Raw genomic sequence first — 461,373 nt, forward strand, 5'->3', positions numbered from 1 at the left:
TGTGGAACACCGAGACCAGCCAGCCCTGGGGGAGGTCGGTGCGGAACGCGCCCTCGTCCCGGCCGCGCGCGATGAGCCGTTCCACCTGCTGCAGCACGGTCCTGTGGTAGTTGCGCACCTGCCGCGGCGAGAGCACCGCGGCGGCGGCGGCCATGAGGTTGCGGTAGCCGGCCAGGATGCGCCAGGCCGACCTGATGAGCCTGGACAGCGCCTCGGCGGCGGAGCCCTCGTCCAGCCGTTCGGCGTCGAGCACCTCCGCCGCGCTGGTCACCGCGCGGTCGAGGACCCGCGCGAGCAGTTCCTCCCTCGACACGAAATGGCTGTAGAGCGTGACCCTGCTCACACCGGCCGCCTGCGCGATGGACGTCATGCTGACGTCCGGCTGGTCGCTGAAGCACTCCAGCGCGGCGTCGAGGATCGCTTCGATGTTCCGCTCGGCATCCGCCCGCCGCCGTCCCTCACGACTCATGGCGTCATGGTCGCACGACGCCGTGACGGGTCGTCGCGCGAAGCCGGCGTTGCCCGGTGCCCGCGGCACCTCGGGATTTCCGGCGTCGCGTCGGGGTTCCGCCACCGGTCGGGCTTCCTGGCACCGGTCGGGATTCCTGGCACCGGTCGGGATTCCTGGCACCGGTCGGGGTCCCTGGCGTCGCGTCCGGGGCTCCCGCGCCGGGGCCGCGGTTCCCGCGTCGCCTCAGGGCGTCCGGAAGACGCGGCTCAGCACCTCGTCGGAGACGTGCGGGTGCCGTGCCGAGTACGATCGCAACGCCCGCAGGTACTCGCGTTCCAGCTCGTCCTCGTCCACCTCCGTGGCGTGCCCGGCGCGCACCAGCACCCGACCGGCGACCATGACGGTGTCGACGTCGAGCGAACCGCCGAGCGTCAGGAACGCCTCCAGCGGCCGGGGGTTGAGCAGGTAGCGCCAGTCCGTGGTGCGCACCAGGACCAGGTCCGCCTGCTTGCCCACCTCCAGCGAACCCACCTCGTCGTCCCACCCGAGACCGCGCGCCGCCGTGCGGGTCGCCATCGCCAACGCCGTGCTGGGCAACACCCGCGTGTTGTCGGCGGCGATCTCGTTGTGCGCCTGCCAGGCGGCGCGCATCGCCTCGGCCATGCTCCCCAGCGGGAACACCCCGCCGTCGGTGGACAGCGACACGCCCACGCCCCGCGCCACCAGGTCGGTGAGCACGGCGGTCTCGCTCAACGTCGACTCGCCGCTCGGGCCGTACTTCGCCGGTGAGTGGCTGATGTGGGCGCCCGACGCGACCAGCAGCTCGCGCTCCTCGTCGTCGACGAAGGCGCAGTGCACCGCCGTCAGCCGGTCCGTCAGCAGCCCCAGGTCGGCCAGCCTGCGCACCGGGGTCGTGCCGTAGCAGGCCCGCACCGCCTCGGACTCGTTGCGCAGGGCCGCGACGTGGGTGGCGAACCGGGTGTCGTGGCGGGACACCAGGTCGGCGAGGCCGCGCCCCAGCTCGTCGGACATCGCGGGCACGTACAGCGCCGACGGCCGCACCCGCACGGTGCCGCCCGGCGCGGTGCGCAGCAGGTCCGCCAGCTCCGCCAGGAGCCGGTCGGTGTCGCGGGTGCGCCGGTGGCGGTGCTCGCCCGGCAGGCACACCGCGTCGGACGCCCACGTGCTGACCGACAACCGGATGCCCAGCGAGCGCGCGGCGTCGACCAGCGCGTCCGGCCGGTTCAGCGATCCGGTGTCCCCCACCGTGGTCGTGCCCGACCGCAGCTGCGTCCACAGCGAGTAGCGCGCGATCGCCGACGCCTCGTCCGCGGCGAGGCCGGCGATCAGGTCGTGGAAGGCGTCGAACGCCGCCGTCACCTGCGGCAGGTCGCCGCCGTGGGAGAAGAAGCCCGGCTGGTCGTCCCGGTCGGACGGTGGGCGCGACGCGGCGCGGAGCACCACCCGCCCGGCGAACATGTCGTGCCAGTGCCCGTTGACGAAACCGGGCAGCACCATCATCCCGTCCGCGTCGACGGTGCGCACGTCGACGGACAGCTCCGCCGCCGCCGCGTCCACGCGCGCCACGTCGCCGACCGCCGCCACGCGGTCGCCCACCACCAGCACCGAGCCCACCGGGTAGACGCGTTCACCGTCGTCGGCGGTGTGGACGACACCGCCGCGGATCAGGGTCGCGTGCCCGTCGGGACCGCTGTTCACACCATCGGGGTTGCTCATGTCGTTCGTCCTCCGGGGATCTCGACCGATCGCTGTCCGCGCTGTCGCGGCATGTCGCGCCGGCTGCCGCGCCGCCGGCCTGCGCGCCGGTGGCCGTGGCAAGCCGCGGGCGGCGCGCCGGTGGCCGTCGCACCGGGGCCGTCGCGTCGGGCCCGCGCGGGGGCCGTCGCGTCGGTGGCCGTCGGGGTGCTCACCGCGTCGACGCCGCCGGTTCCAGGTAGAGGTGGTCGACCAGCTCCAGCAGGTTCGCGTCGGTCCGGGTCGCGAGCGCGGCGTTGCGCCGCTCGGCCACCGCGCCCGCCACGTGGTAGACGTCCCGGCCCAGCGCGCGGGAGAGCCGCTGCACCCACGCGGTGCGCTCGGCGCGCAGGTCGGTGAACCGCTCGAAGGCGCGCGCGAAATCCGGTTCGGCCGGCGCCAGCAGCTCGCCCAGGCACACCGCGTCCTCCAGGGCGGCGCACGCGCCCTGCGCGGCGTACTGGAGCATCGGGTGCGCGGCGTCACCGAGCAGGACGACCCGGCCGTCGGTCCAGCGGCGCACCGGGTCCCGGTCGCACAGCACCCAGGAGCGCCAGTCCCGGCCGTGCTCCAGGAAGCGGCGCGGCACGGCCGCCAGCGACGCGAACGTGTCGAGGACGAGGTCTCGGTCCGCGGGACGCCCGACGACCACGTCGACCGCGCGGTCGTCGACGGTCGCCGCCAGGTTGAGGGACCGCCCGCCGGCGATCGGGTAGTGCACGACGTGGCGCAGGGGCGCGGCCCACAGCGTGACCGAGTGCCACCGCAGGTCCGCCGGCAGCGACTCGATCGGGATCACCGAGCGGTAGATGGTGTGACCGGACAGCACCGGCTCGCCGTCGTCGAGCAGTTGCGCCCGCACCGCGGAGCGGAGGCCGTCGGCACCGACCAGCGCGTCACCGCGCACGGTCGCGCCGCCGGCGAGGTCGACCACCACCTCGTCGCCGACGTGCGCGTAACGCTCGACGCGGGAATCGGTGCGCAGCTCGATGGTGTCGTGCTCGCGGCAGGCGTCCAGCAATGCGGTGTAGAGGTCCACGCGGTGCACGACGGCGTACGGCTGGCCGTAGCGCTCGCGGAACTCCCCGGTCAGCGGGAGGCGGGCGATCCCCGCGCCCGTGACGCCGTCCATCAGGTTCAACCCGTCCACGAACACCGCGCCGGCGCGCACCGCGTCCGCGACACCGAGCCGGTCCAGCGCGCGGAAGGCGTTGGGGCCCAGTTGGATGCCCGCGCCCAGTTCGGTGAACCGGGGTTCGCGCTCCAGCACGACGACGTGGTGGCCGGACCGGGCCACCGCCAGGGCGGTCGCGATGCCGCCGATCCCGCCACCTGCGATCAGCACTGAGGACATGAGGGCGTCCGCCGTTCCCTTCTCGTGGCGATCCCGCCGCGGGCGTCGGTGGTCCCGCGACGCGGGGAGTCCGATGTGGTCGGTCCACGCCGGCACCCGGTGCCGTTCCGGGACGCGGCACCGCACCCGTGCCCGGCCCCGGATGCCGACCGCGCGGCGGTCGACCCGCCACGGGGACGTCCCCGCCACGCCAAGCCTGGCCGAACCGGCACGCCGTGTCAGCCCGCCACACGGGCGTCGCACAGCACGGCCGCGAGCATCTCGCCCAGGATCTCCGGACCGCGGCGGGTGAGCACCGACTCGGCGTGGAACTGCACCGACGCGAACCACGGTCCCCGCAAGGCGTGGACCTCCCCGGTGGCGGGGTCCCGGCTGACGCGGACCGCGCCCGGCACACCGGGGCACACGACGCGGTCGCCGGCGGACCGCGCCGCGAAGGTGTTGTAGAAGCCGACGGTCGCGGGTCTCCCGAACAGGTCGATCTCGCGCTGCACGCCCTGGTCCGGCCGTTCCTTGCGCACCAACGCGAACCCGAGCAGGCCGCTGAGGACCTGGTGGCCCAGGCACACCGACAGGAAGGGCCTGCGCTCGGCCAGCAGCCGGCGGGTGACCGCGCGCAGGGCGGCGATCCTCGGCACGTCGTGCGCGCGCGGGTCGCCCGGTCCGGGTCCGACGAGCACCGCGTCGAACTCCTCCGGGCGCAGCGGCTCGTCGAACCGGCGGACCGTGATGGCCGGGCCGAGGGAGCGCAGTTGCAGCGCGAGCATCGCGGTGAACGCGTCCTCGGCGTCGACCACGAGGACCCGACGCCCGCGCAGCGCGGCGACCGGCGCGTCCGGCGGGCGCTCCGGGGCGAACCAGAACGCGCCCAGCGGTGCGTTGCGCCGCGCCAGCGCCGCCCGCACGTCCGGGTGGTCGGCGTAGCGCTCCGGGCGCACGCTCGTCGGTGCCGGTGCCGGTGCCGGTGCCGGTGCCGGTGCCGGTGCCGACGCGGGTGCCGACGCCGATGCGGGTGCGGATGCCGGTGCGGGTCCGGGTTCCGGCGCGGGCGCGGGTTTCGTGCCCCGGATCGCGGACAGCAACCCGGCCGCCTTCGCCGCGGTCTCCGCGACCTCCGAGCGCGGGTCGGAGTGGCGGACCAGGGTAGCGCCCACCCCGAGGTCGAGCCGGCCGCACGCGTCGACCACGGCGGTGCGGATCGTGATGGCGGAGTCCAGCGTCGGCTCGCCGCGGCCGTCCCGACCGATGAGCGCGACGACGCCGCTGTAGTAGCCCCGGCCGCGCGGCTCGTACCGGTGGACGACCCGGAACGCGTTCTCCAGCGGGCTGCCGGTGACGGTGGGCGCGAACATCGTCTCCCGCAGCACGTCGGTGACACCGCGCGAGGTGCGCCCCTCGATCAGGTACTCGGTGTGCGCGAGCCGCGCCATCTCCTTCAGGCGCGGACCGCGCACGCGCACGTCGCCGTCGCACACGCGGGCCATCATCTTCAGCTCCTCGTCCACGACCATGTACAGCTCCTCGGTCTCCTTGCGGTCGGCGAGGAACTCCAGCAGGCCCGGCAGCGACGGTCCGGCGGCCGGGTAGCGGTAGGTGCCGCTGATCGGGTTCATCACGACCGCGCCCGCCCGGCAGGACACGTGGCGCTCCGGCGTCGCGCCGATGAACGTGCGATCCCCGACGCGCACGAGGAACGTCCAATACGCCCCGGTTTCCCCGGAAAGCAGGCGGCGGTACACGCTCAACGCCGAGCGCGGCCCGTGGTCGACCAACTCGGCGACGAACGACCTTTTGATCACGAAATTCGCGCCCGCGCCACCGCCGATCTCCTCGGCGAGCACCTTCTCCACGATGGCCGCGTAGTTGTCGTCGTCGACGTCGAATGCGCCGCCCCGGATTTCGACGGGTTCGTCCGGCAGCACGTCGAGCACCGCGGCGAGCGGCACCCGCGCCTGGCCGGTCACCGCCAGCGCGAGCAGCGGCGCGCCGTCGTCCTGGTGCGCGAAACCGCGCTCCGCGACCTGCCGGTACGGGACGACGACGAGCAGGTCGTGCACCGGCTCGCCGTGCTCGGGCACCCCGGTGGGCAGCGGCAGGTCGGCCAACCGCGCGACCGTGAGCGGGTCGCCGACCAGCACGTCCACCGCGTCGCCCGCGACGGTGCCCATGTCGTCGCCCGCGACGGCACCCATGTCGTCGCCCGCGACGGTTGGCCTGTGGAGCAACGCGAACCCGGCCGCGCGGGACAGCCGTTCGAAGTCGAGCGAATCCATTGGTTCCCCTCCGCGCGGCACTGGGACGTCGGCACCGGCGAGAATGGTCCGGCGCGCCTGGTGTCCCACGCTATTCCGCAGGTCGCGCCGAGCGACACTACCCATTCTGGCGGGACCTACTACGAACCCGTAGCAACCCCGACATTCCCCACTACCCGACCTGGTAGTCGGAATCCGATTTCACCCCGGATATGTTGTGGGCTGCTGGATGAATGAGCGGTGACCGAGCGGAGGGCATGTCGTGCTCGTCGAGCCGGACCGGAACGGACGCGAACGCCATTGGCGGGGCGTCACCGAGGACGAAGTGCGCCAGTGGCGATCGCTGCCCGCCGCGCAGCAGCCCGAGTGGGGCGGCCGGCAGCTCGCGCGGATGCGGCGGAAGCTGGGCCAGGCGCCCGGCCTCGTCGGTTGGGACGAGGTGCGCGCGCTGAAGGCGCTGCTCGCCGAGGTGGCCCTCGGGCGGGCGCGGGTCGTCCAGGCGGGCGACTGCGCCGAGGACCCCGACGAGTGCGTGCCCGCGGCCCTCGACGACAAGGTCGGCCTGCTGGACGCGCTGGCCGGCGCGCTGCACGCCGGGACGGGCCTGCCCGTGCTGCGGGTGGGCCGGATCGCCGGGCAGTTCGCCAAGCCGCGCTCCCAGCCGACCGAGGTGCACGACGGGCTCCGGCTGCCGGTCTTCCGGGGCCACCTGGTCAACAGCCCGCGACCCGACCCGGTGGCGCGCAGGCCCGACCCGCTGCGGCTGCTCCGCTGCTACCGCGCCGCCGCCGCGGCCACGGCCCACCTGCGCACCGCGGACGTGCCGGTGTGGACGAGCCACGAGGCGCTGCTGCTGGACTACGAGCTGCCGCTGGTGCGCCGCACGCCCGACGGCCACACGGTGCTGACGTCGACGCACTGGCCGTGGATCGGCGACCGGACCCGGCAGCCCGACGGCGCGCACGTGCGCCTGATGGCCGCCCTGGACAACCCGGTCGCGTGCAAGGTCGGCCCGACGACCCCGGTCGAGCAGCTGCTCGAACTGTGCGCGGTGCTCGACCCCGACCGCGAGCCGGGCAGGCTCACGCTGATCACCCGGCTCGGCGCGGACCGCGTCGCGGACCTGCTGCCGCCGCTGGTCGCGGCGGTCCGCGACGCCGGGCACCCCGTCGTGTGGCTGTGCGACCCGATGCACGCCAACACCACGACCGCGCCCGGCGGCCAGAAGACGCGGCTGCTCACCGCGGTGCGGCAGGAGGTCCGGCGCTTCCGCGAGGCCGTCGAGGGCGAGGGCGCGCACGCGGGCGGCCTGCACCTGGAGACCACGCCCGCGCCGGTCGCGGAGTGCGTCGCGGACGCGGCCGACCTGCATTTGGTCGGCGTGCCCGGCACGGCCGCCTACCGGTCGTGCTGCGACCCCCGGCTGAACCCGAAGCAGGCCCTGTCCGCGGTCGCGGCCTGGACCGGCGCACGGCAGATGAACCCCACTTGAGGAGCGGTGATGGAACTGGCAGGCATCCGCGGCAGGGTCGCGGTGGTCACCGGCGCGACCGGCGGCATCGGGTCGGCGGTCACGTCGGCGCTGGCCGGGCACGGCGCGGTCGTCGCGGCGGTCGACGTCGACGGCGGCGGGCTGGAGGCGCTGGCGGGACGGCTGCGGTCGACGCCCGGCCGGGTCGAGGTGGTCAAGGCCGACGTCACCTCGGCGGCGGAGGTCGCCGCCGCGGTCGACCGGGTCGACGCCGAGGTCGGCCCGATCGACTTCCTGGTCAACGTGGCGGGCATCCTGCGCACGGGCGGCGCGCTCGACCTGAGCGACGAGGACTGGGCGGCGACCTTCGCGGTCAACACCACCGGCGTGTTCCACGCCTCGCGGGCCGTCGCGCGCCGGATGGTCGCCGCCGGGCGGGGCGGCGCGATCGTGACGGTCGCGTCGAACGCGGGATCGGTGCCGCGGGCCCGCATGGCCGCCTACGGACCGTCCAAAGCCGCCTCGATCGCGTTCACCAAGGCGCTCGCGCTGGAGCTGGCCGAGCACTCGATCCGCTGCAACGTCGTCTCACCCGGCTCCACCGACACGGCGATGCTGGCCGCGCTCAACGGCCGGGCGGAGGCCGAGGCGGCGGCCATCGCGGGCGACCCGGCGGCCTTCCGCGTCGGCATACCGCTGGGCAAGGTCGCGCGACCGTCCGATGTGGCCGACGCGGTGCTGTTCCTCCTGTCGGACCACGCGAACCACATCACCATGCAGGAGCTGGTCGTCGACGGCGGCGCCGCGCTCGGCGCGTAGGAGGGGGATCGCCGTGGCCATTCCACCGATCGAGCCGTACCCGATGCCGGGGCCGGACGAGCTGCCCGCCGCCGTGCCGCCGTGGGTGGTGCGCCCGCGCCGGGCGGCGCTGCTGATCCACGACATGCAGCGGTACTTCCTCGCGCCGTTCCAGGCGGACCGGTCGCCCGCGGTCGACCTGGTGCGCAACATCGCGCTGCTGCGCGACCGGTGCCGCGCGTTGGGCGTCCCGATCGCCTACACCGCTCAGCCCGGCGGGATGACCGAGCGGCAGCGCGGGCTGCTGAAGGACTTCTGGGGCCCCGGCATGACCATCGCGCCCGAGCAGCGGACCGTGGTGGCCGGGCTGGAGCCGGCCGCGGGCGACCGCGTGTTCACCAAGTGGCGCTACAGCGCGTTCCACCGGTCCGACCTGCTGGCGCACCTGCGCCGGCACGGGCGCGACCAGCTCGTCCTGTGCGGGGTGTTCGCCCACGTCGGCGTGCTCACCACGGCGGTGGACGCCTACAGCCACGACATCGAGACCTTCGTGGTGGCCGACGCCGTGGCGGACTTCTCCGCCGAGCACCACCGCCTGGCGCTGTCCCAGGCGGCGCGGCTGTGCGCGGTCACGCCCACGACCGCCGCCGTCCTGGAGGACCTGGCGGTGCGCGCGGCGGACGCGGTCCCGTGAACGCTCGGTGTTGCGGAGCGTGGCGGCCCGGTCGGCACGCGATCGGGCGAACGGGTCGTCGCGACCCCGATGGGATCACTCCGAGTGGAGGATCAGCCGGGGTACTGCGTCATTCGAAGTACGCACCACACCCCCGTTCGGTATCTTCGCCCCACGGCCACTGCGCTTGGCTCAAGCGAGGGGGAGGGCGAATGCGCGCGAGCCTGGAACGCGAGGTGTTGGACATCCTGCGGTCGGCGGTCCGACCGCTGCCGGTGCGCGAGGTGCTGGAACGGGTCAACGCGCGACGCGGGAGCCCGCTGGCGTACACGACGGTCATGACGGTGCTGCGGAGGCTCACCGACAAGGACGCGGCCGTCCGCCACGACGACGACGGCCGCCACGTCTACCGCGCCACGGCGGACAGCGAGGCCGAACTCGCCGTCCGGCGGGTGGTCGCCGAGCACGGCGACGCGGCGCTGGCGTCGTTCCTCCGGTTGCTGGCGGCGGACCCGGCGCTGCGCGAGCAGGCGCACGCGTCGGCCGCCCGGCGGCCGGACGTCGCCGAGCGCCGCGGCCCGACCGGGCGGCCCCGGCTGTGGACCGACGTGTACTTCGGCCCGCCGCAGCCGGTGGCGGGCGACGAGGACGGCGACGACTGGACGCGGTGGGTCGCCGGGTGATCCGTTCGGGTTGATCGACGCACGTGGGGGGAAGCCGTGCAGTTCTGCGTCCTGGGGCCGCTCGCGGTGCGCGCCGCCGACGCCCGGCGGGTGCCCAGCGCGATGATGCCGCAGCGGCTGCTCGCGCTGCTGCTGCTCAACGCCAACCGCGTGGTGTCCACGGCCACGATCGTCGACGAGCTGTGGGGCGGCGAGCCGTCCAAGCGCGTCCGGCAGACCGTGCAGACCTACGTCTACCAACTGCGGCGGGCGCTGGGCGGCGACGCGGGCGTGCTGCTGGAGACCCACCCGCGCGGCTACCTGATCCGCCTGGCCGACGGCCTGCTCGACCTGTGGCGGTTCGAGGACCTGGCCGCGCGGGGCCAGCGGGCGCTGCGCGACGGCGACGCGGAGGGCGCGGCCCGGCTGCTGTCCGAGGCGCTGGGCCTGTGGTCGGGCACGCCGCTGGACGGCTTGCCGCTGGGACCGGTCCTGGAGGCCAGGAAGGTGCAGCTGACCGACCGCCGGCTGGTGGTGCTGGAACAGCGGATCGACGCCGACCTCGCCGCGGGCGAGGACCGGGTGCTGCTGCCGGAGCTGGGCGCGCTGCTCGCCGAGCACCCCACGCACGAGGGGTTCACCGCCCAGTTCATGACCGCCGCCCACCGCTGCGGGCGGCGCGGCGAGGCCCTGGACGCCTACGGCCGCCTGCGCCGCCTGCTGGTGGCCGAGCTGGGCCTGGAGCCGTCGGCACGGCTCCAGGCGCTGCACCGCGCGCTGCTGGCGGACGACCCGGCGGGCACGTCCACCGCGCGGGACCGGGTCGTGCCCGCGCAACTGCCGTTCGACATCGGCGACTTCGTCGGTCGCCGCGACGCGCTGGACGCGGCGGTGACCGCGCTGCGGGTGGGCGAGCCGCGCCGGGCGGTACCGCTGGTGGCGGTGATCGGGCAGGCGGGCGTCGGCAAGACGGCGTTCGCGGTCCGGCTGGGGCACCGGGTCCGGGAAGCCTTCCCGGACGGCCAGCTGGTGGCCGCGCTGCACGACGGGCTGGACCGGCCGGTGGACCCCGCGCACGTGCTGCGGTCGTTCCTGCTGGCCCTGGGCGTCCCGGAGGCGCGGCAGCCCGCCGACGCGGTCGACCGGACCCGGCTGTTCCGCAGCCTCGTGGCCGACCGCGGCCTGCTGGTGGTGCTGGACGACGCGGCCTCGGTCGAGCAGGTGCTGCCGCTGCTGCCCGCCGGGCCGGGCTGCGCCGCCGTGCTGACCTCGCGGGTCCGGCTGCGCGGGCTGCCGGTCGGCTCGACCGTCGAGCTGGGGCCGCTGCGCACCGACGACGGCGTGGCCCTGCTGTCGGCCGTGCTCGGCCCGGCGAGGGTCGCCGCCGAGCACGACCAGGCGCGCCGCGTGGTCGGGTTGTGCGACGCGCTGCCGGTGGCCGTGCGCATCGCCGCCGAGAAGCTGCTGTCCCGCCCGGTGTGGCCGCTGCGGAAGTTCGCCGACCGGCTGGCCGACGAGTCGCGGCGGCTGGCGGAGCTGCGCACCGGCGCGCTGGACCTGCGGGACCGGCTGGCGTCGGCGTGCGGCCGGCTCGGCCCGTCCGACGGCCGCGCGCTGCCGGTGCTGTGCGCGGCGTTCGGCGGCGACCGGTTCGACCTCGCCGCCACCGCGCGCGTGCTGGCCGCGCCGGAGGCCGAGGTCGAGGCGCTGGCGGAGAGCCTCGTGGACGCGCACCTGCTGCGCATCGTCGGCGTGCAGCCCTCCGGCACGGCGTGGTTCCGGTTCCCCGACCTGGTGCGGCTGCACGCGGTGGACGTCGACGACACCGCACGCCCCCACCTCGTGGGGTGACACCCCGGCCCTCCGGACGACGCGGAGGTGCCGCGCGACCCGTGGCGGGTCGCGCGGCACCCCGCCTCACCGTTCCGACCAGTCCGGCACGTGCGTGATCTCCACGACGACCGTCGTCCAGTTGAAGCCGCCGCCCGCGCCGATCACCACGACCCGGTCGCCGGGCTCGACCGCGCCCGTCTCGACCAGGTGGCTCAGGCCCGCGAACTGGTCGGCGGCCCCGGTGTGGCCGACCTGGCTGCCCCACTCCCACGTGGTGCGCTCCAGCTCGATGCCCAGCGGCGTCAGGCACTGCCGGCGCATCAGGTCCAGCCCGAAGTGCGGCGCGACGAACCACCTGATGTCGTCGAGGTCGGTGTCGGCCTCGGCCAGCGCCCGGTTCGCGGCCCGGCGCATCCCGAGCGCCCGGCGCGGCCCGCTCTCCTCCAGCGGCATCACGTCGGAGAACTCCAGGGTGCGCGCCTCCAGCTCCACCGGGTACTGGGCCGGGTCGGGGTACTCGTGGAAGGGCTGGTTGCCGCGTTGCAGCCCCTCCAGCTCGGGATCGGACACGGTGACCGCCGACAGCACCCGCGCGAACCCCTCGCGCCGGGACAGCACGACCGCGGAAGCGCCGTCGGCGAACAGCAGCCCCGCGCTCGACCGCCACCGGTTCCACGCGGGCTCGGTGAACTTGTCGCCGGCGGTGATCACGGCCGCCCGGCCGGGCCCGAGCCAGGCCGCGGCCAGCTGGACGGACGCGACGCCGCCGTTGGACAGCTGCCGCACCTCGTAGGACACGCCGCCGCGGCCCAGGACGCGGTGCTGCACGAAGGACGCGGCGTTCCAGCCGTCGAGCCCGTTGTAGTTGGCCACGGCGTGCAGGAGCAGGTCGACGTCCTCCGGTCGGTGCCCGGACCGCGCGAGCGCCTGCTTGCCCGCCCGCACCGCCATCTCCGGCTGCGTGTCCTCGGGGCCGGCGATGGCGACGGACCTGGTCCGGGTGCGTTGCGCGGCGGCCGGTTCGCAGCGGCCGTCGGCCACCGCCTCGTCCACCGACACCGTCTTGGGGTGGAACCACCCGAGGCCGGCGATGTGGAGATCCTCGTAGCGCATGTGGTGTCCCTCGTCTCGTGTCGTCCGTCTCGTGTCGTCGGGGTGCTCACCCGCCGACGCCGCTGAGCCGCGGGGCGGGTTCCCCGGCCGCCCGCTCCCCCGCGGGCGCGAGCCGCTCGGCGAGGTAGTCGGTGATGGCGGTGACCGTCGGGTGGTTCCACAGCAGGGTCGCGGGCAGGCTGAGCCGGAACCGCTTCTCCAGCCGGCGGCGGATGGACAGCGTCATCACCGAGTCCAGGCCCAGCTCGCCGAGCGGGCGGCGGACGTCCAGGGCGTCGGCGTCGATCTTCAGCTCGCCGCCGATCTCGCCGGCCACCCGCGCCAGCAGGTGGGCCCGCAGGTCCGCGGGGTCGAGCGCGGCGAGGTCGTCGCCGCTCGCGGCGTCCTCGTCGGCGGACGCCGCGCCGAAGGCGAGCCCCGCCAGCACGGGCAGCGGCGACCGCCCGGCGTCCAGTTCGGCGACGCGCAGGACGACGGCGTGCGGCAGGGCGTGGCGGGCGGCGAACTCCCACGCGGAGAACGCCTCGGCGGCCGAGATGTCGCCCACGCCGCGATCGCGCAGCTCCTGGTCCACGACGTCGCTGACCGCCATGCCCATGCCCCGCCACGACGTCCACGCCAGGCTCACCGCGCCCGCGTCGCCCTGTGCCGCCCGGTGCCGCGCCAGCGCGTCGAGGAACGCGTTGGCCGAGGCGTAGCTCGCCTGCCCGGTCAGCCCGAGCAGCTGCCCGACGGAGGAGAACAGGACGAAGAAGTCCAGCTCCCCCACCGGGAACAGCTCGTGCAGCACCAGCGCGCCCTGCACCTTGGGCGCCAGCACGGTCCGCAGCGACGCCTCGTCCAGGGTGCGCAGCATCCGGTTGTCCAGCACACCGGCGGCGTGCACGACGCCGCGCACCGGGGGCACGTCCAGCGCGTCGGCGTCGAGCAGCCGCACCGCCCGCGCCCGGTCGGTGACGTCCAGCGCGACGGGCTTGACGGTGACGCCCTGCGCCTCCAGGGCGCGCACGGCGGCGACGCGCTCCAGCACGGCCGGGTCGGTCACCCGGTCCCACTCGGCGCGCGGCGGCACGGTGGTCCGGCCGACCAGCACGAGCCGGCGCGCCCCGCGCCCGGCGAGCCAGGCGGCGACCTCCAAGCCCAGCACGCCGAAGCCGCCGGTGACGACGTAGGTGCCGTCGGAGCGGCACTCGAACGGCGGGCGGGTCGGCTCGCCGTCGACGGTGGCCAGCCGGGCGGCCAGGACCTCGCCGCCGCGCACGGCGAACACGTCGGGGTCGGCCGCGGCGCGCAGCACCCGCGCCAACCCCTCCGCGCCGAGGTCGTCGCGCGCCGGGTCGAGGTCGACCACACCGCCCCACAGCTCGGGGTGCTCGCCGCCGACGATCCGGCCCAGGCCCCAGACGGCGGCCTGGCCCAGCGCGTCGAACTCCGCCGACTCCGCCTGCCCGGTGGTGACCGCCCACAGGCGCGGCGGCAGGGCGGCGTTGTGCTCGCCGACGAGCTGGGCGGTCCGGGCGAGGAGCCACGAGGCCCGGACCGCCGCCTCGCCGACCGGGCCGGGACGCCCGGCGACGACCAGGACCGCGTCGCCGGGCCCGAGGTCCGGCGCGACGCGCTCGAACTCGTCGAGGTCGGTCACCGGGCGGGTCCGCACGTCGAACGCTTCCAAGGCGCTCGCCACGACCGCGGCCCGCGGCCCCACGACGACGACCGTGCCCAGGGGGCGTCGGCGCGGCGCGGACACGTCCACCGGCCGCCAGTCGACCCGGTGGACGAGCCTGCGCGGGCTGACCGGCGCGCCCCGGTCGCCGTCGAGCGTGCCGCAGCGGAGGCCGTCGAGCACGCCCAGCACGGCGCCGCCCTCGTCGGCGACCACGACGTCCACGGTGTCCTCGGTGTCCAGTCGCACGTGGACCAGCACGGTCGCCGGCGGCTGCCCGGTCAGCACGACGCGGCGGACGTGCGCGGGCATCCGCAGCACCGGGTCGCCGGGGAACACCAGCGGCGCGACGGTGAGCACGGCGTCCACCACCGAGCCCCACCCCGGCGAGGGCTCGCCGTCGGGGTGCGGGCGGACGGTGGCCAGCACCTCGGCGTCGCCCGCCGCGAGCGCGTCGACCCGCCAGGGGAACCCCTTGTCGGCGACCCCGACGGCGTGCAGCCGGTCGAGCACGTCGCCGGGGTCGCGGACCTCCGCGCACCGCAGCCCGGCCTCGGCGAGGTCGAAGCCGGTGCCCGCGGTGGCGTCGGCGGAGATCGTGGCGGTGCTGTGGGTCTGCCACGCCTGGTCGGCAGCGTCGCCGGCGTCCTCGGCGACGATCCGCGAGGCGATGCGCACGGTGTCGTCCTGGCGCACGACCTGGAGCTCCCGCCGCGCGGTCACCGGCACCGGGGCCTTGAGCACGACGTCGGTCAGCGCCTCCGCGCCGCCCGCCGCGAGGAACGTGTTGAGCAGCACGGCGGCGGGGACGATCTCCACGCCGTGCACCGGGTGGTCGCCCGGATAGGGCCGGCTGTCCTCGTCCAGGGTGGTCCGCCACACCTGGAGGTTCGCCGCGCCCGCGACGTCGAGCCGCGCGCCGAGCAGGTTCTCGGCGGCCACGTCGTGCCCGATGCCGCCGCGCCCGACCGCGGAGCCGGTGAACCAGTACGGGCGGTGCCGCCACGCGACGCGGGGCAGCGACGGCACCCGGCCGCGCGGGAGCGCGCCCGCGAAGTCCACCGCCGCGCCCGCGCAGTGCAGCAGCGCGAGGTTGTGCCGCACCGCGTCCCGCTCGGGCCGCGACCGGCGCAGCGTGCCGGTCACCAGCGAGTCGGCCACGCCCAGCTCGGACAGCGTCTCGCCGACGGAGTGGGCCACGACCGGGTGCGGCGAGACCTCCAGGAAGATCCGGTGGCCGTCCGCCGCGGCGGCGGTGACGGCGGTGGCCAGCAGGACGGGGTTGCGCAGGTTGCCCGCCCAGTAGGCGCCGTCGCGGCGCGCGGTGGAGCGGGGGTCGGGCAACGCCGTGGTGTAGAGCGGGACGGCGGGCTCGCGGACGGTCAGGTCGTCGGCGGCGCGCGTCAGCTCCGCCAGCAGCGGGTCCATCTGCGGGCTGTGGAACGCCACGTCGGAGGAGACCCGGCGCACCACCAGGCCCTCGGCGGTCCACTGCTCGCACAGCCGCTCGACGGCGCCCGGCTCGCCCGCCACGACGGTCGACAGCGGCGAGGACTCGATCGCGGCCACCACGTCGGCGCGGTCGCCCAGCCGCCGCCGCACCTCGTCGAACGGCAGGCCGAGCATCGCCATCGCGCCGCCGCCCGCCACCCGGCGCAGCAGCACCGAGCGGCGCGACACCAGCCGCGCGCCGTCGGCGACGCCGAGCACGCCGGCGACCACGGCGGCGGCGATCTCGCCCACCGAGTGGCCGATCACCGCACCGGGTCGCAGCCCGGCGGACTGCCAGACCTCGGCCAGCGCCACCTGCACCGCGAAGATCATCGGCTGGATGCGGTCCACCTCGGCGTAGTCGCCGGTGACCAGCACCTCCAGCGGGGAGAAACCCATCTCCGCCACGAAGATCGGGTCGATGCCCGCGATGACGTCGGCGAAGACCTGGTTCTCGGCGAGCAGTTCCGCGCCCATGCCGAACCACTGGGAACCGTGGCCGGAGAACACCCACACGGGGTCGGCGGGCGCGGTGGGCAGCACCGTCCCGCTGGTGACGCCCTCCACGTCCTCCTCGCCGCGGGCGACCGCGCGCAGCCGGGCGACCAGCGTGCCGAGGTCGTCCGCCGCCACCGCGGTGCGGTGCGGCAGGTGCGTCCGGCGGGCCAGCAGCGCGTAAGACAGGTCGTGCGGCGAGGTGGCCGCGCCCTCGCCCTCCAGCCAGTCGGCGAGCGCGTCGGCGTACCGGGCGACCGCGTCGGTGGACGCGCCGGACAGGGCGTACAGGCCGATGCCCTCGAAGTCGCCGGTGGCGGCCGGCTCGGGCGCCTCTTCGAGGACGACGTGGCCGACGGTGCCGCCGTAGCCGAAGCTGGACACGGCCGCCCGGCGGACCGGGCCGCGCTTCGGCCACGTGGTCGGGGCGTCGACCACGCGCAGTCCGTTGGTGCTCCACGGGATGTTCGGGTTGGGCTGGTCGAACACCGCGTTCGGCGGTATCCCGCCGTGCCCCAGCGCGAGCACCGCCTTGATCACCCCGGCGACGCCCGCGCCGGCTTCCAGGTGGCCGATGTTGCCCTTGATCGAGCCGATGAGGCACGGGTCGTCGCCCGTGCGCGACCGACCGTAGACCGCGCTCAGCGCCGCCGCCTCGACCGGGTCGCCGGCGCGCGTCCCGGTGCCGTGCGCCTCGACGTAGTCGACGTCGTGCGCGTCGAGCCCGGCGTCGCGCAGCGCCTCACGGGCCACGTGCGCCTGGGCCTCGCCGTTGGGCGCCATGATGCCGTTGGTGCGGCCGTCCTGGCTGACCGCGCTGCCGCGCACCACCGCCAGCACCCGGTCGCCGTCGCGCTCGGCGTCGGACAGCCGCTTGAGCACGACGACGCCGACGCCCTCGCCGCGCCCGTAGCCGTCGGCCGTGCTGTCGAACGGCTTGGACCGGCCGTCCGGCGAGGTCGCGCCCGCCGCGTCGAGGACCATCGTCAGGCCCGGACCGGCGATGAGGTTCACGCCCGCCGCGATCGCGACGGTGGTCTCGCCCGACCGCAGGCTCCGCACGGCCAGGTGGATCGCGACCAGCGAGGACGAGCAGGCGGTGTCCACGGCGAAGCTCGGGCCGCGCAGGTCCAGCACGTAGGAGACCCGGTTGGCCACCGCGCAGGGCGCCGCGCCGATGCCGGTCCACGCCTCGATGCGGGGCAGGTCCTCCAGCATCCGCCTCCCGTAGTCGTCGGAGCCGACGCCGACGAAGACGCCGGTGTCGCTGCCCGCGAGGCCGTGCGGCGGGATGCCCGCGTGCTCCAGCGCCTCCCAGGTCACCTCCAGCACCAGGCGCTGCTGCGGGTCCATGATCTCGGCTTCCCGCGGCGTGACACCGAAGAAGTCCGCGTCGAAGGCGGCCGCGTCGGCGAGGAACGCGCCGCGCCGGGTGGTGTCGCGCAGGGCCCGCGCGCTCTCGGTGCCGGGCACCTCGTAGGGGTCCCAGCGACCGGGCGGGATCTCGGTGATCCCGTCCCGGCCGGTCGACAGCATGTCCCACAGCTGCGCGGGCGTGTCGACACCGCCGGGCAGCCGGCACCCCATTCCCACGATCGCGATCGGCTCGGCGGACATCGGGCGCTCCCCTCGGTCGACGACTGCGGAGTCCCATGCTGGGCGGCGACGCCGAAGGGATCGTCAAGGAGCGGTGAAGTCCGCAGGTGGGCGGCTGTCGGCGGGCGCCGGGCGCGCTCCGGGCCCCGGCACCGGACGACCGCCGCCGGGGGAAGCCGGCGGCGGTCGCGGGAAGCCGTCCGGGACGTCACGCGCCCGGACCGGCACTGTCCGAAGAGGACTGTTCTACGAGGACTTTTCTGCGATCACGACGGCCGCTCCAGCAGGACGCCCGAGGCGAGGCTCCAGCGGCGGGTCTCCACCACCGCCAGCCCCACCCGCCCGGCGAGCACCGGCACGCGCGGCAGCAGCGGCCGGCGCGCCCACTGCCCCTCGGCGGTGGGCGTCCCCCGCCACGACCGCGCCTTCAGGGCGTGCACCGCCCGCACGACGGAGCGGAAGAACACCTCCAGCGCGCGGGACACCGCCCGGTTCTCGCCGCGCAGCACCAGCACCAGCCGGCCGCCGGGCGCGAGCAGCCGGTGGAACTCGGCGAACGCGGCCTCGGGATCGGGCACCGTGTCCAGCACGCCCGCGCAGACGACCGCGTCGAAACCGCCGTCGGGCAACCCGGTTCGGGCGAGGTCGGCCAACCGCAGCTCCGCGCCCGTCGCGGCCAGCCGCTCGCGGGCGATGCCCAGGAACGCCGGTGACAGGTCGACGCCGACCAGGCGGTCGCGGGTGCGCGCGGCGGCGAGCAGCCCCAGCCAGTAGCCCGAGCCGGTGCCCGCGTCGAGCACCCGGCGCGCCGGGCCGACGCGGTCGACCACCCACCGGCCGACGTGCGGCAGGAGCCGCCGCCACACGTGCGGGAACACCGCCGAGTACAGGCCCGCGACGGGGTCGAACAACGCGCCCCTGTCCGCGGCGGTCACAGCAGCGCCGCCAGCGTGCCGAGGTTGACGGCGGTGAACGTCCCGATCGAGCCGGTGTGCAGTGAGATGCACACGCCCTTGCCGAACCGCGCGGCCAGCGAGTTCGCCGCCCACACCGTGTACCCGACCCACCCCACCAGCACCGCCGCCGCCACGAGCGCCACGGGTGTGGCGAGGAGGTCGTTGACCGCCGCGAACCAGAGCCAGCAGGCGGCGGCGACGGTGTAGGCGGCGGTCGCCGCCCTGGTGGCCCGGACCGGCCCGTACCGCACGGCCGTGGTGTTCTTCCCGGCCGCCTCGTCGTTGTCGACGTCCCGGATGTCCTTGACCAGCATCTCCGCGACGCCCATGTACGCCGTCACGAACAGCAGGTAGGGCACCGCCTGCGCGCCCGGCGCGGTCCGCACGGCGACGGCCAGCAGACCGGTGATCAGCACCAGCCCGACCACGCCGGCGAGCTGCCCCAGCAGCGGCCGGCCCTGCGTCCGCACCGGCGGCAGCTCGTGCTGGAGCACGATGGCGGTGATCACGACGGCGAGCACGCCCACCAACCACCACAGCGCGAACGCGGCGGCGATGCCCAGCAGCCCCAGCACCGCCGCCTCCGCGTAGGCCGACCGGAGCGGGATCGCGCCGCGGGTGACCGGGCGCAGCGAGCGCAGCGGTTCGGCGCTGCGGTGGTCGGAATCCCGGTCCTGCACGTCGTTGACGATCGTCAGCGACGCGTGGATCAGCACCATCACGGCGATGGCGAGCAGGGTCTCCCGCAGCGGCGGGTGCCCGCCGGTGAGGACGGTGATCACCGTCCACGGCAGGACCGCGTCGAACCACAGCCGCGTGACCGGCCGGATGACGCGGACCTGCGACAGCAGCGCGCCCGACCACCCGCCGCGCACGCCCCACCGCGCGTACCCGGAGGTCACCGCGACGTAGGCGCGCGCGACGGGGTTGCGCAGGGTGCGCTCGTCCCACCAGGTCCGCGCGGCGGCGTGCTCGGCGTGCTCAACCACCGATCACCACCCCCAACCCGACCACCACGTTGACGAAGGTGAAGGTGTAGATGGAGCCCACGTGGGTCAGCTTCGCCTCGGCCTTGTCGAAACCCCGGCGCAGCCGCGCGACCGCCAGCCAGAACCGGGCCAGCCAGGCCACCACGCCCGCCACCGCGACCGCGCCGCACCACGGCCACACCGACCCGTTCGCGACCGCGAACCCGAGGGCGACCACCGACAGCGCCTGCGCGACCCACGCCGCGACGGCCGTCGGCCAGACGCCGAACACCACCGGCGTGGTGCGCCGCCCGCCCGCCTCGTCGTTGTCGGCGTCCCTGGTGTCCTGGGTGATCGCCTCGCCGATGCCCATGAACAGCACCACGAACGCGAGGAACGGCAGCCCGTCGCGCCAGTCGCCGCTCTCCGTCGCCAACGCGCAGATGGCGTACATCAACGCCCACGTGACGGGCCAGAACACCTGCGTGGCGAGCGGGCGGCCGGACAGCCGCACCGGCGGGAAGTTGTACGCCAGCACCAGCGCCGTCGCGACCACCGTGAGCAGCAGCACCAGCGGCGAGATCACCAGCGCCAGCACCAGGCTGACCGCGGCGAACCCGATGCCGGTCACCATCATGTCCGAACGGGACACCCGGTTGCTCACCAGCGCCCGGTCGCTGCGGTCCCGCTCGACGCTGTTGCGGTCCACGTCGACGTCGGTGACGTCGTTGAAGTACGTGTGCCCGGCGTGGAACACGACGAACAGCGCGAGCGCGAGCACCGTGCCCCACAGCGGCGGACGGCCCGCGGTGACCACGAGGATCATCGCGCCCGGCGCCACGAGGTCGTACCACATCCGGGTGCTGGGTCGCACCGACCGCGCGACCGCCCACCACCTCGACCCGACCGGCCGCGGGTCGACCACTTCGCTCATCGTCCCCTCCTCGTGCGCGGGCGCTCCCGCCGCGCGCTCACCACGGGCCCACCACCGACAGCAACGGCGACGCGAGCACCGGGCCCGCGATGTTCGCCACCAGGTTGACCCGCTCGTTGGTCAACCCCGCCACCCCTGCCACGACCACTCCCCGCTCGCCGCAGTGCCGCGGCCGCTCCTGCCGCAGCCCGCACGCCACGCAGCGGTACCGGCACTGCGCCCAGGCGCCCAGCACCGTGTCGACCAGCGCGCCCAGCGGTCCGACGACCACGCCGACCAGGAACAGCTCCCAGCGCCACCCGCCCGCCGCGACCGCGCCGACCGCGCCGACCAGGCCGCCGCCCACCACGCTGGCCAGCAGGCCGACCGCCGACACCGCGCCCGACGTGCCCGCGCCGACCCGCTTCAGCGACCGGATCGACACCGGCGCGCCGCCGAGCCGCCTGCCCAGTTCCGACGCCCACGTGTCGGCGCACGCCACGGCCACGATCGCGACGTGCGCGGCGTACCACCAGTCCCCGCCCACCAGGACGTGCCCGACGACGGGCAGCGCGGGCACGAGGCCGTTCACCACGGTCTGCTCCAGGCCGCGGGCGTCGCGGTCGGTGGGGTTCGCCTTGGTCAACACGCTCGTGCTGGCCAGGAACACCACCAGCGGGGCCAGCCACGCCCAGCCGCCCGTCACCAGCAGGCCGGCGGCGAGCAGGAACGCGAGCACCGCGCCCGGCGGGTCCAGCCACCGGAACCGCCACACCGCCGACGCGCCCGCGCCCGCGACCGCCAGGGCGGGCAGCCAGTCGACGCCGGGCGCGTCCGACGCGGTGGAGGACAGGGCGGTGGAGAACAGGAACGCCACCCACAGCGGCACGAACAGGTTGTCCAGCGCGGGCGGCGCGAGCAGCTCCACCGCCGCCGCCGTGACCGCGATCAGCAGCACGGCGGCGAACGCCGCCGGCGACGGCCGGTGCAGGGCGGCGACGACGGCCAGCACGGCGGCGGCGACCACCGTGAACGCGACCGCGCCCTCGACGCTGCGCTCGCTGAACCCGGTGGTGACGCGCGCCCGCCCGATCCTGCGGCCGACGGCGGCGGCCACCGGGTCGGCCAGCGCGAGCACCAGCAGGCCCGCGACGATCGGACCCCGCTGCGGGAACAGCCAGGCGACCAGGACGACGAACGCGACCGCGTAGGCGACGAAACCGTAGTCCTGCAACCGGGACCCGCGCAGGACGCCGCCGATCCAGCCGCGCTCGACGCACACCGCCGTCAGCACCACGCCCAGCGCGCCGGCGACCAGCAACGCCGCCTTGTCCTGCACGACCAGCACGCCCGTGGTCGCCAGCAGGCCCGACACCACGTGCGCCAGGCCGCGGCGGAGGTCCCGACCGCCGCGGCCCGGCACGCGGGGCAGTCCGACCAGGACGCCGCCCACGCCGCCGAACAGCGCCAGGGAGATCAGGTGGTCGCGCATCAGCGCCCCCTCGCCGGCGTCGGGATCAACCCGGCCCTGGCGTAGGTGTCGAGGTAGCGCGCGACGAGTTCGCCGTCCACCGGCGGCCACCGCACGCCCGCGCCGGCCAGCGCCGTCGAGGTCGCGGCGCAGTCGAACCGGGGCATCGCCAGGTGCTCCTCGGCCGCGGCGGCCAGGAAGCCCTCGAACGGGTGCAGTGCGTTGTCGGCGAAGCCGGGCGAGTCCAGCGCGAACGCGCGCCAGCGGTCGAACGGCAGCGTCCGCAGCGGGTACCCGCACTCCCCGAGCCACGCCAGCACCCGCGCCAGCGGGGCGGGCCGGGGGTTGGTCAGGTGGTAGGTGCCGCCCAGCGGCAGGTGCACCAGGCTCGACGCGACGGCGTCGACCGGGCTCATGTCCACCCACATGTCGAGGTCCGGCGCGCACCCGAGGTGGATGCAGCCGACGAGCATCCGGTCCAGGAAGGACGCCTGGTTGAACCGGCCCGTCCGGCTGTGCCCGGTGATCGTGCCCGGCCGCGCGACGGTGACCGGCGAACCGCGCCGCCGGGCGGCCACCACCAGCTGCTCGGCCGCCCGCTTGGTGCGGGTGTAGCCGCCGAACAGCTGCCGCTCGTCGCCGGGCGGGTCGTCCTCGCGGACCACCCGCGCGGCACCGCCGCCGAACGGGAACACGCCCACCGTGGACACGTGCACCAGCGGGCGGTCGGGGCCGGCCAGCTCCAGCGCCTGCCCGGTCGCGCCGACGTTGACCGGCGCCAGGCCGCGGTAGTCGGCCAGCCAGTTCACCACCGCGCCGTTGTGCACCACGACGTCGGCCCGCTCGGCCAGCGCCGCCCACGCCGCGTCGTCCAGGCCGAACCGGGGCAGCCGCAGGTCGCCCGGCACCGGCACGACCCGCTCGTCCACGGCGACGCCGGTCGGTTCCAGCGCACGCGCCAGCTTCGCCACGGCCTCGTCGCGGTCGGGTGCGCGGACGACGCAGTGGACGTGCTCGACACCGCAGCGCAGCAGCTCCGCGACCACCCGGCCGCCGAGGAACCCGGTCGCGCCGGTCACCACCACCGAACGGGCGTCGCGCAGCGCGGTGGGCGTCGGCGAGCGGCGCGGGGCCTCGTGGTGGCCGCCGCCGGCCGACACCTCGACGTGGTGCGCTGCCGGGACCTCGGCGTGGTGCGGCGTCGGGGCTTCGGCGTGACGTGGTGCCGGGGTTTCGGCGAGACGTGGCGCGGCAGCCGACTCGGCGACGCCGTCGGCGCCCTCGGGCGCGGGCGCGCCGCCGACCATGCTCGCCACCAGCTCGTGCGGCCCGCTGAGCCCCAGGTCCCGGAGGACCGGCGTCGGCGTGACCGCCCCGATCGGGCACAGGCCGACGCCGAGCCGGTTGCCCTCGGCCATCAGCAACTGCGTCATCGCGCCCGCCTCGACCAGGCAGAAGTCCCTGGCCAGGTCGCCGTACAGCGGCTCGATGGCCGCCATGGACGCCACCAGGAACACCGAGAACGCCGCCCGCTCGAAGACGCCGCGGTTGGTCGGCCAGTGGATGTCCGACGGCAGCGCGTGGTCCGCCCGCAGCATCACCAGCGCGTGCCCGCGCGGGTCGTAGTAGTACAGGCCGGCGGCGAGCCCCTCGACCCGGCCCGGTTTCACGTGCAGGTAGGTCTGCACCGGGTACGCGCCACCCGCCGACGGGTAGCGCAGCTTCACCGCCGACTCCGCCTGCCGCTGGGCGCGCAGCGCGCCGAGCCACGCGGACCACCGGTCCAGCGGCACGGGCTCGGGCGCGAAGTCCCGCGTCGTGCGGCGGCCGTCGTCGGCGCTCGACGGGTGGCCGGGCAGGTGCAGCCGCAGCCTGCCGCCGTCGAACTCGCGCCAGGCGACCCGCCGCCGCACGTGGTCGGACCGCTCGGCGGCGTCGGCGAACACCTCGGCGCGGCGCGGACCGGCCGGTGCGCTCCCGAGGAGCCCGGCGAGGCCGGCCAACGTCGGCGCGCGGAGCACGTCGCGCACCGGTGGACGGACGCCGAACCTGCGCTCGACCGCGTTGACCAGCCGGATCAGGTCCATCGAGCCCACGCCCAGCTCGTGCAGGTCGGTCCCTGGCTCGATCGCGCGCCCGAGGACGTCGGCGGCGAGCGCCGTCAGCTCGGGCAGCACCCGCGCGGCCACGCCACCGCCCGGCGCGGCGTGCTCCGCGGTCCCGTCGGCAGCCGTGCCGGTGACCGTGCCGGTGCCGGTGGCCGTGCCGGTCGACGCGGTCGCGGACGCGTCCGGGGGCGCGTCCGCCAGCCGTTGCAGGGCGGCGCGGTCGACCTTCCCGTTCGCCGTGACCGGCAGCTCGCCGACGAACCGCAGGTCGCGCGGCACGAGGGCGGCCGGTAACCGGGCCGACAGGAAGCGGCCCAGCTCCGGGCGGAGGTCGGCCGGTCCCACGACGAACGCGACGAGCCTGCGCTCGCCGTCCCGCTCGCCCGCGCCGACGACGACCGCGGCCGCCACACCGGGGTGGTCGGCCAGCGCGGTCTCGATCTCGGCCGGTTCGACGCGCACGCCGTGCACCTTGATCTGGAAGTCGACGCGGCCCAGCAGTTCCACGTTCCCGTCGGGCAGCCACCGCGCGATGTCGCCGGTCCGGTACATCCGCTCGCCGGTGCCGGGGTGGACGGGGAAGGCGGCCGCCGTCCGCTCCGGGTCGCGCCAGTAGCCCCGCGCCAGCCCCGCGCCGGTGATGTGCAGCTCGCCCGGCACCCACACCGGGCAGGGGCGCAGCGCGTCGTCCAGGATCGCGCACCCCTGACCGGCCAGGGCGGTGCCGTACGGCACGCTCGGCCACGCGGGGTCCACCCGGTCGACGGGGTAGCACACCGACCAGATCGCCGCCTCCGTCGCGCCGCCGAGGCTCACCAGGCGGGCGTCCGGGCACTCCCGGCGCAGCCGCGCCGCCATGCCGACGGGTATCCAGTCGGCGCTGAGCATGATCACGCGGAGCGGGGCGAGGGCGGCGGCGGTGTCGGCGCGCACCTCGCCCAGCAGCAGGCGCATCAGCGCGGGCGCGGAGTTCCACACGGTCACCCGCTCCGCGCGCAGCAGGTCGGCCCAGTGCCTCGGGTCGACCGCCCGGTCGGCGTCCGGCAGCACCAGCGTACCGCCGACGCCGAGCACCCCGAACAGGTCGAACACGGAGAGGTCGAAGGTCGGCGGCGTCACGCCCAGCACGGCGTCGCGCGCGCCGATGCCCAGCCGCCGCACCACGTCACCGACGGTGGCCAGCGCCGCGCCGTGCTCGATCATCACCCCCTTCGGCCTGCCGGTGGTGCCCGAGGTGTAGATCACGTAGGCCAGCTCCGAGTCGTCGGCCTCGTGGAACTCCTCCCCCGCCGGGAGGACGTGCTCCCCCGCCGCGTGGTCCCGGCGCACCACGACGGTGCGGACGCCCGGCGGCCAGGGCACCGACGACGCCAGGCCCTCGGTGGTCACCGCGAGGGTCGCGCCGCTGTCGTCGAACACCTGCGCCAGCCGCGCCGGCGGCAGGTCGGGGTCGACCGGCAGGTAGGGCGCGCCCGCCCCGAGCACCCCCAGCACGCCCACGACCTGCTGCCACCCCTTGTCCGCGACGACGGCGACCGGCGCCTCCGGCCGCGCGCCCGCCCGGCGCAGGTCGGCGGCGACGGCGGCGGCCCGGCCCAGCAGCTCGGCGTACCCGAGCCGGACGCCGCCGGCGACCACGGCGGTGGCGGACGGGTCGCGCCGCGCCGCCGCGAGCACGCGGGTCAGCAGCGAACCGGTCCACCGCTCGGCGGGCGCGGTGACCGGCGGCGTCGCCGACGGCGGTCGCACCGGGACGGGGGCGGCCCAGTCGCACGCCGGGTCGGCCAACGCCCGCAGCGCGCCGGTGTAGGTGGCGACGACCTCCTCGACCAGCCCCGGCGGGAACCGGGTCCGGTCGGCGTCCCACGTCAGGAGGAGGTTGCCCGACCTGGTGAAGACCTGGTGGTCGAGCACGACCTGCGGCGTCTGCGAGGCCGTGTGCGCCCGCGTGCCCAGCCACGCGCCCGCTTCGTCGACGTCCTCCAGCACGCTGGTGAACACGAACGGCAGGACCAGGGGCTCGTCGAGGCCGCGCGCGGCGGAGACCTCCTGGAGGGCGCGGATGCCCGACACCGCCCGGTGCTCCAGCGCCGACCACAGCTGCTCCTGGATGTCGCGGGCCGACGACAGCAGGTCCTCGCGCGCGGGGTCGACGCCCACCGGCACGATCGAGGTGAACTCGCCGACGACGTCCGCGAGCCCGGCGGGCGTGGGCGGCCGGTTGAAGAAGGTGATGTTGAGCGAGAAGTCCGGGCGGGCCGACCAGCGGCGCAGGGTCGCGGCGTAGCAGGCGGCGAGCACGGCGGACGGCGTCAGCCCGGCCTGCTCGGCGCGCCCGCGCAGCCGAGCCCACGTCCCGCGGTCCACCTCGGCCTCGAAGCGGTGGAAGTCCGGCGCGGCGGTGGGCGGCCGGACGTGCGGCTCGGGCAGCCGGGGCCCCGGCGGCAGCCGGTCGGCCCGCTCGCGCCAGTGGGCCAGCGCCGCCTCGACCGCCCGCGGCGTCCGGCGGCGGCGCTGCGCCTCGACGTGGTCGCGGAACCCGACGGCCGGCCGGGGCAGCTCGGCGTCCGGGTCGGCGTAGTACCTGCCCCAGGTGTCGACGATCACGAGCAGGCTGCGGCCGTCGGCGATCAGCAGGTCCACGCCGACGTGGACGCGCCACCGGTCACCGTCCATCCTGGACAGTCGAACGTCGAACAGCGGCCAGGTGTCGACCGGGCGGGCCTTCTTCGACAGCGCCTCCCTGGTCGCCGTCAGGGCGGCCGTGACGCGGTCGGGTGGGAGGCCGCGCAGGTCGTCCACGGGGATGGGGGTGCGCTCCACCTCGGGCCGGACGCGCTGGCCGCCGTCGGCGGTGATCACGGCGCGGAGCATCCCGTGGTGCTCGACGGTGCGGTGCCAGGCCGCGCTGAGCCGGTCCGGGTCCAGGCCCGTGCGGTCGTACTCGAAGTACGCCTGCGCGGCGATGCCGCCGTGCGCGAAGTCCAGGCCGCGGCCGACGACGTACGCCTGCTGGATGTCGGTCAGCGGGAACGCGGTGCCGTCGTCCGGCGCGGTGGCCGCGGTGTCGGTGAGCGCGGTGTCGGTGAGCGCGGTGTCGGTGAGCGCGGTGTCGATGAGTGCGGTGTCGGTGAGCGCGGTGTCGATGAGTGCGGTGTCGATGAGTGCGGTGTCGATGAGTGCCCTGTCGGTGGCCACCGTCTCGGTGAGCGCCGTCCCGGTCGGTGCCGCGACGCCCCGCGCGGCACTCGCCGACGACGCGTCCACCGGCGGTTCGGCGGGCAGCCGCCCGAGCGCCGCGACCAGGTCGCCCACGGTCCCGCACCCGTGCAGCACCGCGAGGGGGACCCTGCGGCGCAACCTGGCCTCGACCAGCTCCTGGAGCGCCACGACCTTCAGCGAGTCGAGCCCCAGCGCGTGCAGGCGGCGGTCGGCCGACAGCGGCCGGTCTCCCCCGACGAGACCGGCCTCCGCGAGCACGTCCGCCACCCGCGCCAGGCCGGGCGGCGTCACCGGCCCCTCCTGGTACAGCACGCGCAGCCGCCCTTCGAGGAAGGCCGACCGGCAGGCCCCACGGCGCACCTTGCCGGACGACGTCCTGGGCACACCGCCCGGCCGGACGATCGCCAGGCCGCCGAGGGCCACCCCGTGCGCGCTCGACACCGCCGCGCGCACCGCCTCCGCCACCGCCCGCCCGTCGCCCGCCCGGCCGGGTGACGCCTCGGCCACGACCGCCAACGCCTCCTCCACGCCGTCGTCGACGCCGAACGCCGCGACACCACCGGGGCGCACCGCCTCGTGCGCGGCCTCGACGGCGCGCTCGACGTCCTGCGGGTAGATGTTGCGGCCCCGGACGACCACCACGTCCTTCAACCGCCCGGTGACCACCACGGCCCGCGGCGGACCGTCGACCAGGCAGCCGAGGTCGCCGGTGCGCAGGAACGGCCCGGAGCCGTCCGGGAGGCGCGCGCCGAAGACGCGTTCGGACTCCTGCGGCGCGTTCCAGTAGCCGAGCGCGACGCCGCCACCGCTGACCCAGATCTCCCCCACCCGCCCCGGTGGCAGCGGCGCGCCGGTGCCCGGATCCACGACCTCCACCCTCGGCGCGGCAGTGGACGGCGCCGACCCCGGCGGAACGCCCTCGGGGACGACACCGTCCGGTGGATCACCGCCGGGCGGGGCGTCACCGGGGATCGGCAGCTCGTAGACGGGCAGGACGGTGTGCCGGCCACCCGGACCGGCGGGCACGGCGTCGCCCAGCGCCAGGCGGTCGGCGTCCAGGGAGACGAAGCGCGGTCGCTCGCCCCTCTGCACACCGGCGACCAGCAGCGTGGACTCGGCCATCCCGTAGCACGGCCACACCGCCTCGGGCGCCAGCCCGTACGCGCCGAACACCTCCGTGAAGCGGCGGACCGTCGACTCCCGCACCGGCTCCGCGCCGTTGAACGCCGTCCGCCAGCAGCTCAGGTCCAGGCCGTCGAGGTCGGCGCGCTCCGCCCGGCGCAGGCACAGCTCGTAGGCGAAGTTCGGCCCGCCCGCGACGTCCGCCCGGTACCGGGAGATGGCGCGCAACCACCGCGTCGGGTCGCGGAGGAACGCGCCGGTCGGCATCAGCACGGCGTGCCCGCCGGTGTAGAGCGCCCTCAGCACGATGCCGAACAGGCCCATGTCGTGGAACAGCGGCAGCCAGGACACCACCGTGTCCGGCGCGAACGGCCGCCCGATGCCCGCCTGGATCAACCGCAGGTTCTCGACGACGTTGCGGTGGCTGAGCACGACGCCCTTGGGCTGCCCGGTCGAGCCGGAGGTGTACTGCACCAAGGCGACCCCGTCCGGTGACACCGGGGCGGGCGCGTCGGCCGGCGCGCCGTCGAGCAGGTCGGTCCGCACCGCGTCCACACCATCCACAAAGGACTTCGCCGAGTCCACCGAGGACTCGGTGAGGACGACGGCGGGCCGCACGTCGGCGGCGATGCCGGCGAGGCGTTCGCGATAGGTCGACCCGGCGGCCGGTTCGGGCGCGGGCACCGGCACGACGCCCGCGTAGCAGCACCCGGACAGCGAGACCACGAAGTCCAGCCCCGTCCGGTACACCAGCAGCGCGCGTTCGCCGGCGAGCCCGCGCCTGCCCAGCTCGCCCGCCACGACGCGGGCCCGGCGCAGCAGTTCCGCGTAGGTGAGCCGACCGCCCTCGGTCTCCCCGTCCGGCAGGAAGGTGAACGCCCGCGCCGAGGGCCGGTCGGCGGCCCGCAGTTCGAGCTGGTCGGACACGGAGGCGAACCAGCGGTCGGGCGGGGCCGCCGATCCCCTCCCCCCGTGCCCGGCCGATCGGCCAGTGCGCAACGAAGTCATACCGCCCCCATGGTTCTCGCGCACGCGGGGATCGTCGAACACCTCCCGTTCGACCACCGGGCGACCCGTTCACCGAATCGCCCGGCGCACCCGCGCACGGCAGTTCCGCTATATTCGTCAGCAGGCCGGGACAATCATCGTGAGGCCCCCTCGCGCGTTCCCCCAAGATCAATCAACGGTGCGGTCCGCCCAGTGCCGCGACGAGTTCGATCAAGTCGTGCGACCGTGTTGACCTTCCCTTGCACAAGACCTTACACTCGGTGTCAAGCTTACTTATATGTGACAGGAGAGTGGCATGAACTCGCCACGCGTCGCGGAACCGCCGGCTCTCCAGGTGCGGGACTTGCGCAAGCAGTTCGGCCGTCGGCACGTCCTCAACGGCGTCGACCTGGATTTACCGAGTGGCGCGTTGGTCGGCGTGGTCGGCGAGAATGGCGCGGGTAAATCGACCCTGCTGCGCATACTCGCCGGCGAGTTGAAACCGAGCGGCGGATCGGTGCGGCGCTCCGGTTCGATCGGCTACTGCCCGCAGAAATCGATTTTGAACGAAGCCCTCACGATCGACCAGCACCTGCGCCTGTTCCAGGCCGCGTACCGGCTGCCGACCGTCACGAGGGCACTGGAACTGGTCGAACGCCTCAACTTCGCCGAGTACCGCCGCACCCCGGTCCGCTTCCTCAGCGGCGGGACGCGGCAGAAGCTCAACCTGACCCTGGCGCTGATGCACGACCCGGCGGTCCTGCTGCTCGACGAGCCCTACCAGGGGTTCGACTGGGAGACCTACCTCCGATTCTGGGAGATCGCGGCCGACCTGCACGCGCGGGACCGGACCATCGTGGTCATCTCGCACCTGGTGCACGACCGGGAGCGATTCGATTCCGTCCACCACCTCAAATCCGGCGTGATCGAGCAGACGTCGGTCGAATCGGAGGCATCGTGACCCGGAACCCCGTCGGCGCCGCACCGGGGCGCTGGCCGACCGCCGCCGGCTTCGCCATCCTGGAGCACGCCCGGAATCGACTGGCCATCGTGCTGGTGATCGCTTTCATCCCGGTGTGGGTGAAGCTCATCGACTGGTTCATCCCCGGCAACCCGGTGGAGTTCCGCTATCGCGCGACGGACACCATGCTGACCGTCGACGGCCAGCAGGTGTCTTTCCTCAGCGGCGCGCTGAACGCCGTGACGCTGATCGTCGGGTTCGTGATGTTCATGACCACCCGGAAATCGTCCGAATTCGATCGCCGGCTCGTGCTGGCGGGTTATCCCCGGGCGCACCTGGTCACCGCCAAGCTCACCGCGCTGGTGGTCAGCTCGGCGGTCGTCTCCGCCTACGCGCTGGCCGTGCTGAGGGTGTTCTGGGAGCCCCGGCAGCTGTGGCTGATCGGCGCGGCGCTGTTCGCCGCGACGCTCGCGTACGGCGGCATCGGGATCGTGCTCGGCGTCGTGCTGCGCGGCGACCTCGAAGGCATGTTCACCATCATCATGATCAGCATGGTGGACGTCCTGCTCCAGAACCCCATCGGGAACCCGGCCGCCAACAAGGACATGGTGCGCTACCTCCCGACCTACGGGCCGATGCAGACCGGGTTCGCCGGTGGGTTCACCGACGAGTTCCCGGTCCGCTACCTGCTGATCGGTCCACTGTGGCTGGTCGTGTGCGCGACGATCGGCCTCGTCGCCTTCCGGTTGCGCACCCGCATCCACGTCGCGCAGACCGGCTCACTCTGACCGGTCCGCCCACCGCGCCAGGCCGACGGCGGTCCACAGCGCGGCGGACGCCCCGGCGAGCAGGTGGTAGCGCCCGCCGCCCCGGCGGCGGGCCAGCTCGCGCGCGTGGCCCAGGGTGAGCAGGCCGCCGACGAGGACCGAGGACCCGAGCAGCGCCCGCCACCCCTCCGGGCGGCGGGACAGGCGGACCAGGTCGTGGGCCAGCACGAGGTCGAACACGGCGACCTCGGTGCGCTGCCACCGCTGGTGCCACGAGGCGTCCTCGCCCTCGGTCAGCAGCAGCGCCACCGCCGTGCCGCCGAACGACAGGGCGCCCGCCCCGGCGAACACGCGCAACGGCACCCTCGCCGCGAGCGACCGCAGCCGCACCCCGGCGGCCGCCGCCGCGCGCGGCGGCACGGCGGCGGGCGCCCGTCGACGGGGTCGCGGTGGTCGATCGCGCCCTCCCGAGTCGTGCGCGGCGAACCCACCCCGCTCCATGACACCACCCCTCCCTCGGTGGATCGGTGCGGCGATGCCACGCGGACCTCAGTGGTCCGCGTACCCACCGCCCGTGCCCGTGGACGCCGGTGCGCCGCGGTGCGGCGCGCGGGCACCGGCCGCCCATTCCCCGTAGTGCGCCTGCCCTCGGTCGGGCGTCGCCGGCCCGTCACCGGGCGGGCGCGGCACGAGCTGCGCGAGTTCGACGCGGGACGAGATGCCCAACTTCCGGTACAGGCTGCGGAGGTGGTAGTTGACCGTGTGCGGCGACAGCAGCACCCGGTTGGCGATCTGCTGGTTGGTCATGCCCTTGCCCGCGAGGTGCGCGATGTGCCGTTGGCGGTCGGTCAACCGGTCCCACTGCCCCGAGTCCCCCTTGCCCGCGTCCTTCCCCGCGTACACCTCTCCCGCGTCCTTCTCCGGACGCCCGGTCGCGGGCACCCGCCGGAGCAGGTGCTCGTGCCCCGCCCGGTGCCGCCGCCGCGCCTCCGCCGCCGCGGCGGCGACAGTGCCGAAGCCGGGGTTCCGCGCGGCCAGGCCCTCGACGGTCGCCAGCGCCGAGTCCGCGAGCTCCCGGCTGCCCGCCCGGCGCGCCCACCCGATCAGCGCCACCGCCGCGCCCGGCTCCTCGACGAACAGCGCGGTGCCGGTCACGAGACCCGCCAGCCTGGTTTCCGCGGCCTGCACCGCCGCCCGCGCGCCGTGGACCTCCGCGGTCAGCCGCAGGTCCATCCAGTCGCACGCGACCGAGGGCAGGACGGCGACCCGGCGCGCCACCGCGTTCGCGCGGTCGACGTGCTGCACGGCGGTGGCGAGGTCGCCCTCGTGCCAAGCCGCCCTGGCCAGCACCGCCAGCCCGTGCCGGACCATCATCGGCGACCCGGTCCGCTTCGCGTCGGAGAGACCGGCGCGGGCGGCCTCGGCCGCCTCCCGGAACCGGCCGAGGCCGACCAGCAGCCGGGCGCGCTCGATGGGCGGGCGACCGCAGTTCGCGCCGAGCCCCAACTGGTCGAGCTGCGGTGCGACCTCGCGCAGGACGGCGTCCGCCTCCTCGAACCGGCCCACCTGACCGAGCCTGCTCACGAGTTCGAGCCGCTGCCACGCGCCCCACCACGGGTGGTCGACGGCGGCGGCCTGGCTCAGCCGCAGCCCCTCCGCCAGGCGACCCGCGCGCCACCGGGCGTCGGCGAGCACGCCGTTCGCCACCACCACGTCGGTCGCGTCCGGCTGGCCACCGGACGCGAGGACCTCCTCGGCCTCCGTCAGCGCGCCGCGGTCACCCCGGTGCCACCGAGCGACCAGGCGCACCCCCGTGACGGCCTCGGCCGTGCTGTTGCCCGTGCCGCAGACCGCCAGGGCCTGCTCCGCCGCCGCGACGGCGGCGGCCGGCTCGCCCCGCCACAGCAGCAGGTGCGCCGACAGGCCCCGGAGCTTGGCCGTCGACATCGGCGGCATCGGCTGCGCCAGCATCTCCGACGCCAGCTCGACGGCCTCCAGGAGCTTCCCGGAACCCGCCAGGCTGCCCACCGCGACCGCGCCGCGCGGTGCGCGGACCTCGGTCGGGCGCGGCGCGGCGTCCCCCGACGCCGTGCCCCTGATCCGCGCGATCTCGCGGCCGACGGCGTGGCGCACCGCGGGCGGGATCGAGTCCGCCACGACGCGCCGGACCAGCTCGTGGCGGAACGCCAGCCGGTCGCCGTCGAGGTCCAGCACGCCACCCGCCAGCACCTCGTGCAGCCGCGCCGCCAGCGACGCGGTCCGCGCGCCGATCAGCCCGGCGAGGTCGCGCAGGGTGCCGCGCCTGCCGAGCATCGCGCCGAGGCGCAGGACCTGCCACGCGTCCGGCGACAGGTCCTTGAGCCGCAGGTGGACCGCTTCGTGGACCCGGCGCGGCACCCGGCCCGACACCAGGCGGGCGACACCGCCCGCCACCGCCACCGCCTGCTCGGCCGCCAGGCCGCCGACCAGCTCGGTCACCCACCGCGGCACACCGCCCGCCTGGTCGAGGACGGCGACCAGCTCGGGCGACGGCGGCGCGCCGAACCGGTCCTCCGCCACGCGGGCGACGACGGCCGACGGCCACGGCGCCAACCGCACCGGGCGCACGCCGAGCAGGTCGCCGATCCCGGCCGGGGCCAGGTCCGGGTTGACCGTCAGCACCCAGCTCGCCCGCCCCGACCTCGCCAGGTCGGCCACCTGCCGGACCCGGTCGACGGGCAGCTCGTGCAGGTCCTCCACGAGCACCAGCACCCGCCGCCCGGTGTCGACGCCCGCCAGCCGGTCCCGCAGGTCGGCGGGCGACGCCGGGGCGTGCGCCGCCGCGCCGTCCCCGAGCACCTCGAACCGCCGCCCGCCGGGCGGGTTCCCGAGCACCAGGAACCCCCGGTCGCGGGCGATGCGCTGCGCTTCCCGCGCCAACCGCGTCTTGCCCAGGCCCGCGCCGCCCTCGATCACCACCGCCCCGCCCGCCGGGTCGGCCAACACCCCGTCGAGCCGTCTCCGCTCGACGTCCCTGCCGTACAAGAGTTCCGCAGACCGTGACACCTTCCCCACTCCCCCATGAGCGCACCGCCGGCGTCCGGTCACCCCGGGTAGGCGCGGCGGGCGGTCGTCGCCGAACGCCGGGCCGCGCGGTGGCCGCGCTCGCGTTCCGTGCGACGCCCCGCCCGATGCCCCCCATCGGCACGTCCCCCGGCAATGGTCGACGCAGTGCCCCTCCGGGCACTGTACAAAGAATTCCGGGTGCGCCCCAGGGGATATCGACCGGCCCGGAACGTCCGGTGGTCGACGATCCGCGCCGACGCCCACCCGGTGGCGGACCGGACGCGGCGCACCCGCCGACCGCGGTCCGCGCGCTGCCCGGTGGGCACACCGCCCACCGCGCCGGACCGCCGGGAAGCACGTCACGACCGCGGTTCCGGGGCTCTTCCGACGGCGCCCGTCCCGGCGGAGGCCAGTGCGCCGCGCTCCGGCGGGGTCCGCGGCCGTGCCCGCCCGTGCCGGGTGACCGCGCCGGCCCGGACCACCGGGCTCGCGCGCACCTGCCCGGCCTCCGCCGCGAGGACGGCCCCGCGCGCGTCGAGCACCGCCTCCCCGGTCCCCTTGGCGCGCGCCACCATCCCACCCCGGCGACGCCCGCCTCGCCGTCGCACACCCCCTCCGCGACGGCGAGGCCGACCGACGACCACCGCCGCCGGAGCCCGCCCCGGTCCGCTCGGGACCCGACGACGACCGAGGCGCTTCCGGCCACCGGTCGCCGCGGTACCCCGTGCACCGCGAGGCCGCCCGGACCACGACCCCTTCGACGACGGCAACCGGCCCACCCCACAGCTCCCCCAAGCTGAACGCAGCAGTAAGGGATACCGTATCGCCGTACCGTACGGAAATCAAACATCCTTGTTCGGATTATTCCACCCGCCGGGCGCAACCCTCCCGCGCCGGCCGGGGATCCCCGCGCGCACCCGCGCCACCCGTCCCCCCTGGACGGTCAGGCCACGTCCACCAGCACGGCGTCGGCGACGCGCTTGGGCAGGTCGGCGCGCCCCCGCGCGGCGCGGACCGCGAAGTGCCCGTCGGTGGCCGAAGCCTCGGCGGCGACCGTCCCGCCCGGCACCAGGCCGATCCGCCGGAAGGTGGCCAACCAGTCCGTGGACAGTTGGAGGCGCTCCTCGATCCGGGCCACCTGCGCGGTGCCGCCGCCCGCCTTGCCCAGCGCCGACAGCCTGGTCAGCGGCCCGGTCGACGGCGCGGGCGAGGGGTGCCCCAGCTCGGCCAGGCCGGGCACCGGCATCCCGAACGGCGAGACGGTCGGGTCGGGCAGGATCACCACCAGCCGCTTCTCCACCGCGTCGCTCATCACGTGCTCCAGCTTGCACGCCTCGTGGTGGACCAGTTCCCACTCCAGCCCCACGATCCCGGCCAGCAGCAGCTCGGCCAGCCGGTGCTTGCGCGTCACCCGCGTGGCCCGGTCGCGGCCGTCCCGCGTCAGCACCAGGCGGCGGTCCTCCTCGACCACCAGCAGTCCCGCGCGCTCCATCCGCGCGACGGTCTGGCTCACCGTGGGACCGCTGTGCCGCAACCGCTCCACGATGCGGGAGCGCATCGGGCGCGTACCCTCCTCCTCCAGGTCGTAGATCACGCGGAGGTACATCTCCGTGGTGTCCACCAGTTCGTTCATGTCCCCGTCGCCCTGCGCTCGATCGGCGGATGTCGTCGTCCCGGCCGGTGGTGCCGCGACGGGACCGCCGCGGTGGTGCGGAGCGGGGAGGCCGGTCCACCGGTCCCGGCGTCCTCCCCCTGCTTGCCGATGCGCCGCGGCGCGCCCGAACCGATCCCCCCGGGCGGTGCGCGTCGCGGTCTTCCCCCGGCCCGTGGCCGGGAGGGCCACCACCATGCTCAGCGCCGAGGCGACCGCCGTCAACGCCGACGCGCGGAAGGGGCCGCGTTCCCGGCTGTCCGCCGCGATGGCGCGACCGGTCGGCGTCACGGTAGTCGTGCCGACCACGCGGCCCACCACCGCACCGACCACAGTGGTCGGTGCGCGCGGCCCCGCGCGCCCACGGGAACCCGCGAACGCGCCGGTGCGGTTGGCCGGCACCGCGCCGGTGCGCCGCCGGTGGAATCCGACATCCCGCCCGATGTCGGGCGATGACGGCGGGCTCCGCCACCCGCGTCCACCGGCCCGGCCCCCACCTCCGGGACCGAGCGCGGCGGCTTCCCGGAGGTCGCCGACCGGCCCGCGACGATCGCCGCTTCCTTCCACGTGGGAAGGCATGGCGGACGCCGCTGCCCTACCGGCGGCAGCGGCGGTGATCGGCGCCCGGGTACCGGGCGACGCCCGGCGCGCTCCCGCCCGCGCCGCACCCACCGGCCGGCGGGCACGGCGTCGGCGGTCCGCCCGGCGAGCCGGGCGTCACATCGCCGGGCAGCACCGCGCCGCCGGGCAGCGTCGCGCCGCCGGGCTCCTGCGACCCGATCGCCTGCCCGAACCCGCCGGTCGAGGGCTCCCGGCCACCGGGGCCGACCGCCCACGCGTCCGCCCGCCTGCCGCACCGGTGGAGCGCCAGCGTCAACCGGCTGCGCAACCCCTCCCGGAGCGGGTGCTCGCAGACCAGCGCGCTCAGCTCGTCGACCACGGCGCGGTGCCGCCCGGAGGCCAGCTCCGCCGCCATCCGCTCCTCGACGGTGACCAGCCGCCGCTCCTCCCAGCGGGCCACCACGCCCTCCAGGGCCGGGCTGTCGACCCCGGCCAGCACCGGGCCGCGGAACAGGTCGAGCGCGGCGCGCAGCAGCCCGGCCGCGCGGCCGTGGTCGCCGCCCGCCGCGAGCGCCCTGGCGTTGCGCGCCAACCGCTCGAACACGCCGGTGTCGACCTCGTCCTCGGTGGCCCGGAGGCGGTAGCCCCAGTCGGTGGTCTCGATGACGTCGCGCCGCCCGGCGGCCGCGTCGAACAGCGCCCGCAGCCGCCACACGCAGGACTGCACCTGCTTCACGGCGGTGCGCGGCACGTCCTCGCCCCACACCGCCCACACCAGCCGCCGCACCGACACGGTCCGGTTGACGTGCGCGAGCAGCACGGCCAGCACCGTGCGCTGCCGGTTGCGGCCGATGGCGAGCGGCCTGCCGTCGACCAGCACCTCCAGCGGGCCGAGGATGCGAAAGGACAAGTCGGTCAAGCGAAGCCCCCCTGCGCGGACGCCGGACGAAGCCGGCTGCCGAAGAATCCGGGCTCCGCCTGCCGCGCCGGTCGAATTTCCGCGCACCCGGCGGCGGACCGCTGTTCGGAGACAGCGATCACCCACCCGAAAAACCCCCATTCGGATGGTACCCAGCCAAGATCGGTTGCCAATAGGCCATCCGGGTGGCGCGCATTGCGGGGTGAGCGACCGGGAATGCATTGCGGCACAACGCGGGAACGCGCGGTGCGCGACCACACCGATGCCGCTGCCATGATGCCGCTGCCACGCGGACCGCCCGATACCGGTGCCACGGGGTCGCCCGCGTCACGGCGGCGGGCCGTGGCCGGATGACGCCGTCGCCCGCCGCGAACGCGATCACGCCGTAGCCGACGAGCAGGTTGCCCATCGGCGGCACCATCGCCACCAGGGCCTGCGGCAGCACGACGAGCCGCATCCGCTGCCACCGCGCGAAGTTCAGCGCCGTCGCCGCCTCCAGCTGGAAGCCCAGGCCGGACCGCCTGCGCGCGGTCGGCGAAGTCCGGGTGGGCTTCGCGAACGAGGCCCCGTACGGTTACGTCGACCACCGCGGCGAGCTGACCGGCGCAGCACCCGAGGTCGCGAAGGCGGTGTTCCGCCGGTCCAGCAGGTTGCCGCCGCCCTGCTCGGCCGACAGGTCGACGACGCCGCAGCCCGCCGAGGCGAGCGCGACGCCCGGACCGCCGGCCGCCGGCAGGAAGCGGCGGCGGGACAGCGGGGATGTGGGCACGAAGCGGGATTCCCGACTTCGACAACAGGACAGCGCGCCGCGCCGGTGCCGGCGCGACGAACCTGGGACGCATCGCACCGGCACGTCAACGATCCGGGTCCGCGCGCTCCTGTCGGCGAAGGACTTTTCGTTTCCGGAGTCATGGGCGACCAAGGTCTGCCAACTGGTTCGCGCAGGCTGAGCGTCCACAGTGGATGATCCGGGGCAGCGCTATGGCGGTGGTCACGACCCGGTGCCGGGCGCTCGACCGTCGTCCGGACACCGGGGGGCTGGTCGAAGCCCGCATCGGAAGGCAATCGTCAGGTTCGTCGCGGTCGGTGTACGCCATGATGGTGGTGCGGCTCGCGTCGCGGGGCTGCTGCGCGAGCCGCACCACTACGCTCGATCCGCGTCGGCGGGCGGGCGTGCCCCGAGATGCGCCTTCCGGTACGCGCCGGGTGTGGTCCCGACCTCGCGCCGGAACACCGCGCGGAAGTTCGCCGCGGTGCCGAACCCGGTGGCCGCCGCGATCCGCTCGACCGACCAGTCCGACTCCTCCAGCAACCGGCGCGCGCCGAGCACGCGTTGCAGGGCCACCCACCGCATCGGGGGCATGCCGGTCTCGTGGTCGAAGCGGCGGATGAACGTCCGGCGCGGCAGGTCGCTGTGCTCGGCCATGCGCCGCACCGTGATCGGCTCCCCGATGTTCGCCATCACCCACGCGCGCGTCGCGGAGAGGTCCGAGCGGGACGGCGTCGGCACGTCGACGTACTGCGGCTGGTCGCCGCCGCGCGCCGGCGCGGCCACGACGCCCATGCCCGCCCGGTGCGCCGCCGCCGCGCCGAAGTCCGACCGGATCAGGTGCAGGCAGGCGTCGATCGCCGCGCCGCCGCCCGCCGTGGTGAGCACCTTCCCGTCCTCGACGAACAGCCGGTTCTCCAGGACGTTGACCAGCGGGTGCCGCTCGCGGAGGCGGTCGGTGTAGCGCCAGTGCGTCGCCGCGTCCCGCCCGTCGAGGAGGCCGCAGGCGGCCACCGCGAACGTCCCGGTGCAGATGGCCACGACCCGCGCGCCCCGGTCGGCCGCCGCGCGCAGCGCGTCGAGGTACGCGGCGGGCAGCGGGCGCTCCGGCTCCGCGTACCCCGGCACCACGACGATGTCCGCGTCCGGCACGTCCGCCAGCGAGTGCGTGGGCGTGATCCCGAAACCGACGCCCTCGATGGCCTCGGCCGCCTCGGCGCACACGCGCACCCGGTAGCCGTCCTGGCTGCCCAGGATGTGCACGGGGATACCGACGTCCAGGCCGATGGCCCCCGGCAACGCCACGATCGCCACGGTCAGCTCTGCGGCGCGGTGCGGCATGGCCCGTCCTCACCCCCGGTCGTCACGACGCTCCACCCGGACAGCCTACTCGGCGGGCGCGCGCCGAAACCGCGCCGGCCGGCACGCCGTCACTGGCACGATCCTTGCCCGGATTGGCACCGTCGCGGCCGGCGGCACGGGCACGCCGCTCCCTAGGGTTTCCACGAGTCGGATCACATCGATTTCGTGGAGTGGAGTGGAATGACCGCGGCGACCGAGAACGCGTCACAGGTGGAGAGCTTCGGCGTGCCCTGGGAGGGTTCCTACGGGTACGTGCAGGCCATCCGGCGCGGGGACACGATTTACCTCTCCGGCCAGCTGGCGCACGACGGCGAGAACCTGGTGGCACCCGCGCCCGTCGACGAGGACGGCCGGGTGACCGACTTCTCGAACACGGGCGAGCAGCTGCGCCGGACCTACGCCAACGCGCAGGAGCTGCTGCGGCGGTTCGGCGCTTCCCTCGACGATGTCGTCGAGGAGGTCGTGTACGCGCTCGACGTGGACGCGGTCCTACAGGTGGCGGGCCAGGTGCGCAAGGAAGCCTACGGGCGGGAGGACCCGCGGGTGGCGAGCACGCTCCTGGGCGTCACCCGGCTGGCGTTCCCGCAGCAGGTGATCGAGGTCAAGTTCGTCGCACGCGTCTGACGCGCCGGGCGGGGCCCGCCCCGCACCCGCGGCTCGTCCACCCCGGACCGCCGCAGGCTCCATTGTGGCACCCGCGCGGCGACCGACCACCGGCGATCATCCACAACGGACCGGCGGCGGCCGAGGATTTCGGCGACCTACCGGGAACCGGACGACCGGATCACCCGACCTGTACGGGTGTGAGGGTGGAACGTGAGGTGTGACAAGGCCGCCGCGGTGGCGGTCGGCGTGGCGGCGCTGTGCGTCGGCGCGCTGGTGTGGCTGGCCGGCGACGTGCACGCCGCGCTCGGTGACACCGATCCCGGCCGGCCGGCGTCCCTGGTGTTCGGGGCGGTGCGGCTGGTCGCCGACGCGGCGGGCGCGGTGGCGGTGGGCTCGCTCGCCTTCGCCGCGTTCGTCGTGCCCGCCCGGTGGCGTCGAGGGCTGTCGGCCGACGCGTACGCCGCCGTCCGGCTCGCGTCGGCGGCGGCGGGAGTGTGGGCGGTGGCCGCCGCGACGGCGGTGCCGCTGTCGGCGGGCGACGCCTCCGGGCAGCCGCCGTCCGTGGCGTGGTCGCACCTGGCCGACCTCGTGGCGGCGACGGAGGAGCCCAAGGCGTGGCTGGTGGTCGCGGTGGTCGCGGCCGTGGTCGCGCTCGGCGCGCGGTCGACGTTGACCTGGCCGGTCACCGTGCTGTGGCTGTCGGTGTCGGTGCCGGGCCTGCTCGCGCCGGCGATCGCCGGGCACGTGTCGGTGGGCGCGTGGCACGACGTCGCGACCGACGCGATCGTGTGGCACGTGCCGGCCGCCGCGGTCTGGGTCGGCGCGCTGGTGGCGCTGCGCGCGTTCCTGCGCCGCCCGTCGTCGGAGCACCGCGAGCGGGTGCTGCGCCGGTACCGCGGGCTGACCCTCGGGTGCCTGGTCGTGGCGGTCGTGAGCGGCTCGGTGGCGGGCCTGGTGGTGGCGGGGCCGGGCGGGCTGTGGTCCGGGTACGGCGCGCTGCTGGCGGTCAAGCTGGCGGTGTGCGGCGCGGTGCCCGCGCTGCGCCGGTGGTGGGGCGCGACCCGCCCGCTGGCCGCGGAGGTCGGCGCGCTCGGCGTGGCGCTGGGCGCGTCGGTCGGCGCGACGCACCTCGTGCCGCCCTCGTGGCTGGTGGAGCGCCCGTCGGTGCAGGAGACCGTGCTGGGCTACGAGCTGCCCGCGCCGCCCTCCGCGGCCGGCCTGCTGCTCGGGTGGCGGCCCGACCTGCTGTTCGGGCTCGGCGCGGTGCTGCTGGCCGCGGCCTACCTGGCCGGGGCGCGCCGGCTGCGGCGGCGCGGCGACCGGTGGCCGGCCGGGCGCACGGTGGCGTGGACGGCGGGCTGCGCGGTGGTGCTGGTCGTGACGTCCTCGGGGCTGGGCCGGTACGCGGCGGGCACGTTCAGCGCGCACATGGTGGCGCACATGGCGTCGACGATGCTCGCGCCCGTGCTGCTGGTGCTCGGCGGCCCGGTCACCCTGGCCCTGCGGGCGCTGCCGCCCGGCCCGCGCGACCTGCTCCTCGCCCTGGTGCACTGCCGGGCCACGCGGGTCGTCGCGCACCCGGCGGTCGCGGCGTCGGTCTTCGTCGCGTCGTTCTACGCCCTGTACTTCTCCGGCCTGTTCGGCGAGGCCATGCGCTACCACTGGGCGCACCAGGCGATGAACCTGCACTTCCTGGTGTCCGGGTACGTCTTCTACTGGCTGGTCGTCGGCGTGGACCGGGCGCCGCGCCCGCTGCCGCACCTCGCCCGGCTGGGCCTGCTGTTCGCGGTCATGCCGTTCCACGCCTTCTTCGGCGTCACCCTGATGAACACGCAGGCGGTGATCGCCGAGACGTTCTACCGGCAGCTGTCGCTGTCGTGGGTGCCGGACCTGCTGACCGACCAGCGGCTCGGCGGCGGCATCGCGTGGGCCACCGGCGAGGTCCCGATGCTCGTCGTCGTCATCGCCCTGCTCCACCAGTGGGCGGCGGCCGACCGGCGGGAGGCCACCCGCCTCGACCGGCGGCTCGACGGCGACGAGGACGAGCGGTTGGCCGCCTACAACGCCATGCTCGCCGACCTCGCCGGGCGACGGACCTGACCCGCACCGCGAATCCGGTCCGGCACGGCGACGAGTCCGGCCCGACCCACGAGAAGAACACCCCCGGAAGAAGAGACGACGAGATGACCTCAGTGGTTGCCGCCGGCGAGTCCACGTCGGTGGAGCTGGCCGTGTCCGGCATGACGTGCGCGGCCTGCGCGGCGCGCGTCGAGCGCAAGCTCACCAAGCTCACCGGCGTGCGCGCCTCGGTCAACTTCGCCACCGAGCGCGCCGTCGTCCACCTCCCCGACGGCCTGGAGGCGCGGGACGCCGTGGCGGCCGTGCGCGCGGCCGGGTACGAGGCCCGCGTGCGGCTCCGCAGCGAGGACGACCGCGCCGCGCACACCGCCGCGACGGTCGACCTCCGGCGCAGGCTGGTCGTCGCGGCGGTGCTCGCCATCCCGCTGGGCAACCTGTCGATCAGCCTGGCGCTGGTGCCCGCGTGGCGGTTCACCGGCTGGCAGGTGCTGTGCGTGCTGCTGGCCGTGCCGGTCGTGTCGTACTCGGCGTGGCCGTTCCACCTGGCCGCGCTGCGCGCCCTGCGGCACCGCTCGACCAGCATGGACACGCTGGTGTCGCTGGGCGTGCTGGCCTCGTTCGGCTGGGCGGCGGCCTCGCTCGTGGTCGGCTCGTCGACACCGGGCCGCTGGTGGGGCGTCGACCTCACGGCCGAGGGCGCGGACGTCGGCTACCTCGACGTCGCCGCGGGCGTGACGACGTTCCTGCTGGCCGGGCGGTACTTCGAGACGAGGTCGCGGCGCAACGCCGTCGGCCTGCTCGCCGCGCTGGCCGGTCTCGCCGCCAAGGACGCCCGCGTCCTGCGCGACGGCGTGGAGCGGCCGGTGCCCGCGGCCTCGCTGGTGGTCGGGGACGTCGTCGTCGTGCGGCCCGGCGAGACCCTGCCCGCCGACGGCGTGGTCGTCGACGGCGGCTCCGCCGTGGACACCGCGCTGGTGACCGGCGAGTCGGTGCCGGTCGACGTCGGTCCGGGCGATCGCGTCGTCGGCGGCACGGTCAACCGGACCGGGCGGCTGGTGGTGCGGACCACCGAGGTCGGGGCCGACACGCGGCTGGCGCGGATGAGCGACCTCGTGGAGCGGGCGGCCCAGCGCAAGGCGACCGTGCAGCGCCTGGTCGACCGGGTGTGCGCGGTGTTCGTGCCCGCGGTGCTGGGGTTGGCGGCGGTGACGCTGCTCGGGTGGCTGGTCACCGGGCACGGCGCGCGGGAGGCGGTCACGGCCGCCATCGCGGTGTTGATCATCGCCTGCCCGTGCGCCCTGGGGCTGGCCACGCCCACCGCGCTGATGGTCGGCGTGGCCCGCGCGGCGGGGCTGGGCATCCTCGTGAAGGGGCCGGAGGCGCTGGAGGCCGGCCGCGCGGTGGACACCGTCGTGCTCGACAAGACCGGCACCGTCACGACCGGGCGCATGACCGCGGTCGGGACGGCGGTGTTCGGCGACCTCCCGGAACGCGAGGTGCTGCGGTCGGCGGGGGCCGTCGAGGCGGCGTCCGAGCACCCCGTCGCGGCGGCCGTCGTGGCCGCGGCTGCCGCGGCCGTGGCGAGCGGGGCAGCGGGCGGCGCGGAGGTGCCGGGTGAGGAGGTGCCTGAGGAGGTGCCGGGTGAGGCCATGTCGAACGAGGTCACGCCAGGCGGGGACGTGTCGGGCGAGGCGGCGGGTGGGCCTGCTGCCGGCCGGGCGGCGGACGAGGCAGCGGCGGACGAGGCTGGACCGGACGAGGCGGCGCGTGCGACGGCGGCGGGCGGCGGGTTGCCCGCCGTGACGGCGTTCGAGGCCCTGCCCGGCGCGGGTGCGCGCGGCGAGGTCGACGGCGTGCCCGTCGTGGTGGGCACCGCCGCGCTGATGGCCGGGCTCGGCATCCCGGTACCGGGGCGGGCGCACCGGTGGCTGGCCGGTCTCGGCGCGGCGACCGGTGTCCTCGTCGCCCGTGACGGCGTCGTGGTCGGCGGTGTCGCCGTGCGCGACACCGCGCGCCCGTCCGCCGCCGACGCCGTCGCGCGCCTGCACCGGATGGGGCTCCGGACCGTCCTGCTCACCGGCGACTCGCCGGCCGCCGCCCGCGCGGTCGCCGACGAGGTCGGCATCGCGGACGTCCCGGCCGGCGTGCTGCCCGCGGACAAGGCCGCCGCCGTCGAGGGGCTGCGGGCGCGCGGGCACCGGGTGGCGGTGGTCGGCGACGGCGTCAACGACGGTCCCGCGCTCGCCGCAGCGGACCTCGGCATGGCCGTGGCGCGCGGCAGCGACGTCGCCGCCCACGCCGCCGACGTCGTCCTCGTCCGCGACGACCTGCACACGGTGCCGGACGCGATCGAGCTGGCCAACCGCACGCTGCGCACCATCCGCGGCAACCTGGCGTGGGCCTTCGCCTACAACGCCGCGGCGATCCCGCTCGCCGCGTTCGGCCTGCTCCACCCGCTCGTCGCCGGTGCGGTCATGTCGCTGTCCTCGGTGCTCGTGGTCACCAACAGCCTGCGCCTGCGCGACCACCGCCCGAGCGGCCCCGAGCGGTCGGCCCCGGCGTCCTGACGGACGGCGCGGCGGTGCGGCGGTGCGGCGAGGCGCGGGGGTGGGGCGGCGGGTCAGCGGGGCGGAGCGGTCTGGAACGCCGCGCGCACGGCCTCGCCGAACCGCCGCAGGGACGGGTCAGCGCCCGCGCCGAACAGGCGCTCGTCCACCTCCGCGACCAGTTCCCCCGCCGCCCGCAGGAGCCGGACGCCCTCCGCGGTCAGCTCGATCGTGGACGCGGAGCCCGCCCGCGCCGTGCGGTCGCGCACCAGGCCGGCGTTGACCAGCGCCTTCACCGCGCCGTGCACGGACTGCACGGAGATGCCGGACATCCGCGCCAGGTCACTGAACGACGCGCCCGGCACGCCGGCGATGTGGCCGAGCAACCCGAGCCTGCTCACCGTCAGGTCCACCGCCGCGAGGGCGGCGTTCAGCTCGGTCTCGATCCGCCGGGCCATCGACAGGGCGATGATCGACGTGCTGTCCACGGGCGCGCGGAACGGGGCGTGGTCGTCCTGGTCGGTCACCGGCCCAGTCTCCCCTGCGCGCCGACGGCCGGCTCCGGGACCCGGTCGTGGGGCGCGGCGCGCCCTGGGCACGCCGACGGGACCGCACGCCGACGCAGGCGTCCGGTGCAAGCGCGCCGCGCCGGCGGCGGTCGCGCGGAACCGCCCGCGGTGCGGCCCGCACCGCGGGCGGTTCGCTTGCGGGGCACCGCGTCCGAGCCCGGAGAGGACGTGCCGGGCCCGGAACGCGGTCACTCGTCCCGCGCCAAGGGCTCATCCGCGAGGTAGGGCGGCGCGGGCTCGTACTGGATGTACCGCCGGACCGCGCGGGCGTGGTCGCGGCCGTGCAGCCGACCGACGAGCCACAGCGCGCTGTCGATGCCGGCGGACACGCCCTGGCTGGTCACCAGGGAGCCGTCGACGACGTACCGGGCATCGCGCACGACCGTCACGTCGCCGAGCGCGGCCAACGCGTCCTCGTACTTCCAGTGCGTCGCGACCCGACGCCCCCGCGCCGGTCCGGCCGCGTGCAGCAGGAACGCGCCCGTGCAGACGCCGAGCACCCAGGAGGCGGACTCGGCCGTGCGCGCGATCCAGCCCGTGACGGCCGGGTTGCCCGGCTGGGTCGTGCGTGCGCCCCACCCGCCGGGCACCAGCACGACGTCCAGGTCGGGGTGCTCGTCCAGGGTGTGGTCCGGCACCACCCGCATCCCCTTGGCGCACCGGACCGGGTCGGGTCGTTCGGCGACCAGCACCGCCGTGTCGGCGTCGTCGCGGATCATCGAGGAGGCCGTGAAGACCTCCCACGGCCCGGCGAAGTCCAGCTCCTCCGCGCCGTCGAACACCAGCAGCCCGTACGTGGTCATGCTTCCTCCCGGTCGGAACGGCGTCGCGGGTCCGCGGTCACCCGGTCCACCGCTCGTAGTCGTTCCAGCGCGGCGCGGTGGTCAGCTCCTCCCAGGTGGGCTTGGGCACGCCGGTGACCTGGTGGGTGAGTTCGGCGGGCAGGCTGAACAGCGTGGCCTTGAGCGGGTTGGCGATCACCTGGTCGACGATCTCCTTGCGCAGGACCGCCGCCGCGTGCAGGCGCGGCAGGACGGCGTGGACGCGCTCGGCGTAACCCTCCGGCAGGAGGTCCTCGGGCGAGCCGGTGCAGTCGTACCCGGTCCCCGCGCTGAGCAGGGCGATCTCGGGGCGCTTGCGGGCGGCGACGTCGAGGTGCACGTGCAGGGCGACGGCGTCCCACACGACCTCCACCCACTCGGCCGGCGCGCCCTGGTCGGCGAGGAACTTCGCGGCGAGGTCCGCACCGTCGACGTTGAAGGTCTGGTCGCCGTTGCCCGGCTCGCTCAGCCCCACGTCGTGCAGCACGCAGCCGAGGAACAGCAGCTCGTCGTCGTAGTCGACGTCGGGGCGCAGGCCGCGGCCCTCACCGATCAGGCGGCCGTAGAGGTAGGCGCGCATGCTGTGGTTGAAGATCGCCGGGTCTTCGAGGTCGCGGGCGTACCGCTCCGCGGCGACGGCCAGGTCGGTGCGCGGGAACGGCAGGTCGGGGTAGGTGTCCATCGGCCGACTTTCGGTTGTGGTTGCCGGGGGCGGCGGGCGGCGCGGTCGCCCGCGTCGACGCCGGCCCCGGTGGGCGTGCCCGCGGCCGACCGGCCGGTTCGCACACCCACCTTCAGGTCACCTGAAGCGTAGCGCATCCTTCAGGACTCCTGAAGGTGTTGCCGATCATGCCGGGGGTCGGGAGCCGTTCACGGCGGCGTGAACGGCCGGTGAATGTTCTCGGCCGCCCCGCCGCCCGGCGTGGCCGTGAGCACCGGAGGGGCTGTTGTCGGCCGTTCTCCCGCCGGACGGGCCGCCGGTGAACGGTCACAGCGCGGCGGCCGGCGTGGCTCGCGGCCGTTGTCCGGGGTGCGGAGGACGCGCACGGTAGTCCTCGGCCGGTCCCGCCCCGCCCGCGACCGACCGGCCGGATTCGCCTTCTTCCTCCCTGCAAGGAGAACACTCGTGGATCGGACACCCATCCGACGGGGTCTGCCCTCCCTGGTCGCCATCGCCGCCGTGCTCACCGGCACGGTCGCGTTCTCGTCACCGGCGATGGCGACGGCCCCCGACGCGGCCACCCCGCACGGACTGATCAAGACCGAGGAGCACACCCGGGTCAGGGACGTCGCGCCGGTGCGCGCCTCGCTGCACGCGACGCCCCTGGCCTCCAAGAAGTTGAACTACACCCAGCAGGTGCAGCAGCAGAACCAGTGGTGCTGGGCCGCGACCGGGGCCAGCATCGAGCAGACCCTGGGCGTCACCGTCAGCCAGCAGGCGTTCTGCGCCGCGGGCAAGGGCAGCTCGCCCGGCTACTGCCCGAACCAGCCCGCCCAGATCCCGGAGATCGTGCGGGGCTTCCGCGGCACGGGCTTCAACGCCCAGGACGCGCGCGGCCCGATCAGCTTCGCCTCGATCACCCAGCAGATCGACGCCGGCATCCCGCACCTGACCGGCATCTACTGGACCTCCGGCGGCGGCCACGCCGAGGTCATCTACGGCTACGACAGCACCAACCAGACGCTCATGGTCGGCGACCCGTGGCCGTCCTACCAGCGCTACCAGACCTGGAACTACACCCAGTACCGCAGCAACGCCAAGTTCCGGTGGAACGACACCATCGTGAACATCACGAAGGCGTAGGGGGTTCCCGGTCGTGACCTGCCGGAAGTTGGCCATCCTCACCCTGGTCGCCTGCGCCCTGCTGCTCGCCGGCCCGTCGGCCTCGGCGCGCGAGGCGGTGTCCCCGCCCTCTCCCGAGGACTACGCCGCCGCGCTCGACGCCGCGCGGGCCCCCGCGGCGATCAGCGTCGCGAAGACCAACTTCCGGCAGGTCCACGGCGTCGAGGCGAGCGAGGTGCGCATCGCCGACCGGGGTGTCGCGGCCTACGTGCTGAACCCGGACTTCGTGCGCGGCGCGCCCGACGCGCCCGCCGGGGTGCTCCAGTACATCGCGGTGACCGCGACGGCGGACAGCGGTGCGCGCGCGACCCTGCGGGCGGGGCCCGAGGAGGGCGGGCGCTGGACCGTCGGCAGCGCGTCCTCCGGTGACGACGAGGAAGCCCTGAGCAAGCGGATCGGGCCGGACTCGGTGCTGCTGAACGAACCCCAGATCAACGGCTGGTACGAGCTGACCCCGACCGGGGTCGTGCTGCTCCAGGCGAGCCTCCCCCAGTCGCCGGTGGGCGCGTTCGTCCCGCTCGCGGAGTACCAGCGGCAGGTGCGGGCCCGGTACGGCGACAAGCTGCCGGGTTCGGACTACCAGCGGAACCAGGGGCTCGGCTTCACGCAGAACCCCGCGCCGCCGACCGACCAGCGGTCCTCCGACGCGAGCGCGTCCGACCGGGGACCGTCGACCGCGGTGGTGCTCCTGGTGGTCGCCGCGGTGCTGGTGGTGTCGGTGGGCGCGGTCCTGCTGTTCCGGCGGAGCCGCTACTCCCACAGGAGGTCCACGCCGACCAGCGAGGGCTCCAGCCCTTCGAAGTAGGCGCAGGCGAACCCGTTCGGCCCGCACAGCAGCGGTTCGCTGACCGTCGGCGCGAGCCCCTCGCGCGCCCGTTCCACCCGCGTGCACCGGACCGGCAGCATCGAGGGGTCGAAGTAGAGCCGGATCAGGTAGGTCTGCATCCGGCCGCGGATCACCCGGTAGAAGTTCGGCGCGCGGACCGGGGTGGTGCACCGCAGGACGAAGCTGAAGACGTGCACGTCGCCCTCGGCGAGCTTGCGGTCGAACAGGAGCTCGAACACCATCCCGGCCGACGACCGCTGCTTGCGCACCCGCCCGACGCGGCACCCGTCGCCCGCCCGGATCCGGGCGGTGTCGACGTCCGCGCCCGGCTCGCTCTGGTGGGTGACCACGAAGCTGTCCGGCCCGGACCGCCGCGCCCGGACGGCCATCGTCGAGGCGATCTCCTCGATCTCGCCGGCCGCGGTGAACCGCACGTCGTCGAACACGGTGGCGAGGTCGAGGTCGGAGTTGCACGGGCTGCCCGAGACGCCGTCGAACTCGGTCAGCAGCGCGCCGGTGGGCGCCCAGCTCTGGCTCAGCTCCTGGATCGTCAGCAGTCGCCGGTCCAGGTCGGGCGCGCGGTGGTGGGGCCCGATCAGCACCACCAGGCTGTCCTCCGGCAACCCGAGCACGCGCTCCAGCGCCCGCACCGCGTCCAGCGCGCGCGGCACCGCCGGGTGCCGCAACCCGCGCTGCCAGTAGCTCAGGGTCGACTGGGCGATCCGGATGTCCTGCGATGCCAGGTGGGCGCGCAACCGGGACAGCGACAAGCCGCGCCGGCGGATGGCGGTGGCCAGCGCGCGGGCGAACGGCCCGTACCGCAACGCCTGGGCCAGGTCGCCTTGGGGCGCAGGGGCGCTTCGTGCGCCGGCGAGCACCTGGGCCTCATGGCGCATGGGACTACCTCACGCTGTCGCGACGTCGCGACCTGGGTACCGGGTGAGCAGGGCTTCACGCACTGTAAGCACGCACAAGGCGGTCAGCCAACCTACCAAAGTCGGGTACGCCGATCCGCCGTATGCACCAACCCCCACCATCACCGAGCCGTCCACCACCGTCCACATCGGACAAAGCAGGCCCACCGCCGCCGGCCTGCCGGACCACCCGCCCTCGACCGAGCCGGCACCGGCACCCCACCAACACGCCCATCAACCCCACCTACCCCCTATTCGAGTGAATGCCCGTCGACCCGTACCCACCCCGAACACCGCTGCCGTTCGATGGGTGCGCGCAGGGCGGCGGTCCGCGCACCCCGAACATCCCGTTTCCATCCGGTTCTCATGGCTGCCGGGCCCCGCCGCCCTCGACACTGCTCGCGAGGGCACGACCCGAACTGCGATGGGGATGGCGATGGTGGCACTGGACGAGCGGCGGCGTCGGGGGGTGTGGTGACCGATCCGACGAGGGCCTGGCTCGCGGACGTCGCGACCCCGCAGCTGTACCGGCGCAACGCGTTCCGCATCACCGGGCTGCCGACCGACGCCGACCGGCGCGTGGTCCGGCAGCGCAGGCAGAAGGTCAACACGATGCTGGAGCTGGGCGTGGCCGTCGACCTCGGCCACGACCTCCCGGTGGAGCCGTCGGACGTGGCGAGGGCGTTCGAGCTGATCCTCGGCGACCCGCGCCGCCGCCTGGTCGACGAGCTGTTCTGGCTGTGGGGCGACGAAGGCGGGACCTGCCGGTGCACCAGGGCGTTGCACCGCGACCACGACGCCGCGGTGCGGGCGCACAGCGCGGCCCTGGACGTCGAGGTCGGCGGGGCGCCGGGTGACGCGGAGCTGGACCGGTTGGAGGGGCTGTGGGCGGAGGCCGGGCGGCGGTGGGGGCAGGTGCTGCGCCGGTCGGGGTTCTGGGACCACGTCCGGGACCGCGTCGCCGCGCTGGACGACAAGCAGCTCGACGAGTCCGTGGTCGACCTGCTGCGCGACGAGGTGCCGGTCGTCCTGGTCAAGCCGCTGATCCAGCTCGCCGCGACGCCGGGGTCCGACCAGGGTTGGCTGGCCGACCGGGCCCGTGACTGGCCCGCGCCCCGCGGCGTGGTCGACGACCTGCTGGAGCAGGCCGCCGAACCCGCCTACGAGTCGGTCCGCGAGCGCTTGAGGAACGCGGCCGAGCAGCTCCGGGACGGCGATCCCGCGGTCGTCGCCGCGCTGCTCCAGAACGAGGTGCGGGACGAGCTCGACCGCTTGGAGGAGTTCGTGCCCCACGAGCGGCACCGCCGCACCGCCAGTGCCCGCGACGACGCGGCCGTGGTGCTGAACAACTGCGCGACCAAGCTGGTCGACACCAGCGGGTCGACCTCGGCGGAGCTGGCGCGGCGGTGGCTGGAGTCGGCCGCCGACCTGGCGACCGACTCGCGGACGGTCGCGCAGATCGAGCAGAACGACACCGCGATCACCGAGCTGGCCGCCGCGATGGCCATGATCCGGCAGCAGGTGCGCGACCTGGTCGCGCTGGGGCGCAAGGACGTGGCCCGGCGGATGCTGCGGGCCGTGCGCAGCCGCGCGGGCGACGGCGCCGGTTCGGCGGAGCTGGAGCGGATGCTGCGGGACCTCGGCGTGCGGGGACCGGTCCCCGCACGGGTGCGGGAGCATCACGGCGGGGAAGGGCTGCGGCGGTTCTTCCGGTTCCTGTGGCGGACGGCCGCCACCCTGCTGCTCGTGGGGTTGATCGTGTACGCCTTCGACCGGTTGTTCGCCGGGGACGCGGATCCCGTCCCGGTGCGGGTCTTCTCGGAGTCCCCGTCGGGCAACGCGCCGCCGGGCACGTGCGTCCGGACCAGGGCGGGCTGGGACGGCGACAAGGCGAGGGTGCCGTCGGTGCCCTGCGGCGAGGAGCACTGGGGCGAGATCCTGGCCTTCGTCCCCCTCGGCGACACCCCGTCGCCCTACCCCGGCGACGAGGTGGTCCAGCAGCGCGCCCGCTACGGCTGCGCCTGGCACCAGGCCCTGAACGACCTGAGCACCGCCGTCTACGCCACGCGGTACGTCCACTCCGACCAGGCGTCGTGGAACGACGGGGGCAAGACCTACGAGAACTACGCGACCTGCGTGCTGCACCGGGTCGACGACAAGCCGCTGCCGACCAGGCAGCTCGTCGACCCGCGGCGCGCCCAGCCCGCGGACTTCGGGCTGGTGCTGGACATGTTCAACGCGGACGTCTCGGCCAACCCCCCGGTGGGTTCCTGCGTGCAGACCAAGCAGAGCCTCGACGAGGACGCGCACAAGGTCACGTTCGGCGCGTGCGACCGGCCGCACTGGGGCGAGGTCATCGCCTACCCGGTGCTGTACCGGCCGGGCGAGGCGTGGCCGGGCGACGAGGCGGTCTACGCCGCCGCCGGCGCGGCCTGCCGCAAGGCCGCCGTCGACCGCGGGTTGGGCGCGGCCTACCAGTACCACGTCACGTGGCCGGGTTCGGGCTGGTGGACCGACACCCCCGACAAGCCGAAGTACGCGGCGTGCACGGTGAGCAGCGCCGACGGGAACCCGCTGCACACCAGCCTGAAATGAGCGCGCACCCGTTCCCGCGGTCCGGCCGCGGCGGGCCGGGGCGCAGTCGACGCGGGAGAGGAGTCCGGTGTGATGGTTCGGGCGATGACGCTGCGCATCAGTTCGCCGGAGGGCGTGCGGCACGGCGTCGAGCTGGACGGAGGTCCGATCACCATCGGGCGCACCGCGCCCGACCACGTCCCGGACGTGGTGCTCGGGCCGGACCCGCAGCGGTGGGTCGGCCGCCTGCACTGCACGCTGGACTTCACCGAGGGCATGTGGTCGGTGACCGACAACGCCAGCGTCAACGGCACGCTGCTCCGGCACGGCGACGTCACCGAGCGGCTCCAGGGCCGCAAGCGCGTCCAGCACGGCGACACCCTGCTCATCCTCGGCGACATGGACCCCGACGGCAGCCCCCTGTACTGGGAGCTGACCTTCCTCGACCCGCACACCACGCGACCGGCGCCGTTCGGGTCCGCCGCGGAGGTCCGCCACACCGGGCCGTGCCTGCGCTACGACTGGGTCGCCGCGCGGGCCTACCGGTGCGAGAACGGCGGTGAGACGCCGATCAGCGGGCTGCGCCCGCAGGGGCACCAACTGCTGCGCTACATGGCCGGGCGCAGCGGCGGCGGCGCGGCCGTGGCGTGCGACCACGCCGAGCTGATCACCGCGCTGTGGGGCGCGCGCGAGGAGTGGGCGCCCCACCGCTCCTACAACCGGATGGACATCGCGGGCGTCGTGCGCGCCGTGCGGCGCTGCGTCGAGGCCGACCCGTCGAACCCGCGCATCCTGGAGACGATCACCGGCATCGGCTACCGGCTCAACGTGCTCGCGGGTGATCCGCCGTGATCCGGTGCGCCACGCGGACCCGCACGGGCCGGCTGCACGACGAGAACCAGGACCGCTTGGTCGCCCACCCGGACAGCGGCACGTTCCTGGTGGTGGACGGCATGGGCGGGCTGGCGGACGCCGCCGCCACCGCCCAGGCGGTGGTCGACCTGCTCCCGCGCGGTGCGTGCGCGCGGGCGGCGGCCTCGGACGGGCCGGACGCGACGCGCCGCGTCACCGAGGTGCTGGCGGAGCTGAACGAGCGCGTGCGGGCCGGCGCGCGGACCGGGCCGGGCACGACCGGCGCGGCGATCGCGCTGGTGCTGGTGCGCGGCGGGCGGGCGCTGGTGGCGCACCTGGGCGACAGCCGCGTCTACCTGGCGCGCGACGGGCGCGTCCGCCGGCTCACCGAGGACCACGCCTCGGACGGCCACCTGACCCGGTTCGTGGGGATGCCCGGCGCGGTCGTCCCCGGTGTCTCGGTGCACGAGCTGGCGGCCGGCGACCGCGTCCTGCTGTGCACGGACGGCCTCACCAACAGCGTGGACGACCACGCGCTCGGTGTGCTGCTGACCTCCGCCGGCGGGCTGGAGTCCGCGTGCGCCCGGCTGGTGGACGCCGCCGCCCGCGGCGGCGCGGTGGACGACATCTCGGTGATCGCGGTGGAGATCGGCGCGGGGTGGTCGGGATGACGCTGCTCAACGCGGGCGACCGGGTCAGCGACACACTGGTCGTGGACCGCCTGCTCGGCGAGGGCGCGTTCGCCGAGGTGCACCGGGTGCGGCACGAGTACCTGGGCTGGCAGGCGATGAAGCTGTTCAAGAAGGTCGCCTCCAGGGAGGAGACCCGCGCCATGCTCGGCGAGGCCCGGCTGCTGTCCACCCTGGGCCACCCCAACATCATCCGGTTCTTCGAGGCCAGCACCGTGTGGACGCCCGAGGGGCGGCGCGGGTTCTTCACGATGGAGTACGTGCCCGGCGGCAACCTCGAACGGCTCGCCGCCGCGCACCGGCCCGCGGTGCCGACGGACCTGGTGTCCGAGGTGATGACCCAGATCGCGGCCGGTCTCGCGGTGGCGCACGACCAGGACCCGCCGATCGTGCACCGGGACCTGACCCTCGCCAACGTCCTGGTCGGCTACGACGGCGCGGGGATGCGGGTGCGGGTCGGCGACTTCGGCCTGGCCAAGCGCGCGGACCCGTTCACCCAGATGGCCAGCGCGCAGGGCACGTACGCGTTCATGGCGCCGGAGGTGCTGCGCAACGACGGCTACTCGTGCGCCGGCGACGTGTGGTCGGTCGGCACGATCGCGTACGTGTTGCTCACCAACCACATCCCGTTCGACAACGGCACGCCGTTCGAGTCCTACTCGCTCGCGCGGTTCAACAACCGGCTGCTCCCGCCGAGCAGCTACAACGAGACGGTCGACCGCGAGCTGGACCGGATCGTCCTGGCCGCGCTGGAGGTCGACCCGGCGAACCGCCCGGCCACGGCCCTGGTGCTGGGCGAGGCGCTGCGCGCGCGGCAGGAGCGGATCGGGGCCGAGCCGCCCGGCGTCGCCCGCGCCGGCCCGGTCGCCGCCGCCAGGCCGCCGGGCGAGCGCGCGCGGCGGCTGGCCGAGGAGGCGCTCGCGCTGCACCGGGTGCCGGGCGAGCTGGGCCGGGCCGCGGACCTGCTGGAGGAAGCGGTGAACCTGTCGCCCCGCCTCCGCGAACAGCACCTGCACACGCTCATCCTGTGGCGCCGAGGAGTGATGATGTGAGCCGATTCGCCAAGCTGCGCGCGGAGCTGCGGCAGCGCCGCCACCACCGGGCGTTCCGCATCCCGCCGCCGGTCGCGGACGAGGACCTGCGCGAGCAGGTGGCGCGGCTGCTCGCGCGGGTCCGGGAAACCCCGGCGGACGAGCACCCGGTGACCCCCCGTGCCCCCTCGACGCCCGAGCCCTCGGCCCACACCCCTGCCACGCCCGAGCCCGCCCGCGCGGCGGGTGCGGAACCGCTGGACGAGAAGCTGCTCGCCGACGCCGCCACGCACCTGTGGCGGGCGCAGCGCAGGCTCACCCGCGCCGGCGAGGCGTCCACCGCGCGCGACCGGCAGGCCGGCCGCCTGCTGACCACCTCACGCGACGCGCTCGCCGACGCGGGGGTCGTCATCCAGGACCACGACGGCGACCCGTTCCACTCGGGCCGCTCGATCGAGGTGCTGGTGTTCGAGACCGATCCGACGCTGACCGCCGAGGTCGTCCTGGAGACCGTGCGACCGACGGTCTACCTGCACGGCAGGCGCATCCAGATGGGCCAGGTGATCGTCGCCGGCCCGCCCGCCGACGACCAGGGCCCACCCGCCCAGCCGGGTGACCAGACGGGGGACCACCATGAGTGACAGCGACACCATCGACTACGGCATCGACCTCGGCACCACCAACAGCGCCATCGCGGTGGTCGAGGGCGGCGACATCGTGACCATCAAGAACAACGACGGCTGGGACATCACGCCTTCGGCGGTCTGGATGCCCAAGCCCGACGTGCTCCACGTGGGCAGGCGCGCGTACGAGCGGGTCGAGACCGACCCGGACAACTCCGCGGCGGAGTTCAAGCTGGAGATGGGGCTGGCCGACGCCCGGCGCGCGTTCGCGGGCGCGGGCCGGGAGCTGACGCCGCAGCAACTGTCCGCCGAGGTGCTCAAGTCCCTGCGCGCGGACGCCACCCACCACCGCGGCAACGGCGTACCGCCGGACTTCGCGGTGATCACCGTGCCGGCCGCGTTCACGCTCAACCAGAACAAGGCGACCACCGAGGCCGCCGCGCTGGCCGGCTTCGACCCGGCCTGCCCGCTGGTGCAGGAACCGACGGCGGCGGCCTTCGCCTACGGCTTCCGGGACTCGGCCGACCGCGGCTACTGGATGGTGTTCGACTTCGGCGGCGGCACGTTCGACGCCGCCGTGGTCAGCAAGCGCGACGGCGACCTCCGGGTGCTCAACCACGCCGGCGACTCCTACCTGGGCGGCAAGCTGATCGACTGGGCGCTGGTCGACCGGGTGCTGGCGCCCGCGGTGGGCCGCGAGCTCGGGCTGCGCGACTTCCACCGCGACAACCCCGCGTGGCGCACGAACTTCGCCGTGCTCAAGCGCCGGGCGGAGGAGGCGAAGATCCAGCTGTCGCGGACCGGCGTCGCCGACGTCCTGGCCGACCTGTCCGACGGGCGCGGCGGCGTGGAGACCTTCGAGTACAACCTGCGCCGCGACGAGCTGGACGCGGTCGCCGAACCGTTCTACGCCAGGGCGATCAAGCTGTGCCGGGCGGCGCTGGCGGAGGCCGCGCTCGACGTGGCCGACGTCGACCGGCTGGTGCTGGTCGGCGGCGTCACGCTCGCGCCCGGCCTGCGCGAGCGGTTGGCCGACCCGCGCGAGGGCATCGGCATCCGGCTCGACACCAGCCTCGACCCGACCACGGTCGTGGCGCGCGGCGCGGCGGTCTTCGCGAGCACGATCCGCCGGCCGCGGTCGAGGTCGGCCACCGCCGCGCCCGGCGAGTTCGTCGCCGAGTTGTCCTACGACCCCAGCGTCACCACGACCACGCCGACCGTCGGCGGGCGGCTGATCAGCGCCGAACCCGTGGACTGGACGGAGTTCTCGGTGACGCTGAGCAACCCGGACGGGCAGCCGCCGTTCCGGTCCGCCCAGCTCAAGCCGAACGCCGAGGGTGCCTTCGTGACCGACGTGGACGTCGACGCCCACCGGACCTCCCGCTTCACCGTCGAGCTGACCGACGGCACGGGCACGCGGCGCGCGCTCACGCCGGACACGCTGTCGATCACGCACCGGGACGTGGAGTTCGGCGGCGTGCGGCTCGCGCACTCGCTGGGCATCCAGCTGGCCGACCGCGCCTTCGCGCCGATGCTGCGCAAGGGCGCGACGCTGCCCACGCGGGTCCGCGAGGTGTACCGCACCAGCGGCGTGCTGCGCCGCGACGACGCCGACGCGGTGGTGCGCATCCCGGTCGTGCAGGGCGAGCGCACCAGGGCCGACCGCAACCGCCTGGTCGGCGTGGTGGAGATCCGGCCGCGCGACGTGCGGATCGACCTGCCCGCGGGCACCGACGTGGAGGTCACCTTCGACGTGGACGCGTCGAGCGTGGTGACCGTGGTCGCGGACGTGCCGCTGGTGGACGCGCAGTTCGAGGCCGAGATCAGCCTGGACGACGTCCGCACCGTCGCGCCGCCCGCGCTGCGGGCGCAGCTCGGCGAGGCCGAGGCCAGGCTGTCCTCGCTGCGCGACCGGGCAACCACCTCGTCCTCGGTGGAGGCCCAGCAGCGCCTGGACAAGCTCGACGACGAGAGCGCCGTGCAGGTCGCCCGCGACCAGGTCGACGCGGCCAAGGTCGACACCGGCGCGGCGGCGTCGGCGGAGGAGCGCCTGCGGGAGCTGAACGCGGAGCTGGACGACATCGAGGAGGCGCTGGAGCTGCCCGCGCTGGTCCACCAGCTGCACGCCATGCTCGACGAGGCGCAGGGCCTGGCGGACCAGGGCGGGACGCCCGCCGACCGCCAGGAGCTCGGCGAGCTGCGCCGCCGCGCGCAGGAGGCCATCGACGCGCGGGACGCGGTCGCCGTGCGGGCGCAGATCGACCGGGTCGGCGTGTTCCTGGTCGAGCTGGAGCGGCGGGGCCCGGACTGGCCGGTGAAGCTGTTCTACGGCCTGCAGAGCATGGTGCCGCCCTCCACCGCCGCCTCGGGGCTGGTCCGCGAGGGCAACCGGGCGCTGGCGGCGCGGGACGCGCGGGCGCTGGACGCGGTGAACCAGCGGCTGATCAGGCTGCTGCCGCAGGAGGAGCAGGACAAGGTGATCGGGTTGAGGAAGGCATGACCGAGTCGCTGCACGCGGCGCTGAGCAGGCACCTGACGCTCGACCGCGCCCACACCGCCGCCCGCGCGGGCGACCTCGACCGGGCGGCCCGGCTGCTGGACGAGCTGGACGCCGCCGGCGGGTCCACCGCCGACTCCCTGGACCTGCGCGCCCGCGTGCACGCCCAGCAGGGCGACCTGGCGGCGGCGGACGCCTGCTGGGTGCGGGTCCTGCGGCTGTCCCCGGACGACTCGCGCGCCCGCGCGGGGCGCGACACCATCGCGCGGATCGCGTCGGGCCACCGCGCCCGGCCGCTGCTCACGGCGGGCCGGGCGGTCGCCGCCACCGCGGCGGTCGTGGGCGTGGCGCTGGTGGGCGCGGTGGTCGCGGGCGTGCCCGACCGGGCCTCCCCGCCACCGGTGGCGTCGGCGGACGCCGGGGACGACCGGATCGACGAGCAGCAGTGGCTCGCGCAGCAGCTCGCCGCGGCGGAGCACGCCAGGGAGGAGGCGGCCGACCGGCTGGCGCGCGACCTCGACGCGCTGGCGGCGGCCTTCGCGCTGCCGGGTGTGCGCGCGGAGCGCCGGGCCGAGGACGTGCGGCTGGTCTTCGACAGCGGCCTGTTCTCGGCGGACGCGGAGTTCGCGCCGGGCTCGTGGCCGTTGCTGGCGGAGGTCGGCAGGCGGCTGGCTGGCGTGCGCGCGGCGGCGACCGTGGTGGGGCACGTGGTCGCGGTGCCGGGCGGGCGCACCAGCGGCGGTTCCACCGTGGCGCTGTGGCGCGCCCAGGCGGCGGCGCAGGCGCTGGCGGAGGGCGGCGGCCTGCCGCTGACGGCGTTCACGCTGACGACGGCGGACCAGTCGGAGGGGCCGTTCCCCGACGCGCCGCGCAACCGCACCGTGACGCTGGTCCTGCGCCCCGTCGGCTGACGGCCGGCGGGTTCCCGAGGGTGCGACGGCGCGACGCGGTGTGGCGCGCCGTCGCGTCGCCTCGCGGTGCCGGTGGGACGGCGGCCGGCCGCGCCGCGGGACCGCGACGAGCGGAGCGCCGGAAAGGATCAACGGTCGGTGGTGCGCCGAACGGCGTGCAGGAGCGGGCCGACCGGGACACCGGTGATCTTTACCGGCGGTAAAACTCCGCACTTTTCGGGGCGCTTTGTGACGCATTTTCGAGCATTTGCACACGATCGAGTGAAGTATCGACATTGACACCCCACGCCTTTCCCGCACGTGAATCCGAGGGTGTCCGGCAGCGCCCGGAATAGGTGGGTGATCACACGATCGGCTGGACCGAATGGCCTACGCCGCTCGGCGCGCCCTGCGCGCTGCTCGGCGCACGAAGTCCGCTGGAGGGGGACTACGGATCGCGCGGTCCGGCATCCTTGCCACGACGCCGACATCACACGGCGCACGAAGAAAAAAGCGGCCCCCTGCCGGAAACAGGGGACCGCGGGTGTCCCGTCCACAATCCTGGCCTGGCAACCAGAAGACCGTTCGGAGGAACAACTGTTGAGCTTAGAGCCGTCCGCGACCCCGCCGCCAGCAGCCGCACGGGCACGACCGGGTGAGTCCGACCGCACAGGCGTTCGGGGCGACGAGCCGCGCGATGATCCGCGCGACGACCCGGCGTCGGCCGAGGGGTCGGACCGGCGCTGCACTGCCCGCCGGCCGCCGTCCTGCCCGCCACCGGGGCGACAGCAGCCCCCTCGACCGCCCCGCACGCGCTGACCCGACGCCCGGCACGCCCGGCGGCGCGGCGGACGACCGGGCGGCGTAGCCCGACCTGCTCCGACGGCGCCGGTCCCGAGGCGGGCCGACACCGTCGGAGCACCGTCACGCGGGCGTTGCCGAGCCGGACTCACACCGACGAAACCCAGTGGCGCCAAGGGTGTGCGAGGCGGGGGCAGCAGGACGAGGAGCGACGCGGGTCACCCGGCGACCGCTCGCACCCGCCACCCCGCCGGCGGGTCCTCGCCGACGCGGCCGTCGGGTGTGGCCAGGTGGACCGGCTGGTCGAGGCCGCCGTCGGCCGGCGCGGCGGCGAGCCTGGCCCTCCGGGTGGACTTGACTATGATTCCGGTCGTGTGCGGACCACGGAGGTCGGGTGGCGCCGTCGCCGGCGCTCACCACGCCTTCCGGGTTCGTCGGGAGCCGGGGGCGCGCGGGCCGGTGCGGTGGGCCGGTGCGGTTCATGGGCGGTGAGCGCGCCGGGTCGCCGTCGGACGCGGCGCGGTGGGGCACCTTCCGGGCGCGGTCCACGGTGTTGGCGGTCGCCCGCACCCTCACCTCCGCGATCCGGCTGCTGGAGGCGCTGCCCGTGTTCGCGGGCGACCACCGGGTGCGGGTGGCGTTCGCGGTCGACGAGCGGTCCCGCTACTCGGCCGGCGTGGCCGAGCTGATCGGCGGGCTGCCCGCCAGGGTCGTCCGGTGGGGCGACGTGCCCGACCTCGACTGCGACCTGGTGCTCTCGGCGTCCGAGAAGCTCGACCTGACCACCCGCGCGCCGGTGCCGATGCTGGTGATCCCGCACGGCGTGGGGTTCCACAAGCACGTGCCCGACGTGGACAGCGCGGCGACCAGGGTGTCGGGCGTGGTCGACCCGGAGGTGCTGCGCGGCGGCCGGGTGCGGATGCTGGTCACGCACCCCGCCCACGAGCGGCAGTTGGCCGCGCTGAGCCCGGACACCGTGGGTCGCACCGTCCTGGGCGGTGACACCAGCTACGACCTGCTGCTCGCGGGCGCGCCGCTGCGGTCCCGCTACCGCGCCGCGCTCGGGCTCACCGGGCGGCAGCGCCTCGTCCTGGTCACGTCCACCTGGGGGCCGCAGTCGCTGCTGGGCGTCGACCCCGGCCTGCTCACGGACCTGGTGAGCGCGCTGCCGGTGGACGAGTACCGCGTCGCGCTCGTCGCCCACCCCAACGTGTGGACGTGGGAGGGCGGCTGGCAGCTGCGCCGGGTCCTGGACACCGCGCTGCGGGCCGGGCTGCTGCTGGTCGAACCGGCCGCGGGGTGGCACGCCGCGATGGTCGCCGCGGACCTGGTGGTCGGCGACCACGGCTCGTTGAGCGCCTACGCCGCCACGACGGGTGTTCCGCTGCTGCTGGGCGCGTTCGGCGACGAGGTGGTGGCCGGCACCGCGATGGCCGACCTCGGGCGCAAGGCGCCCCGGCTCGACCGGGCGCGTGACCTGCGGGCGCAGGTCGACCGCGCGGTCTCGGACGGGCTGCCCGGCCTGCTGCCCGCGGACGAGGTGTTCGCCGCGCCCGGCCGGTCGCTGCGGCTGCTGCGCGCCTGGTGCTACGCCGCGCTGGGCCTGCCGGAACCGCCGGGGCAGCCGGTGTCCGACCCCGCCGCCGACCCGCCGCACCCGGTGCCCGCGCTGCACAGCCTGCGGGTGCTGGGAACCGTCCGCGACGGGGTGGTCGAGCTGCGCAGGCACCCGTTCGCGGCCGGGGTGCGCGCCGGGGACGAGGAAGTCGGGCACGTCGTGGTCGACGCCCGCGAGCGCGACGTGCGGCGGTTCTCCGACGCGGCGGCGGTGGTGCGCGCGGACGGCCCGCCGGAGGAGGCCGCGGCCTGGCAGGCGCGCACCCTCGACGCCCTCCCCGGCTGCCGGGCGGCCGGGCACGCGACACCGACCGGGTGCGCGGTTGTGGTGCGCGGCGTGGGCGGTTTCACGCTGTCCGCGCCGGAGCCGTTGCGGGACACCGGGTTGCTGACCTCGGCGCTGTACACGCTGCTGGCGCACGGCCGCGAGGTGCCCGGTTCGTTCGCGCTGCGGACCGGCGACCGCACCGGTCGGGTCACCGTCGAGCGCGCCTGACCGGAGGCCGCCGAGCCTCACGATCCGCGCCTCAAGACTCGCGCCTCACGTGTCACGCCTCACGACTCACGCTTCAAGACTCGCGCCTCACGACTCACGCCTCACGTGTCACGATCGCGGATCAGGCCCTGCGGCCCGCGCCTCACGGCTCGCGGTTGCGGTCCGGGGATCGCGATCCCCGGACCGGCGTCGGTCGAGGTCCGGGCGTGCGCTCCAGGAGCGGCCCGGCGCGTCAACCGCCCACTCTGGACCGCAGGTCCGACGCGTCCGCGCCGGCCGCCTCGCGCAGCACCACCGCGCGCCGCAGGTGCTCCCGCGCCGCGCCGGCCTCGCCCAGCGCCTCCAGGACGTCGGCGAGCACCACCAGCGCCTGCGCCTCGTAGTGCGCGGCCCCGGACTCCCGGAACACCGCGACCGCCGCCTCCAGGTCGTGCCGCGCGGTCGCCGGCTCGCCGGTGTCCGCGCGCAGCGCGCCCAGCGCGATCAGCGCACGGCCTGCCATCCGGGTGTCGCCGATCGCCTCGAACTCGGCGTGCGCCCCGGTCAACGCCCGCAGCGCCGCGCCGTGCTCGCCCGCCCGGTGCAGGGAGCCGCCCAGGAAGAACGTCGCCAGCGCGGCGCCGCGCCGCTCGCCCGCGCCCCGGTTGATCTCCAGCGCTCGCTCGTAGGCGGCGACGGCCGCCGGCGGGTCGACCAGGTCCAGGTACCGCCCGGTGAACTCCCAGACCGACGCCACGAGCACCGGGTTGGCGGACCGCTCGACCAGCTCGCGCGCCACGCGCAGCTCCTCGCCCGCCCGGTCCAGCCGGCCCGAGTCGGCGTAGGCGCGGGACACCACGCTGCGCAGCCGCGCCTCGGCGTCCGCGCGGCCGTCCCGGCGGGCCGCCCGCGCGCCGAGGTCGGCGGACTCGATCCAGTCGTCCAGGTAGCGGCGGTTGAGGTAGAGCGCGGTCAGCGCCTCCGCCAGCCGCCACGCCACCCGGTCGTGCCCGTTCGACGCCGCCGCGCGGACCAGTGCCGACAGGTTCGCCCGCTCGGCCACCAGCCAGGCCAGCGCCCGGCCCCGGTCGGTGAAGGGCGACGCGGTCGGCGGCGGCGGGCCGCCGATCCGCAGGCGGTCGCCCATGACGGCCTGGTCGGCGTGGCGCACCCGCTCCTCGTAGTGCGCCAGCACGGCGGACAGCAGCCCGGCGGCCTCCCCGGCGGCCTCCCGCTCGCCCAGGCCGCGGGCGTGCAGCGCCACCAGGCCGTGGAACGCGAACCGGTCCGGCGCGACCTCGTCCAGCAGGTGCGCGCGCACCAGCGCGTCCAGCGGCCCGTCGGCGCGGTCGGCGACGAGGTCGACCACCTCGCGCGGGAAGTCGTGCAGCGGCAGCAGCCCCAGCCGCCGGTACAGCGCGGCGGCGGCCGGGTCCAGGGCGCGGTAGGCGTTGTCGAACACGGCGGACACCACGCGTTCCCCTCCCAGTGCGAGCGCGTCGAGCCGCCGCGCGTCGTCCGCCAGCTGCTCGACCAGCGCGGCGGGCGTGAGGAACGGCCGGCCGAGCAGCCGCCCGGCGACGACCCGCAGCGCGACCGGCAGCCCCGCGCACAGGCGGGCCAGTGCCGCGGCGCTCGCCGGGTCGGCCGCCACCCGGCCATCGGGGCACAGGGCGTCGAGCACGCGGACGGCGTCCGGCGGGTCCAGCGGGCGCACCGCCACCTCGGCCGCGCCGTCCAGCGCCAGCTCCACCTGCCGCTCGTTGCTGGTCGCCACCACCACGCAGCCGGGCGACGAGGTCAGGAACGGGCGCACGTGCGCGGGTTCGGTGACGTCGTCCAGCACCACCAGGCGTCGCCCGGCCGCCATCTTCGTGCGGTACAGCGCCGTCCGCCCGGCGAAGGTCGGCGGGATGTGCTCCTCGCGCACGCCCAGCGACCGCAGGCACTCGGCCAGCCCGTCGGCGACGGCCGTGCCGTCGGGGGTGCGCAGGGCCGTGAAGTCGACGTAGAGGCGGCCGTCGGGGAACCGCTCGCCGCGCCGCGCTCCCCAGGTGGTGACCAGCGCGCTCTTGCCGACGCCCGCCAGGCCGACGACCACGGCGACCCGGCCGCCCGCCGCGCCGTCGGCGGACACCCGGTCCAGCACCTCGAACTGCGGCGCCCGGTCGACGAACACCGCGGCGGGCGGCGGCAGCTGGTCGGGCCGCTCGGGCGGCGGGGCGGCGGGCTGGTTGACCACCACGTCGCCGCCGATCGAAGCGGCCTGCACCACGACGCCGTCGACACCGGCCACCTGGTTGTGGACATCGGCTTCCCGCCGAGGCCGACTCGAATCCGGCTGCCCCATCCGCGCCCCGCACTCCGCCGTCGGTGATCGAGGGGCCACGTTACGCCATGCGACCGCGCACCGGAGGGCGCTCCGCGCGGCGGGGCGGACCTTCACCCGATGGTCGGCCCACCACCGGACGCGGTGCCGTGCCGCCCGTTCAACCCCGCGCCGGCGCGCGCCGCCCGATGTCGTGGAGGTCGCGCCGGCTCGTCTCACCCGCCCACAGGAACGCGACCACCGTGCACGCGATCATCGCGCAGAGGAACAGCGCGACCGGGACCGTCGACGGGAACCGTTGCAGCAGCGCCACTCCGATGATCGGCGCGAGCGAGCCGCCGACGACGGTCGCCGCCTGGTAGCCCAGCGACGCGCCGGTGTAGCGGACCTCGCTGGGGAACAGCTCGGCGAAGAACGCCGACTGCGCGCCCGTCATCAGGCCGTGCAGGGTGAGCCCGACGACCACCACGGCGGTGACGACCCCGAACCGGCCGCCGTCCACCAGCGGCAGGCCGACCAGTGCCCAGACCGCGACGAGCACGGACACCGCGATGGTGCACCAGCGCCGCCCGAACCGGTCCGCGAGCAGCCCGCCGCCCGGTATCGCGACCACCTGGAAGACGGAGGCGATCGTGATCGCGCTCAGCGCCGTGCCCTTCGGAAGTTCCACGATCCGCGTCAGGTAGGAGATCAGGAAGATGCTGAACGTGTAGTAGGTCGCCTTCTCGCCCACGTTCGCCAGCGCGGCGATGAGGACCTGCTTGCGGTGGTGGCGCAGCACGGTCGCGATCGGGGGCCGGGCGGGCTCCCGCTCGGCGGACTCGCGCGCGGCCAGGAAGACCGGCGATTCCTCCACGGCGTGCCGCAGCCAGATCCCGATCACCACGAGCACCGCCGACAGCAGGAACGGGATGCGCCAGCCCCACGCCACGAACTCGTCGTCGGCCACGCCGAGGCCGAGCAGCGCCAGCACGCCGGTGGCGAGCATGTTGCCCAGCGGGCCGCCGGTCTGCGGCCAGCTGCTCCAGAACCCGCGCCGCGCCGCCGAGCCGTGCTCGGCGACCAGCAGCACCGCGCCGCCCCACTCGCCGCCCAGCGCCAGCCCTTGGACCAGCCGCAGGGCCGTCAGCAGGATCGGCGCGGCGACGCCGATGGCGGCGTAGGACGGGATCAGGCCGATGGCGACCGTCGCGCCGCCCATCACGACGAGGCTGAGCGACAGCGTGCGGCGGCGGCCCACCCGGTCGCCGAGGTGGCCGAACAGCACGCCGCCGAGCGGTCGCGCCAGGAACCCGACGGCGTAGGTCACCAGGGCCAGCAGCACGCCGTTGAGCGGGTTGGTGCTCGGGAAGAAGACCTTGTCGAACACCAGCGCGGCGGCCGTGCCGTAGAGGAAGAAGTCGTAAAACTCGATGGTCGTGCCGGCCACGCTCGCCGCGACGATGCGCGCGAACCGACCGCGCGACGGGGCCGATGTCGGCGTGTCGGTCGACATCACCCCTCCGCAGTCCGAAAAGCGAACGCACGTGTTCGGTCCGGGCAACGTTAGGGCGCTTTCCCGCGCAGCGTCAAGGTCGGCAAGGCCCGCCCGGCGTCTTGGCCCGCCGGGCGGGAAGGGCTGCGCAGGCGTACCCCCTGACGGTGCACCCCTGGGAGTCATCCCAGCACAGGGGTACGACATTCGCGGGCGCGGATGCTGAGAGCGTCAACGGTGGGGACCGGTCGTGCGGGCGGGGCGGCGCGATCCGAAACGGTGAACCCCGGCGCGGCGGCGCGTGCGAGACCGGCGAAGTCCAGTGCCGCGGAACGTGCGGAGACCGGCGAACTCCCGTGCCGCAGCGCGTGCGAGACCGGCAAAGTCCCGTGCCGCGGCGCGTGCGGAGACCGGCGAAGTCACCTACTGCGGCGCGGAACCAGTGAACCGGGCACCTCGGCGCGTGCGGAGACCGGCGAACTCCGGTGCGGCACGTGCCGCACGGGGTAGAACCGGTCGGACAGGTGCGGCGGGGCCGCGCGGGTTCGGGAGGGCGGGTGGTCGCGGTGGGCGGGACGGGCGCGGAAGCGGTGGCCGTGGTGGTCGTCGGCGCGGGGGTGGCGGGGCTGACGGTGGCAAATTTGCTGCTCGAGGCCGGCATCGGGTGCGTGGTGCTCGAACGGCACACCCGCGACCACGTGGAGCGGCGTCAACGGGCGGGTGTGCTCGACTTCGCCGCCGAGCAGGTCTACGCGCGGTCGGCGCTGGGCGACCGGTTGCTGGCGGGCGCGCCCCGGTCGACGGTGCTGGAGTTCCGGGTGGACGGCGTGTCGCGGCTGTTCGACGCCGACGCGCACACCGGCGGGCGGACCGGTCGCCTGATACCGCAGCAGCTCCTGGTGCGGCGGCTGATCTCCGCGTTCCTCGACGCGGGCGGCGACCTGCGCTTCTCGGCGGCCGACGTCGCCCTGCACGACCTCGACGGCGACCGACCGCACGTCACCTACCGCGACGCGGGCGGCGTCGAGCGCCGGATCGACGCCCGGCACGTCGCCGGGTGCGACGGGTTCCACGGCGTCAGCCGGGCCGCCGTCCCGCCGGGGGCGCTCACCACCCACCGGCACACCGACGACTTCCGCTGGTTCACGGTGCTGACCGACTCCCCGCCGCCGCGCCACCCGCTGATGGCGTTGAGCCGGCACGGGTTCGCCGCGCACTTCGGGCGCGGGCCCGCGGCGAGCCGGTTCTACCTCCAGTGCGCGCCGGGCGACGACCTGGACGGGTGGACCGACGAGCGGGTGTGGCGGCAGTTGCGGTTGCGGCTGGCCGACGACGACCTGCCCGACGGGCCCGTCGTGGAGAAGGCGGTCATCGACGCGCGCAGCGTCGTGGTCGACCCGATGTCCTACGGCAGGCTGCACCTCGTCGGCGACGCCGCGCACATCGTGCCCCCGATGGGCGGCAAGGGCATGAACCTCGCGATCGCCGACGCCGACGTGCTGGCGCGGGCGCTGGTCGCCGCCGTGCGCGACGGCGACGACGGGCCGCTGCGCGCGTACTCCGCCACCTGCCTGCGCCGGGTGTGGAACGACCAGGAGTTCTCCCGGTGGCTGTCCGACGTGGTGTTCCACGGCGCGGACGAGGCCACCGCCGGCCCCTTCCGGTGGCGGCTGGCGCGGGCGCGCCTGGACCGGATCTTCACCTCGCCGTCCGCCGCACGGGCGTTCGCGGAGTTGATGGCGGGCACGGCGTAGGCCGACCCGGTCCCGCACCCACGCCGCCGGCCGTCGCCCCTCCGGTCGACGGCGGCGACCGGAGGGGCCGGAAACCGGGCACGCTGCGAGATGCCCGCGACCGCGCCGGGCGGGCACCCTGAGGCCCGTGCGCATCGCGGAGTTGAGCCGGCGGTCCGGCGTGAGCGTGCCGACGATCAAGTTCTACCTGCGCGAGGGCCTGCTGTCCCCCGGCACGCGCACCGGCCGCAACCAGGCGGGCTACGACGAGACCCACGAACGCCGCCTGCGGCTGGTGCGGGCGCTGGTCGAGGTGGGCGGCCTGTCGATCGCCGCCGTCCGCGAGGTGCTGCGGGCCGTCGACGCGCCGGTGGCCGCCGTGCCCGCGCTGCTCGGCCGGGTGCGGCGGCAGCCGTCCGCGCCGCCGGGTGGCGCGGACGACCCGCTGAGCGGGTGGGCGGACGTCGAGGTGGCGCGGCTGATCACCCGGCGCGGCTGGGCGGTGGGCCCCGACCACCCCGCCGCGCGGGCGCTGGCCGACGTGCTGGCCACCGCCGAGCGGTTGGGGCACGAGGGCTTCCCCGCCGTGGTGGACAAGTACGCCGTCGCGTGCGAGGGGCTGGCCGCCGTCGAGATGGAGTCGCTCGCCGTCCGTTCGCTCGCCGACGGCGGCGGCGGCGCTGAAGAGCGGGTCGAGGACGTGGTGGTCGGCACCGTGCTGGGCGACGCCGCCGTCACCGCCCTGCGCCGCCTGGCGCAGGACGACGCGTCCCGCCGGGTGTTCGGGCGCGCCGACGAGGTCGGCTGACCCGTGCCGACGCCACCGGGTCCCTTCCCCCGCGACGACTTCCGGCCCCTCACCTCGCGACCGCTCGTGGCCGCGACCACCCCGACTCACGACACCACCGGGAGAAGCCGTGCCGCCAGCCCCGACCACCCACCACCGGAACCGAGGTGCCATGTCCGCTCCCGCGATCATCGTCCTCCGCGGCAACCCGGACGCGGCGGACGTGGCCGCGCTCGTGGCCGCGCTCGTGACCGCCCTCCGCCTGTCCACCCGGCCGGCGGACCCGGTCCCGCCCCGGCCCGTACCGGCGTGGCGCGCGGGTTCCTGGCACGCACCGCGCCGCACTTGGTCGGGCCGGGCGACGCGCTGAGCGACCCCGCCCCGACCCGCGAGACCCAGTCCGTCACAGGGAAGCCGAGGAGATCATGACCGAGCAGGGATTCACCACCGCGTTCGTGGTGGACGGGACGCCGGGCGACGCCTTCGCCGCCATCACCGACGTCCGGGGGTGGTGGTCCGAGGACGTCGAGGGCCGAACCGACCAGGCGGGCGCGGAGTTCACCTACCGCTACGGCGACGTGCACCACTGCCGCATCCGGGTGACCGAGACCGTGCCCGACCGCCGGGTCTCCTGGGTGGTGGTGGACAACCACTTCGAGTTCACCGAGGACCAGACCGAGTGGACGGGCACCACGATCAGCTTCACCATCGGGGAGGCCGAGGGCGGGACCGAGGTCCGCTTCACCCACCACGGCCTGCTCCCGGCGCACGAGTGCTTCGAGGTCTGCTCCACCGCGTGGGGCTTCTACGTCAACGACAGCCTGCGCAACCTGATCGCCACCGGCGCGGGCAAGCCCAACCCGCGCGGGGAGCTGTGACCGGAGGCCGCCCCCCGGCGCGCACGGCCACCGCGCCACCCTCCCGCACGAACGCCCCGGCCGGTCGTCCACCCGCTCGCCCGAGCACCCCGGCCGGGTCGGACCGGCCGGGGTGCCCCCGTCCCCGCTCGACGCGACCGGCCGCGGGCGCGGCCGGCGCGACCGTCAGAGGAACTGCGTGTTCGGCTCCAGTCCACAGGCGACCCGCCCGAACAGCTCCAGGTTCGTGTCCGGGTGCATGATCGAGTGCAGGCTGGAGGTCTGGATGTCGCGCGCGATGCGCTGGATCGGCACGGTGTTGTGCACCGACGACCCGCCGCTCGCGTTGTTGAGGATGTCGACGGCCTCCTTGGCCCGCAGGCAGGCCGCGCCCATGTCCAGGCGGACCTGGACGCGCTCCTTGACCGACCACGGCTCACCGGGCGCCTTGGTGTCCACCAGCTCCGCCGCGCGGTGCACGTGGAAGCCCGCCTCGTCGATCCGCAGCGACGCCTTGGCCACCTGGAGGTGGGTGAGCGGCGCGTCGGCCTGGTGCTCGTAGTCGGTGTAGGTGATCTTGCGCGTGGGCAGGCGCTCCATGAACGCCGTGTCCGCGGCCCGTGCCAGGCCGTACGGGGTCGCGCACACGACCGCGCACGCCCACGGCATGAACGGCACGTTCCACAGCCGGGTCTCCGCGTTCAGCTTCGACAGGTGCCGCCCCTCCTGGAGGACCGGCACCATCGGCAGGATGCGCGCGGACGGGACGAACACGTCCTTGGCCACGGTGGTGACGCTGCCCGTGCCGCGCATCCCCGAGGTGTGCCAGTCGTCGATGATCTCCAGGTCCGCCATCGGCAGCATGACCATCACCGGCTGCGGCTCCTCGCCCTCGGCGGCGAGCACCGCGGCGTGCGCGTTCCAGCCGCTCTGCCGGGCGCCGGTGTTGAACACCCACTTGCCGTTGAGCACGATGCCGCCGGGCGCGGGCACGCCGACGGCCGTCGGGCCGAAGGTGCCGCTGATCCGGACGTCACCCGAGGCGAACACCTCGTCCTGCACCTCGTCCGGGAACAGGCCGGTGAGCCAGGTGCTGATCGACCACACCGTGGCGACCCAGCCGGTCGCGCCGTCGCCCTTGGCCAGCTCCGACAGCACGTCGACCAGCGTGGTGGTGTCCACCTCGTAGCCGCCGTACCTGGCCGGGAGGGTCATCCTCAGCAGACCGGCGTCGGTGAGGGCCGCGACCGTGTCGTCGTGCAGGATGCGGTTCTCCTCCTGCCAGATCGCGTTCTTGCCGAACAGGGGGGCCAAGTCCGCCGCCCGGCCGATGAGTTCCGCCCGCGAGGGTGCGGCACTGGTGTTCATATGCGCTCCGTAACGTGTCCGCCCGGCCCGCGGCCGGGGCTCGGGGTGCTTGTCGGTCGACCGGGTGGTCGGAGGACTCACTCGACTCCTCGGTGGCCCGCGCAGTCCGATCGTGGCACCGAGGGGCCCGCCGCCGCTTTTCCCAACGTGCCCTCTGCGGACGTGCCGCCGCACGGGGTTCCGGGCGCATCGGCGACACGGAGGTCCACAGTGGATCGACACGTCGACGTCGTCCCGTCGTGCACCCCGCCGCGGCCAGGGGGTGGACCGCGACGGGGTGCACGATCCCCTGGGCCGCACGGGGGACGTTGAGCCACAGGGGTTTCGGGATCGCGGTGCCGCCGAGGGCGTGACACCGCAAGGGGTTCGAGGTTCGTGGCGGTTCACGCGATGCCGCGCCGCCGCCGAGCCGCGCCGCCGCGGGGTTTCGCGCGCTACCGGTTCACGGCGCCGCGAGGATCACCGAGGTGCTCCGCTCAGCTCTCCACCTTGGTCCAGGACGAGTCGAGGCGCGCGGAGCGCTCGACGGCGTCGAGCACGAGCTGCACCTGGAGCGCGTCGGCGAACGACGGCGTCGGGTCCTCGCCGGCGGCCACGGCGGCCATGAAGTCGCGGACCTCGTGGGTGAAGCTGTGCTCGTAGCCGATGACGCAGCCGGGCAGCCACCACGCGGACATGTACGGGTGGTCCGGCTCGGTCACCAGGACGCGGCGGAAACCGCCCTCGCGCGCCGGTGCGGTGGCGTCGTGGAACTCCAGCTCGTTGAGGCGCTCCAGGTCGAACGCGAGCGACCCGAGCGAGCCGTTGACCTCGACCCGGAGGGCGTTGCGGCGTCCGGTGGCGAACCGCGTCGCCTCGTAGGTCGCGACCGCGCCGCCGTCGAGCCGGGCCGTGAACAGCGCCGCGTCGTCCACGGTGACCGGTCCGGCGCCGGGGCCGTCGAGCCGCGGGCGCTCGCGCACGAACGTCTCGGTCAGCGCGCTCACGCCGGTGATGCGCTGCCCGGTCACGTACTGGGTCAGGTCGATGATGTGCGAGCCGATGTCGCCGAGCGCGCCGGAACCGGCCCGCTCCCGCTGGAGCCGCCACACCAGCGGGAACCCCGGATCGGTGATCCAGTCCTGGAGGTACGCCGCCCGCACGTGCCGAATCGCGCCGAGCCGCCCGTCGGCGATCAGCTCGCGCATCAGCGCGACGGCGGGCACCCGGCGGTAGTTGTAGCCGCACGCCGACCGCACGCCCGCCGAACTCGCGTGCGCCGCGGCGGTGGTCATCGCGCGGGCCTCGTCCACGGTGTTGGACAGCGGCTTCTCGCACAGGACGTGCTTGCCGGCGGCGAGCGCGGCGGTGGCGATCTCGGCGTGGCTGTCACCGGGCGTGCACACGTCCACGACGTCGATGTCGTCGCGGGCCACCAGGGCCCGCCAGTCGGTCATGTGCCCCTCCCAGCCCAGGCGGTCCGCCGCGGCGGCGGCCTTCGCGCCGTCGCGCCCGCAGACCGCCACCATGCGGGCGCGCACCGGGAGGTCGAAGACCCGGTTCACCGTCCGCCACGCCTGGGAGTGCGCCGCGCCCATGAAGGCGTAGCCGACCATCCCGATCCGCAGCTCTGCGTTGTCCACGGTGAATCCCTTTCGCGTCGGAACCCGGACGGCCGGTGCCTGCCCGCGTTCTCCTTCGTGCCGGACCCCGGGGCGGGGACGACCTCGGCGGCGCGCGGCCGGCCGGCCGTGCCGGTCGCGCGGCGGGCTCCGCGACCACCGGGGGCCGGCGGGAGCCGGTGGTCCCGACGATCGGGATCGTGACCGCGGCTCCGACCGCTTCCCGCGGGTCATCGCCGTACAGAGTCTGGAAGAGCCACGTCGCGGGAGCATCTTCCAGAGTGCTCACTACCCCGCCGGCCGGACGACCCGACGCTCCGAGGCCGGCCGTCACCCGCACGGCACCGCGCACGACGAAGCGCCGAGCACGTCGGTCACGTGCTCGGCGCGCGGGGCGCGGCCCCTACGGCGTCGGCCTCACCCTCCGTGGCAGTGGTGGCCCGACGGCCGGGCCTCCACCGGACGCCCCGCGGTCTCGCCGCGCAGCTCCTCGGGCCGGTACTCGTCGTGCCGGCGCAACCAGCCCATGAACGGGTCGTGACCGCGACCGGGCGGCTGCTCCCAGTCCTCCTGCCGGCCGCGCGCGGTCAGGTCCAGCCAGTTGTAGGTGCCGTTGAGCAGGTCGATACCGCGCGAGTAGCACGAGTAGGTGTGGAACACGCGGTCGCCCCGGCGCAGGAACGCGCTGATGCCCTGCTCCTCGCCCGACCACCCCCGCCAGCGGGGTTCCTCGGCCACGAGCTGGTCGTAGTCCTTGAAGTTGTACTCGATCGGCGTGACCGACGCGTCCAGGGTCACGTGGAAGTCGTAGTTGAAATCGCTGCCGTACGACGAGTACCAGGGCACCTGCCAACCCATCCGCCGCCGGTAGCGCTCCAGCTTCTCCAGCGGCGCGCGCGAGATCGCCGCGAACGTCGTGTCACGCGCGTGCAGGTGGCTGAGGTGGCCCACGTTGTCGATCCAGAACGAGCACGCCGGGCACGCGCCGTCGTCGTCGGGCCCGTACATCACGTGGTACACCACGAGCTGGCCACGACCCTCGAACAGGTCCAGCAGGCCCACCCGGCCACCCGGACCGTCGAAGGCGTAGTCCTTCGTGATCTCGACCATCGGCAACGCGCGCCGAGCGGCGTTGACCTCGTCGCGGTGCCGGGTCAGCTCCTTCTCCCGCGCGAGCAGCTCCCGCCGCGCCACCAGCCACTGCTCACGGGTCGTGACCTCCGGGTCGGACATGTCGCTTCCTCGTCTCGTCCGGCCCGGCCGGACGCCGACCACTCCGGACACCCAGCCGAGCCCACCAACATCCGCTTGCATTCCGCAACCACACGTACGGTAGCAAACCAATCGCCCACCGCAAGCGGCCCTACCCCTCCTCTCTCCCCTCACGAGCCACCGACTTTCAGGCAGCCGAGCCGCCCTCCGGAGGAGGGCCACTCAACACATCCCGATAAGACCCGCTACTCAAGTCGTCCAGCAGACCTCTCTCCCGCGCCTGCCAGCCGAACGTCTCCTCCGCACGCGTCGGGTCGAGCGTGATCCCGCGTTCCAGCACCGCCACCAGCGGGCCGAACGCCCCCGCCGCGGCCTCTCGGGACAGCGGACGCGGGTCCGCCCCGGTCACCAGCGCGATCCGCTCCGCCAGCTCGCGCATCCGCAACCGGGTGTGCGACGAAGCGTTGTACACGCCCCCCACCTGCTTCTCCAGCACCGCCACGTACAGGCGGGCGAGGTCGTCGACGTGGATCGTCGACCACAGGTTCGCCCCCTCGCCGACGTAAGGCGCGGCGCCCAGCGCCCTCGACGCCCCGATCATGCCCGTCACCAACGCCGAACCACCCCGCCCGTACACCAACCCGCCCCGCAGGACCGTCGCGGTCACACCGCTCGCCGCGAGCACCTGCCGCTCACCGAGCAGCTTGAACAACTGCGGCGACGCCTCGTCCAGCTCCGCGTCCTCGGTCGGCGGCCCGCCGGCGGTGTCCGGGTACACCAGCGCCGTGCTCGCGTAGACGAAACCCCGGCCGCCGTCCAACGCGCCCAGCATGGCCTCCAGCGCCGGCTCCTCCACCTCCCGCATCGCCGGCTCCAGGTAGTCCACCGCCGCGTGCACCACCGCGTCCGACCCGGCCGCCGCCTCGCGCAGCACGCCCAAGTCGGCGAGACCACCGCGGACCGCACGCGCGCCCAGCGCGCCCACGCGCGCCGCCGCGCCCTCCGAACGGGCCAGCGCCGCAACCTCGTGGCCGGCCGCGAGCAGGTGCTCCACGACCACGCCCCCGATGTAGCCGCTCGCCCCGGTGACGAACACCTTCATGCCGTACTCCTCTCCTCGTCCTCGGCACCACCGATGTCCTCGGCACCACCGATCCGGCACGCGCCCGTCGCGCGCACACGCGAAAAGGGTGTCCGGGTCGTGACCCGAACACCCTTCCGACGCCGGTCAGATGTAGACCGTGTTGGGCTCCAGACCGCACAGGACCCGACCGTAGGTCTCGATGTTCGTGTCCGGGTTGATCAGCGCGTGCAGGTTCACCGCGTTGATGTCGTTGACGATCCGGGGCAGCGGCGTGTTCTGGAAGATCGCCGAGCCGCCGCTGGCCGAGAACAGGATGTCCACGGCCTCCTTGGACAGCTTCGCCGCCTGGCCCCAGTCCACCCGGACCTGGGTGCGCTCCTCCAGCTTCCACGGCTCACCGCTGGCGCACTTCTCGTCCACCACCTTGGCGCACCGCTCCGCGTGGAACCACGCCGCGTCGATCTTCAACCGCGCCGTGCCGACCTGCGTGTGGGTGATCGGCGCCTCGCTCTGCTTCTCGTAGTTCGTGTAGGTGATCTTCCGGTCGGGCAGCCGCTCCAGGAACACCTCGAACGCGGCCTCGGCCAGCCCCACCGGGGTGCCCGCGCCGGACGCCGCCGCCACCAGCGACGTCGGCGTCCGGTACATGATCGACTCCGCGTTCGCCTTCGACAGCGTCTGCGGGATCATCGCCGCGTGCATCGGGATGACCCGGTGCTGCGGCACGAACACGTCCTTCGCCAGCGTCGTGATGCTGCCGGTCGCCTTCAGGCCGGACGTGTGCCAGTCGTCCACCAGCTCCAGGTCCGTCATCGGCACCAGCGCCATGATCGGCTCCGGCTCCGCGTCCGGCCGCAGCAGGATCGCCGCCACCTCCTGCCAGTGCGCGTGCAGCGCGCCCGTGGCGAACTTCGACGGCCCGTTCAGGATCACCCCGCCGTCCACCGGCGCGGCCATCACGCTCGGGGTGCTCGAACCCGACACCCGCACGTCCTCGGTCGCGAACACCTCGTCCTGCGCCTCGTCCGGGAACATGCCCGTGATGTAGGTGGGCGTCCAGTACACGCCGATCGTCCAGGACAGCGAACCGTCCGCGCGCGCCAGCTGCGCGCCGATGTCCACCAGCGTCCGGGTGTCGACCTCGTACCCGCCGTACCGCCGGGGCCGGCGCAACTTGAACAGGCCCGCCTCGGCGAGCAGGTCGATCGCCTCGGGGTGCAGGCGGCGGTTCTCCTCCATCCACGCCGACTTCTCGCGGAGCACCGGCACCAGCTCGGACACGCGACTCACGAGTTGCTCTCGCGTCAAACCATCCACCGTCGACACCATCGTTTCCTTCGCTCTCCTAGACGTATGAACAACGGCCGGGCCGATTCGCCCACCCACGACACACTCCGACGGCCGGTCCCACTCCCCCGGACCGCCGCACACCACCTCCCGCACACCGACCGCCCACCGGAGCGCGGGCCGCCCCGCACCTAGAGCAGGTCGGTGTTGGGCTCCAAGCCGCACCGCACGCGCCCGTACAGCTCCATGTTCGTGTTCGGGTGCAGCACACCGTGCAGGTTGATCGCCAGGACGTCCCGCTCGATCCGCTGGATCGGCGCGTCCGCGTAGATCGAGGACCCGCCGCTCGCGGTCTTCAGGACGTCCACCGCCTCCTTCGCCAACTGCGTCGCCGCGCCCATGTCCAGGCGCGACATCGCCCGCTCCGCCGCCGTCCACGACTCGCCCGCCGCCGTCTTGGCGTCCACGCGCCGCGCCACGCGCCGCACGTGGAACCCCGCCTCGTCGATCTTCATGGCCGCCTCCGCCACCTGGTGGTGGGTCAGCGGGGCGTCGGTCTGGCGCTCGTAGCGCGTGAACGTGATCCTCCGCTCGGGCAACCGCTCGAAGAACACGTCCCACGCCGCCTGCGCCACGCCCAGCGCCGGCGCGCTGCCCACCGCGGAGGCCGCCGGCGAGAACGGCGCCTGCCACACCGGCGAATCCGCGTTGAGCCGCGAGCGGTGCCTGCCCTCCGCCAGCAGCGGCACCATCGGCAGCACCCTGGCGTCGGGCACGAACAGGTCCTCCGCGACCGTCGTCACGCTGCCCGTGGCGCGCAGCCCGGCCGTGTGCCAGTCGTCGACGACTCCCAGGTCCGACGCGGGCACCGTCACCATCACCGGCGACCGCCCGCCGTCCTCCCCGACCAGCACCGCCGAGTGGACGAACCACGGGCCGTGCAGCACGCCCGAGCAGAACGGCCACCGGCCGTTCAGGACGACACCGCCCGCCGTCGGCCGCGCGGTGCCACCCGGACTGACGCTCAGGCCGATGCCCACGCCCTTCGGGTCGGCGAAGATCTCGTCCTGCGCCTCGTCCGGGAGCAGCCCCACCAGCCAGCAGCCGTTCATCCACGCGTTGAAGACCCAGCCGAGCGAACCGTCGCCGCGCGACAGCTCGGAGATCACCTCGACCACCGTGCCCATGTCCGCCTCGTGGCCGCCGTACCGCGCCGGCACCCGCAGCTTCAGCAGACCCGCGTCGGCGACGCCCTCCAGCACCTCCTCGTGCAGGACGCGGTTCTCCTCCTGCCACGCGGCGTGCTTGCGGATCAGGTCGACCAGATCCGTGGCGCGCCGGACGATCTCGGGCCGCCCCGGCGACTCGGTGGTCTTCATCCGTGCTCCTCGATGAGGTGAAGTGCGATGAAGTGCGAAGGTGTGCCGCTCGCGATGGCGGTGCCCGGCCCCTCGCGCCGACCGTCCGGGCGGGCGCCGACTGCCGCCGGTCAGGACCACCTTGACACGGGGCGCCGGCGGCGACATCTCCGAGATTGCCCAGCGCACCGGTACGCGGTCGGCCTGCGGCGCAGGGAGTTCTCCGAGCCTGGTCAGCCGCGGTGCGGCAGCCTTGGCCAGTCCTGTGTGGACGATCATCCGGGTGGCGGGCGGTCCCGGTGTCCCGCGTGGACCGGGTGCCGGTCCGGCGCGCGGCGCGGAGTCGGGTCCGCTGCTTCTCCGAGCCGATGGGTGGCTTTCCCGTGCCGGGGGATTATTTTTATTCCACACTGAAATCATAGTGAGAATAAATTAACGGTGCGGCGGCCACCGCTGCTGGTGGCGCCGAACATCGTGGCGCGTATCGCGCTCGCCGGACTGCGCGGCCGAATCCGTTGCACGTCAAGGAAGAAGGGCCACGCCAGATCGGACTACGCCAGGTCGAGGTAGCCGCGCTCGACGATCCGCCGCCCGGCCTCGACGTACGCGCCGGGATCCGCCGGCACGACCGTTCCCAGGCCGTCGACGTACCGGTTGTACATGCAGAACGCCGCCGCGATCAGCACGGTGTCGTGGACCTCGACATCGGTCGCGCCGTGCGCCCGCGCCCGCTCCACCAGCTCGGGCGTCACCTTGCGACCCGACTCCCACACCGCGCCCGCGATCCGCAGCAGCGCGCGCAACTTCTCCGAAACCGGCGCGGAATCGAGGTCCGCGCGCACCTGGTCGACCAGCGCCATGCCCTCGTCCAACTGCTCGGCGGCGAACGCCGAGTGGGAGTCGCGGCAGAACGAGCACTCGTTCAACCCCGACACGTAGGCGGCGATCAGCTCGCGCTCGCCCGCGGACAGCGGGTGCGGCCCGCGCAGCAGGACTTCGGCCAACGCGCTGAGCGGTCCGGCCGTCTCGGGCCGGAAGCGCAGCAACCCGGTGATACCGGGTAACGAGGTCTCATCGAGCCCCAGTTCGATGTGTGCCACGCCGCCCAGTCTACGGTCCGGCTCCGTCGAACGGCTCCGCCGCTTGACGGAGCCGGGGCGAGGTGGTCAACGTGCGTTACCGCGCAGTACCAAGAGAGTCGCGCCGGTGGTGAGGCCGAAGAAGACGTGGCCGAAGAGGCTGACCCACTGGTTGTCCCCGACCACGAACACGAGCGAGGTCATTCCCGGATCGACGGTGACGCTCAGCCACAGCGGCATGATCACCAGTGCGCCGAGCAGCCACCAGACGACGCCGTACAGCGCGCTCACGGCGTAGACGGGCACGACCTGGTCCGCGATCCGGCCGCTCAGGAGGCCGAACAGCGCGCCGGCGACGGCCGAGATGACCAGGTGCACCAGGAATCCGACGATGGCGTCGTCGACTCCGATGAGCGAGCCGACCAGGGGCAGCGCGCCCACGCCGGCCATCAGCAGTCCGAACACGACGCCGCCGGCGAGCCCGGCCAGCACCCCGTTCCGGACGCGGGAACCCGACGCGGTGTTCGGTGGGACAACGGTTGTGGCGTGCACGATCAGCTCCTGTGTTGGATTGGCTGTGTTGGATTGGCCCGACTCCGTCGGGCGGCTCGGCCGCCTGGGAGTCGGCGGCTCGCGGGGCGGTTTCCGCCGATCGAAAAGCGTGATCGGCGAAAACCGCGCCACGAACCACCGACGCGGCCTCGCGGGGTGCGAGTGGCGGCGAAGTGAGAGGGAAGTGAGAGGGAGGGAAGGGGAGGGAGTGAGGGCGGGGGTCAGGAAGGGGGCTTGCGGTGCGGGATGGCGTTGGTTTCGGTCAGCCAGCGCACGGTGTCGGTGACCGTGTCGGTGAAGGGGCGGGGTTTGAGGTTCAGGGTGCTTGCCGTCGGGTCTACGCGGACGGCCGCGCCTACGGTCGCGATCGCCCCGTATTCCGCCGGGATGTGCCACGGCCACAGGGGTTGCACCAGGTCCACGAGTCGGCCGAAGGGGGCCAGCAGGGTGGCCGGCAGGAACATCGCGGGCAGTGACCGGCCCGTCGCCTCCCGGACCGCCGCCACGTACTCCGCCGTCGTCAGGTGGTGGCCGGGGCCGAAGTGCCCGCCCGTCACATCCGGGGACAGCAGTGCCGCGTGCAGCGCCGCCGTGTCCCGCACGTCGCCGATCTGGAGGCCGCCGGCCGGCCACAGCGGCATGATGCCGCGCGCGGTGTCGCGCAGCCGGCGGTTCTGGTCGCCGAGCTTGGGGTCGTGCGGCCCGAGGAGAGCGGGCGGGTAGCTGATCACCACCGGCGCGCCCTCCTCCCGGTGCCGCCGCGCGATGGCCTCCGACGCGGCCTTGGTCGCCGCGTAGGGCTCGCGCGTCGTGCCGACCGGTGACCGGTCGCCGATGACCCGCACGCCGGGTCCGAACAGCGCGGCGATGCTGGACACGTGCACGACCCGCCCGACACCCGCCCGGCGCGCGGCGGTGAGCACCACCTCCGTGCCGCAGGCGTTGGTGCGCAGCATCTCCGCGCGCCTGCGCCGGTCGAACGAGTACACCGAGGCGGCGTGCACCACCGCGTCCGCACCGCGCACCGCCCCGGCGACCGACCGCTCGTCGGTCACGTCGCCGACCACGACGTCCAGCGCGCCGGGCGGCACCTCCAGCGGGCGCACGGCGGCGTCCACCGCGCCGGGATCGCGGACCAGCAGGCGGACCCGGTGGCCGGCGCGCACGAGTTCGGACACCGTGTGCGCGCCGACGAAACCGGTACCGCCGGTGACGGTCACCAGCATCGAGCACTCCCCTCGCGATCGGTCAGACCTGGTGGAACGCGCTGCCGTAGAAGAGCAGCGCCCGCGTGCCCGCGCCACGGCGGCAGCCGAGCACCTGCCCGACGAAGATGGTGTGGTCACCGCCCTCGTAGCAGTGCACCAGCTCGCACTCCAGCCACGCCAGCGCGCCGGACAGCAGCGGCGCCCCGCTGTGCGCGCCCTCCAGCCAGTCCACCGCGTCGAACTGCGCGGACCCGTGCGGCCGGCGCTTGTCGGCGAAGTACTTCGCGGTGTCGCGCTGGTCGGCGCCCATGACGGACACGGCGAACCGCTTGGCGTTGCTGATCGCCTCGTGCATCACCGCCGTCCGGGCCACGCAGCACAGCACCAGCGGCGGGTCCAGCGACACCGAGCTGAACGCGTTCGCCGTCATGCCGTGCATGTGCTCGCCGCCGACGGTCAGCACCGTGACGCCGGTCGCGAACCGGGACATGGCGTCCCGCAGCGAGGTCTCCTCCATCGTGGGCGCCGCCTCGTACACGGTCATCCTCCCAGTCCGGCGCGCGCGAGCACCGGGGCCTCGGCGTAGGGCGCGAGCGCCGTGCGCAGGTCCTCGGGCACCCGCGCGGGCACCGTGTCGGTGTTCGGGCCGCGCATGCACGCGATCCGCTGCCTGCCCTTGGCGACCAGGACCTCCTGGCCGCCGGTCACCTTCACGTAGTCGAAGCTGAACTGGATCTGCGTCTGGGTCAGCTCCTCCAGGCGCATCCGCACCGACAGCTCGTCGAACGCCGTGATCTCGGCGAAGAACTCGCACTCGACCTTGAGGGTGAACAGCTTGAGGTCGTCGCGGACCTCCTCCAGCACGGTGGGCGCCTTCTCCTTCAGGAACATCTCCCGGCACCGGCCCTGCCACCGCAGGTAGTTCACGTAGTACACGTTGCCGACGAGGTTGGTCTCCTCGAACCCGACGGTGTGGCGGATCTCGTAGTACGCCGACACGTCAGCCCTCCTTCCCGACGAGCACCGCGAACACCACCGGCTCGGGCCGGTCGTCGACGGTGGTGACCCAGGTGGCGACTTTCGCGTCGCCGGTCGACAGCACGGCCCAGCCGTCCGGGTCCACCCGGTCGACGGTGACCGCCTGCGTGGTGGAACCGGTCTTGCGCAGGCACTCCAGCGCGCACCACACCCGCGTCCCGGCGACGGCGGCCGACTCGCCCGCCTCCGCCACGAGCAGGTCGCGGACGGCGAGCAGGTCCGCGCCCAGCAGCCCGGCCCAGTCCTCCTCGCCGCGCGCCACGGCGGGCTCGACGTCCACGCCGAGCTTCCCGCCCTCGGCGACCGCGGCGAACGTGAGGCCCGCGCCGTGCGACGCCGAGACCTCGAACCCGTCCACCTCCGGCTTGCCGTCGGGCCGGTGGCGCACCGCCGTCGGCCGGTTCAGGGCCCGGCTCACCGCCAGCTCGGTCTGCGCACGCCGTCCGGGTTCGGCGTCGGTCGGGTCGGGCTCGACGACGACCGCGCGGCTGCCGCCCAGGACGCGTTCCAGGGAGCGCTCCAGGTACGGGCCGAGCATGGTCGGCGTCCACGGCCCCGCGCCGTCGCGCCTGCGCACGGCCCGCAGCACCAGGCCCTCCCAGCGCTCGACGAGCCGGCCGTCCGGGTCGCGCACGTCGAGGTCGTAGGTGTAGCTGTCGCCGTCCTGCGAGCGCTCGCGGGCGTCGAGGACCACGTACTCGGCGAGCTGGTCGGCCTGCGCCGCCAGGTAGAGCCGCGACACGCCCTGCGGCAGCAGGGTCGCGTCGGGGACGCAGCACTGGATGGCATGCATCATCACGTCCCGCGTGCCGGGGTCGGCCAGCAGCCGGTCCTGCGGCAGGAACGGGGCGAACCAGGAGGCCACGGACGTCGTCGCGACCTCGGCCACGGCGTGCCGGGCGGCGGCCCGCCGGTAGCCCTGGAGGCGCTGGAACCGCTTGCCCTGGAACAGGACGCCGCCGTACAGCTCGGTGACCGGGTCCACCGGCACGAGCGGCAGCACCGCCGCGCCGTCGACCCGCTCGCCGGGGATCTCCGGCCGCGGGAACCGCAGCCGGGCCCGGAAGTGGTCGGCGGAGAAGCCGGTGTCCTCGGCCCGGATCACCACGTCCACGGTGTCCGCGGTGCGGGCCAGCGCCGCCAGGCGCACGGTCAGCGAGCCCTCCGGGCGCACCACGACGGGCCGCAGGAACTCGACGTCCTCCAGCACCGGCGGTCCCTGGTGCCCGGTCAGCGCGCTCGCCACCTGCGTCATCGCCTCCATGCCGAGCACGGCGGGGAACAGCAGGTCGCCCTCCAGCAGGTGGTCGCCCAGGTACGGGTCGCTGCCGTCGGACAGGTCGGCCTCGGTGACCAGCTCCACGCCGGGGTAGTGCACCAGGACGCGGTCCACGAACCGGGCCAGCGGCAGTTCGGTCCGCTCCTGCTCCAGCGTCGGCAGGCCGGCGGCGCGGCCGGAGACCACCAGCACGGGTCCGGCGGTCGGGTCGGCCAGCACCTCGCGCAGCACGGCGATACCGGCGTCGGTGGAGATCGGCGTGATGCCGTCGCGCATCAGGGCTTCCACGACGCCCAGCCGCTCGCCCATGCCCGCGCCGGACCAGACCGACCACTCCAGGGCCAGCACGCGGGCGTCGGGGTGCCGCTCGCCGAAGTCGACGGTCAGCTCGGTCAGCCAGTCGTTGGCCGTGGCGTAGTGCGCCTCGCCGCGCAGGCCCGCGCGGCCGATGATGCTGCCGAAGGTGACCAGCAGCTTGATCCGGCCACCGTCCACAGCGGACAGCACGTTGCGCAGGCCGGTCACCTTCGGGGCCAGCGTGGCGTGGAAGTCCTCCTCGGACAGGCCGGTCAGCGCCTTGGGCTCGTTGCGGCCCGCGCCGTGCAGCACGGCCGTGACCTCGCCCAGCTCGGCGCGGAACCGCTCGACGGCGGCGGCGACCTCCTCGGCGGAGGTGACGTCGGCCCGCTCGTAGCGGTGCTCGATGCCCGCGGCGGTCATGCGGGCCAGGTTCGCGGCCAGCTCGGCGTCCCGCGCGGGGTCGGCGCGGCCGATGAGCGCCAGCGACGCGCCCGAGTCGACGGCCACGGCGATCGCGCACTCGGCGGTGATGCCCTTGCCGCCGCCGGTGACCAGCAGCACGTCCCCGGAGCCCAGCGGCGTGCCGACGCCCTGCCCGGACACCGCGCGCAGCACGGGCACGGTCCGGACGCCGTCGGCGTCGTAGCGCACCTGCGCGAAGCCGGTGTTGGCGGCGACCTCGGCGGCGACCCGCGCGGCGGCGTCGGTGTCGTCGGCCAGGTCGACCAGCGTCACCGGGATGTGCGGCGCCTCCAGGTGCAGCGTGCGGGCCAGGCCCGCCGCGCCGAGCTTGTGCTGCACCACCGCGAACCGCCGACCCGAGGCCAGCGCGTCGCGCGCCGCCGCCAGGAACAGCCCGACGTGCTCGTCACCGCCCTCCGGCGGCAGGAGCAGCAGCACGCCGTCGCCGGGCAGCGCGCCCCGCAGCGACGCGGCCAGCGGGTGGCCGTCGGGCGCGTGGACCGCCCAGTCGCCCGGCGGATCGGGCGCGGCGGGCACGAGCGGGCGCTCGACGTGGGACACCAGGAACGGCCGCACCCACGGCGCGACGCCCGGCACCTCGCCGTCGGCGCGCTCCTCGGTGTGCGCGGTGGCGGCCAGCTCGTCGATCAGCTCGGCCAGTTCGCCCAGGCGCACGGTCGCGAAGTTCGGCGTGGCCTCCAGGGCCGGTCGGCCCATCGTGCGGGTGACCTCGTTGACGAGCTGGCCGACCGTGATGGAGCTGAGGTGCAGGTCGTCCAGCGGGTGCGTGGTCGCCGAGATCGCCTCCAGCGGCAGCTCCACGCGCTGCGCGGCCAGCCGCCGCAGCAGGTCCAGCGTGGACCCGCCGTCCGGGCTTGCCGCGTCCGCCGAGGTCCGGGACACCTCGGCGGACGCGGCGGTACCCCTCGACGCGGCCTGGTCGGGCGAGGACAGGCCGGTGCCGAGGGCGGGTGCGGTCTCGCAGGGGTTCGCGAGGAACGTCATCGAGCCGTCCAGCGGCAGGTCCCGCACGACCCGGTCGCCGAACAGGGCGTCGGTGCGGACCGGGACGCCGAGCGCGTGCGCCGCGCCGACGACGGCGAGCAGGGACGCGAGGGACGGGCTGTCGGTGTCGACCGACAGCACGGGCTTCCCCGGCGCGATCTCCGCCAGCAGGCCGGTCAGGACGCGGCCGGGGCCCACCTCGACCACCAGGTCGCCCTCGGCGGCCGCCTTGGCGGCGGCCTCGTGGAACCGGACCGGCAGGGTGATCTGGTCGCGCAGCAGCGCGCGCAGGTCGGTGTCGGCGGCCAGCACGTCACCGGTGACCGTCGAGTACACCGGGCGGATGAGCCGGCCGAAGTCGAAGTCCACCAGCCGCTCGGCCATCACCTCGGCGGCCGGGGCCACCATCGGCGAGTGGAACGCGTGGGAGACGTTGACGCGGGTGGCGTGCACGCCCGCGGCCCGCGCCGCCGCGCACACGCGGTCCACGGCCTCGACCGAGCCGGACAGCACGGTCTGGGCGGGCCCGTTGTAGCCGGCGATCACGACGTCCTCGCCGCCGGCCAGCTCCAGGGCGCGCTCCGGGCCGGTGGCCAGGCCCGCCATCGCGCCGCCGCCCCGGCCGGCGTGGGCCATGACGCGACCGCGCCCGACCGCGAGCGACAGCACGCGGGACGCGCCGAGCGAGCCGCCCCAGTGCACGGCGGTCAGCTCGCCGAGGCTGTGGCCGACCGCCGCGTGCCCCTCGATGCCCAGCTCCCGCAGCACCGCCAGCCCGGCGAGGGACCCGGCGACGATGCGCGGCTGCGCGACCTCGGTGGCCACCTGGTCGCCGGTGGAGGGCAGGTTCGCGTCGCGGAAGACGGCCTCGGCGACGCCGAACCGGCGGCGGATCGCGCCCACCGCGCCGTGGCCCGAACCCTGGCCCGGAAACAGGAACGTGAGGCGCGGCGCGGCCGGCCGGTCGTCCAGGAACACGCCGTCGGCGGCGTCGAAGGCGGTCGCGCCCCCGTCCACGGCGGTGATCAGCCGGGCGACCTTGCGCTCGGCCTCCTCGGGGGTGCGCGCCACGACGGCGGCGCGCGGCGACGCGCCGGTCAGCCGCGCGGCCAGCGCCGCCGCGAGGTCGCCCAGCTCGGCGAACGCGAGCTTCGGCAGCAGCGCGGCGACCTCGACCAGGCGCGCCTTGAGCGACGCGCGGTCCGCGCCGTCGAACAGCAGCAGCTCGGCGTCCTGGCGGCCGGCCACCAGCGCCTTCGTGGCCTCGTCCAGCGCCGTGCGCCGGGACGCGTCGGGCGCGGCCTCCAGCGCGATGTGCGTGTTGATGCCGCCGAAGCCCATCGCCGACACGCCGGCGCGCACCGGGCGGTCCTCGGGCCACAGCTCGGCCTCGCGCGGCACGTACATCACCGCGTCGTCGGCGGTCAGCTTCGGGTGCGGGTCGTAGTGCCCGGTGCCGGGCGGGATGACCTGGTGGTGCACGGCCAGCGCGGCCTTGATCAGGCCCGCGACGCCCGCCGCCGCCTTGGTGTGCCCGAAGTTGCCCTTCACGGTGCTCAGCGCGGCGGGCCGGGCGGACGGGTCGGCGGCGCGGCGGGCCGAGGACAGCGCCTCGATCTCGGTCTCGTCGCCCAGCGCGGTGCCGGTGCCGTGGCCCTCGAAGTAGGACACGGTCTCCAGGCCGTAGCCCGCGCGGCCGTAGGCGCGGTGCAGGGCGAGGCGGTGCCCCTCGGCCTCGGGCCGGGTGATGCCGCCCTTGCCGTCCGAGGAGACGCCCCAGCCGGCGATCGTCGCGTAGACGCGCATCCCCTTGGCCAGCGCGTCCTCCTCGCGCACCAGCACCAGCGCGCCCGCGCCCTCGCCGGGCCAGAACCCGTTGGAGTCCCGGTCGTAGACCTTCATCTCGCGCTTGGCGAGCGCGCCGGTCTTGGCGAACCCGATGACCTCGAACGGGTCGATCGACAGGTCGACACCGCCCGCGATGGCCACGTCCATGTCGCCCTCCACGAGCGACTTGGCGGCCGTGGCGACCGACAGCAGCGACGAGGAGCACGCGCCGTCCACGGTGTACCCGCCGCCGTGCAGGTCGAAGTAGTTGCAGATGCGGCCCGCGATGGTGTTGGCCAGGCCGCCCGCGAGGGAGTCCTCGTCGATCGGCGGGAACGGCGACTTGTACTGCGCCTCCAGGTCGCGCAGGAACTCCGCGGTCTCGTCGTCGGGCCAGCCCTTGGCGGTCAGCGCGGCGGCGACCGTGCGCCGGACGTACGGCCAGCGCAGCCGCATGATGTTCGCGCGGGAGAACTCGCCGGTGAGGCTGTTGCCCAGCACCACGCCGGTGGTCCGCTTCGGCAGGCCGTCACCGTCGGGGAAGCCGGCGTCGGCCAGCGCGTGGGCGGCCACGTCCAGCGCCAGCCAGTGCGTCAGGTCCGTGGAGCGGAAGGTGCTGCCCGCCACGCGGTAGCGGACGCGGTCGAACTCGAAGTCGCGCAGCACCGCCGCCTTCGTGGAGTAGAACCGGTCGGGCGCCTCGGGGTCCGGCGAGTAGTAGTCCGCCTGGTTCATCCGCTCGTCGGGCAACCTGCGGAAGGCCCGTCGACCGGCCAGGACGTTTTCCCAGAGTTCCCCGGTGGAACCGGCATCGGGATAGCGCAGGCCGATGCCGACTATTGCGATCCGCTCACTGCTCATGCTTTCACCGTCTCTGCGAACAAGGGGGTTCGGGCCGAAGAATGCCGCTGTCCGGGAAATGCCGGGGCACGCACGGCGCCGGGACAAATGCGCGCAAGGCAAGCGTGCCGGACGCCCCCGGCGCTTTGCTTCTCCGATTGTGCCCTGTGACCTGCGCCTTCCGATAACAGCGTGATTTCATATAACAGCGTGATTTCCATTGTTCGCCGCCCGGAAAGCGCGGCGCGCGGTGGCGGAACGGGCGGCGAAGTGCGCACGGCAGGAGAAGCGCGCCGGTCCGCGGACGGGGATGCTGTACCGGCGCCCGGACCGACGCGGGCGCGGCCCCCGCCCGATCGCTCCCCCGAGGAGATCAGATGGCGCGCACCGGAACCGACCGCTCCCTGCCCCAGGCCCCCGCGTCCGTCCTCACCGGACCGTCACCCGCCACGTCGACGTTCGTCAACGGCCACTTCCCGCGCCGGCGCGGGCTCGTCCTGCTGCTCAGCGCGATCGCCGGCTTCCTGCTCACCGTGGTGTGGTCGGCGCACTTCGTCGACTCGACGATCGGCGACACCGTCGCCGACGCGCTGCTGGGGCACAACGCCAAGGAGACGCCCATCGCGGGCATCGCGGCGGGCATCGCGTTCGCGTTCGTCAGCGGCATCGCGGGCACCTTCACCGCCTGCAACATCGCGGCGTTCGGCGCGGTGGCGCCGCTGCTGGGCGCCTCGGAGTCGCGGTGGGCGCGCCTGGGCAACGCGCTCAAGCCCCTCGGGTGGCTGGCGGTGGGCATGGTCCCCGTGTCGGCGCTGTACGGCGCGCTGGTCGGGATCGTCGGTACCCGGATGCCCCAGTTCGCCACCGCGGCGACCGCGCCGGGCACGCTCGACAGCCGCAGCATCCAGACGCTGGTGGTGTTCGGCGTCATCGGGCTCGTCATGATCCACCTGGGACTGGCCGCGCTGGGCTACGTGCGCGACCCGTTCCGCCGCGTCGCGCGGCGGTTCCCCAACGCGCCGATGGTGTTCATGGGCGTGCTCATCGGGGGCTTCCTCATCGGCCGCCCGTTCGGCCTGTTCCGGCAGATGTTCCGCGACGCCGCGGAGAGCCACAACCCGTGGTACGGCGCGGCGGCGTTCACCCTCCAGTCGGTAGGCAACATCGTCATCATGGCGCTACTGTTCCTCGCACTGGCGTACGCCACCGGCGGCCGTCCGCAGCGGTGGCTCGCCGCCGAACCGTCCAGGATCGCCACCATCACGGCCGTCGCGCTGATCGTCGCCGGTGTCTTCACCTTCCTGTACTGGGACGTCCGGCTGCCGGCCAGGCGGGAGATCATCCCCTGGTACCCCACCGCGCCGTGGGCCTGACCGTCCCGACCGCGCCGAGGGGAACACCATGAGCATCCCGACCGAGCCGATCGGCAGCGTCCCGCGCACCGCGGAACTGCTGCGGGGCTTCCAGGACCACGCGGAGGGCCGCATCGACGACGCCGCGCTGCGCGAGCTGACCGACCAGGCGGTGGCGGACACGGTGGCCAGGTTCGAGGCCACCGGGTCGCCGGTGGTCACCGACGGGGAGCAGGGCAAGCCCAGCTTTCTCACCTACCCGGTCGCGGGCATCGCGGACCTCGCGCCGGACGGCGCGGTGGTGCCGTTCGCCGACGGCCACACCCGGCAGCTCCCCGTGCTGACCAGCGGGCCGTTCCGCTACGCCGCCCACGCCGCGGACCAGCTGCGGGCGACGCTGGGGCACACCACGCGGCCGGTGAAGCAGCCGGTCATCGCGCCGTCGGCGCTGAGCCTGCTCTACCCGTCCGGCGGCATCGACGGCTACCCGCGCGAGAAGTTCGTCGCGGACCTGGTCGACGAGACCGAGGCGGACATCCGGCAGTGCCTGGAGGCGGGCGCGGCCGTGGTGCAGCTCGACTTCACCGAGGGCCGGCTGTCGCTCAAGCTCGACCCGTCGGGCGGCCTGCTGCGGGACTTCGTGGCGCTGAACAACTCGGTGCTGGAGCGGTTCACCGCCGAGGAGCGGGCGCGGGTCGGCCTGCACACGTGCCCCGGTGGCGACTGGGACTCCACGCACAGCGCGGACGTCGACTACGCCGACCTGCTGCCGGACCTGTTCCGCACCCGTGCGGGCCGGTTCTACGTGCAGTTGGCGAGCGAACCCGACCGCCGCCGGGTGCTGGGCGTGATCCGGGACCACCTGCCGTCCGACGCGCGGGTGTTCATCGGGGTCACCGACCCGATCGACCCGCGGGTGGAGACGGCCGAGGAGGTGCGCGACCGGGTGCTGGAGGCGGCCGAGTTCCTCCCGGTCGAGCGGTTGGGCACCTGCGACGACTGCGGGTTCGCGCCGTTCGCCGACGACACGTCCACCTCGCGGGAGACCGCGTTCGCCAAGGTCGCGGCCCGCGTCGAGGGCACGCGGCTCGCGGCCGAGGCGCTGGGCGCCTGACCGACCCGTGCGCGCGAGGTCCGGATGCCCGCCCGGTCAGGGCATCCGGACCTTGCGCAGGAACGCCGGCAGCAGCCACGGCCGCCGGCCGCCGATCGACAGCGACCCGCCGAGCACCGTGCGGACGCGGCCGACCCGGTGGAACAGCATGAGGTTCAGCGCGGCGGGCCGGAACCGGACGCGGACGTCGCAGTCGCCGCCCGGCTCCTCGACGTGGGCCACGCCGGAGTCCAGCACCAGGGTGACGGGGCGCGTGTGCGCGGAGCGGAACTCCACCGCGATGCGGCCGGGGCGCACCGGTCGGTCGTCGTCCAGCAGGCGGCCGTAGCCGTTGCGGGTGATCTCGACGAGAAACAGGTCGAAGAACAGCCCGGCCTGGTCCTCCGGCATCGACCAGGGCAGGTCCAGCGCGCGGGCGATGTCCCACCCGTGGATGAGCAGCTCGTTCGTCAGGTGCGCGAACACGCCCGCCAGGGGCAGCCGCGAGCCGCCGAGCCAGCCGACGAGGCGTCGCGGGTCGGCGTCGGCGGTGGCGTCCAGCGCCTCGGCGATCGAGCCGCGCAGCCGCTCGGCCAGCCGCACCGGATCGCGCTCGGTGAAACCGCGCAGCTGGGCGGGGTTCAGGTCGCGGCGGATCGTGTCCACCGTGGTGCCCGGAATGTACCGGCGCACGTCGGGCACCGGGAACTGCTTGGCGCCGTCGGCGATCACGGCGGTGTTGTTCCACGCGATTCCGGTGACGTGCGCCGCGACCTCCGCCACCGACCAGTCCTCGGTGGCCCGGACCGACGGGTCCGGCACGGAGAGGACCAGATCGGCGAACCGGTCGCCGGCATCCCGGACGGCGGCACGCGCGGCCGCCCACTTCTCCGGGGTGACGCGGCTCGCCGCGTCACCCCCCGGCACTGTCCGCGCCATTCGTCCGCCTTCCCGCCCGGCCCCACCGGGCTGTGCTCCGCACCGCACGCCACTGTGCCGGCCGGGGCGACGCCCGCGCGTCTTCCACGTTGCCCAGCGCGCACCGGCGACGGGCAGTCCCCCTCGGGAATCCGGCCGGGTCGCGATTCCGCCGGTCCCGACGGCAATTTCCGAGAAGTGCCCGACCTCCGTGTAACGGTGTAATGCTTCAGGCGGGGCCACGGTGGACGGGCGACTCGCGCGGCGGCGTTTCCCGGCGGTCGCCGAACCGGCTGCCCCTCCCTCCGCACACCGGCGCACGGGCACGGAGGAAGTAGTGGGCGCACCGACCGAATCGGGACGATCAAGCCGGGTGGCGCTCCGCCGCCCGGATCGATCCGACGACAGGGGGCGATCTTGAACGAGATCACCGGTCGCCTGGCCCGACTGCCCGGCCTGGTGCTGCGCTTCGGCCGGGTCGCCGCCGTCGTGTGCGGCTACGCCGTCCTCATCGGCGGGTCCGCCCTCGGGGCGCGCCTGCGGCGCGGCCGGGACGGGCGCGGCCTGCGCGACGGCGACCGCTGGGTCCGGATGCTGACCCGCCTGGGCCCCTCCTACATCAAGATCGGCCAGTTGCTGAGCACCCGGCGCGACCTGCTGCCCGCGGAGGTGACCACGCCGCTGGCGCGGCTCACCGACGCGGCCTCGCCGCCGAGCAGGCGGCGGATCGAGCGCGCCGTCCGGCGCGCCTACCGCGACCGGCCGTGGCCGTTCCGGGAGTTCGGGTGGCAGCCGGTGGCGTGCGGCAGCATCGCGACCGTCCACGAGGCGGTGACGTGGGACGGGCGGCGCGTCGCGGTCAAGGTGCGGCGTCCGGGCATCGAGCGGGTGATGCGGCAGGACTTCGCGCTGGCCGCCTCGGCGATGACCCTGCTGGGCGTGCTGCCCCGGCTGCGCCGGATGCCGTTCAAGCTCATGCACGCGCAGGTCGGCGGCGCGATCCTGCGCCAGCTCGACTTCGCCGCCGAGGCCGCGTCCCTGGCGGCGCTGCGCGCCAACCTCGCGGGGTTCGACAACGTGCGCATCCCCGAGCCGCTGCCCGAGCTGTGCACGGCCGAGACCGTCGTCATGGAGTACGTCACCGACCTGACGCGGTTCGAGCCCGGCGAGCTGGACGCCGACACCCGGCGCGCGGTGGTGCGCGCGGTGCTCGCCGCGATCTACGAGATGCTCTTCGTCGACGGCCTGGTGCACTGCGACCTGCACCCCGGCAACCTGTACTTCGACCACCGCGCCGACCTGGTCATGCTGGACGCCGGCTTCGTCATCCGGCTGCCGGACCCGGTGCGCAGGTCGTTCGCCGACTTCTTCATCAACATGGCGCTGGGCGACGGCTGGATGTGCGCGCAGGTCGTGATCGAGAGCGCCGCGCACGTCGCCGACGACTGCGACCTGGAGGGCTTCCGCGCCGGGCTCGGCGAGCTGGTGGCCGAGACCTCCGGCGCGAAGTCCGGCGAGTTCGACCTGGCGCGGTTCGCGGGGCGGCTGTTCGACCTCCAGCGCCGGTTCGGCCTGTTCCCCGCGCCCGAGTTCGCGTTCCCCCTGCTCTCGCTGCTGGTCATCGAGGGCATGATCAAGGTCTTCGACTCCGACGTCGACTTCCAGGCCGAGGCGGTACCGATCCTCCGCCGCCGCAACACACCGCGCGCTGCCGAATCCACTGTGGAAAGGTGAGTCCGACATGGACGCGACCACGCACGTCCGAGTCCCGCTGATCGAGGAGAACCAGGCCGAGGGCCGCCTCGCCGAGCTGTACGAGGAGATCAAGCAGGCCACGAACCTGCCGTTCGTCCCCGACATGTTCCGCCTGACGTCCACCCGGCCCGACCTGCTGGAGGCCGTGGTGGCCGGGTACAAGGGGATGTACCTCGGCGGCGTCCTGCCGCGGCCGACGCGGGAGCTGATCTCCGCGTGGACGTCGAAGGTCAACGAGTGCCCGTACTGCGTGGGCACGCACAACTTCTTCTTCCGCGCGTTCGGCGGGCCCGAGGAGATCGCCAAGGCCGTCGAGTCGGCGAGCAGCGTCGAGGACCTGCCGGTGGACGACCGCACCAAGGTCCTGCTGCGGCTGCTGACCAAGCTCAGCCGCGAGGCGTACAAGATCACCGACGAGGACTGGCAGCACGCGCTGGACGCCGGCTGGACCCGCGAGGAGCTGCTGGAGGGCTTCTTCACCGCCTCGATGTTCAACTTCATCACCCGCATGGTCGACGGCCTCGGCCTCGGCCTGTCGGTGGCGGCGAGCCGGGTCTCGCAGCAGGAGATCCCGACCGGGGGCGACCGGTGAGTCCGTCGCGCGCGGTCCTGATCACCGGGGTCAACTCGTCCGGCGGCGCGTCCTCCGGCACGGGCCGCGCGACCGCGTTGCGCCTGCACCGCGCGGGCATGCCGGTCTACGCCACCGGGCGCAGGCTGGAGGGCTTGCAGGACCTCGCCGACGAGGGCATCACGACGCTCCAGGTGGACGTCACCGACGAGGAGTCGATGGTGGCCGCCGTGAAGCGGGTCACCGAGGACCACGGCTCGGTCGGGGTGCTGGTCAACAACGCCGCCTACAGCCTCAACGGCACGATCGGCGAGACGCCGCTGGACCAGGTGCGCCGGCAGTTCGAGACGAACTTCTTCGGCCTGTCCCGGATGACGCAGCTGGTGCTGCCCGGCATGCGGGAGCAGCGGTCCGGCCGGATCGTCATGATGTCGTCGATCTTCGGCCTGTTCGCCACCCCCGGCCGCGGCTACTACCAGGCCACCAAGCACGCCCTGGAGGCCATCAGCGACTCGCTGCGGCTGGAGGTGGCGCCGTGGGGCATCAAGGTGGCCATCATCGAGCCGTCGCCGATCCTCGGCTCGTTCGTGCCCACCACGGTCGGGGACCTCGGACTGGACACCGACAGCGACCTCTACGCCGACTTCTGGGAGCGGTTCGTGACCTGGCACGGCGCGTACCGCGAGGTCGACCACCCCAAGGGCCGCGGCCGGACGTCCGTGCGGTCGGGCAAGGTCGCGGAGGTCGTGGAGCGGGCCATCACCGCGCCCAACCCGCGCATCCGCTACCGGATCGGCATCCCCGTCCGGCTGCTGCGACCGCAGCGGGCGATCTTCGGGGACCGGGCGTGGGAGGCGTTCGTCACCCGGTTCTTCCCCCAACCCTGACGCGCCCACGTGGCAGCGGCTCCGGACCGTTCGGTCCGGAGCCGTTTCCGCGTGCCCCGCGCTCAGTCCTCGCGCAGCCGGTCCGCGATCCGCTCCCCGATCATGATCGAGGTCAGGTTCGTGTTGGCGCGCACCGTGTTCGGCATGATCGACGCGTCGCACACGTGCAGCGACTCGACGCCGTGCACCGCGCCGCGCGCGTCCACGACCGCGTCGGGGTCGGAGGCCGGTCCCATCCGGACCGTGCCCGCCGGGTGGTACGCGCTCTCCAGGCTCGTCTTCACGTACTGCCGCACCATGTCGTCCTTGTCGATCATGGCGTCGCGCAGCACCACGAAACCCTGACCGAGCTTGAGGATGTCGGGGTGGTGCGCCAGGCGCCAGGCGGTGCGCACACCGTCCACGAGGACGTCCATCTCGCGCTCGTCGTCGAGGAAGTTCAGCTCGATCGTCGGCGCCGCCGCCGGGTCGGTCGACGGCAGCGTGATCCGGCCGCGCGAGCCGGGCCGCTGCGCCACCACCATCACGCCCAGGATCTCGGTCGCGCCGGCCAGCATCTGCAACTCCGGGAACGGGCCCAGGTCGAAGTGGTTGACCATGTAGTACTGGAGGTCGTTGAACTCGCCGGTGACCGGTGAGGTGGTGCGCAGGATCTGCTGGAGGAACGCCTCGGTGGGGTCGGTGACGCCGGGCTGCGGCACCAGGAACGCGCCGGTGCGCTGGTGGTCGACCAGGTTCGCGCCGACGCCCGCCAGGTCCGCGCGGACGTCGACGCCCAGCCGGCGCAGGTCCTCGGCCGGGCCGATGCCGGAGCGCAGCAGGATCGCGGGCGACGCGACCGCGCCGGCGGCGAGGATGACGCGGCGGCCCTCGACCAGCTCGGCGGAGCCGCCCGCCGCGGACGCCAGCACGCCGACCGCGCGCGAGCCCTCGAACACCACGCGGTCCACCGTCGTGCGCGCGCGGATCTCCAGGTTCGCCCGGCCCCGCACCGCCCGCAGGTAGGTGGTCCCGGTCGTGGCCCGGTGCACGCGGTCCGGCCGGGTGGACGGGATCGACCCGATCCCGGTTGACTCCGGGTGGTTGTGGTCCTCGACCGCGGGGAACCCGGCGTCCCGGCACGCCTCGACGAACGCCGTCTGCCCCGGCGCCAGCTCCTCGGGCCGCCAGCGGCGGATCGGCATCGGGCCCCCCGCGCCGTGGAACTCGCCGTCGCCGAAGTCCAGGTCGTCCTCCAGCCTGCGGAAGTACGGCAGGACGTCGGCGTAGGACCAGCCCGGATTGCCGGCGGCGGCCCACTCGTCGTAGTCGGCGGGCACGCCGCGCAGCCCGACCGTCGCGCCGACCGCCGACGAGCCGCCGGTGGTCCGGCCGCGCGGGTACCTGATCCTGCGCCCGTCGTGGACGTCCGCGCGGAACGTCCAGTCGTGGTCCACGAACGACATCGTCCGCCCGTAGAAGATGTCCTCCGGCATGTCCTCGGGCGCGACGTAGTCCGGGCCGCCTTCCAGGAGCAGCACGCGTCGGTCGGGGTCCTCGCTCAGTCGGGCCGCGAGCACCGCCCCGGCCGATCCGGCGCCGACGATGATGTCGTCATATTGAGCCGTCATGAGAGTCCTCGAAGGTTGTTGGCACTTCGGGCGCAGGGGTTCTGCGACCTCCTTTCGCCGAGCCTCGCACCGCGCGCGGCGCGGTTGCTACTCACGCGTTGCCCGCCGCGCGCCGCGCCGCGACGGTGGTCGGCGGCGTCGGTGGCGTCGGGGGTCAGCGGCGTCGGCGGCGTCGGCGGCGTCGGCGGCGTCGGCGGCGTTGGGGGCGTCGGGGGCGTCGAGAGGCGGCGACATCCGGGGGAACCGCCGCCGGGCTTCTCCTGTGCTGCCGTCCTTCCCGGCCGGCGCGCCCGATACGCAAGCTCGAAGTAGGCAGCCGGCGCGCCCGCCGCCCACCATTCACTCAGTCCGTGCGCCGCCACCCGCGGCGGGACGAAGGGAGCGAACATTGTCCAGCACGTGGCGGGCGATCGGCAGCCGCATCCTGACTCCCGGTGTCTCCAACGCGAAGCTCTCGGTGCGCGGTTTCCACGACAAGGGCCCCGCCGCGCGCGAGCTGCTGGAGACCGCGGGCCGTTCCTTCCTGCGCGGTTACGCGATCGCCGCCGAGGCGCGCACCCCCGACGAACCCGAACCGCGGCTGGAGCTGGTGCCCCGGCGGTTCCGCGGGTTCGCCTACGAGGGCGCCGCGATGGCGTTCGCGGTGCGCGACGCGCTCCCGTTCGGGCGCGGCGGGCGCACCGCGCGGTTCCTCGCCGGGAGCGCCGCCCGGCACAGCTACCTGGTGCACGTCGGGATCGGCTGGGCGATGGCCAGGGCGCCGAGGTTCCGCTGGTCCCGGTTGCTCCTCGCCGACCCCCTGCTGCGCTGGCTCGCGCTCGACGGGTACGGGTTCCACCAAGCGTACTTCCACACCCACCGGTACCTGCGCGGGCAACACCGCGACCAGCGCCTCCACTGGCCGCCCGACGGCCCGTCCCGGTACGCGGAGCGCGCCGTCGACCAGGGCGTCGGCCGAGCCGCGTGGTTCGTCGGCGGCGCCGACCCGGAGGTCGTGGCCGACCTGCTCGACTCGTTCCCGGAGCACCGCCGCGCCGACCTCTACAGCGGCGCGGGACTGGCCGCCACCTACGCGGGCGGCGCGGACGCGGCGGAGCTGCGGCTGCTGCGGTCCCGCGCCGGCGCGTGGCGGCCCGCCCTCGCGCAGGGCAGCGCGTTCGGCGCGACCGCGCGGGTGGCGGCGGGACTGGCCGACGAGCACACCGCCCTGGCGACCGGGGTCCTGTGTGGACGGACGCCGGAGGAGGCCGCGGCGCTGTGCGACCGGACGCGACCGCCGGCGACCGCCGAGGTGCCCGAGCACCCCGGCGTCCCCTCCTACGAGGTGTGGCGCGAGCGCATCGCCGCCGCCTTCGTGACCGACTCGGGGGTGACCGCGTGACCGCGACCGACCTGCCCCACGCGCGACCGGCGCTGCCCGGACCGCCGCGCAGCGCGACGCTGGGCCTGCTGGCCAGGATGGCGAAGGACCGCCTGTCGGTGATGACCTCGGTCACCCGTCGCTACGGCGACGCGGTCCGATTACGACTGGGCCCCAAGTCGCTGCACTTCTTCAACCACCCCGACCACGCCAAGCACGTGCTGGCCGACAACAGCGCCAACTACCTCAAGGGCATCGGCCTGGTGCACGCCCGCCGCGCGCTCGGCGACGGCCTGCTCACCAGCGAGGGCGAGGTGTGGAAGGCGCAGCGCAAGACGATCCAGCCCGTGTTCACCGCCAAGCGGATCAACGGCAAGGCCGACGCGATCGCCCAGGAGGCGGCGGGCCTCGTGGCCAGGCTGCGCGAGCGCCGCGACGGCGCGCCGGTCGACATCAGCGCCGAGATGACCGGGCTGACCCTCGGCGTGCTGGGGCGCACCCTGCTCGACGCCGACCTCGGCGCGTTCGAGTCCATCGGCGAGTCGTTCGAGGCCGTCCAGGACCAGGCGATGTTCGAGATGATGACGCTGAGCGCGCTGCCCACCTGGGTGCCGCTGCCCAAGCAGCTGCGGTTCCGCCGCGCGCGGGCCGACCTGGACCGCATCGTCGCCCGCCTGGCCGCCGAGCGGGCCGCCAACCCGACCGCCGAGGGCGACGACGTCCTGTCCCGGCTGATCGAGGCGACCCGCCGCGAGGTCGACGCGCGGGCCGGGCGGCGGCGGATGCGCGACGAGATGGTGACGCTGCTGCTGGCCGGGCACGAGACCACCGCCAGCACGTTGAGCTGGACGTTCCACCTGCTCGACCGGCACCCGGAGGTGTGGGAGCGGCTGCACGCGGAGGCGGTGGAGGTGCTGGGCGACCGGCTGCCCACCTACGCCGACGTGCACCGGCTGAGGCAGACCACGATGGTGCTCCAGGAGGTCATGCGGCTGTACCCGCCGGTGTGGCTGCTGCCCCGGCTGGCCCGCGCGGAGGACGAGGTCGGCGGCTACCGCGTGGCCGCCGGCGCCGACGTCGTCATCTGCCCGTACACGCTGCACCGACACCCGGCGTTCTGGGACCGGCCGGAGGTGTTCGACCCGGACCGGTTCGACCCCGGCCGCGCGGCCGGCCGGCCCCGGTACGCCTACATCCCCTTCGGCGCGGGACCGCGGGTGTGCGTCGGCAGCGGCCTGGGCATGTTGGAGGCGACGATCGTCACCGCGTGCGTCGTGCGCGAACTGCGGCTCGCCACGGTGCCGGGCTACGACGTCCGGCCCGAGCCGATGCTGACGCTGCGCGTGCGCGGCGGGCTGCCGATGACGGTGCGGTCCGCGGGGTGAGCGCCGGGCCGGCGACCACACCCCGACCGAATCGGGGAGTACCGCGACGGGCCGCCGGTCCGGGACGCTGTCCCCGACACCCCTGACGCCCGGTGGAGGAGCCGATTCCGATGCTAGGAACACTGGTGCAGGCCGGTCTGCGCGGGCTGTCCACCGCGCAGGTGCGGCAAGTGCGGCCCGTCCGGTACGGCGCTGCCCGCGGCGACGTGGCCCGGATCTACCGGGAGCTCGAACGCGACTTCGGCGTGCTCGCGCCGCCGATCGCGCTGCACGCGCCCGCGCCCGACGTGCTGGCCGCGAGCTGGCTGATGCTGCGCGAGACGCTGCTGGTGCCCGGAGCGGTGCCCAGGGCGCTGAAGGAGGCGGTCAGCACCGCGGTGTCCGAGGGCAACAGCTGCCCGTTCTGCGTCGCCATGCACTCGTCGATGCTGAGCGACCTGGTCGGCCGCGGCGCGGTCGCGGACCCGGCGGCGCGGGCGGCCTCCGCCTGGGCCACCGCGAACGGCAGCCCCGACACGGGGGCCGGGCACCCGGTGCCGTTCCCGGTGGGGCACGCGCCCGAGATGGTCGGCACGGCGGTAATCCTGGAGTACCTCAACCGCATGGTGAACCTGTTCCTGGGCGAGCTGCCGCTGCCGCCGCACGTGCCGGCCGCGTCGATGACCGTGGTGCGCCGGGTGCTGGTTTGGCTGATCAAGTCGGCCGAGCGGCGGGGTCCGCGGCCGGGCGCGTCGCTCGACCTGCTGCCCGCCGCGCCGCTGCCCGAGGACCTGCGGTGGGCCGAGGGCAACCCGGCGATCGCCGAGGCGTACGCGCGCGGCGCCGCCGCGATCGACGGCGCGGGCCGCCGCTCGGTGCCGTCCGGGGTGCGGGAGTCGGTCCTGGCGCACCTGGCGCGGTGGGACGGCCGGCCGATGGGCCTGAGCCGCGCGTGGGTCGAGGAGGCGGTCGCGGCGCTGCCCGGCGACGAGCGCGCGGCCGGCCGCCTGGCCCTGCTCACGGCGCTGGCGTCCTACCAGGTCGACCAGTCGGTCGTCGACCGCTTCCGGGAGCGCCGGCCCGACGACCGCTCGCTGATCGACCTGACGTCGTGGGCGAGTTTGGCGGCGGCGCGGCGCGTGGGCGGGTGGATGCGCATCCGGGCCGAGGAGACCGACGCCGGTCCGACGGCGTCGACGTCGCGGTCCACGTGAGCGGTGGACCACCGGCCGCTCCGGGACGCACTGTCCGGGGCCGCCGCCGTGCCGTCACGGGGCTCGCCGTGGCGTCCGCGATCGCCGCGCCGAGCGGGAACTTCCGGTCGAGCCCGCCTGCCAGGTAGTCGCAATCGCCTGGGGCCCAACGGACTCACGACTTCCCGGCACCCGGATGGGCGATGCGCCCTCATGTCGGGCGGAGGACACTGACCCTGCCGGCGAGGCAGTACCAGGCGGTATCCGCGGCGAGTCGCACTCGTGTCGCCTGTCGTCCTGCCGAGTTCGCCCCCACACCGCCGAACTCCTCGACGTGTGCGCTTCTTCGCGCGCCGGAAGCACCACACCCGATGGCCGGCGCGGAACGACTACGGCGCGCCATCGCCCTCCGCCTATCCGCCACAGGAGAGGAACAGGTCCCGCACCATGCGAATCCAGCGGATCGTGACGGGAGTGGCCGTCGTGGTCGCCGCCGCGCTGGCCTTCCCGAGCGCCGGGGTGGCCGACACCCCCGTCAAGCACGATGTCGACGCCTCCGCGGCGGCCGACCGGGCGGCGCCGTCCCGGCACCGGATCATCGCGGACACCGGACCACGCCCGGCCGGACTGCCCAGCGCCGCCGGCGACCGCGGGGTCATACCCCCGAACCTCTCGGCCGACGTCTCGGCCGCCCTCGACGGGCCGTTCTACATCGTCAACAAGGGCACCGGCCGCTGCCTCGACGCCCATTACAACGAGGGTGGCGGCAACGGCAACCGGGTCGGGCTCTGGGACTGCAACGGCGGCATCACGGAGAAGTGGTACGTCTACAACAACGGCAACACCGGCAACTACTGGATGAAGATCATCAACGCCCGCAGCGGCCGCTCCCTCGACTACCCGGCCTCGTCCGGTGGCGCGAACGGCTGGCAGTACATCCTGTGGGACTACTACCCCAGCACCGGCCAGCAGTACTGGCCGTTCTGGCGCAGCGACACCTCCGACTACGAGATCTCCGTGCTGCTCGGCGGTGGCGCCAACGTGATGGACGCCTTCGCGTCCGACGGTGGCGGCAACGGCAACCGGGTCGGCAACTGGTCGATCACCTACTCCCCGCTGCAACGGTGGACCTTCCACAGCGCGTGACGCCTGCTCGCCCCGCCGGCCGGCCGGCGGGGATCGCGCACGCGTGCGCGGTCAGGTCAGTGGTGGCGTGCTCGCCGGTGGCCTGCGGTGGTGCGTCGCCTGCTCGTAGTCGAACCCGAAGCCCAGCAGCACCGGCTCGCTGAACGGCGCGCCCAGCAGCTCGACGCCCACCGGCAGGCCGTCCGGGGTGAAGCCCGCCGGCACGGTCAGGGCCGGGTACCCGGTGTTGGCGGCGAGGGCGCAGGACCTGCCTCCCGACTGCGGTTGGCCGATCAGCGGCGCCTGCCGCGGGACGGTCGGGTAGACCAGCGCGTCGAGGTCGTGGTCCGCCAGGAGCGCCTTCAGCAGTTGTCGCGCCTCCGCCCGGCGGGCCAACCGCTGGTGGTACTCGTCCTGCGGGCCGGTCGAGCGACCGAGCCTGGCCCTGAGCCGCTCCAGCACGGTCGGGGTGACCTGGCCGGAGGCGACGATGTCGGCCAGCGTCACCCGGTCCGCCGGCGGCTCCAGCCGGGCCAGGGAGGGCGGGAACCGGGAGCCCGGCGCCGCGAGGTAGCGGTCGAGGTCGCGCTCGTGCTCGTCGAGGATCACCCAGGAGGCGTCCACGGCCGCCATGAGGGCCGGTTGCGGCGGCAGGTCCACGACGGTCGCGCCCTGCGCCGCCATGTCCGCGGTGGCGGCCCGGACCAGCTCGGTCGTCGGCTGCTCCGGGGCGGTGGCGCCGAGGTAGTCGGTGAGCACGCCGATACGGGCACCGGCCAACGCGGTGTCGCGCAGCGCGGTGGTGTAGGTGGGCGGTGTCCGCCCGATGGCCGCCTCGGTGGACGGGTCGTCGGGGTCGTACCCGACGGTGGCGTCCAGGACGAGCGCGACGTCGCGGACCGACTTGGCGATGGGCCCGCCGGTGTCCTGGGTCTCCGACAGCGGCGCGATCCCGTCGCGGCTGGACAGCCCGAGGCTGGGCCGCAACCCGACCAGGCCGTTGTGCGCCGCCGGGTTCCGGATGGAGCCGCAGGTGTCCGAGCCCAGGCCGACCGCGCCGAACGCGGCGGCGAGCCCGGCGGCCGTGCCGCCGCTGGACCCGCCCGGGTAGCGGGCCTGGTCGTAGGGGTTGCGGGTCTGCCCGCCCAGCGAGCTGATCGTCTCGATACCGCTGGCGAACTCGTGCAGGTTGGTCTTGGCGACGACGATCGCGCCCGCCTCGCGCAGCCGCGCCACCTGCTCGGCGTCGTCGGCGGTGCGCCAGTGCCGCAGCGCCAGCGAGCCGTTCGACGTGGGCATGTCCCCGGTGTCGTAGTTGTCCTTGACCAGGATCGGGATGCCGTGCAGCGGACCGCGGACGTGGCCGCGCCGGCGTTCGGCGTCGAGCCGGGCGGCGACGGCGATCGCGTCGGGGTCCTCGCGGATGACGGCGTTGACACCCGGCTGGTCGGCGTAGGACCGCTCGAATGCCTCGATGCGCGCCCGGTACGCCTCGACCAGCCCGACGGAGGTCACCCGGCCGTCGGCCAGCAGTTCACCCAGCCTCGTGGCATCCGCGTCGACCACCCACCGAGCCACCCGATCCCCGGCCGCACTCACGGGAACGGCAGCCGTGGACAGGAGAACGAGCCCCGCCGCAAGCGCGGCCACCCGCTTGCCCGGTCGTCCCGCCATGACCCCTCCCTCACCACCGCCATCCCGATTCTCGCCCGCGACACACCACGACGACTATCCGGCAAAAGACTTCAGCCAGCCCTCTCTCGCCCCGCTCCCCCACTCGCTTCCGCTCGCTCCGCTCCCCCACTCGCTCCGCTCGCACGCGAGGCCGCGTCGGTGGTTCACGGCGCGAGGTTTGCCGATCACGCTTTTCGATCGGCGAACCTCGCCCCGTGAGCCGCCGACCACCAGGCGGCCGAGCCGCCCGACGGAGTCGGGCCATTAGACACAGCCGCGTCGGTGGTTCACCGCGCGGTTCTTGCCGATCACGCTTTTCGATCGGCGAACCTCGCCCCGTGAGCCGCCGACTCCCAGGCGGCCGAGCCGCCTGACGGAGTCGGGCCATTGGACACCGTCGAGCCAATCACACAATCCAGTTCGGGCAGCGCCAGCAGGATCGGCAGGTCCAGCAGGCGGGACAGCCGCGTCTCGATGTCCGCCTCGGCGGTCCGGCCGGCCCGCACCGTGATCGACTCGGCGGCGCCGATGAGCAGCGGACGGCGCTTCGACGGCTGCGGGTCGAGGTCGTGGACCGCCACCACGGCGGCCCGGATGAACCACTGCCCCTCCGGCACCGAGTCCAACCGGTACGGCCCCGCGCCGTCCCGGATGTCGCACGCGCTCGGGAGCCCTTGCGCGATCGGGTCTTTGAACGCGCCCACGTACACCCGCACGGGCGTCCCGGTGTCCGGCACGTCGACCCAACCGCACACCGCGCCGCCCTGGTGCGCCCGCGCCGGTCCGGGGAACGCCGACAGCGACAGGACGCCCTCGCCGGACAGCGCGCGGTAGCGGGCCGGTGAGACGCCGACGCTGCGGGTGAAGCGGCTGGTGAACGTGCCCAGGCTGTTGTAGCCCACCATGTACGAGATCTCCGTGACGCTCAGCGAGGTCTCCAGCAGCAGCTGCTTGGCCTTGCTGAGCCGGATCGCGGTGAGGAACCGCCCCGGCGAGGTGCCCGTCAGCGTCCGGAACACCCTGGAGAAGTAGAACTTGCTCAGTATCGCGGTGTCCGCCATGTCGGCCAGCGAGAGCGGCTCGTCGTAGCGGCTCCACATGGTATCGATCGCACGTTCTACCGCATCCTGCACGACAGCCCCTCCATTCCACTCGCTCCAGCCTCGGCGGTGCGCCACCCGGCACCGCCCCCACGCCCCTCGGCGGCCCGAACGCCCCGGTGCCCCGTGCCGTGCCCGGCCACGGTCAGGCACGTCCCCGCGCGCGGAACTCGTCCGCCACGCGCCTGCGCCACACCTCGTAGGCGGGCACGTCTCCCTCCACCGGGCCGCTGGGCTGGTGGCGGACGCTGACGTCGGACGCCTCGGCCACCCCCATCCCGCAGAAGACCCGGCTCGCGATCTCGTTGTGCGGCACGACGAGCCCGGCCCGCACCCGCGCGGTGGCCGCGAACGCGCACGCCTGGGCGACGACCGGCAGGTGTTCGCCCGCGCGGTCCCGGAACACCGCCAGCTCGCGCTCGTCACCGCCGCCCGCGTAGGTCGCGGCGAGCCCTGCGCCGCTGTACAGGTCGGAGTGCCGCTCCGCCGGGAAGCTCTCGATCGTGTCGGCCACGACGTTCGGGTCCGTGCCGCCGACGAACCACAGGGCGCGGCCGATACCCTGGTCGATCGCGCGGCCGATGTAGGTCTGCGGGTAGTCCGCGGGCCACGGGAACGAGGGCTCCCGGTAGTGCGCGTGGACGTACTTGTCCGGGTGGAAGTACGCCTGGTGGAAGCCGTAGCCGTCCAGGACGAGCCACCGCAGCAGGTGGTCCGACAGGCTCGCGGTCACGGCGGGCCAGCGGAAGCGCGGCACCCGCGCCAGCGCCCAGCCCACGCCCACGTAGGCCATATAGATGTGCTTGTCGGCGCGCCCGGTGAGGAATTCGGCCACGCTCCGCCGGCTGCCGAACGGCAGCCCGTCGCGGACGGCGAACCCCATCGCCGCGCCCTCGTAGGCGAATCCCTTGAAGCGGACCGGTAATTCCTCCAGCCGCTCCTCCACTTCCAGCGGGTGGCGCGACTCGGCCGCGTAGCCGTAACCGGTCAGGAACATCCGGCCGACCGTTTCGAGCATCTCGGTCGATTCCGGCGACTTCTCGTGGAAACCGCGGACGGCCACCGAGGTCTCGGACATCGCGGGGGTGAGGATGCGGCGCCGCAGCGCCCGGTACATGCTGCTCAACGTATTCTCCGTCGGTGCTCGGGAGCCGCGCGCGGCGGCCTCGTCGGCGAGGCCGCCCGGCTCCGGTTGCCGGGGCTACCTCGCGCGTGCGGTGCGGAGAACCGGCCCGACCCGGCGCGTTCCCGCTCGTCGGACGGCGGGCCCGACGCCCGCGCCGGTGGCCGCGCGCCGTCGCGGCGGCGTCGCCGCGACCGGCCGTCCCGTCACGTCGACCGGGCCGCCGGTGATGTGGACCCGCGCCCCGGACAGCGCACACCGGACCCGATCGCACATGGCTGTTCCTTCCCCAGTGGAGTGCTTCCCGGTGGATTCCGGGCACGGCCGCCCGCGGTCATCCGGCGCGATTCCCCGGACTCCGCCGGCGGCCCGTGATTCCGCCCACCGGTGCCGCGTCGCGGTGGTTTCTCAGGTCCGGCTCATCGATCTCCACCGCCCGTCGACGCCGTGCCTGTGGAACTTTCCGCGTCACTGCGATTGACGCTAGCAGGCGGAGCTGCGCAAATGATCGGCCGCGCACGAGGAGCGCACTTTGCGAGACGGGCGTCCTGCGTTCCGGGTAGCCCGCTCCGCCGTACGGCAGCACGCACGGGCACGGCGACGCGCCGGGCCGGAGTCGCTCCGTGCCCACGCGTCACGCAGCGCCACCGCGCCCGCGTGCCGTCCCGTGGCGACGAGCCGCCGCGGTCGGGCTCCGCGCCCGTCAGCCGCGGCACCGCCGGGAGCCCGCGGCCGGCGCGGGGTGCCACGCGGTGCGCTGAGAGGCCCGCAGGCGCGTCGGGATGCGCACGACGGCCCTGGGACGCCCGGTGACGTCCTGGACGTCCAGCACGACCAGCTCACCGCACCGCTGCGCGACCCGCTCGACCGGCACGAGGAGGAAACCGCCGCCCTCGCCGCCGCCCCGGCTCGCGACGAGCTGCGGCCGGCCCACCCGCGTGCCCTCGCCGAACTCCCGCACCTCGGCGCGCCCGGTCGCGGTGTCGTGGCGGACCAGCGACGCGCCGCCGCCCGCGCGCCCCACGCCGTACAGGAACCGGTGCCGCGCGCCGGCGACCCGGCCGTCCACCACCGCCGTGCCCACCTCGGCGACGGGCTCGCCGACGGCGACGCGGCCGGTGCAACGGTCGACCGTCCACCGGCGCACCGCCGAGGGCCCGCCGCCCGGCTCACCTCCCGGCTCGCCGCCCGGCTCACCGCCCGCGAACGCGCGCGGCCTGCTCACCGCGTCCACGACGACCCGATGCCCGTCCTCGTAAGCGTTGACGACGTCGGTGACGAAGCAGGGCGGCACGGGGAACCACTGCGCCTCGGGCTCGTCGCCCGCGCGGGGCAGCAGCCCGATCCGCGCCGGGCGGCCCGGTCGCCACGCGTACGGGAAGCGCTCGCCCACCAGGTCCGCCGCCCGGCTGTGCACCACGGGCAGGTCGAACAGGACGAGGTGCGAGTCGGTGAGCGCCACCCCGGTGACGAGCGGCGAGCCGTCCAGCGGGAACGGCCGCGCCCGCAGCACGGTCCCGTCGCCCGCGGCGACCACGTGCTCGGCGTACCCGAGGCCGGGGTAGGTGACGACGGAGTGCCACCGGCCCGCGCGGTCCGCGACGGGACGCGCGAGGGCGCTCCGGCAGCGGCCGTCCGGCCCGTGCCCGCCGGGGTGCAGCGCGGGCGCGAGCGCGGGGACCGGCCCGAACAGGTCGGCGGGCGAGCGGCGGCCTGCCGCGCCCGCCGGCGTCGCGCGGTACCAGCGCGCCGTGCCGGCCTCCAGCCGCACCCCGGACAGGACGACGGGTCCGCCGTGGACCTCCGGGTGGTCGAGCCGGTGCGCGTGCGCCGGGTGCGGGTCGGCCTGGAGGTACAGGCCGGCGACGTCGACCGGCAGCACGCCGTCCACCCGCAGCAGTTCGACCCGCTTCGGACAGTCGAAGGAAGAGGCGAGGGCAGTGGTGGGTGCCTCCGGCTCCCGGACCAGGGCGGTCATGCGGGTCACCTCGCGTTCTCCGCGCCGTAGCATAACAACGTTAGGTCAACGATAACGGCGTTGTGCAACACTGTCAAGGTGAGTCCGCGAAAGCTCGACCCCGAGATCCGCACCGCACTCGTCGACATCGCGGCGAGGCTCTTGGCCGAGCACGGGGCCCAGGCGCTGTCCACCCGCAAGATCGCCGCCGAGGCGGGCACCTCGACGATGGCCGTCTACACCTACTTCGGCAGCATGAGCGGTCTGGTCAGGGCGATGGTGCACGAGGGGTTCGCCCGCCTGGAGCGCCAGTTCGCCAGGGTGCGCCAGACCGACGACCCGGTGGCCGACATGCTGGTGCTCGGCCACGCCTACCGCCACAACGCGAAGGCGAACTCGCACCTGTACGCGGTCATGTTCGGCGGCCAGTCGCTCGCCGGGTTCTCGCTCACCGAGGAGGACCGCCAGTACGGCCGGTACACCCTGCTCACCGTCGTCGGCTGCGTCACGCGGTGCATCGAGGCGGGCCGGTTCCGCACGGGCGACCCGCTGCTGATCGCCCACCAGATGTGGATCGCGACCCACGGCCTGGTGAACCTCGAACTCGGCGGGTACCTGATCGACCCGGTCGACGCCGACCGCTGCTACGACACGCTGCTGAGCAGCCTCATCGTCGGTGTCGGCGACGACACCAAGGCGTCGGCGGCGTCGATGAGGGCGTCGAGGAGGCGGCGGCGGCGCGAGGTCGAGGCGGAGCCGGAGTCGGTCGCGCACCGGTCCTGACGGCGCGCGACGGAACCCGTGGCCCCTGGCGACGGGTGCTCAAGCCTTGTGGCACAGCGGAAAGCACGCGGCGCGGTGACGGCGCACGCGCGCGACAGCACGGGACGACGCGGCACGGCCGGAGGAAACCCCTGTGCCCCGAGCGCAAAGGGGCGGGGGCCGGCGTGTGTCCGCCGGCCCCCGCCCCTCCCCCGTCACAGCGGGATGTTGCCGTGCTTGCGCCGGGGCGGCTCGGCGCGCTTGTCCCGCAGCATGGCGAGGCCCTTCGCCACGGCCGCCCGCGTCTCCGCCGGGTCGATCACGTCGTCGAACAGCCCCCGCTCGGCGGCGTACTGCGGGTGCATCAGCGCCTCGGCGTACTCGGCGATCAGCTCGGCCCGCAGCTCCGCCGGGTCGGCCGCGGTGGCCAGCTCCCGGCGGAACAGCACGTTCACCGCGCCGTCCGCGCCCATGACCGCCACCTCGTTCGTCGGCCACGCCAGCGAGAGGTCGGTGCCGATGGACCGGGAGTCCATCACGATGTACGCGCCGCCGTACGCCTTGCGCACCACTACTTGGACGCGCGGCACCGTCGCCTCGCAGTAGGCGTAGAGCAGCTTGGCGCCGTGCCGGATGATCCCGCCGTACTCCTGGTCGGTGCCCGGCAGGAAACCCGGCACGTCGACCAGCGTCACCAGTGGGATGCCGAAGGCGTCGCAGAAGCGCACGAACCGCGCGGCCTTCTCCGCCGCCGGGATGTCCAGCACGCCGGCCTGCACGCTGGGCTGGTTGCCGACCACGCCGACCGTCTCGCCGTCGACGCGGCCGAGCGCGCAGATGACGTTCCGCGCCCAGTCCCGGTGCACTTCGAGGAACTCGCCGTCGTCCACGACCTCCTCGACCACCTGCCGCATGTCGTACGGCCGGTTCGGCTCCACCGGCACGACCTCCGCCAGCCGCGGCCGGAGGTCGGTGGTCGCGTCGCACGGCCCGGCACTGGGCGCGGCGTCGACGTTGTTGCTGGGCAACAGGGACAGGAGGTGGCGCACCTCCTCCAGGCAGGCCACCTCGTCGTCGTGGACGAACGCCGCGACGCCGGACCGCCCGCCGTGGACGTCGGCCCCGCCGAGTTCGTCGTGGCCGACCCGTTCACCGCTGACGGCGTGCACCACGTCGGGCCCCGTCAGGTACATCTGGGCGGTGTCGCGCACCATGAACGTGAAGTCCGCCAACGCGGGCGAGTACGCCGCGCCGCCCGCGCAGGGCCCCAGCACGACGCTGATCTGCGGCACGATGCCGGACGCGGCGACGATCCGGCGGAAGATGCCGCCGTAGCCGTGCAGGGACATCACGCCTTCCTGGATGCGCGCGCCGCCGCTGTCGTTGAGGCCGATGATCGGCGACCCGGTGGCGAGCGCGAGGTCCATCACCTTGTGGATCTTCGCCGCGTGCGCCTCGCCGAGCGAGCCGCCGAAGACGGTGAAGTCCTGGGCGTAGACGAACACCCGGCGGCCGTCGACGGTGCCGCTGCCGGCGATCACGCCGTCGGTGTGCGGCCTGGTCCGGAGCTTCAGGCCGGTGCCGAGGTGCCGCCGGTACAGGTCGATCTCGACGAACGAGCCCTCGTCGAGCAGCAGGTCCAGGCGTTCCCGCGCGGTCCGCTTGCCGAGGGCGTGCTGGCGGCTGATCGCCGCGGCGTCGCCGGCGACGATCCGCTCGCGCAGCCGCTCGTGGTCCCGGCGCACGTCCTGCATCGTCCGCGGGGGCGCGCCCGGTGGTGGGCTCCCGGCCGGCGGCGCTGTCGGGGTGGCGGTCGGGGTGGCGGTCGCGCTCGGGGTGGCTGCGGGCGAACCGCCGCCACCGCCGTTGCCGCGCCCGTTGCCGTCGCCGTTGCCGTTGCCGTTGCCGGGGCGCGGCGGCTCGACCGGCACGAGGTCCACCGCGCCGTCGCCGCGCCCGGTGCCGGTCACCTGCCCGGTCATCGCACTACCGCCCGCGCGGACCCGATGACGAAGCCGGTGCGGCGGGGTGCCGCCCGGCCGGGACCGGGCGCGGGCGCAGCGCGGTCCACAGTGGACCGACGTGCGCGTGGGCCGACCGCCTCGTCGGCGGGTTCGGCGCGGACGGTCGTCCGCGCCCGGTGCCCGACGCCCGCGGTCGCGGTGCTCGGGCGGACGCCGGACGACCCGGCGCCACGGGTATCGGTCACCAGCATGGGCGCATCTCCTCCTGGGCTCCGGCGTCGGGCACGCGGCCCGGCGCGCGGTGTCGGTCTCCCGTTCGTCGCCACCCGTCACGCGGTGCGGGCGGCCACCCGGTGGTAGTCGCCGCCGAAGAACAGCAGCGGGTCGCGGCCGGGCTCCGCGCCGGTGGCGAGCACCTCGCCGACGAAGATGGTGTGGTCGCCGCCCTCGTGGGCGTGCGCGAGCCGGCACTCCAGCCACGCCGGCGAGCCCACGAGCAGCGGCGCGCCGGTGTGCGCGCCACGCCGCCAGCGGACGGCGTCGAACTGCGCCCGGCCGCGTGGGCGCCGCCGGTCGGCGAAGTAGCGGGCCAGGTGCTCCTGGTCCGCGCCGAGGATCGAGACCCCGAAGTGCCCGGCGCCGCCGATCGCGGCGTGCATCGCGGCCGAGTGCGCCACGCAGCACATCACCAGCGGCGGGTCCAGCGACACCGAGCCGAACGCGTTCGCCGTCATGCCGTGGGTGTGGTCGCCGCCGGTGGTCAGCACGGTGATGCCGGTGGCGAACTCGCGCATCGTCTCCCGCAGCCGCTGCGCGATCCGTTGCGCGGTCGGCGGACCGGCCGGGTGGCCGGCGCCGTTCGGCGCGGATCCGTTGACGGTCATGATCGCCTTCCTGTCGCGAGCGTGGCCGGTCCCGGTGACCCGGACCCGGTGGTGCGGCCGATCCCGGACCGGTCTCGCATCAGCCGTCCCCGCCCACCGGCACCCGGACGGGTACGGGGCGCGCGGTCGGCGAGCAGCAGTGCCCACCCGTCCGCACCGGTTCCGCGCCGTGCCCGGCGGCGGGGCCGTCGAGCCGCAGCGGTCGCCGGACCCGCCGCGCGAACAGCGCCGCGGGCTCGATCGCCGCGCCGAGCGCGAACGCCGCGCCGACCGCCGCGAGCAGCGGTGCGAGCGACGGGCTCTCGGTGTCGACCGGCAGCGCACGGACCGCCGGGTCGATCCGGCGCACGAGGTCGGTGAGCACCCGGCCGGGCCCCGGTTCGAGCACCAGGTCGGCGTCCCGGACGGCCAGGCGCGCGGCCTCGTGGAACCGCACCGGCGCGAGCACCTGGTCGCGCAGCAGGGCGCGCAGGTCGGCCCGCTCGTCCACCAGGTCGGCCGTGACCGTGGAGACCACCGCCCGGCGCACCGGGCGGAACGAGCACCCCGCGAGCACCTCGCCCATCGCGTCGGCGGCCGGCTGGACGAGCGGCGAGTGGAAGGCGTGCGGGACCTTGAGGCGGATCGCCCGCACCCCGCCCGCCGCCGCCGCGGCGCACACCCGGTCGACCGCGTCCGCCGGACCGGACACCACCGTCTCGTCCGGGCCGTGGTACCCGGCGATCACCACGTCCTCGCCGTGCGCCAGCGCGGTCGCCCGCGCGGGGTCGGCCACCAGGACGGCCATCGCGCCGCCGCCGTCGCTCGCCCGCGCCATCACCCGGCCGCGGGCGGCGACCAGCGCGAGCAGCCGGTCCTCGCCCATCGCTCCCGCCCACGCGAACGCGGTGAACTCGCCGAGGCTGTGCCCGACGGCGATCCGGGCCGCCACACCGGCGGTCGCCAGCACGCGCACGGCGGCGAGCGAGCCGGCCACCACGCGGAGTTGGGCGTCCTCCGGCGCGGTGCGGTCGGCGCGGGACGGCAGGCCGGCGGCGCGGAGCACGCCCGCCGCGACGGGGAAGCGCCGCCAGAGCGCGCCGGTCCCGCCGCCGCGCGACCCCTGCGCGGGGAACAGGTAGGCGATGGCCGGCCGCGTCGTGCGCCGGTCGAAGAAGACGCCCTCCTCCGGCCGGAACACGCCGGTGCCACCGGACCCGGTCAGCTCCACCAGCCGCGCGAGCCCGCGCCGCGCGTCGTCCGGCGACGTCGCCACGACCGCCGCGCGCACCGGACCGCCGGACACCTCGTCGGCGAGCGCGCCCGCCAGGTCCGTCAGCCCGGCGTCGGTGAGGGTGGCCGCCCGGTCGGCCAGCCCCGCGAGCCGCCCGCGCACCGCGTCGAGGTCGGGCCCGTCGACGAGCAGCAGCTCGGCGTCCTGGCGGCCGGCCACCGCGGTCACCGCCTGCCGGGCGGGCCCCGCCGCGCGCCGGGCGCCGGTCGGCAGTTCCAGCGCGACGTGCGTGGCGGTCCCGCCCTTGCCCGCGGCCGCGACGCCGGCGCGCACCGGCCGGTCCGCCGGCCACGCCCGCGCCTCGTCGTCCCGCGTCGGGTCGAAGTGCGCCGACGCCGGACCGGTCGGCGGCGGGATCGTCTGGTGGAACACGGCGAGGGCCGCCGCCAGCAGTCCGGCGACCCCCGCCGCGGCTCGGGTGTGCCCGATGTTCTCCTCGACCGCGCTCAGCGCCGCGGACACCCGCGCGTCGCCGAGCGCCGCGTCGACCCCGTGCCCCTGGAAGCAGGAGACGGTGCCGACGTCGTAGCCGGCGCGGCGGTACGCCCGGCGCAGGGCCACCCGGTGGCCCACCTCCGGGTGGTCCTGCTCCCCGGACGACACGCCCCAGCCGGTGATGGTCGCGTAGACGCGCAGCCCCTGGTCCAGGGCGTCGCGCTCGCGCACCAGCACGACCACGCCGCACGCGGCCTCGTCGCCCGACGGCGCACCGCCGGTGGTCGCGTCGTCGGCGACCACGGCGGCCGGCACGTCGACGCCGCCGGCGAGGGCGACGTCGACCTCACCGGCGGCCAGCGCCTCCGCGGCCGTGACGACCGGCAGCAGCGACCACGACCAGGCGTCGTCGACCGCGTGACCGCCGCCGGTGAAGCCGAAGTGGTCGCCGATCCGCGCGGCGACGCCGCGGGCGGTCCCACCGACCGTCACCGGATGGGCGCCGTCCGGTCCCTCGGCGACCACCACGCGGGTGGTCCGCCCCGCCAGTCCCCCGGCGTCCGGGAAACCGGCGTCCGCCAGCGCCCGGCCGGCCACCTCCAGCGCGAGCCGGTGGGCCGGGTCGGCCGCGCCGGGCCCGGTGACCGGGCCGGCCGGGTGACGGCCGTCGTCGTCCCGTCCACCGCCCGGCCGCGGGCGGAACGCCCGGCGGCCGGCGAGCACGTTCTCCCACAACCGATCCGGCGAGTCGGCGTCCGGGTAGCGGCAGGCCATGCCGACGATGGCGATCCGCGCGGCGCTCATACCGTGACCACTCCGCTGCCGTCGTGCCCGGCCGGCTGGGCGGCGCGCCCCGGCGCGGCGGGCCCCTGCTCGACGCCCGGCGCCGTCCGCGCCTGCTTGGCCTTGGCCCGCAGGTGCGCGACCCACCAGCCCATGCCGCGCAGCAGGCACACGATCGCGGTGGCGAAGAACAGCGTGTACACCACGTTGAACGCCATGAGGATGCCGTACACGAAGGCAACGCCACTGCCGAACATGAACTGGTTCAACGGTTTCGTCGGCGTCGTGCCGGGGTCGGTGATCATGTAGTTGGTGAACAGCACGAACGCCACGCCGGTCATCACGCCGAGCGCGTTGTACAGGGAGACGTCCCAGATCCAGTGCCGCAGGAACGCCTGGATCGCGAACCCGCCCATCCAGCCCACGATCAGCGGCACGCGCTTGGTGAGCATCCCGTTGATCACGGTGCCCGCGGTCGCGATGATGATCGGGATCATCACGCGCCAGAAGTAGTTCGCCTCCTCGGTGAACTCGTACGGCGGCGCGATGCTGATCCAGGAGCCGAAGCAGAGCAGCGCGACGGTGATGCCGAAGTTCGACGGGTTCATGTAGTGCCGCATCCGGCCGGCGATCGGCGCTTGCAGGGCGTGCTTGGCGGCGACGCCGCAGAACACGCCGAACAGCACCGGCCACAGCTGGTTGTTGGCGTAGAGCAGCATGTTCACGGCGAGCGCGGTGATGTGCGCGGGCAGCAGGAACTCGTACAGCCCACGCACCCCGTTCCCGGCGAACCGGGGAGCGCGCCGGTTGGCGCGCGCGCTGATGACCTCCAGCACGAGTTCGGTGGTGTAACCGGTGAGCACCGCCAGGATCGGCCACAGCCACGGCTGCTCGAACCCGAGCAGGGTGTAGCCGAAGGTGTTGAACACGCTGATGGACAGCGCGAAGTTGCGCAGCGCGACGTACCGGGGGTCCAGCTTGGGCCGCTTGGGCGCGGGTATCGTCGACGCCGGGGCCGGCTGGCCGTTGCCCGCCGGGTCGGCGGTGTGGGCGGTGGCGGTCATTTGGCCGAAACCTCCTGTGCGGTGCTGGTCAGGACGAGGGTGCGGTCACCCTGTTCGAGCCGCGTGGTCTGCTCGTGCGCCCGGCCGTCCAGGTCGTGCCACCGCAGCTCGACCGAGACCGGGCCCGTGTAGTCGCCGAACCCGAAGTGGACGTCGAAGCTGCGCTTGCCGCTGTGGCCGCCGCCGCCGTCGAGCTGGGAGACCTGCTTGCGGCCGTCGGGCGTGGTCACCTCCACGGTCGCGCCGTACACCGGCGTGCCGGGACCGGACAGGCCCGTCCGCCGGCCGTCCACCGGCCGGTACAGGTGCAGGGTCAGGTGACCGCCGCGGTCCGGCGACTCGTTGGCGTAGAAGGCGGGCGGGCCCCACTGCCGCGCGACGGCGAGGTCGAGCGCGCCGGTGCGCGTGGTGTCGCCGGTCGCGACGCCCCGCGTCGGGTGCTCGACCGCCAGGCCGAGCCGCTCGCTGACGTTCACGAACTGGTCGTGGTGGCGTCCGCGCGCGAAGAAGGCCAGCGGCTCGTGGCCGGAGATGTCGTCACCGGGCTGCATGTTCGGCCACATGGCCGGGTTGGCGACCAGCATGTCGTTGGACATGGCCAGCTCCTGCAACCACGGCCACCGGTCGATGTCGCCCTTCACGAACCCGGTCGCCTGGACGACGTCGAGGTTGCCGCTGTTGGTGAAGTCGGCCATCTTGATGTCCCAGCCCCAGCCGGACCAGGCCGTGCCGAGGTTCTGCGCCCGCTGGGTGAACTTCGCGACGCCCCGGCTCATCTCCGCCTGCATCCGCTCGGGGCTCTCGGCGTCGTTGACCCACAGGAAGTGGCTCTCCTCCAAGCCCCACGCCGTGGTGATGTTGCTGACCGCCATGTCGAAGCTGCCGTTGCGGTCGACGTCGGCGAAGTCGACGCCCATCCCCTTGAACGAGTCGTTGCCGACGATGAACGACTTCGGCGTGGTCGCCGTGCGCTCGCCCTCCACCACCGCGAACTTGATGCGGTCCTTCGTGGAGGTGTTGTGCAGCATGAAGTCGTGGCCGAAGTCGTTGGCGATGTAGACCTCGGGCAGCGCGTCACCGGTCATGTCGGCGCTGCTGAGGCCCAGCGTCCAGCCGTTCGCGGCCAGGTACGGGATCGCGTCGGCCTCCAGCACGTAGTCGGCGGTGGGCCGGTCGCCCGCCGTCGCCGAGTGCCACCGCAACACGTGGCTGCCGCCGCCGTTGAGGGCGCTGGACAGCGAGTCGTTCATGGTGACGTTGTTCTGCCCCAGCGGGTCGAGGACGTCGGAGTCCGGGAAGTAGTTCCCGATGATGATGTCCGGCCGGCCGTTGCCCGCGAGGTCGGCGACGGTCACCGCGTTGGTGTGCCACTTCGGGCCGTGGTACTTGCCGTCCACGGTCACCTGGGGCACCAGCTCCTGCGGTGTGTAGGAGTTCAGCTCGACGGTCTCCGCGCCGGCCTCGGCCAGGTACAGGATCGGCGTGCGGCCCCAGTAGGTGACCAGGAGGTCGGTCCGCCCGTCCATGTTGAAGTCGCCCGGCGTGCACCCCGTCGGCGCCATCGCGCGCCCCATCGGCAGCGGCGCGGGGTCCAGCAGGAACGGCGTGAACCGGTCGGCCTCCGGCGCGGTCGGGGTGTGGGTCACCACCACCTCGTCGGTCCGCGTGTCGACGATGCACATCGAGTTGGCGCGGCCGTGGCCGGTCAGGTCGTTGATCGCGATGCCCGCGCCCACCGACGACACCCAGCTCCGGATGCGGAAGTAGGCGGGGTTCACCTCCCGGACGTCGTTCATCCGCCGGTCCTCGTAGCCCGCCGGGAGGGCGATCGGCAGCTCGCGGAACTTGTACTGCGCGGCGATCTCGTCCCCTCCGGGAACCGCGACAGCGTTCTGCGTGACCGCGAACAGCGACGCGCCGACGAGGACCGTCGCCACGCCCGGAACCAGCTTGCGCATTCGTTCAGCAAACTCAGCCATGATCTCCCCGCCGCACGCCGTCGGGAGCTTTCCTCCCGGCAGGCTCACTGGATACGTAGCGAAATGGCGTGGCGCGGTCACCGGGCCCGACGAATTCGACACCCGACCGTTCGCCCGGTATGACGGCGTCCACTGTCGACTAACTCCCAGCCAGTATGGGAGGAGCCCGGCCGGTCGTGCTTCTCTCGCCTTGCTGAGGGGACCGCGCCGGCGGCGGCGCAATTCGGTCGGATCGACCGGTGGGGCGATGTCCGGCCCTCGCTCGCGTTGCGGCGGCGCGTGATCCGGGTGTTCGTCGGAGTGCGGAATGTTCCGCGCGCCCCGAGTGGTGAGGCGAGAGGTCCGATCAGCGGGCGGTGGGACGGCGTTGGCGGGGCGGCTCCCCGCACGGAGAGCGATTCCCGTTGGCGGACAACGGAACACGGGCACGGGGCGGGACCAGTCGTGGTCCCGCCCCGTGCCCGCGCCGTCGTGCCGCCGCCCGGTTCAGGGCAGCTGGTGCAGCCCGGTCCCGGTGAGCACGTAGGCGGGCGCGACGGTGGCCGCCTCGGCCCGCAGCAGCTCCACCACGGACGCGCCCGCGATCTCCGGGGTGAGCAGCGGCGTGTGGTGCCGCAGGAAGTCCTCCACCGACAGGCCGGCGCGGGCCGCGTACGCCGCGACCGCCGGCCTGCCCACGCCGGTCTGCGGCGCGAACCGCGGCAGCACCGCGGTGAACGTGATGTCCAGCCCGGCCGCGCGCGCCTCGCCCTGGGCGTAGCCGGTGATGAACCGCTGCGTGGCCTTCGCGCCGGCGTAGCCGCCGCTCAGCGGGGAGCCCTCGTTGTTCAGCGCGGCGCCGCTGCTGACCACGACCACTCGGCTGCCCGGCCGCAGCGGCGTGAGCAGGATCTCGCGCAGCCAGTGGAACGCGATGCGGACGTCGGTCTCCCAGTTGACCGAGAACGTCTCCCAGGTCTGGTGCTGCAACGGCCGCATGTACGGGCTCGCGCCCGCCACCAGGACGACCGCCTCCGGCGAGTGCCTGCCGATGAGGTCGGCGGGCGCGGTCGCCTCGCCGGCGTCGGCGACCTCCGGGTGGATCGCGCCCGACCCGTTGGCGGGCTCGGGGAACGTCGTCGCGGTCCGCGAGACGGCGACCACCGGCGCGCCCGCCTCGGCCAGGGCCGTCGCGATCCCGCGGCCCAGCCCCCGGCTCGCGCCGACGACGATCGCGGTCCTGCCGGACAAATCGCTCATGGTGCTGTCCTCCCAGTCGTGGATGTCTTGCGGATCGGGGTCGGGCGGGATCGCCGACGCGGACGGCACGTCCCGTTCGGCCGCGGTGGCCCGAGTCTGGCAGTGCTCCCCCGCTCCCGGACGGACGACGCGCGCCCGGCTACGAGGTCGTCACCCGGGTGGACGCCGCGACCGGGGCTCCGGCACCTGGCACGGGGCGAGCGCCAGGCGCCGGAACGGGGTGGCCCGCCGAGCACGACCACCCGACCGGTCACGGCCGCGCGAACCCATCACGGCACGGACCCATCACGGCACGGACCCATCACGGCGCGAACCCATCGCGGCACGGACCGGTCACGGCCGCGCGGACCGGCCGGCACGACCGCGCGGCCGGGGCACGCGGGCAACCGCGCCCCCGGCAGGCGGCCGGCCGGGGCCGCGGCCCGGTCGACCGGGCGGAGGACCGGGACGGCTCGCCCGGCTACGACTTGAACCTGGTGCCGTTCCACCAGTTGCCGCCGGGGCCGGTCGCGTCCTCGGCGTCGTAGCGGTCCTTGAAGCGCCACCAGTCCCACGGGTGCTCGAGCTGGTCCTCCTGGCGGCCCAGGAGGGTGATGTCGAGGTAGTTGTAGAAGTTCTTGAAGATGTCCCCACCGCGGTCGAAGACCGAGTAGGTGTGGAAGACGTCGTCACCGTCGCGGAAGAACGCGCTCACGCCGGGCGACTCGCCCTGGTCGGTCGAGACCTCGTAGTCGTAGTTGAAGTCGCTGCCGAAGGACGAGTACCACGGCATCTTCCAGCCCATCCGGGCCTTGAACGGCTGGAAGTCGGCCAACGGCGCACGGGAGACCATGACGAACGTGGTGTCCCGCCCCCACATGTGCGCGAGTTCCCCGACGCTGTCGGCCTGCATGGAGCAGCCGATGCAGCCCTCCTCGTCACCGGGGCTGAACATGAAGTGCCGGACGATCAGCTGGCGGCGCCCCTCGAACAGCTCGGGGAACGTCAGGGTGCCGTCCGGCCCCTCGAAGAGGTATTCCTTCTCCACCTTGACCATCGGCAGCCTGCGCCGCTCCTCCGCGATCAGGTCACGCGCGCGGGTGACTTCCTTTTCCTTTTCCAACAGGACTTTCCGGGCCTCCAACCACTCTGCTCGGGAAACCACACGGGGAAGGTTCATCTGTATCTCCTCAGGGCTGCCGGGGAAGCGGCTCCCACGGAAACTCGAAAACCACACTGGGTCGTGGCGGCCCCGGCATTCCGGACGGGCCGCACCATTACCAGGGTCCTATCCGAATCGACCGGGCGCTTCTTCCAGGTTGACGTTTGCGCCGTGACCGCCACGGGCGCGCCGGTCAGGCGGCGCGGTCCCGCTCCTTCAGGCTGCGCCGCTCCACCTTGCCGACCGGCGTGCGCGGGATGCGGTCGACGAACTCGACCTGGCGGATCTTCTTGTACGGCGCGACGCGCTCGGCGACGAAGGCCATGATCTCCTCGGGCGTGGCGGGCTCCTTGGCGACCACGAAGCCCTTCGGCACCTCGCTCGCCTCCTCGTCCGGCACCCCGACGACCGCGGCGTCGGCGACCTTGGGGTGCGTCAGGAGGACCGCTTCCAGCTCGACCGGGGACACCTGCTGGCCCTTGTACTTGATCAGCTCCTTGATGCGGTCCACGATGAACAGCTCCCCGTCGTCCTCGGCGTAGCCCAGGTCGCCGGTGCGCAGGAACCCGTCGTCGTCCAGGACGTCCCTGGTGGCCTCCGCGGCGTTGAGGTAGCCCTTCATCACCTGGGGGCCGCGGATGAGGATCTCGCCGTTCCGGCGCGGCCCCAGCTCCGCGCCCGTGTCGACGTCCACGACCTTGTACTCGACACCGGGCGCGGGCAGGCCGACGGAGGCGGGCCGCGTCGGCTCCTCCGGCTGCATGAACGACACCATCGACTCCGTCAGGCCGTAGCCCTGGGCGATGTGGCAGCCGATCCGCCGCCGCACGAGGGCCGCGATCGCCGGGTCGAGCGTGGCGCCGCCGGACACGATCGACCGCAGCGACGACAGGTCGTACCGGTCGACCAGGGGACTGCGCGCCAGGAGGACGGCCATCGTCGGCACGATGTACAGGTGCGTGATGCGGTGCTCCTGGATGGCCCGCAGGAACGCCTCCGGGTCGAACCGCGGCATGGTCACCAGCGTCGTGCCCTGGAGCAGGCTCGCGTTCATCATCATGGTGAGCCCGAAGGCGTGGTGGAAGGGCGGCATCGCCAACACCCGCGCGTCCTCGCCGGTGGGCGCGACCAGGCTCGTCAGCAGCGCCTTGGCGACCATGTTGCGGTGCGTCAGCAGCACGCCCTTGGGGTGGCCCGTGCTGCCGCTGGAGTGCAGCACGGCCGCCACGTCGCGCGCCGGGTCGACGGGCACGTCGGGCATCGGCGCGTCGTCGGCGAGCAGCGCGGCGAACGGCGTCGCGCCGTCCGCCTCGCCGAGCACGACGACCTCCGCGACCGCCGTGCGGCCGACCAGCGCGGTGGCCTTGACCACCTCGGACGGCACGGTGACGAGCAGCCGCGCGCCCGCCTCGGCCAGGCGCGCCGCGAGGTCGTCGGCCGTGTCGAGGGGGTTGAGCACCACGACCGCGCCACCGGCCGAGACGGCGGCGTGGAACACGACAGGGTACTCGGGCACGTTCGGCGCGAGCACGGCGAGGACGTCGCCCTTGCCGAAACCGCGGGCGCGGAGCCCGGCCGCCGCGCGGCGCACGGCGGACGCCAGTTCCGCGTACGTGTACCGGCCTCGCCCCGTGACGTCCACGGTCGCCACCCTGGCGCCGTACCGCTCCGCTCCCCGGAGCACGAACGACGTCAGCGACGTGTCGGGGATGTCGACGCTCGGACCGCGGAAGATCATCGCGCCACGTCCGCTTCCGCGCGCTGGTAGGTGCTCAGGCCGGGCTGGTAGGCGCGCTCCTCGAACTGCTTGAGCGCCACGTTGATCCACTCGTTGCCGCTCAGCCGGGACAGCTCCCAGAGCTTGGCCTGGTCGTAGTCGATCGCCGTGGGCAGGTCCATCGTGGTCGTGCGCTCGTAGACCTGCTTGGCCAGCTCCAGCGTGATCGGGTTCTTCTTCACGATCTTGCGGACGATGCGCTCGGTCGCCTCGTCGAGCTCCTGCGCGGGCACCGCCCTGTTCACCAGGCCGTGCCGCTCCGCCTCCCGGCCGGTGAGCGTGTCACCGGTGAGGATGTAGTACAGCGCCTGCTTGCGGGCGAGGTTGTGGGTGGCCGCCCACGTCGCGCCGCCCGCCGGGAAGATGCCGAAGTTGATCTCGGAGAGCCCGAACAGCGCCGCCTCGTCCGCGACCGCCAGGTCGCAGAGCCCGGTCAGCAGGAACCCGCCGCCGAACGCGAACCCGTTCACCTTGGCGATGGTCACCGCCGGGAACGCCTTGAGGCGCTTGAACCAGGTCAGCGCCACCAGGTTGGTCCGGTAGAACAGCTGCGGGTCGTCGAAGGGCTGGAGGAAGCACTCTTCGAGGTCCATTCCGGAACTGAAGCTGTCGCCCTTCCCGGTGATCACCACCGCCTTGACGGTGCCCGCCTCCTCGATCGCGTCCAGGGCCTGGTTCATGTCCCGGTGCATCTGCGGGTTCATCGCGTTCTTCTTGTCCGGCCGGTTCAGGTGAATGGTGGCCCGCGGCCCCTCGATCTCGACTTCCACAGTTTCCAGCGTGATCATGTCTGCCCCTATTTCTGCTCGACGGATTACCCGCGCACACGAATATCGACCGCTTGACCGAAGGGGTTCGGGCCGACCGCGGACACACCTTCTCCGGTGACGCGACCCGCAGCACGAGGATCACACGTCCGGGATTCGCCTGGCTTCTCGCGGCTTGCCTAGCCGGCCGCGCAGGGATGGCCGGCGAGGTGTTCCCATCGCGCGCCCGCGAACCGGTCGGCGCATGCGCCGCCTCGACCGAAGAGCGGCGGAGACGTGTCGGCGGCGGCGCGCACACCGCGCCGCCGCGATGCCGGGGACGACTCCATCCGCTGGTAGGGCCCGGTGTCCGCACGCCAGCAGAAGCGGACCCGCCGGCGCCGGGGTCGTACTCGACGGACATCCTCCGCAATCCACGGCAATATCGGATAAACCGGACGCCGGCACGTCGCGGACAATGCGCCACCGCCGCGAGACCGAGTCGGTGATTCGATCACCCGAAAGCGCACCGATCCCCCGCGCCGCCGGCCCGCGAATGCGCCGTGCCCGATACCGGCGGCACCCGCCCAGCGCAGGGCAATTCCCCCGTACGTCGGCAGCGGGCCGCGACCGGCGCGCCGACCGCGGCAAACCGGTGGCACTTTGAAAGCACTCCCCGCGTCGCGACCGGGCCGGGTCGTCATCGTCCCCGAAAACCACGGCGACCCCGTCGGCACATGCCCGAACAGACCTCGCCGAATGGCCGTGCGGACCGTGCGGGCCGGTGAGCAAGTTTGAAGTAGCAGGCCCGACGAGCGCCCTGCAACGCTTTTCCCGTTCGCTCGTCCGAAGACGAGCCGACCGAATCGGGGGGCAGGGTTGAGTGCACCGCGCGCCTCGCGGAGCGAATTCCCGACGACCGTCCGACCGATGTCCCCCCACCGGCCGCGCCGTGCGGCCGGTGCCCGCGTCGGCACCGGGTGGGCGACGACCCGGGTGCCGGGAGCCGCCCACCCGCCCGAGGCGGTGCCGCCGCGCACGCCCCGCTCGTCGACCGGGACGTGCGCGCCGAGCCGCCGATCGGCGGCGGCGAGGTGCCCGCGTTCCCGACCTGGGGGGCGTCCCATCGCCGTGGAACCCGTCCACCAGGAAGGAGTCAGCTTGTGACCTCCACAGCCAGTTGGCTGCGCAGGCAACTACCCGGTGTCATGGCCCTCGTGCTCGTCGCGGCCACGTTCTTGGTGGCCCGGCTGCCGGAGCTGTCGGCGCGGGAGAGGCAGGACCTCGCGGCCGGCTTCGGGTTCAAGCCCGAGACGATCGACCTGCCCGGCGGGTACACCCAGCAGACCGTGCGCCGGGTCAACCAGCGCTACCAGCACATCGACGCGTGGATCTCGTCGGTCGGCTCGGCGATCGCGCTCAACGACCTCGACGGCGACGGCCTGTCCAACGACATCTGCTACGTCGACGTGCGCATCGACCAGGTCGTCGTCACGCCCGCGCCCGAGCCGGGCGAGCAGCGGCGCTACGAGGCGTTCACGCTGGACGCCGGCTCGCTGCCGGTCAACGACGTGATGGCGCCGATGGGCTGCGTGCCCGGCGACTTCAACGAGGACGGTCGCGTCGACCTCCTGGTCTACCTGTGGGGGCGCACGCCGATCCTCCACCTGGCGAGGGCGGGCGCGAAGGGCATGGGCGCGGACGCCTACCGGGCGACCGAGCTGGTGCCGGGCAGGACCTCGGGCCGCTACGACGGCCCCGAGTGGAACTCCAACTCCGCGACGGTCGCCGACTTCGACGGTGACGGCCACGACGACATCTACATCGGGAACTACTTCCCCGAGGGCCCGGTGCTCGACCCGGCGAAGAGCACGGGCGTGGAGATGAACGACTCGATGTCCAACGCCCTCAACGGCGGGCCGGACTACCTGCTGCGCTGGACGGGCGGTTCGGCGGGCGACGAGCCGACGGCGCGGTTCGAGCAGGCCGAGGGCGCGATCCCCGCCGACGCGTCGCACGGCTGGGCGCTGGCGTCCAGCTCCAACGACGTCAACGGCGACCTGCTGCCCGAGCTGTACCTGGCGCACGACTTCGGCCCGGATCGCCTGCTGTACAACGAGTCCACGCCGGGCGCCATCAGGTTCCGGGTGGTGGAGGGCTCGCGCGGACCGATGGAGCCCAAGTCCAAGAACGTCGGCGTCGACTCCTTCAAGGGCATGGGCATCGACTTCGGCGACCTCAACGGCGACGCCGTGTACGACATGTACGTCAGCAACATCACGACGTCGTTCGGCATCGAGGAGTCGCACTTCGCCTTCCTGAGCACGCAGAGGGACCTGAAGGCGGTCACCGCCGACCTCGCGCGGGGCGAGGCGGTCTGGGAGGACGAGAGCGCGCCGCTGAAGCTGGCCTGGTCCGGCTGGGGCTGGGACGTGAAGCTCGCGGACTTCGACAACAACGGCGACCTGGAGGTGGCCCAGGCGACCGGGTTCGTCAAGGGCGAGGTCAACCGCTGGCCCCAGCTCCAGGAGCTGGCGACGGCGAACGACGCCCTGCTGCGCAACCCGCTGTGGTGGCCGATCGTCGGCCCCGGTGACGACGTCGGCGGCCACCAGCGGTTCGCCTTCTTCGCCCGCAACGGGCACGACCACTTCACCAACCTGTCGCCCGACCTCGGGCTGGACGTCCCGGTGCCGACGCGCGGCATCGCCACCGGCGACGTCGACGGCGACGGGCGGCTCGACATGGCGATCTCGCGGCAGTGGGACGACCCGGTCTTCTACCGCAACACCGGCGCCGCCGACAACGGGTTCCTCGCCCTGGACCTGACCCACGAGGGCGGGGCCACCGCGGGCGCGTTCCCCGGCGCGGGCTCGCCGGTCATCGGCGCGCAGGTCACGGTCACCACCGCGGACGGCCGCAAGCTGATCAACCGCGTGGACGGCGGCAGCGGCCACTCCGGCAAGCGCAGCCACGAGGTGCACTTCGGCCTCGGTTCCGACGACCGCCCCGTGCGGGCGCACCTCACGTGGCGCGACCGCGACGGCGACGTCCACGAGCAGGAGATGACACTGAGTCCGGGCCGGCACCGCATCCAGCTCGGCGACCAGGCCAAGGAGAAGTGACGGACATGGCCGAGACCACGACGGCGGCCGGCCCGCCGCGGCACGACGCCAAGATCACCACGGCGCTGCGGCGCTTCGCGATCTCCATCAGCGTGCTGAACATCTTCGGCTACACCGTGCTCGGCTTCGAGCAGCCGTGGCTGTGGCCGTTCATCGCCCTGGCCACCGGCTACGCGGTGGAGCTGGCCCTGGAGCTGATCTCCGCCCGGCAGGAGGGCCGCGCGCCCCGGTTCGCGGGCAACGGGGCCAAGGGCGTGATCGAGTTCCTGTACCCGGCGCACATCACCAGCCTCGCGGTGAACATGCTGACCTACGTCAACGACCAGCTGTGGGTGATGATCTTCGCGGTCACGGTCGCGGTGGGCGCGAAGTGGGTGCTGCGCGCGCCGGTGCGCGGGCGGATGCGCCACTACATGAACCCGTCGAACTTCGGCATCACGATCGTCCTGCTGCTGTTCCCGTGGGCCTCGATCGCGCCGCCCTACCACTTCACCGAGCACGTGGGCACGTTCTGGGACTGGGTGATCCCGCTGATCATCCTGGTCGCGGGCTCGATGCTGAACGGGATGCTGACCGGCAGGCTGTGGCTGATCATGGCGTGGCTGGTGGCCTTCGCGCTACAGGCCGTGGTCCGGGGCGTGCTGCTGGACGTGTCGATCCCGTCGGGGCTGAGCATGATGACCGGTGTCGCGTTCATCCTGTTCACCAACTACATGGTGACCGACCCCGGCACGTCACCGTCCAAACCGGCCGCGCAGATGGCGTTCGGCGCGGGCGTGGCGGTCGTGTACGGCGCGCTGATGGGCATGAGCATCCCCTACGGGATCTTCTTCGCCACCGCGATCGTGTGCCTCATCCGCGGTGGTTTCCTGTGGGCGCTGCACTTCGTGGACAAGAACCGCGCCCTGGTCCTCGCCGAGCAGCGCAAGGCCGAACCGACCGCGCCGGTCGAAGAGTCCACTGTGGAGCCGGTGCGCAACGGCGCTCCCAAGCACAGCGCGGTCGCGCGCACGTGACCGGGCCGCAGCCACGCTGCCGCGTCCGGTGTCCGTGACGCAGTTCGGTCACGACCACGCATGAGCACGGGAGCACACCCTCGGGTGTGCTCCCGTGCTCATGCGTGGGCACACCTGCGAGCCGTGGCGGAGCGAGTCCTGACCGGGCCGCCGGACCGCTCCCTCACCATGACGAAGGCCCACCGTCCACTCGGGACGATGGGCCTTCGCGGTGTTCTCCGATCGTCAGCTCGCCGCCTCCGCGGACATGGCGACGGAGCGGACGTCCAGCAGTGCCAGCAGGACCGGCGGGTCCAGCGCGCCGATCGGGCGCAGGCTCAAATCCACCTGCTTGACCGGGCTCCCCGCGCGGACGGTGATCGGGCCGGACGCCGCCACGTGCGGCGCGCCGTCGTCGGCGAACCGGTTGCGACCGGGCCTCGGCCCGCCCTCGGGCGGGACGGAGCTGGCCATCAGGTACCAGGTGCCGGGCGGCACGTTGGTCAGCACGTACGGGCCCGGCCGGTGGAGCACCGAGCAGTCGATGGGCGTCCCCTGCGGGATGAGGTCCGGGAACAGCCCGACGAAGATCAGTCCAGGCGCACTCCCCAGCGGCGCGTCGATCCTGCCCTGCACGGTGGACGTGTGGGTGTCCGCGCCGCGCCACGCGACCGGCACCCGCGGCGTGGACCCGCCCAGTTGTCGGTACACCGTCGGCGAGACGCCGACGCTGCTGCGGAACCTCGAACTGAACGTGCCGACGCTCGTGTAACCCACCCGATGACTGATGTCGGTGACGGTCAAGGAGGTGCACACCAGCAATCGCTTGGCCTCCTGTAATCGGATCGCGGAGAGGAAACGGCCCGGCGGCACGCCGGTGACCCGCTGGAAGACCCGAGAGAAGTGGAACTTGCTGTACATCGCCGTACGGGCCATGTCGTCTATCGTGAACTGCTCGCCGATATTCTCGTGCATGAATTCTATGACGCGACCAACCGCCCGTTTTATTACTTCCTCCACTACGACCCCCATTCGCAGCTTACCTGAAAGGCGGAACAACGCCTGACCCGGTCGACCGCGCGGGAGCGCGCGTCCATCCGGGTGGACCGTACCGCGGCGAACCGACGCATCCTCGCGCCCCGACTCTCGACTACTCCCTCGGCGGCCCCCAGCGTTGACCATTAACCTCCGATTTTTGCAAGCTACCAGTCCGTCGACAGCCTGCGCAAGCAGCAGAGACGGGGCGCGAGGGCACATTTCATGATCGCCCGCACAACGTCCGGACGATCATGCGATGGCCCGGTCAGTCTATTTCGGAGGGTGACCCAAGAATCATTTACGACGCATACAGCCACCGTTTCTTACGCCTTTTGGGTGAGAGCGGGTAACACCCTGTCGCCGGCCCGGCCGAGGCGGTCGACCTGCTCCGCCGCGGTCCGGCCGCCACCATGATGAATGCTCTCGAACATACGTCCGCACGATCTTCCGGGTCGGCAACGACGAAGTTGCGCCACCGCCCGCGCCGGGCCGGCCGGGATCGGCGGCGGCTCGGCACGCCGGACATTACGCCCATCGCCAACCCCTGGCCGCCGACACTTCACCCGCCATTTCCACGAGCGCCGGCGGCCGGTCGCGCCACCGCCAGCGCACCCGTCGGGCGACCCGGAGCACGGCCCCGGAATGCCGAGGACATCCCATGTCCGTCGGAGGAGCCATCCGACGATCCGACCGCCACCCACGCCCGCGCCGCACCCCACCGGGACCGTCCACTTCGGACCGACGCGGAGAACGCGCGGAGGTCGCCGCACCTCCGCGTCGACCGGGACCTCGCCCGACGCGGGCACCGCGAACCCCAGGACCCGAGCCGACCGGACGCGATCGTCCGGCGGCACCGGTCAGCGGCGCGATCCCGGAACGGCCACGCCCGTCGACCGGCGGCCGGAGGGTGGGCGTCGGCGGTGGCGCCCGCCGGGTCTGGCGCCGGACGGCACGCGCATCGCGGGAACTCCGACGCCCATCGCGGACCGACGACCCGATGCGGTCATCAGCACCCCCTCGTGGCAGCGGGAACACCCTCCGGGCGGGAACGGCGACCAGTCCGCGCGGCACGCCGCGCGGCACCGGGACGACCCGCTCCCGCCCGCCGAACGTACCCGATGACCGGCGCCCCATCGGGTCGAACCGACTGCCCGTTCGGGCACGGAGTACGGCACCGGCACCGCCCGACGGCCCCGGCGCGGCGCTCCGCCGAAGAGGCGATCCCCTGCGGAGTCGAGCGATCACGTCGGTTACCGGTTGGACGAAGCCCCGTTCGGACGACGGCACACCGGCTCGGGAACCCGAACCCCGCGGCGTGCGGACGGAGGCCCGCTCACCGTTCCGCCCGTGCCGCAAGGGCGTTCGCGGCACGGTGGGGCGAACCGGACGCCCGTCGCGCCGTCCGTCCTGTCGTCGGGGTCAGCGATCCGGTGTGGCGGTACGTGGCCGGCGGGTTTCTCCGTGCTTGCGGTATCCGCGCGAAGGCGTTCTCGGCACGTCGGACAGCCGATAACTTGACTGGTCAAGGAATGCACCCGCTCCCGTTGAGCGCAGCAGGAGGAACCGTGGTCGACGCACAGGCACACGCTCATGCCCACGCCGCAGGCAATTCGCTCAACAAGCACCAGCACAAGAAGGCGCTCTTCCTCTTCCTCTTGATCGTCATCGCGCACTGGGTCGAGCACATCACCCAGGCCGTCCAGATCTGGGTGCTGGACTGGCCCGTGCCGGCCGCCAAGGGCGCGCTCGGGCTGTGGTGGCCCTGGCTGGTCACGTCCGAGGTGATGCACTACGGGTTCGCGTTGATCATGCTCGTGGGCATCTTCTTGCTCCGCAAGGGCTTCGTCGGCCGCTCGAAGAAGTGGTGGGCCATCACGCTCGGCCTCCAGTTCTGGCACCACCTGGAGCACCTGCTGCTGATCATCCAGGCGTCCACGGGCGCCTACCTGCTCGACAAGCCGGTCCCGACGAGCGTCATCCAGCTGATCATCCCGCGCGTGGAGCTGCACCTGTTCTACAACACCCTGGTGTTCATCCCGATGGTCATCGCGATGGTGATGCACATGCGGCCGACGCCGGAGGAGCGCTCCGAGATGCAGTGCACGTGCGCGCTGCCCGACCGCGCGGCGGCCTGAGGACGTGCACAACCACGGCGCCATCGGCCTGCCGCTGGGCTTCACGCTGCTGCGGCTGGTCCTGCTCGGCTCGGTGACCGTGGTCGCGGGCTGGGCGCTCGCGAGGCCGTTCCTCCCCACCGCCTCCGGCGCCCTGGCGCGGCGAGTGGTCACCGGTGTCGCCGGGCTCGGCGGTTTCGCGGTGCTGCTCACCGCGAAGGCCACGTGGCTGTCCGGACCGGCCGCAGTGGTGGTGATCGTGCTGTTCGTCCTGCCGCCGGTGCAGCGCGGGGAACGACCCGTGCTGGGCCGGTCGGTGGCGGCGGTGGCCGTGCTGGCGACCGCCGCCGCAGGCGCGTGGTTCTCCGGGCCGCCGTCCTCGTTCGCCTACATCACGCTGATGGCGGCGTTCATCGCGGTGGCGTGGCTCGCGCTGTGCCCGCCGACGAAGGCGGTGCGGCTCGCCGGCGCGGCGCTGGGCATGACGCTGCTGACCGGCTTGGCGCACGTCACGGTCGCCGGGCGGCTCGCCACGCCGGCCACCGGCGACCCGCTGCTGACCCGCGTGGCGCTCGGCGAGGACCCGGTGGACGTCCTGGTCGTGCCGCACATGCCCGGCTGGAACATCGTGCACACCACGGACACCGCGCTGGCCGTGGGCAACGCGCCGTTCAGCCTGGTGCCCGCCCGGCCGCGCGCGGGCACCACCGGGCGGTGGGCGCTGGTGTGGCTGGCCGAGGGTCGCGGCGAGCTGTGGCTGGAGCGGGCGGGCGAGCGGACCACCGTCGCGGTCGACCCGGGGCGCGTGGCGTGGACCGGTCCGGACGTGCGGGGGCCGGAGGGCCCGGACTACGCGTCGGCCGTGCTGGCCGCCAAGCTGGCCGGCGGGCGCGGCGACCTGCCGTGGCCGCGGCTGACCGACGCGGACGCGGCGGCGCTGCGAGCGGAGGTCGCCGCGATCGGTGGGCCGTTCGCCGTCGTAACGGACCGCTCGCCGCGGGCCGTCGCCGCGGAGGAGGTGGTGCGGGCGGAGGCGGCGCGCCTGGGCCACACCGTCGACCCGTCCGCGCCGACGGTCCTGGCACTGGGCGGCGACGCCCGGACCGACCACCGCGCGCCGTGGCTGACCCCGCCCGACCTGACGACCCCCGAGGCACAGCGCTACGCCGAAGTGCTGGCCGACGCATTCCCCGGCGAAGCCCCAACCACCTCCGGCCTGGCAGCCTGGCTGACCACCCCCTAGTCCCTCACCCCTCGCCCACACCTTCCCTGCTCACTCCCCCTCCCCACACCCTCGCCCGCCCGCACCCCCTGCCCACACCCCCTTTGGCTACGCCTCCCTTGCCACGCGCCGCGAGGCCGCGTCGGTGGTTCGCGGCGCGGGTTCCGCCGATCACGCTCTTCGATCGGCGGAACCCGCCCCGCGAGCCGCCGACTCAATGGCGGCCGAGCCGCCCGACGAAGGAGGGCAAATCCAACACAGCCGCTCCCTCTGCCGTACAGTTCCCTCGCATTCGGGCTGGTCCCCCTCCCCGCACACCCCACCCTCCGTCCACAAAGGACTCTCACGGGACATCCGCTTCGTGATCCCGAACCCCGCGATGCGCGGTCGGCGGGCGGCCACGCGGCGTGCGATCGGTAACATCGTCGCGAATCGTTTCCCGCGCTGTTCGGCGACGACGCGGCCACGGCCGAGCCGATCGACGCCCCCTCCGCCCGAGAGGACAGGAGCAGATGGTGCGACTCCCCGACCGGTCCCGCAGAGTGGTCATCGTCGGAGCGGGCCTCGGCGGCACCGCGACCGCCGTCCGCCTCCTCCGGTTCGCCCGCGAACCCCTCGAAGTGGTGCTGGTGGAACGGCGTCCCGAGTACCGGTGCGCGGGCGTCGCCTACCACCGCGAGGGCAACCACTGGCACCACGTGTTCAACATCCAGGCCGGCCGCATGTCGATGTTCCGGGAGGACGTCGACGACTTCGTGACGTGGGCCAACACCGAGGCCGACCGCGCCGGGTGGCCGCCGGAGTGGCGCGAGGTCGCCTTCACCGAGTCCGGCCCGGCCCCTCGCCGCGTCTACGCCGACTACCTCGCCGACCGCCTCGCCGAGGCCGCCCGCGAGGCGTGGGACGGCGTGACGCTGGTGGAGGCCGACGGCGAGGTGGTCGACCTGGCCGTCGACGGCGATCGCGTCCGCGTCGTCGTGGCGGGACGCCCGCCGCGCGGCGACTCCGAGCCCGACCCGGCGGTCTTGGTGGCCGACCACGTCGTCGTCGCCACCGGCCTGGAGGAGCGCGAGCTGCCCTTCGCGACCGAGGTGGCCGACCACCCCGCGTTCGTGCGGCACCCGTACTCCGCCGAGGCGATCGAGCGGCTCACGGCCCTGCCGCCGGACGCCACGGTCGCCATCGTGGGCACGCTGCTCAGCGCGTACGACTCCGCGGCGCTCCTGCTGCGGCGCGGCCACACCGGCCCGATCCACATGATCTCGCGCTCCGGCCTCACGCTGCGGACCTATCCCGCCGACCACCGGCACCGCGTCCTCGACCTGCCCGCGCCGCGCCTGCGCCGCGACACCTATGAGGGCCGCGGCGAACTGGTCCGGCGCTTCCTGGAGGAGTGGGAACGGGCGTGCGCGGTGGTCGCGGCGGAGCACCCCGACGTGGCGCCCGCGGTGGTGACCGAGCGGATCTCCAAGTCGTGGGAGCCCCACCTGCCCGAGGTCCTGGCCCGCGTGCCCACGGCCGACCTCCGCGCGCTCCTCGACGGCTACGGGAGCCTGCTGGCCACGCTGCGGGTGAGCGCCGTCGCGTACACGACCGGGATCGTCGACGCCGCGATGGGCGAGGGCGGGCAGGTCGCGCTCGTCACCGGCAGGGTCGAGCGGGTCCGCCCCACCGCGACGGGCGCGCTCGCGGTGTCGGTGTCCGGTGCGGGCGCGGGTGCGACGCGCACCATCGAGGCGGACCTGGTCATCTCGAACTTCGGGCGGGAACCGGACTACGCGCGGGTCGGTTCGCGGCTATGGGCGAACCTGCTGCGCAAGGGCGTCGCCGCGGCGCACGCGCGCACGGGGCGCGGCGTCGAGGTGGACGTCGACGGCGTCCTCCTCGGGCCGACCGGCGAGCCGTCCGGTCCGATCTCGGCGGTCGGCGGGCCGCGCGAAGGCGACGAGATCGTGCGGTACGGCCGGATGGGCGCGTTCGCGTTCAACCTCGCCGCCATCAAGAACCACTCGGTCGGCGTCGCCGCGACCGTGCTGCGCCGCCTCGAAGCCTGCTACGACGAGCGGGGCCGCGACCTGGCGGTGGCCACCACCGCCGAGGGTGGCGAGGCGCGCGAGGCGTTCGACCGTTGCGTGACGCTCGACGTGCGGCGGATGGCCACCCGCCGGCGGCGCGACCGGGCGGCGCTCGCGGCCCGGCTGGACGAGGGCCTGGCGGTGTTGCGCGCCGCCGCGGCCCGCGCGGGCGGGGCCGCACCGCCGGACGGCGCGCTGCGGTCCGCCGTCAACGCGGCCGCCACCACCAAGCTCAACGACCTGTCCGTGACGCCGCGAGAGCTGCGTGCCCTGCTCGGGCTCGACGAACGGGTGGGACCGGTCGGCTGACGAGCGCCGACCTCCGGGGTGCGGGTGGCCGCCCGAACCGGCTCCACCCGCCCCAGGACGCCCTGCGCCGCCGGGACCAACCGGGCCCGGTGGTAGCGCGCGACCCCGACCCCGGCCACTCCTCCCGTGCCCCGCGCCGGCCATTTCCGATCCACAGTGGACAGTGGGTACCGCGCATTCGAGAAGATGCGGTGAGCACTCGACGGTTGTCACCCTCTAGTCATGCCCGGACCGCACGCGGAGGACCGCGAACCCGGCGGACACCGGCATCGCGGGCCACTCGCACCGGAACGCGGCGGCCTGACGCCACTCGACTTTTCCGACTCCCGCGGCAGAACGGGAATTGTGAGAGGACACCGTGAGTCTTCGCGAAATACCAGGGGTGCTGCTCGTCGGTTCACCCGCGGCGGGCGTGCGCGGCAGGTGCAACCACACCAGGCAGCCGGTCGACGGCGCCATCCTGGTGGTCGACGCGCTCGGGCCCGAGCTGTACGACGCCATCGTCTCCTCGGCCGCGGTGATCTGCGCGAGGGGCGGGCGCACCGGCCACATGCAGTCCCTGTGCCGGTCACGGGGCATCCCCGTCCTCCGCGTCGACCCCGCCGACCTGGCGGCGCTCGTCGGCGAGGTCACCGTGCGCCTCGACCGCGGTTCGGTCGTGCTCGGCGGCAGCGGGCCCGTGCCGTCCGCGCCGACGCCGACCACCGCCGCCCTCGACGAGGTCGACTCGATCTGCGTGGTCGTCGCCGACGCCACCGACATCGAGTCCACGAACGCCCTCGTGCCGCGCGTCGAGCAGGTGGACAGCTACTTCATCCGCGAGGAGTTCGCCTGCCTCGCCGCGGACCTGAGCCCGATCGACGCGCTCCGCGCGGGTGTCCGCGCGGCGGAGCGCTACGGCGCGGCCCTCGCCGCCGAGCTGTGCTCGATGGTGAAGGAGCTGCTGCCCGGCCAGCGCCTCGTCATGCGGCTGCTGGACCTGCGCTCGGACGACGCCGCCCAGATCACGACCGGCGTCGAGGTGGACGACGAGCCCAACCCCGAACTCGGCCTGCACGGCGCGCGGTGGCTGCTGGAGGAACCCCACTACCCCCACGCGTTCCGCGCGCTGCGCGCCCACGTGCGGGAACGCCTGGGCGCGGACGCCGACCGGCTGGACTTCGCCGTGCCGTTCATCAACGACCGCGACGAGTTCCTGCGCCTGCGCCGGCACCTCGGCCTGGGCGGCGGCACGCCGCTCGGCGTGTTCGTCGAGACGCCTGCCGCCGTGCACTCGGCGGCCGAGTTCTGCGCCGCCGGCGCGTACGAGCTGTTCGTGGGCACCAAGGACCTGATCCAGTTCTACCTCGCCGCCGACCGGGGTAACCACCTGGTCGCCTCGGCGTACCAGACCCGGCACCCGGCCGTGCTGTCCGCGCTGCGCCAAGCGGTCGAATCGGGGCAGGACACCGGGGTGCCGGTGCACGTCTTCGCGCTGGGGGCGGACGTGGACCACTACGTGCGGCACCTGCCGACGCGCCGGCTGATGATGTGCACCGCCGAGTTGCAGCACCTCGCGCGGGAGACGCGGAGCCCCGCGCCGACGCCCTGAGGCGACCGGTCGGCGCGGGCGCGGCGGCGGGGTCGCCGCGCCCGTGCCGACCGGTGGAGGCCGCCGCGCCGCCGGATGCCGCGCCACCGGCGTCCGAATGCCCCACCCTTTCGGGTACTGGCACCGGGCGCGGCGGTCCGGGCACAGTAATCGCGTGGGGGATCTGGGGATCGGGCACTTCGTGGTGCGCGGGGAACGGTACTGGCGCGGTGTGCGCTTCCACGACGTCTACGTGGTGGTGGAGACGCTCATGACGGCCGCGCTGGTGGTCTCGGTGAAGCCGCCGGTGGAATCCACGCGCACCGTCGGCGCGGTGGTGCTGCTCGCGCTCATCGCGGTGGCCTACTTCGCGCTGGGCAGGCGGGAGATGGTGTCGCCGGCCAAGACCCGGCGCGGCGCCCTCTACATCGCGCTCGTGTACGCCTGCTACTTCGGCGCGGTCTCCCTGTCGCTCATGGCGCTGCTGGTCCTGCTGATGCTCTGGCCGCAGATGTTCATCCTGCTGCGGCTGCCGTGGGCGGTGCTGCTGTCGGCGGTGGCGTTCCTGTCCCCGTTCACGGTGACGCTGGCCGCCAGCGAGGAGGTCCTGGCCGTGCAGGACTTCGTCGGTTTCGCGGTCGTGTCGATCGCGCTGCTGCTGAGCGGGTGGTGGGCGGGCCGCGTCGTGGACCAGAGCACCGAGCGGGCCCGCCTGATCGAGCAGCTGCGCGTCAGCCGGGCCGAGACCGCGCGGCTCGCCCACCAGGCAGGCATCTCCGCCGAGCGCGAGCGGCTGGCCGCCGACATCCACGACACCCTGGCGCAGGGGTTCGCCGGCGTCATCACGCTCATCCAGGCCGCGACCGCCACCCGGAAGCGCGACCCGCAACGCGCCGACCGCAGCCTCGACCTGGCGGTGCGCACGGCGCGGGAGAACCTGATGGAGACCAGGGCGCTGATCGCGGCCCTGACACCCGGCGCGCTGGCGGGCGGCTCGCTGGCCGACGCCGTGGGCACGCTGGTCGCCCACACCGGCGAGGCCCTCGGCATCGCCGCCCACTACCGCGTCCACGGCACGCCGCGCCGGCTGCGCCCGGCCCTGGAGGTCGCGGTGCTGCGCGTCGCCCAGGAAGCGCTGAACAACGTGCGCAAGCACGCCCGCGCGACGGCGCTCACCGTCGACCTCCGGTTCGGCGACCGCGAGGTGGGCCTGACCGTGGCCGACGACGGCGTCGGGTTCGACCCCGCCGACGCGCGCGACGGGTTCGGCCTGGGTGGCATGTGCTCGCGCGTCCAGCAGGTCGGCGGCGCGTTCCGCGTCACCAGCGCGCCGTCCCTCGGCGCCACGATCCACTTGGAGGTGCCGACGTGATCCGCGTGCTGGTGGCCGACGACCACCCGGTGGTGCGCCACGGGTTGCGGGGCATGATCGAGGCGGAGGACGACCTGGAGGTGGTCGGCGAGGCCGCGAGCGGCGCGGAGGCCGTCGCCGTGGTCGACGCCCGCGCGCCCGACGTGGTGCTGATGGACCTGCGGATGCCCGACGGCGACGGGTTGTGGGCCACCGGCCGCGTCCGGACCGGGCACCCCGCCTGCCGGGTGCTGGTGCTGACCACCTACGACACCGACACCGACATCACCCGCGCCATCGAGGCGGGCGCTTCGGGGTACCTGCTCAAGGACTGCTCGCAGGGCGAGCTGGTGGACGCGGTGCGGGCGGTGCACGCGGGGCACACCCCGCTCACGCCGTCGGTGGCCACGGCGCTGGCCAACCGGATGCGCACGCCCGCCCACGCCCGCCTGTCCGAGCGGGAGGTGCAGATCCTCCGCCTGGTGGCCAAGGGGTTGAGCAACGCGGACATCGGCCGGGAGCTGCACATCGGCGCGGCCACGGTGAAGTCGCACCTGCTGCGGACGTTCGCCAAGCTCGGGGTCAACGACCGCACGGCGGCGGTGGCCGCGGCGGTGCGCCGGGGGCATGGTGTGCTGGACGGGGTTGTGCCTGATGGGGTTGTGTCCAATGCACCGCGCACACCTCCTCCAGGGAGGTGCGGAACGCCCGCCACGGGTCGACCGGACAGTGATTCGTCCCTAGTGGACAGACGAGGCTGATGCGGTCGGCGAACACCTCGGCGACCAGTGACTCCTTGGTGGGCAAACGGCGGTAGAGCGGCGCGGTCGGGATGCGAGGCGGTTCGGCGTCCGCCTCTTTCACTTCAGCCTGGGCGGAGGGTGCGCTCCGCTTTCCGTGCTAGCGTGGTCATCAGCGCTGGTGCGTTGGCGCACAAGGGTTTACGGCTGGTTCGTGGAGGTGCTGTGCCGACGAGAGCGTGGTTCCCGCAGCGAGTGGTGGATCGGGTGAACACCTGCGTGGGCGCGTTGCAGACCTCGCCCCGGTGGAAGGGCGTGGTCGGCAAGCACCTCACGACCATCACCTACACCGGACGGCGGTCGGGGCGGACGTTCAGCACGCCCGTCGGCTACCGCCGCGCCGGCGACGTCGTCACCATCGGCGTGCGGCTCCCCGACGCCAAGACGTGGTGGCGCAACTTCCTCGGCGCGGGCGGCCCGGTCGCGCTGCGCCTCGACGACGTCGACCGCACCGGGCACGCCGTCGCCCACCGGGACGGACGTGGCCGCGTGCACGTCACCGTGCGGCTCGACGGCCCTCCGGCCGGGTCGCCGTCGTGAGCGGCCGGCCGACTGGCCGTGGCGGAACCACCGGGCGCGAGCGCGCGGAGGGTCACCCGGCGCGCGGGAGCCGGTCGACCCGCTCGGCGTCCGCCGTCCGCTGTTGGGACAGGAAGAGGTCGAGCGCGCGTCGCCAGGCCGAGCGCGCCTGGTCCGGGAGCCCCCGCGCGGCTTGGACCTCGCCGAGCTGTTCGAGCACCTCCGCCTGCCACGGCGGCATGTCGAGCACGTCGTAGAGCTGGGACGCCTCCGCGTAGCAGCGCTCGGCGGCGTCGAGGTCGCCGCGCTGGTGTGAGCCTGCCCCAGCAGGTTGCCCGCGTCGACCACGAGGTCGAGCGAGCGCCGCAGGTGCGTGAGCGCGGTGCGGTGGTCGCGCAGCTGGGCCAGGCTGATGCCGAGGCAGCGGTGGGCGGTGGCCTGGCCGGCGGGGTCGTGGCGAGCAGGTTCGCGTGCTCCTGCCGCAGGGCCGCCAGCGACGGCCGCGACGTCGGAGGACGCCAAGCCGCACCCGGATGACGGACCACGACAGCCACGACGGCCGACAAGGGGTCGGGCCGTCCTCCCCGTGGAGGGCGGCCCGACCCGTCACCACGAGCGGATCACCACCGCAGGGGGTGACACCGGGTCGCACATCCCGTCCGGTGACTTCGGTCCGCAGTCGTGCGGTTCCTCCGTGCAACGTTCGGCGTCGATCCGGCGTGTACGTGGTGATCGACATCGTCGATCACCGGGCAGGTGCCCGGCAGGCGAATTCCGAAGGGGTTCCCATGAAGTTCGTCAAGCTGGTGGCGGGTGTCGTGCTCGCGGTGGCCGCGTTGCTGGGCGGCGCGGCGACGGCGGTCGCCAACCCGACCCACCCCTACCCGGTGACGGCCTGGCACGACGTCAACGTCCGGTCCTGCGAAGCCACGTCGTGCCCGGTCATCGGTCGGATCGCGGCGGGCGCCACCGTCACCGCCTACTGCTGGACGTACGGCGAGCCGATCACCGACGCCGGCCTCACCAACGACATCTGGCTCGTGCTGAGCCGCCAGGACGGCGGCAGGCGGCTGGCCAGCGCGCTGTACTTCACCGGCGACCAGCGCGCGAACCTGCCCTACGAGGCCAACTGCGACCGCTGACACCGCGCGGCGCGGGAACCCGACCCGGTTCCCGCGCCGCGCCCCGACCAGGCTTCGGCCGACGCCGCGCCCGTGCCGGGCCTCACACCCCGACGGGCACGTCACCGCGCAGGGTGATCCGGTGCATCACGCGCCGCTGGTCGCCGTAGTCGTCCACCGCGTAGTGCGCCGTGCTCCGGTTGTCCCACACGACCACGTCGCCCGCGCGCCACCGGTGCCGCACGGTGAACTCCGGCCGCCCGATCGCCGCGAAGAAGACGTCCAGCAGCGCCCGGCTCTCCCCCTCGGTCACGCCCAGCAGGCGCGTGGTGAAGCCGGGGTTCACGAACAGGCCGCGCCGGCCCGATTCGGGGTGCACCCGGACCACCGGGTGCTCCACGGGCTCCAGCGACCGGACGCGCCGCCCCTCCCACGTGCTGCCCTCGCCGCCCAACCGGTCGCGCAGGTAGTCCTCGAAGTAGGCGCGCCCGTCGTGCAGCGCGGTCAACCCGTCGGCCAGCGCGCGCACCGGCGCGGACAGGGACAGGTACGCCGCCTCCAGGTCGGTCCAGCACGTGTCGCCGCCGGTGGGCGGCAGCGTCACCGCCCGCAGCACCGAGCCGAGCGGCGGCCGGGCCATGAAGGTGACGTCGGTGTGCCACACGGGCGCCTTGCCGCCGTCGCCCGCGTCCAGCACGTAGATCTCGGGGTGGTCGGCGTCCAGGCCCGGCACGACGGGGTGCGCCGGCGTCGGCTCGCCCAGCGCGGCGGCGAACGCGCGGTGCGCCGCGGGCGTCAGCGACTGGTCCGGGAACACCAGCACCTTGTGCCGGACCAGCGCGGCCCGCAGCGGCGCGCCCGCCTCGCGGGTGGTCACGTCGCCGAGGTCGACGCCGGTGACGCGCGCGCCGAGGGTCGGGGTGAGCGGTTCGAAGTGCGTCATGGTCGTCCCCACGGGTCAGGCCGCGACCGCGCGGACGGCGGCGGCGACCTCGCCGCGCAGCGCGGCGAACTCCGCCGAACCGCGCAGGTCGTCGGCCGGCACGCCGGAGCGCGGCAGCGGAACGGGCAGGTCCAGCGCCACCCGACCGGGCCGGTCGGACAGCACGACGACGCGGTCGGCGAGGAACACGGCCTCGTCGACGCTGTGCGTCACGAACACCACGCCGCGCCCGCCGTCGGCCAGCGGGCGGACGTCCTCCTGCAACCGCTCGCGGGTCAGCGCGTCCAGCGCGGCGAACGGCTCGTCCATCAGCAGCAGCCGGGGTCGGGCCGCGAGCGCACGCGCGATCGCCACGCGCTGCCGCTGCCCGCCGGAGACCTCCCACGTGCGCCGCGGTTCCAGCCCGGCCAGCCCGACCTGCGCGAGCAGTTCCGCGGTGCGGCCCGGTCGCGCGGCGCGCGGCACGCCCGCCCACCGCAGGGCCGCGCCGAGGTTGCCGCCCACGGTCAACCACGGGAACAGCCGGGGCTGCTGGAACACTGTCCCGACGTCGCGGCCGGGCACGGGAGTCCCGCCGAGGACGCGCACCACGCCGGCCGTGGGCCGCTCGAACCCGCCGACCAGGCGGAGCAGGGTGCTCTTGCCCGAACCGGAGGGCCCGACGACGACCAGGAACCCACCGGCCTCCACCCGTAGGTCCAGCGGGCCGAGGGCGGGCACGTCCACGCCCCTGCCCCGGTACCGGTGCTCGACGCCGACCAGGTCGACCAGCGGCTCAGCCACGGGGCACCCGCAGCGCCGCGCGGAACGCCGCCACGTCCGGCACCGAGTCCACCTTCCGCTGCGCGTGCAGGAACCGCGCGGCGTCCCGGAGCCGCTCGGCCAGCGCGCCGGGCGCGTCGGGGGTGCCGAAGTACGCCGGGCCCCGCTGCTCGGCGTGGTCGAGGTAGATGTTCTGCCCGAGCTGGGACAGCGCCTCGTCGACCGGCGCGCCGAGCTGCCGCGCCACGGCCTCGGCGACCACCCGCGGCTCGGTCTTGATCTTCTTGAGCGCGTCGTCGGTGGCGGCGAGCCACCGGTCGACCACGTCGCCGTTCCGCTCGACGAAGTCCGCGCGCGCCACCGTGAAGGTCAGCGTCGGCCGGCCGGCGGCGGCCAGTTCGGCGCTGTCGGTGAGCGTCACGCCGTCCGCGCGGAGCACGTCGAGCACCGGCGTCCACACGTACGCACCGTCGACGTCGCCGCGCTGCCACGCCGCCTGGATGTTCGGCGGCTCCAGGTCGACCAGGGTCACCGACGCCGGGTCGACGCCCGCCCGGTCGAGGGCCGCCAGGAGGCTGTAGTGCGCGGTCGAGCCGAACGGCGTGGCGACCTTGCGCCCGGCCAGCCCCCGGACGTCGGTGACGCCGCTGTTCGCCCGCACCACCAGCGCTTCGCTGGCGCCGATGACGTTCAGCAGCTCGATCACCCGGTAGGGGATGTTCAGCGGCGGGCACAGCCCGGCCGCCGCCGGGCTGCTGCCGAGCACCGCGATGTCCACCGCGCCGCCGAGGAACGCGGTGTTGATGCTCGCCCCGGAGTCGAACGACGTCCACGTCACCTCGTGGTCGGGCAGCGCCTGCTCCAGGGTACGCCGGTCCTTCACCAGCAGCGTCCCGTCCGCGAAGTTCTGGTAGGCCACGCGGACCCGGCGGCGCTCGCCGGACCCGGACGAGCCGCCGACACCGCACGCGGCCAGCGCCGGCGCGGCGGCGAGCAGGGACAGGACCGATCTGCGGGTGACGGGCACGGGTGGCCTCCCGGTGTCGGCGCTCACGCCCGTCCCCGCCACGGCGAGACGGCGCGCTGGAGCGCGAGGATGGCGGTGTCGATGAGCAGCCCGGTCACCCCGATGACGACGAGGCCGAGCAGGACGACCGCGGTCTGGTTGTAGCGCTGCGCGTTGAGGACCATGCCGCCGATGCCGTCCGCGCCGTTGACGGTCTCGGCCGCGACGACCGAGCTGTAGGCGACGCCCACGGCCAGCCGCACGCCGGTGAGGATCTCGGGCGCGGAGGCGGGCAGCACGACCGTCGTGACCACGCCGAGCCTGCTCGCGCCCAGCGCGTGGGCGGCCTCCACGTACTGGCGGTTCACACCGGTGACGGCGGCGGCGGTCGCCACCGCGACGGGCGGGAAGGCGGCCACCACCAGCAGGTAGACCTTGGGTTCCTCGTCGATGCCGAACCAGATGACCAGCAGGCTGAGGTAGGCCAGCGGCGGCAGCGCACGCAGGAACGTCACGAACGGCTCGACCACCGCGCGCACCGGCGGCACCAGGCCCATCACCAGGCCGAGCGCGACGCCGACCAGCACGCCGTACGCCGTGCCGTAGCCGACGCGGCGCAGGCTGACGCCGAGCCGTTCGGCCAGTGTGGACCCGGCGTAGCCGCCCTGGCCGTTGCCCGCGTCGGACGCGGCGAGCAGCGCGTCCCACACCTGTCCCGGTCCCGGCAGGACGACCGGCGGCCAGAACTCCGCGAGCACCAGCAGCTCCCAGAGGGCGAGCAGCGCGAGCACCGCGCCCGCCCGCGCCAGGACCGGGTACGCGCCGCGCCGCGATCCGTTGTGCGCCATGAGGACTCCGTGCCGTGCGGGGAGGGGACGGCGGCGAATGTACCGATTCGGACCGCCGTTGATCACTCTTCCCGCGATCTGGACACCAGGGTCGGCAGGTGGTGGCTCCCTTGGGATTTCGCGACCAGTGAACGGTCGGTTTCTCCCGTATCGTGGGAAACAACACCGTCGGCCCGGTCCGTGGATCAGGGCGCGTCGGACAGCGGGTTCCGCCGCGCGGCCCGGTCCGCGCCGGGGTACGGCAACCGCGCCGGCCGATGGGTCCGGTACTCGAAGTGCCACCACTCGTTGTCGTAGGTCCGGTACAGGCCGTGCCGCCAGCCGTGCTCCTCCAGCCACCGCGCGCCTTCCAGGGGGCGCACGTCCACGGCGGTCCCCCGCACGTGCGGCGACTCCGACGGGTGCAGCACGCGGGGCGGCCCCTGGCTGCGCAGGTCCTCGACGTAGAGCCGGTGCTGCTCGGCGGCGTCGCGGTGACCGGACGTGAGCCCGATCGGCAGGCCGTGCGCCCAGAAGGCGTCGGTCCGCGCGGCGGTGAAGGCACGGAACGCCGCCGGGTGCAGGCCGTCGAGGTCCTCGCGCGGGAACCGGAAGCCCAGCGCCCACTGGCAGGCGACGTACCGGGCGTGGCCGGGGGCGTGCAGGTGCGCCAGCGGGAGCAGGACCCTGGCGAGCACCTTCGTCGCCGCCGTGTAGACGCGATCACGTGTGGTCATGCGTCCACGATCGACGCCCACTGTGGACGTCCCGAGCGGGACTTGTAACAGCTCCGCACGGAACGGCTGTGACACGGGGCTGTGGCACGGGGCTGTGACACGACCATGACATCGTGCGCACGGTCCGGGCACGTCGGTCCGGCACCCTGGGCGGGGTGGATGGGCGAACCTCGACCGGCCCTGCGATGGTGGGCGGCATGTCCCAGGTGCTGTTGATCGAAGACGACCGGGCCGTGCGCGACGGCCTGCGACTGGCGCTGACCCGGCAGGGTCACACCGTGCGGGCGGTGGAGACCGGCGAGCAGGGGCTGGCCGAACTGGCCGGCGTCGACGTCGTGGTGCTCGACCTGATGCTGCCCGGCATGGACGGCTTCGAGGTGTGCCGCCGCATCCGGGCCGAGGGCACCCTGCCGATCATCATGCTCACCGCGCGCGCCGACGACATGGACGTGGTGGCCGGGCTGGAGGCGGGCGCGGACGACTACGTGATCAAGCCGGTGCAGCCGAGGGTGCTGGAGGCGCGCATCCGGGCGGTGCTGCGGCGGGTGGGCGAACCGGCGCGGCAGCCGCACGCCGACGCCGAGCGGCACGGCGAGCTGAGCATCGACCGGGCGGGGCTGGTGGTCCGCGTGCGCGGGGAACCGGTCGCCCTCGCCCCGACCGAGCTGCGGCTGCTGCTCGAGCTGTCCCGCTCGCCCGGCCGGGTGCTCAGCAGGCGGCAGTTGCTGGAGTCGGTGTGGGAGCACGGCTACCTCGGCGACTCGCGCCTGGTGGACGCCTGCGTGCAGCGGCTGCGGTCCAAGGTGGAGACCGACCCGGCGACGCCGCGGTACGTCCAGACGGTGCGGGGGTTCGGCTACCGGTTCGGGCCGCTGTGAGGAGCCTCCGCACCCGGCTGGTGGTCACGTTCACGGTGCTCAGCGGCCTGACCGCGGCGGCGGTGGCGGGGGTGACCTACGTGCAGGCCAGGACGGTGCTGCTGGAGAAGGCCCAGGTCGCGGCCGTCCGGGCGTTCACGGACGACGTCGCGAAGTTGATCGAGCCCGACGCCGACGCGCTGGCGGACCGGGACTCGTCGGCGCTGGTCGTCCACCGGGGGCGGGACGCGCGGGGCTCGCTCGCGATCGCCGACGTCCCCCCTGAGCTGCGGCGGGAGGTCGCCACGGGCCGCGTCGCGTGGCAGCGCGTCGTCCGCGATGGCCACGCCGCCCTGGTCATCGGGATGCGCGTGGCGGAGCTGGAGGTCTACGCGGCGCGCAGCCTCGCCGACGAGCAGGAGAGCATCGGCCGGCTCGCGCTGTTCGCCTGGCTCACCGGTGGCGCCTCGGTGCTCGCGGCGTCCCTGCTGGCGCTGCTCGCCGCGCGGAGCGTGCTGCGCCCGGTGCGGGAGCTGCGGGAGGCGGCGCGACGCCTGGGCGAGGGCGACCTGACGACGCGGGTGGCCGTCCGCGGCGCGGACGAGCTGGCCGGGGTGGCGACGACGTTCAACGCCACGGCCGAGGCCCTGGAGAAGCAGGTCGCCGACGCCCGGCGGTTCGTGGCCGACGTGTCGCACGAGCTGCGCACCCCGCTGGCCGCGATGACGGCGGTCACCGACATCCTCGACGACGAGGCGCCGCGCCTCGACGGGGACGCGGGCAAGGCGGCCCGGCTGGTCAGCCAGGAGACCCACAACCTGACGCGGCTGGTCAACGACCTGATGGAGGTCAGCCGGTTCGACGCGGGAACGGCGGTCGCGGAGCTGGACGAGGTCGACGTGGCCGAGGCGGTGGCCGGCACCCTGCGCCTGCGCGGCTGGCAGGACGCGGTCACCGCCGACCTGCGGCCGGTCACCGCCCGCGTGGACCCGCGCCGGCTGGACGTGATCGTCGCGAACCTCGTCGGGAACGCGCTGAAGCACGGCGCACCGCCGGTCGCGGTGAGCGTGCGCGGCGAGCCGGGCGAGGTCGTGGTCGAGGTGGCCGACCGAGGTCCGGGCCTGGACCCGGCGGTCCTGCCGCACGTGTTCGACCGCTTCTACAAGGCCGACACCGCCCGCGCCCGGTCGGAGGGCAGCGGCCTCGGGCTGGCCATCGCGCGGGAGAACGCCCTGGTGCACCACGGGACCCTGGTGGCGGCCAACCGCCCCGACGGCGGCGCGGTGTTCACGCTCCGCCTGCCAACCGGAGGTGACCGGTGAGGACCGTCCTCGCGGCGGCGGTGGCGCTGCTGCTGGCCGGCTGCGGCGTGCAGCCCAGCGCCCCGATCCCCGGCTCGCTCGCCACCGGGGCCCTGCTCTACCTGGTGCGCGACGGCGCGGTGCTGCCCGTGCTGCGGCCGACGCGGCACCAGACGCCGCCGGCCGAGGCGCTCGCGCTGCTCGTCGCCGGTCCCAGCGGCGTCGAGCAGGTCCAGGGCTTCACCAGCGAGGTGCCGCCGAGCGCCGCGCCGATCACCCTCGACGGCTCGACCGTGACGCTGGCCGTGGACGTGACCGCGCTGTCCGACCTGGCCGTCACGCAGGTCGCGTGCACGGCGGCGACACCGGACCCCGTCACCCTGGTCGGCGGCGACCGTCGCAGGGGGCCGGTCACCTGTCCCCTGTAGACACGCCGGCGGCCCACCTGGCTCCCGGCGCGCCGACCGCGGCGGGTAGGGTCTGCGCGCCGGGTCGACGGGGAGCGGGGTCAGGTGTCGGAGGAGCTGCGGCGCGCGTTGCAGGACGAGCTGACCGGCTGGAAACCGGCGGCGCTGGCGCCCGTGGTCGAACGGCTCTCCACGCGCTACCGCGAGGGCGGCGCGGCGAGCGAGCCCATCCTGCGCACCCCGGCCGACGTCGGCGCGTACGCCGCCTACCGGATGCCCGCCACCTACGCCGCGCTCCGGCGCGTGCTGGGCGAGGCCGCGGCGCAGCGGCCCGACCTCGCGCCCCGCACGCTGCTCGACGTCGGCGGCGGCACGGGCGCGGCCCTGTGGGCGGCGGTCGAGACGTGGCCGGGGCTGACGTCGCTCACCGTGCTCGAACAGGCCGAGCAGGCCCGTGTGCTCGGCGCGCGGCTCGTGGCCGGCGCGGCGCACCCGGCGCTGCGGTCCGCCCGGTGGGTGCGGGGCGTGCTCGGCCCGGCCACGACCCTGCCGGCCGCCGACGTCGCCACCCTCTCCTACGTGCTCGGCGAGCTGCCGGAACCGTTGCGGGACGAGGTGGTCGACGAGCTGGGGCGCGCCGCGGACACCGTGGTCGTGGTCGAACCGGGCACCCCCGCCGGGTACCGCCGGGTGCTGGCGGCCCGCGACCGGCTGATCGCGTCCGGCAGGTCGGTCGCCGCGCCGTGCCCGCACGAGGCCGCGTGCCCGCTCGCCGGCGCGGACTGGTGCCACTTCTCCGCCCGCGTGGCGCGGACGGCGCTGCACCGGCAGGTCAAGTCCGCGACGCTGGGGCACGAGGACGAGAAGTTCGCGTACGTCGTCGCCACCCGCGTGCCCGGCCCGCACGCGGCCAACCGCGTCCTGCGGCACCCGGTGCGCCGCAAGGGCATGGCGCGGCTCCGCCTGTGCGCGGGCGACGGCACGGCGGTGGACCGCGTGGTGAGCAAGCGCGACCCCGACGCCTACCGGGCCGCCCGCGACGTCGAGTGGGGCGATCCCTGGCCGTGACGACGGACACGTGCCCGCCGCGCCGCGTCCGAGCCGCGAGCGGTGATGCGATGCCCTCACGACGGCGGGCTCGATGTGACGTGCCCACGGCGTGGTTCCACGTCATCACCGCGTGATTCGACGCGTCGTCACCGCTGCACGCTTACCGCGAAGAACGCGCGTCGCGAAAAGCGGCAAGAACACCCGGACACCGAATCGCGTGCCGTCACCGGCGTCGCACGGGTCCGCGTCGGCCTACGCGGTCTCCCCGCCCGACTCGCGCGCCTTGCGGCGCTGCTCCTCGGCGCGCTCGCGGCAGCGGCGCAGGAACTCCGCGTCGGATTCGGAGTCGGCGGCGGCGAACCGACCGGGGCGGTCGTACTCGGGGAACGCGGGCGCGCCGCGCTCGTAGGCCCGCGCCCGGCCGACCGGTCGCACGGGCCGTCCCGCGACGAGCCAGATGATCGAGCCGACCAGCGGGAAGAACAACACGATCAGCAGCCAGCCCGGCTTGGGGAGGTTCCGCGCGTCACCGTCGTCGGTGGTGATCACGTCGACCAGGCAGAACAACCACAAACCCAGCGTGAGGACACCGAAAAGGCCCCCGAAGTACAGCATCGCCCACAACCCCCCGAAGTAGTCGAGGCAGCGTAGCGCAGCCCGATCCCGATCGGTGCGCGCATTCGCGGCGGGGATCCGGATTACCCGACCGGCCGCCGCCAGGTCGGGCGACGCTTTTCGGAGCAATCGCGACGCAGCTGTTCGCACGAATTCGTCGAAACCGCCGGTCGTCGTTTCCCCGTCACCCCGGCGCACCCGGCCCGGCGCCGCCTGAACGGCGGCCGACGCCCCCATGACGTAGCTTGGTCACCGTGCGGGAGGAGCTGCCGATCGGGCGTCACGGCGGCCCGAAGACCGGGACGAGGGCACTGCTGGTGTGCGCGGCCCTCGGCGCGCTGCTCGCCGCCGCGCTGCACGGCCCGGACCCCGGCGCGGGCGTGACCGGGCGACCCGTCGCCGCGCCACCGCCACCGACGTCCTCGATGTCCGCCTCGGGTACCCGCACCCCGGACGCCGCTCCCCCGCCCGACCCGTGCGCGGTGCGGGTCGCCGCGCTGGCGCCGCGCCACCGGCTGGCCCAGCTGCTGATGGTCGGCGTCGACCCGCGCGGCCCGGCCGACGCGCTGGGCCTCGTGCGGGCCGAGCAGGTGGGCGGCATCTTCATCGGGGGCGACGACCCCGGCCTGCTCACCGGCGGGCTGGCCGAGGTACGCGCCGCCGCCGCGCTGCCCCTGGCGGTCGCGGTGGACGACGAGGGCGGGCGGGTGCAGCGCGTCGAGGAGCTGGACGGCCCGCTGCCCAGCGCCCGGCGGATGGCCGCGGAGCTGTCGCCGGAGCAGGTGCGCGCGCTGGCCCGCGACCGCGGCGCGGCCCTCGCGAACCGGGGCGTGACCATGAACCTCGCGCCGGTGCTGGACACCGGCGACCAGCCGGACGGGACGGCCATCGGGGACCGCTCGTTCAGCCCCGACCCGGCGGTGGCCGCGACGTACGCCCTGGCGTTCGCCCAAGGGATGCACGAGGCGGGCACCACGCCGGTGCTCAAGCACTTCCCCGGCCACGGCAACACCAGCGGCGACTCGCACGTCGGTGCGGTGACGTCGCCGCCGCTGGAGGCGTTGCGGCAGACCGACCTGGCGCCGTACCGCGACATCGGCCGCTACGGGCGCGTCGCGGTGATGCTGGGTCACATCGCCGTGCCGGGGCTGACCGGCGGACGGCCCGCGACGCTGAGCCCCGAGGCGTACGCGCTGCTGCGCGGCGAGTTCGGCTTCACCGGTCCCGCGATGACCGACGACCTGGGCGCGATGCGCGCCGTGACGGACCTGGTCGACCTGCCCGAGGCGGTGCGGCAGGCGCTGGCGGCCGGCGCGGACATCGCCCTGTGGTCCTCCGGTGGCCGCACCGGCGAGGTGCTGGACCACCTGGAGGCGTCGGTCGCGTCCGGGACGCTGCCCGCGGACCGCGTCGACGAGGCCGCACGGCGGGTGCTGGCGGTGAAGGGCGTGTGCTGAGCGCACCTCCGCTCAACACCCGGCGCGCTGCCCGCGACCGGTCGCCGGGGCGGGGTTCCCGCGCGCGGGAACCCCGCCTGCCCGGACCCGACCGCTCAGGCCGGGTGCTTGATGCTCTCGATGATGCGGGCGAACCCCTCCTTCCCGTGCCCCGCGTCGATCTGGCGCTGGATGAGGTTCTGCACCATGTCGATCGGCTCGGTGCTGATGCCCTGCGCCTTGGCGGCGGCGATGAGGTCGTCCAGGCTGGAGAACTCCAGGCTCTGCTGCCCCTCGACGGTGTAGTCGCCGCCGTCGACGACCTCGGCGAGCCCGGCGAGCTGACCGGTCATCGCGGACAGCCAGGCCGCGGACCGCTGGGCGAACTCCCCGGCCGTCACCCCGGCGGGCGCGACCATCGCCGCGCCGTGCGCGAACCCGGCGAACATGATGTACATGCCGGACAGCAGGGCCAGGTCGTACAGCGACGCCAGCCCGGCGTCCTCGCCGAAGTACGCGCTCTCGCCCCACAGGTCCAGCAGGGACCGGTGCTGCTCGAACACCGCGCGCGACCCGCTGTAGAGGATCGACGAGCCGGGCCGCCCGATCATCGCGGGCACGGCCATGATGCCGCCGTCGAGGTAGGCCGCGCCGAGGCCGGCCGCCCAGGCGGCGAGTTCCCTCGACTGGTCGGGCGAGGTGGTGGTCACGTTGACCAGCGTGCGGCCGGCGAGCCGGTCGGCCACCGGGTCGAGCACCTCGCGCACCGAGGCCGCGTCGAGCAGGCACGCGATCACGACGTCCGCCTCCAGCGCCTCCGCCACGGTGTCGACGGCGGTCGCGCCGCGGGCGACGAGCGGCTCGGCCTTGCCCGCGGTCCGGTTCCAGACCGCGGTGGTGTGCCCGGCGTCGACCAGGGCGGCCGCCAGCGCGGTGCCCATCGCGCCCAGCCCGAGGACGCTCACGCGGGCGCTGTTGTCGGCACTCATTTCCTGCTCCCTTGACTCCGTCGTTCGAGTGCCTTGATCATCGCCGCCACCGGTAGGGTTCACCAGTACCGACTAATTAGTGGGGTACTTACCTTTTGGTGAGTGCCGATGAAGGAGAGCGGATGGCGACGACGGCGCGACGCGGCCCCTACTTCTGCGGCATCGACGCCGCGATGGACGTGGTCTCCGGCAAGTGGAAGTCGCTGATCCTGTGGGAGCTGGCCGAGCACGGCGTGCGGCGGTTCGCGCAGCTCCGCCGGAGCCTGCCGGGCGTGAGCGAGAAGATGCTGATCCAGCACCTGCGGGAGATGGAGGAGGACGGGCTCGTGCACCGCGAGGTGTACCGGGAGGTGCCGCCCAGGGTCGAGTACTCCCTCACCGAGCACGGGGTGTCCCTCAACCAGGCGCTCGCACCGCTGGGCGCGTGGGGCGTCGAGCGCATCCGGCGCATCGGCGCGGAGAAGGTGGTGCACGCGGCGTCCTGAGGCCGGCGGTCTCGACCCGGTGGCCGTTCCACGCGTCACCGGGCGCGGCCTGCTCGACGGCGGCGGGTGACGGTGCGACGGCGGGTGCCGGTGCGGCCGTGGCCGGGACGGCGAACCCCGACAGGGCGAGCACGGCCAAACGGCCGCGCCGAACCGACGTGGACGTTTCTCCCCTTTCGCGAATGGTGGCGGACGGGTCGAAATCCTGAGCGATTCCGCCCGGAAAGGGGCTTCAGCCAAGTGATCAAGCGAACTGCGTGGCCACTGCGGATTCCCCCCCTTTCGAGTGCCGGACCGGACCCTGATCGGCCGGCGCGACGACCATTTCACCACTCATCCCCGCAGCGTCGCGGGCTGCGGGCGGAGCCGGCCGGGTGACCGCGTCAGCCGTCCACCCGACCCCTGGAATCCATCCGAATAATTCCCGGCGACCGGTAATCCCGCCCTCGCCGCCGCACGGGAACAGACGATCGGGGGTTCATTCCCGACCGCCGTTGCACCTACCGTGGTGAGTCGATCGGAATTCCCTGCCACCGGGCCGCGCGGTCCGGTTTTCCGGTGAGGAGCACGCCATGAGAATTCTGCGGACGGCGGGGCTGGCCCTGCTCACGGCCGCCGCGGTCGCGCTGTCGATGACGTCCGCGTCCGCGCACGACCCCGAGACACCCGAAGGGCAGGCGGCGGCCCGCGCGTTCCTCGCCGACCACCGCCCGGCCGAGCGGCACGCCGTGCTCGACACCGCGGCCGGCGTGCCGTGCGTGCACGGCAAGGCCGACATCTACCCCTGCGAGAACGTGGACCTGCTCAGCGTCCTGCCGCTGTCCCGCATGGGCGGCGGCAACGGCAACGACGTCTGGGGCTGGACCGACCCGTCCTCCGGCAAGGAATACGCCATCGTGGGCCGCACCAACGGCACCGCGTTCGTGGACGTGAGCACGCCCACCTCGCCCAGGTACCTGGGCAACCTGCCGTCCAACGGCGGCAGCAGCAACTGGCGGGACATGAAGGTCTACCGGGACCACGCGTTCATCGTGGCCGACTTCATCACCGGCCACGGCATGCAGGTGTTCGACCTGACCCGGCTGCGCGCGGTGACCACGCCGCAGACCTTCACCGCCGACGCGCTGTACCGGGAATTCGGCCCCGCGCACAACATCGCCATCAACGAGGAGACCGGGTTCGCCTACGCGGTGGGCTCCAACACGTGCAGCGGCGGACCGCACATGGTCGACATCCGGACGCCCAAGTCGCCGAAGAAGGCCGGTTGCGTGTCCCAGGACGGCTACACGCACGACACCCAGTGCGTGGTCTACCGGGGTCCGGACGCGGCGTACCGGGGCAAGGAGATCTGCTTCAACTCCAACGAGGACACGCTCACCATCGTCGACGTGACGAACAAGGCCGCACCCGTGCAGATCGCGCGCAAGGGCTACTCCGGCGCGCAGTACTCGCACCAGGGGTGGCTGACCGAGGACCAGCGGTACTTCCTGCTGGACGACGAGCTGGACGAGCAGGCCGCCGCCGACAAGCGGACCAAGACCTACATCTGGGACCTCGCCAGGCTGTCCGCCCCGGTGCACACCGGCACCCACCAGTCGCCGGCCACCGCCACCGACCACAACCAGTACATCCGGGACGGGTACTCGTACCAGGCCAACTACCAGGCGGGCCTGCGCATCCTCGACGTCCGCGAGGTCGCCTCGGCGCGGTTGACCGAGGCGGGGTACTTCGACATCCACACCGCGGGCACGGCCACGGGCTTCAACGGCGCGTGGAGCAACTACCCGTACTTCGCCAGCGGCATCGTGCTGGTCAACGGGATCGAGCAGGGGCTGGTCGTGGTCAAGCCCACCCTCCGCGGGAGCGGGAAGTTCGAGAACACCACCGACACCGCCATCCCCGACGGCGGCGACCCGGTGACGTCCTCGGTGACCGTGACGGGCGTGCCGGGCAACGCGCCGTCGGCGCTGGAGGTGACCGTCGACATCAAGCACACCTACCGCGGCGACCTGGTGCTCGACCTGATCGCGCCGAACGGCTCGGTGTTCCGGCTGCGGGACTCCGGTCCGGACTCGGCCGACGACCTGCTCGCCACGTACCCGGTGGACGCGTCGGCCGCGGTCGCGAACGGCGAGTGGCGGCTGCGGGCGCAGGACGTCAACCGGGCCGACACCGGCTACATCGACGCCTGGAGCCTCCGGTTCTGACGCCCGCAACCCCGAGCCCCGGCGCCTGAGCCCCGGGGTTCGGCGCCGGGCTCCCGGTCCCGACGTCCGGGGCCCCGGCCCTCCGGGTGGTCCTCGAGCGTGGCGGGCGACCCCGTCGCTCCCCGCCGCGCTCGCGGTCCGCCGCCCGCCCGGCGACGTGAGGAGTGATGATGCGCAACCTGCGGTTCACCGACTGGGTGTTCGTCGTGGCGGCCGTCGCGATCGTGCTGGCGGGCGCGCTGACGCTGTTCCGCCCGGCACCCGGCCCGGCGCACTCGGCGCACCAGCGGGCCGCGCCGGCGGACCTGGCGCCCGCCGCGCACAGCGACGGCCTGTCGGAGGCCGAGAGCGGGTACCGGTTCGAGCGGGTCACCGTGCCCGACCGCCGGGGCGACGCCGTGCCGGTCGCGTTCCGGATCATCGGGCCGGACGGTCGGGCGCGGACCGGCTTCCGGGAGAACCAGACCAAGCAGCTGCACTTCTTCGCGGTGCGCGACGACATGCACGTCTTCCAGCACGTCCACCCGACGCTGGTCGGCGACACGTGGCACACCACGCTCGCGTTGCCCGACGGCGGCGCGTACCGGATGTTCGCCGAGTTCGTGCCGCACGACACCGAGGACCCCCGGCACCCGGTCGTGCTCGGCGTCCCGTTCAGCGTGCCCGGTGACACCGGGTTCGTGCCCGTGCCCGCGCCCGGCGCGGAGGCGGTGACCGACAGCGGGTTCACGGTCGTGCGCGTCGACGAGCCGGCCGAACCGACACCGCTGCGGCCACAGGAGTTGCGGTTCGCCATCCGCACGCCCGACGGGGAGCCGGTGCGCACGCTCGACCCGCACCTGGGCGCTCACGGGCACATGACCGGTTTCCACACGATGCTCCTGTCCGCCACCCACCTGCACCCGGTCGAACCGCCGGGCGCGCCGCTGGTCAACGGCGAGCTGACGTTCCAGGCGGTGTTCGCGGACCTCGGCGAGTACCGGCTGTTCCTGGAGTTCTCCCACGGCGGGCGGGTGCACACGGCCTCGTTCACCGTCGCCGTGACCTGAACGACCGGGGGACCCGTCCCGGCGGTTCCGACGGAGGCCGGCCGTGGGCGCGGAAGGCCGCGTCGCCGCTCGGCGGGCACGCCGTCCGCTCCACGATCGGGTGAGAAGCGTGGCCCGCCGGGCGGGAATCCGGGTTGTCCGCACTTGTCGTGCAAACGGGCGACGTGCGCTGGGTACGGTGGCCCACCACCGGCACCGCGCACCGGGAGCACCTCATGGCGGAGACCATCGACGACGTGATCGACGTGCTGTCCGGGATCGTGTCGGACGCCCGGCGCGACGCCGACCGGGTGGGGTACTTCGCCGCCCTGTACCGGCAGGTGACGGTGGAGATCCGCGCGGGCATCCGCGACGGGCTGTTCGACGACGGTCCCCGGATGGACCGGTTCGACGCGGTGTTCGGCAACCGCTACTTCGACGCGCGCGACGCCTGGCGGCGCGAGCGGGGCGGGCCGCGGTGCTGGCGGGAGGCGTTCGGGCTGCTGGCCGACCCGGACGCGGTCATCGTCCAGCACCTGCTGCTGGGTGTGAGCGCGCACATCAACCTCGACCTGGCCGTGACCGCCGCGCGGATCGCGCCGGGCGAGGAGATCCACGGGTTGCGGCGCGACTTCCTGCTGATCAACGACATCCTGGCGCGGGTGCTGCTGGCGGTGCAGCGGGCGGTGGGCGAGGTGTCGCCGTACCTGTGGCTGCTCGACGAGTTCGGCGGGCGCACCGACGAACGCCTGCTGGACTTCAGCATCCGCAGGTCGCGGCAGGAGGCGTGGCACAACGCGGTGCTGCTCGCCGGTCAGGGCGAGGCTGAGCGGGAGGTCACCGCCGGCCTGCTCGACGTCCGGGCCGGGGTGCTCGCCCGGCTGGTCGCGCGGCCCGGCGGGCTCGTGCGCCCGGCGCTCGCGCTGATCCGCAGCGGCGAGGAGGACGACGTGCCGAAGGTGATCGCCCACCTGGACCGCGCGATGGCCGCGGCGGGCTGAGCGCCCGCGCCGACCGGGTCGGGGCTCACCGGCCGCGGACCGCCGTCGCGCGCCGGCACCACGGGTCGCGCGGCCGGAGGCCGCAACCCGGCGCGTCCGCGCCGGACCCGGTGGTGACCCACGCGCGTCAGCGCCGATCGGATGGCCGGCACCTGACGACGAGGCGTCGCGGGAGGCAGCCGTCACGGCCCGTCGGTGCTCTCGTGCGTCCCGCGCCCGCCGGACGCCGGAGGCGTCGGTCGCCCTGAACGGGCGGCACGGGCCCGACGCCATAGGCGGGCCCGTTCAGGTGACCGGGCGCGAGAGTGACCGGGCACGAGATGGCGTCGACCGGGTCGAAGAAGTGCCGCGGGCCGCCACCGGTTCCTCCGGGCAGGGCTTGCCGACGGCCGTGACGCGCGGTGGGTCCGACCATGCCGTGACGCGCGACCACCCGCGTGGACGACGGCGCACGGCGGTCCGGGCGCACGGCGTCGTGCGCCCGGACCGCCGTCGCGGGCGGGCCGTCGGGTGGTGGTCAGACGCCCGCGGTGGTCCGGATCCACTCCCGCGTCGCGGGCACGCTGCTGTACTGCTGCGTCGAGGAGCCGTCCGCCGTCGAGGCGACCCCGACCTGGAGGCCGTTGTACATCTGCGGACCGCCCGAGTCGCCGGACCACGCGTTGCCGGTGATGCGGCTGGTGCACAGCGCCTGGCCGCCGTAGTAGTCGCGGCAGACCGAGTTCATCCGCACGTCCGCCGTCTTCAGCTGGGGCGACACCGGGCCGCTGCGGCTGGTGTAGCCCCACCCGTAGATCTGGTTCGTCGTGCCGTTGGCGGGGTTGGTGTCGGCCGGCTTCGCGTACTCGCTGGTCTGGATCGGCGTGCTCAACCGCAGCAGGGACTGGTCGGCCTGGGCGTGGTTGACGTACCGGCTCACCGAGCTGGGCGTGCCCTGGGCGCGGTGCACGTTGCCGACCCGGACCGTCAGGTTGGACCCGACGCAGTGCTTGGCGGTGAGCACCCACTCCGGCGAGAGGATCGTGCCGGAGCAGGTGAACGAGCCGCCGCGGTAGACCGCCGCGGACCACGGCGCGGACGACACGAGCGAGCCGCCGATGATCAGCGGTGAGACGTCGCCGGACGGTGCGGCGTTCGCCGGTGCGGCGCCTGCCGCGCACAGCAGCGCGCAGGCCAGGATGAAGGGACGCATGCGGATCTCCTCGTCCACTGGGCAGGGAAGGACAAGCGAGAGTCAGGATGGGTTCCCGATCACCGGGTCGGAAACGGGGAATTCCCCCTCCCCGCGCAGCCGGGCGGCGAGCTGCGTGCGGTTGTGCACCGCCAGCTTGCGGTAGATCCGGGTCAGCGCGCCCTCGACGGTCTTGACGCTGATGTTCAGCCGACCGGCCACCTCGGGGTTGCTCGCGCCCTCGATGACGTGCCGCGCGATCCGGGCCTCGAACCCGGCCAGGGTCGCGCCGCCGGGCGTGTCCCCGAGCAGCGCGGCGGCCCGGCCCGCCCACCGCGGCGCGCCGCTCTCGGCGAACACCTGCCTGGCCTGTTCGAGCAGCTTGCGCGCCGCTCCCCGGCGCCTGCGGCGGCGTTCGGCGATGCCGAGCGCCAGCAGGCTGCGGCCGAGCTGCAACGGCTGGCGCAGCCGCCGGTGCGCCTCAACGGCCGAGGCGAGGAACCGCTCCGCGCCGGCGTGGTCCTTCAGCGCGAGCCGGAGCAGGCCGTCCGCGCGGTCGAGCGACGCGAGCACGCCGCGCCTGCCGAGCCGCACCGCGCACGCCCTGGCGCCGCCGAGCACGCCCGCGGCCTCCGCCAGGCGACCGGCCGCGATCAGCGGCTCGGCCAGGTCCGCGCCCAGCGCGAACACCGCGGGGTCGGTGACGCCCATGTCCCGTTCGAGCCGCGCGGCCCGGCGCAGCGGGCCCAGCGCCGCCTCGGGGTCGTCCGCGCTCAGCGCCGCCAACCCCCTGGCGTGCAGGTTGCGCACGAGGAACGCGTGGTCGCCGTCGGCCTCGGCCCGGCACGCGCCCCGGCGCGCGAGGGCGTCGGCCGTCACCGGGTCGCCGCCGTACGCCTCGGCGAGCGCCGCGCCGTAGCACGCCAGGGCGATGTCGGAGCCGATGGTCTCCGCCAGCCGCAGGCAGTCGCCCGCCCTCCGGAGCGCGCGGTCGCACCGGCCCATCGCCACCCACACCTCGACCCCGGCCCACGTCATGCCGACGACCTCGGACAGCGCGCCGCGCTCGGCCGCGCGGTCGAGCAGCGCCGCGAGGCGGTCGGACGCCGAGTCCAACCGGTCGGCGAACAGGTCGAGACGGGCGTCCACCCACAGCGGGCCGTCGTGCGTGACGACCATCCACCCGGGCGCGACGCGCCGCGCCAGGTCGAGCGTCCCGCCGGCGGACGCGTCGCCGAGGGCCGTCTGGCACAGCGCGAGCGAGCACAGCGACATCGCCTCGGTGCGCGGGTCCTTGGCGGTCCGGGCGAGCAGCACGGCGTCGGCCATGTGCCGGACGGCCTCGCGCAGGTCGCCGCCCAGCGCGGAGTGCAGCCCGAACCGGTACTCCGCGGGCGCTTCCAGGGCCGCGTCGCCCCTGGCGTGCGACAGCGCCTCGCCCACGATGCCGCCGGCGGCCGTGCGGGCGTGGCGGACGGCGTCGACCAGCACCAGCTGGGCCCGCACCCGCAGGCCCCTCGGCACGCCGGGCGAGCGCAGCACCGCCCGCGCCAGCGAGGTCGCCAGCTCGTGCCGCCCCGCGTCGAGGGCGTCGCCCGCGGCGCGCAGCCGTCGCCCGGCCGCCCGCGCCGGCGCGCTCGGCGGCGTGCAGTCGGCGGCGAGCCCGCCCAGCTCCGCGGCGCGCCCGAGCGCTCCCCGCCGGCGGAGCGCGCCCGCGGCCCGCTGCGCCAGCACGGCGGTGGGCTCGTCGAAGCCCGTGATCGCGCAGGCCCGGTGCCGTGCGCGCTCCACCGGGTCGGCCACCAGCGCCGCCAGCCGGGCGTGCGCCGCGCGGACCTCGTCGGGCGGCACGACCAAGGGCAGCGCGGCGGCGACGAGCGGCTCCCGGAAGCGCACCCCGCCGTCGGGCGACACCCGGACCAGCGGGCAGCACCCCAACCCGGCGGCCGCCCGCTCGTGTCCGAAGTGGACGACCATGCGCACGGTCGGCCGCTCGACCAGCGCGGCGACCAGCAGCGCGGCCCGCACGTCGGCGGGCTGCGCGGCCAGTCGCGCGCGCACGTCGGCCAGGAGCCGGTCCGGTATCCCGCCGGCCGACCGGCTCAACTCGATGGCGTACCGCGGGTTCCCGCCGGCGAGCCCGACGTCGACCCGGCCGTGCCGGGTCATCAGCTCGGCGGTCGCGGCGGCCGACAGCGGTGGCACCTCGATCGGCTCGCCCCACCACGCGGGCCCCGGTTCCCCGGCCGCGACGAGCACCCGCGGCGCGGACCTGGCCACCGCGAACGCCAGCACCCGCGCCGTCGCGTCGTCCACCCACTGCCCGTTGTCGATCACCACCACCGGGTCCAGCTCGCGCACCGCGGTCAGCACGGCCCGCCGCAGGGCGAGCGGGTCCGGCTCGCCGGGCCGCCGCCGCAGCGCGCGGTCCAACGCCTCCCGCTGCGGCGCGGGCAGCGCGACCCGGACCTCGCCGAGCAGGTCGGCCAGCACGAGGTGCGGCACGTGCCGGTCGGCCTCACCCGGAGCGCTCCGCAGCACCACGGCGTCCGCCGGCACGACGGCCGACAGGACGGCGGACTTCCCGATCCCGGCCGGCCCGTGCAGCAGGACGCGGCCACGCGCGGCGAGCCTGGCCCGCACGGTGGCCAGCAGGTCGTCCCGACCGACGAGGTCCATGTCGCCACCGACCGTAGCGCCGGCCGCGCCAGGCCCTCAACGGTCCGGTGGTCGGTTCGATGAGGACTCGAAGGCCCCTCGGGCGGCATCGCGCCGGGCACCGCACCGACCCGGCCCGCGCCCGGTTTCCCGCAGTGCCGCCGAGACTGCCCGATGGTGCACACAACCCCGCCGGACGGACACCGGTCGTCGCGCTCGTGAACGTCGGCGTGGGAGGGTGTCGAGCACCCGACGACGCCGACGGACGTTCCGCCGCACGGCCCCGGACACCCAAGGGTTTCCGGCTGCCCGCGCCCAGCGAACGGAGAGATCGCCTCATGGCTCGCCGCTTGTCCCGAACGCGCTTGTCCCGCAAGAACCCGTCCCGCGCTCGATCGCCCCGGGCGCGATCGCTCCGCACCCGCCTGTCCCACGCGGTCCTGGCGCTGGCGACGGTCCTGGCGTCGTCCGCCGTGCCCGCCCGTGCCGCGCCGGCTCCGGCGCCCACGTCCGACGCCGGCGGGCAGGAGCCGGTCCGCACCGTGCGACTCGTGACCGGCGACCGGGTCCTGGTCTCCGCCGACGGCGAGCGCGTGTCGCCGGACCCCTCCCCCGCCAGACCGGGGATGCGGTTCGTGGCGCGGGAAGTCGACGGCCACCGGCACGTCATCCCGGTGGACGCGCTGCCGCTGCTCGCCGAGGGCAGGCTCGACCCCCGGCTCTTCGACGTGACGCTGCTCGTGCGGGACGGGTACGACCGGCTGCCCGACCTGCCGCTGCTGGTGACCTACCAGGACGGCGTGCCGGCCGCGAGCGCCGCCCTGGACCGCACGGGACTGGCGGTGACCGCCGTGTCGACCGCCGCGCGCACCCTCGCGGTGCGGCAGGGCCACGACACCGCGCTGTCCACTTGGGACAGCATGGTCGCGGACGGCGGCCGCGCCCTGCGGCCGGGCGTGGAGAAGGTCTGGCTGGACGGGATGTCGAAGGTCTCGCTCGACGTCAGCGTGCCGAGGGTCGGCGGTCCGGCGGCCTGGGCGGCGGGGTACCGGGGTGCGGGCGCCACCATCGGGATCATCGACACCGGCGTCGACGACACCCACCCCGACCTGGTGGGCAAGGTCGTCGAGCGGGTCGACTTCACCGCGGAGGACGACCACGTCGACTACAGCGGCCACGGCACGCACGTCGCCTCGATCGCGGCCGGCACCGGGGCGGCGGGCGGCGGCAGGCACACCGGTGTCGCGCCGGAGGCCCGGCTCTACGTGGCGAAGGTGTGCCCCAGGACCGGGGGCTGCCCGCAGTCGGCCGTCATCCGGGCGATCGACTGGATGGCGGCCAAGGGCGTCAAGGTCGTCAACCTCAGCCTCGGCAGCGGCTCCTCGGCCGGGCAGGACCCGGTGGAGGCCGCCGTGGAGGCGCACCCCGGCACGCTGTTCGTGACCGCCACCGGCAACGACGCGGGCCTGACCGGTTCGCCCGCGACCGCGCCGAGCGCCCTGGCCGTCGGCGCGGTGGACGACGCCGACCGGCCGGCGGCGTTCAGCAACCGGGGCACGCGGCTCGACGAACCGGCGGTGAAGCCCGAGATCGCCGCGCCGGGCGTGAAGATCACCGCGGCCCGTGCCACCACCAGCGCGGGCGCGGGCGACTACGTCGAGTTCGACGGCACGTCGATGGCCGCGCCGCACGTGGCGGGCGCCGCCGCGCTGCTGGCGCAGCGCCACCCGGACTGGAGCGCGGCCCGGCTCAAGCAGGGGCTCGTCGCCTCGGCGGGCGCGGGCACGCGCGCCTGGTTCGCCACCGGCGCGGGTCGGCTCGACGTGGGCCGCGCGGTCACGCAGACCGCCTCCGCCGCGCCCGCCGCGCTCTCCTTCGGCCTCCGGCGGTTCCCGTACGGCGACCCGGTCCACGACACCGTCACCTACCGCAACGACGGGCCCGCGCCGCTCGACCTGGACCTGCGCCTCGACGCGACCGACGCCGCGGGCGCGGCGCTGCCGGCCGGGTTCCTCACCGTCGACCGGCCGAGGGTGACCGTGCCCGCCGGTGGGACCGCCACCGTGACCGTCACCCTGGACCCGTCGGTCGACGCGCCGCGCGACACCCACCTCGGCGGCGTCCTGTCGGCGACCGCCGACGGCGTCAGCCTGCGCACCCCGGTGACCGCGTACCTCGAACCGGAGATGCACACGCTCACCATCAGGACGATCGGCCGGGACGGCGACCCGACGGCGCGGGCCTACACCTACTTCGTGTCCCAGGGCGACCGTCCGGGCGGCCGACCCGTCCGCCACCCCGACGGCGTCGCCACGATCCGGCTGCCGCAAGGCCGGTACACGTTCGACACCCTGCTCTACGACGGCGAGTGGCCCACCGGCACCGAGACCATGATGGTCGCGCCGAGGATCGTCATGGACCGCGACCAGACCGTCACCGTCGACGTCCGCACGGCGAAACCCCTGTCGGTCACCGCGCCCCGGCCCGACGCGGCGCAGACCATCGCGGAGATCGGCTTCAACTACCGCGTGCGCGGCGGCGCGTGGTACATCGGCGACGTCCTGCTCGGGACCACCTACGAGCGGCTGTACGCCGGTCAGGTCGGTCCCGACGACCCGGACGGCGCGATCGCCGGCTCGGCCGGGACCGGGTTCCTGCGCAAGGACGCGAGCGGTTCGACGCGCAACTCGCCCTACGCGTACAACCTCGCGTGGCACTCGCGCCCCGGCACGTTCTTCACCGGGTTCGACCGGACGTTCACCCCGGCCGACCTCGCGACCACCGAGGCGCGCTACGCCGCCGCCGCGCCCGGTCAGCAGGCGACGGTCTACACCAGCTTCCGCGCGGCGTGGGACACGCGGGCGCGGTGGCTGGGCTTCCGGGCGGAGTTCGACCTGCCGTTCACCCGCACCGAGCACTACGCGGCGACCGAGGACGTCCAGTACGAGAAGCGCTTCCGCACCTCGGTCGACGGCGTGCCGGACGGCCTGGAGGGCCACGAGCCGTTCCGGGGCGTGGCGCCCGGCCGCACCACGAGGGAGACGTGGAACCTGGGCGTGCTCGGCCCGGCGTTCCGGCACGACCCGTCGTCGGCGTGGGAAGACGGCCCGACCATCGCGCTGTCCCGCCAGGGCGACCGGTTGTCGCTCGTGCCGTCCCTCGCGACGGACAGCAGCACCCACCTCGGCGACTACCCCACGCCGGTCGCCACCGCCGAGCTGACCCGCGACGGCGTGGTGATCGCGAGCAGCAAGCGCACGGTGCAGTTGGACGCCGACGTGCCGGCGGAGGAGGCCACGTACCGGTACTCGGTCGTCCGGGCCACGCCCGACCTGGACACCGTGTCCCGGTCGGTCGCCGTGCGGTGGACGTTCCACTCCGCCCACGTCGCCGGGGACGGGCCCCGGAACCTGCCCGTGTCGGCGGTCCGCTTCACCCCCGCGCTGGACCTGGCACAGCGTGCGCCGGCGGGGAAGGTCTTCGCGGTCCCGTTCACGGTCCAGCGCCAGCCCGACTCGGCCGCCGGGCCGACCCGGCGCCTCGACCTCCAGGTGTCCGTGGACGACGGCGTGACGTGGCGGAAGGCGTCGCACGTCCGCACCGGCGGCTCGGGCGTGGCCCTGGTGCGGAACCCCGGACCCGGCGGGTTCGTCTCGTTGCGGGCGACGGCCGAGGACACCGCAGGCAACAAGGTCGAGCAGACGATCATGCGGGCCTACCGCACGTGACGGGACACCGGTGGCGCTCCGCCCGGGTGGGCGCGGCGCCACCGGCCGCCGGCCCTCGTCGGGGCCCGGCGGACCGGGGGCGGCGGAACCGTGGGGCCGCCCCCGCTGCCGGGGGTCGTTCCCGCCTGATGGGGAGCGACTCCCGCTCGGGGGGAGGGCGGCGGGGCTCGCGCCGGGAGCCGGTGCGCCGAACCCCGTGCGGAACCGGCCTCGTGACGGGCCGCCGGACGGGTCGCTTCCGTGATGGCGTGACCACAGGGAGTAGTCCATTCGGTTGTTGTTCCGTTTCACGACCCGGCCGAGGGGTAATAGTCGGGGAACAGGCCGCTGTCGCGGACCCGCTCCCCCGGACGCGCCCGGCGGCCTCCCTGCGCGGCCGAGGGGCGGAAGGTGGTCGGACATGGGCGACAGCACACCGGGCACGCTCGTGGACCGGCACGGCGGACCGGTCGCGGAGCGGTCGACCGCCGTGCCCGGCCAGCGGCGACCTCCGGGCGTCGGTGACCGCGGTCCGATCATCGAGGCGTACGAGCGGCGGTGCGCCGCGCTGGCGAACCGGCGCGGCGCGGTCGCGGTCTCCTCCTCGACGGCGGGGTTCGAGCTGTGCTGCCGCGCGCTGGGGCTGGCCCCGGACGAGGAGGTGCTGGTGCCGGAGGTCGGCTGGCGGTCCATCGCCGCCGCCGTGCGCACGGTGGGCGCGAACCCCGGCGTCGTCCCGGTCCGGCGGGACCTCGTGGTCGAGTGGCCCGACGTGCGCGCCCGCCTGGGACCGCGCACCAGGGCGGTGGTCGTCGCGCACGTGCGCGGTCGGGCGGCGGGCGACGTCGGCCGGATCGCCGAGGGGCTCGCGGAGCGCGGTGTCGCGCTGATCGAGGACTGCTCGCAGGCGTGGGGCGCGCGTGGCCCGGAAGGCCCGGTGGGTTCGTGCGGTGTCGCGGCGTTCTTCTCCACCCGCACGCCGGGGTCCGCCGCGACCGGCGAGGGCGGTGTGGTCGTGGCGGACGACCCGGCGCTGCTCGACGCGGTGCGGCACGCGGCGGGCTACCGGGCCTCGACCGCGCCGAGGCTGGACTGGCTGCTCAACCAGCGGATCAGCGAGGCGTCGGCGGCGCGGGCGCTGCCGCGGGTCCTGCGGCTGGGGGTGGTCGTGGCCGAGCTGCGCGTCACGCAGGCCGCCGCGGCCGCCGTGCTGGCCACCGTGCCGGACGCGCGCGTCACCGCCGACGGCGCGGGCGCGTCGAACGGCGCCACCGTCGGGGTGTGGCTGCCGGGCGTCGAGCGGTCCCGCGTCGTGGCCGCGCGGCTGGGCGAGGCGGGCTTCACCGTCTGGCAGCCGGTCGACCACGACCCGGACGGGACCGGGGCGTGGCCGGTGGGTCCGCCCGCGCGCGGTCCCGTCGACGTGCGCCGCTACCTCGACATCGCCGTGCCCCGGCTCGACGGGGCCGGCCGCGCCCGGTTCCTGGGCCGGTTGCGGGAGGTGTGCGCGGGGCTGGCTGCCTGAACGGCGGCGGCCCGCCCGCTGCCCGCGACGCGACCCCGGCGCACCACGGCCTGCCGCCCGTCGGACCTCGACGCGGCACCCGCCGCCGCGCACCGGGCTCGGGTGATCCACCGCCGTCACGACCACCCCGGCGGTACGCGCCCCGAGGCGCACCGCGACCGCCGGCGTCGTGGCACTCCTCGGCGCGACGCTGTTCGCTGCGCCCGCCCACGCCGCGTCCCCCGCGTCGGGCGAGGCGTCCCTGCCACCCGAACCGGCGTCCACCCCCACCGCGACGGGACCGTCACGACCAAGGTGACGTCCGACTACGCGAAGTCCCGCGACGCCTCGGTCCGCGCCAAGGCGTGCGACGTGCGCATCGTCGATCCACTCGGGGGATGACCCGGAGCGCCGGGCGTCAGCCCCGCGCGTCGGGGTGCAGCAGCCGCTGGGGACCGGAACCACGCGTGCCCAGGCTGTCTCCGGGGTTCAGGACGTAGCAGCGCCGCAGCGACAGGCACCCGCAGCCGATGCACCCGGTCAACTCGCGCTGCAACTGCTCGATCTCGCGCCGCCGGGCCTCCAGGTGGTCGCTCCACCGCCGCGCGATGCGGTCCCAGTCGCGCTTGCCCGGCATGTGGTCGTCGGGCAGCGCCGCGAACACCTCGGCCACCTCCGCGAGCGGGATGCCCAGCCGCTTCGCGAACAGCACGAGCGAGAGGCGGCGCAGGACGTGGCGCGGGTAGCGGCGCTGGTTGCCCGCGGTGCGCACCGAGGAGATCAGGCCCTGCTCCTCGTAGAAGCGCACCGCGGAGGTCGCCACCCCGGCGCGGCGCGCGAGTTCGCCGATGGTCAGCAACTCGGTGGGGGTACGGGTCATCCGGCGTCCCTTGACTTCAAGTCGGCTTGAAGTCCTAGCGTAGCCCGCCGTGACCGGATCACCTTCGGAAGCCCCACCGCCGCCTGCGGGCGCGACCGGCCGCTGGGCCGAGCTGTTCTCCGCGCGCCACCTCGCCACCGTGCTGGTCCTCGCGGGCGGCGTCGCGCTCTACGCGATGAACCTCTACTTCACGGCCGCGCTCATGCCGTCGATCGTCGCGGACATCGGCGGCGACCGGTACTACGCCTGGGTCGCGACCGGTTTCCTCATGGCGGCCGTGATCGCGTCCATGCTCGTCAGCCGGGTGCTCGGGTCGTGGGGCGCGTCGGGCGCGTACCTCGCGGGCTTCCTGGTGTTCGCCGCCGGGGCCGCGATCAACGCCCTGAGCCCCACGATGGAGGTCCTCATCGCGGGACGCGTCGTGCAGGGCTTCGGCGGCGGCCTGCTGGCGGGGCTCGGCTACGCCGTCATCCGGACCGCGCTGCCGGACCGGCTCTGGGGCCGTGCGGCCGGGCTCGTGTCCGCGATGTGGGGCGTCGGGACGCTCGTCGGCCCGGCCCTGGGCGGGCTGTTCGCCGAGCTGGACGCCTGGCCGTGGGCGTACGGGCTGCTGGTCGCGGTGGCGCTCCTGCTGGCCGTGCCCGCCCGGCGCGCCCTGCCGCGCGAAGTGGTGCGGTCCGCCGGGCGGGCGCCCGTCCCGGTGGTGCCGCTCGTGCTGCTGACGCTCGCGGCCAGCGCGTTCAGCCTCAGCTCCGCGGTGCCGCCCGGCCCCGCGACGGCCGTCGCCCTCGGCGCGGGCGCCGTGCTGCTCGCCGTGTTCCTGGTCGTCGAGGCGAAGGGGTCGGTGAGCGTGCTGCCGCGGCTGACCTACCTGCGCGGCACGTCCCTGAAGTGGGTGTACCTCACGGTCGCGGCCCTGTGCGCGGGCGTGATGACGGAGAACTTCATCCCGCTGTTCGGGCAGCGCCTCGGCGGCCTGCCGCCGTTCGCCGCCGGCCTGCTCGGCGCGGCGCTCTCGGTCGGGTGGGTCGTGGCCCAGCTGTTCAGCGTCAACCTCGGACCGCGCGGCGCGCGGCGCGCGATCCGGGTCGCGCCGCCGGTGCTGACCGGCGGCCTGGTCGCCTACGGCCTCGCGCAGGCCGACCAGGCGGGCACCGGCCTCGTGGTCGCGTGGGCGGTGGTGCTGCTCGTCGCGGGCACCGGCATCGGGCTCGCCTTCCCGCACCTGAGCGTCGCGGCGATGAGCAGCACGGAGGACCCGGCGGAGGGCGCGAAGGCCGCCGCCGCCCTCAACACGACCCAGCTGATCGCCTACGCCGTGACCTCGGCGATCGCCGGCACGCTCCTCACGCTCGGTGGCGCGTCGCTGGTCGACGCGGCGCGCCTGATGACCCTCGGCATCGCGGTCCTCACGGCGCTGGGGGTGGTGGCGTCGCTGCTCGCGACGCGACGGCGAGCGTGACCGCGAGCAGGACCGCCGGCACGCAGGGCGCGGAGGGCGGTCGGTCGGGTCGCTCGGGCCGGTGGCGGGTTGGCCGACCGGCAGGTCGTCGGGGTCGGCGGTCGGCGGGTCGTCGGGGTCGGCGGTCGGCGGGTCGGCGGGACGAGGCCGAGGGCGGGCGCGGGTCAGCCGCCCTCGGCCTCGTCCCGCCGCCGGATGGTGACCAGTTCGCTCGGGTCGCCCCGGTCCAGGCGGCGGACCATCGACCGGGCGATGCGCTCCGCCTGCTCCTTGGCCAAGTCCGCCGCCGCGCCCGCGAACAGCTCGTCGACGGTGGCGACCCACAGCGCCAGCCACCGCGCGAAGTGCTCGGCCGTCAGCGGTGCGCGCTCGTGCAGCCCGACGTGCACGCGCAGCAGGTTCCGCCGGTACGTGCCCGCCCGGAACAGCACCGTCTCCCAGAAGTCCGCCATCACCGGCAGGTGCGCCGCCAGGTCCAGCCGGGCCACGTCGCGGAAGACCGGCCCGAGCAGCCCGTCCTCGAAGGCGCGCCGGTAGAACCCGGTCACCACGGCCAGCACGTCCGCCCGGTCGGCCAGGTCGCGCCGCGCCGTCACGGCGTGCCGCCCGGACGGCGCGGTCCCGGCACGAGGTCGAGCAGCACGGGACCCGCGGGTTCGGCGAGCAGTTCGCCCACGGTCACCGCGTCGAGCGCGGCCAGGAACGCGAGCTGGGCCGTGCGCAACGCGCCGCGCAGGTGGCAGCCGCCGCGCAGCGGGCACGGCGGACCCTCGCAGTCCACGACCTCACCGTCGCCCTCCAGCGCCCGCACGACCGCGCCGACCGAGGTGGCCGCCGCACCGTCCGGCAGGCCGACCCCTCCGTCCCGGCCGCGGGTGGTGGCGACGAAACCGTTGCGCTGGAGGCGTTGCACGACCTTGGCGAGGTGGTTGCGCGGCACGCCGAGCGCGGCGGAGAGCTGGTCGACGGTGAGCCGCCCGTCACCGGAGGCGAGCAGCATCACGACGCGCAGCGCGATGTCCGTCGACCTGAGCAGGTGCATGGCCCCACCCTAACCCGAAGAGGTATTGTCCAGTCCTGTTTCCGACCGGTCGGGTCCGGCCGGGGCGAGAGCGAGGTCCGAGTGGCGGTGCGGTCCGAGGAGGAGGGCGACCCGGCGGCGGACGTCCGGCGGGAGCACGGCGGTGGCGGTGAGCCGGCGTGCTGGCTGTCGCGGGTGTGCCCGGAGTGCGGCGCGCTGGCCGAGGGCGAGCCGGCGGCGGCGTGCCCGCGCTGCGGCGCGGTCCTGGACCCGGACCAGGACGGCGGCGCGCGGTGACCCCCGCCGCCGCCGTGGGCGTCGCCTGACTGTGGCTGGGCATGGTGCCGGCGATCTCGTTCCCGGAAGCGCCGCTGAAGTTCCGCGCGCCGGCGGTGCTGCGCGTGCTCGCCCTGGCGGCGCTGTGACGGCGGCCGGTTGCGGCACCGTCAGCCGGCCGCCAGCGCGGTGAGCGGGACGGAGGTGTCGGCGAGGCGGTCGACGTCCACCGGCCGCCCGTCGCCGATCAGCTCGCGCACCGCGCCGAGGCCCTCGTCCCAGCTGTTCACGTGCATGCCCGCCACGACCCGGTCGCCGGTCAGCCAGAACGAGTGGAAGACCCGGCTTCCGACGTCACCGCGCACGACCACGCGGTCGTAACCGCCCGGACTGAACCAGCCGGCGAACTCCATGCCCACGTCGTACTGGTCGGAGAAGAAGTACGGCAGGTCGTCGTGCACGACCTCCCGGCCCAGCATGGACTTCGCCGCGGCCTGGCCGCCGTTCAGGGCGTTGGCCCAGTGCTCCACCCGCAGCCGCCTGCCGTACCGGGTGCTCGGGCCGGAGGCGACGTCGCCCGCCGCGTACACGTCCGGGTCGGAGGTGCGCAGCGCGGCGTCGACCACGACGCCGTCGTCCACGGCCAGCCCGGCGAGTTCGGCGAGCCCGGTGTTCGGGCGGACGCCGACGCCGACCACGGCGGCGTCGGCGGGCAGGACGACGCCGTCGGCGAGGGCCACGCCCGTGAGCCGCTCGTCGCCCCCGAAGGCGGTGACGTGGTTGCCGAACCGGAAGTCGACCCCGTGCGCGCGGTGGAGCCCGGCGAAGAAGCCGCCCATCTCGGGGCCCAGCGCGGCGTGCAGCGGGGTCGCGGCGGGCTCCACCACCGTGACCGCGCAGTCCCGCTGCCGCGCGGCGGCGGCGACCTCCAGACCGATCCACCCCGCGCCCGCGACGACGACCCGGCTGCCGGGGGTCAACGCCGCGCGCAGCCGGTCGGCCTGGTCGAGGCGGCGCAGGTAGTGCACGCCGGGCAGGTCGTCACCCGGCACGGGCAGGCGGCGCGGTGACGACCCGGTGGCCAGCAGCAGCTTGGTGTAGCCGACGTGGCCGCCGTCGGCGAGCGCGACCCGGCGGGCGGCCCGGTCCAGGCCGGTCACCCGCAGCCCGAGCCGCAGGTCGACCTCGTTCTCCTCGTACCACCGCGCGTCGTGCACGTGGGTCTCGGCGCGTCCCTGGTCGCCGAGCAGGTAGCCCTTGGACAGGGGCGGGCGCTCGTAGGGGCGCTCGGCCTCGTCGCCGAGGAGGACCACCCGTCCGGTGAAGCCCTCCTCGCGCAGCGCCTGCGCCGCCTTCGCGCCGGCCAGTCCGGCTCCGACGATGACGAACACCTCAGGGGTGGCCACGGTTACTCCTCAGCGCGTGCGACAAGTGGTGGAGCGGTCAGGCGGGGACGGCGGTGAAGGCGGTCGGGCCGAGCGCGGCGGGCAGGTCACGCGCGGCGATCAGGAAGGGCGGGGCGTCCGGGCCGGGTGGCGGCGCCCGGTCACGCGTGGATCCCGGTCAGGGCGAAGAACTCCTGGCGGGACCGGGCGTCCTCCCGCAGCGCGCCCAGCAGGGAGGAGGTCACGGTGCGGGAACCGGCGACCCGCACGCCGCGAAGCGACATGCACAGGTGCTCTGCCTCGATGACGACCCCGACGCCGTGGGGCGACAGGTGCTCCTGGAGCCAGTCGGCCACCTGCTTGGTCAACCGCTCCTGCACCTGTAGGTCGCGGGCGAACAGCTCGACCACCCGCGCGAGCTTCGACAGGCCGAGGATGCGCTCGCCGGGCAGGTAGCCGACGTGCGCCACGCCCTGGAACGGCAGCAGGTGGTGCTCGCACAGGGACTGCACCGGGATGTCGCGGGCGAGCACCAGCTCGTCGTAGCCCTCCTCGTTCGGGAAGGTCGTCAGGTCGAACTCGCGGGGCGTCAGCATCTCGGCGTAGGCGTGCGCGACCCGGCGGGGCGTGTCGGCCAGGTGCTCCGACGCCGGGTTCCGGCCCAGCGCGCGCAACAGGTCGCCGACCGCCCGCTGCGCGGCGGCCAGGTCCACGCCGCCGCGCCCGTGCACCACCTGCAACCGCCGGGGCGAGGGCGACCGCGGGACGACCCCCTCGCCCGTCCCCTGTGGACCGGACAGCGCCACCGAACCGCGGGGGACCTCGCCGGCCATCGCTCCTCCTTCTATCGACAACTTCGGTTAACCTTAGAAGAGTCGCGCAGATTTCGTCAACAGAGGTGGGTTTTAGAAATGGTGCAGGCCGACCAGCCCGGCGCGTCGCACGTCTCCGCCGTCGCGGCCCTGGACGAGCCGACCCGGCGTCGGCTGTACGACTTCGTGGCGCGCCGGCCCGAGCCGGTCAGCCGGGACGAGGCCGCCGAGGCGGTGGGCGCGGCACGCACCACCGCCGCGTTCCACCTGGACCGCCTGGTCGCCGAGGGGCTGCTCGACGTCGTCCACGAGCGCCGCACCGGCCGCACCGGTCCCGGCGCGGGCCGACCGGCCAAGCTGTACCGGCGGTCCGCCGGGCAGATCGCGGTGTCCCTGCCCGACCGGCGCTACGAGCTGGTCGGCAACCTGCTGGCCGACGCGCTGGCCGAGGTCGAGACGACCGGCGAGCCGCCGCGCGCGGTGCTCCACCGCCGTGCCCACGAGCTGGGCAGGGACCTGGGCGCGACCGCCCGCGCCGCCGAGCGCGACGAGGACGGCCGGAGCGCCGCGCTGCGGGCGCTGGAGGACCTCGGTTTCGAGCCCCGCGACGACGCGCCCGACGACGCGATCGCGCTGGGCAACTGCCCGTTCCACAGCCTGGCGCGACGCCACGTCGAGCTGGTGTGCGGCATGAACCTCCGCCTGCTCGACGGCCTGCTCGACGGCTTGGCGGGAACCGGCCTGACCGCGCGCCTGTCTCCCGCGCCGGGCCACTGCTGCGTCCGCCTGGAGCCGGCCGACCGCTGACCACCGGGCGGTGCGCGGAACGCCCACCCGGGGGTGCCGCTCGCGTCACCGCACTGCGGGGCGCGATCCCGCACCCGTTCGGGCGGCACACCGCCGTGGTCGAGGCGCGACGCCGACGCGGCGACACTCCGACGCGCGAACCCCGTGCCGGCGGACCGATCGCCGCGCGGCCCCGGTACGCGGCCCGTGATCGCGTGGTGCACCGACCGGCCGGCACGGCCAAAACTTTCCATCGCGGCAAGTTTGCAAATCTGGCAACTTCGATCCAGACTGGTCGACATGGCGACGAGCGACGGCGGGCTGCGGGAGCGCAAGAAGCGGGAGACCCGGCTCGCGCTGAGCCACGCCGCCATCCGGCTCGCCCTCGAACGCGGCTGGGACGACGTCTCGGTGGAGGACATCGCCGCCGCCGCGAACGTCTCCGAGCGCACCTTCCGCAACTACTTCGGCAGCAAGGCCGAGGCCGTCGTCGCCACGCACGTCGAACGCGGGCGGCGCACCGCCGAGGCGTTGCGGGACCGCCCGGCGGGCGAACCGCTCTGGGACGCGCTCGTCAACGCCGTGGTCGCGCAGTTCGAGCCGGCGGAGCCGGGCGGCCCCGCCGGCGACCGGTTCGCCGCCGGCATCCGGGAGCTGGTCGCCGAACCCGCGGTCCAGCAGGAGATGTTCCGCGTGCACGCCCTGGCGCAGGACGAGCTGGCCGCCGCCGTCGCCGACCGCACCGGCGCCCCGGCCGGCGACCTGTACCCGCAGGTCGTCGCCGCCGTGGTGAGCGCCGGCCTGAGCACGGCGCTGTCCCGCTGGACCCTCGACCCCACCGAGCCGATCGGACCGCTGCTGCGCGAGGTCTTCGGACAGATCCGCGCCGGGCTGCCCGAGCAGCGCTGACGGACCGCGCCCCGCCACACCGCACCACACCGCGCACCCGACCCACACCCGCGAGCACGCCCGCTCGACGGGCTGCTCCGCCGTGCCCGGAAACCGGCACACCCCCGATACCCCGGAGGCACCCATGATCGACGTCGTCATCGTCGGCGGCGGACCCAACGGCCTGCTGCTCGCGTGCGAACCGGCACTCGGCGGCGTCCGGCCGGTCGTGCTGGAACGCCGCACCGAACCCGACCCGGAGCCCCGGTCGAACGGCCTCCTCGGGCAGGTCGTCCGCATGGTCGACCGCCGCGGGCTGTTCGAGCGGCTCAGCGGCCGGCCCGGCCCGCCGCGACCCAACCGCGGCTACCACGTGTTCGCCGGGCTGCCGCTCGACCTCGGCCTCCTCGCCGACAGCCCCGTCCACACCCTCCCCGTGCCCGAAGCGGAGACCGTGCGGGTGCTGGCCGCGCGGGCGGACGAGTTCGGCGTCGACCTCCGGCGCGGGCACGAGTTGCGCGGCCTCGCCCAGGACCCCGACGGCGTCACGCTGACCGTCGACGGCCCCGACGGCTCCTACGAGCTGCGCGCCCGCTACGCCGTCGGCGCGGACGGCGCGCACAGCCCGGTCCGCAAGGCCGCCGGCATCGGCTTCCCCGGCGTCAGCCAGGACCGGACGACCACCCGCACCGCGCACGTCACCGTGCCGGCCGACCGGCTCGACCCCGCGACCGGCGCGCTGCTCGTGCCCGACCACGGCCCGGTGCTGCCGTTCCTGCCCGTCCGCACCGCCACCGGCGGCTTCTCCTACGCCCCGCTGCCCGGCGGCCCGCCGCTGGTCGCCACCGCGGAGTGGGACCAGCCCGCCACCGACGAGCCGATGAGCCTCGACGAGGCCGAGCGCCGCCCGGTCGCCGACCGGACCGTCACGTACTCCCAAGCCCAGGCCGCGCTGCTGGCACCCGGCGACGACGTCACCGGCCTGCGCGCGCTGTTCGGCGAACTGCTCGCCCAGCCGGGCGTCGTGCGGACCGTCGCGGACCTCGTCGCCGGCGCGGACACGCGCTACCCGGTCGCCGACGACGCCCACCCGCTCGCCGGGTGGCCCGCGCCCGACCTGGACCTGCGCGCACCGGACGGCGTGGTGCGCCTCGCCGAGCTGGTCCGGCGGGCGCGGCCGCTGCTGATCGACCTGACCCCGGACGGCGGGCTGCGCCTCGACGGCGTCGAATCGCACTACGTCGACGTCGTCCGCGCCGAGGCGGACACCGACGCCACCGCGCTCCTGCTGCGCCCCGACTCCTACGTGGCCTGGGCGTCGAGCGACCCGCACCCGGACCGCGAGGCGCTGCGCGCCGCCGCCGAGCGGTGGTTCGGCGGCCCCGTCGACGCCTGATGACCGCTCTGGTGTGGACACCGGGCCGTCGCCGACGGCCCGGCCACCCGGCGGTCGCGGGCGAGCCGGGGAACGACCGGTCACCGCGCGCGGAACGCGTGTTAGCGTCCCGGCACCATTCGCCTCGGACGCACCGGAGGACCGACATGACCACCGCTCCCTGGACTGTCGATCCCGAGACCTGCGCGCTGCTCGTCATCGACATGCAGAACGACTTCGTCCGCGAGGGCTTCCCGATGGCCGTCCCGATGGCGCGCGAACGGGTCCCGGTCATGCGGGGCGTCGTCGACACGTGCCGCGACCGGGGCGTCCCCGTGATCTACACGCAGCACGTCCTCTACGACACCTTCGACGTGTCACCGCTGGAGACCGCCTACATACCCCGGCTGCGCGAAGCCGGGATGCGCGACGGCAGCCACGGCGCGGAGATCATCGAGGAGCTGGCGCCGCGACCGGACGAGATGGTCGTCCGCAAGCACCGGTACGACGCGTTCCACAACACACCGCTGCACAGCGTGCTGAACACGATCCGGGGGCTGCGACGGGTCGACACGGTGATCATCATCGGCACCCTGACCGAGGCGTGCTGCGAGTCGACCGCCCGCAGCGCGTACATGCACGACTACCGCGTCGCCTTCATCGGCGACGCGACCGGCGCGCTGTCCGACGCCGCGCAGGAGGCGACGCTCCGCTCGATCCGGGGTTTCTTCGGCCGGGTGCTGTCGGCGGCCGAACTCGCCGCGGAACTCGGCGGCTGACCAGGCGACCGCCCGGTCCGCCGCTCTTCGTCCACTGTGGACATCAGTTGGGGTCGCCGCCACCGCCGTGCGCGGACCCGCTGTTCGTCGTCGGCCATTCGACCCGGCCCCGGACGATGGTAGGGCGACCGTTCGGGGTCTTTTCCGGTCGGCACGGAGCAATCGCCCGTTCGGCCAGGTCACCGCACGGCCGGCGCGCCTTAGCCTGCCGGTGTCCACAAGACGCACAGGAGGTGCGATGAGGACGGTGTCCTGGTTGACGGTCGCGGCGGTGACGACCGGCGGGGTGGTGGGTGTCGCGCCGGCCGCGGCGGCCGAGGTGCTCGGCGCGGGCGCGCCCGGCGCGATCGAAGGCAGTTATGTGGTGGTGCTCAAGGGAGAACGCGCCGCGGGCGACCTGGCGGCCCGGTACTCGGGTACGGTCGTCCACACGTTCTCCCACGTGTTCCAGGGGTTCTCGGTGCGCATGTCGGCACCCGACGCGCGGCGGCTCGCCGCCGACCCGGCGGTGTCCTACGTGCAGCAGAACCAGCGGGTGCGGGTCGCCGGCGAGCAGGCGAACCCGCCGTCGTGGGGCCTGGACCGGGTCGACCAGCAGCGGCTGCCGCTGGACGACTACTACCGGTACCCCGACACGGCGGCGAACGTCACCGTGTACGTGGTCGACACCGGGGTCCGGGTCAGCCACCGCGACTTCGGCGGGCGCGCGGTGTGGGGCACGAACACCGTGGACGACCAGCAGGAGGACTGCCACGGGCACGGCACGCACGTGGCGGGCACCGCGGGCGGGCAGCGCTACGGTGTCGCCAAGGGCGTCAAGCTGGTGTCGGCGAAGGTGTTCGACTGCGCCGGCAACGGCACCAGCGAGGACGTCGCGGAGGCGCTGGACTGGGTCGTGGCGCACCACGCGTCCGGTCCGGCCGTGGCGAACATGAGCCTGGGCGGCGACGCGCCGGACCGGGTGATCGAGGACGCCGTGCGGCGGACCATCGCCGACGGCGTCGTGGCGGTGGTGGCGGCGGGCAACGAGTCCGACGACTCGTGCCGGCACTCGCCGTCGCGGGTGCGGGAGGCGCTCACCGTCGCGTCGTCCGACTGGTCGGACCGGCGGTCGTACTTCTCCAACTACGGCAGCTGCGTCGACCTGTTCGCGCCGGGTGAGAGCATCACCTCGGCGTACAACGGCAGCGACACGGACTCGGGCGACCTGTCCGGCACCTCGATGGCGACACCGCACGTGGCCGGTGCGGCGGCGCTGCTGCTCTCCCGCAACCCCGCCCAGACACCCGCCCAGGTGGCGACCGCGTTGCTGAACAACGCCACCAAGAGCGTCGTGTCCGACCCGAGGGGATCGCCCAACCGGCTCCTGAAGGTCAACGCCGCGTACCGGTCCGGCGGCTGACCGGCGCACCGGCCCGCCCCGCGCCCTCCGGACCCGCCGCCGACCGCGGTCCACCCACGACCCGGTCGGCCGGCCGGTCATCGCGTCGGAGGCCGGGGCGGGTCGACCGCGCGCCCGCGGCCTGCCGCACAGCACCTCCGACGCGGTTCGCACAGGTGATCCGACGTCGGGAGCCACCCGCGACGCCGTCCGCGCGACGTCCGATTCGCGCCGCTCGACCGGTTTCTCCCGTGCCGGGACCGGAGTTGCCCGAGCTGCGGGGTCACCCCCTCGGACCGGTCACCGTCCACTACACTCGGCCCGGTCGCCACCAGCGGCGGAATCCTGAGGAGGGGCTCGATCGGTGTTCAGCCGAATCGTCATCGTCAACCGTGGTGAGGCCGCCGTGCGGCTCATCAACGCCGTCCGGGAACTGGCCGCGGAGACCGGTGCGCCGATCGAAACCGTCGCCCTGCACACCGACGTCGACCGCAACGCCACGTTCGTCCGCGCAGCCGACATCGCCTACGACCTCGGTCCCGCGTCCGCGCGCCCGTACCTCGACCTGAAGGTGCTGGAGCGCGCGCTGGTGGAGACCGGCGCGGACGCCGCGTGGGTCGGCTGGGGCTTCGTCGCCGAGGACCCGGCGTTCGCGGAGCTCTGCGAACAGGTCGGCGTCACCTTCATCGGGCCCGGCCCGGACGCGATGCGCAAGCTCGGCGACAAGATCGGCGCGAAGCTGATCGCCGAGGAGGTCGGCGTGCCGGTCGCGCCGTGGAGCCGCGGCGCGGTCGAGACCCTGGACGCGGCGCTGGAGGCGGCGGCAGGCATCGGCTACCCGCTGATGCTCAAGGCGACGGCGGGCGGCGGTGGCCGCGGCATCCGCGTGATCACCAGCGACGCCGAGCTGGTCGACGCCTACGAGCGCACCAGCCAGGAGGCCGCGCGGGCGTTCGGCAGCGGCGTCGTGTTCCTGGAGCGCCTGGTCACCGGCGCGCGGCACGTCGAGGTCCAGGTGATCGCCGACGGCCAGGGCACCGCGTGGGCGCTCGGCGTCCGCGACTGCTCGGTGCAGCGGCGCAACCAGAAGATCATCGAGGAGTCGGCGTCGCCGGTGCTCGACGCCGAGCAGGCGGCCGAGCTGAAGGCGTCGGCCGAGCGGCTGGCGGTCGCGGTCGGCTACCGCGGCGCGGCGACGGTCGAGTTCCTCTACCACCCCGGCGACCGGCTGTTCGCGTTCCTGGAGGTCAACACGCGCCTCCAGGTCGAGCACCCGATCACCGAGGCCACCACCGGGTTCGACCTGGTCAAGGCGCAGCTGTGGGTGGCGTCGGGCGGTCGGCTGGAGGGCGCGCCGCCCGCGGAGCGCGGGCACGCCGTCGAGGCCAGGCTCAACGCCGAGGACCCCGACCGCGACTTCGCGCCCTCACCCGGCCGGATCGCGCTGCTGGACCTGCCCGCCGGGCCGGGCATCCGCGTGGACACCGGCGTCAGCGAGGGCGACACCATCCCCGCCGACTTCGACTCGATGATCGCGAAGATCATCGCCTACGGCCGCGACCGGGACGAGGCGCTCGGCAGGCTGCGCCGGGCGATGGCCCAGACCTCGGTGATCATCGAGGGCGGCGCGACCAACAAGAGCTTCGTGCTCGACCTGCTCAACCGGCCCGAGGTGATCGACGCGAGCGCCGACACGGGCTGGATCGACCGGGTCCGCGCCGAGGGCGACCTCGTCTCGCACCGGCACTCCGCGGTCGCGCTGGCCGCCGCCGCCATCGAGGCGTACGAGGAGGAGGAGCGCGCCGAGCGGCAGCGCCTGCTGTCCACGGCGTTCGGCGGGCGTCCGCAGGCGCAGCACCACAGCGGCCGGCCGCTCGACCTCAAGCTGCGCGGCGTCGGCTACCGCGTGCGCGTCGCGCGGGTCGGCGCGCGGCGGTTCCGCGTCGGCATCGAGGTCGGCGACGCCGTCCGCACCGCCGACGTCGAGGTCGACCGCGTCGACCGGCACACCGGGCAGATCACCGTCAACGGCAACCGGTACCGCCTGCTCACCGGCACGCACGGGCCGATCCACCTGGTCGAGGTGGACGGTGTGACGCACCGGATCAGCCGCGACGAGGGCGGCGTGCTCCGCTCGCCGAGCCCCGCGCTGGTCGTCGCCACGCCGCTGGAGGTCGGCGCCGAGGTCGAGGCGGGCGCACCGGTGCTGGTGCTGGAGAGCATGAAGATGGAGACGGTGCTGCGGGCGCCGTTCAAGGCCCGGCTCAAGGAATGCCTCGTGTCCGTGGGCGGCCAGGTGGAGACCGGCGCGCCGCTGCTGCGCCTGGAACCGCTCGCCGACGCCGCCGACGACGGCCCCTCGACCACCGCCGTCGTCGAGCTGGACCTGCCCGCCGCGCCCGCGCACGCCCCGGCGCGGGAGCGCGCCGCGCGCGGCCAGGAGGACCTGCGGAGCCTGCTGCTCGGGTTCGACGTCGACCCGCACGACGAGGGCCGGGTGCTCGACGACTACCTCGCCGCCCGCCGGGCCGCCACCGACGACGGCCACCGGCCGCTGGCCGGGGAGTTCGACCTCGTCGGCGTGTTCGCCGACCTCGCCGAGCTGAGCCGCAACCGGCCGTCGGGCGAGGACGGCGGCGACGGCCACGTCCACAGCGCCCGCGAGTACTTCCACACCTACCTCCAAAGCCTCGACGTCGAGCGGGCGGGGCTGCCGGAGGCGTTCCAGGCCAAGCTCCGCACCGCGCTCGGGCACTACGGCGTCGCCGACCTGGAGCGCTCACCCGGCCTGGAAGCCGCGGTGTTCCGGATCTTCCTCGCCCAGCAGCGCGCGTCCGCCGACGTCGCGGTCGTCACGGCGCTGCTGCGCGCGTGGCTGGGTGAGGCGCCGCCGGACGAGACGCTGCGCGAGCCCGCCGGCCTCGTGCTGGAGCGGCTGGTGGCCGCGACGCAGGTCCGCTTCCCGGTGGTCGCCGACCTCGCGCGCGGCGTGGTGTTCGCCTGGTTCGGCCAGCCCCTGCTGCGCCGCAACCGCGCCCGCGTCTACGCCCACGTCCGCAAGCACCTCCGCCACCTCGACGCGCACCCGGACGCGCCGGACCGCGCCGAGCGCGTCGCCGAGATGGTGCGCAGCACCGAGCCGCTGGTGCGGCTGCTCGGGCAGCGGCTGGTCCGGCACGACCCGGACAACTCGGTCATGCTGGAGGTGCTGACCCGGCGGTACTACGGGAACAAGGGCCTCACCGGCGTGCGCACCGCCGAGGTCGCGGGCTGCTCGTTCGTGGTCGCCGAGCGCGCGGGCTCGCTCCTGGTCTCCGCCGCGGTGGAGTTCGCGGCGCTGGGCGGCGCGCTGCGCGGGCTCGCGGAGCTGGCGGGCGGCGACGAGGCCCTCGACGCCGACATCTACCTGTCCTGGGAGAACCAGCCGGAGGACTCCGACGCGATGGCGGCGGCGCTGCACGACGTGGTCAGCGCGCACCCGCTGCCCGCCGGGGTCCGCAGGCTCACCACGACCGTCGCGGGCAGCGGCGGCGCGGTGATGCACCACCACTTCACGTTCCGCCCGTCGACCACCGGGATGGCCGAGGAGCGGCTGATCCGCGGCCTGCACCCGTACATCGCGCAGCGGATGCAGCTGGAGCGGCTGGCCAAGTTCGACCTCACCCGGCTGCCGTCGTCGGACGAGGAGGTCTACCTGTTCCAGTGCGTGGCGCGGGAGAACCCGTCGGACGACCGGCTCGTCGCGTTCGCGCAGGTGCGCGACCTGACCGAGCTGCGCGAGCAGGGCGGCAGGCTGGTGGCGCTGCCGACGGCCGAGGACACCATCGCCACGTGCCTCGACTCGATCCGCCGCGCGCAGGCGCTGCGGCCGTCGAAGAAGCGCTTCCCCACCAACCGGATCGTGGTCTACGTCTGGCCGCCGAGCGACATCACGCGCGAGGAGCTGGAGACCATCGCCGGCCGCGTCCTGCCGACCACGGCGGGCGCGGGCCTGGAGGAGATCCTGTTCATCGCGCGGCAGCGCGACCGCGGGACCGGCGAGCTGAGGAAGATCGCCGTGCGGGTCTCCTTCGACGCCACCGGCGGCACCGAGCTGACCGTCGGCGAGCCGCCGACCGAACCGGTCGAGCCGCTGGACGACTACCGCCTGAAGGTGCTGCGCGCGAGCAGCCGCAACACGGTGTACCCGTACGAGCTGACCGGCCTGCTCGGCGAGTTCGCGGAGCACGACCTCGACGAGCACCACGCGCTGGTGCCGGTCGACCGGCCGAAGGGCCGCAACACCGCGGCGATCGTCGCGGGCGTGGTCACCACGCGGACCCGGCGGCACCCGGACGGCGTCACCAGGGTCGTGCTGCTCGGCGACCCGACGAAGTCGCTGGGCGCGCTGTCCGAGCCCGAGTGCCGCCGCGTGATCGCCGCGCTGGACCTCGCCGAGCGGATGCGGGTGCCGCTGGAGTGGTACGCGCTGTCGTCCGGCGCGCGGATCTCCATGACGTCGGGCACCGAGAACATGGACTGGGTGGCCGCGGCGCTCAAGCGGATCGTCGAGTTCACCCAGGACGGCGGCGAGATCAACATCGTCGTCGCGGGCATCAACGTCGGCGCGCAGCCGTACTGGAACGCCGAGGCGACGATGCTCATGCACACCAAGGGCATCCTGGTGATGACGCCGGACTCGGCGATGGTGCTCACCGGCAAGCAGGCGCTGGACTTCTCCGGCGGCGTGTCGGCCGAGGACAACTTCGGCATCGGCGGCTACGACCGGGTGATGGGCCCGAACGGCCAGGCGCAGTACTGGGCGCCCGACCTGGCGTCGGCGCGGGACGTGCTGATGTCCTACTACGACCACACCTACGTCGCGCCCGGCGAGGACGCGCCGCGGCGGGCCCGGACGAGCGACCCGGTCGACCGCGACATCCGCGACTTCCCGCACTCCCTGCCGGGCAGCGACTTCACCACCGTCGGCGAGATCTTCTCCGCCGAGGCGAACCCGGACCGCAAGAAGCCGTTCGACATCCGGACGGTGATGCGGGCGCTGTCCGACCAGGACCACCCGGTGCTGGAGCGCTGGGCGGGCATGGCGGACGCGGAGACCGCGGCGGTGCAGGACGTGCACCTGGGCGGCATGCCGGTGTGCCTGCTCGGCATCGAGTCGCGGTCGGTGCCGCGGCGCGGCTTCCCGCCCACCGACGGCCCGGACACCTACAGCGCGGGCACGCTGTTCCCCCGGTCGTCGAAGAAGGCCGCGCGGGCGATCAACGCGGCCAGCGGCAACCGGCCGCTGGTGGTGCTGGCGAACCTGTCCGGGTTCGACGGCTCGCCGGAGTCGCTGCGCAAGCTCCAGCTGGAGTACGGCGCGGAGATCGGCCGGGCGATCGTGAACTTCCGCGGCCCCATCGTGTTCTGCGTGATCTCGCGGTACCACGGCGGCGCGTTCGTGGTGTTCTCGAAGGCGCTGAACCCGAACATGACCGTGCTGGCGCTGGAGGGCTCGTTCGCGTCGGTGCTCGGCGGCGCGCCCGCCGCCGCGGTGGTGTTCTCCGGCGACGTCGACGCCCGCACGGCGGCCGACCCGCGCGTGCGCGAGCTGGAGGCCCGCGTCGCCGGCGCGTCCGGTGCCGACCGGGGCGCGCTGACGGCGGAGCTGGACGAGCTGCGCGCGTCGGTGCGGGCCGAGAAGATCGGCGAGGTGGCCGCGGAGTTCGACCGCGTGCACGACATCCGGCGCGCGGTCGAGGTGGGGTCGGTCGACGCGGTGGTCAGCGCCGCCGAACTCCGCCCGCGGATCATCGAGGCCATCGAGGCGCGCCTGGGGCGGTGAGCGCGCGGCCCTGACCGGCGTCCGCGCCGGTGGGGGTTCGCGCCGGTGGGGGTTCGCGGTGGTGGTGTCGGCGGTGGTCGGACGTCCCGGTGGGGTCCGGCCACCGCCGCGTTTCCGCGGTGGGCCACTCCCCCGCAGTGGGAGGGTTCCGGCGGGCGGCTCCTGCGTCGCACCGCCCGGTTGCCACCGTCCTGACGACGCGTCGTTCTGCGTCGTGTCCACCTCCGGCGGCACGGGTCGGCCCAAGGGCGCGGTCCGCTCGCACCGGTCGTGGCTGCGGACGTTCGACCGGTCGACGGCCGAGTTGGGCATCGGCGCGGACGACGACCTGCTGCTGCCGGGCTCGCCGGGTCACTCGCACTTCCTCCGCGGCGCGGTGCACGGCCTGCACGTGGGCGGGTGGGCGCACCTGATGCCGGAGTTCGCCGCCGCCGAGGTGTTCGACCTGCCGACCCGCCACCCGATCACCCGGCCGCGCCTGGTGGCGGCGATGCCGCACACGTCGAGCGGCAAGGTGGACCGCCGGGCGCTGCGGGAGTGGGTGCCGACGTCGTCGTCCCTGCGAGAGGTCCTGTGACCGGTGCGCTCGGGGGCGTGGGAGGCCCCGGATGTCGCTGTTCCGCGTGACCGGGGTAGGCATGGCACCATGCTCAGCCTCTACCACGACGCCGACTCGCCGGTGCACGCCCTGCCCGCCGGGGTGAAGTTGCTCGCGCTGGCCGCGACCGGCACGGGGTTGTTCTTCGTGCGGTCGATCCCGTGGCTCGCGGTCGCGCTCGGCGTGATCGCGCTGTGCTACGCGGTGGCCCGCGTACCGTGGCGCGCGGCGTGGCGGCAGTTGCGGCCGGTGGTGCCGTTCACGGTGCTGATCGTGCTCGCGCAGGTGCTGCTGACCGACTGGTGGACGGCGGCGGTCGTGGGCGAGCGCATCCTCGCCCTGGTGCTGCTGGCCAACCTGGTCACGCTCACCACCCGCACGACGGCGCTGATCGAGGCGGTGGAGGCCGGCCTGCGCCCGCTGCGCCCGCTGGGCGTGCGCCCGGACCGGGTGGGCCTGCTCGTGGCGCTCACCATCCGGTTCATCCCGGTGATCAGGGAGCAGGCGGAACAGGTGCGGGCGGCGCAGCGGGCGCGCGGGGTCGAGCGCAGCTTCGCGTTCCTGACGCCGCTGCTGGTGAAGACCCTCCGCCTGGCGGACGGGTTGGGGGAGGCGATCGACGCGCGAGGAGGGTGAGGTGGTGGAGGGCGGGGGCGTGTCCGGGGAGTGGGAATCGGCTGGTGGCCGCCTATGATGTGCGGGTTTGAGGTCGCGGGGTTAAGGGGTTCGGGTGCGTAGCAAGGACATGGCGCTGGTCGCGTTGTTCGCCGCGATCATGGTGGTGTTGGGGTTCTTCCCGCTCATCGAGTTGCCGCTGGTGCCCGCGCCGTTCACGTCCCAGACGCTCGGCGTGATCCTCGCGGGCGCGATCCTCGGCGCTCGCCGGGGCGGCCTCGCGATCCTGCTGTTCGACGTGCTGGTCCTGGTCGGCCTGCCGGTGCTGCCCGGCGGGCGCGGTGGGCTGGGTGTCGTCCTCGGACCCACGGGCGGGTTCATCATCGCCTACCCCGTGGGCGCGTTCGTCGTCGGCTTCCTCACCGAGCGGCTGTGGAAGCGGTACAACATCGGTACCGCGCTGCTGGCCAACGCCGTGGGCGGCGCGCTCGTGCTCTACGCCATCGGCGTGCCGTGGATGGCCGTCACGGCGGACCTGCCGCTGGGCAAGGCGGTCGCCAGTTCGGTGGTGTTCGTGCCGGGCGACGCGATCAAGGTCGTGATCGGCGCGCTGGCGGCCGTCGCGGTGCGCCGCGCGTACCCCCTGATCGAGCCGGGGACCGGGGCCGCCCGGTGACCATCGAGGTCGAGGGCGTCAGCCACCGGTTCGGCGAGCGGCACGTGCTGCGCGACGTCGACCTGCGGCTCGACGAGCGGCGGGTCGCGGTGATCGGCTCCAACGGTTCCGGCAAGAGCACCTTCGCGCGCCTGCTCAACGGCCTGGTGGTGCCGACCGAGGGCCGGGTCCGCGTGGACGGCCTGGAGACGCGCAAGCAGGGCAAGGAGGTCCGCCGCCGGGTCGGGTTCGTCTTCCAGGACCCGGACGTGCAGATCATCATGCCCACCGTCGCGGAGGACCTGGCGTTCGGGCTGAAGCACCGCGGCCTGCCGCGCGAGGAGGTCGACCGGCGGGTGTCGGCCGTGCTCGCGGAGTACGGCCTGGAGGAGTTCCGCGACCACCCGGCGCACCTGCTCAGCGGCGGCCAGAAGCAGTTGCTCGCGATCGCGGCGGTGCTCGTGCTGGAGCCCGCGCACGTGGTGTTCGACGAGCCGACCACGCTGCTCGACCTGCGCAACAAGCGCCGGGTCACGCGGCTGATCCGGGAGCTGCCCCAGCGGGTCGTCGTGGTGTCGCACGACCTGGAGCTGCTGGCCGACTTCGACCGCGTCGTGGTGTTCGAGGGCGGTCGCGTGGTCGCCGACGGGCCGGCGCGGGAGAGCATCGCGGCCTACGTCGCCATGCACCCCCCGCTGTGACATCGGCGCGCTGACCGGTCCGCTCGCCGCCGTGACCACGCCGGGGCGGGACCGCGTGCGTCACGGCGCGCAGGCGTTCGTGAGCGCGGCCACCTGGTCGGCCTTCGCCGCCAGCCAGGCGGCGGGCCGGCCGACGAGGTCGTCCACCGTGACGTCGCGCAGCGTGGCCGCGAGCCCGGTGATCGCCTCGTTGACGGTGGTGTCGGCGGCGGTCGCCGCGAGGTCGGCCAGCGACGACGCCGCCTCGTGCGCGCGGTCCACGGCCTGTTCCGGCGAGCCGGGGTCGAGCGCCACGGTGGCCCGCGACAACGCGTCGGCGCACACCTGCACCTTGGTGGCCGTGTCGGCGACCGCGCCCGCGGCCTGCGCCGCGTCCTGCGCGGCGCCGCACCCGCTGACGACGACGGCGAGGGTGGCGGCGGACAACGCGACGACGAGGTGGGAACGCATCAGGACTCCTCCGGCTCATCCGAACCCGAGGTCTCCCCGGTCACCGCGCGACGGCGATGACGTCGTGACCGAGCCGCTGCCGAGCGGCCGTAGTGACGATCACGAACCGGGCGGGTACTCCCCTCCGCACCTCCAGCATCCGGAAAACGGACCGCCCCGTCAAGCGACGTGCCGGGGCCAGGCGGCCGGATGACGCAACCGGAGCGGCGCGTTCGGGCACACGTTCGCCCGAACGTCGGACACCGCGCCCCGCCTCGGTTCCCTGGGCGTGCGGCGGCACCTCCGGGTCGTCCGCCGCACGCCCGGACTTCGGCGATCAGGGGAAACCACAGGGGAAAGCGCCCACTCGGCGGGGTGGTGGCGGGCCTCGCCGTCGCGCTGTTGCTCGGCGGGCAGGCCGCCGCCGCAGGCCGTGCCACCACCGCAGGCCGCCGCCGCGTCACCGCAGGCGGTCGGCGCGGCTGAACCAACCTGGGCGACGGGTGGTACGCGCGGTACTGCACCACGGGCGATGCGCGTTGCGCGCACTGTTCAGGGCCGCCGAGCAGGCGGTCGCGGCCACGCCGCACGGGCACCCGTCCCGAGCGGGAGCCCTGTACCGGCACGGTCTGGCGCTCGACGCGCCGGGCCACCACGACCCGGCCGCCTGCCGCCCCTCGACGACGGGTGGCTGCGGGTCTCGTGGGACCGCCGGTCGTCCCGCTGGGTCGCGCACGAGTGCGACCCGCCGGAGGAGCCGCCCGGCTGAGCACCCGGCGTCGGTGGTGACCGTCCGCGACGGCCCGTCGGTCCGAAATCCACTGTCGGGTGCGGAACCGGTGTGTGTGGACGGTCGCTCCGGGGAAGACCACCGACATGAGCGACCACCTGCCACCACCCGCTCCGCCGCGCAGCGCGCTGACGCTGAGGCTCTGGCTCGCCTCGTTCGCCTTCGTGTTCAACTCCGTCGCGGCCGTGCTCGCGCTGCGCGCCGACCTGACCTGGCTGGCGGTGCTGCTCGGCGTGCTCGCCGTGGTGTCGGTGGTCGACCTCGGCCGCGTGATCCAGCGCAAGAGGCGCGGCGAACCCGGCTGACGGCGCAGGAAATCAGCCGATCGGGTATTCTTCCGCACAATCCGGTTATTCCACCGAACGCGTCGCGATTCACCCCCGTGAACGGTCCGTGAATGTTCTCCGCCACGCCGTGCCACACCGGACCGACGGGTGCGCCCGAACGCACGTCCCGCTCGTTCCCGCCGCGTGAAGCGGCGGTGAACGATCACCCGGACCGCGACCGCGCGACGGACGGCCGTTGTCCGGTGACGGGTCGGTGCGCAGGGTGTTGACCAGCCGGTCGCCCATCCAGCGGGCGGCCGGCGTGAGTCCACCCTTCCTCCCTGCAAGGAGAACACTCGTGGATCGGACATCCATCCGACGGGGCCTCCCCTGCCTGGCCCCCGTGGTCCTCGCCCTCACGGCGGTGCTGTCACCGGTGAGCGCGACCGCGGCGACCGACGACCGGGTCGCACCGCCGAACGGGCTGATCAGGACCCAGGAGCACACCGAGGTCCGGGAGGTCGTGCCGACGCGCGCGCCCCTGGACGTCACGCCGCGGGCCTCCAAGAAGTTGAACTACACCCAGCAGGTGCAGCAGCAGGACCAGTGGTGCTGGGCCGCGACCGGGGCCAGCATCGAGCGGACCCTGGGCGTGACCGTCAGCCAGCAGGCGTTCTGCGCCGCGGGCAAGGGCGGCGTGCCCGGCTACTGCCCGAACGAGGGCGCGGAGATCCCGGAGATCGTGGACGCCTTCCACGGCACGGGCTTCAAGGCCGAGGACGCCAACGGGCCGATCAGCTTCACGTCGATCACCCAGCAGATCGACGCCGGCATCCCGCACCTGACCGGCATCTACTGGACCTCCGGCGGCGGCCACGCCGAGGTCATCTACGGCTACGACAGCACCAACCAGACCCTGATGGTCGGCGACCCGTGGCCCGCGTACCAGCGCTACCAGACCTGGAACTACACCCAGTACCGCCGCAACGCCCGCTTCACCTGGGGCGACACGATCGTGAACATCGCCAAGGCCAGCTAACCCCCCGCCCCACTCCCCCCAACCTCTCTCTCCATCGCTCCCACTCACCACTCACACACGCCCCCCGCGAGGCCGCGTCGGTGGTTCGCGGCGCGGGTTTCGCCGATCACGCTCTTCGATCGGCGCAACCCGCCCCGCGAGCCACCGACTCCCAGGCGGCCGAGCCGCCCGACGAAGGAGGGCAAATCCAACACAGCGAGGCCGCGTCGGTGGTTCGTGGCGCGGGTTTCGCCGATCACGCTCTTCGATCGGCGCAACCCGCCCCGCGAGCCGCCGACTCAATGGCGGCCGAGCCGCCCGACGAAGGAGGGCAAATCCAACACAGCCGCGGGGAATGCGCATCGTCGAGGTGCCCATCCGATTCGAGGAGCGCACCGAGGGCGCGTCGAAGATGAGCTTCGCCGTCCGACTCGAATCCGCGCTGATGCCGTGGAAGCTGTTGTTCGACAAGAGCAACGAGTAGCCGCCCAAGGGCGGGGCGCGCCGTCAGGCGAACGGCGTGTCGAGCATCCCCGGCCCGAAGACCTCGTAGCGGATGCGCGAGTCCGGCACGCCGCGCCGCAGCAGGCCGGCCCGCACGTGCCGCATGAACGGCACCGGGCCGCACAGGTGGGCCGTCGCGTCGGCGGGCAGCGGGAGCGCCGCCACGTCGACCAGGCCGCCGCCCGGCGCGTCCTCGTACCAGGTGCGCAGCTCGGCGTCGGCCAGCCCGCGCACGAGACCGGCCACCTCGGCGCGCAGCGCGTGCCGCTCGGGCGAGCGCTCGCCGTGCGCGACCACCACCCGGCGGCTCGGCTGGGTGCGGGCGACGTGCTCCAGCATCGACACCATCGGCGTGATGCCGATGCCCGCGCTGATCAGCAGCACCGGTGACGTGCCGTCGTCCAGGGTGTGCTCCCCGGCGGGCGGTCCGACGAGCAGGGTGTCGTCGGCGCGCACGTGGTCGTGCAGGTGGCCGGACACCACGCCGTCCGGTGCGCCGCCCGTGCCGCGCACGCGCCGGACGGTGATGCGCAGCGCGTCGCCGCGCGGCGCCCGCGACAGCGAGTACTGCCGCGGCTGCCGGCGTCCGCCGGGCAGGTCGACCGCGACGGACACGTACTGGCCGGGGGTGAAGTGCGGCACCGGGCCGCCGTCGTCGGGCGCCAGGGTGAACGACACGGCGTCGACGGCCTCGTCCCGCCGCTCGACGACCCGCCAGTCGCGCCACACCGCCGCCGGGTCGATCCCGCCCCGCCGGTACAGGCGCGCCTCGGCCGCGCTCAGCGCGTCCGCCAGCAGCCGGTAGACCTCGTCCCACGCCGCCGCGACCGCCGGCGTCACCGCCGCGCCGAGGACCTCCGCGACCGCGCCCGACAGGTGCCTGCCGACGACCGGGTACTGCTCGGCGCGGACGCCCAGCGAGACGTGCTTGTGCGCGACGCGGGCGGCGATCGCGTCGAACGGCGCGCCACCGGGGTCCAGCAGGTGGTCGGCGTACGCGAGGACGGCCGACGCCAGCGCGACCCGCTGCCGCCCGCCGGCCTGGTTGCCCTGGTTGAACAGGTCGAGCAGCTCCGGGTGGGCGGCGAACAGCGACCGGTAGAACACCCCGGTGATCTCGACGGCGTGGTCGCGCACGACGGGCAGCGTCGCGCGCACCACCTCGGCTGACGCGGTGGACAACACTCGGCGTTCTCCTGTGGTGGGAGGGTCGGGGCCGCGGCGAGTGGGGCGGACGCCCACCACGACGGCGGGGCGCGGACGCCGCGGCACTCGCACCACCGACTCTCCCGGCGGACGCCGACGCCGGGCAGGGCGCAACGTCGGGCCCACGACGGGACCTCGTGCCCTGTCCCCGATCCCGGTCGACGCCCCGCCCCGTCAGCCCGCGGTCCACTCCTGGTCCGCCCAGGCCGGGTCGAGCGGGGTGTGCGCGATGTGGTTGGTGTAGTTGGACAGCGTCTTCATGCCCACGCCGAGGACGACGTCCAGCACGTGGCGACGGGTGTAGCCGGCGGCGAGGAACCGCGCCACCTGCTCCTCGCCCACCTCGCCTCGGTCGGCGACGATCGCCGCGGTGAGCACCCGCACCGCCTCCAAAGCGGTGTCGGGCAACGATTTCCCGGCCCGCAGCGCCTCCACCACGGCCGGGTCGGTGCCAACCTTCAGCGCGACCGTCGAGTGCGCGGCCACGCAGTACTCGCACCGGTTGCCGACGCTCGCGGTGATCCACACGACGTGCTTCGCCGCCACGGGCAGCGACGACCTGCCGAACTGCTCCGCCAGGGCGTTGTAGCCGGCCAGCAGCTCGGGCGACTCGGCCATGATGCCGTTGAGGCTGGTCACGAACCCCATGCGGTTCTTGCCCGCCGCCAGGTGCGCACGGGACTCCTCGGGGGCCGTCGTCTCGTCGTGGACGGTGAACTGCGCCATCAGGGAACCTCCTCGGTTCGGGTCGCCAGCGACCCGACAGCGGTCGCGACGGTCTGGGTGAGGGACTTCGGGTCGGCGCCGGCCCGCGACCGCAGGTTCACGCCGTAGGCGAGCAGCGCCAGCACGTCCGCGGCCGACTCGGGGTCGACGGCGGGCCCCAGCTCACCCGCCGCGCGGGCCCGCGCCAACGCCGCGCGCATCGCGTCGCGCAGCAGTTCGTGGTGCAGGCGCAGGACTTCGCGCACCTCGGGGTCGTCGTCGGCGCCGGTGTGCGCGTTGGAGACCAGGCAACCCCAGCGCGCGTGCTCGCCGGTGCAACGGGCCTCGACGAGCGCGCCGAAGAAGTCCGTGATCGCGGGCAGCCCGCGCGGGTCGTCGGCGAGCCGCCGCAGCGCAGGCCGGGACCGCTGGTCGACGTACCGGCGCAGCGCGGCCAGGTAGAGGTCCCGCTTGCCGCCGAAGGTGGCGTAGAGGCTGGACCGGTTGACGCCGGTGGCCGTGACCACGTCCTGGACGCCGGTCGCCGACACGCCCCGCCGCCAGAACAGCCGCATCGCGGTGTCCAGCGCCGCGTCCGGGTCGAAGTGCTTCACGTCGGGCACGGCCACCCCCGCCAACTTGAAACGCTCGTTCCAAGTTAGCGGCCGGGCGACCCGGACCGCAATCGCGGCGGCGGGACACCGCACCGGTCCGGTGCGCGCGGGCGCGGGTCCGCAGGCGGCGGTCGGTCCACGCGCCCCCCGAGGGTACGACGCACCGTTCATCGTGCTTCGACGGAGCGCTCAGTCACCGCGGCCCAGGCACACGAACGGACGCCGCAGCGGGTCCACCGCGATCGCGTCCGCCAGCGCCACCGCGGGCTCCGCGCCGGCGGCCAGGCTGCGGTGGTAGTCGTCCATCGTCGCGGCGCACGCCTGGTCGCCGACCCGGCTCAGCGGCGCGACCACCGTCCGCGCGCCGCAGGCGAGCAGGGCGCTGGCGAAACCCAGGGGCTCGTCACCGGTGCGGATGCGGTTGAGCGCCAGCTCGCAGGCGGCCAGCACGACGTGCCGGGGCGGCTGCGCGAGGCCGGCCAGCTCGTGCGCGTAGAGCGGGCCGTCACCGAGTTCGAGGCGGGAGAACAGGGCGTTCTCCGGCTCGTGCACGCCGTGCGCCGCCAAGTGCGCGATCTCCGCGCCGTCCAGCGCGGACAGCACCTCGGCCACTGCGGCCCGCTCGTCGGACATCAGCGCGGCGACGCCGTGGTGCGCGCCCAGCTTGTCGATCTCGCCGACCGCCGCGGGCAGTCCGGGGCCCCGGACCAGCACGGTGCGCCCCGCCGTCCGGTGCTCGACGCGGTCCGCCGCCAGCCAGGCGGTGGCGGAGGGCGCCACCACCGTCGGCCGCCCGCACAGCGACGGCAGCACGCCCCACGGCACCGCGTACAGCGCGCCGGTCGGCACGACCACCAGGTCGCGGTCGCCGATCAGCTCCGCCAGCGGGCGCACCAGCTGATCGTCGAGCCGGTCGGCCTGCTTGCGCGCGGACATCGCCATCACCTCGGCCAACGTCGCCGGCAGGTGGTCCGGCGCCAGGGCGTTGAGGTCCGCGTTGAGCACCCGCGCGCTCTCGGCCGCCCGCCCGGCCGACCCCAGCCGGGCCAGGCGGACGTCGGGGCCCACCACGACGACCGCGACCAGCGAGTCCTCCGAGGACGCGAAGCTGACCAGGGCGCGCTCGCCGAGCCGCGCCGCCACCTCGTCCAGCCCGGCGACCGGGCGCGGGGCGCCCCACCCGCCGGTGTGCCAGCCGAGCCGGTTGGCCTCCCGGAGCCGTTCGGCGCGGCGGGCGCGCAACGCGACCGTCGGGTGCCCGTCGTGCTGCGCCTGGTGGATCGACTGGGCGAGGCTGCGGACCTCCGCGATCCGCTCGGCGAGTTCCGGGTGGCCGGCGCGGGTCAGCGGCTCGTAGCGGTAGGTCTGCGCCCGCGTGCGCTCCAGCCAGGAGAACAGCCGGCGGGCGTTGCCGTCGGCCAGCACCAGGTGGACGGCCAGCTCGGCCAGCTCGCGCCCGTGCAGCGCGGTACCGGACAGCAGCTCCAGGCCGCCCATCCGGTCCCGCACGCGGCCGAGGTCGGTCAGCCCGGCCCGGATCTCGGCCAGCGCGACCGCGCGCTCGCCGCGGGCGACGGCGAGTTCGGCCCGGCACAGGCGGCGCAGCATCCGGTGGTCGATCGGCGTGAGCCTCCCCGGCCTGGGCACCCGGTCGAGGACGCGGTCGGCCGCGTCGACGTCACCGCGCCGCAGGGCCAACCGCACCGCGAGCATGCGCGCCAGCGCCGCCTGCTCGGCCAGCCGGGGCACGGGCAGCCGGTCGGCGAACGCCAGGACCCGGTGGGACAGCGGCCGGGAGGGCGCGCCGGACCGCAGCGCCACCACCGTGTCGACGCGCAGGCCCAGCAGCGTCGCGTTGGCGACGCACGTCTCGCAGCCCCACCGGCGCATCCGCTGCCGGGCCGAGGCCGCCATGGCGCGGGCGAGGTCGAGGTCGCCGGTCATGTACGCGGCGACGGCCCGGTACAGCTCCACGTCCGCCAGGTCGCGGGTGACGCTGTGCTCGGACCGCATCGCCGGCAGCACGAGGTCGAGTTGGTGGCCCGCCTCGTCGGCCAGCCCGGCGGCCATCAGCGCCTGCGCGCGGTGCAGGCCGAGCAGCGGGGGCACGTCCTGGCCCTGCTCGCGGTAGGACCGCTCGCTGCTCGCGTAGCGCCGCAGCGCGGCCGGGACGTCCCCGGTCCGCAGCTCCAGGCGGCCGAGCGCGTGGCTGGCGTCGGCGGCCCTGGCCCACAGCCCGTGCCCGGTCGCCAGCGCCACCGCCCTGGTCAGGTCCTGCCGCGCCGGACCGACCGACCCGAGCCGGGTGTGCGCCGTGCCCCGGCTCCACAGCGTCTTCACGATCGGCTCGACCAGCGACGGCGCGGGCTCGCCCGCCGCGAGCCTGCGCTCCTCGTGCTCCAGGGCGGAGTCCAGGGCCGCGACGCCGTCCTCGATCAGCCCCGCGTTGAGCAGCAGCAGGCCGCGGTTGTGGTCGACGCTCCCCCGCAGCTCCGCCTGGAGCAGCGGGTCCGCCACGTCGTCGATCAGGCGGCGCACGTCGGCCAGCCCGGCCAGCCCGACGGCCGGTCCCGCGCCCTCGGCCAGCAGCGCCGACCGCGTCGAGGCCAGTCGGATGCGCGCCACCAGCCAGTCGCCGCGGGTCACCGGCTCGGCTGGGTCGATCGTGTCGGCCAGCCGCGCACCGCGTTCGAGCAGCCGCATCGCTTCCCGGTGCCGGCCGGAGCACGACGCGTCGACCCCGTCGCGGTGCAGCCGGCGCACTTCGCGGATCACGGCGGACTCGTCCTGGACTGCGGTCACGGGCACGCGTCCATGACAACACAACAGGGCAGGAGAAAGCCCGCCGACCGGGGTCCCCGGTCGGCGGGCGTCGATCACACGTGCGAATGCCGATCACATCACGCGCGAATCAGGGCCTGCGCGGTGTCTGCACGCAGCCGTTGCCCGAGCACAGCGGCGTCAATTCGCCGTGCTCGTGCGCCGACTCCGGCGCGGATCCACGTTCCCCCTGGTCATGCTCGGCGTCACGGCGCGCGGCCGCGTCACCCTCGAATTCCTTCTCCGCGGTCTTGGACATGGTGATCCCCCCTCCCTGGTGATCTTCTTGGGCCGTGCGATCGACTCAACCAATTGCGTTGAGTCACGTTCGACGACCCCTACTCCCCCTCGGACGGACCAATACTGACACAACGGAGTAATTGGAGAGGAGGGGTTTTGCACATCTGGTAGTTGGCATCGGGCTGACGTGCACTGATAGCGCAACATTCACCCGATCAGGTGGCGATGGTTTCGCAATCGGTAGAACAGCGTGGAACGCACTGGAGCGAACCGGGAGTGGCGATCGGCAGCGGCACGACACGGACGACGTCACCGACCGCCGCGCCTACCGCTTCCGCGCGGTCGCCCGGTCGGCCAGGCCCACCAGCCGGCCGCGGGCGGCGGGGTCGAGGGGCACTCGCGCGAGCGCGCGCAGCCCCCGTGCGGCCAGCGCGGTGATCCGCCGCTCGACGACCGCGACCGCGCCGAGGTCGTGCAGCAGTTCGCGCACCTCCTCGACCATGCGCGCGTCGGCGGAGCGCGCATCGACGGGGTGGGCGTCGACGGGACGCGGGTCGGTGGGACGCGCATCGACGGGGTGGGCGTCGACGGGACGCGGGTCGGTGGGACGCGGGTCGGTGGGACGCGGGCCAGCCGGACGCGAGACAGCGGAACGCGGGTCGGTCGCGCGCGGATCGCCGGGGCGCGCATCGGTGAGGCGTGCGCCGGCGGTGGCGAGGTCGGTCGGACCATCCAGGCAGCGGCGCAACGACCGCACCACGTCGGGCCGCCCGGCGGCGCGGGCCAGGTCCAGGGCGATCGCCATCAGCGGTGTCCGCTTGCCCTCGCGCAGGTCGTCGCCGACCGGTTTGCCGGTGACCTCCTCGTCGCCGAACACGCCGAGCAGGTCGTCGCGCAACTGGTACGCGACACCGATGTCCCGGCCGAACGCGCACAGCGCCGCGGTGACTTCCGGCGGCGCGTCCGCCAGCGCCGCGCCCAGGTGCAGCGGGCGCTGCACGGTGTAGGACGCCGTCTTCAGCCGCGCCACCACCAGGGTCCGCTCGACCGACTCCTCGCGCCGCGCGCCCGCCAGCAGGTCCAGGTGCTGGCCGGCGATCATCTCGGTGCGCATCGCCTGCCACGGCGCCCAGGCGCGGGCCAGCGCGTCGGCGGGCAGCCCGGCGGTGACGAGCGCGTCGTCCGCCCACGCCAGCGCGAGGTCGCCGACCAGGATGGCCGCGCACTCGCCGTAGTGGTCCGGGTCGCCCGCCCACCGGGCGCGCTCGTGACGGGTGGCGAACGCGCGGTGCGCGGTGGGTCTGCCGCGGCGCGTGGCCGAGCGGTCCATCACGTCGTCGTGCACCAAAGCGCACGCCTGCAACAACTCCAGGGCGATCAGGGCGCGCAGCACCGGCTCCGCGCGCGGACCGCGCGACGCGCCGCCCGCCGCGCGCCACCCCCACCACGCGAACGTCGGGCGCAGCCGCTTGCCGCCGGACAGGACGAGCCCGGACAGCTCGGCCGTCAGCTCGGCGGCCTGCTCGACCTGCGGCCTGCGCCGGAGGAACGCCGCGAGTTCACCGTGCAGGCGCGCCGGCAGTTCGTCGTCGAGCGGGTGGTCCGTGCACGGGTCGATCGCACCCGCCGGCGACATGCCCCTCCTCAGCGGTCCCGATCAGGCCCACCGGCCCGATCGCCTGCTCCGTCCCCACCCGGATCGCCGCCCCCGGCGGGCGATCCGTCCCCGGGTCCACCCGTACCCGTCCGGGTCACCCGGTTCCGGCCAGGCTCCGAGCTAAGCAGCGCGGCGGTCGCCCCGCATGACGAGCGCGCCCGTTGTGCGGAGCCACGCCCGCCCACTTAGCGTGTCACGCGTGCCCACTCGGAAGGATGCGAGCCCGATGCCGGTCGACCGCGAACTCGACGCAGCCGCCATCACGGACCCGGTGCTGCGCGCGGCCTACCGGAGGTGCCGCGCGCTCAACGCCGAGCACGGCCGGACCTACTACCTCGCCACCAGGCTGCTGAGCCCGGAACGGCGGCCGGCGGTCCACGCGCTCTACGGGTTCGCGCGGTGGGCGGACGACATCTTGGACGAGGTGCACGACGGCCGCACGCCGGCCCGGCGCGCCGCCGAGCTGGAGCGCGTCGCGACCGCGCTGGCCGACGGTCTCGCGACCGGCGCGAGCCCGCACCCCGTGGTCGCGGCCGTGGTGGACACCGCCCGCCGCTACGGCATCCCGCACGCGCACTTCCACGACTTCCTCGCGTCGATGCGGATGGACCTGACCGTCACCGACTACCCGGACCGCGCGGCGCTGTCCCGGTACGTGCACGGTTCGGCGGCCGTCATCGGGCTCCAGGTGCTGCCCGTGCTCGGCACCCGCGTTCCCCAAGAGGAGGCCGAGCCCGCCGCGGCGGCGCTCGGGGTGGCGTTCCAGCTGACCAACTTCCTGCGGGACGTGGGCGAGGACCTCGACCGGGGGCGGGTCTACCTGCCCGCCGACGAGCTCGCCGCGTTCGGGGTGGACCGCGACCTGCTCGGGTGGGCGCGCCGCACGGGGCGCACCGAGCCGCGCCTCCGCCGCGCGCTGGCCCACCAGGTGGCCCTGACCCGCGCGGTGTACCGGGAGGCCGCGCCGGGCGTGGCGATGCTCGAACCCCGGTCACGGCTCTGCGTGGACACCGCTTTCCGGCTGTACGGCAGGATCCTGGACCTCATCGAGCAGGCCGACCACGACATCGTGTCGCGCCGGGTCGTGGTGTCCAGGCGCGGGCGGCTGGCGGTGGCGCTGCCCGCGTTCGCCCGCGCGGCGCTCGCCACCACCGCCTGACCGCCCCGCCTGACCGCCCCACCGGCCCGGACCGCGGACCACCCGAACCGCACGGACCGCCGACCACCCGACCACCTGACCACCTGACCATCGACCGTCCGGAGTGGACAGACACATGCGTCGACGACTCCCCCTGCGGATGTTCCGCAGCCGACCGTGGCCCGAGCAGGAACCGACGTGGCGCGACGCGAGCCCGGCGGTCATCGGGTCCGCGCTGAAGCGGGCCCTGGCCAAGCCGTCGGGGAACTGGTTCGTGGTCGCCGCGAGCCGGGAGGTGCGGTCCGACCGGCCCTTCGGCCGGACCGTCGCGGGCCGCGAGGTCGTCCTGTGGCGTGGTGCGGACGGCGGGCTGCGGGCGGGTGCCGGCGCGTGCCCGCACCTGGGCGCGCCGCTGTGCGACGGTGCCGTGCACGAGGGCAGGCTGGTGTGCCGGTGGCACGGCCTGGCGCTCGACGGGCGGAGGTTCGGCGCGTGGAGCCCCTACCCCGCCCACGACGACGGGGTGCTCGCGTGGGTGCGGCTCGACGACGTGGGCGGCGAGGAGCCGCTGCCCGAGCCGGTGCTGCCGACGCGACCGCCGCACGGGTCGATCGACGCCGTGCTGACCGCGATCGGTCGCTGCGAGCCCGACGACGTGGTGGCCAACCGGCTCGACCCGTGGCACGGCGCGTGGTTCCACCCGTACTCCTTCGCGAACCTGCGGGTCGCGGCGGCGGCGACCGAGGAGGACGACCGGTTCCTGGTGGAGGTGACGTTCCGGCTCGCGGGCCGCGTCGGGGTGCCGGTGGTGGCGGCGTTCTCGTGCCCCGAGCCGCGCACCGTGGTGATGCGCATCGTGTCCGGCGAGGGCGAGGGCAGCGTGGTGGAGACGCACGCCACCCCCTTGTCACCGGGACCGGGCGGCGTGGCCCGCACGGCGGTGATCGAGGCGACCGTCGCGCACTCGACGCGGCGCGGGTTCGCCCTGGCGCGCGCGGCGGCCCCGGTGCTGCGCCCGCTGATGCGGTGGGCGGCGGCCCGGCTGTGGCGGGACGACCTGGCCTACGCGGAACGCCGCTACGCCTTGCGCGCCACCGGTCGCCTGCCCGACTGAAGCCTCCGCCGGCCACCCCGCGCCCCTGGCCGCTCAGCCGCCCCGCGCCCCTGGCCGCTCAGCCGCCGCGTGCCACCGGCGTCACCCGACCGCCTCGGGCATCGGTCGGCTGCCCGGTCGCGCCACCGGCCATCCACCCGGCCACCGCGTGAACCGCCACGTCACCGACGACCGGGCGGCACCGGGTCGCGTCCCCACTTCCGCGCCACCGCGCGCAACAGCGGCACCCGACCCGTCGTGGGCACGCTCCACAGCGGTGTCCCCGCGACACCCCACCGCCCCAGCAGGTGGTTCGCGGCGGCGAACCCGGTGGTCGCCGCCCGCTCCATCAGCGCGACCGGCAGGTCGATCCGCGCGAGGTCGCCCGCCAGCACCAGGAACGGCTCGGGCGTGACCACCGCCGGACGGCGCGCGAACCCACCGGGCGGGAACAGCGGGCAGTCGGCGCGCAGCTCGTGCCGCTCGTCCACGATCCGCGCGGCCTTCGTCTCCGGGTACACCTCGTGCAGCCGCTCCAGCAACCGCTTCCGCGCATCGGCTTCGTCCACATCGGACGGTAGTGAGTAGCCGTGCAGCTCGACCACCGCGCCACCGGTGCGGGCCGCCCACGCCCGCGCCTCGTGCTCGTAGTGGTCCAGCACCGAGATGTTGTCCAACGCGCCGTGGCCGCTGGTGCCGACGAAGCCCGGCCGGTCCGGCGCGACCGGCCGGTCCAGCCAGTAGCGCGACACCAGGAACGGCGGCGCGGTCTCCAGCCGCGCGATGTCGGCCCGCCAGTCCGGCCCGCCCAGCTCCGGTGACGCGGCGACGACCCGCCGCAGGCCGGGCACGTCGGCGGCGAGCACCACGGCGTCCGCGTCGACCGCGCCGTCCGCCGTGTGCACGGTGAACCGGCGACGACCGCCGCGCGCCACCCGCGTCACCCCGGTCCCGGTGCGGACCGCCGCGCCCAGGTCCACCAGGCGGCGGCCGAGCGGGTCCCAGAGGCCGTGCGGGAACGGGTCGGCGGCCACGTCGAACAGCAGGCCCTCGCCGGAGCCCAGGAAGTAGATGTGGAACATCGTCACGAGTTCGGCGGCGGACATCCGGCTCGGGTGCGCGAAGAAGCTGCGGGAGAACACCTCGAACGCCAAGGCGTGCGCGGCTTCGGGGAAGCGCAGCCGGGCCAGGTAGTCGGCGGCGTCCAGGTGGTCCAGCTCGTGGTAGGTGCGCGGCACCGACACGTCCAGCAGGCGCAGCGCCGCCCGCGAGTCCACCGACCGCAGGTCGCGCCACCGGAACGTGGGGCTGCGCGCCAGGAAGCCCAGCGCGTTCCACGGCACCGCCGCGGGCAGGCCCGCGAAGCCGTCGCGGTGGCCGTCGGCGTGCCACAGCGGGTAGTCCGGCAGGCCCACCAGCGCGGCGCCCCGCGGGTCGACCCGCCGCAGCAAACCGCGCAGGTTGTAGTACTGGCGGAAGAAGGCGTGGAAGCCGCGCGTCATGGTGGCCGCGCTGCCGTCCGCGAGGCGGGTCGGCCAGCCGCCGACCCGGCCGCCCAGGTGCCGCTCGCGCTCGTACAGCACGACCCGCGCGCCGCGTTCGGCGAGCAGCGTCGCGGCGGCCAGGCCGGCGATCCCACCACCGACGACCACCACCGTCGGCCCGCTGTCCGCGAAGGACGGACGCCCCGGCGCGGCGTCGACCCGGACGGCCCGGCGGTCACGTCCCGGCACCGGGTTCCCCTTCCGCCGCGCGGCCGACGAAGGTGTGCGCGATGCCGCGCTGCCAGCCGGTGACGGCGTCGGTCCGCACGTCGACGAACCCGTTGCGCCGCAACCGGTCCCGCAGCCGGCTCGCGCCGTCGAACCGCAGCACGCTGCGCCACAGGTAGGTGTAGAGGCCGCGGTCGCGGGTCACGAGCCACCCGCTCGGGATCACCACCGACCAGCACACGGCGGTCCAGATCGCGGCGCGCACCCGCGAGTCCGCCACCGAGTACTCGTGCAGCACCACCCGCCCGCCGGGGCGCAGCAGCCCGCGCACCGCGCGCAGGGTCGCGTCCGGGTCCGGCAGGTTGCGCACCAGGTACGCGGCGAAGACCGCGTCGAACGGCCCCTCGACGCCGGCCGCGGCGAGGTCCTCCGCCCGGCAGTGGACGAAGGTCACGTGGTCGGGCCAGTTCTTCGCCCGCGCACGGGCGAGCATCCCGCCCGACGCGTCCACCGCGACGACCTCCGCGCCCGGCGCGACGGACAGCAGCGCCGCCGTCGACGCGCCCGTGCCGCACCCGAGGTCGAGCACCCGCGCGCCCGACGCGGGCAGCCCCAGCGCCCGCGCCGACCGCCGCAGGGCGCGGTGGTAGCCGGGGTTCATCGCCACGAGCAGGTCGTAACCCGCCGCCGCGCCGTCGAACGCCTCCGGCACCCCGCCGACGCCCACGCGGCGCGTCACACGGCCTCCCCGGTCCGCGCCCGTTCCCACAGCAGCAGCGTCAGGGTGACCATCGAGAAGCCGAACAGGAAGTCCTCCACCGGGATGTCCCAAGGGAACCGGATGCCGCTGATCGCCCACTCCGCGTACCGCACGATCGGGGCGTCCAGCTTGGTCAGCCACCCGTCCACCGGCACCTGGAAGGCGAACACGATCGCCATCGTCAGCCAGTACGCGGGCCGCCGGAACAACCCGGTGCGCAGCACCGCGAACTCCGCCGCCACCACCAGCACCACCGACACCACGGCTGCGATCAGGTACTCCCTACTCACCCGACAGCCGCCCGACCCGGTCCCGCGCGCGACCGGCCCGCGCCGCCAACCCGATCACCGCCTCATAGGTCAATACCGCGCACAGCGGCACCACCACGAAGAACAGCACCTCCTCCAACGGCAGCGCGCCGAGCACCACGACCCCCGTGGTGAACGCCTCGCTGAAACTCCAGTGCCCGCGCAGGAAGGCGAGCAGGTCCCACAGGCCGAACAGCACCAGCACCGGCGCGATCGCCCGCGCCAGCGCGGGCAGCCTCCGGTAGACGCCGACACCCACCGGTTCCAGCGGGGCCGTCACGAGCAGGCACGCCACCAGCACCGCGAGGTACTGCCAACGATCCATCCGATCCTCCGCCCGGCTCGTCCCCGGTTGCCGCTCCCGTGCGCGCGGCGCGGTCCCCGTGCCCGCGCCCTCCCGGCGACTCCCCGGCGGACCGCCCCTCCCAGCACCGTAGGGGGACCGCGCACCGTCCGCATGACGGCGAACCGGGTCCCCCGCCCGGTGTGCCGTCCGGCGCGCGCGGGTACCCGTCGTTCCCGGACCGGACGACGAACAGGAGTCGGACGTTGAGCAGCTACGAACACCGAGCGGCGGTCGACCTCGCCCCGGACCGGTTGTTCGACTTCCTCGCGGAGCCGAAGAACCTGCCGCGCTACTTCCCGGAGCTGACCGAGGTGGACCCCGTCGGGGGCGACCGGGTCCACGTGGAGGCCGACCTCGGCGACCGCCACGTCGCCGCCGACGGCTGGTTGCGCGTCGACCGCGACCGCAGGACCCTCTCCTGGGGCACGCCCGGCGAGACGGACTACCACGGCGAGCTGAGCGTGACCGGGCAGGACGCCGGCCGCAGCGAGATCGTGGTGACCCTCCACACCGAACGGGCGGGCGGCCCGGAGATCCAGCGCAGCCTGGAGGAGGCGGTGGCCGTTCTGGCGCACAGGGCGACCGCCGAAACCGACGCTGCCGCCGCGGAGAAGGGCGACGAGTGGTACTGACCGCCTATGCGCGGTGCTGACGACCGATGAACAGCGTTGGCGGCGGGCGCGTGACGCCGACACACCGGTGCACGACACACGACGGCGCACAACACACAGCGCACAACAAACAACACACAGCGAACAGCGCACAGCTCTGAGGAGCGGCGCTTCACCGTGGCCCGGCGAGGTGATCCGCGTCATGCGCGCTTGAGCCTCACACCGGTGTGAGGCTTTACCGTCGCCGACATGTCCACTTTCGTCGTCCATCGAAATGGTGCACCCGCGACCGCGGAAGAGCTGTCCCCCCTGGCCTTCGCGGGCTACGCGCACTTCACCGCCATGCAGGTGCGGGACGGACGGGTCCGGGGCCTCGACCTCCACCTGGAACGGCTCGCGGTCGCCTCGGTGGAGCTGTTCGGCCGGGCGCTGCCCGACGACCGGGTGCGGTCGCTGCTGCGCGCGGCGTGGCAGGACGGCCCGGCGGACGTCTCGCTGACCGCCACCGTCCACTCGGCAGCGGGCGAGTTCACCGCGGCCGACGGCGAACTCGACGTCCTGGTGCGCACGGGACCGCCCGCGTCGGCTCCGGCCGGTCCGCTGGCGCTGGCCACCGTCGAGCACGAACGGGTCCTGCCGGCGGTGAAGCACGTCGGCGAGGTGGCCAAGACGTACTTCCTGCGCCGGGCGATCGCGCAGGGGTTCGACGACGCCGCCTTCGTCGACCGCCGGGGCAGGCTGAGCGAGGCGACGATCTGGAACCTGGTGTTCTGGGACGGCGCGGCGGTCGTGTGGCCGGTGGCGGAGGTGCTGGCCGGCACGGCGATGGGCGTCGTGCGGCGTCAGCTCGACCGGCTCGGGGTGCCCCAGGTGGAACGGGCGGTCACCCCCGACGACGTGCCGGCGCTGGCCGGCGCGGCGGTCATGAACTCGTGGTCGCCGGGCGTGCCGGTGAGCCGGATCGGTTCCGCGCCGCTGCCCGGCGCACCGTCCTTCCTCGACCTGCTCCACCGGGCCTACCAGGCCGAACCCCTCGTCGCGCTGTGACACCACCGCCGGGCGCACGTGTGCGCCCGGCGGTGAGGGGACGCCTCCGGTCACGAGGGGGGAGGATGACCGGAGGCTGGTTCAGGGGTCGGCGCGGCGGTCGCCTCTCGGCGGGTGGCACGACGCGGCTCCAGCCGAACGGTATTCCGCGAAGGCTCTTCAAGTGAGGCCCGGGGGACACGAACCGCGCCGACCTCCTCCTTCAACGGCGCGGTGCGACCCGGTGTTCCCACGGCGGGGTGGCGTCGGACACACCGCTCCGCCTCAGAACGAGGCCAGCAGCTCCCGGCACGCCTGCTCGCACGCGCGGCACGCCTCGGCGCAGATCCGGCAGTGCTCGTGCATCCCGGCGTGGCCGCCGCACTCGTCGCCGCACGCCTTGCACACCGTCACGCACGCTTCCAGCACCGCCCGGCTGACGTCGGCGTTGTAGGCGGTGTGCCGCGACATCACCCGCACGGTCGCCGTGCAGACGTCCGCGCAGTCCAGGTTGGTGCGCACGCACTTGACCAGCTCGGCCACGGAGCTTTCGCCGAGGCACGCGTCCGCGCAGGCCGTGCACGCCTCGGCGCACGCGTTCAGGGCGTCGATGGTGGCGGCGAGCTTCCCCCGGTCCAGACCGATCTCCGCCGGGTGGGTCCGCAGCATCGGCATCGTCGTCGTGGTCATCCGTCCACTCCTCGGGATCGCGGGCTTCCACCGTGGGCTACCCGCCACCGCGGTGGCGAACCGCTCCCGCCGGTCCCCCGACGGGGTCCGACCCGCCACCCGGAAGGCCGACCGGGCGCGTCGGCCCGGCCGGGCGGGGTAGTCACCGCGCGAGGAGGACGACATGGCCGAACAGCGAACACAGCGGAAGACGGACCGGACCCGCGAGGCGGGGGACGGCGGGCTGAGCGGGTTGACCGTGGCCGAGTTGCGGAAGAGGGCGTCGGGCCTCGGCATCCACGGCGTGCACGACCTGCACAAGGACGAGCTCGTCGCGGCCCTCGACGAGGCGCTGCGGGACCGGGGCGCGCCGAAGCCGCGCGGCGAGGACGAGGCGGGCGGCGTGCGCACCGGCGAGCGGACGTCCAAGAGCGTCGGCTACTCCCAGGAGGTGCGCTCGCCGGACGACGAGCCGGAGCGGCCCGGTCGCAGCCTCGTCACCACCAGTCACGACGTCATCCGGCAGTGGGCCGAGGAGCGCGACGCGAAGCCCGCGACCATCGAGGGCACCCGGCACGGCGACCACCTCGGCGTCCTGCGGCTGGACTTCCCCGGCTACGGCGGCGGGGAGGACCTGCGCCACGTCGGGTGGGACGAGTGGTTCGACACGTTCGACCGACGCCGGTTGAACTTCCTCTACCAGGAGAAGCGCTCGGACGGCTCGCCCAGCAACTTCTTCCGCCTGGAGAGCCCGGACCGCGAGGACGGCTGACGCCCCGGTGTGCCATCACGCCGTCGGGGGTAACCCGGTGGTGAGCACGAACGACGCCGGGAGGCCGCAGTGCAACCGTTCGCCTTCACCCCCTGGACCTGGCGCGACCCCTCGTGGCTCGCCGACCGCGACCGGACGTGGTCCGAGGACCGCGACCGCGGTGCGGACACCACGCGCGCGGGAGTCGCCGGGGACGCGTCGGACGCCGCGTCGGACGCCGCGTCGGACGCCGCGTCGGACAGCGGGGCCGCCGGGCAGGCGGACGCCGCCGAGCACCCCGACGCGGGCCTGGCCGGCTACCACGTGGAGGCCACCGACGGCGGCATCGGCAAGATCGACGAGGACACCGGGCGGGTGCCCGCCGACTGCCTGATGGTGGACACCGGCCCGTGGATCTTCGGCCGCCGGGTGGTCCTCCCGGTGGGCACCGTCCAGCGGGTCGACCACGAGGAGCGCAAGGTCTACGTCGACCGCACCAAGGACCAGATCAAGGACGCCCCCGGGTACGACCCGGACGGCGACCACGACGAGTACCGCCGCCGCACGGGCGACTACTACGTGGAGAGCTACCGCCTGCTGCCCCCGCTGCTGTGAGGCGGTGACAGCGGGTGGTCCCGGACGGGGAGGCACGGTGACGCGCCACGGCGACGACATCGCGGCGTTGGCCGCGCCGCTGGCGACGCGGGCGACTTCGACGCGCTGCTCGACCGGGTCGGCGACGCGCGGGTGGTGATGGTCGGCGAGGCCGGCCACGGCACGCACGAGTTCTACCGGTGGCGGGCGCTGCTCACGCGGCGGCTGATCGCCGAGCGGCGTTTCTCGTTCGTGGCCGTGGAGGGCGACTGGCCCGACTGCGACCGGGTCGACCGGGCGGTGCGGTGCCGACCCGGCGCGCCCGCCGACCCGCGCGAGGCGCTGGTGGCGTTCGAGCGCTGGCCGACGTGGATGTGGGCCAATCCTCACCCACCTGCGGGAGCACGACCCCGGCGAGGTGCCCGCCGCGCCGGCCGCGTACCGGTGCTTCGAGCCGTACGACGAGGACCCGCGGAACTACGCGATGGCCACCAGGCTGGTGCCGGACACCTGCGCGAACGAGGTCGTCGGCCTGCTGGTGCGGCTGCGGCGGCGCGCGGCGGCCGACGCCGAGCGGTTCGGGACGTGGCAGAACGCCGAGGTCGTCGCGGGCGCGGAACGCTACTACCGGGCGATGATCGGCGGCGGGCGCGAGTCCTGGAACATCCGGGACCGGCACATGGACGACACCCTCGCTTGCCTCGGCTCCGCCGAGGCGGCGGGCCCGCCTGGAAGTCGGCCCATCGCGTCTGATTTCCGCCGATCCAAAAGCACGATCGTCGGAAATGAGACGCGACAGACCGACGCGGCCCCGCAGGGCTGGACCGCATCCGCTTTCGGCGGGGTGAACCGGCCTCGGCACCAATGGGTTCGGGGACGGTCGGGCGAGGTCGTTGCCCGACCGTCCCCCACCGGAGTCGCATGACGAATCCGCGTCCGGGCGCCCGCGTCCTTCCCAGTGCCCGCACCGCACAGGGCACCCGGACGACGGAACACTGGGAGGACCGATGACACCGGCCCGGAACCACAGGCGCTTGCCGGCCGCCCTCGCCGCCCTGGCCGGCGGGGTGATCGCCCTGACGGCCTGCGCGGCACCGGTGCGGACAGCCGGGACGCCCGTCCGCACCGGCGGCGCCACGAGCAGCGCGGTGGCCACGCAGAACAGCTCCGCGCGCGTCGACCTCACCGCACCGACCACCGACGACCCGTCGATCCCCGACGCCGCCCGCGGCTGGTGCACGGCGCGGGACCTGGAGATCAGCGCGGTCGAGCACGTCTCGCCCGCCCCGGACGACCGGCTGTTCGCCCTGCACTTCGCCCCGCGCGGGCTCGTGCACTGCGTCATCGGCGGCACGCTGGGCGACGTCGCCTTCGCCGCGCTGGACGGCGTGCCGCTCGACCCCGGTATCGGCGGCGGCCAGGGCCCGGACCACGGGGAGATTTCGGTCGGCGACCACCGCGAGGCCGTGGTCTACTTCCGCGCGCCCGGGGAAGGCGGCCCCGACCAGCCCGTGGCGACGGTGAGCTTCACCCTGCCCGGCAAGGGGACGGAGGGCGAGTCCGTCACCGTGGCGTGGCCCTCGCCGTTCCACGGTCCCCTGCACGTCACCGGCCTGATGGAGCCGGTCGGCTGACAACCGCGTCGGTGGTTCGCGGCGCGGGTTTCGCCGATCACGCTTTTCGATCGGCACAACCCGCCCCGCGAGCCGCCGACTTCCAGGCGTGCTCACGGGTCGTCCTCTCCGGTGGTCGAGGCCAGGCCCAGGCGGGCGAGCAGGTCGAGCAGCGGGGTCGCGGCGGCGGCGATCCCGGCCAGCTCCGCCGCGTCCGGGAACCGGTCGGCGGCGTCGAGCACGACCGTGACACCGGCGTCGAGGCGGAGGGTCGGCACGACCCTGACAGTGTCGGCGGGTCGCGGCGGGGCGGTGGGGTGCGCCGGATCCACGACGTCTGCGGGGGATTCCGTGTCGGCTGGGGAAGCCGCGCCCGCCGAGCCCGCGCCGGCCCGACCAGCGCCGGCCGGATCGGCACCGGCCGGTTGATCGGCGTCGGCGGGAAGCGGCGCGGCGGCGGGCCGTTCCCCCCAGAACCCCTCGGACCGCGCCGGCCGGCTCCCGACGCCTGCCAGTTCCGCGAGCCGCGCGTCCGACGCGCCGACCAGCAGCGCCTGCACCTCGGCCAGCGAGTGCCCGGCCGCCTGGAGCCGCTTCACCGCCACGATCTGCAGTAGCTGACGCCGCCCGTACAGCGCGGTCCTCCCCCGGCTCGCGGTCGGCCGGTCCACCAGCCCGATGGTCGTGTACCACCGGATGGCGCGGCCGTTCGGCAGCTCCCGCACCCGCCCGCTGCGCTGCCCGTCGTAGTTCCCGGCCAGCAGCGCGGCGACCCGCTCCGGGAGCTGTTCGATCGTCCACAGGCCGTCGTCCACGCGCCGATCGTGCGCGCTCCATCCGACAGTGTCAAGATGACAGTGTCAGGAACGGTCGCCGATCAGCGTCCCGCAGCCGCGACGAACAACAGGTCCAGCTCCGGCGGCTCCGCGATCAGGCCGGAGAACCCGAGCACACCCGCCTCGCCGGACTCCGCCACGAACGCCGGGTGCCGCGCCGTCGGCCCCGACCGGGGCGGCGACGGCCGCCGCACCGGCGGGACCGCTCCTGCCACAGCGGGTCCGCCCCGCGCGATACGGCAGTCCGAAACCGGTGGCGCGGAACGGCATCGTCCCGAGTGCCGTCCACCGGGCGGCGGCGCTTCCCGCCCACCCCCGCCGCCGTGCGGACCACCGGCCGTCTATACGCTTGTCGCATGTCGAAGGTCCTAAGTGAACTCCCGGTCGGCGAGCGCATCGGCATCGCGTTCTCCGGCGGGCTGGACACCTCCGTCGCGGTGGCCTGGATGCGCGAGCGCGGCGCCGTCCCCTACGCCTACACGGCCGACGTCGGCCAGTACGACGAGCCGGACCTCGACGCCGTGCCCGCGCGCGGCCTCGCCTACGGCGCCGAGCGCGCGCGGCTGATCGACTGCCGCGCGGCGCTGGTCGAGGAGGGGCTGGCCGCGCTGGCGTGCGGCGCGTTCCACATCCGGTCCGCCGGGCAGGCGTACTTCAACACCACGCCGCTGGGCCGGGCCGTGGTGGGCACCCTGCTGGTGCAGGCGATGCGCGTCGACGACGTCTCCATCTGGGGCGACGGTTCCACCTTCAAGGGCAACGACATCGAGCGGTTCTACCGCTACGGGCTGCTCGCCAACCCCGGCCTGCGGATCTACAAGCCGTGGCTGGACCGGGAGTTCGTCACCGAGCTCGGCGGCAGGCACGAGATGTCCGCCTGGCTGGAGGAGCGCGACCTGCCCTACCGCGACTCCGCCGAGAAGGCGTACTCCACCGACGCGAACATCTGGGGCGCGACGCACGAGGCCAAGCGCCTGGAGCACCTCGACACGTCGATGGAGATCGTGTCCCCGATCATGGGCGTCCCGTTCTGGGACCCCGAGGTGGACATCCCCACCGAGGACGTCACCGTGGAGTTCGAGCGCGGGCGGCCGGTCCGGATCAACGGCCACGCGTTCAGCTCCGAGGTGGAGCTGGTGCGCGAGGCGAACGCGATCGGCGGCCGGCACGGGCTCGGCATGTCGGACCAGATCGAGAACCGCATCATCGAGGCCAAGAGCCGCGGCATCTACGAGGCGCCCGGTATGGCGCTGCTGCACATCGCCTACGAGCGGCTGCTCAACGCCATCCACAACGAGGACACCGTCGCGATGTACCACGTGGAGGGGCGCCGGCTCGGGCGGCTGCTCTACGAGGGCCGCTGGTTCGACCCGCAGGCGCTCATGCTCCGCGAGAGCCTCCAGCGCTGGATCGGCTACCCGATCACCGGCGGCGTCACGCTGCGCCTGCGCCGGGGCCAGGACTACACGGTGCTCGACACGCAGGGCCCGCTGCTGAGCTACCACCCCGAGAAGCTGTCGATGGAGCGCAGCCACGACCCGGCGTTCAGCCCGGACGACCGGATCGGCCAGCTCACCATGCGCAACCTCGACATCGCGGACTCGCGCAGCAAGCTGGAGCAGTACACCGCCGACGGCAGGCTCACCGCGTGGAACGGGCTGATCGGCCAGCTGCCGCCCGGCGGCGCGGCGGCCATCGCCGACGCGGGCGAGCCCGAGGAAGCGGTCGTGCCGGACGCGCTCGACCGCGCGGCGATCGAGTCCGGCACGGACTGAGGTCGCCCGTCCCGCACGGGGCACGAGGCGCGGTGCACGGGGCCGGTCGGGGTGTGACACCCACCCGACCGGCCCCGCCTCGTCCCGCCGCGACCGGTGTCCGGTCCCACCGACGTCGGCTCGGTACCGCCGCGCGGCGGTCGGACACGCCTCGCCGCGCGGTTCGAGGTCGTCAACAGACGCTGTCGCCCGGTTTCGGGTTGGCCAGGCCGAACAGCGGGCGCAGTCGCAGCCCCAGCCACGTGCCGCCCAGCGCGAACAACCCCCACAGCCAGCCGTGCAGGCTGCCCACGGAGATGCCGCCCAGGTACGCGCCGATGTTGCAGCCGCCCGCCAGCCGCGCGCCCACGCCCATCAGGACGCCGCCGAGGACCGCCGCGACCGCCGTGCGCCACGGTATCCGGCGGTGGACGCGCCAGGTGCCCGCCGCCGCCGCCGCGATCGCCGCGCCGATCATGATGCCGATGTCGGTCAGGCTGCTGCGGTCCACCCAGATCGGCGCGGCGAGCGCCCTGGCGTTGGCCTGCGCCTGCCAGAACTCCCACGTCTCCGGGTGCGCGCCGAGCAGTTGCAGCGCCTTCGCGCCCCACAGCGCGAACGCGAAGGTGACGCCCCAGATCCCGCCCGACACCAGGAACACCGCGCCCGCCAGCACGCCGAGCACCATCGCGCCCACCAGCAGCGGCCACGAGCCGCGCAGCACGCGCGCGACACCGCGCGCGGTCGGCACCGCGTCGACCGGTGGCGGGTTGCGGCGGGCCTGCACGACGCGCGTGACGGCCACGATCCCGACCAGGGCGACCAGCGTGACCGCCCACGAGCCGAACCAGCCGACGTGGTCCGCGAGCAGCACGCCGGGCAGCGCGGGCCAGCCGTCGAACAGCGGGAACGCCCACGTGTAGAGCACCGAGCCGGCGATGAAACCGCCCAGCGTCAACACGATCGCCGACTGGCCGGAGCCGACGGCGAACAGCGTGCCGGACGCGCACGCGCCGCCCAGCTGCATCCCGACCGCGAACAGCACCGCGCCGACCAGCAGCGCGAGCCCGAGCGGGCCTGCGGTGGCGGTGGGCACCGAGCCGAACAGGCCGGAGCCGGTGGACACGACCAGCGCGACGAGCGTCGCGGCGGTGCCCAGCAGCAGGCTGTGCGCCCGGACGCCCTGCCCGTTGCCGACGGCGACCAGTTGCCGCCACGCCGAGGTGAACCCGAACCGGGAGTGGAACAGCGCCAGCCCGAGCCCGAGGCCGAGCGCCAGCAGCGCGCCCGACTTGCCGCCGTGGGCCGACCAGGCGTACCAGGTCGACCCGACCGCCAGCGCGCCCGCCACCACCAGCGGCACGACCCGCACCGGCTCCTCGGGGCGCGGCGTCGGCGCGGCGCACGACGTGGGCGAGGAGAGGAACCTGTTCGCTGTCAACGGTCTGGACGTCACGAGTGCTCCTTGAGGGGTGTGGCCCGGCCGCCGCGGCGGGCGACCGGGCCGGTGGACGGCCCGGCCGCTCGGGCGCACGGCAGGGCCGCTCGGGTCAGTTCGGGATGAGCCCGTTGGGCGCCTTGACCACCGACTGGACGAGGCCCAGCAGGGGCACGCCCAGGACCGGCGTGAACGTCCAGATGTTCTCCAGTCCGCCGGTGTCCGGCTCGTCCACCACCACCGGGTCGGCGAGCGCGGTGCCCGCCGTCCCGGTCAGCACGAGCCCGGACAGCGCGACCGCGACCAGCGCGCGGGAGACCTTCTTCATGGTATTTCCTTCCTCAGTGGGGTTTCGGGCCACGGTTGGCTACGCGCCGATGAGCTTGAGCAGGTCGAACACCGGTGCGAGCCCTCCGGGCACGCCGGTGGTCGGGCCGAGCAGGCTGCCGAGGTCGACACCCGGCAGCACCCAGATGGGCGTGGTCTCGGCGTTGGCCACGCCGGTCGCGGTCAGGCCGAGCAGGACCACGGCGAGGCCGAGGGTCAGCAGGCGTTTCACGGGCGATCTCCTTCGTCGGATCGGATTGCGGCGGGCGACCGGGTCGGGGCCGGCCGGGACCGCCGGGTCGGGGCCGGCCGGGACCGCCGGGTCGGGAACGGGTGGTTCAGGTCAGCAGCGCGCTGACCGGCACGACGGTGGTCTTGGGCACCCACTGGCCGGCCAGCTCCTCGTTCATCGGCATGCCGGGTCCGTGCGCCTCGTCCGGACCGGCGGGCATCGCGGTCACCTGGGCGGCGGCGAAGATCCGCACGCCGTCGTCGACCGCCCGGTCGCCCAGCCACGCCTCGAACCCCGCCGGGGTGGGGTTCGCGCCGCCGAACCGGTTGCCCACCGCGACCGCGTACCCGATGGGCAGCGGTTCCCTCGGGTCGAACCGCAGCGGCACGGACACCGTCGTCACGGCGGTCGCCAGCGGCGTGGTCAGCAGCCACGGCGCGAGGTAGACGCCGTGCGCGTAGACCGCGCGCTCGGCCTGGTGCGCGCCCGCCGCGGTGAGCGACGCGTGCGCCGACTCCCAGCCCGAGACGGTCACCAGGGCGTTGTCCGGCCGGGGTTCCGCGTCGATCGCCACACCCGCACCGGCCGCCTCCTCCCGCACCACGCGGGCCGCGTCGACGCCGCGCGGTGTGCTGTCGGCGGCGAGCGTGATGCCGCCCGCGCCCCGCGCCACCAGGAACGAGACCAGCTTCCGCAGCGCCTGCTCGTCCACCGTGGACAGGCGGTCGGACGGGCAGGCCGCGAGGACGTCCCGGCGGCCGGCGATCAGGCCGCCGAGCGCGGCGCTCGCGCACTCGGGGTCGACCCGCGGTCCTCCGCCCGCGCCGGTGTCGACGTCGACCACGGCCGTGTCGGAACCCGAGGTCAGCACGATTTCGCTCCGCCCGGCGGGCAGGTCGACCTCCGCCCACGTGCCCTCCGCGCCCGCCCGCGGCAGGGCGGGCACCGCGCCGACCCGGATGCCGTCGCCCGCGCTCGCGGGGAAGTGGACCAGGTTGCGGCCCGGCCGGTGCGGCGCGACCAGCACCGGGACCCGCTTGCCCGCCAGGGTCTTCTCCGCGAGCACCGGCACGCCGGGCGTCGGCAGCTCGTCCGGTCGCGGCACCGCCGCGAGACCGCTCCACGCCACGAACGCGAGCACGACGCCCACCGTGCCGTACCGGTAGGCCCGCGCCGGGCCGAGCAGCGTCGCCGCCAGCGGCAGCGCGACCACCGCCAGCAGCGCCAGCCCGAACCACGTGCCGTAGAGCCTGCGGTCGAACGCGACACCGGACGCGACCAGCCGCACCGCGCCCGCGCCGACGAGCGCCACGCCCAGCGCCAGTGCGAGCTGCCGCGGGCGCAGCCCGGAGGCCACCTCCGCCGCGGGCACGGTGAGCGCGAGCACCGCCAGGCCGAACCACGTGACCGCGCCCGCCACGTAGACCGTGTCGGCGACGAACTCGACACCGGAACGCCCCGCGGCGGTCTCGACCACCAGCAGCACCGCCAGCGCGACCGCCACCGCACGCGCCGGTCCCGCCCTGCCCAGCAGCGCGGGCACCGCCGCCACCAGCACGACGTGCGCCACCGCGCCGACGACGGCGACGTCCATCGCCACCGCCGACACCACCGCGAGCGCGGCGGACAGCGCCGACGCGACCGCGACGGACAGCACCACGCGCCGGGGCAGCGCGGGCGCCAGGGGCCGGACGACGCCGACACCCGCGACGAACGCCGTCGCCAGCAACAGGGTCAGCCGCAGCGCCACCGGCCAGGCCGACGTCTCGACGACCGCGTCGAGACCACCGTGGGGGTGCTCCATCACTTCACGTCGGCGTCGGCGACGACGAACAGCTCGGAGTGCGGCTTGGCGTTGCCGAACGGGCCGTGCGGCCAGTTCCGCCGGTTGAAGTTGATGCCGACCTGGCCGCTGAACTCGTCCTTGAAGGCGGTGTCCAGCTCCACCTTGCCGTCCGGGCCCACCTTGAGCACGTTCACCCGGTGGTCGCCGTCGAGGCCGGAGCGCGCGACGAAGTAGTTCGACACCGCGATCCGGCGCGGCGACGAGGTCTCCCGGTAGAAGCCGTCCGCGTCCAGCTCGAAGTTGTCGTACGCGCCCCAGTGCGGTCCCGCCGCCGGCTGGCCGGGGTTGATCGGGGCCGCGCCCGCCACCGTCGGGCAGTCCGCCTCCGCGCCGCCGTTGCGCGCCTCGGCGAGGGTGTCGATGCGGCACCGGAAGTCCGTGCCCGCCGCGAGGAGCTTCTGGATGTCCAGCACGTAGACGCCACCGGTGGTGCCGGGGTCGCTCGGGCCGAGCGCGCCCTTGGCCCGCCCGGAGATCGCGCGGTACAGGTACTTGTCGTCGGGGCTGGTCTGGATCCAGCCGCCGTTGGAGCCGCCGCCGTCGCTGTCGTTGCCCGCGAAGATCGCCTTGTTCGCCGCGCCGTCGTCGAACACCTCGTACCAGTGCGGCTCGGCCGCCGTGATGTCGGGCGTGTAGTGCACCGCGCCGCCCTGCATGGTCTGGGCGAACGCGCCCTTGTGGTGCGGCAGGTTCGTCACGGTCGTCTCCATGACCGCGCGGCTCTCGGCGTGCAGCGGGTCCGCGGGGTCGGCGCGGGGACCGTCCTGGAGGTAGGACACCGCGCGCAGCTTCGGGTTGTCCCGGTCGGTGATGTCCCAGGTGCGGACGGTCGGCCGGCGCAGGTAGGGCGACGGCTGCTTCACCGGGTCCAGGATGATGTTGCGCGGTTCGGCGTAATCGCTGGTGACCAACGTGTTCAGGTCCTCGCGGGCCTGGATGCCGTGCGGGTTGGCGCACGTCGGCGCGGCCAGCCGGGGCAGGTTCGCGCACAGCTTCGCGTTGTCGCCCTGCGGTGTGGCGGCGGAGGTCTGCGACAGCACCTTGCCGGTGCGGTCGAACCGGATCAGCGCGCCGGGGCTGCCCGCGAAACCGTTGCCCACCACGGTCTGCCCGTTCGCGTACACGTGCGGGCCGGGCACCACCGGGCCGCCCATGTAGGTGCCGTACGCGGTGCCGTCCTTGAGGGTCCAGTACGCGTCGGGCACGGACCCGCCGAGCGTGTTCGTCGGGAGGCTGATCCCCTTGAGCTTCAGCTCGGGCAGCGCGCTCACGTCGAACGCGTAGGTCGCGGCGGCGAACAGCGCGCCCGCGTAGATCGTGTCGCCCTTGTGCCACACGTACTGCATGTGGTGCGGCTCGTTCTCCACCAGCGGTCCCACGGTGGCGGTGTTGACCACCTTGCCGTAGGCGGGCGAGCCCTCGGTGGCGTCGATGACGGCGAGGAAGTCGGGGCCGGGCAGGGCGTCGACCACCTTCCCGAGCCCGCCGCCGATCGAGCCGGGCAGGTTCTTGACGTCCTTCACCAGCGTGTCGGCGATGTTCTCGTCACCCGCCCACACGAGCAGCCACTTCTTCCGCTGCCCGCCGGCGGTCGCGAGGTCGCCGACGAGGTGGTTCTCCACCCAGTACCGCTTGCCGTCGGACGCCGTCTTCGCGTCGGTGGTGGTCCGCACGTCGGCGTACGCGGCGGTGCTCTCACCCGTGTAGGTCACGACGCCCGCGGCGAGCACCACCGCCACGGCGCCGATCGAAGTTTTCCGCCATCGCGGCGAGTTGGACGACATGCACACCCCTAAGTTGCCTTTTGCCTGATCCGAAATGGGCGCGGCGAATGCCCGGAATGGTCTTCGCGGCCCCTGGGGGTGTCAAACGGCGACCAGTGGGTGGGACGCCGAGAGGCCGTGACGACTTTCCCCCGAACGGCGGAGGGTTTTGGTTCCCCTTTGTGGCATTTCCCGCAACGGAGTGTTAAAAGCCCAGCCAGGAAGACCTGAGCGCTGCTCACGGAGAGTCACCTGAGACCGTGGACGCCGAACGGAACCGAATGAACCCGAACGTTCCGGACGGCCACCGCCGGGGCCGGCCGGGACCATTCGTATCCTTTCCCGCCCCGCGCAGTTGTGGCCGATGTACCGATCGACCCCAGGAAAGGACGCGGTGTGTCCGTCCACGAGTTCGCGGAGAGCCTGCGGACGCTGCACGTCGAATGCGGCAAGCCCACCTACGCCCGGATACGCGAACTCGCGCCCGGCCGCGCGCTGCCGCCCGCGACCGTCAGCGAGGTGCTCAACGGGAAGCGGATGCCCAAGGCCGACTTCGTGCAGGCGTTCGTGCGCGCCGTCCTGCGGCACCGCGACGGCGGCGACGAGCCGCGGCACGACGAGGAGGTGGCCCGGTGGCGCCGCCGGTGGCAGCGGGCCGTCCTGCGCCCGCGCCCGGCCCGCTCGCCGCTGGACCGGGGCCTGGCCGCGCGCGACCCGGCCGGGCGGCGCTGGGCCGACGCGCGCGCCGGGTGCTTCGCGCTGTACGGACCGGACGGCGAGGTGGTCTTCATCGGCCGGTCCGAGGCGGTGCTGGCGGACGCCGTGCGGTCCCGGCTGGCGCTGCTGCTCGACCCGGTCGCCGAGGTGGAGCTGTGGCCGGTCCGCGAGCCGCCCGTCGGGCAGGCGCTCGACCGCCTCGAACGCGCCGTCTACCGCCGGGCGCTCGGCGAACCGGTCGAACTGCCGCCCTCGCACCGGTTCTCGCTGCGCGGCAACGACAGCGACGAGTGCATCGCCCGCGAGGCCGAGGAGCTGGCGCGGCTGGCGGCGGCCGTGCGGGACGGCGGCGCGGTCGCGGACGACGTGCGCCGGGAACTGGCCCTGCGGGCGACGCGGCTGGCGCGGCTGGCGGTCGTGCGCGTCGCCCGCGCGACCGGCCGGTCGCCGTTCGAGGCGTCCGCCGAGCTGGGCCCGGACCTGTGACCGGGCCGGCCCCCGGCGGCTCGACGGCGTCCGCGCACCCGGTGCAGGATGACCCGGACGCCGGACGAGGAGGCTGCGTGGCGGTCGCGGATCACGGTCTGCTGCTGGGCATCGACATCGGCACGGCCAGCGCCAAGGGCGTGCTGGTGACACCCGGCGGCGTCGTCCTGGCACGGGCGAGCCGGGCGCACCGGACCTCCACGCCCCGTCCCGGCTGGGTCGAGCACGACGCGGAAACCGTGTGGTGGGCCGACTTCTCGGCGTTGAGCCGGGAACTGGTGGCCGCCGCGGCCGGTCGGCCGCTCGCGGGCCTGGCGGTCAGCGGCATCGGGCCGTGCCTGCTGCCCGCCGACGAGGCGGGCCGTCCGCTGCGCCCGGCGATCCTGTACGGGGTGGACACCCGCGCCGAGGCGGAGATCGCCGAGCTGACCGCGGAACTCGGCGCGGAGGAGGTCGTGCGGCGCGGCGGCACCCCGCTGTCCAGCCAGGCGGTCGGCCCGAAGCTGCGCTGGCTGGCGCGCCACGAGCCGGACGTGTACCGGCGGACCCGGATGCTGCTGATGGCCGGCTCGTTCCTGGTGCACCGGCTGACCGGGCGGTACGTGCTGGACCACCAGTCGGCGAGCCAGTGCGACCCGATGTACGACCAGCGGTCGCTGACGTGGGCGGCGGACTGGGCGGAGCTGGTCGCGCCGGGCCTGCCGCTGCCGGAGCTGCGCTGGCCCACCGAGGTGGTCGGCGCGGTGACGGCGGGCGCGACGGCGGAGACCGGGCTGCCCGCCGGCCTGCCGGTCACCGCCGGCACGGTCGACGCGTGGGCGGAGGCGGCCAGCGTCGGCGTGCGCGAACCCGGCGACGTCATGGTCATGTACGGCACGACCATGTTCCTGGTCCAGGTGGTCGACCAGGCGCGCTCCCACCCCGGCCTGTGGTCGACCAGCGGCGCCTTCCCCGGCACCCGGACGCTCGCCGCGGGCATGGCCACGTCCGGCGCGGTCACCGACTGGCTGCGCCGCCTCGTCGGCGCGGACTTCGACACGCTGGTCGCGGAGGCCGCGGCGGTGCCCGCGGGCAGCCGCGGCCTCCTCGTCCTGCCGTACTTCGCGGGCGAGCGCACGCCGCTGTTCGACCCGTCCGCGCGGGGCGTCATCGCCGGGCTGACCCTGGCGCACGGCCGGGCCGAGCTGTACCGGGCCGCGCTGGAGGGCATCGCCTACGGCGTCCGGCACAACCTGGAGACCATGCGCGGCACCGGGGCGCGGGCCGAGCGGTTCTTCGCGGTCGGCGGCGGCACCAAGGGGCGGCTGTGGACCCGGATCGTGTCGGACGTGACGGGCGAGGCGCAGCACGTGCCCACCGAGACCGTCGGCGCGTGCTTCGGTGACGCGCTGCTCGCCGCGATCGCGACCGGTCACGAGGTGGAGCACGGGACCTGGAACCCGGTCGCGCACACCGTGTGGCCGGATTCCGGGCAGCGGGCGCGTTATGACGCCTTCTACCGCCGGTACCGCGACCTGTACCCGGCGACGGCCGGGATCGCGCACTTCCTGGCGGCCGAGCAGCACGCGGCGGACGGGAGTTGAGCGCGGGACGGGCGCTGTGGGGTAGGCGGGCCTGTGTGCTGTTGTTCCCCGTGCGGGCCGCGGCATCGCCGAGGCCGGAACAGACGGGGGATCGGCGCGGCGGATTCGTACACAGGCGGAGGGGTGGTCAAGCCGCGTGGCGTTCCCGACGACCGTCCAGGACTTGCGAGGCTTCCGGGCGCGTGGAGTCCGTGGTCCCCTTGCCGTGGTCCCGTTGCTTGGAAACCTGAAGAGCTTCAGTCCTGCAAGGATGAGGTGGCGCGCTTCTGTGGCCCCGGTTCGCGTCTTCTTCCCATGTGCTTTTGAAGCAACGGGACCACAGCAGGGTGAGCACGGAGTGCGCGTGCCCGGAAGCGCAGCAGGTCTTGGACGGTCGTCGGGAACGCTATGCAGCTCGACCACCCCATCGCCTGTGTACGAATCCGCCGCGCCGATCCCCCGTCTGTCCGGCCCGAGGCGACCGCGACCGGATCACTTGATAGGGTCACCGCCGTGAGCTGACAACTCTCGGGTGGAGAAGACCCGCGCCGCACGGAGTCGGCGTTTCGGGTGCGCTGCGTCGGCAGCGCTTCTTCGTCGCGCGCGTACGCGCGCTCCCGGATTCGGAGCAGCTCTTCATGTCTTTCCTCGCACGTGGTCGACGCATGCCCGTCACCGGCCGACCGCGGTGGTCCGCGTCGCGCTGGACGATCCTGACGTTCCTGGCGCTGTTGCAGTTCCTCGTCGCGGTCGACGTCACCGTGGTGAACATCGCGCTGCCCGCCATCGGCGCCGACTTCGACGCCGATGCGCGCCGGCTGACCTGGGTCGTCACCGGCTACACCGTCGTGGGCGGTGGGTTGCTGATGATCGGCGGGCGGCTCGCCGACCTGTTCGGCCGCCGTCGGGCATTGGTGGCGGGCGCGGTGCTGTTCGGGGTGGCCTCGCTGGGCGCGGGCGTCGCGCCGTCGTTGCCGCTGCTCGTGCTCGCCCGGTTCGGGCAGGGCGCGGGCGAGGCGCTGGCCCTGCCCGCCGCCATGTCGGTCATCGCCCTGGTGTTCCCCGAGGCGCGGGCGAGGTCGCGGGCGCTGGGCGTGTGGGCGGCGGTGGCCAGTTGCGGGCTGGTGCTCGGGTTCCTGCTGTCCGGGCTGCTCACCGAGCTGCTGCACTGGCGGTGGGTCTTCCTGGTCAACCCGCCGCTGGTCGCGGTGGTCGTGGTCGCCTGCCTGCTGCTCCTCCGCCCGGACGGCCCGGTGACCCGCGCGCCCGTCGACCTGCCGGGCGCCGCGCTGCTCGTCGCCGCTCCCCTGCTGCTGATCTTCGGCGTCATCGGGCTCGGCGACCGCGAACCCGACGTGCCGCTCGCCGGAGCGGCCGTGCTGGGCGCGCTGGTGTGCGCGGTGGCGTTCCGGCCCGTCGAGCGGCGGGCCGCGCACCCGTTGCTGCCGCTGACCTTCCTCCGCCACCGCGAACGGGTCGTCGCCAACGGGGCGACGGCGTTGTTCAGCGCCGCGCTGTCCACGACGTTCTTCCTGCTGACGCTGCACCTGCAGGAGGAGCGCGGCCTGTCACCCATCGCGGCGGGCGCGGCGTTCCTGCCGTTCGCCGTCGCCCTGGTCGCGGCCGGCCTCGGCGTGCCGAGGGTCGTCGAGCGGCTCGGGATCACGCGGACGGCGCTGCTCGGCCTCGTCGCCACCGGGACCGGGATCGCCGTGCTCGCCCTGGTGCCCGCCGCGTCGCCGTGGGCGGTCGGCGTCCTGCCCGGCATGCTGCTCGTCGCGTCCGGCATGGGCGTCGGGCTGGTGGCGTTGCAGAACGCGGCGCTGCACGGCGTCACCGAGGCCGACGCGGGTATCGCGTCCGGTGTGCAGCGCTGCGCCGACCAGCTCGGCGGCTCGGGCGGCGTCGCCCTGTACGTCGGGGTCGGCTTCTCCCCCTTGTCGGGTCCGGGCACCGACCCGTTCCTGGTCGCCTACGCGTGCGCGCTCGCGGGCATCGTGGTCGCCGCCGGCGTGCTGCTGCTGTCCCGGCCCCCGCGGCGCTGATGCCGCCGGATCGGCGTTGTGCGAGCCCGCCCGGAGGAGAACGCTGGGCAGTCCTCCCCCGGAGTCGAGGAAGGAGACGACCGCATGTCCCGATTACCGGTGTCGATCGGCGCGGCGCTGCTGGCCGCCGTGCTCGTCGTGGGCGTGTCGGCGGGGCCCGCCGCCGCCGACGGCGCCCGGCCCGCCGAACCGCCAGGCACCTCCGAACCGTCCAGACCCGCGCCCTCCGGTTCCACCGCGACCGAGCCCGTCGCGATCGAGCCCGTCGCGACGGAGCCGGCACCGGACCGGCCGGCGGTGGACGCACCACCGGCCGACCAACCGCCCGGTGAGCAACCACCAAGCGACCAGCCACCGGACGACCAGCCACCGGGCGACCAACCACCGGCGGCGGAACCACCCGCCACCGACCCGGTCACGGCGGAACCGGTCACGGCTCCGCGCGCCGGGGTCGACCTCCGGCTCGTCGTGACCTACGACAAGCCCTCGTACTTCGCGCACGAGGTCGTCGTCGCCCGCGTGAAGGTGACCAACGCCGGCGACGCCACCGCCACCCGCGTGCAGGTCACGTCGACGGGCAACATCGACAGCCACTTCTGGCACGGGTTCGACTGGCCCGGACCGACCCTGGCGCCGGGGCAGTCGGCCGAGGGGTACGCCAGCGGGCACGTGACCGACCCGAAGGGCGACGCGGTCCGCCTCGTCGTCGAGACCACGTCCGCCGAGCCCGACGCCGCTCCCGGCGACAACGCGGTCACCGCCGCCGTGCCGCTCACCGTCCTGCGCGGCAGCTACTCCGGCGTCATCTACGGCGACCGCAACGGCAACTCCGCCGTGGACCCCGGCGAGCTGCTGGTCGGCCAGCCGGTGCGGGCGGCGGGCGGTCGACCGGTCGGGTCGTACACCGCCGTCACCGACGCGAACGGCCGGTTCTCCCTGCGGGGCCTGCCGATCGGCCGGTACGTGGTGGAGTTCGACAACACCCAGTGGTCGTTCCCGCTCGTCAGCGTCGAGGTCGACGAGGTGGACGACCCGGACGTGCTGATCCGGGCGGCGAACCACGTCAACCCGCTGCTGGCGGCCACCGCCGCGTTCACGCGGCCGGCGTACCGGGTGGACGACACCGCCGTCGTGGCCGTGACCCTGACCAACCGGGGCGACGCCCACATCCCGGAACTCTCGGCGAGCTGCCACTCCACCAACGGCGTGGTGATCAGCCTCGGCGAACTCGGCCAGGAGGACGGGACCACCCTGCCGGCCGGCACGACGAAGACGTACGACCTCACCTACCGGGTCACGGCCTCCGCCGCCGAGGCCGGGCACCTGTCGGTGCGCTGCGTCCTCGGCGCGCCGCCGTTCGTCAACGGGGCCGTGGTGGCGTCGGCGGTGGGGCGCGTCCCCGGCGGACGCGCGCCGCGCGTCGTCGGGCAGCTGCTGCACATCCTGCCGCGGCAGGCGAGCCTGTGCCCCCGCTGCCCGCCGACGGCCCCGCTGCCCGACGTGAAGGTGTACCTGCGCGACCAGGTCACCGGGCAGGTCGTCGCCCGCGCGGTGAGCAACGCCCAGGGCATCTTCGAGTTCCACGACATGCCCGCCGACCTGTACGACTTCGGCATCGTCGGTCCGTGGCGGTCCACCGCGCCGACGTTCACCGTGTACGCCGGTGACAGCGGCTCGACCACGCGCGTCGTGTACGTCGAGGACGGGCCGGACCAGCCCGACCCGGACGGCCCGCCGCCGGGTGGCGCGCCCGCAGCGCCGGGTGGCGACGACCCGCCGGACGAGGACCCGGCGGACGAAGACCCGCCGAACGAAGACCCGGTGGACGTGGACCCGGCGGATGTGGACCCCGTGGATCACGGGTTGGCGGACGGCGACGAGCCGGCGGAACTGGCCGACACCGGTGCCGCGGTCGGCTGGTTGGCGTTGGCGGGTCTGGTCAGCCTGGTCGCGGGCATCGGCCTGACGGCCCGCGCGCGACGCCGCGTCTGAGCGGGGTGCCCGGCCGCCCTCCGCGGTGGCCGGGCACGCCCACCGCACGACCGCCGACAGTCCACCGCGGACCGGCGAGCCGAGCGCGCAGCCCGGCACGCGGCGCACCGGTCGTCACGCGGCGCACCGGTCGTCACGCGGCGCACCGGTCGTCACGCGGCGCACCGGCCCTCACGCGAGGCGCCCGCCCTCACGTCCGGATCGGCGCGGTGTCGCCGCGCGGGCCGGGCACCGCGTGGTGGCTCGCCAGGTTGTCCTCCAGGAGCGACTGCGAGTCGGCCACGCCGATCGAGTCCTCCGGCAGGCGGCCGTCCGAGTCGCGGAGGCGGGCCAGGGCGTCGGTCATGGCCTCCTGGGCGGCGAACAGGCACGGCGTGCTGTAGATCGCCACGTCCACGCCCAGCCCGGTCAGCTCGGACAGCGACAGCGCGGGTGACCGGCCACCGGCGATCTGGTTGAACACCAGCGGCGTGCCGCCGGTCGCGGCGGCCACCCGGCGGATCGCGGCGGTCGACGGTATGCCGTCCACGAGCACGGCGTCGGCGTCGGTGCCGGCGAACGCGGACGCGCGGGCGACCATCTCCGCCTCCTCCGTCGCGTCGGTGCGGGCCACCACGAACAGGTCCGCGCGCGTGGCGAGGACGGCCGTCAGCTTCTCCAGGTAGTCCTCCACCGGCAGGACCTGCTTGCCCGCGACGTGCCCGCAGCGGCGCGGCCGCCGCTGGTCCTCCAGCACCACGCCGGAAGCGCCCACCAGCTCCAGGGCGCGCACCACGTGGCAGGCGACCTCCACGTCCACGTAGCCGTCGTCGATGTCCACCAGCAGGTGGTGGCGCGGGAACGCCTGGCGCAGCCGCTGCACGAAGGCCACCACGTCCGGCCAGGCGATGAACCCGATGTCCGGGAGGCCGTAGTGCGACGCGGCGAGACCGAGGCCCGAGACGAACAGGGCGTCGTAGTGCCGCGCGGCGACCGACGCCGACAGCATGTCGAACACGCCGATCACCGGTGTCGTGCCGGCCGCCGACACGGCGTCCCGCAGGGCTTTCCCGTATGCCATGCGGCGAACCTGCCACCGGCCGCCGCACCGGGTCGAGATATCGGAAGGATGATCTTCCGCCCGGTCCGGGACCGGGACGCCACCGCCGGCGGGAAGCCCGCCCCCCGGAAGGGGGCACCCGCCGGCACCGCGCCCGCGCCGCCGTGCGCCTTGGGACGGGACCGCCCTCCGCCGGGTCGCCGGTGGCGGCCGGGGCTCAGGTCGCGGGCGGCTGGGGCCGCTGCGGGCCGTCGAGGCCGAGTTCGCTCGCCTCCTCCTCGTCGGGCATCTCCGGGTCGCGCCAGTCCTCGGCTCGGGTCGGCCCCGTCGCCCGCAGGTCGTTGTCGATCTCCTGCTTCAGCCGGTCGTCGGTCCTGGGCCCGTGCTGGGTGCTGTTCCGCTCCACGGCGTCACCTCCGCGGCTCGTCGGCATCTGAACGCTCCGTGTACCCACCCGACGGCGAATATCACCACGATCGGGGCAAAATCACCCGCCCGTGTCAGCACAGGCGGTGCAGACCCGGTTCGCCAGCGAGCACCGGGGAAGCCGGCCCCCTCAGGCGTTGACCAGCCGGTCGACGGCACGCGGCAGGATCGCGTGCAGGTCGTCCAGGGCGCCCGACGGCACGTCACCGCGGAACGCGAAGACGCACGACACCAGGTTCCCGCGCGCCACGAACGCCACGCACATCCAGTACAGCTGCTCCGCTTCGGTCACCGACGCGCAGTAGCCCAGGAAGCCCTCGACGCCCTCCGGGCGGTTCACCGCGGCGCCCTCGACCACGCGGACCTGACGGCCCTGATCGCTCCAGGAGGTGCAGCCCCGGCTCGCGGCGGCGAGCTGGGACAGCACTTCCGCGCCGGTTGCCTCCGAATAGCCGATCACGGTCTGGCGCACGGAGCCCTGCTCCCCGTCCCACACCCGGAACAGGGCAGGCGTGTAGCCGGACTCGGCCTCGACCTCCGCCGCGCACGGCCTGGGCATCACGGCCGAGGCGTACCGCTGGTCCGTGGGCTCGGCGATGCCGCGGTCCGCCATCCCGTCGCGCGGGATCGCGGCGCGTTCGACCAGCGCGGGCAGGCGGTCGGCCGGTGACGGCGTGCTCGACGTCGTCGACGGGGCGGTGCTCGTGGTGGTCGGGGCCGTCGACGACGGCGCGGGCTCCGCCGCCGGCGCGGGCCCGCCGCACGCCGTCAGCACACCCGCCGCGACGCAGACCGCCGCCAGTCCCCCCATGATCTTCATACCCGTGTCATCGCCGGCACGCCGTGATCGTTTCACGCGGTCGGTCGCCACAGGGGCACGCCACGCCCGTCCGTCGCACGGCCTGGCCCCGGACCTGGTCGTCGCGCGGTCGGGCGTCGGCCGCCGGATTTCCGGCGACCATTCCGGATTGTCCCGGAAGGACGTCCGGAAGAAGGCGTCCCGACGATCGCCCGGATTGTCGGAGAACACCCGATCACACCCGTCGACGATTCCACGCGAGCCTGCACGGCACCCGTTCCGGTCACCGGCTGTGACGATTAACGCGCACTGCCCGAGTAGCCCCGGCACCTGATCGGATGCTTACCACACCACGCCCGCTCCGGTTCAATCAGGCGGGCAGGGAACAACTCCGACACCTCGACCCGAGGGGTAACCGGCCATGAGCATCGGACAGCTCGTAGAAGTCGACCTGGACTTGCGCGGAACGGTCAACGGCGCCGCCCTGCGGTGCGCGGGCAGGAGCCGCGGGATGTTCGGCGACGGCGACATCTCCTGCGTGGTGCGGGCGCGGCAGGAGGTGCCCCGCGGCATGGACATCTCGCTGCTGTCCTACGTCGTGCTGACCGGTCAGCCGTCGATGAGCCGCATGACCGAGGGCGCGGTCAACCCGTTCATCGGCACCGGCGGCGTGTACGAGGCCGTGCGCACGTTGGACCTGGGCGAACACGGTCACCTCAGCACCGCCTACCGCGTCGAGCCGGCGGGCGAGGACCGGCTGCGCGCGGTGTTCCAGGTCGACGGCGAGGTCGACGTGCCGCGCCTGGTCTCGATCGCGCCGACGATCGAGACGTGGACGCCGGTCGCGCCGGGCCGCATCGACGGCCAGTTCGTGATGGTGTGGACCGGGCGGGACGGCGAGCGCGTCCGGGGCAAGACCGACACGTCCTACGTCCTGCCGACCGAGGAGGGAATTCCCGGTCAGCAGTTCCGGGAGATCCGCATCAACATCGCCGCCACCGACGACGAATTGCGGCAGACCGAGCACATCGTGCTGTTCTCCCCGGCGCTGCTGGAACAGACGCTGCATTCCGCGCCGGCGCCCATCGACAGCCTCAAGGACATCGTCCTGGCCTGATCCGTGGAATCACGCCGCGTCGCCGTGGTGGACAGCTACACCCCATCACAACCGCTCGTCACCGCGTTCGCCGCGGCCGGGTACCGGGTGGTGCACGTGCGCAGCACGCCCGAACTGCCCGCCGTCTACGCCGAGCCGGACAAAGCGGTGTTCGTCGCCGAGATCACCCACGCCGGCGATTTCCGGCGAACGGTGAGCGCGGTCGCCGGGCACCGCCCGGTGGCGGTCGTCGCGGGCGGCGAGCTGGGGGTGGCGCTGGCGGACGCGCTCGCCGCCGCCCTGCGCCTGCCCACCGGCAACGACGTGGCCCTCAGCGCGGCCCGCCGGGACAAGCACGCCATGATCGAGCGGATCGGGTCCCGCGGGCTGCGCCGCGCCGACCAGCTGCGCGTCGAGGAGGCCGGACCGCTGCGGCAGTGGCACGCGCGGCGCGGCGGGCGCGTGGTGGTCAAGCCCCTGAGCAGCTCCGCCGGCGACGGGGTCGCGTTCTGCGACACGCCGGAGCAGTCGGTCGCGGCGTTCGAGCGCCTGATCGGCACGACCGACGTCTTCGGCACGCGCAACTCGGCGGTGCTGGCGCAGGAGTACCTGCCCGGCACCGAGTACATCGTCAACACCGTCAGCCGGGACGGGCGGCACCACGTCTGCGACCTCTGGCGGACCGACCGCGTCCACGCCAACGGCATCCCAGACCTGGTCGTGGCGTGCCGCCTGCTGCCCCGGCGCGGCGCGGTGCAGGACGAGCTGGTCGACTACGTCGAGCGGGTCCTCGACGCCCTGGGCGTGCGGCACGGCCCCGCGCACGCCGAGGTGCGGCGGACGCCCGGCGGTCCGTGCCTGGTGGAGGTCGGTGCACGGCTGTGCGGGTTCGGCCTGCCCGCCCTGGCGCGGTCGGCGGTCGGGACGTCGCAGGTCGAGTGGACCGTCGACGCCTACGTCGACCCCGAGCGGTTCCACGCCCGCGCCGGGCTCGAGTACCGCGTCGAGCGGCACGCCGCCTGGGCGGCGCTGGTGTCGCGCCGCGCGGGCGTCCTGCGGCGCTACCCGCACCTCGACGCCGTTCGCGGCTTGGCGAGCCTGCACGCCCTGCGGGTGCGCGTGGAGCCCGGCGACCGGCTCGTGCCCACCGTGGACGACCTGACGTACCCGATCACCCTCGCCCTGCTGCACGAGGCGGAGGAGGTGGTGTCGCGCGACCTCGACACCCTCCGCCGGCTCGACGGCCCGGCGTTCTACGAGGTGGCCGACGAGGAGCCGGCCGGCGGGACCGCGGGCGGGTCGACGGAATCGGCGGTGTCGACGGGGCCTGCGGGGTCGACGGGGCCCGCGGGGTCGACGGGCGGCACGCCGGACGGGACCGGGCGCGACACGACCGGTGGAGCAGCGGGCGGCTCGCCGGACGGGTCGGCGGGTGGCGAGGTGGCCGGGCCGGTCCTCCGGTCAGGCTGACGGCCCCGCGCCCGGCCCGACGCCGCGAGGGGTCCGGCGCTCGCGTGCCGGCGGGTCCCGGATCAGCGGTGACCGTCGCCGGACCACCGCGCGGTGCACCCGTGCGACCAGCCACACCGCCACCACCACCGCGTACCGCACGACGTCGCCGGGCAGGCCGACGGCGCTCAGGGCCATCTCCGCCGCGTCCCCCAGGCCCAGCCGCGTCCACCACGTCCCCGCGCGGCCCCGCGCCCTGGCCGCGAGCCATTCCCGCCGCGCCCGGAGCGCGGTGCGCGCCACGAGCCCGGCAAGTCCGAAGTGGACGATCAGCAGCTGCCAGCACAGCTCCGCGCACAGGTCCCGCCGGCGGCGCACCCACTCGACGCGGACCAGGTCCGCCACGCGTGCGGCACGGGCGGCGGCGCGCTGTCGGGAAATCGTCATGATCGGGACGGTCGCGCGGACCGGGACCGGTCCAGTAGGTCACCTGACGCACAACGGCGAAACTCACCCGAATACCGCGCCGCCGTCCACGGGTCGGCGGAACACCCCGAACCGCCGCCGCCGGGAAGCCGCGGCCGGGCGTTGACCTGTCCTCCCGCCGAACCTACGTTTGCCCACGACGCGCGACAGGAAGGACGGACATGGCCGACGAGGTACCCACCCTGTCGCTGGGCGACTGGCTGGCGCTCGACCCGCCCGAACGCGCCCGACACCTGTTCGAGTCCGTCCGGAGGGCGGGCGCGTCCACGCACGGCGACTGGATCGGCGACGTCCGCGCCCTGCCGTCCGGCCCCGGTCCGCTGGCCGGCATCCCGTTCTCCGTCAAGGACAACATCGACGTCGGCGGCATCGCGACCACCGCCGGGAGCCGGCTGCTCGACGACCGGCCCGCCGAGGTCGACGCCGGTGTCGTCAGCGCGCTCCGGGGCGCCGGCGCGGTGGTCGTCGGCAAGACCAACCTGCACGAGCTGGCCTTCGGGATCACCAGCGACAACAAGGCGTTCGGGCCGGTGCGCAACCCCGCCGACCCGACCCGCTCGGCGGGCGGTTCGAGCGGCGGCAGCGCGGTGGGCGTCGCGCTCGGCGTCGTGCCGTTCGGGCTGGGCACGGACACCGGCGGTTCCACCACGATCCCCGCCGGGTTCTGCGGCGTGGTCGGGTTCCGCCCGACCACCGGCCGGTACGCGGGCGACGGCCTGGTGAACCTGTCCACCAGCCGCGACACCGTCGGCGTCCACGCGCGCACCGTGCGGGACGTGCGGGTCGTCGACCAGGTGCTCACCCGCGAGCCGACCGACCGCACGCCTCCGGCCGACCTCGCGGGCCTGCGCGTCGGCTTGCCGCGCGGCCGGTTCGAGGACCTGGACCCGGAGGTCGCCGAGGTCGTGGACGCGGCGGTGGCGGCGGTGGAGCGGGCCGGTGCGCGCCTGGTCGAGGTGGACGCGGGCGAAGACCTCGCCCGTGCCGCGGGACCGGGCAGCGGGCTGGTGCTCTTCGAGGCGCCGCGCCTGCTGGCCCGGCGCGTCAGCGCGCCCGTGGCGGACTGGCCCCGACTGATCGCCTCACCGGACGTGCGCGACATCGTGCGGGCGATGTCGTCGGCACCGACCACCGTCGAGGCGTACGAGGCGGCGCGGGCCGCCCGGCGGGCGTTGCAGGACACCTACGCCGCGCTGCGCACGCGGGTGGACGTCCTCCTGTGCCCGACCTCCCCGGTGCCGCCGCCGCTGCTCGGCGAGAACGACGTCATCACCCACAACGGGCGGGAGGTGCCGGTGTTCACCACCGTGACGCGCAACGTCGAACCGGGCACGGTGGCCGGCGTCCCGATGCTGTCGCTGCCGGCGGGCACGACGCGGGGCGGGCTGCCGGTGGGCGTGTGCCTGGAGGGCCACGCGTTCGGCGACGCCCGCCTGTTGCACGTGGGCGAGGCGGTGCAGGCGGTGCTGGACGGTCTCGGCTGACGCCGCGGGTGCGGTGACCGCCGGGCGGCCACCGCACCCGCGGCGTCCCGTGGCGGCTACGGTTCGGGCAGTTCCCGCACCAGGCGCGACTCCCACGGGCACCAGTGCAGACCGGGCAGGAACGCGCCACCCGCCTCGTCCAAGTGGTGTTCCACGTAGGGGATCGTGGCGTCGCAGACCTCGATGGCGACCTCGAAGAAGCTGACGGTCTCCGGATCGAGGTGGTAGCTCCACCGCGAATTGTACGGGGCGGACCTCTTGACGATCCGGCCGTGCACGTGCACTTGCGATGTCGCCTCGCCGGACAGGATCCTGCGCGCGTGCTCGATCTTGTCCTGGTCGGAGAGCTTGAGGACGAAGCGTTCCCGCGTGTAGTCGGTGAACTCGAAGTAGGCGGTCTCCACCGCTACGCGCGGCACGTCGTCGGGCTGTCCCGTGGCCGGTGGCACGGCTACCGCTGTGAGCGCGATCAGCACGGCGGTGACGCCGATGTTGCGGATGAGACGTCGCATCAACACCTCCGGTGTCCGGGGTCAAGGTCATGACCCTCCACACCGGACATTAGGAGAGCACCCGCGCCCAAGCCCCGCGTCGGAAGCGACGACACTCCAAAGAGGACCTTTCGGGTGCGTCGCCGTACCGCTCACGGGTGTGCGCGCTACACCGGGTCACCTGGTGGGGCCGCCGACCCGCCTTCCGCCGGGTCGGCGGCCCCACCAGGTCGTCGGCGGCCCCCGGTCGTCGGTGGAACCGGACCGCTCGCTCAGAACGGCAGGGTGAGCGCCCAGTGGATGCGCACGGGGTGCCGGGGCAGCCCGTCCTGCGCGCCGTCGGCGATGCCGGCCGCCACGATCCGGTCGAGGGTGTCCATGCCGTGCACTACCCGTCCGAGCACGCTGTACGCGGGCGTGATGTTGGCGTGCGAGTGCACGATGAAGAACTGGCTGCCGTTCGTGCCCGGACCCTGGTTGCCCATCGCGACGGTGCCACGCGGGTAGGTCTCGCGACCGGTCACCTCGTCGGCGAACCGGTAGCCGGGGCCGCCCTCCTCGACGCGGTGGATGTCACCGCACTGGAGGACGCCGAGCCGCGCGGAGTTCGTGAGCCGGAAGCACTGGGTGTGGTGGTAGAAGAGGCTGCGCACGAGGTGGGTGAAGTTGTGCACCGCGCAGGGCGCGTTCGAGCGGTCGAGCCGGATGACCACCGCGCCGTAGTTCGTGTCGAGGACGGCGGTCGCGGTGCCCTTGGCCGGCGCCGTCGGGTGGGGTGGCCGGACCGGCTTGGCGGCCGGCTTGTCCGGGGTGGGGGTGAACTCGCAGTGCTTCGTCCACCCGGCGGCTCCCGGCTCGGCCGCTCCCGGTTCGACGGCTCCGGGCTCGGAGGCTCCCCGTTCGACGGCCCCGGACGCGGTTCCCCCCGACGTGGTCTCCTCCGGCGCGGCACCGGCGGCCGGCGTCGTGACGCCGAGGAGCGCGGTGAGCAGGACAACAGCGGATACGGCAATCCTTCCCATGCGGTGAGGCTAACGCCCATCCGTGTGGTCCGGACCACTGCGCGGCGCGCGGACCGGCCGCCGCCGCCGCGTGCGGTGTCCGGGCAGGCCCGCTCGCCGAGGCGGCCGACCACCACGGGTGTGGTCCACGCGCCCCGAACGCATGGACCGCACCCGATTTCCGTCGCGGCGCCGGGTGCCGGGGCACCGGTCGAGAGCTGCTGCCACCTGACGCGCGGCGCTCCGCCGGGTCGTCCGCGCGCGGGCGGTCCGGCGGTGTGCGGCGATCACGGGGTCGCGTCCTCCGCCAGCAGCGCCCGGACGCGGTCGGCGTCCGGCAGGCCGAGCTGCCGGTAGATGGCCAGCGCCTCCCGCCACCGCTCGACCGCCCGATCCGCCCCTTCGGCCGGCGCACGACCCGCCGCAACACCTGCCGCCCGCCCGGCCGCACGGTCGGCCGCGCCCAGGCCCTCCAGCGCGCGGGCCTCCTCGTACCGGTCGCCGACGGCCCTGGCCACCGCCAGCGCCTCGCCGTGGTGCGCGCGGGCCAGGTCCGGCGCGCCGGCCGCCAGGTGCGCCGCACCGAGGTTGTTCAGCACCTCGGTCTCGATGCCCCGCGCCCCGATGCCCCGCGCCAGCTCCAGCGCCCGGTCGAACAGCGGCAGCGCCTCGTCGGTCCGCCCGCCCAGCCGGTGCACCTCGGCGAGGTTGCCCAGGGCGCGGGCCCTGCCGCCCGGATCGGCGAAGAGGGACAGCGCCTCCCCGAGGTCGCGCCGCGCCCGGTCGTGGTCGCCGAGCCGCGTGTGCACCACCCCGAGGTTGGTCAGCACGATCGCCCGCCCCTTGGCGAACCCCAGCCCGTCGGCGATGGCGAGGGCTTCCCGGTAGTGCTCCAGCGCCTCGTCGTACCGCCCCAGCCGTTCGTAGAGGTTGCCCAGGTTGTTCAGCGCGCCCGCCTCGCCGAGGCGGTCACCGGCCCGGCGGCACACGTCGAGCGCCAGCCGGTGGTGGCGCCTCGCGTCCTCGTGCCGTCCCAGGCGCAGGTAGGCCACGCCGAGGTGGTACAGCGCCGCGCCTTCCGCGGGCCGGTCGCCCGCCGCCCTGGCCGCGTCCCGCACGTGGTCCAGCACCGCCAGCGCGTCGCTGTGCCTGCCGCCCTGGTCGAGGTGGCGCTGGAGGGGTTCCGCCAGCCGGGCCGTGGCCGCCGACCAGCCGCGCCGCGCGGTGGCCGCGATCAGCGCCAGCAGGCACTGCCACTCGGCGTCCACCCACTCGCGGGCGGCGTCCACCGGCATCGGGGCGTCCCCCTCCGGGCCGGGGTGCAGCGCGTCCATCGCCCGCTGGGCGGCGTCCGCGAAGTGGTCGACGAGCCGTTCGAGCGCCACGGCCGGCACCGCGTCGTCGGTCACCAGTTCGCGGGCGTAGGCCCGCACCAGGTCGTGCATGTCGAACCGGTCGGCGGCCGAGCGCTGGATCAGGTGGGCGCGGACGAGGACGTCGAGCCGGCGGGCCGCCGCGCGCACGTCCGCGCCCAGCAGGGCCGCGGCGGCGGGCAGGCCGAGGTCGTGCGCCGGGTGCGCGCCGAGGAGCCGGAAGTCCCGCCCCGCCTCGTCGGACAGGTGCCGCAGGGACCAGGAGAACACCGTCCGCACGGCCGTGTCCGGGTCGCCCACGTCGAGCAGGTCCAGGCCCTGGACCGCCAGGTCGGCCACCAGTTCCGCCAACGACGGCGCGCTGCGGCCGTGCGCCCGCGCCACCACGATGCGCAGCGCCAGCGGCAGGCCGCCGCAGCGCTCGGCGAGGGCGAGCGCCGCCTCCGCCGACCGGTCGACCTCGTCGCCGAGGTGCGCGCGCAGCAGGTCCACGCCCTCGTCGGCGGACAGCGGGCGCAGGTCGACGCGCCGCGCGCCGGGGCGGACCTGGAGGCCGGCGAGGTCGGTCCGGCTGGTGACCAGGACGAAGCAGCCCGGCTCCGCGGGCAGCAGGGGCCGGACCTGGTTGACGTCCAGCGCGTTGTCCAGCACCACCAACACCCGCTTGCGGGCCAGCAGGCTGCGCAGCCGGGCGGCCCGCTCGTCCCCGCCGGCGGGGATGTCCGGGTCGTCCACGCCGAGGCTGCGCAGGAAGCCCGCCAGCACGTCGGCCGGGTCGTGCGGCTTGACGGGCGAGTAGCCGTGCAGATCGGCGTACAGGCAGCCGTCGGGGAACCCGGCCGCCACGCGGTGGCCCCAGCGCACGGCCAGCGCGGTCTTGCCCACGCCTGCCGGCCCGGCGAGCACGACGATCGGCACGCCGCCCGCCGCGCCGTCGGCCAGCGCCCGGTCCAGCGCGGCCAGTTCCCGGCCACGCCCGGTGAACCCGACCGGGTCGGCGGGCAGCTCGGCGGGCACCGGCCGCGGCCTGCGCGCCGGGCCGGCCGACCCGCGCGGCCGGTGCAGGGCGTCGCGGACCGTCGCCAGCCGCCGGTGCTCACCGGCGGGCACGGCCAGTTCGGTCAGCAGGTCGTCGAGCGCTTCGCCGGACGGCAGCGTGGTCCCCGCCAGGTACGCGTAGAGCGTGCTCTGGGAGATCCGCACCCGCTTGGCGAGCGCCGCGACCTTGACCGGTCCGCGCGGGCCGTGCCGCAACCAGTGCTTGAGGGCCCGGCCCAGATCGGCGGCGGTGCCCGCGTCCTCCGGGATTCCAGGGTTTCCGAACTTCTCCAGCGGTGACAGTTCCGACACTCCTCACATGATGGGCTGGCGCCCGTGCGCGGGGTCGCCGCCGGCCGGGCCTCCCGGTCCGGCGGTCGCGCCCCGCGTCGCCCGGACCACGACCGACACACCGGAGGACATCCCCGTGCCACGTCCCGCCCCGCGTCGCCGCGCGTCAGCGCTGGTGCTCGCCCTCCTCGCGACCCTGGTCAGCGGCGTCGCCGCGACCACCGCGACCGCGCACGCCGCGCCCGCCTTCTCGTCCGGGCACGGCATCGAAGTCCGGAACGTCATGCAGACCACGCCGCGCACGTACGTGGTCAACATCCACACCCCGTCCGTGGACACCAGGGCCCTCGCCTGGACCTACCACGACGTCGTCGTCACCCTGCCGTCGGACTACAACCCGCACGTCGCCTACCCCGTGCTGTACCTGTACCACGGCCGGGCGCAGGGTCCCGGCAACTGGCACAACGAGGCGAACATCGAGGCGGTCACGCACGGGTACCCGATCATCACCGTCGCGGCCGACGCCGGCTGGGCGGGCTGGGGCACCAACTGGGTCAACCAGTCCGCGGGCGCGCAGCAGTGGGACCGGTTCCACCTCGACGAGCTGATCCCGTGGGTCGACCAGAACCTCAACACCATCCGCGCGCGCGAGGGCCGGGCCGTCGCGGGCTTCTCGATGGGCGGCTTCGTGGCGATCCGCCACGCGACGCACCGCCCGTGGCTGTTCCGGATGGCGATCGGCATGTCCGGCGGCTACCACCTGGAGGACCAGCGGATGCGCGCGGCCGTCACCGGTCCGCTGCCGCAGAAGGGCCTGCCGCTGGACGGCCCGTTCGGCGCGCCGTGGGACGGCTCGTGGGGCTTCAACAACCCGTGGCACCGGGTGGGCGCCCTCGGGGGCGTGCACACCGTGCTGTACGCGGGCACCCGGCACGACGACCTGCTGGAGGCGCAGGCGCACCGGCTGACCTACGAGTTCCACCAGCACCTGCTGGCCAACGGCATCGGCAACAGCTGGATGGTCGAGTACGACTGCGGCCACTGGATCGAGTGCGCCGCGCGCGTCGGCATCGGCCGTGAGCTGCCCGTGATGATGGACGTGCTCCAGCACCCGTGACGGGCCGGCCACGTGTGGACGGGCGGTGGCGACCTCGTGTCGCCACCGCCCGTCCGCCGTCGTGGAAGAGGGCTCATGCTCGGCTAGACCGGGATGTCACCTCCCACACCCCACTGGACGGTGAACAGGTTGCGGGCGAACCAGTTGCCGTTGCTCGGCCGCCACACGGTGTAGTCCGTGCGGTTGTCGCCGTTGAAGTCGGCGGAGACGGGGATGTCGCCGCCGATCCCCCACTGCACGGTCGCGATGTCGCGCACGTACCACGTGCCGTTGCTCGGCCGCCACACGGTGTAGTCCGTGCGGTTGTCGCCGTTGAAGTCGCCGGTGACCGGCACGTCGCCGCCGACGCCCCACTGCACGGTCGCGATGTTGCGCACGTACCACGTGCCGTTGCTCGGTCGCCAGACGGTGTAGTCGTCCGTGTTGTCACCGTTGTAGTCGCCGACGACCGGAATGTCGCCGCCGATCCCCCACTGCACTGTTGCAATATTGCGCACGTACCACGTGCCGTTGCTCGGCCGCCAGACCGCGTAATCGGCGCGGTTGTCGCCGTTGTAGTCGCCGACGACGGGCACGTCCTCGCCGGTGCCCCATTGCACAGTTGCAATATTGCGCACGTACCACGTGCCGTTGCTGGGGCGCCACACCGCGATGTCGGTGATGTTGTCGCCGTTGTAGTCGGCGGCCACCGGAATGTCCCCGGCGATACCCCACTGGACGTTGAACAGACCTCTGACGTACCAGGTGCCGTCACTGGGACGCCAGACCGCGACCTCGCTGTTGCCGTCGCCGTTGAAGTCGCCCGCCACCCGCTGCGGCGAGGAGTCCGACGAGGTCGACGCCTTGCCGACCCCGTCGTCCGGCCCGGCGGCGGACGGGGTGGCCGGCGCGGTGGCCGGCATCACGACGGTCACCGCGACCGCGGCGACGACGACAGCGAGTTGTTTCGTGAAATTGCGCATGCCGGGAGTCTGCGACCGCTCGACAGCCCTGAAAATCACCTGTTCCGCCCAGCGGACCGGAAAGCGGCTTGCGGTTGAATGGCGACCCGAGGGGGTGCGGATGAACATGACCCGAGCGGAGTCGGAACGCAGTGTGCTCGACCGGGCGTTCACTCTGTTGGACGCGCTGGTGAGCCGTTCGGATGGAGTGGGACTCACGTGGATCGCCCATTATTGCGGAATACCGAAATCAACGGCCCACCGGCTGCTGCAACAACTGGAAGCGCTCGGCGTGGTGGAGCGGTCCGACGGCCGGTACCGGGTGGGCGCGCACGTGTTCCGGCTGGGTCAGGCGTGGGAGCCCTACCCCCGCCTGCTGGCCGCCGCCCGCCGCCCGCTGCACGACCTGGCGGCCACGACGCGGACCAGCGCCGTGCTGACCGTCCGGCGGCAGCGCGAGGTCCTGGTCGCGGCGGCGAGCCTCGCGCGGACGGAGGACGGGCCGCGACTGAGACCGGGGTGCACGGTCCCGCCCGACCTGCACTTCGTGACCACCCCGGTGCTCGCGCCGACCGGGCGGGCCATCGGCGTGGTCGGCGCCCTGGTACCCCGGCACGGGCGACCGGTCTTCTTCGGCGAGGCGGTCCGGCACGCGGCGCGGACCGTGAGCACGGCGCTGGCGACGAGCGCGACGCCGGAAGCGACCCGGCGCTGAGGGCGGCGCGGCACCGGACCACGCGGGCACCGCACGCGGACACCGGACCACGCCGGTACCCGGTCGTCGGTCGGCGGGGCCATCGGCACGCGGCTCGTCGGGCACGCGGGCACCGGGCGGAACGGGCACCGGGCACGCAGCCGGCGGGCACGCAGCCGGCGGGCACCGGATCGCGGGAAGGCGGGGGTGGACCGCGCACCCGCGCGGGGGTCGGGCTCCGGGCGGGTCGTCACTCAGCGTGCCGAGCCTGCCGAGACGCGCCCCGGCCGGGGCGGGGCCCACGTCGGCCGAGCGCTCCCGACCCCTTCGACAAAAGCGACAGGGAATCGATACCTTCGGCGGGTGGCGCCACTCCCCCACTGCTCCACCACGCCGTTTCGGCCGGACCGGACCGCGCCCCGACCGGGGGCCGGGCGACCTTGTTCCACTAACGCGCACTTTGTCGCGGAACCACCCGCACCCCGCGATGACCTGCCGTTATCGCGGTGTGCACGGGTGAATACCCGGCATTGGGCCGACGGTGCCGCACCCGCCGCGCACCGGTGTCCCGAGGTGGCTCGCGGACCGCGTCCGCGAGGTGGCACGCGCGTCCGCCGGCACGGTCCGGAGCACTCCGCCACGTGCGGCGCGACGTGGGCCGGAGCACGTCCGGCGGCACGCCGCGACCGGCCGGACGACCCGCGCCGTCGCCGCCGACCGCCCGGCGACCGATCGGCCGGACGCGCCACCCCATTCCCGAACGGCCGAATGCGGGACCACCGCAAATCCCGCGCCGGGCGCTGCCGGTAGTCGATGGCATAAGCGCGGTCCACCGGTGCGCAATCAAGCCCGTGATAATGTGAGGCGCTTACCCGGAAACGATGTGCACAACCACCCCGGTGCACAGGTCGAGTACGCGACGAGGCGGATTGCAAAGCAGGTACACCAGTGACGAAGCGTGGTCCGTTCGGTATTCCGCACCCGGTGGCATGACGTGACCGGGAGCGAGGCCCCGCCGCTCTCCGTCGCGCTGCTCGGCCCGGTGCGCGCGTGGCGGGCCGGTGTCGAGGTGGACGTCGGCGCCGCGCGCAGGCGCGCGGTGTTCGCGGTGCTCGCGCTGCGCGCCGGCCGGGTCGTCTCGCGGGACGAGCTGATCGGCGGCGTGTGGGGCGACGCGCCGCCCGCGACCGCGGACGCCAGCCTCTACACCTACGTGTCCGGCCTGCGCCGCGTCCTGGAACCGCAGCGCTCCAAGCGGTCGGCGGCGGGCGTCCTCGTGTCGGCGGGCGGCGGCTACTCGCTGCGCCTCGACCCCGACGGCCTGGACGTCGACCGGTTCGAGCGGCACCTGACGCACGCCAGGGAACTCGCCGACACCGACGTGCCGCGGGCGATCGCGGAGCTGGACCGGGCGTTGGCGCTGTGGCGCGGCGACCCGCTCGACGGCGTGCCGGGCCCGTTCGCGGAGGCGCAGCGGGCGCGGTTGCTCGAACTGCGGCTCGCCACCGTCGAGCGGCGCGCCGGGCTGGCGCTGGCGGTGGGCGACCACGCGGAGGTGATCGCGGGGCTGTCGGACCTGATCGCCGAGCACCCGATGCGCGAAGGGCCGCGCGCGCTGCTGGTCACCGCGCTGCACCGGGCAGGGCGGCGGGCGGAGGCGTTGGCGGCCTACCGGGAGGCGCACCGCGTGCTGGTGGACGAGCTCGGCCTCGAACCCGGTCTCGCGCTGCGCCGGGCGCACCGGGAGGTGGTGGGCGACGAGCCGCGCGACGCCGCGGTCGCGGTGGGACGCCCGCGGCGGGTGGAGGCGCGCGAGGTGGCCGGGATCGGCCTGGTCGGTCGCCGCCGGGAGCTGGTGCTGCTGCGCCGGGCGGTCGCCGACGTCGCCGCCGGGCGGGGCCGCGGCGTGTGGGTGGAGGGCGAACCGGGCGCGGGCAAGTCCGCGCTGCTGGCCGCCGGGCTCGCCGACGCCGTCGACGCGGGGTGCCGGGTGGGCTGGTCGGCGTTGGACGAGCTGGGCGGCCACCTGCCGCTGTGTGCGGTGCTGGACTGCCTGGACCTGACCGCCCTGTCACCCGACCGGCGGCACGAGGTGGACCTCGGGTCCCTGCTGCACGCGGACGGCGCGGCGGCGGACGCCGTGGACCGCCTGGTGGCGTTCGTGGCGGAGCTGTGCGCGCGGGGTCCGCTGGTGCTGGTGGTGGACGACCTCCAGTGGGCCGACGAGACGAGCGTCGCGTGCTGGCAGCGGCTGCTGGACCTGACGCGAAGGCTGCCGCTGCTGCTGGTCACCGCCGTGCGCCCGGTGCCACGGCGCGCGGACCTGGCGCGGGTGCGGAGCGCGGTGGCCGGGTCCGGCGGTGACGTGGTCGTGCTGGGCGCGCTGGCGGACGACGAGGTGACCGCCCTGGTGACCGACCTGGTGGGCGCGCCGCCGGGCGAGGGGCTGCGCCTGCTCGTCGGGCGGACGGGCGGGAACCCCCGCTACGTCCGGGGGACGGTGGACGCGCTGGTGCGCGACGACCTGGTGGAGTTCCGCGACGGCGTCGCGGAACTGCCCTGCGGCGGCGCGGGCGACGACCTGCCGCCGTCGCTGGCGACCGCCGCGACCAGGTGGTCGGGCTTCCTGTCGCCGGCGGCGACCGAGGCGCTGCGGTGGGCGGCGCTGCTGGGCGTCCGGTTCGCCGTCGAGGACGCGGCGACGGCGGCGGGCCGACCGGTCCCCGACTTCGCCGCGGCGCTGGAGGAGCCCCTCGCGGCCGGCGTCCTGGCCGACACCGGCTCGGGGCTCGCCTTCCGGCACCCGTTGCTGCGGCAGGCCCTCTACCAGGGCATGCCGGGCCCGGTGCGCAACGCGCTCCACCGCCAGGCCGCCGAGTCGCTGGCCGGCGCGGGCGCGGCGGTCGAGGTGGTCGCCGGGCAGTTGGCGGCGGCGCCCGCCGTCGTGGACCCCTGGGTGGTGGGCTGGCTGGTGGACAACGCCCACGCCGTGGAGCGGCGCGCGCCGGACGTGGCGGCCGGGCTGCTGCGCACCGTGGTCGACCAGCCCGCCGTCGACCCGGCGCACCGGGAACGGCTGGCCGCGCGGCTGGCCGACCTGCTGTTCCGGCTCGGCAGGCGTCCCGACACCGAGGCCAGGTCCGTGCTGGCCCGTGCCCGCGACCCCGAGCTGCTCGCCGGGATGCACTCGCTGCTGCTGCACCTGCGGCACCTCGACGGCGCGGCGGCCGACTCGGCGGAGGCGCTGCGGGCGGCGATCGCGGACGACGGGGTGCCCGCCGTCTGGCGGGCGCGGCTCGCGGCGCTGCTCGCGGCCTGGTCCGACGAGGCGGGCGGCACCGAGGACGACGCCGAGGAGGCGGCGTGGCACGCGGTGCGGCGCGCCGAGGAGGTGGGGGACGACTTCGCCGCCGCCCACGCGTGGCGGTCGCTGTGGTGGGCAGGCTCGGCACGCCTCGACCACGAGGAGGCGCTGACCCGCGTCGAGCGCGGCCTGGCCGTGGTGCGGGGTCGGGCGGACCTGCGCGGCTGGCACGCCGCGCTGTCGGCCTGCCGGGCGGCCACGCTGCGCCACCTGGACCGGCTGGCCGAGGCGGACGCCGCGCTGCGCGCGGGCCGCGCGGACGACCCGTCGGCGGGGCCGCTGCGCGTCGCCGCGACCGTGCAGGACTACTGGCTGGGCCGGTGGGACGACGCGGAGCGCGAGGCCGCCGCCGCGCCGACCGGGTCCGGGCCCGCGGCGCACGGCGTCGCCGCGCTCGTCGCCGCCCGCCGAGGCCGCCCGGAGGACGCGCGGGAGCACCTGCGCGCCGCCGCCGCGCGCGGACCCGGTGTCGCCACCGACCCCGACGCGGACGGTTTCCCGCCGCCCGCCGAGGCGTTCGCCGCCGAGGCCGCCGGACGCCTCGACCTGGCGACCGCGGCCCTGGAGCCGCTGCTGGGGGCGCGCCGCACCCCGACGCGGCACCAGTGGCTGCCCCTGCTCACGCGGTACGCGCTGGCGGCGGGCCGCCGCGACACCGCCGCGTGCGCGGCGCGGGTCTGCGCGGAGGACGCGGCGGTCGAGCGGGTGCGCGCCGGCGCGTCCGCCGCCGCGGCGCACTGCCGGGGCCTGGTCGACGGCGACCCGGCGCCCGTGCTGGCCGCGGCGACGCGGTACCGGGACGTGGGGCGGCCGGTCGAGGAGGCCGAGGCGCTGGAGAACGCGGGCGCGCTGCTCGCGGCGCGCGGCGACGGCGCGGGCGCGCGGGCGGCGTGCGCCGCGGCGCTCACCCGCTACCGCCTGCTCGGCGCGGTCCTGGACGTCCGACGGGCCGAGGCGCGGCTGCGCCGCACCGCATGACGGCGGCGAGGAGAACCCGATGACGACCTCACCGCCGTCCACGCCGCCGGAACACCGCCGACGACCCGACACCCGCGCCGACAACGGCCCGACGCCGGAACGCGGGAACGCGGGGCGGCCGGCCGGGGAAGCGGAAGCGCTGGGGAACACCGACCCGCCACCACCCGCCCGTCGCGGTCCCGCACGCCCGGCACACCGAGGCACCACCGCACCACACCACACGGCAACGGCGAGGAGGGCCCGATGACGGCGTCGACGGGTGCACCGCTGCGGGTCGCGCTGCTGGGACCGGTGCTCGCCTGGGTCGGCGGTCGCGAGGTGGCGCTGGGCTCCTCCCGGCAGCGCGGCCTGTTCGCCGTGCTGGCCCTGCGGCCGGGCGCGGTGGTGCGGCGCGACGAGCTGATCCGCGCCGTGTGGGGCGACGCCGCGCCGGCGACCGCCGAGGGCAGCGTCTACACCTACGTCTCCCTGCTGCGCAAGGCGTTGGAGCCGGACCGGCCGCGCGGCGCGGCGTCCCGGCTGCTGGAGTCCATCGGGTCGGGCTACCGGCTGGTGCTGGAGCCGGACGCCACGGACGTGGTCGAGTTCGAGGCCCTGGTGCGGCGGGCGCGGCAGCAGCTCGACGGCGGCGCGCCGCGCGCCGCGCTGCGGACGCTGGACGCGGCGCTGGCCCGGTGGCGCGGCACGCCGCTGGCGGGGCTGGCCGGTCCGTTCGCGCGGACGCACCGGCAGCGGCTGGACGAGGCGCGGTCCGCCGCGCGTGAGCTGCGCGCGGAAGCCGCGCTCGCCGCCGGGGCGCACGTGGAGGTGATCAGCGAGCTGGGCGCGCTGATCAGCGAGGAGCCGCTGCGGGAGCGCCCGCGCGAGCTGCTGATGTCGGCGCTGCACCTGGCCGGGCGCAGCGCCGAGGCGCTGGAGGTGTTCCGCGAGGCCGAGCGGGTGCTGCGTGCCGAGCTGGCCGCCGAACCCGGTCCGGGCCTGCGCGCCGCGTACGACCGGGTGCGCGGCGCGCGGCCGGGCGCGCCCGCGCTCCAGCGGGAGGCCGAGCGCGTCCTGCCGCCACCGGACCGCGGGCCGGCGGAGCCCCTCCTGCTGGGCCGCGACGCCGAGCTGGCCACCGTGCGCGGCCTGGTGGCGGACGTGGCCGCCGGCCGGGGCCGCGCGCTGTGGGTCGAGGGCGAGCTGGGCATCGGCAAGTCGACGCTGGTGGGCGCGGCGCTGGCGCGGGCCGGGGCGGCCGGGCTCCAGGTGGCGCACGCGGCGGCGGACGAGCTGGGCGCCCGGTTCCCGCTCCGGCCCGCGCTGCACGCCCTGGGCGTCGAGGAGGGCTCGGCGGACCCCCGGCGCGCCGAGGTCGCGCGGGCGCTGCGCGACCGCCGCCCGGTGGCCGGGTCGGTGTTCGCGGGCGGCGACCCGACCGCCTTCGCCGTCGACCGGCTGGTGGCGCTGGTGGAGCGGCTGTGCGCGGACGGGCCGCTGCTGCTGGCGCTGGACGACCTCCAGTGGGCCGACGACGACACCGCGGAGCTGTGGCACCGGCTCGGCGCGGCCACCGGCAGGCTGCCGCTGCTGCTGATCGGCGCGGCGCGCGGGGTGCCGCACCGCGCGGGCGTGGCGCGGCTGCGGCGCGACACCGAGTCCCGCGGCGGGGTGGTGCTCGACCTCGCGCCGCTGTCCGACCGCGCGGTGGCGGGCATCGTGGCCGCGCTGGTCGGCGCGGAGCCCGGTCCGGGGCTGCGCCGCATCGCCGCGCGGATCGGCGGCAACCCGCTGTACGCGCGGGAGCTGGCCGACGCGCTGGTGCGCGAGCGCGCCGTGCGCGTCCGGAGCGGGCTGGCCGACGTCGCGCCGGACCTGCCGGACCGCGTGCCGAGGTCCCTGGTCTCCGCCGTGGCCGACCGGCTGGACTTCCTGTCACCGGCCACCCGGCAGGTGCTGCGGTGCGCGGCGCTGCTGGGCGGCGAGTTCGCCGTGAGCGACCTGTCGGTCGTGCTGGGCCGCCCGGTGCCGGGCCTGCTGCCCGCGTTCGGCGAGGCGATGGCGGCGGGCGTGCTGCGCGACGCGGGCACGCGCGTGGCCTTCCGCCACCCGCTGATCAGGCAGGCGCTCTACGAGGGCACCCCGGCGGCGGAGCGCGCGGAGCTGCACCGGCGGGCGGCGCGGGAGCTCGCGGCGGTGGACGCGCCCGCGGAGCACGTGGCGGAGCAGCTGCTCGCCGCCTCGGAGGCCGACGAGGTCTGCGCGGAGGCGGTGCGGTGGGTGCGGGAGCGGTCGCCCGCGCTGGTGCACCGCGCGCCGCTGGTCGCCGTCGAGCTGCTCCAGCGCTGCCTGCGCTCGCCCGCCGGGCGCGACGACCCGGACGGGGTGCTGACCGCGCACCTCGGCAGCGCGCTGTTCCGGATCGGCCACGACGCGGCGGCCGAGGAGCAGGCCCGGCGCGCGCTGCCCCGGCTGCGCGACCCGGACCGGGTCGCGGAGGCGCGCTGGACGCTCGCCTACGTGCCCCACCGCGCGTCGCGGCCGGACGCCGCGCTGGCGGCGCTGCACGAGGCGCTGGCCGACCCGGTCCTGACCGACACGTGGCGCGCGCGGCTGCTGTCGCTGCTGGCGCTGGTGCAGCGCGCGGGCGTGGGCGACCTGGACGCGGCGGCGGACAGCGCGCGCCGGGCCATCGAGGCGGGCAGGCGCGCGGGCGACCCGTTCGCGGTCGGGCAGGCGCTGGAGGTGTGGTGGCAGGTCGACGCGGTGCGGCGGGACTACGTGCGCGCGGTCGGCCACCTGGATCGGGCGCTGGAGGTCGTCGGCACCGATCCCGGCCTCACCGACCTGCGGCTGGTGCTGCTGGACAACCGGGTGTTCACCCTCCAGTGCCTGGACCGGCTGGACGAGGCGACCGAGGCGCTGCGCACGGCCTTCGCCGAGGCGGGTCCCGGCACGCCGCTGGCCGGCCTGCACGTCGCCGCCGCCGTGCACGGGTTCTGGCTCGGCGACTGGGACGACGCCGCGGCGCGGCTGGACGCGGTGCTGTCGGACGAGCAGGCGTTCACCGGGTTCGGGCTCCGCGACGGCGGTCCGGCGCTGCTGCTGCACGGTGTCGCCGCGCTGATCGCCGTGCACCGCGACGACGGGCCGCGGCTGGCGGAGCACCTCGCCGCCGGGGCGGCGCTGCCCCTGGTGACGGCGGCCGACCGGGAGAACTGCGACTTCCTGGTGGCGGCGCGGGCGCTGGCCTCGGCGCGCGACGGCGACCACGCGGGGGCCCTCGCGCTGCTGGGCCCGATCCTTGACCCCTGTTACGCCCAGATGCTGCTGCGGCACCAGTGGTTGCCCGAGCTGGTGCGCCTCGCGCTGGCCTGCGGCGACCGGGGCACGGCACGCGCCGCCGCGGCGGCCTGCGAGGAGGAAGCGGCCAGGGAGACGACCACGGCGCGGGCCGCCGCGGCGGCGATGCGCTGCCGGTGCCTGGTCGAGGGCGACGCCGAGGGGTTGCTGGACGTGGCCGCGCACTACCGGTCGGTCGGTCGGACCTTCGAGTTGGCGCAGACGCTGGAGGACCGGGCGGTGCTGCTGGACCGCCGGGGCTCGGCGGTGGAGGCGACGGAGGTCCGGCGTGAGGCGGTGGGGCTCTACCGGGGGATGGGCGCGGTGTGGGACGTGCGCCGGCTGACCGGGCGCGTCACCTGACCCGGCCGCGACCGGCCGGGGTGCGCACCACCGGGTGCGCCGGCTCGGGTGGGCGGCTCGTCGCGGCGGGCAGACGGCCCGCCTTCGTCGGTGGCCGGTTCGTCGCGGCGGGCGAACGGCGCGTCACCGCAGGCTTCCGGCGCTTCGCGACGGCGCGTTGCGACGCGGGTGGGCGGGTGCGCCGACCGCTCTGTCGGCGACCGGTGCCCGGCGCGCCGTCACCGGGACCCGCGACCACCGGCGCGCCGCCACCGGACCGGGCAGGGCCCGCGCCCGGCGGCGACGCGCCACCAGACCTGCCGGCGCCGCGGACGTGCCCCGTCCACCGCGGCCTCGGCCACGTCAGATCACGCCCTTGCGCAGGGCGTAGGCGACCGCGTGCGGCCGGTTGCGCAGGTTCAGCCTGCTGGTGATGCCGTAGAAGACGTTCTTGATCGTCCGCTCCGAGTAGCAGAGGGTGGTCGCGATCTCCGCGGTGTCCAGCCCGTCCGCCATCAGCCGCAGCACCTCGACCTCGCGGCTGGTGAGCTTGCCCCGGTCGGACGCGGGCGTGGTGAGCTGCTGCTGCAACCGCCGCACGTGGTCCAACAACTCCGCCACCAGGCTCGGCGGCATCACACCACCGCCCGACGCCGCCGCGAGCACGCTGCGCAGCACCCGGTCGCCGGTCGCGCCCGCCCGCGGCAGGATCGCCACCACCCGGCACTCCACGGCGGTGAGCACGTCGGCCTCGCCGATCTCGTCCAGCACCAGCACCACCGGTACGGGCGCCTGCGCCGCGAGCTGGCGGAGTCCCGCCGCCGCCTCCTCGGTGAGCCGGCCGACCGCCACCACCGCGACGTCGGGCTTGATCCGTTGATCCGGCCCCACCAGCGTGATCTCGGGCCTCGACCCGAGGTAGCTGGAGAGACCGGCCATGCTGAGGTGATCCGTGGCCTGGACGAGGACTCGAACCCGTTGCTCCACCACTGCCTCCCACAGTTCCGGCTTGCACCACCGATTCTGGGAGGAGCGGCTTCACGCGTTCTCAATCCCGTCTACAGAGCCTTCAAACGCCGCCGTCTGCACGGCTGTGGACGGGCATCCGCACGGCCCCGCACGCGGCTTCGCCACCGGGGTCGGTGCACGGGTCGGTACAGCGGGCCGGTAAAGCGTCTCACGACGCCGGGCCGAGGTCGACCACCTCGTCGTGGTCGCCGGGAACACGAACCCGATGGTGGGCCCCTCGGCGGTGGCGCGGGCCGCCCGGCGGCAACCGCTGCCCCGCCGTCCGACGACCGTGCCCGGAAGTCCGGAGCGCGGTTCCGGGGGCGAGCGGTTCCGGAGGGCGGGCAGGAGGCGTCGGGGAGGCGGGGTCGAGCGCACGGGTCAGGGGCGGCGGAAGAACTCGACCTCGCCCAGCGCGATGTGCGCACCCGGCGTCAGGCCGGACGCGGACCGCACCACGACCGCGACGCGCACCACGTCGCTGATGCCGGTGGCCGTCGGCTGGGGGCCCGGCCGGTCGGCGAGGGTCACCGGCAGGGTCCGCCGGACGCCGTCCGCCGTGGTCACGACCAGGTCCAGCGCCGACGGCCGGGCCTGTGCGGCGAACTTGTCCGCCTCCGCCGACGCGCCCGCGTGCACCACCACCGACAGCAGCCGGAACGGCGAGGCGAAGGTGAACTCCACCGAGTCGCCGACCGCCGGCGCTCCCCAGTAGCGGTTCGACAGCCCGTCCGCCGCCGCGGCGGCCAGGTGGCCGGGCACCTCGGCCGTCGCCTTGACGCCCGTGGGCGCCACCGCCTGCGGGGTGGCGAGGCGGTCGCGCAGGTCCTCCCACAGCGCCCCGGCGTACGGGTGGAACAGCCACGCCGCGACCACCAGCGCGACCACCACCAGCAGCGCGGTCAGCCTGCGCAACCACCGCGAGAGGTCGCCGCGCCACCGCCACCGGCGGCGGGACCCGGCCACGGCGTGGTCGTCGGGGTGCAGCGGGGTCGCGCAGCGACGGCAGAACCGGCGTCCGGGCGGGTTGGCGGTGCCGCAGTTCGGGCAGGGCGGACCGTCGACCGCGACGTCCGCCGCGGTGGTCGGCAGCGGGCGCTTCGCGTCGGGCCTGCCCGGCGGGACCGGTCCGAGGTACGCCGCCGGCGGGCTCGTGGGCCCGCCGCTCCCCCGCCCGCCCGTTCCGGCGTCATCTCGCGCATCCGCCGCGACGCCGTCCCGACCGGGCCGGGCACCGCCGCCACCCCGCCCGGCACCGCCGTCACCTCGACCAACACCGCCGCCACCCCGTCCGGCACCGCCGTCGTCCTGGCCGGCACCGCTGCCACCCGAGCCGGCACCACGATCCCGGCCGGCGCCGCCGTCGTCCCGAGCGGGCGCGCCACCGCCGCCCGCTCCCCCGTCCGGTTTCCGACCGGGTTCCGCGTCACCCGTCCGAACGGGCGGCGACGCCCCCTCCCCCGCGCCCCGACCACCCGCCGGGAGCCAGCCCAGGTAGTTGCCGCAATTGCCGCAGAAGTCGTCGGTGTCGCCGACCACCACACCGCACTGCGGGCACGACCGCGCGCTCACGTCCCCTCCTCCGGCAGCACCTCGACGACGCACCTCAGGTGCACCGGGCACACCGAGGCCACCAGCGCCTCCACCCGCGCCCGGTCCACCGGCCCGGACCGCCCCGGCCGCACCCGCACCACGACCACCTCCGCCGGGCCACCCGGCAGCGCGGTGTCCGGCGTGGTCGACCAGCGCGCGGCGGGGCCGTCCAGCACCTCGGCCCGCACGTCCAGCGCCAGCGCCAGCCGCTCGACCAACCCGCGCGCGGTGCCCCGCCGGTGGTGCGCCGCCACCGCCCGGCGCACCACGGCCCGCCTGCGCGCCTCGGGCCACGCCGGGTCGAGGTCGGCGGCCACCCAGGACGCCAGCCAGGCCACGAAGTCCTCCGGCGCGAGGGCCGGGTCCAGGTACGCGGCCAGGTTGTCCAAAGTGGACAGCACGGCGGACAGCACCGCGTCCAGCCCGGCGGTGAACCGCTGGGTGAGGTCGTCCGCCGCGTACAGGCCGGGCAGCAGCGCGCCGATCGGGTGCGTGCTCGGCAGCTCCGGGAGCGCGGCGCGGCTCACGGCGCGTCCACCGCGACCTGGTGCTGGTGCGAGAACACCAGCGCGTTCGGCGCGATCTCCAGGTGCTCGACGGGCGCGCCGCGCGCACCGGTGAGCGGGTTGGCCGGGAACAGCCGGACCTCCCGCACCAGCGACACGCCCGGAACCCGTTGCAGCACCGCGAAGACCTCGCCGAACTGCACCGAGCGGCCGAACTCCCACCCGACGCCGTCCGGGCCGCCGCGCAGCGGGTTGAGGTACCGGTACAGCGCGTCCAGCGCGGCCTCGTGCACGCGGTTGGCGCTGCCCGGTTCCGGTGCGGCGAGCCGGGCCACCACGGTGATCCCCTGGTAGCGCGGCGGTTCCACGACCAGGCGGGTGCCCAGCAGGCGGCACTCGTCCAGCCGCCGCGTCACCGCCGCCAGCACCTCCTCGGTCGGCATCAGCTGCTCGAACCGCAGGCGGTCACCCTCGTCGGCCACCGCGTCGGGCACCAGCAGCACCCGCGCGCCACCCGCCCCGCCGCCCGCCTCGCCCGCGACGGGCAGGCACCGCACCCGCGCCAGCGACGGCACGGCCTGCCGGGCGATCAGCTCGTAGTCCCCGGCGGTGACGGCGCGGTCCCACACCCGCAACTGGTGCGGCACCCGCAGCTTCGCCTCGGCCACCGTCTCGGCGTCCACGCCGCCGAGCGCGGCCTCCCGGTTCTCCACCTCCGTCACGTACGGCTGGGAGCTGCGCAGCACGGAGATCGCGCCGCGCGCCACGTTGCCCGCCCGGCCGCCGCCGGTGCGGTAGCGCGGCACCCGGAGGTGCGCGCCCTTGGGCGGCACCGCCCCGTATCGGCGCAGGGAACCGTCGGCCTCGCGCACCGCGGGCGGGAACAGGAACTCGCCGGTGCTCGCGTCCAGCACCACGTGCCGGTCGTCCGGCCCGGAGGAGCCGAAGTCCTCCACCACGGTCCAGTCCTCCCAGCCCGCGCCCGTCGACACCCGCACGACCACGGGGTCGCCGTCGAGCAGCACCGGCGCGACGGGCAGGGTGAACCGCTGGCCCGGCACGCCCGCCGACTCGCCCAGCGGCACGTCGACCTCGACCTCGGCGTGCTCGACGGCCGTCGTGCCGCCGACGGTGAACGCCTCGGCTTCCCGCACGGTCGGCGACTCGGCGTAGAAGGGCTGGTCCGGCAGCGGTTCGGTCACCCGGCAGCGCAGCCAGCCCGCGCGGTGGCCGCCCACCGCGGACGCCGTGTGCCCGGCGGGCACGTGCAGCACCACCTCGCCGGGCCGGTTGAGGCCGCCGGTGCTGTCGTCGTCGGTCGGGCAGGCGACCCACGCCTGCCCGTCCCACGCCTCCCACACCAGCGGTGGCTGGCGCGGGTCGACGCCGATGCCCTCGACCCGGCTGTCCAGCCGCAGCACGACCGCGCAACGCGGCACGGCGGAGGACAGGCCGAACAGCGTGGCGTCGCCGACCGCGGGCGCGGCCTGGAAGCACCGCACGTCCCGGCCAGAGTCGAGATCCCTGGTGCGGTCCACGTAGTCGCCGTCCGCCGACCTGGTCACCAGGCGCGTCAACGAGCACGGCACGATGGGCAGGTCGTGGGTGGTCGCGAACACCACGGCCTCGGCGGCGTCGCCGCCCGCCGTGGCGACCTCCGTGCCCGCGGGCAGCAGCACGGTGTCGGGTTGCGGCGCGGACAGCCAGAACGTGACGTCGGCCCTGGCCGCCGTCGGCGGGAACAGCCGCGCGCCCAGCAGGTCCAGGAACGCCAGGTAGTTCTTCTCCGGCACCCGGTTCAGCCGGTAGACGAGCTGGTCCACCATGTGCGCGAAGGTCTCGATCAGGGTGACGCCGGGGTCGGAGACGTTGTGGTCCGACCACTCCGGGCAGCTCTGCTGGACGTACCGCTTGGCCTCGTCCACGAGCTGCTGGAAGCGCCGGTCGTCCAGGTTGGGCGCGGGCAGCACCATCAGCCGGCACCGCCTTCCTCGGAGGGGATCGTGTAGAAGGGGAAGACCAGGTTGCGCTGGTCGTTGGTGGCGCGGATGGTGTAGCGCACGTCGATGTAGAGCGTGCCCACCTCGACGGCGTCGAAGGCCACGACGACGTCGGCGACCTCGATGCGCGGCTCCCACCGGTCGAGCGCGATCCGCACCTCGCGGGCGATGTCGCCGGCGGTGGCGTGGTCCGCCGCGGCGAACACGTGCTCGTGGATGCCGCAGCCGAACTCCGGTCGCATCGGGCGCTCGCCGGGCGCGGTGCCCAGGATCAGCCGGATGGCCTCCTGGATCTCCTGCTCCCGCTCGACCAGCGCGATGCCGCCGGTGGCGGACAGCCGCAGCGGGAAGCCCCAGCCGCGGCCGATGAAGTCGGTGTTCACAGCACCCCTCCGACGAACACCGAGCGCGCGCCCAGGACGATGCCGGCCTGGCACACCGAGCGGTCGCCGACGACGGCGAGCGGCGCGCCGCCGACGAACACCGTCGGGGGTGGCGCGGGCCTCGGCACGATCACGTTGGACGGTCCCAGCGCGGGGTGGTCGGGCAGCTTGGGGCACGCGTGGACGCTGCCGACGACGGCGGCGGGCACGCCTTCGATGAGCACGGTGGCCGCTTTCGCCGCCAACGGGGGCGACGCGGGGGTCACGAGGACGCCGCCGTGGGACGTCTTGTCACCCAGCCGGGCAGCGGGGCGCATGGGGAACCTCCTCGGGTCGTGGTGGTGATCGGTGGGGCTCGCGGGTGGTGGCGGTCGGGCAACCGGCTCAGAGCCAGCCGGATCAAAGCCAGCCGGACCGAAGACAGCGGGACCGAGGACAGCGAGGTCGAAGGCGGCGAAGTCGGAAGCGGGGGTGTCCGAGGCGGCGTGGTCGACGGGGCGGCGGGGTCCCGGTGGGTCAGTGGGTCAGTTCAGGCGGATCATGCGGCCCTTGATGCGCACCTGCCCGTTCCCGGCGTCGAGCGTGATGCCCGTGGCGTCGATCCGCAGCGAGCCGAGGACCCCGCGCCCGCCCGGTCCGCGCACGGTGAGGTCGAGCCGGCCCCTGCGCTCGTCGAGCTTGACCTCCAGCCGCTGGTCGCCGCTGGCCAGCCGGACGCCGGACTCGCGCGCCCCGTCCAGCAGTTCCAGGCGGTTCCCCTTGCGGGACACCAGGGACCTGCGGTTGACCTTCCCGCTGCGACCGTCCACCAGCGGCAGGTCGTGCGGCGACGGCTTGTCCACCCCGTTGTAGAGGCCGCCCAGCACGTACGGCCGGTCCAGGCTGCCCTGCTCGAACCCGACGAGCACCTCGTCGTTGACGTCCGGGCTGAACACCCCGCCGCCGCCGACACCGCCGAGCTGCACCGTCCGCACCCAGTCGGTCACGTACTTGTCGTCCAGCCAGGGGAACTTGAGCTTGACCCAGCCGCGCTGGCCGCCCGTCTCCCTGATGTCGGTGACGATCCCGGTCGCCAGGCCGGGCATCCGGGGCAGCTCGACGGAGTTGCCGCCCGCGACCAGCCCCGCCAACGAGCGGTCGTGCGACGCGCTGACCACCACCGTGGTCCGGTAGCCCGAACCCGGCTCCAGCACGTGGCTCACGGCCGTCGCGGTGTAGCGCCCGCTGAACGCCTCGCCCACGTTGCCCAGGGCGATCGGCACACCCGCGCGCAACTTCGGGTTGCCCTCGACGACGGCCTCCAGCTCGGCGAACCCCGCGCTGATCGACGCCTCCAGCGACCGCGCCGCCGCGGTGGCCTCCGCCTGCGTCGAGTACGGCACGTCGGTCACCAGCGCGCGGTTCCTGGTGCGGAACGCCCTGCTCGCCGTCGACGCGGCCAGGCCGGGCACGGAGGTCTTGCTGCGCGTGTTGTTCTGCACCGCCACCAGCGCCTTCTTCCGGGCCACGTCCCAACTGCGCACCTGCACCCCGTTGGCCTGCTCGGTGCTGCTCAGCGAGGCGCGCAGCACCAGCAGGTTGCGGCCGAACTCCAGCACCATCGGGTTCTTCGCGGCGGAGGTGGTCGGCGCGGGCGCCTTGGCCGCGGGCGTGAGCTTGGTGAACTCCAACCGCCCCTTGTCGTCCACGCGGACGACCGCGCCGTGCTCGCGGGCCAGCATCTGGAGGAAGTCCCAGTCCGACACACCGGGCTGGCTGAGGTGCCGGTAGGTGATCTGCGACGTCTCGACCCGGCCGACGGCCAGCCCGGCCGACTTGGCGACCTTGGCGACGATGGCGGACGCGGTCATGTTCTGGAACGCCTCCACCCGACGGCCGCGGAACAGCCGGTGCGCCTTGCTCATCGCGCGGACGACGGTGTACGCGCCGGTGGCGTCCACGTCCATCTCGATCGCCGTGACCTCGCCGTTGAACAGCAGCTCCGTGGCCTGGGACCGCACCGACGCCACGGAGATCCGCAGCGGGGAGCCGATGGTGATGCCGGTCTCCGACAGCAGTTGCCGGTTGCCGTCGTGGTAGGTCAGGACGGCGGTGTCGGGCACGCCGACGTTCTCCTCGACCACGCAGCTGACCAGTTCGTCGTCCCACGCGCCGTCCACCGGGCCCGCCGCGACGACGATGGGGCCGGCGGCGAAGGACCGCCCTGCTTGCTCCTGGCTCATCGGTCCTCCGTGGGTCGGGCTGCGGGTACGAGTCGAGCGGCGGGCGCGGATCGGGCGGCGGGCAAGGGTTGAACGGCGTGCGCGGATCGGGGTGCGGGCACGGGGTGTGGTGCCGGGTGGGCGGGCCGGTGCGCCCGCCGGGCACCGGTCGCCGCGGAGGTGGCGTGCCCTGCTCGGTCGCATCGGGAGCGGGGTGGTGGCGGTGGCGTCATCGGGCCTCCTCCGCTTCCGGGTCGGCGCCCTCGACGCCGGGCAGCAGCAGTTCCGCACCCGGCACGAGCACGAGCGGGTCGTCGATCCCGTTGGCCTCGGCGATGACCCGCCACGCGGTCGCGTCGCCGTACTCGCGCCACGCCAGTTGCGGCAGGCTGTCACCGGCCACCACGCGGTGGGTCCGGCGCGCCTCGCGCGAGCCGGACGTCGGGTTCTGGCCCGGCGTGTCGTGACCGGCTTCCTCGATCGACAGCGAACAGGTGGCGCGCAACGGTTTCCCGTCCACGTCGAACAGCGAGTAGGCGACCGACAGGCTCGACAGCACGCCGTCGAACGACACCGACTTGGCGGTGCCCCACTCGAACCGGACCCACGGGCTCGCGGGCGTCTTCTTCTGGATGCTCTTCTTGGTCGGCACGCAGGCCACCATCAGCTTCTCCACGCCCGCTTCCACGGAGTTGTCGTGGGTGGCGGTGGCGTCGAGGAACACGTCCACGCTCAGCGTGCGCGGCCCGCTGCCGACGAACTCCGGCATCGACGTCTGGCCGGCCATCCGCGACGGCGAGCGCCGCCACTCTACCGACTTCGCCAGCGCCAGCGTGCCGGGGTTGAACTGGAACTGGACGGTGGACATCCTCGCTCCCGGCTTCGCGCCGACCCGCGCGGGCGGTTCCATGATCACCAGGCGGGCCTTGACGAGGCTCGCTCCGGGCTTCGGTGGCACGACGTGGTCCCCTTCCGCGTCACGACGCCTGGAGGCCCTCGTGGGCGAACTCCAGGGTCTCCACGGCGGCCTGCGACTGGCTCGGGTCGAACGACGGGCCCTGCCAGCGGATCGGGATGACGCCGAGGACCTGCCAGCGGACGATCGGCGTCAGGTCCGGTGCGAGCGCGACGATCTCGCCGTCCTTGCGCTCGGCCCGCTGGACGACCTCGTTGAGCCACCTGAGGACCTTGGCGGAGTCGGCGGTGACCGGCCGGGTCATGGTGATGTTGGACCAGGTGATGCGCGACGGCAGCTGCCAGGCGAACCCGTTGTTGCCGCCCTCGGCGAACCGCTCGACCTCGACCTCCGCGCCCAGTCCCTCGCAGGTGTGGAACGCGCCCAGGTCGTTGCCCGCTATGGACAGTTGGAAGAAGACGCTGCTGGCGAAGACGGTGTCGGTCATCGGGTGCTCCTGTCGTGCCGGTTCAGCGGCGTCGGTCGTGCAGGCGGCCGACGCGCTCGCGGCCGGCGCGCAGCTCGGCGCGCAGCAGCCTGGCGACCGGGTCGATCAGCTTGCGGGCGAGGTCGTCGAGGTCGAACGCGGTGGGTGTCGCGGGGGTTCCGGGTGCCGGTGGCGGGGTTGCGGGGGCGTGTGTGGCGGGGCCGTGCGTGGCGGGGCTTCGGGCGGCAGCGGCACGGCTGGACGGGGTGCGGCCGGACGGGGTGTTGGTGGCAGGGGTGTTGGTGGCAGGGGTGCGAGTGGCCCGAGCGTTCGCGGTGTCGGGGACAGCCCGGCCGTTGGGTGCTTCCCCGCGCTGGACGACGGTCGGGTTGGCGACCGTGAAGTCGTGCCGCGCCGGGGCGCTCCGGACCTGGTGCCCGGTGGTCTGCCGTTGGACGGGAGTCCGGCTGACCGGCATCGGTCCGGCGGCAGCGGGCGGTGGTGCGGTCGGCGGCGTGACAGGGGGTGTCGCAGAGGGTGTCCGTGGACTCCGGTTCGGTGGAGTCGGGCGGGCTTCGGCCTTCGGAACGACCGCGGCGGTGTCGACGGTGGAAGGCGCGGTCGCCCGGTTGGTGGGAGCCGTCGGGCGCGGTGATGCGCCTTCGAGCAGCGCGCGCATGGGCGTCCACCGGGGCTCGACCACCCGGCGCTCCTGCGGGGCGGGCGAGGCGGGTGCGGATTCCTCGACGCGCAGGCTCGGGGCGAGGGGCCGCTTGCCCAGCAGCGGAACGGTTCGCCTGAGCACCGGGGCCGTCGACGGCGGGACCGAGGTGTGTGACGGGATGCGGACCAGCGGGACGACTGGCATGTGCTCCGGACCCGGCACCGTTCGCCGGGGCTCGACGGGCTGGGGCCGGGTGCTGCGCTGCACGGGTGCCGATGTGGTGTCGCCGGCTGGTGTTGGTGTGCGGGTCGGTGGCGTGTTCGGGTTCCGCCTGGTGGCAACGGTTTCGGTGGTGGCTGTCGAAGGGAGCGTCGGAAGCGGCTGGCCCAGGCCGACCTTGGCGCGGGTGGGGGGTGGGGCGGACCCGGTGGTCGAAGCGGGACTCGCGGTGCTTCCGCGTGTCGCGGGACTGGCGGGACCGACGGGACGGCGAGGGCTGCCAGGACTTGCGTGGTTCGACGGGCTTGCGGCACTCCCGGGTGTCGCGGGGCCGGTGGTGCTGGACGGGATGACGAGGTTGGCGGGCACGGCGGTGGCCGGGTTCACGGAACGGCTGGTCGGGTCCACGGGACGGCCGGGCGAGGCCGAGGGGTTGCGGACGGGGTCGTTGCCCGGCTCGATCGCGCTCGCGGGCAGCCGAGCCAGGGGTGCGCCGAGCACCGGCGCACTGGGCACCGACGCACCGGGCACCGACGCACCGGGCACCGACGCACCGGGCACCGACGCACCGGGCACCGACGCACCGGGCACCGACGCACCGGGCACCGACGCACCGGGCACCGACGCACCGAGCACCGGCGCGGCAGCCGTGCTCCGCCGCACGGCGGGCAAGACCTCGGCGCCGCCACCGATGCTCTCGCGACGCTGCACCGCCGGCGGAGTATCCCCGCCCCCGCCGGCGGTCCCGCCACGCCCCACCACGGGCGGAGTGGGCGCACTGGGGCCTGTCACGGGCGGCGTGGGCGTACTCGGGCCCGCGACCGGCGCGGGGGCCGCGCCCGGACCCGTCGCGCCCGGACCCGTCGCGCCCGGACGCGGGACGCTCGGAACTGCGGCGCTCGGGCCGGTCGCGACTGTGCCGGTCGTATCCGGGCCGGTCGCGCCCAGGCCGATCGCGCTCGGAGCACCCGCCCCACCCGCGTCCGCGTCAGGCTCGGTAGCCACGCCCAAGGCCGCGATCGCATCCCTCGCCGCGATCACGGCCCGGGTGACACCTCCGACCATACTCCCGCCGTCCACGTCCGAGGCGGTCCCGACACCCGGCACCGGACCGGGCGCGGCCCGTGAAGACCGCACGACCGGCACCCGGCGGACCGGGATCGCCGGTCGTCGGGCCCTGGTCAGCGGTGGACCCAGCGGCTTGAGCCGCACGATCGCCGATGCGGCCACCGGCCCCGCCGTGCCCACCGAACCCGCCGTGCTCACCGACCCCGCCGCACCGGCTGGACCAGCCGCGACGACCGGCCGTTCCACACCGACCGGGCCCTCCGCCACGGGCCGCGCCGCGACCACGCGGCGGTGCGCGACGACCGACGGCTCGGCACCGGACCGCGCCGACTCGACGAAGCCCCCACCCGCCGCAGGTCGTCCGGCCCCGGCTGGGGAAGCTGCCGCAGGAGGTGCCGCGACAGCCGGTTGTCCAAGGACTGGCTGCACGGCGGCGGGTTGGGCGGCGGAGGGTTGGGCGGCGGAGGGCTGCTCCGCGACGATGGGCCGCTCAGCCGCGGTTCGCTGCACGACGGCGGGCCGCTCGACCACCGTCGGCTGCTCGGCGACAGCCGACCGCCCCGTCACGGCAGGCTGTCCCACCACCACCGACCGCCCTGCTGCGGCCGGCCGCTCGGCCTCGACCGGCGGCCCCGCCTCGGTGGTCTGCTCCGGCACCACCGGCCGCAGGACCAGGGGCATGACGACACCGCCCGGCTGCCAAGCCGCCGGCGTCCGCTGCACCACCACGCCGTGCAGCACGCCCGCCGGGGCCGCCGGGTCGAGCGCGTGCCCCATCCCGGTGTCGAACCTGTGGTCCTGCCAGGAGGTCAGCCCCGCCTTGAAGCGCAACCCGTCACCCACCGCGACGCTCTCCCGCCCGATCACCCCGGCCGGCGGTGGAACGGACCGCCAGCCGCCGTCGTGCTCCGGTCGGGCCGGGCGCTCCCCCGCCTCCGCCGCCCCCGGAGGAGCGACCGGCGCGGCGGCACCCGCCGCGCCACCGCGCCTGCGGAACCTGTCCCACAGGGACATGGCTCACCTCCCCTCGTTCACCCTGGTGTTGATGCGGGCGATCTCCCCGACCCACCGCCGGCGCTCGTGGTGCTCCAGGTCGAGGATCTCCTCGCGCGCCCAGTGGAAGTGGTAGGCCACGTACGCGACCTCCTGCAGCAGCCGTTCGGCCGCGTACGTCACGATTCCCCCAGGCGGCCACCGGAGATGTCGACCTCGAACGCCGTGCCGCACGACGGGCAGGACACCCCGGCGCGCGTGTGGCCCTCGCTGTTGATGCGCCGGTAGAAGTCCTGGAGGAAAGCGATGTCGGTGGCGTACATCTGCTCGACGACACCCGCGTGCACCTCCCCGACCGTGCCCAGCTCGGTGATGACCTGGCTGAGCAGCACGACGCTGAGGTAGCCGGGGTTCTCCTTGACCCGCAGGTCGATCTGGGGCCGCAGCTCGTCCCGCGCGGTGGCCAGCCGCATCCGCCCGTGCCGGTGCACGACGCCGTCGGGGTCGACGTAGCCGCGCGGCAGCTCGAAGTCGAACACCGTGCGCAGCCCGCCGCCCGCGGTGGCGGGCGCCGTGGTCGGCGCGCGCTCCGGTTTCCGCTGCCTGGTCTCCTCCACCAGCTCGTCGAGCTGGTCGATGCCGATCGTCCGACGCCTCATTCGACCTTGATCTCCTCGAAGACGAGGGTCACCTTCTCCGTGGCGGCGGTGGACTCGCCCGCCTTGAGCGACGGGCCCTCCCACTTGCTGGCCCAGGCGTTCATCAGCTGCATCCGCCGGACCGTGTTGCCCTCGGAGTCCTTGACCTCGATGGTGACGTTCTGCCGGGCCGCGGAGACCGCGCCCTTCTCCAGGGTTTCCTTGAGCCACTTGGTGAACTCCGCGCTCACGTCGAGGCCCCTGGTGATCGTGACCTCGCCGCCCTTCTGCGCGCCGGGCTGCTTGCGCAGCAGCGGTTTCCCGGTGGGCGTCACCTGGGGCACCTCGACCACGTCCTCCTCGACGGTCAGGCCGCTGACCTCCTGGAGGGACTCGACGGTGAAACCGCCGAGCTGCACGCCGAAGATGTGGGTGGAGAGAGCATCGCCTTCTGCCATGTTCGCGGTCGCCTTCCTGGTTCACGTGCCCCGGCGGGGCGGCACTTCATTCGCTGACGAGGCTGGTGCTGTCGGAGAACTGCGACAGCCGGAAGACCACGAACTCGGCGGGCTTGACCGGGGCGACCCCGATCTCGCACACGACCTGGCCGAGGTCGATGGACTCCTGCGGGTTGTTGTCCCGGTCGCACTTGACGTAGAACGCCTCGGCCGGGGTGCGGCCGAACAGCGCGCCCTGCCGCCACTGCTCGGTGAGGAACGCCGTGATGTTGCGCCGGATGCTGGACCACAGGCGGTCGTCGTTCGGCTCGAACACGACCCACTGGGTGCCGATGAGGATCGACTCCTCCAGGAAGTTGAACAGCCGACGCACGTTCAAATACCGCCACGCCGGGTCGGAGGACAGCGTGCGCGCGCCCCAGATCCGGATGCCGCGGCCGGAGAAGGCGCGCACGCAGTTCACGCCGATCGGGTTGAGCAGGTCCTGCTCGCTCTTGCTCAGCGCGGTCTCCAGGTCCACCGCGCCGCGGATCACCTCGTTGGCGGGCGCCTTGTGCACGCCGCGCTCCACGTCGTTGCGCGCCCACACGCCCGCGATGTGGCCCGACGGCGGGACCATGATGTTCCGCCCGCCGGCCGGGTCGAAGACCTTGATCCACGGGTAGTAGAGGGCCGCGTAGTGGGAGTCGTAGCCCGCCTCGTCCATGCGCCAGGCGCGGACCCGCTGCGCGTTCAGGCCGGGTGGCGCGTCCAGCACGGCGATCCGGTCACCCATCTGCTCGCAGTGCGAGATCATCGCCAGTTGCACGGTCTTGACGCCCTCAAGGTCGATCATGCCGCGCTGGTAGGCCGCCATCAGGTCGGGCGTGACGACCATCGTGATCTCGTCGATGCTCTCCAGCCCGCCGAAACCCGTGCGGGCCTCCGGGTCGCCGAGGTACTCCTGCGCGTCGACCACGGCGGGCAGCGCCGCGCCGTCGGAACCGGCGGCGGGCAGCGACACCGACTGGTTGTCGGGTCGGGCGAGCGCGCCGCCGGACTGCTCGGCGACCTCGATCAGCTTGGAGCGCTCGCGGACCTGGCTCACCACGTAGTTCTTGACGTTCTTGCGGGTGGACGCGTCGTAGCTCTCCACCACCTTGCCGCCCTGGCGGACGAGCAGCCGGAAGCGGTCCTCCGCCGGGTTCTCGCCCTCGGCGTCGGCCACCTCGACGGTGACGTCGCCGCCCGCGCCGGGCAGCGCGGCGACCCGCAACCCGCCCAGCCGCACGGGGTTCGTCACGGGCGGCTTGGGCTCCGCGCCCTCCTGCGGCCCGCCGACGCGCACCACGTACGCCGCGCCGCCGCCGTTGGCGAAGTAGCCGTAGACGGCGTGCGGCAGGTAGGCGCCGTCGACGAAGCCGCCGAAGTGCTGCACGTACTGGTTCCAGTTCGCCACGAGGGTCGCCCGGTGGAACGGCCCGTGCTCGGCGAAACCGACGAAGGCGGCCACGGCGGTGCCGACGCCCTCGATCGGTCGCGCTCCGGACTGGACCTCCTCCACGTACACGCCGGGTGAGAGGTACTGCGGCATGGTCGCTCCTGTCTGGTGTGCGCTGCTCCGCTCTGGCCCCACCAGCGTCCTTCGACCGGGGCCGCGTCGGGAGGTCCGCCCGTTCCCGGTCCGGGGCAGGGCCGGTGCACTAAAGGGCACCGACCGGGACGCGGCAGCCCGGAGTCGGTGCGCGCCGCCGGCACGCGCCGACGGAACGGACGGCCCGGAACCGGTGGTGCGGGCGGCCCGACGCGCGCTGGTGGAGCGAGCATCTTGGAGCCGGTGTGGGTGGTCCGGCGCGCCACGACGGAACGGGCAGCCCGAAACGCTTCGGGCTGCCCGTCGTCAGCCGGCGGGCGGAGCCGGGTCCGACCACGGGCGGGCGGAGCCGGACCCGGCGAGGGGGCGGAGCCGGGTCCGGTCAGGGTTGGCGGAGCCGGACCCGGTCAGGGCCGGGTGGCCGACTCGGGGCCGAACTCGTGCTCCTGCACCAGCCGCCCGAGCTTGCGGTACTCTTGGCGGACCGCCTCCGTCACGTCGGCCATCGCCACCGGGCGGTCGGCCGCCGCCGCCAGGTAGGCGGCCGTCACCGCGCAGGCGCGGATCGACCCGCCCGCCAGCTCGAACCGCTCGGCGCAGGACGCCAGGTCGAGGTCGTCGCCGCGCGGCAGGGCCGGTCCCAGGCAGCGGTCCCACAGCGCCAACCGCTGTTCCGCGTCGGGCACGGGGAAGTCCGCGATCACGTCGATCCGACGGGTGAACGCCGAGTCCACGTTGGACCGCATGTTGGTCGTCAGCACCGCGATCCCGTCGAACGACTCCATGCGCTGCAACAGGTAGGCGGACTCCACGTTGGCGTACCGGTCGCGCGCGTCCTTGACTTCCGAGCGCTTGCCGAACACCGCGTCCGCCTCGTCGAACAGCAGCACGCCGTGCACGCCGGCCGCCTCGGAGAAGATCCGCTCCAGGTTCTTCTCCGTCTCGCCGACGTACTTGTCCACCACGGTGGACAGGTCCACCACGTACAGGTCCATGCCGACCTCGGCCGCGACGACCTCGGCGGACATCGTCTTGCCGGTGCCGGACTCACCCGCGAACAACGCCACGACACCGCGACCGCGGCCGCCGCCGGGCCGCATCCGCCACTGCCCCAGCACCCGGTCGCGGTGCCGGGCCCGCAGCACCAGCTCCGCCAGCTGCCGCCGGGTCGGTTCGGGCAGCACCAGGTCGTCCCAGCCGACGGACGGCGTGATCCGGCGGGCCAACCGGTCCAGGCCCGCGCCGTTCTGCGCCCGCACCCCGGCGCGCAGGTGCTCCAGCGCGACCGGGCGACCCTCCAGCACGGCGAGCCGGGTGGCGACGGACACCGCCCGGTCCACCTCGTCCACCCCGAGCCGGTAGCCGCCGAGCGACGCCAGCAGTTCGTCCGGCGGTCGCGCGCCGGTCGCCTCGGTCAGGCCCCGCGCCCACCGCTCCGCCCTCTGGTCGGCGGCCAGCGGCGGGACCGGCACCGAGACGGCCGGCCGGTCGGTCCACCGCGGGTCCCAGTGCTGCCTGCCGTGCACGACCAGCGGCACGTCGCCCGCGAGCGCGGCCACCTCGCGCAGCAGCCGGACCCGGTCGGGCACGAGGAGGTCGACCGGGCCGAGCACGAGCCCGGCGTCGCGCAGCCGCGCCTCCCGCACGACCGCGGCGGGCGCGGGCCGGTCGCGGTCGGCCAGCGCCACCACGTCGAACACCACCGCGCCGCGCCCGGCGGCGGCCAGCGCGCCGATCGCCGCCCGGCCCGCGTCGCCGTCCGCGGCGCGCAGGTGGACCAGGTCGACGCCCGAGCGCAACGCCGCGCCGACCCGCGCCTCGAACCCGTCGGTGGGCGCCGGCGCCGCGTCGACGACGCGGGCGAGGCCGGTCAGCGCCCGGTCCGGCGCGTCGTCGCCGAGCAGGTGCGCCACCACGCGGTCGGGCACGTGCAGCACCCTGGACAGCGCGGGCAGGTCCGGCTCGCGCACCTCGACCAGGCCGCCCGCGACGAGGGGCGCGGTGGCGGCGAACCGGAACCGGCCCGCGCCCGCCGCGGGCGCGCCGCACAGCTCCAGCGCCAGCCCGACGGTCGCGCGCCGCCGGGTGACGTCGTCGTTGAGGTAGCCGTAGAGCCGTTCGAACCGGGCGTCGACGTCGGGCGCCAAGGCGACCAGCAGGAACTCCACGTCGAGCGGGTCGAGGTGGAAGTCGCGGGCCAGTCGCAGCAGGCGGGGGCCCGCGGGCACCGCCGTGGCGAGCGCGTCGAGGTCGGCGTCCGGCTCGACCGGCACGGGCCGGGTCCGGTGGGGCGCGTCGAGCACCCGGCGCACCGCGTCCGGGGTGAGGTAGAGGCCGCGGAACGGGTCGTCGGGCGCGGGGTCGGTGGCCAGTCGCGCCTCCACCGCCCGCCGGACCCGGTGCTCGACCGCGCCGAGCCGACCCCAGAGGTAGACGAGGTCGGCCTCCGCGGCGATCGGGCCGCCGAGCCGACCGGCGTCGACCTCGGACCACGGCGGACCACCGCGCCGACCGGCGTCGGTCTCGAACCCGTGCGGGTTACCGGGCCGACCGGCGTCGGTCTCGGACCCGTGCGGGCCACCGCGCCGACCGGTGCCGACCGGGCCGGTTCCACATCCGTGGTGGCCGCCGCGCCGACCGGTGCCGACCGGCCCCGCCCCGTTCTCGGACCCGCCCGCCCCGTTCTCGGACCCGCCCGCCCCGGACACGTGCGCGGTCATCGGATCGGCTCGCCGCGACGACGCCGGGCCGAGGGCAGCGGACGCGGCCTGGTCACCGCGAAGCCCTCGCCCTCGGCGGTGGTCGGCCCCTCGTAGCGGAGCCTGCGGGCGCCGGACGCCTCCCGCTCCGCACCCGGCGCGGTCCGCAGCACCATCCCCTCGGTCACCGGCGGGCCGGCGGGCGTCCACTCCCCCGCCAGCGGCGCGGTGACCCGGACGTTGACGGCGGGCTTCAGCTCACCGCCGAGCGCGGACCACACGTCGGTCGCCGCGCGCCCCTCCGACAGCGGCAGCGCCGCCTCCAACCCGACCGACAGGCCCAGCTCGGCCAGCGACCCGGAGAGCCACCGCGGGTCGAGCCGTTCGGTGCGCACCAGGCAGGCCAGCACGTCCGACAGCAGCCGGTGCTCGTCCTGCGGCCGGTTGGTCCACGCGGTGACGAGGTAGGACAGCTCGAACCAGCGGGCCGCGCCGCGCAGGCCCAGCAGCGCGCCGTCCTCGTCGTGCACCTCGGTCGTGCCGGCCTGCCGCCGCGTCATGTCCTCCCGGATGTCGTAGAGGAAGACGTTGATCGTGGGCGCGTTGCGCCGCGCCGCCCACTGCGTGGTGGGCGCGTCGAACACCAGGTCGCCGCGGTCGCCGGGCACGCCGGCCGCGACGAGCAGCCGGCGCAGCCCCTCGTCCACCTCGTGGATCACCGATGCCCCCTCCTGGTCCGAACCGCCGCCACCCGCGCCACCGTCTCCCGCGCCACCGCCACCCGCGTCACCGTCACCTGCGCCGCACCATGTCCGGCGGCCCGACGGAGCCGACCACCACCAGGAACGGCGTCGTGGCGGGCCGGAAGCCGGGCCCGGTCGCGGTAATGGTGCGCGGCCCCGTCTGGTCCTTGGGCAGGATCAGCAGCTGCGCGGCGAACCGGCCGTCCGCGCGCGGGGTCGTGGGCGCGGCCGCCGCGGTGATGCCGGGCGACCAGGTGAGCCGCACCGGCACGCCGGGCGGGAAGTCCACGCCCCGCACCGAGGTCACGAAGCCGGGCTCGCCGATCGGCGGCACGGCCACGATGCGCGGCAGGAGCACCCGCATCGGCGCGCTCGCGGTGTTGTCGCCGGGGTCGGCGTCCGTGCCGGTGGTCCGCAGCGCACCGCGGACGGTGGTCTCCAGCGGCGCGTCCGGCGCGAACCCGACCTGCACGACCTGCGTCGCGCCGGGCCCGAGGTCGGGCAGCACGCACCCGGTCGCCGTGCAGCCGGCGGGCAACGCCGCCACGGGCACCCGCTCGGGCAGCCCGAGTTCCAGGCGCAGCCCGGTGGCCAGGGAACCGCCCGCGTTGCGCACGACGTAGGTCGCGGTGGCGCGACCGCCCACATAGGACGGAACCGGCTGCACCACGACGGTCACGCCGGGACCGGCCGCGGGCGGCGCCGGCGGCGGGGGCGGGGGCGGGGGAGGTGAAGGCGACGGCGACGGCGTGGGCGTGGGCGTGGGGGTGGGAGACGGCACGGGGTCGCGCACCGGGACCTCCGTCCGCGCCGAGTTGTCCGACGGCCGCACGTCCAGCACGTCGCCCGTCACCGACCACGTCACCGGCCACCGGCCGGGTGTCACGCCCACCAGCTCCACGGTGATCCGCACGCTCGCGCCGTCCTCCAGCGCGCCCAGGTCGCACCGCAGCGCGGTCGCGTCGCAGGAACCGCGGTCCGGACGGGCCGCGACCACCCGGAGCCCGGCGGGCACCGCGAGGGTCAGCGCGGTGCCCGGCGAGGTCGCCGGACCCCGGTTCGCCACCGCCACCGCCACGGTCGTGGTCGCGCCCGTACCCACCTCCGGCGCGGACGGCGGCGCCTGCACCGCCAGGTCCACCGACGGCTGCCAGGTCGGCTCCTTCTGCCTGCCGGGCAGGTCGCGCGTGATCCGGTCGAGGTCGCCGCCGGCGGGGTCGAGCACGGCCAACTCCTCCGGCGACCGGGCGTCACCCGTGCGACGGGTGGTCACCACCAGCCGGTCGCCGTCCGGGGCGTACGCCGCGTCCCTGGGCTGGAACGGCCCCGAGGGCGGCGCGGTCACCGGCGTCGAGCACGAACCCGGCCCGCGCGGCAGCACGAGGCGGCACCGCCCGCCGTCCGGCGAGACCTCCGGCAGGCCGTCGAACTCGCGGTTGAAGACCACCGCGCCGCCGTCCGGGCGGAACGCCGCGCTGTCGTCGGTGACCCGGCAGTCGAACCCGCAGACCGCCGCCGACAGGTCGCGCTGCCCGTCCAGGGTCCGCGCCCGCGCGGTCCAGACGTGGTTGTCGCGGACCTCACCGGGCTGTCCCGCGTCGCGGATCACGCCCCTGGTGAACGCGAGGGCCGCGCCGTCGGGCGACCACGCGGGCTGGGTGTCCTCCCGCTCGGCGACCTCGGGCGGCGGGCGCAGGCGGCCCACCACCGCGCCGGTCGCCACCTCCACGACGACCACCCGGCTCGCCCCCGCGCCGCGACCGGGCACCGCGCCGGGCGACCGGCGGGCGAAGGCGATGAACCGGCCGTCGGGGGACCACGCGGGGTCGAACTCCCAATCCGTCGCCGACCGGTCGGCGACGGGCAGCCGGCGCGGGTCGCCGCCGTCGGAGTCCACCAGCCACAGCCGCTGCGCCCGCCGCCCGTCGACGTCCTCGAACCGGGTGACCGCGATCCGCCTGCCGTCCGGCGAGTAGGACTGCCGCTGCGTCCACGGGTCGTACCCCTCGCCCGGGTAGAACAGGCGGTTCGGGTCCTCGACGCTCGCCGGGTCCTCGCGCAGCACCGGCAGGCCGAGGTCGCGCGGGTCCACCCCGTCGGGCCGGATGTCCTGGAGGGTCGCGGTGGAGCGGGTCGCCGCGGTCGTCCGCGAGACCAGCAGCCGCGGCCGGCCGCCGGTGACCGACCACGCGGGCGAGGACACCTGCCGGTCCTCGGCCAGCAGCAGGCCCGGCGCGGTCGTGACGGGCAGGCCCTGCCCGGTGTCGACCTGGTAGACCTTCTCCACGTTCGGGTCGGCGGGGCAGTCGCACGTCTGGTCGTGGCTGAGGAACAGCAGGCCGGTCCCGTCGGGCTTCCAGGCGGGCCAGTGGCCGCGCCACCCGGCCTGGTCGCCGCCCAGCACCGGCACGCCCACGCCGACGCCGTCGACCACCCGGAGCTGGACGGGCGCGTCCGCGCCCCGGTCCAGGGCGTAGGCGATGCGGCCGTCGCGCGGGTGCCAGGCGGGTTCGACCGCCGCGCCGACGGGTTCGTCGGTCACCCGCACCGCCCGGCCGCCGGCGACCGGCTGCCGGTGGATCTCCGGTCCGCCGCCGCGGTCGGCCGAGAACGCGACCTGCGCGCCGTCCGGTGAGAACGTCGGCCACGTCTCGTCCTCGGGGGTGTCGGTGAGCCGGCGGGCGCCGGCGCCGTCGACGCCCACCACCCACAGGTCGCGCTGCCCGTTCTCGGCGGAGTCGAACACCACCGAGCGCAGGTCCGGCGACAGCTGCGGGTGGCCGGCGTCGCGACCGGTGGTCAGCCTGCGCACCGCGCCGTTCGGCGTGCGCAGGTACACCTGCGGCCGGCGCGCGTCGCGCCGGCTGGTGAACACCACCAGGTCGCCGCGCGCCGACACGTGGTCGTCGAAGTGCGCCGGTCCCGGACCCAGCAGCGGCTCGCTCGTCGCCGGCGCGTCCGGCACCGGGTCGGCGACCGCGCCGATGCCGCGGTGGCCGGTGCCGGCGAAGGCGATGCGGCCCGTGGCAGGCGGGTCGTCCTGCTGCGCCGCCGCCGTGGTCGACGTCGTGGTGGCCCGCACCGCGACGAGCACCCCGCACAGCGCGACCACCGCCGTGATCGCGGCGACGGCTCGGTTTCGCGCCCAGTCGGACAACTCGCACCTCCGGTGACGGTCTCGCGGAGCATCGTCGCGGCGACCGGCGCACCGCGCCGATGTCCGCGCGGGCAGGGCCGGGGCCGGGAACGGGTGTTCTCGGGCAATCGTCGTCGGCACGGGGCCGTGCGCGGTGCGGCGTGCCCCGCCACAGCGGAACCCCGCCCCGCCACGGCGGGACCATGCCGCCCGGAGCAAGACACGCCTCGCCGCAGCAAGGACACGCCCACCACGGCGAGCACCACGCCCCCGCCACGGCGAGCACCACGCTCCGCCGCTGGGGAACGGGGCTCGCCGCGACCGGAACCGGCCCGGTGGCGGCGAAACCAGGTCCCACCGGGCCGTGCCGCGCTCAGATCAGGCCGTGCCGCATCACGTAACCCACGGCGTGGGCGCGGTTGCGCAGGTTCAGCCGGGTGTTCACCTGGTGCAGCACGTTCTTCACCGTCCGCTCGGAGAAGGACATCTTCGTCGCGATCTCCGCGGTGTCGAAGCCCTCCGCGATCAGCCGCAGCATGTCCGCCTCGCGCGGCGTGAGCGTGGACATCGTGGGCCCGTTGGGGTCCAGCACGCTGCGCTGCAACCGCCCGACGTGGTCCAGCAGCCTGCCGAGCAGGTCGCCGGGCAGCACGGCCTCGCCCCTGGCCAGTGCCCGCACGGTGCCCACCAGCCGGTGCTGGTCGGCTTCGGCGCGGCGCACCACCGCCGACACGCCGCAGTCCACGGTGACCTGGAGCGCGTCCTGGTCGAACCGGCCGACGACCACGCCCGTGCGGGTCTCCGACGAGCGCTGGAGCCGGCGCAGCAGCCGGGCCGCCGCGTCGTCGACCTCGTCCACCACCACCAGCGACACGCGTGCCCGCGCGTCCTCCCGCGCGGCGAGTATCTCGACGTCCGGTGACGGTCGGAGCTGGTGGACGACCCCGGTGCGCAGGACCGGGTCCTCGGCGTACACCGCAACAGGGATTCTGGTCTTCATGCCGGCCCCCTTCGCCACTGCCGGGCCGGTGGGCCCTGGCACGGACCATCGTGCCCAGCGGTGGTGCGCGGGGGCAGCGCGCGAGGACCGCGAGTGCACGTGTTTGCCCGTACAGTGCCCTTTTCTCCCTGCCGCCGGCCGGGCCGCCGTCCTTACCGTGCCGGACGTGACCGCAACGACGGAATTCGGTCTCCCCACGGTGGTCGTGACGCCCGGCCAGGAGACCAGCACGACGATGACGGTGCGCAACGACAGCGACATCGTCGAGGCGTACGAGTTCGAGGTGGTGGGCGACTGCGCGCCGTGGACCGCGGTGGAACCGGCCCGGCTGTCGCTGTACCCCGGCACCTCCGGGCAGGTGACCGTGCTGCTGCGCCCACCGCGCTCGCCTTCGGTGCGCGCGGGCGAGGTGCCGCTGGGTGTGCGGGTGCTGCCCGCCGAACGCCCCGAGTCGGTGGTGGTGTCGGAGACGACCGTGGTCGTCGAGCCGTTCGCCGAGCAGCGCGCCGAGCTGGTCCCGGAACGCCGCCGGGCCTGGCGCAGCGCCCGCTACCACGTTGAGCTGCACAACGCGGGCAACACCCCGGTGGCGGTGTCGCTCACCGCGCCGGAGGCCGACGACCGGCTCACGTACACCGTTCCCCGGCAACCGGTCGACGTCGCGCCGGGTGACCGCGCGGAGCTGGACCTGCGCGTGCGGGTGGGCTCGGTGCTGTGGTTCGGCAAGCCCGAGCACTGGCCGCTCGCCCTGGAGGTCACGGCCGTCGCGGGCGAGGACGCCACCCGGCACGAGCCGGAGGGCGAGCTGATCCAGCTACCGGTGCTGCCCCGGTGGCTGCTGGCGCTGCTCGCGGCGCTGCTGGCGCTCGTGCTGGCGTGGTTGCTGCTGGTGCGACCGGCCGTGCGCAGCGCCGCGCGGGAGGCGGCCGACGACCGGGCGCGGGAGGTCGCCCAGGCCGCCCAAGATCAGTCGGCGCAGGACCAGTCGGCGCAGGACCGGCCCGGCGAGCGGAACGGCCAGCAGCCCAGGACGGGCGGGCAACCGGAGGGACAGGGCCGAGGACAGGAGCAGGGCCGGGGGCAGGGACAGCCGGGCACCGCCGTCGGCGGGCAGCAGAGCTCCAGCACCATCGAGGTCCGCACGGCCGCCGGCGCGCGCAACGCCGCCTCGTACACCGTGCCGAGGGGCAAGGTCTTCCGGGTCACCGACATCGTGCTGGGCAACCACCAGGGCGACGAGGGCGTGCTCACCATCGCGTTCGGCGAGCGGACGATCCCGCCGATCGCCCTGGAGACGTTCCGGAACCAGGACTACCACTGGGTGACGCCGATCGACATCCCGCAGGGCGCCTCCGTCACCGTGACGGTGGACTGCACCAGGACCGGCACGCCGGCCAGCGGGCAGCAGGCGGCCGACTGCTTCCAGGCGGTCAACGTCAGCGGCGAGCTGGGCGACCTGCCGACCGGGAACTGACGCGGGCGGCCCGCCGGTGCGGGGACGCGTGCCGCCGAACCCCTCACCGGTCGACCGGGACCCGGCGGAGGCCGGCGATCAGCCGCCGCGCCGGCAGGGCGAACAGCACCACCACCGGCGCCGTGCCGAGCACCGCGCCGGTCAGCACGAGCGGGTAGTCGGTGTAGTAGCCGCCCGCCAGGTGCGACAGCGCCACCTGGACCGTGGGCGACTCGACGGGGTCGAGCACCACCAGCGGCCAGAAGAAGTCGTTCCAGGCGGCCAGGAACGTCAGCATCGCCAGCACCACCGCCTGCGGTCGCACCGCGGGCAGCACGACGTGCCACCAGATCCGCACCGACGAGCAGCCGTCCACCCGCGCCGCGTCGACCAGCTCGCGGGGCACCGCCTCCCGGCACGCCTGGCGCATCCAGAACACGCCGAACGCGCTGACCAGGCCCGGCGCCACCACCGCGGCGAGGTCGCCGTACCAGCCGAGCCACCCCATCAGCTCGAACAGCGGCACCACGCCGAGCTGCGCCGGCACCATCACCGAGCCGACGACGAGGCCGAGCAGCGCCCGGCGGCCGCGGAACCGCAGGTGCGCGAACGCGAACCCGGCCAGCGTGGACAGCAGCACGTTCGACGCGGTCACGGTGACCGCCACGATCGCCGAGTTGGCCAGGGCGGCCCGGAAGTCCACCGCCTCGAACACCGCCCGGACGTGGTCGACCAGCTCACCGCCCGGCAGCAGCGGCAGCGCACCGGTCGAGGTGCTCGCGCCGTCGTGCGACGCCACGACGACCGACCAGTACAGCGGGAACAGCGACGCGACCAGGACCAGCAGCAGGGCCGGGCCGGCGAGCGCGCCGGGTGCGCGGCGCACGCCTCACCACCGCCCGACGAGCCGGCGCACCAGCGCCGTGTTGCCGAGGGCGACCAGCGCGCACAGCGCGAACAGCACCCAGGAGATGGTCGCGGCGTAACCGGCGTCGAGCTGCTCGAAGCCGCGCTCGTGCAGGTACATGACCAGCGTCTGGAACTGGCGGTCGTTGCCGCCGGTGCTGGTGCCGCCGAACAGCCGGGGCTCGGTGAACAGCTGCACGCCGCCGATCGTCGACACGACCGCCGTGAACAGCAGCGTCGGCCGGATGCCCGGCAGGGTGACCGACCGGAACGACCGCGCCCGCGACGCGCCGTCGAGCGCGGCGGCCTCGTGCAGCTCCCTCGGGACCGACTGCATCGCGGCGAGGTAGAGCAGCGCGTGGTAGCCGGTCCACCGCCACAGCACCATGATCGCCACGCCGAGGTGGGCCGACCAGGCGTGCGCCTGCCAGTCCAGCGGTCCCGCGCCGAGCGCCGACAGGATTCGGGCGACCAGGCCGTGGTCGCGCATGAAAAGCTGGGTGAACACCAGCGCGACCGCCACCACCGGCACCACGTTGGGCAGCAGCACGACCGCCTGCCACGCGGTGCGCCCGCGCAGCGGCCGGTCCAGCAGCGCCGCGATGCCCAGCGCGGCCACCAGTTGCGGCACGGCGCCCACGAGGAAGATGCTCGCGGTGTTGGCCAGCGCGTTGTAGAAGAACGGGTCGGCGAACAGCCGCGCGTAGTTCGCCAGGCCGGTGAACTCGACCGGGCCGGCCAGCAGGTCCCAGCGGTGCAGCGACAGCCAGGCGGTGCGCAGCAGCGGGTAGAGCCCGAAGGTGGCGAACAGCACGAAGAACGGTGCGATGAACAGGTAGGGCGCGGCCTCGCGCCCCCGGCGGGCGAACGACACCTGCGTCCTCACCCGATCAGGTCGTGGGCTTCGCGGACCGCCTGCTCCCACGCCTGCGCGACGTCCTGCGCGCCGTCCTCGACGCGGCCGAGCGCCCGCCCGAAGACCGGTCGCACGTCGGCGTCCCGGATGCCCCGGTGGTTGGGCCGCACCCGGTCGGAGGAGGCCGCGAACAGCGCGCCGACGGGCGCGCCGCCGAAGTACGGGTCGGTGTGCCCGAGCACCACGGGGTCGCGGTAGACCTCCGGCTCGCTGGGCAGGATGCCCGACCGCACGAACAGCTCCTCCTGCTGCTCGGGCGCGGTGAGCCACTCGGCGAGCCGGTACGCCTCCCGCTGGTGCGCGCCCTGCGCGGGCACCGCGAGGTAGGAGCCGCCCCAGTTGCCGCCGCCGCCGGGCACCGCGGTGACGTCCCACCTGCCCGCGCCCGCCGCGCCGCCCGCCTCCCTGATCTGGGCCAGCATCCACGCCGGGCAGGTGACGGTGGCGAACGCACCCCGGTTGATGGCGACGTTCCACTCCGGCGTGAACGTGGTGACCTTCGCGGTGCGGCCCTTGGCGGCGATCGCGCCCGCGATCCCGAACGCGCGCCGCACGTTCGGGTTGGTGTCGCCGATGAACGAGTCGTCGGCCTTGGCGAAGTAGTTCTCCTCCGCCTGGTTCAGCACGGCCGTGTAGACGGTGCCCGCCGAGTCCGCGAACCGGGCGTCGGCGACCCGCTCGGCGAACCGGTCCGCGACCTCGGCGTACGCCTCCCAGGTCGGCCACAGGGCGGCGACCCGGTCCCGGTCGGTGGGCAGGCCCGCGCGCTCGAACAGGTCGCGCCGGTAGCACATGGCCAGGCTGCCCATGTCGGTGCCGAGCGCGAACACGACCCGCCCGCCGTCGGCGACGCCCTGCTCCCACTTCCACCGCGGCCAGCGCTCGCGCAGCCGGTCCGCGCCGAACGCGGCGAGGTCGGCGAACCGCCTGGCCGACCGCCGCAGCCGGGGCATGTACTGCTCCTCGACGGCGACCACGTCGGCCGCGCCGCGACCCGTCGCGAGGGCGGTGATCAGCCCCCGGTGGTGGGTGTCGAAGTCGGTCACCCGGCCGACGACGTCGACCTCCGGGTGCGCCCGCTCGTACTCCTCGAACAGCGGTTCGTAGCCGAACTCGCCGAAGGTCGCCACGGTGAGCCGCACCCTCCCGCCGCCGCCCGCTCCGCTCGTGCCGCACCCGGCGGCGACCAGCGCCGCCGCGACCAGGCACACCAGTGCCCGACCCACACCCGCCCGTTGCATCAGGACCCCTCTGCCGAAGTCGTCAGGTGGTCCCATCGTGTTCCCGGCGGCCGGCCGCCCGCCCGGCCCCCGACGGCGTCTGCCCTTCTTCGGCGCAGCGGTGCCCGAACGGACAGCACCGCTCCCGGCGGCCGCGATCGCGGCGGTTCCACTCGTCCAGCAGCACGTCGATCCAGGCGCCCAGCAGCGTGGCGGTCTCGACGTCGCCGTCCCGCGCGACCAGCCGCCGCTCCGCGCGGGCGGCGGTCAGCTCGTGGACGAGGTCGAGCACGCAGAGGTCGGGCGGGGTCACCGCCGGCCACCCGCTATCCGGAACGCCTCGATGTACTTGGGCAGCTCCACCAGGGCCTGCTCCCAGGTGCCCGACGCGACCTGCCCCGCGAACGCCGCGTCCACCACCAGGCGGTCGACGGCGGGGTCGACGTCGCAGTCGACGACGTCGCGCAGCCGGCGCGACAGCTCCGCGCGCCGCACCCTGGCGCGGACGACCTTCAGCGTCCACTCCAGGTCGGCGATCACGCGGCTCGCCTGGTCCGGCGGCACCACCAGCCACCCCTCCCTGGCCAGGCGCAGGAGGACGTCACCCGCGAACCGCTCGCCGGTGACGCCCTGCCCCGCACGGGCCTTGTCCCCATCGGATCGCATACCCACCGCACCTCCGCACGGGAACGAGGATGTGGTCCCGAGCCCACCACGCACGGCCCGGTCAGGCCAAGCCGCGCCGGCGTGGTCTGCCCGTCCGTACCCGGTCCCCTGCCCCCGTCACCGGGAATCCGGCTGCTCCGAACGAGTGGTCGTCCGGGGGCTGTCCAACCGCCCGCCGCGCGCGTACGTGTTGACTACTTGTCCAACGAGGTTCGGGAGCGCGGATGTCGACCACCCCTGGCCGCGGTGTGCGGGTGAGCGTGCTGGGTCCGGTGCGCGCCTGGTCGGGCGACGCCGAGCTGGCGCTGGGGCCGGCCCGCCGCCGGGCGGTGTTCGCGGTGCTGGCGGCCAGGGCGAACCGGGTGGTGTCGCGGCACGAGCTGGTCGACGCCGTGTGGGGCACCGCGCCGCCGGCCGGCGTGGTCGGCAGCCTGCACACCTACGTGTCCGGGCTGCGGCGGGCGCTCGGCGACGCCAGGGGCGCGCTCGAGTCGCGGTCGACCGGGTACTCGCTGCGGCTGCCCGAGGGCGCGGTGGACACCGGGCTGTTCGACGCGGCGCGGGCCGAGGGCGGCCGGCTGTTCGCGGCGCGGCGGTGGGCGGAGGCGCGCCGCGCGCTGGGCTCGGCGCTGGGGCTGTGGCACGGCGTCGCCTACGCCGGGGTGCCCGGCCCGTTCGCCGAGCTGGAGCGGCAGCGGCTGGCCGAGCTGCGGCTGGGCGTGGCGGAGCAGCACGCGCGGGTGCGGCTGGCGCTGGGCGAGCACGCCGAGGTGGTCGCGGACCTCGCCGGGCTGGTCGCCGAGCACCCCCGGCACGAGGCGCTGCGGGAGCTGGTGATGCTCGCGCTGCACCGCTCCGGGCGGCAGGCCGAGGCGCTGGAGGTGTTCCAGGACGCGCGCCGGGCGCTGGCGTCGGTGCCGGGCGTCGAGCCGGGGCCCGCGCTGCGCGCGCTGCACCGGGAGATCCTGGCCGGCCTGCCCGCCGCGCCGGTCGAGCCGCCGCGGCTGTTCCGCGTGCCGCCGCGCGTGGCGCGGGCGGCCGACGAGCCGGGCCGGGTGTTCGTCGGCCGTGCCGAGGAGACCGCGCGGCTGCGCGAGCTGGTGTCCGACGTGCTCGCCGGGCGCGGCGCGGCCGTGTGGGTCGAGGGCGAGGCGGGCATCGGGAAGTCCGAGCTGCTCACCGTCGCGCTGGCGGACGCGGGCGAGCGGGGCTGCCAGGTCGGCTGGGCGGTCGCCGACGAGCCGGGCAGGCGGTACCCGCTCCAGGTGATCATGGACTGCCTCGGCGTGCACCCGGCCTCGCCCGACCCGCGGCGGGCCGAGGCCGCCGCGCGGCTGCGCGCCGAACCCGCGGCGGGCGGCTGGGTACCGGCGGACCCGGTGCCGATCGCGGTGGACCAGCTCGTCACCCTGGTCGACCGGGTGTGCGCGACCGCGCCGCTGGTGCTGGTGGTCGACGACCTGCACTGGGCGGACGACGCCAGCGTCCTGCTGTGGCACCGGCTGGCCACCGCGACCAGGCAGCTGCCGCTGCTGCTGGTGGCGGCGACCAGGCCCGACCCCGGTCGGCGCGAGCTGGCCAGGGTGCGGCACGGCGTCGAGGCGCGCAACGGGCACGTCCTGGCGCTGCGGCCCCTCGTGCCGGTGGACGCGGAGGCGCTGATCGGCCACGCCGTCGGCGCGCGGCCCGGCGCGACGCTGCGCGAGCTGGTCCGCCGCGCCGCGGGCAACCCGCTCCACCTCACCGAGGCCGCGAACGCCCTGGTGCGCAACCGCTCCGTGCGGGTGACCGCCGGGGTCGCCGAGGTCGACCCGGCCTTCACCGAGGAGGTGCCGCGGTCGCTGCTGGACGCCGTCGAGCGCACGCTGGAGTTCCTGTCCGAGGAGGCGCGGGAGGTGCTGCGCCTCGCGGCGCTGCTCGGCGTGGAGTTCCGGGTGGCCGAGCTGACGGCGGTGACCGGGCGGTCGCCGCTGGAGCTGGTGGGCGTCCTGGAGGAGGCGGTCGCGGCCACCGTCGTGGTCGAGGCGGGCGACGACCTCGCGTTCCGGCACCCGTACCTGCGGCAGGCGCTGCGCGCGGGCGTGCCCGGCGGGGTGCGCGCGGCGCTGCACCGGCACGCCGCCGAGGCGCTGGCGGGCGTGGGCGCGCCGGTCGAGCGGATCGCCGAGCACCTGGTGGCCGACCCGATCCCGGTGGACGGCTGGGTGGTGCGGTGGCTGGCCGCCCACCACGCGGCGGTGGCCAACCGCGCGCCGGCGGTCGCCGCGGAACTGCTGCGGCGCGCCGTCGACACCGACCTGCCGACCCCGGCGCAGCGGGCGAGCCTGCTCGTCACCCTGGTGAAGGTGCTGTTCCGCGCGGGGCGGTTCCCGGAGGCGGAGGCGGAACGCGCGGCGGCGCTCACCACCGACCCGGCGGAGGCCGCCGAGGTGCGGACGCTGCGCGCCACCATGCGGCACCGCCGCGGCGACACCGCGACCGCCATCGCCCTGCTGCGCGAGGGCCTGGCGCTGCCGGGCGTGCCGGACCTGTGGCGGACCCGGTACGTGGCGCTGCTGGCCGACTTCCGCCGGGGCGACCTCGCGGACCTCGACCGCACGCGACGCTCGGCCGAGCGTGCGCACGCGGACGCGGTGGCCGCCGGCGAGCACTACCCGGCCGCGCACGCGGCGCAGACGCTGTGGCTGGTGCACTCGATCCGGCGCGACCACGAGCGGGCGCTGCGCCACGTGGACGAGGCGCTGGCCGTGGTGCGCGACCGGCCCGACCTGGCCGAGCTGGAGTTCGACCTGCTGGACAACCGCGTGTTCAGCCTCCAGAACCTCGACCGCCTCGCCGAGGCCGAGGACGCGCTGCGCACGGCGCGCGTGGTCGCCGCCCGCCACCGGCTGCCGATGGGCCTGCACGTGTCGGCGGCGGTCCACCACCACTGGACCGGCCGCTGGGACGAGGCGCTGGCCGAGTTGGACGCCGTGACCGAGGACGGGCCCTCCATCACGTTCTTCGGCCTGCGGGAACCCGGACCGGCCGCGCTGCTGATGCACGGCGTGGCGGCGCTGATCGCCGGCCGCCGCGACGACCGGGTCAGCGCCGCCGCGCACCTGGACGCCGCCGCGGCGCACGCGCCCGCCACCGGCGCGGAACGCGAGAGCGTCGACTTCCACCTCGTCGCGAGCGCGCTGGCGGCCGAGCAGCGCGGCGCGCCGGAGGAGGCGGTCGCCCGGCTCGCGCCGATCCTGCGGCCGGACTACGCGCGGATGATGCTGCGCCACCAGTGGCTGCCTTACGCGGCGCGCCTCGCGCTGTCCGTCGACGACCGGGCGACGGCGCGGGAGGCGCTCGCCGTGGCCGAGGAGGAGGCGGCGAAGGAGGTGCTGCCCGCGCGGGCGTCCGCCGCCGCCCGGCACTGCCTCGGCCTGGTCACCGGCGACCCGGACCCGGTGCTGGCCGCCGTCGACCACTACCGCCGGGTGGGGCGCGTGGTGGAGTGCGCGTCGGCGCTGGAGGACGCGGGCGTGCTGCTGGCCGGCGCCGGCCGCGGCGAGGAGGCGGCGTCCGCCTTCACCGAGGCGGTGGAGCTGTACGCCGCGCTGTCGGCGCGCTGGGACATCCGCCGCGCCGAGGCCCGCCGCCGGGCCACCGGCACGCTCGGCCGCACCGGGCGGACCGCGCGGCCGGCCGCGCGGTCGGGGTGGCAGGCGTTGTCGCCGCTGGAGGTGCGCATCGCGCGGCTGGTCGCGGCCGGCCTGTCCAACCCCGACATCGCCGACGAGCTGGCCCTGCCGAGGCGGACCGTGCAGTCGCACGTGTCGCGGCTGGCGGACAAGCTGCGCTCGGACTCGCGGGCGGGCATCGCCGAGCACGTCCGCGCCGACGGGATGATCCCCTGCTGAACCGCCTCGGCGCGGGTATCACCGGGCACTGCTGGACCGCCCCGGCGCGGGTGTCACCAAGCACTGCTGGACCGCCCCGGCGCGGGTATCACCGAGCACGCCCGTACCGGCGGGGTGATCTCCTGTTCGACCGTCGCGAGCACCGCCCGCGCCGACGGGACCACCCCCGCTCGACCGCCGCGGCGCGGGCGGGCCGTCCCGTCGTCACCCCTCCGCCGCGGCCCGGACCGGTAAGATGATCTCGTACCCGTGGACGCGCCGGACCGCACGAACCCACCGGGGCACCACCGGCGGCGGAGCGCGGGTCAGCCGGGGAAGGGCGACCACCCGGCGGGTGCCGTCCGACATCGAGGGGTTGACGACCATGACCGCCCGCGCCGCCACACCCCCGTCCCGACCGGAGCCCGGCGACCGCGGCACCGCGCCGATGCGCTGGGCCCTGGTCAGCGGGGACGGGCTGCCCGTCAGCGGCCTGCTGACGATCTTCCGCAACGTCGTCGACCGGGCCCTCGCCGCCGGGCTGCTGGAGCTGCCGGTCACCGCCGACCTCGGCTACTCGTGGCGGCCGGACAAGCCGGGCTTCTTCCCCGGCGGCCCACCCGAACCCCGCTACCCGGACTGGCTGCGGGTCACCCACGCCGTGCCGGTCGGGTCCGACCCCGCCGCGCTCGCGGCCGAGCTGGGCGCGATCCGCGCCGCCGTCGCGCGAGCGGACCGGCTCGGCGAACGGGAGCGCGCCGAGCTGCACCGGCGGGTCGACGCCCTGGCCCGGCCGTACGAGGAGCACTTCGACCGCTGGTTCGCCGACCACGACGTCGACTGGGTGGTGGCGGTGAACATGACGCTGTCCGACGCGGTTCCCGTCACCACCGCGCTGCACCGCGCGGCGGCGCGCCGCTGGGGCGGCGGTCGACCGGGCGGCGTCCTGTACTGGGACCACGACCTCTTCGCCAGTTGCGCGATCCACGAGCGCGGTGTCCGCGTCTACCCCGAGCGGCCCAACGAGTTCACACCGGTGCCCGGCGCCTCGCCCGGCGACCGGTGGGCGGTGGTGTCCCGCGCCCAGGAGCGGGAGACCCGCGCCTACCCGACCGCGCTGCGCCCGGAGGTGCTGACCAACGTGCTGCCGGTCGTGCCGGACGGCCCGCTGGAGGAGCGGCACCACGACTTCCTGGACCGGCACGGCATCGCGCGCGACCGGCCCGTCGTGCTCGGGCCGGTGCGGGTGTTCGCGGTCAAGGGCGTCGAGATCTCCGTCGAGGTGTTCGCCGGGATGCGCGCGGAGTGCGCCCGCGCGGGCGTCCCGGACCCGGTGCTGGTCGTGTTCGGCAGCCTGGCGGAGGACCCGGAGTACGCCGAGGTGGTGCGGCGGGCGGTGGGCCGGCACGGTGTCGGCGACGCGGTCCTGTTCCTCGACGGCGTGCCGCTGTCCAGCGCGCCCGACCGGCACGGCCGGTGGCGGCTCGACGAGGTCGACCTGCTGCGCGTCGGCCGGGCGAGCGGTGGCGCGGTGCTGTTCACCCCGAACCGCGACGACGTGGAGACGGTGGGGCTCGGGCCGGCGCTGGCGGCGCTGGCCGGCCTCCCGTGCGCGGTGACGGCGTACCAGGCGTTCGAGGAGCACTTCGGGGCGGACTTCCGGCGGGTCGTGGTGACGCCGGGCCGGGCTGCGGCGGCGGGCGCGGAGCTGGTGCGCCGCATGGTCGCGATCCGCGACGGCGACGAGGGCGCGGCGGCCGACCTGGAGGCCAACCTGCGCCGGGTCCGCGAGCGCTTCCCGGACGGGCCGTGGCTGGACTTCCTCGGGCGGATGGCCACCGGCCGCTGACCACCGCGGTCCGACCCCTCGCACGACCGCGTCGGCGCAGGTGGTGGTGCACGGGGGCGCGAGGGCGGCACGACCGGCGTCCAGCACGGTAGGCGACGCCGTCACGTGGGCGGGGCGCTGTCACGCCTGTTCTGTGGTCATGTCCGCGTGCGCGTGCCCGACCGCGTCGCCGAACTCGTGCCGCACGTTGCCCGCAGGCCCTGCCGATCGGGCGGACGGGTCAGCACCGCGAGCCGACGAAGTCCGACACGACCGCCGCGAGTTCGCGGTTGCCGCGCCGGTGCGCGAGCCGCCCGAGCGGCCGGATGCGGTCCGACACCCGCTCCGAGTGGACCGCCGCACCGGCCTCGACGGCGGCTCGGGCGACCCGCACCGCCTCGTCGTCGTCACCGCCGAGCAGGTTCGCGGTGGACAGCGCGATGAGGCTGAACACCCGGCTGCGCCCCATGTCCGCGCCGTAGCGCTCGGTGGCCGCGTGCAGCGCGGCGACGGCGGTGGGCGCGTGGCGCGCGTCGCAGGACTGGGCGAGTTCGGTGTGCACCACGCCGGTCATGGCCACGAAGTCGACGAGGTCGAAGAACTTCGACCACGCCGCCGGCGGTTCGCCGTCGGCGCGGTCGAGGTGGTCGAACGCCTCGCTCAGCCGCGCCTGCGCGGCCGCCTCCCGTCCCGCCTTGGCGTGCGCCCACGCCTGGTTGGTCCGCAGCAGCGCCGTGGTGTGCGACGACCGGCCCCGGCCGACCGCGAAGAGACCGGCTTCGAACTGGTCCGCCGCGCGCCGGGGCTCCTCGTCGTGCAGGTGCACCCGGCCGAGGCGGTAGCGGATGTTGGCCACCAGGTCGTCCGCGCCCGCCTCCCGCGCGAGTTCCAGGGCACGCGCCCAGTGCCGCCGCATCCAGGCGCGCTCGCCGGTGTCGAAGCACGTCCACGCCGCGACGTTGTGCAGGTCCGCCACCGCGATCACCAGTCGCCGGCGCACGTCGGCCGCCGCGTGGCAGTCGAGCAGCCCCTCCGCCCACGCGGCGGCGTCCCGCAGCTCGTCGCGGCACGCGCCGCCGCCGCGCGGGTAGTCGACCGACCGGTACCGCGCCGTCAGCTCCTCCAGCCGGACGACGTCGGCCATCCCCACCCGTCGCGGCACCGGCAGGTAGGGCTTCCGGTTCTCCCGTTCCCGCATCCTCCGCACCTCCGCGCTCCCGTCCACGAGCCACCCGCGGCGGCTCCGCCTCCCGAACGGGTACCCGTCGGCGTCTCGGGTGGCACGGGGCGACCCACGGCCATCCGGGTGCACTCCGACGCGCGCGGTCACCCGGACAGCCCCGCGCCGACGTGACGTCGCGTGCGCCCGAATCCCTTGGCCGGAACCGAAAGGCCCGCATCACGCGCGCTCGCCGACCGCACCGGGAGACCCCGCCACGCGATCACCGCCGGGGTCCCGGAGCGGGGGTGCCCACCGCGCGGCGAAGGGGTCCCGGTGCGCGGGGACGAACTCGGTGGAGGACCTGGCCGGCCTGTTCCCACCGGGCTGCCGGAAAAGCGGGCCGGACCGCCCGCCCCGGCGCGCCGGGCGGTGAACCCCTCAGCGCGGTGGGAGGACCGCGTGCGTCATCCGGGCAGGAACTGGATGCGCACGGAGTCGTCGTAGGGGACGACGACCGTCCTGCTCGCGTCGGACCACCGCTCGGGGACGAGGAACAGCCGGCCGCCCGCCTCGGTCAGCAGGCGCAGTCCCTGGCACCGCACGCGGAACCGCTGCCCCTCCGCCGCCGGCAGCGGGAACTGGTGGACGCCCCCGACGCCCTCGGGCAGGTAGAGCTGCTGCTCCAGGTCCAGCACCACGAGCGGTCGGGTGGGCAGCTCGGCGGCCAGTTCGGCGGCCCGCCCGCGCCCGTACGCCGCCGCGAAGTTGTTCGTCGCCCAGAACAGGCCCAGCACGGCGATCGCCCCGAGCGCGGCCGCCGGCAGCGCGTCGCCGGGACGCCGTCGCCGGTCGCGCGGCCGGGCGCGCCAGGTCGAGATGCCGTAGGCCGCCAGCGGCAGGCCCGCGGCCAGGGACAGCGCGGTCACGCCGGGGAACTCGTCCCGCGACACGCTCACGACCAGGATGCCGACCACCGCCCGCGCGAACAGGGCCGCGCCGAGGAGCACCAGGGCCGCGCCGACCACCTTCGCCCACCGCGACCCCGGCCGCCGCCGCAGCGCCCGCACGCCGCGGTGGGCGACGAGCCCCAGGACGAGGAGTACGAGCAGACCGGCCACCGGCGCGAACACGACCTCCGTGCCGAGCAGCAGCAGTTCGGTGGTCGACAGGTCGAGCGCGTTCAGGTCGACGCCGAAGTGCTCGTACCGCACCAGCGTCGAGACGTAGCCGAAGTAGCACAGCAGCGCGGCCACGAGCGTGGTCGGCGCGGCGATCGCGGCGAACGACTGCGCCCGGTCCAGGAGCGACCCGGACGCGTCGGGCTGCGCCGTCATGGGGTGGTCGACGGGGTGGTGCGACCCGGCGGGGTGGTCCCCGTCCGCCCGGTGCCGGGTGGTGGCGACCCGGTCCGGGTGGTCCCGGCGCCGGTGGACGCCGCGGGCGACCGCGTCGTGGGGCAGACCAGGCGGCCGTCCGGGTCCGGCACGCCGTCGGCCTGCCGGCACGGGAGCGCGACCGCCGTCAGGGTCGCCACCTGCGGCGCCCACGTGACGACCACCGGCCGCTCCGGCGACGGCGACGCGGCGGCGACGCGCGGGTCGTCGCAGGGCCGCCCGGCCGCCGACGTGCACCTGCCGCGGAAGCCGAACACCACCTCGGCCGACGCCCGGCCGCCGGTCGGCCGGGACGCCTCGACGGCGACCCGGCACCGCTGCTCCGACGTGCCGCGCACCGGCCGGAAGGTGAAGCCGTGGCAGTCGCCCTCGCTCGCGCCGCAGTTCCGCCCCTCGGGCAGCAGCGTGAACAGGCGCGGGTTCGACACCGACACGTCCACCGTGACGGGCACCGCCGAGTCCGCGGTGACCGAGAACGTCTTGCAGCCGACCTCCTTCGGCTCGTCCTCGAACAGCTCGAACTCCAACGGCCACGGCGTCGTGTCCGTCCGGCCGTCCAGCCGCGCGCCGCCCACGGTGATCACGGCGCCGCCGTCCGCCGTCCGGGTGGGCCGGGAGGTGTCGGTCGGCTCCGCGCCCAGCGTGCCCAGCGCGGTGCCGGTGACCGGGGCGCCCCCGGTCGTCGGCGCACCGCCGTCCGGGCGTGGCGCCGCGTCGCACCCGACCAGCAGCGCCAGCACGCCCGCTCCCACGCCGACCACGCGCCGCACCGGGACCATCGCCGATCACCTCCGCCGCGAGCACCTCCTGTCCCGAAATTAGCCCGCCACCCCGGAAGCGTTACGGCTCGTCACCCTAAAGTGGGACGGGTGGGTGCTTCCCGTGAGCAGCGGTCATCCCCGACCGCACCACGGTGATCGCGCTGTCGGGCCGGGTGCGTAACGTTCCCACCGTGGCGCGGTGGACGACTGGTGGTGCGTGAAGGTCCGATGGGTGTGCGGGTGGAAGTGCTGGGGCCGGTGCGGGTCCTCGGCAGCGGTGGCGAACCGGTCGGGATCGCGGGCACGCGGCTCCGCATGGTGCTGGGCAGGCTCGCGCTCGCCGCGGGCAGGGCGGTGTCGCCCGACGCGCTGATCGAGGACATCTGGGGCGAGGAGCCGCCGGCCGCGGGTCCGAACGCCCTGCACGCCCTGGTGCACCGGTTGCGGCGGGCGTTGCCGGACGCCGGTGTGGTGGAGTCGGCCCCCGTCGGCTACCGGCTCGTCCTGCCGCCGGACGCCGTGGACGCGCACCGGTTCGAGGCGCTGGCCGCGCGGGGCAGGCGCGAGCTGGCCGCGGGCGAACCCGCGCGCGCGGCGGCGACGCTCGGCGACGCGCTCGCGCTGTGGCGCGGCGACGCGTTCGCGGACGTGCGCGCGGCCCCGTACACCGCGCCGGCGGGCGTGCGGCTGGCGGAGCTGCGGGCGGCGGCCCGCGAGGACTGGTTCGACGCGTGCCTGCGGCTGGGGCGGCACGCCGAGGTGCTGCCCGACCTGGAGGCGGCGTGCGCGGCCGACCCGTTGCGGGAGCGCCTGGCCGCGTCGCGGATGCGGGCGCTGTGCGCGGCGGGGCGGCAGTCCGACGCGCTCGCCGCGTACGAGGAGGTCCGGCTCGCGCTCGCCGACCGGCTCGGCGTCGACCCGTCCGCCGAGCTGCGGCAGGTCCACCTGGAGGTGCTGCGCGGCGGCCCGGCCCGGCCGGTGGCCCGGACCGGGCCCGCGCCCGGACGGCTGCCCGCGCGGTTGACGTCGTTCGTCGGCCGCGCCGACGAGCTGGCGCTGCTGGCCGCGCTGCTGGAGACCTCCCGGCTGGTCACCGTGGTGGGTCCGGGCGGCGTGGGCAAGACCCGGCTGGCCGTGGAGGCGGCGTCCCGGCACCCGGCGCACCGCGCCGGCCGGCTGTGGCTCGTGCCGCTGGCGGGCGTCGAGGGTCCGGCGGGGGTCGCCGACGCGATCCTCGGCGCGCTCGGCACGGGACCCCACCAGTCCGCGGGCGGACCCGTCGAACCGCTGGACCGCGTGGCCGAGCTCGTCGGCGGTGACGACGCCGTGCTCGTCCTGGACAACTGCGAGCACGTCGTCGCCGAGGTCGCGCGGGTCGCCCGGCGGCTGCTGGAGGAGCGGCCGGGGCTGACCGTCCTGGCCACCAGCCGGGAACCGCTGGAGGTCGTGGGCGAGGCGCTGTGCCGCCTCGGCCCGCTCGACCTCCCGCCCGAGGGCGCGGACCCGGCCACCGCCGCCCGCTCGGCCGCGGTGCGGCTGTTCCTCGCCCGCGCGACCGCCGTGCGGCCCGGATTCGCGCTCGACGGGTCCACCGCGGACCCGGTCGTGGCCGTGGTGCGCCGCCTGGACGGGCTGCCGCTCGCGCTGGAGCTGGCGGCGGCGCGGCTGCGCTCGATGGACGTCGGCGCGATCGCCCGTCGGCTGGACGACCGGTTCCGGCTGCTGTCCACGGGCAACCGGGCGGCGCAGCCCCGGCAGCGCACGCTGCGCGCGGTGGTCGAGTGGAGCTGGGACCTGCTGACCGACCGGGAGCGGGTGCTGGCGCGGCGGTTCGCGGTCTTCCCCGCCACCACCGACGTCGACGCGGTCGAGGCGGTCTGCGCGGACGGGCCGGCGACCACCGGCGACGTCGTCTACGTGCTCGGCTCGCTGGTCGACAAGTCGCTCGTGGAGCAGAGCGGTGACGGCTACCGGATGCTGGAGAGCATCCGCGCCTTCGCGGCCGAGGAGCTGGTGCGCGCGGGCGAGCGCGAGGCGGTGCGGGACCGGTTCACGGGCCACTTCGCCGCGCTGGCCGCCGAGCACGAGGCGCTGGTGCGCTCGCCGGCCCAGCCGTCGTCGCTGGTGCTGCTCGCGGCCGAGTACGACAACCTGGTGGCCGCGCTGCGGTGGGCGCTCGACGCCGGGGACGCGCCGGCGGTGGTGCGCCTGCTCGGCGTCCTGCACTGGTACTGGTACGCGGTGCGCTACGACGCGCGCACCGAGTCGTTCATCGCGGAGGCGCTCACCCTCGGCGACGAGCTGCCCCCGGCGGCGAGGGCCGCGTTCACCGCGCTCGACGCGTTGATCGGCGGCAGCGCGTCGACCACCGGTCCCGACCGCGTGCGCGCGCTGCTCGCCGAGTGCTCGGAGACCGGCGCCCTGGAGCGGTACCCGGTGCTGGTGGCGGCGACGCTGCCCATCGCGCACCGGATGGGGTTGGACGACCTCGTCGCGGAGACGGTGCGCGGGGTGCGTGGCCGGTCGGACGGCTGGGCCCACGCGTGCGTGTCGCTGCTGGAGGCGGGCATGGCCGCGGACCGCGCCGACTGGGCGGCGTCGACCGCCGCGACCGAGCGGGCGGCCCGCGAGTTCGCCGCCACCGGCGACCGGCTGTGGACGGCGGTGGCGCTGGCGGTCCTGGCGGGCATCCGCTCCGTGCGGGGCGAGCACGACCGGGCGATCGCCGACCTGGAGCGCTGCCTCGGGCTGGCCGCCGGTTCCGGCGCGCAGGACGAGGTGTCCTACCTGGTGGCGTTGGCCACCGTGCGGATGCGGGCGGACGACCTGGACGGCGCGCGGCGCGACCTCGACGCGGCCGACCACCTGACGCGGTCGGGCGGGCGGCGGTACGCGGAGGTCGACGTGCTGCGGGGCCGGGCCGAGTTCCACCGCCGCACCGGCGACCTCGCGGCGGCGGAGCGTGCGCTGGACCGGATGGCGGAGTTGGCGCGCCAGCTGCGGCTCCCGATCCCGCAGGGCTGGCCCGCACCCGCCCGGATGGCGCTCAGCCTGACCGCGGGCGACGCCGCGCGGGCCCGTGCGCTGCTGCCCGCCGCGATCACCGCGTCCTTCGACGACGGCGACCCGGCGTCGGCGGCGCAGCACCTGGCCCGGCTGCTGCACCTCGAGGCCGACCCGGCCGGCGCGGCGACCGCGCTCGGCCTGAGCCGGGCCGTCCGCGGTGCGTTCGACGACGGCGACCCGGAACTGCGCGACCTGGTCGCCGAACTCGTCCGGCGGCTCGGCGGGCCGGGGTACGACGCGGCGTACCAGGCCGGCGCACGACTGACCCGAGCCGACGCGCTGGCCCGCCTCGACGCCCTGCGCACCCCGGCCTGACCCGCCCACCCCGGCACCCCGCGCCCCGGCCTGACCGCCCGCCCGACACCCCGCGTCCTACGCAGCGCCCCGGCCTGACGCCCTCGCTCCCCCGGACATCCGCGCTCCCCCGCTGACGCCCCCCGGCACCCCCGCAACCGGCCTTACACCCGCGCCCGGCCGTGTAAGCGCCCTATAAGACCGCTGTCATCGCAGGTCGGCACCGTGGAGTCACACAAGACAACGGGAACCGGCCGGCCCCAGTGGATCGGGTCGGTTCCGAGGGGGAAGGAATCCACATGGCAGAGTTCCAGAGTCCGGGACGCCCGAAGGTGCGCGCCGCCATCGACTCGGTGGTGCCCGAGCTGGGCGTACCCAGCATCATGGTCCAGATCCGGGACGAGGACGGGACCTGGTTCGGTTCCGCCGGGGTGGCCGACACCGTCACGGGAGCGCCGCGCGTGCCGGGCGAGCACCTGCACTCCGGCAGCATCTCCAAGGCGTTCACCGCCGCCACGCTGCTGCAACTGGAGGCCGAGGGCCGCCTGAGCATCGACGACACCGTGGACCGGTGGCTGCCGGGCGCGATGGCGGAGAACGGCTACGACGGCACCCAGGTCACCATCCGGCACCTGCTGTCCAACACCAGCGGCCTGTTCGCCACGGGCATGGCGCTGGAGTTCCAGCGTCGCTACCTGACCCGCTCCGCGTTCGACGAGCACCGCTTCGACGTGTACCAGCCCGCCGACGTGCTGGCGATCGCGCTGTCGGAGCCCCCGGTCGGGCGGCCCGGCGAGACGTTCTGGTACTCCAACGGCGGGTTCGCCTTCGCCGCGGCGATCATCGAGGAGGTCACCGGCAACAGCCTGGAGTCCGAGGTGCACCGGACCGTGGTGCGACCGCTGGGGTTGAAGCACACGTTCATGCGCCACCGGGAGGAGACGGGGTACCACGGGCGGCACCCCCGCTCCTACTCGAAGCTGTACTTGAAGGAGGGCACGCGCGTCGAGGACGTCACGCCGGAGACGTGGACGACCCTGATGGAGGACCCGAGCCTGCCGCCCATGGACACCACCGACGTGAACACGTCGGGCGGCTGGGGAGCGGCCAACGTCGTGGCGACGCCGGACGAGCTGATCACGTTCTACACCGCGATGGTCACCGGCGGCCTGCTGCCCGCCGACCAGCACCGCGCCATGTGGGACACGGTGGACACCGCGGGCACGTACTGGTTGGCCAACGCCCGCTACGGCCTCGGGGTGTACCAGTTGACGCTGTCCGACGGCCAGGTCCTGCGCGGTGGCGGCGGTGCGAGTTACGGCACGTACACCTTCACGATGGGCACGCCCGACGGCAAGCGCATGATGCTCGTCCACACGAACAACGACTGGGCGGCGTTCCCGGCGATCGACCGGATCATCGAGGCCGAGTTCGGGGCGGGGGGCCTCCGGCTCGAAATGTGACCCCGAGCGGTGGTCGAGCCGGTCGCGCCCGGCTCGACCACCGGCGGGACCTCGCCGCCGACCACCGCGCCACCTCTCGTGGCTGCTGATCAAGGAGCTGTGCCCGCCGGGTCCGCATCGAGAGCGGGACGTGCTGGTCGGCTTCACGACCAAGCCGGCGAGGCCACAAGCCGCCCTGATCCGGCCGGCCCGACGACACCGCAACGTCCTGTTCGCCATGCTCCGCACCGAAGCCCACTACTTGCACCCCAAGACCGCTCCCCCGGCCACGACCTGCCCCGGAGTCCACCGGAGACTTCAGCGCGTCCTGGGAAACGCGGCACGCAGTTCGGAGCGGTTGACGATGAACGCGGCCGGGAACAGCGCGAGCGCTCCCGCGACCTGCGCCACGACGAACCACAGCGGAAGCGCACCGGGGATGCTGTCCAGAGCGATGACCGCGATCGGCACGACAACAGAGATGACGCGCACGCGCTGATAGGCCCATCGCGCGCCCTTGGAGGCCAACGCGGTCAGCCAGTAGGTCACCGCGGCACTCGCGAACATCCCACCTGCCCGACCCCAGGCGAACGAGCTGACCGCATGACCCGCGACCGACAGCCCGACGACCGCGACGAGCACCACGACGCTGAATGCGCCGTAGACCGCGACGGACTTCTTCACCAGGTCGAAGGCCCGCCGGGTCCGCGGGTCGTCGAGCCGGACGGGCGCGGTGTGGCTGGTGGTGTCCATGTCTGTTGTGTCGCCTTCTTCCCTTGTGCGTCCAATGCGGTGTCGACGTTAGGGAGCACCGGGCCGCGCCGGTATGGGCCTGGGCGCAGGACCGGGTGGGTCTGGACCCACCAAGGCCCCGATCCGGCCGGAATCGGGCTTCGCCTCGTGCACAGTGGAGCCACTGCACCGGTGCGCGGGACCGCGGTCGGACCATCGAGTAAGAAGGAGGGCCATGAGGCAGCCGGGATCGTGGGTGACGAGCGTCCGCGTGGGGTTCGCGCGGGCCTGTGTCGTGCTGGTCGTCGTCATGCTGGTCCCCGCCGTGTGGGCCGCGGCCGTGACGCTCTGGCTCTGGTGGGGTGGGAACCCGTGGTCGTGGGTGGCGCCGTTCTTGTGGGCGGGCCTGGGCACGTTCGCGCTGAGCCGTCCGGTCTGCCGGATCGTGCGCTCGCTCGTCGCGAGGTGGACCGGCACCGCCATACCCGCCGGGTACCGGGAGCCCGGACCGGTGATCCAGCTGTCGACCGGGTACTGGTGGAACGGGCACTCCTACGAGCGCACCGCTCGGGACGCGCACCGCGACCAGCGGTGGCGCACCCGGTGGCACGACCCCGCCACCTGGCGCGACCTGAGGTTCACAGCGATCGCGCCGCTCACAGCGGGCGTGCTCGCGGCCGTCCCGCCGGCCGGCCTGGCGGTGGCGGTCCTCGGGTTCGGCGGGCCGGCGTTCGGCGGGCTCGCGTTCGGCGGGCTCGCGTTCGGGCAAGGCGGGTCCGCCGCCGTGCTGGTCGGCGTGCTCGGCCTGGTCGTGGCCGTCGCCGCCGCACCGCACGCCTGGCGGCCCCTCGAACCGGTGGCCGCCCGCTTCCTGCGCCCGTCGCCGGCGATGGCGCTGGCCGACCGGGTGGACGAGCTGACCGCCCAGCGCGCGGACGTCACCGTCGCGCAGGCCGCCGAGATCCGGCGCATCGAACGCGACCTGCACGACGGGGCGCAGGCGCGCCTGGTCGCGCTCGGGCTGTCGCTCGCGACCGCGGAGAAGCTGATGGACGCCCATCCCGACCGGGCGAAGGCGTTGCTGCGGGAGGCGCGTGCCGGCGCCGCCACCTCGCTGACCGAGCTGCGCGACCTCGTGCGGGGCATCAGCCCGCCGGTGCTCACCGAGCGGGGCCTCGTCGACGCCCTGCGCGCCCTCGCCCTGGACAGCCCGCTCGACACCAGCGTCCACGCCGACCTCCGGACGCGCCTGGAACCGCCGATCGAGGCCGCCGTGTACTTCGCCGTCGCCGAACTGCTGACCAACGCCGTCAAGCACGCCGACGCCGACCGGGCGCGGATCTCCCTCACCCGGCACGACGCCGGGCTGGTGGTCGAGGTCGAGGACGACGGCCGGGGCGGTGCCCGCGTGCGCGCCGGCGGCGGGCTGGCGGGGCTGCGCCGACGCCTCGCGGTCTTCGACGGCACGTGCGGGATCACCAGCCCGCCGGGCGGCCCGACCCGCGTGACGATGGTGGTGCCGTGCGCGTCGTGGTAGCCGAGGACCTGTACCTCCTGCGTGACGGCATGGTCCGCCTCATCGAGGCGTACGGCCACGAGGTGGTGGCGACGGCGACCACCGGGACCGGGACGCTGGACGCGCTGCGGACGTGGCGGCCGGACGTGTCCGTCGTGGACGTCCGGATGCCGCCGACCCAGTCGGACGAGGGCCTGCGGGCGGTGCTGGCGGCCAGGCGCGAGCTGCCCGGACTGCCGGTCCTGATCCTGTCCCAGCACGTCGAGCAGCTGTACGCCCGCGAACTGCTGGCCGACGGGGCCGGCGGCATCGGGTACTTCCTCAAGGAGAGCGTGTTCGACGCCGACCAGTTCATCGACGCGCTGGAACGCGTCGCCGGCGGCGGGACGGCCCTGGACCCGGCCGTCATCGCCAAGCTGCTGTCCCGCGGGTCGTCGAGCCGCCGGCTCGACCGGCTCACCGAACGCGAGCGCGCCGTGCTGGGCCTCATGGCCGAAGGGCTGTCCAACCAGGCCGTCGCCCAGCGGCTGTTCCTCAGCGAGAGCGCCATCAGCAAGCACACCACGTCGATCTTCGGCAAGCTCGGCATCACCGACGACGACAACACCAACCGCCGCGTCCTGGCCGTGTTGACGTACCTGAACAACCCCTGACCACCTCACCACCATCCACTGTGGACAGGGCTGTTCCGGGCGGAGGTCCCTGCCCCGGCGAGTCGTGCGGCCCTCGGCGACCGCACGACTCGCCCCCGACCGACGGCTCAGTCCAGCGGGCGGTGGAAGACCTGCACCCGCGGGCGCGGGTCGCCCGCCCGTTGCGCCACGACGTAGAGCCGCCTTGCGTCGTCGGTCACGCCACCCCGCGATTGGCGACCAGGTCCCCCTCCAGGTCATCGACAAGTGGAAGGACGGCATCGCGACCAGCATCAAGAGCATCGACACCACCGCGAAGAGCTACCAGTCGGCGTCCGGCCTGCGGAGCACGCTGAAGGGCTACGTCGACGAGGTCGCGGCGTTCAAGGGCGACACCTGGGCCGGCGCGAGCGTGCCGGGCCACGAGATCAAGGGTCGCGCCCTGGAAGTCGCGGTGCCGGCTGGCAGGGTCTCCACCGAGCAGTGGAACGCGATCAACGACGTCATCAAGTACGGCCAGTCGAACAACGTCACGGTTTCGGTGGTTGAGATCAAATGGCCCGGACGACACACGTCTACCGCCGCGGCAAGTCCATCTTCGTGGTCACCATGTCGAAGACCGTGGACGGCCTGTGGATCACCGACGAGCCGTGCTCCAGGCTCCCGGCCGACGTCGCGCCGGCGGAGTTGGGCGCGGTGGTCGCGAAGTCGCTCGGCGAATCCCGGCAGGGCGTGCCGCACCCGTCGTTCAAGGACGACTCGCACCTGCGCCCGTTGCCGGCGGTCTCCGGGCTGAAGTCGTGGTCGACCTTCGTGAAGGGCGCCGAACTCGCGGTCGTGCGGACCGAGGGTGACACGGTGCTCGTGGAGCGCCACGCCAACCAGGGACGCGGCTTCGCACCGGGCGACGCCGACCCCGTGACGTCGAGCACCGAGGACCCGGACGGCCTCGGCGGCGCGGTCTTCCGACAGCTGGGCTGACGCGGTGGGCTACGACCTGCACATCACCCGGGTCGACCACTGGACCGACGCGGACCGGGCGCCGATATCGCGTGGTGAGTGGGAGTCGTTCGCCCGGCAACGGCTCGCCGAGGGCGGCGAGGTCACCTTCGGCGAGACCGGGACGGAATCGGTGTTCGGGTTCGACTGCGGCACCGGGGACGTGGTCTCGCTGCACTGGTGGCGGGACCAGGTGACGGTCACGGGTATCACCGAGGTCCGCTCGGTCGCCGCGCTGCGGTGGATCAGTGAGGCTCTCGCCGCCCGGCTCATCGGCGACGACGGCGAAGCGTACTGACCGCTCCGGAAGCGGTCCGGTGGGGCGTCGAACGCGGTTCGACGCCCCACCACCCGCATCACCGACAAGCGGGCGAGCCGCGGACGAGCCGGACGACGACGGGGTGCCGGTCCACCCCGGCCGTGAGCGCGCAGCCCCACAAGCCGGTCCCGGCCGCCCGGCGCGCCGCCGGTCCTACCGCCGACCGCCCTACCACCGCACATCGACGGCGACCGCCATACGTCCTACTGCCGCGCGCCGACCGCCACACGTCCCACCGACGTACGCTGCCGGCCCTACCGCCGCCCGCCGACCGCGTCGAACAGCAGTTCCGCGGCCTCCGCCGCTCCGTCCACGCGGATCTCGCCGGCCAGTGCCCGCGCCCGCGCCCGGACCTCGGGACCCAAAGCCGTGCCGAGCACCGCGGACAGCGAGTCGGGGGTCGGCGCCAGGTCGTGGTGGGCCGCGCCGATGCCCAGCTCGGCCACCCGCCCGGCCCAGTACGGCTGGTCGGCGATCCGCGGTACCACGACCTGCGGCGCGCCGGCGCGGGCCGCGGTCGTCGTGGTGCCCGCGCCGCCGTGGTGCACGACGGCGGCCACCCGGCGGAACAGCGCCTGCTGGTTGACCTCGCCGACGACGAAGCAGTCGTCGGCGTCGTCGATCGCGGTGAGGCCCGCCCAGCCGCCGGCGAGGACCACGCGGCGGCCGTGCGCGCGGCTCACCTCGATGGCGGTCCGGGCGATGCCCTCCGGCGCGTACGCGGCCATGCTGCCGAAGCCCACGTACACGGGCGGTTCGCCGGCGTCCAGGAACTCGTCCAGGCCCTCCGGGAGGGGGCGGTCGTCGGGCAGCGTCCACGCCCCGGTCCGCACGAGGTCGAGGTTGGTCATGCCCTCCGACGGGCACAGCGCCGGGTCCGCGGCCAACCACGGCCGGTCGGTGAAGACGTGGTCGCGGACGTTGGCCACCGGCGGCAGGCCGATCGCCGCCCGGTGGCTGTTCAACGCCTCGCCGTACAGGGCGTTCACCCGCTGGGCGTCCTGCTCCCACAGCACTTCGAGATCGGTCTCGCCGTCCGGGGACGGCGTGCCCGGCCGCACCCCTGGTGCGAAGTGCCGCGAGGGCAGCCCGAAGATGTGGAAGCACGCGAACACGTAGCGGATGCCCAGCCGCTCGGCCACGTCCCGCGCGCCCACCGGCAGGAGCCCGGTCGCGAGCAGCGCGTCGCACCCCTCGGCCGCCGAGGTGAGGACGTCGAACCGGGCGGCGACCAGCTCGGCCGCGAGCCGGAACGCGTCCTCCGCCGTGGGCGGCTTCTCCCCCGCGACCACCGAGCGCACGCTCGGGCCGAGCGGCACCAGCGGCACCCCGACGCGGGCCGTCAGCGCCGCGAAGTCCTCGTCCGGCGGCGCGCACACCACCACCTGCGCGCCGAGGTCCCGCAGCGCCACCGCCAAACCCGCCAACGGCTCGACGTCCCCGCGCGACCCCCACGTCGTCAACAGCACACGCACTTCGCGACTCCCCATTTTTCGCACGCACCGGCTTTCGGCCGGCGAATTGTGCGGCAGGAACCGGGCCTTGCCGCAAGACCCCCTGTGCGCTATAAGTTGAAGGGGGCGAGAGAGTCGTTCTTTTTCCTTCGGCTGAGCGCTGCCCGCGCCGCTCGGGGCCGGCCCGGTTCTGGGCCTGACGGTCTGGTGGTTCAGGGCGTGGTGGAGAGCCAGGCCCCCTGACTCTGCTGCGACTGGTTGCCCGCCTGGTCCCAGGCCGTGACCGTGAAGAAGTAATAGGTGTTCGGGGACAGGCTCACGACGGTCAGCACGTTCGGCGCGCCGGTCGGGATGCCACCGCTCGGCGTCCCGTTCCGGTAGGCGAGGTAGCCGACCACGCCGACGTTGTCGGTGGCCGGGGCGACCTCGAAGGTGATGCTGGTCGAGGTGGCGGACACCGGCGCCGGTCGGCCGGGCGCGGTCGGCGGCTGGGTGTCGGCGGCCGCGACGGCGGAGACCGCGGCGGAGGAGGGCGCGGCGACGAGCAGCGCCGCCGCGCAGAGCGAGGCGACGATGGCGGCCGGGCCGGGTCTCGGCGCGATGAGTGCCCGCATGGGTGCCGAGGTTAGCGGTGTCGGCGGCATTCCGGAGTCCTGGAATATCTCGTGCTCACCAGGCGGGACGGCGGGACGCGTGTTCCCGGATGGGACGCGTGGCCCGGTGACGCGCTCGTCCCGGTGAAATGCGCGTCCCGGTGACGCGCGCTCAGCTCTCCGCCGGCGCGGCGATGACCACGACGAGTTCCGCGGGCTTCGCCCCGACCGACCGGAACCGGTGCGGGATGCCGCCGCGGAAGTAGACCGAGTCGCCGGCCACCAGGTGGGCGGTGCGATCGGGGAAGCTGACCTCGACCTGACCGGCCCGCACCACCACGAACTCGTCGCCCGCGTGCTCGCGGAACACGCAGCGCGCGAGCGTCGTGGGCGGGTAGATCACGAACGGCAACATCTGCTTGCCCGCGATGCGCCCGGCGAGGCTCAGGTACCGCGAACCCTCGGCGGGCGCGTCGGCGGACTCGGGCGTGTGCTCGTCCGCGTGGATCACCTCGATGTCGGTGGTGTCCGCGGAGTCGCCGAACAGCTTGCCGACGTCGACCTGGAGCGCCGCGGCCAGCTTCATCGCCACCGCGATCGACGGGGTGTTCCGCCCCCGTTCGACCTTCGACAGGTACGACTTCGTCATGCCGGCCCGCTCGGCGAGCGCGTCTAGCGTCCACCCGCGCTCTTGGCGCAGCACCCGCACCTTGCCGACACCCACCGCCGCTGTCCTCCTCCGCCGGCCGCACACCGCGGCACCACGCTACCTGCCCGTTCGCCGGCGGACCGGCCGCGCCCGGCCGACCCGCCAGGACACTTGTGGACTATAGGACACTTTGTGTCATACGGTGGGACGGCTCACGGAAGGAGCCGCGCCATGACCGACACCGCGCACGCCACGTCCGAGCACGAGCACATGCGCCACTCGCAGCGGGACATGCGACGCCTGATCACGCCTGGATCTACCGCGCGCGCCCGGACGTGCGGTGCACCATCCATACGCACCCGCTGCACGTGGTGGCGCTGTCGATGCTCGAAGTGCCCCTGCGGGTGTCCCAAATGGACATCGCGCCCCTCTACGACGACTGCGTTCCTCGCCGACCGGCCCGGCGTGCCGGTCGGCGACGAGGAGGGTCGCATCATCTCCACCGCGTTGGGCGACGAGCGCGCCATGTTGCGAGCCGACCTCGGCGCCCTGCCGGGGCACCAGGCGGCGCACGACTGACCGCGGTGTCCCTGCGCGGCAACACCTTCCCGCACAGGGCGCAAGCGGCGCGCCCGCGCCACCGCACCGCGCAACCGACCGAACCGAGGTGTCCTCACCGCAGTTCTCGGGGCGGTGGAAGGACTTTTCCCGGTACCGCCGCGCCGCGTCGGGATCGGGACTAAGGTTCGCCGGCGTGCCGTCCACACCGCGCCCGAGGGTGTTCGTCTCGTACGCGAACGACTCCGACGAGCACACCGACGCCGTCCACCGGTTCGCCGCCCGACTGCGCGGCGAGCTAGGCGTCGACGTCCGCTTCGACCTCTGGGAGCGCGATCGGCGGCGGGACTGGCAGGAGTGGGCCGTCCGCCAGATCGAGGAGGGCGACTTCGTCCTCGCGATCGCCTCGCCGCGCTACAAGCGGCTCGCCAGGCCGGACTCCGCGTCTCTCTACGACGCCGCGTCCCGCGAAGAGGCCGTGTCCCGCGACGACGCCGCGTTCCAGCTCGTGATGCTCCGCGAGCACCTGGCCGTCGACCGGCCCCGCTGGCTGCCGAAGATCCTCCCCGTCATCCTGCCCGGCTACTCGGCCGACGACCTGCCCGCGTTCCTCCAGCCGTACACCGCGACCCGCTACGTCATCCCCGCCCAGCTGGACGAGCTGCTGCGCGTGCTGACCGGGCAGCCGCGCGACCCCCTGCCCGGACTGGGGCCGTCGGTCGACCCGGCGACCCTGGAGCGGCCCGGCCTGTTCCGCGCGACACCGATCGGCGCGGACCTCAGCCGCGTGCTGGTCGACGCGTCGGAGCGGTTGGCGGGCGCGGTCAGCCGCCTGTGGAAGGGCGAAGCGGACCGGCTGGGCCTCACCGACCCCCGTCCGCTGGCCACGCCCTGGCGGGTGGGCGGCGAGGACGTCGACCGGTTCGGGGAGTTCTACCGCCGCCGCGTCCCGACCGGTCGCCTGCTCGTGCTCGGCGGACCGGGCTCGGGCAAGAGCGTGTCGGCGATCCGGCTGGTGTCCGGGCTGCTGGCCGGGTGGACGCGCGGCGACCCGGTGCCGGTCCTGGTGCCGGTCACCGACTGGCACCCCGGCGAGCTGCACGCGTTCGACTGGCTGGCCCGCCGGCTCGCCCGCGACCACCGGCTGGGCCGCACCGTGCGCTGGGTCGACGGCAGGCGCACCACGCTCGCGTCCGCGCTGCTGGAGGTCGGGCTGGTGCTGCCCGTGCTGGACGGCCTGGAGACGATCGCCGACGACCTGCGCGCCGACGCGATCGAGGCGCTCAACCGGCTGGGCTCGTGGGTCCCGCTCGTCGTCACCTGCGGTTCGGCGCAGTACCGGGCGCTGGAGGCGGCCGGCGTCGGGCTCACCCGCGTCACGCGGGCCGAACTGCGGCCCCTCGCGCACGCCGACGTCGAGGACTACCTCACCGAGACGCTGCCGCACGGCGTCGACCGGCTCGCGCCGCTGTTCGCCAGGCTGCGGGACGAACCCCGGCTGACACCGCTCACGGTGTGGCTGATCCGCGCGGTGCACCGGCGGTCCGACCGCGACCCGGCGGCGCTGGGCGACCGGGAGCGGTTCCCCGACCTCGACGCGCACCTGCTCGCCGACCTGCTGCCCGCGGTCTACCCGGACCACCCCGAGCCCGGCGCGCGGTCGTCGTCCACCCGCCGACGCCACCCGACCGTCCGGCGCTGGCTGGCGCTGCTGGTCGACCACCTGGAGGCGACCGGCTCGGCGGACATCGCGTGGTGGCGGCTCGACCGGGTCCTCCCGTGGGTCGCGCCCGGCTGCCGCGTGCTCGGCGGGGCGAGCCTGGGTCTCGGCCTGACCGTCGAGGCGGGTCCGGTGGCCGGGCTGGTGGCCGCCGCCGCGGTCGGCGCGCTGGCGGGCAGTCGCCGCTACCTCCGCCGGGCCGGCGTGCGGGACCTGGAGACACCGCACGCCCTGCACTTCACCGCGGCCCGCGTGCGCTCGGACGTGGCGGTGCTGTTCCGGCTGCTGCTGAACGGCGTGCTGGTCATCGCGGGGTTGTCCGCCCTGCTGGTGGCCGCGTTGGGCCTGGCGGGCGACCCTCCGGTCACCGTCCGGTCGGTCCTCGTGCTGTCGGCGCTGACCGCGGGTGGCGGCTTCCTGGTGTGGCGGTTCGGCCGCGCCTTCTGGCGCATGACGCGCGCCGACGACCGGCAGGGCATGGTGGGGTTGGCCGACCTGGACCGCCCGACGAGCCCCGGCGCGACGGTGCGCGCCGACCGGGCGGTGCTGCTGCTCGGCACCGGGACGATGCTGGGCCTGGCGGCCGTGTTCGCCGTCGTCGGCGTGCGGTACGCCGTGTGGATGTGCCTCGGCTACGCCGCCGCGTGGGCGATGTTCAGCGCGTACACGAGGTTCACGGTGGCACGGCTGGTGCTGGCGTCACGAGGCCAGCTGGCGTGGCGGCTCATGGCCTTCCTGGACGAGGCCCGCGACCGCGGCGTGCTCCGCCAGTACGGTGCCGTGCACCAGTTCCGCCACCAGGCCCTGCAAAAGCGGTTGACCGACCGGCGGGTGTGACGCGGGGTGAGCGCCGATGGGCCACGAGCGCGGTCCTGTCACCAGGTGCCGGGCGGCAGGCGCACCATCCGCCCGGCCACCGGTCCGGTCACCAGGTCCGGGGCGGCAGGTCGGGTGGCGGGCCCACCGGCGGCGCGATGTGCTTGGGCTTGCGGTGGATCACGCGCAGCAGGTCCTCCGCGCCGGACTCGGTGAACCCGGTGACCTGGTAGCGGTCGCAGGAGTGGGGTTGCAGCAGCAGCGGGACCTCGTCCGCGTGGCGGCCGGGCAGCACGACCGGCAGGATCTTCGGCAGCCAGGTGTCGCGGTCGCCGTGCAGCAGTTCGCGCAGCAGCGCCGCCTCGGCCTGCGAGCCCCGGTAGCGCGTGGCGGGCGTGCGCCCGTCGAACACGTCGCGGTACGGGCCGGACGCGATCGCCAGCACGTGGTCGGCCCGCAGGATCTCGGCGACTATCCAGGGATACCAGTCCTTCCTGGCGACCGTCGTCCACCGGTCGAGGACGGCGGTCACGCCGTGCGCCCGGAGGAACCGCGCGAACTCCAGCACCTGCCGCTTGTGCTCGTCCGTGCCGTGGACGTAGGAGACGAAGACCGTGGGGGACAGCGCCGGTGCTCCTTCCGGGATTCCCTGAAGGTTCCCAGCGTAGCCCGCCGCGCCGCCCGGCGTCCGCGACGCGGACCTCGGGCCGGAAACCGTTGCGGGGCCGCAGGATTGCGGTTCCGTCGGTGGTGACGGGTGCGGCGTCCGGGTGCGAGGCCCCGACCGGGGCGGGATCTCTGGTTCCATGAGGGACCGGGGACCGGTGCGGGAGGAGGCGCGGTGACCACGTGGAACTCGGCGGCAGGCGAGACGATCGCGGCACTGGTGCAGGCGGGTGTCGTCACCGGTGGCGTGCACCTGCACGACGGTCCCGCGCACCGGCCGGTGCCGCACAACCTGCCGCCGACGACGCACCGGTTCACCGGCCGCGCCGAGGAGTCCGCCGAGCTGACGCGCCTGGCACGCGCGCGGGACGGCGGCCGGACGTGCGTCGTGGACGGCCCGCCCGGCATCGGCAAGACCGCCTTCGCGCTGCGCTGGGGCGACTCGGCGCGCGACCTGTTCCCGGACGGCCAGGTCTACGTCGACCTGCGCGGGTTCGACCAGCGCCGCCCGCCGGTCACCCCGGAGGACGCGGTCCGGCTGGCGCTCGACGCCCTCCACGTGCCGACGCGGTCCGTCCCGGCGGACCCGGACGGCCGGCTCGTGCTGTTCCGCAGCCTCGTGGACGGCCGCAGGCTGCTGTTCGTCGTCGACAACGCCCGCGACAGCGACCAGGTCCGCCCGCTGCTGCCGCGCTCACCCGGCGCCTTCACCGTCGTGACGTCCCGGCATCGGCTGGACGGGCTGCACCTGCACCACGGCGCCGAGCGCGTCGTGCTGCGCCCGTTGAGCGACGAGGACGCCGTGCTGCTGCTGCGCCGCCACCTGGGCGGCGAGCGGGTGGCCGCGGAGCGCCCGGCCGTCGAGCGGGCGGTCGCCGCGTGCGCGGGCCACCCCTTGGCGTTGAGCGTGATCGCCGCGCGCGCCGCCCTCGACGCCGCGCACCCGCTCAGCGCGGTCGTGGCCGAGCTGGAGGACCGGCACGCGGCGCTGGACGCGTTGCGGATGACCGACGCCGTCGATTTCCGCGCGGTGCTCGCCCTGTCCTACGACCACCTGCCGGCGGAACCGGCGGCCGCGTTCCGGGCGCTGGCGCTGCACCCCGGCACGAGCATCGGCGTGTCGGCCGCCGCCGCGATGACGGGTTCCGACGTGCCGGGCGCGCGTCGGGTGCTCGCCGAACTCGACCGACGCCACCTCCTGGAACCGGTCTCCCCCACCGGCTTCGGGTTCCACCACCTCACGCACGCGTACGCCGGGGAGCGGGCGCACCTGTCCGACACACCGGCCCACCGGTCCGCGACCGTGCGCGCCCTGCTCAACCACCTGCTCCACGCCGCGAACCGCGCGGACCGGCTGATCAACGACCACCGCCGCCCGGTGGACCTCGAACCGTGCGCGCGGCCGGACCTGCTGGTCGACCCCGCCGACCGCGCGGAGGCCATCGCGTGGTTCGCGGCCGAGTACGACAACGTGCTCGCCGCCGCCTGCGCCGCCGCGGCGGACGACCTCCACCCGTACACCTGGCAGCTGCCGTGGGTGCTCTCGAACTTCGCCTACCTGACCGCGCGCTGGCAGGACTGGATCGACACCCACGTGCGCGCCGTGGCCGCGACGCGCCGACTCGGCGAGCGGGCGGTCGAGGCGCGGCTGCTCCAGTCCCTGGCCCGCGCGGAGAGCGAGAGCGGCGCGCACGCCGACGCCGTCGGGCACTACCGGGCGGCGCTGGACCTCCTGGCCGGGTCGGACGACGTCGGGGGACGCGCGAACGCGTTGAACGGCCTCGGCGGCGTCCTGCTGCGCGGCGGCGCGCACGCGCGGGCCTCGGAGGCGGCGCGCCAGGCGCTCGACCTCTACGCGGCGCTGGGTGACGAGACCGGTGTCGCTAGCACGCACGGCCTCCTCGGCCGGGTGAGCCTCGCCGCCGGGCGACCGGCGGACGCGGCACGCCACCACGGGCTGGCCCGCGACTGGTACGAGCGGTCCGGCAACCTGTACGGCCTCGCGCACACGGCCGACTGCCTGGCCGGGCTGGACCTCGCGGCCGGTGATCGCGCACGCGCGGCGCGCCACCTGCGCACGGCGGTCGAGCTGCACCACCGGGTCGGCGACCTGCGCCACGCGACCGCGTCGTGCCGGAAACTGCGGGCGCTGCTGCTGTCGGGGCCCCTGCCGGCGGCCGTGGCGCACCGCCTGGACCGGGCCGTCGCCCTGCTGGAGGACCGCGCGCCGACCACCCTCGCGGACCTGCTCGCGCTGATCGCCGTGCCGGGCGGGGAGGAGTGAGCCGCCTGCCGAGCGGGTGCCGGGATCGCGTGCCCGGCGGCGGATCGACCCTCGTGGGCAGGCCCGCGACCGGCCGATCGGGGCCAGGGCCATCCGTTCGCCGCAGCGAAGGCATCCGGCGGTGGGCGTGGCCGGCCACCCGGTTCCCCGGACAGGGTGACGTGGCGGCGTGAACGGTTGAACCCCGGTGCGGGACCTGGTCCCACCGGTGCCGCGCCGCGACGATCGAGCCGCCCGGCACGCACGCGGTGACACCGATCGGAGTGGACATGACCCACGCCCCTGCCCAGATCCCGGCTTCCGTCGAGCAGGTGGTCCAGCGGATGAAGACCATCGACGAGCAGCTGGACCCGTGCGACGGCGTCGCGTGCTTCAACCGGATGTACCTGCGGGTCACCGAGCTGGTCGGGCAGCACATCGTGGAGGGGTTCTTCGAGGACCCGGTGTTCCTGGAGCGGATGGACGTCCTGTTCGCGGGCCTGTACTTCAAGGCGGTCGACGCCGCCGTGGCGGGCGAGGAGCCGCCCGTGCCGTGGAAGCCGCTGTTCGACGCGCGGGACGACCGCACCGTCTGGCCCCTCCAGTTCGCGCTGGCCGGGATGAACGCGCACATCAACCACGACCTGGCGCTCGCCGTCATCGCCACCTGCCAGGAGCGCGGCACCACGCCGCTGACCAAGCCGGTCCACGCGGACTACCTGCGGGTGAACGAACTGCTGTCACGCGCGGAAGCCGAGGTGCGCGCCGAGTACGAGCCGCAACTGCTCTCGCTGGCGACCGCCGACGCCGAACAGCTCAAGCACGTCCTGTCGAGCTTCAGCATCGCGCGCACCCGCGACGCCTCCTGGGGCACGGCGCTGACGCTGTGGCAGCAGCGCACCCTCAAGCCGGTCTACCGGACCACCCTGGCGGCGGTGGCCACCGACGTCGCGCTGGTCGGCGCCGCGCTGCTCACCCCGGTCGTGCCGCCGCCCGCCTGATCACCGGGTCGCCGCGACACGACGGCGGAGCGGCCGTCGGGATCGCGGTGCCCGCGCTCAGCAGCCCCGCCGGCTCAGGAGCCCCACCACGAGAAGTCGGTGCCCGGCTCGACCGGTGGCCGGGCGGCGCGGTCCCGCACCGCGGCCACCGCCTCGTCCACGGTCTGGCACAGGGCGAGCAGCTCGTCCACCTCGGTGAGCCGCATCGGGCGCGCGACGGCCCGCCGCCCGGCCACGACGGCCAGCGGGATGCCGGACCGCCCCGCGCGTTCCCACACCTCCACCAGGACCGCGATGCCCAACGAGCCGAAGAACCCCACCCCGTCGAGGTCGACCACCAGACCGCCGGCGTCGGCACGCAGGCACGCGAACAGCTCGTCCCGCACCTGCCGGCAGTTCTCGGTGTCGATCCCACCGCGCACCTCGGCGACGACGACCCCGTCCCGCCGGGTCGCGCCCACCGTCACCGCCATCCCCTCGCTGTCCTCGCGCACGACCCTCCTCGGTTGCGGCGAACACGTCCGTCGCGGGCGCGCGGCCGGGGTCGGCGCGCGCGGCGCGCGGGGCGCGCCGGTCGCGGGAACGCGGATCACGGGGATGCGGATCACCCGGACCGGTTACCCACCGACGGGTGCCCGACACCTCGGGGCGGCGGGAAGGGGCCACCTGAGACGGGCTACCGACGTCGGGTGCGGGCCATCCGGCCGAAGGTCGTCGCGCGGGCGCAGCACCCCGCCGACCGGGCGCAGCACCCCGCCTGCCCGGCGAGTCCTCCGGCAGGGCCCCTACCGCCCCGGCCGGAACCGGCGGGCGGCGACCACGGCGCAGACCAGCAGCACCGGGACGCCGAGCAGGATCGGCACGCGCACGCCGAACGCGGACGCGAGCAAGCCGCCGCCCAGCGCGCCCAGCAACGCGGCCGAGGTGGCGACCGCGCGCCCGGCGGCGATCACCCGGCCGAGCATCCCGGACGGTGCGAGCCGTTGCCGGTGGCTGAGGCCGACGACGTTCCACACGCCGAAGGCGAAGCTGCCCAGCAGCAGCCCCAGCGCGGCGGGCACGGCCGAGCCGGCCAACCCCAGCAGGGCTTGACCGGCGGCGGCGAGGGCGAGCGAGCCGGCGAGCGCGACGCCGATCCCGGTCCGCCGCACGACGCGGGCCGCCGTGCCGCCGCCGAGCAGCCCGCCGACCGCGCCCACGCCGAGCAGCAGCCCGTAGGCGTGCGGCGGGAGGCCGATCTCCTCGGCGACGTAGAGCACCAGCACGGCGAACCACGCGCTGTCGGTGAACGCGAACACACCGGTGAGCCCGACCAGCGCCCGCAGCTCGCGGTGGCGGCCGAGCCACCGCACGCCCTCGGCCGTCTCGGCGAGGACCGGGGCGCGCCGGGCGGCCGGGCGGGGCGCGAACAGGTTCGGCAGCGACAGCACCAGCGCCGCCGCGATCGCCAGCGCGCCGCCGTTGACCGCGAACGGCAGCACCAGGGCCACGCCGAAGAGGTAACCGCCCAGCGGTGGCCCGAGCAGCTCGTTCCCGGCGATCTCCGCGTTGAGCAGGCGGCCGTTCGCCCGTTCCAGCTCCGCGTCGTCCACCAGCCGCGGCAGCAGGGTGGCCGCGGCGGTGTCGCGCAGCGTCTCGGCGAGGCCGCAGCCGAAGGCGACGAGGTGGACCACCACGACACCGACCGCGCCGACCGCGAGCCCGGTGGCCACCGCGCCTGCCAGCGCGGCCAGCAGCACGACCCGGACCACGTCCACGACCACGACCAGGCGACGCCGGTCGACCCGGTCCACCACCGCGCCGGCGAACAGGCCGAACAGCAGCCACGGCGCCTGCCCGGCCGCGGTCACCCCGGCCACCAGCAGCGGGTCCCGGCTCATCGTCACCACGAGCAGCGGCAGCGCCGCCTGCCGGATGCCGTCGCCGATGTTCGTCAGCGCCGTGGCCGACAACAGCCGGTGGTAGGGCGAAACCGCGACCATCACCGCACCGTGTTGGGCGGCCCGCCGCCCGGTGGGCGGAACGCGCGAACCGACATCGGTCAGCCGCACCGCGCCTCGGGGGACCGTGCTCGGGACGCGGGTGCGGAGCCGCGGAAGCCCGAGCCGGCACGGCTCACCGGACCCGCCACGGGCACGACCGAGCGCACGCCCCGGCCGGCGCGGCTCACCGGTCCGGCGAAGCCGCCGCGGACACCTCGCCCAGCCGCACGACCCGGTCGGCCCAGTGGTCGAGCAGCACGGTGTCGTGCGAGATCGCGAGCACGCCGGCACCGGTCTCCCGCTGGTAGTCGCGGATCACGCCGACCAGGGCGGCCGTGGTGGAGGCGTCCAGCATGGTGGTCATCTCGTCGCACACCAGGTAGGCGGGGCGCAGCGCGAGGGCGCGGGCCAGGCACGCGCGCTGGAGCTGGCCGTCGCTGACCTCGTGCGGCCGGCGGGCGAGCAGGTCGGGCGTCAGCATCACCAGTTCGGCCAACCCGTCGACGCGGGAGACCGGCAGGCCGTTGGCACGCAGGGGTTCGGCGATCGCCGTGCGCAGCGTCATCCGCTGGTCCACCGACAGGCGCGGCTGCTGGAACAGCACGCCGATCCGGGTGCGCTGCCGGCGCGGCGCGCGGTGGCGGTGGCCGGTCACCGGGACGCCGTCGAGCACCACCCGGCCCGCCTGCGGCTTGTGCAGCAGCGCCAGGACGCGGGCCAGCGTGGACTTCCCGCTGCCGCTCGGGCCGACCAGGCCGACGGTCCGCCCGGCCTCGACGGTCAGGCTGACGTCGGTGAGGACGGGGTGGCGCGGGTCGTAGCCGGCGGTGACCGCCTCGGCGCGCAGCCCGGTCAGCACGGCAGGTGGCACGCGAACGCGTGGTCGTCGGCGGCACGGACCGGGTCCTCGCCGGCACCGGCCGGGTCCCCGGCGGGCGGCGGGCGCTCGGTGGTGAGCGGCGGGCGCTCGGCGCAGACGGGCGCCGACTGATCGCACCGGGGCGCGAACGCGCAGCCCGCCGGCAGGTCGGTGAGCAGCGGCGGCTGTCCCGGTATCGGCGTGAACGCGCGGTCGGGCAGCGCGTCGACCAGGCCGCGGCTGTAGCGGTGGCGCGGCGCGTCGAGCACCCGCCCCGCCGGGCCGATCTCGACGATCCGCCCCGCGTACATGACGGCGATCCGGTCGGCGACGCGCTGGGCGGCGGCCAGGTCGTGGGTGATCAGCAGGACCGCGCGCCCCTCGTCCACCATGCGGCGGAACTCCCCGATGAGCCCGTCGACCAGGTCCCGGTCCAGGCCGGTGGTCGGCTCGTCGGCGATGAGCAGCCACGGGTCGCCGACCAGGGCGAGCGCGTTGGCGACGCGCTGCGCCATGCCGCCGGACAGCTCGTGCGGGTAGCGGTCGAGGTCGTCCGGCGTCAGCCCGGCGCGGGCCGCCACCCGGTGCGCGTGGTCGCGTGGCGAGGTCTCGGCGGGGTGGTGGACGCGCACGGCCTCCTCCAGCTGGGCGCGGGCCGTGCGCACGGGGGTGAGGTGGGTGGCCGGGCTCTGCGGGATGAGCCCGACGCGCCTGCCCCGGACGGTCCGGGCGAGCACCGCGTCGGACGCGGCGAGCAGGTCCAGCGGCGGTCCCTCGCCCGTCATCGTCGCCGTGCCGGCCGTCTGCGCGTTGCCGGGCAGGAACCCGAGCAGCGCGTGCGCGAGCACGGTCTTCCCGCAGCCGCTCTCCCCCACCAGGGCCAGGCACTCGCCCGGCCGGACGCGCAGCGACACGTCGTTCACCGCCGCCACGGTCACGCCCGGCAGGCTGAACCGGACGCTGACGCGGTCGAGCACGAGTTCGGTCACCACGACAGCTCCGATCTGCGCCGGGGGTTGAGCCGGTCGCGCCAGACCCCGCTCAACCCGGAGATGGCGAGGGTGGCGGCGATCAGGACCGCGCCGGGCGCGAGCGACATCCACCAGCCGCCGGTCAGCAGCGACCGCTGCGCGTCGTTGATCATGTTGCCGATGCTGGCGGAGTGCGGCGGCAGCCCGAGGCCGAGGAACGACAGGGCGGTCTCGTGCCACACCGCGTGCGGCACCATCAGCGTGGTGGCGAGCAGCACCTGTGGCGCGACGTTGGGCAGCAGGTGCCGCACCAGGACGCGCGTGCGGGACGAGCCGCCGGTGATCGCGGCGTCGATGAACGGGCGGTCGCGCAGCGAGAGGACCTCGGAGCGCACGATCCGGGCCGAGGTCAGCCAGTGGGTCACGCCGATGGAGATCACGACGGCGGTGAGGCTGGGCCGCAGCACCGCGACGATCACGATGCCGAGCAGCAGGTGCGGCACCGACGCGACGGCGTCGACCAGGCGCATCAGCACGCGGTCGAGCCACCCGCCCGCCGCGCCCGCCAGCGCGCCCACCGCGGTGCCCAGCACGGCCGAGATCAGCGCGGCGACCACGCCGACCGCCATCGACACCCGGAACGCGTACAGGCAGCGCAGCAGGACGTCGCGCCCCAGCTCGTCGGTGCCGAACGGGTGCGCGGGCGACGGCGGCCGGTTGGCCGAGGCCAGGTCGACGTACTGCTGGTCGAGGTCGACCACGAGGGGCGCCACCAGCGCCGCGACCACGAGCACGCCCAGCACGACCGCGCCGGTCACCAGCCGGCGGCGCGGCGACCGGGGCGCGCTCGCGGCGGTGAGCCTCGACCGCGGGACGGACCGCCACCGCGGGGTGTCACCCATCGAGCCCCACCCTCGGGTCGGCCAGCGCGTAGAGCACGTCGGCGAGCAGGTTGCCCAGCAGCACCACGGCGGTGGCGAGCACGGTGAGCGCGCCCAGCAGCGCGAAGTCGACGTTCAGCGCGGCGTCGACGGTGGCGCGCGCGATGCCCGGCCAGGAGAACACGGTCTCCACCAGCAGCGCGCCGGTGATCAGCTCGGGGATGCGCGCGCCGAGCAGGGTCAGGAACGGCAACAGCGACGTGCGCAGCGCGTGCCCGGACACCACCAGGTGGTCGGGCAGGCCGCGCGCGCGGGCCCCGATCACGTGGTCGGAGGTGAACGACTCCAGCAGGTTCTGCCGGACGAACAGCACGTACCAGGGCGCCTGCGAGACCGCGAGCACCGACGCGGGCAGCAGCAGGTGCCGAACGACCTGCCCGACGTCGAGCGCCGCGCCCGCGTCGGTGAGCCCGCCGCCGGGCAGCCACTGGAGTTCGAGCGCGAACACGTACAGCGCGGCCAGGCCGAGCCAGAACACCGGCGCGGCCTCCAGCGCGTAGGCGGTCGCGGTGATCGCCCGGTCCAGCCAGCCGCCCTGCCGCCACGCCGCGAGGGTGCCGAGCACCAGGCCGAGCAGCAGCGCGAGGGCGAACCCGACGGACACCAGCAGCACCGACCAGCCGAGCCGCTCGCCGATGACCTGCGCCACCGGCTGCTGGAGGGACAGCGAGTCGCCGAAGTCGCCGGCGACGGCGTGCCGCAGCCACGCCAGGTACTGCTCGACCACCGGCTGGTCGACGCCCCAGTTCGCCCGGATCTGCGCCACCCGCTCCGGGGACGCGCCGATGATGCGCAGCCCGAAGTAGCGCTCGACGGGGTCGAACGGCGACGCCTTGGCGAGCGCGAACAGCGCGAAGCCGACCAGCAGCAGCACCGGCACGGCGAACGCGAGGCGGCGCAGCACGAGCAGGCCGATGGCCCGACCGCGCCGGCCCGTCCGCGCGGTCGCGACAGGGGTGGCCGTCACGACTTGGGCGTCCAGCGTTCGAGGTTCCACCACACCGCGTGCACCAGCCCGTGGTCGTGCGGCTCGACCTGCGTGGCCTGCCCGTCCCACTTGTCCCGCAGCACGTAGGTGTGGTCGAGGAAGGCCAGGAACGCCCAGCCGGGGTCGGCGACGAACGCCTGCTGGAACTCGGTGTACGCCTGCTTGCGGGCGTTCGGGTCGAGGCTGCGGCGCGCGGTGTCCAGGGCGGCGTCCACCGCCGGGTTGCGGTAGAGCGTCATGTTGACGTAGCCGGGCTCGCCCGCGTAACGGGAGTGCAGCAGGGTATAGGCGGTGGTGTCGGGGTCGTACGGCTCGCCGCCGCCCCACATGCTCGCCGCCTCCTTCCGCCGCTGGAGCATCAGCTCGTAGGTCGTCGCCTCGACCGGCGCGTCGATGCCGAGCTTGGCGATGTCGCTCGCCACCGCCAGCGCGAGCTCCTTGCGCAGCACGTCCGGGGCCGGGTACAGGATCGGCAGCCGCGCGGCCTGGCCGTCCCGCGACCGCTTGCCGTCCGCTCCCCTGCGCCAGCCGGCCTCGTCGAGCAGCTTCTCGGCCCGCGCGGTGTCGTGGGCGAAGGTCGCGCGGCTGTCGTACCACTGGTCGAGGTACGGCGAGATCGGTGTGGCGGCGGGTTTCCCGGCGCCCGCCAGCACGGTGTCGATCATCGCCTGGCGGTCGATGCCGAGGTTGATCGCGATCCGCACGTTCGGGTCGGCGGTGAGCGGCAGCTCCGACGGGATGCCCAGGGCGCGGTAGTCGGCGGACGGGTTGCGCACGACACGGTAACCGGCCTTGTCGGCGTACGGCTTGGCCAGCTTCGGCGGCAGGACGGTCCCGTCGAACTCGCCGGCGGCCATCCGCGTCGCCCGCGCGTTGTCGTCGGCGACGAACACCACGGTCACCGTCTTGACCGCGGGCGCGCCGCCCCAGTACCCCTCGTTGGCCTTGAGCACCAACCGGTCGCCCTTGCGCCACTCGGCCACCGTGTACGGCCCGGTGCCGATCGGGGCGGTGTTGAACGGCGCGCTGTTGACGTCCACGCCTTCGAACGCCTTGCGCGGCACGACACCCAGCGTCAGGTGCTGCACCAGTGGCACGTAGGGGTACTTCAGCCGGAACACCACCGTGCGGTCGTCCGGCGCGCTCACGTCGGCCACGGCGTCGAACCGGGACGCGACGGTGGAGTTCACCTTCGGGTCCAGCACGGTCCGGTAGGTGAACACGACGTCCTGCGCGGTCAACGGGGTGCCGTCGGTGAACGTCGTGCCCGTGCGCAGCTTCGCCGTCCACGTCAGGCCGTCCGGCGAGGCGGTCGGGACTTCCTCCGCCAGCGCGGGCACCAGCCGCAGCTCCGCGTCGCGCGCCACCAGGCCGTCGAAGACCTTGGACGCGCCGTCCGGCGCGTAACCGAGGACGGGGTTGAGGTTCTCCGGCTCGCCCGCGGCGGCGATCACGATCGACCGCCCGTCGCCGGCGGCGGTCGGCGCGCCGTCCGGCGACGTGCACGCGGCGGCCAGCCCGGCCACGACGACGACGCTGATCAGCCAACGGCGCACGCGCATCACTCCTGACGGAAGGTCACCAATGCAGTGAGCAGCTAACAGCAAGAGTTTTGCAACAGCAAGAGCCTGGCCACCGACGTCATCCTCGTCTCAGCGGACGGCTCGGGAGGTGCCGGCGGGCGGACGCGGCTCGTGCGCACCGGGAACGCGCTCCGCCCCGCGCACGGGCGGGGCGGCGGCGGGAGCGGCGGAGCGGCTGGACAGGCCGCGGAAGGGCCTGCGGACCCGCCGCCGGGCGCAAGCGGTCGACGTCCCGGCCGGCTACCCGTGGTGACGAATCGCGTGCGTCCGGCCGGACGTCGGGGTCGGGGCTGAGGGTGCTCCCCCAGGGGACCCGTCACCACGTCGGGGACCGGTCGGGCGGGGCACCGGTTCCTGGCACGGGGTCGCCGGTCGCCCCGGTCGGGCACGTCCCGGCGGACGGGCGCCGCGAACCGGGTGCCGGTCGATCCCGGCGGGACCCGCCTCGGGCCGGGCGACCGGGCGCCCGGCCCGAGGCGGGTCCCGACCGGTTCGTCCGCGTACGGGTCGGCGGTCACAGGTCGGCGACGCGCCAGACGCCGATCGACTTGTCGGCGAACCGCAGCTCCACCTGCTCGCCCCCGCGCTCGACCACGTACACCTCCGTGCACCGCTCGTTGATCAGGTGGACGGGCTCGGGCAGGTGGAACGGCGCGACGCGCAGGTTGAGCGGTCGCCAGCCGCCGGTCTCGATGTCGTCGTTCGCCGCCCGCTCGGTGAAGGTGGTGGTCGCCAGGTACTTCGCGCCGCTGCGCTTGACGTTGTCCAGCGCGCCGCGCACGTCGTCGTGGCTCAGGTGCACCAGGCAGTCCCGCGAGAAGACCAGGTCGGCCGGCGGTAGCGGGTCGCGCACGAGGTCGAGGACGAGGAACTCGCGGTCCGGGCGCGCGAACCGCTCCCGGTTCCGCTCGACCACCTCGGGCACGACGTCCGCCCCGAGGTAGGACTCGACGCCCAGCTCGACGCGGGACATCCAGAAGAAGTCGCCGCAGGGCAGGTCGAGGAATGTGCGGACGCCCAGCGCGGCGACCAGGCCGGGCAGCTCGGCGCGCAGCACGGCGGTCTGCACCAGGTCCGACCCCACCCCGGACCGGGACGCGGTCTCGTCGAACCCGGTGTCGTCGCCCCAGTTCCAGGCCGCGCTCGCGTAGATCTCGGAGAAGACCTCCCGCGCGGACCGGTCCGCGCGGGCCGGGTCGCCGTCCGGGTCCTTCGTCGCGAAGAACCCCTCCGGGACGACCGTCCGGCGCTCCTCCGCCGGTGGCGTGCCGGGCGCGTGGTCCGGCGTCGTCGGCTGGTGGCTCCGGTCAGGGTTCATCGCAGGCTCCCGATCCAGGTGGTGATGGCGCGCGCGACGTCGTCCGCGTGCCGGGACATGATCGTGAAGTGGTCGCCGTCGAGCGTGATCCGCTCGTGCGGGCCGGGCCACTCGTGCCGCCACTCGGGGTCGGCCAGCGGTTCCGCGCCGTCCGGTGTCCGCGGCGGCTCGGCGGCGGCCAGCACCAGCACCGGCACGGCCAGGTCCCGGTCGACGCGCCACTCCCGGTTGTGCAGGTCGATGTAGAGCACCGACGCCGTGATCTTTTCGAACGAGTAGTTCTCCGCGCGGGTGACCTCGCGGTACTGCGCCCGGAAGAACTCCTGCAGCCGCAGCGGTATCCGGTCGGCGGTGTAGGTGTCGACCAGCACCACGCCGAGCGGCGTGTCCGCGCCCGCCCGTTCCAGCGCGGCGGCGACGGCGTGCGCCTGCGCGCCGCCCGACGAGTAGCCGACCAGCACGTAGGGCTCCCCGTCGGCGCACCGGAGCACGGCGTCGGCGAGCGTGTCCACGAGGGCGGGCCACGACGCCGCCACCGGCGCGTCGGTCTCGTAGCCCGGCGGCACGACCACCACCACGTCGGCCCGGCCAGCGAGGGCCGCCGCCATCGCGCTGTAGTTCAGCACCGGTTCCCACGTCGAGATGGACGGCAGGCAGATCAGCCGCGGCAGCGCGTCGCCGCTCGCCAGCCGCACGACGCCGACGCCGTCGGCGAGGTCGGCCGGTGCCGTGCCGCGCGGGCGCACCGCCGCCGCCGCGCTCGCGAGGGCGTCGGCGGCCGGGTGCAGGCCGCGGTCGACCAGCGCGGCGTAGACGTCGACGAAGTCGCGGCCGGTTGCGGGCGTCGGCGCGGCGTCGCGCCGCCGCTCGACGCGGTCGAGCAGGTCGCGGGCGGCGGCGCGCGGTGTCTCGTGGTCGAACACGAACGTCACGGGCAGCGGCACGCCGAGGGCGCGGCCGAGCCGGTTGCGCAGCTCGACGGCGGTCAGCGAGTCGAACCCCGCCTCGCGGAACACCTTCGTCGCCGCGAGGCCGCCGTCCGCCGGGTCGTGCCCGAGCACCACGGCGGCCTCCCGGCGCACGAGGTCGGTGAGCACCTCCACCTTCGCGCCGGCGTCCAGCCCGGCCAGGGACGGCGCGCCCGAGGCGGTGGTCGGCGCGGTGCGCGGCGCGAGGTCGCGCAGCAGCGGGTCGAGGCCGCCGGACCGGGCCAGCCGCCGCAGCGCGGGCCGGTCGGTGAGCACCGGCACCAGGCACGGCGACGGGGAGCCCAGCGCGGCGTCGAACAGCCGCAGCGACTCCTCGCGCGTCATGAGCCGCAGGCCGGACCGGGCCGTCCACTGCGCCTCGCGCGCCGCACGCGCCTCGTCGCCGCCGTCGTAGGCCCACAGCCCCCAGGCCAGGGAGGTCGCGGGCAGGCCGGCGGCGTGGCGGCGGGCGGCCAGGGCGTCCAGGAAGGCGTTGGCGGCGGCGTAGCCGCCCTGGCCGGGGCTGTTCAGCACCCCCGCCGCCGAGGAGAACAGCACGAAGGCGGCGAGGTCCAGGTCGCGGGTCAGCTCGTCCAGGTGCACGGCCGCGTCGACCTTGGGCCGCAGCACGGCGTCGAGCCGGGCGGCGTCGAGCGCGTCGACCAGCGCGTCGTCGAACACCCCGGCGGTGTGGACCACGGCCGTCAGCGGCCCGGCGGCGGCGATCAGGTCGCGGACCGCCGCGCGGTCGGCGACGTCGCACGCCACGATCCGCACGGACGCACCGGCGTCGGTCAGCCGCCGCCGCAGGTCCGCCGCGCCCGCGGCCCGCTCACCGCGCCGCGAGGCCAGGACGAGCCGGCGGACGCCGTGGTGGGCGACGAGGTGCTCGGCCACCACGGCCCCGAGCGTGCCGGTGCCGCCGGTGATCAGGACCGCCCGCTCCGGGTCGAGCCGGGTGGCGCCGTCGGAGGGCGTCGCCCGCACCAGGCGGGGCGTCAGCACGCGACCGTCGTGCACGACGAGCTGCGGTTCCGAGCCGTCCGGCAGGGTCGACGGGCCGCCCGCCCGCGGCAGGTCGGCTCCCGCCGGGCGGTCGGCTCCGGGCGGCAGGTCGGCTCCCGCCGGGCGGTCGGCTCCGGGCGGCAGGTCCGCGCCCGGCGACCGGCCGTCCCCGGGCGGCAGGTCCACGAGCCGGAAGCGGCCGGGCGACTCCGCCTGCGCGCTGCGCACGAGACCCCAGACCGCGGCGGCGACCGGGTCGGTCCGCATCCCGGTGGTGGCGACGACCAGCCGCGTCGGCCCGGTGGGGAAGCGCCGGAGCGCGGCGAGGACGTCCCCGAGCACCGATCGCACGCGGGCCGGCTCGTCACCCTCGCCGGCCGGCACGCGCAGCAGCACCCACGGTTCACCGCCGGTCGCGTCGGCGACCTCCGGGAGGTCCACCGCGCCGGCGGACGCGGTCGCCGACGGCTCCCAGGCCACGACGAACGGCGTCGGCCCGAGCGCCACCGGGCGCGTGACCAGGGAGCCGACGGTCAGGACCGGTTCGCCGTCCGGGTCGGCGAGCGTCACCGCCAGGCCGCCGGGCGTGGTCGAGAGCCGCACCCGCGCGACCGTGCCGACGCGACCGCGGACCGCGACCCGGTGCCAGGCGAAGGCGATGCCGGGGTCACCGCCGTCGCCGGCGAGGAACGCGGTGTGCAGCGCCGCGTCCAGCAGCGCCGGGTGCACGGCGTACCCGGCGGCATCGGCGTCGACCGCCACCTCGGCGTACCAGGTGCCGCCTGCCCGCCACGCGGCCCGCAGCCCCTGGAAGGCGGGGCCGTACTCGTAGCCCGCGTCGGCGAGCGTCGCGTAGAAGTCGTCCAGGTCGACCGGCCGGGCGTCGGCGGGCGGCCACGCGGTCAGCGGTTCGAGCGCGTCGCCGCGCCCGGTCGGCGGGTCGGGCTCACCGCCGCGCCCGGTCGGCGGGTCGAGCGCGTCGCCGTGCGCGGCCAGCGTGCCGGTCGCGTGCAGCGTCCACTCCCCGTCGACGCGGGAGTGCACCTCGACCGCGCGGTCTCCCCCGCCGTCGCCGTCACCGACGACCACTTGGACGAGGGCCTTGCCCGCGTCGGGCAGCACCAGCGGCGTGCGCATCACCAGTTCCCGCACCACCGGGCAGCCGACGCGCTCGCCCGCCCGGACCGCCAGCTCGACCAGCAGCGACCCCGGCGCGAGCGCGACGCCGGAGACCACGTGGTCGGCCAGCCACGGGTGGGTCTCGCGGGACAGCTGCCCGGTCAGCACGAGCCCGTCCGACGCCGGGTCCTCCACGGCCGCGCCGAGGACCGGGTGCCGCACGGGGTCCAGCCCGACGCGCGCGAGGTCACCGGTCGCGGCCGGGCCGGGCGTCAGCCAGTACCCGCGGCGCTCGAACACCGTCGTCGGCGCAGGCGCCTTCGGACCGGCGGGCAGCACGGCGGACCAGCGCACGTCGCCGCCCCGGACGTACACCTCGGCCAGGGACCGCGCGAACCGGTCCGGGCCGCCGTCGTCGCGGCGCAGCGTGCCGACGACGGCGGCGTCGGTGTCCGCGAGCGTGTCCGAGATCGGGGCCGTCAGCACCGGGTGCGTGCTGACCTCGACGAACAGCCCGAACCCCAGCTCGCCGAGCGCCGCGACCGCGTCGGCGAACCGGACCCGGCCGCACAGGTTGCGGCCCCAGTACCCGGCGTCGATCGGCGTCCGCACCCAGTCCGCGTCCACGGTGGACATCCACGGCACGGCGGGCGGCGCGCCGGTCACGTCCGCGAGCAGGTCGACGACCTTCGCCGCGATCGGCTCCGCGTGCCGGGTGTGCGAGGCGAACGACGCGGCGACCGGGCGGACGCGCACGTCCCGCGCGCGGTAGTGCCGCGCCACCTCGGCGATCACCCCGTGCCCGCCGGCGAGGACGACGGAGTGCGGCCCGTTCACCGCCGCGATTTCGATGTCGGGCCAGGCGCGGGCGTCGCGCTCCGCCCGCTCCACGGGTATCGCGACGGTCAGCAGCCCGCCGGCACCGCCCAGCTCGGCGCCGGTCGCGCTGCGCAGCGCGACGACCTTCGCGGCGTCCTCCAGGGTCAGCGCGCCGGCCACGCACGCGGCGGCGATCTCGCCCTGGGAGTGCCCGACCACCGCGTCCGGCTCGACCCCGCACGACCGCAGCAGCGCGGCCAACGACACCATCACCGCGAACGTCACCGGTTGCAGCACCTCGACGCGGTCCAGCGGGCCCGCGCCGAGCACGACGTCGCGCAGCGACCAGTCCACCCACGGCGACAGCGCCCGCTCGCACTCGCGCATCCGCGCCGCGAACACCGGGTGCGCCCGCCACAGGTCGCGGCCCATGCCGACCCACTGCGCGCCCTGGCCGGGGAACACGAACACGGTCCTCGGCCGCTCCCCCGCGACCCCGGTGACCACGTCGGGCGAGGACCGGCCGGCGGCGAGGTCGCGCAGCGCGGCGACCGCGTCCTCGGCGACGACGACGGCGCGGTGCTCCCACGCGGCGCGGGCGGTCGCCAGCGTGCGCGCCACGCCCGCGCGCTCGGCGGGCAGCCGGTCGGCGAGCCGCGCGGCCTGGAGCGCGAGCGCCGACTCGGTGCGCGCGGACAGCACCAGCGGCAGCGGACCGGCCGGCTCGGCGGAGACCTCCGACAGCCCGGCGGGCCAACCGGCCACCCCGTCGGCCGGCGCGTCGGCCACCCCACCGGACGGCTCACCGGGCAACCCGGCGGACGGCTCGGGTGTCGACCCTGCGGACGGCCCGAGTGACCGCGTCGGCGGCTCGGGCTCGGTGGCCGGCGCTTCCTCCAGCACGACGTGCGCGTTCGTCCCGGACACGCCGAACGACGACACCCCGGCCCGGCGCGGACGCCCGTTCGCCTTCCACACCGCGGGTTCGGTCAGCAGCGCGACGGAGCCCCGCGACCAGTCCACCTGGTCGGTGGGGCGGTCCACGTGCAGGGTGCGCGGCAGGAACTCGTTGCGCAGCGCCAGCACCACCTTGATCACGCCGACGACACCGGCCGCCGACTGCGTGTGCCCGAGGTTGGACTTCACCGAGCCCAGCCACAGCGGCTGGTCCCGCTCCTGCCCGTACACCGCCATGATCGCCTGCGCCTCGATCGGGTCGCCCAGCACCGTACCGGTGCCGTGCGCCTCCACGAAGTCCACTTCGGACGGACGCACTCCCGCGTCCGCCAACGCCTTCCGGATCACCGCCTGCTGCGCCGGGCCGTTCGGCGCGGTCAGCCCGTTCGACGCGCCGTCCTGGTTGACGGCGGAACCCCGCAGCACGGCCAGCACGTCCCGACCGTCCCGCACGGCGTCGGACAACCGTTGCAGCACCAGCACCCCGACGCCCTCGGACCACCCCGTGCCGTCCGCCCCGGCGGCGAAGGACTTGCACAGCCCGTCGGCCGCCAGCCCGCCCTGCTTGGACAGCTCGGTGAACATGCCCGGCGTCGCCATCACGGTCACCCCACCGGCCAGCGCCATCGAGCACTCGCGCGACCGCAGCGACGCGGCGGCCAGGTGCAGCGACACCAGCGACGACGAGCACGCCGTGTCGACGGTGATCGCCGGCCCCTGCGCGCCCAGCACGTAGGACACGCGGCCGGACAGCGCCGCCGGCGCGGTGCCGGTCAGCAGGAAGCCCTCCGACTCGCCCTGCGCGCCGATGCCGTAGGACTGCGTGGACGCGCCGATGAAGACGCCGGCGTCGGTGCCCCGCAACGACGTCGGGTCCACCCCGGCCCGCTCCAGCGCCTCCCACGACGTCTCCAGCACCAGCCGCTGCTGCGGGTCCATCGCCAGCGCCTCGCGCGGCGAGATGCCGAAGAACCCCGCGTCGAACGCGCCCGCGTCGGCGAGGAAGCAGCCGCGGCGCGTCGCCGAGCGGGCGCCCCCGGCGGGGTCGTCGGCGAACAGGGCGTCCAGGTCCCAGCCCCGGTCGGTGGGGAAGCCGCCCACCACGTCCCGGCCCTGCGCGAGCACGTCCCAGAACCGCTCGGGCGTGTCGACGCCGCCGGGCAGCCGCACGCCGACGCCGACGATCGCGATGCCCTCGTCGCGCGCCGCCTCCAGCTCGGCGACCCGCAGGCGGGCCCGCCGCAGCTCGACCGCCATGCGCTTGAAGTACTCGACGCCCCTGCTCTTGTCGTCCACGGTGTCCCCCAACGGGCTCAGCCGAGTTCCCGGTCGAGGAACTCGAACAGGTTGTCCTCGGTGACCTCGTCGAGGTCGTCGTGCGGGCGCGCGGCCCGGCCGGGCAGCGCCGCCAGCAGCGCCCGCAGCCGCTCCTCGACCTCGGCGACCGCCGGGTCCGCCCGCTCCAGCGCGCCGATCTCCGCGCCCAGCGCGGCCAGCCGGTCCGCCAGGGTCGACTCCCCAGCGCCCCGCTCCCCAGCGCCCCGCTCCACCGCCCGCTCGGCCAGCAGCCCGTGCAGGTGGTCGGCCAGGGCGGCGGCGGTGGGGTGGTCGAACACGACGGTCGCCGGCAGCGCCAACCCGGTCACCGCGCCGAGGCGGTTGCGCAGCTCGACGGCGGTCAGCGAGTCGAAACCCGCGTCGCGGAACGGTTTCGCCGAGCCGATCGCGCCGCCCGCCCCGAGCCCGAGCACCGCGCCCGCCTCGGCCCGGACGAGGTCGAGCAGCCGCGCCCGCCGCGCCGGCTCCGGCAGGCCGCCCAGGTCCTCCGCGGCGGGCCGGGCGGGCGGCTCGCCCACCGGGCCGGCGACACCGGCCAGGACGGCGGGCAGCCCGCCGTCCCTCGCCCGCGCCCGCAGCACGCGCCGGTCGAGCCGGACCGGCACCACGTCCGCCCTCGGCCCGCGCAGCGCCGCGTCCAGCAGCCGCAGGGCGTGCGCCGGGTCGAGTGGCCGCACCCCGGACCGCGCGAGCCGCTCGACGTCGCGGTCGGCCAGCCGCGCGGTCATGCCGGCGGACGCCTCCCACGCGCCCCACGCCAGCGACACCGCGGGCAGCCCGAGCGCGCGGCGGCGGGCCGCGACGGCGTCCAGACCGGAGTTGGCGGCGGCGTACGCGCCCTGCCCGGCCGCGCCGAACACCCCGGCGGCGGAGGAGAACAGCACGAACGCGGCCAGGTCCAGGTCGCGGGTCAGCTCGTCGAGGTGGCACGCGGCGTCCAGCTTGGGCCCGAACACCGCGGTCAGGTCGTCGTCGTCCGTGGTGGACACGACGGCGTCCGAGACCACGCCCGCGGCGTGCACGACGGCCGTCAGCGGCGCGTCGGCGGGCACGGCGGCGAGCAGGTCCCGCACCTGTTCGCGGTCGCCCACGTCGCACGCCACCAGCGTGACGCGCGCGCCGGCGGCCTCCAGTCGCCCGCGCAGCTCCTCCGCCCCGGTCGCGCGCCGGGCCGCGACGACGACGCTGCGCACCCCGTGCGCGGTGACGAAGTGCTCGGCGACGGCCGCGCCGAGCGCGCCGGTGCCGCCGGTGACCAGGACCGAGCCTGCGGGGTCCGGTCGGCGCGGCACGGTGAGCACGTTCTTCCCGACGTGCCGGGCCTGCGCCATGACGCGCAGCGCGTCGGCGGCGTGCCCGACGTCCCAGCGGGTGATCGGCGGCAGGGTCAGCGCGCCGTCGGCGAACCGGGCGAGCAGGTCGGCCAGCATCTCCCCGATGCGCTCCGGTCCGGCATCCACCAGGTCGAACGCCCGGTAGCCCGGCACGCCGGACCGCACGTCGGTCTTGCCCATCTCCACGAACCGGCCGCCGTCGGCGAGCAGCCGCAGCGACGCGTCGACGAACTCGCCGGCCAGCGCGTTGAGCACGACGTCGACGCGCGGGAACCGGTGCTCGAAGGCGAGCGTGCGCGAGTCGCCGATGTGGTCGTCGGCCAGCCCCAGGTCGCGCAGGACGTGGTGCTTGCCGGTGCTCGCGGTGGCGAACACCTCGGCGCCGAGGTGGCGGGCGAGCTGCACCGCCGCCGTGCCGACGCCGCCGGTCGCCGCGTGCACCAGCACCTTCTCGCCCGGCCGCAGCCCGCCGAGGTCGACCAGGCCGTAGTAGGCGGTCAGGAACGCGACCGGCACCGCCGCCGCCTGCTCGAACGTCCAGCCCGCCGGCACCGGCGCGACCATCCGGGCGTCGGTGACGGCGATCGTGCCGAAGCTGCGGGGGAAGACGCCGAACACGCGGTCGCCCGGCCGCAGCCGCACGCCTTCGCCGACGTCCACGACCACGCCGGCGGCCTCGCTGCCCAGCACCGGCTCGCCGGGGTACACGCCCAGCGCCATCAGCGCGTCGCGGAAGTTGACGCCGGCCGCGCGGACCTCGACGCGCACCTGCCCGGCCGACGGCGGGCGGTCCGGCTGCCGCCGCGCCTCGACACCGTCGGCGGTGCCGGTGCCGGTGACCTCCAGCGCCCACCGGTCGCCGAGGTCGGACGGGCGCAGGCGCGGGGCCCACACCTGCCCGTCGCGGACCGCCACCTGCCACTCCCCGGACGCGACGGCGCGCGGCGCGTCCGCCGGGTCGGCCAGCTCGGCCAGCAGGAACCGGCCGGGGTGCTCGACCTGGGCGCTGCGCACGAGGCCCCACACGGCGGCGGCGGCCGGGTCGGCGCGCGTGCCACCGGTGGCCACGACCACCTTCGCCCGCCGCCACCGCTCGTCGTCCACGAGCCGCTTGAGCACGGCGAGCACGGCGGCCACCGCCCGGCGCGGATCGGTGTCCTCGACCCGGTGCAGTAGCCACTCCGGCGCCTCGGCCGGCTCGGCGCGGTCGTCGACGACCACCACGTCCGCCGGTTCGCAGGCCGGGAGCGCGACCCAGTCGACGGTGTACAGGTCGGCCACCGGCCGGTCGACCTCGACGGGCCGGCCGACCAGGGAGCCGATCGTCAGGACCGGCGCGCCCGCCCGGTCGGACACCGCGAGCGCGGCACCGCCGCCGTCGACGGGCGTCATGCGCACCCGGACCTCGCCGACGTCACGGCGGTGCAGCTCGACCCCGGTCCACGCGAACGGCACCCGGACCTCGTCGGTCCCGGTCGCCAGCACGCCGACGTGCGCGGCGGCGTCCACCAGCGCCGGGTGCAGCGCGTACCCGGTCGCGTCGACGTCGTCGGGCAGCGCCACCTCCGCGAACAGCTCGTCGCCGCGCCGCCACGCCGCCCGCAGGCCGCGGAACGCCGGCCCGTACCCGTACCCGGTCTCCGCCCGCGCCTCGTAGAAGTCGGTCACGTCCACCGGTTCGGCGTCCGCCGGGGGCCACTGCGCCGGTCGCGATCGGTCCGCCGTGATCCGGGTGCCGGTGACCTGGGTGCCGGTGGTCAGGGTGCCGGTGGCGTGCCTGGTCCAGGTGCCGTCGGCGTGCGAGTGGACGGTGATCCGGCGACGGCCCGCGTCGTCCGGTCCGCCCACCGCCACCCGCACCGACCGCGCCTCGTCCGGGCCGAGGGCCAGCGGCGCCTCCGCGACCAGCTCCTCGACCACCGGGCAGCCGACCCGGTCGCCCGCCTGCCACGCCCACTCCACCAGCGCCGTGCCGGGCACCAGCGCGGACCCGGCCACGACGTGGTCGGCCAGCCAGGGCTGCGCCGATCGCGAGAGCCGCCCGGTGAGCACGACACCGCCCGTGTCCGGGTCCTCGGCGGCGGCGCCGAGCACCGGGTGCGCGACGCGGTCCAGCCCGAGCCCGGAGGCGTCGACGCCACCGCCCGGCGCGAGCCAGTACCGGCGGTGCTCGAACGCCGTGGTCGGCGCGGGCGCCTTCGGCCCGGCGGGCAGCACCGCCGACCAGTCGACCTCGACGCCCCGGACGAACGCCTCGCCGACCGCCGCCATCGCCGACCACGGCTCCGGGCGGTCGCGGCGCAGCACGGCGACCGCCGTCGCCCCGGTGTCCGAGCCGTTGACGAGCGCGGTCAGCGTGCCGCCCGGACCCAGCTCCAGGACGGTGGCGACCGGCAGCGCCCGCACGGCGTCGGCGAACCGGACGGTCCGGCGCACCTGGTCCACCCAGTGGTCCGGCGAGCACGCCTCCTCGTCGGTGAGCGGCGCGCCGGTCACCGTCGACACCACCGGCAACCGCGGCGGGTGCAACGCGACCGAGGCCACCACCTCGCGGTAGGCGGCCAGCACGGGTTCCACCAGCGCGGAGTGGAACGCGTGGCCGGTGTTCAGCTCGCGACAGCGGTGCCCGGCGGCCACGAGCGCGCCGACCGCCTCGGTCACGGCCGCGCGCTCGCCGGAGAGCACCACCGACGCCGGCCCGTTCACCGCCGCCAGGTCGACCTCCCCGCACAGCGCGCGGACCTCCTCCTCGCCGGCGTCCACCGCGACCATCACGCCGTCGCCGGGCAGCGCCTGCATCAGCCGTCCGCGCGCGGCCACGACCTTCGCGGCGTCGGGCAGCGACAGCACGCCGGCGACGTGCGCCGCGCCCAGCTCGCCGATCGAGTGCCCGACCAGCGCCGCCGGCCGGACGCCCCAGGACTCCAGCAGCGCGGACATCGCCACTTCGACGGCGAACAACCCCGCCTGCGTGTACACCGTCTCATCCAGGTCCGCCCCGTCCCCGAACACCACCTCTCGCACCGGACGACCCACATACCCCGCCAAGTTGCGGTCCAACTCCGCACACACCTCGTCGAACACCTCCCGGAACACCGGAAAGCACCCGTACAACCCACGACCCATACCCGCCCGCTGCGCACCCTGACCCGCGAACGCGAACGCCACACCACCATCGCCGGCGGGGTGCGAGGGCGGCAGGGAGCGCAGCGCCCGCGCCGCCCGCTCCGGGTCCTCGGCGACGACGACCGCCCGGTGCTCCCAGGCGGCTCGGGCGGTGGCGAGCGTCCGGGCGGTGGCCGCCAGGTCCGGGCCCAGGGCCCCGGCGACCCGGTCGGCCTGGGCGGTCAGCCCGGTGGCGGTGCGCGCCGTGACGACGATCGGCACCGGTACCACCTGCTCCGCGTGGTGGTGGGCCGCCCGCGCCGGTCCCTCTTCGAGGATGACGTGCGCGTTGGTGCCGGACACGCCGAACGAGGACACACCCGCCCGGCGCGGACGCCCGTTCCGCTGCCACGCGACGGGTTCGGTGAGCAGGTCGACCGCGCCGGCCGTCCAGTCGACCCGGTCGGTGGGGCGGTCCGCGTGCAGCGTCCGGGGCAGCGAGCCGTGCCGCAGCGCCAGCACCACCTTGATCACACCGGCCACCCCGGCCGCCGCCTGCGCGTGCCCGATGTTGGACTTCACCGAGCCCAGCCACAGCGGCTGGTCCCGCTCCTGCCCGTACACCGCCATGATCGCCTGCGCCTCGATCGGGTCACCCAGCACCGTACCGGTGCCGTGCGCCTCCACGAAGTCCACTTCGGACGGACGCACACCCGCGTCCGCCAACGCCTTCCGGATCACCACCTGCTGCGCCGGGCCGTTCGGCGCGGTCAGCCCGTTCGACGCGCCGTCCTGGTTCACCGCCGAGCCGCGCACCACCGCCAGCACGTCCCGGCCGTCCCGCACCGCGTCGGACAGCCGTTGCAGCACCAGCACCCCGACGCCCTCGGACCACCCCGTGCCGTCCGCGTCGGCGGAGAACGAGCGGCACCGGCCGTCCGGGGACAGCCCGCGCTGCCGGGCGAACTCCACGAAACCCGCCGGGGTGCCCATCACCGTCGCGCCGCCCGCGAGCGCCATCGAGCACTCACCCGACCGCAGCGACCGCACCGCCAGGTGCAGCGACACCAACGACGACGAGCACGCCGTGTCCACCGTGACCGCCGGTCCCTGGACGCCGAGCACGTACGACACCCGCCCGGCGGCCACGCTGCCCGCCGTGCCGGTGCCCAGCAACCCCTCCAGCGCCGCAGGCTGCCTGCCGGTCGCGTAGTCGTGGTACATCAGGCCCGTGAACACGCCGACGTCCCTGCCGCGCAACGACGTCGGGTCCACCCCGGCCCGCTCCAACGCCTCCCACGACGTCTCCAGCAACAACCGCTGCTGCGGGTCCATCGCCAACGCCTCACGCGGCGAAATGCCGAAGAACCCCGCGTCGAACGCGCCGGGGTCGTCCAGGAAGCCGCCCCGCAGGGTGTAGGTCGTGCCCGGTGTCGCCGGGTCCGGGTCGTACAGGGCGGCCAGGTCCCAGCCCCGATCGGTCGGGAAGTCGCCGACCACCTCGCCACCGCGGTCGAGCAGGTCCCAGAACTGCTCGGGCGCGTGGATGCCGCCGGGCAGCCGGAGGCCGACGCCCACGACGGCGATCGGCTCCGCGCTCGCCGCGACCACCGCGGGCGCGGTCGGCGCGGCCGGGCCGGCCACCAGGTCGCGCAGGTGCGCGGCGAGCGCGGTCGCGTCCGGGTGGTCGAAGGCGAGCGTCGCGGGCAGGCGCAGCCCGGTCGCCGCGGCGAGCCTGGTGCGCAGCTCGACGGCGGTCAGCGAGTCGAACCCGAGGTCGCGGAACGCCCGCGTCGGCGGCACGGCGTCCGCGCCGGCCAGCCCCAGCACCGTCGCGGCCTCGCGGCGGACCAGTCCGAGCAGGTCGTCGGCGTCGCGCCGCGCCGGCGCGGCGACCGCCCGGCGCACCGGTCCCGCGACCGTCCGCAGGATCGACGGCAGCCGACCGTGTCGGGCGTGCTCGCGCAGCACGGCGTGGTCGAACGCGACCGGTGCGACCAGCGGCCGGGACGACCGGAGCGCGGCGTCGAACAGCCGCATCCCGCGCGCCGGGTCGATCGCGACGAGCCCGCCGCGGGCCATCCGCGCGGTGTCCGCGACGCCGAGGTGGCCGGTCATCCCCGTCGGCGTGGACCAGAAACCCCAGGCCAGCGACCACGACGGCAGGCCGGCCGCGCGCCGGCGCGCCACCACGGCGTCGACGTGGGCGTTGGCGGCGCAGTAGCCGGCCTGCCCCGCGCTGCCGAGCACGCCGGCCGCGGCCGAGAACACCACGAACGCGGTGAGGCCGAGGTCGCGGGTCAGCTCGTCCAGGTGCTCGACCGCGTCGGACTTGGGCCGCAGCACCGTGTCCAGCCGGTCCGCGTCGAGACCGGCCAGCACGCCGTCGTCCAGCGCGCCCGCGGCGTGGACCACCGCGGCGGGCGCGCTCGCCGCCAGCAGCGCGCGGACCTGGTCGCGCTCGGCGACGTCGCACCGCTCGACCCGCACCGCCGCGCCGGCCGCCCGCAGCCGCGCCACGAGGTCGTCGCCGCCGCCGGACCTGGACGCCAGCACGAGGTCGCGCACGCCGTGCTCGGCCACCAGGTGCTCGGCGAGCAGGCCGCCCAGCGTCCCGGTGCCGCCGGTGATCAGCACCGGGCCACCCGGCTCCCAGGCGGTCCGCCCCGGCGTGACGCGCACCAGCCTGGGCACCCGGACCCGGCCGTCGACCACCTGGAACTGCCACTCGCCCGCCGCCACGGCGGGCGCGACCAGCGACGGCAGCTCGGGACAGGCGTTGGCGAGCACGAACCGGTCCGGGTGCTCGGCCTGCGCGCCGCGGACCAGGCCCCACACGGCGGCGGCGACCGGCTCGTCCGGGGTGTGCGCCGTGGCGACGACGAGCCTGCCGGCGTCCGGGCCGGCCAGGAAGTCCCGCACCCTCGCCAGCACGTCGGCCAGCACCGCGCGGAGCGGCCGTGCCGTGTCGACGCGCGCCACCGGCCACGGCGCCGGGTCGGCGGGCTCGACGGGCAGGTCGACCCAGTCCACGCCGTGCAGCGCGTCGTCCGGGCGCGCACCGGTCGCGGGCCGGGTCACCAGTTCGCCCAGCGTCAGCACGGGCGCGCCGGAGAGGTCCTGGAGGGAGAGCGCGACGCCGCCTGCCGTGGGCGTCAGCCTGGCCCGGACCGACCGCGCGCCGGTGGCGTGCACCGCGACCCGGTTCCAGGCGAACGGGAGCCGCACGTCGTCGCCCGCGCCGGGGTGCAGCGCCGCGTCCAGCAGCGCCGGGTGGATCGCGAAACCCGCCGGGTCGACGTCGTCGGGCAGCGCGATCTCCGCGAACAGCTCCTCGCCCCGCCGCCACACCGCCCGCACGCCCTGGAACACGGGCCCGTATCCGTAGCCGGCGCGGGCGAGGGTGTCGTAGAGGTCGTCGGCGGCCACGGGGCGCGCCCCGGCGGGCGGCCAGGCGAACGGCGTCGGCTCGACGTCGTCGGCCGGCGTCCCGGTGGCGTGCCGGACCCAGTCGCCGTCCGCGCGGCGCGCGTACACGCCGATCTCCCGGTGGTCGGCGACGACCCGGACCTGGAGCGACTGGTCGTCGAGCACCACGGGCGTCTCGATGACGAGTTCCCCGACGGCGGGGCGGCCGACGAGGTCGCCGGCCCGGAGGGCCAGCTCGACCAGCACCGCGCCCGGCACGACCACCTCGCCGGACACCACGTGGTCGGCCAGCCACGGCTGCCGCGCGAGGGAGAGGCGTCCGGTGAGCACGACGCCGTCGGAGGCCGGGTTGTCCACGACGCCGTCGAGGATCGCGTGCGCGAGCGGCGTCGTGCCGTCGGACGGCCTCGGCGCGAGCCAGTAGCGCCGGCGCTCGAACACCGTCGTCGGCACCGGAGCGGGCGGCGCGGCCGGCACGACGGCCGCCCAGTCGACCTCGCCACCGTGCGCGAAGACCTCGCCCAGTGAGCGCAGGAACCTGTCCCACCCGCCGTCGTCGCGGCGCAGCGTGCCCACCACGGCGGCGTCCGGGAGGGTGTCGGCGATCGCGGCCGTCAGCACCGGGTGCGGGCCGCACTCCACGAACAGGCCGTGCCGCTGCCGCTCCAGCTCGGCGACGGCGGGTGCGAACCGCACGGGCTCGCGGAGGTTGCGCGCCCAGTACGCCGCGTCCGCCCCGCCCATCCACTTGTTGTCCACAGTGGACATCCAGGGGATCTCGGGTTCACGCGACCCGATCCCGTCCAGCCGAGCCAGGATCTCCTCGGTCACGGAGTCCACCTGCGCGGTGTGCGAGGCGTAGTCCACGGCGATCCGCCGGACGCGGACGCCCTCGGCCGCGTAGCGGGTCTCCAGCTCGGCCAGCACCGCCGGGTCGCCCGCGAGGACGATCGAGCGGGGGCCGTTGACCGCCGCCACCTCCACCCCCTCCGGGGCCTCCTCCGGCGACACCCCCAGCGACAACATCCCACCCCGACCGGCAAGACCCGACCCGATCACCGAACTGCGCACCGCCACAACCCGCGCCGCATCCTCCAACGACAACACACCCGCCACACACGCCGCCGCGATCTCACCCTGCGAATGCCCCACCACCGCATCCGGACGAAAACCACACCACTCCCACAACGCAGCCAACGACACCATCACCGCGAACGACACCGGCTGCACCACATCAACCCGATCCAGAGACTCCCCACCGAGCACCACATCACGCAACGACCAGTCCACAAACGACCGAAGTGCGCGGTCGCACTCCTCCATCCGCGCCGCGAACACCGGATGCGACCCCCACAACTCCCGACCCATCCCCACCCACTGCGCACCCTGACCCGGAAACACCAGGACGGATTTCGGCGCGCGGCGGGACGTGTCGGGACCGGCGGAGACAGCGCGCAGACCGGCCACGGCTTCCGCCGCGTCACCGGCGACCACGACCGCCCGGTGGTCCCACAGCGATCGCGTGGTGACCAGCGCACGCGCCACGCCGCCGAGCGGGGCCCCTGCCTCGATGTGGTCGGCGAGCTTCCCGGCCTGTGCGACCAGGGCGGTCCGGGTGCGCGCCGACACGACCAGGGGCACCTCGATCGGGCGCGCGTCGGATGGCGGCGCGTCGGCCTGCGCCTCCACGGCCGGCGGGGCCTGCTCGATCACGACGTGCGCGTTGGTGCCGGACATGCCGAAGGACGACACCCCGGCGCGTCGCGGCCGGTCCACCGCCGGCCACGCCGTGTTCGCGGTCGCCGGCGCGAGCACGCCCGTCGACCAGTCGACCCGGTCCGTGGGCTGGTCGACGTGCAGGGTGCGCGGCACCGTGCCGTGGCGCATCGCCAGCACCATCTTGATCACACCGACGACACCGGCCGCCGACTGCGTGTGACCCACGTTCGACTTCACCGACCCGAGCAGCAGGGGCTCGGCGCGGTCCTCCCCGTACGCGGCGAGCAGCGCGTTGGCCTCGATCGGGTCACCCAGCACCGTGCCGGTGCCGTGCGCTTCCACGGCGTCCACATCGGACGGACGAAGACCCGCGTTCGCCAGCGCCTGGCGGATCACCTCCACCTGCGCCGGGCCGTTCGGCGCGGTCAACCCGTTCGACGCCCCGTCCTGGTTCACCGCCGAACCACGAACCACCGCGAGCACCTCACGGCCGTCCCGCAGCGCGTCCGACAACCGCTGCACCACCACGACACCGACGCCTTCCGCCCAGCCCGTGCCGTCCGCGCCGCGGGCGAACGACCGGCACCGGCCGTCCGGCGACAGGCCGCCCTGCCGGGCGAACTCGATGAAGCCGGTGGGTGTCGCCATCACCGTCACCCCGCCGGCGACGGCCATCGAGCACTCGCCCGACCGCAGCGACTGCACCGCCAGGTGCAAGGCCACCAACGACGACGAGCACGCCGTGTCCACCGTCACCGCCGGTCCCCGAGTGCCCAGCACGTACGACACCCGACCGGACAGCACGCTGGACGACACGCCGGTCAGCAGGTAGCCGGCGGATTCCGGCGACGACATGCCGTACGCCTGCGTCGCCGCGCCGACGAACACGCCGAGGTCGCCGCCGCGCAACGACTTCGGCGCGACACCGGCCCGTTCCAGCGCCTCCCACGTGGTCTCCAGCAGCAACCGCTGCTGCGGGTCCATCGCCAGCGCCTCGCGCGGCGAAATGCCGAAGAACGCGGCGTCGAACAGGTCGGCGTCGCGCAGGAAGCCGCCGCGCCGGACGCCGGTGGTCGCGAAGCCGGGATCGTCCTCCCAGCCCCGGTCGGTGGGGAACGCGGTGGTGGCGTCCCGACCGGCGGCGAGCAGTTCCCAGAACTCCTCCGGGCCGCCCACGCCACCCGGCAGCCGCACGCCGAGGCCGACGATCGCGATCGGCTCGGCGTCCGGGACCACGCGGGCCACCGGTGTCGCGGCCGGCGCGCCGCCGGTCAGCTCCGCTCGCAGGAACGTCGCGAGCCGACGGGCGTCGGGGTGGTCGAACGCCACCGTCGCGGGCAGCCGCACGCCGGTGGCGGCGGCGAGCCGGTCGCGCAGCTCGATGGAGGTCAGCGAGTCGAACCCGGCGTCGCGGAACGCCCGGTCGGGGTCGATGCCGTCGGTCCGGCCGAGCACCCCGGCCGCCGCGTCCCGGACCAGCTCGACCAGCTCGTCCACCGACAGGTCGGCGACCGGTGCCCGCTCGGCGGCGGCGGCGGTGGTAGCGGTGGCGGTGGCGGCGGGCACTCCGGTCAGCAGCGGGCTCGGCCGGGCCGCCGTGAACAGGGCACCGAACCGGGGCCAGTCGATGCGCGCCACGACCGTGGTCGTCCGGCCGCTGCCCACGGCCTCCGCCAGGGCGTCGAGCGCCCGGTCCGGGCTCATGGTGAGCACGGCGCGGCGGTTCAGCAGCTCCCGCGCGTCCTCGCCGGCCGCCATGCCGCCCTGCGCCCACGCGCCCCAGGCGACGGAGGTGGCGGCCAGCCCGCGAGCCCGCCGGCGCGCGGCCAGCGCGTCCAGGTGGGCGTTGGCCGCCGCGTACGCGCCCTGCCCGGCCGCGCCCCACACCCCGGCGATCGAGGAGAACAGCACGAACGCGTCCAGCGGCCGGTCGCCGAGCAGGTCGTCGAGGACCCGCGCTCCGGTGACCTTCGCCGCGAGCACGTCGTGGAAGGCGGCGCGGTCGTACTCGTCCAACCGGTCGAGACCGCCCGGCACGCCGGCCGCGTGCACGACCGCGTCCGGCGGGTGCTGCGCCAGCACACCGGCCACGGCGGCGCGGTCGGTGACGTCGCAGGCGACGACGGTGGTCCTCGGGTCGTCGGACGTCCCGCCGCGACGGCCGAGCAGCACCACGCGGTCCGCGCCCGCGTCGAGCGCCCAGCGCGCGACGTGCGTGCCCAGCGCCCCGGTGCCACCGGTGATCAGGACCGTGCCGCGCGGGGTCCACCGCGCCGAGCCGCCGGTCACCTCGGTCAAGCGACGCCCGTGCGCGCCGCCGGCGCGCACCGCGACCTGGTCCTCACCACCGCCGAGCACGCCCGCCAGCACCGCGACGTGCGCGTCGTCGGCGTCGGCGGGCAGGTCGACCAGGCCGCCCCAGCGGTCCGGCCGCTCCAGCGCGGCGACCCGGCCCAGGCCCCAGAGCAGCGCGCCGTCGAGGTCGTCGACCGGGTCGTCCGGCGCGACCGACACCGCGCCCCGCGTCACCACCCACACCCTGGCCGCCGGCCGGGCCCGCAGCAGCGCCACCAGGTCGTCCACCGACGGGGACACGCACACCACGCCGTCCGCCTCGCCGGTCGTCACGTCGAGGCCGCACCGGGCGAGGCCGGCGGCGAGCGCGTCGTCGCCGAGCACCCGCCAGCGGCCGGACGGCACCCGAGGGCGGTCCGCCAAGCGCCGCCACGTGACGCCGTACCGCCATTCGTCCACACTGGACACCGGTGCCGCGCCCAGCCAGTAGTGCCGGCGCCGGAAGGCGGTCTTGGGCACCGGGACCGGCGGCACGTCGGGCACCACCGCCGCCCAGTCGACGTGGCCGCCGCGCGCGAACACCTCGCCCGCCGCGACCAGCGCCGTCCGGGGCTCGGGGTGGTCCCGGCGGGTCAGCGCGACGGCGGCGAGGCCGGTGTCCAGCGCGTCGACCAGGCCGGTCAGCACGCCGCCCGGCCCGAGTTCGAGCACCGTGCCGACGTCCAGCGCGCCGATCGCGTCGGCGAAGCGGACCGGCAGGCGGATCTGGTCGACCCAGTAGTCCGGCGACGCGGGCAGCCACGCGCCCGTCACGGTGGACAGCACGGGGATCCGCGCCGACGTGAACGACAGCCCCGCCACGACCGCGCGGAAGTCGGCCGTCATCGGCTCCATCAGCGCGGAGTGGAACGCGTGGCCGACCTTGAGGTACCGGGCGTCCACCCCGAGTTCGCGCACGGCGCGGGCGACGGCGTCCCGAGCGCCGGACAGCACGGTCGAGCGCGGCCCGTTCACGGCGGCGACGCTGACGCCCTCGAAGTCCCGGACCAGTTCCTCGGCCACCGGCACCGAAGCCATCACGCCGTCGCCGGGCAGCGCCTGCATCAGCCGTCCGCGCGCGGCCACCAGCGTCGCCGCGTCCGGCAGCGACAGCATCCCGGCGGCGTGCGCGGCGGCGACCTCGCCGATCGAGTGGCCCATGAGCACGCGGGGCCGGATGCCCCACGACGAGACCAGCGCGAACATCGCCACTTCGACGGCGAACAACCCCGCCTGCGTGTACACCGTCTCATCCAGGTCCACGCCGTCCCCGAACACCACCTCCCGCACCGGACGACCCACATACCCCGCCAAGTTGCGGTCCAACTCCGCACACACCTCGTCGAACACCTCCCGGAACACCGGAAAGCACCCGTACAACCCACGACCCATACCCGCCCGCTGCGCACCCTGACCCGCGAACGCGAACGCCACACCACCATCACGGGCAGGGCTGGACGGTCCGACGTCGCGCAGCCCGGCGACGGCCTCCGCGCGCTCGTCCGCGACGACCACGGCGCGGTGCTCCCAGACCGATCGCGTCGTCACGAGCGACCGCGCGGTCCCGGTGAGCGGAGCACCTGCTTCGAGGTGGGCGGCGATCCGTTCGGCCTGCTCTCGCAACGCTTCCGCGCTGCGCGCCGACACGACGACCGGCACGACGGAATCGACTTCCGCCACGGGTTCGGGTTCCGGGCGCACAGGTGGTTGTTCCAGCACCACGTGCGCGTTGGTGCCGGACACGCCGAACGACGACACACCCGCCCGACGCGGACGCCCGCCCTCCTCCCACACCACCGGCTCGGTCAGGAGTTCGACCGCACCCGACGACCAGTCCACCTTGTCCGACGGCCGATCGACGTGCAGCGTGCGCGGCAACACACCGTGCCGCAACGCCAACACCATCTTGATCACACCGACCACACCGGCCGCCGCCTGCGTGTGACCGATATTCGACTTCACCGAACCCAGCCACAACGGGCGGTCCCGCTCCTGCCCGTACACCGCCAAGACCGCCTGCGCCTCGATCGGGTCACCCAGCACCGTCCCGGTCCCGTGCGCCTCAACAGCGTCCACATCGGACGGACGTAGGCCGGCATTACGCAGCGCCCGCCGGATCACCTTCTCCTGCGCCGGACCGTTCGGCGCGGTCAACCCGTTCGACGCACCGTCCTGGTTCACCGCCGAACCACGAACCACCGCAAGGACCTCACGACCCTCCCGCACCGCATCCGACAACCGTTGCAGGACGACCACACCGACACCCTCGGACCACCCGGTGCCATCGGCGTCGGCGCTGAAGGAGCGACACCGGCCGTCGACCGACAACCCGCGCTGCCGCGAGAACTCCACGAACACATCCGGCGTCGCGAGCACCGCCACGCCACCGACCAACGCCGTCGTGCACTCACCGGCCCGCAGGGCTTGCGCCGCCAGGTGCAGCGCGACCAGCGACGACGAACACGCCGTGTCCACCGTCACCGCCGGGCCCTGGACACCCAGCACGTACGACAGCCGGCCGGACAGCACGCTCGACGCCGTGCCGGTGAGCAGGAAGCCCTCGGCATCGGCCGACCGGGCGCCGTAGCCCTGACCGGAGGCCCCGACGAAGACGCCGACGTCCCGGCCGTGCAGCGAGGCCGGGTCGATGCCGGCGTCCTCCACCGCCTCCCACGACGCCTCCAGCAACAACCGCTGCTGCGGGTCCATCGCCAACGCCTCACGCGGCGAGATGCCGAAGAACTCCGCGTCGAACGCCCCGGCGTCCTCCAGGAAACCGCCGTGCCGCGTGTAGGAGGTGCCCACCGACTCGGGATCGGGGTCGTACAGGTTCTCCAGGTCCCAACCGCGATCCGTCGGGAATCCGGTGACGGTGCCGCCACCGGTTGCCAACAGCTCCCAGAACGCTTCCGGCGTGGACACGCCGCCGGGCAGGCGCGTCCCCATGCCGACGATGACGACCGGGTCGTCCTCCGCGTCGGCGACCGGCGGGGTTTCCCCGGGTACGACGGCCTCCGCCGCGCCCGGAAGCCGCGTGCCCGGAAGTCGCGTGCCCAGAAGTCGCGTGCCCAGAAGTCGCGTGCGCAGCGCCTCCGCCAGCGCGGTGGGGTTCGGGTGGTCGAACGCGACCGTCACGGGCAGCGTGACGCCGGTCGCCGTCGCGAGCCGGTCGCGCAGCTCGACCGACGTCAAGGAGTCGAACCCGGCGTCGCGGAACGCCCGCGTGGGCGCCATGCCGTCGACGGAGTCCATGCCCAGCACGGCGGTCGCCGCCCGGCGGACCACGTCGAGCAACAGCTCGCGCTGCCCGGCCGGGTCCGCGCCGGACAGCGCCGCGACGAGCCCGGCCGACCGGTCGTCCGGCGTGGGCGACGCGGGCGAGGCCGCCCGGGGAAGGCCGCCGAGCAGCGGGCTCGGCCGGTGCGCGGTGAACATCTCGGTGAACCGCGGCCAGTCCACCCGCGCGACCACGGCCGTGGGCCGCCCACCGCGCAGCACGTCGTCCAGCTCGGCGAGCGCCCGCTCCGGGGACATGGGCAGGATCGCCCGGCGGCGCAGCTGCTCCGCCGCGTCGCCGTCCTCGGCCATGCCGCCGCCCGCCCAGGCGCCCCAGGCGATCGAGGTCGCCGCGAGCCCGCGCGACCGGCGGTGCTCCGCGAGCGCGTCGAGGTGGGCGTTGGCCGCCGCGTACGCGCTCTGCCGGGTGGAGCCCCAGACGCCCGCGATCGAGGAGAACAGCACGAACGCGTCCAGCGGCCGGTCGCCGAGCACCTCGTCGAGCACCGCCGCGCCGGCCGCCTTGCCCGCCGTCACCTCCGCGAACGAGCGCTCGTCGTGGTCGACCACGGCGACGAGGTCGCCGGCGACACCGGCCGCGTGCACCACGGCGTCCGGCGGGTACCGGTCGACCACGGCCGCCACGGCGGCCCGATCGCTCACGTCGCACTCGACGACGGTCACCCGGACGCCGAGGTCGGGTGGCCCGTCGACCGCGCCGCGGCGGCTGAGCAGCACCACGTGCTCCGCGCCGCGCTCCGCCGCCCACCGCGCGACGTGCCCGCCCAGCGCGCCGGTGCCGCCGGTGACGAGGACCGTCCCGCGCGGCGTCCACCCGGGTCCGGCCGCACGTGCCGGCGCGGGCGTCAGCCGGCGGCCGAACGCCCCGCCGGCGCGGATCGCCACCTGGTCCTCGGTGCCGCCCAGCGCCGCGACCAGCCGCGCCACGGCGGCGTCGTCCGGGGTCGCCGGCAGGTCGAGCAGCCCGCCCCACCGTCGCGGGTGCTCCAGGGCGGCCACGCGCCCGAAGCCCCACACCTGCGCCGCCGCCGGGTCGTGCGGCGCGTCGAACGGCCCGGTGGACACCGCGCCGCGCGTCACCACCCACACCCGTGCGGCACCACCGGCACGCAGCACGGCCTGCGCGGTCGTCAACACGTGCTCGACGCGGCCGGACGCGATCAGGACGCCGTCGACGTCCGCCGGGTCGGCGTCGGCGTCGACCCGCAACCCGGCCGCCCGGAGGCCCGCGAGCAGGTCGCCGTCGTCCGCGACCAGCAGCCACCGCCCGCCGGCCGCCCGTTCGGGCAGGACGAGGCGTTCCCAGTCGATCTCGTACCGCCACGGCCCCGCGTCGCGCGTCGCGGCGGGCCGACCGGGGCGCAGCCAGTAGTGCCGGTGCTCGAACGCGGTCGTCGGCAGCGGCACGGGCGCGGCGTCGGGCAGCCCGGTCGTCCAGTCGACCGCGCCGCCGTGCGCGAAGACGTCGGCGAGGGACCGCCGGAACCGGGCCGGGCCCGCGTCGTCGCGGCGGATCGTGCCGAGCACGGCGGCCTCGGGGTGCCCGGCCTCGTCCACGCTCTCGCGGATGGCCGCGTGCAGCACCGGGTGCGCGCCGCACTCCACGAACAGGTCGAAACCGTCGTCGGCCAGCGCGCGCACGGCGTCGGCGAACCGCACGCGCCCGCGCAGGTTCCGGAACCAGTAGCCGGTGTCGAGAGCGCCGCTCACCCAGGCGTCGTCGACGGTCGAGTACCAGGGGATCTCCGGTTTGCGCGGCACGACACCGGCCGCCGCCGCGACGACGTCGTCCGCGATCGCGTCCACGTGTGCGGTGTGCGACGCGTAGTCCACGGCGACGCGCCGTGCCCGGACGCCCTCGGCCTCGTACCGGGCCTCCCACTCCGCCAACACATCCGCGTCACCGGCCAGGACGATCGACCGGGGTCCGTTGACCGCCGCGACCTCGACGCCGTCCGGCGCCTGCTCCGGGGGGATCGCGACGGACAGCATCCCGCCGCGTCGCGTGAGACCGGTGGCGATCGCCTGGCTGCGCAGGGCGACCAGCCGCGCCGCGTCACCGAGCGACAGCGCGCCGGCGACGCAGGCGGCGGCGATCTCGCCCTGGGAGTGGCCGACCACCGCGTCCGCGCGGAAACCGCACGACTCCCACAGCGCGGCCAGCGACACCATCACCGCGAACGACACCGGCTGGACGACGTCGACCCGGTCCAGGGGCGACCCGTCGAACACGACGGCGCGCAGCGACCAGTCCACGAAGGGTTCCAGCGCTCGTCCGCATTCCTCCATCCGCGCGGCGAACACCGGGTGCGACTCCCACAGCTCGCGACCCATGCCCACCCACTGCGCGCCCTGGCCGGGGAACACCAGCACCGACTTCCCGCTGCCCGCCTTGACCGGCGCGGTGAGCGACCGCAGCGCCGCCACGGCTTCCGCGTGCTCCCGCGCGAACAGCACCACGCGGTGCTCCCACAACGCTCGCGTGGACAGCAGGGAACGCGCCACTGCGGTCAGGTCCGCCCGCGTGGCGTCGAGGTGGTCCGCCAGCCGCGCCGCCTGCGCCACCACGCCGGACGCGGTCCGCGCCGACACGACCAGCGGCACGACATCGTCGTGCTCGACCACCTCACGCGGCTCGGCGGCGGGGGCTTCCTCGACGATCAGGTGCGCGTTGGTGCCGGACACGCCGAAGGACGACACACCGGCCCGGCGCGGACGCCCGCCCTCCTCCCACACCACCGGCTCGGTCAGGAGTTCGACCGCGCCGGACGACCAGTCGACCTTGTCCGTCGGCCGATCGACGTGCAGGGTGCGCGGCAACACGCCGTGCCGCATCGCCAACACCATTTTGATCACACCGACCACACCGGCCGCAGCCTGCGTGTGGCCGACGTTCGACTTCACCGAACCCAACCACAACGGGCGGTCCCGCTCCTGACCGTAGGCGGCGAGCAGCGCATTGGCCTCGATCGGGTCACCCAGCGTCGTGCCGGTCCCGTGCGCCTCCACAGCGTCCACATCGGACGAGTTCAATCCCACGTTCGCCAGCGCCTGGCGGATCACCTTCTCCTGCGCCGGACCGTTCGGCGCGGTCAACCCGTTCGACGCGCCGTCCTGGTTCACCGCCGAACCGCGGATCACCGCGAGGATTTCCCGGCCTTCCCGCACGGCGTCCGACAGGCGTTGCAGCACGACGACACCGACACCCTCGGACCACCCGGTGCCGTCAGCGGACGCGGAGAACGACTTGCACCGGCCGTCCACCGACAACCCGCGCTGCCGCGAGAACTCCACGAACACCGCCGGCGAGGCCAGCACGGTGGCCCCGCCCGCCAGGGCGAGCGAACACTCCCCGGACCGCAAAGACTGCGCCGCCAGGTGCAACGCCACCAACGACGACGAACACGCCGTGTCCACCGTCACCGCCGGACCCTGCGCGCCCAACACGTACGCCACCCGACCGGCGGCGACACTGCCGGCGTTGCCGGTGCCGAGGAACCCTTCCAGTTCCTCCGGCTGCGGGCCCTCCGCGTAGTCGTGGTACATCAGGCCCGTGAACACGCCGACGTCCTTGCCGCGCAACGACGTCGGGTCGACACCGGCCCGCTCCAACGCCTCCCACGACGTCTCCAGCAACAACCGCTGCTGCGGGTCCATCGCCAACGCCTCACGCGGCGAGATCCCGAAGAACCCCGCGTCGAACGCCCCGGCGTCGTCCAGGAAGCTCCCGCGCCGGGTGTAGGACGTGCCCACCGAGTGCGGATCGGGGTCGTACAGGCCCTCCAGGTCCCAGCCGCGGTCCGCCGGGAAGTCGGAGACGGTGTCCCGCCCCTCGGACAGCAGCTCCCAGAACGCTTCCGGCGAGGACACACCGCCCGGCAGCCGGAGGCCCATGCCGACGACGGCGACGGGTTCCCCGGCACGGGCGGCCAGCCGCGCGTTCTCCCGCTTCAGCCGCTCGGCCTCCTGGAGCGCCGCGCGCAGCGCCCGCACCAACCGCTCGTCCTGCCCACCCACCGGCGTGCCCCCGCCCATCACGACTCCCCCAGTGCTCGCCTGATCAGGCCCTCGGCGTCCAACTCGCCGATGAGCGCCACCTCGTCGTCGGGCCCGGCCGCCGGTTCGCGGACGGGTTCGTCGCGGCCGAACATGCCCTCGTGCAGCCGTTCGCCGAGCACCGCCGGGTTCGGGTGGTCGAAGACCACGGTCACCGGCAGCCGCACGCCGGTCGCCGCGCCGAGCCGGTTGCGCAGCTCGACCGCCGTCAGCGAGTCGAACCCGACGTCCCGGAACGCGGTGAGCGGCCCGATCCCGCCGACGCCCGTCCGGTTCAGCACCACCGCCGCCTCCCGCCGCACCAGGTCGGTCAGCGCCGCCAACCGCCGCGCGGCGTCCAGGTCGGCCAGGTCGGCGCGCAGGGCGGCGGTGCGCGACGCCGCCGCCCTGCGCACCACGCCCACCACGTCGCGCCACAGCGCCGGCAGGCGGTCGGTGCGGGCCGCCGCCCGCAGTGCGGCCAGGTCCGGCAGCAACGGCACCACGACCGGCTCGCCGCACGCCAGGGCGGCGTCGAACATCCGCATCCCGCGCTCCGCGTCGATCGCCGCCACACCGGCCCGCGCCATGCGGCCCGTGTCCCCGTCGCCCAGGTGGCCGGTCATCCCGCTCGGCCGCGCCCACAGGCCCCACGCCAGCGACGCCCCGGCGTGGCCGGCCGCCCCGCGGCGCGCCATCGCCGCGTCCAGGAACGCGTTCGCCGCCGCGTAGTTGGCCTGCCCGGCGTTGCCGAGCACGCCGGCCGCCGAGGAGAAGACGACCAGCGCCGCGCCGAGGTCGCGGGTCGCCTCGTCCAGGTGCCGGAAGGCGTCGACCTTCGGGCCGAACACGCCGTCGAGCCTGGTGGCGTCCAGCGAGGTGACCACACCGTCGTCGAGCACGCCCGCCGCGTGCACGACGAGTCGCGGCGAGGTCGCCGCCAGCAGGGCGCGGACCTGGTCGCCGTCGGTGACGTCACACGCCACGACGTCCACGTGCGCGTCGAGTTCGGCTCGCAGCCGGTCCGCGCCGGGCGCCTCGCCGCCCTGCCGCGAGGCCAGCACGAGGCGGCGCACGCCGTGCTCGGCGACGAGGTGACGGGCGACCAGCGCGCCCAGCGTCCCGGTGCCGCCGGTGATCAGCACGGTGTCGTCGGCGGCAGGCGCGACGCCCGCCCCGCCGGCCTGCCCGGTGATCCGGCGCAGCCTGGGCGCCCAGCACCGGCCGTCGCGCACCGCGACCTGCCACTCGCCGTCCGCCGCCGCGGCCTCCGCGATCGCGGCCGGGTCGGCCGTGCCGTCGTCGTCCACGAGCAGCAGCCGGTCCGGGTGCTCGACCTGCGCGGCGCGCACCAGGCCCCAGACCGCTGCCGCCGCCGGGTCCACGCCGCCCGCGCCGGTCGGGTCCACGGCGCGGGTGGTGACCACCACCAGGCGCTCGGTCCCGGACTCCCGCACCGCGTCGAGCGCCGCCGTCACCGCGCGCCGTGCCCGCTCCGCGTCGGACCCGGTGCCGCCGTCGACGCGCACCACCACCCACCCCGGCCCGGCCTCGGGAACGGTCGGCGGTAGGGGTGTCCAGTCGACGCGGAACAGGTCGTCGGCGGCGGGCCGCAGCTCCTCGGCGCGCACCGGCCGGCTCGTGAGCGCGCCGAGCGCCAGCACGGGCGCGCCGGCGGGGTCCACGGCCGTCACCTCCGCTCCGGGGCCGATGCGCACCCGCAGCTCGGTGGCGCCCGTGGCGTGCACCGAGAGCCGCTGCCACGCGAAGGGCAGCTCGATCCGGCCGTCGTCGCGCGGTGCGGCCAGCAGCGCGGTCGGGTGCACCACCGCGTCGAGCAGCGCGGGGTGGACGGCGAACCCGTCGGCGTCGACGCCTTCCGGCAGGGCGACCTCGGCGAACAGCTCCGCACCGCGCCGCAGGAGCGCCCGCACGCCCCGGAACGCCGGGCCGTACCCGTACCCCGCGTCGGCGAGCGCCGCGTAGAAGTCGGTCACCGGCTCCGCGCCGGCAGGCGGCCAGTCGAGGCCGTTCGCCGGGTGGTCGGCGCGCTCGACGAGCGCGCCGGTCGCGTGCCTGGTCCACCGCCCGGTGCCCGACCTGCCGTGCACGCTCACCGGTCGCCGCCCGTCGTCGTCGGCCGCGCCCACCGAGACCTGCACGGCGACGTCCTCGGTCGGCCCGAGCACCAGCGGCTCGGCGATCACCAGCTCGTCCACGACCGGGCAGCCGACCCGGTCACCGGCCTGCACCACGAGTTCCACCAGCGCCGCGCCGGGCACGACGACCGCGCCGCCGACGACGTGGTCGGCCAGCCACGGCTGGCGGCGGCCCGAGAACACGCCGGTGAGCAGGACGCCGCCCGTTTCCGGGTTCTCCACGGCCGCCCCGAGCACGGGGTGCGGCACCGGCTCCTGCCCGACGCCCGCCACGCCGCCGACCGGCCGGTCGGCGGTGAGCCAGTAGCGCTCGCGGTGGAACTCCGTGGTCGGCACCGGCGCGAGCGGCGCCTCGGGCACGACGCCGCGCCAGTCGACGCCGCCGCCGCGCACGAAGACCTCGGCCAGCGAGCGGGTGAACCGGTCCCACCCGCCGTCGTCGCGGCGCAGCGAGCCGACCACGGCGGCGTCCGGGAGGGTGTCGGCGATCGCGGCCGTCAGCACCGGGTGCGGGCCGCACTCCACGAAGAGGTCACAGCCCTCGTCGCCGAGCCCGGCGACGGCCTCCGCGAACCGCACCGGCTCGCGGAGGTTGCGCACCCAGTACGCCGCGTCGACCTTGCCCATCCACTTGTTGTCCACAGTGGACATCCAGGGGATCTCGGGTTCACGCGACCCGATCCCGTCGAGCCGGGCGAGGATGTCCTCGGCGACGGAGTCCACCTGCGCGGTGTGCGAGGCGTAGTCCACCGGGATCCGCCTCACCCGCACGCCGAGGTCGCGGTAGCGCTCCTCCACCGCGTCGAGCACGTCGGGCACGCCGGCCACGACGATCGAGCGGGGGCCGTTGACCGCCGCCACCTCCACCCCCTCCGGGGCCTCCTCCGGCGACACCCCCAGCGACAACATCCCACCCCGACCGGCAAGACCCGACCCGATCACCGAACTGCGCACCGCCACAACCCGCGCCGCATCCTCCAACGACAACACACCCGCCACACACGCCGCCGCGATCTCACCCTGCGAATGCCCCACCACCGCATCCGGACGAAAACCACACCACTCCCACAACGCAGCCAACGACACCATCACCGCGAACGACACCGGCTGCACCACATCAACCCGGCCCAACGACCAACCCTCGAACACCACCTCACGCAACGACCAACCCACAAAAGGCCCAAGCGCGCGATCGCACTCCTCCATCCGCGCCGCGAACACCGGATGCGACCCCCACAACTCCCGACCCATCCCCACCCACTGCGCACCCTGACCCGGAAACACCAGGACCTGCTTGCGGGTGCCGGTGGCCGATCCGCTGATCACGTCGGGCGTCGACCGCCCGGCGGCGAGGTCGCGCAACGCCTCGGGCGTGAACACGACCGCCCGCTCCGACCACCGGGGACGTGCGACCACGAGGCTGCGCGCGACCCCGGCCGGGTCGTCCAGGTGGTCGGCGATCGCCGCCGCGCGGGCGGCGAGCCCGGCCGCGCCGCGTGCCGAGAGGACCAGCGGCGGGATGTCGGTCCCCGTGCGGGCCGCTTCCGCACGTGCGGGTGGTTGTTCGAGGATGACGTGCGCGTTGGTGCCGGACACGCCGAACGACGACACGCCGGCCCGGCGCGGGTGGCCGTTCTCCTCCCACGGCACGGGCTCGGAGAGCAGCTCGACCGCGCCGGACGACCAGTCGACCTTGTCCGTCGGCCGATCGACGTGCAACGTCCGCGGCAACACACCGTGCCGCAACGCCAATACCATCTTGATCACACCGACCACACCGGCCGCCGCCTGCGCGTGGCCGACGTTCGACTTCACCGAACCCAACCACAGTGGCCGATCCCGCTCCTGCCCGTAGGTCGCCAGGATCGCCTGCGCTTCGATCGGGTCACCCAGCGTCGTGCCGGTGCCGTGCGCTTCCACGGCGTCCACATCGGACGGTCCGAGCCCCGCATTGGCCAACGCCTGGCGGATCACCTTGACCTGCGCCGGACCGTTCGGCGCGGTCAAGCCGTTCGACGCACCGTCCTGGTTCACCGCCGAACCACGAACCACCGCAAGGACTTCACGACCCTCCCGCACCGCGTCCGACAACCGCTGCACGACGAGGACGCCCACGCCCTCCGCCCAGGCGGTGCCGTCGGCGGCCTGGGAGAACGGCTTGCACCGCCCGTCCGGGGACAGGCCGCGCTGCCGGGAGAACTCCACGAACACGTCGGGTTCCGCCATCACGGTCACCCCGCCGGCGACCGCCATCGAGCACTCGCCCGAGCGCAGCGACTGCGCCGCCAAGTGCAGCGCCACCAACGACGACGAGCACGCCGTGTCCACCGTCACCGCCGGACCCTGCACGCCGAGCACGTAGGACACCCGACCGGACAACACGCTCGACGCATTGCCCAGCAGCAGGTACCCGTCGGACCGGACGCCCGCCGCGAGCCCGTAGGACTGGGCGGAAGCACCGAGGAACACGCCGACGTCCCGGCCGCGCAACCCCGTCGGGTCGACCCCGGCGCGCTCCAGCGCCTCCCACGACGCCTCCAGCACCAACCGCTGCTGCGGGTCCATCGCCAGCGCCTCGCGCGGCGAGATCCCGAACAGGTCCGCGTCGAACATGCCCGCGTCGGACAGGAATCCACCGTGCCGGGTGTAGGAGGTGCCCACCGACTCCGGTGACGGGTCGTAGAGCCCCTCCAGGTCCCACCCGCGATCGGTCGGGAACTCCGACACCGCGTCCACGCCGTCGGCCAGCAGCCGCCAGTACCCCTCCGGGTTGGACACGCCGCCCGGCAGCCGAACCGCCATGCCCATCACGACGATCGGGTCGTCACCCTCCACAGCGGACTTGGCGACGGGCTCCGTGGTCGTGGTCGAGCCGCTGAGCAGGCCGTGCAGGTGCTCGGCCAGCGCCGTCGGGTTCGGGTGGTCGAAGACCACGGTGGCGGGCAGCGCGAGACCGGTCGCCGAGGCGAGCCGGTTGCGCAGCTCGATCGCGGTCAACGAGTCGAAACCCGCGTCCCGGAAGGCTTTCGCCTCGTCCACGGTGTCGGTCGCCAACACCGCCGCCGCTGCCGCGCGGACGGTCCGCAGCAGCGAGGGCAGGTCGCGCCCGACCGCGTCGCCGCCGTCCCGCGACCGCGCCGGCACGAGGTCGCGCAGGACGGCCGGCAGCGCCCCGGCCCGCGCCTGTGCCCGCAGCGCCGCCATCGCCGGCCGCAGGGGCACGAGGTCGGCGCGGTCGGCGGCGGTGACGCGGTCGAGCAGGCGCAGGCCCTGCTCGGCGGCCATCCGCGCCACGCCGAGGCGTTCCAGGCGCCCGGTGTCGACCGCGCCGAGCCGGCCGGTCATCCCGCCGGCCGGGGCCCAGTGCCCCCACGCCAGCGACACCGCCGGGAAGCCGGCCGCACGGCGTCGCACGGCCAGGGCGTCCAGGTACGCGTTGGCCGCGGCGTAGTTGGCCTGCCCCGCCGCGCCGAGCACTCCGGCCGCCGAGGAGAACAGCACGAACGCGTCCAGGTCGAGGTCCCGCGTCAGCTCGTCGAGGTGGGTGGCGGCGTCGACCTTGGGCCGGAACACCGCGTCGAACGCGGCGTCGTCGAGCGAGGCGACCGTGCCGTCCGCGGTGACGCCGGCCGTGTGCACGACCGCCGTGATCGGCGCGACCCGCAGCAGGTCCCGCACCTGGTCGCGGTCGGCGACGTCGCAGGGCACCATCGTCACGGTCGCGCCGGCGGCGGTGAGGTCGGCGCGCAGCGCGGCGTCCTCGCCGCGCCGGGACGCGAGCACGACGTGACCCACCCCGTGCTCGACCACGAGGTGCCGCGCCACCAGCGCGCCGAGGGTGCCGGTGCCGCCGGTGATCAGCACCGTGGAACCCGGCCGCCACGGCGGGGTGCCGTCGACGACCACCTCGCGCAGCCGTGGCACCTGCACCTCGCCGCCGCGCAGGCGGAACTGGTCCTCGGTGGGAGCGGCCCGCCTCAGCGCGGACAGGCCGGCGTCGGGCGCTGTGTCGGGCGCTGTCTCGAACGCTGTGTCGGGCGCTGTGTCGAACACTGCGCCGGACTCTGTGTCGGACTCTGTGCCGGGCTCGACGTCGACGAGGACGAGGCGGTCCGGGTGTTCCGTCTGAGCGCTGCGCACCAGGCCCCACACGGCGGCGGCGACGGGATCGGTGTCCGCGCCTCGCGTGACGACCACGAGGCGAGCGTGTCGCGGGCCCGCCGCGCCGACGAAGTCCCGCACCTCGGCGAGCACCCCGGAGACGACCGCGCGGACGTCGCCGGTCGGCACCCGCAGCACCCGCCAGGCCGGGTCGCGCCCGTCGGCCGGCGGCCCGCCCACGGCGGCGCGGTCGACCGGCGGCCCGCTCGCGGGTCCACCCGCCGGCACCCAGTGCACCGCGTACACCGGCACGGTCGGGTGCTGCCCGCCCCGCACCGCGCCGACGCTCAGCACGGGCTGCCCGGCGTGGTCGGCCAGCGTGATCGACGCGCCGTCGGGCCCGGTGGTGACGGCGGCGCGCACGGCCGCCCCACCACCGGGGTGGACCTCGACCCGGTGCCACTCGGACGACCACGCGGCGGTGTCGGCCAGCCCGAGCACGGCGTCCAGCAGCGCCGGGTCGACCACCCGGCCGCCGGGGTCGCCGTCGGCCAGCTCCGCGAACACCCGGTCACCGCGACGCCAGGCCCGGAGCACACCGGCCGGGACGTCGTCCACCGGCTCGGCGTCGTCCGGCGGCCACGGCGTCAACGGCCTCTCCGGCTCGGACCGGTCGTCGGCGTCGGCGTCGGCGTCGGCCAGTGTCGCGGTCGCGTGCCGCGTCCACGTCGTGCCGCGCGAGTGGACGCGGACCGTGCGGCGCTCGGCGTCGACCGCGACCTGGACCTCGGCCGCGGCGGTCAGCGGCGACTCCACCACCAGCCGCTCCACCACCGGACGGCCGGCCCGGCGCGCGGCCTGCGCCACCAGTTCGACCAGGGTGCTGTCGGACGTCGGCCGGTCGGCGTCGGTCCTGCCGACGAGCACGACCTCGGCGGAGTCGGGCCGTTCCACGACGGTGTCGAGGACGGGGTGCGCGAGGCCCCGGTCGGCGCGGCGGCCGGTCAGCCAGTAGCGCCGCCGCTCGAACACCGTCTTCGGCACCGGCACCGCGGGTTTCGGCGGCAGCACGGCCCGCCAGTCGACGTCGTGCCCCCGGACGAACAGGGTCGCGGCGGCGGTGAGGGCCGTGCGCGCCTCGGGCCGGTCGCGCCGGGTGAGGGGCACGGCGACGACGTCGGGCAGCAGCCCGGCGAGCGTGCCGCCCGGCCCGACCTCCAGCACGGTCGACACCGGGCGCGCCCGGTCGCCGGTCAGCGCGGCCACCGCGTCCGCGAACCGCACCGTGCGCCGCACCTGGTCCACCCAGTAGCGCGGCGAGCGGGCCTCCTCGGCGGTGAGTTCCCGGCCGGTCACCGACGACACCAGCGGGATCGTCGGCGCGCGGTACGCCAGCCCGGCCGCGACCGCGCCGAACCGGTCGAGCACCGGTTCCACCAGCGCCGAGTGGAAGGCGTGGCTGACGCGCAGTTCCCGGCCCGGCACGTCGAGCGCCCGCACGACCCGCGCGACCGCGTCCCGCTCGCCGGACAGCACCACCGAGTCCGGCCCGTTCACGGCGGCGATCGACACGCCGTGCGACACGGGCACGTCCTGTTCGCCGACGGGCACGGACACCATCACGCCGCCCGGCGGCAGCTCCTGCATCAGCCGGGCGCGGGCGGCGACCAGCCGGGCGGCGTCGGGCAGCGACCAGACGCCCGCGACCAGGGCGGCGGTCAGCTCGCCCAGGGAGTGGCCGGCCAGCACGCGCGGCCGGACCCCCCACGACACCACCAGTTCCGCCATCGCGACCTCGACGGCGAACAGCCCGGTCTGGGCGTACGCGGTGCCGTCGAGCAGCGCGCCGTCGCCGAACACCGCGTCCCGCACCGAGAAGTCCAGGTGCCGGTCCAACTCGGCGCACACCGCGTCGAACGCGGCCCGGAACACGGGGAACCGCTCGTGGAGTTCGCGCCCCATGCCGGCGTGCTGGGCGCCTTGGCCGGGGAAGACGAACCCGACACCGCCGTGCTCCGCCCTCCCGGTGACCACGTGGTCCCCGTCGAGGTCGCGCAGACCGGCGACCGCCTCCACGCCGCTGCCGGCCAGGACGACCGCGCGGTGCTCCCACGTCGCCCGCGTGGCGACGACCGAACCCGCCACCGCGGCCAGGTCGGAGTCGGGGCGCTCCAGGTGCGTCGCGAGGGCGGCGGCCTGTGCCCGCAGGGCCGTCCCGGACCGGCCGGACACGACCACGGGGACGAGGTCCGTTCCGGGGACGGTCTGCGGCTCGGGCTCGGGCTCGGGCCGGGTCGGTGGTTGTTCCAGCACCACGTGCGCGTTGGTGCCGGACACGCCGAACGACGACACACCCGCCCGACGCGGACGCCCGCCCTCCTCCCACACCACCGGCTCGGTCAGGAGTTCGACCGCGCCGGACGACCAGTCCACCTTGTCCGACGGCCGATCGACGTGCAACGTCCGCGGCAACACACCATGCCGCAACGCCAACACCATCTTGATCACACCGACCACACCGGCCGCCGCCTGCGCGTGACCGATATTCGACTTCACCGAACCCAACCACAGTGGCCGATCCCGCTCCTGACCGTAAGTCGCCAGGATCGCCTGCGCCTCGATCGGGTCACCCAGCACCGTCCCGGTGCCGTGCGCCTCAACAGCGTCCACATCGGACGGACGTAGACCCGCGTTCGCCAGCGCCTGACGGATCACCTTCTCCTGCGCCGGACCGTTCGGAGCGGTCAACCCGTTCGACGCACCGTCCTGGTTCACCGCCGAACCACGAACCACCGCAAGGACCTCACGACCCTCCCGCACCGCATCCGACAACCGTTGCAGCACGACCACACCGACACCCTCGGACCACCCGGTGCCATCGGCGGACGCGGAGAACGACTTGCAGCGACCATCCGCTGCCAACCCGCGCTGCCGGGAGAACTCCACGAACACGTCCGGGCCGGCCATGACCGTCACGCCACCGGCGACCGCCATCGAGCACTCGCCCGACCTCAGCGACTGCGCCGCCAGGTGCAACGCGACCAACGACGAGGAGCACGCCGTGTCCACCGTCACCGCCGGACCCTGCGCACCCAACACGTACGCCACCCGGCCGGACAGCACGGCGGGCAGACCGCCGGTGAGCAGGTAGCCCTCCGCGCCGCCGGGCGAGGTCGGGCTCGGGCCGTACGGTTGCGGCGTCGCGCCGATGAACACGCCGGTCCGGCTGTCCCGCAACGAGGTCGGGTCGATGCCGGCGTCCTCCACCGCCTCCCACGACGCCTCCAGCAACAACCGCTGCTGCGGGTCCATCGCCAACGCCTCGCGCCGCGAGATGCCGAAGAACCCCGCGTCGAACGCCCCGGCGTCCTCCAGGAAACCGCCGCGCCGCGCGTAGGAGGTGCCCACGGAGTCCGGGTCCGGGTCGTACAGCGCCGCCAGGTCCCAGCCCCGGTCGGTCGGGAAGTCCGACACCGCGTCCACGCCGTCGGCGAGCAGCCGCCAGAACTCCTCCGGTGTCGTGACGCCGCCCGGCAGCCGCACCGCCGCGCCCACGATCGCGATCGGGTCGTCGTCCGGCGTGGTCGCGGTGGCGGCGTGCTGTTCCGCGCCACCCGCCAGGCGGTCGCGGAGGTGCTCGGCGAGCCGGCGCGGGTTCGGGAAGTCGAACGCCACGGTCGGCGGCAGGGCCAGGCCCGTGGCGGCGTTGAGGCGGGTGCGGAGGTCGACGGAGGTCAGCGAGTCGAACCCGGCCTCGCGGAACGCCTGGTCGGGCGCGACGCCGTCGGGATCGCCGAGCACGGCCGCCGCGTGGGCGCGGACCAGGTCGAGGAGCCCCGCCAGGTCGGTGGACCCGACGAGCCCGTCGACAGCGGCGAGCCCGACCGAACCCGCCCCACCGATCGGACCCGCCTCACCGGTCGGACCCGCCTCACCGGTCGGACCGGCACCGGCGGTCGGCACGTCGGCGGCGTCGGTCGACGGGACCGTGCCGCTCGGCGCGAGCCAGTACCGGCGGCGCTCGAACACGGACGTCGGCAGCGGGGTGGTCGGCGCGGCGGGCACCACCGTCGTCCAGTCGACCCGGCCACCGCGCACGAAGTGCTCGGCGAGCGAGCGCAGGAAGCGCGGCCACCCGCCGTCGTCGCGGCGCAGCGAGCCGCACACCGCCGCGCCGCCGACGGTGCCCACCACCGCGTCGGCCAGCACGGGGTGGGGGCTGACCTCCACGAACAGCCCGTGCCCATCGGCCGCGAGCGCGGTCACGGCGTCCGCGAACCGCACCCGGCCGCGCAGGTTGCGCTGCCAGTAGTCGACCGGCACCGGACCGCCGACCCACTCGGCGTCCACGGTGGACATCCAAGGGATCTCCGGAGCGCTGGACCCGACCCCGGCCAACGACGTCAGCACCTGCTCGCGGATCGAGTCGACCTGGGCGCTGTGCGAGGCGTAGTCCACCGGGATGCGCCGCACCCGCACGCCGCGCTCGCGGTAGTCGCGCTCCCACCCGTCGAGTTCACCGGGGGTGCCGGCCAGCACGACGGCACGGGGGCCGTTGACGGCGGCGACCGCCACCCCGGCCGGCACCTCGTCGACGGGCACGGCCACCGACAGCAGGCCACCGCGCCCGGCGAGCCCGCTCGCGACCACCCGGCTGCGCACCGCGACGACCCGCGCCGCGTCCGCGAGCGACAGCGCGCCCGCGACGCACGCCGCCGCGATCTCGCCCTGCGAGTGGCCGACCACGGCGTCCGGGCGCACGCCGTGCGACTGCCACAGCGCCGCCAGCGACACCATCACGGCCCACGTCACCGGCTGCACGACGTCGACCCGGTCCAGCGACCCGCCCCCGAAGACCACGTCCCGCAGCGAGAAGTCCACGTGGGGCCCCAGCGCCCGCTCGCACTCGGCCATGCGCGCCGCGAACACGGGCCGCGACTCCCACAGCTCGCGCCCCATGCCGACCCACTGCGCGCCCTGCCCGGGGAACACGAAGACCGTCTTCGCCGCCGGGACGACTTGGCCGCTCACCGCGGTCGCGGCGCGCAACGAGGCCGCCGCCTGCGCCGCGTCGGCGGCGAGCGCCACCATCCGGTGCCCGCGCAGCGCCCGCGTGGTCAGCAGCGACCAGGCGACGGACCCGTGGTCGGCGCCCGTCGCGTCGAGGTGGTCGGCCAGCCGCACCGCCTGCTCGACCAGGGCGGCACGGCTGCGGGCCGACACGACCAGCGGCAGCGCGCCGTGCGGCGGCACGTCCACCGCGCCGGGCGGCGGCACCGGGGCCGGGGGCGCCACCGGGGCGGATTCGACGATCACGTGGGCGTTGGTGCCCGACACGCCGAACGACGAGACACCCGCCCGCAGCGGGCGATCGCGCGGCCCCCACGGCTCCGCCGCCGTGAGCAGCCGGAGGTCGCCCGCGTCCCAGTCGACGCCTTCGGACGGCGCGTCGACGTGCAGCGTGCGCGGCAGGAGCCGGTGCCGCATCGCGAGCACCAGCTTGATCAGGCCCGCGCTGCCGGCGGCCGCCTGCGTGTGGCCGAGGTTCGACTTCACCGAGCCCAGGAACAGCGGCCGGTCCCGACCGGCGCCGTAGGCCGCGAGGAGCGCGTCGGCCTCGACGGGGTCGCCGAGCGCGGTACCGGTGCCGTGCGCCTCGACCGCGTCCACTTCGGACGGTTCCAGCCCGGCGTTGGCCAGCGCCTGCCGGATCACCCGCTCCTGCGCCAGGCCGTTCGGGGCGGTCAGGCCGTTGGACGCCCCGTCCTGGTTGACCGCCGAGCCGCGCACCACGGCCAGGACCCGGCGGCCGCGGCGACGCGCGTCCGACATCCGCTCCAGCACCAGCACGCCGGCGCCCTCCGCCCAGCCCGTGCCGTCCGCGTCACGGGAGAAGGACCGGCAGCGGCCGTCCGCCGACAACCCGCCCTGCCGGGCGAACTCCAGGAAGATGCCGGGACTGGCCAGCACCGTGACACCGCCGGCGATGGCGAGCGAGCACTCGCCCGACCGCAGCGACTGCGCCGCCAGGTGCAGCGCCACCAACGACGAGGAGCACGCCGTGTCGACCGTCACCGCCGGGCCCTGCGCGCCCAGCACGTACGCCACCCGGCCGGAGGCGACGCTCGGCGCGACTCCGGTCAGCACGTACCCCCCGCTGTCGCCGCCGACCTCGTGCATCCGCGCGCCGTAGTCCTGCGCCATGAGGCCGAGGAACACGCCGGTGTCCGTGCCGCGCAACGAGGTCGGGTCGACACCGGCCCGTTCCAGCGCTTCCCACGAGGTCTCCAGGGCCAGGCGCTGCTGCGGGTCCATCGCCAGCGCCTCGCGCGGCGAGATGCCGAAGAACCCCGCGTCGAACCCGGCCGCGTCGGTGAGGAAACCGCCCCGGAACCCGGTTGCGGGCCACCCCCGGTCCGTCGGGGCCGCCGTGATCAGGTCCTCCTCGCCGACCAGCGCCGACCAGAAGGACTCGGGCGAGTCGATCCCGCCGGGGTAGCGGCAGCCGATGCCGACGATCACGACGGGGTCGTCGTCCTCGGCGGCGGCGCGGCGGGCGGGCGTCGCGCCGGTCGCGCCCCGCGCCAGGTGCTCGGCCAGCCGGGCCGGGGTGGGGTGGTTGAACAGCGTGGTGCTGGTCAGGCGCACGCCGACCGCCGAGTCCAGCCGGCCGGCCAGTTCGACCAGCATCGAGGAGTCGAAACCGAGGTCGCGGAACGGCGTCCCGAGGTCGATCCGGGCCGGGTCGCGCACACCGAGCACGGCCGCGACCTCGCGGCGCAGCGCGGCGTCCAGGTCGACGCCGGCCGCCACGCCACCCCGGTCACGCGGGTCGCCCGCGCCGACGCGTGGACCGCCCTGGTCCTCCCCCGCGCCGACCCGCACCTCGCCCGAGCCCCCGCCCGCGCCGACCCGCGCGTCGCCCTGCTCCCCGCCCGCGTCGCTCGGCGCGTCACCCTGGTCGGTCGCCCCGGCCCGCGCGTCGCCGACCCCGGCGGCGGCAGCGGCCGACGCGGCGTTCCCCGCCGCACCGGGCGCGGCGTCCCCGATCCAGTGCCGCTCGCGCTGGAACGGGTAGCCGGGCAGCGGCACCAGGTTCGCGTCCCGGAACCGCTCCTCCCACGCGACCGGCAGGCCGTGCGCGTGCAGTTCGCCCAGCGACAGCAGCACCCTCGACAGTCCGCCCTCGTCCCGCCGCAGCGTCGGCACGGTCACCACGGCGGTGTCGCGGGCGAGCGCGGTGTCCCGGATGCCGGCGAGCAGCAGCGGGTGCGGGCCCACCTCGACGAAGGCGGCGTGGCCGTCCGCGAGCAGCGCGCCGACCGCGCCGAGCAGGTCCACGGGCTCGCGCAGGTTCCGGTACCAGTACGCGGCGTCGAGCGGCACGTCCGACCGGCCGCCGGTCACCGTCGAGTGGAACGGCACCGCCGGCGTCCTCGGCCGCAGCCCGGCGAGCGCGGCCGTCAGCTCGTCCTCGACCCGCTCCACCTCGGCGGAGTGCGACGCGTAGTCGGCGGGCACCCGGCGCACCCGCGCCGACGGCCCGCAGTCCGCGACGAACTCGTCCAGCGCGCCCGACTCGCCGGAGACGACGACCGACTCCGGGCCCTGGACCACCGCGACGGACAGCCTGCCGCGCCAGCGGGCGACGCGGTGGCGCACGACGTCCGGCGGCAGGCCGACCCACACCATGCCGCCCCGGCCGGTCAGCTCCCGCGCCACGATCCGCGACCGGGCCACGATGAGCGCGGCGGCGTCCTCGACGGTCAGCGCGCCCGCGACGCACGCCGCCGCCACCTCGCCCTGCGACTGGCCGACGACCGCCGCCGGCTCGACGCCGAACGACCGCCAGACGGCGGCGAGCGCGACCAGGAACGCCCACGTCACCGGCTGGTTGACCGCGGTCAGGTCCATCGGCGGCGCACCCCCGGCGCCGCGCAGCACGTCCTCGGCCGACCAGCCGACCAGCGGGCGCAGCGCGTCGTCGCACTCCCGCAGGGCTCCGGTGAACGCCTCGGACGAGTCCAGCAGCGCGGTCGCCATGCCGGGCCAGGCGGACCCCTGTCCGGGGAAGGCGAAGACGACGCCGGTCAGGTCGTCGCGCGCCGTGCCGCGCACCACGGCCGGGGTCGGCGAGCCCTGGGCGAGGTCCGCCACGGCGGCCGCCATCCGGTGCCGGTCGGAACCCACGACGACCGCACGGTGCCGCAGTCCCGCGCCGGTGCGCGCCAGCGAGCGGGCGACGTCGCGGGGGTCCGCCGCCGGCCGGTCCCGCAGGTGCCCGGCCAACCGGGCCGCGCGGTCGAGCAGGGCGCGCTCGCTGTGCGCCGACAGCACCCACGCCGCCGGTCCGCCGCGATGGCCGGCCGTCGGCGCGCCGACCGTCGACGTGCCGACCGTCGGCGCGCCGGGCGTCGGCGGCACCGGGTCGCCGGCCGCCGGTCCCAGCACGACGTGCGCGTTGGTGCCGCCGATGCCGAAGGAGGACACGCCGGCGCAGCGCGGCTCGGGCCACGGGGTGGTCTCCGTGACGACGCGCAGCCGCCACTCGTCGAACCGGATGCGCGGGTTGGGCCGCCGGAAGTGCAGGCTCGCGGGCAGCCGCCGGTGGTGCACCGCGAGCAGCGCCTTGATCAGCCCGGCGATGCCCGCCGCGCCCTCCAGGTGGCCGATGTTGGTCTTGACCGACCCGACCAGCAGCGGGCCGTCCGACCGGTGCGCGCCGTAGGCCGCGCCCAGCGCCTCGGCCTCCACCGGGTCGCCCGCCGGGGTGCCGGTGCCGTGCAGCTCGACGTAGTCGACCTCGTGCGGCGCGACACCCGCCCGGCGGCACGCCGACCGCAGCACCCGTTCCTGCGCGGCCGGCCTCGGCCGGGTCAGCCCCGGCGCCGGCCCGTCGTTGTTGACGGCGCTGCCGCGCAGCACGCCGTAGACCCGGTCGCCGTCGGCCTCGGCCCGCGCGAGCGGTTTGAGCACGACCAGGCCGCCGCCCTCGCCGCGGGCGAACCCGTCGGCGTCGGCGTCGAAGGTGCGGCAGCGCCCGTCCGCCGAGAGCACGCCCAGGCGCGCCAGCGCCCGCCAGGGCTCCTCGGCCAGGTTGAGGTGCACGCCGCCGGCCACGGCCGCCGACGACTCGCCGGAGCGGATGCTCTCGCACGCCAGGTGGACGGCCACCAGCGACGACGACTGCCCGGTGTCCACGGCCATGCTCGGCCCGGTCAGGCCGAAGAAGTGCGACAGCCGGTTCGCGGTGATCGCCCGGTTGGTGCCGGTGAGCCGGTGGAGCCCGACGGCCGCGCCCGAGCGGGCGGCGAGCAGCGCGTAGTCCTCGGCCGTCACGCCGACGAACACGCCGGTGTCGGTGTCGCGCGCGGAGCCCGGCGCCATCCAGGCGTCCTCGAACGCCTCCCAGCACAGTTCGAGCAGCAGCCGCTGCTGCGGGTCCATCTCGCGCGCCTCGCGCGGCGAGACGCCGAAGAGGTCGGCGTCGAACCCGGCGACGTCGGTCAGGTGGCCGGCGCGCGACGCCGCCGGCCGGCCGGGCGGTGGCGCGCCGAGGGCGTCGACACCGCCGACGAGCAGGTCCCAGAACGCGGTGGTGGTCGGCGCGCCGGGGAAGCGGCACGACATCCCGACCACCGCGATGGCATCCGACGGCTGCACAGCGACTCCTAGCAGGTCTCGACCGGGTCGGGGCGCGCGGAACCACCCGACCGCGTCGCGCACGCGGGTCGGGGTGGTGCCGCAGGGGTGTCAGGCGGTCGTCGGGACTGTCCGGGGCGTGGTCCGGGACCTCGGGCCCGTGCCGTGCCGCACGTGCTCAGTCCTCGGGTTTGCCCGCGGCGGCCATCGGGGCCGCGTACGGCGCGATGATGCGCATCAGCTCGGCCTCCCACGCGCTGGGGTGCACGGCGCGGGTGTCCTCGGCCGGTATCGCGCGCGCCGCCTCCACGGCGGCCAGCAGTGCCTTCGTGGTCTGCTCGGCGTTGTACCGCTCCACCAGCCAGCGGCGGCCCGCGTCGCGCACGCGGTCCTGGTCCGGCAGCCGCACGAGGTCCAGCGCGCGGTCGGCCAGCTCCACCGTGCGCAGGTTCGGCACCGGCCAGGCCGACGGCGCCTCGAACAGCTCGTCGCCGCCGCCGAGGCCGTAGCCGGTGACCAGGCAGCCGCTCGCCAGCGCCTCGGCGACGGGCAGCCCGAAGCCCTCGCCCTCCGGCGCGCCGAGCGCGACGAACACCGAGGTGTCGGCGAGCGCCTCGGCGACCTCGCCGTGGGTGAGGCCGCGGAGGTCGCGCAGCTCCACGCCGGCGCTGCGCGGGTCGTTGCGCAGGATCTGCTTGAGCAGGGCGCTCTCGGCGGGCCGCTTGCGCGACATCCACGCGATGCTGGGCGTCTTCGCGGCGGGCCGGAACATCCGCGCGTCGATCGGGTTGGGTATCAACCGCGGCGACAGGCCGGGCAGCGCCCGGCTGAGCACCTCGACCCCGTCGCGGGACACCGTCCACAGCGCGGGCGGTGTGCCCCAGCCGGGGTACGGGTCGAGGTCGGGGCAGGTCAGGAAGGTCAGGAAGTGGCCCTGGACGAAGATCGCCTTGCGCCCGCCGGGAGCCGGGTCGCGACCGGGCAGGACCGTCAGCTCCGGCACGACGAGCAGGTCGTCGGCGGACAGGTCGAGTTCCGCGCCGGACAGCGTGGGCACGTCGTCGTCGAACCAGTCGTAGCGGAACCCCGGTGTCGGCGACCAGCGGTAGGCGTCGACCCCCGCCGCGGCGAGCAGCGCCACGTGCTCGGTCAGCAGCCGGTTCCCGCCGACGGGGAACTGCACCTCGAACCCGGCGTACACAACCCTGCCAGTCAACACCCACCCCGTATCCGCACCGCGGCGGCGCACCGCGGCACCGCTCGTCACCGAACCGATCGACTGGGCCCGGTTGGCGACGCTGCCACACCGAGGACGCTTGCGCGCGACGGGTCCGCCCGAGAGCCGGACCACGTCAGGACCACACCTCGACCGACGCTAACCGCTGCCGCACGCACCTGGCAATGGTCTAGTCCATTCAAGGCGGAACTCTTCCCTTTCGGGCCGACGCGGACGCCGGGGGTGCACCGGCGCTTGACAACGACCGGGCGCGACCACCACGCGCGCCGGGGCGCACGGGTCGGTCGCGGTGCACCGCCGGCGCGACGCGCCGACCCCGGTGGAAAGACCACAGTGGACGGTCCAGTGCCACGTGGCCGACGACCGCGTGGCGCGGGACCGGTGGTGGCCCCGCGCCGCGCCGTCACGTCCCGGAGGTCAGGAGACGGTCCAGGTGAAGGTGGTCTGCCCCGGCAGGGTCGAGCTGTCGCTGGCGTACACGGTGGTCGTGTAGGTGCCGGGAGTGGTCGGGGTGCCCGAGATGACGCCGGTGCCCGGCGCGATGCCCAGACCGGCCGGGAGGCCGGACGCCCAGTAGGTCAGCGGGTCGTCGTTGCCGTCCCACGCCTGGATCGCCAGGCTCGTCGGCTGGCCCGCCTTGGCCTGCCGCGGTCCGGGGTAGGCGACCCGCTCCGGGAAGTTCACGCCGCTGAGGTAGTGGCCGATCGCCGTGCGCAGGTTCGGCAGCGGGCCGATGTGCTGCGTGCCGCTCTGCGCGGTGCCCGTGGCGATCAGGATCTCGCGGGCCTGGGCGGGCGACAGCGTCTCGCCGTTGGCCTCCGCCGCGCTGAGCAGCGCCGCCAGCGCGGACGCCACCACCGGCGACGCGCTCGACGTGCCGCTGAAGTACGCGGTGTACTTGTCGTTCGCGCCGGTGCCGTGCAGGTCGCCGTAACCGGTGGTGGTCACGCACTCGCCCCAGCCCTGGAGGTCGACCCGCGTGCCGTAGTTGGAGAAGCCCAGCTTGGAGCGCGGCGTGCCGGTGCAGCCGGGAGCCGCGCCCGCGCCGACGATGATCGCGCCCGAGTCGGGCTTGTCGGCCGGGAACCGCGCGCCGAAGCACGGGTCGTTGAGGTCCTGGTCGCCGTTGCCGCCCGCCTCCACGACGTGCCGCCCGGACTGCACCGCGGTGACGATCGCGTCGTACACCGAGTCCCAGACCTCCATCGGCGCGTAGTCGCCGCAGTAGCCGACGTGCTGCTCGATGAGCAGGATGTCGCCGACGTCCACGTTGGCCGCCGCCGTGAGGATCGCGTTCGCCAGGTCGTAGCCGTTCTCCTGGCTGACGACGTTGGTGTAGTGCAGCCCCGCCTCGGGCACCAGGCCGGTCACGCCGAACCCGTTGGCGTCGGCGCCGATGACGCCGGTGACGGCCGTGCCGTGGTCGATGCTGGTCGGCGTGAAGTCCGGCGTGCCGTTGGGGATCAGGCCACCGGGCAGCCGCAGCTTCGACAGGTCCTCGTGCTGGGGGTTCCAGTTGCGTTCCAGGTCGACGACCCGGACGTGGCCGCCCTTGCCGCCCGGTACGGTGCCCGCGTAGTCGGCGTCGATGCCGCTGCTGGAGTACGGGTCCGCGTAGCCCTGCTGGCCGGAGAAGTCCGGCGTGGCCGGGTCGCTGCCCTCGGGCTGCGGGTAGGCCACCTCGACCTCGGGCAGGGCGGTCAGCTCCCGCGCGGCGGTGGCGGCGTCGACACCCGGCGCGAGCCGGACGCGGTGCCAGCGCTCCAGCCCGGACGGCGATTGCGCGCCCACCCGGCCGAGTCTGGCCAGTCTCTCGTCGAGCCGCGCGAACAGCGGCGTGGTGCGGGCGATCTCCCGGCTGTCCAGCACCCGGCGCACGGCGGCGACACCGGCGCCGGAGGCGAGCTTCACCTCCAGCACCGCGCCGGGCCCGGCGGGCGCCGCGACGGCGGCGGCGGGCGCGGTCAGCGCCGTGACGCCCGCGCCTGCCGTGAGCGCCGCGATCAGCAGCGGTAGCGACTTCTTCCTCACAGAGTTGCCCCTTCGTCGATGGCCACCGGTGAGGGGGAGCGGGACCGTCGAGGGCGCGGCGAAGAGCACCACCCGCTCGGCGGTGCGCGGACAAGGTCCTTGGTGGAACTCCCCCGGTGGTGCCCCAGTGCCTTCACCTCAGCGCACATCGGCGGCGATGTCCAGCGCCGCGGGTCGGATGAGCCGGTCAGCCCGGTGTTTCGGGTACGCGTTGCCGAAATCCCGGCACGCGCAGGGCTTCCGTTGGGACGCCAGGGCATTCGCGGGCGCCGTCGGCGCGTCCCTGCGCCGCGCCACCGTCCCGCGTCGGCGGCCTGCGGCCTGCGGCGCTGCGGGGCTGCGGGGCTGCGGGGCTGCGGACGGTCCACCGGCGACGGTCGCGGGGCGACCCGTCGTGCCCGCGGTCGCGGGCGACCCGTCGTGCCTCCGGGCGTCCGCCCGGTCTGTGAACGGCTCCGGGCCGCGCCGCGGTGACCGGGCCGTAGTGCCCTCCGGTCCGGAACGCACTCGACCACTGGGAGCAAGGCGGTGATCGCGTTGGCGGACTACCCCCTGGTGGGATTCTGGTGAGGTGCACGGCACCACCGGATACCGGCCGGCCAACCGCTCGCGGTTGCTCCTGGTCGAGGACGACAGCGAACTCGTGGAGTTGCTCGCCGACGCCCTGCGCGGCGAGGGCTACGCCGTCGACGTGGCCCTGGACGGGCACCGGGGGCTGCACCTCGGGCTCACCCGCCCGTACGACGTGGTCGTCATCGACCGCGGCCTACCCGCCCTCGACGGGCTCGACCTCCTGGTGCGCCTGCGGGCGAGATCGGTGCGCGCGCGGGCGTTGATCCTCACCGCGCAGGGCACCGTCCACGACCGGATCGACGGGCTCGACGCGGGCGCGGACGACTACCTGGTGAAGCCGTTCGACCTGGACGAGCTGAGCGCGCGGCTGCGCGCGCTGTGCCGGCGGGCCCTGGAGCTGAGCGACCTGCTGCACATCGGCGCCGGGCTCCTGGACGTCGGGCAGCGGGAGGTGGTGCTGCCCGACGGCGGGCGGGTGCCGCTGACCACACGGGAGTTCGGGCTGCTGCGGGTGCTCGCGACCCACCCGGACACCGTGCACACGCGGGCGGCGTTGCGGCGGACGGTGTTCCAGGACGCCCCATCGCAGTCCATTGTGGACACCTATGTGTACTACCTGCGGACGAAACTCGGCCGTTCGGCGGTGCACACGGTGCAGGGCCTCGGGTACCGCCTGGGGTCGCTGTGAGCCGGTCGTGGGCGGACGCGGAGCGCGTGGTGGTCCGGCGGGCGCGCCTGCGGGTCAGCGTGCTGGTGGGGCTGGCGATCACCGTGCTCGTCGGGTTCGTCGGCGGGATCGCCTACGCCGTGATGGTGCACTCGCAGGACGAGCAGGTCACCCGCGAGCTGAGGTACAACGCGAAGTACGGCGCGCCGTCGACGCCGCCCGGCTGCACGTGGCTGTTCACCTTCGACGGCGGTGTGGTCGAGGAAGGGGTGCTGCGCGCGCCCGAGGGTTTCCCGCTGCGCGACGACCTCGACGTGGTGCGGGCCTCGGGCCGGGAGGTCGAGCGCACCGTCGAGCGCAACGGCACCGAGTACCTGGTGCTCACGCGGCCCGGCTCCGGCGACCGCACCGTGCAGGCGGTGTTCGACACCCGCTACCAGCTCGCCGACCGGCGGCACCTCGTGGTGGCGCTGGTGATCGCGGAACTCGGCGGCCTGCTCGCGGCGGCCGTGACGGGGCTGGTGGTCGGCGGGCGCGCGGTCGCGCCCCTGGCGGAGGCGCTGGCCAGGCAGCGGCGGTTCGTCACCGACGCGAGCCACGAGCTGCGGACGCCGATCGCGCGGGCGTACACGCGGGCCCAGCTGCTCGTGCGGCGCGCCAGGGCGGCCGACCTGCCCGACGAGCACCGCGACGGGCTGGACAAGCTCGCCGGCTCGATCCGGGGGCTCGGTGACGTGGTGGACGACCTGCTGCTGTCGGCGCGGCTGAGCGAGGAGTCCGGCGGGCTGGACGGTCGGCCGGTCGACCTGGCGGCCCTCGCGGAGGCCGCGGTGGCGACGGAGGCCGAGCGGGCGGCCGAGCGGCGCATCGCGCTGACCGTCGAGCGCCCGGCCGGCCCGCTGCTCGTGACGGGCGTCGAGACCGCGTTGCGCCGCGCGGTGGACGAGCTGCTGGCCAACGCGGTGCGCCACACCGGGGCGGGCGGGCGGATCGACGTGCGCCTCGGGCGGGGGCGGGACGGGTGCGTCGAGCTGACCGTCGCCGACACCGGCGAGGGGTTCGACCCGGTCGAGGCGGACCGGCTGTTCGACCGGTTCCACCGGGGGCGGGGCGGCTCCGAGCGGCGGTTCGGGCTGGGGCTCGCGCTGCTGCGGGAGGTCGTGACCGGGCACGGCGGCACCGTCGAGGCGGTCGGCTACCCCGGCCGGGGCGCCCGGTTCACGCTGCGGCTGCCGGCGGCCGGCCCGGCGGGGGGCGCGGCGGCGGCGACGCCTGCGGCGGCCGGGGCGTCGGCGCGGGCGTCCGCCTCGTGGTGGGCCCCGGCCGGGGCCTCACCGGCGGCCACCGGTGACCAGGTCGGCGGCGAGGCGCACGTCGGCGTCGAGCGGGCGGTCGGGGTCGACGGGCCGGATCGCGTCGGCGAGGGCGTCGAGCAGCGCGGCGCAGCGGGGCGCCGTGGGACGCCTGCCGCCCACGTGGACGGCCTGGCGCAGGCCGAGCGCGAGTGACCCGCACAGCAGGCGCAGCAGCTCGGCCACCTCGCAGGCGCGCAGCGCGGCCTGGGTGCCGAACGGCACGACGTCCTGGTTGTGCAGGTTGGTCGGCAGGCTCTGGGTGCTGGCGGGCGCGGCGGCGCGGCGGATCTCGGCGACGAACGCGGTCGTGGCGAGCTGCACGCCCTGGAGCCCGTGCTGGCGGCCGGGGCCGGCGGCCAGCATCGGCGGCAGGCCGGTGTTGCGCGCCGGGTCGACCAGCAGGTCGAGCTGCCGCTCCACGAGGTTGCCCAGCGACGCGGTGACCAGCGCGAGCACGTCGGCGGCGAACGCGGCCGGCTGGCCGAAGAAGTTGCCGCCGTGCGCGACGACGTCGTCCGCCGGGAAGAACAGCGGGTTGTCGCTGACGCCGGCCAGGTCGGCGGACACGACGCCGTCGACGTAGCGCAGCGCGTCCTCGGCCGCGCCGAGCAGCTGCGGCGCGCACCGGATGCTGTAGGGCTCCTGGAGGGGTCGTTCGCCGCTCGGGACGACACCCGCCAGGGCGGCGCGCATCCGGTCGGCGACGGCGGTCGCGCCGGGGTGGCCGTACGCGGAGATCAGCCGGGGGTCGAGGAAACCGGGGTCGGCCCCGAGGAGGTCGACGAGCAGGCAGGTGAGGTCCTGGGCGGCGCGGTGCGCGGCGCGGACCCGGTCCAGCGCGAGGGCGGTGGCTGCGGTCGTCACCGACGTGCCGTTGACCAGCGCCAGCGCGTCGCGGCCGTCGAGGGCGAGCGGGCCGAGCCCGGTGCGGCGCAACGCCTCCGCCGCGGGCGCGCGCTCGCCGTCGACGTAGGCGTGGCCGCGGCCGCGCAGCGCCTGGGCCGCGTAGGCGAGCGGGATGAGGTCGCCGCTCGCGCCGACCGAGCCGTGGCGCGGCACCGCCGGGGCGAACGTGGTCGCGAACATCGCGGCGAGGCCGTCGACGACGTGCGCGGAGACGCCGGAGACGCCCTGCGCGAGCGACCACGTCCGCACCAGCAGCGCGGCGCGGACGACGTCGGCGGGCAGGTCGGGCCCCTGCCCGGCCCCGAGGTGTGCGAGGGTGTTGTCGCACTGGTCGGCGTCCTCGGCGCGCCCGGCGAAGGCGATGAGCGCGCCGAACCCGGTCTTGACGCCGTAGACGGGCCGGTCGTCGTCGGCGCTCACGGTGCGCAGGTACTCGCGCCCGCGCTCGACGCGGTCCCGCACGGCTGGGCTGACGAGCACCGGCAGCGGCGCCGCCGCGCGGTGGAGGTCGACCGCGCGCAGCGGCGCGCCGAGGTCCACGGGTGCGTCGGTCGCGGTGTGTGGGGTGATCGTGGTCACGGCACCGACGGTAGGCAGCCGATCTCAGAGCGTTCTGATACCGCGTCGGTAGCTTCCTGCCGCATGGCGCACGACTACCTGATCATCGGGGCCGGTCCCGCCGGCCTCCAGCTCGCCGCCCTGTTCCAACGCGACGGTCGCGACTACGCCGTCCTGGAACGCGGGGCCGGTCCGGGCACCTTCTTCACCCGCTACCCCAGGCACCGCACGCTGATCTCCATCAACAAGGTGCACACCGGTGACGCCGACCCGGAGCGGCGGCTGCGCGCGGACTGGAACTCCCTGCTGTCCGACGACACCGGCCCGCGGTTCACCCGCTACAGCGACCGGTACTTCCCGGCCGCCGACGACCTGGTCCGCTACCTGGCCGACTTCGCCGCGGCCGGCGGCGTGCGGGCCCACTACGGGACCGAGGTGGTGCGGATCTCCCGCGACGGCAGCGGTTTCGCCGCCGTCGACGGCGACGGGCGGACGTGGCGCGCCGCGCGGCTGGTCGTGGCGACCGGCGTCTCGCGGTTGCACGTGCCGCCGATACCGGGCATCGAGCACGCCGAGCGCTACGACACCGTCGACACCGACCCGACGTCCTTCACCGACCAGCGGGTCCTGGTCATCGGCAAGGGCAACTCGGCGTTCGAGACGGCCGACGCGCTCCTCGAACACGCGGCGGTGATCCACGTGGCCGGGCCGCACTCGGTGAAGTTGGCCTGGCAGACGCACTTCGTCGGCCACCTGCGCGCGGTCAACGCCAACTTCCTGGACACCTACCAGCTCAAGACGGGCAACGCGGTCCTGGACGGCACGGTCGAGCGCGTCGAGCCCCGGCCCGGCGGCGGGTTCCGGGTGCTGTTCCGCTACGCGCGCGCGGTGGAGTCGTCGCGGGAGCTGGAGTACGACCGGGTCATCGCGTGCACCGGGTTCCGGTTCGACGCCTCGGTGTTCGACGAGGGCTGCCGCCCGGCGCTGGTGATCGACGACCGGTTCCCCGAGCAGACGTCCGCGTTCGAGTCCACCACGGTGCCCGGCCTGTACTTCGCGGGCACGCTCACGCAGCAGCGCGACTTCAAGAAGTCGACGAACGGGTTCATCCACGGCTTCCGCTACGGCGTCCGCGCCCTGCACCGGATCCTCGCCGCGCGCCACCACGACGAGCCGTGGCCGGCGACCGACCTGCCCGCGTCGCCGGAGGCGGTCGCCGACGCCGTGGTCGCGCGGGTGAACCGGTCTTCCGGGCTGTGGCAGCAGTTCTCGGTGCTCGGCGACGTGGTGACGGTGGCCGGCGGCGGCGCGCGGTACGCGGAGGAGGTGCCGGTGGCCTACCTCGCCGACGGCGGGCTGGGCCCGGCCGGGCACCGGTTCGTCACGACGCTGGAGTACGGGCCGGACCACGACCGCGTGGACCCGTTCGACGTCTCGGTGCCGAGGGTCGCCGAGAACGACGCCGCGAACGCCGCGCGGGCGAGCTACCTGCACCCGGTGGTGCGCCACTACCGGGACGGCGCGCTCGCCGCGACCCACCACCTGGCGGAGAACCTGGAGAACCACTGGGACCTGCCGCCGGTGCACCAGCAGCCGCTCGCGACCTTCGTGGAGGAATGCCTTGCGGGCGCGTGAGGCCGGGCCGTTCCCGCGCGCGGTGCTCGACGCGCTCGACGCCGCCGCCGACCGGCCGGTGTTCGAGCACGGCACGCGCCTGGTCACCGGCGCGGCGATGCTCGACCTCGTCGCGCGGGTCGCCGCCGGGCTGCGGGCGGAGGGCCTGGGTCCGGGTGACGGCGTCGCCCTGCTGCTCGGCGTCCACCCGGAGGCGTTCGCCACGATCCTCGCCGCCCACGCCGTGGGCGCGAGGGTGGTGGGCGTGCGGCCGGGGCTGCCCGACGCGCAGGTCCGGCACCTGCTGGGACTGGACGTCGCCGCGGTCGTCACCGACTCCGGCACCGCGCACGTCCCGCGCGCCGACACCGCGCGCGCACCGCGCGCCCTCACCGTCGACGCGCTGCGCGCGGCACACCCCGGCACCGGTCCCCTGCGACTGGCCGGACGGCCGGCGGACGTCGCCCGGCTGATCCACACCAGCGGCAGCACGGGCACGCCCAAGGCGTGCGCGCAGACCTACGCCGCGCTGACGGCCGGGTGGGCCGCGCGACCGGGTGCGTGGCCGCCCGCGATCCGCGACCTGGCGCCCCGGCTCCGCCGCCACCTGGTGTTCGGGACGCTGTCGAGCCAGGTGATGTTCGAGTACGCCGTGCTGGCCATCGCCGCGGGCGGCACGGCGGTCGTCGCCGACGACCCCGCGCTGCCCGGCGCGATCACCCGCCACCGCGCGACCGGCAGCGTGATCACCGTGCCGCGCCTGGCGAAGCTCGTGGCGGCCCAGCGCCGCGACCCGGCCGACCTGTCGACGCTGCGCGCGCTGGTGGTGTCCGGTTCGCCGCTGACGCCCGACCGGCACCGCGAGGCGCTGGAGGTGCTCGGGCCGGTGGTGTTCCACGGCTACGGCCAGACCGAGACCGGCATGATCTCGATGGCCACGCCCGCCGACCCGCCGGGCTCGGTCGGCGTCCCGCCGCCCGCCGTGGCCGTCGAGGTCCGCGACGCGCGCGGCGCGCCGGTCCCGCCGGGCGTCGACGGCGAGCTGTTCGTCCGCACGCCCGCGCAGGCCGTCGCGTACTGGGCGGACCCGGAGCGGTCGGCCGAGGTGTTCGCGGACGGCTGGGTGCGCACCCGCGACCTGGGCCGCCGCGACGCCGAGGGCCGCCTGCACCTGACCGGCCGCACGCGCGACGTCGTCATCGTCAACGCGAACCTGCACTACGCGGGCCCCATCGAGCGCGTCCTCGCCGAGCACCCCGACGTCGCCGAGGCGTACGTGGTCGCCGTGCCCGACGACGACACCGGCGAGGCGGTGCACGCGTTCGTGGTGCCGACCGCCGGCCGCCCGCCGGACCCGGCGGCCCTGCGCGCGCTGGTGACCGCCCGGCTGGGCGCGGCGTGCGCGCCGGCGCGGGTCACCGCGATCGCCGAACCGCCGCTCGCGCCGAGCGGCAAACCCGACAAGCGCCTGCTGTCCACCCCGCACGTGAGGAGAAAGCCGTGATCACCGAGGTTTCGACGGAGTGCCTCGTCATCGGCGCCGGCCCGGCCGGGTTGCAGGCGTCTTACCTGCTCTCCCGCGCCGGGCGGGACCACCTGGTGCTGGAGGCGGGCGACGCGCCCGGCGCGTTCTTCACCCGGTTCCCCCGGCACCGCACGCTGATCTCCAGCAACAAGCCCAACACCGGCTGGGACGACCCGGAGCTGAACCTGCGGGTCGACTGGAACTCGCTGCTGTCGGACGACCCGTCGCTGCTGTTCACCCGCTACACGCCGCGCTACTTCCCGGCCGCCGACGACATGGTGCGCTACCTGGGCGACTTCGCGGCGAAGAACGACCTGCCCATCCGGTTCGGCGCCAGGGTCGTGTCGGTGACCCGACCGGACGACTTCGTGCTGCGCGACCAGCACGGCGTCACCTACCGGGCGCGGCGGCTCGTGGTCGCCACCGGGGTGTCCCGGATGCACGTGCCGCCGATCGACGGGGTGGAGCTGGCCGAGCGGTACGACGAGGTGTCGGTCGACCCGGCCGACTTCACCGGGCAGCGGGTGCTGATCGTCGGTCGGGGCAACTCGGCGTTCGAGACCGCCGACAACCTCATCGAGACCGCGGCGGTCATCCACGTCGCCGGCCCCGGCTCGCTGAAGCTGGCGTGGCGCACGCACTTCGTCGGGCACCTGCGCGCGGTGAACAACAACTTCCTCGACACCTACCAGCTCAAGTCGCAGAACGCCGTGCTGGACGGGCGGATCGCGGGCATCCGGCGCGACGGCGACGGCTACCTGGTGCGGGTCGCCTTCGCGCGGGTCGCGGAGCGGGTGAAGGAGATCCGCTACGACCGGGTGATCCTCGCGACCGGGTTCCGGTTCGACGCGTCGATCTTCGCGCCCGAGTGCCGCCCGGAGCTGACCATCGACGACCGCTTCCCGCACCAGACCGCGGCGTGGGAGTCGGTGAACGTGCCCGACCTGTTCTTCGCGGGCACCATCACGCAGGCCAGGGACTTCAAGAAGTCGACCAGCGGGTTCATCCACGGCTTCCGGTACGGGGTGCGGGCGCTGCACTGCGTCCTCGAACACCGCTACCACGGCGTGCCCTGGCCGAACCGGGAGCTGGAGCCCACCCCGGACGCGGTGGCCGACGCGGTCGTCGAGCGGGTGAACCGCACCTCGGCGCTGTGGCAGCTGTTCTCCTTCCTGGCGGACGCCGTGCTCGTCGGCCCGGACGGGACCACCCGCTACGCCGAGGAGGTGCCGCTGGACCACCTGCACGAGGCGGTGGCGCGGGGCGACTTCGGCGACGTCGACTCCTACCTGGCGGTGACGCTGGAGTACGGCGAGGGCCACGACCGGGTCGACCCGTTCGACATCACGGCCGGCCGGGTGTCCCAGGAGGACACCGCCGGGCTCGACGGCCGCTACCTGCACCCGGTGGTGCGGCACTACCGGGGCGGCGTGCTCGTCGGCGAGCACCACCTGACCGAGAACCTGGAGAACGAGTGGGACAGCGAAGAGGTGCACCGCGCGCCGCTGCGGGCTTTCCTGCGCGCCCGGCTCGCGCGGACCACCGCGGTGGCCCCGTGAGCGCCGGACTCGCGGGCCACCGCGTGACCACCGCCGGCGCCGGGCCCGCCGACCGCCGCGGGACCACCGGCACCGGACCCGCCGACCGCCACCGGACCACCGCCGGCGCCGTTCTCGCGGAGCTGCGCGAGCGGGCCCGCGCGGTGCTCGACCCGGCGCACTACGACTACTTCGCGGGCGGGGTCGGCGACGAGGTGGTGCTCGGCGGGAACGAGGCGGCCTTCCGGCGGCTCGCCCTGCTGCCGAGGGTGCTGCGCGGCGCGCCGACCCGCGACCTCTCCGTCGACCTGCCCGGCGGTCGCCTGGCCGCGCCGGTGCTGGTCGCGCCGACCGCGTTCCACCGGCTCGCGCACCCCGAGGGCGAGTCGGCGACGGCGCGTGCGGTCGCGGCGGCGCGGACGGTGCTGGTCTCCGGGGTGGCGTCGACGGTGGCGATCGCCGACGTGGTGGCCGCGGCGCGGTCGGTCGACCCGGACGCGGCGGTGTGGTTCCAGCTCTACCCGCAGCCCGACGACGAGGTGACGGCGTGCCTGGTGCGGCGGGCCGAGCGCGCGGGCTGCACCGCCCTGGTGGTGACCGCCGACTCTCCGGTGCTCGGGCGGCACCGGCGGGACGCCGAGCACGGCTTCCACGACCTGCCCGCCGGGCTCGCGGCGGAGAACATGCGGGACCTGCCCGGCGCCGCGCCGGGCGCCCTCCGGGACATCGCGATGTCGCCCGCGGTGTCCTGGGCGCACCTGGACCGGCTGCGGGCGTCGACGTCGCTCCCGCTGTGGCTCAAGGGGGTGCTGCACCCGCGCGACGCGGTGCTCGCGGTCGAGCACGGCGTGTCCGGTGTCGTCGTGTCCAACCACGGCGGCCGGCAGTGCGACGTGGTGCCCGCGGCCGTCGAGGCGCTGCCCGCGGTGGTCGACGCGGTCGCGGGCCGGGTGCCGGTGGTGCTCGACGGCGGCGTGCGGTGCGGCGGCGATGTCGCGGTGGCGCTGGCGCTCGGCGCGGCGGCGGTGGGCGTCGGCAGACCGGTGTTGTGGGGCCTGGCCGCCGCCGGGGAGGCCGGGGTGGCGCGGGTGCTCGACGTGCTGCGCGACGAGGTCGACCACCTCCTCGCGCTGTGCGGCGGGCGCGACCTGGCCGACCTGACCCGCGACCAGGTCGTCGCCCGGAGCGCGGGGGTGTGCGCGCGATGTGGCTGACCGGGTTGCTCGCCGCCGCCGCACTCGTGCTCACCGCGCCGCGCTGGCTGCCGGCGCGGGTGGTCGCCCTGCGCGCCAAGGTGTTCGCGAAGGTCAACGGGGACAACGCGATCACGTTCCCGAACGCGCAGGTGGGGCCCGAGCGGTTCCAGGAGGTCTACGGGCACCCCGCCGCGAACGGCCGCAGCAGGGGAGCCGCGCTCTCGGACCTGTTCTGGTACTGGCTCTCCCCCGGCGCGGAGGTGCACCAGGAGCACCTGGAGGCGGGCCCGCGCTACGACGACGTGGCGCGCACGACCCGCGCGCTGCTGTCCGGTCCGGCCGACGAGCTGGCGGACGCGGCGGCCCGCTGCGCCGGGCGGGTGCTCGACGAGCTGGTCACCGGACGGGTCACGCCGGTGCGGCTGCGCGACCTGATGGTGCCGGTGTGGGCGGAGTACTGCTACGAACTGGTGTTCGGCGAGCCGTGCCCGCGCGCGGCGCGCGACCTGATCGCGGGCCACGCCGACGACGTGGTGACGGCGCTGAAGTGCACCGGCCTGCGCCACCCCGCCCGCCGGGAGCGCCTGACCCGCTACCTCGCCCGGCGGGTCGCGGCGGGCGACGTGCGGCGACCGCTGCCCGCGAGCCTGTCGCCCGCCGAACGGGTGCACTACCTCCAGGGCACGTTCTTCAACACGGCCGTGGTGCAGCTGTCCGAGGCGATGGCGCACCTGCTGCTCGCGCTGGCGCAGCACCCGGAGGTGGCGGACCGGCTCCGGCGCGACCCGGCCGACGACCGCTACTTCGCGCACGTGCTGGACGAGACCCTGCGGCTGTACCCGCTGTTCGGCATCGCTCACCGCATCACCACCGGTGAGATCGACCTGGGCGGGGGCACCACGTTCCCCGAGGGGACGGTGCTGTGCTTCAGCTACCCCGACTACCACGCCGCCGGCCACCGCGACCCCGGCGTGTTCGACCCGGACCGCTGGGCGCGGGTGCCCGCCCGCGCGGCGCACCACATCCCGTTCGGCGTCGCCGCCAACCGCCCGTGCCCGGCGTGGCGGCTGTCCCCGCTGGCGCTGCGGGCGGCGACCGCGGAGGTGCTGCGCCGCTTCACGCTGCACTCCACGGTCACGCACACCCGGTCGCTGCCGAACCGGGGACCGTGCCTGCTGGTCCGGGCGGACGGCCCGCCGCCGCGCCACCTCGCCGCGCTCGGCGCGTTCCTGCGCGTGCGCGACCGGTGGGAGGACGTGTGGCGCAGCGTCGTCCAGCTCGTGCTGGGCACGGTCATGGTGCTGCACGCGCGCAGGCTGCGCCTGGCCGGGCGCTACTTCGAGACCCACGACACCGCGGGGTGCCCGCCGGGGCACCGACCGCCCGACCACCGGGAGAGGGCCGAGTGAACCAGATCGAGTTCGCGTTGCGGGTGTTCGCCGCGCTCGCGGTCGTCCTCGTCGCGACGACCCTGTGCGGACGCCTCGCCATGCTGGTCAAGCAGCCGAGGGTGGTCGGCGAGATGGTCGCCGGCGTCCTGCTCGGGCCCGCCCTGCTCGGCGCGGTCGCGCCGGGCGTGCAGGCCGACCTGTTCCCCGCCGACGTCAAGGACGTCCTCTACGTGCTGAGCACCATCGGGCTGACGTTCTACATGTTCCTCGTCGGCGCCTCGCTCGACCACGGCCTCGCCGGCGGGCGGAACGTGCGGCGGGCCTCGGTGCTCGCCGTGTCCGGCATCGTGCCGACGTTCCTGCTCGGCGCGGGCGCGGCGGCGCTGTTCTTCGACTCGCTGAGCCCCGGCGGCGGCAGCCTGTGGGAGTTCATGCTCTACGTCGGCGGCGCGCTGTCGATCACCGCGTTCCCCATGCTGGCGCGCATCCTGGAGGAGCGCGGCATCGCGAACACGCCCATCGGGGGCCTCACCCTGGTCGCGTCCGCCATCGACGACGCGGCGGCGTGGGTGATCCTGGCGGTGATCATCGCCGTCGGCACGGCGGGCGGCCCGCTGGACGCGCTGGACACCGTGGCGGGCGCGGCGGTGTTCGCGGCGCTGATGCTGACGGTGGGGCGCAGGCTGCTCCGCGCGCTGGGCGAGCGGGTGGAACGCGCGGGCCGGATGAGCCGCGACGTCATGGCGCTCGTCCTGCTCCTCGTGCTGGCGGCGGGCTGGTTCACCGACCACATCGGCGTGTTCTCGGTGTTCGGCGGGTTCATCACCGGCCTGGCGATGCCGCAGTCGGCGATCGTGCGGCGCGAGCTGACGACCCGGCTCACGGACCTGAACTCCATCCTGCTGCTGCCGGTGTTCTTCGCGTTCAGCGGCCTCAACACGGAGGTGTCCGGGTTCGGCGCGGGCGGCGCGCTGTGGCGGCCGCTCGCGGTGATCACGGCGGTCGCGTTCGCCGGCAAGTACCTGGGCTGCGCCGCGGTGGTCCGCTGCCAGGGCTTCCCGTGGCGGTACGCGTCGGCGGTCGGCGGGCTGATGAACGCGCGCGGGCTGATGATCCTGATCTTCATCAACATCGGCCTCGCGCACGGGCTGGTGACCTCGGAGCTGTTCGCGATCCTGGTCGCGGTGGCGATCCTCACCACCGCCGCCGCGATGCCGATCTACCGGGCGTCCCTGCCCGACGGCATGGACCGGGCGGAGGCCGGTCCCGTGCCGCCCCCGGTCGTCGCGCCGAACGCGCGCGGCTGATCCCCGGTCGGACCGCATGCGCCGGCGGTCCGACACTCCCCGCGCGGTCTTCGGACGTGTCGTGTCGCTCAACGCCGCGACCACGTCGACGCGTCGCCCGATACGTCCCGCGAGTGGTGTCAGTGACTGACACCACTCGCGGACCCGACGACATCACCGGAGGTGAAAGGCTTGCGGCCAGGCCCGTCGAGCCGGCCATGCCACGGCGCGGGCGACGGGTGCTCCCGGTCCTCGGCCGCCTTGAGGCCGAGGCGGCGTCTCCCCGCACAGGCGGGGCGATCCGGGCGATGCACGGGACCCCGGGGAACGTCGAGGCACCCGCGCACGCGCGGCGGCGGTCAGCCCGTGAGCGGGATGGTGAACTTCGGCGCCGAGCCGCCGGTGCTGGACACCGTGGTCGTCGCCTCCACCGGGGTGCCGGACGAGCCGTGCGTGATGCGGTGCACCACCAGCACCGGCGCGTCGAGCGGTATCTCCAGCGTGCCCGCCTCCGAGCGGCTGGGCAGGCGTGCGTCGAGCTGCACGGTCGCCACGATCGGGTCGAGGCCCGCGTTGCGCAGCAACGGGGTCAGGTCCGGGTGCGGCGTGTCGTTGCGGTCGGAGATGTCGTGGCCGGTGTGCTGCTCGATGGTCGTCGCGACGGCCCGCGGCAGCCACTGCTGGTCGATGCTCGTCACGCGAGCGCCCGTGTGGTGGTGGCGGACGCGGTGCACCACCAGGCTGCCGGTGGCCAGGCCGAACCGGCCCGCGATGTCCGGCCCGGCGGCGGTCCAGCCGCTGAGCACCACCTTCGGGTAGGTCGCGCCGTCGGGCAGGATGCGCGGCACGCCCCGGTCCGGCGGCGTCGTCGTGCCGCACACCAGGGTGCCGAGGCCCTGCTTCGAGGTCGCCACGCCCTGCGCGACCAGCACCGCGACGGCGGCGCGCGCGGTGCCGCGGGCCACCCCGAACCTGCTCATCAGCTCGTGCAGCGTCGGCAGCGCGCTCCCCACGGGGTACTCGCCCCGGTCGATCGCCCCGATCAGGTGATCGGCGATCAACCGGTACTTCACGTCTTCCACAGTCGCCTCCCCCAAAGCCGATCTCACCGCAGGGACGTGAGCTGGGCGCACTTAGTAACGAACCGTTCGATACTGTGCTATGGTCTGGACCACTTGTCAAGGGGATGGCTCTGCTAGCGTTCGCGGGCACGAGGGTGAAAGCGAGGCTGGGTGACATCCGGACCAGCGGCCACCGGGCCCCACGTGCTGCGGCGGATCAACGCCACCGCCGTGCTCAACGCGCTGCGCGCCGCCGACGGCCACACCGCCACCGTCTCCGACCTCGTCGTCGCCACCGGCCTGTCCCGCCCCGCCGTCACCCGCGCGCTGACCACCCTCGCGGAGTCGGGCATCGCCGAGTTCGCGGGCACCACCGAGCACCAGATCGGCCGCCCCGCCCAGCGCGCCCGGTTCCGCGCCGAACTCGGCCACGTCGCCGGCATCGACATCGGACCGCACAAGCTCCACGTCATGACCGCCGACCTCGCGGGCACCGTCCTCGCCGAACGCCGGGCCACCACCCCGCCCGAGCCGACCGGCCCGCGCCTGGTGGCGCTGCTGCGCGCCACCCTCGCCGACGTCGCCGCGGAAGCCGGCATCACCCCGACCGACCTGTGGTCCGTGGCCGTCGGCACGCCCGGCATCGTCGACCACGACCGCGGCGAGGTCGTGCTCGCGCCCAGCATCCCCGGCTGGAGCAGCCTGCCCATGATCGCCGAACTGCGCGACTGGCTCGGCTGCCCCGTCGGCATCGAGAACGACGTCAACCTCGCCGTCGTCGCCGAGCGCTGGCGCGGCGAGGCGGGCGACAACCTCCTGTTCGTCCAGTGGGGCGAGCGCATCGGCACCGGGATGGTCATCGACGACAAGCCCTACCGGGGCGCGTCCTCCGCCGCGGGCGAACTCGGCTTCATCGACCTCGTCACCGACCTGGACGACGAGCCGAAACCGCCCACCGACGGCCTCGGCGCGTTCGAGAGGCTCGTCGGCGCGGGCGAGATACTGCGCCTGGGCGTCCAGCGCTGCGAGCGACCGCTGCGCGACCGGCTCACCGGGACCGACGACATCGGGCCGCTGTTCGACGCCGCCGCCGCGGGTGACCCCGCCGCGCTGTCCGTCGTGGACACCATCGCCACCAGGTTCGCCCGCGGCCTGGCCGTGCAGCTGCTCATCATGGACCCGCAGTGCGTCGTCGTCGGCGGCGGCGTGTCCCGCGCGGGCGACGTGCTGTTCGACGCCGTCCGCCGCCGCCTCGGGCGGCAACTGCTGGTGCCCATCGACCTGCGCGTCTCGGCCCTCGGCGCGGGCAACGTCGCGCTCGGCGCGGTCCGCATGGCCCTGGACCAGGTGGAGGAACGCCTCACCGCGCTGCTGTGACCCCGCCACTTGCCCACCGGGCCCCGACCGGGGAGGGTGTGGGCGTGGGAGCTGCGGAGGAACGTGACGGCGTCTCGTTGACCAACCTCGACCAACCGCTGTTCGAGGGCGCCGACGCCGCCAAGCGCGACCTGGTCGACTACCTCGACGCCGTGCGCGACCGGATCCTGCCGCAACTGGCCGGGCGGCCGCTGTCGGTGGTCCGCGTGCTGCGCGGCCAGGACGCGTTCATGCAGAAGAACGTGCCCAAGTACACGCCGGACTGGGTGCGCACCACGCGCGTGTGGGCCGAGGCGTCCAAGCGGCAGGTCGACTACGCGCTGTGCGACGACCGGCGGACCCTGCTGTGGTTCGCCAACCAGCGCGCCGTCGAGTACCACGTGCCGCTCTCCCGCGTCGACGACCGGCAGCGGCCGACCCACCTCGTGCTCGACCTCGACCCGCCCGAGGGCGAACCGTTCTCCTCCGTCGTCGGGGCGGCCCACCTGGTGCGGCGCGCGCTGGCCGACGCCGGCCTCACCGGCGCCGTGAAGACCAGCGGCGCCAAGGGGGTGCACGTCTTCGTGCCCGTCGACGCGAGCGACGACGACGCGGCGGCGGCCACCAGGGCGCTCGCCGCGCGGGCGGAACGGCTCGACCCGACCATCGCGACCACCGCCTACCTCCGGGAGGAACGCGGGGGCAAGGTCTTCCTCGACTCCACCCGCGCCTACGGGGCCACCGTGGTCGCCGCCTACAGCCCGCGCGTCCGTCCCGGCACACCGGTGTCGTTCCCGGTGTCGTGGGACGACCTGGACCGCATCACGCCAAGCGACTTCACCCTCCGCACGGCGCCCGGCCTGCTCGGCGACGCCGATCCGTGGCGGGCCGGCCTCCCCGCCCCGCAGGCCCTGCCGGAGGACCTGGTCGAGGAGGGCCGCGCGATCCCGGTCGCCCGAGTGGTGGCCATGCACGAGGGCAAGCGCCGCGCCCGCGAGCGCCGCGACTGACCCTGTCCCGCCGCGCCTGACGCCGTGCTGCCGGGCAGGCGCCCCCGTGGCCGCCGATCAATTTATTCCAGTCTGCACTGAAGTCATGAAATAAATAGAAATGTCGCTTTTGCGTCCGAACGCGCCACGACGAACGTCGCTACCGCCGAGGAGCCGTCGCCCCGCAGGCTCATCGTGGCGATCCCTACATCCCTGCGGAGGCAGCCATGTCCCTGAAGAGGACGATCCCGGTCGCGAGCGCCCTGCTGCTCGCCGCGACCCTGCTGAGCCCACCGGCCGCGCCGGCGGCGCCGGCCGCCCTGGCCGCGCCGGACATCCCGCTGGCCAACGTCCAGGCCCACCTCAACAGCCTCCAGACCATCGCCACCAACAACGGCGGCAACCGGGCGCACGGCCGGCCCGGCTACCGGGCCTCGCTGGACTACATCAAGGCGAAGCTCGACGCGGTCGGCTACACGACGTCCGTCCAGCAGTTCACCCACGGCGGCGCGACCGGGTACAACCTGACCGCCGACTGGCCGGGCGGCGACGCGAACAACACCCTCATGCTGGGCGGCCACCTGGACAGCGTGGGCGCCGGGCCCGGCATCAACGACAACGGCACCGGCTCGGCGGGCATCCTGGAGGTCGCGCTGACCGTGGCGCGGGAGAACCTCAAGCCGGAGAGGCACCTGCGGTTCGGCTGGTGGGGCGCGGAGGAGCTGGGCCTGGTCGGCTCCAACTACTACGTGGCGCAGCTGCCGTCCGCCGAGAGGTCCCGGATCAAGGCGTACCTGAACTTCGACATGATCGGTTCGCCCAACCCCGGCTACTTCGTCTACAGCGCCAGCGGTCAGCCCACCGGCTCGGCGCAGCTCCAGCAGACGTTGCAGGCCGCGTTCAACGGGGTGGTGGCGACCGAGCTGACGTCGGTCGGCGGCCGGTCCGACCACGCGGCGTTCGCGCGGGCGGGCATCCCGGTCGGCGGTCTGTTCACCGGCGCGGAGAGCGTCAAGACCGCCGCGCAGGCGGCCAAGTGGGGCGGCTCGTCCGGGGTGGCGTTCGACCGGTGCTACCACCGCGCGTGCGACAACATCGGCAACCTGAACACCACCGCGCTGGACCGGATGAGCGACGCGATCGCGCACGCGGTGTGGGCGCTGGCCGGTGTCGGCACGCCGGGCGGGCAGAAGTTCGAGAACACCGACGACCTCCCGGTGCCCGACCAGGCCGCGGTGGAGAGCACGATCACCGTCTCCGGTGTCGCGGGCAACGCGCCGTCGGCGCTCGTCGTGGGCGTGGACATCACCCACACCTACCGGGGCGACCTGGTGGTCGACCTGGTCGCGCCGGACGGCACGGCGTTCCGGCTGAAGGATTCCGGCAGCGACAGCGGTGACAACCTCGTCACGACCTACACGGTCGACGCGTCCGGCGAGGCCGCGAACGGCGCCTGGAAGCTGCGGGTGCGGGACGCGGGCCCGCAGGACGTCGGCACGATCAACGGCTGGTACCTCCAGTTCTGAACCGACGGTGGCGGCGGGGCCTCCCCGCCGCCACCGTCGAGTGACCGCGAATCACTCCGCCGGGTGATACTCGCCGGTTTCAGGGCGCGCGGGCGGGTATCCGATCACCGGAGCTACGGAAGGACCGGTGATGGCTACCTCTACCACCCGTACCGCACGACGTCCGGTGCAGGTTGCCGCGCTGCTGGTGGGCGCGTTGTTCCTGCTGGTCGGGCTGCTCGGCTTCATCCCCGGCGTGACCTCGGGCGACCTGGCGTTCGCCGGGCCGCACTCGGGCGCGCTGCTGTTCGGCCTGTTCGCGGTGTCGGTGCTGCACAACCTCGTGCACCTGCTGTTCGGGGTGCTCGGCGTGGTGGCCTCGAAGTGGCGCGGCGCGTCCAGGGTGTTCCTCGTCGTCGGTGGCGGCGTGTACCTGCTGCTGTGGGTCTACGGCTCGTTCATCGGCCACGGCGGACCGCTGCCCGTGAACGCGGCGGACAACTGGCTGCACTTCGGCCTCGGTGTCGCGATGATCGCGCTCGGCGTGGCGACCACGGCGGTGGAGCGGTCGCGGGGGCAGTACCCGGGACGCGAGCAGTATTGAATGGCCCGACTCCGTCGGGCGGCTCGGCCGCCTGGGAGTCGGCGGCACACGGGGCGGGTCCCGCCGATCGAAAAGCGTGATCGGCGGGACCCGCGCCGTGAACCACCGACGCGGCCTCGCGGGGGCGCGTGCGGGAGGGAGCGGGGAGGCGAGAGGGGCCGGAGGGCCGGAAGGGGCTCGGGCCAAGGGCGTGGTCAGGGTGGGGCTCGGGGCCGAGGGCGTGCTCAGGGTTGTATGTCGTCGGGGGTCTTGTCCGGGCGTAGGCCGCGCCACGAGGCGTGGCGTAGGCGGCCCTCGGTGGTGAACGTGCGGTACTCGACCTCGCCTACCAGGTCGGGGTGGGTCCAGTGGGCGGCTCGGGCGTGGTCGGGTGGCACCGCGTCGACGAAGGGCGGGTCCGGCCGTTCCCGTGCCCGCAGGCGCTCGTGCAGGTCGGCGAGGCTCGCCGCGGTGAAGCCGGTGCCGACCTTCCCCACGTACCGCGGGCCGTCCGGGCCGGGCACGCCGAGCAGGAGCGAGCCCACGGTGCCCGCGCGCCTGCCGTCGCCGGGCTGCCAGCCGCCGACGACGACCTCCCGCGTGCGCACGAGCGGGACCTTGACCCACGACCGGGAGCGGCGTCCGGGCTCGTAGCGGGACGTCACCTTCTTGGCGACCACGCCCTCCAGGCCGTGGTCGCGGGCGGTCGACAGCACGTCCTCGCCGTGCACGCCGGTGAAGCACGGCGGCACCCGGACCGCGTCGGCGGACAGGGCGAGCCCGTGCAGGAGTTCCCGCCGCCGCTCGTAGGGCTGATCGACCAGCCGCGTGCCGCCCGCGTGCAGCAGGTCGAACGCGTAGTAGACGACCGGCACCCGGCGCAGCAGCGCCTCGTCCGGCCGCCCGACGTGCATCCTCGACTGCAACCGCCCGAAACTGGGGCGCCCGGCCTCCAGCGCCACGATCTCGCCGTCCAGCACCACGCCGTCGACCAGCGCGCCGAGCGCACCCACCTCGGGGTAGGTCCGGGACACCTCCAGGTCGTTGCGGGTCATCAGGCGCAGCCGCCGGTCCAGCACGTAGGCGACCGCGCGCACACCGTCCCACTTGAACTCGAACGCCCAGCCCGGCCCATCCGGCAGCGCGCCGGCGGTGGCCAGCATCGGCCGGACGAGGTCCGGGAACACCGCGCGTTGCTCCATCGCGACCGTCCCGTTCAGACGGTCCCCCTCACGCGGTCAGTGTCACCCGGACGGCCCAGCCCCGCACGTCGTGCCCGGCGGCCGGGTCCGGTACCGGCGCGCCGGCGCCCCGAGGGGCGTCGGCGCGCCGCGGCTCAGGACGGCTGGGCCTGCTCCGACTCCGGGAACGGGTCCGGCGTCTTCTCCCGCAGGTCCCGCGCGGCGGCCTCGGCCTCGTCGATGAGCTGCTGGGTCCGCTCGAGCTGCCGCTCGTCGGGTTCCGGTGTGGTCATCCGATCCTCCTCGGTGGTCGCCCGGAGGGTTGCCGGCGCCGGGCGCGGTCAACCGCGAGGTCGACGGTTGCGCGCGACCGGAGCACCGATCGCCTTCTCCCCGGATTGATCAGGGCACGACTTTTCCGATTCCTCCTCGGTTTTCCGCGAGCGCGGCAAGTTACCCCAGACCCCCTTTGCGAACTCCGTAATACTGCGCCTGTTGAGCCGTCCGTGTCGGCCGACCCCTGATCGTTTCGGTCGGTTGACCTCGCCGTTACCGAACGGTGTCCGCCAATTCTCGCCAGAGGCGGGGTGAACTTAGGCCGGTCGAGTGAACGCCGCCGCGCGCGGTAACAGCCAGTCGCTGATGGTGTATACCTCGGATATCCACATCGAATTCGACCCACCACGGAGTGACGGAGCGCTGTCCACCGAGGCCGAGCCAGCTGTCCGCACAAGTGCGGAGGACTTCACCGTGCGCGCCTTTTCCCTGCCGTCCCGCTCGCCGGACCACATTCCTCGATGCGACCCGACATGGCGTCAAGGCTGCTGGAACCCCAGTTCAGCGCGATGAAGAAGGCTGGACCGCCCCGCTGCGCGCAAAAACCGCCACGACACCGAAGGGCAAGCGAGGGCAGAGAGTTGACCGCAACGGCAACCGGTCACGCGGCGCGTGCCGCGCGCTTTTTCCGCACGTCCCTGGTGGCCGTGTTCGCGCTCACCGCGGCGACGGCCCCGGTGTCCGCCGCCGGAACGGCGGGTGCGGCCCGGCAGGACGATCCGCAGGTCCAGCCGCTGCACATGGTGGTGCTGGTCGACGAATCGAGCAGCATCGACCAGTCCGCGCTGGACCGGGAGAAGGAGGCCGCGCTGCTGATCGCGCTCGGTGAATTCGCACCGGGTTCCACGGTCAGTGTGGCGGGATTCGCCAGCGACAACGACGCCGACGGCCCGCAACTGGCGGTGGAACCGGGCTGCGGGCCGACCGCGGTGAAATCCGCGCAGGACCGCGAAACGCTCTCCTCGTGCGTGCAGAAGCTCACCAGGCGCGAGCCGGGGCAGGGCGACGGCACCGACCACGTGAGCGCCCTGCGCAAGGCCCTGGTCGACCTGCGGTCCGCGCCGAAGGACCAGCCGAAGATCGTCTTCCTGCTCACCGACGGCAACCTGAACGTCGCGGACAGCCCGCTGTGGGGCAAGGACAACGCGGGCGACCTCCGCAACCGGGCCGCCCGCGACGCGCTGCGCGGTGAGCTGGCCAACGCGAAGAACGCCGGCGTGCAGCTGTGGCCGCTGGGCTTCGGCGCCGACATCGACGAGGGCAGGCTGGCGGAGTTCGCGGCGGGCGGCCACCAGCAGACCTGCGCCGAGAAGTCGCCGCCGCCCAGGGCCACGGTCGTCGCCGACCCGAACGACGTCGTGCGGACCATGCTGGAGGCGTTCAGCGCGGCCCGGTGCGCCGGCGCGGGCGCGCTGGTGGAGACGACGTCGAAGCCGGGCGGCACGGTCGAGGCGGTGGTCGACATCCCCGCCATCGCCACCGACGGGTCCATCGTGGTGTTCCGCCGCGACCCGCGCATCCAGGTCTCCTACGAGGACCCCGAGGGCCGCGCGGTGCCCAAGTCCGGCGACCAGGGCGACTCGACCTTCCAGGTCAGCGGCGAGCAGGACTCGGTCGAGGCGCTGCGGGTGGTCAACCCGGTGCCCGGCAAGTGGAAGATCAAGCTCACCACGCCCGAGGGCGGCCCGGCGCAGCGCGTGACGTCCACGGTCGTCTGGCAGGGCGCGGCCCGCGCGCTGATGACGGTGGACAACCCGACGCCCGCCGCCGGGCAGCAGGTGGCGATCAGCGTCTCGCTCCAGACCAGGCGGCGCACGGTCACCGACCCGGCCTCGCTGTCCGGGCTGACCTTCTCGGCGGCCATCGGGGGCGACGGCTTCCAGCGCTTCCCCGTGCCGCTGGCCGACGACGGCCGGGCGCCCGACGCCGAGGCCGCCGACGGCGTGTTCAGCGGCGCGGGCACGATACCCGCCGGCGCCGGCGGCGAGCTGCGGTTCACCGGCGGCGTGTCCGGCATCGGCATCCAGGGCGACGAGCGCACCCAGAACGGCCGGGTCGCGAGCGGACCGGCCCGCGTCCGCGCCGTCACGCGCCTGACCACCACCGAGCCGTTCACCCCGCCCGGCGGCACGCGCGCGGGCGAGCTGAGCGTCACCAACGACAGCGGACGGCCGCGCAAGGTCCGGCTGGTGGTCGGCAACCCCGGTCCGGGCACGGTCGTCGCCGTCTCACCCGCGGTGCTCGACCTGCCGCCGTCCGGCGAGAGCAAGCACCCGTTCACCCTCCAGTTCGCCGAGAACACCGTCATCGGCGTCAACTCCGGCGTCATCCGGGTCGTCGACGACGCCGACCCGGACACCGTGTGGCACTCGCTCCAGTTCACCGTCGCCGTGTCCTACCCGCCGACGCTGTTCGAGCGGCTGCTGTGGCTGTGGATCACGCTGGCCGCGGTGGTCGCCCTCATGGCGGTGTTCCTGCTGGCGCGGTTCGCCCGGCGCAAGCGCCACCGGGACGTGCGCGGGCTGCGGGTGCAGTTGGACCGGGCCGGCCGGTCCACCTCGCTGCACGCGCCGGACAAGCCGGCGCAGGTGTTCCGGTTCACCGCCAAGGAGTCCGACGGCGCGCTGGTGGTCAACCACGCCACCCCCGCCGAGAACGCCTACGAGCTGCGGCGCGCCGACGACGGTCGGCTCGTGCTGCGGCACCTCGACGGCCGGACGCTGGACCTGCGCGTCGGCCACCCCGAGCACATCGCCCCGGACGTGGAGCTGACCTGCCACGACGAGCGCCGGGCCCGCCCGCCGCGGACGCGCGCGCCCCGCCCGGCCGCGCCACCGCCGTCACCGCCGACCAGGGCCGCGGCGTCGGCCCACCGCAACTCCGGCCCGACCGCCGGCCCACCCGCCGACGACGACCTGCTGTGAACCCTGGACCGGACGAGGAGCACCCATGAAGATCTACCAACCGGTCCTGTTCGTGGGACTGGGCGGCACCGGCTGCCTGATCGGCGCGGAGCTGGAGCGCAGGCTGCGCGGCGAGCTGTGCGGCCCGGACGGCACGAACCTCCAGGAGCTGCTGAGCACGGAGAACGCCCTGCCGTACCAGCTCCCGTCGTGCCTCCAGTTCGTCTACGCCGACCTCAGCGAGGACGAGTTCACCCGCCTCCAGCGCCGGGTGGTGCCCGGCGAGGAGCACCTGCCCGCCGCCGAGCGGACCATGCACCTGGTCAAGGACCTCGTGCCGCGCCAGGACACCTACCCCGAGGTGGCGCGCAGCCTGCGCCTCAACGCGGGCGGCGCGGTGGACTGGCTGCCGCCGGTGGACGGCGAGCCCCGCATCGGCCCGCTGGCCAAGGGCGCTGGCCAGTTCCCCACGGTGGGCCGGGCCGCGCTGTTCGAGACGCTGCGCACCGGCCTCGGCCCGGTGCAGGGCCCGATCAACCGGGCGATCGGCGCGATCAACAAGTCGGCGGGCGAGCTGACGCGGCTGGGCGGCAGGCTCAACGGCTCGTGCGACGTGTTCGTGGCGTTCTCGGTGGCGGGCGGCACCGGCAGCGGGATCTTCTACGACTACCTGCACCTGGTCGGGGACGCGTTGGCGCGCAACGGCTACCGGGCCCGGATCTACCCGCTGGTGCTGATGCCGTCGGCGTTCGACGAGGGCCTGGGCGGCGGTCGGCCGGCGCGGCTGAACGCGGGCCGCGCGCTGCTGGACCTGTTCCGGCTGGTGGACGACCAGAACTCGCAGTCGGCGGGCACCGAGCTGAACGACGCGGGCATCACCGGCGCGCTGTCGGTGCGCTACCCCACCGGCGAGGAGCTGCGGTTGCGCGCGGGCACGGCGCAGACCGCGTTCCTGTTCAGCCGCAGCGCGGGCGTGGAGCGGGAGGACCTGCACCGGTCGGTGGTGTCGCTGATGCTGTCGCTGATCGGCACCGGCCCCACCGAGGGCAGCGCGCTGGCGCAGGGCACCGACCGGATCTACCAGTCCTTCGCCGACGACTTCGTCAACCGCGCCGCGGAGCGGGAGCTGCCCTCGCCCAGCGGCATCGGCAACCGGGGCGTGTCCACCAGCCTGGTGGCCTCGCTGACCGTGCCGGTGGACGAGCTGGCCGAGCTGGTCGGCTCGCGGCTGCTGGCCGAGGCGGTCACCGAGCTGGTGGAGCCGCCGCCGGGGCGCGCGGAGAACAACCGCGAGGCCATCGAGCAGTTCTTCACGGGGTCCAATCTGGACGCGCTGCGGCTGCGGGCCCCGATCGAGTTCACCGAGCCGCCGATCGCGATCGGGGCCGAGGCGGTCCTGCGGGCGCTCAACACCCGCGTGCAGACCCTGGAGTCGGCGCTCACCGCGCTGGAGCAGCAGCTGGTGCAGCGGGTGCCGAAGCTCGCGCAGGACTTCGACCCGCAGCGCGCGGCCGAGCTGCTGCTCGGCGAGCTGGACCTGTTCCGCCTGCACCGGGTGTTCGCCGGGCACCCGGCCCTGGCCGACCCGGCCGACCAGCGCGGCTTCGCCCGCATCCTGGAGAGCAGGCGGGGCGAGCCGGAGGCGCCCGCCGGCCTGACCCTCGCGCCGCCGCAGGCCCAGCAGATCCGCAACCGGCTGTTCAGCCGGGTGAAGTGGGCCGACCCGGTGGTGCGCGAGGCGATCGACGACCAGAACCGCTGGTACAAGTGGCGGGCGCGGCGGCTGTGGCACGCGGCGTGGGACGAGCAGTCGCTGCGCTGGGAGCGGACGCTGCGCCGCGCCGACCTCGAACTGCGGTCCACCGTGGACGCCTTCCTGGAGCACGCCCGGTCCGACGCGCCGCGGTTCCGGCGGCGGGCCCGCGAGCTGTACCGGCCGCGGGTGGGCGTGTCCTACCTGCTGCCGCCGCAGGGCGGCGACCTGGAGCCGTTCTACCAGGCGGTGCGGCGGCGGTTCATCGAGGTGTACGCGGGGCAGGGCAGGCTGCGGCCGACCGCCACCACCGGCGAGCTGGTCAACGAGATCCTGGGCGCGGAGGCGTGGCGGACGGCGTACCGGACGGCCGTGCAGGGCGACCCGCACCAGGCAGTGGGCACGGTGCGCGACCGGCTCAAGCGCGAGGTGCAGCTGATGTTCCGGCACAAGGACCCGGAGACCAAGCCGCTGCTGCCCGCGTTGCAGGACCTGCTGGCGGCGGCGGCCGGGTCGGACGTGGCGACGGTCGGCGAGGACGACCTGGCCCAGTTCCGCCAGAAGGTCGCGGGCCTGGTGCCGGGCGGGTTCACACCGCCGGGCGCGGGACCGATGAAGGTGCTGTTCACCTACCCGGCCGACAGCGCGAACCCGGACGTCCAGCGCTACCTCCAGCAGGAGGTGAACTTCCACCGCGACGCGGAGACCGTGGTCGACTTCCGGCCCACCAGCGCCGAGTCGATGGCGGTGGTGCTGTTCCGCACGTCGATGAGCGTCACCGAGGTGCCGGAGCTGCGCGAGGTGCTGCGCACGTGGGCGGACGCACAGCGGCGGCCGATGGACCACGACTTCCTGAAGTGGCGGCAGCGCACCGGCTACGACTACAGCTACCTGGCCACCGCCGAGGAGCACCGGGTGCTGATCCTGCACCGGCTGCTGTGCGCGCTGTGGAACGGGCAGGTGCAGGTCGAGGGCGACCCGGAGTCGCCGACGGCGATCGTGGTCCGGCTGGGCGGGCACGACGAGGTGTCCATGCGGCTGGGCCTGACCGACTACTTCCGGATGTCGTCGTGGGCCAGCGTGCTGTCGGCGTACGAGGAGTGGACGCTCACCGACGACGAGGGCATCCGCCGCGACTTCGGGGCGCGGTTGATGACCGTGCTGCCGCACCGGGTGGACGAGACGCCGAACCCGCCGTCGGACCTGTACCGGACGGTGGTGAAGCTGGCCCGCGACCAGGCGGCGTCGATCAACGCGGCGCTCAGCGGGCTGGGCAAGGCGGGCGCGAGCCGCGCCGCGCAGCTGCGCGCGTTCTGGACCGGGACGTTCCCGGCCGCGCTCGACCTGCCGTTCCGCGCCAACGCGCCGGTGCAGGCGTCGCTGCGGGAGCTCGAGGAGTGGATGGACCGATGACCGCTCCGAACGAACCCGTGCACTACCTGGACCTGGTGGACGACCGGGAGCTGGCGCTGACGTGGCTGCGGACGACCCGGAGCGGGGAGCGCCGCCTGCCGCAGCGGGTCCTCGTGGTCGCCGACACGCGCGACCTGGCCGCGGACTTCGCGGAGTTCCAGCACCTGTACGTGGACCGGCTCAACGTGGTCTGCGTCGTGGTGGGCCCGACCGGGAAGACCGACTCTGGCGCCGAGCTGCGGCTGCCCGCGGTGCTGTCGCAGGACGGCTCGGCGGTGCTGTGGGTCGGCGACCCGCGCGGCGTGTGGTGGAGCCCGGACAGCGTGCGCGGCCTGCCGCCCGGCGTCGACGGCCGCGCCGGGCTGGGCGAGCTGGTGGAGGCGCTGACCATCCGCGACGTGTTCGACGAGGTGGTCGAGCGGGCGCGCAAGATACCGCACGCCACCGCGAGCCCCGGCCTGCACACCGTGTCCGGCTACATCGACGCGGGCCAGGTGACGGCGGCCGTGTGGCAGGCGGTGCCGCGGCTGACCGCGCAGAGCGGCGTGGTCGACGTGATCACCCCGCCCGGCGTCGAGGGCCGCCCCGACGAGACCGGGTTCGTGATCGAGGGCTCGGCGCTGGACCGCGCGTGGCGGGACGCGGCGAGCCAGGCGCACCACGCGGACGCCTCGGTGCGGCGGTTGGCGGGCTGGTCCGGGCTGCTCGGGCTGGAGGACGCGACCGCCGCGCGGGAGTCGGTGATCGCCACCGGCCACCACCTGGACGGGTTCGCCGAGGTGGTGCGCGCGACGGCGGACGAGATCGCGCTGCGGACGGGCGCGGGCGCGTCGACGTCGGTCGCGGTGCCGGACCTGGGGTTGCCGCCCCGCCTGCCGGTGGAGCCGGCGGAGGTGGCCGGCGGGCTGCGCGCGCGGGTCACCGACGAGCTGCGCGCCGGGCGGTCGCTGACCGAGCTGGCGGCCGGGCTGCGCGGCGGCGCGACGTGGCTCGCGCCGCGCGGCGCGGGGCAGGTGGCGCGCCGGGTCGACGAGGTGTGCCCGGCGGAGCTGGGCGCGCGGCTGCGGGAGCCGGCGGCGTTCCCGCGCTGGGTGGCGCCGCCGGCGGCGCTGCCCGCGGCGGCGGTGGGCGTCGGCGTGGCCGCGCTGCTGCCCGGCGCGTTCTGGTGGCTGGGTCCGGTGCTGGGCCTGGCGTGGGTGTGCGCGGTGCTGCGGACGTCGCTGTCCCGCCCGCGCGTGCCCGACGAGTCGACCGCGGTGGCGCTGCTGCCCGTCGTCGCGCACGCGGTCGCGGTGGCGGCGGGCGTGGTCGCGGCGCGGGCGGTCCCGTGGCCCGTGCCGGTGGAGGCGGTCGCGCCGGCGACGGTCGCCGCGGCCGTGGGGCTCGCGGTGCTGCTGGGCGCGTGCTGGCGGCGCGCGGTCGGCCGGTGGCACGCGGACGTGGCCACCGCGGAGGCCGGTGCGGCCGTCGCGGCGCTGCGCTCGGTGCTGGAGGAGGTGGTGGACCGGGGCTGGCGGCAGGCCGACCGGCTGCGGTTCTGGTCCGACGCCATGCGGACGGTCGCGGGCGCGCTGGACGACGCGGCGGACGTGCTGCGCGGCATCGCCGCCGAGGCCGACGCGCCGCGCGTCGTGGTGGACAACCCGCTGGTGTCGCCGGTGGTGTCGGACGACCTGGCGGACCTGACGCTGGAGGCGCTGACCCCGTGCTGGGCCGGCCTGGCGTCGCGGCGCGGCCTGGAGACGGTGGGGCTGGGCGTCCGCGACCGCGTGCGGCACCTGTTCGGCGACTACCGGGTGCACCTGACGGAGAAGGGCGTGCAGGCCGCTCCCCCGTTCGGCCGGTCCGACGGCAACCGGGAGCTGCTGATCTCCGAGACGCTGCGCCGGGTGCCGGAGATCGAGGCCGTGACGCAGCGCACCGGGCGCGAGGAGATGCGCCAGCTGTGCGCGCCGCGCGACCTGGCGGACCTCAAGCACGAGGCGAAGGACATCCAGGTGGTGCGGTTCGCGCCGCTGCTGGCGCAGGCGCACCTGGCGGGCGCGGGTGTCGACCCCCTGCTGGAGACGTGCTGGACGAGCAGCACCCTCGCGGCGGGCGTCGTGCGGCTCGTGCCGTTGCGCGGCGAGGTCGTGCGCACCTACTGGCCGCACAACCGAGGGAGTGCGTGATGGCGGGCGCGTGGCAGTTCGTGGACTACCGCGACTACCGGTACCAGGCGCGGCGCGTGGAGGTGCGGGAGGCCGACGACGCGCCGGTGGTGCGGTGCGAGCTGGCCGTGCGGTCGCTGGTCACCGCCGAGGGCAGGCACCTGGTGCACAAGAGCGTGCCGCGCGAGGCCGGCCGCGTGAACCCCGGCCTGTACCTGTTGCTGGACCGGGAGGTCCGGGCAGGCGCGCGGCTGCTGCGGCGGTTCCCGGCCGACGCCTACCCGGCCGAGCTGTCCCGGATGGTCGGCTACGACATCGACGGGGAGGAGCCGTTCGTGCTGGTGGAGCGCTACCGGGGCGTGCCGGTGGCGGACCGGGCCGGTCAGCTGCTCACCGAGCAGCAGCACGCGTTCGCGGCGGGCCTGTTCCGGGCGCTGCGGCTGCTGGAGGCCGCGAAGCTGGTGCACGGCGGGCTCACCCCGGACACCGTGTGGTGGGACGACGGGCGGGTGCAGGTGGGCGGATTCGAGCACGCCGTGCTGATCGGCGAGCCCAGGGTGCGCAACGGCAAGAGCCGGTGGTGCTCACCCGCGCAGCACGCGGCCGAGGGCGCGGCGTCGCCCGCGGACGACCTGTGGTCGGCGGGCGCGGTGGTGCTGGAGGCGGTGACCGGCGAGCCGCCGGGGTCGCAGCCGGTGCCCGAGCGGTTCGGCGCGGCCGTGGGCGAGCTGCTGGCCGGGGTGTTCGCGCCGGCGGCGGCGGACCGCCCGACGGCGGCGGAGCTGCTGTCCCGGCTGCGCGCGCCCGACACCGTGCCGGAGCGCGGCGACAGCGCGGTGCGGGACTTCGCGCGGTCGCGGGCCCGCTTCGACGAGGTGCTGGTGGCGAAGCTGGCGCCGCCCGCGGCGGAGCCGCCGCCACCGCCGCCGGAGCCGCCGCGACCGGCGTGGCGGCTCGCGGTCACGGCGGCGGTCGTCGTGGCGGCGCTGGTGGTCTGGGTCGTGCTGGAGGTGGCCAGGTGACCGCGCCGACGACCGGGCCGCGCGTGCGCTGCCCGGTGTGCCTGGACCAGTTCGACTGGCGCGAGGACGAGCTGTGGGCGACCACCGACGAGGTGGGCCGCTACGAGCTGGTGGACCTCAGCGCGGTGAACGACCCGGTGAAGCGCCGGGACATGCGGCGCGGCTGCTACCAGCGGTGCCCCAACCCGTCCGACGACACCGAGCCGCACCACCTGCCGGCGTCCTACCTGGACTACGGGCCGCCGCTGGTGGTCGGCCTGGTCGGCCGGTCGGGCAGCGGCAAGACGCACCTGCTCACCTCGGTGATCGCCGAGCTGGAACGCGGCGGCCTCCAGGGGTGCGGCGTGTCCGCCCGCGCGATGGACCTCCAGCTGCACCAGCGGTTCGAGACCGAGCAGCTGCGCAGGCTGGAGCGCGCCGAGGAGCTGCCGGGCACCCGGCACGGGCTCAGCGGCTTCGCCAGCGTCATGACCCTCACCTCGGCCGCCGGGACCCGGCCGGTGACGTTCTTCGACATCTCCGGCGAGGACTTCCTGGAGGGCGGCGAGGACCTGGGCCGGACCGCGCGGTTCGTCATCGGCGTGGACGCGCTGCTGTTCGTCGAGACGCCCGAGCACGCGCTGGGCATCCGCAACCACGAGCCGGAGAGCACCGAGGGCGCCAACAAGCCGTTCCAGAACGTCCTCAGCCGGCTGTCCGACCTCGGGATGGTCGACCGCACGCCGGCGGCGCTGGTGCTCAACAAGTCCGACCGGCTGCGCTACCTGCCGCCGGTGGACCGGTGGATACGGCGGGACGACGACGGGGTGCTCGACGCCGACGCGATGCTGGAGGAGAGCCGGGACGTGTACGGCTTCCTGCACCAGCACGGCGCGCACTCGTCGCTGTCGCCGTTCCACGAGTTCCCGCTGTGCACGCTGCACTTCGCGTCGGCGACCGGTGCGGAGCCGGTGGACCGCAAGTTCGTCCGGGGCGTGCGGCCGATGCGCGTGCTGCGCCCGCTGATCGCCCTGCTGGCCATGACCGGTGTGCTCGCCGGCCCGGAAGCGCGGAAGGTGGGTCGCTGGCATGTCCAGACCAGGTGAGCCCGGACCGGCGGTGGACCAGCTCGTGTTCGGGCCGGGCGAGCACGGCGTCGCGTGCCGTGGCAGTTCGCTGCCCGGCGGCCGCAGCCGGGCGTGGGAGAACCGCCTGCTGCCGCTGGTGCGCCTACAGTCGCTGCACGACCACGACGTGCCGGACACGAGCCTGTCGTACTTCGCGTTCGACCAGCTCGGCGTGGCGGTCGTGCGGCGCAGGAACGACGGGTGGAGCAGCGCGCGCGGTTCGGCGCACGCGCTGGTGGGCGCGCCGACCGTGCTGACGCCGCGCCGGGCGCTGTGCCTCGCGGGGTGGGGCGGCTGGCTCGGCGACGCGGACCCGGCGCGGCGGCTGGCCGGTATCGACGGCGGCGACCTGCCCACCGTGCCCGCCGACGGGCGGCGGGCGAGTCCGGGCTGGCTCACCGCGCTGGTCGCGGCCCACCTGCGGGACCCGTACGGCAACCTGACCGTGGTGGGCGCGGAGCACGCCGACCGCGTGCCGCTGCTGCGCGAGCTGCTCGACGTGCTGACCGAGGTGTGGGCGGGCGCCGAGCTGGTGCGGCGCTGGACGTTCTCGACCCACGAGCAGAGCGTGCACCAGCGGCTCAAGGACGCCGCCGAGGTGATCTTCCTGGGCGACTACGAGCGCGGCGTCACGCAGTACGCGGGATCGCTGGTGCGGTTGGACTCGGCGCCGGCCGACGACTGGCAGGCGGAGGCGGCGACCGCGCTGGTGGCGGAGTACCGGCGGGGCGACGTGGCCGGGCTGGCGACGCTGCTGTCGCGGGTGCGGCTGCGGGAGGTCGCGGACGTGCGCGGGCGGCTCGACGCGCTGCGGGACGTGGTGGCGGCGCGGGCGTCGGGCGGGGTGCTCGCGCTCGGCGGATCGGACCCCTCGGTCGACGGCCCGTCCGCGCGGGACGCGGCCGGCGCGGAGGCCGGTGCCGGCGGCGTGCGCCGCGGGACCGATCCGGTCGTCTTCTCCGGTGGCGACGCCGCGCGCCGGCCCTTCGCGGGGGCGGCCTTCCCCGGCGGCGACACCACGCACCGCACCGCCGCGCCGGACTCCGCGGGACGGGCCACCGGCGACCGCAGCGCCCCAGACCACAGCGCCCCAGACCACAGCGCCCCGAACCACAGCGCCACCGACCGGGACGCCACCGAGCCGAACGTCGTCGAGCGGAGCGCCATCGAGCAGGACGCCGGCCGGCAGGGCACGACCGGTGGAGGCGTCACCGGGGGCGGACCCGAGAGCCCCGGACACGACAGCCCCGGACCCGAGAGCCCCGGACACGACGGCCGCGGGCAGGACGTCGGCACCACCGGTGACACGACCCGGTTCCCCGCCGCGCGGACCGTCGACGGCCTCCGGCCGCACGCCGGGCAGGCCGCGCCGCCCACCCGCCTGGACCTGGCACGGGCCCTGGTGGCGGCCGACCGGCCGGAGGAGGCCGCCCGCGCGCTGGACGCGTTGGCGGCGGCCGGGCCGGAGGAGTCGCCGGGCGGTCGGTTCGCGCTGCGCGGCGTGCTGTTCGACCGCCGGTTCGTCGGCGACGGCCACGACGCCGAAGCGCGGATCGACGTCGTCGGCAGGCGGCTGCCGCACCTCTACCGCGCGGTGACCCGGCTGTGCTTCGGCGACCGGATGGAGGACCTGCGGCTCGACGACCGCCGCACGCTGGTCGAGCTGAGCCTGATCGTGGCCGACCGCCGCACCTCCCCCGCGCTCGTGCGGGCCGTCGAGGAGCAGTCGGTGGCGGCCGGCCGGTCCGACCTGCTGCTGCCCGCCGTCGGCGTGCGGGAGCTGCGGCACCGCGGGCTGCCCGCCGGGCCGCCGGACTGGTCGGCGGCGTGGTGCGCCGACCCGGCCGCGCACCGGCCGCCCGAGCCGCCGCCACCGCCCGCCGCGCGCCCGGAACCCGTGCCGCTGCCCGCCGTCTCGACGTGGCAGGACATCCTGCGCAGCGTGCCGATGCTGGTGCTGATGGGCGCGCTGCTGTTCCTGGTCGGCCTGGTCCTGGGGGTGGTGCAGAGTGCCTGACGCGGACGCGGCCGTCGTGCGCGCGTGGCGGGCGCAGCGGCGCTGGTCCCGCGCGGCCGACCGGGCCAAGGCCGAGTCGGTCCGGGCGCGCCGGGCCGTGCTGCTGCTGGTGGTCGTGGCGGCGGTGGCGGGCGCGGCGGCCGCGGCCACGGGGTCCGCCGCGCTCGCCGCGGTGAGCGCGAGCGCGACGGCGGTGGTCGCGGTGCTCGCGAGCCCGGCCGTCGTGGACGTGCGCACGGTGACCCGGCTCCGCGCGGTGTCGGAGGCGTTGAAGGCGGAGGTCCACACGTTCCTCGCCGGCGCGGACCCGTACCGCGGCGACGACCGGGACGCCGTGCTGGACCGGCGGACGACCGGGCTGCTGCCCGACGACGAGGCGACCGGCGCGCGGGTCGCCCGGCAGCGGCCCGACGACCGCGCGGTGCCCGCCGTGCGCGACGTGGCGTCCTACGTGGACGTCCGGCTCACCGGCCAGTTGGAGGGCTATTACGGTCCCGCCGCGGCGCGGATGGCGGCCTGGGCCGGGCGGTTCCGCGTCGCCCAGCTGGTGCTGGCCGTGTCCGCCGCGGGCCTGGCGGGCCTGGCGGCGACCGGGAACCCGCACGCCGCCGGGTGGATCGGCGCGCTGACCACGGCCGCGACCGCCGTCGCCGCGCACGGCGCGGCCGGTCGGCACGAGTACCTCGCCCTGACCTACGACCGGACCGCGCGGCGCCTGGAGTCGCTGCGCGACCGGTGGCGGTCGGGGCGGCTCGGCGACGAGGTCGTCGCCGAGTGCGAGACGCTGCTGGCCACCCAGAACGACGCGTGGCTGGCGCAGTGGACCACGGCGGAAGGCAGGGGCTGACCGGTGCGCGACAGGGTTTTCATCAGCCACAGCTCCCGGAACCGCACCTACGACGGCAGGACGCCGACGCGTGCCGCGCGGCTGCGGGACCTCATCTACGACGAGCTGGGGCACAAGAACTACTCGGTGTTCCTGGACCTGCGGGACATCGGGCCGGGCCTGGAGTGGCGCTCGGAGATCCTCACCGCCCTGGACCGGTGCCACGCGTTCGTCGTGCTGCTGGACGAGTTCGCGCTGGCGTCGGACCGGGTGCGCCAGGAGACCACGATCGCGCTGAACAACCGGGCCGTGCGCGGCACGCCGTTCGTGGTGCCGGTGCTCGTCGACGGCGTCGGCACCGAGCGCGTGCGGCGGATGGGGTTCACCGACGTCGACCTGCTCCAGGCGGTCCGGCTGGACGCCGACGCCGACGCGGACGACGTGGCGCGCGTCGCCGACAAGGTGACCTCGGTGTTCGCCGAGCTGCCGTCCCGGCTCGACCCGGCCGACGCCGAGTGGGCCGGGTTCCTGAGCCTCCAGCTGCGGTCCCTGGACGACGAGCTGCGCTACCGGGGCGCGGCGGCGCTGGGCATCGAGGAGCGGCTGTGCACGGCGACTCGGGCCGTGTCCGGCGACCTGCTGCTCGCCGTGCAGCTGCTCAACCACGGCGGGCAGCCGGGCGTGGTGCGCGCGGTGGGCGTGCTGCGGTGGGGCATGAGACCCGAGCACCTGGCGCGCGTGGTCCGGCTGCTGCACCCGAGCTGGGTGGACCGCGCCTCCGCCCGGAAGCTGCGCCCGCCCGACGGGCCCATCCCGCTGCGCTCCGCGCTGAACGCCTCGAACGCGTGGGTCGGCCGGCACTACCTCGACGTCGCGTTCTGCTTCGGCGACGCGCACATCAAGGTGCAGGAGATCGGCTTCGTCACCGGCGAGGACGCGGACCGCAGCGTGTTCGCCGAGCTGCGCGGGCAGGTCGCCGACGCCACCAGGGGCACCGACCGCCGGTGCTACCTGGTGGTGGTCGCGCAGGGCGTGCGGCCGGGACGGCTGCTCGACGCGCTGGACGACCTGGCGGAGGAGTTCCCCGACGTGGCCGCGATCCTGCTGCTGGGTCCGCGCGGTCGGGTGTCCGGGCGGGGCGTCCTCCAGCTGGACGCCCTCGCCGCCGGCGCGGAGGAGCTGGCGCAGCGGTTCGTGGACGACCTGGACCACGTCGCCGGCGTCGCGGAACCGGCCTGAGAGGCGGAGGCATGACCGTATCGTCCACTGTGGACACACCGGACCGCGACGGCGCGGTGTACCTGATGACCGACGAGCTGGAGCACGCCGTGCGGATCGCGCTGGCGACCGGTCGCCCGCTGCTGCTGCGCGGCGACCCCGGCTCGGGCAAGTCCTCGCTCGCGCCGTTCCTCGCGCGCCAGGAGGGCTGGCGCTTCTACAAGCACGTCGTCACCGCGCGCACCCAGGCGCAGGACCTGCTGTGGACGTTCGACAGCGTGCGCAGGCTCGGCGACGCCCAGCGGCCCGAGGGCCAGCGCGGGAAGTGGCACGAGCACCGCTACATCGATCCGGGACCGCTGTGGTGGGCGTTCGCGCCGCGCTCGGCGGCCCTGCGCGGTTCGCGGCCCGAGCACGGGATGCCCGAGCGGCACCGCGCCGTGGACAAGGGCAACCCCTCGCCCCGGTACCCCGATCACGCCGTGCTGCTGATCGACGAGATCGACAAGGCCGACCCGGACCTGCCCAACGGCCTGCTGGTGCCGCTGGGCAGCGGCGAGTTCCACGTCACGGAGATCGACCGCACCATCGTCAAGGAGCCGCCCGCCACCGACGTCGAGCTGCCCGGCACGGCGTTCACCGCGCCCGGCCTGGCCCGGCACCTGGTGGTCGTCACCACCAACGAGGAGCGCGAGCTGCCCCGCGCGTTCCTGCGCCGCTGCGTGGTGGCGTGGCTGCCCGAGCCGGACCCCCGGCGGCTGGTGGACATCGCCAGGGCGCACCACGGCGCGGGCCGCGCCGACGAGGAGCTGGCGGGCGACCTGGCGCGGGCGCTGGACGCGGCGCGCGGCAAGGCCAGGGACTCCGGGCAGCGGCAGCCGAGCACCGCGGAGTTCCTCGACGCGTACCGGGCGTGCGTGCGGCTGGGCATCCGCCGCGACACCCCGACGTGGGAGGAACTGCTGCGGCTGACCCTGCTCAAGCCCGACCATGTCCGGTGACGAGTCGCCCGGACCGGGCGAGATCTGGCTGGGCGACCTGGCGCGCGCGGCGCACGTCCTCGGCATCGCCGACGCGGACCGGCTGCGCGCGGCGGCCGGGCTGCTCGGGCTCGACGCCGCGCCCGCGCGGTCGGTGGCACCGGTGGTCGCGGCGGACGCCCCGGCGGGCGCGCCCGTGCTCGGCTTCGCGGGCGTCCGGCCCACCGCCGGACCGGACCCGGGGCCGGACACCGGGTCGGACGGACCCCCGGCGCGGGCGCCCGCCCCGCCGGGCCGCTTCCCCGCCCTCCCCGAGGTGGTGCGGATCGCCGAGCAGCCCGCGCCGCGGTCGGCCGACGCCTGGCACGGGGTGGAGCGCGTCCCCGAGGCGGGCGAGCACCACCTGACCGCCCGCCCGCGGCACGTCAGCCTGCTGCCGCCCCGGTCGCAGCGGGCGATCCTGCAAACCGTGCTGTCCCGGCCGTTCCCCGACGGCAAGGTCGACCTGCCCGCGCTGGTGGACCGGATCGCGCGCGGCCTGCCCGTGCGGGAGCTGCCCAGGCAGAGCGTGCCGACGTCGCGGTTCGGGGTGCAGGTGCTGGTGGACCTGGGCCGCGCGATGGCGCCGTTCGCCGCGGACCAGCGGGCGCTGGTGGAGCAGGTCCGGGCGGTGGTCGGCAAGCACGCCACGGAGGTGCGGCACTTCGCGGACAGCCCGCTGCGCGGCGTGTGGGGCGACGACGACGTGGCCGGCCCGTACCACCCGCCCGCGCCGGGCTGCCGCGTGCTGCTGCTGTCCGACCTGGGCCTGGGCGGGCCGCGCGTCGACCGCGACCGGTCGCGGCACGCCGAGTGGTCGCGGTTCACCACGATCCTGCGGTGGCACGGCTGCTCGCCGATCGGGCTGGTGCCGTTCCCGCCGGCGCGGTGGCCGGGGTGGCTGCGCGGCCTGCTGCCGCTGGTGTGCTGGGACCGCACGACGACGGTCAGCCGGGCGAGGGCGGGGTCGTCGTGGGGCTGAACACGACACCGCGCGCCCGCCGCGACCACGCGACCGGCGGGATCACCGCGAGGCCAGCCCCACCGCGTACCACCGCACCACGCGCCACCGCAGCACGCGCCACCGCAGCACGCGCCATCGCACCGCCGCCGGCCCGCCGACGTGCCGGGGCAGTGGCGCGCCGGGTGGAGGTGGGACCGCCGTGGGCGTGATCGCGACCCGCCTGGCGCGGACCCTGGCCGAGCACGACTTCCCCGACCTGCCCGGCCACCTCCGGCTGGCCGTCATGCTCAGCTGCGCCACCCGCGTCGAGCCCGAGCTGATCCGCGCGATGCGGCTGGCCACGCTGCCCCTGGTGGACGTGTCGGCCGAGTCCGACCTGTGGTTCGGCGACTGGGTCGGCAGCCGCTCGGCCGCCGGCGTCGCGCTGCGCCCCGACCTGCTGCCCGCGCTGCGCGGCGCGTTGCGGTCCCGCCTGGCCGCGCCCGCGTCCGACCCGGTGCACCGGGTGTGGGACGTGCTGGCGGAGGCGCACGACCACTGCCTGTCGCCCGCCCTGCGGCTGGAGGAGCGCGTCGTGCGGTGCGTGCTCACCGACCAGGACCCCGAGCCCGAGCTGCGCGCGGCGCTGTACTCGCTGGCCGTGGAGGGGCGCACGGGCCTGGCCGACTGGGTGTACGGCGCGTGGCAGCGGCTGCCGGAGGCCGCGCGCGACAAGGTGTCGGGGTGGCTGCTGCACGCGGTCGCGAACCGGGAGCTCGCCGAGGACGCGCTGCCGCCGTCCGACCCGCCCGCCGGCATCCGCGCCGAGCACGTCCGACCGGTCGCCGACGCGCTGGGCAGGCGGCGGCTGTGGCTGTCGTGGCAGGGCGAGTCGGTCGACATCGGCGGCGCGCGGACGGCGGACGGCACGTGCCTGGACGTGCCCGACACCGAGCCCGCGCTGATCGACCTGCTGGACCGGCGGGGCCGCTACCTGCGCACCGTCCGCGTCCCGGCCGGGCAGGTGGTGTCGGTGCGACCGCCCGCGGGCGGTTTCCGGGGTCGGTCGGGCGACGGGCTGGTGCTGGCCATGCGGCGCGGCGACCTGGTCGACCGCGCACCGCACCGGCACAGCCCGCTGCCCAGCAGGCTGCTGGCCGACGCCGAGCGGTTCCCGCCCGCCGGGCGCGACGGCGCGCAGGCGCAGCTCGCGGCGTGGTTCATGGGCGACGAGGAGGTGGCCGTCCGCCTGCTGCACGGCCCGCCGGGCACCGGCAAGGGGCAGCTCGCGCACGTGCTGACGACCATCGCGGGCAACCACGCGTGGGAGGTGCGGCGACCCGCGCGGCCCTCCTCGGTGCCGTTCGATGCGCCCGCGCGCCTGCTGGTCGTGGTGGACGCCCCGGCCTGGCCGCCGGGCAGGCTCGCGCGGCTGGTGGCGCGGCTCCGCCCGCCGGCGCGCGTGCTGGTGCTGGCGCGCGAGAACCACGCCTGGTGGGAGGCCGCCTGCCACTTCCTGTCCACCGAGGTCGAGGGCGTCGTGCTGACCGAGCAGCTGCTACCCCCGATCAGCGATCCGCTGGCGGCGTACGCGGCGGCGGTGCGGGAGTTCGCGGCCCGCGTGGACCCGCGGTCGGTGCCCGCGCCGGTGCGGGAGGCCCGGTCGCTGGACGTGGTGCACATGGCGGCGGTGGCCGCCGCGCTGGGCGGCGTGGACGCCCGCGGCGAACTCGCCGACCACCTGCTGGACCGGGAGGTCGCGGCGTGGCGCGCGGGCGTCGAGGACGAGGCCGCGTTGGCGATGGTGCTCCTGATCGCCACGCTCGCCCACCCGCTGCCCCGGCATTCCGCCTTGTCGGCGCTGGTGCGACTGGAGGTCGCGCCGGACGCGGCGCGGGCGGAGGAGCTGCTGGCCCGCTACGAGGACCGGTACCCGCCCGCCGAGCACGGGGTGGTCGAGCCGTTGCGGCCGTTGTGCCTGGCCGACGCGCTGGTGGAGCGGGCGCTGGCCGGGCGGGCGGTGCTCGGGCTGTCCGAGGGCGTGGCGTGGGCGCTGTTCCGGCGACTGCTGGCGGGGGACGGCGACGTGGCGGCGTGCGCGTTGCGGACGGCCGTGATGACGTGGCCGGACGGCGACCTGCTCGACCTGCTGGCCGCCGAGCACCCGGAGCTGCTGGTGCGGACGTCCGGGGCGGTGCTGGCGGAGTTCGCCCGGCACGCGCGGATCGGGGCGTTGCAGGCGCTGTGGCAGCGGGTGCTGACGTTGGACCGCGACGAGGACAGCGCGCTGGGCGTGGCGCTGGTGCTGGAGCGGCTGGTGGACGTGCTGCCGCCGGCGGACGACGGGCAGTCGGCGCTGGCCGAGCGGTACGCGGCGGCCGGGCTCGTGCGGCGGGCGGTGCGGGCGATGGAGCGCACGGCGGAGACGCTGCGGACGCGGGCGGCGGGCGACCCGGTGGCGTGGCGCCAGGGGCTGGCCGACGCGCTGTCCCTGCACAGCAGGCTGCTCCTGGCGGCGGGCCGGCACGACCAGGCCATCACCGTCGCCAAGGAGGCGATCGCGGTGTCCGACGAGCTGGGGCGGCACGCGCTGACCGGTCACCAGCAGGTGCTGGCGTCGGCGCTGCTGGAGCACGGGGCGCGGCTGTCGCGGCGGGGAGGCGACCGGGAGGCGGTCGACGCGACGGCGGAGGCGATCCACATCTACCGGGTGCTCAACGGCCTCGACCCGCACCGCTACGACGCGCAGCTGGCGGCGGCGCTGCGCCGGCACGCGGACCTGCTCGTGACGGGCGGCGACACGTCCGGCGCGGCACGGGCGCTGCGCGAGGCGCTGTCCCTACTGCGCCCTTTGGCCGAACGCCTGCCCGCCGTGTACCGGGCGCACGAAGAGGCGACCCTGGCCGGTTTGCGGGCACTGGACTGACACGGGAGTGCCTCGCACGGTCCAGCTTCCCAAAGGCTCACCGGAACCCCCACAACAGCTCGCCGATTCCTACCGCGCGACGCGCGGACCACCATGAGGCACCAACCATTACGACACCGCGATGAACCGAATCAAAATCGACCTACACCGCTGTAAACTTCCAGGTCAACAAGTGTCTTCCCCGCGCGAGCGGGGATGGTCCCTTGCCGTTGGACACGATCTGGCCCTGGGCGCGCGTCTTCCCCGCGCGAGCGGGGATGGTCCCCGGCCGAGGTCGGCCATCTCCATGATCTCGCCGTCTTCCCCGCGCGAGCGGGGATGGTCCCGACGACCACCCGCCGACGCGTCCGTGCGGCGGGTCTTCCCCGCGCGAGCGGGGATGGTCCCCGGCCGAGGTCGGCCATCTCCATGATCTCGCCGTCTTCCCCGCGCGAGCGGGGATGGTCCGTGCTGGCCCCGGATGCCGCCCAGCGCGGCCAGGTCTTCCCCGCGCGAGCGGGGATGGTCCGCATTCTCGGTAAATGCGGCGGCGGTCTCCTCAGTCTTCCCCGCGCGAGCGGGGATGGTCCCAAACAACCCACCTCCGGTGGACGGCGCGCAGGGTCTTCCCCGCGCGAGCGGGGATGGTCCGGCCGGGGCCACCGATCGTGGAGACCGACCGACGTCTTCCCCGCGCGAGCGGGGATGGTCCGTCCCGCCCGCCGACCGACGGGTGGCGGCTGTGTGCTGGGCGGTGTTCGGACACGGCGGCGCCGTGAGTGTCCACGGGAGCAGGGCGGGTGGTTCGCCTCAGTGTGGTCGTGCTCGCGACGTGCCGCGTGCGGCTGAGTAGAGGGCGGTCAGTTGCCCGGTTTGTCGTGGGTCGGGGTTCAGTCCGGCCAGGATCGTGTTGAATGTCTTGCGGTCCGGAATCGCTCTTCCCCGTGTTGATGAGTATCCAGTACCGGTGGGAGAAGCCGCAGAGCGCGGCGATCTGTTCCGGTGAGCGGGTGCCCTGCACCTGCATCAGGCACGTGCGGAACGCCTGCGCGGCATCCGATCCGTCCGGGCCACTGGTCGTGCCTGGCGGGTTGCGCGCGTCACCGCGCGCGACCGTCACCACGGTGAACAGGTTCTCGAACTCCAGCGGTGCCAGCGCGGTCAGCGCGCCGCCGATGAAACCGGGGCCTGGGCACAGTTCACCGGCGAGCACGCGCGACACCGTGGACCTGTTGACCTCCATCGCCTCCGCCACCGCGTTGTCCGAGGTGTACCCGGCCAGCAGCATGGCCTTCGTGAACGCGTCGACCCTCAACTCGACCGTCCTGGCCACTACCTACTCCTTCCCCGCGCGGCGTCCGCCGCCGGCCGGATCGATGCGGGCACCGTCGCCCCGGTCGGTGTCGCGAGCAACTCGTCCAGGTGGGCGGCGAGACGCGGGTCGGCGGTGGACGCGTAGGGCAGGGATCGCCGGAGTTGTCGGCGCGCCACGGAGGTATAGCCGCACGACCACAGCACCTGGGAGCGGTAGGTCGCCGACAACGACAGCAATGCCGACTCCTGCGCTGCCCGATCGTGGAGTCTGCGCCGGATCGCCAGTTCCCGTATTCGGCACCAGGCGGCATCCGCTTCGTCCGGCACGACGGGCCACAGCTTGGTCGACAAGTCCGCGGCGGCATCGGGCTCCTGCTCCGCCAACACCTGACCGAGCACGGTCGGGATGTGCTGTCTGTTCGTCCGCTGTCCAACTGCACGTGACACTGCCTCATCAGACCGGGAACAGGCCGGGTGTCGGAATGAGGCAAACCGGCGACCACGCGATTTGCGGACGCTTCGGTGCCGGCATCGCAGTCACTGTGGCAGGTGGTTCTGCCGGGTCGGTCGGTGCGCCTCGACGCGGACACCGTGGCCTTCACGGGTCACGGTGTCGACGACGAACCCGGTCGGCACGAGCGGCTGCGTCCTGGTTGACGGGCGGTGCGAGGGGCCGACGGGGTCGAGGTGGGCGACGGTCCGGTCGATCAGTCCATTGTGGATGAATCGTGCGGCTATCGAAGGACCTGTGGCGATCAGGACGGTGCGTGTTCCTCCGTCGTACAGCGCGGCGAGCAGCTCCGCGGGTTGCCGGCTCGGCTGTGGTGTGGGTAGTGAGAAAGCGCCGTGGCTGTTCGGGCGTGCCTCGACCACGCTGCCGTCCGCGTGCACGACGACGTCCATGCCGGCGGCGAGCGCCCGCACCTGCGACGCGGTCGGGGTGACGGGGTTTCCGTCCGGGTTCGTCCGGTACAGCCAGGTCACGTGTGGGCGTCCCGTCGTCAGGGAGTCGAGCCAGGGACCGAGTACCAGGCGTGCGGTGTCGGCGAGTACTCCGACTTCGACCTCGACGCCCGCGGCGCGCAGTCGTGCGGCGCCTCCTTCGTCGCGTGAGGTCGGGTCGATCAGGGCGATGACGGTTCGGGCGATGCCCGCGTCGAGCAGTGCCTGGTGGCAGGGTGGGGTGCGTCCGTGGTGGTTGCACGGTTCGAGAGTGACCACGGCGGTTCCGCCGCGTGCGTGTTCTCCCGCCGCGGCGAGGGCGTGGACTTCGGCGTGGGGTTCGCCTTTGCGTTCGTGGTGGCCCTCGCCGACCACCCGGCCGGTCGGGTCGAGGATGACGCAGCCGACCGGTGGGTTCGGGCTGGTGCGACCCAGTCCGAGCGCGGACAGGGCGATCGCGCGGTGCATCGCGCTGATCTCGTGGTGTGCAGCGGTCACGACGTGGGGTCCGGGGCCAGGTCGTCGGTGAAGGCCGCCACCGCCGGGATCGTGTGGTGGGGGGCGAGCAGGCGGGCCACGGTGCGCAGTTCGTTCTCGGTGCGACCCGACCCGGAGCTGCGGGCGATGTCGAGCGCTTGCCGCGCCAGGTGCACGGCGTACTCGGGCTCACCGATCCGTGCCGCCGCGGTGGCGAACCTGCTCAGCGCGGTGCCCCGGTCACGGCGGTACGCGGGCGGCAGCGCAGGCAGGATCACCTCGCAGACGCGGACCGCGCGCCCCGGGTCGCCGGCGGTGAGCCGCATCAGTTCCCGTACCAGCCGCAGGTGGTCGTGCACGGGGTCGAGCCGCCGGTGTCCCGTACCGCCTGTTGTTCCCGTTTCGACTCCTGGTGCAGCGCGATCAGCGCCCCGTCCGCCTCCAGTGCCGTGTCGATCGCCTTGACCAGTTCGAACGACGGCAGGTTCCGGCCGGGGTGCTCGGCCATCGAGACGTATTGGCGGGTGTAGCCGATCCTGGCCCCCAACTGTGGTTGGCTCAGCCCGGCGCGCTCCCGGCGGGCCTTGATCTCGTAGGCGAGCCGGCCGGCGGCCGGCCGCCGCGCGCCGTCGGGGTGTTCCACACCGGTCATGATCGGCTCCGTGGTGGCCGGGAACAGTCAGAACGGGCAAAACTCCTGGTAGTCGATTTGCCTCCTTCCGTAATCATAGCCGGTCCTGGTTCGCATGAATCGGTACCTCACGGGTTCGCGGAGACGAGGAGGCGACCGTGGTGACGAGCCGGGCCACCGGAATGGACGGCCCGAAAACGCTTCGAATGCTCACCGAGGCCGAACGCGCGGCCGTGCGGCCCGAACTGCTGGATGTCGTCCAGTACCGCAAGTCGGGGTTGAGCCTGAACTCGGTGATCGGGTGCCCGTTGGACTGCGGGTACTGTGTGCGGCACCTGTTCGACAACTTCGCGATGAAGGTGCCCCGCGCGGTGCTGACCGCCGAGGAGGCGGTCGAAGCGTTGACCGGGCATCGGTTCTTCCGCCCGCACGTGACGCCGGTCCAGTTGCTGAACCGGGCGACCGACCCGATGCTGCCCCGCGGTGAAACCCCACCTGTTCGAACTGCTGGAACGGATCGACGAGCGGGGGTTGACCAATCACGTCCTGGTCATCACCCGGTGGCGGGTCGACCCGGCCGACTGCGCCAGGCTCAACACGCTGCGCCACCTGAGGCTGACGCTGCTGCTCACCCACTCCGGGATCGAGGACGACCGGATCGAACCGGTGGATTCCTCGATCGCGGCCACGTCGTTGCACACCGCCTTCGAGCACGCCGACCGGTACCGGGTGGTCCTGTACTGGCGGCCGATCGTGCCGGGCCTCAACGACACCGACACCCACCTCGCCCACGCCCTGGACCTGAGCCGCCACGCCCACGCAACCGTCTACACAGGACTGTTCTACCGGGACCAGATCCGCGACCAGTACCGGGCCAACGGCCTGCCCGAACCCTACGACGACGTCGCCCGGCGCAAAGTCTTCCCGCAGCTGTTGGAGCAGCGGATACTCACCGCCGCAGCCCGACGGTCGGCGGGGTCGCCGCTGTTCCGCAAGACCTCCTGCGCGGTGTCCCACGAGCACGGCACCGCGGACTACAACGGGCACTACGGCATCCGGGAGCTGTGCGACATCTGCCCGGTCGCCCAGATCGTCCGCTGCTCCAGGGCCTGGACGGCACCGGACCCGCGCACGGTCGCCGAGCTGACCACCGACCTGGGCGGCACGCTCACCACGATCACCGATCGGGCGATCCTGGTGCAGGGCTTGGACGACCAGCGCCGATACCTCATGCAGCACACCCTGGGGTTCCAGGCTGGCCCGACCTGCCCTCGCACCGCCTGACCGACCTCGTCGCCCACGCCGGCCTCCATCCCGACCGAACCGGTGACCACCGCCCGCACCGCGCCGGGTACGACACCTGGTGCGTCTGGCTGCTGCTGTGCACACTGCTGGACCACAACGACCTGACCTGGACCGAACTCGTGGACATCGCGGCACTCAAGGCATTCCGCCCGCCCACCGAACCGGAGGACGGGCTGTGGTGACCGTCGCGGTCGAGAAACCGATCACCATCGGCGTCACCGGCACCCACTCCGCCGGCAAAAGCACCTTCCTCGCCCGCTTCGCACACGACGCCCTGGGCTACTACCGCGACGCCCTGGCCCACCGCCACGAACCCACCGACCCGACACCCACACCCGCCTCGAAGCCGTCGTCCGCAGCCACCTCCCCGTCTACGACCTGCTCTACCGCACCACCCTCGACACCGACATCCCACTGGGCAACGACAAACCCCGCGCCCCTGACACCACCTTCCGACAACTCGCCGACCACCACATCGGCCAAGTCCCCCACGACCTGCACATCCCCACACCCCGCTCCACGCCGACGGCCACGACCGGGCACTCCACCACACCATCGACTTCGTCCTCGACAAGATCACCCAGCCACACCACGGCACCACCCCCAGGTAGCCCCATGACCGAAAAAGAGGTCCTCACCGAATTCGTCGATGCGATCGCCACGAAAACCACGAAGCCACCCAACAGCTCCACGATCACCACACAGCGAAGAAAGGTCTTCCCATGCACGACCTGATCGGCCCGGAGCAGGTATCCGACCTGCAGGACATCCCTGCCTCCCTGCAGAACCTGGCGGTCGACAGCGCCCCACGCGTGTTCGCCATCGGCTTCGAGTACGACGAACCCGACGAGGTCGGCATCACCGCATGGGGCATCGCCTTCCACGACCACACCCAAGCCTTCTCGACCGACGGCACCCACCAAGTGCTCACCGACCAGCCACACCAGGCCCTGCACCACTTCGCCGAGGCCGACGCCACGATGCACCTGTTCTGGGCCGACCCCCTCCGACCCGACAACCACCACCACGACACGTGACCGCACAGCCTGCGGTGATCCGCGCGAGAAGGCACCGTACGCAGGCCCCGCCTGGCCTCCCGTCGACGCGCCACCGCCTCCCGATGGCCCGCACCACCACCGGCCGGCGGTGCGGGCCATCCCACGTCCGAAGACGTACACAGGGAAAGCGACTCGGGCGCTTCATCGATTGACACGCCGCCAGGACAGCTCCAGCACGTTTCAGCGACTATCCACTATTCCCCCATTGACTGCGCTTTCCCGCCATGCGGCCAAGAACAGCTATAGTCACCGAAGGAGGCGGATTGGCCCCACGGCGAGTTCGCCCTCGTTGTCGTCCACCGGGATACCGCGGAGCCGAACGATGAGCGAGACGACCGGAGCCGACCAGGAACCTCCTCGGGCGGCGGTCAGGCTCGCCCACGAGATCAGGTCGCGTCGTCGCGCGGCGGGGTTGAGTCAGCCGCAACTGGCCACGTTGATCGGGTACACCCGCCAGTACGTGTCGATGGCCGAGCGGCCGGGACAGAACCTGCCGTCGATGGGCTTGGTGTCCGCGATCGACGACGCGCTGCACGCGGGCGGAGCACTCCGCGAACTTCGCAACAGCGCGAAGTCCGAGCAGGTACGCCGCCGCCGGCCACAGGCTCCGGTCGGTCCTCTGACCGGTACGGGCTCACGTCCTGGCTCGATCCGCTATGTGGATGCCCTGGTCGCCGATCTGCACCGCGGTTACCAGGCGGCCCGTTACGACTCCGTCCGCCACGCGCTGCCCGAGATCAAGCGGATGGTGGATGGGCTCCTGACGTCGTCACACGGCGACGAGGCCAGGGAGGCGCTGCGGTCACGGTGCGGAACCGCGGTGGTCGAGGCAAAGGCGGCTACCAAGCTCGGCGACGGAGTCACCGCCTACGAGGCGGCAGTGCGCGCACTCGACGCGGCCGACCAAGCCGAAACCATGCTGGGACACGCCGCCGCCTCGTACCAGCTGACGTGCGCGTTGCTGAAGCTCGGTGCTGCCGACGAAGCCGAGGACAACGCGATCGAGTCCGCACGTCGGCTTCACCGCGACGAACCGGGCAGCATCAGCTGGCGTGGCTCGTTGTCACTGATCAGCGCGATCATCGCGGCCCGCCACCACGACGCGGCTCTGGCGCGACGACGACTCGACCACGCGGAGGAACTCGCGCTCCGCCTGGGACGCGACGACAACCTCGGGTTCAGCGCATTCGGCCCGACCAACGTGCGGATTCACTGCATGTCCGCCGCCGTCGCACTCGACGACCCGTCAACGGTGCTCGCGGTCGGCGAGCAACTCGACCTGTCCGCCCTGCCGGCTGGTCTGCACGGACGCCGTGCCCAAGCGCACGTGGACAACGCGTGGGCCTTCGCGAGACGAACCGACGACGCGCCGGCGGTGATCCACCTGCTGGAAGCCGAACGCGTCGCCCCCGAACTGCTCAAGGCCAACCGGACCGCACGGACCGTCATAACCACGTTGCTCGGCAGGGAACGCCGCCACGCGATGCCGGGCCTGCGCGAGTTGGCGAATCGGACCGGTGTGCACGGATGACCCGATCCGACCGATGGGTGTACCTCGTGGTCTCGGCCGCTCCCCCCGTCCTGCACATCGACAGCACCGTCGAAGAACTGATCTCGAAACAGTGGGGCGTCTGCCTGATCGCCACACCGACCGCCGCGACGTGGATCGACCTGGACACCATCGCCCGCCGGACCGGGTGCCTCACCCGCGCCGCCGCCAGGCCGCCGCTGACCGAGAAGTCGTTGCCACGAGCGGACGCGGTACTGGCGGCGCCGCTGACCTTCAACACCATCAACAAGTGGGCCGCAGGCTTCTCCGACTCACCCGCACTCGGCGCGCTCAACGAGCTGCTGTCCGCCGAACTGCCGATCCTGGCCGCACCCTGCGTCAAGAAGCTCCTCCAACACCACCCCGCCTACGCCCACAGCCTCGCCCGACTCACCGACGCAGGCGTGACCGTGCTCGCCCCCGACACGATCACCGTAAAAGGGCCGGATGGCCTGGCCGACTTCGACTGGACCGAACTGCTCACCCACTTCGACGAAATCACCACCGAACCCCGACAGCGGTAAGACGGGCTTGCATTTCTCCACGACGTCACTCGAACGGGAACTGTCGAGACCGGGATCAAGCCACCGACCGAGAACTTCGCCCGCGCCTTCCTGCCGGTGCTGTCGCCTTTTGCACCCACTGCGCCGACACGTTGTCTTCGCGGGCGACGTGGTCGAGCACGGACCGCACGGCTGGGCAGACCTTGCTTCGGAACGGACCCCCACCTCGCCCAGTGGCCGGCGGCGCTCGACGGGATCCCCGCGCTCTCCCCCGCGTCGTCGTGCCCGGCCACGGCGAGCCCGTCACCGCCGCCTTCGTCGCCGAGCACCGCGACGGGCTCGCCCGGCTGGCCGAACTCGACCGGGCCGTCGCGGCCGGCGAGATCGCGGAGGGCGACGCGCCGGCCCGGTCGCCGTACCCGGAGGACGTCACCAGGGCGGCGCTGAGCCGCGTCCCCGTCGCGAGCCGCCCGGCAGCGAGGGCGGCGGCGACGCCACCGACGGGCACCGGGGGCTGGTGGTGGACGACGCCGCGTCGTGCCGCAGGATCTCCGGTATGAGCAGACCGTTCACCGCCGCAGACCTGCGCCGCTGGTCGGCGCACGCCGTGCCGGGCTGGGTGCACCGGGGTGTGCTGCTCATCGGCTGGGTGATCGCCTTCGGCTACGCCACCACCACGGCGAGCGGGTGCACGCCCACCGCGCCCTGCCTCCCCGACCCGCTGCTCTCGGTGTCCGTCGCGGCACTGCTCGCCACCCCGGTGATGCTGTGGCGGGAACCGGTGCTGGGTTGTGCCCTGGGCGCCGGGTTCGGCCTGGCCGAGGTGTTGTTCGAGGCGCACGAGGGCGTCCGGTTGGCGTTCGGGCTGCACGGCCTGGCGTGCGCGCTGGTCGCGTTGTGGCTGGTGGAGGCGCGGCGGGCGCAGCACCGGGTGTTCGGCGACATCGGCGTGCCCACCGCCGTGCGGCGTGGCGCGCCTGCCCGGTTCCCCGGCCGCACGGCCGCGGCGGCCCTGCTGCTGGTCGTCGCCGGGCTGGCGCTGGTGAAGTACGTGGCCGACGCCTCCGACCTGGCCGACCACGCGGCGGCGGCCGTGCCGGTGACCGGGACGGTGGTCGAGGTCGCCGAGTTCGCCGTGACGCTGGAGCTGCCCGCGTCGCGGCGCACGTTCGACGTGCTCTCACCCGAGTCGTACGCCGTGGGCGCGGCCGTGCCGGTGCTGGTGGACGGCCAGTGGGCGGAACTGGTGGCCGAGCCGGCCGACGTGACGCTCCCGCTGACCGTCATGTCGCTGACCCTCGGCATGGCCGCGTTCCTGCGCCTGCGCGACGTGGCGGGCCGCCGCGCGTGGCACCGCGTGCTCGGCACGGCCTCGGCGGCGGTGGAGGTGCTGGTCCGGGCCGACCGCCGGGGCCGGGCGGTGCTGCACACCGTCGACGGCGAGCCGTTCGGCTCGATCGCGGTGTCCGGCGCGTTCGAGGACGACCGGATGCTCGCGGTGGGCGACCTGAGCTACGGCGGCTGGGTGGTCCTGGTGGACGCCGACCGCGTCATCCTGCCCAACCGGCCCCTGCGCCCCCACCACCGCGCCCTGCCCCGGCTCGACGGGCCGGGCGAGGAGCTGCTCGGCGTGGCCCTGGAGACTCCCCCGCTGCCCTTCCCGGTGCCGCCGCACCGCCGCGACGTGGTGGCGAGCCGCTGGCTGTTCGCCGCCGCGCTCTTCCTGACCGCCGCGGCGGTCACCCTGCGCGGCCCGGTGGTCCTGACGGCCCTGTGGACGGCGGGCACGTGCACGGTCGCGGGCTGGGTCCGCGGTCGACCGTCGGCGGTCTTCCACCGCGACCACGCGGCCGTCCGGTCGTGGCTGCGCACCTACCGCGTGCCGTGGTCGGCGGTGACGTCGTTCCGCCGCGACGGCGACCGCCTGGTGCTCGACCTGGAGTCGGGCGCGCGGTTCACCCTGGCGACCAGCCGACGCCCGGTGACCGAGCTGGGCGCGATCGCCCGCCGCCTGCACGACACCGCGCCCCACGGCGGCGAGCCGACCTCCCGCCTCGGCGGCGCGCTGCCCGTGGCCGCGTTCTGCGCGCTGGTCGCCAGCGCGGTGCTCTGGCTGACGTGAGCGGCAGTGAGCCGACGCGGGCAGGCACGAGCCGGCGTGAGCAGGCGAGCGCCGGCTAGGCTCGCCGCGTGGACCACTACTTCACCGCGCCCGACTCCAGAGCGGCCCGCGCGGCGCTGGAGGTGTGCGAGGAGCACACCGAGCCCTGGCTGCGCAACCACTCCCTGCGCGCCTACTCGTGGGCCACCGCCCGCGCCGCGATCGAGGACGTCGAGCACGACGGCGAGCTGCTCTACGTCGCCGCCCTCCTGCACGACCTCGCGCTGACGCCGCCGTTCGACAGCCACACCCTGCCGTTCGAGGAGGCGGGCGGCCGGGTGGCGAAGGTCTTCGCCGCCGGCGCGGGCTGGGCCGCGCCCCGCCGCGACCGGCTCGCCGAGGTGATCGTCCTGCACATGCGCGACGACGTGCCGGCCGAGGTGGACCCCGAGAGCCACCTGTTGCAGGTCGCGGTGAGCGCCGACGTCTCCGGCCGCCGGCTGGACGAGTTCCCGCCCGACTTCCGGGAGGCGCTGCTCGCCCGCTTCCCCCGGCTCGGCTTCGCGTCCGGGTTCCTCGCCAGGGCGGCGGACCAGGCGGACCGGAAACCGGACTGCGCCGCCGCCGGCCTCATGCGCACCGGCTGGGCGGAACGGGTGCGGAACAACCCGCTGGACCGGGGCTAGCCGCCGTCCGGTCGGTGTTCCCGCGCGGACCGTGCGCCATCCGGGTCAGGCCGGTGACCGGCGCCGGCGGCGCGGCGCGGTCATTCCGCTGTCCGGCCGACGCATGTGCCACCCCGGAGCGAATAACGTCCGGGGGCAGGCCGCCAACGCCTTCCACATCGGAGCGACCATGCCCCAGTCCCGTCTGCTGGTTCCACTGCTGCTGGCCGTGACCCTGCCGCTGCTCGCCGCACCGGCCGCCGACGCCACCGGCCGCGTGACGATCACCGAGCTACCCGCCCTGCCCGGCCAGACCACCGCCCGCGTGGTGGGCGTGAACGACCTGGGCCAGGTCGCGGGCACCAGCTCCGGCGGCGGCGCGCCGCGCGCCGTGCTCTGGCACCGGGGCACGACGACCGAGCTGGGCGCGGGCAACGCCACGGCGATCAACCGGCGCGGCCAGGTGCTGGGCCTGGAGTACCGCGGCGGCAGCGGGACCTACGTGCAGCACCCGAGGATCTGGCACGACGGCACGACCACCGACCTCGCGCCGGCCGGCTCGGGTTGGGTGATCGCGTCGGCCATCAACGCGAACGGCGACGTGCCGATGACCTATTCGCGGTCGCCGTACGGCTACCACCAGGAGGCCGCGGCGCTGTGGCGGGACGGCCGCGCGCTGGACCTCCAGCTCACCAGCGGACCGCACCTGACCATCTCGGTGATCAACGACCGGGGCCTGGTCGCGGGCTCGTACCGGCCGATGTCCGGCACCGACGGCTACGCGTTCCGCTGCCGCGGGACGTCGTGCGGTCGGCTCGCGGACGTGCCCGGCACCGGCGGGTACTCGGTGTCGGCGGCCAACGAGGCGGGCGTCGTCGTGGGCACCCGCGACAACCGGCCGCTGCGCTGGGAGGGCGACGCGGTGACCGTGCTGCCCGGCGGCACGGGTGGGGTGGCGGACAACCCGCAGGCGATCAACGAGCGCGGCGACGTCGTCGGCTGGACGCAGGACGCGACGGGCACCAAGCGGGCCACGGTGTGGCGCGCCGGCCGCCAGGTCGTCCTGGACGTGCCCGGCCCGGCCGAGGCGGTGGCCATCAGCGACTCGGGTGACGTCGTCGGGTGGAGTTCGGCGTCCGGGGAGGACCGGGCGTTCCTGTGGCGGCACGGCCGGGTGATCGACCTGGGCACGCTGGGCGGCGCGTTCAGCGTGCCGGTGGCGTTGAACGACAACGGCACGGTCGTCGGCCAGGCCACCACCGCCGACGGCACCCACCACGCCGTGCGGTGGCACGTGCCGACCAGGGGGCACCACCGGGCCGGCTGAGCACGGCAGCGCACCCGGCACTCCGGGACACCGAGCCCGGCAGGGCATCCGGGCACGGCAAAGCATCCGGGCACGGCAGAACACCTGAGCGCGGCGCGGGACACCCGGGCCCGGTCGGACGCCCCCGTCCGGCCGGGCCCGCCGGTCACCCGGTGCTCATGTCCTCGTGACCCTGGCCGCGCAGCAGGTCCTCGCGCGCCCGGGCGACGCGCGAGCGCACCGTCCCGATCGGGCAACCGCAGACCTCCGCCGCCTCGGCGTAGGACAGGCCGAGCACCTGCGTCAGCAGCAGGGCCTCCCGGCGTTCCGGGGCCAACCCGGCCAGCAGCAGGTTCAGCTCGACGACGTCCTCGAACCCGGCGGAGCTCTCGGCGGACCGCCGGGCGTCCGACGCCTGCTGCACGTCCGCCGACCACGCGATCGCCGGGCGCGACCCGGCGGCCCGGATGTGGTCGACGACGGTCCGCCGGGCGATGGACAGCAGCCACGTCCGGGCCGACGAGCGGCCCTCGAAGGCGGGCAGGCTGCGCAGCGCCCGCAGGTAGACCTCCTGCGACAGGTCGTCGGCCCGACCGGGGTCGGTCAGGTGGGCGACCAGCCGCCACACGTCGCGTTGGGTGGCTCGGATGAAACGCTCCAACGCGGCACGGTCACCCGATCCGGCGGACAACGCCCACGTCGTGACCGTGTCGTCATCACCGCGTGAGATCGACACAATCGATCAGGCTAGTGCACCCGGTGCCGGGAACTCCCAAGCCCGGTTGACCGACAATAGGACCGTGGACTGCGAGACCTGTCGGGAGGCACTGTCGGCGCGGCTGGACGGGGAGCCCGAGCCGGTGCCCGCCGGCGACACGGACGCGCACGTCAGCGGGTGTGCGGCGTGCCGGGCGTGGGAGGACGGCGCGGCGGCGTTGACGCGCTCGCTGCGCCTTCGGCCTGCCGTAGCAACGCCGGACCTGGTCGGTTCGGTGTTGGACGCGGTCAGGTCGGGAACCTACGCCCCGACGGACACCGCACGTCCGGACGGCACCGCACCCGCAGGCAACGCCACACCCGCGATCGGTACGACGTTCGAGAGCAGCACCGCCAACGCGAGCGGCACCGCCAACGCGAGCGGCGCTGCCATCGGGAGCGGCACGACCGACGAGAGCGGCAAGCCACGCCCCGACCGCGCGGCGCCCACCACCGGCACCGCGCCCAAGAGTCCCGCGCCGTCCGGCGTCGTCCAGTCCGAGCCGACTCGGGGCTGGTACCCGCGCGGCGCGCTGGCCGGGGTGGCGGTCGCCCAGATCACCCTGGGGCTGGCGCAGGTGCTCGGCACGTCGACGGAGGTGGCCGGGCATGGCGCGCACGGCGTCGACGGCACCCACCTGTTCAACGAGAGCACGGCGTGGAACCTCGCCCTGGGCCTCGGGCTGCTCTGGACGGCCCTGCGCCCCCGCGCCACCACCGGGATGCTGCCCGTGGTCGCGGGGTTCGTGGTGCTGCTGGGCGCGTACTCGGTGCAGGACCTCGCGACCGGGCAGGCGACCGTCCAACGGGTCACGTCGCACGCCATCCTCGTCGTGGGCCTGCTGCTGCTGGTGGTCGTGCACCGGGGGCGGCGCGGTCCGGACGGCGGCCGACTGGCGGAGCGCCTCCCCGACGCGCCCGAGGAGGAGGCCGCCGAGGACGAGCCGCGCCCGGACGCGACCGGGACGCCCGTGCCGTCCGCACCGCCGAGGCTGCGACCGGTGAGCCGACGACGCGCCGCGTGATCGCGGGCCGGCGGTCGCGCCGGCCCGCGGTCGTCCCCGAGCAGCCGAGCGGACGCCCTTCCCACGCGCAAGCCGGACACACACCCGCACCGTCCACTGCGCACACCGCACCATCCACACGGCACGCTCCACACGGCACAGGAGTCCGCCCGCACCCCACCACGGAGGCAGGGAACGTGCCCCGAGATCAGCGCAGCAGCTCCCGCAACCGGTCCACCGGCAACGCGGGCGACCGGCGGCCGGCACGCCCCACCATCTCCGTCGCGCCCAGCAGCGCGTTCAGCACCGCCTCCTCCACCGCCTGCACGACGGCGGTGAAGAAGTCGTCCATCCGGTTCCACGGCACGTGCCGCAGCACGTCGTAACCCGGCTCGCCCTCGGGGAACGCCGACGGCGTCTGGGTGCCCGCGTTCCCGGTCGAGAACGCCAGGAAGATGTCGCCGGAGAAGTGCGACCCGGTGGTCCCGGTGCGGGCCAGGCCCAGCGGCACCCGCCTGGCCAGCGCCGTGCACTGGCCGGGCAGCAACGGCGCGTCGGTGGCGACGACGGCGATCACCGAGCCCGCGCCGGGCGGTGACCTCCAGTCGCCGTCCTCCATCGGGTTGTCGTCGGCCAGCGCCTCGCCGACCGGCACGCCGCACACCGTCAGCTCCTTGCGGGAGCCGAAGTTCGCCTGCACGAACACGCCGACGGCGTAGGAGTCGGCCCCGTACGGCACGACGCGCGACGCCGTGCCGCTGCCGCCCTTGAACGCGTAGCAGTTCATCCCGGTCCCACCGCCGACCGACCCCTCGGCGACGGGACCGCCGCGCGCCGCGTCGATGGCCGCGATCGCGTGCTCGGGCCGCACGTGCGGCCCGTTGATGTCGTTGAGGTAACCGTCCCAGGTCTCCGCCACGACCGGCAGCAGCCACTGGTCGGCGACCGCCGGCTTCTCCCGGCCCACCCACTCGATCACGCCCCGGTGGCACGGGCCGACCGCGTGCGTGTTGGTGATCAGCACCGGCAGCCGCAGCGCGCCGGTCTCGCTGAGCAGCGCGGTACCGGTCATCTCCCCGTTGCCGTTCAGCGAGAACCACCCCGCGGCGCACGGCACGTCGAAGTCCGACCGGCCGCGCGGCAGGATCGCCGTCACGCCGGTCCGCACCGCGTCGCCCTCGACGAGCGTGGTGTAGCCGACCTCGACGCCGGGCACGTCGGTGATGGCGTTGTGCCGCCCCGGCTCGCCGGGCAGTCGCAGGCCGAGGTCACGTGCGCGCATTCGGGTCCTCCAGGTCGCATCGGGTGGCGTCGGCCGCGAACGCCAGCAGGATCGCCTCGGCCTGCGGGGTGGTGAACGTCGGCACGGCCTGCGTGATGTGCAGGCCGAGGCCGTCTTCGAGCGCGACCAGGCCGCGCGCGATGGTGGTCGCGTCACGGGTCAGGTCGAACACCCCGGTCGCCGCGCCGGCCTCCAGGACGGCCGTGTAGAGCGCCACCTGGCGTTCGCACAGCCGGATGTGCTGCGCGGCGTAGGCCGGGTCGCGGCGGGCGTGCGCGCCGAGTTCGTAGATCAGGGCGCACAGCTCGTCGTCCCGACCGGTGGGCAGCCCCGCGCGGATGGCGCCGACCAGCCTGCGGCGCGGGTCGGGTTCGCGGCGGGCCGCTTCCTCCCGGTCGACGCAGAACCGCTCGATCGCCTCCCGCTGCACCTCGTAGAGCAGGTCGCCGAGGGTCGGGAAGTAGTACAGCACCGAACCGGTGGACATGGCGGCCCGGTCCGCGACGTCGCGCAGGCGCAGGTCGAGCACGCCCCGGTCCAGGACGGCCCGGCGGGCTGCGGCGACCAGCTCCCCGCGCTTCTCGTGTGCCCGGCTGGGTCTCGGCATGGCACCGATTCTTCGGCTGATCATCAAAGAACGCAAGTGCGACCCATCGAAACCTAGTCGTGTCCCGATCTGGTATTGACGCGGACGTCGCCGAGTTCTTTGATGGCCAGTCAAATAACCGCGACCAAGGAGACCGCCATGTCGGATCGTCCGCCGTCGTCCTCACCCGCACCCGCCGACCGATCGCCCGACCGGCCGTCACCCGCGCCCGCCGACCCGTCGCCGGCCGCACCCGCACCGGCCGGCGACCGGTCCGACCGGCCCTCGCCCGGAGGTGGCCGGCCGCCCGCCCTGCGCCGGGGGCTGAAGGTGCTCGGCACCCTGCTGATCACGCTCTCCGCGATCTCGCCCGCCTCGTCGGTCTTCATCATCGCGCCGGGCGTGGTGGGGCAGGCGGGCAGCGGCGCGCTCTGGAGCTTCCTGGTCGCGGCCGTGGTGGGCGTGTTCATGGCGTTCGTCTACGCCGAACTCGCCTCCGCCTACCCGCTCAGCGGCGGCGAGTACGCCATCGTCGCGCGGACCCTGGGCAAGCTGCCCGGTTTCGTCACCCTCGGCCTGCTCATGGTCACCCAGCTGCTCATCATCGCCGTCATCGCGCTGGGCGTCGGCACCTACCTGGAGGTGCTGTTCCCCGGCCTGTCCGGCCCGGTGGTGGCGGCCGTCGCCACGGCAGGCGCGACCGTGCTCGCGGTGTTCGACGTGCAGCTCAACGCGTGGATCACCGGTGTCTTCCTCGCCATCGAGATGGTCGCGCTGGTGGTGGTGAGCGCACTGGGCCTGGTCGACCCGGCCCGGTCGCTCGGCGACCTGCTGGCGAACCCGGTGGCGGCGTCGGGCGGCGTCGTCGGGCCCGCGTCGGCCGGGCTGGTCGCCGGCGCGGCGGCCGTGGCGATCTTCGCCTACAACGGCTACGGCTCGGCGGTGTACTTCGGCGAGGAGACCTCCGACGCGCACCGCGGCATCGCCCGCGCCATCCTGTGGGCGCTGGGGATCACCGTGGCCTCGGAGCTGATCCCGGTGACCGCCGTGCTGGTGGGCGCGCCGTCGCTGGAGGGGTTGTTCGGCGCGGAGAACATGATGAGCCACTTCGTCACCGCTCGGGCGGGGTCGACGGTGAACGCGGTGATCAGCCTCGCGGTCGCCCTGGCCATCCTCAACGCGGTGCTGGCGATCATCCTGATCACGTCCCGGATGGTGTTCAGCACCGGCCGGGACGCGGCGTGGCCGGGCGCGATCAGCCGGGGCCTGGCCGCCATCCACCCGCGCACCGGCACGCCGTGGGTGGCGACGCTGGCCACCGGCGCGTTCGCCACCGCGCTGTGCTTCGCGGACAAGGACTTCCTGCTCGTGGTGACGGCCACGTCGATCGTCGCGGTGTACGTGGCGCTGTGCCTGGCGGCGCTCAACGGCAGGCGCAACCGCACCACCGCGCACGCCGCGTACCGGATGCCGTGGTTCCCGGTGGCGCCCGTGCTGGCGCTGGCCGCCCTCGCCTTCGTCGTGTGGCAGAACGCCCTGGACCCGGCCGTCGGACGGCCGAGCCTCGCGATCACGGCCGGGATCGCCGTCGTCGCGGCGCTGTACTACCTGCTGGTGGTGCGCCGCCGCGGCGCGTGGGACCTCAAGGGCCCCGAGGACGAGGGCTGAGCCGGGAACCGCCTCCCGGTCACCCTCAGGCGCTGCCACCGGTGACCCTCAGGCGCTGCCTGCGATCACCGCCGGGACCCACGCGGTGGACACCGGGCGCTGCCCGCGACCACGACCGAGCGGGTCGCACCGGCAACGCCCGCGGACCTCACGGCCGACCCGCGGACCTCACGCCGACCCGCGCACCGCACCCGCTCCGGGCGGCGCGGCGACCGCTCCGGCCAGCGCCCCCGCGTGCTCGCGGAACGCGCGCGTCGCCGGGTGGGTCGGCGTGCGCGGCCACACCAGGTGCACGGTCACCGCGCCGGCGTCGGCCAGCGGCAGGTAGCGGACGCCGGGGTGCGGGTGGCTGTGGACGGTGGCCTCCGTGGTCACCCCGACCGCGTCACCGGTCGCGATGGTGGTCAACCACTCGTCCACGCCCGGCACCTCGAACGTCCGCGGGCGGGCGCCGGACGGCCACAGCTCCGCGCTGGTGGTCGCCGCCGTGGCGCACAGCGCGACCGGCTGGTCCACCAGGTCGGCCAGCGACACCGCGTCCCGGTCCGCCAGAGGGTGCCGATCCGGGACGGCGGCCAGGCGCGGCTCCCGGAACAGCGCCCGGACCCCGAACCGGGGATCGGCCGGCGTGGTGCGCAGGAACGCCACGTCCACCTCGCCCCGGCGCAGCGCCACCTCCGGGTCGTCGCAGCGGCGGATGCGCACGGGCGTGTCCGGGTGGCGGTCCCGCCACCCGCGCAGCAGCGGCACGGTGTGCCTGCCGAGCGCCGCCCAGCCGAAACCCACGCGCAGCGGGCGCGGACCGCTCGACGCCTCCGCCAGCGCGTCGTCCACCTGGTTGAGGATGCGGTGCGCGTGCTCCCACAGCCGCTGCCCGGCCTCGGTGAGCGACAGGCTGCGGGTGGTCCGCTCGACCAGCCGCGTGCCCAGGCGGTGCTCCAGCTGTTCCAGGGTGCGCGACAGCGCGGGCTGGCTGATCCGCAGCACGATCGCGGCGTCGGTGATGGTGCCCTCGTCGCCGATCGCGGCCAGTGCCCGCAGGTGCCGCAGCTCCACATTCACAACCGGGGAGCATAATTCCACCGCGGAACGCATTTCCCCCGCCGGCGCGGCCCGCTTAGCGTCGACGGCATGAAGATCATGCTCATCGGCGCTTCCGGCACGCTCGGCTCGGCGGTCCACCGGACCCTCGCCGACCGCGGCCACGACGTGCTCACCGTCGGCCGGGGCGCGGGCGCGCTGCGCGCCGACGTCTCCGACCCGGCCGGGGTCGCCGCCCTGTACGACGCGGCGGGCCCGCTGGACGCCGTGGCCTGCGCGGCGGGCGACGTGCCGTTCAAGCCGCTGTCCGCGCTGACCGCCGACGACTTCCACGCGGGACTCCGCGGCAAGGTGCTCAGCCAGGTCGAGCTGGTGCGGCAAGGGGTGTCCCGCATCGCGGAACGCGGCTCGTTCACCCTCGTCACGGGGGTGCTCGCGCGCGAGCCGATCGTGGCGGGCAGCGTCGCGTCGCTGGCCAACGGCGCGATCGAGGCGTTCGTGCGCGCCGCCGCCATCGAGATCGCGCCTCAGCGGGTGAACGCCGTGAGCCCCACCATCGTCACCGAGAGCGTGCCCGACTACGGCGACTTCTTCCGCGGCATGCCGTCGGTCGACCTGGCGGACGTCGCGCGGGCGTACGTGCGGTCGATCGAAGGCGCGCAGACCGGCCAGGTCTTCATCCCGTAGGCGTCTTCACCCCGTAGGCGGCCGGTCCAGGATGGACACCACCCGCGCGCGGGTGGTGTCCGCCGCCGGGACGCGCAGGTCGGGCGCACGGGCCGTGACGGTGCGGAACAGGTCGACGGGCACCCGGCACTGCTGGACCAGCAGGCCGTCGTCGACGCCCTCCTGCGCCAGCAGCTCGACCGCCCTCGGCAGCAGGGACGGCTGCTCGATCGCGGCCACCAGGCCCGGTTCGCCGCGCCGCCAGCCGCGCGCGGAGATGGTCGCCATGGCGTTGCGGTAGGACACGTCGCCGAGCCGGCCCAGCCACCGGGCGCGGTAGAGCAGCGCCTGGATGCTCACGCCCCACCGCTCCTTCAGCCGCGCCAGCGACTGCCACACCGCGCCGCCCATCGAGGCGGGCAGCAGGTCGCGGATCTCGTCGGCGGGCATCAGCAGCTCGGCCGCGAACCGGTGCGCCTGGTCCTCCACGACGCGGCTGCCCGGCTCGGCGTCGCCGTGCATGACGAGGTGGCCGAGCTCGTGCGCCACGTCGAACCGCTGCCGGTAGTAGTCGTGCTTGACCGGGTTGAGCACGACCACCGGGCGCAGCGCGCTGTCGAACGAGTACGCGTCCACCGACGCCGCCTGCGGCGGGCTGAACACCACCAGCACGCCGTGGTTCTCCAGCAGCCGCACCAGGTGCCCGACCGGGCCGGGCCCGATGCCCCACCGCGCGCGGACCAGCCGCGCGGCGCGCTCGGGGCCGTCGCCGTCCGGGTCGTCCACCGCCACCGGCAGGCTCGGCACGTCCCGCTCGGGGAACTCGACGTGGCGTTCCAGGCTGGTGGCCACGTCGACCGCCACCTGCCCGTAGGCGAACGCCTGGTCGCGGGCGAGCTGGCTGGTGGAGCGCAGCGAGCGGAAGTGCGGCGTGGTGCTCAGGGCCGCCACGTCGTCGGCGCGCACCGCGAAGAAGCCGGGGTCGACCGACAGGCTCAGCGCCAGTCGCGCCACCGTCGCGGCGGTCGGGCGCTTCGCGCCGGACTCCCACGCGGCGACCGCGGTCGGGCTCTTGTCGACCCGGCCCGCGAGGTCGCTCTTGCGCAGCCCCGCGAGCTTCCTGGCCAGCGTCAGTCGGGATCCGTCGAACAGCGGGGCGACATCCGCCGCCCGCGCGGGCGTGCGTGGGTTCACCGCTCACCACTGGCGCGACCGGCACGGCCGTCCCGCTGCCCGCCACCCGACCGCCCGGCCCCGGACCGCACCGCCCCAGCCTGACCGGCCCCAGCCCGACCAGCCCTGGACTGACCAGCCCCAGCCTGCTCGACCCCAGCCTGCTCGACCGCGGACTGCCCCGCGCCGAACTGCCCGGCCCCGGACCGCACCGCCCGCGACCGCCCGCCGCCCGAGGCCCCGGCACCCGGCGCACCGCCGACCGCTCCCCCGGCCGCCGACGCGCCGCCGACCGCCCGCTCCGCACGCCCGCGCAGGCGCACCGGCGCGTCCGGCGCGGTGTCGGGCGCGACCGGCACCGCGCCGGGCGTGCGCCGGCTCGCGCCCGCGACCGGCATCCGCAGCACGTCCGCGCGCCACGCCCACGCCGGACCGCCGCCAGCGTTCAGCCGCGCCCGCCCGATCACCAGCTCGGCCTGCCTGCTCACCGGGTCGAGGCTGTGCGCCACGACGAACGTGTCGAGGTCCAGGCTCCGCGCGCCGAGCGCGAACAGGCCGCCGACCTCCTCCTCGGCCAGGTGCTCGAACAGCGACGGCTGCGCGGGCTGCGGCTCGCGCTGGAGCGCCACCCGCTGCTTGGTGGTGCTGCGCCGCGCCCAGGCCAGCTCGTCCAGCTTGCCGAACTCGCCCGCCGCCAGCAGGAAGCGGCGGTCGCCGACGGCCCAGCCGGGGCTGTTGTTCAGGTTGGACCGCCGCACCACGCCGGGCGCGACGCGCGGCATCGTCTCGATGTCCCGCCCGGACAGCCGGGCGTACAGCTCGTCCAGCCCCGAGTGCTCCTCGGGCGCGGCGTAGCGCTCGCAGTGGAACACCCGGTCCAGCCGGTTGCGGAACAGCGTGAACCGGGTGTTCCCGAGCCAGGCGGCGTCGTGGCCGTCGGCCTCGGAGAAGTCCTCCAGCGCGCGGGTGGTCGCCGACAGGTACGCCCAGCGCAGGCCCGCGAGCACGCCGGCCGACCCGAAGTCCGCGAGGACCTCCTGCTGTTCCGTCATGGTCGCGGAACCTACCGGAAACCAGCAAAAGGCGCGCGGAAATGAACCGGCTCGGCGTGTCGCGGCGGTGGCACGCCACCGAGCGGCGTCAGGGCAGCTTCGGCCGGTCCCAGGCGCGGTGCAGCGCGATCTCGGACGCGAACGCCGCGCCGAAGTCGTCGCCCAGGTCGCCGGCCGCCGCCGCCGTGGTGACCACGCCGTGCTCGGCGACCACCGACGTCTCGTCGGTCGCGGCGACGCGCACGCCGCGCAGCCCCGCCGCGCCCAGCACGTCCACGCCGCCGCCGAACGCGGCGATCGCCTTGCCGTGCCGGAACGCCTCGTTCACGAACCGCGCGACCCGCCCGTCACCGGACAGGGCCCGCACCACGTCCGGGCCGCACGGCACGAGCACCGCGTCGAAGAAGCCGGACGCGACGGTGTTGATGCCCCGGTCGACGGGCACCTGCCCGCCGTCCGCGTCGGCCACCGCGCCGTCGACGGGCCCGATCAGCTCCACGACCGCGCCGCGCTCGCGCAGCGCGTCCGCCACCCGCCCCAGGCCGACCGCGTCCACGCCGTCCGCGACCAGGGCCGCGACCTTGCGCGTCGCGATGGAGTCGGTCGGCGCGAGGAGCTGGCTGAGCGCGGGCGAGCTGCGCCCGTGGTTGGGCGTCACCTCCTGCTCGGGCGGCGTCACGCCGATGCCCTGCGCGACCAGCCGGGCCAGGCCGTGGTCGACGGCGTTGAGCCGCTCGACCACCCGCTCGCGGACCCCGGTGTCGGCGCACTTGCCCAGCTCGAACCGGAACGCGTCCACGATGTGCTCGCGCTCCACCTCGGACATGCTGTTCCAGAACAGCGTGGCCTGGCTGTAGAAGTCCTGGAAGCTCGCCGCGCGCCGGCGGATCTTGTGGCCCTCGACCTTCTCCTGGTAGTGCTTGAACACCTCCGGGAAGTCGCCCGCGATCGCCGGGCAGCCGCCGCCGAGGGAGTTCTTGGTGTAGGCGGTGCGCCCGGCCGGGATCTGGGTCTGGTGGTAGCCGTCGCGGTTGTTGTTCGTCACCGGCGTGACCGGCCGGTTCACCGGGATCTGGGCGAAGTTCGGCCCGCCCAGCCGGATCAGCTGGGTGTCCAGGTAGGAGAAGTTGCGCGCCTGGAGCAGCGGGTCGTTGGTGAAGTCGATGCCGGGCACGATGTTGGCGGTGTGGAAGGCCACCTGCTCGGTCTCGGCGAAGAAGTTCTGCGGGTTCCGGTCCAGCACCAGCCGGCCGACCGGCCGCACCGGCACCTGCTCCTCCGGGATGATCTTCGTCGCGTCCAGCAGGTCGAAGTCGAACGCGAACTCGTCGGACTCGGGAACCAGCTGCACGCCCAGCTCCCACTCCGGGTACTGGCCGGACTCGATGGCCTCCCACAGGTCGCGCCGGTTGAAGTCCGGGTCCGCGCCCGCGAGCTGCTGGCACTCCTCCCACAGCAGGGAGTGGGTGCCCAGCGCGGGCTTCCAGTGGAACTTCACGAACGTGCCCCGGCCGTCGGCGTTCACCAGCCGGAACGTGTGCACGCCGAATCCCTGCATCATCCGGTAGCTGCGCGGCAGCGCCCGGTCGGACATCAGCCACATCACCATGTGCAGCGACTCGGGCTGGAGCGACACGAAGTCCCAGAACGTGTCGTGCGCGGACTGGGCCTGCGGGATCTCGTTGTGCGGCTCGGGTTTCACCGCGTGCACGAAGTCCGGGAACTTGATGCCGTCCTGGATGAAGAACACCGGCATGTTGTTCGCGACCAGGTCGTAATTGCCCTGCTCGGTGTAGAACTTGGTGGCGAAACCGCGGACGTCGCGCACCGTGTCCGCCGAACCGCGCGACCCGGCGACGGTGGAGAACCGCACGAACACCGGCGTCCGCAGCGCCGGGTCGGTGAGGAACCGGGCGCAGGTGAACTCGGCGAGCGAGGTGTCGTACGCCTGGAAGAAGCCGTACGCACCGGCGCCGCGCGCGTGCACCACCCGCTCGGGGATGCGCTCGTGGTCGAACCTGGTGATCTTCTCGCGGGCGTGGAAGTCCTCCAGCAGGGTCGGCCCGCGCTCGCCGACGGTGAGGTAGTCGTCCGTGTGGTCGACCAGCACGCCCTGGTCGGTGGTCAGCCGCGTGCCCGCCGGGTCGACCCGGTAGGCGTCGAGCTGCTCCTGCTTGCGGTCGTGGGACAGGTCGTCGGAAGCCAAGGCGGGACTCCTCGTCGAGATGGGGGGAACGACGTCCCCCTCGGCTACCCGTGCGCCGGCGCGGCGAATCGGCACTCACCCGGTCAGGTCCGCCGGTGCGGTGATCGGCACACGAGTCGCCTGTGCCGCAACGGGTCCGCGCGCGTGCGCCGACGGGTGGCCGGGCGACCGGCGGTCGCCGGGCGTGCGCCGCGCGGCCACCGACCGCGTGAGGCGGCCGTCACCGGGTGGGTGGCCCGGCGGTCGCCGGTTGCGCCGCGTGGTACCCACCGGGCACGCGCCGCGCCCCGCGCGCCGGCCGATATCGTCCCCCCGACCCTGCACACCGCATCGGGAGGGGGGCGTCCGGTGATCGGGCAGCCCGACGAGCACGAGGTCGAACGGTGGCTGACCGCCGACCCGGCCGCGCTGCGCCACGACCTCGACCGGGCGCTCCGACCGGAGGTCGGCCCGCACCCGTCCCCGCCGCCCTCCGACGTCGAGCTGGTCGAAGCGGTGCGCGGCGGCGCGGTCCAGGCGTACGGGCGGTTGTACGAGCGCCACGTGCGCGCCGCGCGCAACCTCGCCCGGAGCCTGGTCCGCTCCGAGGCCGAGGCGGACGACCTGGTCTCGGAGGCGTTCGCCAAGGTGCTCGGCACGCTGCGGTCGGGCGGCGGCCCGGAGTCGGCGTTCCGCCCCTACCTGCTCACCGCGCTGCGGCACGCCGCCTACGACCGGGCGCGGCGGGACCGCAGGCTGCGGCTGGCCGACGACGTGGCGGCCGTCCCGGAGGTCGAGCGGACCACCAGCGTGCCGTTCCAGGACCCGGCGCTGGCGATGCTGGAGCGCTCGCTCGCGTCGCGGGCGTTCGCCAGCCTGCCCGAGCGCTGGCAGGCCGTGCTGTGGCACACCGAGATCGAGGGCCAGTCGCCCGCCGAGGTCGCACCGCGGCTGGGGCTGACCACCAACGGTGTGTCGGCGTTGGCGCACCGGGCCCGCGAGGGCCTGCGGAAGGCGTACCTCCAGGCGCACCTGGCGCGCAGCCCCTCCGGCCGCTGCCGGGCCACCGTCGCGAAGCTGGGCGCGTGGACGCGCCGCGGCCTCGCCCGGCGGGAGACCACGCAGGTCGAGGCGCACCTGGACCGGTGCGACGACTGCCGCGCGCTGGCCGACGAGCTGGCCGACGTCAACGGGACGCTGCGCGCGTTCGTCGCGCCGCTGGTGCTGGGTCCGGGCGCGGCGGGCTACCTGGCGGCGACCGCGGGCCCGGCGAAGGCGGGCGTCGCCGCGGCGACCGGCGCGGGCGCGGCGGCCCACTCGGCCACGTCGACGGCGCAGTGGCTCGGCGCGGCGGCCTCCGCGACGGCGGTGGTGCTGGCGACCACCCTGGGCGTCGGGCCCGGTCCCGAGCCGGTCCGGCCGCCGGCCGCCGCGCCGACGCCCGCCTCGCCGCACCCGACGACCGGGCCGGGCGCGGCGACGACCACCGCGCCCGCCGCGTCGACCGCCGCCACCCCGGGCGCCGCGGCGTCCACCACCGCGACCGCGCCCACCGGCACGTCCGGCACGACCGACGCGCCCGGCGCGCCCGGCGCGCCCGGCGCGTCGGAGCGTCAGCCGCCCGGCACTTCCGCCGCGCCACCTTCGGCGGCCGAACCGCTCGCGCCGGTCGTGCCCGCCGGTTTCGCGCTGCCCACCGGCGGGCCGCCTACCGAGTTCCCCGTGACGCTGCGCAACACCGGCTCCGGCGGCGCGCCGGCGCCGACGCTGGTGCTGGCGCTGCCCGACGGGGTGCGGGTGGTCGGTCCCGGCGGCAACCTGGTGGCCGGGCCGCTGGTGCGGTTCGACGGCGCGGCCGACCGCCGGGTCGGGTGCCCGGCCGGCCAGGGCTCCGTCACCTGCGCGGCCGACCAGGGCCTCGCCGCCGGCGCGTCGGTGACGTTCGTGTTCCGCCTGCTCGCCGGCCCGAAGGCGGTCGGCGGCACGATCAGCGGCACGGTCACGGCGGGCGCGCTCCCGGCGACGCGGATCACGGTGCCGGTCACGATCACCCCGAAGAAGTGAGCCACGTTCAGGGGACTTCTCCGCAGATATCGGGACGGGCTGTCGCCCGTACGCCGACGCTGCGTCACGCAACGGGGTGACCGGCACGACCCCCGTTACCGGACCGGGGGAAAACCGCGGTCGTTCGGAGTGCGCGCCTTGTGGGCGCGACCGGCGCGGGGCGAATGTTGCGTATGGAATTGGATGCGTTGGCACTGCTCAGGGAAGGGTTGCCGGACAGTTCCGCGCCGCGTCGGCGGATCGTCGTCGTGGGCGCGGGAATGGCCGGCCTGACCGCCGGTCTGCTGTTGAAGGAAGCCGGCCACGACGTCACCATCCTGGAAGGCCAGAACCGGCTGGGCGGGCGGATCCTCACGCACCGCGGGTTCGCCGGCGACATGTACGGCGAGTTCGGCGCGATGCGCTTCCCGCAACAGCACCCGCTGGTCTCGTGGCTCATCGAGGACAAGTTCGGGCTGGCCACCCAACCGTTCCCGATGTACGACGAGGACACGTTCGTCTACCTCCAGGGAAAAGGGGTGCGCCGCCGCGATTTCCGGGGCGAGGAGTTCACCTTCGACCTGTCGCCCGCCGAAGCCGACAAAGCGCCGCACGAACTGCTCCGGCACACCGTCCAGCCGCTCGTCGACGTCATGGAGCAGGAGGACGAGGACAAGGCGTGGCACCGCCTGCTCCACGAGTACGACAAGTACACGCTGCTGGGCTACCTGAAGGAGCGGGGGCTCGGCGACGGCGCGCTGGCGATGCTGGGCCCGCTGTTCAACCTGGAGGGCCGCTACCACTTCTCGCTGGTCGAGTGGTTCTCGCACTACTACGAGGACGTGTTCGGCCAACTGGTGTACATCGAGGACGGCGCGGACTCGCTGCCCAGGGCGTTCGAGCCGTACCTGATGGACGACATCCGGCTGGGCGCGCTCGTGCACGCGGTCGACCAGTCGGACACCGAGGTCCGGGTGCACTTCCGGGCGGGCCGCCGGTCGCACGAGGTCGTCGCCGACGAGTGCCTGGTGACGGTGCCGTTCGCGAGCCTGCGGCACATGGAGGTCCAGGGCCTCGACCCGGACAAGTGGTACGCGATCCGCAACACCTACTACGGGCGCGCGCACAAGCTGTTCATGCAGTTCAGCGAGCGGTGGTGGGAGAGCGCGTACGGCATCACGCACGGGCTGACGGTCACCGACCTGGCGATCCGCAACATCGTCTACCCGCCGGCCGGCCAGGACACCCGGTTCCGCAAGGGGGTGATGATCGCGTCCTACTGCTGGGAGCAGGACAGCATGCCGTACACGCCGCTGGCCGGCGACGAGTGCGTGGCCCAGGCGCTGGAGGACCTGACCAAGATCCACCCGGAGGCGCGGGACACCTTCGAGTTCGGCGTCTACAAGGACTGGGCGCTCGACTGGTTCGCCTGCGGCATCGGGCCGCTGTTCCGGGCGTACGAGATGAGCGAGGCGTCCTATGACGACGTCATCCGACCGGTGAACCGGGTGTGGTTCGCCAACGACGCGTGCGACCGCCGCCACCGGCGGTGGGTGGAGGGCGCGTTGAAGGCGGCCGTCAAGAACGCCTACGCCATCCACACCGGCATGCGCGACGAGATGCCGTGGCGGGACTGAGCGCCGGCGACGTGGTCGGGTCGCGGGCGGTCGACGCGACCACCGGCGCCGGTCGGCGATGACGGTGCGCACCCACCGTCATCGCCGGCCGGCGCCGGCCCTGCCCGTCCACCGTGGACCGACCGCCCGCGGTCAGCTCATCACGAACCCGCCGTTGGGGCTCAACGTCTGCCCGGTCACGTAGGTGCCGTCCGGACCGACCAGGAACGCCACCGCCGACGCGATCTCCGCCGGCAGGCCGAACCGGCCCAACGAGATCTGCCGCTCCAAGTCGCGCCGCACGACCGGCGCCATCACGTCGCCCAGCGGCGTGTCGATGTAACCGGGCGCCACGCAGTTCACCCGGATTCCACGCGGCGCGACGTCGCGGGCCACCGCCCTGGTGAAGCCCTCGATGCCGGCCTTGGCCGCCGAGTAGTGCGGGATGTGCGCGCAGCCGGTCAGGCCGCAGATGGAGGACACGTTCACGATCACGCCGCCGCGCTCCATGTGGCGCAGCGCGGCGCGGGTGCCGTAGAAGGTGCCGTCCAGGTGGACGCCGAGCATCCGGTGCCACGCGTCGTCGCTGATGTTCACCGTCGCGTCCAGCATCGTCTCCGGCGCGCCGGACTCCGCCTCCGCGAGCCGCGCCGCGAGCCGCCCGAACGCGTCGTCGGCCTCCTGCCCGCCGCGGATGCCCGCGTTGTTGACCAGGATGTCGAGCCGGCCGTAGGTCTCGACGACCGTCCGCACCGCCTCGTCGACCTGCGCGGAGTCGGCGACGTCCGCGACCACCGCCATGCCGCGCGTCAGCAGGCCCGCGGTCAGCTCGGCCCCGGTCGAGTCCACGTCCAGCGCAGCCACCCGCGCGCCCTCGGCGTCCAACCGGCGGGCGACCGCTTCGCCGATGCCCGAACCGGCGCCGGTCACCAGCGCCACTTTCCCCTCGATGCTGCCCATGTGGGCAGACGCTAGTGAGGTGCTGTCGGTTCGCTGTGCGCTCTGCCACAGTCGGTGCGCTGGGTGACAACGGCTGTTCGCCATCGGGCAAGCGTTCACCTGCCCGTCATCGCACCCTGGTGGCCGTACAGGGCGGACGGAGGCGGCATGACCGAGGTAGACCGACGGATCACGACAACCCGCGAGGGGAACGGCAACGCGGTCCTCGGGTTCGGCAGGCAGGTGTTGCGCGCGGAGTCGAGCAGCGTGCTGATCGCGACGATCCTGCTCGTGCTCGTCATCGGCGCGTTGCGCCCGACGTTCCTCTCCGTCGGGCAGTTGAAGGACGTGCTCAACAACTCCGTGTACGTGGCGCTGCTCGCGGCGGGCATGGCGTTCCTCCTCGCGATGCGGGAGATCGACCTCTCCGTGGGCGCCATGTTCGGGCTCTCGCTCATCACCTCCGCGCTGCTGATGCGGGACGGGTTCGACCCGTGGCTGGCGTGCGGCGCGGGCATCGTGCTGGGCGCGATCCTCGGCCTGGCCAACGCGTTGGTGGTGCGGCACATCGCGATCCCGGCGTTCGTGGCCACGTTGGCGACGATGCAGCTGTACCGGGGGCTCGCGGTCGCGCTGGGCGACGGCCGGCAGGTCACCGGGCTGCCGCTGGAGCACTCGTTCTTCACCGTGCTCGGCGGCGAGGTGCTCGGCCTGCCGGTGAGCGTGTGGATCCTCGTCGCGGTCACCGCCGGGCTCACGGTGATCCTGCGCTGGACGCCCTTCGGCTACCGGGTGCGCTCCATCGGCTCCAACCCGGACGCGGCGGCGTTCTCGGGCATCTCCATCGCGCGGACCCGGCTCTACGTGCTGGTGCTGGTCGGGGCCGTGGCCGGGCTGGCGGGCGTGCTCGGCCTGGCGTTCTTCACGTCCGGTGACCCGAACATCGGCGTCGGGTTCGAGCTCCAGGCGATCGCGGCGGCGGTCATCGGCGGCACCCCGCTGCGCGGCGGCGTCGCGACCGTGGTGGGCGCGGTGTTCGGCGCGGTGCTGCTGGGCGTGGTCTCCAGCGGGCTCGTGTACTTCAGCATCCCCGCGAACTGGAGCGGCTTCGCCACCGGTCTCGTCGTCCTGGTGGCGGTCGGGGTGGACAGCGCGCTGCGCAGCAGGCAGCGGGCGCGCGAATCGATGCTCGGCCTGTGAAACCCCGCGTAGGAAAGAGGTCCTGATGCGTCCCCAACGGTACGTGGCGGCGTTGGCCGTCGCCGGGCTGGTCGCCGGCTGCGGCACGGCCGAGCCGTCCGCGAACGCGCCGCTCAAGATGGCGTTCGTGTACGCCACCTCGACGCAGAACCCGTTCCAGGAGATGGCGTTCGGCGCGAAGGCCGCCGCGGACGACGCCGGGAACGTCGACCTGACGCTGAGCGCACCCTCCTCCGTGGACGGTCCGCAGGAGGTGTCGCTGTTCCAGTCGGCGATCCGCAACTCCACGGACGGTGTGGCGCTGGAGACGCTGACGCCGGACCTGTTCGTGCGACCGCTCAGGCAGGCCAAGGACCTCGACGTGCCGGTGGTCGCGGTGGACACGCTGCCGCCGCGGGGCACCGAGGTCGGCCTCTACATCGGCAACAGCAACACCGACCTGGGCAAGCTGCTCGGCGAGGAGTTCGTCAAGCAGGTGCCGGAGAACGCGACCGGCGAGGTCGTGCTGGGCAACGCCATCCCCGGCCTGACCCTGCTCCAGCAGCGACTGGACGGCATGAAGTCGGTCATCGAGGCCAAGCGGCCCGGCCTGAGGATCAGCGGGCCGTTCGACTCCGGCTCGGAACCCACGTCGAACTTCACCAAGTGGAACGACATCGTCAAGGCGCACCCGGACGCGATCGGCTACCTCGGCGTCGGCGCGCAGGACGCGGTGTCGCTGGCGCTGATCCAGAAGAACACCGGCCGCAAGTTCCTCGCGGGCTCGTGCGACCCGGACGTGTCGGCGCTCCAGGCGGTCAAGGACGGCTACGTGTTCGCGCTGGCCTCGCCCGAGCACTGGATGAAGGGCTACATCGCGCTGCGGCTGCTGGCCGAGCACAAGCGCGGCGGCAAGGACCTCCCCAAGGGGTGGTGGAACACCGGCTCGCTGGTGGTCAACGCCGACAACATCGACCAGATCATGGCACGCCAGAAGGACGAGGGCTCCCGCAAGGCCGCGTTCAAGGCGGAGACCGACCGGCAGCTCGCCGAACCGGCGAAGCACCTCAGGCCCATCGGGGAGGCCAACTGATGCACGCGCTCACCGCACACGGGATCACCAAGTCCTACGGCGGGGTCACCGCGCTGGCCGGTGCGGACCTGACGCTGCGCCCCGGCTCGGTGCACGCGCTGCTCGGCGAGAACGGCGCGGGCAAGTCCACGCTGATCAAGGTGATCACCGGGGCGGTGCCACCGGACTCGGGCACGCTGCGGCTGGCGGGCGCGGACGTCGCGTTCGCCAGCACCGCGCAGGCGGCGGCCAACGGCGTCGCCGTGGTCTCGCAGGAGCTGAACCTGTTCCCGGACCTGGACGTGCTGGCCAACCTGTACCCGATGCGGGAGCCGACCAAGGGGCTGCTGCTGGACCGCGCGGCGATGCTGGCGAAGGCGACGCCGGTGCTCGCGCAGCTCGGCCTCGACGTCGACCCCCGCGCGAAGCTCGGTTCCCTGTCGCTGGCCCAGCGCCAGCTCGTGGAGATCGCGAAGGCGCTCATCGTCGAGCCGCGCGTGCTGATCCTGGACGAGCCGACGTCCGCGCTGGACAAGGACAGCTCCAGCCGCCTGCTGGACATCCTGCGGGTGCTGCGCGACCGCGAGGTGGCGGTGGTGTTCGTGTCGCACATCCTCGAAGAAGTCATGAACCTGTGCGACGAGATCACCGTGCTGCGCGAGGGCCGCACCGTGCTCGACGCCCGGCCGCGCGCGGAGCTGACCATCGGCGACATCGTCCACGCGATGCTGGGCCAGGACCTGCCCACGCCCGTGCGCACCACCGGCACGCCGTCCGCGGCCAGGCTGGAGCTGCGCGACGTCGTGGTGCCCGACCGGCTCGCCGGGGTCGACCTGACGTGCTCGGGCGGCGAGGTGGTCGGCCTGGCCGGGCTCGCGGGGTCCGGCCACACGACGGCGCTGGAGGTCGTCGCGGGCATCCGGCGGCCGAGCCGGGGCTCGGTGGTGCTGCCGGGCGGCGGCACGCCGCACGACTTCCGGTCGGCCATCGCCGCCGGCGTGGCGCTGGTCTCGGGTGACCGGCGGCGGGTCGGGCTGATGCTCGACAAACCGGTGTGGGAGAACATCGCCCAGGTCAAGCCGGTGGCGATGGCCGGGGCGGTGCTCCTGCGGACCGGCGCGCTGCGCGACTCGGCGAAGGAGCTGGCGGCGCGGGTGCGCGTGCAGCCGCCGAACGTCGACGCCAGGGCCGGCCTGCTCTCCGGCGGCAACCAGCAGAAGGTCGTGCTGGCGAAGTGGCTGGCGGCCGACCCGTCGGTGCTGCTGCTGGACGACCCGACCCGCGGCGTCGACCTGGGCGCGCGCAACGAGATCCACGCCCTGCTGCGCAGCGTGGCCGACGCGGGCAAGGTCGTCGTGCTGTGCTCGACCGACCTGGACGAGCTGGTCAACGCGTGCGACCGGGTCGTGGTGTTCCACAAGGGCCGGGTGTGCGCGGAGCTGACCGGCGACCGGATCGACCAGCACACCATCCTGCGCACGATGAACACCGGGGAGCACTGAGCGGCGGCGCGCCCGGCCGACGGCCGGAACCACCCGAACGTGGGGACGGTGTCCCCGGCTGGCGGATGGCCGGCCGGGGCTCGCGCTGCCAGTCTCGACCCTTGTGACGGACACCGCCCCCGCCGCGCAGGCGAGCACACCCTTCGACTGGACCACGCCGACCGGCCTCGGCACCTCGGCGGCCCGCGTCGCGGCGCAGTTCACGCAGGTCCTGGCGGCGGCGGCCGCCGACACCGCCGCCGGGCAGGACCCGGCCTACGCGGAGCGCCCCTGGGGCGACGGTTCCGCGCCGCCGCTGTACGTGCCCGTGGTCGAGCGGGTCGACGACGCCCTCACCGAGGTCGTCGAGGACCTGCTGGTCGAGTGGGCGCGGGAGTGCGGGTTCGAGGGCGAGGAGCTGGACCAGCTGCGCGACGCCGGGTTCGGGCGGCTGGTCGTGCTCGCCCACCCCGACAGCGACGACCCCGAGCGGCTGCTGATCGCGGCCAAGCTGAACGCGGCGTGGTGGGCCGCCGACGACCTGTACGCCGACGACAGCGGCATGGGCGCGACGCCGACCGCGCTGCCGCCCCGGCTGGCGCTGGCGATGGCGGCGCTGGACCCGCTGCCGCCCGCGGGCGAGTTCACCGCGCCGCTGGAGGAGGCGCTGCGCTCCGACCCGGTCCTCGTGGCGCTGCGGACGGGCATCGACCACCTCGCCCGGCACGGCACGCCCGCGCAGGTGCAGCGGGCGGTCTACTCGACGGCGGCGATGTTCGTCAGCTGGAACACCTACGCGGCGTGGCGGCACACCGGCGAGTACCCGCCCGCCTGGGAGTACCTGGCGGCGCGGCAGCACGACAGCTTCTACACGTCCATGACGCTGATCGACCCGGTCGGCGGCTACGAGCTGCCCGCGAACCTGTACTACGACCCGCGGGTGCGGCGGGCCGCGTTCCAGGCGGGCACCGCGTCGGTGATGGTCAACGACCTGCTGTCGGTGGCCAAGGACGCCGCCGACGAGACGCAGGTGTGCAACATGGTCCTCCAGGTCGCGGCCGACCGGGGGTGCTCGGTGGCCGAGGCGACGGAGACCACCGTCGAGCTGCACAACCGGCTGGTCCGCGACTTCGAGGAGGGGCACCGCGAGCTGTCGGCGCTGCCGTCGCCGGAGCTGCACCGCTTCCTGCGCGGGCTGCGCGCGTGGATGGGCGGCGGCTTCGAGTGGCACAACACCAACCCGCGCTACCGGGCGCGCCAGGGGGCGGCGCGGTGACAAGTCCGCGCCACCGGCCCTGACCGACCCGACACCCGGCTGCCACACGTCGTGACCGGTGGCAGCCGGGGTGTCCGTGAGCGGCCGCGCCGCCGGACGGGAACGGCCCCGCCGCCGGACGGGAACGGCCGCGTCGTCGGACGTGGGCGGCCGTCGCGCGCTCAGGCCGCGATCAGCTCCGCCGCCTTCTCCGCGATCATCACGGTCGGCGTGTTGGTGTTGCCGGACACGACGGTCGGCATGATGGAGGCGTCGGCGACCCGCAGCCCGGCCACCCCGCGCACCCGCAGCCGCGCGTCGACCACCGAACCGAGGGCGCACGTGCCCGCCTGGTGGTGGTAGGTGATCACCGAGCGCCGCACGTACTCGCGCAGTTCCAGCTTGCCCGGGTACAGCTCGTCCGCGCCCCACTCCTTGAGCGCCCGCTCGTGGCCGATCTCCTGGCACAGCAGCACGGCTTCGACCAGGGCGTCCACGTCGGACGGCGCGGAGAGCGCGCGCGGGTCGATCAGCGGCGGCCCGTCGGCGCTCGACAGCGTGAGCCGGCCCGTGCCCGCCGGGCGGATCAGGCCCGCCATCAGCGAGAAGCCGTTGTCCGGGCCGGACATCCACTTCTCGTACAGCGGCGCGCTGAAGTGCAGCGGCTGGAGGTCCGGCGTCGCCAACCCGGACCGGCTGCGCCAGAACAGGTGGGTCTGGGCGGGCGGGACGCCGGGCGCGTGCTCGATCGGCTTGGCGGCGCTGAAGATCGTGGGCACCAGCCAGTGGTCCTGGAGGTTGTCGCCGACGCCCGGCAGGTCGGCCACCACCTCGATGCCGAGCGCGCGCAGGTCGTCGGCCGGGCCGACGCCGGAGCGCAGCAGCACCTGCGGCGAGCCGATCGCGCCCGCCGCCAGCACGACCTCCCCGGCGCGGGCCCGGTGGACGCGGTCGTACTCGGTCCACTCGACGCCCACGCAGCGGTCGCCCGCGGTCAGCAGCCGGCGGACGTGGGCGTTGGTGACGAGGGTGAACCGCGGGTGGTCCAGCACCGGCGCCAGGTAGGCGCGGGCCGTGGTGTGGCGCCGGCCGGCGGCGATGGTGAACTGGAGCCGGCTGACGCCGGTCTGGTCCGCGCCGTTGTAGTCCGGGTTGAACGGGACGCCCGCCTGCTGGGCGGCGGCGAGGATGGCCTCCTGCACGGGGTCGGCGGTGAAGTCGCGCAGGATGCTCAGCGGGCCGCTCTCGATGCGCCGGAACACCGGTTCCACGTCGGCCCACGACCAGCCGGTGTGGCCGGCCGCGGCCCAGCCGTCGTAGTCGGCGGGGTTGCCCCGGACGTGGATCATCGCGTTCAGGGCGTGCGAACCGCCCAGCACCCGACCCCTCGGCAGGTGCAGCGGGCGGTTCGCCGCGTCCCGTTGCGGCACCGTCCGCAGTCCCCAGTCCTGCGCGCTGTCCCACAGCTCGTGCATCCGCACCGGGTCGTGGATGGCCGGGTTGGTGTCCCGTTCGCCCGCTTCCAGCAGCAGCACCGTGCCCTCGGTGAGGTCCAGCAGCCTCCGCGCCAGCACGCAGCCGGCCGTGCCCCCACCCACCACCACGAAGTCCGCGTCGACCATGCCACCAGTCCAGCAAACCGGGGGCCGCCGTCCTTGAACCGCAGCGCACGCCCGTTGACCGGCCGCGCATCATCCGGGGCGGGCGCGCGGCGACCCGGCGGCGGCGCGGGAGCCGGCCTCCGGTGACGCGGGGTCCGCCCCGGGGCGGACCCGCCGTTGATCAGCGGCCGTCGACCGCTTCGCGGGCAATCCCGCCGCCAAATGGTGACAGCGCGCTAATCAAAAATGCTCTTCGTCACCCGTTCGAGCAATAGCAATATCGCCCGATCAGGCCAGGAAAACCCTGGTCCTAGGCTGCCGCACGTCCCATTCCAGTTTCCACGGGAGTTGTCGCGTGCCCGGATATCTCGCACTTGCGGCGGCCACGGCGATGTACGCGCTGGGCATCGTGGCGCAGACCGTCGCCGCCCGCCGCGCCGCGCCGGGCCGGGGGTTCGGGCTCCTCGCCCGGCTGGCCGCCGACCGGCTCTACCTGCTCGGGTTCGCCGGGCAGGTCGGCGGGTTCGTGCTCGCGTTCGTCGCCCGCGCCGAACTGCCGCTGTACCTGGTACAGGCCGGCTCGTCCTGCGCGGTCGGCGTGGCCACCGCGTTCGGCGTGCTCGCGCTCGGGTGGCGGGTCCGGCCGGTCGAGGTCGCGGTGCTGGTCGCGATGGCGCTCGGGCTGCTGCTGCTCGCGGGTGCGTCCGCGCCGTCGGTGGCCGACGAGATACCCGTGCGCACCGGCCTGGTCGCGCTCGGCGCGCCGCTCCTCGTCGTGCTCCTGGTGACCCGCCGGGCGAAGGGCGTCGTCCCGGTCGCCGTCGCGGCGGGCGTGGCCTACGCCGTCGTCGCCGTCGCGAGCCGCTCGCTGGCCGACGAGCCACCGCTCGAACTGCCCCACTACCCGCTGCTGTGGCTGATGGTGCTCGCCGCGCTGGTCGGGCAGGCGGGGCTGGCCGTCGCGCTGCAACGGGGCTCGGCCACCGCGACGGTCGCGACGATGGACTCCGTGACCGTCGTGGTCACCTCGGTGGTCGGCGTCCTCGCGCTCGGCGACCGGGTCGCGCCCGGCCGCGGCTGGTGGGTCGCGGTCGGCGTCGCGCTGGTCGTGGCCGGCGTGCTGGCCCTCGGCCGCGCCTCGCGGCCGGCCCCGGCGGAGCCGGTCGCCGCCGCGCGGGAGGCCGCGTGAGCATCGCCAGCGTGTCGCTCGACCTGGACAACCTCTGGGCCTACCTGAAGACCCACGGCGACCCGGAGTGGGAGCGGATGCCCAGCTTCCTGCCCGCCGCCACGCCCCGGCTGCTGGAGGTCTTCGGCGAGCACGGCCTGACCGCGACCGTGTTCGTGGTCGGCGCGGACGCGGTGCGCGACGACGGCGCGGCGGCCGTCGCCGCGATCGCCGCCGCCGGGCACGAGGTCGCCAACCACTCGTTCGGCCACGAGCCGTGGCTGCACCGGTACTCCCCCGCCGACCTGGAAGCCGAGGTGGCGCGGGCCGAGGACGCGATCACCGCGGCGGGCGCGCCCCGGCCGGTCGGGTTCCGGGGCCCCGGCTACAGCGTGACGCCGCGCCTGCTGGCCGTGCTGGCCGACCGCGGCTACCGCTACGACGCGAGCACCCTGCCGACGTGGGTCGGGCCGCTGGCGCGCTGCTACCACAACCGGACCGCACCCTCCACGAAGGACAGCGGCGAGCTGTTCGGCGGCTTCGCGAAGGTGCTCGCGCCCAACCGCGCCCACCGCTGGGCCAACGGCCTGGTCGAACTACCGGTGACCACCATGCCGCTGCTGCGGGTGCCCATCCACGGCGCGTACCTGCTGCGGCTGCACCAGGTCTCCCCCGCGCTGGCCCGCGCCCACTTCCGCACCGCGCTGGCGCTGTGCCGGGCGCTCGGCGTGACGCCGTCGCTGCTGCTGCACCCGACCGACGTCCTGGGCGCGGCGGAAGCGCCCGGCCTGGAGTTCTTCCCCGGCATGGCCGTGTCCGCGGCGCGGAAGGTCGAGCTGCTGGGCTGGGTGCTCGGCGCGCTGCGGCGGCACTTCGAGGTGGTCGGCACCGGGGAGCACGTCGCCCGGCTCGGCGAGGGCCTGCGGGGCGCGAGGCGGCTGGAACGCGCGGGATGACGTGGCTCCTGCGCGTGCTCGCGTGCGCGACCGCGGCACTGGCCCCGGTGGAGGGCTACCTCCTGGAGGTGCACGGGCAGCTGGCCAAGGTCACGCCCGCGCTGCTGGTCGTCGCGTGGGTCGCCGCGCGGGCGCGGCAGCGGCGGATGCCCGCGGCGCACCCGGTGCACGTGGTGCTGGCGCTGCTGTTCGTGGTGCTGCTGGGCACCACGGCGGTGCACGCGGGCGGCCCGTACGCCGTGGACTACCTCCAGCGCTGGCTGCCGTTCCTGGTGGTGACGGTCGTGCTGGTGGACGTGGCGGCGCGGGAGGTGCCGATCCGGGCGCTGCTCGCGTCCGTCGTCGCCGGTGCGGCGGTCGCGGCGGTGGGCGCGCTGCACAGCCTCGTCGCGGAGGGGGCGACGCGTGCCACCGGGCCGGTGGAGGACCCGAACGACCTCGCCTACTTCCTCGTCGCCGCGCTGCCGCTGCTGGTGGCGCTGACCGACGGGCGCCGCGCGGGTTCCGCCGGGCCGGCCGGGTCCGCGCGCCAGGGCGGGCCGGTGCGCTCCCGGGGCCGGTGGGCATGGTCGGTCCGGTGGGCGCGATCGGTCCGGTGGGCGCGGCCGGTCCGGTGGGCGCGGTTCGGTGGGCCGGCGCGCTCGATCGGGTTGGCGGTGACGGGTCTGGTGCTCGTCGTGGGCGCGGCGGCGACGTTCTCGCGCGGCGGCGCGTTGGCGCTGTCCGCCGCCGTGGCGTGGCTGGTGGTCCGGCGGGCGCTGCCGGTGCGGGCCGTGCTCGCCGGTGCCGCGGCGGTCGTGGTGCTCGGTGTCGGCGTGGTGCTGTTCGCCGCGCCCACCCTGGACCGGGCGGTGCGGGAGAAGAGCCACATCGCGGAGACCAACGTGGACACCCGCGGGCTGCGGTGGCAGGCCGCGGCGCGGATGGTGGCCGCGCACCCGGTGCTGGGCGTGGGGCCGGGCGGGTTCCGCGACGGGTACGCGGCGGCCTCGCACAACGCCGAGAGCGACGAGCAGACCCCGGTGGCGCACAACATGTACCTGGAGGTCGCGGCCGAGCTGGGGTTGGCCGGCTTCGCGGCGTTCCTCGGGTTGCCGGTGGTGGCGGCGGTGTGCTCGGAACGCGTGCTGCGCTCCGGCGCGCCACCGCTCCGACCCGGTGGGCCGCCGTCCGACCGGTGCGGGTTCGGCGGGGCCGGTGCGCGGCGGCCGGTGGTCGCGGTGCAGGCGTCGCTGATCGCCGTCGTCGTGGCGTCCACCTTCCTGTCCCAGCAGTACTACCTGCCGTTGTGGTCCTTGGTCGCGGTCGTCGCCGCGGCCGACCTGCGTCGAAGGGGAACCGATGCGTGTGCTCCACGTCATCAGTGAGATGGGCACCGGTGGTGCGGAGGCCCTGGTGGCCGGGATGGCCCGGTCCGGTCGCGAGTTCGGTTGGCAGACCGCCGTCGCCAGCGGCGGCGGGCACCGCGCGGAGGCGTTGCGCGGGCACGGCGTGCCGACGTTCGCCGTGCCGGTGGCCCGGCGCAAGGCGTCCGGGGTGCTGCGCGCCACGGCCGCGACCCGCGTCGCGATCAAGGGCTTCCGGCCCGAGGTCGTGCTGGCGCACAACGTGTCCGCGAGCATGGTGGCGCGGTTGGCCCTGGTGCCCCGGCGGGTGCCGCTCGTGACGGTGTTCCACGGCGTCGCCGAGGCCGACTACGCCGGGGCCGCCCGCATCCTGCGGCGGACGTCCGGCGCGGTGGTGACGGTCGCCGAGGCGACCGCGTCCCGCCTGCGCGCGGCCGGGCTGCGGCCCGAACCGGTGGTGATCCCGAACGCCGTGTTCCCGCAGGAGCCCCGCGTCGACCGGGCGACCGTGCGGGCGGCGCTGCGGGTGCACCCGGACGTCCCGGTGGCGCTGTGCCTGGCCCGCATGGAACCGCAGAAGCGGCACGACGTGCTGCTCGACGCGTGGGCGCTGGTGGGTGGCGGCGCGGAGCTGTGGCTGGCCGGCGACGGGTCGTGGCGCGCCGCGCTGGAGGAGCGGGCGGCCGGGTTGGCGGGCGTGCGGTTCCTGGGCAACCGGCCGGACGGTCCCGACCTGCTGGCGGCGGCGGACCTCACCGTGCTGACCAGCGACTGGGAGGGCATGCCGGTCGCGCTGCTCGAATCGCTGGCGGCCGGGCGGCCCGTGGTGGCCACCGACGTGGACGGCGTCGGCGAGGTGCTGTCGGGTGGCGGCGGGCTGGTGGTGCCGCCGCGTGATCCGGCGGCGACGGCGGAAGCGTTGCGCGCCTTGCTCTTCGACCCCGCCCGGCGGGCGGCGGAAGGCGCGGCGGGCCGGGCGGCGGTGTCCCGCGCCCACGACCCGCGTGCCCTGATGCGCTCCTACGACGCGCTGCTGCGCACGTGGGGTGGCCGCCGGTGAGAGCGAGGGACGTGGGCGGGCGGGCGGCCGCGGCGCTGCTGCGGGCCCGGTTCGCCGGTGAGTGCGCGCTGCTGGCGCTGCTGGTGGGCGGCCTGGTGCTGGCGGCGACGGTGTTCCGGGGCGAGGAGCACCAGGCTCGGGTGAGCCTGCTCGCGGGGCCGGCCGGCCCGGACGCGCCGCAGTACGGCGAGGTGGTCGCGCTGTCGCTGCCCGCGCTGGTGGAGGTGGCGCGCAGCCCGCTCGTGCTGGCTCGGGCCGGGACGGTGGCCGAGCGGGTGTCCGTGGAGCTGGTGCCCGCGTCCGGGTTGGCGCGGCTGTCGGTGCGCGCGCCCACGGCCGCGCAGGCGTCCGCCGAGGCGGCGGCGGTCGCGCGGGCCGTCGTGGCGACGGACCTGCTCGCGCCGGCGGCGACGTTGCGGCTGCTGGACGAGCCCGAGGTGACGCGGGTCGCGCCCGACTGGCCGCTGGCGCTCGGGCTCGCCTTCGCGGCGGCGGTGGCGGCCGGGGTGACGACGGCCGCGGGGCGGCACCTGCGGAGGACCCGCGTCTCCGACACCGTGCGCGCGGCCCTGGCCGCGGCGGGCTCGGACCGCCCGGTGGCGGTGCTGCACGACGACGACCCCGGCCTGGTCGGGCGGCTCGCGGTGCTGTGCGACGCGGCGACCCGGCCCGCGCGGGTCGTGGCGGTGGTGCCGGAGCTGATCCCGTCGGCGGAGGCGCTGGCGGCACGGCTGCCGGACAAGACCGCCGAACCGTCCGACGGGGTGGCGCTGGTCGTCGTCGTGCCGGCGGGCGGGCGGCAGGAGGAGTTGGCGAGCGTGGTCGGCGCACTGCCGGCCGGCACGACGGTGGTGGCGGTGGTGTTGGCATGACGCGGGAGATCCGGGCGCGCGGGAGCGACGCCGGTGTGGTGCGCGGAGACCTGCCCGGTGGCGGGGCGCGCGAGGAGGCGCTCGACGGCGTGCCGTCCGCCGAGCCGGCCGGTGTCACGGTGGCCGGCCTCACAGCGGGCGACGTCACAGCGGGCGACGTCACGGCGGCCGGTGCCACAGCGAGCGGTCGCGCGGCAGCCGATGCCGCGACGGCGAGCACCGGCACGGCGAGCACGGGCGGGACAAGCGCCGGAACCGGGAGCACCGGAACGGCGGGCACCGGAGCCGTCGGCGGTGGGCGGGCACCGGTGGCGTGGCGGTTCGCCGGGGTCGACGCGCGGACGGCGGTCGCGCTGGTCGCGGCGGTCGTCGGGGTGTTCGCCGCGTGGCGGGCGCTGCGCCCCGCCTGGCAGGTCCCGCTGCCCACCCCGGCGACGCGGCCCGAGGAGCGGATGCAGGACTTCCGGGACGCCCTGTACTTCCCGATCCGCGAGTTCCTGGCCGGCGGCAACCCGTACGACCCCGCCACGATGTTCGCGCACTGGCCCGTGCGGCAGAGCTTCAACCTGTACCAGCCCTACCACCTCCTGCTGCACCTGCCGTTCGCGCTGCCCGGCTACCGGCTCGGCGCGGTGGCGTTCGCGGCGGTCTCCTTGCTGCTGCTGGTGTTCCTGGCGGTGCTGGCGGCCGGGCACGTGCGGGCCCCGCTCGTGCTCGGCACGGCCGTGGTGGGCGCGCTGCTGGTGGTCAGCCAGGTCGGCAAGGCCCAGCTGTACGTGGGGCAGGTGAACCCCCTGGTCGCCGTCGGCGCGGCGGGCGCGTTGCTGGCGCGGCGCGACCACCCCCGGTGGGCGGCGGTCGCGTTGGCGCTGGCGTGGTTGAAGCCGCAGTTCGGGTTGCCGTTGGCGGTGCTGCTGTTCGCGCGGGGCTCGCGGGGCGTGGCGGTGGGCGGCACGGCCCTCGCGGCGCTGGCGAGCCTGGTCGTCGTGGTGCCGCTGGTGGCCGGCGGCGGTGGCGTCGGCGCGTTCCTCGACGCGGTCGCCGCGAACCTGCGGCACGCCGGCACGACCCCGTACGGGGCGGTGGATTCCGTGGTGTCGCAACGGGTCGACGTGGCCGCCGTGTTCTTCCGGGTCACCGGGTGGCTGCCGCCGGGCGTCGAACTCCTCGCGCCGCTCGCGGTCGTGGCGACCAGCGCGGTGCAGGCGCGGCGGCTGGACCGGACGGGCGAGGTGGCGGTCGCGGACCTGTTGACGTGCCTGGCCGTCGTGGTCGCCGTCGTGCACCAGCCCGGTGACGTGCTGATCGCCGTGCCCGCGCTGGCGTTGGTCGTGGTGGCGTGGTGGCGCGGCCGGTCGGGGTGGCGGGCGCGGTCGGGGTGGCGGTCCCGCCGGGTGCTGCTCGGGGTCGCGGTGGTGGCCGCGCTGGTGCCATTCGCGCACCTGCACTTCGTGGACGCGGCGATCCGCGCCGCGCTGGGCGCGCGGGCGGGTGTGACCGCGGACGGGATCGCCCTGGTGGTGGCCTGGGTCGCCCTGGCCCTGTTCGCCCGTGGTCGCAAGCCGCTCGCCGCCGGGCCGTCGTGACGGGCGCCGTGCGCGGGTCGCTGTGGCTGTTCCTGGTCAACCTGGTCGGCAAGGGCGGTCAGGTGGCGGTGACGCTGGTGCTCGCCGCGCTCCTCACCGAGGAGGGGCTCGGGTTGGTGGCGCTGGCGGTGTCGGTGGTGAACATCGGCCAGGTGGTGCAGTCGGTGGGCGTCTACGACGTGATCAGCCGGACCCGCCTCGACCCGCGCCGGGTGGCGGGCACGCTGCTGACGTTGAGCGTCGGCACGGGCGCCGTGCTCGCCGTGCTGCTCGTGGCGATGTCCGGGGTGGTCGCGGACGCCGTGGGCGCGCCGGGGGTCGCCCCGCTGGTCGCGCTGGCCGCGCTCAGCCTGCCCGGCACGGCGGCGGCGGGCGTGCAGATGGGGTTGCTGCACCGCGAACTGGACTTCCGGCGGCGGATGCTGCCCGACGCGGGTGGCGCGCTGCTCGGCGCGGCCGTGACGATCGGGCTCGCCGTGCTCGGGTGGGGGCCGTACGCGCTGGTGTGCGGTTTGCTGTGCACGGCGGTCGCGCAACCGGCGCTCGGCGCGCTGGTGGGCGTGCGGGTGCGGCCGGCCTGGGACGCGGGCGCGGCGGCCGAGGCGTCGCGGTGGATCGCGGTGGTCGGGCCGGGCGCGCTGGTCGCCGTGCTGCTGGTCAACGTCGACTACCTCGCGGTCGGGCGGGTGCTCGGCGCGGAGGCGGTGGGCGTGTACTCGCTGGCCTACCGGATCGCCTGGGTGCCCTACGTCGTGGTCGCGGTCGTGCTCGGCGGTGTGGTGTTCCCCTGGTGCGCCAAGCTGGTCCGGGCCGGTCGGCCGGAGGAGTTGCCCGCGGCGGCCGGTCGCGCCACGCACGCCCTGCTCGTGGTGACCGGCGGCCTGTACGCCGTGACGGCGGCGATGGCCGACCGGGTGGTGCTGTTCGGCGACCGCTGGGCACCCGCGGCGGCGCCGCTGGCGCTGCTGTGCGGCTACGGGTTGGGCTTCGGCCTGCTGCACCTCTGGTACCAGGTGATCCGGGCCGCCGGGCACGCCCGCCGCTACCTGGCGCTGGAGCTGACCCACCTGGCGGCGCTGGTGCTCGCCCTCCTGGTCTGCACCCGGCACGGGGTGGTGGCGGTGGCCGCGACCCAGCTCGCGGTGGTCTGGGCGCTCGTGCCGGTCGCGTGGCGGGTGCTGGCGCGCCGCGGTCTCGCGCCGCCCGGCCTCGGGCGGATGGCGGCCGGCGTCGCGGCCGGCGCGGTGTGCTGCCTGGTGGTGGCGCGGTCGGTCGGCGGGCTGTTCGGCCCCACGGTGCCGGGCGCGCTCGGCGAAGGTCTGGTGCTGGTGCTCGGCTACGCGGCGGCGGTGCTGCTCACCGACCGCCGCGCGGTCCGTGAACTTCGTGAGGTGCGTCGATGAAGGTCGTGCACGTGTCCCAGCCGGTGACCGCCGGGGTCGCGGCGGTGGTGCGGCAGCTCGCCGTCGCGCAGCGGGACCGGGGTTGGTCGGTGAGCGTGGTGTGCCCGCCGGGGTGGCTCCCGGACCGGTTGCGGGAGGACGGCGTCGACGTGCGCGACTGGCCCGCCCTCCGCTCCCCCGGCCCGCGCACCGCCGGGGAAGCGGTGCGGTTGCGGAGGATCCTCGACGAGGTCGACCCGGACGCGGTGCACCTGCACAGCTCCAAGGCCGGCCTCGCGGGACGCCTCGCGCTGCGCGGCCGACGTCCCACGGTCTTCCAGCCGCACCTGTGGTCGTTCCAGACCGCGCGCGGTCCCCTGCGGCTCGCGACGGCGCTGTGGGAGCGGCTGGCGGCCCGGTGGGCGCACCAGTTGGTGTGCGTGAGCGACGACGAGCTGGCGGTGGGCCGGGCCAACGGGATCGGCACGCCCGCAGAGGTGGTGTGCAACGGCGTGGACACCACCGCGCTGCGACCGCGCAGCCGCGTCGCCGCGCGCCGCCGCCTGGGCCTGCCGGACGTGCCGACGGCGGTGTGCGTCGGCCGCCTCGCGCACCTCAAGGGGCAGGACCAGCTCCTGGCGGCGTGGCCGTCCGTCCTGGCGGCGGTGCCGGACGCGCGCCTCGTGCTGGTCGGCGACGGTCCGCTGCGGGACCGGTGGCGGGCGTCGGCCGACCACGGCTCGGTGTGCTGGTGGGGTCACGACGCGGCGGTGGCCGACTTCTACACGGCGGCCGACGTGGTGGTGGTGCCGTCGCGGGCCGAGGGCATGGCGCTGGTGCCGTTGGAGGCGATGGCCAGCGGGCGCGCGGTGGTGGCGTTCGACGTCGGCGGCGTGCGGCAGAGCGTGGGCGACGCGGGCGCGGTGGTGCCGGCCGGCGACGTGCCCGCGCTGGCCGAGGCGATCGCCGCCCGGCTCGCGGACCCGCTCCTCGCGGCCGACGAGGGCCTGACGGGGCGGCGGCGGGCGGAGGTGCTGTTCGACGTCGGCCGGGTGGCCGACCAGGTCGCCACGCTGGTGGACAAGCTCGTGGGAGGGAACCGGTGAAGGTCGCCTACCTGGTGACTCAGGACAGGGGTGGTCCGGTGGACGTCACCGTGCGGCTGGCCGCGACGCTGATCGCGTCGGGCGAGGCCGACGTGCGGGTGTTCGGACCGGTGCCGTCGCGCGGCGCGGAGCTGGTCGCGGGGCACCACGAGGAGGTGCCGGTCGAGCGCAAGGGCGATCTCCGGGCCGGGTGGCGGGCGCGGCGGGCGCTGCGCGCGTGGCGGCCGGACGTGGTGCACGCCCAGGACCGGCGGGCGGGGCTGGTGAGCGCCGCGCTGCGGTGGCGGCACCGGGTCGTGCAGACCTACCACGGCGTGCCGGACGACGTGGGCGAGGAGTGGTTCCGGGGCGCGCGGGGCGCGGCCGGTCCGTCGGGCTACACGCGAACCGTGCTGGCGGCGGACGCGGGCGTGGCGAGGTTCCTCCACCGGACCATCGTGCCCGCGCCGTCGATGGGCGACTTCCTGGTGCGGCGGCTGAGGGTGCCCGCGCACCGGGTGACGCACATCGACAACTGCGTCGACCTGCCCGGCTCCTGCCCGCCCGGCGGACCGGTGCGCAAGCTGGTCTTCGTCGGCCTCCTCGTGGCGCGCAAGGGTTTGTTGTCGCTGCTGGAGGCGTTGGCGCTGCCCGGTGTCATGCCGGCCGACGCTTCGCTGACCGTCATCGGCGACGGCCCGCTGCGCGTGGTCGCCGAACGGCAGGCGCGCCGCGACCTGGCGGGCCGCGTCGACTTCCTGGGCTTCCGGGCCGACGTGCCCGCCCAGCTGCGCCGGCACGACGCCCTGGTCCTGCCGTCGACCCTGGAGCAGCAGCCGCTCGTCGTGGCGGAGGCGATGGCGGCGGGCAAGCCGGTCGTGGCCACGGACACCGGCGGTGTCGCGGACATGCTGGCCGGCACCGGGAACCTGGCGACGGCGGGCGACGTGGCCGCCCTGGCGGCCCGCCTGCGCGCCCTGTTCGCCGACCCGGATCCGGGCCGCACGGGCCGGGCGCTGGCCGAACGCGCCCGAACGCGCTTCGCACCCGACGTCTGCGCCCGACGACACCTGACCCTCTACCGGGAACTGCTGTCCTGACACCGACCCGCGGGATCAGGCCCCTTGGTCACCGGTCCGGTCGGTGATCCACCGGGTCAGGGTGTCGAGGTAGCCGGGCGCTGCCCTCGGTCCGGACGCGGTGGTCCGCGCCGGGGAACGTTTCGACGGTCGGCGTGGCCCGGCGGTCGCGGTCGCCGTGGCAGGCCGCGCCCGTGAACAGGCGGATGCTTCCGCCACCGGGACCAACTCGTCACCCCGGCATTGGCGAAGACGACGTCCTCCACCAAGACTTCCCCGAGTCGGCAGATGCACAGGGTAGTCCCGCAACGCTCCACCAACTCAACGACCGCAGCCCTACGCCCGACCAACGCAGGGCCGGCCGCCAAGGCCACCTCATCCCCAGCACAACGACCGCGCGCGCAATACGCAGCTTGACGGCAGACGGGCAACCACGGGCTCAACGCTCGCCGAAGCAAGCAGGTCCTGGCTCAAGCCGGGGACACCGAGCAACGGGACCGCATCATCGGGAACGGCCTTCCGCCGGGGACGGCAGTCCACCAACGCCCGGCAGCCGGCAGTCCTCGGAGTCGTGAAAACCGGGGCCTGTGTGCAGGGAGCGGACAGCGACAACCCCTGGCCTTGAAGCCGAGAAGATCGAGAGCGCCGGGACGAGGGTGAAGAGCACCCGCCCGCCTGCCCTGACCGGTTGGCGGCCGGCCTCGGGATGTGCGCGTTCGGTCGTGGCGGTTCTTGGGGTGTGGGTGGTTGTCGTTGTCGGCTGTCCCGGTGGGTCGGGGGCGGACGTGCGGTAGTCCGCCGTGGACGAACAGTGCCGGCGCGTGTGCGGACCGGCGAACGGTCGCCGGGTGCGGTCGCGGATCAGCGGTTCCGCCGGCACAACAGCTCGCTCACCGTCGACAACAGGATTCTCACGTCGAGCCACAACGACCAATTGGCGATGTAGTAGTTGTCGTAACGGGACCTCTCTACTATCGAGGTGTCCCCCCTCAAGCCGTGGACCTGCGCCAACCCGGTCAATCCGGTCGGCACCCGGTGCCGTGCCCAGTACAGGTCGTGCACCGCCGAGAATTCCCGGACGAAACCCGGTCGCTCCGGGCGCGGTCCGACGATGGACATGTCGCCCCGGAGGATGTTCCACAACTGCGGCAACTCGTCCAGGGACGTGCGGCGCAGGAACCGCCCGACCGGGCCCACCCGGCGGTCGCCGACGACCGACCACCGGACCTGCGAGTCGTCCTGGTCCGTCATCCGCACGCTGCGCAGCTTGTAGAGGACGAACGTCCGGTCGTCCATGCCGACGCGGACCTGGCGGAAGATCACCGGTCGACCGCTCTCCAGCACGACCGCCAGCGCGCACAGCGCGATGACCGGCGCGAGCGCCACCAGCGCGACGCCCGCGAGGACCACGTCCACCGCCCGCTTGACCCACCAGCTCGGCCGGCTGGTCGGCGCGGTGCTCAGCCGCACCAGCGGGTAGCTGCGCAGCCGTTCGACGTCGGGGCCGTCCTGGTACAGCTCGTACATCCGGGGCACGACGAAGATCGCGCAGCCCAGCCGGTGGGCGGTGATGGCGGCGTTGACCAGCGGCGAGTCGGCCGCGCGGGAGAACGCGAGGACGACGGTGCCCGCGCGCAGCCGGGTGATGGCGTCGGCGAGGTTGCCCTCCAGCAGCGGCGCGGGCAGGTCGGCGGGGTCGAGCGCGGGCGCGGGGTCGACGAAGCCGACCGGGCGCAGGCCGAACTCCGGGTGCCGGAGCATGGCGGCGGCCAGCGTCGCGCCCACGTCGCCCGCGCCGACCACGATGGTCCGGTCGCAGCGGTGGAAGCGGCGGCGCGCCCAGCGGCCGACGGTGAACACGAACAGGCGAGCGGGTTCACTCCATGCAGTGAAGTAGACGATGGCCCACTGCGCCGCCGCAGTCGTGCCCGGACTGGTGCCGAGCACCAGGCACGCGCCGGTGACCAGGGCGAACGCCGTGGCGGTCGCGATCACCGACCGCGGCACGTCGTGCAGCCAGGACAACCACAGCCGCCGCCGGTAGAGCCGGCAGGAAGCCCGCACCGCGAGCAGGGCCGCCCCGGCACCGCACACCGCCACCCGATCCAGTGACACCGCCGCCGCCGCGAGCGCCGCCACGTCGACCACGACCAGGAGCACCGCCACCGCGTTGACCCGGCCGAGCAGGTCACGCCCCGGCTCGGGCCCGCCGCGTCCCGGCGGGGCCGCCGGTGCCGCGACCGTCGCACCCACCCGGTTCACCACGCGTCACCTTCCCGCGCGACCCACGGTGCTCTACAGCCGGGGCTCCGCAGCGCCAACGCCAAGCCACACCACATTCCGACGATGTCCTTTCCACCGGCCGACCGCCGTCCGGCACCGCACCACGCGGTGCCGGACGTAAACCGACCGAGTTCACTCGAACGAGCATTCTGATCACTAACTGCATAAAAGATCCCAAGAGACACCACGATGTCACTCTTCCGAGGGCAATAACCCTCCTTTCGGTAACCAAGATCGGCATATCGTGCGGCTTCCCGTCACCACTCGGGCGCGCGGAACACCGGGGTGGGGAGGACCCGCTCCGAGTTCCCAGGCGAATAATTCTGGCCCGCTAACCCGGAACGATGGAAATGGGGTCGACAAGTGGCCGTCGACGAACGACAGGCGCCCGCCGCACCGGGCGCCATTCGCACCCGCGGTCGGGCGCACGTGGTGCTGCCCGCCTACAACGAGGCCGCCTCGCTGCCGCCGCTGCTGCGCAGGCTCGCCGAGGTGGGCCGGACCGAGGAGGTCGCCGTCTGGGTGGTCGACGACGGCTCGTCCGACGGCACCGCCGACGTGGTGGCCGAGGTCGGCGGACTGGACGTGCACGTGGTGCGGCACCCGGAGAACCTCGGGCTCGGGCAGGCGGTGCAGACCGGCCTGCGGTCCGTGCTCGCGGTGGCCGAGGACGACGACCTGGTGGTGGTGATGGACGCCGACGACACCCACGACCCGGCGCTGATCGCCGCGCTGCGGGCGGAGATCGCGGCGGGCGCGGACGTCGTGATCTGCTCGCGGTTCGTCGAGGGCGGCGACGACGCCACCGCGCCCGCGTTCCGCCGGGTGCTGTCGCGCGGCGCGGCCGTGCTGTTCCGGCAGGTGCTGCGGGTGGACGGGGTGCGCGACTTCACCAGCGGGTTCCGGGCCTACCGGGTCAGCCTCCTGGACCGGGCGGCGGGCCACTGGGGTGAGCGGCTGGTGGAGGAGCGCGGGTTCGCGTGCATGGTGGAGCTGTTGCTGAAGCTGCGGCACTGCCGACCGGTGATCGCGGAGGTGCCGCTGCGGCTGCGGTACGACCGCAAGCGCGGCCCGAGCAAGCTCCGGCTGTGGCGGACCGTCGCGCAGTACCTGAAGCTGCTGGTGCGCGACCGCCTCGCCCCCGCGCCCTACCGACCGCTGTGAGGGACGGGGTGGACGGCGGCGGGAGCGGTGGGGTGCGGGCGGCGGGCGGCGCGGGCCCGTTGGACGGTGATTCGTCGGCTGCCCCACGGGACGCGCGGGCGACCGGCGCGCGGGACGCGACGGCGATGGCGGCCCCACGGGACGCGCAAGTGGTGGCAGGCGCGCAGGACGTGCAGACGGCCGGCACGCGGGACGGCAAGGCGCTGGCGGGCACGCGGGTCGCCGTGCTCGGTGGCGGGATCTGCGGGCTCGCCACCGCGTACCGGCTGGCGCGGTCCGGCGCCGACGTGACCCTCCTGGAGGGCAGCGACCAGCTCGGCGGGCTCGGCACGTTCTTCCGGTGGCGCAACGGCTGGGTGGAGCGGTTCTACCACTGCCTCATGCCCACCGACGACGACCTGCTCGGCCTGCTGGGCGAGCTGGGCCTGCGCGACGCCGTGCGCTGGCGGCGCACCAGCATGGGCATGGTCGTCGACGGCTGCCACTACCCGTTCAACTCCGCCCTGGACCTGCTGCGGTTCCGGCCGCTGCCGCCGCACGACCGCGTGCGGTTCGGCGTGGTGTCGTTGCTGTTGCGGCGCTTGGGCCGGGGCAAGGACCTCGACCGGCTGCGCACCGAGGACTGGTTGCGCGGCGTCTACGGCGACCGGGTGTGGCGGCGGCTGCTCGCGCCGATGTTCGGGTCCAAGTTCGGCGCGGCGTTCGGCGACGTGCCCGCGCTGTACCTGTGGGAGCGGCTGGGGCGCGAGAGCAACGTCTCCGTGCGGGGTTACCCGGCGGGCGGCTACAAGGCGGTGATCGACGCCCTGGCGTCCGCGATCGAGCGCGCCGGCGGTGTGGTGCGGACCGCGGCCCCGGTCCGCCGGCTCGCGGTCGACGGCGGGCGCGCGCTGGTGACGGTGGCGGGCGGCGGCACGGTGCCGGCGGACCGGGTGGTGTCGACGCTGCCGCTGCCCGTGCTGCGGGAGGTCGCCGACGCCGACCTGCTCCCGCTGCTGCCCGACGTGCGGTTGCCGTACCAGGGCGTGGTGAACGCGTTGTTCTTCCTCAGGCGCCCGCTGTCGCCGCACTACTGGGCCCCGGTCGTGCGGTCGGGCACGGACTTCGACGGTGTGATCGGGATGTCCGCGCTGACGGGGCCGGTCGACGGGCGGCACCTGGTGTACGTGATGCGCTACACCGACCGGGAGTCCGCGCTGTACCGGGCGGACCCGCGCCGGATCGCGGCGCGCTGGACCAAGCAGCTGGTGGGGCTGTACCCGGACCTGACCTCGGCGGACGTGAACGACGTGCGGGTGTTCAAGGCGCCGTTCGTGGAACCGGTGTACCCCTTGGGTTATCTGTCGCGCCGACCGCCCGTGGAGGTCGCGGGGACGCCGTTGCTGCTCGCCACGACGGCGCACGTGTACCCGGCGGTGACGAGCTGGAACTCCAGCGTCGGCCTGGCGAACCGCGTCGCCGGGGTGCTGGTCGACGCGGTTCGCGGTGGGGCGGCTCACGGCGCCGCCGCGGCCGGCGGGGCGGTGGTCGACCTCGGCGGAAGTCCGGGTGGCGCAACGGGTCCCGCCGGGAGCACGGCCGGCGGGGCGGTGCTCGACGGTGCGGTGGTCGGTGCGCCCCAGGTCGGTGCGCCCCAGGTCGGTGCGTCCCAGATCGGTGCGTCCGGAACCGGTGCGCCCCAAGTCGATGCGCCCCAAGTCGGCGCACCGGTTCCGGGTGCACCCGCTTACGGCGCACCGGTTCCGGGCGCACCCCCGGCCGGCGCACCGGTCCAGGGCGCACCCGCCGCCGGCGAGCCGGTTCCGGGTGCGCCCGGTGGCCGGTCAGCCGACCAGCGCGGCGGCGGCGAGGGGTTCCCCGACCAGCTCCTCCAGGGCGGAGGCGATCCGCGCCGACGGTGAGCCCGCGCCGTAGGGCGACGGGATGCCGGCGAGGCGCGCCCGGTGGCCGGCGACGTCGTCCAGCCACGCCCGCGCCGCCGCGCCGACACCCGGTCCCGGCGGTACGAGCGTCCCGAACGTCCCCTCGATCTCGGGCCGCTCGGTGCTGCGCCGCACCACCACGACGGGCCGCTTCAGGACGCTGACCTCCTCCTGGATGCCGCCCGAGTCGGAGACGACGACGGCCGCGCCGCCCGCCAGCGCCAGGAACTCCGGGTAACCCTGCGGCGCCACCACGCGCAGGCGGGCCAGCAGCGGCTCCAGGCCGAAGTGCGCCACGCGCTTGGCGGTGCGCGGGTGCAGCGGCAGCACGACGGGCAGCGGCAGCGCGGCCAGCTCGCGCAGGATCGTCTCCAGGGTCGCCGCGTCGTCCACGTTCTCGGGGCGGTGGATGGTGGCGACCGCGTAGCCGTCGCGGCGCAGGCCGTGCGCCGACAGCACGGCCTGCTCGGCCTCCGGGCCGGGCGCCGCCGCCTCCAGCGCCTCCACGACGGTGTTGCCGGTGACCGCGATCCGGTCGACGGGGATCCGCTCCGCCACCAGGTTCGCGCGGTTGAGCGCGGTCGGCGCGCAGCACAGGTCGGCGAGGTGGTCGATGGCGACCCGGTTGTGCTCCTCGGGCATCGCGCGGTCGAAGCTGCGCAGGCCCGCTTCCACGTGCACGAGCGGCACGTCGTTCGCGTTGGCGGCCAACGCTCCGGCGAGCGCGGAGGTCGTGTCGCCCTGCACCACGACGGCGGCCGTGCGGCGGCCGGCGAGCACGTCGTCGACCGCCGCCACGGCCCGCCCGAGCTGCGTGCCGCGCCGCGCGCCGCCGAGCGCGAACTCGTGGTAGCCGCCGGGTTCCGCGACGTCGCGGCGGATCAGCTCGTACATGGTGCGGTCGTAGTGCTGCCCGGTGTAGACGACGACCGCGCGCGGCCCGAACAGCCGGATCAGGGGTGCGAGCTTGATCAGCTCGGGGCGCGTGCCGCAGACGAGCGTGACGGTGTTCAAGGTTCTCCTCGGTGCCCGATGGCATGGAACGGCGGGAACCTTAGGTTCCGGGAGGGCGGATTCCGTTGCGCCTCAATCGATCGAGTGAAGGAAGGTGTCGGCCGCACCGCGCCGCCACTAGGTTGCCTGGGGTGATCAGCAAACTCCGGGCCGCGGCGGCCGCCGCGATGACCGCGGCGGCGTTGGGCGCGCCCGCCACGGACAGACCCCTCCTCCCCGACCTCAGACAAGCCCCGATCGGCTGCCCCGGTGGCGCCCGGGTGGACCCGCGGTCCTGCACCGCGTGGGACGTGTGCCCGGTCGCCGACGTGGCGGCGCCCAGCGGGTCCTGTGTGGACTCCGGTCCGATCGCGGCGGTGCGGTTGCGGTTCACCACGGCGGTCGACAACGTCGGCGACGGCCCGCTGGTGATCTACGGCGAGCGCGACTCGGTGGACCAGCCCGCGATGAGGGCCCGGCAGGCGTTCCAGTCCTCGGGCGACCGGTCGATACCCCGCACGTTCGACGAGGCCCAGCACGCGATCCCGTCGACGGTGTACTACGAGCCCGCGCCCGCGCACGTCCACTGGCACCTGCTCGGCTTCGAGCACTTCCGGCTCCGCACGACCGGTGGCGCGACCCTGGTGACGGACCGCAAGAACGGCTTCTGCCTGGGCGACCGCTACGAGGCGCCGGACGCCCGCGAGCTGCCCAACCGGCCGACGGACGCGAGCACGCCCGAGGGCAGGCTCGCCGCGTTCCTGCGGGACAACCGGTGCGGCCACCACCAGCCGTCGGCGCTGGAGGTCGTGGAGGGCATCTCGGTGGGCACCGGCGACGACTACGACTACCGGGTCGACTACCAGTGGCTCGACCTGACCGACGTGCCGTCGGGCGTGTACGACGTGGTGAACGTGGCCAACCCCGACCGCACCCTCGTGGAGAAGAGCTACGACAACAACGCCTCGTCGATCGCGATCTCGGTGCGGTGGCCGGGCGGTGGTGCGCGCCCGCGGGTGATCACCGCGCCGCCGAAGGTCGAACTGCTGCGCAGCTGCCCCGGCCGGGAGCGCTGCGCGTAGGCCGCACGTGGGCGCGGTGCCCCGGTGGTCGCCGCACGCGTGGCGACGGCCGCCCGGTCGCCGCCGTCGCCCGGCCGATCCCCGCCACCCCGCCGGCACGGGTGGTGCGCGAGACGTGCACGTGGTGGAGCACGGCCGGGCCGAGCGGGTGCACGCGGGCCGGCCCGTGCCGGGGGCCGGCCCGTGCCGGGGGCGGCGGTCAGCCGGTGGTGGCGTCGTCGCGGTGCTCGTCGGGCTGTAGGCGGCTCAGCACGGCCGGGCCGGCGCGCGGGGCCAGCCGGCCGAGCAGGTCGGCCGCGTGCGCCGGGAACGCGATGAGGACGCGTGGTTTGCGGTACTCGACGGCGCGGAGCACCTGTTGGGCCGCCCGGTCCGCCGGGTAGCCGATCAGCTTCGCGAACCGGGACGCCCGCGCCGGCTCGCCGGTCGCGCGCGCGTCGGCGCGGATGCCGCTCGCGTGGACGGTCGTGACGCCGATCCCCCGGTCCGCCAGCTCGTGGCGCAGCGACTCGGAGAAGCCGCGCAGGGCGAACTCGCCGGCGGCGTGCGCCGTCCGGCCGGCCGGTGCGACGAGGCCGAACAGCCCGGACACGTTGACCACGTGGCTGGCGGGCGTCCGCAGCAGCCGCGGCAGCAGCAGGCGGGTCAGGGTGACCGGCGCGAGGAAGGCGACGGCCACGACCCGGTCGAACTCGTCGGCGGTCACCCGCTCGAACGTGCCGCCCGCCGCCACGCCCGCGCTGTTGACCAGCAGGCTGATCCGGGGGTGGGCGGCGACGACGGAGTCGGCCAGCGCGGCGAGGCCCGGCAGGTCCGCGAGGTCGACGACCCTGGGCTCGACGTCCGACTCGGGGAACCGGTCGCGGATCGCGCGGGCGACCTCGTCCAGGCGCGCGGCGTCGCGGTCGAGGAGCACGAGGTCGCTGCCCCGCGCGGCGAGGCCGTGGGCCAGCTGCTCGCCCAGGGCGCCGGCCGCGCCGGTCACCACCGCCGTGCCGCCGGTGAACCGGTACTTGAGCATGTCCCTCCCTTCCGGGCCGGGCACCCGCCGGGGTGCCGCCGCCGGAGTTCCTGACTCCTCGCAACAGAGTTTCACCCGTGCGCGACGGGCGCGCCATTCCGTCGAGCGAGCACGGGGTGGTGGCGGGGTACCGAGGCAGGTGGTGGCGGCCGGGTGGGCGTGAGCGGGGCAGGTGCCGTCGCGGGCTGCCGACGGGGGTGCGAAGTGCGCTGTGAAATAGTCACCGGGTGAGAGGCCGATTGGTTTGCGTGGCGTTGCCACTGGTCCTGGCCGCGTGCGGCGCCCCGTCCGCCGGTCGGCTGCCGGCCCTCGCGCCACCGACCGCGCCTTCCGGGTCGCCCGTGCCTTCCGTGCCTTCCGAGTCGTCCGCGCCGACCGCGCCGCCGTGCCCCGCCGACGGGGTCGTCATCACCGCGCACGAGGCCGACGCCGCGATGGGCCTGCGAGTGCTGTCCCTGCGGATGCGCAACTGCGGCACCACTCCGTACGCCGTGCACGGCTACCCCGACCTGAAGCTGCTGGACGAGGACGGCGACGTGCTCGACGTCGACGTCCGGCACGGGTCGGAGGGCATCTCGCGGATCGACTCGTTCGAGGCGCCGCCTCGGGAGATCACCCTCCAGCCGGGTGACACGGCGAGCACCGGGCTCGTGTGGCGCAACACCTACGACGACACGACGAACCCGCCCAGGGTGGGCACGCGGATCGACATCGCGCCGACCGCCGGGCGACCGCGGCGGACGTTCGTGCCGAGGCTGCCCGCCGACGGCGAGCCGTGGCGCGAGAACGCCCCGGCCGTGACCATCGACCTGGGCAGCACCGGACGGCTCGGCGTGAGCCCGTGGACCACGCCCTGACGCCCGCCGGCGGCCCCGCGGTCCACACCGGACCGCGTGCCGCGCGGACCGTCCCGACAAGGATGCCGGGCGGTCACACCGGACACCGGACCGGCCTCCCCGGCGGACCGGCGACAGGTCAGTAGCGGCCCGGCTGCTCGTAGTCGTCGTCGTACTCGGGCTCGACGACCTTCACCGGCCGGTTGGTCCACGAGTCGAACACCACCAGCAGCGCGGAGAGCACGATCAGCCCGATCGCGACCTCCGGGAGGCCGCCCCAGAACAGCAGGCCCGCCAGCAGCAGCATCGGCACCACGGCGAACAGGCAGAACGGGTCGACCCGCCCGAAAGCCGGTCGCCGCTGCCCCGAAGATCGACCGTACTGCCCCGCCATCAGCCCGCCTGTCCGTAGATGTCCGCTGCCCCGTGCGTGCGCGATTCCCGGTCGCTCGGCGCCGGGCGCACCGGACAGCATAATTCTCGCGTCCCGCGCTCCACGGCGGGTCACGGCCGGCGGGCGTCCGCCCCTCCACCGGACTCAGCCGAACGGACCACGCCGCACCGCCCGTGACGGTACTCGCGCCGTGGCCGGCCGGTCGGCGCGCTCCACGTCCGGGGCTCGCACGGCCGCCGCGGTGCCGTCCGCGCCCACCACCGGACAGCGCCGTTGTGATCTTGATCTCGGTGTCCGACGAGGTCACGGGCTACCCGGCGGTCACCGGGCGCGGCACCGCGCAGCGCCGGGCCCGGCCGCGCACGGCCGGCGTCGGGCGGTTCGCCACCGGCGGGTGACCGTGCCCAGCCGGGACGCCCGGTCGGGGGACCGGCGTCCACGACGGAGGGATCGGCGTCCACGACCGACCCGTCCTCGCTCGCGGACGCCGGGACCCCGCCGGCTTCGCGCTACGCCGCCGGCACGCCCTCGACCAGCTCCAGGCGCGTGCCCTCGAACCGGGACCGGGTGCGGCGGTCGTGGGTGACCACCACCAGCGCGCCGGGGTAGTCGACCAGCGCGTGCTCCAACTCCTCCACCAGCGCGGGCGACAGGTGGTTGGTGGGCTCGTCCAGCAGCAGCAGGTCCACCGGCTCGACCAGCAGGCGGGCCAGTTCCGCGCGCCGCCGCCGGCCGTAGGACAGCTCGCCCAGCCGCAGCCGCAGGTCGGCGGGCGCGAACAGGCCCAGCGCCAGCAGCTCGTCGGCGTGGTCCTCGGGGTGTCCGCGACCGAGGGCGAACGCCTCCAGCACGGTCAGGCCGGGCCGCCACGACAGCTCCTCCTGCCGCAGGTGGCCCACCTTCGGCGGGACCGTGACCCGACCCTCGTCCGGCTCCACCTCGCCGGCCAGCACGCGCAGCAGGGTGGTCTTGCCCGCGCCGTTCGGCCCGGTGACGAGCAGCCGCTCACCGGGCCGGATCGCCAGGTGCGGCACGCGCAGCCGGTCGCCGACCCGGACGTCCGCCAGCTCGGCCACCCACCCCCGGTCCGCGGGCGCGGTGATCCGGGCGTCGAACCGCAGCGGTTCCGGCGGCGGCGCGACGGGGTTCGCGGTCAGGCGGGCGAGCCGCTCCTTGGCGTTGCGGACGCGGCTCATCGCGCCGTGGCCCCGGCCCCGCGCCCGGAACGGGCCCGCCGCGAACACCGCAAGCGGCAGCTTGCGGGGGATGGCGCCCAGGCGGGCCACCGCCGACTCGGCCAGCCTGCGGTGCCTGGCCAGTTCCCCCTTCCACTCCTCGTGCTCGCGCAGGCGGCGGGCGCGGTCGGCGGCCTTGGCGGCGAGGTAGCCGTCGTAGCCGTCGCCGTAGCGGGTCACGCGTCCCCCTTCGACCTCCAGGACGGTGGCGGTGATGCGCTCCAGGAACACGCGGTCGTGGGTGATCACCACGACGGTGCCGCGGTGGGCCGACAGGTGCTGTTCGAGCCACGCGACGGCCTGGTCGTCCAGGTCGTTGGTCGGCTCGTCCAGCAGCAGCAGCTCCGGCGCGGACGCCAGCGCCGCCGCCAGCGCCAGCCGGGACCGCTCGCCGCCGGACAGCGTGCCCAGCCGCCGGCCGCGGTCCAGTCCCGGCAGGCCGAGGCCGTGCAGGGCGACGTCGACCCTGGTGTCGGCCTCGTAGCCGCCCCGCGCCTCGAACCGCTCCACCAGGTCGGCGTAGTGGTCGAGGTCGGTCAGGTCGTCCTCGGCGCGCCGGATGCGCGCCTCCAGGTCGCGGAGGTCGGCCAGGGCCAGGTCGACGGCGTCCGCGACGGTCGCCTCCGGGGGCAGGTCCAGCGTCTGCGGCAGGTAGCCGACGCCGCCGGGCGCGACCACGGTCAGGTCGCCGTTGTCGGGGGTCAGCTCGCCGGCGATCAGCGCGAGCAGGGTCGACTTGCCCGAGCCGTTGTCGCCGATGACGCCGACCTTCTCGCCGGGCTTCACGGTCAGGGATACCTCGTCCAGCACGACGTGGTCGGTGTAGCGCTTGGTGACAGCGCGAAGGGTCAGTTGCGCGGTGCGCAAGGCAGGCTCCTGTTCTCGGCCGACAGCGGACCGAGTCGATCGGGTGGAGGAGGAGGGTGCGCGCCGCGGAGCCGTGCTCCACGCGGACGCGCGTCCGATCACAGGAAGATCAAAGTGCCCATATCGCCGATCAGGTTAACCCGCGTCGGGCCGGGCGGACAAGAGATCGACTTCGTGAGCCCGCTCGCAGGCCCGCCGTTCGGCGCACGCGGCACCGCAGCATCCACTTGTTGACCGTGAGTAGCGCTGTTGTCAACAAACGTGAGGAGGGTCACCACTAAAGGGGCATTGCTTGCCACTCGAAGTCACCAACGGTTACGTTCGCCGGCGCAGATCACGGTTCGATCACTGGAAGGACACGGGCACGTCATCCCCCGGACGGGCCCGGCCTGGACTCCCCGCCAGGTCGTCGGTCGATCGGACTTCCCCGACGCAGGAGGCACCACCCTTGGCTCGCCACCGGAAACCCCGTGGCGCGCAGCCGACCGTCTTCACGGTCAGCGCGCAGACCCCGGGCCACATCGGCGCGCACCGCGCCGAACCCGACCGGACGCTGCCGAAGCGGCTCTCGGCCGTCGCCGTCGCCGTCGGCATCGTGACCGGCGCGGGCGCGGCGGCACACGCGGTGACCAGCGGCTCGTTCGACCCCGTCGCCGGCGGCGCGGACTTCGGCGGCCTGCCGGACGACCACGTCCGCACCGGCAAGGTCGACACCGTGCACGCCATCGACCTCGGCTCCGAGACGGCGCGCATCATCCGCCAGGAGCAGCTCACCGCGCTCCAGGCGTTCAGCCAGGCCAGCGGTGTCGCGCAGGACGGCTACTCCGCGCGCCAGAAGGCCGCCGCCGAGAAGGCCGCCAAGGACGCGAAGGACGCCGAGGAGGCGCGCAAGTCGCCCCACCAGCGCCAGGTCGAGGGCTGGGTACGGGAGGCCATCGCGATCCTCGCGGCCAACGGCACCCCGATCAACGAGGACAGCGTCGACGAGATCTACACGATCATCGAGAAGGAGTCCAACGGCAACCCGAACGCCGTGAACACCTGGGACTCCAACGCCGCGCGCGGCACGCCGTCCAAGGGCCTGATGCAGTGCATCGACCCGACGTTCCAGGCGTTCAAGCTGCCCGGCCACGACAACATCCTGAACCCGGTCGACAACATCATCGCGGGCGTCCGGTACACCTACGCCCGGTACGGCGGCTTCGACCGCCACCCCGGCCTGGTGGGCATCAACAACGGCACCGGCTACCGCGGCTACTGATCCTCCCGGATCGCGGCGGGGCCCCTTCGTCGCCGGTACCCGGCAGCGGGCTCGTGAGGCCACGGCGGGCTCGGTCAGGTCGGGGTGGGCCCATCAGGTCGCGGCGGGCTCGGTCAGGTCACGGCGGCTCGCGGGTCGCGGTGGCTCGCCGGCCGGAGCGGGCCGCGGCGCGTCGTCAGGCGACGGCGGGCGTGACGGACAGGTGGCGTGCGCAGTTCGGGCAGATCGGCCAGTGCCGCCACGTGTAGCAACCCCGGTCCGGGGTCGGCAGGCACAGCGCCCGGCACACCGCGCGGTACCGGTCGCCGACGTGGGCTGAGTGGTGCGCGGGCTCGTTCGCCGGCACCAGGTGGCGCTGCTCGGCGAAGACGCCGGGCAGCAGACGACCCGTGGTCACGAGTCCTCCCGGTTGGTTGGCGGGAGACCGGTGGGGCGCCCGGAACGCGCACGCCCCGGGCGGACACCAAGTTTTAAGCGAGGCGGCCCTCCCCCCTGGCCCCCCTGGCCCCCTGGCTGCAAGGCCGCCTCGGGTACGAGTCTGGACGGCCGACCGTGTGAATAGCTTGCACGATCCTGTAATCCGCAGCTCAGAGCCTGTTTTCAGGGGGTGGCGCGTGCGCGGTGCGCCCCGGTGCCGCGCGGTCGCGGGCCCCGCCGGTCGGCGATGCCCGGTCCAACTCGACATTGTGCCTCGTCCAGGCGACATTCTCCGGGTCGCCGAGCAATCCGCAGGAAATTCGCATTCGCCCGGACGTTCGCGGGCCACCGACACCCGCCTGCCGGACATCCACCTGCCGGAGCCGCCAGGTCACCGGCCGGGCGCGCCACCCGGCGGCCCCGGCAACGGTGGCCGGGGCGGTGATCCGGCCCTCGCGGACCGCCCCGGTGACCGCCCCCGCGGACCTCACCGGCGGCCGGCCCCGCCGCGATGATCCGAGCGGGTCGGGTGTGCCGCCCGGCCCTCCGGGCACGCGTCGGGACGAGGGAGTTCGCGCATGGCGACGGTGAAGTACTACGAGATGCAGGGCTGGGGCGGGACGATCCAGCCCGGTCAGACGGCGACGTGGGGCACGGGCGTGGTGCCGGGCAACCGCACCATCTTCTTCTCGCCCATCCCCGTGCCGCTCAAGGCGGGCGAGCTCCTGCCCGGCACGTTCCAGGTCGAGACCACCCGCGTGTGGACGGCGCTGCAACCGGACGGGGTCCACTTCCACGTCGAGTTCAAGAACGTGGGCAACGCGGCCTGGAACTACCGGGTGTTCGCCACCGACATCGCGCCCTGACGCGCGCGGTCCCGCCGCCCTCGCGGGAACCGCGACGGCGTCCTGGCCGGTGGCGGCGCGCGGCCCGAACGCGGCACAGGTCGCCGGGTCGCGCGCCGCCGCCCGCCGCCTCGACGTCATCACGAAGACCCGCGATGACGTCGAGGCCGGGCCGCCAGGGCTTGCGCCATCACGGCTGGCGACGTCAGGGCTTGCGACGTCAGGGCAGGGACGTCAGGGCAGGGACGTCAAGGCGGCGGGCGCCGGTGCTCAGGCGCGCCAGACGGTCCCGCGCCGCTCGTACTCCAGCACGGTCTCCACCCGCTGGGCCGACTTCGCGCCGAGGAACCGCTCCACCAGCCACAGCGACACGTCGAGCCCGGACGTGATGCCGCCACCGGTGACGAGCGTGCCGTCGTCCACGACCCGCGCGTCCACGACGGTCGCGCCCTGCGCCGCGAGGTCCGCCTTGGCCCCGCTGTGCGTGGTCGCCGGACGCCCTCGGGTCAGGCCCGCCGCCGACAGCACCATGACGCCCGTGCAGATGCCGACCGGCAGCGCCGCGACGCCCGCCAGCCGCCGCAGGAAACCCCGGTCGGCGATCAGCCGGTGCACGCCCGGCCCGGTCCGGTCGGTGTAGCCGCCGCCGGGCACGACCAGCACGTCCGCCTCGTGCGGCGACCAGCTCGCGGTCACGTCGACCCGCGTGCCGTAGGTGCAGGTGACGGTGCCGGGGCGGCCGACCGCGACGAGCGTGGTGCGCAGCGCGCCGCCGCTCAGCTTCCCGGCGAGCCCGAACACCTCCACGGCCGCGACGAAGTCCTGCTCCTCCACCCCGTCGTACACCAGGACCTGCACGCGCAACGGGCTCGCCGCCGACGCGGCCGGCGCGGCCGGCGCGGCCGCCAGGCCGCCCACGGACAACGCGGATGCGCGGATGAACGTTCGGCGTTCCATAGGAGTCCTCCCGGTCGGGTGTCCAACCAGTCGGACCGCCGCGGGCGGAAGTTCCCGGCTCGCGCACGTCACGGCTGGAAGCGGTAGCCCCGGCCCGGCTCGGTGAGCAGGTGGCGGGGCCGGGAGGGCACGGGTTCGAGCTTGCGGCGCAGGTGCGCCAGGTAGACGCGCACGTAGTGGGTCGCCGTCTCGTGGCCCGCGCCCCACACCCGGTCCAGCAGCTCGCGCCGGCCGACCGGCTGCCCGCCGGCCGCGATCAGCACCTCCAGCAGCCCCCACTCGGTGCGGGTCAGGCGCACCTCCGCGCCGTCGCGGTGGACCTTCTTCGCGGCCAGGTCGACGGTGAACGAGGCGGTGCGCACCACCGGCGGCTCGCCGGCCCGCCGGTGACCGGCGCGCCGCACCGCCGCCCGCAGCCGCGCCAGGAACTCGTCCGTCCCGAACGGCTTGACCACGTAGTCGTCCGCGCCCGCGTCCAGCGCCGCCACCTTCTCCGCCGAGCCTGCCCGCGCGGACACCACCACGATCGGCGTGGTGCACCACGCGCGCAGCGCGATGATCACCGCCATCCCGGCCACGTCCGGCAGGCCGGGGTCCAGCACCACGACGTCCGGCCGGCCCGCCTCCGCCTCGCGCAGGGCGGACGCGCCGTCGTGCGCGGTGAGCACCCGGTAGCCGTTGGCGGCCAGCGTGGCGCGCAGGTCGCGCACGAGCCGGGGGTCGCCGTCGACGACCAGCACGGTGGTCACGCCACCGCCACCTCCGCGACCGGCAGCGAGACGACGATCGTCAACCCGCCGCCCGGTGTGTCCTCGGCGGCGATCGAGCCGCCCATCGCGTCCACGAAACCCTTGGCGACGCTCAACCCCAGGCCGACGCCGGGTGTGGCGTCGCGGTCGCCGAGCCGCTGGAAAGGCGCGAACACGGCGTCCGCCGCGTTCTTCGGCAGACCCCGGCCGTGGTCGACCACGCGCAGCTCCACCCGGTCGCCGTAGGCGCTGGCGCGCACCGCGATCTCGGGCTCGTCGACGGCGATCGTGCCGTCGCCGTCCACGTCCACCAGCCGGCGCGGGCTCAGCCTGCCGTGCCGCAGCGCGTTGTCGATCACGTTGGCCACCACCCGCTCCAGCAGTCCCGCGTCCGCCAGCACGGCGGGCAACTGCTCGCCGACGTCCACCGACACCAGCCGCCGCTCGTCGATGCCCGCCAGCGCCCGCGCCACCACCTCGTCGAACGTCACGGCCCGCAGCAGCGGTCGCACCGCGCCGGTCGCCAGGCGGGACGAGTCGAGCAGGTTGTCCACCAGGCCGGCCAGCCGGTCGGCCGACACCTCCACCGCCTCCAGCAACTCGCCGGTGTCCTCGGCCGACAGGCGGAGTTCGGGGTCCCGGAGGCTGCCGACCGCGGCCTTGATCGACGTGAGCGGCGTGCGCAGGTCGTGGCCGACGGCGGAGAGCAGGGCGGTCCGCAGCTCGGTGGCCTCGGCGCGGCGCTGCGCCTCGGCGGTCTCGGCCACCATCCGCTGCTGCCGCAGCGCCAGCAGCGCCTGCCCGGCCGCCGCCTCCAGGGCGCGCTGGTCGCTCGCGGGCAGCGCCCGGCCGCGCAGCGCCAAGTGCACGTCGGCCGTCACCGGCACGTCCACGTCCGCGTCGTCCGGCCCGTCGCACGGCCGCGCGCCGGCGCACTCGACCCGCTCCCACTCGCCGCCCCGGCGCTCCAGCAGCGCCACCGACTCCAGCCCGAAGTTCTCCCGCACCTTCTCCAGCAGCCGCGCCAGCGGGTGCGGGCTGGTCAGCACCGTCCGCGCGTAGGAGGCGAGCAGCGCGGCCTCGGTGCGGGCCCGCGCGCCCTGCTGGGACAGCCGGGCCGCCCGGTCCACCACCAGCGCCACCAGCACCGCCACGGTGAGCATCACGACCAGCGTGACGAGGTTCTCCGGCGTCGCCACGGCCAGGCTGTAGTACGGCGGGGTGAAGAAGAAGTTCAGCATCCCCGCGCCCGCGAACGCCGCGCCCACCGCCGGTCCGAGGCCGCCCACCAGCGCCACGACCACCGTCGCCAGGAAGAACCCGATCAGCTCGGTGGAGAAGGTCAGCTCGGCGCGGAACAGCGCGCCCACCGCGGTCACGGCGCACGGCAGCAGGGCCGCCAGCGCCCAGCCCAGCAGCACCCGGCCGCGGGTCAGCGGGCTGCGGCCCTCGCGCCGGCGCGGTCCGCGCCGCGCCTCGTCGTGGGTGACCATGTGGACGTCGATCGGGCCCGACGCCTGGATGACCGCCGCGCCGATGCCCTCGTCGAACACCCGCGCCAGCCGCGAGCGCCGGGACGTGCCCAGCACGAGCTGGGTCGCGTTGACGCCGCGCGCGAACTCCAGCAGCGCGGTCGGCACGTCGTCGCCCACCACCGTGTGGAACGTCGCGCCCACGTCCTCGGTGACCCGGCGGAACCGCGCCAGCAGGTGCGGCGCGGCACCGGTCAACCCGTCGCCGCGCATGACGTGCACGACCACCAGGTCCGCGCCGGCGCGGACGGCGATCCGCCGCGCGCGCCGGATCAGCGTCTCGCTCTCCTCGCCGCCGGTGATCGCGGCCACGACCCGTTCGCGGGTCTCCCAGGTGTCGGTGATGCACTGCTCGCTGCGGTACCGCTGGAGCGCCACGTCGACCTGGTCGGCCACCCACAGCAGGGCCAGCTCGCGCAGCGCGGTCAGGTTGCCCAGCCGGAAGTAGTTGCCCAGCGCGGCGTCGATCCGGTGCGCGGCGTAGACGTTGCCGTGCGCCAGCCGCCTGCGCAGCGCCTCGGGCGTGATGTCGACCAGCTCGACCTGCTCGGCGCGGCGCACCACCTCGTCCGGCACCGTCTCGCGCTGCCGGACGCCGGTGATGCGCTCGACCACGTCGTTGAGCGATTCGAGGTGCTGCACGTTGACCGTGGACAGCACGTCGACGCCCGCCTCCAGCAGCTCCTCGACGTCCTGCCAGCGCTTGGCGTTGCGCGAGCCGGGCGCGTTGGTGTGGGCCAGCTCGTCCACGACGGCGACCTCGGGCGCGCGGGCGAGCAGGGCGTCGACGTCCAGCTCGGCGAACTCCGCGCCGCGGTGGCGGACCCTCCGGCGCGGCAACCGCTCCAGCCCTTCCAGCAGCCGCGAGGTCTTCTCCCGGCCGTGCGTCTCGACCAGTCCTACGACGACGTCGGTGCCCCGTTCCCGGCGGCGGTGCGCCTCGCCCAGCATGGCGAACGTCTTGCCCACACCCGGCGCCGCGCCCAGGTAGATCCGCAGCTCCCCGCGTTTGCGTGTGCTCTCCACGCTGCCAGTCTCCTCGCCGCGCCGCGTCGCACGACAAGGCGGTCCGGACCGGCGGGCACCCGTCGCGGCGGCGGCCCGCGCCCTCCCGGCGGCGGGCCGGGTGGACACGTCCCGCTCGACGCCGGGCCTGCCACGTGGACGACGCCCCGCTCGGTGGCGGACCGGGTCGGCGGCGCGGGCACGTTCCGTTCGGCGCGCCGCCGACGCGTCGGCGGGCAGGACGCCGGGCACCGGCGGCGACCGGCCCCGCGACCGCTCAGGTCGCCGTGGTCGCGCCCGCGCGGTCGAGGTGGTCGGCGTGGAACAGCGCCTGCGCCAGCAGTCCGCGCACGTGGTCGTTGGCGGCCGAGTAGTACACGAACGTGCCCTCTCGCCGCCCCTTCACCAGGCCCGCCAGCCGCAGCTTCGCCAGGTGCTGGCTGACCGCGGTCGGCGTCGCCCGCGCCAGCTCGGCGAGGCACGCGACCGACGACTCGCCCTGGAGCAGCGCCCACAGCACGCGAACCCGCGTCGGGTCGGAGAGCAGCCGGAACGTCTCGGCCGCGAGGTGGACCTGCTCCTCGTTGGGCATGTCGAAATCCGGCAGCGAGGTGTGCATGGCACCACCGTACCGGCCTGTCCGCGCACTTGCGTATCTGCGTATGTGCGCAGATAAGGTAGCACCGTGAGCACCCACCACGGTCATGGGCATGGGCACGGGCACCGCCACACCAGCGCCGAACGCCTCGACACCGCCCTCGAAACCAGCCGACGCGGCATCCGCGCCCTCGTCCTGTCGTTCACGGCCCTCTTCGCCACCGCGGTCGTGCAGCTCGCGCTCGTGCTGTTCACCGGCTCGGTGGCCCTGCTGGGCGACACGATCCACAACTTCGCCGACGCCCTCACCGCCGTGCCGCTGGGCATCGCGTTCGCCCTCGGCAGGCGCGCCGCCACGCGGCGGCACACCTACGGCCTCGGCCGCGCCGAGGACCTCGCGGGCGTCGTCGTCGTGCTGCTCGTCGCCGCCTCGGCCGTCCTGGTCGGCTGGGAATCGGTGCAGCGCCTGCTCGACCCGCGCCCGGTCCAGCACCTCTGGGTCGTGGCCGTGGCGGGTGTCGTCGGCTTCGCCGGCAACGAACTCGTGGCCCGCTACCGCATCCGGGTCGGCCGGTCCATCGGCTCCGCCGCGCTGGTCGCCGACGGCCTGCACGCCCGCACCGACGGCTTCACCTCGCTGGCCGTCGTCCTGGGCGCGGCGGGCGTCGCGCTCGGCTTCCCCCTGGCCGACCCGCTCGTCGGACTGGGCATGACCGCCGCGATCCTGTTCGTCCTGCGCGACGCGGCCCGCGAGGTCTTCGACCGGCTCATGGACGCCGTCGACCCGCGCACCGTGGACCTGGCCGAGCACACGGCCGCGCAGGTGGCCGGTGTGCGGCGCGCCGACGGCCTGCGGATGCGCTGGATCGGCCACCGCCTGCGCGCCGAGCTGGCGATCGCCGTCGACGCGACGCTCACGGTCGAACAGGCGCACCGCATCGCGCACGACGTGGAAAACCGCTTGGTGGCCACGATCCCGCGCCTCACCGCGGTCGTCGTGCACACCGAGCCGGACACCCGCTGACGCCCGACGCCGCCGCTCTCCCGCCGGTACAGTCGGGAGCGGAAGATCGGCAGCGGAGGACACGATGAAGCGCAACATCACCTGCCCCTGCGGGGAGCGGATCACCGGTCAGGACGAGGACGAGCTGGTGGCGAAGACCCAGCAGCACCTCAAGGAGAACCACCCCGGCCACGACTACTCGCGGGACGAGATCCTGTTCATGGCCTACTGAGCCTCCACGGCCTGCCGAGCCGCGGCCGGGCACGCGCACCGGCGGCACGCGGGTTGCCCATAGACGTATTCGCCTATACGGTGTCCGGGTGCCCCTGGACGCCTCACGCAACAGCCTCGTGCTGCCGATGCTCGGCCTCCTGGTCGAGCAGCCGGCCCACGCCTACGACGTCACCGCGCGCCTGCGCGAGCGGTACGCCGACCTGTCCGCCACCCGCAGCACGGTCACGTCCCTGCTCAAGGCGCTGGAGAAGGCCGGCCTGGTGGCGGCCCGCGCGCCCGAGCGGGTGGGCAACCGACCGCCGCGCACGTCCTACGCGCTGACCGACCGGGGCGTGGCGGACTTCCGGGACAAGGTCGAGGCGGGCCTGCGCGACGCCCGCCCGGCCTCGCTCGACTTCGTGCTGGCCGTGTCCTACGCGGGCATCCTGCCCGCCGATCAGGCGGTGTCCCTCCTCGACGCCCGCGCCGACCGGCTCGACCGCGAGTCGGCCGACCTGGACGTGCACCCCGAGGGCGTGGCCGAGGCGCACATGCTCGAAGTCGGCTATTGGCGTTCCGTGCTCGCCGCAGAAACCTCTTGGCTGCGGACGCTGTCACGGCGCATCAAAGAGCGGGACATCGGTTGGCCGAACGTGGTCGCCGAAGGCGCGGCGGGGGCCGGGTCGTGAGGTTCGGCATCTACCCCGGGGGTCGGGCGGCCGACGTGTGCTCGCGCCCGGCCGACCCGGCGGCGATCGACCGCCTCGTCGGCGAACTGGCCGGCGGCCACGCCTTCGTCGTCCGCGAGTACGTGCACTTCTTCGGCGACGAGCAGGCGCCGGAACTCATCGCCTCGCTCGGCGCGGCCGACGACCTCACCCGCCTCACCATGCCCGACGACTGGTACGCGCGGGACGGCCGCGAACTCGACCTCGTCGTGAGCTACCTGCCCCGCGTCGCCGACGTGCCGGGGTGGCTGACCTTCCTCGACACCGTCGTCGACCGCTACGGCCACCTGACCCGCCACCTCCAGGTGACCCTCGAACCGAACTTCCCCGTCCCGCTCATCGACGGCAGCTCGCCCGGCGTCCTCGACGCGCTCGTCCTCGGCGTCCCGCACGCCCGCGCCGCGCTGGACCGGCGTGGCCTGCACGACGTGCCGGTCGGGTTCTCGGTGGCCGAACCGGCGGAGTGGCTCGGCGGCGACGACGCGTTCTGGGCCCACCTGTCGACCGTGCCGCACGCCGACTTCGCCGCCCACGTCGACTACGTGGGCCTGGGCCTCTACCCGGACGCCTTCGCGCCGGTCGCGCCGCGCGGCACGCCGGGCGACGCCGCCTCCCTCGCCGCCCACGCGCTCGACCACCTGCGCGGCCACTCGCTGCCGCGAGCGGGCATCCCGCCCGAGGTGCCCCTCCGCGTCGTGGAGAACGGCAGCCCGAGCGGGCCGCCGCGCGACGAGCGGGCCCAGCGGGACTCGCTCACCGACATGATCGACGCGGTGCTCGACCGGCGGGAAGCGCTGAACGTCACGCACTACGAGTTGTTCAGCCTGCGCGACGCGGACAGCGGCTCGCCGGAGCCCACCGGGACGCTCGGCCTCGTCACCGACACCTATCGGCCCAAGCCGGCGTTCGCCGCCTACCGCGACCTCGTCCACCGCCACTCGTCGCCGGTACCGTCGGTCAGGGGGTGAGGAGGGACCGGTCGGCGGATCGCCGCACCACGTGGAAAACGATCATCCACTCCCGCGTCCTCAATGGACGTCCAAAGTGGATGAAGGCGCGGGGTGTCGCCGCGTGCTCGTCCGGCCTGGTCGGAGGTGGTCCGGTCGACACCGACGCACCCGGCCGGCCCGCCGCGCCGCCACCGCACCGCGAGCGCGTGCGGCGGCGCGGCGGGCGGCCCGCTGCTCCGTGACGGGGTTGTTGTCACGGGCCTCGGGGGGACTGTCGTAGAGTTCTCCACCCAGTGGGTGTTCAGCAGCGCAGCATCCCGGTCAGGGTGCGCCCGTTCGGGCTAACCGCCACACCGTGGGAGGACAAGCGCTGATGGCTGACGACGATTCCGTGATGGCCCTCGCCCGTGAGCTGGTCGAGGTGTCGCGACTGGTGGAGGACGACGACGTCGCCGGGGTCGCCCGGAGGTTCCTGGACCGGCTCGTGCGCACGGTGCCGGGCTGCGACCACGCGCTGCTCACGGTGCGCGGCGACGACGGCCCGGAGGCCGTGGCCGCGTCCGGCGAGTCACCGCGCCTGGACTCGCTGTCCGGGTCGGGCCCGATCGGCGAGGCGCTGGAGTACCGCGAGCCCCGGCGGATCGCCGACACGGCGGAGGACTCGCGCTGGACGTGGTTCGCCGCGGAGCTGGCGCTGGAGGGGTTCCGGTCGTGCCTGGTGCTGCCGGTGCCCACCACCCGGCCCTTCTCGGCGGCGCTGACGCTGCTGTCCCGCGCGCCGCACCGGTTCGACGAGGACGCCTACGACGTCGTGCTGCTGCTGACGCTGCACGCCGGCGCGGTGTTCGACAACGTCCGGCTCTACCACGACAGCCGCAAGCTGGTGGACAACCTCACCACGGCGCTGCACACCCGGCACGTGATCGGGCAGGCGCAGGGCATCCTGATGCACCGGTTCAGCTGCACCACCGGGGAGACCTTCGCGCTGCTGCGCCGCGCCTCCCAGCACGGCAACACCAAGCTGCGCGACGTCGCCGCGGCCGTGGTCTCGGGGCAGGAGGGCGGCCGGCTGTCCGACGTGCTGGCCGAGTACGGGTTGACGCAAGTGGCGGACCCGTCACCGAGCCTGGGCGAGTAACCGGGCACCGAGCCTGGGCGAGTGACCGGGCACCGAGCCCGGCGAGTCGCCCGAGTCCGGTGCCGGCCGCACCGCCGAGGCCGGTGGCAGGACCGCGTTCCTTCGAGCCCAGCGCCGGCCGCGCACCGCCGAGTCCGGTGCCGGGCGGTGCGCCCCGGAGCCGGTGCCCGGCCGCGCCCGTCCGGGGCCGGCACCGGTAGTCGGGGCGCCGAAGGTCGGGACACCGGACGGGTGCCGGGCCGCACCCGTGCGGGCCGGGCCGACCGGGGCGGGTGGCCGCCGTCGGCGCGCCCCGCCACCCGCCCCGTCGGTCCCCCGGCGGCCCGGCGGTCACGGGGCCGGGCCACCGCCGTGCGGCGCGGAGGCGCACCGCGCGCCGCCGCTCGCCGAGGCCACCGCCTCGATCTCGACCAGCAGTTCCCGGCGGCAGAGGTCCGTCACGACGAACACCACGTCCGCCGCCGGGTCCAGCGCCAGGGCGCACCTCGCGCGGACCGCGTCGAGGTCGCGCGCGTGCCGCACGTAGACCCGGACCGAGCGCAGGTCGGTCGGGGTGAAGCCGGCCGCGATGCCGTGGCGGGCCGTGTTCGCGCGCCCGATCAGCACCGCGATGTTGCGCAGCGCGACGTCGCACTGCCGCCGCGCGTCGCCGGGGTGCACGCTCTCGTGGCCGAGGATGCCCGCCGTGCCCGACACGTACAGGACGCCCCGACCGGGCTCGACCGGGTCCGGTTGCAGCCACGTCGCGCGGGAGAAGCTGGGCGGGCGCGGGCCGTAGCGGCGCGGGTAGCGGTAGGCGGCGACCTGGCGCGGGTTCTCCAGGTGCGTGACGCCGGCCGAGCGGGTGGCCAGCAGGTGGAAGCCGATGCCGCCGCCGAGCGCGCCGACCGCCGTGGCGGCGGGCATCCCGAGGCCGCGGGCGCGGTGCCGGTCGAACGCCTCCGCCCGGCCCGCGCAGAAGGCGCGGTACACCTCGGTGCCCGACCGGGTGTCGTTGATGCCGCGCACCAGGTTCCACATCCGGACCAGGCGCGGGAAACCCAGCGACAGCACCAGCTCGAACGCCGCCGAGTAGGCCACCGCCACCGCACGCGCGCACCGGTCGCCGCGCGGCAGGTGGCCCGCCAGGAACAGGTGCTCGTCGGTGTGCGCGAACACCATCCCGCCCGACCGTCCGGAGTGGACGGTGCCGGGCGCGGTCCACGTCTCGGTGAAGCCGGCCGCCGCGTCGGCGGACACGCGCAGCCGCACGCGCGGCACGCCCGCGACCAGCTCCGGCGGCGTCGCCGCGTCCCCGTGGTGGACCGTGGCCAGCAGGCCGGGGCCCGCCGGCGGCGGCCCCTCGCGGTGCAGCCGGCACGCGGGCGCGGAGCGGAGCGCGGTGGCCGCGCCGCGGGCGGTGTCGTCCATGTGTCCCTCCAGCCGCGTCGCACGGGTCGGCGGGCCGTGCCGCGGTCCCGGTGCGGGGTCACGGTCATCCGTACCCGACCCGCGCGGGCGGCGGAACCGGGAGGTGGCCGGCGGACGGACCCGCACGACGGCGGCGGTGGGCGTCCGGCGCACTCCGTCGGGGTGACAAGGGCTTCCCCATCGACTGAACACCGGGGGAACCGGCGGACCGCCGACCGCCGGATCGGTGCGCTGTTCGTGTGACGGGTGGCGTCCCCGCACACGAATGGCAGAAGCTGCCGGGGAATACACGATGGGGTGACATCCGGTTTGCTCCCCGCGTTCCTGTGGGAGGCTCGCCGCCGTCCGCGACGGCGAGCACGCGAGGGGACGAGTGACCGACGAGTGACCACAGTGGACGACCGAGGGCCGCTGCCGGCGTCCGGACGCCGCGCCCGGCCGACCTCCGGCTGACCGGCGGTGGCGCCGGTGCGGCACCCCGGTCCCGAGCACACGCCGTGGCCCGCCGAGGCCGCCGACCGCTACCGGGCCGCCGGTCACTGGCGGGGCCGGAGCTTCGGGGCGGCGCTGTCCGCGCTCGCCGCCGAGCACCGCGACCGGACGGCCGTGGTCGGCGCGTCCGCGGCCGGCCCGGCGCGCCTGACCTACCGCGAGCTGGACGACCGCGCGCACCGGGTGGCGGCGGGCCTGCGCGACCTCGGCGTCCGCGCCGGCGACCGCGTCGTGCTGCAACTGCCGAACGTGCCGGAGTTCGCGACGACGCTGTTCGGGCTGTTCCGGGCCGGCGCGTGGCCGGTCCTGGCGCTGCCCGCCCACCGGGAGGCCGAGCTGCGCCACTTCGCCGAGCAGACCGACGCCGTCGCGATCGTCACCGTCGACGCCCACGAGGGCCACGACCACGCGGCGACCGCCCGGCGGGTCGCCGACGCGGTGCCCGCGGTGCGGCACCTGCTCGTGCTGGGCGACCCGCCGCCCGGCGCCGTCGACCTGTCGTCCGTCGCCGCGCCGCCGCGCGACCTGCCCGACCCGGACGCGGGCGGTGTCGCGTTCCTCCAGCTGTCCGGCGGCACCACCGGCCTGCCCAAGCTCATCCCGCGCACCCACGACGACTACCTCTACAGCGTCCGCGAGAGCGCCCGGATCTGCCTGCTGGGACCGGACGACGCCTACCTCGCCGCGCTGCCGGTCGCCCACAACTTCCCGCTGTCCTCCCCCGGCGTGCTGGGCGCGCTGCACGCGGGCGCGTGCGCCGTGCTCGCGCCGGACCCGTTCCCGGAGACGGTGTTCCGCCTGGTCGAGCGGGAACGGGTGACGATCACCGGTGTCGTGCCGCCGCTCGCGGTGGCCTACGCGCGGGCCGCCGCGGCCACCGCCCGCGACCTGTCGAGCCTGCGCCTGCTCCAGGTCGGCGGCGCGCGGTGCTCGCCCGCGCAGGTCGCGCGGGTCGCGGCGGCGCTGGGCTGCGCGGTGCAGCAGGTGTACGGCATGGGCGAGGGCCTGGTCTGCTACACGCGGCCGGACGACCCGCCGGAGGCCGTGCTCGGCACGCAGGGCACGCCGATCTCCCCGGACGACGAGCTGCGGGTCGTCGAGCCCGGCGCGCCCGCGCACGCCGAGGTGCCGCCCGGCGAGGTCGGCGAGCTGCTGGTGCGCGGGCCGTACACGATCCGCGGCTACTACCGGGCCGCCGAGCACAACGCCACCGCGTTCACCCCGGACGGCTTCTACCGGACCGGCGACCTCGTGCGCCGGGACGCCGCCGGCCGCGTCACCGTCGTGGGCCGGATCAAGGACCAGATCAACCGGGGCGGCGAGAAGATCGCGGTCGAGGAGGTCGAGGGCCACCTCCTCGCCCACCCGGCGGTGCTGGACGCGGCGGTCGTCGGCGTCGCGGACGACTACCTGGGCCAGCGCAGTTGCGCGTACGTGGTCCTCGACGGCGACGCCGCCGAGCCGCCCACGCCGCCGCAGCTGCGCCGGTTCGTCCGGGACCGCGGCGTCGCGCCGTTCAAGGTGCCCGACCGGGTGCTGGTGCTCGACCGCTTCCCGGTGACCGGTGTCGGCAAGACGAGCAGAAGGGCGTTGCGCGCCGCGCTGGCCACCCTGGCCGCGCTGACGCCGGACGGCGGCGCGCGGGTCGAGGAGGACAGGGGATGACGGACAGGGACGCGGTCCGCGCGCACGTCGCGGCCGTGCTCGGCGAACCGGCCGAGACCTTCGGCGACGACGAGGACCTGCTGGAGCGGGGTATGGACTCGATCCGGCTCGTGCACCTCGCCGAGCGGCTGCGCGCGCTCGGCGTCGTGGGCTCGGTGGTGGACCTCGCCGAGACGCCCACGATCGCGGCGTGGGCGGACTCGGCCGGGCCGGGTGCGCGCCGGTGAGCCGCGAGGAGCACGTCGACGTCGTCGTGGTGGGCGGCGGGCCGGCCGGGTCGACGGTGGCCACCCTGGTCGCCCGGCGCGGCCACTCGGTGGCGCTGCTGGAGAAGGAGCGGTTCCCGCGCCACCGGATCGGCGAGTCGCTGCTGCCCGCCACCGTGCACGGCGTGTGCCGGTTGCTGGAGGTCTCCGACGAGGTCGCGCGGGCCGGGTTCGTGGTCAAGCGGGGCGGCACGTTCCGGTGGGGCGCGGCGAAGGACCCGTGGAACTTCCTGTTCGCGGTGTCGCCGCGGCTGGCCGGCCCGACGTCGTTCGCCTACCAGGTCGACCGGATGCGGTTCGACGAGATCCTGCTGCGCAACGCGGCCCGCCACGGCGTCGACGTGCGCGAGGAGTGCCCGGTGGGCGCGGTGCTGCGCGACGGCGACGGCCGCGTCGCGGGCGTGCGCTGCACGGACCGGGACGGCGTCACCCGCACCGTCCGCGCCCGCTACGTCGTGGACGCCTCGGGCAGCACCGGCCGGCTGTGGACCGCGGTCGGCGCGCCGCGGCACTACTCGGACTTCTTCAAGAACATCGCGGTGTTCGGCTACTTCCACGGCGGCGGGCGGCTGCCCGGACCGGACCGGGGCAACATCCTGTGCGCCGCGTTCGACGAGGGCTGGTGCTGGTACATCCCGCTGTCGGACGAGCTGACCAGCGTCGGCGCGGTGGTCCACCGGACGCGGGCGGCGGAGGTCTCGGCCGACCGCGGCCGGGCGCTGCGCGACCTGGTGGGGCGGTGCGACATCGTGGCCGACCTGCTGTCACCGGCGACGCGGGTGGAGGAGGGCGCGCACGGGCAGGTCCGGGTGCGCAAGGACTACTCGTACGCGACCGGGCGGTTCCACGCGGACGGTGTGCTGCTCGTCGGCGACGCGGCCTGCTTCGTCGACCCGGTGTTCTCCACCGGCGTGCACCTGGCCACCTACGGCGCGCTGCTGGCCGCGCGGTCGATCAACAGCGCCCTGTCCGGCGAGGTGCCCGAGCCGGTCGCGATGGCCGAGTTCGAGGGCCGCTACCGCCGCGAGTACGGGGTGTTCTACGAGTTCCTGACCGCGTTCTACGACATGCAGCAGCACGAGGGGACGTACTTCTGGCAGGCCCGCAGGGCGTCCGGGATCGGCGACACGGACCTGGAGGCGTTCGCGACGCTGGTCGGCGGTGTGGCGTCGGGAGATCCGGGGCTCGACGCGGCGCGCACCCGGCTGGTGGGCGCCGGCCGGGACCTCGCCGCCGGGGTCGCCGCCACCGGTCCGATGCAGACCGCGTCGGGCGAGCGCATGGCGACGCTGTTCCGCACGCCGGTGGTGCGCGACGTCATGGCGGAGGCCGCGCGGTTGCAGGCGCGGGACGCGCCCGCGTCGCCGCTGCTGCCGGGCGGGCTGGTGCCGTCGCCGGACGAGTTGGGGTGGGTGGCCGGATGAGGGCCGCCGATCACCTGCACGGGCGAATGCACCGGACCGCCTTGCCCGGCCGGAATCGGCCGGCCTAGCGTTGGCGCGACGGTGCGTGACACCGCTCACCGCGCGTTCACCGATCAGCGCGTATCCCCGCTTACCGGGCCGCCGTGCCGCGAACGGCCGCCGCCACGCGCCCGGAGTCGATCCGAAAGGCGTTCGATGCCCGTCTCCGCGTTCACCGACAGCAAGCCGACCCGCGTGCTCCGCACGGAAGGCCCGGACCGCGACGCGGGTGGGCGCCCGCGGCGGCGCCCGGCGCCGGCGGGCGTCGCGGCCGCTGCGGTGCGCCACCCGGACCGCGACGGCGGCAGGCACCCCGGCCGCGACGGCGGCGCACACCACCACCGCGACACCGACGGGCGCGTCGACCGCGACAGCAGCCGGCCTTTCGACCGCGACAGCGGGCGCCTCGGCCGCGCGGAAGTGGCGGGCGCAGGGATGGCGGGCGCAGGGATGGCGGGCGCAGGGGTGGCGGGCTCCCGCTCCGGCGCGGACCCGGACGCGCCGGGCGACCGGGGGACGGGCCGCTCGCCGGTGGCGTGAGCCGACGCCCGAGGCCCGCCCGTGCTCCCCGAACAGGTGCTGCGCGCACCCCTGGACGAACTACCGGACGTCGACACGATGATCGCCGCGGCGGTGCGCTGGCACTTCGACCCGCGCACCGGCTCGCCGTTCTGGCTGGAGATCGCCCGCTCGCTGCCGTTCGACCCGATCGTGGACGTCGTGGACGTCGCCGGGCTGCGCCGGTTCCCCGACGTCGGCGACCGGCTGCGGACCGCGGCGGTGGCCGACCTCGTGCCGAAGGGGTTCGGCGCGACCGCGCGACCGCCGCTGGTGTTCCAGAGCGGCGGCACCACCGGCGTCCCGAAGCGGATCGTCGAACTCGGCTTCTGGCGGCGCACCGCGCGCTGGCTGGACCGCTGCCTGGACGCGCACGGCATCGAGCGCGGCGGTGACTGGCTCTACCTCGGCCCGACCGGGCCGCACGTGGTCGGCTACGCGTTCGGGCTGGTCGCCGCCAGGCGCGGCGGGGTGTTCCACACCGTCGACTTCGACCCCCGGTGGGTCAAGCGCGATCCGGCGCAGCTCGACGCGTACCTCGACCACGTCGTGGAGCAGGCCGCGTGCGCGCTGCGCACGCAGCGGATCTCCGTGCTGTGGGCGACGCCGCCGATGCTGGTCGCCCTCGCCGACCGGCCGGAACTGGTCGAGCTCGTCGCGCCCACCGTAGACGGCGTCGTGTGGTCCGGCACGTCGGCGGACCCCGAGACCCTGCACCTGCTGGAGACCGAGGTGTTCCCGGAGGCGCGGCTCGTCGGCGTCTACGGCAACACGCTGATGGGCGCGGCGCCGCAGCGGCCCGGCGACGACGGGTGCGTGTTCGAGCCGTTCTCCCCGCACGCCGTGCTCGAACTGGTCGACCCCGAGGGCAGGCCGGTCGGCTACGGCGAGCGCGGGCAGGTCCGGTTCCACCACCTGTCGGCGGACCTGTTCCTGCCCAACGTCCTGGAGCGCGACCTGGCCACGCGGCGTCCGCCGAGCCGGGTGGACGGCCCGGACGGGCTGTCCGAGGTGGCCCCCGCGCCCCGGCCGGACCTGACCGTCACCGAGGGGGTGTACTGACGTGCGGGTGGTCGACCCGATCGGCCCGGACGGCGCGCACGCCTCGCGCGACCGCGTGGTGCTCGCCGACGTCGGCGGCGCGCCCGCCGTCGACCTGGGGCTCGCGCCGCCGCTGCTGGTCACCCGCACGCTGCGCCGGATGCGCGCCGCGCCGGAGCAGTCCGAAGTGGACCGCGTCGCCGCGATCCACCGCGCCGGCGCGGTGTTCGAGGGCGCGGTGCTCGACGGCGAGTCGCCCGAGGACTACTGCCGGGACCACGCGCGGCTCTCCGGCGTGCCGGTCCGGGCGGCGTGCCGCGCGCTGTCGGCGATCCGCGACACGGCGGCCCGGATCGCCGACGTGGTCGACGCCTCCCGCCCGACCGGGGTCGCGGACGGGCGCGCGGTGTGGGCGCGCCGGGGCGACGTGCTGGGCGTCCTCGCGCCGGGCAACCACCCCCTGCCGCACGCCCTGTGGCTGACCGCCTCGGCGCTCGGCTACCGCGTGGCGGTCCGCCCCTCGGCGCGCGACCCGCTCACCGCCGCCCGCCTGGTGCGGGCGCTGCACGCGGCCGGCCTCGCGCCCGGCCACTGCGCCCTGCTGCCCGGCCCGCACCGCTCGGGTGACGTGCTGGTGGCCGCCGCCGACCTCGCGCTGGTGTTCGGCGGGGCGGCGACGGTCGCGCGGCACGCGGGCGACCCCGCGGTGCGGGCGTTCGGTCCGGGCCGGTCCAAGGTGCTCGTCACCGCCGAGGTCGACTGGCGGCGGCACCTGGACGTGCTCGTGGCGTCCGTGGCGGAGGAGGGCGGCACGCAGTGCCTGCACGCGACCACCGTGCTCGTGGAGGGCGCGGACGCGGCGCACCGGCTGGCGGAGGCGCTGGCCGACCGGCTCGGGCGGCTGCCCGCGCTGCCGCCGCAGGATCCGGCCGCGACCCTGCCCGTGCTGCCGCTCGCCGACGCGGCGAAGTTCGCGGAGGCGTTCGAGGCCCGCACGGGCGTCCCGGTGCCCGTGGCGGACCTCGGCGACGGGAGCGCGGCGCTGCGCCCGGTGGTCGTCGGCCCGCGCGCGCTGCCCGCGGGCCCGGTGGAGATGCCCTTCCCCTGCGTGTGGGTCACGCCGTGGCAGGAGGCCGACGGCACGGCACCGCTGCGCGACAGCCTGGCGCTGACCCTCATGACGACGCGGCGCGACCTCGTGCGGCGGTGCCTGGTCGAACCGACGATCCGGGCGGTCCACTGGGGACCGACGCCGACGACCGCGTACGACCCGGTGCTGCCGCACGACGGTTACCTGGCCGAGTTCCTCATGACGGCACGGGCTTCGACCACGTGGTCGGGGGTCGGGATGCCGTGAGACGGGGCCCGGCGCGGCGGCGGGTCCCGGCGCGGGTCGCGGGTCGCGGGTCCTGGCGCGGGTCGCGGGTCACGGGTCCTGGCGCGGGTCACGGGTCCTGGCACGGCCCGTCGCCCGGTCCGATCACCGGGTGACGGGCCGTGCCGGGAGATCCGCTCAGCCCACCCCCGGCGCGGGCCGGACCGTGGCCGTCGTCGCCT

The 461,373-nt window shown here is 75.0% G+C and carries 332 protein-coding genes, 6 pseudogenes and 1 CRISPR repeat array (2 of these 339 running past the window's edge); of the genes and pseudogenes, 171 read left to right on the forward strand and 167 right to left on the reverse strand.

Annotated elements, in window-relative coordinates; translation table 11 throughout:
* The 4 genes from C8E97_RS18775 to C8E97_RS36540 form a co-directional block, all read right to left on the reverse strand.
* On the reverse strand, window positions 1-469 hold the 5' portion of the coding sequence (locus tag C8E97_RS18775; RefSeq protein ID WP_121006893.1) for a TetR/AcrR family transcriptional regulator. The gene continues 113 nt to the left of window position 1, outside the view; the window shows 469 of its 582 coding nt (coding positions 1-469); it begins with the start codon at window positions 467-469; its stop codon lies beyond the left edge, outside the window.
* 225 nt (window positions 470-694) lie between these two features.
* Complete coding sequence (locus C8E97_RS18780) at window positions 695-2,188, reverse strand: amidohydrolase family protein (protein ID WP_121006894.1); 1,494 nt, start codon at window positions 2,186-2,188, stop codon at window positions 695-697.
* A 190-nt stretch (window positions 2,189-2,378) separates the two neighbouring features.
* Window positions 2,379-3,560, reverse strand: coding sequence for a 3-hydroxybenzoate 6-monooxygenase (locus C8E97_RS18785; RefSeq protein WP_121011857.1), 1,182 nt, complete (start codon window positions 3,558-3,560; stop codon window positions 2,379-2,381).
* 218 nt (window positions 3,561-3,778) lie between these two features.
* Entirely contained in the window at window positions 3,779-5,833 is a 2,055-nt protein-coding gene (locus C8E97_RS36540) for an anthranilate synthase family protein (protein ID WP_211347070.1), read from the reverse strand.
* Window positions 5,834-6,137: 304 nt separating this feature from the next.
* Between C8E97_RS36540 and C8E97_RS18795 the strand changes: the two genes are divergently transcribed.
* The 5 genes from C8E97_RS18795 to C8E97_RS18815 all read left to right on the forward strand — a co-directional run bounded on the left by C8E97_RS18795 (window position 6,138) and on the right by C8E97_RS18815 (window position 11,267).
* Complete coding sequence (locus tag C8E97_RS18795; RefSeq protein ID WP_246018991.1) at window positions 6,138-7,304, forward strand: 3-deoxy-7-phosphoheptulonate synthase; 1,167 nt, start codon at window positions 6,138-6,140, stop codon at window positions 7,302-7,304.
* Window positions 7,305-7,313: 9 nt separating this feature from the next.
* Window positions 7,314-8,102 (forward strand): 2,3-dihydro-2,3-dihydroxybenzoate dehydrogenase, encoded by a 789-nt coding sequence (locus tag C8E97_RS18800; RefSeq protein WP_121006896.1) that lies wholly within the window; start codon window positions 7,314-7,316, stop codon window positions 8,100-8,102.
* Window positions 8,103-8,115: 13 nt separating this feature from the next.
* Window positions 8,116-8,775 (forward strand): isochorismatase family protein, encoded by a 660-nt coding sequence (locus C8E97_RS18805; RefSeq protein ID WP_121006897.1) that lies wholly within the window; start codon window positions 8,116-8,118, stop codon window positions 8,773-8,775.
* Between the two features lie 191 nt (window positions 8,776-8,966).
* Window positions 8,967-9,437: a BlaI/MecI/CopY family transcriptional regulator gene (locus C8E97_RS18810; protein ID WP_121006898.1), complete on the forward strand. Its 471-nt coding sequence runs from the start codon at window positions 8,967-8,969 to the stop codon at window positions 9,435-9,437.
* A 36-nt stretch (window positions 9,438-9,473) separates the two neighbouring features.
* Entirely contained in the window at window positions 9,474-11,267 is a 1,794-nt protein-coding gene (locus C8E97_RS18815; RefSeq protein WP_121006899.1) for an AfsR/SARP family transcriptional regulator, read from the forward strand.
* A 66-nt stretch (window positions 11,268-11,333) separates the two neighbouring features.
* On the opposite strand, the gene C8E97_RS18820 is transcribed toward C8E97_RS18815, so the two are convergent.
* From C8E97_RS18820 to C8E97_RS18850, 7 genes are all read right to left on the reverse strand, one after another.
* A complete protein-coding gene (locus tag C8E97_RS18820; protein WP_121006900.1) occupies window positions 11,334-12,362 on the reverse strand; it encodes a ketoacyl-ACP synthase III family protein in 1,029 nt (342 codons plus the stop codon).
* 46 nt (window positions 12,363-12,408) lie between these two features.
* Window positions 12,409-17,628 carry a type I polyketide synthase gene (locus tag C8E97_RS18825; protein WP_121006901.1) on the reverse strand — a complete coding sequence of 1,740 codons (5,220 nt, stop codon included), beginning with the start codon at window positions 17,626-17,628 and terminating at the stop codon, window positions 12,409-12,411.
* A gap of 245 nt (window positions 17,629-17,873) precedes the next feature.
* The gene (locus C8E97_RS18830; protein ID WP_170211903.1) at window positions 17,874-18,542 is read right to left on the reverse strand and encodes a class I SAM-dependent methyltransferase; all 669 of its coding nucleotides are present in this window, start codon (window positions 18,540-18,542) and stop codon (window positions 17,874-17,876) included.
* Window positions 18,539-19,552 (reverse strand): UbiA prenyltransferase family protein, encoded by a 1,014-nt coding sequence (locus tag C8E97_RS18835; RefSeq protein ID WP_121006902.1) that lies wholly within the window; start codon window positions 19,550-19,552, stop codon window positions 18,539-18,541. Before C8E97_RS18835 ends, C8E97_RS18830 begins: the two co-directional genes overlap by 4 nt.
* Window positions 19,545-20,465 (reverse strand): UbiA family prenyltransferase, encoded by a 921-nt coding sequence (locus C8E97_RS18840; RefSeq protein WP_121006903.1) that lies wholly within the window; start codon window positions 20,463-20,465, stop codon window positions 19,545-19,547. The genes C8E97_RS18835 and C8E97_RS18840 overlap by 8 nt, the downstream gene beginning before the upstream one ends.
* A 37-nt stretch (window positions 20,466-20,502) precedes the next feature.
* The gene (locus C8E97_RS18845) at window positions 20,503-21,936 is read right to left on the reverse strand and encodes a DUF92 domain-containing protein (RefSeq protein WP_121006904.1); all 1,434 of its coding nucleotides are present in this window, start codon (window positions 21,934-21,936) and stop codon (window positions 20,503-20,505) included.
* Window positions 21,936-29,294: a non-ribosomal peptide synthetase gene (locus C8E97_RS18850; RefSeq protein WP_170211904.1), complete on the reverse strand. Its 7,359-nt coding sequence runs from the start codon at window positions 29,292-29,294 to the stop codon at window positions 21,936-21,938. The genes C8E97_RS18845 and C8E97_RS18850 overlap by 1 nt, the downstream gene beginning before the upstream one ends.
* Window positions 29,295-29,670: 376 nt before the next feature.
* On the opposite strand from C8E97_RS18850, the gene C8E97_RS18855 reads away from it, so the two are divergent.
* Together C8E97_RS18855 and C8E97_RS18860 are read left to right on the forward strand one after the other, a co-directional pair.
* On the forward strand, window positions 29,671-30,315 hold the full coding sequence (locus tag C8E97_RS18855; protein ID WP_121006906.1) for an ABC transporter ATP-binding protein: 645 nt from the start codon (window positions 29,671-29,673) through the stop codon (window positions 30,313-30,315).
* A complete protein-coding gene (locus tag C8E97_RS18860) occupies window positions 30,312-31,103 on the forward strand; it encodes an ABC transporter permease (RefSeq protein WP_121006907.1) in 792 nt (263 codons plus the stop codon). Before C8E97_RS18855 ends, C8E97_RS18860 begins: the two co-directional genes overlap by 4 nt.
* Here C8E97_RS18860 and C8E97_RS18865 read toward each other — a convergent pair.
* The 7 genes from C8E97_RS18865 to C8E97_RS18900 all read right to left on the reverse strand — a co-directional run bounded on the left by C8E97_RS18865 (window position 31,095) and on the right by C8E97_RS18900 (window position 39,368).
* Window positions 31,095-31,583 (reverse strand): hypothetical protein, encoded by a 489-nt coding sequence (locus C8E97_RS18865; RefSeq protein WP_147455168.1) that lies wholly within the window; start codon window positions 31,581-31,583, stop codon window positions 31,095-31,097. The genes C8E97_RS18860 and C8E97_RS18865 overlap by 9 nt on opposite strands.
* Before the next feature lie 48 nt (window positions 31,584-31,631).
* Window positions 31,632-34,127 carry a helix-turn-helix transcriptional regulator gene (locus C8E97_RS18870; protein WP_147455169.1) on the reverse strand — a complete coding sequence of 832 codons (2,496 nt, stop codon included), beginning with the start codon at window positions 34,125-34,127 and terminating at the stop codon, window positions 31,632-31,634.
* Window positions 34,128-35,070: 943 nt separating this feature from the next.
* A complete protein-coding gene (locus C8E97_RS36545) occupies window positions 35,071-35,760 on the reverse strand; it encodes an iron dependent repressor, metal binding and dimerization domain protein (protein WP_121011866.1) in 690 nt (229 codons plus the stop codon).
* Window positions 35,761-36,373: 613 nt separating this feature from the next.
* A complete protein-coding gene (locus C8E97_RS18885) occupies window positions 36,374-37,249 on the reverse strand; it encodes an AfsR/SARP family transcriptional regulator (protein WP_170211905.1) in 876 nt (291 codons plus the stop codon).
* Between the two features lie 127 nt (window positions 37,250-37,376).
* On the reverse strand, window positions 37,377-37,715 hold the full coding sequence (locus C8E97_RS36130) for a hypothetical protein (protein ID WP_246018993.1): 339 nt from the start codon (window positions 37,713-37,715) through the stop codon (window positions 37,377-37,379).
* A 117-nt stretch (window positions 37,716-37,832) separates the two neighbouring features.
* Window positions 37,833-38,027 (reverse strand): hypothetical protein, encoded by a 195-nt coding sequence (locus C8E97_RS18895; RefSeq protein ID WP_121006912.1) that lies wholly within the window; start codon window positions 38,025-38,027, stop codon window positions 37,833-37,835.
* A gap of 375 nt (window positions 38,028-38,402) precedes the next feature.
* Window positions 38,403-39,368 (reverse strand): GlxA family transcriptional regulator, encoded by a 966-nt coding sequence (locus tag C8E97_RS18900; RefSeq protein WP_121006913.1) that lies wholly within the window; start codon window positions 39,366-39,368, stop codon window positions 38,403-38,405.
* 201 nt (window positions 39,369-39,569) lie between these two features.
* Between C8E97_RS18900 and C8E97_RS18905 the strand changes: the two genes are divergently transcribed.
* The 3 genes from C8E97_RS18905 (at window position 39,570) to C8E97_RS18915 (ending at window position 44,641) form a co-directional block, all read left to right on the forward strand.
* On the forward strand, window positions 39,570-40,013 hold the full coding sequence (locus C8E97_RS18905; RefSeq protein ID WP_121006914.1) for a Rid family hydrolase: 444 nt from the start codon (window positions 39,570-39,572) through the stop codon (window positions 40,011-40,013).
* Window positions 40,014-40,205: 192 nt separating this feature from the next.
* On the forward strand, window positions 40,206-42,095 hold the full coding sequence (locus C8E97_RS18910; protein WP_121006915.1) for a cytochrome c oxidase assembly protein: 1,890 nt from the start codon (window positions 40,206-40,208) through the stop codon (window positions 42,093-42,095).
* Between the two features lie 83 nt (window positions 42,096-42,178).
* Window positions 42,179-44,641, forward strand: a complete 2,463-nt coding sequence (locus C8E97_RS18915; protein ID WP_121006916.1) for a heavy metal translocating P-type ATPase — start codon at window positions 42,179-42,181, stop codon at window positions 44,639-44,641.
* Between the two features lie 53 nt (window positions 44,642-44,694).
* Here C8E97_RS18915 and C8E97_RS18920 read toward each other — a convergent pair whose 3' ends face one another.
* The 3 genes from C8E97_RS18920 to C8E97_RS18930 form a co-directional block, all read right to left on the reverse strand.
* Window positions 44,695-45,147, reverse strand: coding sequence for a MarR family winged helix-turn-helix transcriptional regulator (locus C8E97_RS18920; RefSeq protein WP_246018995.1), 453 nt, complete (start codon window positions 45,145-45,147; stop codon window positions 44,695-44,697).
* Between the two features lie 230 nt (window positions 45,148-45,377).
* Window positions 45,378-45,992 (reverse strand): DJ-1/PfpI family protein, encoded by a 615-nt coding sequence (locus tag C8E97_RS18925; protein WP_121006917.1) that lies wholly within the window; start codon window positions 45,990-45,992, stop codon window positions 45,378-45,380.
* A 37-nt stretch (window positions 45,993-46,029) separates the two neighbouring features.
* A complete protein-coding gene (locus C8E97_RS18930) occupies window positions 46,030-46,692 on the reverse strand; it encodes an HD domain-containing protein (RefSeq protein ID WP_121006918.1) in 663 nt (220 codons plus the stop codon).
* 534 nt (window positions 46,693-47,226) lie between these two features.
* On the opposite strand from C8E97_RS18930, the gene C8E97_RS18935 reads away from it, so the two are divergent.
* Together C8E97_RS18935 and C8E97_RS18940 are read left to right on the forward strand one after the other, a co-directional pair.
* Entirely contained in the window at window positions 47,227-47,814 is a 588-nt protein-coding gene (locus tag C8E97_RS18935; RefSeq protein WP_121011871.1) for a papain-like cysteine protease family protein, read from the forward strand.
* Window positions 47,815-47,827: 13 nt separating this feature from the next.
* Window positions 47,828-48,658 (forward strand): hypothetical protein, encoded by an 831-nt coding sequence (locus tag C8E97_RS18940; RefSeq protein WP_121006919.1) that lies wholly within the window; start codon window positions 47,828-47,830, stop codon window positions 48,656-48,658.
* Here the strand turns inward: C8E97_RS18940 and C8E97_RS18945 are convergent.
* On the reverse strand, window positions 48,604-49,575 hold the full coding sequence (locus C8E97_RS18945) for an XRE family transcriptional regulator (RefSeq protein ID WP_121006920.1): 972 nt from the start codon (window positions 49,573-49,575) through the stop codon (window positions 48,604-48,606). The genes C8E97_RS18940 and C8E97_RS18945 overlap by 55 nt on opposite strands.
* 492 nt (window positions 49,576-50,067) lie before the next feature.
* On the opposite strand from C8E97_RS18945, the gene C8E97_RS18950 reads away from it, so the two are divergent.
* The 8 genes from C8E97_RS18950 (at window position 50,068) to C8E97_RS18985 (ending at window position 61,663) form a co-directional block, all read left to right on the forward strand.
* Complete coding sequence (locus tag C8E97_RS18950) at window positions 50,068-52,188, forward strand: hypothetical protein (protein WP_147455171.1); 2,121 nt, start codon at window positions 50,068-50,070, stop codon at window positions 52,186-52,188.
* 84 nt (window positions 52,189-52,272) lie between these two features.
* A complete protein-coding gene (locus C8E97_RS18955) occupies window positions 52,273-53,019 on the forward strand; it encodes an FHA domain-containing protein (protein WP_170211906.1) in 747 nt (248 codons plus the stop codon).
* Window positions 53,016-53,690, forward strand: a complete 675-nt coding sequence (locus C8E97_RS18960; protein ID WP_121006923.1) for a PP2C family protein-serine/threonine phosphatase — start codon at window positions 53,016-53,018, stop codon at window positions 53,688-53,690. Before C8E97_RS18955 ends, C8E97_RS18960 begins: the two co-directional genes overlap by 4 nt.
* Window positions 53,687-54,760: a serine/threonine-protein kinase gene (locus C8E97_RS18965; protein ID WP_121011874.1), complete on the forward strand. Its 1,074-nt coding sequence runs from the start codon at window positions 53,687-53,689 to the stop codon at window positions 54,758-54,760. The genes C8E97_RS18960 and C8E97_RS18965 overlap by 4 nt, the downstream gene beginning before the upstream one ends.
* Window positions 54,757-55,380, forward strand: a complete 624-nt coding sequence (locus C8E97_RS18970) for a hypothetical protein (protein WP_211347072.1) — start codon at window positions 54,757-54,759, stop codon at window positions 55,378-55,380. The genes C8E97_RS18965 and C8E97_RS18970 overlap by 4 nt, the downstream gene beginning before the upstream one ends.
* Window positions 55,373-57,862 carry an Hsp70 family protein gene (locus tag C8E97_RS18975; RefSeq protein WP_121006924.1) on the forward strand — a complete coding sequence of 830 codons (2,490 nt, stop codon included), beginning with the start codon at window positions 55,373-55,375 and terminating at the stop codon, window positions 57,860-57,862. The genes C8E97_RS18970 and C8E97_RS18975 overlap by 8 nt, the downstream gene beginning before the upstream one ends.
* Window positions 57,859-58,770, forward strand: coding sequence for a tetratricopeptide repeat protein (locus C8E97_RS18980; RefSeq protein WP_121006925.1), 912 nt, complete (start codon window positions 57,859-57,861; stop codon window positions 58,768-58,770). Before C8E97_RS18975 ends, C8E97_RS18980 begins: the two co-directional genes overlap by 4 nt.
* A 1,261-nt stretch (window positions 58,771-60,031) precedes the next feature.
* A complete protein-coding gene (locus C8E97_RS18985; RefSeq protein ID WP_147455172.1) occupies window positions 60,032-61,663 on the forward strand; it encodes a hypothetical protein in 1,632 nt (543 codons plus the stop codon).
* Window positions 61,664-61,895: 232 nt separating this feature from the next.
* On the opposite strand, the gene C8E97_RS18990 is transcribed toward C8E97_RS18985, so the two are convergent.
* Both C8E97_RS18990 and C8E97_RS18995 read right to left on the reverse strand, forming a co-directional pair.
* Window positions 61,896-63,938: a tetratricopeptide repeat protein gene (locus C8E97_RS18990; protein WP_170211907.1), complete on the reverse strand. Its 2,043-nt coding sequence runs from the start codon at window positions 63,936-63,938 to the stop codon at window positions 61,896-61,898.
* A gap of 193 nt (window positions 63,939-64,131) precedes the next feature.
* Complete coding sequence (locus C8E97_RS18995; protein ID WP_121006928.1) at window positions 64,132-65,466, reverse strand: MFS transporter; 1,335 nt, start codon at window positions 65,464-65,466, stop codon at window positions 64,132-64,134.
* Between the two features lie 536 nt (window positions 65,467-66,002).
* On the opposite strand from C8E97_RS18995, the gene C8E97_RS19000 reads away from it, so the two are divergent.
* The 4 genes from C8E97_RS19000 (at window position 66,003) to C8E97_RS19015 (ending at window position 68,843) form a co-directional block, all read left to right on the forward strand.
* Window positions 66,003-67,199 (forward strand): 4-hydroxybenzoate 3-monooxygenase, encoded by a 1,197-nt coding sequence (locus C8E97_RS19000; RefSeq protein WP_246018998.1) that lies wholly within the window; start codon window positions 66,003-66,005, stop codon window positions 67,197-67,199.
* A 127-nt stretch (window positions 67,200-67,326) separates the two neighbouring features.
* The gene (locus C8E97_RS19005) at window positions 67,327-67,986 is read left to right on the forward strand and encodes a MerR family transcriptional regulator (RefSeq protein WP_121006929.1); all 660 of its coding nucleotides are present in this window, start codon (window positions 67,327-67,329) and stop codon (window positions 67,984-67,986) included.
* Window positions 67,987-68,137: 151 nt separating this feature from the next.
* Window positions 68,138-68,335: an acyl-CoA carboxylase epsilon subunit gene (locus C8E97_RS19010; protein ID WP_121006930.1), complete on the forward strand. Its 198-nt coding sequence runs from the start codon at window positions 68,138-68,140 to the stop codon at window positions 68,333-68,335.
* A 55-nt stretch (window positions 68,336-68,390) separates the two neighbouring features.
* Window positions 68,391-68,843 carry an SRPBCC family protein gene (locus tag C8E97_RS19015; RefSeq protein WP_121006931.1) on the forward strand — a complete coding sequence of 151 codons (453 nt, stop codon included), beginning with the start codon at window positions 68,391-68,393 and terminating at the stop codon, window positions 68,841-68,843.
* Between the two features lie 165 nt (window positions 68,844-69,008).
* Here C8E97_RS19015 and C8E97_RS19020 read toward each other — a convergent pair whose 3' ends face one another.
* From C8E97_RS19020 to C8E97_RS19075, 12 genes are all read right to left on the reverse strand, one after another.
* Window positions 69,009-70,190: an acyl-CoA dehydrogenase family protein gene (locus tag C8E97_RS19020; protein WP_121006932.1), complete on the reverse strand. Its 1,182-nt coding sequence runs from the start codon at window positions 70,188-70,190 to the stop codon at window positions 69,009-69,011.
* A gap of 476 nt (window positions 70,191-70,666) precedes the next feature.
* On the reverse strand, window positions 70,667-71,785 hold the full coding sequence (locus C8E97_RS19025) for a Gfo/Idh/MocA family protein (protein WP_211347256.1): 1,119 nt from the start codon (window positions 71,783-71,785) through the stop codon (window positions 70,667-70,669).
* 423 nt (window positions 71,786-72,208) lie between these two features.
* Window positions 72,209-73,024 (reverse strand): DUF899 domain-containing protein, encoded by an 816-nt coding sequence (locus tag C8E97_RS19030; RefSeq protein ID WP_121006934.1) that lies wholly within the window; start codon window positions 73,022-73,024, stop codon window positions 72,209-72,211.
* 166 nt (window positions 73,025-73,190) lie between these two features.
* Window positions 73,191-74,105, reverse strand: coding sequence for an NAD-dependent epimerase/dehydratase family protein (locus tag C8E97_RS19035; protein ID WP_121006935.1), 915 nt, complete (start codon window positions 74,103-74,105; stop codon window positions 73,191-73,193).
* A 126-nt stretch (window positions 74,106-74,231) separates the two neighbouring features.
* Window positions 74,232-75,404 carry an acyl-CoA dehydrogenase family protein gene (locus tag C8E97_RS19040; protein ID WP_342776235.1) on the reverse strand — a complete coding sequence of 391 codons (1,173 nt, stop codon included), beginning with the start codon at window positions 75,402-75,404 and terminating at the stop codon, window positions 74,232-74,234.
* A 161-nt stretch (window positions 75,405-75,565) separates the two neighbouring features.
* The gene (locus C8E97_RS19045; RefSeq protein WP_121006937.1) at window positions 75,566-76,753 is read right to left on the reverse strand and encodes an acyl-CoA dehydrogenase family protein; all 1,188 of its coding nucleotides are present in this window, start codon (window positions 76,751-76,753) and stop codon (window positions 75,566-75,568) included.
* Window positions 76,754-77,283: 530 nt separating this feature from the next.
* Window positions 77,284-77,832 (reverse strand): carboxymuconolactone decarboxylase family protein, encoded by a 549-nt coding sequence (locus tag C8E97_RS19050; RefSeq protein WP_121006938.1) that lies wholly within the window; start codon window positions 77,830-77,832, stop codon window positions 77,284-77,286.
* Window positions 77,833-77,898: 66 nt separating this feature from the next.
* Window positions 77,899-78,303 (reverse strand): hypothetical protein, encoded by a 405-nt coding sequence (locus tag C8E97_RS19055; protein WP_246019000.1) that lies wholly within the window; start codon window positions 78,301-78,303, stop codon window positions 77,899-77,901.
* Window positions 78,304-78,584: 281 nt separating this feature from the next.
* A complete protein-coding gene (locus C8E97_RS19060) occupies window positions 78,585-79,589 on the reverse strand; it encodes an SDR family NAD(P)-dependent oxidoreductase (protein WP_121006940.1) in 1,005 nt (334 codons plus the stop codon).
* Between the two features lie 22 nt (window positions 79,590-79,611).
* The gene (locus tag C8E97_RS19065) at window positions 79,612-80,115 is read right to left on the reverse strand and encodes a flavin reductase family protein (protein WP_121006941.1); all 504 of its coding nucleotides are present in this window, start codon (window positions 80,113-80,115) and stop codon (window positions 79,612-79,614) included.
* On the reverse strand, window positions 80,112-80,570 hold the full coding sequence (locus C8E97_RS19070) for an acyl-CoA thioesterase (RefSeq protein ID WP_121006942.1): 459 nt from the start codon (window positions 80,568-80,570) through the stop codon (window positions 80,112-80,114). The genes C8E97_RS19065 and C8E97_RS19070 overlap by 4 nt, the downstream gene beginning before the upstream one ends.
* 1 nt (window position 80,571) lies before the next feature.
* Complete coding sequence (locus tag C8E97_RS19075; RefSeq protein WP_121006943.1) at window positions 80,572-86,343, reverse strand: type I polyketide synthase; 5,772 nt, start codon at window positions 86,341-86,343, stop codon at window positions 80,572-80,574.
* A 356-nt stretch (window positions 86,344-86,699) separates the two neighbouring features.
* Between C8E97_RS19075 and C8E97_RS19080 the strand changes: the two genes are divergently transcribed.
* Together C8E97_RS19080 and C8E97_RS19085 are read left to right on the forward strand one after the other, a co-directional pair.
* A complete protein-coding gene (locus C8E97_RS19080) occupies window positions 86,700-87,695 on the forward strand; it encodes a hypothetical protein (protein WP_246019002.1) in 996 nt (331 codons plus the stop codon).
* Between the two features lie 28 nt (window positions 87,696-87,723).
* A complete protein-coding gene (locus C8E97_RS19085) occupies window positions 87,724-88,788 on the forward strand; it encodes a cobalamin-independent methionine synthase II family protein (RefSeq protein WP_121006944.1) in 1,065 nt (354 codons plus the stop codon).
* A gap of 36 nt (window positions 88,789-88,824) precedes the next feature.
* Here the strand turns inward: C8E97_RS19085 and C8E97_RS19090 are convergent, their stop codons facing one another.
* The gene (locus C8E97_RS19090; RefSeq protein ID WP_121006945.1) at window positions 88,825-89,706 is read right to left on the reverse strand and encodes a maleylpyruvate isomerase family mycothiol-dependent enzyme; all 882 of its coding nucleotides are present in this window, start codon (window positions 89,704-89,706) and stop codon (window positions 88,825-88,827) included.
* Window positions 89,707-90,102: 396 nt separating this feature from the next.
* Here C8E97_RS19090 and C8E97_RS19095 point away from each other — a divergent pair, with 396 nt between their 5' ends.
* From C8E97_RS19095 to C8E97_RS19105, 3 genes are read left to right on the forward strand one after another with little or no spacing between them, the layout of a single operon-like run.
* Entirely contained in the window at window positions 90,103-91,419 is a 1,317-nt protein-coding gene (locus C8E97_RS19095; RefSeq protein WP_121006946.1) for an ABC1 kinase family protein, read from the forward strand.
* A gap of 7 nt (window positions 91,420-91,426) precedes the next feature.
* Complete coding sequence (locus C8E97_RS19100; RefSeq protein ID WP_121006947.1) at window positions 91,427-92,032, forward strand: carboxymuconolactone decarboxylase family protein; 606 nt, start codon at window positions 91,427-91,429, stop codon at window positions 92,030-92,032.
* Window positions 92,029-92,898: an SDR family NAD(P)-dependent oxidoreductase gene (locus tag C8E97_RS19105; protein WP_121006948.1), complete on the forward strand. Its 870-nt coding sequence runs from the start codon at window positions 92,029-92,031 to the stop codon at window positions 92,896-92,898. The genes C8E97_RS19100 and C8E97_RS19105 overlap by 4 nt, the downstream gene beginning before the upstream one ends.
* Before the next feature lie 62 nt (window positions 92,899-92,960).
* On the opposite strand, the gene C8E97_RS19110 is transcribed toward C8E97_RS19105, so the two are convergent.
* A complete protein-coding gene (locus tag C8E97_RS19110) occupies window positions 92,961-94,508 on the reverse strand; it encodes a GMC family oxidoreductase (protein WP_121006949.1) in 1,548 nt (515 codons plus the stop codon).
* Between the two features lie 388 nt (window positions 94,509-94,896).
* Between C8E97_RS19110 and C8E97_RS19120 the strand changes: the two genes are divergently transcribed.
* The 4 genes from C8E97_RS19120 to C8E97_RS19135 all read left to right on the forward strand — a co-directional run bounded on the left by C8E97_RS19120 (window position 94,897) and on the right by C8E97_RS19135 (window position 99,571).
* Window positions 94,897-95,889 (forward strand): DUF1702 family protein, encoded by a 993-nt coding sequence (locus C8E97_RS19120; RefSeq protein WP_121006950.1) that lies wholly within the window; start codon window positions 94,897-94,899, stop codon window positions 95,887-95,889.
* Window positions 95,886-97,253: a cytochrome P450 gene (locus tag C8E97_RS19125; RefSeq protein WP_281275441.1), complete on the forward strand. Its 1,368-nt coding sequence runs from the start codon at window positions 95,886-95,888 to the stop codon at window positions 97,251-97,253. The genes C8E97_RS19120 and C8E97_RS19125 overlap by 4 nt, the downstream gene beginning before the upstream one ends.
* A 110-nt stretch (window positions 97,254-97,363) precedes the next feature.
* Window positions 97,364-98,446: a carboxymuconolactone decarboxylase family protein gene (locus C8E97_RS19130; RefSeq protein WP_121006951.1), complete on the forward strand. Its 1,083-nt coding sequence runs from the start codon at window positions 97,364-97,366 to the stop codon at window positions 98,444-98,446.
* Window positions 98,447-98,872: 426 nt separating this feature from the next.
* The gene (locus tag C8E97_RS19135) at window positions 98,873-99,571 is read left to right on the forward strand and encodes an RICIN domain-containing protein (protein WP_121006952.1); all 699 of its coding nucleotides are present in this window, start codon (window positions 98,873-98,875) and stop codon (window positions 99,569-99,571) included.
* Window positions 99,572-99,622: 51 nt separating this feature from the next.
* Here C8E97_RS19135 and C8E97_RS19140 read toward each other — a convergent pair whose 3' ends face one another.
* From C8E97_RS19140 to C8E97_RS19155, 4 genes are all read right to left on the reverse strand, one after another.
* A complete protein-coding gene (locus C8E97_RS19140) occupies window positions 99,623-101,116 on the reverse strand; it encodes an amidase (protein WP_342776237.1) in 1,494 nt (497 codons plus the stop codon).
* 416 nt (window positions 101,117-101,532) lie between these two features.
* Complete coding sequence (locus C8E97_RS19145; protein ID WP_246019004.1) at window positions 101,533-102,324, reverse strand: helix-turn-helix transcriptional regulator; 792 nt, start codon at window positions 102,322-102,324, stop codon at window positions 101,533-101,535.
* A 145-nt stretch (window positions 102,325-102,469) separates the two neighbouring features.
* Window positions 102,470-103,441: a DUF1702 family protein gene (locus C8E97_RS19150; protein ID WP_121006955.1), complete on the reverse strand. Its 972-nt coding sequence runs from the start codon at window positions 103,439-103,441 to the stop codon at window positions 102,470-102,472.
* Between the two features lie 709 nt (window positions 103,442-104,150).
* Entirely contained in the window at window positions 104,151-105,425 is a 1,275-nt protein-coding gene (locus C8E97_RS19155) for a carotenoid oxygenase family protein (protein ID WP_121006956.1), read from the reverse strand.
* A gap of 78 nt (window positions 105,426-105,503) precedes the next feature.
* Between C8E97_RS19155 and C8E97_RS19160 the strand changes: the two genes are divergently transcribed.
* The gene (locus C8E97_RS19160) at window positions 105,504-106,187 is read left to right on the forward strand and encodes a TetR/AcrR family transcriptional regulator (RefSeq protein WP_121006957.1); all 684 of its coding nucleotides are present in this window, start codon (window positions 105,504-105,506) and stop codon (window positions 106,185-106,187) included.
* A 194-nt stretch (window positions 106,188-106,381) separates the two neighbouring features.
* Here C8E97_RS19160 and C8E97_RS19165 read toward each other — a convergent pair whose 3' ends face one another.
* The 9 genes from C8E97_RS19165 to C8E97_RS19205 all read right to left on the reverse strand — a co-directional run bounded on the left by C8E97_RS19165 (window position 106,382) and on the right by C8E97_RS19205 (window position 119,493).
* Window positions 106,382-107,920, reverse strand: a complete 1,539-nt coding sequence (locus C8E97_RS19165; protein ID WP_121011886.1) for an acyl-CoA carboxylase subunit beta — start codon at window positions 107,918-107,920, stop codon at window positions 106,382-106,384.
* Between the two features lie 539 nt (window positions 107,921-108,459).
* The gene (locus tag C8E97_RS19170; protein WP_121006958.1) at window positions 108,460-109,014 is read right to left on the reverse strand and encodes a flavin reductase family protein; all 555 of its coding nucleotides are present in this window, start codon (window positions 109,012-109,014) and stop codon (window positions 108,460-108,462) included.
* Window positions 109,015-109,093: 79 nt separating this feature from the next.
* Window positions 109,094-111,526 carry a type I polyketide synthase gene (locus tag C8E97_RS19175; protein WP_121006959.1) on the reverse strand — a complete coding sequence of 811 codons (2,433 nt, stop codon included), beginning with the start codon at window positions 111,524-111,526 and terminating at the stop codon, window positions 109,094-109,096.
* Entirely contained in the window at window positions 111,523-112,569 is a 1,047-nt protein-coding gene (locus C8E97_RS19180; RefSeq protein ID WP_211347074.1) for an enediyne biosynthesis protein, read from the reverse strand. Before C8E97_RS19180 ends, C8E97_RS19175 begins: the two co-directional genes overlap by 4 nt.
* Complete coding sequence (locus C8E97_RS19185) at window positions 112,566-114,527, reverse strand: ASPIC/UnbV domain-containing protein (RefSeq protein WP_121006960.1); 1,962 nt, start codon at window positions 114,525-114,527, stop codon at window positions 112,566-112,568. Before C8E97_RS19185 ends, C8E97_RS19180 begins: the two co-directional genes overlap by 4 nt.
* Window positions 114,528-115,034: 507 nt before the next feature.
* On the reverse strand, window positions 115,035-115,787 hold the full coding sequence (locus tag C8E97_RS19190) for an SDR family NAD(P)-dependent oxidoreductase (protein ID WP_121011889.1): 753 nt from the start codon (window positions 115,785-115,787) through the stop codon (window positions 115,035-115,037).
* A gap of 460 nt (window positions 115,788-116,247) precedes the next feature.
* The gene (locus C8E97_RS19195) at window positions 116,248-116,946 is read right to left on the reverse strand and encodes a DUF899 domain-containing protein (RefSeq protein ID WP_121006961.1); all 699 of its coding nucleotides are present in this window, start codon (window positions 116,944-116,946) and stop codon (window positions 116,248-116,250) included.
* Between the two features lie 175 nt (window positions 116,947-117,121).
* Window positions 117,122-118,666, reverse strand: a complete 1,545-nt coding sequence (locus tag C8E97_RS19200; RefSeq protein ID WP_121006962.1) for an AMP-binding protein — start codon at window positions 118,664-118,666, stop codon at window positions 117,122-117,124.
* Window positions 118,663-119,493: a p-hydroxycinnamoyl CoA hydratase/lyase gene (locus tag C8E97_RS19205; protein ID WP_121006963.1), complete on the reverse strand. Its 831-nt coding sequence runs from the start codon at window positions 119,491-119,493 to the stop codon at window positions 118,663-118,665. The genes C8E97_RS19200 and C8E97_RS19205 overlap by 4 nt, the downstream gene beginning before the upstream one ends.
* 1,121 nt (window positions 119,494-120,614) lie before the next feature.
* On the opposite strand from C8E97_RS19205, the gene C8E97_RS19210 reads away from it, so the two are divergent.
* Both C8E97_RS19210 and C8E97_RS19215 read left to right on the forward strand, forming a co-directional pair.
* On the forward strand, window positions 120,615-122,576 hold the full coding sequence (locus C8E97_RS19210; RefSeq protein WP_121006964.1) for a CRTAC1 family protein: 1,962 nt from the start codon (window positions 120,615-120,617) through the stop codon (window positions 122,574-122,576).
* Between the two features lie 5 nt (window positions 122,577-122,581).
* Window positions 122,582-123,592, forward strand: a complete 1,011-nt coding sequence (locus tag C8E97_RS19215) for an enediyne biosynthesis protein (protein WP_121011891.1) — start codon at window positions 122,582-122,584, stop codon at window positions 123,590-123,592.
* Window positions 123,593-123,817: 225 nt separating this feature from the next.
* On the opposite strand, the gene C8E97_RS19220 is transcribed toward C8E97_RS19215, so the two are convergent.
* Entirely contained in the window at window positions 123,818-124,546 is a 729-nt protein-coding gene (locus tag C8E97_RS19220; RefSeq protein ID WP_211347076.1) for a helix-turn-helix transcriptional regulator, read from the reverse strand.
* A gap of 1,628 nt (window positions 124,547-126,174) precedes the next feature.
* Between C8E97_RS19220 and C8E97_RS19225 the strand changes: the two genes are divergently transcribed.
* The 7 genes and pseudogenes from C8E97_RS19225 to C8E97_RS19255 all read left to right on the forward strand — a co-directional run bounded on the left by C8E97_RS19225 (window position 126,175) and on the right by C8E97_RS19255 (window position 134,590).
* Window positions 126,175-126,744 (forward strand): hypothetical protein, encoded by a 570-nt coding sequence (locus C8E97_RS19225; RefSeq protein ID WP_121006965.1) that lies wholly within the window; start codon window positions 126,175-126,177, stop codon window positions 126,742-126,744.
* A gap of 4 nt (window positions 126,745-126,748) precedes the next feature.
* Window positions 126,749-127,966 carry a DUF6239 family natural product biosynthesis protein gene (locus C8E97_RS19230; RefSeq protein WP_121006966.1) on the forward strand — a complete coding sequence of 406 codons (1,218 nt, stop codon included), beginning with the start codon at window positions 126,749-126,751 and terminating at the stop codon, window positions 127,964-127,966.
* Window positions 127,967-128,457: 491 nt separating this feature from the next.
* Window positions 128,458-130,329 (forward strand): FAD/NAD(P)-binding protein, encoded by a 1,872-nt coding sequence (locus tag C8E97_RS19235; protein ID WP_246019006.1) that lies wholly within the window; start codon window positions 128,458-128,460, stop codon window positions 130,327-130,329.
* Window positions 130,330-130,687: 358 nt separating this feature from the next.
* Window positions 130,688-131,920 (forward strand): putative PEP-binding protein, encoded by a 1,233-nt coding sequence (locus C8E97_RS19240; RefSeq protein ID WP_246019009.1) that lies wholly within the window; start codon window positions 130,688-130,690, stop codon window positions 131,918-131,920.
* 154 nt (window positions 131,921-132,074) lie between these two features.
* On the forward strand, window positions 132,075-133,271 hold the full coding sequence (locus tag C8E97_RS19245) for a sensor histidine kinase (RefSeq protein WP_170211908.1): 1,197 nt from the start codon (window positions 132,075-132,077) through the stop codon (window positions 133,269-133,271).
* Window positions 133,268-133,876 (forward strand): annotated as a pseudogene (locus C8E97_RS19250) (response regulator transcription factor); the annotation flags it as partial. The gene C8E97_RS19245 and the pseudogene C8E97_RS19250, both read left to right, overlap by 4 nt.
* Before the next feature lie 381 nt (window positions 133,877-134,257).
* Window positions 134,258-134,590: a hypothetical protein gene (locus C8E97_RS19255; RefSeq protein WP_246019011.1), complete on the forward strand. Its 333-nt coding sequence runs from the start codon at window positions 134,258-134,260 to the stop codon at window positions 134,588-134,590.
* 52 nt (window positions 134,591-134,642) lie between these two features.
* Here C8E97_RS19255 and C8E97_RS34675 read toward each other — a convergent pair whose 3' ends face one another.
* Complete coding sequence (locus C8E97_RS34675) at window positions 134,643-134,810, reverse strand: hypothetical protein (RefSeq protein ID WP_170211909.1); 168 nt, start codon at window positions 134,808-134,810, stop codon at window positions 134,643-134,645.
* Between the two features lie 71 nt (window positions 134,811-134,881).
* On the opposite strand from C8E97_RS34675, the gene C8E97_RS19260 reads away from it, so the two are divergent.
* Window positions 134,882-135,106 carry a hypothetical protein gene (locus tag C8E97_RS19260; RefSeq protein ID WP_121006971.1) on the forward strand — a complete coding sequence of 75 codons (225 nt, stop codon included), beginning with the start codon at window positions 134,882-134,884 and terminating at the stop codon, window positions 135,104-135,106.
* Window positions 135,107-135,357: 251 nt separating this feature from the next.
* A complete protein-coding gene (locus C8E97_RS19265; RefSeq protein ID WP_121006972.1) occupies window positions 135,358-135,711 on the forward strand; it encodes an SH3 domain-containing protein in 354 nt (117 codons plus the stop codon).
* An 82-nt stretch (window positions 135,712-135,793) separates the two neighbouring features.
* Here C8E97_RS19265 and C8E97_RS19270 read toward each other — a convergent pair whose 3' ends face one another.
* From C8E97_RS19270 to C8E97_RS19290, 5 genes are all read right to left on the reverse strand, one after another.
* The gene (locus tag C8E97_RS19270; RefSeq protein ID WP_121006973.1) at window positions 135,794-136,633 is read right to left on the reverse strand and encodes a TauD/TfdA dioxygenase family protein; all 840 of its coding nucleotides are present in this window, start codon (window positions 136,631-136,633) and stop codon (window positions 135,794-135,796) included.
* 15 nt (window positions 136,634-136,648) lie between these two features.
* Complete coding sequence (locus tag C8E97_RS19275) at window positions 136,649-137,416, reverse strand: ABC transporter ATP-binding protein (RefSeq protein ID WP_211347077.1); 768 nt, start codon at window positions 137,414-137,416, stop codon at window positions 136,649-136,651.
* Window positions 137,409-138,422 (reverse strand): taurine ABC transporter substrate-binding protein, encoded by a 1,014-nt coding sequence (locus C8E97_RS19280; RefSeq protein WP_121011903.1) that lies wholly within the window; start codon window positions 138,420-138,422, stop codon window positions 137,409-137,411. The genes C8E97_RS19275 and C8E97_RS19280 overlap by 8 nt, the downstream gene beginning before the upstream one ends.
* 23 nt (window positions 138,423-138,445) lie before the next feature.
* The gene (locus tag C8E97_RS19285; RefSeq protein WP_121006974.1) at window positions 138,446-139,249 is read right to left on the reverse strand and encodes an ABC transporter permease; all 804 of its coding nucleotides are present in this window, start codon (window positions 139,247-139,249) and stop codon (window positions 138,446-138,448) included.
* Window positions 139,250-139,434: 185 nt separating this feature from the next.
* Window positions 139,435-139,965: a M15 family metallopeptidase domain-containing protein gene (locus tag C8E97_RS19290; protein ID WP_121006975.1), complete on the reverse strand. Its 531-nt coding sequence runs from the start codon at window positions 139,963-139,965 to the stop codon at window positions 139,435-139,437.
* A gap of 197 nt (window positions 139,966-140,162) precedes the next feature.
* On the opposite strand from C8E97_RS19290, the gene C8E97_RS19295 reads away from it, so the two are divergent.
* The 4 genes from C8E97_RS19295 (at window position 140,163) to C8E97_RS19310 (ending at window position 143,598) form a co-directional block, all read left to right on the forward strand.
* The gene (locus C8E97_RS19295; RefSeq protein ID WP_170211910.1) at window positions 140,163-140,843 is read left to right on the forward strand and encodes a response regulator transcription factor; all 681 of its coding nucleotides are present in this window, start codon (window positions 140,163-140,165) and stop codon (window positions 140,841-140,843) included.
* Window positions 140,840-142,144 carry a sensor histidine kinase gene (locus C8E97_RS19300; RefSeq protein ID WP_121006976.1) on the forward strand — a complete coding sequence of 435 codons (1,305 nt, stop codon included), beginning with the start codon at window positions 140,840-140,842 and terminating at the stop codon, window positions 142,142-142,144. The genes C8E97_RS19295 and C8E97_RS19300 overlap by 4 nt, the downstream gene beginning before the upstream one ends.
* Window positions 142,141-142,551 carry a hypothetical protein gene (locus tag C8E97_RS19305; protein ID WP_121006977.1) on the forward strand — a complete coding sequence of 137 codons (411 nt, stop codon included), beginning with the start codon at window positions 142,141-142,143 and terminating at the stop codon, window positions 142,549-142,551. Before C8E97_RS19300 ends, C8E97_RS19305 begins: the two co-directional genes overlap by 4 nt.
* A gap of 84 nt (window positions 142,552-142,635) precedes the next feature.
* Entirely contained in the window at window positions 142,636-143,598 is a 963-nt protein-coding gene (locus C8E97_RS19310; protein WP_121006978.1) for a small ribosomal subunit Rsm22 family protein, read from the forward strand.
* A 234-nt stretch (window positions 143,599-143,832) separates the two neighbouring features.
* Here the strand turns inward: C8E97_RS19310 and C8E97_RS19315 are convergent, their stop codons facing one another.
* Window positions 143,833-144,195: a PLD nuclease N-terminal domain-containing protein gene (locus tag C8E97_RS19315; protein ID WP_121006979.1), complete on the reverse strand. Its 363-nt coding sequence runs from the start codon at window positions 144,193-144,195 to the stop codon at window positions 143,833-143,835.
* A 254-nt stretch (window positions 144,196-144,449) separates the two neighbouring features.
* On the opposite strand from C8E97_RS19315, the gene C8E97_RS19320 reads away from it, so the two are divergent.
* Window positions 144,450-145,652 (forward strand): glycoside hydrolase family 3 N-terminal domain-containing protein, encoded by a 1,203-nt coding sequence (locus tag C8E97_RS19320; RefSeq protein WP_121011909.1) that lies wholly within the window; start codon window positions 144,450-144,452, stop codon window positions 145,650-145,652.
* Window positions 145,653-145,747: 95 nt separating this feature from the next.
* Here the strand turns inward: C8E97_RS19320 and C8E97_RS19325 are convergent, their stop codons facing one another.
* Window positions 145,748-146,620, reverse strand: a complete 873-nt coding sequence (locus C8E97_RS19325; protein WP_121006980.1) for an NAD(P)-dependent oxidoreductase — start codon at window positions 146,618-146,620, stop codon at window positions 145,748-145,750.
* 122 nt (window positions 146,621-146,742) lie between these two features.
* Between C8E97_RS19325 and C8E97_RS19330 the strand changes: the two genes are divergently transcribed.
* From C8E97_RS19330 to C8E97_RS19345, 4 genes are all read left to right on the forward strand, one after another.
* Window positions 146,743-147,105, forward strand: a complete 363-nt coding sequence (locus C8E97_RS19330) for a winged helix-turn-helix transcriptional regulator (RefSeq protein WP_121006981.1) — start codon at window positions 146,743-146,745, stop codon at window positions 147,103-147,105.
* A 572-nt stretch (window positions 147,106-147,677) separates the two neighbouring features.
* Entirely contained in the window at window positions 147,678-149,312 is a 1,635-nt protein-coding gene (locus C8E97_RS19335; RefSeq protein WP_121006982.1) for a choice-of-anchor B family protein, read from the forward strand.
* 170 nt (window positions 149,313-149,482) lie between these two features.
* Window positions 149,483-150,361 carry a hypothetical protein gene (locus tag C8E97_RS19340; protein WP_121011912.1) on the forward strand — a complete coding sequence of 293 codons (879 nt, stop codon included), beginning with the start codon at window positions 149,483-149,485 and terminating at the stop codon, window positions 150,359-150,361.
* 215 nt (window positions 150,362-150,576) lie between these two features.
* Window positions 150,577-151,341 carry a DUF5995 family protein gene (locus tag C8E97_RS19345; RefSeq protein WP_121011915.1) on the forward strand — a complete coding sequence of 255 codons (765 nt, stop codon included), beginning with the start codon at window positions 150,577-150,579 and terminating at the stop codon, window positions 151,339-151,341.
* 517 nt (window positions 151,342-151,858) lie between these two features.
* On the opposite strand, the gene C8E97_RS19350 is transcribed toward C8E97_RS19345, so the two are convergent.
* Both C8E97_RS19350 and C8E97_RS19355 read right to left on the reverse strand, forming a co-directional pair.
* A complete protein-coding gene (locus C8E97_RS19350; RefSeq protein WP_211347078.1) occupies window positions 151,859-152,533 on the reverse strand; it encodes a S1 family peptidase in 675 nt (224 codons plus the stop codon).
* A 42-nt stretch (window positions 152,534-152,575) separates the two neighbouring features.
* On the reverse strand, window positions 152,576-155,191 hold the full coding sequence (locus C8E97_RS19355; protein ID WP_121006983.1) for a helix-turn-helix transcriptional regulator: 2,616 nt from the start codon (window positions 155,189-155,191) through the stop codon (window positions 152,576-152,578).
* 530 nt (window positions 155,192-155,721) lie between these two features.
* On the opposite strand from C8E97_RS19355, the gene C8E97_RS19360 reads away from it, so the two are divergent.
* The gene (locus C8E97_RS19360; RefSeq protein WP_170211911.1) at window positions 155,722-158,898 is read left to right on the forward strand and encodes a S8 family peptidase; all 3,177 of its coding nucleotides are present in this window, start codon (window positions 155,722-155,724) and stop codon (window positions 158,896-158,898) included.
* A 400-nt stretch (window positions 158,899-159,298) separates the two neighbouring features.
* Window positions 159,299-160,402 (forward strand): DegT/DnrJ/EryC1/StrS family aminotransferase, encoded by a 1,104-nt coding sequence (locus C8E97_RS19365; protein ID WP_121006985.1) that lies wholly within the window; start codon window positions 159,299-159,301, stop codon window positions 160,400-160,402.
* Window positions 160,403-160,799: 397 nt separating this feature from the next.
* On the opposite strand, the gene soxR is transcribed toward C8E97_RS19365, so the two are convergent.
* Complete coding sequence (gene soxR / locus C8E97_RS19370) at window positions 160,800-161,261, reverse strand: redox-sensitive transcriptional activator SoxR (protein WP_121006986.1); 462 nt, start codon at window positions 161,259-161,261, stop codon at window positions 160,800-160,802.
* Between the two features lie 49 nt (window positions 161,262-161,310).
* Here soxR and C8E97_RS19375 point away from each other — a divergent pair, with 49 nt between their 5' ends.
* The gene (locus C8E97_RS19375) at window positions 161,311-162,723 is read left to right on the forward strand and encodes an MFS transporter (protein WP_211347079.1); all 1,413 of its coding nucleotides are present in this window, start codon (window positions 161,311-161,313) and stop codon (window positions 162,721-162,723) included.
* Between the two features lie 164 nt (window positions 162,724-162,887).
* Here C8E97_RS19375 and C8E97_RS19380 read toward each other — a convergent pair whose 3' ends face one another.
* Both C8E97_RS19380 and C8E97_RS19385 read right to left on the reverse strand, forming a co-directional pair.
* Complete coding sequence (locus tag C8E97_RS19380; RefSeq protein WP_121006987.1) at window positions 162,888-163,319, reverse strand: group III truncated hemoglobin; 432 nt, start codon at window positions 163,317-163,319, stop codon at window positions 162,888-162,890.
* Window positions 163,316-163,765 (reverse strand): RrF2 family transcriptional regulator, encoded by a 450-nt coding sequence (locus tag C8E97_RS19385; RefSeq protein ID WP_121006988.1) that lies wholly within the window; start codon window positions 163,763-163,765, stop codon window positions 163,316-163,318. The genes C8E97_RS19380 and C8E97_RS19385 overlap by 4 nt, the downstream gene beginning before the upstream one ends.
* An 81-nt stretch (window positions 163,766-163,846) precedes the next feature.
* On the opposite strand from C8E97_RS19385, the gene C8E97_RS19390 reads away from it, so the two are divergent.
* Complete coding sequence (locus C8E97_RS19390) at window positions 163,847-164,041, forward strand: hypothetical protein (protein WP_121006989.1); 195 nt, start codon at window positions 163,847-163,849, stop codon at window positions 164,039-164,041.
* Window positions 164,042-164,190: 149 nt separating this feature from the next.
* Here C8E97_RS19390 and C8E97_RS19395 read toward each other — a convergent pair whose 3' ends face one another.
* Window positions 164,191-165,426 carry an NAD(P)/FAD-dependent oxidoreductase gene (locus C8E97_RS19395; protein ID WP_121006990.1) on the reverse strand — a complete coding sequence of 412 codons (1,236 nt, stop codon included), beginning with the start codon at window positions 165,424-165,426 and terminating at the stop codon, window positions 164,191-164,193.
* A 140-nt stretch (window positions 165,427-165,566) separates the two neighbouring features.
* Complete coding sequence (gene folE / locus C8E97_RS19400) at window positions 165,567-166,238, reverse strand: GTP cyclohydrolase I FolE (RefSeq protein ID WP_121006991.1); 672 nt, start codon at window positions 166,236-166,238, stop codon at window positions 165,567-165,569.
* Between the two features lie 78 nt (window positions 166,239-166,316).
* Here folE and C8E97_RS19405 point away from each other — a divergent pair, with 78 nt between their 5' ends.
* From C8E97_RS19405 to C8E97_RS19450, 10 genes are all read left to right on the forward strand, one after another.
* Window positions 166,317-167,024: a helix-turn-helix transcriptional regulator gene (locus C8E97_RS19405; protein WP_121006992.1), complete on the forward strand. Its 708-nt coding sequence runs from the start codon at window positions 166,317-166,319 to the stop codon at window positions 167,022-167,024.
* A gap of 279 nt (window positions 167,025-167,303) precedes the next feature.
* On the forward strand, window positions 167,304-167,912 hold the full coding sequence (locus tag C8E97_RS19410) for a TetR/AcrR family transcriptional regulator (RefSeq protein WP_121006993.1): 609 nt from the start codon (window positions 167,304-167,306) through the stop codon (window positions 167,910-167,912).
* A gap of 124 nt (window positions 167,913-168,036) precedes the next feature.
* Window positions 168,037-169,287 (forward strand): FAD-dependent monooxygenase, encoded by a 1,251-nt coding sequence (locus C8E97_RS19415; RefSeq protein WP_121006994.1) that lies wholly within the window; start codon window positions 168,037-168,039, stop codon window positions 169,285-169,287.
* Between the two features lie 146 nt (window positions 169,288-169,433).
* On the forward strand, window positions 169,434-170,045 hold the full coding sequence (locus C8E97_RS19420) for an isochorismatase family protein (RefSeq protein WP_170211912.1): 612 nt from the start codon (window positions 169,434-169,436) through the stop codon (window positions 170,043-170,045).
* A gap of 238 nt (window positions 170,046-170,283) precedes the next feature.
* On the forward strand, window positions 170,284-171,447 hold the full coding sequence (locus C8E97_RS19425; protein WP_121006996.1) for a S8 family peptidase: 1,164 nt from the start codon (window positions 170,284-170,286) through the stop codon (window positions 171,445-171,447).
* 343 nt (window positions 171,448-171,790) lie between these two features.
* On the forward strand, window positions 171,791-177,250 hold the full coding sequence (locus tag C8E97_RS19430) for an ATP-binding protein (RefSeq protein ID WP_121006997.1): 5,460 nt from the start codon (window positions 171,791-171,793) through the stop codon (window positions 177,248-177,250).
* A 73-nt stretch (window positions 177,251-177,323) separates the two neighbouring features.
* Complete coding sequence (locus C8E97_RS34680; protein WP_281275442.1) at window positions 177,324-177,827, forward strand: AMP-binding protein; 504 nt, start codon at window positions 177,324-177,326, stop codon at window positions 177,825-177,827.
* Window positions 177,828-177,896: 69 nt separating this feature from the next.
* Window positions 177,897-178,484 carry an energy-coupling factor transporter transmembrane component T family protein gene (locus C8E97_RS19440; protein ID WP_121006999.1) on the forward strand — a complete coding sequence of 196 codons (588 nt, stop codon included), beginning with the start codon at window positions 177,897-177,899 and terminating at the stop codon, window positions 178,482-178,484.
* Window positions 178,485-178,578: 94 nt separating this feature from the next.
* Entirely contained in the window at window positions 178,579-179,139 is a 561-nt protein-coding gene (locus tag C8E97_RS19445; protein WP_121007000.1) for a biotin transporter BioY, read from the forward strand.
* Window positions 179,136-179,819: an energy-coupling factor ABC transporter ATP-binding protein gene (locus tag C8E97_RS19450; protein WP_246019013.1), complete on the forward strand. Its 684-nt coding sequence runs from the start codon at window positions 179,136-179,138 to the stop codon at window positions 179,817-179,819. The genes C8E97_RS19445 and C8E97_RS19450 overlap by 4 nt, the downstream gene beginning before the upstream one ends.
* 60 nt (window positions 179,820-179,879) lie before the next feature.
* On the opposite strand, the gene C8E97_RS19455 is transcribed toward C8E97_RS19450, so the two are convergent.
* Window positions 179,880-180,269 (reverse strand): bacteriophage spanin2 family protein, encoded by a 390-nt coding sequence (locus C8E97_RS19455; RefSeq protein ID WP_121007001.1) that lies wholly within the window; start codon window positions 180,267-180,269, stop codon window positions 179,880-179,882.
* An 855-nt stretch (window positions 180,270-181,124) separates the two neighbouring features.
* On the opposite strand from C8E97_RS19455, the gene C8E97_RS19460 reads away from it, so the two are divergent.
* The 3 genes from C8E97_RS19460 to C8E97_RS36550 all read left to right on the forward strand — a co-directional run bounded on the left by C8E97_RS19460 (window position 181,125) and on the right by C8E97_RS36550 (window position 182,806).
* Complete coding sequence (locus tag C8E97_RS19460; protein ID WP_121007002.1) at window positions 181,125-181,343, forward strand: DUF6343 family protein; 219 nt, start codon at window positions 181,125-181,127, stop codon at window positions 181,341-181,343.
* A 319-nt stretch (window positions 181,344-181,662) separates the two neighbouring features.
* Window positions 181,663-182,343, forward strand: a complete 681-nt coding sequence (locus C8E97_RS19465) for a papain-like cysteine protease family protein (protein ID WP_121007003.1) — start codon at window positions 181,663-181,665, stop codon at window positions 182,341-182,343.
* Window positions 182,344-182,677: 334 nt separating this feature from the next.
* The gene (locus C8E97_RS36550) at window positions 182,678-182,806 is read left to right on the forward strand and encodes a hypothetical protein (RefSeq protein WP_281275443.1); all 129 of its coding nucleotides are present in this window, start codon (window positions 182,678-182,680) and stop codon (window positions 182,804-182,806) included.
* A gap of 23 nt (window positions 182,807-182,829) precedes the next feature.
* Here the strand turns inward: C8E97_RS36550 and C8E97_RS19475 are convergent, their stop codons facing one another.
* The 6 genes from C8E97_RS19475 to C8E97_RS19495 form a co-directional block, all read right to left on the reverse strand.
* Entirely contained in the window at window positions 182,830-184,011 is a 1,182-nt protein-coding gene (locus C8E97_RS19475) for a globin domain-containing protein (protein ID WP_121007004.1), read from the reverse strand.
* 195 nt (window positions 184,012-184,206) lie between these two features.
* On the reverse strand, window positions 184,207-184,758 hold the full coding sequence (locus C8E97_RS19480; protein ID WP_121007005.1) for a carboxymuconolactone decarboxylase family protein: 552 nt from the start codon (window positions 184,756-184,758) through the stop codon (window positions 184,207-184,209).
* Window positions 184,758-185,366: a TetR/AcrR family transcriptional regulator gene (locus C8E97_RS19485; RefSeq protein WP_246019389.1), complete on the reverse strand. Its 609-nt coding sequence runs from the start codon at window positions 185,364-185,366 to the stop codon at window positions 184,758-184,760. Before C8E97_RS19485 ends, C8E97_RS19480 begins: the two co-directional genes overlap by 1 nt.
* A 174-nt stretch (window positions 185,367-185,540) precedes the next feature.
* Complete coding sequence (locus tag C8E97_RS19490) at window positions 185,541-188,153, reverse strand: CHAT domain-containing protein (RefSeq protein WP_246019015.1); 2,613 nt, start codon at window positions 188,151-188,153, stop codon at window positions 185,541-185,543.
* A gap of 109 nt (window positions 188,154-188,262) precedes the next feature.
* A complete protein-coding gene (locus C8E97_RS34685; RefSeq protein ID WP_170211914.1) occupies window positions 188,263-188,430 on the reverse strand; it encodes a hypothetical protein in 168 nt (55 codons plus the stop codon).
* Between the two features lie 306 nt (window positions 188,431-188,736).
* Entirely contained in the window at window positions 188,737-190,047 is a 1,311-nt protein-coding gene (locus tag C8E97_RS19495) for a polyprenyl synthetase family protein (protein WP_121007006.1), read from the reverse strand.
* Between the two features lie 247 nt (window positions 190,048-190,294).
* Between C8E97_RS19495 and C8E97_RS19500 the strand changes: the two genes are divergently transcribed.
* Both C8E97_RS19500 and C8E97_RS19505 read left to right on the forward strand, forming a co-directional pair.
* Window positions 190,295-191,227, forward strand: coding sequence for a phytoene/squalene synthase family protein (locus tag C8E97_RS19500; protein ID WP_121007007.1), 933 nt, complete (start codon window positions 190,295-190,297; stop codon window positions 191,225-191,227).
* A 115-nt stretch (window positions 191,228-191,342) separates the two neighbouring features.
* Window positions 191,343-192,320, forward strand: a complete 978-nt coding sequence (locus tag C8E97_RS19505; RefSeq protein WP_121007008.1) for a DUF5914 domain-containing protein — start codon at window positions 191,343-191,345, stop codon at window positions 192,318-192,320.
* Between the two features lie 161 nt (window positions 192,321-192,481).
* Here the strand turns inward: C8E97_RS19505 and C8E97_RS19510 are convergent, their stop codons facing one another.
* The 4 genes from C8E97_RS19510 to C8E97_RS19525 are packed head-to-tail and all read right to left on the reverse strand — an operon-like array spanning window position 192,482 to window position 195,404.
* The gene (locus C8E97_RS19510) at window positions 192,482-194,032 is read right to left on the reverse strand and encodes an FAD-dependent oxidoreductase (protein WP_121007009.1); all 1,551 of its coding nucleotides are present in this window, start codon (window positions 194,030-194,032) and stop codon (window positions 192,482-192,484) included.
* Entirely contained in the window at window positions 194,019-194,750 is a 732-nt protein-coding gene (locus C8E97_RS19515; protein WP_246019016.1) for a class I SAM-dependent methyltransferase, read from the reverse strand. Before C8E97_RS19515 ends, C8E97_RS19510 begins: the two co-directional genes overlap by 14 nt.
* The gene (locus tag C8E97_RS19520) at window positions 194,747-195,061 is read right to left on the reverse strand and encodes a lycopene cyclase domain-containing protein (protein WP_121007010.1); all 315 of its coding nucleotides are present in this window, start codon (window positions 195,059-195,061) and stop codon (window positions 194,747-194,749) included. Before C8E97_RS19520 ends, C8E97_RS19515 begins: the two co-directional genes overlap by 4 nt.
* The gene (locus tag C8E97_RS19525) at window positions 195,054-195,404 is read right to left on the reverse strand and encodes a lycopene cyclase domain-containing protein (RefSeq protein ID WP_121007011.1); all 351 of its coding nucleotides are present in this window, start codon (window positions 195,402-195,404) and stop codon (window positions 195,054-195,056) included. The genes C8E97_RS19520 and C8E97_RS19525 overlap by 8 nt, the downstream gene beginning before the upstream one ends.
* Before the next feature lie 224 nt (window positions 195,405-195,628).
* Between C8E97_RS19525 and C8E97_RS19530 the strand changes: the two genes are divergently transcribed.
* Both C8E97_RS19530 and C8E97_RS19535 read left to right on the forward strand, forming a co-directional pair.
* Window positions 195,629-196,057 (forward strand): SRPBCC family protein, encoded by a 429-nt coding sequence (locus tag C8E97_RS19530; RefSeq protein ID WP_121011933.1) that lies wholly within the window; start codon window positions 195,629-195,631, stop codon window positions 196,055-196,057.
* 228 nt (window positions 196,058-196,285) lie between these two features.
* On the forward strand, window positions 196,286-197,083 hold the full coding sequence (locus tag C8E97_RS19535) for an aminotransferase class IV family protein (RefSeq protein WP_121007012.1): 798 nt from the start codon (window positions 196,286-196,288) through the stop codon (window positions 197,081-197,083).
* Between the two features lie 264 nt (window positions 197,084-197,347).
* Here C8E97_RS19535 and C8E97_RS19540 read toward each other — a convergent pair whose 3' ends face one another.
* On the reverse strand, window positions 197,348-197,752 hold the full coding sequence (locus tag C8E97_RS19540; protein WP_121007013.1) for a four-helix bundle copper-binding protein: 405 nt from the start codon (window positions 197,750-197,752) through the stop codon (window positions 197,348-197,350).
* Between the two features lie 163 nt (window positions 197,753-197,915).
* Here C8E97_RS19540 and C8E97_RS19545 point away from each other — a divergent pair, with 163 nt between their 5' ends.
* From C8E97_RS19545 to C8E97_RS19560, 4 genes and pseudogenes are all read left to right on the forward strand, one after another.
* Window positions 197,916-198,503 (forward strand): hypothetical protein, encoded by a 588-nt coding sequence (locus C8E97_RS19545; protein WP_211347080.1) that lies wholly within the window; start codon window positions 197,916-197,918, stop codon window positions 198,501-198,503.
* Window positions 198,504-198,572: 69 nt separating this feature from the next.
* On the forward strand, window positions 198,573-199,097 hold the full coding sequence (locus tag C8E97_RS19550) for a PRC-barrel domain containing protein (protein WP_121007014.1): 525 nt from the start codon (window positions 198,573-198,575) through the stop codon (window positions 199,095-199,097).
* Window positions 199,098-199,235: 138 nt separating this feature from the next.
* A pseudogene (locus C8E97_RS19555) lies at window positions 199,236-200,001 on the forward strand (erythromycin esterase family protein).
* Between the two features lie 109 nt (window positions 200,002-200,110).
* The gene (locus C8E97_RS19560) at window positions 200,111-200,710 is read left to right on the forward strand and encodes a hypothetical protein (RefSeq protein ID WP_121007015.1); all 600 of its coding nucleotides are present in this window, start codon (window positions 200,111-200,113) and stop codon (window positions 200,708-200,710) included.
* Between the two features lie 92 nt (window positions 200,711-200,802).
* Here C8E97_RS19560 and C8E97_RS19565 read toward each other — a convergent pair whose 3' ends face one another.
* A complete protein-coding gene (locus C8E97_RS19565; RefSeq protein ID WP_121007016.1) occupies window positions 200,803-201,504 on the reverse strand; it encodes a helix-turn-helix domain-containing protein in 702 nt (233 codons plus the stop codon).
* 62 nt (window positions 201,505-201,566) lie between these two features.
* Window positions 201,567-201,740, reverse strand: coding sequence for a hypothetical protein (locus tag C8E97_RS34690; protein ID WP_170211535.1), 174 nt, complete (start codon window positions 201,738-201,740; stop codon window positions 201,567-201,569).
* A 141-nt stretch (window positions 201,741-201,881) separates the two neighbouring features.
* Here C8E97_RS34690 and argG point away from each other — a divergent pair, with 141 nt between their 5' ends.
* Window positions 201,882-203,300, forward strand: a complete 1,419-nt coding sequence (argG, locus tag C8E97_RS19570; protein WP_121007017.1) for an argininosuccinate synthase — start codon at window positions 201,882-201,884, stop codon at window positions 203,298-203,300.
* Between the two features lie 172 nt (window positions 203,301-203,472).
* On the opposite strand, the gene C8E97_RS19575 is transcribed toward argG, so the two are convergent.
* From C8E97_RS19575 to C8E97_RS19595, 5 genes are all read right to left on the reverse strand, one after another.
* Entirely contained in the window at window positions 203,473-204,735 is a 1,263-nt protein-coding gene (locus C8E97_RS19575; RefSeq protein WP_121007018.1) for a YeeE/YedE family protein, read from the reverse strand.
* A 94-nt stretch (window positions 204,736-204,829) separates the two neighbouring features.
* Entirely contained in the window at window positions 204,830-205,045 is a 216-nt protein-coding gene (locus C8E97_RS19580) for a hypothetical protein (RefSeq protein ID WP_121007019.1), read from the reverse strand.
* 39 nt (window positions 205,046-205,084) lie between these two features.
* A complete protein-coding gene (locus C8E97_RS19585) occupies window positions 205,085-205,276 on the reverse strand; it encodes a hypothetical protein (protein WP_121007020.1) in 192 nt (63 codons plus the stop codon).
* Between the two features lie 106 nt (window positions 205,277-205,382).
* Window positions 205,383-207,080, reverse strand: a complete 1,698-nt coding sequence (locus C8E97_RS19590) for a hypothetical protein (protein WP_121007021.1) — start codon at window positions 207,078-207,080, stop codon at window positions 205,383-205,385.
* Window positions 207,080-208,861: a hypothetical protein gene (locus C8E97_RS19595; protein WP_121007022.1), complete on the reverse strand. Its 1,782-nt coding sequence runs from the start codon at window positions 208,859-208,861 to the stop codon at window positions 207,080-207,082. The genes C8E97_RS19590 and C8E97_RS19595 overlap by 1 nt, the downstream gene beginning before the upstream one ends.
* 420 nt (window positions 208,862-209,281) lie before the next feature.
* Here C8E97_RS19595 and C8E97_RS36135 point away from each other — a divergent pair, with 420 nt between their 5' ends.
* From C8E97_RS36135 to C8E97_RS36555, 4 genes are all read left to right on the forward strand, one after another.
* The gene (locus C8E97_RS36135; RefSeq protein WP_121007023.1) at window positions 209,282-210,088 is read left to right on the forward strand and encodes a hypothetical protein; all 807 of its coding nucleotides are present in this window, start codon (window positions 209,282-209,284) and stop codon (window positions 210,086-210,088) included.
* A 77-nt stretch (window positions 210,089-210,165) separates the two neighbouring features.
* Complete coding sequence (locus C8E97_RS36140) at window positions 210,166-211,671, forward strand: FGGY-family carbohydrate kinase (RefSeq protein ID WP_246019017.1); 1,506 nt, start codon at window positions 210,166-210,168, stop codon at window positions 211,669-211,671.
* 644 nt (window positions 211,672-212,315) lie between these two features.
* The gene (locus C8E97_RS19610; RefSeq protein ID WP_246019018.1) at window positions 212,316-213,695 is read left to right on the forward strand and encodes an MFS transporter; all 1,380 of its coding nucleotides are present in this window, start codon (window positions 212,316-212,318) and stop codon (window positions 213,693-213,695) included.
* A gap of 84 nt (window positions 213,696-213,779) precedes the next feature.
* Window positions 213,780-215,687, forward strand: coding sequence for an LPXTG cell wall anchor domain-containing protein (locus C8E97_RS36555; protein ID WP_147455173.1), 1,908 nt, complete (start codon window positions 213,780-213,782; stop codon window positions 215,685-215,687).
* A 190-nt stretch (window positions 215,688-215,877) separates the two neighbouring features.
* Here C8E97_RS36555 and C8E97_RS19620 read toward each other — a convergent pair whose 3' ends face one another.
* The 3 genes from C8E97_RS19620 to C8E97_RS19630 form a co-directional block, all read right to left on the reverse strand.
* A complete protein-coding gene (locus C8E97_RS19620; RefSeq protein ID WP_121007025.1) occupies window positions 215,878-216,747 on the reverse strand; it encodes an isocitrate lyase/PEP mutase family protein in 870 nt (289 codons plus the stop codon).
* 196 nt (window positions 216,748-216,943) lie between these two features.
* Window positions 216,944-217,132 (reverse strand): hypothetical protein, encoded by a 189-nt coding sequence (locus C8E97_RS19625; RefSeq protein WP_246019019.1) that lies wholly within the window; start codon window positions 217,130-217,132, stop codon window positions 216,944-216,946.
* 150 nt (window positions 217,133-217,282) lie between these two features.
* Window positions 217,283-217,972, reverse strand: a complete 690-nt coding sequence (locus tag C8E97_RS19630; RefSeq protein ID WP_121007027.1) for a hypothetical protein — start codon at window positions 217,970-217,972, stop codon at window positions 217,283-217,285.
* Window positions 217,973-218,372: 400 nt separating this feature from the next.
* Between C8E97_RS19630 and C8E97_RS19635 the strand changes: the two genes are divergently transcribed.
* Window positions 218,373-219,068: a hypothetical protein gene (locus C8E97_RS19635; RefSeq protein ID WP_147455174.1), complete on the forward strand. Its 696-nt coding sequence runs from the start codon at window positions 218,373-218,375 to the stop codon at window positions 219,066-219,068.
* 3 nt (window positions 219,069-219,071) lie between these two features.
* Window positions 219,072-220,517 carry an ATP-grasp domain-containing protein gene (locus C8E97_RS19640; protein WP_121007029.1) on the forward strand — a complete coding sequence of 482 codons (1,446 nt, stop codon included), beginning with the start codon at window positions 219,072-219,074 and terminating at the stop codon, window positions 220,515-220,517.
* Here the strand turns inward: C8E97_RS19640 and C8E97_RS19645 are convergent.
* Window positions 220,509-220,943: a hypothetical protein gene (locus C8E97_RS19645; protein WP_147455175.1), complete on the reverse strand. Its 435-nt coding sequence runs from the start codon at window positions 220,941-220,943 to the stop codon at window positions 220,509-220,511. The genes C8E97_RS19640 and C8E97_RS19645 overlap by 9 nt on opposite strands.
* 200 nt (window positions 220,944-221,143) lie before the next feature.
* On the opposite strand from C8E97_RS19645, the gene C8E97_RS19650 reads away from it, so the two are divergent.
* A complete protein-coding gene (locus tag C8E97_RS19650) occupies window positions 221,144-222,466 on the forward strand; it encodes an amidase family protein (RefSeq protein ID WP_121007031.1) in 1,323 nt (440 codons plus the stop codon).
* Between the two features lie 56 nt (window positions 222,467-222,522).
* On the opposite strand, the gene C8E97_RS19655 is transcribed toward C8E97_RS19650, so the two are convergent.
* The 3 genes from C8E97_RS19655 to C8E97_RS19665 all read right to left on the reverse strand — a co-directional run bounded on the left by C8E97_RS19655 (window position 222,523) and on the right by C8E97_RS19665 (window position 226,681).
* Window positions 222,523-222,978: a BP74-related protein gene (locus C8E97_RS19655; RefSeq protein WP_211347082.1), complete on the reverse strand. Its 456-nt coding sequence runs from the start codon at window positions 222,976-222,978 to the stop codon at window positions 222,523-222,525.
* Between the two features lie 251 nt (window positions 222,979-223,229).
* Window positions 223,230-223,979, reverse strand: coding sequence for a peptidylprolyl isomerase (locus tag C8E97_RS19660; RefSeq protein ID WP_246019020.1), 750 nt, complete (start codon window positions 223,977-223,979; stop codon window positions 223,230-223,232).
* A gap of 266 nt (window positions 223,980-224,245) precedes the next feature.
* On the reverse strand, window positions 224,246-226,681 hold the full coding sequence (locus tag C8E97_RS19665; protein ID WP_121007032.1) for an ATP-binding protein: 2,436 nt from the start codon (window positions 226,679-226,681) through the stop codon (window positions 224,246-224,248).
* Window positions 226,682-226,796: 115 nt separating this feature from the next.
* Here C8E97_RS19665 and C8E97_RS19670 point away from each other — a divergent pair, with 115 nt between their 5' ends.
* A complete protein-coding gene (locus C8E97_RS19670) occupies window positions 226,797-227,777 on the forward strand; it encodes an alpha/beta hydrolase (protein ID WP_170211915.1) in 981 nt (326 codons plus the stop codon).
* An 83-nt stretch (window positions 227,778-227,860) separates the two neighbouring features.
* Here the strand turns inward: C8E97_RS19670 and C8E97_RS19675 are convergent, their stop codons facing one another.
* Entirely contained in the window at window positions 227,861-228,847 is a 987-nt protein-coding gene (locus tag C8E97_RS19675; RefSeq protein ID WP_211347083.1) for an FG-GAP repeat domain-containing protein, read from the reverse strand.
* Between C8E97_RS19675 and C8E97_RS19680 the strand changes: the two genes are divergently transcribed.
* The 3 genes from C8E97_RS19680 to C8E97_RS19690 all read left to right on the forward strand — a co-directional run bounded on the left by C8E97_RS19680 (window position 228,840) and on the right by C8E97_RS19690 (window position 237,438).
* A complete protein-coding gene (locus C8E97_RS19680) occupies window positions 228,840-229,433 on the forward strand; it encodes a helix-turn-helix domain-containing protein (RefSeq protein WP_170211916.1) in 594 nt (197 codons plus the stop codon). The two genes, C8E97_RS19675 and C8E97_RS19680, sit on opposite strands and share 8 nt — an antisense overlap.
* Before the next feature lie 973 nt (window positions 229,434-230,406).
* On the forward strand, window positions 230,407-233,754 hold the full coding sequence (locus C8E97_RS19685) for an ATP-binding protein (protein ID WP_170211917.1): 3,348 nt from the start codon (window positions 230,407-230,409) through the stop codon (window positions 233,752-233,754).
* A gap of 243 nt (window positions 233,755-233,997) precedes the next feature.
* A complete protein-coding gene (locus C8E97_RS19690) occupies window positions 233,998-237,438 on the forward strand; it encodes an ATP-binding protein (protein WP_121007036.1) in 3,441 nt (1,146 codons plus the stop codon).
* A gap of 342 nt (window positions 237,439-237,780) precedes the next feature.
* Here the strand turns inward: C8E97_RS19690 and C8E97_RS19695 are convergent, their stop codons facing one another.
* From C8E97_RS19695 to C8E97_RS19780, 18 genes are all read right to left on the reverse strand, one after another.
* Entirely contained in the window at window positions 237,781-238,356 is a 576-nt protein-coding gene (locus tag C8E97_RS19695; protein ID WP_121007037.1) for a helix-turn-helix transcriptional regulator, read from the reverse strand.
* Between the two features lie 450 nt (window positions 238,357-238,806).
* Window positions 238,807-239,997: a zinc ribbon domain-containing protein gene (locus C8E97_RS19700; RefSeq protein ID WP_121007038.1), complete on the reverse strand. Its 1,191-nt coding sequence runs from the start codon at window positions 239,995-239,997 to the stop codon at window positions 238,807-238,809.
* A complete protein-coding gene (locus C8E97_RS19705) occupies window positions 239,994-240,545 on the reverse strand; it encodes a phage tail protein (RefSeq protein ID WP_121007039.1) in 552 nt (183 codons plus the stop codon). The genes C8E97_RS19700 and C8E97_RS19705 overlap by 4 nt, the downstream gene beginning before the upstream one ends.
* Window positions 240,542-242,497, reverse strand: coding sequence for a putative baseplate assembly protein (locus tag C8E97_RS19710; RefSeq protein ID WP_121007040.1), 1,956 nt, complete (start codon window positions 242,495-242,497; stop codon window positions 240,542-240,544). The genes C8E97_RS19705 and C8E97_RS19710 overlap by 4 nt, the downstream gene beginning before the upstream one ends.
* Complete coding sequence (locus C8E97_RS19715) at window positions 242,497-242,907, reverse strand: GPW/gp25 family protein (protein WP_121007041.1); 411 nt, start codon at window positions 242,905-242,907, stop codon at window positions 242,497-242,499. The genes C8E97_RS19710 and C8E97_RS19715 overlap by 1 nt, the downstream gene beginning before the upstream one ends.
* The gene (locus tag C8E97_RS19720) at window positions 242,904-243,224 is read right to left on the reverse strand and encodes a PAAR domain-containing protein (RefSeq protein ID WP_121007042.1); all 321 of its coding nucleotides are present in this window, start codon (window positions 243,222-243,224) and stop codon (window positions 242,904-242,906) included. Before C8E97_RS19720 ends, C8E97_RS19715 begins: the two co-directional genes overlap by 4 nt.
* Window positions 243,225-243,431: 207 nt before the next feature.
* Window positions 243,432-245,129 carry a VgrG-related protein gene (locus C8E97_RS19725; RefSeq protein WP_121007043.1) on the reverse strand — a complete coding sequence of 566 codons (1,698 nt, stop codon included), beginning with the start codon at window positions 245,127-245,129 and terminating at the stop codon, window positions 243,432-243,434.
* A gap of 208 nt (window positions 245,130-245,337) precedes the next feature.
* Window positions 245,338-246,066: a CIS tube protein gene (locus C8E97_RS19730; RefSeq protein ID WP_246019021.1), complete on the reverse strand. Its 729-nt coding sequence runs from the start codon at window positions 246,064-246,066 to the stop codon at window positions 245,338-245,340.
* A 19-nt stretch (window positions 246,067-246,085) separates the two neighbouring features.
* The gene (locus C8E97_RS19735) at window positions 246,086-246,511 is read right to left on the reverse strand and encodes a phage tail protein (protein ID WP_121007044.1); all 426 of its coding nucleotides are present in this window, start codon (window positions 246,509-246,511) and stop codon (window positions 246,086-246,088) included.
* Between the two features lie 1,245 nt (window positions 246,512-247,756).
* Window positions 247,757-248,152 carry a Cys-every-fifth RiPP peptide CefA gene (locus tag C8E97_RS36835; protein ID WP_425470551.1) on the reverse strand — a complete coding sequence of 132 codons (396 nt, stop codon included), beginning with the start codon at window positions 248,150-248,152 and terminating at the stop codon, window positions 247,757-247,759.
* A gap of 1,306 nt (window positions 248,153-249,458) precedes the next feature.
* A complete protein-coding gene (locus C8E97_RS34695) occupies window positions 249,459-249,617 on the reverse strand; it encodes a DUF6760 family protein (protein ID WP_170211918.1) in 159 nt (52 codons plus the stop codon).
* Window positions 249,614-250,093 (reverse strand): hypothetical protein, encoded by a 480-nt coding sequence (locus C8E97_RS19750; RefSeq protein ID WP_121007047.1) that lies wholly within the window; start codon window positions 250,091-250,093, stop codon window positions 249,614-249,616. Before C8E97_RS19750 ends, C8E97_RS34695 begins: the two co-directional genes overlap by 4 nt.
* On the reverse strand, window positions 250,090-250,530 hold the full coding sequence (locus C8E97_RS19755; protein ID WP_121007048.1) for a phage tail protein: 441 nt from the start codon (window positions 250,528-250,530) through the stop codon (window positions 250,090-250,092). The genes C8E97_RS19750 and C8E97_RS19755 overlap by 4 nt, the downstream gene beginning before the upstream one ends.
* 46 nt (window positions 250,531-250,576) lie before the next feature.
* The gene (locus tag C8E97_RS19760; RefSeq protein WP_121007049.1) at window positions 250,577-252,103 is read right to left on the reverse strand and encodes a phage tail sheath family protein; all 1,527 of its coding nucleotides are present in this window, start codon (window positions 252,101-252,103) and stop codon (window positions 250,577-250,579) included.
* 407 nt (window positions 252,104-252,510) lie between these two features.
* Complete coding sequence (locus C8E97_RS19765) at window positions 252,511-254,823, reverse strand: AAA family ATPase (RefSeq protein WP_246019022.1); 2,313 nt, start codon at window positions 254,821-254,823, stop codon at window positions 252,511-252,513.
* The gene (locus tag C8E97_RS19770) at window positions 254,820-255,521 is read right to left on the reverse strand and encodes a Pvc16 family protein (protein WP_121007050.1); all 702 of its coding nucleotides are present in this window, start codon (window positions 255,519-255,521) and stop codon (window positions 254,820-254,822) included. Before C8E97_RS19770 ends, C8E97_RS19765 begins: the two co-directional genes overlap by 4 nt.
* Window positions 255,522-255,594: 73 nt before the next feature.
* On the reverse strand, window positions 255,595-258,702 hold the full coding sequence (locus C8E97_RS19775) for a DUF11 domain-containing protein (protein WP_121007051.1): 3,108 nt from the start codon (window positions 258,700-258,702) through the stop codon (window positions 255,595-255,597).
* A 352-nt stretch (window positions 258,703-259,054) separates the two neighbouring features.
* Window positions 259,055-259,681: a response regulator transcription factor gene (locus C8E97_RS19780; RefSeq protein ID WP_121011951.1), complete on the reverse strand. Its 627-nt coding sequence runs from the start codon at window positions 259,679-259,681 to the stop codon at window positions 259,055-259,057.
* 166 nt (window positions 259,682-259,847) lie between these two features.
* Here C8E97_RS19780 and C8E97_RS19785 point away from each other — a divergent pair, with 166 nt between their 5' ends.
* Window positions 259,848-261,155 (forward strand): COG1470 family protein, encoded by a 1,308-nt coding sequence (locus C8E97_RS19785; RefSeq protein WP_211347085.1) that lies wholly within the window; start codon window positions 259,848-259,850, stop codon window positions 261,153-261,155.
* Between the two features lie 43 nt (window positions 261,156-261,198).
* Here C8E97_RS19785 and C8E97_RS19790 read toward each other — a convergent pair whose 3' ends face one another.
* The 5 genes from C8E97_RS19790 to C8E97_RS19810 are packed head-to-tail and all read right to left on the reverse strand — an operon-like array spanning window position 261,199 to window position 264,842.
* Window positions 261,199-262,020: a carbohydrate ABC transporter permease gene (locus C8E97_RS19790; protein WP_121007052.1), complete on the reverse strand. Its 822-nt coding sequence runs from the start codon at window positions 262,018-262,020 to the stop codon at window positions 261,199-261,201.
* Between the two features lie 3 nt (window positions 262,021-262,023).
* Window positions 262,024-262,926 carry a carbohydrate ABC transporter permease gene (locus C8E97_RS19795; protein WP_246019023.1) on the reverse strand — a complete coding sequence of 301 codons (903 nt, stop codon included), beginning with the start codon at window positions 262,924-262,926 and terminating at the stop codon, window positions 262,024-262,026.
* Window positions 262,923-264,197, reverse strand: coding sequence for an extracellular solute-binding protein (locus C8E97_RS19800; RefSeq protein ID WP_121007054.1), 1,275 nt, complete (start codon window positions 264,195-264,197; stop codon window positions 262,923-262,925). The genes C8E97_RS19795 and C8E97_RS19800 overlap by 4 nt, the downstream gene beginning before the upstream one ends.
* A gap of 22 nt (window positions 264,198-264,219) precedes the next feature.
* Window positions 264,220-264,489: a hypothetical protein gene (locus C8E97_RS19805; protein WP_121007055.1), complete on the reverse strand. Its 270-nt coding sequence runs from the start codon at window positions 264,487-264,489 to the stop codon at window positions 264,220-264,222.
* Window positions 264,486-264,842, reverse strand: a complete 357-nt coding sequence (locus C8E97_RS19810) for a hypothetical protein (RefSeq protein ID WP_121007056.1) — start codon at window positions 264,840-264,842, stop codon at window positions 264,486-264,488. The genes C8E97_RS19805 and C8E97_RS19810 overlap by 4 nt, the downstream gene beginning before the upstream one ends.
* Before the next feature lie 224 nt (window positions 264,843-265,066).
* On the opposite strand from C8E97_RS19810, the gene C8E97_RS19815 reads away from it, so the two are divergent.
* Window positions 265,067-268,735: a BTAD domain-containing putative transcriptional regulator gene (locus C8E97_RS19815; RefSeq protein WP_121007057.1), complete on the forward strand. Its 3,669-nt coding sequence runs from the start codon at window positions 265,067-265,069 to the stop codon at window positions 268,733-268,735.
* A 334-nt stretch (window positions 268,736-269,069) separates the two neighbouring features.
* Window positions 269,070-270,563 (forward strand): glycosyltransferase family protein, encoded by a 1,494-nt coding sequence (locus C8E97_RS35405; protein WP_147455177.1) that lies wholly within the window; start codon window positions 269,070-269,072, stop codon window positions 270,561-270,563.
* A 220-nt stretch (window positions 270,564-270,783) separates the two neighbouring features.
* On the opposite strand, the gene C8E97_RS19830 is transcribed toward C8E97_RS35405, so the two are convergent.
* The 3 genes from C8E97_RS19830 to C8E97_RS19840 form a co-directional block, all read right to left on the reverse strand.
* Entirely contained in the window at window positions 270,784-271,872 is a 1,089-nt protein-coding gene (locus C8E97_RS19830; protein ID WP_484336682.1) for an NsdA family TPR-like regulatory protein, read from the reverse strand.
* Window positions 271,873-272,168: 296 nt separating this feature from the next.
* A complete protein-coding gene (locus C8E97_RS19835) occupies window positions 272,169-273,038 on the reverse strand; it encodes a hypothetical protein (RefSeq protein ID WP_121007061.1) in 870 nt (289 codons plus the stop codon).
* A complete protein-coding gene (locus C8E97_RS19840) occupies window positions 273,035-273,877 on the reverse strand; it encodes a hypothetical protein (RefSeq protein ID WP_121007062.1) in 843 nt (280 codons plus the stop codon). The genes C8E97_RS19835 and C8E97_RS19840 overlap by 4 nt, the downstream gene beginning before the upstream one ends.
* Window positions 273,878-274,087: 210 nt before the next feature.
* On the opposite strand from C8E97_RS19840, the gene C8E97_RS19845 reads away from it, so the two are divergent.
* A complete protein-coding gene (locus tag C8E97_RS19845; RefSeq protein WP_121007063.1) occupies window positions 274,088-277,240 on the forward strand; it encodes an ATP-binding protein in 3,153 nt (1,050 codons plus the stop codon).
* A 278-nt stretch (window positions 277,241-277,518) separates the two neighbouring features.
* Window positions 277,519-278,682: a serine hydrolase domain-containing protein gene (locus tag C8E97_RS19850; protein WP_121007064.1), complete on the forward strand. Its 1,164-nt coding sequence runs from the start codon at window positions 277,519-277,521 to the stop codon at window positions 278,680-278,682.
* 297 nt (window positions 278,683-278,979) lie between these two features.
* On the opposite strand, the gene C8E97_RS19855 is transcribed toward C8E97_RS19850, so the two are convergent.
* A complete protein-coding gene (locus tag C8E97_RS19855; RefSeq protein ID WP_121007065.1) occupies window positions 278,980-279,414 on the reverse strand; it encodes a hypothetical protein in 435 nt (144 codons plus the stop codon).
* Between the two features lie 214 nt (window positions 279,415-279,628).
* Between C8E97_RS19855 and C8E97_RS19860 the strand changes: the two genes are divergently transcribed.
* The 5 genes and pseudogenes from C8E97_RS19860 to C8E97_RS19880 all read left to right on the forward strand — a co-directional run bounded on the left by C8E97_RS19860 (window position 279,629) and on the right by C8E97_RS19880 (window position 282,838).
* Window positions 279,629-280,930, forward strand: coding sequence for a sensor histidine kinase (locus C8E97_RS19860; RefSeq protein WP_121007066.1), 1,302 nt, complete (start codon window positions 279,629-279,631; stop codon window positions 280,928-280,930).
* A complete protein-coding gene (locus C8E97_RS19865; RefSeq protein WP_121007067.1) occupies window positions 280,915-281,562 on the forward strand; it encodes a response regulator transcription factor in 648 nt (215 codons plus the stop codon). Before C8E97_RS19860 ends, C8E97_RS19865 begins: the two co-directional genes overlap by 16 nt.
* Before the next feature lie 184 nt (window positions 281,563-281,746).
* Window positions 281,747-282,025: pseudogene (locus tag C8E97_RS36840) on the forward strand (endonuclease toxin domain-containing protein); the annotation flags it as partial.
* 71 nt (window positions 282,026-282,096) lie between these two features.
* Window positions 282,097-282,522, forward strand: coding sequence for a hypothetical protein (locus C8E97_RS19875; RefSeq protein WP_121007069.1), 426 nt, complete (start codon window positions 282,097-282,099; stop codon window positions 282,520-282,522).
* A gap of 4 nt (window positions 282,523-282,526) precedes the next feature.
* Complete coding sequence (locus C8E97_RS19880) at window positions 282,527-282,838, forward strand: hypothetical protein (protein ID WP_121007070.1); 312 nt, start codon at window positions 282,527-282,529, stop codon at window positions 282,836-282,838.
* Between the two features lie 275 nt (window positions 282,839-283,113).
* On the opposite strand, the gene C8E97_RS19885 is transcribed toward C8E97_RS19880, so the two are convergent.
* The 3 genes from C8E97_RS19885 to C8E97_RS19895 all read right to left on the reverse strand — a co-directional run bounded on the left by C8E97_RS19885 (window position 283,114) and on the right by C8E97_RS19895 (window position 285,630).
* A complete protein-coding gene (locus C8E97_RS19885; RefSeq protein WP_121007071.1) occupies window positions 283,114-284,334 on the reverse strand; it encodes a glycosyltransferase in 1,221 nt (406 codons plus the stop codon).
* A 191-nt stretch (window positions 284,335-284,525) separates the two neighbouring features.
* Window positions 284,526-284,927: a fibronectin type III domain-containing protein gene (locus C8E97_RS19890; protein ID WP_121007072.1), complete on the reverse strand. Its 402-nt coding sequence runs from the start codon at window positions 284,925-284,927 to the stop codon at window positions 284,526-284,528.
* Between the two features lie 151 nt (window positions 284,928-285,078).
* A complete protein-coding gene (locus C8E97_RS19895; protein WP_211347086.1) occupies window positions 285,079-285,630 on the reverse strand; it encodes a helix-turn-helix domain-containing protein in 552 nt (183 codons plus the stop codon).
* A 260-nt stretch (window positions 285,631-285,890) separates the two neighbouring features.
* Between C8E97_RS19895 and C8E97_RS36845 the strand changes: the two are divergent.
* A pseudogene (locus C8E97_RS36845) lies at window positions 285,891-285,968 on the forward strand (hypothetical protein); the annotation flags it as partial.
* A gap of 341 nt (window positions 285,969-286,309) precedes the next feature.
* Window positions 286,310-288,670, forward strand: a complete 2,361-nt coding sequence (locus C8E97_RS19905; protein ID WP_170211920.1) for an SEFIR domain-containing protein — start codon at window positions 286,310-286,312, stop codon at window positions 288,668-288,670.
* Between the two features lie 88 nt (window positions 288,671-288,758).
* Here the strand turns inward: C8E97_RS19905 and C8E97_RS19910 are convergent, their stop codons facing one another.
* On the reverse strand, window positions 288,759-289,457 hold the full coding sequence (locus tag C8E97_RS19910) for a toll/interleukin-1 receptor domain-containing protein (protein ID WP_121007074.1): 699 nt from the start codon (window positions 289,455-289,457) through the stop codon (window positions 288,759-288,761).
* A gap of 33 nt (window positions 289,458-289,490) precedes the next feature.
* Here C8E97_RS19910 and C8E97_RS19915 point away from each other — a divergent pair, with 33 nt between their 5' ends.
* Together C8E97_RS19915 and C8E97_RS19920 are read left to right on the forward strand one after the other, a co-directional pair.
* Window positions 289,491-291,599 carry a P-loop NTPase family protein gene (locus tag C8E97_RS19915; RefSeq protein WP_121007075.1) on the forward strand — a complete coding sequence of 703 codons (2,109 nt, stop codon included), beginning with the start codon at window positions 289,491-289,493 and terminating at the stop codon, window positions 291,597-291,599.
* A 269-nt stretch (window positions 291,600-291,868) separates the two neighbouring features.
* A complete protein-coding gene (locus C8E97_RS19920) occupies window positions 291,869-292,579 on the forward strand; it encodes a DUF5995 family protein (protein ID WP_121011957.1) in 711 nt (236 codons plus the stop codon).
* Window positions 292,580-292,653: 74 nt separating this feature from the next.
* Here the strand turns inward: C8E97_RS19920 and C8E97_RS19925 are convergent, their stop codons facing one another.
* The 13 genes from C8E97_RS19925 to C8E97_RS35445 all read right to left on the reverse strand — a co-directional run bounded on the left by C8E97_RS19925 (window position 292,654) and on the right by C8E97_RS35445 (window position 345,850).
* Window positions 292,654-293,073 carry an STAS domain-containing protein gene (locus tag C8E97_RS19925; RefSeq protein ID WP_121007076.1) on the reverse strand — a complete coding sequence of 140 codons (420 nt, stop codon included), beginning with the start codon at window positions 293,071-293,073 and terminating at the stop codon, window positions 292,654-292,656.
* Window positions 293,074-293,364: 291 nt separating this feature from the next.
* The gene (locus C8E97_RS19930; RefSeq protein ID WP_147455178.1) at window positions 293,365-294,561 is read right to left on the reverse strand and encodes an MFS transporter; all 1,197 of its coding nucleotides are present in this window, start codon (window positions 294,559-294,561) and stop codon (window positions 293,365-293,367) included.
* A 184-nt stretch (window positions 294,562-294,745) separates the two neighbouring features.
* A complete protein-coding gene (locus tag C8E97_RS19935) occupies window positions 294,746-295,432 on the reverse strand; it encodes an ABC transporter ATP-binding protein (protein ID WP_246019025.1) in 687 nt (228 codons plus the stop codon).
* Entirely contained in the window at window positions 295,414-296,409 is a 996-nt protein-coding gene (locus C8E97_RS19940; protein ID WP_211347088.1) for an ABC transporter ATP-binding protein, read from the reverse strand. The genes C8E97_RS19935 and C8E97_RS19940 overlap by 19 nt, the downstream gene beginning before the upstream one ends.
* Window positions 296,406-297,293, reverse strand: coding sequence for an ABC transporter permease (locus C8E97_RS19945; RefSeq protein WP_121007079.1), 888 nt, complete (start codon window positions 297,291-297,293; stop codon window positions 296,406-296,408). Before C8E97_RS19945 ends, C8E97_RS19940 begins: the two co-directional genes overlap by 4 nt.
* Window positions 297,286-298,299 (reverse strand): ABC transporter permease, encoded by a 1,014-nt coding sequence (locus C8E97_RS19950; RefSeq protein ID WP_211347089.1) that lies wholly within the window; start codon window positions 298,297-298,299, stop codon window positions 297,286-297,288. The genes C8E97_RS19945 and C8E97_RS19950 overlap by 8 nt, the downstream gene beginning before the upstream one ends.
* Window positions 298,296-299,882, reverse strand: coding sequence for an ABC transporter substrate-binding protein (locus C8E97_RS35415; protein ID WP_121007081.1), 1,587 nt, complete (start codon window positions 299,880-299,882; stop codon window positions 298,296-298,298). Before C8E97_RS35415 ends, C8E97_RS19950 begins: the two co-directional genes overlap by 4 nt.
* Window positions 299,883-300,417: 535 nt before the next feature.
* Window positions 300,418-301,221 (reverse strand): class I SAM-dependent methyltransferase, encoded by an 804-nt coding sequence (locus tag C8E97_RS19960; protein WP_121007082.1) that lies wholly within the window; start codon window positions 301,219-301,221, stop codon window positions 300,418-300,420.
* Window positions 301,218-307,397, reverse strand: coding sequence for a type I polyketide synthase (locus tag C8E97_RS19965; protein ID WP_121007083.1), 6,180 nt, complete (start codon window positions 307,395-307,397; stop codon window positions 301,218-301,220). The genes C8E97_RS19960 and C8E97_RS19965 overlap by 4 nt, the downstream gene beginning before the upstream one ends.
* 5 nt (window positions 307,398-307,402) lie before the next feature.
* Window positions 307,403-326,680: a type I polyketide synthase gene (locus C8E97_RS36150; RefSeq protein ID WP_246019026.1), complete on the reverse strand. Its 19,278-nt coding sequence runs from the start codon at window positions 326,678-326,680 to the stop codon at window positions 307,403-307,405.
* Window positions 326,680-342,603 carry a type I polyketide synthase gene (locus C8E97_RS35440; RefSeq protein ID WP_211347090.1) on the reverse strand — a complete coding sequence of 5,308 codons (15,924 nt, stop codon included), beginning with the start codon at window positions 342,601-342,603 and terminating at the stop codon, window positions 326,680-326,682. The genes C8E97_RS36150 and C8E97_RS35440 overlap by 1 nt, the downstream gene beginning before the upstream one ends.
* A 157-nt stretch (window positions 342,604-342,760) precedes the next feature.
* Window positions 342,761-343,798: a glycosyltransferase family protein gene (locus C8E97_RS34750; RefSeq protein ID WP_170211921.1), complete on the reverse strand. Its 1,038-nt coding sequence runs from the start codon at window positions 343,796-343,798 to the stop codon at window positions 342,761-342,763.
* Between the two features lie 438 nt (window positions 343,799-344,236).
* A complete protein-coding gene (locus C8E97_RS35445) occupies window positions 344,237-345,850 on the reverse strand; it encodes a S8 family serine peptidase (protein ID WP_211347091.1) in 1,614 nt (537 codons plus the stop codon).
* Between the two features lie 613 nt (window positions 345,851-346,463).
* On the opposite strand from C8E97_RS35445, the gene C8E97_RS20065 reads away from it, so the two are divergent.
* Window positions 346,464-347,111 carry a response regulator transcription factor gene (locus C8E97_RS20065; protein ID WP_121011964.1) on the forward strand — a complete coding sequence of 216 codons (648 nt, stop codon included), beginning with the start codon at window positions 346,464-346,466 and terminating at the stop codon, window positions 347,109-347,111.
* 122 nt (window positions 347,112-347,233) lie between these two features.
* Window positions 347,234-348,316 (forward strand): annotated as a pseudogene (locus C8E97_RS20070) (sensor histidine kinase); the annotation flags it as partial.
* A 105-nt stretch (window positions 348,317-348,421) separates the two neighbouring features.
* Here the strand turns inward: C8E97_RS20070 and C8E97_RS20075 are convergent.
* The gene (locus C8E97_RS20075; protein ID WP_246019028.1) at window positions 348,422-349,930 is read right to left on the reverse strand and encodes an aromatic amino acid ammonia-lyase; all 1,509 of its coding nucleotides are present in this window, start codon (window positions 349,928-349,930) and stop codon (window positions 348,422-348,424) included.
* 63 nt (window positions 349,931-349,993) lie between these two features.
* Here C8E97_RS20075 and C8E97_RS20080 point away from each other — a divergent pair, with 63 nt between their 5' ends.
* Genes C8E97_RS20080 through C8E97_RS20105 form a run of 6 tightly spaced genes read left to right on the forward strand, consistent with a single transcriptional unit; the run spans window position 349,994 to window position 358,480 of the window.
* Window positions 349,994-351,544 (forward strand): NAD(P)-binding domain-containing protein, encoded by a 1,551-nt coding sequence (locus C8E97_RS20080; protein WP_121007087.1) that lies wholly within the window; start codon window positions 349,994-349,996, stop codon window positions 351,542-351,544.
* A complete protein-coding gene (locus C8E97_RS20085) occupies window positions 351,531-353,027 on the forward strand; it encodes a class I adenylate-forming enzyme family protein (protein ID WP_246019030.1) in 1,497 nt (498 codons plus the stop codon). The genes C8E97_RS20080 and C8E97_RS20085 overlap by 14 nt, the downstream gene beginning before the upstream one ends.
* Window positions 353,024-354,607 carry an NAD(P)-binding domain-containing protein gene (locus C8E97_RS20090; protein ID WP_121007088.1) on the forward strand — a complete coding sequence of 528 codons (1,584 nt, stop codon included), beginning with the start codon at window positions 353,024-353,026 and terminating at the stop codon, window positions 354,605-354,607. The genes C8E97_RS20085 and C8E97_RS20090 overlap by 4 nt, the downstream gene beginning before the upstream one ends.
* On the forward strand, window positions 354,604-355,800 hold the full coding sequence (locus C8E97_RS20095) for an alpha-hydroxy acid oxidase (RefSeq protein ID WP_246019032.1): 1,197 nt from the start codon (window positions 354,604-354,606) through the stop codon (window positions 355,798-355,800). The genes C8E97_RS20090 and C8E97_RS20095 overlap by 4 nt, the downstream gene beginning before the upstream one ends.
* Window positions 355,791-357,191, forward strand: a complete 1,401-nt coding sequence (locus C8E97_RS20100) for a cytochrome P450 (protein WP_121011973.1) — start codon at window positions 355,791-355,793, stop codon at window positions 357,189-357,191. Before C8E97_RS20095 ends, C8E97_RS20100 begins: the two co-directional genes overlap by 10 nt.
* Window positions 357,188-358,480, forward strand: coding sequence for a cation:proton antiporter (locus C8E97_RS20105; RefSeq protein ID WP_121007089.1), 1,293 nt, complete (start codon window positions 357,188-357,190; stop codon window positions 358,478-358,480). Before C8E97_RS20100 ends, C8E97_RS20105 begins: the two co-directional genes overlap by 4 nt.
* 338 nt (window positions 358,481-358,818) lie before the next feature.
* Here the strand turns inward: C8E97_RS20105 and C8E97_RS20110 are convergent, their stop codons facing one another.
* The gene (locus tag C8E97_RS20110; protein ID WP_170211922.1) at window positions 358,819-359,541 is read right to left on the reverse strand and encodes a GntR family transcriptional regulator; all 723 of its coding nucleotides are present in this window, start codon (window positions 359,539-359,541) and stop codon (window positions 358,819-358,821) included.
* Between the two features lie 150 nt (window positions 359,542-359,691).
* Between C8E97_RS20110 and C8E97_RS20115 the strand changes: the two genes are divergently transcribed.
* The 4 genes from C8E97_RS20115 (at window position 359,692) to C8E97_RS20130 (ending at window position 363,974) form a co-directional block, all read left to right on the forward strand.
* Complete coding sequence (locus tag C8E97_RS20115) at window positions 359,692-360,897, forward strand: ROK family transcriptional regulator (protein WP_121007091.1); 1,206 nt, start codon at window positions 359,692-359,694, stop codon at window positions 360,895-360,897.
* Between the two features lie 44 nt (window positions 360,898-360,941).
* Entirely contained in the window at window positions 360,942-361,886 is a 945-nt protein-coding gene (ligD, locus tag C8E97_RS20120) for a non-homologous end-joining DNA ligase (RefSeq protein WP_121011979.1), read from the forward strand.
* A gap of 206 nt (window positions 361,887-362,092) precedes the next feature.
* On the forward strand, window positions 362,093-363,391 hold the full coding sequence (locus tag C8E97_RS20125) for a M28 family metallopeptidase (RefSeq protein WP_121007092.1): 1,299 nt from the start codon (window positions 362,093-362,095) through the stop codon (window positions 363,389-363,391).
* Between the two features lie 130 nt (window positions 363,392-363,521).
* Window positions 363,522-363,974, forward strand: coding sequence for a DUF4383 domain-containing protein (locus C8E97_RS20130; protein WP_121007093.1), 453 nt, complete (start codon window positions 363,522-363,524; stop codon window positions 363,972-363,974).
* 224 nt (window positions 363,975-364,198) lie between these two features.
* Here C8E97_RS20130 and ligD (C8E97_RS20135) read toward each other — a convergent pair whose 3' ends face one another.
* Entirely contained in the window at window positions 364,199-365,155 is a 957-nt protein-coding gene (gene ligD, locus C8E97_RS20135) for a non-homologous end-joining DNA ligase (protein ID WP_246019033.1), read from the reverse strand.
* A 134-nt stretch (window positions 365,156-365,289) separates the two neighbouring features.
* Entirely contained in the window at window positions 365,290-365,427 is a 138-nt protein-coding gene (locus C8E97_RS34760) for a hypothetical protein (RefSeq protein ID WP_170211923.1), read from the reverse strand.
* A gap of 624 nt (window positions 365,428-366,051) precedes the next feature.
* Here C8E97_RS34760 and C8E97_RS34765 point away from each other — a divergent pair.
* The 11 genes from C8E97_RS34765 to C8E97_RS20195 all read left to right on the forward strand — a co-directional run bounded on the left by C8E97_RS34765 (window position 366,052) and on the right by C8E97_RS20195 (window position 384,766).
* Window positions 366,052-368,394, forward strand: coding sequence for a VWA domain-containing protein (locus tag C8E97_RS34765; protein WP_170211924.1), 2,343 nt, complete (start codon window positions 366,052-366,054; stop codon window positions 368,392-368,394).
* 25 nt (window positions 368,395-368,419) lie between these two features.
* On the forward strand, window positions 368,420-371,539 hold the full coding sequence (locus C8E97_RS20150) for a tubulin-like doman-containing protein (RefSeq protein ID WP_121007094.1): 3,120 nt from the start codon (window positions 368,420-368,422) through the stop codon (window positions 371,537-371,539).
* Complete coding sequence (locus tag C8E97_RS20155) at window positions 371,536-373,710, forward strand: hypothetical protein (RefSeq protein WP_121007095.1); 2,175 nt, start codon at window positions 371,536-371,538, stop codon at window positions 373,708-373,710. The genes C8E97_RS20150 and C8E97_RS20155 overlap by 4 nt, the downstream gene beginning before the upstream one ends.
* Window positions 373,710-374,711, forward strand: a complete 1,002-nt coding sequence (locus C8E97_RS20160) for a protein kinase family protein (protein ID WP_121007096.1) — start codon at window positions 373,710-373,712, stop codon at window positions 374,709-374,711. The genes C8E97_RS20155 and C8E97_RS20160 overlap by 1 nt, the downstream gene beginning before the upstream one ends.
* Window positions 374,708-375,796 carry an ATP-binding protein gene (locus tag C8E97_RS20165; protein ID WP_121007097.1) on the forward strand — a complete coding sequence of 363 codons (1,089 nt, stop codon included), beginning with the start codon at window positions 374,708-374,710 and terminating at the stop codon, window positions 375,794-375,796. Before C8E97_RS20160 ends, C8E97_RS20165 begins: the two co-directional genes overlap by 4 nt.
* Window positions 375,780-377,834, forward strand: a complete 2,055-nt coding sequence (locus C8E97_RS20170; protein ID WP_147455180.1) for a hypothetical protein — start codon at window positions 375,780-375,782, stop codon at window positions 377,832-377,834. The genes C8E97_RS20165 and C8E97_RS20170 overlap by 17 nt, the downstream gene beginning before the upstream one ends.
* Window positions 377,827-378,681, forward strand: a complete 855-nt coding sequence (locus C8E97_RS20175) for a DUF4231 domain-containing protein (protein ID WP_121007099.1) — start codon at window positions 377,827-377,829, stop codon at window positions 378,679-378,681. The genes C8E97_RS20170 and C8E97_RS20175 overlap by 8 nt, the downstream gene beginning before the upstream one ends.
* A gap of 3 nt (window positions 378,682-378,684) precedes the next feature.
* On the forward strand, window positions 378,685-379,899 hold the full coding sequence (locus C8E97_RS20180) for a toll/interleukin-1 receptor domain-containing protein (protein ID WP_121007100.1): 1,215 nt from the start codon (window positions 378,685-378,687) through the stop codon (window positions 379,897-379,899).
* A gap of 11 nt (window positions 379,900-379,910) precedes the next feature.
* On the forward strand, window positions 379,911-380,879 hold the full coding sequence (locus tag C8E97_RS20185) for an AAA family ATPase (RefSeq protein ID WP_121007101.1): 969 nt from the start codon (window positions 379,911-379,913) through the stop codon (window positions 380,877-380,879).
* On the forward strand, window positions 380,869-381,879 hold the full coding sequence (locus tag C8E97_RS20190) for a hypothetical protein (protein ID WP_121007102.1): 1,011 nt from the start codon (window positions 380,869-380,871) through the stop codon (window positions 381,877-381,879). Before C8E97_RS20185 ends, C8E97_RS20190 begins: the two co-directional genes overlap by 11 nt.
* A 181-nt stretch (window positions 381,880-382,060) precedes the next feature.
* Entirely contained in the window at window positions 382,061-384,766 is a 2,706-nt protein-coding gene (locus C8E97_RS20195; RefSeq protein ID WP_121007103.1) for a hypothetical protein, read from the forward strand.
* 174 nt (window positions 384,767-384,940) lie between these two features.
* A CRISPR array of direct repeats spans window positions 384,941-385,457; the repeat unit is 28 nt; unit sequence GTCTTCCCCGCGCGAGCGGGGATGGTCC.
* Between the two features lie 620 nt (window positions 385,458-386,077).
* On the opposite strand, the gene C8E97_RS20200 is transcribed toward C8E97_RS20195, so the two are convergent.
* From C8E97_RS20200 to C8E97_RS20210, 4 genes are all read right to left on the reverse strand, one after another.
* Window positions 386,078-386,458 (reverse strand): hypothetical protein, encoded by a 381-nt coding sequence (locus C8E97_RS20200; protein WP_121007104.1) that lies wholly within the window; start codon window positions 386,456-386,458, stop codon window positions 386,078-386,080.
* Between the two features lie 138 nt (window positions 386,459-386,596).
* The gene (gene ribD, locus C8E97_RS20205; RefSeq protein ID WP_121011985.1) at window positions 386,597-387,469 is read right to left on the reverse strand and encodes a bifunctional diaminohydroxyphosphoribosylaminopyrimidine deaminase/5-amino-6-(5-phosphoribosylamino)uracil reductase RibD; all 873 of its coding nucleotides are present in this window, start codon (window positions 387,467-387,469) and stop codon (window positions 386,597-386,599) included.
* Window positions 387,470-387,495: 26 nt separating this feature from the next.
* On the reverse strand, window positions 387,496-387,837 hold the full coding sequence (locus C8E97_RS34770) for a hypothetical protein (RefSeq protein WP_170211925.1): 342 nt from the start codon (window positions 387,835-387,837) through the stop codon (window positions 387,496-387,498).
* Window positions 387,804-388,130 (reverse strand): helix-turn-helix transcriptional regulator, encoded by a 327-nt coding sequence (locus C8E97_RS20210; RefSeq protein ID WP_121007105.1) that lies wholly within the window; start codon window positions 388,128-388,130, stop codon window positions 387,804-387,806. The genes C8E97_RS34770 and C8E97_RS20210 overlap by 34 nt, the downstream gene beginning before the upstream one ends.
* Before the next feature lie 462 nt (window positions 388,131-388,592).
* Here C8E97_RS20210 and C8E97_RS20215 point away from each other — a divergent pair, with 462 nt between their 5' ends.
* The 8 genes from C8E97_RS20215 (at window position 388,593) to C8E97_RS20255 (ending at window position 396,617) form a co-directional block, all read left to right on the forward strand.
* Window positions 388,593-389,393 carry a radical SAM protein gene (locus C8E97_RS20215; RefSeq protein ID WP_121007106.1) on the forward strand — a complete coding sequence of 267 codons (801 nt, stop codon included), beginning with the start codon at window positions 388,593-388,595 and terminating at the stop codon, window positions 389,391-389,393.
* A gap of 743 nt (window positions 389,394-390,136) precedes the next feature.
* Entirely contained in the window at window positions 390,137-390,451 is a 315-nt protein-coding gene (locus tag C8E97_RS20225; protein WP_121007108.1) for a hypothetical protein, read from the forward strand.
* Window positions 390,452-390,794: 343 nt separating this feature from the next.
* Window positions 390,795-392,003 carry a helix-turn-helix transcriptional regulator gene (locus C8E97_RS20230; protein ID WP_121007109.1) on the forward strand — a complete coding sequence of 403 codons (1,209 nt, stop codon included), beginning with the start codon at window positions 390,795-390,797 and terminating at the stop codon, window positions 392,001-392,003.
* 26 nt (window positions 392,004-392,029) lie between these two features.
* Window positions 392,030-392,545 carry a flavoprotein gene (locus C8E97_RS20235; RefSeq protein ID WP_246019034.1) on the forward strand — a complete coding sequence of 172 codons (516 nt, stop codon included), beginning with the start codon at window positions 392,030-392,032 and terminating at the stop codon, window positions 392,543-392,545.
* A 260-nt stretch (window positions 392,546-392,805) separates the two neighbouring features.
* Window positions 392,806-393,084, forward strand: a complete 279-nt coding sequence (locus C8E97_RS20240; RefSeq protein WP_121007111.1) for a hypothetical protein — start codon at window positions 392,806-392,808, stop codon at window positions 393,082-393,084.
* Window positions 393,081-394,646 carry a hypothetical protein gene (locus C8E97_RS20245; RefSeq protein WP_121007112.1) on the forward strand — a complete coding sequence of 522 codons (1,566 nt, stop codon included), beginning with the start codon at window positions 393,081-393,083 and terminating at the stop codon, window positions 394,644-394,646. Before C8E97_RS20240 ends, C8E97_RS20245 begins: the two co-directional genes overlap by 4 nt.
* Window positions 394,647-394,714: 68 nt before the next feature.
* On the forward strand, window positions 394,715-395,311 hold the full coding sequence (locus C8E97_RS20250) for an HD domain-containing protein (RefSeq protein ID WP_121007113.1): 597 nt from the start codon (window positions 394,715-394,717) through the stop codon (window positions 395,309-395,311).
* A 169-nt stretch (window positions 395,312-395,480) separates the two neighbouring features.
* Window positions 395,481-396,617 (forward strand): hypothetical protein, encoded by a 1,137-nt coding sequence (locus C8E97_RS20255; protein ID WP_170211926.1) that lies wholly within the window; start codon window positions 395,481-395,483, stop codon window positions 396,615-396,617.
* Window positions 396,618-396,762: 145 nt separating this feature from the next.
* On the opposite strand, the gene sigC is transcribed toward C8E97_RS20255, so the two are convergent.
* Entirely contained in the window at window positions 396,763-397,332 is a 570-nt protein-coding gene (sigC, locus tag C8E97_RS20260; protein ID WP_121007115.1) for an RNA polymerase sigma factor SigC, read from the reverse strand.
* Between the two features lie 64 nt (window positions 397,333-397,396).
* On the opposite strand from sigC, the gene C8E97_RS36155 reads away from it, so the two are divergent.
* Window positions 397,397-398,377 (forward strand): zf-HC2 domain-containing protein, encoded by a 981-nt coding sequence (locus C8E97_RS36155; RefSeq protein WP_246019036.1) that lies wholly within the window; start codon window positions 397,397-397,399, stop codon window positions 398,375-398,377.
* A 187-nt stretch (window positions 398,378-398,564) separates the two neighbouring features.
* On the opposite strand, the gene C8E97_RS20270 is transcribed toward C8E97_RS36155, so the two are convergent.
* Both C8E97_RS20270 and C8E97_RS20275 read right to left on the reverse strand, forming a co-directional pair.
* A complete protein-coding gene (locus C8E97_RS20270; protein WP_121007116.1) occupies window positions 398,565-399,638 on the reverse strand; it encodes a DmpA family aminopeptidase in 1,074 nt (357 codons plus the stop codon).
* A complete protein-coding gene (locus C8E97_RS20275; RefSeq protein ID WP_121007117.1) occupies window positions 399,625-400,245 on the reverse strand; it encodes a TetR/AcrR family transcriptional regulator in 621 nt (206 codons plus the stop codon). The genes C8E97_RS20270 and C8E97_RS20275 overlap by 14 nt, the downstream gene beginning before the upstream one ends.
* 138 nt (window positions 400,246-400,383) lie before the next feature.
* Between C8E97_RS20275 and C8E97_RS20280 the strand changes: the two genes are divergently transcribed.
* On the forward strand, window positions 400,384-401,892 hold the full coding sequence (locus C8E97_RS20280) for an APC family permease (protein WP_121007118.1): 1,509 nt from the start codon (window positions 400,384-400,386) through the stop codon (window positions 401,890-401,892).
* A gap of 168 nt (window positions 401,893-402,060) precedes the next feature.
* On the opposite strand, the gene C8E97_RS20285 is transcribed toward C8E97_RS20280, so the two are convergent.
* Complete coding sequence (locus C8E97_RS20285) at window positions 402,061-402,954, reverse strand: LysR family transcriptional regulator (protein WP_121007119.1); 894 nt, start codon at window positions 402,952-402,954, stop codon at window positions 402,061-402,063.
* Between the two features lie 69 nt (window positions 402,955-403,023).
* On the opposite strand from C8E97_RS20285, the gene C8E97_RS20290 reads away from it, so the two are divergent.
* The gene (locus C8E97_RS20290; protein ID WP_121007120.1) at window positions 403,024-403,620 is read left to right on the forward strand and encodes a short chain dehydrogenase; all 597 of its coding nucleotides are present in this window, start codon (window positions 403,024-403,026) and stop codon (window positions 403,618-403,620) included.
* Window positions 403,621-403,626: 6 nt separating this feature from the next.
* On the opposite strand, the gene C8E97_RS20295 is transcribed toward C8E97_RS20290, so the two are convergent.
* The 3 genes from C8E97_RS20295 to C8E97_RS20305 form a co-directional block, all read right to left on the reverse strand.
* Window positions 403,627-404,793, reverse strand: a complete 1,167-nt coding sequence (locus C8E97_RS20295; RefSeq protein ID WP_121007121.1) for a helix-turn-helix domain-containing protein — start codon at window positions 404,791-404,793, stop codon at window positions 403,627-403,629.
* Complete coding sequence (locus C8E97_RS20300) at window positions 404,790-405,824, reverse strand: hypothetical protein (protein WP_211347319.1); 1,035 nt, start codon at window positions 405,822-405,824, stop codon at window positions 404,790-404,792. The genes C8E97_RS20295 and C8E97_RS20300 overlap by 4 nt, the downstream gene beginning before the upstream one ends.
* A gap of 88 nt (window positions 405,825-405,912) precedes the next feature.
* A complete protein-coding gene (locus tag C8E97_RS20305) occupies window positions 405,913-408,030 on the reverse strand; it encodes a catalase (protein ID WP_121007122.1) in 2,118 nt (705 codons plus the stop codon).
* 348 nt (window positions 408,031-408,378) lie between these two features.
* On the opposite strand from C8E97_RS20305, the gene C8E97_RS20315 reads away from it, so the two are divergent.
* Both C8E97_RS20315 and C8E97_RS20320 read left to right on the forward strand, forming a co-directional pair.
* Complete coding sequence (locus C8E97_RS20315) at window positions 408,379-410,073, forward strand: sigma-70 family RNA polymerase sigma factor (RefSeq protein WP_121007124.1); 1,695 nt, start codon at window positions 408,379-408,381, stop codon at window positions 410,071-410,073.
* A 209-nt stretch (window positions 410,074-410,282) separates the two neighbouring features.
* Window positions 410,283-411,689 (forward strand): flavin monoamine oxidase family protein, encoded by a 1,407-nt coding sequence (locus C8E97_RS20320; RefSeq protein ID WP_170211927.1) that lies wholly within the window; start codon window positions 410,283-410,285, stop codon window positions 411,687-411,689.
* A 132-nt stretch (window positions 411,690-411,821) separates the two neighbouring features.
* Here C8E97_RS20320 and C8E97_RS20325 read toward each other — a convergent pair whose 3' ends face one another.
* The gene (locus C8E97_RS20325) at window positions 411,822-412,628 is read right to left on the reverse strand and encodes an SDR family NAD(P)-dependent oxidoreductase (RefSeq protein ID WP_170211928.1); all 807 of its coding nucleotides are present in this window, start codon (window positions 412,626-412,628) and stop codon (window positions 411,822-411,824) included.
* Between the two features lie 147 nt (window positions 412,629-412,775).
* On the opposite strand from C8E97_RS20325, the gene C8E97_RS20330 reads away from it, so the two are divergent.
* The 4 genes from C8E97_RS20330 (at window position 412,776) to C8E97_RS20345 (ending at window position 417,615) form a co-directional block, all read left to right on the forward strand.
* Window positions 412,776-413,807, forward strand: a complete 1,032-nt coding sequence (locus C8E97_RS20330) for an ABC transporter permease (protein WP_121007127.1) — start codon at window positions 412,776-412,778, stop codon at window positions 413,805-413,807.
* Between the two features lie 25 nt (window positions 413,808-413,832).
* Window positions 413,833-414,879 (forward strand): sugar ABC transporter substrate-binding protein, encoded by a 1,047-nt coding sequence (locus tag C8E97_RS20335; protein WP_121007128.1) that lies wholly within the window; start codon window positions 413,833-413,835, stop codon window positions 414,877-414,879.
* Complete coding sequence (locus tag C8E97_RS20340) at window positions 414,879-416,360, forward strand: sugar ABC transporter ATP-binding protein (protein ID WP_121007129.1); 1,482 nt, start codon at window positions 414,879-414,881, stop codon at window positions 416,358-416,360. Before C8E97_RS20335 ends, C8E97_RS20340 begins: the two co-directional genes overlap by 1 nt.
* A gap of 103 nt (window positions 416,361-416,463) precedes the next feature.
* Window positions 416,464-417,615, forward strand: coding sequence for a family 2 encapsulin nanocompartment cargo protein terpene cyclase (locus C8E97_RS20345; RefSeq protein WP_121007130.1), 1,152 nt, complete (start codon window positions 416,464-416,466; stop codon window positions 417,613-417,615).
* 161 nt (window positions 417,616-417,776) lie between these two features.
* On the opposite strand, the gene C8E97_RS20350 is transcribed toward C8E97_RS20345, so the two are convergent.
* The gene (locus C8E97_RS20350; protein ID WP_121007131.1) at window positions 417,777-419,216 is read right to left on the reverse strand and encodes a GMC family oxidoreductase; all 1,440 of its coding nucleotides are present in this window, start codon (window positions 419,214-419,216) and stop codon (window positions 417,777-417,779) included.
* A gap of 334 nt (window positions 419,217-419,550) precedes the next feature.
* Here C8E97_RS20350 and C8E97_RS20355 point away from each other — a divergent pair, with 334 nt between their 5' ends.
* The 9 genes from C8E97_RS20355 to C8E97_RS20395 are packed head-to-tail and all read left to right on the forward strand — an operon-like array spanning window position 419,551 to window position 429,750.
* On the forward strand, window positions 419,551-420,384 hold the full coding sequence (locus C8E97_RS20355; protein WP_121007132.1) for a hypothetical protein: 834 nt from the start codon (window positions 419,551-419,553) through the stop codon (window positions 420,382-420,384).
* Window positions 420,381-421,319, forward strand: a complete 939-nt coding sequence (locus C8E97_RS20360) for a polysaccharide deacetylase family protein (RefSeq protein WP_121007133.1) — start codon at window positions 420,381-420,383, stop codon at window positions 421,317-421,319. Before C8E97_RS20355 ends, C8E97_RS20360 begins: the two co-directional genes overlap by 4 nt.
* Window positions 421,316-422,686, forward strand: a complete 1,371-nt coding sequence (locus C8E97_RS20365) for an O-antigen ligase family protein (RefSeq protein ID WP_246019037.1) — start codon at window positions 421,316-421,318, stop codon at window positions 422,684-422,686. Before C8E97_RS20360 ends, C8E97_RS20365 begins: the two co-directional genes overlap by 4 nt.
* Window positions 422,661-423,725 carry a glycosyltransferase gene (locus C8E97_RS20370; RefSeq protein WP_121007134.1) on the forward strand — a complete coding sequence of 355 codons (1,065 nt, stop codon included), beginning with the start codon at window positions 422,661-422,663 and terminating at the stop codon, window positions 423,723-423,725. Before C8E97_RS20365 ends, C8E97_RS20370 begins: the two co-directional genes overlap by 26 nt.
* Window positions 423,722-424,597 carry a hypothetical protein gene (locus C8E97_RS20375; protein ID WP_246019038.1) on the forward strand — a complete coding sequence of 292 codons (876 nt, stop codon included), beginning with the start codon at window positions 423,722-423,724 and terminating at the stop codon, window positions 424,595-424,597. The genes C8E97_RS20370 and C8E97_RS20375 overlap by 4 nt, the downstream gene beginning before the upstream one ends.
* On the forward strand, window positions 424,594-426,183 hold the full coding sequence (locus C8E97_RS20380; RefSeq protein WP_121007135.1) for a glycosyltransferase 87 family protein: 1,590 nt from the start codon (window positions 424,594-424,596) through the stop codon (window positions 426,181-426,183). The genes C8E97_RS20375 and C8E97_RS20380 overlap by 4 nt, the downstream gene beginning before the upstream one ends.
* The gene (locus C8E97_RS20385; RefSeq protein ID WP_121007136.1) at window positions 426,180-427,586 is read left to right on the forward strand and encodes an oligosaccharide flippase family protein; all 1,407 of its coding nucleotides are present in this window, start codon (window positions 426,180-426,182) and stop codon (window positions 427,584-427,586) included. Before C8E97_RS20380 ends, C8E97_RS20385 begins: the two co-directional genes overlap by 4 nt.
* Entirely contained in the window at window positions 427,583-428,671 is a 1,089-nt protein-coding gene (locus C8E97_RS20390; RefSeq protein WP_121007137.1) for a glycosyltransferase, read from the forward strand. Before C8E97_RS20385 ends, C8E97_RS20390 begins: the two co-directional genes overlap by 4 nt.
* A 14-nt stretch (window positions 428,672-428,685) precedes the next feature.
* Window positions 428,686-429,750 carry a glycosyltransferase family 4 protein gene (locus tag C8E97_RS20395; protein ID WP_246019039.1) on the forward strand — a complete coding sequence of 355 codons (1,065 nt, stop codon included), beginning with the start codon at window positions 428,686-428,688 and terminating at the stop codon, window positions 429,748-429,750.
* Between the two features lie 840 nt (window positions 429,751-430,590).
* Here the strand turns inward: C8E97_RS20395 and C8E97_RS20400 are convergent.
* Window positions 430,591-431,991 (reverse strand): sugar transferase, encoded by a 1,401-nt coding sequence (locus tag C8E97_RS20400; protein ID WP_246019040.1) that lies wholly within the window; start codon window positions 431,989-431,991, stop codon window positions 430,591-430,593.
* Between the two features lie 384 nt (window positions 431,992-432,375).
* Here C8E97_RS20400 and C8E97_RS20405 point away from each other — a divergent pair, with 384 nt between their 5' ends.
* Together C8E97_RS20405 and C8E97_RS20410 are read left to right on the forward strand one after the other, a co-directional pair.
* Window positions 432,376-433,176: a glycosyltransferase gene (locus C8E97_RS20405; protein ID WP_121007140.1), complete on the forward strand. Its 801-nt coding sequence runs from the start codon at window positions 432,376-432,378 to the stop codon at window positions 433,174-433,176.
* Window positions 433,173-435,077 (forward strand): FAD-dependent oxidoreductase, encoded by a 1,905-nt coding sequence (locus C8E97_RS20410; protein ID WP_281275447.1) that lies wholly within the window; start codon window positions 433,173-433,175, stop codon window positions 435,075-435,077. The genes C8E97_RS20405 and C8E97_RS20410 overlap by 4 nt, the downstream gene beginning before the upstream one ends.
* Here C8E97_RS20410 and wecB read toward each other — a convergent pair.
* Window positions 435,000-436,112 (reverse strand): non-hydrolyzing UDP-N-acetylglucosamine 2-epimerase, encoded by a 1,113-nt coding sequence (gene wecB / locus C8E97_RS20420; RefSeq protein WP_121007141.1) that lies wholly within the window; start codon window positions 436,110-436,112, stop codon window positions 435,000-435,002. The genes C8E97_RS20410 and wecB overlap by 78 nt on opposite strands.
* A gap of 131 nt (window positions 436,113-436,243) precedes the next feature.
* Here wecB and C8E97_RS20425 point away from each other — a divergent pair, with 131 nt between their 5' ends.
* Complete coding sequence (locus C8E97_RS20425; protein WP_121007142.1) at window positions 436,244-437,173, forward strand: lysyl oxidase family protein; 930 nt, start codon at window positions 436,244-436,246, stop codon at window positions 437,171-437,173.
* A 199-nt stretch (window positions 437,174-437,372) separates the two neighbouring features.
* On the opposite strand, the gene C8E97_RS20430 is transcribed toward C8E97_RS20425, so the two are convergent.
* Window positions 437,373-438,194: an SDR family NAD(P)-dependent oxidoreductase gene (locus C8E97_RS20430; RefSeq protein WP_121007143.1), complete on the reverse strand. Its 822-nt coding sequence runs from the start codon at window positions 438,192-438,194 to the stop codon at window positions 437,373-437,375.
* A gap of 350 nt (window positions 438,195-438,544) precedes the next feature.
* Between C8E97_RS20430 and C8E97_RS20435 the strand changes: the two genes are divergently transcribed.
* Window positions 438,545-439,051, forward strand: coding sequence for a DUF4232 domain-containing protein (locus tag C8E97_RS20435; protein ID WP_246019041.1), 507 nt, complete (start codon window positions 438,545-438,547; stop codon window positions 439,049-439,051).
* 118 nt (window positions 439,052-439,169) lie between these two features.
* Here C8E97_RS20435 and C8E97_RS20440 read toward each other — a convergent pair whose 3' ends face one another.
* Both C8E97_RS20440 and C8E97_RS20445 read right to left on the reverse strand, forming a co-directional pair.
* Window positions 439,170-439,424 (reverse strand): hypothetical protein, encoded by a 255-nt coding sequence (locus C8E97_RS20440; RefSeq protein ID WP_121007145.1) that lies wholly within the window; start codon window positions 439,422-439,424, stop codon window positions 439,170-439,172.
* A 509-nt stretch (window positions 439,425-439,933) separates the two neighbouring features.
* Entirely contained in the window at window positions 439,934-441,526 is a 1,593-nt protein-coding gene (locus tag C8E97_RS20445) for a TlrC/CarA/OleB/SrmB family ABC-F type ribosomal protection protein (RefSeq protein ID WP_121007146.1), read from the reverse strand.
* Window positions 441,527-442,421: 895 nt separating this feature from the next.
* Between C8E97_RS20445 and C8E97_RS36850 the strand changes: the two are divergent.
* Window positions 442,422-442,787, forward strand: a pseudogene (locus tag C8E97_RS36850) (transglycosylase SLT domain-containing protein); the annotation flags it as partial.
* A 175-nt stretch (window positions 442,788-442,962) separates the two neighbouring features.
* Here C8E97_RS36850 and C8E97_RS20455 read toward each other — a convergent pair.
* Window positions 442,963-443,184 carry a hypothetical protein gene (locus tag C8E97_RS20455; RefSeq protein WP_121007148.1) on the reverse strand — a complete coding sequence of 74 codons (222 nt, stop codon included), beginning with the start codon at window positions 443,182-443,184 and terminating at the stop codon, window positions 442,963-442,965.
* A gap of 598 nt (window positions 443,185-443,782) precedes the next feature.
* On the opposite strand from C8E97_RS20455, the gene C8E97_RS20460 reads away from it, so the two are divergent.
* Window positions 443,783-444,070 (forward strand): hypothetical protein, encoded by a 288-nt coding sequence (locus C8E97_RS20460; protein WP_121007149.1) that lies wholly within the window; start codon window positions 443,783-443,785, stop codon window positions 444,068-444,070.
* A gap of 249 nt (window positions 444,071-444,319) precedes the next feature.
* Here the strand turns inward: C8E97_RS20460 and C8E97_RS20465 are convergent, their stop codons facing one another.
* The 4 genes from C8E97_RS20465 to C8E97_RS20480 form a co-directional block, all read right to left on the reverse strand.
* Window positions 444,320-445,006 carry a DJ-1/PfpI family protein gene (locus C8E97_RS20465; RefSeq protein WP_121007150.1) on the reverse strand — a complete coding sequence of 229 codons (687 nt, stop codon included), beginning with the start codon at window positions 445,004-445,006 and terminating at the stop codon, window positions 444,320-444,322.
* A gap of 68 nt (window positions 445,007-445,074) precedes the next feature.
* On the reverse strand, window positions 445,075-445,755 hold the full coding sequence (locus C8E97_RS20470) for a response regulator (RefSeq protein WP_121007151.1): 681 nt from the start codon (window positions 445,753-445,755) through the stop codon (window positions 445,075-445,077).
* Window positions 445,752-448,313, reverse strand: a complete 2,562-nt coding sequence (locus tag C8E97_RS20475) for a DUF4118 domain-containing protein (RefSeq protein ID WP_170211929.1) — start codon at window positions 448,311-448,313, stop codon at window positions 445,752-445,754. The genes C8E97_RS20470 and C8E97_RS20475 overlap by 4 nt, the downstream gene beginning before the upstream one ends.
* 256 nt (window positions 448,314-448,569) lie before the next feature.
* Entirely contained in the window at window positions 448,570-448,911 is a 342-nt protein-coding gene (locus C8E97_RS20480) for an ArsR/SmtB family transcription factor (protein ID WP_121007153.1), read from the reverse strand.
* A gap of 66 nt (window positions 448,912-448,977) precedes the next feature.
* On the opposite strand from C8E97_RS20480, the gene C8E97_RS20485 reads away from it, so the two are divergent.
* The 5 genes from C8E97_RS20485 to C8E97_RS20505 all read left to right on the forward strand — a co-directional run bounded on the left by C8E97_RS20485 (window position 448,978) and on the right by C8E97_RS20505 (window position 452,921).
* Window positions 448,978-449,913, forward strand: a complete 936-nt coding sequence (locus C8E97_RS20485; RefSeq protein WP_121007154.1) for a cation diffusion facilitator family transporter — start codon at window positions 448,978-448,980, stop codon at window positions 449,911-449,913.
* A gap of 64 nt (window positions 449,914-449,977) precedes the next feature.
* Window positions 449,978-450,124 (forward strand): DUF1059 domain-containing protein, encoded by a 147-nt coding sequence (locus tag C8E97_RS20490; protein ID WP_121007155.1) that lies wholly within the window; start codon window positions 449,978-449,980, stop codon window positions 450,122-450,124.
* Between the two features lie 88 nt (window positions 450,125-450,212).
* A complete protein-coding gene (locus C8E97_RS20495) occupies window positions 450,213-450,794 on the forward strand; it encodes a PadR family transcriptional regulator (protein WP_121007156.1) in 582 nt (193 codons plus the stop codon).
* Window positions 450,791-451,801: a hypothetical protein gene (locus C8E97_RS20500; RefSeq protein WP_121007157.1), complete on the forward strand. Its 1,011-nt coding sequence runs from the start codon at window positions 450,791-450,793 to the stop codon at window positions 451,799-451,801. Before C8E97_RS20495 ends, C8E97_RS20500 begins: the two co-directional genes overlap by 4 nt.
* 355 nt (window positions 451,802-452,156) lie before the next feature.
* A complete protein-coding gene (locus C8E97_RS20505; protein ID WP_121007158.1) occupies window positions 452,157-452,921 on the forward strand; it encodes a GAF and ANTAR domain-containing protein in 765 nt (254 codons plus the stop codon).
* Between the two features lie 330 nt (window positions 452,922-453,251).
* Here C8E97_RS20505 and C8E97_RS20510 read toward each other — a convergent pair whose 3' ends face one another.
* The gene (locus C8E97_RS20510) at window positions 453,252-454,331 is read right to left on the reverse strand and encodes an FkbO/Hyg5 family chorismatase (RefSeq protein WP_121007159.1); all 1,080 of its coding nucleotides are present in this window, start codon (window positions 454,329-454,331) and stop codon (window positions 453,252-453,254) included.
* A gap of 468 nt (window positions 454,332-454,799) precedes the next feature.
* Between C8E97_RS20510 and C8E97_RS20515 the strand changes: the two genes are divergently transcribed.
* The 6 genes from C8E97_RS20515 to C8E97_RS20540 all read left to right on the forward strand — a co-directional run bounded on the left by C8E97_RS20515 (window position 454,800) and on the right by C8E97_RS20540 (window position 461,173).
* Window positions 454,800-456,488: a (2,3-dihydroxybenzoyl)adenylate synthase gene (locus C8E97_RS20515; RefSeq protein ID WP_121011991.1), complete on the forward strand. Its 1,689-nt coding sequence runs from the start codon at window positions 454,800-454,802 to the stop codon at window positions 456,486-456,488.
* Entirely contained in the window at window positions 456,485-456,715 is a 231-nt protein-coding gene (locus C8E97_RS20520) for a phosphopantetheine-binding protein (RefSeq protein WP_121007160.1), read from the forward strand. The genes C8E97_RS20515 and C8E97_RS20520 overlap by 4 nt, the downstream gene beginning before the upstream one ends.
* Window positions 456,679-458,178: an FAD-dependent oxidoreductase gene (locus C8E97_RS20525; protein ID WP_246019042.1), complete on the forward strand. Its 1,500-nt coding sequence runs from the start codon at window positions 456,679-456,681 to the stop codon at window positions 458,176-458,178. Before C8E97_RS20520 ends, C8E97_RS20525 begins: the two co-directional genes overlap by 37 nt.
* Window positions 458,179-458,373: 195 nt before the next feature.
* Window positions 458,374-458,757, forward strand: a complete 384-nt coding sequence (locus C8E97_RS20530; protein ID WP_121007161.1) for a hypothetical protein — start codon at window positions 458,374-458,376, stop codon at window positions 458,755-458,757.
* A 21-nt stretch (window positions 458,758-458,778) separates the two neighbouring features.
* The gene (locus C8E97_RS20535; RefSeq protein WP_211347092.1) at window positions 458,779-459,837 is read left to right on the forward strand and encodes a class I adenylate-forming enzyme family protein; all 1,059 of its coding nucleotides are present in this window, start codon (window positions 458,779-458,781) and stop codon (window positions 459,835-459,837) included.
* Window position 459,838: 1 nt separating this feature from the next.
* Window positions 459,839-461,173 (forward strand): aldehyde dehydrogenase family protein, encoded by a 1,335-nt coding sequence (locus C8E97_RS20540; protein WP_121007162.1) that lies wholly within the window; start codon window positions 459,839-459,841, stop codon window positions 461,171-461,173.
* A gap of 156 nt (window positions 461,174-461,329) precedes the next feature.
* Here C8E97_RS20540 and C8E97_RS20545 read toward each other — a convergent pair whose 3' ends face one another.
* A protein-coding gene (locus C8E97_RS20545) for a hypothetical protein (protein ID WP_121007163.1) crosses the window boundary here: on the reverse strand, window positions 461,330-461,373 show its end. The gene runs 1,426 nt beyond the window's last position; the window shows 44 of its 1,470 coding nt (coding positions 1,427-1,470); its start codon lies off the right edge, out of view; its stop codon occupies window positions 461,330-461,332.

It is taken from the genome of Saccharothrix australiensis (assembly GCF_003634935.1).
GTDB classification, from domain to species: Bacteria; Actinomycetota; Actinomycetes; order Mycobacteriales; family Pseudonocardiaceae; genus Actinosynnema; species Actinosynnema australiense.

Bases quoted from the DNA above. Each gene is read 5' to 3' on its own strand.
- C8E97_RS18780 (WP_121006894.1), bottom strand. From the start codon at position 2,188: ATGAGCAACCCCGATGGTGTGAACAGCGGTCCCGACGGGCACGCGACC.
- C8E97_RS18785 (WP_121011857.1), bottom strand. From the start codon at position 3,560: ATGTCCTCAGTGCTGATCGCAGGTGGCGGGATCGGCGGCATCGCGACC.
- C8E97_RS36540 (WP_211347070.1), bottom strand. From the start codon at position 5,833: ATGGATTCGCTCGACTTCGAACGGCTGTCCCGCGCGGCCGGGTTCGCG.
- C8E97_RS18800 (WP_121006896.1), top strand. From the start codon at position 7,314: ATGGAACTGGCAGGCATCCGCGGCAGGGTCGCGGTGGTCACCGGCGCG.
- C8E97_RS18810 (WP_121006898.1), top strand. From the start codon at position 8,967: ATGCGCGCGAGCCTGGAACGCGAGGTGTTGGACATCCTGCGGTCGGCG.
- C8E97_RS18820 (WP_121006900.1), bottom strand. From the start codon at position 12,362: ATGCGCTACGAGGATCTCCACATCGCCGGCCTCGGGTGGTTCCACCCC.
- C8E97_RS18825 (WP_121006901.1), bottom strand. From the start codon at position 17,628: ATGTCCGCCGAGCCGATCGCGATCGTGGGAATGGGGTGCCGGCTGCCC.
- C8E97_RS18840 (WP_121006903.1), bottom strand. From the start codon at position 20,465: ATGAGCGAAGTGGTCGACCCGCGGCCGGTCGGGTCGAGGTGGTGGGCG.
- C8E97_RS18845 (WP_121006904.1), bottom strand. From the start codon at position 21,936: ATGCGCGACCACCTGATCTCCCTGGCGCTGTTCGGCGGCGTGGGCGGC.
- C8E97_RS18855 (WP_121006906.1), top strand. From the start codon at position 29,671: ATGAACTCGCCACGCGTCGCGGAACCGCCGGCTCTCCAGGTGCGGGAC.
- C8E97_RS18865 (WP_147455168.1), bottom strand. From the start codon at position 31,583: ATGGAGCGGGGTGGGTTCGCCGCGCACGACTCGGGAGGGCGCGATCGA.
- C8E97_RS36545 (WP_121011866.1), bottom strand. From the start codon at position 35,760: ATGAACGAACTGGTGGACACCACGGAGATGTACCTCCGCGTGATCTAC.
- C8E97_RS36130 (WP_246018993.1), bottom strand. From the start codon at position 37,715: ATGCGGCTCGTCGTGCTGCCGCAGGCCCTGGTGGCGATGGTGCCGCCG.
- C8E97_RS18900 (WP_121006913.1), bottom strand. From the start codon at position 39,368: ATGCCGCACCGCGCCGCAGAGCTGACCGTGGCGATCGTGGCGTTGCCG.
- C8E97_RS18905 (WP_121006914.1), top strand. From the start codon at position 39,570: ATGACCGCGGCGACCGAGAACGCGTCACAGGTGGAGAGCTTCGGCGTG.
- C8E97_RS18915 (WP_121006916.1), top strand. From the start codon at position 42,179: ATGACCTCAGTGGTTGCCGCCGGCGAGTCCACGTCGGTGGAGCTGGCC.
- C8E97_RS18925 (WP_121006917.1), bottom strand. From the start codon at position 45,992: ATGACCACGTACGGGCTGCTGGTGTTCGACGGCGCGGAGGAGCTGGAC.
- C8E97_RS18930 (WP_121006918.1), bottom strand. From the start codon at position 46,692: ATGGACACCTACCCCGACCTGCCGTTCCCGCGCACCGACCTGGCCGTC.
- C8E97_RS18935 (WP_121011871.1), top strand. From the start codon at position 47,227: ATGGCGACGGCCCCCGACGCGGCCACCCCGCACGGACTGATCAAGACC.
- C8E97_RS18945 (WP_121006920.1), bottom strand. From the start codon at position 49,575: ATGCGCCATGAGGCCCAGGTGCTCGCCGGCGCACGAAGCGCCCCTGCG.
- C8E97_RS18955 (WP_170211906.1), top strand. From the start codon at position 52,273: ATGACGCTGCGCATCAGTTCGCCGGAGGGCGTGCGGCACGGCGTCGAG.
- C8E97_RS18965 (WP_121011874.1), top strand. From the start codon at position 53,687: ATGACGCTGCTCAACGCGGGCGACCGGGTCAGCGACACACTGGTCGTG.
- C8E97_RS18975 (WP_121006924.1), top strand. From the start codon at position 55,373: ATGAGTGACAGCGACACCATCGACTACGGCATCGACCTCGGCACCACC.
- C8E97_RS18980 (WP_121006925.1), top strand. From the start codon at position 57,859: ATGACCGAGTCGCTGCACGCGGCGCTGAGCAGGCACCTGACGCTCGAC.
- C8E97_RS18985 (WP_147455172.1), top strand. From the start codon at position 60,032: ATGGGCGGTGAGCGCGCCGGGTCGCCGTCGGACGCGGCGCGGTGGGGC.
- C8E97_RS18995 (WP_121006928.1), bottom strand. From the start codon at position 65,466: ATGTCGACCGACACGCCGACATCGGCCCCGTCGCGCGGTCGGTTCGCG.
- C8E97_RS19010 (WP_121006930.1), top strand. From the start codon at position 68,138: ATGTCCGCTCCCGCGATCATCGTCCTCCGCGGCAACCCGGACGCGGCG.
- C8E97_RS19015 (WP_121006931.1), top strand. From the start codon at position 68,391: ATGACCGAGCAGGGATTCACCACCGCGTTCGTGGTGGACGGGACGCCG.
- C8E97_RS19020 (WP_121006932.1), bottom strand. From the start codon at position 70,190: ATGAACACCAGTGCCGCACCCTCGCGGGCGGAACTCATCGGCCGGGCG.
- C8E97_RS19025 (WP_211347256.1), bottom strand. From the start codon at position 71,785: ATGGTCGGCTACGCCTTCATGGGCGCGGCGCACTCCCAGGCGTGGCGG.
- C8E97_RS19030 (WP_121006934.1), bottom strand. From the start codon at position 73,024: ATGTCCGACCCGGAGGTCACGACCCGTGAGCAGTGGCTGGTGGCGCGG.
- C8E97_RS19035 (WP_121006935.1), bottom strand. From the start codon at position 74,105: ATGAAGGTGTTCGTCACCGGGGCGAGCGGCTACATCGGGGGCGTGGTC.
- C8E97_RS19045 (WP_121006937.1), bottom strand. From the start codon at position 76,753: ATGAAGACCACCGAGTCGCCGGGGCGGCCCGAGATCGTCCGGCGCGCC.
- C8E97_RS19060 (WP_121006940.1), bottom strand. From the start codon at position 79,589: ATGCTGGTGACCGTCACCGGCGGTACCGGTTTCGTCGGCGCGCACACG.
- C8E97_RS19065 (WP_121006941.1), bottom strand. From the start codon at position 80,115: ATGACCGTGTACGAGGCGGCGCCCACGATGGAGGAGACCTCGCTGCGG.
- C8E97_RS19075 (WP_121006943.1), bottom strand. From the start codon at position 86,343: ATGAGCAGTGAGCGGATCGCAATAGTCGGCATCGGCCTGCGCTATCCC.
- C8E97_RS19080 (WP_246019002.1), top strand. From the start codon at position 86,700: ATGGCGCGCACCGGAACCGACCGCTCCCTGCCCCAGGCCCCCGCGTCC.
- C8E97_RS19085 (WP_121006944.1), top strand. From the start codon at position 87,724: ATGAGCATCCCGACCGAGCCGATCGGCAGCGTCCCGCGCACCGCGGAA.
- C8E97_RS19090 (WP_121006945.1), bottom strand. From the start codon at position 89,706: ATGGCGCGGACAGTGCCGGGGGGTGACGCGGCGAGCCGCGTCACCCCG.
- C8E97_RS19100 (WP_121006947.1), top strand. From the start codon at position 91,427: ATGGACGCGACCACGCACGTCCGAGTCCCGCTGATCGAGGAGAACCAG.
- C8E97_RS19110 (WP_121006949.1), bottom strand. From the start codon at position 94,508: ATGACGGCTCAATATGACGACATCATCGTCGGCGCCGGATCGGCCGGG.
- C8E97_RS19130 (WP_121006951.1), top strand. From the start codon at position 97,364: ATGCTAGGAACACTGGTGCAGGCCGGTCTGCGCGGGCTGTCCACCGCG.
- C8E97_RS19135 (WP_121006952.1), top strand. From the start codon at position 98,873: ATGCGAATCCAGCGGATCGTGACGGGAGTGGCCGTCGTGGTCGCCGCC.
- C8E97_RS19145 (WP_246019004.1), bottom strand. From the start codon at position 102,324: ATGTGGAGCCGCTACGACGAGCCGCTCTCGCTGGCCGACATGGCGGAC.
- C8E97_RS19150 (WP_121006955.1), bottom strand. From the start codon at position 103,441: ATGTACCGGGCGCTGCGGCGCCGCATCCTCACCCCCGCGATGTCCGAG.
- C8E97_RS19155 (WP_121006956.1), bottom strand. From the start codon at position 105,425: ATGACCGCCCTGGTCCGGGAGCCGGAGGCACCCACCACTGCCCTCGCC.
- C8E97_RS19165 (WP_121011886.1), bottom strand. From the start codon at position 107,920: ATGCAGGACGTGCGCCGGGACCACGAGCGGCTGCGCGAGCGGATCGTC.
- C8E97_RS19170 (WP_121006958.1), bottom strand. From the start codon at position 109,014: ATGACCGTCAACGGATCCGCGCCGAACGGCGCCGGCCACCCGGCCGGT.
- C8E97_RS19175 (WP_121006959.1), bottom strand. From the start codon at position 111,526: ATGAGCGCCGCGCGGATCGCCATCGTCGGCATGGCCTGCCGCTACCCG.
- C8E97_RS19180 (WP_211347074.1), bottom strand. From the start codon at position 112,569: ATGACCGCCACCGCCCACACCGCCGACCCGGCGGGCAACGGCCAGCCG.
- C8E97_RS19185 (WP_121006960.1), bottom strand. From the start codon at position 114,527: ATGCGCAAGCTGGTTCCGGGCGTGGCGACGGTCCTCGTCGGCGCGTCG.
- C8E97_RS19190 (WP_121011889.1), bottom strand. From the start codon at position 115,787: ATGAGCGATTTGTCCGGCAGGACCGCGATCGTCGTCGGCGCGAGCCGG.
- C8E97_RS19195 (WP_121006961.1), bottom strand. From the start codon at position 116,946: ATGAACCTTCCCCGTGTGGTTTCCCGAGCAGAGTGGTTGGAGGCCCGG.
- C8E97_RS19200 (WP_121006962.1), bottom strand. From the start codon at position 118,666: ATGATCTTCCGCGGTCCGAGCGTCGACATCCCCGACACGTCGCTGACG.
- C8E97_RS19205 (WP_121006963.1), bottom strand. From the start codon at position 119,493: ATGATCACGCTGGAAACTGTGGAAGTCGAGATCGAGGGGCCGCGGGCC.
- C8E97_RS19215 (WP_121011891.1), top strand. From the start codon at position 122,582: ATGGCCGAGACCACGACGGCGGCCGGCCCGCCGCGGCACGACGCCAAG.
- C8E97_RS19220 (WP_211347076.1), bottom strand. From the start codon at position 124,546: ATGCACGAGAATATCGGCGAGCAGTTCACGATAGACGACATGGCCCGT.
- C8E97_RS19235 (WP_246019006.1), top strand. From the start codon at position 128,458: ATGGTGCGACTCCCCGACCGGTCCCGCAGAGTGGTCATCGTCGGAGCG.
- C8E97_RS34675 (WP_170211909.1), bottom strand. From the start codon at position 134,810: ATGCCGCCGTGGCAGGCGGAGGTGCTCGAACAGCTCGGCGAGGTCCAA.
- C8E97_RS19265 (WP_121006972.1), top strand. From the start codon at position 135,358: ATGAAGTTCGTCAAGCTGGTGGCGGGTGTCGTGCTCGCGGTGGCCGCG.
- C8E97_RS19270 (WP_121006973.1), bottom strand. From the start codon at position 136,633: ATGACGCACTTCGAACCGCTCACCCCGACCCTCGGCGCGCGCGTCACC.
- C8E97_RS19285 (WP_121006974.1), bottom strand. From the start codon at position 139,249: ATGGCGCACAACGGATCGCGGCGCGGCGCGTACCCGGTCCTGGCGCGG.
- C8E97_RS19290 (WP_121006975.1), bottom strand. From the start codon at position 139,965: ATGACCACACGTGATCGCGTCTACACGGCGGCGACGAAGGTGCTCGCC.
- C8E97_RS19295 (WP_170211910.1), top strand. From the start codon at position 140,163: ATGTCCCAGGTGCTGTTGATCGAAGACGACCGGGCCGTGCGCGACGGC.
- C8E97_RS19315 (WP_121006979.1), bottom strand. From the start codon at position 144,195: ATGCTGTACTTCGGGGGCCTTTTCGGTGTCCTCACGCTGGGTTTGTGG.
- C8E97_RS19325 (WP_121006980.1), bottom strand. From the start codon at position 146,620: ATGAGTGCCGACAACAGCGCCCGCGTGAGCGTCCTCGGGCTGGGCGCG.
- C8E97_RS19330 (WP_121006981.1), top strand. From the start codon at position 146,743: ATGGCGACGACGGCGCGACGCGGCCCCTACTTCTGCGGCATCGACGCC.
- C8E97_RS19335 (WP_121006982.1), top strand. From the start codon at position 147,678: ATGAGAATTCTGCGGACGGCGGGGCTGGCCCTGCTCACGGCCGCCGCG.
- C8E97_RS19340 (WP_121011912.1), top strand. From the start codon at position 149,483: ATGCGCAACCTGCGGTTCACCGACTGGGTGTTCGTCGTGGCGGCCGTC.
- C8E97_RS19345 (WP_121011915.1), top strand. From the start codon at position 150,577: ATGGCGGAGACCATCGACGACGTGATCGACGTGCTGTCCGGGATCGTG.
- C8E97_RS19350 (WP_211347078.1), bottom strand. From the start codon at position 152,533: ATGCGTCCCTTCATCCTGGCCTGCGCGCTGCTGTGCGCGGCAGGCGCC.
- C8E97_RS19355 (WP_121006983.1), bottom strand. From the start codon at position 155,191: ATGGACCTCGTCGGTCGGGACGACCTGCTGGCCACCGTGCGGGCCAGG.
- C8E97_RS19365 (WP_121006985.1), top strand. From the start codon at position 159,299: ATGGGCGACAGCACACCGGGCACGCTCGTGGACCGGCACGGCGGACCG.
- soxR (WP_121006986.1), bottom strand. From the start codon at position 161,261: ATGACCCGTACCCCCACCGAGTTGCTGACCATCGGCGAACTCGCGCGC.
- C8E97_RS19385 (WP_121006988.1), bottom strand. From the start codon at position 163,765: ATGCACCTGCTCAGGTCGACGGACATCGCGCTGCGCGTCGTGATGCTG.
- folE (WP_121006991.1), bottom strand. From the start codon at position 166,238: ATGGCCGGCGAGGTCCCCCGCGGTTCGGTGGCGCTGTCCGGTCCACAG.
- C8E97_RS19405 (WP_121006992.1), top strand. From the start codon at position 166,317: ATGGTGCAGGCCGACCAGCCCGGCGCGTCGCACGTCTCCGCCGTCGCG.
- C8E97_RS19410 (WP_121006993.1), top strand. From the start codon at position 167,304: ATGGCGACGAGCGACGGCGGGCTGCGGGAGCGCAAGAAGCGGGAGACC.
- C8E97_RS19415 (WP_121006994.1), top strand. From the start codon at position 168,037: ATGATCGACGTCGTCATCGTCGGCGGCGGACCCAACGGCCTGCTGCTC.
- C8E97_RS19420 (WP_170211912.1), top strand. From the start codon at position 169,434: ATGACCACCGCTCCCTGGACTGTCGATCCCGAGACCTGCGCGCTGCTC.
- C8E97_RS19425 (WP_121006996.1), top strand. From the start codon at position 170,284: ATGAGGACGGTGTCCTGGTTGACGGTCGCGGCGGTGACGACCGGCGGG.
- C8E97_RS19440 (WP_121006999.1), top strand. From the start codon at position 177,897: ATGCTCAGCCTCTACCACGACGCCGACTCGCCGGTGCACGCCCTGCCC.
- C8E97_RS19455 (WP_121007001.1), bottom strand. From the start codon at position 180,269: ATGCGTTCCCACCTCGTCGTCGCGTTGTCCGCCGCCACCCTCGCCGTC.
- C8E97_RS19460 (WP_121007002.1), top strand. From the start codon at position 181,125: ATGAGCGACCACCTGCCACCACCCGCTCCGCCGCGCAGCGCGCTGACG.
- C8E97_RS36550 (WP_281275443.1), top strand. From the start codon at position 182,678: ATGCGCATCGTCGAGGTGCCCATCCGATTCGAGGAGCGCACCGAGGGC.
- C8E97_RS19480 (WP_121007005.1), bottom strand. From the start codon at position 184,758: ATGGCGCAGTTCACCGTCCACGACGAGACGACGGCCCCCGAGGAGTCC.
- C8E97_RS34685 (WP_170211914.1), bottom strand. From the start codon at position 188,430: ATGTCCAAGACCGCGGAGAAGGAATTCGAGGGTGACGCGGCCGCGCGC.
- C8E97_RS19495 (WP_121007006.1), bottom strand. From the start codon at position 190,047: ATGTCGCCGGCGGGTGCGATCGACCCGTGCACGGACCACCCGCTCGAC.
- C8E97_RS19500 (WP_121007007.1), top strand. From the start codon at position 190,295: ATGCCGGTCGACCGCGAACTCGACGCAGCCGCCATCACGGACCCGGTG.
- C8E97_RS19505 (WP_121007008.1), top strand. From the start codon at position 191,343: ATGCGTCGACGACTCCCCCTGCGGATGTTCCGCAGCCGACCGTGGCCC.
- C8E97_RS19525 (WP_121007011.1), bottom strand. From the start codon at position 195,404: ATGGATCGTTGGCAGTACCTCGCGGTGCTGGTGGCGTGCCTGCTCGTG.
- C8E97_RS19535 (WP_121007012.1), top strand. From the start codon at position 196,286: ATGTCCACTTTCGTCGTCCATCGAAATGGTGCACCCGCGACCGCGGAA.
- C8E97_RS19540 (WP_121007013.1), bottom strand. From the start codon at position 197,752: ATGACCACGACGACGATGCCGATGCTGCGGACCCACCCGGCGGAGATC.
- C8E97_RS19545 (WP_211347080.1), top strand. From the start codon at position 197,916: ATGGCCGAACAGCGAACACAGCGGAAGACGGACCGGACCCGCGAGGCG.
- argG (WP_121007017.1), top strand. From the start codon at position 201,882: ATGTCGAAGGTCCTAAGTGAACTCCCGGTCGGCGAGCGCATCGGCATC.
- C8E97_RS19580 (WP_121007019.1), bottom strand. From the start codon at position 205,045: ATGAAGAAGGTCTCCCGCGCGCTGGTCGCGGTCGCGCTGTCCGGGCTC.
- C8E97_RS19590 (WP_121007021.1), bottom strand. From the start codon at position 207,080: ATGGAGCACCCCCACGGTGGTCTCGACGCGGTCGTCGAGACGTCGGCC.
- C8E97_RS19610 (WP_246019018.1), top strand. From the start codon at position 212,316: ATGCCCGTCACCGGCCGACCGCGGTGGTCCGCGTCGCGCTGGACGATC.
- C8E97_RS36555 (WP_147455173.1), top strand. From the start codon at position 213,780: ATGTCCCGATTACCGGTGTCGATCGGCGCGGCGCTGCTGGCCGCCGTG.
- C8E97_RS19620 (WP_121007025.1), bottom strand. From the start codon at position 216,747: ATGGCATACGGGAAAGCCCTGCGGGACGCCGTGTCGGCGGCCGGCACG.
- C8E97_RS19630 (WP_121007027.1), bottom strand. From the start codon at position 217,972: ATGAAGATCATGGGGGGACTGGCGGCGGTCTGCGTCGCGGCGGGTGTG.
- C8E97_RS19635 (WP_147455174.1), top strand. From the start codon at position 218,373: ATGAGCATCGGACAGCTCGTAGAAGTCGACCTGGACTTGCGCGGAACG.
- C8E97_RS19645 (WP_147455175.1), bottom strand. From the start codon at position 220,943: ATGACGATTTCCCGACAGCGCGCCGCCGCCCGTGCCGCACGCGTGGCG.
- C8E97_RS19650 (WP_121007031.1), top strand. From the start codon at position 221,144: ATGGCCGACGAGGTACCCACCCTGTCGCTGGGCGACTGGCTGGCGCTC.
- C8E97_RS19655 (WP_211347082.1), bottom strand. From the start codon at position 222,978: ATGCGACGTCTCATCCGCAACATCGGCGTCACCGCCGTGCTGATCGCG.
- C8E97_RS19660 (WP_246019020.1), bottom strand. From the start codon at position 223,979: ATGGGAAGGATTGCCGTATCCGCTGTTGTCCTGCTCACCGCGCTCCTC.
- C8E97_RS19680 (WP_170211916.1), top strand. From the start codon at position 228,840: ATGAACATGACCCGAGCGGAGTCGGAACGCAGTGTGCTCGACCGGGCG.
- C8E97_RS19675 (WP_211347083.1), bottom strand. From the start codon at position 228,847: ATGTTCATCCGCACCCCCTCGGGTCGCCATTCAACCGCAAGCCGCTTT.
- C8E97_RS19690 (WP_121007036.1), top strand. From the start codon at position 233,998: ATGACGGCGTCGACGGGTGCACCGCTGCGGGTCGCGCTGCTGGGACCG.
- C8E97_RS19695 (WP_121007037.1), bottom strand. From the start codon at position 238,356: ATGGCCGGTCTCTCCAGCTACCTCGGGTCGAGGCCCGAGATCACGCTG.
- C8E97_RS19710 (WP_121007040.1), bottom strand. From the start codon at position 242,497: ATGGTGCTGCCCGCGCCCAACCTGGACGACCGGCGCTTCCAGCAGCTC.
- C8E97_RS19720 (WP_121007042.1), bottom strand. From the start codon at position 243,224: ATGCGCCCCGCTGCCCGGCTGGGTGACAAGACGTCCCACGGCGGCGTC.
- C8E97_RS19725 (WP_121007043.1), bottom strand. From the start codon at position 245,129: ATGAGCCAGGAGCAAGCAGGGCGGTCCTTCGCCGCCGGCCCCATCGTC.
- C8E97_RS19735 (WP_121007044.1), bottom strand. From the start codon at position 246,511: ATGACCGACACCGTCTTCGCCAGCAGCGTCTTCTTCCAACTGTCCATA.
- C8E97_RS19750 (WP_121007047.1), bottom strand. From the start codon at position 250,093: ATGAGGCGTCGGACGATCGGCATCGACCAGCTCGACGAGCTGGTGGAG.
- C8E97_RS19755 (WP_121007048.1), bottom strand. From the start codon at position 250,530: ATGGCAGAAGGCGATGCTCTCTCCACCCACATCTTCGGCGTGCAGCTC.
- C8E97_RS19760 (WP_121007049.1), bottom strand. From the start codon at position 252,103: ATGCCGCAGTACCTCTCACCCGGCGTGTACGTGGAGGAGGTCCAGTCC.
- C8E97_RS19765 (WP_246019022.1), bottom strand. From the start codon at position 254,823: ATGACCGCGCACGTGTCCGGGGCGGGCGGGTCCGAGAACGGGGCGGGC.
- C8E97_RS19780 (WP_121011951.1), bottom strand. From the start codon at position 259,681: ATGAAGACCAGAATCCCTGTTGCGGTGTACGCCGAGGACCCGGTCCTG.
- C8E97_RS19800 (WP_121007054.1), bottom strand. From the start codon at position 264,197: ATGCAACGGGCGGGTGTGGGTCGGGCACTGGTGTGCCTGGTCGCGGCG.
- C8E97_RS19810 (WP_121007056.1), bottom strand. From the start codon at position 264,842: ATGCGATCCGATGGGGACAAGGCCCGTGCGGGGCAGGGCGTCACCGGC.
- C8E97_RS19815 (WP_121007057.1), top strand. From the start codon at position 265,067: ATGTCGACCACCCCTGGCCGCGGTGTGCGGGTGAGCGTGCTGGGTCCG.
- C8E97_RS19835 (WP_121007061.1), bottom strand. From the start codon at position 273,038: ATGACGGCGCAGCCCGACGCGTCCGGGTCGCTCCTGGACCGGGCGCAG.
- C8E97_RS19840 (WP_121007062.1), bottom strand. From the start codon at position 273,877: ATGGTCCCGGTGCGGCGCGTGGTCGGCGTGGGAGCGGGCGTGCTGGCG.
- C8E97_RS19845 (WP_121007063.1), top strand. From the start codon at position 274,088: ATGGGTGTGCGGGTGGAAGTGCTGGGGCCGGTGCGGGTCCTCGGCAGC.
- C8E97_RS19850 (WP_121007064.1), top strand. From the start codon at position 277,519: ATGGCAGAGTTCCAGAGTCCGGGACGCCCGAAGGTGCGCGCCGCCATC.
- C8E97_RS19855 (WP_121007065.1), bottom strand. From the start codon at position 279,414: ATGGACACCACCAGCCACACCGCGCCCGTCCGGCTCGACGACCCGCGG.
- C8E97_RS19860 (WP_121007066.1), top strand. From the start codon at position 279,629: ATGAGGCAGCCGGGATCGTGGGTGACGAGCGTCCGCGTGGGGTTCGCG.
- C8E97_RS19875 (WP_121007069.1), top strand. From the start codon at position 282,097: ATGGCCCGGACGACACACGTCTACCGCCGCGGCAAGTCCATCTTCGTG.
- C8E97_RS19890 (WP_121007072.1), bottom strand. From the start codon at position 284,927: ATGCGGGCACTCATCGCGCCGAGACCCGGCCCGGCCGCCATCGTCGCC.
- C8E97_RS19910 (WP_121007074.1), bottom strand. From the start codon at position 289,457: ATGGAACCAGAGATCCCGCCCCGGTCGGGGCCTCGCACCCGGACGCCG.
- C8E97_RS19920 (WP_121011957.1), top strand. From the start codon at position 291,869: ATGACCCACGCCCCTGCCCAGATCCCGGCTTCCGTCGAGCAGGTGGTC.
- C8E97_RS19930 (WP_147455178.1), bottom strand. From the start codon at position 294,561: ATGGTCGCGGTTTCGCCCTACCACCGGCTGTTGTCGGCCACGGCGCTG.
- C8E97_RS19945 (WP_121007079.1), bottom strand. From the start codon at position 297,293: ATGGGTGACACCCCGCGGTGGCGGTCCGTCCCGCGGTCGAGGCTCACC.
- C8E97_RS35415 (WP_121007081.1), bottom strand. From the start codon at position 299,882: ATGCGCGTGCGCCGTTGGCTGATCAGCGTCGTCGTCGTGGCCGGGCTG.
- C8E97_RS19960 (WP_121007082.1), bottom strand. From the start codon at position 301,221: ATGAACCCTGACCGGAGCCACCAGCCGACGACGCCGGACCACGCGCCC.
- C8E97_RS36150 (WP_246019026.1), bottom strand. From the start codon at position 326,680: ATGGGCGGGGGCACGCCGGTGGGTGGGCAGGACGAGCGGTTGGTGCGG.
- C8E97_RS20080 (WP_121007087.1), top strand. From the start codon at position 349,994: ATGGCGCACGACTACCTGATCATCGGGGCCGGTCCCGCCGGCCTCCAG.
- C8E97_RS20100 (WP_121011973.1), top strand. From the start codon at position 355,791: ATGTGGCTGACCGGGTTGCTCGCCGCCGCCGCACTCGTGCTCACCGCG.
- C8E97_RS20125 (WP_121007092.1), top strand. From the start codon at position 362,093: ATGTCCCTGAAGAGGACGATCCCGGTCGCGAGCGCCCTGCTGCTCGCC.
- C8E97_RS20130 (WP_121007093.1), top strand. From the start codon at position 363,522: ATGGCTACCTCTACCACCCGTACCGCACGACGTCCGGTGCAGGTTGCC.
- ligD (WP_246019033.1), bottom strand. From the start codon at position 365,155: ATGGAGCAACGCGCGGTGTTCCCGGACCTCGTCCGGCCGATGCTGGCC.
- C8E97_RS34760 (WP_170211923.1), bottom strand. From the start codon at position 365,427: ATGACCACACCGGAACCCGACGAGCGGCAGCTCGAGCGGACCCAGCAG.
- C8E97_RS20150 (WP_121007094.1), top strand. From the start codon at position 368,420: ATGAAGATCTACCAACCGGTCCTGTTCGTGGGACTGGGCGGCACCGGC.
- C8E97_RS20155 (WP_121007095.1), top strand. From the start codon at position 371,536: ATGACCGCTCCGAACGAACCCGTGCACTACCTGGACCTGGTGGACGAC.
- C8E97_RS20160 (WP_121007096.1), top strand. From the start codon at position 373,710: ATGGCGGGCGCGTGGCAGTTCGTGGACTACCGCGACTACCGGTACCAG.
- C8E97_RS20170 (WP_147455180.1), top strand. From the start codon at position 375,780: ATGTCCAGACCAGGTGAGCCCGGACCGGCGGTGGACCAGCTCGTGTTC.
- C8E97_RS20185 (WP_121007101.1), top strand. From the start codon at position 379,911: ATGACCGTATCGTCCACTGTGGACACACCGGACCGCGACGGCGCGGTG.
- C8E97_RS20190 (WP_121007102.1), top strand. From the start codon at position 380,869: ATGTCCGGTGACGAGTCGCCCGGACCGGGCGAGATCTGGCTGGGCGAC.
- ribD (WP_121011985.1), bottom strand. From the start codon at position 387,469: ATGCACCGCGCGATCGCCCTGTCCGCGCTCGGACTGGGTCGCACCAGC.
- C8E97_RS20210 (WP_121007105.1), bottom strand. From the start codon at position 388,130: ATGACCGGTGTGGAACACCCCGACGGCGCGCGGCGGCCGGCCGCCGGC.
- C8E97_RS20225 (WP_121007108.1), top strand. From the start codon at position 390,137: ATGCACGACCTGATCGGCCCGGAGCAGGTATCCGACCTGCAGGACATC.
- C8E97_RS20230 (WP_121007109.1), top strand. From the start codon at position 390,795: ATGAGCGAGACGACCGGAGCCGACCAGGAACCTCCTCGGGCGGCGGTC.
- C8E97_RS20245 (WP_121007112.1), top strand. From the start codon at position 393,081: ATGAGCAGACCGTTCACCGCCGCAGACCTGCGCCGCTGGTCGGCGCAC.
- C8E97_RS20255 (WP_170211926.1), top strand. From the start codon at position 395,481: ATGCCCCAGTCCCGTCTGCTGGTTCCACTGCTGCTGGCCGTGACCCTG.
- C8E97_RS20270 (WP_121007116.1), bottom strand. From the start codon at position 399,638: ATGCGCGCACGTGACCTCGGCCTGCGACTGCCCGGCGAGCCGGGGCGG.
- C8E97_RS20275 (WP_121007117.1), bottom strand. From the start codon at position 400,245: ATGCCGAGACCCAGCCGGGCACACGAGAAGCGCGGGGAGCTGGTCGCC.
- C8E97_RS20280 (WP_121007118.1), top strand. From the start codon at position 400,384: ATGTCGGATCGTCCGCCGTCGTCCTCACCCGCACCCGCCGACCGATCG.
- C8E97_RS20290 (WP_121007120.1), top strand. From the start codon at position 403,024: ATGAAGATCATGCTCATCGGCGCTTCCGGCACGCTCGGCTCGGCGGTC.
- C8E97_RS20300 (WP_211347319.1), bottom strand. From the start codon at position 405,824: ATGACGGAACAGCAGGAGGTCCTCGCGGACTTCGGGTCGGCCGGCGTG.
- C8E97_RS20325 (WP_170211928.1), bottom strand. From the start codon at position 412,628: ATGGGCAGCATCGAGGGGAAAGTGGCGCTGGTGACCGGCGCCGGTTCG.
- C8E97_RS20330 (WP_121007127.1), top strand. From the start codon at position 412,776: ATGACCGAGGTAGACCGACGGATCACGACAACCCGCGAGGGGAACGGC.
- C8E97_RS20335 (WP_121007128.1), top strand. From the start codon at position 413,833: ATGCGTCCCCAACGGTACGTGGCGGCGTTGGCCGTCGCCGGGCTGGTC.
- C8E97_RS20340 (WP_121007129.1), top strand. From the start codon at position 414,879: ATGCACGCGCTCACCGCACACGGGATCACCAAGTCCTACGGCGGGGTC.
- C8E97_RS20350 (WP_121007131.1), bottom strand. From the start codon at position 419,216: ATGGTCGACGCGGACTTCGTGGTGGTGGGTGGGGGCACGGCCGGCTGC.
- C8E97_RS20365 (WP_246019037.1), top strand. From the start codon at position 421,316: ATGACGTGGCTCCTGCGCGTGCTCGCGTGCGCGACCGCGGCACTGGCC.
- C8E97_RS20370 (WP_121007134.1), top strand. From the start codon at position 422,661: ATGCGTGTGCTCCACGTCATCAGTGAGATGGGCACCGGTGGTGCGGAG.
- C8E97_RS20380 (WP_121007135.1), top strand. From the start codon at position 424,594: ATGACGCGGGAGATCCGGGCGCGCGGGAGCGACGCCGGTGTGGTGCGC.
- C8E97_RS20390 (WP_121007137.1), top strand. From the start codon at position 427,583: ATGAAGGTCGTGCACGTGTCCCAGCCGGTGACCGCCGGGGTCGCGGCG.
- C8E97_RS20430 (WP_121007143.1), bottom strand. From the start codon at position 438,194: ATGCTCAAGTACCGGTTCACCGGCGGCACGGCGGTGGTGACCGGCGCG.
- C8E97_RS20440 (WP_121007145.1), bottom strand. From the start codon at position 439,424: ATGGCGGGGCAGTACGGTCGATCTTCGGGGCAGCGGCGACCGGCTTTC.
- C8E97_RS20460 (WP_121007149.1), top strand. From the start codon at position 443,783: ATGGCGACGGTGAAGTACTACGAGATGCAGGGCTGGGGCGGGACGATC.
- C8E97_RS20465 (WP_121007150.1), bottom strand. From the start codon at position 445,006: ATGGAACGCCGAACGTTCATCCGCGCATCCGCGTTGTCCGTGGGCGGC.
- C8E97_RS20480 (WP_121007153.1), bottom strand. From the start codon at position 448,911: ATGCACACCTCGCTGCCGGATTTCGACATGCCCAACGAGGAGCAGGTC.
- C8E97_RS20490 (WP_121007155.1), top strand. From the start codon at position 449,978: ATGAAGCGCAACATCACCTGCCCCTGCGGGGAGCGGATCACCGGTCAG.
- C8E97_RS20505 (WP_121007158.1), top strand. From the start codon at position 452,157: ATGGCTGACGACGATTCCGTGATGGCCCTCGCCCGTGAGCTGGTCGAG.
- C8E97_RS20510 (WP_121007159.1), bottom strand. From the start codon at position 454,331: ATGGACGACACCGCCCGCGGCGCGGCCACCGCGCTCCGCTCCGCGCCC.
- C8E97_RS20520 (WP_121007160.1), top strand. From the start codon at position 456,485: ATGACGGACAGGGACGCGGTCCGCGCGCACGTCGCGGCCGTGCTCGGC.
- C8E97_RS20530 (WP_121007161.1), top strand. From the start codon at position 458,374: ATGCCCGTCTCCGCGTTCACCGACAGCAAGCCGACCCGCGTGCTCCGC.